This is a genomic window from Calothrix sp. NIES-3974 (assembly GCF_002368395.1).
Taxonomy (GTDB): domain Bacteria; phylum Cyanobacteriota; class Cyanobacteriia; order Cyanobacteriales; family Nostocaceae; genus NIES-3974.
Genome location: NZ_AP018254.1, coordinates 865,073 through 1,326,445, shown reverse-complemented (window position 1 = coordinate 1,326,445; position 461,373 = coordinate 865,073). Strand labels below are relative to the sequence as shown.

Below are 461,373 nucleotides of genomic sequence, written 5' to 3'. Positions count from 1 at the left end.
GAGGAGGAGACAGAATTTTCAGGAAATATTGTTAGTTAAAAGGTAGATTAAAGCGCTAAAGCGCAACTAAGAACAATAAAGCACAATACAGTTCAGTTAGACTTAAAAGCCTGATTATTGGGTAGGTTGGGTTGAAGAATGTAGAGGTAGTAGCCCTCGTGGAATGCGTCCCCACGCGGAGCATAGGGACGAGATAATCACAAAAACTGTGTGAACTTATGGGTAAATTTCCACAAAATCAACAGTCTACTAAAGCCTCAACCCAACAGTTATCTTTAACACCAAGCGTATTGCAATCCAAAATCCATAGACGCACGTAGTGCGGCTTCTCGCAGAGTAATCTAAAATCCCATGAGTATAGTTAAACAAGTAATTGAAAACGCTGATGAAGAAATGCGTTATCCAACTCCTGGAGAAATTCGTATGATTAAAAATTTTTGCGATTCCGGGAAAAGACGCATTGAAATAGCAACAACTTTGGCTAAAAATCAAAGAAGAATTGTAGAAGCAGCGAGTGAAAAATTTTGGAAACGCTGTCCCATTACTCCTAGTAATAGTGGAAATATGCGTAAAACCGCATCCTGTCAACGAGACCAGGGTTGGTATATTCGCCTAGTTGCTTACTGTGTTTTAGCTGGAAATGAACAACCTTTGTTGGAAATTGGTATCGTGGGAATGAAGGAAATGTATCAATCTTTGGGGATTCCTTTGTTTAATTGGGTTGAAGCGATACGCTGTATCAAAGAAGAAGCCTGTAATCTTTTAGGGGAAGAAAAAGCAGTAGAAGTCGCACCCTATTTTGATTATCTTTTGAAAGCTTTAACAACACCTGGTCCACCCTATTTTGTCAATGATGGTCAGGTGGAATGGTATTAGGGAGTAAAGACGACCCAGATTAATCCCGTGATTTTTGTTCATTTGGAATTGCTGACAAATTATACAGGGAAAATCCATGACAATAGCAATTAGACCGACCCAATCCAATTGGAGATGGTTTTATATCCTAGATGACTGGCTAAAACGCGATCGCTTTGTTTTTATCGGTTGGTCAGGTTTATTACTTTTCCCCTGCGCATATTTAGCGATTGGGGGTTGGTTCACCGGAACCACGTTCGTTAGCTCTTGGTATACCCACGGAGTAGTTAGTTCCTACCTGGAAGGTTGTAATTTCCTCACTGCTGCGGTTTCTACCCCCGCAGATAGTATGGGTCACTCCCTGTTATTACTCTGGGGTCCAGAAGCGGAGGGGAATATCACCCGTTGGTTTCAAATCGGTGGTTTATGGAACTTTGTAGCCTTTCATGGTGTTTTTGGTTTAATTGGTTTCATGCTGCGTCAATTTGAAATTGCACGCACTATCGGTATTCGTCCCTATAATGCGATCGCTTTTTCTGCACCGATTGCTGTTTTCGTCTCTGTGTTTTTGATATATCCCCTGGGACAATCTAGTTGGTTTTTTGCTCCCAGTTTTGGAGTTGCCGCAATTTTCCGCTTTTTACTATTTTTCCAGGCTTTTCACAATTACACCCTCAATCCTTTCCACATGATGGGTGTTGCGGGTGTTCTGGGGGGTGCTTTGTTATGTGCAATACATGGAGCCACCGTTGAAAATACCCTATTTAAGGACACCACTGGCTTTAATACTTTCCGGGGATTCAGTACCACCCAAGCGGAAGAAACCTACTCTTTCGTCACAGCTAACCGTTATTGGTCACAGATTTTTGGCATTGCCTTCTCTAACAAACGCTGGTTACATTTTTTCATGCTGTTTGTCCCCGTTACTGGTCTGTGGATGAGTGCCATCGGTATGGTGGGTCTGGCCTTCAATTTACGTGCCTACGACTTCATTAGTCAGGAACTGAGAGCCGCAGAAGACCCGGAATTTGAAACCTTTTATACCAAGAATATTCTGCTGAATGAGGGGGCTAGAGCTTGGATGGCTCCCCAAGACCAACCCCATGAACATTTTCAGTTCCCAGAGGAAGTTTTACCCCGTGGTAATGCTTTGTAGGGGGTTGTCCAGTGTTTGAGTGGTCTGGTACGTAGTTGCACCCATAGCAGTTTATACAAAAGTTTTTTCCCGGCTAGAACCTAACTACAAACCCCCCATCTTGGGGTTGCCAGACTACTAGAAATTTTTTTACACATCAGGCGCAATCAGGAAAATACACTTTTTGACGTAAATCCTCAAATCCAAAATCTAAAATCCAAAATTTTGCAAGATGGAAACACCTTTAGACATATCAATTACAACCACAATCAGTCCTCCCGCAAGTGAAGGACGAGATGAACCCTCTACAGGGTATGCATGGTGGGCTGGAAATGCTCGTTTTGTAAATAAATCCGGTCGATTTTTAGGCGCTCATGTTGCCCATGCAGGATTAGTGGCATTTTGGGCTGGGGCAATGTTGCTGTTTGAAGTAGCCCATTATACCCCAGAAAAACCCATGTATGAACAGGGTTTAATCCTAATGCCCCACATCGCCACCTTGGGGATTGGGGTTGGACATGGGGGAGAAGTGACGGATATTTTCCCATTTTTTGCGATCGCGGTGGCTCATTTGATTGGTTCAGCAGTACTGGGTTTTGGGGGTTTGTACCATTCCCTCAAGGGACCAGAAAAATTGGCGGGCTTTTTCGATTTTGATTGGAGGGATAAAAATAAAGTCACTAGTATCCTCGGTTTTCACTTAATCGCCCTGGGTGTGGCTGCCTATTTATTAGTGGGTAAAGCGATGATTTGGGGTGGTTTGTATGACACCTGGGCACCGGGTGGGGGAGATGTACGCCTGGTGACAAATCCCACTTTAGACCCACGGATTATTTTTGGTTACTTACTCAAACCCTTCACGGGGGGACAGGGTAGTATCGTCAGTGTGAATAACCTGGAGGATTTAGTCGGTGGTCATATTTGGATTGGCGGTATTTTGATTTTGGGGGGAATTTGGCATATTATCACCGAACCGTTTAAATGGACTCACAAGGTCTTCATTTGGTCCGGTGAAGCCTATCTTTCCCAAAGTTTAGGCAATGTTGCTGGACAAGCAATTATTGCCACCATGTTCATCTGGTTCAATAATACCGCCTATCCTAGTGAATTTTACGGTCCAACCGCTCCGGAAGCATCCCAAGCTCAAGCCTTAATTTTTGTCGTTCGTGACCAGAAATTGGGGGCAAATGTTGCATCAGCCCAAGGACCAACCGGACTAGGGAAATACCTCATGCGATCGCCTACTGGGGAAATTATCTTTGGTGGGGAAACCATGCGTTTTTGGGATGTACGCGCTCCCTGGTTAGAACCTCTACGGGGACCCAATGGATTAGATATCAAAAAAATTCAAAACGACATCCAACCCTGGCAAATCCGTCGTGCTGCTGAATACATGACCCACGCACCTTTAGGTTCCCTCAATTCTGTTGGTGGTGTGGCTACAGAAATTAATTCCTTTAATTTTGTTTCCCCCCGTACCTGGTTAGCAGCTGCTCACTTTGTCTTCTTTTTACTATTCTTGGTCGGTCATCTGTGGCACGCAGGTCGAGCTAGGGCTGCTGCGGCTGGATTTGAAAGGGGGCTAGATAGACAGGATGAGCCAGTTTTATCCATGAAACCACTAGATTAGGACAAAAAATCATGGCAAACAGGATTATCAGCCAAATTATTGCCCATGTGGCAGTGAAAATCATGATTGCGATCGCTATCTTTTGTAAGACATTTTTCCCCCATTCTTTACAAAACACCTATCTGTTTCTATTGGCATAATCAGGAGCATAATTAATGGGACTACCTTGGTATCGCGTTCACACAGTAGTTCTCAATGACCCAGGTCGCTTAATCGCCGTCCACCTGATGCATACAGCCCTCACTGCCGGTTGGGCTGGCTCAATGGCACTGTATGAATTGGCACTTTTTGACCCCAGTGACTCCGTATTCAACCCGATGTGGCGACAGGGTATGTTTGTTTTACCCTTCATGACTCGACTGGGAATTACCCAATCCTGGGCTGGTTGGAATATTACTGGAGAAGCAGTAAATGGTTTCACCCTGTGGACTTTTGAAAGTGTAGCAGCTGCCCATATTATTTTGGCAGGTTTATTATTTTTAGCAGCCTGTTGGCATTGGGTATACTGGGATTTAGAATTATTTCAAGACCCTAAAAGTGGCGAGTCATTTCTCGATTTGCCGAAAATTTTTGGCATTCATTTACTATTAGCTGGTTTGCTTTGTTTTGGGTTTGGCGCTTTCCATTTAACGGGTATTTTTGGACCAGGAATGTGGGTTTCCGACCCCTATGGATTAACTGGACATATTCAAGGAGTTGCACCAGAATGGGGACCAGATGGCTTTAATCCCTATAATCCGGGTGGTGTCGTGGCTCACCATATTGCGGCGGGAATTGTAGGTATTATTGGTGGCATCTTTCATATTAGTGTCCGACCCCCAGAAGTTTTGTATCGAACCCTGCGCATGGGTAATATCGAAACGGTTTTAGCCAGTGCCTTAGCTACTTTCTTTTTTGCCGCTTTTGTGGTTTCGGGAACCATGTGGTATGGTACAGCAACAACACCCATTGAACTATTTGGACCAACTCGCTATCAATGGGATAGTAGCTATTTCCAAACAGAAATATCCCGTCGAGTGCAAACTAGTTTAAATCAAGGTGCAACCCTTGCTGAAGCTTGGTCAAATATCCCCGATAAATTGGCCTTTTACGATTATGTCGGTAATAGTCCAGCCAAAGGTGGATTATTCCGGGTTGGACCAATGGTAAAAGGAGATGGAGTAGCCCTATCTTGGCTAGGTCATCCTGTTTTTCAAGATAGGGAAGGTCGGGAATTAATTGTACGCAGAATGCCCAACTTTTTTGAAACATTTCCAGTGGTCTTGACGGATAAAGATAACATTGTTCGTGCAGATATTCCCTTCCGTCGAGCCGATTCTAAGTTGAGTTTTGAACAAACAGGAGTTACAGTTAGTTTCCTGGGTGGAGCACTCAATGGACAAACTTTTAGTGACCCTGTAGAAGTCAAAAAATATGCCCGTCGCGCTCAACTAGGAGAAATATTTGCATTCGACACTCAAACCTTCAAATCTGATGGTATTTTCCGCACCAGTACGCGGGGATGGTTTGCTTTTGCCCATGCTTGTTGGGGTTTATTATGGTTTTTTGGTCATATTTGGCATGGTGCGAGAACCATATTCCGAGATGTGTTTGCGGGAATTGATCCTGAATTAGACGAAGAACAAGTTGAGTTTGGTGTCTTCCAAAAAGTTGGTGATGTTAGCACCCGGAAGAAGCAATTAGTTTAAGTTTGTGGTTGCCATTTTGTGTGTGTTTGGTAGTGCGGGCTTTTTTCTAGCCCGTTTCCTCTTCTCTATTCCCTCAAAAAAAGATCAATCTATGAAATACATATTTGCCCTATTTCTGGCCATTACTATCTGGCTACATATTACTCCCACAGCATTAGCTGAAAACACAACCCTAGTACCTTGTTATAAATCACCCGCATTTGTGGAGCGAGTGAAAAATGCACCTGATAGTTATTACACCACAAAACCATTAAAAGCCTATTCCCAACTACTTTGTGGAGAAGATGGTTTACCAAGAATAGCCCTTGACCGTTTGAGTTTAACAATTGATGTGCTGATTCCTATCGCCATATTTATTTACACTGCTGGTTTGATTGGATGGAGCGGTCGCTCGTATTTGCAAGCAATTAAAAAACAAGGTATGGCAGAAGAAAAAGAAATATTCATTGATATCCCATTGTTTATTTCTTGTGTGTTAATGTCCCTACTTTGGTTTGTACTTGCCTTCAAAGAATTAATGACAGGTGAATTAACAGCCAAGGATGAAGAAATTCCCATTTCCGTGCGTTAAGTCTTTCAAAATACCAAATCAAAATCTCAAATCAAAATCTCAAGGAAAAACATGGAAGTCCGTTATTTTCTGAAATATATTTCGACAGTCCCCGTAGTGGCAACCGTATTGGTAATTGCAATTTCCGTCGTGATGATTGTTTTAAACTACATATTCCCTGGTTTGCAATACGGTACATTTTTCCATCCCTTACCCTCCTAGTACCACACGGTGTCAATACGCCTACCTTTTCCCTCGCACCCATGCTCCGCGTGGGTGCGGAATCTACGAAGGTTCTACCTCGTGAATGAAAGCAGTAACCCTCACTGACTGAGTAACCACCCAGAGCATGGTCACTAGATAAAAGTTGTGACTAAATTAATACTCGGTTTATTTCCGCTAACCTGTAATAGTTTTGCAAATATCTATATTGCATGGTCAGAACCCGACCTAAACATTTGAGCGACAGCGAGAATGGGGGTGGGTTCTTTATTTTTATGGGTTCACATAGGGATTGTGGAAAAAAGAAACATTAAAGTAAATCAAGCAAAAGTGGAAAAGATGCTATTAGTACTATTAACCATTATTCCCGTCCCTATCCGACCTTTCCCCTGACCATCATGAAACAACCAGAAATCAGGATTATTCTAGTCGAACCTGCGGGTGCTTTAAATGTTGGTTCCGTAGCAAGGGTGATGAAAAATTTTGGCTGGGAGCGGTTAATTTTAGTTAATCCCCAGTGCGATCGCACTAGTGATGATGCTCGCAAAATGGCGGTTCATGCTCAGGATATCCTTGAATCGGCTGTGATTGTCTCGACTATTCCTGAAGCCTTACAGGGATGTCAACGGGTTGTGGCAACAACGGGTATCACCCATGATTGGGAAGCACCCCTCGAATCTCCTTCCCAGGTGCTACCTTGGCTGTTGGAAGCAGATGGTCAAGTAGGTGCAATTATCTTTGGACGGGAAGATAGAGGTTTAACGAATACGGAATTAAACTACGCTCAGAGATTTATCCGCATTCCCACTAATCCTGAATACCCGTCATTAAATTTGGCAATGGCTGTCGGTTTGTGTTGCTACGAGTTGAGTCAAATTCCATCCCGTTCATTTGCTGTTAACCAAAGTTTAATGATTCCATCATCCCATTCATCCGAACCAAATCCGAATTTACAATCAGCCCCTTGGGAAGTTGTCGAATCCTACTATCAGCAGTTAGAATCGCTACTGCTAGATATCGGTTATCTTTATCCCCATACGGCAGCTAGTCGAATGGAGAAATTTCGCCAAATGTATAATCGCACCCAGTTGAGAATCACAGAAGTCGCTATGTTACAGGGTATTATCCGTCAAGTCCGGTGGGTCATTAGTAACAAAAATAATCGTCAAAACCAATAAGTATATATATAATGTTTACGCACCCCATCCCCCAAGGGAAAATATCGATTACACTAAACATCGTTAAGTCATCTACTATGGTAATTCCATTAATGTTAGCCATTTAATTTTTCCTATGGACAGAGCTACCTAAAATCAATATAACTATCTATATCTATAGGTTTACTAATCTAGATTTATTTACCCTTAAACTATACTTTGCATGGTCAATTAAGTCAGCTTTTTGTTGAGATGGTTAATGCTTAAAGGTCAACTTTTACCCGTCAACTGTCAACAAACTAAAAAAGAAATACATCACCCGGATTTCTCACAAATTCCTCAAACTTTCAGTGAGTAGGGAGTAGCAGGAAAATCAACCCACTACTCAGGGCTTATCACTCCCTTGTGAGAAATGCAGGATCAGCGTGTAAAGTATAGCTAAATCAACAACAAATTTCTGTATTGGCTTGGTCAACAATTCAGTCAGTGGGAGAGAAAAAGTAGCGGTGTCAGACTCAAGTTACAAATTAACAACATCCTCGCGACGAAAAACCATTGTGCGTCGTGTCCCCATCCGTCTGCAATCTCAGTCAGCACAGCGTCCAGCACCAAAAATAGCGAAAAAAGTCTCCAAGGGATTACCCAAAGGAGTTACTGCGCGATCGCATTCTCAAATTGGTGTAAATCAACCTGCACTTAGGGTCGCTCGTCCCGAAGTTCAAAAACGTCGCCAACCACTACCAACAAAACCCGGACAAGTCAAAACATCTGCTACTGATTCTGTCTATCCCACCCAAGTCCGCAAAGTACCAACAGGGACTGGTGCAGATTATCCCAGTAATGGGAAAAAAACAGTCCGAGTCCGCAAGCAACCATCCTCAAAACGGGTTGCAGCGTCCCGAAAAACCCGCTTAAAACCAATGGCGCGGAATTTTCTCTATGGACTACGATTACTCATTATTGGTGTGGGAATGAGTGCCATTGTTGGGACTACCCTTTCCGTCCTTGACCCAGCGAATCGGGTGGATTCAGCGAATTCTCCCAATCAAGTAGTACAATCACCCCAATCGAATCTGCAAAATTCCCAAATTCTCCTCACCCAGGAAATTCCCACCTTAAAAACCGCGATCCAGAACCTCGCGAGTGCGAATCCGAATCTCACACCGGGGGTATTTGTGCTGGATATTGCTAGCGGTGCTTACGTGGATTTGAATGCAGGAGCCACATTTTCCGCCGCAAGTACGATTAAAATCCCGATTTTGATTGCTTTTTTCCAGGAAGTAGATGCGGGAAATATTCGTCTGGACGAAACCATGACGATGAAGCAGGAATTTATCGCTGGTGGTTCGGGGGATATGCAGTATAAACCTGTGGGGACAAAATATACAGCCCTAGAAGTCGCTAACAAAATGATGACCATTAGCGATAATACCGCCACCAACATGTTGATTGACCGCTTAGGAGGAATCTCTAGTTTAAATCAACGCTTCCAATCTTGGGGATTAGCAACCACCCAAATTCGTAACATCCTACCGGATTTAGAAGGAACCAATAGCACCACACCCAAAGAACTCGGTCAACTGCTAACCATGTTAAATAAAGGGAACTTGGTCAGCATGATTTCCCGCGATCGCATTTTGGAGATTATGCGACAAACGGTACGAGATACCCTCCTACCCGTCGGTGTCGGTCAAGATAGTAAAATCGCCCACAAAACCGGTGATATTCGCTCCATGATTGGTGATGCAGGTTTAGTGGATATATCCAACGGACAACGGTATGCGATCGCAGTGATGGTTCAACGTCCTGACAACGACCCACGAGCAGAACGCCTAATTGGCTCCATCTCCAGAACAGTTTATCAACACATGAGCCAATTATCCCATCCCACCTCACCCCCAACTTCTCCATCTACCGGTAATACAGGCAATACTTCTATTTCTAATTACAACCCCCATCTCACCAATCCCCACCTACCCATCCAAAATCAACCCATTGCACCCTCATTCAACCCCACCACCTACCAATCACCGGTTGTATCCCCCCCAATGACCACACCCGGTTATCAAATGTATCAAACACCTGTCGCTCCCCAATATTATTATCCCTATCAGCGATAAAATCCTTCACATTTTGTATTGAAACCAAAATCATTGTAGAGATGTAGCAATGCTACGTCTCTACACAACGCAATTAAAATCCAAAATCTAAAATCCTATTAATTTTGGTTGGGAAATTAGGTCGGGTACAAAATATGCTGCAAAATAGAAAAATAGGAATATTTCATCATACAGGTTGATAAATAATAGTGGTAATAGTGGCATCTACAAATCCCTCCGTTCAATTTTTTGCTGGAGTCTCGGAAGAGATTGCCGATGTAAGCTTGCGAAGAGAACCGCGTACAGGAAAACGCGTCGTGGTAATGATTTTCAAGCAACTCAAAGCCCTAGAAGGTTTTCAAAGCTTTACGAAACAATCTCTCAATTCAATGGTTTTAGCAGACGAAGAAGGAGAAATTCGCGTCACCCCAACTTCCACAAAGTTTATCTTTGGAGGACCAGAGGGGGATGATTTACAACAGTTGACACTCTCCGCCCTAGAAGTGCGGAGATTCTTGAGCTAATCACTGCCCTTTCAGGTTCCCCCCTACTGAGGTCTTACACGATTATGTCTAGTATATGTCTAGTCCGAGCCTACTAGAATATCACTTAATATCTAGACACCCTTTGAGTGGACTAATCTCCAAGCGTTTACCCATTTCAGGGTACGTTCCCGTGTGCCCCACGGTACGCAGATTACTCCGAAATTGTTTTTCTAAATCATTCAGCCTTGTTGAAGACTTAATGCACTGTTTAACGAGTTATCGTTGCTCGTGGTCTTTTCTATTTCCCAGGCTGTCGTGTGGCACTGTTTCAGCCATATTTGTCGGGCACGTTCTGGCGGATTTTCAACCTGAAACCAACTAAATTTTAGCATTAAAGTCCCCCTAGAAGGGGGAGGCTTTAAACCCTATTTTTCGGTAAAATGTGAATTTGCTATCGAACAGGATGACCATTGGGAAAAATTTATGCGGTTTATGCATCGTTATGCCGCAGCCAATGGGATGGCTTATGATGAATCCTGAAAAGTATGACGCAGTATATTTTTTAATTTTTTAAGCGATCGCATGAGTTATCCCAATCCGAAAAATCCCCATCCCATGTCAGGGTTTCCGCAAATATGCTTTATTCAAAATACCGTCAACAACCCGAATATCATCATCGGTGACTATACCTATTATGATGACCCGATCGACTCAGAAAACTTTGAGCGCAATGTACTTTACCATTTTCCCTTTATTGGCGATAAACTGATTATCGGTAAATTCTGTGCGATCGCTACGGGTGCAAAATTTATTATGAATGGTGCAAATCACCAGTTATCCGGCTTTTCTACCTATCCCTTCAACATCTTTGGTCACGATTGGGAAAAAGTCACACCCACCACCGCAGAATTAGTATACAAAGGGGATACGGTGATTGGTAATGATGTGTGGATTGGTTATGAAGCAGTGATTATGCCGGGGGTTAAAATTGGTGATGGGGCAATTATCGGTGCAAAATCTGTAGTCACAAAGGACGTTGCACCATATACAATTGTCGGTGGTAATCCAGCCAACCTGATTAGAAAACGTTTCCCCGATCACATTGTTGCCGAACTATTAGCGATCGCGTGGTGGGATTGGGACGTGCAAAAAATTACCGACAATCTAGAGAAAATCGTGGGTGCAGATATTGAATCGCTGAAACAAGCTATTTAAATCCCACTTGTTTTAAAAATCACCCTGTAAACGCCACATCCCCATACAGTACATTCATTTCTGCCCCAAAATCAACACTTTCCAACCGAAAAGTTCCCCCACTCCCAGCATAGGATTGTAGTAACCACAAACCCTCCCCACTGCGACGAAAACACTCCACCCGTGGACGTTTAACATTAATAATTAAAACGTAAATTAAAACGTATTCCTGTAGGGTTTCTAAAACTTGATAATCGTGTTTTCGGTCAGCAGTTAATCGTCAAAATATTAATCGATTGAAAGATCTCTTGTGCGACAAAAAACTACACGAAAACCAACCGTGAGACTGGTTGCTCAAAATCGGGTGCGATCGCTCTAATTGCAAATTTCAGTCGCGATATCACACTATCTCTGTTAAACTTAGTGGGGCATGAACTAATCATCATCATCAGAAAATATAATCATGATACTAATTCCCCCCACCAAGTGCTATCGCTAAAAGTGCTTACTATGGAGACTTTTAGTTAAACCTGCTAGTATGCAAGACCCATACTGCGGGTGGTTTCAGCACCGAGGTAAACACGAATGCTTAAGAAGTCGGTTGGACAAGCTGTTTCGCAACGTTTGCAACCAACACAATCTTCGGTGCGGGGAGAAGAAGCAACTTGCGCTGCTTTACATCCATCCCAGGGTACCATTTCTAATACGTCCGTGGGGCAAGCACGAACGCATTGTGTACAGCCGATGCAGGTATCGTAGATTTTTACGGTATGAGACATTTAAAAAAGGCTCCTTTGTTGAGTTTTATTCTCTGCCAAAGAATCATAATCATCGGCTAGTTTACCTTAGTCCCTTGGACTCTGTAATTAAAAGGCTACATATCTTCAAACTATTTAACGGTTGGGTAGAATTGGCGATGGATATTTCGGGATGAAGTCGGTGGTGGGTAGTCTGACAGGTCGCACAAAATCTTCGATTTTAGATGGCTGAAAAGCTTATATCGCAATCTGTTGAGAATTTGCAATATTTGACATGTCGGGTTGTTGGCTGTTAACCGTTGACCGCCATAGGTGTAGATGTGTGTAGCGCTGTCACACATCTAGGATCACAGATGTAGCAATGCTAGGTCTCTACAAAACAAAATTCATCTGTCGTATTCTTTTTCCCAATTGGCATGACTTTTGACTGTTAACTTTTGTGCTGAACTGATTGATACTGCTGTATAGTAAAAATGTATGGGTTGTTTCTCCGTTTTGCTTTTTGATATCTTGAATTTGGGGAAAAAATGGGGAAAAAGGCTAAAGTTCGAGTTAGGGAAACTATTGGAACCCTTAAGCGATAAATAATAGGTTGTTAAAAATCGGAGCGGCGGGATTTGAACCCACGACCTCCACTACCCCAAAGTGGCGCGCTACCAAGCTGCGCTACGCCCCGGAAACTTGAATTTCCAGGTTTTTCAGGCTAACTATGACTGTTAGGCTCTGAAAACCAACTAGCAAATCATAACATATTTCTTGGGGAAAAATACAATACGTGCAGAAATTTTCTCGAAAAAACTGAATTTAGACCTAAAGCCTAGGGGGAATTTCAGGAGGTAGGAGGTGAGGAGTACTCATGCAAAGGCTTTGTCGGGTGGGAGATAGTGGTGAGTGTCATCGCTTTCCTTCTCCTCGAAACACATCACCGTTAGGCATAACTGCATCTTGAAAAATGGCTCCTCTTAGATTTACGGCGTAGAGGGTGGCTAGATACAAGTCTGCATAGCGAAAATTTGCATAACTAAGATTACTGTAACTCAGGTCTGCTTGTACTAAACTCGCTTCGGTGAAATTTGCTCCTAGCAGATAGGCGTTTCTGATCCAAGCACCCCTTAGACAGGCTTTTGAGAGTTTTGCATCATTCAAATTTGCTTCATTTAAATTGGCTTGGGTTAAATCACTGCTCAATAGTTTTGCTTGGGTAAGGTTGGTTGATTGCAATATGGCTTTTCTTAAATTTGTACCGCTTAAATCGGCTTTACTTAAATTTGCCTCGGTGAGATCAATTTCGGATAAATCAAGTCCGGTTAAATTTACTGTTGCTAAATCGACTGCATGAAAGTCTCTTCTGCCTTGATTGTATTCTTGTAAAAATTCATGTACATCCATTCTCAACACTTCCTCATTCTGATTTCGGCGACTACTGTTAATTGCTGACTCGAACATTGGGAAGCTGTTGATAAATGACGATGTAGAAATCAGGTTGGATTACTAAAATTCTTGGTGGATGTAGGCAAAATGCAGCAGGATTCTGACAAATTCAGGTGTACAACGAAAACACTAAGCTCTAAGTGCCCACCCCTAGATATTTAAACATTTTTCAATGCAGTAGGACTCACACGCTGATTAAGATAAAACAAGACTTTGAGATTGCTTTTTGACGACCCTGCGGTCGATCCGCTACGGGAAGAAGTGCAATGACGTAACTGCTCCCGTGATTGTGTAAGTCCTGTACAGATAAAATCTATTGCCAGTTAATTGTTCCCTGTTCCCTTGCCTAAATTTATAGTTGATTTAAACGACTACTTGTATGTTCTATATTTTCCGGTTCGTCAGATTTCAACGATAATTAGCTGCATATATTTCGACAATCGTCAGCACATACTTGTAATTTTGTCTTGACTTGATGCCAAAACTTAATCATTTCTTAACAAATCGAATTTAATTAATATTTAACATTGTTCGGGATCAGAATAGGGATAACGTAGTATTTTGTAATTTTTGTTAATATTTGGTTACAGAAATATTGGATTTCGATACAGTGGATTTGTGAAATCTTACATGTAGGGTTGTTAACGGTTGACAGTTGACGGTTAACAGTCACCAGTCATCAGCACGCTATTTTTCACGACTTAAATCGGATTGCTGTACGTCCTCACCTATCAGGATTGTGTATCCCTTAGAGATGTAAGTTTTTCAGCCGGTATGTTTCTCAATAAAAATTAACTTGAGCAACTTAAAATTTCAACTACCTTACCTGTGATTTCTTCTCCGTACCAGGATGAGTTCATCGACAAAGAGTGTAAATTTTTGCTTGTAATTTGCCAGATGTGTTGAGGGTTGAATAGGGTTAAATCGGGATGATTTTCAACGGCGATTTCCGTGATATTAATACCAATACACTGGGCTGGACGGGAACTAAGGGCTTGCCATAGTTCCAAGGCGGTAAATTCCCCGGTTGCGACTAGATTTTGCCAGAGTAAAGGTAAAGCCAACTCCAAGCCGATAGCACCGGGAGGAGCTTCGGCAAAGGCTACGGTCTTTTCTTCGTAGGTATAGGGGGAATGGTCAACAGCGATCGCATCGATAATTCCTTCCCGTACAGCATCTCGTAAAGCAGCGCGATCGCGGTTATTGCCTAAAGGTGGTTCTAGGCGTAAATTGGGGTTGTAGGTAGATAGGTCATCAGTGGATTTTAATACATGTAACCAGGTGGTACTGGCGGTAATCGGTAATCCTTTGCGTTTCGCATCAGCAATTAATTCCACCCCTCTAGCGGTGGATACTCGCATCAGATGTACGGGGGTTTGAGTATTTTGGATAACCTCTAATAAAGATGCGATCGCGGCGGATTCGGCACTCACGGGAACTAGGGGTAAACCAAATTTGACCGCTTCTACCCCTTCCCGGACGATTCCATTGGAGCAAAGATGTTGATCACAAGCCCAAATCCCAACTGGTTTGTGGAAGGGTTGGATATACTCTAAAAATTGTCGCACCATTCCCAAATTAGATAAAGGCTTTCCATCGGCAAAACCAACAACATGGGTCGCTAAATCAGCCAACTCGGTCATGACTTCTCCACCGGTTTTGGCGGTAATTGCCCCCCAAATGCGTAAACGGGGTAATATAGTATCTGGGTGGAGTAAATGTTCCTGGGCTGCGGTTTGTAAAATTTGCATTAGCACTGCTGGATGGTCGATGGCTGGGTCTGTATCGGGTAGAATACAAACCTGGGTAAAGCCGCCAGCAGCAGCTGCACGCAGCAAGGAAGCAATTGTTTCCCGTGATTCATTGCCCGGTTCTCCCGAATGGCTGTACAGGTCAATTAAACCCGTACCTAGCACCATTCCCGACGCATCAATCACAGTGGTATCAGCATCCGTGGGTAGGTTGATTTCCGTTTTCGGAAAGATGGCTTTAATTTGACCATTATCCAGCCAAACATGACAAATTTGATCAACTTTGGCAACTGGGTCAATTAGGCGTACATGTTGAAGTAATTTACGTCCCATACACTGTAGCAATGGACATTGTGGGTTAGCTTTCAAGAAACACAGGGAGTAGGGAATGGGGAATAGGGTAAAACTTTTCGCTGAAATCTCGCACTTTACCCATAAATGCTTACCTTCACACCCATACTATTGCTTTGTCCCATTAATTTTGATGGGTGAAGAAAGGCACGTAGTAGCGCTCATAGCGCCTCCTAATAAAGCTTTTTCTCTACTAGAGCCACTACTACAAACCAGTAGTGGTCTGTCCCATTAATTTTGATGGGTGAAGAAAGGCACGTAGTAGCGCTAGTCTACGATAGCCCTGCGGATATAGCGCTTTATTTTAAAACTTTTTCGAGGCTAAAGCCACAACTACAAACCCCTATAAAGCACCAGCAGCAGTCCGGTCGAAAATACTTCCAGTTAGGTGGGAAGTAATATTCATCGCTTGTAAAACAGGTAAACCATCCAATCCTGCGGGATAATCAATTACAGTCACAGCCCCATTTCCTTGACGAAAATTCCAGAAATTTTTGCCCGTTAACCCCAACAAATGACAAATTAACGTCTTATTTGTGGCATCATGGGCAACAACTAAACCAGTTTGTTTTTGTTGGGCGATCGCTTGATGGATAATATCTTGCCAAGCAGCAGTTGCTCGTTGGAAAACCTGTTGTAAATTTTCCCCTTCTGGCATTTGTACCTGTTCGGGAACAGTCCGCCACAATTCTAAATCACCGGGGAATTCCTGCTCAATTTCTGCTTCAAACTTGCCTTCCCAGAGTCCGTGACTGATTTCCTTTAAACCGGGATGGTAATCTAACTCCACACCCGGATGGGATTGTAAAATAATTTCAGCAGTTTCCCGGGGACGAGCCATAGGACTGGTGACAGCAAAATCAATTGGTGTATCCTGGAGAAACTTTTGAGCTTTTGCTGCTTGAGCGCGACCATTGTCATTTAAAGGGATGTCAATTTGTCCTTGAAATTGACCTTTGCGATTCCATTCCGTTTCCCCGTGACGTACCAAGAGAATCCGGATACCTCGGTGTTTCGGACGTAAACTGGGTAAAGTTTCTCCCAGATGTTGGGTTTGGTTCATCGATTCTAGTTGTACTGTTTCCCCGAAACCACCCGTAAAATTTAACACCGAAATTCCGCAGTTAGACTGTTGTAAACTATGGTAGCGACTTGGTTCAATTCCTAAAGCAGTACTGATCAAAGCCCGATTAATCCCATTATGGGCAACAATCAAAATCGTTTGACCTCGGTGTTTTGACAGTAACTCTCGCCAAAACCTTTCTGCTTGCTGATATAAAGCTAAAACCGGGAAATGTTCCCGCACACTCCCCGACCCATCCGGAACCATCATCACAAACCGATGGGGAGTCCCCTTCCAAACCCGATAATCTTCACTAAACTTTGTTTTTGCCTCCTCAGACAGCATTCCCTCCCACAGGGTCAGATCAATTTCTCTCAATAAATCCGATTTTTGGATGGGGAATTGATTCTGTTCCGGTTGGCGATCGCAAATAATTGCTGCTGTTTGACTAGCTCGACGTAACGGACTATGGTAAACCGCATCAAAAGATATATTCGCGAGGACATTTTTCACCTGCGCTGCTTGCTGACGACCCTTGGAAGTTAATTCTGACGCATCTGAACGTCCTTGAATTCTCTTCTCAATGTTATAGGTACTTTCACCGTGACGCACTATAATCACACGCGTCATCTTTTTTTCCTCCGCTACCTCAAGCACTAATTTTACTTGAAAGTGTCACTGTTTAGGAGCTATTGATTAAATATCCCTATCCTTGGCAATACTGATCGGTTAAGGAAGAATGAAGGGTAAAAGGTTCACCATTCTGCTTTACGTCCATAAACTGTCCGTTTTCAGCATTACGCTTTACCCGTTGTTGTAGACTAGGGCTACTACGTGCCTTTTTTCTCCCATCCTTGGACAGAAGACCCGACGGGTCGTCTCTACTCCCTGATAATTCAATATTTGATTAAGTGTGTGTAAAATCACTTGCAATTGTGGGAAACATGACCAATCATGGTGAAGTCATTTTTCTCGCAGTAACGATAAGGTTTGGATCAAGTTGATGATGATTGCGAATATATCCAGGAAAAAATTGCCCCAAAATCTAGTTAGTGCGGGAATCAGTCCAACAGCAAGTATTTTCTTTAGTTTAATAGCTCTTCCCCTAGGATTGACAGCACCAGTGTTAGCTCTAGAAGTGCAATTTAATCCTGCATCACCCCGGTTAGGTGATACCATTTCGGTAATTGTTAACACGGAAAATTCCCCATCTGCCAACAATATCCAAGTCACAGTGGGTAAGGAAACCTACCCAGCTTATCAAACTGCACCCGGTCGATTTCGTGCTTTTATCCCCACAACTCCCCTGGAATCTCCGGGAAGACGGGTAGTCCAAGTTACCGATGGACAAACGACTCGCAACAAGGCAATTTTTGTCGGTAATCGCAATTTTCCCGTGCAACGTATTAACCTTCCACCGGGGAAAGCTGGTGTGAGAGCGACGGAATTAGAATTACGACGCGCTCGTGAGTTTCGTGCAGTTCGCTCTCCAGAAAGGTTCTGGAATGGTCCTTTTATTGCTCCGAGTACAGCACGTCGCAGTACACCCTACGGAGTTCGACGTTATTACAATGGCGTGTTTGCTAAAGATTATTATCACCGGGGACTAGATTATGCAGGTGCTTCTGGTTCCCCGGTTGTTTCCCCTGCTCCCGGAAGGATTGTTTTAGTAGGACGGGTTGCCGAAGGGTTTCGGGTTCATGGTAATGTAGTTGGAATTGATCATGGCCAGGGAGTCGCCAGTATCATGATGCACCTGAAGGATATTTCTGTCCGAGAAGGTGATTTTGTCCAAGCTGGTCAACAGGTTGGTACTATTGGTTCCACTGGCGCTTCTACTGGTCCTCATTTACACTGGGGTTTATATGTAAATGGCAAATCCGTTGATCCAGATGTATGGTTAAAAACAGGTGTTGAGTAGCTATTCTTTGGACGCTGACATCTGAATGTCATGCTACTAAACGTGTTGTAGCTGCACTTTTTCGTGTAAAGTGTTTACAATTTACCAAAATAAGGCAAACATAGATCGGATAGATACCATGACCAAAAAACCACGTGGGTAAATGAACAAATAAGAAAATGAGTTTTATGAGTATCGAGAAAATTGTCGAACAGGCTCTCCAGGATGGGTATTTAACACCTGTGATGGAGGCAGAAGTGGGAAGAATTTGTGATAATGCCTCTGAACTCTCGATTGAAGAGTACATGGCGTTAGATAAGCTGATGGGGTCTCTATTAACTGGTGAGGTGGTAGCGGTTCCCCGGAAACAGTTTATTAACGTGATGGAGGAGTTGGTGTTAACGGAAGCGATCGCTCGTGTGGCGGAAATTGAAGCAACTAGCGATCGCAGTTTGGATGTGGGTGATATTGCCGCTTACGCACTCAACCGTCTCCCCCCCCTGTATGCTACCACTGAAGAGGGTGCGCAGTTCCAACGCCAAAAAGCCAGAGCCGATTTACAGGAGTTAATTGCTCAACAGGTTAGCGAAGCGATCACCCGTAACCTGGATCGTCCAAATGATGATCGGACTCCCGTTGTGGCTAAAACTACTGGGAATGAAGTTTTACGTCAGGTTAGCTCCCTCCTGCAATCCTATGCTCCCAATTTTGAACAAAAGGGTAATTAAGCTTTTGCTAAACCCTATGCAACAGTAATTTATCTGTCAAGGTAGTGCAAAAGTACGTCCGTAATTGTTCTGGTTTTTTGGAGACTTAGCGTGTTCCCAATGATGCCTCAATTTTCCGGTAACATGTGCTAGGAATCAGTTGTTTCTTGTAGTTACAGTTAAATTAATTCCAGTTCAGTTTTGATTGATTTACTCGGCAGTTATATTTGTCCTATCTAACTTCTACAGGTGTTCCCAACTGAACTTGGTCATAGAGCATTTTGACATCTTGATTTCGCATTCTTAGACAACCGTGGGAAATGGACGCACCCACTAGCATTTCATCGGGTGTACCATGAAAGCCGATTTCACCGTCTTGGGTGGAGTGAAATCCAATCCATCGCGCTCCTAAAGGACTATCGGGTCTACCAGCAGGGTAAATTTTGCCAGTGATCGGGTGTTTCCAGGTTGGGTCGTGTTCCATATGGATGACTTGATATTTACCCGTGGGGGTTTCCCAGCCTTTTTTGCCGATACCTGTGGGATAGCTCGCAATCACTTGGTCTTGACGGTAGACGTATACACGGCGATCGCTCAAATCAACTACGACTTTTGTTTGTTGGGGTTTATGTGTGGGATTTGCGGTTGGGGTTTGATGTGGAGACTGGTTTTGGATTTGGGGTTGGATTGAAGCTCGATTGGGGGTTGCTTGACTGGGTTGTTCTATACCGATCAGTCTTGACCACCAATTAGTTTGTTGTGACTGTTGAGATTTGGATTTGATATGGGTTTGGGCTGATTTTTTGTGACTGGTTGCTTTTGGGGAAGTTTGTGATACTTTTCGAGAATTTTGGGAGTCAGACGTAAGGGTTCGCTGCATTGCACTTTGGGTATGCCAATGCATTGCCATCGAGACAAATGCTGTCCCGAAGCACAGAAACATTAAGATTGTTTTCGTATAATCGTTTCTTCCCATTAGCGTGAAAATATTTTCCTCAATTACAATAACCGATTCCGGGGCTTCGATACATAGACCCTTGTGACACCTAGGTCTACTGACATATGGTTTTCTCGGTTGTTTCCGCAAAAATCCCCAATTTTATGATTATTTTACATTTGGGTAGAGACGACCCGACGGGTAGGGTAGAGACGACCCGACGGGTCGTCTCTACTACCGTAAAATACCGAAAAAATCCGATAAATTGGTAGTTTTGCCGTCATAAATTACTTTGATAAAGGAAATTAATTAGACACTCGACAAAAAATTTAGTTTTTTTTATCAATTTCCTGATGAATTTGCGAAGTTATCGGGGCAAACTAGAAGCGTAACAATTCCATGTGCGCTGCAAGTAATTGTTCCGGATGTGATTCTCCAGAAATGTTGGAACTTTAGGGGTATTGTTCTCAATCAGTAGATATAAAAATATTAAGTCGAGTGGTGTGGGTAGGATAAATAACTATGTTTGAAAAATTGGTATTAGCAGCTACTATTACTTTCTCTCTCAATTTGTGTTTACATGTTCGCGACACTGGTAAACCAAGTGTAGAGGTTCAACCATCAAATCAAGCGGACACTCCTCCGACAATTTTAGTTCGTTTACCGAGAAATCAACGGGAATTTAGATTTACCCATGAGGATTGAATCCATCAATTAGGGGGTAAATTCACGGGGTGTTGCAACCCCGATTATTTTGAGTCACCTTATTTTCCTACTCCCCACTCCCCTACAGACGTAACATGTCACATCTGTACCCACTCCCTATTTTCTAGCAAGGAAGTGGGGTTTATTTCATGGATGAAATTCAGTTTACCTGGGGTTTGGGTTTTTCAAAGGGTAAATTAATCGGTGTGCGAGGAAAAATTGCCGCTTCCGTATCTGGATCAAAAAAGTGTAGCTTATCTTGATTTAAAGATAACCAAATTTGTTCACCTAAACGCAGTGGACGTTCTGAGGGTATGCGAACTTGAATCGACTCACTCATAAAACCCCGAAACTCAAAGTTCGCGATCGCAATTTTGGTGGCAACATAACTATCGTTACCCAGATTTTCGATCAATTCAACCTGGACAGGTAAGTTTTTAGTTGCAGGTACACCGACAACTAAATGTTCCGGACGAATTCCCAAAATCACCAGACATCCGTCATATTTTTGCAATGCATTGGCCCAATTTTGGGAAAGGGTCATGCGAAAATCTCCATTGGTAATGATTTGTTGGGATGCATGAAATTTGACGGGAATAAAATTCATCGGTGGAGAACCGATAAACTCCGCCACAAATTTATTGGCGGGACGGTTGTATAATTCCAGGGGAGGAGCCACCTGTTGTAACTGTCCCTGATTGAGAATGGCAATGCGATCGCCCATTGTCATCGCTTCCGTTTGGTCGTGGGTGACGTAAATAGTTGTAGTTCCCAATTGACGCTGAAGTTTGACAATTTGCGATCGCGTTTCTGCGCGGAGTTTTGCATCTAGGTTGGATAGGGGTTCATCCATCAAAAAAACCTGGGGATTACGAGCGATCGCCCTTCCTAGTGCTACCCGTTGTCGTTGTCCTCCCGATAGTTGTTTGGGTAAGCGATGCAACAATCCTTCGATTTGTAACAACTGTGCAACATTTCGCACCCGTTCCTGGACAGCTAATTCCTTTGAGGACAGATACCTCAACCCCTTGGGAAGGTTACGAGTAATACCCACCAGTAAATCTTCACCCATTTTAGCAAAGTGATTCACCGAAGGATTAACACTGTTGACATCTTGCATCTCCAAAAAACGCCGACGCAATCCAAAGGCAATATTGTCATAGACTGTTAAATGGGGATACAAGGCATAATTTTGAAATACCATCGCAATATCCCGTTGCTTGGGGGGAAGTTGATTAATTAACTTCTCACCCAGCCAAATATTTCCACCCGTAATCGTTTCTAAACCAGCAATTAACCGTAGTAAAGTACTTTTACCACAACCAGATGGCCCTACCAAAACCATAAATTCGCCATCTTCCACGGTCAAATTAATCCGTCGCAGCACATTTATAGCCTCGGGACGGTTTCCCCCGTTCTGTTTCCCTAATGGGGAACCGGATTTGACTTGTGCTGATTTCCCTTCCCCTTGACGAGGAGGAAAACTTTTGTAAACGTTTTCGATAACTACTTGCGCCACAGGTATTAAACTTAAATATAGTTACAAAAATTACCAATTTAATTGCCGATCAAATTGCTGGTATTATACCTGGATTTTTGACGAGCGAACTACAAGTGATGGCTAACGGATGTATTTTCACCTTTCTGCCATTTCTTCATCGTCAAAGGTTTAAGTATAGTCTTGTCTAATGCTAACTAAGCTACAGATTGTCTACACCAACTATTATCCCGCAGGAATTTATTCTCGGTGCGGACGGCAATATGCACTTTCGCGCAACTGACATGGCAATTCAGCGCCCATAATACAGGTTTCCAGTCAATTAGAAAAGCATATTCCGGCAAATTGAAGGTTTATGGTCGCGTAACACACTACAACAATCCTAGTTTAAGTCGTGAAAAATAGTGTGCCGTTGACTGATGACAGCTGACTGTTAAGCGTCAGTTGTCAACCGTTAACCACCCTACATGTAATATTTCACAAATCCCGCTCTGACTGCTGTATTAAACATTTCGTTTCCTACTTACACAGGATTTGACTCACTTTTTCTCCCGGGGGTAAAAATCAGATCAACATGGTGTGTTTGATAGGTAGCAAAATCTTGAATCAACTGGTTTATATTCTGTTCATAGGCAATCACCTGGCCTTTTTTATCGATTAAATTGATGGTATAGTTAAGATTCGTAAAAAAATAGAGAAATTCTTGCGGTTCGATTTTGCCAAACACTTTTAAATTAGACGGAGCAAACTCAGCAAAAATAATCGGATGATTCTTTTTTAACAAATTGACCATTCCTTTGAGGGCAGATGGTTCATAGCCTTCAATATCAATTTTGACAATATCTACTGGAATATCTGCTAAGAAATCATCTAAACGAACTGCGGGGATTTCCTCATAATAAGGATTCTCTCCATGAACATAATTCCGTAACTCGTGGACAGTATTACCAGTAAATCTAGCTCCATAGTTGGCTTGATTTCCAAGGTTGGAAATCACAATGGTTTTATTCTCATCACTCACTGCTAATCGATAGGGTGCGATCGCGGTTTGAAATTGATTATAATTAATGCTGGTGGTGAATAAACGAAAGTTGTTTTTATCGGGTTCAAAACTATATATTTTGGCTTGAGGACATTGACTGGCGACAAGGAGGCTATAATAGCCTAAATTAGCTCCAATATCGAAAAAATACAGTTCGGGTTTGCAATGTTGCAAATATTTTAATAACACTTGAGTCACATGTTGTTCATATTCACCTTTCACGAGAATTGGCCGACTAATGGCATTGTCATCTAAATTTAACACCATCGAAAAATTGTATTTTTTTAAATCAGCGATCGCATCATTGGAATGGGCTAAAAACCGAAAAATAAATCCCGGAAATTTTTGATAGACTAAATTTTTGAAAAACTCGAATAATTTCATCAAAAATCACACTCACCTATGATAAGGTAAAAAAAATCAAATTAATACCAATTTACCCACATGCAACAGATGAATTTTGTTGGTAAATTTATCAAAATCAGACAGCAAACCTGTCAAATAGTTAAAAATTAAAACGATGGATATGCATCTGCACAGCCACCGTTAATTAATTATGCTCAAAAATCATGCCAATCGTGGAAAAAATTTTGTCTCCTACCCTACCAATCGTAGTTAGCTTTACCCTTGTATGGTTCACCTGTAAACGGTTGGAAACCAGTTGGTGGATAATCGTCATGTTCCGGTGCGAAAATTTCGATCGCAGCTTCAGAAATAAATTGAGTAATTATAGCCACAATACGTGAGAGCATCATCATATTTAGACCCCTTGTGATTGGTCACATTATTCAGTCGATAAATTTAATGTAGTGGCAGAAGATAGGGTAAATGGGATTTTGCAATATTTTTCAAATCTCCGCAATCTTGATTTATCCAAATTGACGTTTTGTTGTTTATAGTGAGAAGAAACTTCGAGAATAATTAACTTTAATTGCGGGATGATAGATAGCAGGACTTACGAACTGGAAAAGAAAATCAAGCCTTTGACTTAGTTAACAGTTAACAACCCTACATGTAAAATTTTATAAATAATTTAAGACTGCTAGGATGTATAATAAAATCTCGTTGGGAGTACAGAAATGACAACTACCAGCCAGAAAATGACCCTGGAAGAGTTCCTCTCCTATGATGACGGTACGGATAACCTATACGAGTTGGAAAATGGGGAACTGATTTGGATGCCTTCTGAGAGCGAAATCAATCGACGAATAGCCATGTTTTTGTTAGCATATTTGCTTCAACAGGGAATTCCTTCCTATCGATTAACGGTGAAGACGGAGATGGTAGTCAGTGGAAAAAGGGTATCCGTCCGTTTACCGGATTTGTTGGTGTTATCGGAGGAATTAGCAGCAGCAATGGAAGGTGCAAGCAGATCGATTATACTAATGGATATGCCCCCACCTTTGCTAGCTGTAGAAGTTGTCAGTCCTAACCAGGAAAAGCGAGACTATCGCTATAAACGCAGTGAGTATGCAGCTAGGGGAATAGCCGAATATTGGATTGTCGATCCGCTTCAACAACAGGTAACGGTATTGGAATTGGTTGAAGGTCTGTATGAGGAAAAGGTTTATCGAGGTAGCGATCGCCTAAATTCACCTTTGTTTCCCCAAGTCGATTTAACAGCAGAGCAAGTATTACAAGCAAAATAAAAGTTGAATCCTTCAGTACCCTTAACCCGCGTTTCTCGCAAAACCCTAAAACTCATAGGGAGTAGGGAGTGGTGAATAGAAGGAAAATCAATTTGTTATTCAAAGCTGACAACTTACTCGTGAGAAATCCTGGTTAAACCCCAGTGATACAGGTTGCGTACAAGTAACTTATTTATATCAACTTTATCGACTTTACTGGTAACTTCTTGAAGGACATCAAACATTAAATCTCTTATCACTTCGGGATTATCTGAGAGTTTCACCGGAAATAATCCCCCATCGTTCCAGACACGACGGATATCATATAAATTCAGCGATTGACATTGATGAACTAATTCATTGCGTTTTTCACGAATCCTATCTAATAATTTATACCATTTATCATTGGTGTCAATTTTACGATAATTACACCAACCTTTAATTAAAGCCGTAAATCCAGGGTTATATTTATTTCCTAGGTCTTTTTTCTCCGGTGGGATGGTCACAAAACCTTTCTCAAGCCATCTATTTTCTGTAAATTGAATAAATAGCAAGCGTTCTATAGTTTGCGCAAACTGTATAAAAGCCGCAGTATAATTCTTTCTGGTTAATGCTAATTCAATTAAAAATGCTGACTCCCAAGTTTTGATTACATCTTTTGCTTTCATATTATTCAGTGCTTCTTGCCAAGATTTGATTGTCTCACCATCCACAATTTTGGCAACTTCTTTAGAATTGATAAAATTACCAATCTCCGGAATAAATTTATCCATCTCCCAATTCGTATAAAGTGTGAGTATACCAGCTAACTTATACAAACAGGAATGACGATTTAAATGTACTTTTAACCAGATTTGTGCTTCACCAAAATCACCCCGCTCCCAAGCAGAGATAACTCGTAATTTTTCCAAAGACCAGAAATATTCTCCCATTGCAATTAATTTAAAATCTTGAGAATAAGAAGCAGTTCTAGCACCATTTGCTAAAGCTGGGAAAAATTCTTCCGGTTCATTTGGAGTCGCATTAAAAATCCGACACTGACGAACCAAAGCAGCAGCACAGATTTCCACACAAGATGCGATCGCGGGGGTACATCCTTTATTTTGAATCCATAAAACAAACTCTCGATTGCTAGAACTGGAAAAATAATCGAGTATTTCTGGTATTATTAATACTTCTAATTCTTGACGAATTGCATCGCTATCATTTGCATGGATAACTGGAGTATGAACATCAACTCTTAATTTAGGATATTGTTGCCTAATTTTTCCTGCCATTAATTTTGCCAACCATAAGGTATCCAAACGACGGTAAAACCAAGAGACATTTTCTGGTTGGTCTGTTCCCCACAAAATAATATGCTTTAATCCTTGTTTAACAGCCTGTTCAATAATTTTACTATCTAAAAGTAATTCAACTTGACTAAAATCTTCACCCAACCATTCTACACAATAATCATAATATCGCTTGCCAATATCGCGCGCACTCCAAGGAAAAGTTTTTTCTTGTCCTTTTTCATCAGTTTCTTGATAATATCCCCGTTCAATTCCTAGTTCTCGATAAAGTTCATCAACGTGACGGGGATAGCTAATATTTCCATCTGCACCAAAGGAACGAATTACACCATCTTGACAGCGCCATCCAATTTGACGTGTTCCCACGGTAATGATTAAGGTATCTACTGGCTCTACTTGATTCATGAATTCATTGGTAATTAAATTGTATCAAGTGAAAATATTCAATTATTGTGGTGTGGGTATCCTGAACCTTTCTCTTGATAATTGAAGTGCTGAATAATCAATTAAATTAATCACTATTTTTTCGTTTTTGATGGCGATATTTTGGGATTATTTGCCATTTATCCAAAGACTAATATTGCTTGATTTGACTTTCTTAATTTATCTAACTCTTGAGCATATTGAAGTCTATCTGGATGGTCACAACCAAAGATAGTGACAACTTGATAGGGTTCTTGTTGATATGGAAAAATTGATTTTATCCAAACGAATGATGGTGTTCCTAATGCTCCACCAACATTTGCATTTCCTGTTCCATTACTCATTCCTTTAAAGCGAGTATCTCCATAGAAAAAATCTAATGCCGTACCTTTCACATTGGCGTTAGTTCCCTCCGTTTGCCAATTCTTAACCTTTTGTGGTGGAATTTGATTTGGTGATTTGACTAACCAAACTTGAGCATTTTTATCTAATACGTCTTGATGTCTTTGTTTTAGCTTACTAGGACTACTGGTATAGTTATTTGTTGATGATTTAATTTGCTGAAAAGCTGTTTTTAAATTTGTAAATAAGTCCTTCCATTGACGTTCATTATAAGCTAGCGGTAAATTACTATTCGTGACCTCCCAATGACAACCCCGCATTCTTTTATTTAATAAATGTAATGGTCGTCTTGAACCTCTTCCAACCCCTCCTAAATGGGAAGCAAGAATTAATAATTGTTCAGCAATCAGGAGATATTTAGTTTCTGTTGCTGTTAAATAAATTCTTCCTCTGTAGCAATAAGGTTCTTGACTTGGAGATGGGTTTATCCTTGTCGCAATGGAAATTTTACCTTGTTTTCCTAATTCTCCAAATAATAGGCTTTCTAAACTCTGACAAGTCGAGATATCGTACAAACTTAATGCAACTGCACGGAACCAATATCTGAGAATTCCCCGGATAGCACTCGGACGAAATTCTACATCTCCCTTATATCCATTAGCTCTTGATGGGGGATTGTAACCATACATTCCCTGAGTCCATAATTCAAATTCATAGCTAGTTGATTCGTAGCTAGATTGAATATTATTTGGTTTATTTAATAATGCTAATCCATAACCGCTACTTACACGGGAGCCGATACCTTCTAAAAGTGCATTTTCTAACCATTCTTTGACAGTTTGTACGACATTTTTATCGAGATTTTTATCACTTTTTCCCTGGGCTGTCAGACGTAAACCAATTAAAAATTCTGGCTGGAATAAACTTAAAAATGCATGGGGTACAGGCTGATATTTAACCACATTCCGTTCCCAAGACCATTGCGGTGTAGCCACATCAATACTTAAACATGGTTTAATGGGGAATGCGTCTAAAAATTCAACTTTTGCAGCTTTAGCATTCTTCCCTTCTAACATTCCTAATAAATCACATATCTGTGCTGACGCACCATGTTTTTTAGCCCAAGTACACGCAGCACCCTTAAGGGTAGAAGCAGGGATATAAGGTATACCAAAAACAGGATGTAATACAGGCAGTAGTAATTCCCTAAAACCCCTTGTACCACCAACACGTAATCGCCAATTAAACGTAACTTTTAGGGTATTTTCCTCTTGGTTATCTACTAGTTTTAGAGTGCGATCGCGCAATTTCTTATATATGTCCTGACAATTTTTTTCCGCAGTAACTGTATCTTTAAGAATTTTCATTCTCTCCACTTCATCGTTCTCATCAGGAAGTTTTGCTTCTGTCCAGTATAATGCTTGTAATGGATTGCCTAATTCACTCATATTAATTGCTTGGGGTGTGATGTTAGCCACAGGTGCAGAAGCAGTTTTAAAATAAATGCGATCGCAAACTAATCTAAATTGATTTTCGAGTTTAGTTTGGATAACTTTTAGTTGTCCCTGAGCGTTTTTGCGTAAGTTATCATCGCTAAAATAAATGGTGAGACATTTATTCTCATATCCACCGTATACAGATGATTCTAGCAAAGTGCCCAGTTTAGATTTATTTTTGAGTTCTGCTTGTACAAACTCACGCCAAATATCACTGGAAGAATTAGATTTGTTTGGTTGAGAATTACGATTCATTCTTGTTCTGCCTCACCTAAAATTGGTACAACCCAAAAAGACCATTCCCGTGCTAATTCAATCGCTAAACGGTTTAATCCTGTGTATACCTGCAAATCCATTCCGATTAAACTACCTGCATCATCACAAGCAAAAGATATATTGCTTAACTCCTGCAAAGTTTTTAAAAACTGTTGATAAACCTGACCTTTATAGCGTGTATCCTCCGAACGTGCCTTCATGTATTTCAATCCATCCCCACAGAGACGGTGTAGTCCCCAGGTCGAAATATATGCTGATATTCCTTGCACAATTGCACTCGCTTTTTCATGGTCGCTAGAACGGACTTTCTTTTTAATTTCTAAAAGTCCATTATAAGCATGACGACTAAAATCTCTTGTATCTAACTTCAACATTTTCTAGTTTCCTATTTCTAATTATCTTTGATATTTGCAGAACTATTTTTTTACTGCAACTGTTTTATTTTCAGTCCAACCTCTCCCTAAACCTTCTAAACCACCAAATTGCAAACGGTCATTTAAAACTTCTAGCAACAATTCTCGAACTGTTTGAGTTGGTGTTTTATCTTTATTTGCTTTGATTCCCCAAGGGAAAAATAAAACTGTTTCAGAAGGAATTGCTTCTTCTGAACGAAATGAACCACCATCGACTACTTTCTCATCTGTTTTTAATGCTATTCTCACTTCTCGTTGTAAACCTATTTCTACTAAAGCCGCACAATCCTGATCAGCTAAAATTACTAGTTTTTCTTGGAGATTTAAAATCCCATTACCATTGGGTATTTCTTTAAAAACATCTAAATAATTAGCCTTGATACTTAATTTACTTAGTTGACTAATTTCATTTTCTTTGAGAACAGCACCTTGTAAAAATACCTGTTTACCCTTCACAGATGCAACTACTTTTTTACTTGAATCTTGTAGCTGCAATTTACATTCTTGAATTAGTTGTGTCAAATCTGGATTTTGTAACCAGCGATTCCAGCGACTTAACCACAAAGGACAGGTTATCCATAGATATTGGTGGCTAAAAGAAGCAATCGGAAATAATAATAAAGTTGCATCTGCAAACCATACTTCTCCTTCTGTTGGTTGATTACCATTTTTAATTCTTTCACCAAAAAAAGTACCTGCTTCTGCTTGAACTGAGGGATTACTTTCTAGCAATGAACGAATTTTACCCCGGATAGAAGAAGAGGGAATATAGGGGTATTCAGTCTGTGCTTCCCGTGCAATTCCTAACAAATTTCCTGCTTGGGTACTAGCACCTGTGTGTAATGGAGTTAACAAGTAAGTGTAGGTTAGATAGTTCATATTGAATGTAGTTGAATGAATTTTAATGAATAGATGGTCTGTTTGAGAATTCCAAGTAATCTGAAAATACGAAGTTAGCTGATATTATGCTTCACCCAATCTCTAGTTAATTTCATCATTTAGAATTCCTGACTCACACTTGATAATTGATCCACAGTAATTCCGAATAACCCAATTTCCTCCAGCTATTTACCTTGGTTTCCGGGTTATCCTGATACAAACTCTGGGGTTGGTTCAAGTAATACATACTCCCTGGAGTTGCAGCAAAAACCTGGGGTGCAGGAATACTCTTAGTTTCATCTTTTTTGTCCCGAAATCTACAGCTAATTGCTAAAGCTTTATCGGTAGCAAAACTGACTAATTCTCCCTGTTTCCATTCCCAAGGTCTTGCTTGACAGGTGGATGTTTCCCGACCGTGATTTTTATCCTTGCGTTCAAATACTCCAGGAGTCACTAGATAGGCGATCGCTCTCTTCGCTCTTGCAGATATAAAGTTACGCTGGGATAAAGCTGCTAATTCCTCCCATTGCTTCCCTAATTCATCGCATCTGTGCAATAACACCCGATGTCCTTCTCCTCCCAAGCGAATTGTGGTTGGTGTGTCAATCTCCACATTCAGTCCCACAGCTAAACTCCATCCTGGAAGCATTCGGATTGCATTCTCCACAAAGTAACCGTCTGCATCTTGAACTTGTCGGGTGTTCTCTTGGATGGTATTGTGGGGTCGGGTTTCCATTGTCCAGGGTTTGTTTTCCCCTGGATGTTGCACTAACCAATTTTCAGGTTTAATTTGACCTGTTTGCAGATATGTCGCAACGGTTGAATAGGGTAAATATTGACGATAATTTGGAGTTTCCTGGGTCGAATCCTCTTCATCGTCACTTTGCGGAATCGAGGAAGGTCTAACTAAAGGACGGGGTTGGGATGGATTGGTTTTGACGTGATGGAAGGGTGAATTTTCATCCCAATCGACGGGAATCAGGGGAGTAGTACCGACAAATCCCAATGGACGGGGGAAATATAGGGTTTGATCAAAGCAGAAAAATGGCCCTTTAATTTGCAGTGGATGTTTATCGTTTTTACCAGTGTTAATTAAAGTATTAATAGCACCTACAATTGTATGACCATTCGGTGGAAATACGCTACTTGCCCAAGCTCTTTCTCCTGGAGAAAAGGGTTTTGCATCCCGCAGTAACAGGACATCTAAGGGAGTGAGATTATACCAATACATGCTCATTTACCCCCAATTTGATTTTGCGATCGCGTAGTGTAAAAGCTGCTAGTTTTAACCAGCTTTGTACTTGAGTGTCTAGTTCCTCTGGTTGTGTTGTATTCCATAAGCTTGAGAGAAACTCCGATAAAATCTGTTGAAATTGCTGTTTGAGAGTTTCATCTTTTAATTGTTCTCTTCTGTTGCAAAATGTCTGTGTCCAAGATGGAATTGCTGCTGAAATTGGTGCAGGGTGTTGTTCCCAAAGATTCGCTGCTTGTTCAAAGATACTCGCTTCAATATTTCGATGAGTACTTGAACTAATTTGAATTAATTCTTGCCATTGGTGAAAGACATTGAATTTAGCAGTTGCTTTTAAAATATTACCATTTCCGTATAAAATTCTCACCTGTACAGCGTCTTTTTTCTGTTTATTTGGTGATGTATGTTCTTTTGCTGCTGTTTCCGCTTCCCACATATTTTCTAATGCAATTGCGAGGGGAACAGAATGATGGGCAATCACAATTCCAAAACTAATTGTGGCATTTCTTCCCATCGTAAATAAAGGACGTTTACTAATCTTCCTAACTCCCCTCTCTGTTAAAGGAGAGGGATTAGAGGTAAGATTATATTGCCAATAATCCCCTTCATTGGTAAATTCATTTTTTGGGTCTTTATCACCTCGAAAACATTGACGAATATCCCATAACCAATTATCCCATTCCCACAAATTCGTGTAAGCCAAAACATCATCACCACCGCTATAAATTAACCTTCCTGCATAGCGTTGTTCGGTTAAATAGGGTACTAACTGATTGGAAAAATCTAATAATGCTCGACTCAAAGCGCTGTGGGTGGATGGTCCCATATGTTTATTTAATTTGAGGTATTCCTGAAAATCCTTGTTATCTGTAGTGTTTTTTAGAACTTTAGTGGGAATACATTCACGATATGGTGGCATTTTCTTACCCTTCAACCATTCACTCATTCCATCCCCATCTCCAGCAGCTAATACATACCAATCCGATGGATTTGCACTGGGATAATAGCGGTCAAGAATCCTTTGAATACCCTGACGATAGTTTATTTTAATTTCACGAATTTGTTGCCTAATTACCTCTTTAACTTCCTCATCATCTTCATTTTTTAATCTGCTTTCCCATTCCTGCAATTCTTCAGTTTCAGCATCTTCCACCAACCAACCAGAATTTAATAACCGAGGATGATACCTTTGGGGTCTTCCATCATTATCCATCCAAGGAATACCCCATTTTTCCCGCATTCCATTAATGACTTCCCTAGTCCAGGGGTATTCTTGATTAATTGCATCACAAACTGTGTGAAAATACCGCCAATGCTCGAACAATTCCTGTTCCTGCATCACTTTGAGATATCCTGCAACACCAGCAGTTAAATCGGGATAGGATGCAGCAATATCATCTTGAATATTATCTTTTTCTAAGTTTAATAGCTTCGGTAATACTTTCTCCAAACTCCGTTTAACAACTTCCGTCGCATTTAATTGTTCCCGACCATCAAATAAACCTGCATCCCGTTCCCAATATTTTTTTGTATCCCCTTCTGTCACCCAATCGTGATTATTTGAGGAATGGGATGTGATGGGGGGATGGACAACTGCACCAATACCTGATATCGTTGAACGGGGTGCAAATACTGTGGGAATTACCCAATTTCTGGCATTTTTTACCGCATTTAGTGCGCTACGGGTTTGATCAAAAATACTCGACCACCAAGAACCTACATTGACGCTGAATTTACGACCATATCTTTCTAATCTTTGTTGATAGGCTTGGCGTAAAAATTTTAATTCAGCAGGCTTATATAAATTAGCTTTAAAAGCTTGATTTTGAGCATTTACCCAAGGCTCAAATTTATCTTTATCAACTTCCAAAATCGCTGCATTTTTCAATTCTTCCCCTTCCTTACCCAAGGGTACACCAGCCCAATAAAATTGCCACTGTGCTTGTAACCAACCGTCCCAGACTTTACTTTCTTTCCGTAAACCCCGCATCCAGCGACGGTTTTTCTGCAATTCATCAAATACTAAATCCCCTAATTCTTGCCATGTTTCTTTGAGGGTTTGCTCTGCCATTTGCATTGCAGCTTCTACCTTATCTTTGGGGAGAATCATGACAATAACATTGGGAAAACCTGCCGTTAGTAAATCATGAAAATTAGGTTTTGTAACTCCTAAATCGGGATATTTTTGAGTTAACCAAAGGTCAATTAAGGGTTGTTGAAATAAACTGGGATAGAGGAAACTATCGGGACCATATTTTAGGGCTAATTCAAAGCATATTTTCGCCGCAATGTAATGTAAAATCCAGGAACCAGCCCAAAAATCTCGCATTTTACGACTAGCTTTAATTAATTCCTGGACAGGAGTAAAGGTAAACGAAACTACATAGGGATGGGAAACTTCCTTTCCAGGTTGCCAACGTTCTAAATCATCACTGGTTGCATCATAACCCGTCAATGCTCCCGCAAGTGCTGCTGTGATACTTGCATGACTCCAAATGGAACTGTCGGGAAGTCGGGTTTCTGCGGGCATTAACATTAAGGTATCATCGTGATTAAATAGCTCAAATACCTTTTCTGGTAAGCATCTCCACAACCACCAAAATACCTGTTCTTCGTCATTACGGATAGCTGGGGGAATTAAATCTACCAGCTGATCTTCTTTTTGTGTTAGGTACTGAAGTCTACTTGAGATGAGTCTGTTGTGTTCGGATACACGAAAATTTAATGTTGCACCCGATAGCAGGTGTTTGATTTCTAAGCCATTGTTGTCATAATTTACACTACTAGCAATACTACCGATCGCACCCCTATCGCTAGCTGATGCAATGTAGTCTGCAAGTTTCATTCGCTTCAGAAGTTTTCCCTGAGAATCTTCCGGGTTCCAATTATTTTCTACCCAGTCTTGCATGACATCAAGTCGCTGCCAAAAACTGTTACCACCACGTCCAGTATTATCATGTAGAGCCTTGAGAATGGGGTCATGGAGAATACCCCATATTTTCGATTGCCAGAAGACTTTTGCCTTGGAAGATGCGTTGACCACAAGTTACATTCCTTACACTGTGATTGCATAGTAGTCTAACAGATACTTATTCCAAGTCGCCACTATTAGAAAATATGAAGTTATTTTTCTTTGATGGCTGAATATCCTACAGATTGGACGTTTGGTTTGTTTATGAGTTATAGTGGGATATTTTCTTTTTTATTGACAGACGGGAATGGTTATGCTGTTCCAACGGTCAACAACCGCGATCGCATTTTTCTAGTGGTTTGTTCCATGGGTTTTGAAGGGTTCGTAGTTGTGGCTCTATCCCGGAAAAATTTTAATATAAAGGCCCTCAAGTACACACATGCCTTTCCTCATCCATCAAAATTAATATGGTGGAGTACCAGCGATCGCATGTTCCCGGTCAGCAGCAAACTCAGTAGTATCGATTGAATGATCAGTATAAACAACGGTATTATCATCAACGCTTGAAGAGTGGATAGGTCATTTTGAAAATAGTAGACAACTGGGAATTAAAATTTTTAATCATGACTGCGATCGCTGTAATTAGGGCTAAAACAAAAATACCCATTAGAAAAGAGGGAGCTTAGACTACTAGATTAGTAAAGCCCCGCAGACTATGGTTTCAGGGTTACATCTACAGTCAGGGTATTGTTTTGGCGATTGGCTTCACCGAGTTTATTATCTGGATCAATTTCTACGACTACTTTATTGGTGCCATTGTTGATGGTAATACCCTTGGTTAACTCGGCAATTTTTGAGCCATCTGTAAATTCCACTGTAGCCGTCTGAGATGAACCTCCACTCGTAATTTTTACTGGTACTTTCAAATTACCGGCGGTGCTATTTCTAAAGATAAAAACTCCTGCCCAATAAACACAACTTGCTTTGCCACAACGTTTGTTGTTAGCCCTATTTAGGGTAATGGGTTGACCGGGAGTGGCGTAAGGAGTGCTGGTGTTTACACTTTTGGTGTAGCCTGTGGCAAAATAAACAGCTCGACGCATGCTCAGGTCAACTGCGCTAGTAGCACTGTCTGAGAGGGCTTGCCAATCACCGCTCAGTTTTATGGTGTAGTTGAGCATTACAGGGTCAGAGTTGGGATAGGCACCAAAACTGAGAAGGACTGCCTGTGGCTTTTTGTCAGGAGTAGTGATTACACACTTATCTCCTTTTTTCTCTACTTCTAGGTAAAGATTGCCTGTGCACAGAGGGTTGTCCTTAACCGCATCTGTGGCATTGCGATATACCTGCCAAAAGAAAACCGCTCCTTTATTATCTTTAGGAGCAATATTCACATCAAAAAAAATATTGCCTGATCCCGCCAAAAAAGTTACATAATACTTTTTCCCTTTGGTGGGCAGAATTTGCCCTGAAATAGTATTGCTTTTTAGGACGGTGGGATTTTGTGGATTGGTGGAGAATGTTTCTGCTTGGGTGGGTAAAACGCCGTACAAAATCACTGTTAAGCCTAGGCTAAGAATGGCTGTGGGTGCTTTTTTGAACATAGAATTTACCTCCTACCAGTTTTATTGAACTGGTTAACCTTTGCGTGGTAGACATAATGACATACTTATTGTCTGCTCTCAGTTTAGTTTTAGTAATTTTTAATTTTTCAATAGCTGATGAAGGCACTCTACCTAGTAGGTACGCCAAGAATAATATAAAACTAATAACTACTGCAATGTAGGATCTTCTCTATAGATGGCATTGGGCATCTTGCCATGTTTGAGAGCTTTACCATAACTGCACAAAGGGCATTCCATGTTTCCAATCAATTATTTCCCCTCATAAGAGGAGACAGCAGGTCGAGAACGGCGCCCAGATCATCGACGTCAACAGTTTCCAATCAATTATTTCCCCTCATAAGAGGAGACATTTTCTTGGGAATAAGATGAAGAATTGCATTTCATGTTTCCAATCAATTATTTCCCCTCATAAGAGGAGACTATCAGATAATAGACAAAGCCAAGGAGTTGTTGGGTTTGTTTCCAATCAATTATTTCCCCTCATAAGAGGAGACGTTAAGGGCTGGTTAAGACAAAAGAAAGTAGCGTATTCCGTGTTTCCAATCAATTATTTCCCCTCATAAGAGGAGACATACCAGCTTCAGGGAACTTTGCTAATTGATGTACCAACCCTTCAATAGTGTTTCCAATCAATTATTTCCCCTCATAAGAGGAGACTTGGGAGAAAAGAATGGAATCCCCCAAGAAATTAGGTTTCCAATCAATTATTTCCCCTCATAAGAGGAGACAGCAATAATAGGCTTACCACCTTCACTTAAAGCTGCACCACGTTTCCAATCAATTATTTCCCCTCATAAGAGGAGACTGAAATTTTAGAAATAGTCAAAGCATGGCTTACAAATGACATAAAGTTTCCAATCAATTATTTCCCCTCATAAGAGGAGACTCGGCAGGCTCTATTGATCCGGAAGTGAAGTGTTGAGTTTCCAATCAATTATTTCCCCTCATAAGAGGAGACGGGGGCACTGGACAAGGTCTAGATGAAAAGCATTAAAGTTTCCAATCAATTATTTCCCCTCATAAGAGGAGACAAAAACAAGAGGAAAGAAGCGAGGAGATATGGAACTAAAGTTTCCAATCAATTATTTCCCCTCATAAGAGGAGACCGCATCCATCTCATTCCCACATTGCGATCGCATTCCGTTTCCAATCAATTATTTCCCCTCATAAGAGGAGACCCCTGGGGTACGGCAGTAGAGATTATGCTGCCGAACTTTTGTGTTTCCAATCAATTATTTCCCCTCATAAGAGGAGACACTTGGGGTTGGTGTGGGTGTTGGGGTTGGTGTGGGACTTGGGTTTCCAATCAATTATTTCCCCTCATAAGAGGAGACTTGAATTAGTGAAAGAGGCTCTCCAGTGCAGGGAGTTTTCTCGTTTCCAATCAATTATTTCCCCTCATAAGAGGAGACTTGTGCCTGACTGGTGGTGATAATATTCCTTACCGCCAGTTTCCAATCAATTATTTCCCCTCATAAGAGGAGACCCGCCGACCGGTTCGACCTGGTGCTGGTCGAGGAGCTGCTCAAGGTTTCCAATCAATTATTTCCCCTCATAAGAGGAGACTATCGACCTTAAAACCTCTTCCTACACGGGATTAGTGTTTCCAATCAATTATTTCCCCTCATAAGAGGAGACCCCTCAACGAATCACCCTCTTGTGCATACATAGCCCAGGTTTCCAATCAATTATTTCCCCTCATAAGAGGAGACGCCTGGTGCAGCGCAAGTGGATGGACGCTGCCTTGGGGTTTCCAATCAATTATTTCCCCTCATAAGAGGAGACATGAGGTTACTTCCAGTCCCGCCAAACTGGAGTCACGTTTCCAATCAATTATTTCCCCTCATAAGAGGAGACGTTGTCCGCCATACACTTAGGCGGGTAAAGCTTATTGTTTCCAATCAATTATTTCCCCTCATAAGAGGAGACTTTGGAGCATACTGTAGTAAACAAAACAATTTACCTGGTTTCCAATCAATTATTTCCCCTCATAAGAGGAGACGCTGTATTGCTGGCTTCCGAGGCTGGCGTGATAGCATAGTTTCCAATCAATTATTTCCCCTCATAAGAGGAGACAGCACAGTGTCTGTGGTGTCGTTCACTGTGTCTCAGGTTTCCAATCAATTATTTCCCCTCATAAGAGGAGACAATAATAACCATCAGCACGCTTAACTATTCTGACACGCTTAATCTGGTTTCCAATCAATTATTTCCCCTCATAAGAGGAGACCCCTCGATTTTAAACCCTGATACAGCAAGATGTCCAGAGGCGGATTGCGAGGGGGTCTAAAAAATTGTCGTCGAAGCAGTAAAAATCCATGACAAAAATCCTTCAAACCCTTACACAGCAAGGCGGCGAGGGGGTCAACAAAAAAATAGGCATTTCGGCGATTTCCTGACCCCCTCGCACAAAGTCAGATAATCACCGAACTAGGAAAGGAAGTTACCGGAGGACTAACACCCCAAACCTCAACCTGTCCTAGGGTATGCTGGGACAAGGGATAAAAGCGTAGACTATCTTCCTCTAACTTTACAACTTTCCGCAGTCGCTGACACAGTTCCTTGAATTTGCTATGGGTTAGCTGACATTCAAAAACTGAATACTGCACCCGTTGTCCATACCCTTCTAGTAAATCTGATATTTTCTTGCGTCGTTTGTCACAAGGAATATCATAGGCAACAATATATAACAGCATTACCTGATTTGATAGGGTTGATATTGATAGCTGGGATTGTACACAAACTGCTTATAGGCTTTAACTTGTCGCGTTAATAAATCCCAACGGGGCTGTTTCTCGCCATTATCATCTTGAATTTGTTCTTCCATCCGTTGGGAAAATGCCTGCAAATATTTTTTTCTTCCTGTGTCATTTAAAAAACAACCACCATCCCGATATTCAAAATCATTTTGAGCATCAATTACCCGGCTATTGACTAACCATAGCAACAGGGAATCTACAATGGGAGCGCGAAACTCTTCAATTAAATCTGAAGCCAAAGCTGCATGTCCATCGTGGGCGATATGAAGGGAAGCATAATAAGGGTCAAGTCCTTGTAATTCAATCAAAGCTAATAGATGATTCCACAAAACTTGATAGCCAAAACTTAAGATAGCATTTACCGGATTACCGGGAGGACGACGGGTTCTGGCGGTAAAAATAAAATCAGAATTTGTCAAACATTCCCCCAATACACTAAAATATTGGGCAGCACCAGCACCTTCAATACCCATAAGTTTTTCTCTGGTTTCGGCAGTACCTGCTTGAGTTGCTAAATAATCAAGACTTTGTAAAACAGCTTCAATATTAGTGGATTCCAATCGCTTTCGTTGTCGTCGTAATAAAATCCGACTATTTTTTAGTTTAGCCTGAACAATGGCACGAGCAGTAATCAAATTATCTGTTAATAAAAGCTGCTGTTGATAACGGGATAATTGACGAAAACCCCTGGCAATTGGTAATATGCGTCCGTAACAATAACCCATTCGCGACAGGTAGGCAATGGGAATATCACGCCATAAACAGGCTCGAATTGCTTGGGTGGAAACTTGGGATTTACCAAATATTAAAACTTGTTCTAATAGGGGTAATTGCACCTCCCCAAGAATATTTTCACCCTGTTTGATAATTAGTGATTCTTGGTTTAAACCAACGTAGCAATTTTGCTGGGAAACGTAGAGAGTTAACATTTTAATATAATTCGTAATTTGTAATAGCCTGCGGCAAGCCGCTTCGCGTACGTAATACCCGCTCGCGGGAAGCTAGCTACGTAATTTGTAATTTGTCAGGATTTACGCAATCACTGTGCTGCTAAATCCTCATCTGAGATAATTGGCGTTGCTGAATAAATATATGAATTGAAAATTTGACGTTGTGTAGAGACGTAGCATTGCTACGTCTCTTTTGTCGGAAATGTTACGAATTGTTCTAATCTCTACGCTTATTTATTTTTCCACGATGTGAATCACCTAACAACTCGGCTTGTTGTCCTGGTTCTAGCCATAATATTACCCGATCGGCAATGGTGGAAATGGTAAATGTGGCAGCCGTTACTAACAAAGTATTAATAATTACAGCAGCTAGTCCCAAGGGAGCGATGAGCAATATTACCAAAGTTATAATTCCAGTTCCAAGGGAAACTAGGGTATTGCGGATAAAAGCGGCACGCGGTGAGATATACATGGTAGCCTGGATTAGTAGGTGGAATTTAGTTTTAATTACTTATTTTTATTATATTTTGGTTATATATTTTACTTTGATTTTCCCAAAAATCCCACCTAACTGACCAGTAAAAGAAAATATTTAACTTACTTTTATCAGTCGTTCAAAAGGTTGGCTTATAATGTGTTTACCCAGCAAAATTTAAGGTACCCCAATATTTTCTTTTGTCTTGACAAATTAAAATTTCTAGTCTAGCGATTTTGAAAACCTCAAAAGATAAAGACGTGATATATCACGTCTCTAAAATTTGGTAACACCACAATATGACTGCATGGAAATAACTTGCGAACGACTTCTACTGCTAATTGCTACCTTCCTCAAATATCCAGGAGTCGGTTGTCCCGATAGCTTTGAGTCAAGAGGGAAAAAACACCATGATGCGATCGCGCAGGTGCAAAAGCGTTTTCGAGAATTAGCACACAGTTTAAATATCGACCTTCCCCCTGGTTATCCCGCTATTCCCACCCTGCGGAAGGATTTAAATATATTACGCAAATATGGCATCCTCAATCAACGAATGTACCGTTGGGGTTATTACCTGGGAACAGGTGTAATGACCATTGAGGAACTGAAAGTTGCGCTCAATGCTTTACTAAGTCAGGCGAAATTTCAAGGTCATCCCCAAGTGCGATTGATATACGAGTCCTTAGAAAAACGTCTGCGGGGTTGGGATGGGGAACTAAAAGGTGAATTATTTTACCCAGTACGTCAACATTTAAACCGAGCTATAGTCTACACAGACCCGGAGGAAATGATTGCCAAAGGTAAAAATAAAGACAATTTATATCATCAAATTAACTTAGTAGAAAAAGCCATTAGTCAAGGACAAGCGATCGCAATTTCCCGTCAATCTTCACCCTACAACCACAAGCATCTGGGGATGATGGAGGTATATCCCCTACAACTAATTTACCACGATATCGCCTGGTATTTGCTGTACGAATACTGTGACAACGGACATTTTGCTATTGGACGGGTAAACCGCTTTGCCAACTACTGTCAACTATTGGATACTATTAGGGGAATAGCCATACAACAGGAAAAGCTGAAACAAGCCTATAGACTGATTGAGAACGGTTGGGGTTTGAAGTTAGGAGATGTGGAAGAACAAAGTTTAGAACTAGCAGGAGAATTGCCATTGACTTCCATTAAGGTGAGATTTTATCCACCCGTAGCCACGTTTATTTTAGAAGGCGATCGCCGTCATCCCAGTCAAAAAATTAGCAATGTAGTTAAAGACAAATCCACGGGGGAAATATTATCGGTTGATTATACAGTCACCCTCCCCCGACGCTCCTTTGACGAATTTTTGCTGTGGTTGCATCGGTATATGGATGCAGCACAAATTATCACACCATCAGAATTAGCACAAAAGCACCTGCAAACAGCACAAAGATTAATCCAGCGATATTCAAATTAAGGGTGTTGCATAAAAAATAATTTGTGAACAATATGGAATTAAGATTATGATATTTAAAACAATGAAAAAAGATGAAGTATTAAAAGTTATCGCCTTACATCGAGAAGAACTCAAAAAAATGGGAGTAAAATCTCTCAATTTATTTGGTTCTGTTGCACGAGACGAAGCGAAAACTGATAGTGATGTGGATTTTTTGGTAGAATTTGATAGCGAAATTGGCTTATTTGAGTTTATCAAAGTACGATTATTTTTAGAAGATATATTAGATTGTTCAGTGAATATAGGAACTATAGATGCTTTGCGAGAACACATGAGGGAAGTAGTTACAAAGGATTTAATTCATGCCCTCTAGAGATTGGCAGTTTCGTATCAAAGATATGATGCAAGCCTGTATAGCAATTCAAAATTGAGTGAACAATCTGAGTTTTACCGATTTTAAAAATAACGAAACAATCGTAAAAGCAGTTCTATATGATTTTTTGATAATTGGAGAAGCGGCTATCAATATTCCAGCCAAAATTCAATCAAATTACCCAGAAATACCCTGGCGAATTATGGGTGATATGAGAAATGTGATGGCTCATGAATATTTTCAAGTTAACCTCAAAATAGTTTGGAATACTGCTAAGAATAATCTGCCAAATTTAATCGTGTTATTAGAATATTTAATAGAAAATGAGGGGATTCGGTAATTTAAAGGCATCTACAGAATTTTACCCTACCTTTTAATTCCTTCCTCCCAAGGGGGAAGGGTAAATTTAAGCAAAGTAGGGGAATTAAGGGTCAAAGTTAATATGAGAAATCCGAAATCCTAGACCTTAGCAATTTTCATCACACTAATATCGATTTGTGGTCGGGAGAGAATTCGGGGTCTGAGGAGGATTTTAAACAGTAATAATTAAAGATAAAGTTTCCGCTGCCTGTTGAAGTCGAGAGGTTTGGGAGATACCTGTCATCATTTATGCAAATTGAGTTAGTTAGACTAATTCAATCATAGTTAGTCGCTTCCGTCTGCGATCGCTCATCTACTCACTCACTTGACCTGGGGTAATTTTGCTTTAACTTACCTGTATTTCTCACAAGTGAGTAATAAGTGGTAACAGGTTAATTTTCCTACTACTCCTGTACAGATGCGATATATCGCGTCTCTCCCCGCTCCCCCCTCCCTCATTCGGAATATGTAGGGAAATCCGAAATACAACTAGACGGCAAACAATGCTGTAATCAAAGAGCGATCGCGTCACGATTGCGCGTATAATCCACGGTAGGTAAGATATCCCTGAAAATCAGGAAAATCAAGACGGTATACCAACACAGGGCAAAAATCAAGTTCACAGGTGTAGTGAGGAATACATAATTTATACTGTTCCCCTTCTATCCCTACCCTGACATACCCGTCAACTGTTAACAGTCAAAACTAAGCCAACTAAGCATCACCAGGTATCTCCACCTGATTATACGTACTATACTGAATTTCGGATTTGGGAATCATGTTAGAACAAGGCAATATTACTATTCATACTGAGAATATTTTCCCGATTATTAAAAAATCCCTCTATTCTGACCATCAAATATTCTTTCGCGAACTCGTTTCTAATGCTGTAGATGCAATTCAAAAACTCAGTATGGTATCCCGTGCAGGGGAATACAAGGGTGAAATTGGTGAACCGGAAATCGAAATCATCATCGATAAAAACAACAAAACCCTCGCCATTAGCGATAATGGTATCGGCATGACCGCCGAGGAAATCAAAAAATATATTAACCAAGTTGCCTTTTCCAGTGCCGAAGAATTTATTAGTAAGTATAAAGGTAGCTCCGACCAACCCATCATCGGTCACTTTGGTTTAGGTTTCTACTCCTCCTTCATGGTCGCCAGCCAAGTAGAAATAGATACCCTTTCCTATCAAGAAGGTTCCCAACCAGTCCACTGGGTTTGCGACGGTTCCCCCGCATTCACCATCAGCGATTCCACCCGTCGTAGCACCCGTGGAACCACCATCACCCTGCACTTAATGGAAGAGGAACTGGAATACCTGGAATCGGAACGGATTAAAAATCTGGTGAAAACCTATTGCGATTTCATGCCAGTACCCATTAAACTTAACGGCGAAGTCCTCAACCGCCAAAAAGCACCCTGGCGAGAATCACCCAATAATCTCACTAAGGAAGATTACCTAGAATTCTATCGTTATTTATACCCCTTCCAAGAAGAACCCCTACTCTGGGTACACCTCAACACCGACTACCCCTTTATTATCAACGGCATTTTATACTTCCCCAAACTCCGTCCCGACGTTGATGTCACCAAAGGACAAATCAAACTCTTCTGTAACCAGGTATTCGTCAGCGATAACGTCGAAGAAATCATGCCGCAATTTTTATTACCCATGCGCGGCGTTGTAGACAGTACCGACATCCCCCTCAACGTCTCCCGTAGTTCCCTACAAGGAGATAGAACCGTCAAAAAAATCGGTGATTACATCGCCAAAAAAGTCGGCGACAGGTTAAAAGAATTATACAGAGATAACCGGGAAGAATACATTAACGCCTGGAAAGACCTGGGAACCTTCGTCAAATTCGGCGTACTTAACGACGACAAATTCAAAAAACAAGTTGAAGACGCAATTATTTTCCGCACCACCTACCAACCCAACCCAGACACTGCCAACGTCCAAATCCCCAACGAAGACGGTGACGCATGGCAAGATGTCAATCCCGGTGCAAAATTACCCTACACCACCCTCAAAGAATATCTCGAACGCAACAAAGAACGTCACGAGAATAAAGTATTTTACTGCACCGACGAAGCAGCCCAAGCCACCTACATCGAACTTCACAAAAGTCAAGGTTTAGAAGTCCTCTACATGGACTCCTTTATCGACACCCACTTTATCAACTTCCTCGAACAGGAATACAAAGACGTTAAATTTACCCGTGTCGATTCCGACCTCGACAACACCCTCCTCGACAAAGAAAAAGCCAGCGAAATCGTTGACCCCACCACCAACAAAACCCGTAGTCAAGTCATCAAAGAAATATTTGAAAAAGCCCTCAACAAACCCCGCGTCAACATTCGCACCGAAGCCATCAAATCCGACAATCCCCAGGGAACACCTCCCGCAATGGTATTATTACCAGAAATATTGCGTCGTCTACGGGATATGAACGCCGTCATGCAACAAAAAATGGCCGAATTCCCTGACGACCATATCCTCGTTGTCAATACAGCCCATCCCCTAATTCAAAACCTCGCCACCCTCAACCAAGGTACAATAATTCAAGGCAGTGGCGAATCTCCCAACGGACAACTAGTCAACATGATTTGTCAACACGTTTACGACTTAGCCCTCATGACCCAAAAAGGCTTTGATGCAGACGGAATGAAATCCTTTGTCGAACGTTCCAACGAAGTGTTGACCAAATTAACCGAACAAGCAGCCAAATAAATACAAGGGAATGGGGAGATATTTACGCCGTGCTGTACTACAGACGCGATATATCGCGTCTCTCCCACAATTTCCTTTACTCACCGAGAGAAAACTGTACAATAGGAGATTGTCACGAAAAATCAAAAATTATCAGAAGTAAAAACTATGTCTCGTCGTTGTCAACTCACAGGTAAAAAAGCAAATAACGGATTTTCCATATCCCACTCCCACCGTCGCACCAAACGCCTACAACATGCTAACCTGCAAGTAAAACGCGTTTGGTGGGCAGAAGGGAACCGCTTTGTTAAACTTAAACTTTCCACCAAAGCCATCAAAACTCTGGAGAAAAAAGGTCTCTCGACAATGGCTAAGGAAGCAGGTCTTGACCTTAATAAATTCTAGTAATATTTTTTACGTTGCATACCAGCGAATATCCGTAAACCCCAACCCGGCTTCTCAACCAGAAGTCGGGTTTTATCAAATTGGAAACAAAAATGGGACAGATGAATTTTGTGTAGAGACGTAGCACTGCTACGTCTCATATCCCGGATATATTACAAACATTATGAGAATCAGTATCATATCCACAAGGCAGACAATCCGTCACCACCACCAAGAGATTTTCCCTTCAAAACCCGGATTCTCGAAGCATCAGTGGAAATTTCCCATATCTTCAAAACTGGATGATAGATTTTTCTTTCTAACTGGGTAATATAGACTTACTTTCCTACTTCCTTCAGTCACAACTTTATCAACTTTCCTTGCATTTTTCATGAACTTGGCAAAGTTAATGTAAAGTTATGCCTTTATTTTCTCTAGTCGGATATAAATTAAATAATTCAAATCAAACCTTTAACAATCCGGTTAACTTTTACAAAACTCAAATTCCAACCATAAAATCACAAGTAAAAAACAATCTGATGGAATAAAATGGCGGTCATCAGCGTCACCAAGAAATTGGTGGCTATGGTTTGATATCAAAATCAATTAGAAACCTGAATTAGTATTGCTGAACAGGGAATAAGCTATGTCTCGAAATCGTCGATTATTCAAAAAAATTCCAAGAACATACCGAAAATTATTTCGGGCGATCGCATCTGCCATCCACAAGCAAAAAATTTGGTTATTGCGCACCTTATGGGTGACAAAATCACCCCGCAAATCCGCAAACTCAGGGTTCGTTTTACCCACCGTGGCAATGGTGTCCCTGGTAGTTGTGCTGTTGACAGTGGCAATTTTATTCCGCTCCTTTGAGCGGTCAAATAATGCCAGTAATGTGCGGGTGAATGAGGCTGCGTTGAGTTCAGCAATGCCAGCGATTGATCGTGCTAGAGCAAAAATAGACAAATTATTTGAAGACCCAAGACTACCACGCTCTACACCTTCAGATTTAGCATTATACAATGCACTTGCAAAGGGTATAAATAAGTATACATTTGGCGATGAGACTCAACTACAAATTAGGTTTGATGTTAACGAAAATAAAAAAATTGATCAACCTGGAAGCGATACAGATTTAGCAAAGACAGAAATTATCGATACAGCTTGGCGGTATCCAGTAGATACTGATAATAATGGCAAATTTGATAGCTACACACTTTATGGAATTTATTTTCGTAGTCCTGGTCGTGATGATAAAACCGGCAAACTAGATCGAGCAAGAAATCCTTTAGAAGCCCGAACACCGCCGATGGATGATGGTTCTTTGGGCGGAATATGTAAATCAGCAAGAGGTACTGCTGCAACGCTAATCGGTGAATCTGGTTGGTACAAATCAGGTACAACTCTTAAGAAAAGCTTTTTCGTTTACGTGACTACTGTACCAATTACAGAGAATCCATCCGATCCAAAATTTGAACAATATAAAGCTGGTAGTAAAGGCTTTTCAGCGATTGAGTATCAACAAGATCAGGAACGCGTTCCAATTCCAAATAATGCCGTTGTATATGAAGACGATCTAGAAGTATCACCTGGTGGTGGTCTACAGATAAACGGACGAATTTTTACAAATAGTAATTTTCAAACGACACAACAGTTCAACAATGACCATGTGAGATTTTATCAAGTTAGTAGTCCACAATCATGTTTTTATGAAGCAGAGAATAGTAAGATCATAGTCGGTGGAAATGTTGGATTTGGTCGAATTACTGGAACCTCAAGAACAGGTAATGTTCCCATCCATTTATATAAACGGGATGGTGTCACCATTGGAACAGCCCATGTTATCAGTAATGCAAATAAATCCGTCAATAATACCGCAGGTGATATAGCCTATAACACACGAGCTTTTGCTGAACGACTTAATAAGTTAGTTGCGGTTCAAATGGGTACAAATAGAAGTGACTATAGCAAAGACCCAATAGATGTTAGAGAAGCAATTCAAACTAGAATTCAAGATAACCCCGGTTTAAATGTAGAAGAAGTACGCCAAGAAGAACTTGAAAACTACTTTAAAAAACGTATAATCAGAGTTCCATTTAGGAGAGTATCTATTAATCAAGATGGATCTGCTGATTTTGCTGGTCTACAAGATGTTGGTACAGATAAATTAAGAGCGCAAGATTCCTGGATATATCCATTCGATGCAAATACGGGTTTAACTATAAATCCTGATAAGTTACCTGCAATTGAACCGAAGAAACTCCAGGATGTCCATAAGGGAGATGAACAATTTGTTGGCGATCGCGTTCTTGTTGGCAATAATTTACCTGCTCTATGGTTTGATAAGTCACTTAAAGACTTTGTTGGCAGAAAAGCCACCCAGCTAGTTAAAGCAGGAATTAAGTGGGATTTCACCAAGGAAAACTTAGATAAGAGTGACGAAGATAGGACTCGTTCCACGCGAATTCAAGACATATTAAGTCTATCTGGAGCGACTGAACGCGATGGTTTCTTTGAGCAAAAAGCCACAGAAACACCTAAAAATAAGCTTGATAATGTTGGTGGAATGCGCGTAGTCACTGGTGCAGGTATTTTTGTTGATGGATCACAATCTGAGGGTGCTTTCTATCCTTGGGATTCGTCAACTGATTTAGATAAAAGTACACCAGGAAACCAAAATGGATCTTTCTTTCAGCCTCGTCCTTCATTGGATACCAACTTTGTTGGCAATGAAGCTAATAAAGTGAAGCCAGATAGCCTAAAGTTTAAAAATCTCGACCCCATAGTTGTATGGCCAGATACAATGCCAATGACTGGTGGAGCAAATGTTGCACGAGATATGAAGGGTGATTTATTGATGCGAGCAACTGCCGTGTATCACTACAAACTAGATGACGGTATCGATCAGCGACCGATTGCTTGTATTAGTAGCTACTATGACCCTACCGATGCTACTACCGCGAATAATGCTCCTGGCTTACCATCAAAAGCTCAATCAGCCAAAGAATTTCCTTATCCAGCAGCACCCGGTGGTAAGTCAAACAATGGTGTTGTCTATCCTCCCTATAGTGGAACTAGAGCCGCAGCGATAAGTAAATACTCCAGACAGCTAGAACGTCAAGCCAGATTAGTATACCCAGACGGACGTTTTGTTAATGAACCATTGAGAATGGCTTTATCTAAGCCAGCTAACAGCAAATTATCAATGTCTGAGAGTTCGGCGATAGACACTGCTGTCTGCGCTATTGAAATTCTGAATGGTCAATTAACACCGAATAGTAGCATAATTCCCCATGGTGCAATTTACGAGCAAGCATTTCTGGATGCGAGACAGGTTAAATCAGTAGAACAAACAACGAATGTAGCAACCCTCGGGAAAAACCCACAGTATAATCGTGCCATCGAAGAACGTCAACCTCTAGAAGTAAGGGTGACTGTTTTGGATATGGATGAGCTAAGGAAAAAAACTATTGGTGATAATTCCGAATATTTGCTCCCTAATAGTGGTATTATCTACGCGACCCGCGACGATGCGCTGCTGGATTTAAGTGATACTCCTGATCGACAAACGGGTGAAAAAACAGATGCAGCTGTGACTGCTCGTAGAAAACTCATCAGTCCTACCGATTATAAGCTTGACCCCACTCGTCGTCCCAATGGGATTATGTTAGTCAATGGTAGTCGTCTCGATCGACAAACTAACTATAGAGATGAAGAAAAAGGTTTAATTTTAGCAACTAATGTACCCGCTTACATTAAGGGTGACTTTAACTTGCATATTAAAGGAGGAGATAAATCCAAACCTGTGGAAGAATTTGGTGAAAAGTTAAGACAAGACGATGGCAGTATCAACTGGGGTAAGTTTTATCAACGTGGACAAGGTAAACCTAATAATGATTTAGATTTCGATTTTGCTTGTCGTCCTAAAGACCCTAGGCTTCCTGATTGTAGAACAGGTGATACTTGGCGACCAGCAACTGTTTTAGCAGATGCTGTCACCGTCCTTTCTGACAACTTTCGTTTCGGTTTCCGTAATGAAGGTGACTATGACCTCAGAAATAATGAAGGGGATATCAAGTCAGCAGAATATAGAAATCAAGGGTTTTTTGACAATAATTACGTTACCAGCAGTGATTGGTATAGAACAACAGGAAATATAGTTGTTCCTAGAGACTTTGATGGAAATCCGAACAACGGTAACGAACAAGGCAGTTCCTACCTGAACAATTTTGTTACTCCAATTCAGCGCAGAGTAAGATTTGGCGAATATCTAATGGAAATTTGCACAAAAATACCTGTGTCATCCTGTACAGCAGAGGATTGGAGTCTGGATGGTGCGGGATTAAAGCCAACTCCAGAAAATGTTGTGGGTAAAAATTACAGGCTTGATACTTTTAGAGCTGGTACAACTGTTGAACTAGCGAAAGTTGATTTACAAAGGTATGCTCGTCGTGTCGCTTTTTTGCGAAATATCGATGGAAACTTAATCCTAGATAATGGGCAGCCTGTTCCACTGGGAATAGATGGTACTAATGGTACTAAAATCATCAACGCCTATACCCGCAATCAGCAAACGACTCTTGGATTTGCGACATTTGGTGTACCTCCTGCAACTGAAAATGCTGCTCTATGGTTTAGAACAACAGACAAGCTTGATGGTTTACCTGGAAACAATACCAAATACGCACCTCAATATCACCTGTACTACATGACAAAAGATGGAAGGCCGTTAACAGGAACAGATCCAAATGAGCATCCATTGCTTGTACCAGTTTTGCAACTCCATGTCCCACAACCAGAACTCCCCGGTAATCTCGATAGACCATTTAGAGAACTTTTGGGTAATAATTCCAGAGACGATGGGAGAGTTAATTGGTTTCAAAATGGCTATACAACTACAACAAATGTGATTATTGCAGGTGGTGACACACCAAGCCGACCAACAGAATTTAATGGTGGTTTGGAAAACTTTGTTCGTTATTTAGAAAGATGGGGAAAGCCAGATAACGGCAGACTTGTTCCTCAAAATCATAGCCTTGCTGGTTCATTGATTCAATACAAGCGTAGTCAATATGCAACTGCTCCTTGGGAAGCAATACTTAACGACAACTCCAGTATTTTTGGTCAAGACTATAGCTCTGGCAGAAGCTCTGGCGGATACCCATTAGATTTAAATAGAGGTAGAACCTCTTTTTATACACCACCATCACGTCAATGGGGTTTTGATGTTGGTATATTATCCCAACTTCCAGACTTATTTGCTCAGACGTTTACCTTACCTCCAACAACTGAACCTAACGAATTTTTCCGAGAAGTGAATCGAGATGATCCATGGGTGAAAACCTTACTTTGTGCAAAAACTGCTGATGGTAAAAATAATGCAATTTCCGCAGATCAAAGACCAACAGAGTATTGCAGAGAAAAGACTGAGTAATTAAACACAAAATAAATTTCCCAGGAACTAATTCTGGGAAATTTAAGATTTCAGTCTTAACTAATAACTTAAGTTGCTAGTTAGTGCTTATGAACGGTATCAAAATAATACAAAATTCAGTTTTTTTTATGTATTATTTAGACACTGATACTTCAGGCTTTGTAATTATAAAGTCGTATTTTTTATAACTGGTAACTTGGGTTAATATCTGTGGAATCAATCAAGTTTTTTTGCTCCTCAGAGGACATTAATATGCATTGTACAGATTCAAAAACTTGGATAAAAAAATTGAAACTTTTTGCCTGTGCAACACAAGCTGATAATAATCCAAGTGGTTTTACAATTATTGAATCGTTAATGGCAATTATCGTCGTGGCGATTTTAATGACTGCGATCGCACCTGTGATTGTTTTATCAACAGCGACTAGAATACAAGCACGGAGAATTGAGGTCGCAACTCAAGCTGCAAAATCATATATTAATGGTGTGAATTCCGGTAATATTCCTCTTCCGGATGTTGTGACAACAACTTTTGATCAGGTTCCTGCTCCAACAAAATTAGAGAATTTGTACTGTTTTGATGTTGATGGTGGTGTTTGTGGTAAAAACCCTGAAGGTCAAGATAGTAATCAAGACTTGCGAATTCAAGCTTTTAGAACTCCTGGAGATAGGAAAAGTGGTTTTCAGATGGGTTTACGAGTTTATCGAAATGACGCTCTCAAATCAGGTAATCCCCTTAAAGCCAGTACAGCAGATAAGCGAGTTACACAAAAAGTTTTTACTGGTGGTTTAGGTGATGTTACAGCGCCATTAATTGAATTAACAACTGATATTTCTGCTGCAAATACTAGCTTTACTGACTTCTGTTCACGCTTGAAGAATTCAGCAAATACCAGCTCCGAATGTAACAGGTAAATTTAATATAGGAATCATACTTGAATATTGAACAAGATTAAGTACAGTTTCTATTCCCTACTTCCTAATCCCTAACCCCGACAGCTAGATTCAACAAATCAAAAAAGATTACCATAGCATTTGATTATGAAAAAAATACTGGGTCTATATATTTATTACAGACTAAAATTAAAAAGCCAGGAAAAGAAATCAAAAAATTCTGGTTTCACTTTACTAGAGCTACTGGTGGCAATGATTATTGCTGTTTTAGTGATTATACCATTGCTCGGCTTTATGTTAGATATTTTAAATACTGACCGTAGAGAACAAGTCAAACTTATTACGCAACAAGAAATACAATTAGCCATAGATTTTATAGGTCGGGATTTACAAGAGTCAGTTTATATATATGATGCTAAAGGCATTCAAGCAATAAGAAATCAATTACCTTATTCCACTAATAACGATAGAGTCCCTGTTCTCGTGTTTTGGAAAAGACAATTTCAAGAAAATATTATCCCATTCAAAACAAGTAAATCATCAAGAAAACAAGATGACGCTTTTGTATACTCTTTAGTTGTCTATTATTTAATTCAAAATAATGCCAATAACAATAGCAATAATATTTGGTCAGATCAGTTTCGGATTGCCAGATTTGAAATTAAAGATGGAATTCGAGATTTAGATCAGCCATTCAAAGCTGATGGAAGACCAAATTATATGAAAGATAAGGATGGAAATGAGCTAGTTCCAGATAAAGGATTTCAACGCTATGATCTGAGTGGATCAGGGACACTTGAGATCAAAATGAATAATTGGAAAAAAGATCCAAATGTAAATTACGATCTCCGCGCTAACAGTCCAAATGTACTAATAGATTATATCGATAAAAGTAAAAATAATTCACTTAATCCTGTTGATTGTACAACCGTTTTCCCTGTTGACCGACTACCAGCAGATAAGCAAGAGGAAAGGAAACAAGCACAACTAGTTCCAGCGAGTAATGGAAATTTTGCTTATCCCGGATTGAATGCAGCATTGGCTAACAGTAGTTTTTATGCTTGTGTAGACATAGATAATACTTCTGCAAAAGTTTTTCTGAGAGGTAATGCATACGCTCGTCTTGACCCACAAAATAATGCTTATAGTGATAATAATAGAGCTTATTTCCCAATGGTAAGTCTTCAAGTTCAAGGCAGAGGTGTTATCGGTATCAAGTAATATACTAAGATAGTGGAAATAAAATGTTATTCATCTCAATTTTTGATAATTTACTTCCTTTTGAGTCAACAGATAATGTCAAAATTAATGACCAGACTTGTTTCTTGAAAACTCACCAAAAATCAAGTTTAGATACATCTGCTGGGTTCACATTACTAGAAGTTCTCGTCACTATTGTAATTATAGGTATATTGTCTGCGATTGCCGCTCCTAGTTGGCTAGCTTTTACTAGTAGACAACGTATTAATAAAGTTAATGATGTTGTACTTTCTATCTTAAAGGAAGCTCAATCAAAAGCAGTTAATACAAAAGTTAGTTACAGTGCTTGGTTTCGAGATAATAATGGCAAAATAGAATATGCAATTATTCAAGCAAGAAAACAAGATTCTTTGAGAACTGAATTAACAGAGAAAGACATTAATATTTGGAAATCTTTAGGTGAAAATGTCGGAGTTAAAGATAATCAATTTTTAATGCGAACTAATATAACCGCAACTAATCAAGCGACTAATGCGATAGCATCTAAAGATTTAAAAACTCCTGTCAAAATAACATTTGATTATACAGGTGCTTTAAGTGATGCAAATCTTGGCAGTGATAATTTGAATGATTCTATTGGTCTTAGATTAGTTTTTGCAGTTCCAAAAACTTCCAATAGAAATGAGCCTAGTGACACAAAAAGATGTGTTATTGTCCAAACTATACTAGGTGGGATGCGTACTGCTCAAGACAAAAATTGTGACAAGTGAAAATACTAGAGAATATATCCGTATAAAAGCTGATGGGGAAAATATTAATAATAATCCAAAATAGACTCATCAGGCGCGAGATAGGCTCCATGATGAACACACAAATAGACTTCACCATCGCCATACCCACCTACAACGGAGCAACTCGCTTACCCGAATTGCTCACCCGTCTCCAAAACCAAATTCACACAGAAAATATCAACTGGGAAATAATTATTGTTGACAACAACAGTAATGATGACACAGCTAAAATAATCCAAAATTATCAAGCTAATTGGTCATATCCCTTCCCATTAAAATACATCTTTGAACCCAAACAAGGTGCTGGGTATGCTCGCAAACGTGCTGTTCAGGAAGCAAGGGGTAAATACATCGGATTTCTAGATGATGATAATTACCCCGAATCTACATGGGTAAAAAATGCCTATGAATTTGGAGAAAAGTATCCCCAAGCGGGAGCATTTGCTAGTCAAATTCATCCCCAATGGGAAGTGGAACCACCGGAAAATTTCCAACGAATAGCGCCTTTTTTAGCGATTACGGAACGGGGTAATCAAGCATTATTATATGTTCCCAAATCTAAGTTACTTCCGCCATCGGCTGGTTTAGTTGTGCGTAGACAAGCTTGGCTGGAAAGTATACCAAAAAATTCGATTTTAAATGGTCGAGTTGCGGGAAATACTCTTACCAGTGAGGATTTAGAAATGCTGGGGTATATGCAAAGGTTGGGGTGGGAAATTTGGTATAATCCGACGATGGAAATTTATCATCAAATTCCGGCTTGGCGATTAACAAGGGAGTATTTAATTCCTTTTTTTCGCGGTATTGGTTTAAGTCGCTATGTGACGCGGATGATAGGTGTGAAAGCGATTTTGCGTCCATTGGTTTACATATTGTATGTAATCAATGATGTTCGCAAGATTTTCATCCATTTGTGGAAGTATGGCTTGGTAATTAATACTGATTTAGTTGCAGCTTGTGAGCTTCAGTTATATGTTAGTAGTTTAATGAGTCCGTTTTATTTGTGGAGTCATGGGTATTTAAAAAATCATCAAGTTGATTGAATTGAACTCAGGACTTACGTAACTAGCATATTATTTTAAGTTCATAGTGATGACTTTAGTTCTCAAATTAAGTGCTATACGTTTTCGCATAGCGTGTCGCTTGCAAGGATTGCATTCATCTGCTTTCGCGGGAAGCAAGCGGGAGCAGGGTAGTGCTTAATAAAAACAAAAAATCAGAATTTTGTGACACTTGTGTAAGTTCTAGAACTAAAAGTAGGGCTATATCAATGAGGTCTTGTTGGGTACTCGAAAAGAAGCAAGCTACCACTGCTTTACACCCAACCGATTGATACATATTAGTTTATATTAGCGCTAAAGCGCAACTACGAATCAATCATTTAAGATTAGGAATTAGGGTTGGCTGATATTAGTAATTTAATTTTAATGATGAATTATTAATTATTGGCTTTGATGGCATGAATTAGGGTGCATTAGTTAACCAAATATTTGGATGCATTTACCAAATTACATTCATGTCAAAATATCATCATAAATCTAGCTCCAGTGGCTTTACCACTTTGGAGGTATTAATCGTGCTGATTTTAGTGGGAATTCTCAGCGCGATCGCACTACCTACTTGGCTGAATTTTCTTGCTGTTCGTCGTCTCAACACGGCTCAAAATCAAGTTTATCTGGCTCTACGTAAAGCCCAAAGTGAAGCAACTCAAAACAAACGCACTTGGCAAGCTAGTTTCCGTAGTGATAGCAATGGAGTAGTATCCTGGGCTGTTCATCCTGCAAATCCGAATCAATTTATCCACCCAGATATCCGTAATCAGGATGGGTTGTGGCAAAAATTACCCAGTGATGTCCGCATTGATGAAACCGTTAATCCCAAGGGTAATCGAGAGACAACAATTCCTAAAGCCACATCTGCTTCAGAATGGCGAATTTTATTTAACTATCAAGGCTGTCCTGTATACGCAGTCAGTAATGAATGTATAAAAACTTCATTACGCACCCTCGGACAAATTACCCTACATATCCCCACATCCAGTCAAATCAAACGTTGTGTTTATGTATCCACGGTTTTAGGAGCTTTAAGACAGGGAAAGGAACACACTCAGCCTAATAATAGCGGAAAATATTGTTATTAGAACGAACTTTGTTGACATAAATTTCGGAAATTCTGGCTAGACGCAGCAGTGCTACGTCTCTACGTTTATAATTCGTTGTGCAATTCGCAAACACTGGAAATCTTAAATCCGATGATCTTACCTTCCCACCTAATTATTTTTACACGCTATCCCGAACCCGGCAGGACAAAAACCCGATTAATTCCCAAATTAGGTGCGGAAGGTGCAGCTAATTTACAACGGCAAATGACAGAACATACCCTTGAGCAAGTGCGTATCCTACAACAGCAAATATCTATCTCTGTGGAGATACGTTTTGCGGGAGGAAGTTTACAATTGATGCGCAACTGGTTAGGAGATGAATGGATTTATCACCCCCAGGATGGAGATGACTTAGGAGAAAAAATGGCGCGATCGCTAAGTGATGTTTTTGCTCAAAATTGTCAAAAAGCTGTGATTATCGGTACTGACTGTCCCGACCTAGATGCAACTATTCTTGGTCATGCATTCCCATCCCTGGATAATTCTGATATCGTGATTGGTCCTGCTGAGGATGGTGGTTACTATCTAATCGGTTGCCGTCGTCTGTACCCGGAATTATTTGTTAACATTGCTTGGGGAACTGCTGATGTGCTTAGACAGACATGTATCCAATGGGAAAAATTGAATTTAACCCCCACCTTACTCCCCCTTCTCAGGGATATCGACCGTCCTGAAGACTTATCCAATTTTGGATTTTAGATTACCCTACGGGAAGCCGCACTACGTGCGTCTATGGATGTGAGATTACTCTTTGAGAAGTCGCGCTACCTGCGTCTATGGATTTTAAATTCACAATTGGGTGGGATGAAGGTAATTTTTCCCGTTGATGCGGTGAACTAATAGGGAGTATTCATGTGGAATGAAAATCACTTATGTATAATATGTTACTGTATTTTTTCTGAGGACACCAGAAAACCCAAGTGCTAGGTTGGGGTAGTTTGTAGGGCTTTTTATCGCTTTTTATTTCCGTATACCGTATTTCACTATCAATTCACAGTTCCTTCGACTGCTGACTTTAGCCTCGTTGTTTGCAAAAAATGGCAAAAGTGGCTATAAACAAGATTCAGTTTGTAAAGAAACTGCAAGGTTATTGGTATATCTTCCAGTAACTTTATGTATGGTAATTATTTTTGAGTGGACTGCAAAGTTAAAAAGTTATGGTTAATCGTTTTGCTGCAATCACTGCTTCCCGAACTCTCAAGGTTGCGGGATTGGTTTGTATTCTTTCTTTTTTCCTGGATTTTGTGATTTTGTTGTTTCCCTTTCAACCAACTGAACGGGGATGGCAAATTTCCCTTGCAACAGCTCTGGTAGATAGGGGAATTGTACCTCTTGTCGGTTTAGGCATGTTATTTGCCGGTTATTGGGCTGATAGTATGGTAGAGGATGACCGAAGCGGATTTGATTTACGAATGCCGGCGATGGTAATATCCTGTGTGCTAGGATTAATGTTTTTGTTGATTTTCCCCCTACATTTAAATAATGTTCGCCAAGCTAGCGCTCAAACGATAGAAGATATCGGTAAGCAAGCTGAACAGGAAGAAAATCAGTTGAATAGTCAACTGAATCAATTTTTGGGGAATGCGGAGTTAAAAGCAGCTCTCGAACAGCGTAAAGCCGCAGCCAAGAAAGAATTAACGGATATAATCAACAATGAAGCAGTATATAAACAACGCTTAGAAGATCCAAACGTACCTGCTCAAACTAAAGAATTATTAAAAAGATTTAAGCAAAATCCTGCCGAAATTGACAAGTTTCTTGATGAGCAAGCAAATCCTCAACTGCAAGCAGCTCAACAAAAACGTCAGATTCGCGAACAACGGGAAAGAAGAGAAAAAGCTGCTCAAGACCAAGCCTTTAAATCGGGACTGAGAATTGGTGTGAGCAGTTTATCATTGGCAATTGGTTACATCATTATTGGTTGGACGGGTTTACGCAGTATGGGTGTCGCTCAAGGTGGTGGTCGCAAAGCCACTGCACGCTAGATTGAATGCAGAGGGTAGGGTGCATTTTGGTAAAGACGCGACATATCGCGTCTTTAAATATTTAGGATGAATGGGAAAAGCCAAGGGATGGAAATTAATCCCTAATTTATTACTTGTTGATAGTAGCGCTAAAGCGCTACTAAGAGCCAAATAGGTTAAAACTACTCCCTGTATAGACGACCCGACGGGTCGTCTATACCCACTCCCTATTCCCTACCCTCGCGAAAAGACTTTTTCCGCAGACCCTACTTAATCCAAAATCCATAGACGCACGTAGTGCAGCTTCTCGCAGAGTAATCTAAAATCCAAAATTAAAATGATTTCTATTTATATTCTGACCTATAACGAAGAAATAGATATTGCCGCTTGTATTGAATCAGCCATGTTATCCGACGATGTGATTGTCGTCGATTCCTGTAGTCGCGATCGCACTGTGGAAATTGCGCGTAGTTATCCGGTACGTGTAGTTGAACATGCTTTTGAAAGTCATGGGAAACAACGTACTTGGATGCTAGAAAATATTACCCCCAAATACGATTGGGTATATATTCTCGAAGCTGATGAGCGCATGACACCGGAATTATTTGCTGAGTGTGTCGAAAAATCCCAAACAGGTGAACATATTGGTTATTATGTTGCCGAACGAGTCATGTTCATGAACCATTGGATTCGTCACAGCACCCAGTATCCCCGTTACCAATTACGTTTGTTTCAACACGGAAAAGTTTGGTTTACGGATTATGGCCACACAGAACGGGAAGTTTGCGACGGTTCCACCGGATTTTTAACCCAAACCTACCCCCACTATACTAGTGGCAAGGGATTTAGTCGGTGGATTGATAAACATAACCGCTATTCCAGTGATGAAGCGGTAGAAACTATTAAACAACTGGAATCAGGGAAAATTAATTGGGTCGATTTATTCTTTGGTAAAACCGAAATTGAACGTCGTCGAGCTTTGAAGGATTTATCTTTACGGATTCCCGCTCGTCCCCTAGTTCGGTTTATATACATGTACTTTTTCCTTGGTGGTTGGTTAGATGGACGTGCTGGATTTACCTGGTGTACCCTACAAGCATTTTACGAGTATTTGATTTTACTCAAAGTTTGGGAAATCAAAAATATGCCCCCTGTTTCAGTCCAAGTTCCTTCAACCCAAGTTGAATCAGTGATGACTAGCAACTAAAGGGAATAGGGAGTCGGGAGTAGGAATGAGCTATTTTCTGGTTTGGTTGTGTTCAAACAACCTGGGGGGTTGACTTGAAAGTGGAGACGCACAAGAGACAAAACAAGATGTTGGCAGTGGGAAAAACCACTTTCATCTCATGGAGAAGCAGCGCTACACCCATCTACGGTTCTGGTGTCAGCATTACATGTAGGCTACCCCCTATTCCCCACTCCCTACTCCCTATTTTTTCGAGAGGACAGAAATCCGCGATCGCAGGACATGAAATATAACTTAATATAGTTTACATGAGTTCTCAGGGTGGCTACCTCCCGACCCAATATGGTGAAAAGCATGTCAGAATGCTAATTTAGAGAGAAATTGATTATCCTGATTCCAGGTTCAGTTTCTCATTGTGTTCACAAAAATCCCACAATTTGCAACATTCATTCACACAATGAGTGTAATGAAAGTAACATGAAAATACATCAGGTAGTCGTGGATTGATTTTGGCAAGTGATGCTGCAACAAGCATTTTTGAGCCAAAATTCAACCTCCATAGAACCTGTTGATATTGAATTGATACGGGGTAAACCTAGTACTCGACCACATCAAAAAAGTCAGGTCAAGGTCAGCAAGGGGAGCGGGGGGAAAATACCCTTAATTCTCCCACTCGCACCACTTTCGTTTCCTTGGTAGGCTACTAGATAAGTCGAATTTCCATGATTTGGAGGTTTGAGAATGAAGGAAATATGCTCATCTTGAGAGAAAAAACAATTTGAAGAATGGGGGAAATTTCCAAAATCCAAAATCAAACATTGAGTTGAGGTGTAAGTGACCATTTGGATTTAAGCTGTGCTGATATTACTGTTTTTAGACTGGCAACTTATGTGAGTTAATCAAATCGGTTGACATGAAAATCAATCTGAGAAATTCCACTAACCAAAATAAGGAGAATCGGGGGTTGGGAATCGAACGTTGGAAGCAGGATTTAAAAAATGATTTAATCGCTGGATTGTTGGTAGTGATTCCCTTAGCGACAACAATCTGGCTTACAATCACCATTGCCAATTGGGTGATTGACTTTTTGACGCGGATTCCCAAACAACTCAATCCCTTTGAAGGGCTGAATCCAGTATTAGTTAACTTACTGAATTTAACAGTTGGATTTGCTGTACCTTTAGTCAGTATTTTGACAATTGGGTTAATGGCCCGTAACATTGCTGGTAGATGGTTATTAGAATTGGGAGAACGTCTACTCCAAGCCATTCCCTTGGCTGGACAAGTATATAAAACCCTCAAACAACTATTAGAAACCCTGCTCAAGGATACCAATGGTAAATTTCGGCGAGTGATTTTAGTCGAATATCCACGTCGGGGAATTTGGGCGATCGCCTTTGTGACTGGTGTAATTAGTGCTGATATTCAGGCACAGATGTCACGACCAATGTTGAGTATATTTGTACCCTCAACTCCCAATCCGACAACAGGTTGGTATGCGGTGGTTCCGGAAGATGAAGTGATTAATCTTTCCATCTCGATTGAAGAAGCTTTCAAAATCGTCATCTCCGGTGGTATCGTTGCCCCAAATACCGTACTTCCACCCATCTCTTTAGCAAAAGAACGTAAAATTGAAATCCCATCCCTGGAATCCAAAAGACAGGTAATGTAACTCGAAGACAGTTAAATTTAAAATAATCAACAGGTAAATCAACCCAAACTAGCACCAATCGAATTATTATAAGTTGTCTGCCTTCGTACATGCTTAGACTTGCTCAACCGTCGTCGGGGTTTAGCGACGACAAAAAAGGCAAGTTGATACTTAAGTTAAGTGCGATTTTGCCGACATCTATAAATTAATTCTGCCCTAACATTATGCAACCGCGTATACCCCGTCAAATAGCCCGCGAATTGGCCCTGCTAAGTCTCAGTCAATTACCAGCCAACCCCAAAAAACTGACCGAGCAACAACTTCCCAAGTTGGTTTTAGCCGCAGTTCGCACCTTGACATCAGAAGTTCAAGAAACCCTGAACAGCGCCTCTGCGGAACTACAACGCAGTCATGACAGGGTGTTAAGTAGCGAAACCCGTGCATCGGATCTAAATACGGCTAGAACGATGCTCAAGGAAGCTATTTCGTTTACGCAAACGGCAATTAATCAATTAGGAGCAGCAGTTGAATTCCCGGAACTGATCCAACTTGCCAACCAAGACCGAGAAGTGGCAAAGTATGCTCTAGAGATTGTCCAAACAGTCAGCGCCAATCAAAACGCCATCGATGCAGCGATTGGTTCTGCCCTAGTAGATTGGCAAGTAACACGTTTAGCGCAAATTGATCGGGATATTTTGCGCATTGCCGTGGCAGAAATGGACTTTCTCAATGTTCCTGACCGCATTGCCATCAATGAAGCGGTAGAATTAGCTAAACGTTATAGCGAGGAAGAGGGACACAGGTTTATTAACGGTGTATTACGACGCGTTACTGAGCAGAAAAAGGCTGTTTAGTTGTAAATTAATTTTTCAGGAATGGGAAACCGCAGGATTTTAGATTTTGGATTTATGTAAAAATAGGTGGTGCGGGTTGTAAAGCCAAATACAGGCAAGATGCCTGTTCCACTTGATCAGTAATTATTTTGCAAAGTTCTAAAAAAGGCAGGTAGGAATTACGGGGGAAACTAGCTACTTGGAGAAAATTAGCCCCTACCGATCTATGGATTTTGGATTGACCCCGTAGATAAGTAGTAGTGCAAAATTAATTTGACATTCCGAAACGCTGAAATCCTAAGTGAATTGCTACTCCTTGAGAAAGCTTCGCCAACCTTCCAAGTCCTGTGGACATACTACCCCGGATTTCTCACAAACTCCTAAAGCTTTCAGTGAGTAGGGAGCGGGGAGTAGGGAGTAGTAGAAAAATTAACCCATGACTCAAGGCTTATCACTCCCTTGTGAGAAATGTAGGCTACGTGTTTACGCAGTATAACGAAGCTAATGCTGTGGACAATATATATTTAATTTTGGGTGTTACTGAATTTGGGTATGAATTATGATTATTTACATTTTGTATTGAAACCACAATCGTCCTAGAGACGTAGGGATGCTACGTCTCTATACAACGTCAAATCTTCAATTCATATGTGTATTCAGCAACGCCTAATTTTCCATCAGTATTGAAATCTGTTTGCTCAATAACATACCTGCAAAAAAATGCAACCAGCACCTTTACTTTGACACCACCAAATACGAAAAACCCTTAGCTATACCTCCGGAATCCTCCATCTGTATCTTTCCCCACTCCCCTGGAGACGACCCACCGTTTATCAATTCTTCCCCACTCCCCTGGAGACGACCCAGCGGGTCTTCTCTACTCCCCACTCCCTACTCCCTTTGTATTCCAAGTTAGTAAACGATATATCTAGGTGTAATGGTTTTTAATTGGTTCCGTCGTCAGCATGACGACCCTACTCTACAAACACAAACCCCTGATAAGCAGGAAACGGATACATCGGTATCTGAGCCAGCGGAAACGTCAGAAAGTAATGAATCTTCAGCTAATTCAGCGCCTGATGTTGCCAGTGATATGTTAGCTTTTGCCAAAGCTGCGTATAAAAACATTCAACAAAAGCAAGCGGTGACAAATCCGGAAACATCTACTGATACAGCCTCAGAGGTTGGGGAGGTGAAGGCAGATGGCGATGATTTGCGGAAAGAAGTCGTGGAAGTTGAACAACCTCCGGAGGTAACTGGCACTACAACTGGGGCAGATATTGCCTCAGAAACAGTTAGGGAAGATGTATCCGTCGATGGGGTGATAGATGGAGAAAAAGTTGATCTTGATAAAGATAGTTCCCTGGATACAGAGAATCTGGGTACACCTGAAAATACAAGCACTACCCTGAATACGGATGTAGCAGAGCCAGCAACAAAACCAACACCCTCATTTTTAGAACGGGCGGCGGCGGAAAGGGAAGCAAAACAGGAACGTTTGATGGCGACAGCTATCTCCGACGAATCGCCTATTGCCAGCCCATCAGAAAATGCGATCGCGACTCCAGGTGCTGCTCAAGATCAAGACAGTGCATCCACCGCAGAATCAGAAGAATTAAGTTTTGATGAGGGATTTATTTGGTCGGCGGAGGTTTTAGCAGCCCAGGGGCGAAAAGCGGAAGATATTTCCCTCGATGAAATTACCTGGTTGAAAAAATTACGTCAGGGACTAGATAAAACCCGTCGTAGCGTTGTTAACCAACTCAAAGCCATTGTTGGTCAAGGACCCCTCAACCAAGCAGCTGTCGGGGAAATTGAAGCTTTACTACTACAGGCTGATGTGGGAATTGACGCAACTGAATATATTATTGAAACCTTACAAAATCGTCTGCGGGAAGAAGCCCTTCCTCCCGATGCCGCGATCGCCTATTTGAAAGAAATTCTCCGAGGGATGTTAGATGCGCCTTTACAAAAATCAGCAAAACCCGTATTTGCCCCCGATAAGGATTGTTTAAATATTTGGTTGATGACCGGAGTGAATGGGGCTGGAAAAACCACAACTATTGGTAAACTTGCCCACCTAGCCCAAAAATCCGGTTATAGATGCTTGATTGGTGCAGCCGATACCTTCCGAGCAGCTGCGGTGGAACAAGTTAAAGTCTGGGGAAGTCGTAGCGGAGTTGAAGTAATTGCCAACCCTGGCAAAAACACTGACCCAGCCGCCGTTGTTTTCGATGCGATCGCAGCTGCCCAATCCCGTCAAACTGAGCTTTTATTAGTTGATACCGCCGGACGACTACAAAACAAAAAGAATTTGATGGAAGAACTCAGTAAAATCCGCCGCATCATCGATAAGAAAGCACCCGATGCCAAAATCGAATCCCTATTGGTTTTAGATGCCACCCTGGGACAAAATGGTCTGCGACAAGCAGAGGTATTTTCCCAAGCAGCCCAATTAAGTGGTGTTGTCCTCACGAAACTCGATAGCACCGCAAAAGGAGGTGTAGCTTTGGCCGTAGTCAAACAATTAGGATTACCGATTCGCTTTATTGGCGCTGGCGAAGGCATCGAAGATTTACGCCCCTTTTCTAGCTATGAATTCGTTGAAGCCCTACTAAATGGCTAGAAACCGATTTGGGGGCAACCAAAAACTTTCAGGGAGTAGGGAGAGACGCAATATATCGCGTCTGTACTAGGGAGTAGGGAAAAACCACTTTCACATCTTCTGATGTCAACATTACATGTCGGCTACTCCCTATTTCCGAGTCAGTCCCCATGTCATTTGGACACCGCCCAACAAGAAAACTACTCATTATTTCCACTCCCTGAGTTGAAAGGGATGAGGAAAAAACACTTTATATTACTTCATATTACTTCTGGTGTCAGAATTACCTATGGGCTACTCCCTAATCCCATCACGGACTACTCACTCTATTTACAAGCCAGACACGGTTACAAATACCCTAATTCTAAGTTTTCGTCTGGATTTGATGTTTTTCTTTTTAAGGCGAATAAAATTTGATTGCATTCAGGGAACACCTAGTGTATGTTTTACCAATATCAATGTTTGTTTTTATCCTGTACCATTAAGCATAAATAAGAAGGAGAGGTAGGAATATCTGGGTGAGGATGCAGGTCGCAATTGCTGTCCCAGAAATCATTTAATTTATCAAGTCAATGAAAAATAGGATTTGTTTCATATCCAAATAAAATTGAGTTACTCCAGCAACATATAGCAATTTTTGCAAATACGTTTTATATTCATTCATACCTATTGCTAGTGGAAAATACTTGGGGGAGGATAAGGTCAAATAATTTTGGAGCTTGCAGAAAGTGGCTTTAAACTTGACTCTAAAGCACAAACTTTCCACAACTTGTTTGGGTTTTGCCCAGTACAATCTTTACAAGCTGGTTCAATTAATTATTAAGAATAGGAACGGAAAAATGAAATACTTGTAAATTTTTCGGGTTACGTCTTTATACCCTTGCAAAAATCACATCTTTTGCTCGAATATGGTCTAGCAATATTTAACCGCATTTAGTTGACTGAAACCAAAATCTGCATATTGAAACTGAACAAATAATTCTGTGCCTCAACCACCTTCCCGACCAACAGACACAAATCATGGTGCAACAACAGCCGATGTCACCCCAGTTGTTGCACTCAAAGAGCTTGTGGCACGTCTGCACCGTGAACAGAACAAAATCCAAGATTTGCTCAGTTCTTTGGGTTTTGCTTTAAGGAGTTTCAACAACCTAAATCAATTTTTGGAACTCATTCCTTTAATGGCAACACGAGTGACAGATGCAGACGGAAGTGCCCTTTTTCTCTACAAATCCAATGGACAGGTACGCCTGGAACAGTTACATTGGCAAGACAGTCGCCAGCGCAAGAATATTCGTAAAGCTTTAGAGACGGCAACCAACCAAATCACCCAAATACCCACCATCACACCCTCGACCACAACTGTGACTACAAGTATTTTGGATGAGTATATGCACCATCACCTCGGTCCAGGAATGCAAATTTTTGGGACTGCCATACTAGTTAAACATAATGAAAGAGGTTGGTTATACGTCCTCAGTCGTGACCCAGAATATACCTGGACAGAAACCCGACAAAAATTAGTTCGCCTAGTGGCAGACCAAACAGCCGTTGCGATTGAAAACGATGAACTGGGGGTAGAACTACGTAAAAAGGAACGTCTCGATCAAGAATTGGAGATTGGGGCGGAAATTCAACGTCGCTTATTGCCTCGCCAATGTCCGACTATTCCGGGTATTCGTATTGCTGCTACCTGTAAACCAGCTAATCGGGTTGGCGGCGATTATTACGATTTTATTCCCACTAACCACAATCAAATTCAGCCTCACGCCAAAGACAACGCTGCTGGTGCAAATGACCCGTGGGGTTTGGTAATTGGTGATGTCATGGGTAAGGGTGTCCCTGCTGGTTTAATTATGACTATGATGCGAGGGATGTTACGGGGAGAGGTGTTACATGGCCATCAGCCACGGCGAATTTTACAAAACTTAAATCGAGTTATGTATGCCGATCTGGAAAATTCCAATCGGTTTATTACCCTTTTTTATTCTGAGTATGACCCGAAAACGAGGATTTTGTCTTTTAGTAATGCAGCTCATAATCCTCCCCTTTGGTGGCACGCAGCAACACAGACAGTGACGAGATTAGACACTTTGGGAATGTTGATTGGTCTAGATGCTAACAGTCAATATGAAGACGCACAGGTACAGTTAGAATCGGGTGATGTGGTGATGTACTATACCGATGGTTTAACGGATGCGGCTTCTGCTGATGGTAGTCATCGGTTTGATGAAGAAAACTTAATTAAGGCTTTTTGCGAATCATGTCCGATCTATGATGACCCCCAGGATATTGTCGAATATTTGTTTGAAAAGGTGCGTCAATTTATTGGTTCGGATAAAAATAACACTGATGATATGACTTTGGTGGTGTTAAAAGTTACTTGATTTTTCTCCTGCTTGTCAGTTTTTGGAAGTGGGGAGAAGGGAGTAGGGAGACGCAATATGTCGCGTCTGTTCATCAAAACAAGATATACCTTTTGTGCCTGTTTTCTGTCTTCAAGAAGTGGTTAATCAGGTATTTATTGACACTTGACGAACATCCTCTAACGATGAAACCCGAACTCAGGTTAAATAGGGAACAGTAGTAAGAACCATTTTCGTGTTTGGCTTTATCCAAACGACATAGGGGAATGATTGGCACTGGGTTTGGAAATAGTAGGCAAGGAAAAGTTAATTACAGGGTTATCTCGTCCCTATGCTCCGCGTGGGGAGGCATTCCACGAGGGCTACTGCCTCTAGATTCTTCAACCCAACCTACCCGATAATCAGGCTTTTAAGTCTAAATGAACTGTATTGCGACATAGGGGACTGATTGGCACTGGGTTTGGAAATAGTAGGTAAAGTAAAGTTAATTACAGGGTTTGACTTCGGTACGGTGGTTAGCGTATATATGGGTACATTGGCGTTGGGAACCAGCCCAGATAATTTGCCACATTGGGGGCGAATTTACCAGTAGGGTTCGCCCAAAACTTGTCATTTCAACTCGATATTTAATCGCTTTTTGTAGTTTATCAACTTTTTGAGTCTGGGTAATCGTAACTAGGGCTAGGTCTGGTTCTGGGTAATCAACTTCGATTTGGCGCTGGCCTTTTCTGGCTTCAATCTCATCAAACACATCTAGGGCTAATGCCTTAGGGTCTGTTCCTTGGCGAACAGCATCAATTTCGTCTATGGGGATGATTTTATACTTTTTCCTTTCTGCTTCAACAGTTAGGTTGGTACGGGGATTGCTAACTGTAAAAAATTGGTTTTGATTAGGGTGTTTAGTAGCTACGGAAGTGGATTGTTCACGTTGCCAAATATAAATTGCGGTTCCCACCGTAGCCAAGGTGGTGAGTATTAAACAGAAAAGTAATTTGAACTTTGCCGACATAATAAAAAACGTTGGAAAGGACGTTTATGAATGGTTATGGGCAATTAAGATTGAATTTTTCGACTAGATGTTCTCAATCCTCTCATCCTGGATTTACTCAGCTTTTTTAGTCACTTACCAGAAATGTGGATTATGTCTGTCAGTATGAAAACGGTGAATATATCATGATTAAAGCCTCAAAGGTTGACAGAACTTGAGTTTGCACTTTGACAAGCTTAGTTTCCGTCCTGGGTCGAATGCTGGTTGCTTGACCATCCTTCGACGGGTTAAATACAAGATATTCACTACAATTAGGTTGACGGACTACTGGGACTTACCACTGATGAAGTAGAAATCGGGTTTTGCGATCGCTTCCCTATACTGGGTAAACGCAAAGCTCAGGGGTAAAGCCATATCGCGATTTTCCGAAGTTGCTGATGCTCCTTTCTGTGTCCTAACACAACATAAATGGAGTCAGCAAAGTCCTGTTGAAAACAATCTCCTAGTGATCAATATTCAGTCTTAAGCCAAGACTTTCAGATACTTTTCCTCACACACACACTGAGTATAGATCCTTATTGTCCCAGTCGTCATGGGCAATACAAACTCATAGACATTTTGGGCGTAAAATAGTTCCTCCCGTTAGCAAAAGCAAGCTACAATTCGATTTGGCATCACTCTGCCGTAGTCCATCAAATTATCGATTCAATAAACCGCCAATTATGAGCATTAACGAAGTATTCATGCCTGCACTGAGTTCCACCATGACGGAGGGGAAAATTGTCCAGTGGCTCAAATCACCAGGGGATAAGGTGGAAAAGGGCGAAACAGTGGTGGTTGTGGAGTCTGATAAGGCCGATATGGATGTGGAATCCTTCTATGAGGGGTATTTGGCTCATATTATAGTGCCTGCGGGTGAGATGGCTCCTGTCGGTGCAGCGATCGCTCTCTTAGCGGAGACGGAAGCGGAAATTGAAAATGCGATCGCTCAAGCTCAAAGTTTGGCAAGTACAACTTCGACCTCAGTACCTGCATCCAGTCAGGAGGTGACACCTGAACCTGTATCCGCATCTGTCTCAACTTCTGTCAATGGTGCAAGTCAGCGTAGTGGTCGGACTGTGGCTTCTCCCCGCGCTCGTAAATTAGCCAAGGAGTTAAAGGTTGATTTAAACAGTTTGATTGGTAGTGGTCCCTATGGCAGAATTGTGGCGGAAGATGTGGAAGCCGCAGTCGGAAAGGTAAGTACACCGACAACTGGAACGACTCCGGTTGTACCTGTCACTCCCAGTGTGCCGAAAGCTACACCTGCTCCCACACCCGTAGCTGTTACTCCCGGAACCACCACCCCATTTACAACCCTACAAAATGCCGTGATTCGGGGAATGAATGCCAGTTTAAATGTCCCCGTGTTCCGAGTGGGTTACACCATCACCACCGATGGTTTGGATAAACTATATAAACAACTCAAATCTAAGGGTGTCACCATGACCGCTTTGATTGCGAAAGCGGTGGCGGTAACTTTACAAAAACACCCCCTATTGAATGCAAGTTATTCTGACCAAGGTATTGTGTATCCGTCTGCCATTAATATTGCTGTCGCAGTGGCAATGGATGATGGTGGGTTAATCACCCCGGTGTTGAAAAATGCCGATCAAATCGATATTTATAGCCTATCGCGGGAATGGAAGTCTTTAGTGGAAAGAGCGAGAGCAAAACAACTGCAACCGGATGAGTATTCCACGGGAACGTTTACTGTGTCGAATTTAGGTATGTTCGGTGTGGATACCTTTGATGCAATTTTACCACCCGGTCAAGGCTCTATTTTAGCGATTGGTGCATCCCGTCCCCAGGTGGTTGCTACTAGCGATGGGATGTTCGGTGTGAAGCAACAAATGCAGGTAAATATTACTTGCGACCACCGTATTATCTATGGCGCTCATGCGGCTGCCTTTTTACAGGATTTGGCAAAATTAATCGAAACGAATGCCCAATCTTTGACAATGTAGGGATGGACGACCCGACGACGTAGAGACGACCCGTCGGGTCGTCTCTACCCAAATCAATATTAATCAACAGTTTCCCATTTACCGAGGGTGTGATGTATGATTGGGCATTAATCACAATCAACATACTCACAAACTTGTAAATATCGGTGCATTATGACTTGGTGGCAACGATTCAAAAAAAACCCATTGGCCAAATTAGGGGCGATGATTCTGCTGATTTTTTATTTAACCGCGATCGCAGCTGATTTTGTTGCCCCCTATGACCCCTATGTTTCCCAGGTCAATGGTTCGTTGTTACCTCCAACACAAATACATTGGTTTAACGAATCGGGACAGTTAACCACCCCCTTTGTTTATCCTACCACCCAAGGTAAAACAGATTTAGAAACGGGCGATCGCCAGATGATTGTGGACAAAACGAAACCCTCGCCGATTCGTTTGTTTACCTCTGGACCCCAGTATAATTTGTTTCGCCTTAGTTTACCTTTACCACCAAAATGGGAGGAGGTGGAAGTATTTTCCGGCATCCCCATGACTCTACATTTATTTGGTGCCGATGGAGAGGGGAAAATTAATCTTCTGGGTACGGATGACCAGGGTCGTGACCAATTTAGCCGTTTACTACATGGGGCACGGATTAGTTTGTTTATCGGTATTGTCGGTGTGGCGATTTCTTTCCCCATTGGTCTGTTTATTGGCGGTATCTCCGGTTATTTTGCTGGTTGGACAGATAGCATTATTATGCGTCTGGTGGAAGTGATTATGACAATTCCCAGTATTTACTTATTAATCGCCTTGGCAGCCGTTTTGCCGGCAAATTTAACCAGCGCCCAGCGTTTCCTCCTGATTATTGTTATTACCTCCCTGATTCGCTGGGCTGGATTGGCTAGGGTAATTCGCGGACAGGTCTTGTCAATTAAGGAACGGGAATACATCCAAGCAGCGCGAGCAATGGGTGGTAATTCTTTTTACATTATTCTCCGCCATGTTTTACCGCAAACGGCAACCTATATTATCATTGCTGCGACCCTCTCCATTCCCGGATTTATTGAAGCAGAAGCGGTTTTAAGTTTGATTGGTTTGGGAATTCAACAACCCGATCCTTCCTGGGGAAATATGTTATCCCTCGCGAGTAATGCATCAATTTTGGTTTTGCAACCTTGGTTAATTTGGCCACCAGCAATTTTAATTATTGCCACAGTACTGGCATTTAATATTCTGGGGGATGGTTTACGTGATGCCCTTGACCCTCGCAGTGTTCAACGGTAAATCACCGGAAATTTCATCACATTTTCACAGCTTTGTCATACATGCTTCATACAAAATCAGTATAATTGACTATAAGCAAACATGCAGTTTGCTCCTCACACCATACCAAGCTCTCTTGTTGTCGGATACAAGGGAGTTTTTTTATTGGTTGTGATGATGACACTATTGTTTTTCTCAAAAAATCATGATCGATGGCAATCAAGTCTGTTTCACGAATGAAGCTGAAACTCAGCATATATTGCATAACTAAGGTCTGCGGAAAAAGTCTTTGCGTGAGGTTAGGGAACAGGGAGTAGGGAATAGTTTTAACCCTGCGGATTCCACTTTTTATCGACTCTCAAAAATTACAGATGCAAGGTGTTTGTCGCTCCTGTACGCCTATTTGGAAAGCACTTTTGGTGACTAAAATAGCCTTAAAAGCTGAGAAAATAAGAGTTTTATTTTCTAGCAAACCCTAACTAGTTGATTGACTATTGATGGCTAACGGTTGATAGTTAACAGTTGTACGCGAGCAAAGTTAAGGATAATTTTAGCGAGTACTCATGTCGCTTAGACACAATCAAATAACAAAGTAGTTCATATATACTTGCCCGACAAACGCGACATATCGCATCTCTCCCCACTCCCTCTGCATCAAGCGAGTAAATAAAAATCAAAGTGACTAAACTTACTTATGAATAGAAATCTCCAAAACATGCTGATGGTAGTTTTTTTTGTGTTTGCGATCGCATTTTTTTCGCCAATTATAGAATTTCCATCAGCCAAAGCGATCGCGTTCACACAACCAATCGATAACCTTGTTCACAGCAATCAAGATCGATTAACTCCCCTAGCACATCAAGAGATACAAGCAGTTCGTCAACGCCGTAACCGCGATATAATTGAGGTCCTTGACCAAAGTCAAAGAGCAGAACTCGACTACTACGTGCGTTCAGGAGAAAAAATAGAATCTGCGGTGACAAAGTTGAGTTTAGACCGGGATCAATGGGATACAATTCAAGCTATTGTTGAACTAAGTCGGTTAAAAACGAAGGCAATACTCGCTCGACATGGGATGCTTTGATTTCGGAGACTGGATACTCTGTAAACAAAAATCCAAAATTTAAAATCCCAAATCCCAAATCGAATAATTTTTCCAGTCAACGGTCAACGGTTAACAGTTAACCGTTAACTGATGGCTAAATTACCAATTTTCAAACATTTAACGGAGTGCGATTATCTACTGGTTGATAATATTCCACTGATTGATTCACAGGATTTTTCACCCCTACATCCATTCCCGTAATCAATCTTGCTCCCCGTCTACGGGTGAAGTAGTTCCACAACCATTGCAGCATCACAACTAGTTTATTCTCAAATCCTATCAGGAAATAGATATGGACGAATAACCAAAATAACCAAGCAACAGCACCCGTTAGTTTCGCAAAGCCTAAATCCACCACTGCTGCATGTTGACCAATCACAGCTAAACTACCATAATCCCGATATTTAAACTGGGGTAAAGGTTTATGATTCAATTTCGCCTTTATTAAGGATGCCACAAATTGCCCTTCCTGCATCGCTACGGGTGCAACACCTGGTAACGGTTTCCCTGTTTGATGGGCATAATGGGCTAAATCTCCAATGACAAACAAATTGGGATAGCCAGGAATACTTAAATCTGCTTCCACAACCACCCGTCCTGCGCGATCGCATTCTGCTGGGGTGCGTTCGCAAATAATTTTTCCTAAAGGAGAAGCTTTCACCCCTGCTGCCCATAATACCGTTTTGGCATGGATGGTTTCCGTTTCTTCCCCAGATTTTATTGTGACGATATCATTGTCAATATTTGTCACCAAGGTATTTGTCCGGACTGTGACACCTAATTTTGTTAATGCTGCTTCCGCTTCCTGGGATAACTGGGGTGCAAAGGGTGGTAATACCCGATCCAAGCCTTCCAATAATAAAACCTGTGTTTCCCCAGTATCAATATTCCGAAAATCCTTCCTCATCGTCTGGTAGGCAATTTCTGCGATCGCACCTGCTAATTCGACTCCGGTTGGTCCCCCACCCACAATCACAAAAGTTAATAAAGCTTGACGCTTTGCTGGATCAGTCTCCTTTTCTGCTGCTTCAAAGGCAGAAAAAATTTGTCTTCGCATGGCGATCGCATCCTCAACCGTCTTTAAACCCGGTGCAGATTTTTCCCACTCATCCTTACCAAAATAGGAATGCTTCGCTCCTGTGGCCAAAATTAAGGTATCGTAGGCAATTACCTCTTCCCCCATAAATACCTTTTGACCATCCGGATCAATATCACTCACCTCTCCTAACAACACCCGTGTATTTTGACTTTCACTCAAAACCGACCGCAAAGGAGAAGATATATCTGCAGGTGAAACCGTTCCCGTCGCTACTTGATACAACAAAGGTTGAAACAAGTGAAAATTACGCTTATCAATCAGGGTGACACTAACATTCTTGACTTTACCTAATGCCTTTGCTGCATACAACCCACCAAACCCACCCCCAACAATCACAACCTGATGGGGTGGCTGACACTCAACTCCATTTACCATAAAAGGGACATCCTTTTGTTGACATATCTGTCACTATTCTTAACAAATATTTATCAAATCGTCGTAAGAGTTTTTGTTGAGTTTGCACATGTAAATTTTTTGTAAAGTTAGTAGCTTTACGTTTATTTAAGTAGGGTCTGGAGAAGGGGTAGGAAATAGTTTTAAAGTTTTAAGCTTTCCCTTCCATTTTTTACAGACCCAAAAAATTACAAATGCAAGGTTTTGAAGTTTGATATACCCATGTATTTGCTGTTTTTTCAGGCAAAATAGCCTCAGCAATTGACGATATAAGTCGAACTAACTATTTTTCAGCAAGCCTTCACCCGGCATTTCTGGGTTGATCTCCTGTATCCTATATCCTGTATCCTGTATTCCCTAATCAACCCATGACCAACCAAGATACTATTTTTGGCAAAATCATTCGTCGAGAAATACCCGCAGATATCGTCTATGAGGACGACCAAACCTTGGCATTTCGTGATGTTAACCCCCAAGCACCCACCCATATCCTGGTCATCCCCAAAAAACCTATCCCTAAACTTGCTGACGCTCAAGCAGATGACACCCAATTATTAGGACATTTGTTACAAACCGTGAGAAAAATTGCCGAACAAGAACAACTTACCAATGGATATCGAGTTGTGATTAATACTGGTAATGATGGCGGTCAAACAGTCTATCATCTCCACATTCATCTTCTTGGTGGACGAGCTTTTGCATGGCCTCCTGGTTGATTCTTAACTCGAAAGGGAGTAGGCAAAAACCACTTTCATAAAAACCCTTTCGGGAGTTTAGAAACAAGCGTAGCTTTTAGCCCTAGGAGGAAAAACGACTTGGTGGACTTTAGTCCACAGTCTTTCTTGTTGACTAAATATTTAAACCGACATGATGGCTACTCCCCACTCCCCTGGAGACGACCCGGTGGGTCGTCTCTACTCCCCACTCCCTACTCCCGATTTACAAGCAAGACAAGGCAAGATTCCACCATGTTAAGTTACCATCAAAGAGTAAGTGGTAATAACAGCAAGTAGTATTTATACCTATGCACTTGTCACTGTTGTTGCTTATGGTTTATCCTCGAAACCAATGGTATCGCGATAGGTGGTGCTATGCCCAACCGTGACTTTCCCGACAATGAAGACCGCAAATTAGAAAAAGCCCTGACGAACAAAATTATCGATGGATATTTCGGAAGTTCGGAAAGTTGGCTGCGGGCGATTTTGCGGATGTGTTACTTTTCCCTAGGATATGTTGATGGCCAATTGGTGTTTGTCGTCGAATGTCCGAATCAGGCTGTGGCTAAACGTTTAAGTCGCAAGACCTATCCATTTCGGGGAGTTGTATACTATTTGACAGATGACTTTAGTGCTGGAGGGCGATCGCTGTTTTGTTATTGGGATGAAAAACAGGCGATTTGGAATTGTTTTGACACCCGGACTAATTCCTGGCAATCCTTGAGCAGTCTCACCTCTACCACCGCAAATACGGAGTAAATGAATCAAGGGTTTTCAAATCCCAAATCCAAAATCCAAAATTGAATTGAGTAGACGAATCAAGCATTGTCAAATCCAAAATCCATAGACGCGTTGGCGAAAGCCATGCCTTTAGGCTAGCGGATCGACCGAAGGGTAATCCAAAATCCAAAATTGAATTGAGTAGACGAGTCAAGCATTGTCAAATCCAAAATCCAAAATCCTATCAGCGTCGTCGGCAAACAATACCCCCCAGGAACGCACCGAAAATGATTCCCGTCCATAAACCCGTCGTACTACCTTGCCACATGGCTGCGGGAGTTGTGGTAATATGGCATAATTGTTGCCATCCCCAACCTTTGGTAGTACATTTTTGGTTATGGAGATGGGTGCTGAGTTGTCCACCTAAATAGGCAGATGACACACCGAAAACTAAAGCGATGGTAGTGCAGATGAAAGTGCCATGGGTCGGAGGTTTTACGTTGCGCATATCACGGGACATGGTTTTTCAGGGGAATGTAGAATACAGGAGACAGAATATTAAATCCATCCTCGCAGACGATAGATAACCATACCGATATATTCTTTCATGGCGTTGGTAAACATGTGAATATATTTAGCATCCGGTAACAAACTTAATATGGCAGCTTTAGGGGTAGCAGTCATTTCTGTTAGTTCGCTGTCGCTGACGAGGAAATCAGTAGGTGCAGGGATGACATCCATTCCTTGACGTTGGAAAATTAGGAGAGAGCGGGGCATATGGGTGGCGGAAGTAATTAATAGCACCTTTTTAAGGTTTTTCCTTTCCAGGATGGGTTTGACAAATTTCGCATTTTCGTAGGTATTGAGGGAATTGGGTTCCAAAATCAAAGCACTGCGGGGAATGCCTATTGAAGTCAAAATAGTAGCCATGTCTTCCGCTTCCGCATTCCCACTACCTGACCATTCCACCCTACCACCACTGAGAACGATTATAGGTGCTTTTTTTTGGCGATACAATTGGGCTGCATAAATGACGCGATCGCCTGCTTCACTCAGGTCAACACTGGGACGGGGAGGGGAGGGTGTACGGGTTGCACCACCGAGGACGACGATTGCGTCTGCGGTTGGTAATTCACCGACGGGGATATGTTGACTTTCAAGCGATCGCACCAAATAATTGGCAACGAAGGCATTACTACTAATGAGTAAAGTCCCCAGAGCTAAAGCCATACAAATGGCAGCGATGCGAGGACGTTTCCAGACTGTAGTCAATCCTACCACCAGCAGCATCGAACTTAAGCCAAGGGGGTAGATAAATAGGGGGAGTAATTTGGAAAGATAGAGGAACATTTATTCCCAGAATTTTAATCGATTAAAACCTTGATAACGAGGACGACGCGATCGCTGAATGGGACGACGGAATCGACGTTGAGCAATGGTGGAGGAGGGGAAGGTCTGATCGGATTCAATTAATTCCTTGGGTAAATCAGTTTGACTGCTTTCTTTGCTTCCCCACCAAGCGATAATTAATCCACCACCTAATCCTCCTAATCCCCCTAGGAGGATGCTCATGGGAGCTTGATAGCCTAAAATAGTAAATCCCACCAGGAAGAATAACCAGTACTTTAAACCAGCTTCTACACCGTCTGAAGATGCAACATTTTCCGGTTGGTTGGGACCAGTTTTATTGGCTTCGGTAATCCAGCCAATAGTAAAACCAGCTAATATCCCCAAAAATAAACTGACCTCTAATTTTTGCCCCATCATCAGCAAAATCAAGGTCAAGAAGATACCAAAAATCAACTGCACCGAAAAATTTGGTGGTACTTTCCACAGGTTATTTCCGTTTTTATTGTCTGAAGCCATAAGTCTAGAGGTTGATTCGGTTAATTAATAACAGTAAGAGGAAAGGTGACTAAATAATCCAAAATCCGTAGACCCATAACCTGGATTTCTTTCTCACAAGTCCCTCACTTTCAGGGAGTAGGGGTGGTGGGAAAATCAACCCGTTAATTCAACGTCTATAGGGATACGGATGAAAAATATGAAAATATTACGATGATGCTGCACATATCCGTAAGCATAATCCAAAATCTCAAATCTAGAATCCCCAATCTAACAATTGTGGTGCGATCGCAGAAGTGGTATCTAAAGTCTTGACATAGTTTTTCTCTTCCTCTGTAAATGGCTCGGCTGCTGCTAACTGGGATGTTAACAGGTCTGCTGTGGCATCGGCAATATCACCAGTACGCGCTTCTAAACGACTTCTGAGGACGCTTTCCGGTGCAACACATTCAATGATTTGCACGGGAATTTGGGCATTTATGGCTGGTTTCAGCACATTTTGCCGTAATTCCACCCGGTCGAATTTGGCATCTAGAATCACTGTCCAACCTTGCTGGGCTAACAAAATTCCTAGTTCTGATAACCGACCATAGGTTTTAGCGGTCATTTCTGGTGTATAAATTTCCTCTCCACCCCGTTCTAATAACCCAATTCCCGCTAAATGCTTACGCACCGCATCGGAACGAATTAAAATCGCCCCTGAATGTTGGGAAATATACTTAGCTGTAGTGCTTTTCCCGGAACCTGATACCCCCGACATCAGGAAAATTTTCCCCTGGTGGGTTTGGGTATATTCCCAAGCTTGACGGTAATAGGCTGCTGCTGTTGCGGCTGCTTGTTGTTTGGCTGCTGGGGAAATTGCGGAGTCATCTAGTAAAAAAGATGTTACCTTAGCCCGCACATAGGCTTGACGACTCAAATACAGTGGCAATACCTGCAACCCTTCCCAATCACCAGTTTGCTCCAAATAGGTATTTAAAAAGATATTGGCCAAATCCGGTCGGTGTCGAGCTTGTAAATCCATCACCGCAAAGGCAACATCGTACATCACATCCACAAACCGAAACGGTTCATTAAATTCTATACAATCAAATAACAAAATTTGCCCTTGCCAACAGCAGATATTTCCCATGTGCAAATCTCCGTGACACTCACGAATGAAGTTATTTGCACAACGTTGGTTAAATAGCTCGACTTTGGTGGCAAAAAAATTATCTGTATAGGCTTTGGTTTGTTCAAATTGGCTCAGGGTTTGGGCTTTACCAATATAAACTTCCGTTTGCTCGTAGTTTTGATCAATCGATTCCCGCACCTTTTCCACTGTCCCGAAACTGCGAATATAATCGTTGGTTTCGGTATGGCGATGGTAATTGGCAACAACCCGACCTAGTTCTTCTATCTCCCCCGCTGTAATCGTACCATTTTCAAACCTTGTACTCAACAAACCATCGGCTGGAAACTGACGCATTTTTAATGCATATTCGACAGCTTCTCCCTCACCACCCAACACATAATCACCGTTGCTGGTGGTAATCGCCACCACTTCTAAATATAGCTCGGCTGCACCCCGTTGATTTAGTCGTAATTCTTCGTAACAATAAAACTTTCTTTTTGCCAAAGTTGAATAATTCAAAAAGCCGAAATCCACCGGTTTTTTGACTTTATAAACAAACTCCCCAGTTAACAGTACATAGGAACAATGGGTTTGTACTAACTGAATCGGTTCCTCCACCGGATGGGGATAGAAGTCAGCTTGTAACATCTTGTGAATGACGGGGGGAAGGGCTGTATCTGTCATCATTGTGGTCAGAATTTGCGCAACAACTTTTTGATTATCGCAGCCATCCGTCTTTTCCGCACTGATAAATGTATGCGGAAAATTCCACTTCCCTACCCCTACCCATCTAACTCCGATGTTTAATCATCATCACCTGTACAATTTGCATCGCCATTTCCCGTTTGATTCCTAAAGCTTGACACAAATCGTTTAAAAATTCATGCTCTTCCGATGTCACCTTGCCATCCATCAGTACTAAATCTACGGCGATCGCAAAGGCTGATTCACGCATCTCTTCGCTTAAAGAGGCTTTTGCAGCATTAAATAGGGCATTTAAACCGTTATTCCGGAGAACTTCTAGCAACTTCTCTAACAAGGCGTTGATTCTTTCCCGCGAATAACCTTGAAAAAGATGGATTTTTGACAATGCGAAACAAACACTTTCTGCCTCTTTATCGCTCAGATAACCATCACAGGCTACTGCAACCAGGGTTATGGCTGCAAATGCTTCCGTCGCAGTTAGTTTATTCTCAACCGTATTATTACCGAGAATATTGTCAAATAAACTCATTTTAGTGCTATCCTATTTTTTGGTAAAAAAGAAAAAATAACGTTGCACTTAAACTGAAAATTTAGACATAAGTGGCGGTGCAACGCTTACTTTCGATATTCTCAGTGTGCCCAATAAAATGTAAAAACTAACACATCGGCTTGCGTATGTTAGTCAACAAACCATGATGTTAGTTGCAACCCCTAAAAATGCAACTGCGACAGATTTATCCAGTAACATCTCCCTTGGGGTTTCGCTATTTAATTTATGCAGAGAAAAACAAGTTAACCTTGTTTAGATAGTTTAGATATTAGGAATGGGGCTTGCAAAATTACAAAATTATTAGTTCACACTCTTGAGTTGTAAATGCGATACACTAATGGTTCTAAACCAAGGAAAAAAATATCTTACCATAGGACTTTTTAATCAACGATACTATTTGTGAAGATTTACGCATTTTGCGGATCGTTGAATTTAATTGTCAAAGCCTTACCTATTTCTCACTGGTGATACATTCCCCTACAACCCATGAATGTATACCGTCACAGGGGCAATATATATGGATTTACACTTGTACGTTGAAAGCAAACTTATGTCATCGAATAGTTGTTTCTATGACCAAATCCCAAATCGGCAGATGAAATTGATGACAATAGGCTGGAATGGACTGACAGATATGGTAATTGTCAATGCATTTTCCCAAATGTATTTTCTCTAGTTCTGCTTTTCCGGAGTAATGCAGAAGACGAATCGGCGAAATACTAATTATCTTGCGATTACAAGCAAGGATATAGACAAAATTCTAACGAGAGTATTTAGAGGGGTAGTGACTATCCGACTTTTCCAGGCTCTCAACAATCGCAATGCCAATTCCGGATACTGCAATTAAAACCACAATTGACGCCAAAAAGGCATTTACGAACATATGTAGGGCTTCATCAAAAAACATGTAACTCATGATTAATACCTAATTTACAGTGTGTTAGCAGTTATCTGTATACTCCACAGCCTGACTGACTGATTCCGCTTGATAAATGCTGACAATACATATCTTAACAAAACTTTAGCTTATCAGGTGGACAAAAAAATAAATTTCTCCTGAAGATGGGATGACTTTTGCCCAAATATCTGGTACTCTACGTAGTCCTGGCTGCATGTATTTGTTTTATTTCGTACTAAAAAGATACTGAGAAGGAGGTTAAATTATTGATGTGTAGGGATTCTTTTTGTTCATTAATTCTTGATATTCTCTGAATATTCGGAGTATTGACGATTTATAGTCCGATAGGTTGCCTAAAATACAATACCCTGAGATCGATTTCAAAACACAATTTTCTGGAAAATCGAGAATCGTCTCCACAACATATTCAAGAGTGCCAAGAATTGGATTAAGATACTGCTGAATATGGCAAATAACCAGATGAAAGCTTAAGATACAACGTTATTACTTTCTTGTAGATATCCCACCGAGAAGATTATGGCTGTTACTCGTAAATCAGGGAATAACTCCCCCAATCCCTACATCAGCAAAAGTGGTTGGCCAGGGTCGAAACCAGTACGTCGTCGTGCGCCATTACATGTAAATCAAATCAATTCGACAGCCAATCCTGGTCAAGCAGTTGTCAAACCGGAATTACCCCTATCAAGTCGTCAACCAGCACCGAGCAAAAAACGTGTCCCGACTAGTTCCCCAAGTCCAAGAGCTAGGGCTAATTCCCCAGAGAAAACAGCAAAAATTCAGCAAAAAATACCATTGATGCCAACTTTGGAAGAAGTACCCTTTTGGCTGAAAAAAATCCAGCAAATACAGCGCTACTCTTCCCTCATGACATTTGGGTTAGTAAGTGCGACTCTTGCTGTTTATGCCTTGAATGTGTATTCCCAACAATCCTGGGGGATGGCATATCAAGAATTGCAACGTTTACAAAAGCATGAACAACAGTTAACAACCAAGAACGAAGTTCTCAAAAACCAAATTATTCGGGAAGCGGAAAAGCCTTCCACTGGAATGGTGACACCGACTCCCGCAACGGCCATATTTATCCCTTCTGCCGTTTCTGGGACATCATCTGGGAATAACTTCAACCAGCCGACTGAAGAACAACCCCATAATTTTCGCAACCAAACTACTCCGATGGGATACTAGAAAAGGATGAAACAGAAATATCGCAGCAGACGTAATTGGCAAGTTCCATCACGGGTCAAAGAACGTTTGGGACAGCAACCAGAATCCCATTTGAGAGGGAAAACAGGTGCTAGTTCTCAGTCCAATAATCCGGTAATCAAATCCAGATTGTTCATGGCGTGGGGTGTATTAATTGTGAGCGGATTGGGTTTAATCTTGAACTTGTATCGCTTACAAATTGTCGATGGTGCGACACTAGCTCAAAGGGCACGTAATCAACAAATGCTGACTTTGCGTCCCTATATGCCCCGTCGTTCTATTATTGATCGTAATGGCAATTTTCTGGCTATCGATCAGCCCGTGTATACTCTCTATGCCCATCCCAACCTGTTTAAAAAATCCTTTGCAGAAGTTGCCACAGCCCTAGCGCCGATTTTAAATCAGGAAGTTAGCGATTTAGAACAAAAATTTCAACGCCAAAAAAGCGGCATAATCCTCCATCAACGGCTTTCGGAAGAGGATCGAAACCGGATTGTGCAATTACGCTTAGACGGGTTAGACCTACGCCAAAAGTATGCCAGGTTCTATCCCCAAGATGAACTGGTGGCAGAAACTTTAGGGTTTGTCAATGCTAATCGTAAGGGACAAGCGGGAATCGAACAAACCCAAGAAAGGTTATTGGAGCGAAAACTGAAAACCCTACGTTTAAACCGTACCCGTCAAGGGGTCTTGATGCCTGATTATGCACCGGAGGGATTTATTGATTTTGATGACTTTAAACTACAATTAACCATCGATAGTCGTCTGCAACGGGTAGCTCGTAATGCCCTCAAGGAACAAATACAGCGTTATCGAGCGAAACGCGGTGCCGTGATTGTGATGGATGCCTATGATGGCGGGTTGTTAGCGATGGTTAATCACCCCACCTTCAATCCCAATGAATTTAGTAAAGCCGATATGTCACTGCTGAAAAACTGGACAGTGACAGATTTATATGAACCCGGTTCCACATTTAAACCTTTAAACGTGGCGATCGCTCTCGAAAATGGTGTAATCCAACCTCACGATACCTTCGTGGATAATGGTTCCTACCAAGTGTACGACCGTTGGATCAAAAATGCTGGCAATAAGCGCTACGGTAGAATAAATATTGCCCAAATCCTGGAACATTCCAGTAATATCGGTATGGTGCAAATAATTCAAAAAATGCGTCCCCATGCGTACTATGGTTGGCTGGAACGGTTAGGACTAGGACAAGCGGTGCAAACAGATTTATTCGGGTCAATATCGAGTAGACTCAAACCTCAAGATGAATTCGCTTCTACCCCCATTGAACCTGCAACAGCATCCTTTGGTCAGGGTTTTTCCCTCACACCACTCCAGTTAGTACAAATGATTGGCGCGCTAGCTAACGGTGGCAAGTTAGTTTCCCCCCACACCGTCAAGGGTTTGGTGGATAGCGAAGGTAAAATTCATGATGCACCATCCTTTGCTGCTCCTCGGCAAATATTTTCACCCATGACCACCCAACGAGTGGTAGAAATGATGGAAACAGTGGTTGCTGGGGGAACTGGGAAAAATGCCAGAATTCCTGGATATCGAATTGCTGGGAAAACCGGTACTGCGGAAAAAGCCAGTCAAAGTGGTGGTTATTCTAGTGCCAGAATTACCAGTTTTGTCAGTATTCTCCCTGCTCAACAACCTCGTTATGTTGTCTTGGCAATTGTCGATGAACCCAAGGGTAAAGATGCCTATGGTGGAACGGTGGCTGCACCTATTTCTAAGAAGGTGATGGAAGCTTTAATTACTATTGAAAAAATTCCCCCCAGCCTTAAGCAGTAGGGAAGCAGGTGGAGAATTTTTGTGAAACCATAGTTTATATCTTGCACCTTTACGTATACATACGTTGAATTTCAAAATAAAAGCGATATAGCTACAGTACTCTTGTTCACTTTTAACGCTAAAATGATACTTTTGGCTTTATATTGAGTATTTTATTTCCATCAATTTTTTTGGTGCAAGATGTGAGATAGGGTTATTTAGGTTGTCGATTTGGATGTGATTTCTATTCCATTTCGGGGAAAGTTTCGATGAAGATGTGAAATACAAGATTTACATCTACTTGACATCTTCCCTGGTTGAAACACAGAGGATTCTCAACCAATGTTGTTTCGGAGTCTTTTAAACCCACTCCGCAACGTTTACGGTATGATTTGAATAATTCTCTAAACAAATTATATCGTTTTGGAAGTGTCAAGGCTTCCCTACCATCTTGGCTAAAATTTCAGTTTTTAAATTCCCGAGTCATACAATACTGTTGCGATCGCATTACCCCTGAACCTGCTTTTTATTTATATAGCTCCGGCGGTAATATACACTATCGTAATTGGGATTTGTCAAGATGTCAATAATCAGTCCTGTAAGTATGATAATTGCGTGAAAAAATTGAGAATAGAGTCATTAATATTGAGAATAGACACAGTATTTTTCTCAATAAGTCGAGCAAAGGGGGGAAAATACAAATTTTGCATTTTTGCGTATTTAAATAACTAATCAATTATATCGGGTAATTTCTTTGAGGGATTGCAGTGACAAAAAGCTGGATTATTTGGAAGTGCTAATTCGTACTTTACCTTTGGATATCAAGGCGGGTTTTAGACGATAATTATACTGAAAATGTTTTTTAAAGGTATAAATTTTCCAGATAAGTAGTTAGTAGGTTTTGCCCTATTATTTATTAGGTATGTTTGCCTTGGCTATCTTGACAAGCATAGTTAAATAGAAAACACAATAATTCCCATCATCAGTAGTCACCACAAATTAGGTCGCAAATTACATCATCACCTATAATCACCTCAAATACTCTTCTTCAATCATGGAAACTAAACTCCCAGGCTTTTTCCAGTAATGGTATTTCAGTATGTATACGTACTTAATGAGGTAATTACTAAGATTGATTTGTTTATTTTTACGTAAAAAACCTGTTATCGATGGATATCGCAAAAGATATATTGATGGTTGATTCGGTTTTCATATCCTTTGAGACACGCTGCATCTGCCTCAAAATTAGTTTTTTTTCACAGTGCATTCACCATTCAAGATAATCAAATATTAAGAGGCTGACTGCCTGACACATCTCCTTAAATCTTTGATTGTACGTCCCAGTCTCGACTGCGTTGATCAGGTAATATCAGGGTTCCAGGCAATAAATTTAGTCTAGATGACCAGACGAAGCTTAGAGAAAAAATCCTTGCTAAACAAGCATTTCAAGAGTTCTGTCAAGCAGCCAGATTCAGAGGATGTGTTAAAAGTTGATTTTAATACTTAACAAGCTCATTTTGGGAAGTAGGGAGAAGATAACTAAACATTTTCGCGATTAGTAATTGGTAATTTCAGTCATAGATTATTCATCATTTATTTCCCATGCAATTTTTATTTAATCGATGGAAACATCACTATTGGTTATTTGTTATATGCCCAGGAATTGCGATGGGAACTATTTATCATGCATTTGCGATCGCAGTTTCCAATACAGCTAATTTTGGCGGTGATAATCTGAATTGAATCAACACAAATACTACTATATTTACTGCGGAAGTACCCAGTTTGCAAATTACGAAAACAGCCAATACCATTAATGTTAAACCCGGTGACACGGTACTATATCGAATTGCAATTCGTAATACAGGTACGGTCAATGCCAATAATTTAAGTTTAACGGATACCTCTCCCCAGGGGTTGGTGACTGAAACCTCCAGTTTACAAGCATCCTTAAATCAAAATGGCACAGTGACAAATATTCCAGTGACAGCAACTTCAAGGGATAATCGCAACCTGAATATAAATTTCGCCGGAAGTTTACCTCCATCAGGTATTATTAACCTGGTCTATGCCGCGACGGTTACTCCTGATGCTTTGCGGGGAAACGGCCGAAATTTGGCAGTAGCAAGTGTTGGTAGTATTCGTAGTAATACTGCAAGTCACCAGTTGCGTTTGCGTCCAGGAATATTTGCAGATTGCGGGACTTTAATTGGTCGGGTGTTTGTGGATAAAAACTTCGATGGAGAACAACAGGATGGGGAACCGGGTGTTCCAAATGCGGTAATTTTTTTGGATGATGGAAATCGGATTTTAACTGATAGTAATGGGATGTTTTCAGTGGCAAATGTGATTGCTGGTAATCGCACAGGAACGTTGGATTTAACTAGTTTACCTGGCTATATTCTTGCTCCTAATCAACGTAAAGTTGAGCGGAATAGTCAGTCAAGATTGGTGAAATTAGCACCCAATGGAATGGTGAGGATGAATTTTGCTGTTACTCCTGCTTTTAGGGAAGAAAAATGAATTGATTTGAGATTTTAGATTTGGGTAATTGATGATTTTCCATAACGATCAAATCTTCATAGTGGGACTTAGACAAAAAATAGCCGAAAAAACGACTCAAATGCATACACAGCAATACTTTGATATCGTTTTGAATAGTTTCTTGCTATATCTGGGTTTCAAGCATTGTTTAGTCTGTAGTGTATTTTCCTTCCCATGTATGGGTTTGAAGCTGATTTCTGCCTCAAAAATGTTTAATATCGTTTACGCTCATGTTTGCTACATATTAGGGGCTGTAGCCGTTGATTATTCTAGTTTCATTTATTGCAAAGTACAACAGAATCGATATAAGTCCCGATAGAGAGGTTGTATTGCAGCATTTAGATAATCGGTTGTGTCTCCACATAGTTTGCTTTTGATATGGAGGGTTAAATTAGGCTAGGTGTGTTGATATAGGATGGGGTGACAATATAGCTAGAAAGGCTTATGTTGTAAAAGTGATAGAAGATTTACTGAAAAAACGATAAAAGTCAATCTAGAACCTTATCCTTGTTGGGTCTTTTTGGTAGGAATTTTTTCACCCCTCCAGGTCTATATAGGATGAATATTTGATTTTTGAATAAAATACAGTACACTTGCTATTCTCTGTTCCCTCACCTGACAAGTCAGTTCGGAAATCAAACCTGATTCCTATATTTGAATCGATAATTTAACAATCAATGTTCTTCTCCCTTTCACGTACCTATTCCTTGAGAAGATAATTACAAATTACTAAAAAATACTTTTTTTAAATCTGACTGAATTATAGTCAAGAATCTCAAACGGTCTAGTTGTCTTTTCTCTTCCTGCTCCCAAAGACGATAATTCAAGTATTAAAATCGACTTTTCAAACATCCTCTTAACAACAATTTGTACCACTCACCCACCTACTTACACTTCTCCTGACTTAGTTAATTCCAAAAAACGATAAGTCAAGTATTCAAAATAACTTTCCCCACAACTTCTGAGATATCTCCATATATTTCATTCTGTATCCTGTCTCCTGCATTCTGTCTCCTATTACTAAGTTCAAAGTACGAATTGTTGGTGTCATTAATAATATATGAAAAGTCATAAATTGGTTGATAAAAAGCTGATTACAATTTGTACAACTTTGCCTGTAGTTTCTACCACAAGTGTACTAGCGGAAACTACAGGTGCTAACAATATCCAAAATCCCCATTCACTGAATTTAGTTGAGGGAGAGTTGAATACTGGGATTAATTCTATTTCTAGAGACAAAGGTGCAGATTTAAAAGTATCATTGACTAATTCCTATCCGGAGGAAGGGGAGTTTCGGGATAAGGTGGAGTTAGGAGGTTTTGATAATAATATAAAAACTTCAGTCAAAAGCATTTCCGCATATTTCCCAGCAAAGTTCCAACAACAGAATTTACAATCCGGTAAATATCCAGAAGGGAAGTCTGAGGATAATCACAAAACTGATCTACAGAGGCATGATTTAAAAGCTGAAAACAAAAATCATCAGCAAGTTAACAACCGAATTCACAATCCAACTTCCAAATCTCCAAATTCCTTAATTTCACCTCCAGAACTAAACTATCCCGAATTACCACAGACTCTCTCTTCCTTTCCAGGAAAGACTGAGAATTACCAAGTCACCCTTGAACACAAACTGCAACAAAAAGCTGAAATTACTTCAGATAGTCAATCCGTACCTTTGATTGTGAACACCAATCAGCATCAAGAATTAGAAAATACACCAGAGAATACTACACAATTTACAGCGACAGTAGATCAGAAAAATAAATCCATAATAAATGCTACCAATGGTGTTATACCTTCCAGTTTTGTCGATACATCTATCACTGTTTCCGACAATATTTCCCAAAAAGTAGTAAATACCAAAAATAATACTCCTTCCCATCCTGTCAACCAATCGACATCTACAATTATTTCTTCAAACCCACTTAATACTAACAATACAGATATTTCCCAATCTATCACTTTATCTCCAGCGAAAACTATTTCTCCCCAAGCAGTAAATACCAACAATGCCAAAAATAATGATATTTCTCCCCATCCCGTTAATTCACCTTTATCTATATCTCCACCTATTGCAGAAAAAATATCACCTTCCCAGCAAAGCTTTTTAAAAACCAATTCTGATTATTTCCCAGATCACACAGCATCACTGTCCACACTCACAAACAATAACCCCATCAAGACAAATACTGCAAAAATCCATCATGATCAACAAGATAAAACAGAAGAACTTCTCATCCTGACCCCCCTTAGTGGAGAAACCACCCAAAAAACAACTAACTTAGCCATTCAATATCCATCCCATCTCCAAGCAACTGTTACCATCAACGGTAAATCCATCGATCCGCAACTACCCAATCATCTCCAAACTGATTCCATCCAAAAATTAAATACCCAAATCTGGTACAACTTACCTTTACAGATAGGAGAAAATACTATTACAGCAACTTTGGACAATGGCAAAACCTCCACTGTAAAAATTACCCGTCAATACCAACAAACCCTAATCCTTTTAACTCCCCTTGATGAACCTCGTATACCTGCGGATGGTCGTTCCACGGTGAAAATCAAAGGTCAAATTACTAATACTAGTCACGAAATCATCCGTGAACATATACCCGTTACCCTGACCACTACTGCTGGTAAATTTATCGGTGTCGATAACGATGCTGATGCACCGGGTTTCCAAGTCATAGCTAGAAATGGGGAATTTACCGTTGAACTCCAAGCTTCCCTGGAACCGCAAAATGTGAACGTTCGTGCAGCTATTGATAATTGGCAACAACAGAATATTTTTGATACTGTACCCCAAGACTATACAAATATTGAATTTATCACTAATCTACGACCATCCCTCGCCACTGGAAGCATTAATCTACGGATTGGTGGGGGTGGAACTAATTATCATGGTCGTTTTCGCGATTTCCTCAATCCTCGCAAAATCGGTAGAACTGATGTAGACTTGGATGCTGCTGTGTTTGCCACTGGTAAAATTGGCGATTGGTTATTCACTGGAGCGTATAATAGCGATCGCAATCTGAATGAGGATTGTCTGGGAGATACTCGTTTATTTGGCAGTGGACAGGTTTGTGAACGGGTTTATCCTGTCTACGGGGATGCTGGAACTGTCACGGCGACAACTCCTTCGATTGATAGTGTTTATGTGAAGTTGGAACGTACTCCGAAGATTCCTGGTGCGGAGTCGGATTACTTTCTCTGGGGTGATTACCATACCCAGGAGTTTGCCCGTCCTTCCCAGTTGTTTAGTGGGATAACACGGCAATTACATGGGTTTAAGGGGAATTATAATTTGGGCAATTTACAGGTAACAGCCCTGTTTGCCAATAATATTGAAGGTTTTGTTCGGGATACAATTGCTGCGAATGGTACAAGTGGTTATTATTTCCTACGCAGTCGCAATTTAGTACCGGGAAGTGAAAATGTGTTTATTGAGTCGGAGGAAATCAATCGTCCGGGAACGGTTGTCAAACGTCAATCCTTGAGTCGTGGTGCGGATTATGAGATTGATTATGAACGGGGAACGATTATGTTCCGTAGTCGGATTTTCGCTACTGAATTAAACCCCTTGGGAAATACTTTGACGAATCGGATTATTATCATCTATCAAAATCGGGGAGGTAATGGTAGTAAACTTTACGGTGGCAGACTTCAGTATAATTTTCGTCAACAAACACCTCACCATAACATACCTCCCAGAAATTATAAAACCGACACACCCTTCCTGGCAACTAGTTATCTCTGGGAAGATAAAAATGCGGCAAATTGGCAATTACTAAGTGTGGATGCCCATATCCCTTGGGGGAAAACTGGACAAATTATCGGCGAATATGCCTATTCTCACCATAATTCCCTGGCTTTAGGAAACATGCAGGGGTCAGCCTACCGTTTAGAAGCGACGGGAAAAATTACCCCCGATTTACAAGCAAAGGCTTTCTATCGGTCTGTGAGTGAAAATTTTGCCAATAATGCCACCTGGAGTTTTGTGCCGGGACAAACCCGTTATGGTGCATCTTTAGCCGGAAAACTTAGCTCTACCACTTCCTTTCATCTTGGTTACGACCATGAAGACAACTTTGGTATTGCTCCTGCTCTACGTACCAACAGTTTTGATTTATTCAACCCCCAACCCCAACCCCTTCCTGGAACCAAAGTAGATAACTCCTTGACAACCCTGCGAGCAGGAATTGAACAAAAAATTGGTGATGGGAATATCGGCGTTGAATACGTCAACCGTCAACGTCAAGACCGAATCGATAACCGCTTTCATGGCAATGCGAGTCAAATCCGTTCCTATGGGAGTATTCCTGTAACCGCATCCCTCACCTTCCGCGCTCAAAATGAACTGAATTTGGGACAATCGGATGCTTTGTATCCCAACCGTACCACCCTGGGTCTAGATTGGAATTTATATCCAGGTGTGACCGTGCGACTTGCTCACCAATTGTTTGCGGGAGGATTACTCAAAGGTAATAGTATTACTAGTTTAGACACCCTATTTAGCCATCAATTCAATCAAGATACCAGCGTCACCGGACGTTACTCCATCTTTTCCGGGATTGATGGGATGAATGACCAAGCAGCCATTGGCTTAAATCATCGGATTCGCCTTGCTCCCGGACTGAAACTGAACCTGGGTTATGAACGCATTCAAAATCACATTTTGGGAAATACAGCCGCAGGTATTCGCTTTGCCCAACCCTACGCAACCGGACAAACAGGTTTCACCCTAGGAAACCTATCTGGAAACAGTTACAGCATCGGTCTTGATTACACCGATAACCCTAACTTCCAAGCCAATGCACGGGTTGAATACCGGGACGGGGAAGGAGGAAATAATCTAGTTATCTCCGCAGCAGCAGCAGGTAAATTATCTACAGCCTTAACAGCAGCTATTCGCTATCAACAAGCAGCAGGAGCAAACCAATTACTGGGTGACTTACCAAATACTGCCAATTTACGCTTCGGATTGGCCTATCGTGACCCTCGCAACGATAAATTTAATGCTCTCCTGGGTTATGAATATCGTCTCAATCCAACAACCACCCCTGAAACGTTGCTGACAGGTAATGGGAATAGTTCCACAGAACATGTATTTGCGGCTGAAGCCATTTACGCACCCCATTGGCAATGGGAATTCTATGGAAAATACGCCTTCCGTAATCATACTAGTTATCTCGCCGATAATTTTACCAACACTTCCACAGCCCATATAGCCCAACTACGTGCTACCTACCAACTTGGTTATCGTACCGATGTAGCCGTAGAAGGGAGATGGTTCGGACAACCCAGTGTTGGATTTAATGAATTTGCGATCGCGCTGGAATCTGGATATTATCTGACACCGGATTTACGGATTGGTGTTGGTTATGCCTTTGGTAGTGCTGACGATCGAGATTTCACTGGTTATCGTTCTGCTGGGGGTCCCTATTTGAATATTACCTACAAAATCAATGAATTATTTGCTGGTTTTGGACGGCAAAAACCTGCTCCGAAGCAACAACAGGAGTCGGAAATTGTGGTTCAGAAAACAGGAGACAGGAGACAGGATACAGGAGGGGATTAGAGGATGTTGTAAAAGTCGATTTGAATGCTTAACAAGCTCGTTTTTTGGGAGTAGAGAGACCCGTCGGGTCGTCTCTACAGGAATCGGTAAAAACGCGACATGTCACGTCTGTACAGTTTATCAGGATAAATATATCGTTTGAGCCTATTTCCTGCCTTCAATAGGTGGTTGATCAAGTATTTATTAGTTGATTTTCTGAAGATAAATAGGAGTGACGCAGGTGTGATCCAAATTCTGATTTTTTGTTCTTTATTTATTTTATTTAATTATTTAATAGTCAGCGCTACTCTACTAGAAATCTACGTTGAGAGTGCTGAATTTGAGAACTAAAGTCCCGACTGCGAACTTAAAATATACCAGCTTATCACCTATTCCCAACCCACTATTTCCTATTTCCGAACACCCATGAAAAAACAACTTATTCAAACCCCAATTCTACTCTTCACCACCCTCACATCCCAAATTTTACCCCTATATCTACACCCCCCTTCTTCCCCAACCCTTGCTCAAACAACAGCAACATCCTGTGCTAATCCTGGACGAGATACCACCCCCCTCAACGGCATTATCAATACTTACTATCCAGGTACAAATAATATCTCTCCTGGTATCCCTAACACCACCATCAACCTGGGAACTCGAAGGGGTGCAAACATTGATATTCAAGCTGGTGATTTACTCGTCATCATGCAAATGCAAGGGACAAATGCGGGTAACTATGAATATGCCGTTGCTGAACAATTTAACGGAACCTCCGTCATAGTCCGGGGAACCGGAACCAACGGAGGACTGAACAACTCCTACATTAATGCTCCAGCAACTCCCACCCAAGGACAACAAAGCTTTCAAGTAATTCGTGTCCCCCAATATCTGGATGCAAACCTAACTGGAATTGTCACAGCTGCACCCTGGGATGGTACTACTGGAGGTGTGGTAGTTGCCGATGTTGCCAGAGAATTAAACTTCACCGGAAGCATCAATGTTAGTGGACAGGGTTTTCGTGGCGGTCGGGGATTGCGCTTAGGAGGACGGGTCGATTGGCGTACAAATCCTCCTACCCCCATTGACCCCCTACCACCCGGTGTGGAAGCTGATTACACTGGTGTACATGCTCCTTCACCGACTATTGCCAATATTAATGCTGGTGTTGGTGCATCAGGATTAAATGGAATTGGTGCTAACGGTTCTAAAGGGGAAGGAATTGGGGGAACACCGCGATACACCTTTAATGGGGATTTGACAGCACCTTTACCAGTCGTTGAACCCCCGGAAGGGTATCCAGGGGGTAGTTTTGGTCGAGGTGCAGTTGGGAACGCAGGTGGAGGAGCAACCGATGGCGACCCCTTCGGTACTAACCTTGCCACTATTGCCATTTCTCGAGGTTACAATGCGGAAAACTCCGGTGGTGGTGGGGGTGGTAACGCTGGTGTTGGAGGACAGGGAGGATTTTCTTGGCGTTCTAAAGAAGACGTGGGAGGACGGGGTGGTAATGGTTTTACTGCTACCAGTAGTCGAGTGATTTTAGGTGGTGGTGGGGGTGCTGGTTCCAATAATGATGGTGCAACCGCTAGTAATGGGATTGCCAGTAGTGGCGCGACGGGAGGTGGTATCGTTTTAATCCGCGCTGGGAATATTATCGGTAATGGTACGGTGAATGCTACGGGTGCAAATGCTCCCAATAGTCGCTTGGAAACCACAACTTTGAATGTAAATGATGGTGGTGGTGGTGGTGGTGCAGGGGGAAGTGTGGTAATTTCGGCTGTGAATAGTACTGGGAGTAATTTAAATATTAACGTTCAAGGTGGTGAAGGGGGAGATGTCCGCACTAGAGTTCCCCACGGACCCGGTGGGGGTGGGGGTGGAGGTGTGGTCTTAACCCGTAATGTGGGACAAACGGTGAATCTGCAAGGGGGAATTTCCGGAACTTTTATTAATACTGGTGATGATGCAAGTGAAACACCGGATATTATTGGGGACCAGGGAACCTACGGTGCGACCAATGGAAGTGATGGGGTGGCGGGAAATATTAGTAGTATTACGGGTATTTTGTCCGGAGCAGAGTGTTTAGACGCACCAGAACCACCACCCCAGCCGTTAATTTACAAATCGGTACGTTTACTCAATGATAATGATAACTCTGGTAATATTACCGTCGGGGATGATCTACAGTATACCCTCACAATTATCAATCCGAGTACAACTTTACCCGTGAATGGTATGGCGATCGCCGATCGAGTTCCCGGTCAGTTGCAGGTGATCCGCAATTCCATCCTCTTTCCCACCGGTTTTACTGCTGCATCCAGTTTACCTAACGGTAATTTCAACGGTACAAATCAATATATCCCCTTCACCAATCCCGGTGATTTACCCATTAATACCACTTTGACTCTTACCTACACAGCCAGAATTTTACCCGATGCAACCGGACAAATCGCAAACCAAGCAGGAATCGATTTAACTCCCACAGACCCCAATCCCATTCCGGAAATTCTCTCCGATGCTAGCGATTCCCTCAACCCCACCCAACCAGGTTCTGGGAATAACCCTGGGAATGTCATTGATCGTAACGGTAATATTAACCAAATTACGGGGAATGGAGTCACACCCGATATCACCATCGTAAATATCCAAACCCTTCCCCCCGAACCACCCCCACCAGGAATTGTCAACCTGTACGGAGTCAAACGTATTACTAACGTCCGTCGCAATGGAGTGCCAATTACAGAAGTTAATTTTAATACCTTTGTGGATGACCCCAATGATGTCAACGATAACAGGGGTGGATGGTCACAATTTTTGCCAATCGGTGTTCCCACTATTGGCAATGAGTATCCCCTCCAAAGTGGGGATGAGGTGGAATATACAATTTATTATCTGGTGGAAGGTAATCAACCAATTAATAATGCTCGCTTTTGCGACCCCATACCCGTTGGAACTACATTTATTCCCAATAGTTTTGCTAGTGGTAGGGGAATTGGGGTAAATATGGCCAATAATATGACTAATCCAACCAATGTCGCTGATGCAGATAACGCCAGTTTCTTGAGTCCCGTTGCACCCTTACCACCGGGAAATGTCTGTCCTAATCAAACTAATCCGACTGGAACTGTAATTGTGAATTTGGGGAATTTGGATCATAATCAGGGTAATAATTTTGGTTTTGTCCGGTTTTGGGTGAGGGTGGATTAGGTGGAAGCGAAGGAGTTTGTTCAATCCTATTTAACGTGATTTTGATGATTTATAAAGCCTGAAAATCTTGTCCAGTATCATTCGTAGGAAATAGAAGTTTTTAAAAACCTCCAAGTATGATGTTGAGAATAAAATCATTAAACCTGGAATCAGTCAGTTATTGACTTTGTTCTCAACTAATTGATGTTGATGAGGTTATTTTAAACCCAATACGCTTGGTGTTAAAGATAACTGTAGGTTGGGTTGAGGCTTTGCATAGACTGGTGATTGATTTTGTGGAAATTTACCCATAAGTTCACACAGTTTTTGTGATGATCTCGTCCCGATGCTCCGCGTGGGGACCCATTCCACGAGGGCTACTGCCTCTACATTCTTCAACCCAACCAATAATCAGGCTTTTAAGTCTAAATGAACTGTATTGACTTTAAACCTTAACCTTCAAAATTATTGATTCACAGAGATTATAGCGGTTACAATCCATCGCATTCACGTCTATTTAGGGTCTGGTGCATTCGTGACCAGTTAGGGTGAAATTAGTTTTGTCAACTCGTAATTATCCTCAAAAGTGAGGTGAACAAGAAGTATTAAATTCACCTTTGCACTGAGTTTTCCGCGCCAGAATCAATTATGCATTGAAAATTTAGCGATCGCATCCTTCAAAATCATGTTATTCACCCAGATTTTGACAATATTTTGAGCATCATTACTTATTGGCAAAAGACCAATAAGCCTGGCTGCCTGACAGAACTCTTGAAATGCTTGTTTAGCAAGGATTTTTTCTCTAAGCTTAGTCTGGTCATCTAGACTAAATTTATTGCCTAGAACCCTGATATTACCTGATCAACGCAGTCGAGACTGGAACGTACAATCAAGGCTTTAAGCACATATGTCAGACAGTCAGCCAATAAGCTTAACTTGTCAGCAATGGGTCTGGTGTAAAAGGTTGTTTGGAAAGTTTTATAGATGAGGCGATACTCCAGAGCAGTCGCTGCGCGATCGCTATTCTATAATCCTTAGCTGCATAAGTTCCAAGGGTGATTACACTATGATATGTTGCTAATATGTAAACTTTTATTTCTAGGTTTTTATAAATTACTATACACCCCCTGATTATATTTAAGAATACCAGAAAAAATCAAGCGTGTCAACCTAGTGCTTATCAGTCCGATTATTCCGTGAAAAAGTTGAGAATAGAGTCATTAATATTGCGAATATAGCGGAAATAATTGAGAATAAGGTTGCAAAGGTAGGAGTAAACAAATTTTTGCGGGAAGTGGTATTAGCGAAACTAATCAGAGAATTGTTCTAAACCGATCTATAAGGAATCATATTTGATTTCTGAGAAACTTAATTAATCCAAAGCTTATCGGACAAAGCTTTATACCGAAAAAGATTCAAGTCGTATTCCTATGGGTGAATTTCAACAAAATCAACAGTCTACGCAAAGCCTCAACCTAACCTACAGTTATCTTTAACACCAAGCGTATTGGGTAAGGTTGTAAATTCTCTTTTATCTTTTTTCCAGTAACTCTGAAATAATCCTTACAACATAAGCCTTTTGAGGTAGATTGTCACCCTGTCAGGGAATTGTTAGTTTAAAACCACTCCCTACTCTCTACTCCCTACTCACGGAAAGTTTGAGGAGTTTGATCCAAATCCGGAATTAAAATTAATCAACAATATAGGCAATTGTTACCCCCGTTCCTCCATCAGCTTGTTCGGCGGGTTCATACTTAGATACCCGTGGATGCTGACGTAAATATTCATGCACCCCTTGCCGTAATTTCCCTGTACCGTGACCGTGAATAATCCAGATGGCTCGATGGGCTTGGGCGATCGCTTGGTCTAGGATATATTCGGCATCAGCAACCCGTTTACCCCGCAAATCAATGGTATTTCGGGATGTACGTATTAGGGGTTCTGTGGCGGCTGGGGGTGATTCGGTTTTGGTTTTATTTTCTTTGACTTTAGTTTCCTTCCCACTTGGTTCCGGTTTTTGACCATCCAGGGATTCAATATCATCCAGTTTCACAGTCATTTTCATAATCCCAAAGCGGACATTGATTTCCCGGTCTGCGTCGGGTGCTGTTAACACTTCGGCTGTTTGTCCGAGTTTGGGTATACGAATTCTCTCCCCGATTTTGGGAATATAACCTGGTTTGGGTTTTGGTGGCGCTTGGGGTATAAATTTTTCCGCTATCTGATTGATGGCGTTGGTGGCATTTTGGGCATCTTGACCGGTGGGTGTACCCTGTTGTAAACGGCGAATCACCTGGGCTATTTCCTTTTTCGCTTGGGCGATCGCTTCTTGGACTGCCGCTTCTTGGGAGGCTTTGAGGGCTTGTTCCCGCTCCTGGAGGGCATCGGCTTTTGCAGATACTTCTTTATATAATTTCTCTGCTTGTTGTAGTAAATTCTGCGCCTCAGCCGCCTTGATTTCCTGACGACGACGTTGGTCTTCTAACCCGGCAATCACCAAATTCACGTCATCAGTTACACCTCCCATTTGCTGTTTTGCTGCTGCAATCACTTCTGGTTTCAATCCGAGTCGAGATGCGATCGCCAGGGCATTCGAACGACCGGGAATCCCCCACAATAGACGGTAGGTGGGGGAAAGGGTCGCTTCATCAAATTCGACGGAGGCATTTTCAAAGCGTAAATCCTCATATTTCAACGCCTTCAATTCCCCAAAGTGGGTTGTGGCCATTGTTAACAAAGCATGGTCAGCCAAATACCGTAATAGGGCGATCGCCAGGGCACTTCCTTCCACCGGGTCGGTTCCAGCCCCCACCTCATCGAGTAAAATGAGGGAGGGGGATGGGGATTTTAAATCCTGGTCTTCTGGGGATTCCCCCGGACTAATGGCGGTCAAAATCCGACTAATCCGGCGAATATGGCCGGAAAAAGTCGATAAACTTTGTTGGAGGGATTGCTCATCGCCGATATCCGCCAACACCTGCTCAAACCAAGGAATTTCCACCGGTTCACGAGCCGGGATAAATAAACCCACCTTGGCCATTAGGGCTGCTAATCCCAAGGTTTTGAGGGTGACTGTCTTCCCCCCCGTATTGGGACCGGTGATGGTGACAACACGAATATGGGGTTCAATCCGTAAATCGACAGGGACAACGGGATGGCCTTGTTCGTATTGTTGCTGCCAGAGGAGGAGGGGGTGGTGCAGTTGACGCAGGGTGATTTGTTCCTGGGTTGGATCAACAAAGCGGGGTGGATTGCCCTTCAACCATTGACTGTAACGGGAACGAGCGCAGGCTAAATCTAAAACGGTGATAATTGCCAGTAATCTTTCTAAATCGGGGATAATATCGGCAATTTGACCAGTTAAAGCCCGACGAATTGCTTCCTCTTCCACCTCTTCCCGTCGTAACAACTGTCGCAATTGATTTCCCATCGGCACCACCGAATTCGGCTCCACATACAGCGTCACCCCACTGGTGGAAGTATCATGGACAATACCGGGAATCACATCTTTGTGGGAAGCCTTCACCGGAAGTACATAGCGATCGCCCCGTTGGGTAATAATCCCCTCCTGGAGGGCATTTGATTTGACCTGGATAATATTTTGGAGCTTTTGGTTGATTTGGCTACGCACACGGCGGATTTCGCTACGTACTTCTGCCAACTTACTACTAGCTCGATCCGCCACATGACCTCGTTCATCAATACAGCGATGGATTTCCTGTTCCACCTCCGGATAGGTGCGTAAATCCGCCACCAAAGCCAGTAAAACATCCAAATCTTCGTGATTTTCAATAGTTCGCCGCAAATTTCGCGCTCCCGCCAATGTGGTAGCGATCGCGAGTAATTCATCTCCAGCCAGTAGTCCTTTTAATTCAGCTCTTTCCAGGGAATCACCAATATCCTGTATCCCCTCGAAGGATAACCCTGTAGGTGTACGTCCTTCTAAATCGTAAACCTGTTGCGTTTGTTTAAGTAACTGTTCGCTTGCCGTTAAAGTTGTGGGTATTTGTATATTCCGCGCGGCAAAAACACCTAACTTTGTCGCTGCAAAGTTTGACAAATGTTGGCACAACCGCGACCATTCTAATAATTCTAGGGTTTCTGATTGAATCAAGGTGATTAGTCAAAAAATAATACTATATTCAGCTATTGTAACAAGATTGGGGGATGAGGGATATTTAGATCAGGATACAGAATACAGGAGAAAGGGGATACAGGGGGAGTTTTCGGGAACTTTCGGGAGGAAATGCATCAAAATTTTAGTGAAATGGTGTAAGTCCTAAGAGGTTGTTTCAAAAGTTATTTTTCAGTGAGTAGGGAGCGGGGAGTAGGGAGTAGTAAGTAAATTAACCCATTACTCAAGGCTTATCACTCCCTTGTGAGAAATGTAGGAATAGGGAGAGACGCGACATGTCGCATCTGTACTCTCGAAGAAATTACGTAGACGCAGCCTTGCCGTAGGCTATTACGTAGACGCATAGCGGCTTACCGCAGGTTATTACAAATTATCTAGTAAATTATCTAGTGACTATGCTCTGGGTGGTTACTCAGTCAGCGGAGGCTACTCCTGGATTTCTCACGAGTAAGTTGTAAGCCTTGAGTAACGGGTTGATTTTCCTTCTACTCCCGTCACGGACTATTCCCTATAAGTTTTAGGGTTTTGTGAGAAATGCGGGTACTGCCTTCATTCACGAGACCGGAGCCTCGTAGGTTCTGCACCCACGGGAAGCATGGGTAGGAGGGGAAACACAGTTCCCAACGAAAATATTTTGGTTCGTCGTCAACTAGTAACACTAACCCAGGGCATACATATTGTATATTACGAGTTTGAACCAAGAAGATTTTCCTACAACCAGGTACAATAAAAAAGTCAAAGGTAAAAAATAAAAATTAATATCAATGTATGAGCTTTTCACACATTTTCAATGATAGATTTATTTTTAATTTATGAAACTCTCCATTTCTTACAGCCTAGGGCAAACTGTTACGCGTCTACACTTGCAAGCTAGTAATCTACCACAAAAGTGTTAATTTAAGTGCGCTAAAGTGCTACTACGTGCCTTTATTTACCCATCAAAATTAATTTGGTGGAGTATTTCAACTTTATTTTATATGGATGGATATTTATGGATATTTGTGGTGTGGGCATCCTGCTGGTGTTCGGTTTTTAAAAACAATATTTATATTCAAAAATATCCCTCCAAATCCCAAATCCCAGAATTCTCACAAACAGCTAAAACTTTCAGTGATTAGGTAACAGTCCGTGACAGGAGTAGTAGGAAAATTAAACCATGACTCAGGCTTATCACCCCTTGGTGAGAAATGCAGGAAATCCCAAATCTAAAATCTAAAATCCCAAAATCCAATGGCTGTCAACCAACATCAACACCATCAAACATTGACTTACAAATGGCAAAATTATCAATGTACCTATGATTATCATCCAGCCAATCCCCAAGCAAATCAAGATATTCCCCTAGTTTTAATTCATCCGATTGGTGTGGGATTATCCCGGTTATTTTGGCGCAGATTTTCTCAACAATGGCAGATACAAAACAAATTCAACTCCATTTATGCACCCGATTTATTAGGGTGCGGTGATAGCGATATGCCCAATATTGCCTATACTCCCAACTTCCATGCTGAACAATTAAACTTTTTTCTCACCACAGTTATCAATCAACCAGTGATATTAGTTGTTCAAGGAGCCTTATTCCCCGTAGCCATTGAACTAGTCACAATGCATCCACAATTAATCAAAGGGATGGTATTATCAGGACCTCCAGCATGGAATATAATTAGCAAACCCCGTCCAAAATGGCGACAAAAACTCACCTGGAGTTTCCTGAGCTCCATCCTGGGAAACCTATTTTATCGATATGCACGGACGGAAAAATTTTTACGCTCCTTTTCCACCCGTCAATTATTTGCATCTAGTCAGGACATAGACGAGGAATGGTTAATGATGCTCCGCTTAGGGTCAGTGGATATGGCTAGTCGATTCGCCGTCTTTTCCTTTTTAGCAGGATTTTGGCGAAAAGATTACAGCACTGCAATTGCCAACCTCAATATCCCCACCTTCGTTGTTTTTGGAGAAACAGCATCCAGCGTCAGCAAAGAGGGAAAAATCGAATCTGCTGACGATAGATTATCCCAATACCTCACCCATCTTCCCACAGCCCAGGGTGTCAAAATTCCCGGACGTAACGTTTTACCCTACGAATCTGCACCCGAATTTGTCAATGCGATCGCACCTTTTATAGATCAACCCACTCTACTCTAATAACCAACCAAACAAAGCCTCCACACTCAAGTTCAATCCATTAGCAAAATCAGGAACAGGTAAGATTTGCTCTTTCTGGTCAAATATCTCTGGTTGCTGTTGGGGAAGGTAAATAATTACAGTTTGCTCATCAGGGTCAATCAACCAACCCATTTGCGTACCGTGATTTAAACAGTGAAGAATATTTTTAATCATTTTGGTTGCACTTTGGTCAGGGGATAAAATTTCAAGAATCCAATCAGGAGCAGCTGTAAATGCATTAGCCACCTCACCATTTGCATCCCTTGGTATTTTTGACCAGGTAAACACAGCAATATCTGGAACTATTGAGCGTCCAGCAAAAGTACAGCGCAACTCCACAAAAGCACGAGCAATCCGTTGGGGTTTAACAATTAAGTTAATTGCAGGTACAAGTTCTCCTTGGAGTAAACTGTGCTTTCCTTGGGGCATTGGTTTGGGGATAATTTTACCATCAATATATTCGCTTGCGGGTTTGGTTTCTGGTAGTTGCAAAAATTCTTCTAAAGTTAAAATTTGAGACTTGGTGACCACCATTCAATCATTCACCTCCAGCGACAACAGGTCTTTTGAGTACATATTCAACCTTGAGATGGGTTATGCTGCACTTTTAATGTCCCCATAGATTCCCATAGCCTGGTTTCTCGAAGAAAAAACTAGATCCATTCTACTAGAGTAAACTACCCAAACTGACCTGAGACAATTCGAGCCTCCAATCGAAGGAAAAATCAGCTTGATAACCCCATGTCTAGATTCAGGACGATAGTCAAAATAATGATAATTAATACTTGTCAAACATCCTAAATCGGGTATTGTGTACGAGTGTGGAAAAAGCTAGCCGTCTGTTTTGTGCAGAAGTAGCCCGTACCCCTGTACTATTTTCCGCTTGCTACACCAATAATGCGAGGGGGTCAGAAAATCGCTGAAATACCATTTTTTTCGTTGACCCCCTCGCCGCCTTGCTGTGTAAGGGTTTGAAGGATTTTTCTCATGGATTTTTACTGCTTCGACGACAAATTTTTAGACCCCCTCGCAATCCGCCTCTGGACACCTTGCTGTATCTGGGTTTAAAATGAAGGGGTCTCCTCTTATGAGGGGAAATAATTGATTGGAAACGGTGTTGGGGCGATGGGCATTCCCATTGCTGCTAGCTGTGAAGGTCTCCTCTTATGAGGGGAAATAATTGATTGGAAACCTAAATCAATAGTCTGTTTAACATTGTTTTCTTTTTGTCTCCTCTTATGAGGGGAAATAATTGATTGGAAACCTGTCTAGGGGTCAACGTAGACTCCTTTTGGGGCAAAGGAGTCTCCTCTTATGAGGGGAAATAATTGATTGGAAACTCCGTTACCCTTTTTTGCCCATTCAATTATCTTTTTCGTCTCCTCTTATGAGGGGAAATAATTGATTGGAAACACTAGTTGCATGGCTCTCCTTTATGGTCTACTTGTTGTATGTGGTCTCCTCTTATGAGGGGAAATAATTGATTGGAAACATCAACCGTCCATCTTTCAGGCGTGTGGTTTGAAAGGTCTCCTCTTATGAGGGGAAATAATTGATTGGAAACAAAAATATTCATCATCATCACGAACCGTTAATTCATCAAACGTCTCCTCTTATGAGGGGAAATAATTGATTGGAAACGCTGAATAATCAGCCCAATCAGCATAACCATCAAATGTCTCCTCTTATGAGGGGAAATAATTGATTGGAAACAGATGATTTTCTCCACACCCTCTATTTCTATTTTGGTTTCCAATCAAGTCTCCTCTTATGAGGGGAAATAATTGATTGGAAACTAAAGAGGGGGTCGTTGTTAGGACGAATGTCTACAGTCTCCTCTTATGAGGGGAAATAATTGATTGGAAACAACAATTTCTTTGTCAATGCACGTCATTATTTAGGAGTCTCCTCTTATGAGGGGAAATAATTGATTGGAAACTATTAAATCAATCACTTTTAGTTGCATTTCTTTCGCTCCTTTTTGTTTTTTGTGACAAATAACCCTCGCCTGGGTGCAGACCAGGCGAGGTTCCTCTCCTATTTCTGCATGGAGAGGATCGATTCCGCGAGGGAATCGACGAGGTGTCTCCTCTTATGAGGGGAAATAATTGATTGGAAACGTCAAGGACGGAATCTCCTTTATGGAGTCCCGTCCAGAAACAGTAGACAATCCGGTCTCCTCTTATGAGGGGAAATAATTGATTGGAAACTTCAATGGAGTTTACACCAACATTACGGTTTCCAGTCTCCTCTTATGAGGGGAAATAATTGATTGGAAACGTTGACGGCATCGCCCCTGGAGATTTTGATGGTCTCCGGGACGGTCTCCTCTTATGAGGGGAAATAATTGATTGGAAACTCGTAGTGACCTTGAAACCCTCTTTTTGGAGAGTTTCGTCTCCTCTTATGAGGGGAAATAATTGATTGGAAACTTTCTTCTTGCGTTAGCAAGCCGAGTCTACTAACGCAAAGTCTCCTCTTATGAGGGGAAATAATTGATTGGAAACGGGTGTGGGCTGCGCTGGTGTGGGCTGCGCTGGCTGTCTCCTCTTATGAGGGGAAATAATTGATTGGAAACAGGATTTAATCTCCTCAGATGAGGGTGAAAATTGATAGGAAACTACACACCTCCCAATACGGTTCGGTTAGAGGATGTTTGTTAAGTATTAATTATCACTATTTTGACTATCGTCCTGACTCTGGACATGGAGTTATCAAGCTGATTTTTCCTTCGAGAGTACAGGCGCGACATGTCGCGTCTCTTCCTGCTCCCAAAAACGATAATTCAAGTATTAAAATCAACTTTTAAAACATTCTCTTAATAATTTTTCGTAGTGGTTTCGGGAGATGCGATATAGCCTTTTTCAGAAGAGCTTGGCTAATGCGTCTCTACAATTATTTGGGGTTTACGAATCAAGACAGTTCAGTTAGGCTTAAAAGCCTGATTATTGGGTAGGTTGGGTTGAAGAATATAGAGGCAGTAGCCCTTGTGGAATGCGTCCCCACGCGGAGCATTGGGACGAGATCATCACAAAAACTGTATACATATAGGGAAGCTCTGCTTCCTGATTTGAGACAGTAGCCCTTGTGGAATGCGTCCCCACGCGGAGCATTGGGACGAGATAGTCACAAAAACGGTGTGAACTTATGGGTGAATTTCAACAAAATCAACAGTCTATGCAAAGCCTCAACCCAACCTACAGTTATCTTTAACTGAACTGTATTGGTTTATGAATTTACTGATCCCAAGCGTATTGACACACCTCCTACTGGTTGGGAGGTAGGATACCGTCTAGTCTCTTCAGATGAGGGTAAAATTGATTGGAAAAATGATTGGAAACGCTATATATTTAAGGCGATACTAATTCCAGATTCCCAGCAATCAAAGCGAATTCTATAAGTAAGTCAAACAGGAAAGAAACGATGCGACTGTCACAAATGTTATTTGTCACCCTCCGAGATGACCCGGCTGATGCGGAGATTCCCAGCCATAAATTGCTCCTACGAGCGGGTTATATTCGTCGCATCGGTGCGGGTATTTATGCGTATTTACCCTTAATGTGGCGGGTGTTGCAGAAGGTTTCCCAAATTGTGCGGGAAGAGATGAATGCTACGGGTGCGCAGGAATGTTTACTCCCCCAACTGCAACCTGCCGATTTGTGGAGGGAGTCGGGTCGTTGGGATACCTATACGAAGGCTGAGGGGATTATGTTTGCCTTGATTGACCGACGTGACCAGCAGGTAGCTTTGGGACCGACCCATGAGGAGGTAATTACTTATATTGCGCGGGATATGATTCGTTCCTACCGTCAGCTACCTTTGCATTTATACCAATTGCAGACTAAGTTTCGGGATGAGATTCGTCCCCGGTTTGGGTTGATGCGGGGACGGGAATTTATTATGAAGGATGGTTATTCTTTCCATGCTGACAGCGAAAGCTTGCAGAAAACCTACGATGATATGTACATCGCCTATAGTAATATGTTACGGCGTTGTGGGTTAAAATTCCGGGCAGTGGAAGCCGATTCGGGAGCTATTGGGGGGTCGGGTTCGACGGAATTTATGGTGTTAGCGGAAGCGGGGGAAGATGAGGTTTTGTATACGGAGGATGGTAAGTATGCCGCGAATGTGGAGAAGGCTGTTTCCTTAGCTGGGGATGGGGAAGTTTCTCCCTTTACTAGCTATGAAAAACGGGAAACTCCGGGAACAGAGACGATTGAGAAGGTGTGTAATTTTTTGCAGTGTTCGCCTACCAATATCGTGAAGAATGTTTTGTATCAAACTGTTTACGATAACGGGATGACGGTTTTGGTGTTGGTGAGTATCCGGGGAGACCAGGAGGTTAACGAGGTTAAGTTGACCAATGAGTTAACTAAATTAGCGGCTAATTATCAAGCAAAAACCATTCTGAGTTTGAGTGTTCCTGATGCTGATTCCCAGGAGAAATGGGCTACTAAACCTTTACCAGTAGGTTATATTGCCCCGGATATCAGTGATGATTATATTAAACCAGCCAAAAATATCGCTAACAAATTTTTGCGTCTGGTGGATCAAACTGCTGTGGGGTTGAAAAACTTTGTCACTGGTGCGGATATTTCCGGTTATCACGTAGTGGGAGCTAACTGGAACGAGCAAATTAAATTACCAGAGACTATCGTAGATATTCGCAAGGCCAGACCCGGCGATCGCGCTGTCCATGACCCTAGTCAAATCCTGCAAAGTGCCCGTGGTATTGAAGCTGGGCATATTTTCCAACTGGGTACGAAGTATTCCCAGGCGATGAATGCGACCTATACAAACGAGCAGGGGGAGGAAAAACCCTTGGTAATGGGTTGTTATGGTGTGGGTGTATCCCGGTTAGCTCAAGCCGCAGTGGAGCAATCCTACGACAAAGATGGGATTATCTGGCCTGTTGCGATCGCGCCTTACCATGCAATTGTCACTGTTCCCAATATTAATGATACCGAGCAGATGGAAGTTGGGGAAAAGTTGTATACAGAACTCAACAAAGCAGGGATTGAAACTTTATTAGATGATAGGAATGAACGGGCTGGAGTTAAGTTTAAAGATGCTGATTTAATCGGTATTCCCTACAGAATTGTCACCGGAAAAGCTTTAAAGGATGGTAAAGTTGAGGTGGTACAAAGGGCGACAAAACAAGCGCAGGAAATTCCTCTTGATGAGGTTGTGAGTACCTTGCAGAACTGGATTCAAGAGGCAGTCAAATAATGGGATTTTGGATTACTCTGCGAGAAGCCGCACTACGTGCGTCTATGGATTTTGGATTTTGGTGTAATATTGTGTCCGGTTAAATACTTGTTATTACTTACTAAGTGAAAAAATCACCTAGTACAAGTTGGTGGAAATATCCAGACCCACAAGTGTTGAATCTTAAGATTTTAGCGTTTGATACCAAGTTGTGTATTGGTGCTGGTGATACCAAATTTACCCTGCAATTGACTTCATTGTCATTAATAGAAGCTCAAATTCGTGCAAAGCCCCTAGATTTGTAAAGTTATATATCGAAATTCAACACTTTTGATCCAGACCATCTATCTGGTGACTATGCTCTGCGTAGTCATCCAGTACGTGAGGGCTACCGCCTTTATTCATGAAGCAGGAGCTTCGTAGATTCCGTACCCACGCGGAGCATGGGTACAAGGGAATGGTGCTAAAGCGCAACTATAAGCTAGCGAGTTAAATCCAAAATCTAAAATCTAAAATCCAAAATGGTATGATTATTTTATTCATGCCATTTTTGCGCGCGATCGCGAATTTCTGCTAATTCTGTTTCTGGCATTTTATCGAGGTTTTTGAGAATAAAGCTCATCCGTCCCTGTTTGGTTAATTTATCACGGTGACGGTCGAGAAAATCCCAATAAAAGTAATTGAATGGACATGCTTGGGAACCCGTGCGAGATTTACGGTCATAACTACAATTGCGACAATAATCACTCATGTTATGGATGTAATTAGCGGATGCAGCGTAGGGTTTTGATGCTAAAATTCCCCCATCAGCAAATAATCCCATCCCAATTACATTAGTTTGCATCACCCAATCGTAGGCATCAATAAAAGCTGCATGAAACCAGTTTTCTACAGCTTGGGGAGAAATACCAGCAATTAAGGCAAAATTACTTAATACCATTAAACGTTGAATATGGTGGGCATAACCTGTATTAATTGTCTGTTTTAACACCTGGTGTAAACAGTTCATTTTGGTTTTACCTGTCCAGAAAAATTCCGGTAAGGGTTGGTGATGTTGAAAATAATTTTGTTGGGGATAATCGGAATCGACGTAATTATATAACCCATACATATATTCACGCCAACCGAGTATTTGCCGGATGAATCCCTCCACACTATTGAGGGGTATTTGCTGCTGATAGTAGGCAGTTTCTGCTGCTTGAATTACTTCTAGAGGGTGAAGTAAACCTATATTTAAATAGGGAGAAATCAGGGAATGCCACATAGTATTTTCCCCTGTAACCATCGCATCTTGATAGGGACCAAATTGTGCTAATTTTCCATCAATAAAATCAGCTAGGACTGCTAATGCTTGATTACGGGTGACTGCCCAATTAAAGTTATTTATCTCACCAAAGGTAGGAATATCTAAGGATTTTACTTGATGAATTACTGCTTGGGTAATCTCATCCGCGGGAAAAACTTTTGGTTGAGGTGTAATTAAATTTCTTGGGGGAGGTTGACGATTTTGCTTATCATAATTCCATTCTCCTCCTACAGGTTGATTATCTACCATCAAAATCTGCAAACGTTTGCGACCTTCCCGATAAAAACTTTCTAAAAGTAAACTTTTTTTGCCATTGGCCCATTTTTGAAAATCTGAAGTTGACCAGAGAAAATGATTATTTGGAATTATCTGGATCGAACATGGTAATTGCGACTGCATCGCCATAATGAATTGACGGAATGGTCGATCTGCTGGTTGCATCACTCGTAATTCGGTGATGTGGTTTGCTTTCAACCATGCAATTAAGGGTTTTTGAAAATCAGCAGCAGCAACTTCATAGGTGACAGGATAACCCTGTTGACGCAATTCCTCCGCAAAGTGTCGCATCGCTGACCAAATCAATACCAACTTTTGTCGATGGTAGGGACGAGTACGAATATGTTCCAGGGATTCAATCAGGATAACTGGGACTTTTTCCGGGTGACAGGAGGTAAGTGCAGCTTGTTTTTGGGAGAGTTGATCTCCAAGTATCCAGATACCGACAGTCATTTGATTTTGGATTTTGGATTTTGGATTGGGTCGAGACGACCCGTCGGGTCGTCTGCAAACGAATTTATTTAATTGCGATCGCTAGGTGATTTCCCAACATTGCGAACATTGACAATTTTTCCGAGTAAATCAAACCAAAATGGCGCTCCCATCCCAATAGCTATACCACTAATAATCCAACCTGGAATCAGGGTAATCAATCGCCAAAAAGGAAACATTCTTTGTTGTTTTCTTGTCCAGTTAATTTGTTGTTGTAAATTAGCATCACTCCAACCAATGGGGAGAGCAATATCATTAAGAGCTTCGTCGGTTTGACTGCGCAAAGTGTTAATATCAACGTAACCTAAATTATTGCGATTTTCCAGGACAATTCGACCTGCATTTTCGGTAATAGTAGCCCTTAAAGCTGAATCTTTGGAAAGCCGACTAATCATATGAAAAGCATCAGCATTACTGCTAGTCGCAATCAAAATACCGATTAATATTGCTATTCCTTTAGCATTGCGTTTATACACCCCTGAAGCTCTTTCCATCGAGTTATTAAAAGACTTTTCGATTTCTAACCTAAAGTCATTTACCTCCTTTTGGGTGCTGCTTACAGTTAACTGGGTTTTTTTTGCGATCGCCATAATATTTCTTGCTAATCCTTCTGGCAATCTTTCGGTTAAAGTTTCTAGATTTTTGTATAGTTCACTATCTTTTTCTGCCAGAGTTTTACTGACTTCTTCATATATATCACTGCCTTTATCGAGGATACCAGCTACTTGTTGTAAAGTCGGTCGTAACCCGCGAACGGAAATTGTTTGTTCAATATCAGCGAAGGATTGCTGTCGAATATTTTGCAGGTTTTGTAGGGCTTTATAAGAAAAATTATCACTCGGTTTTTCCTCCTGGAAAAACTGAATATATTTATCTAAACTGGAGCGCATTGTATTCATGCCAACATCCAGGGTGACTTGATTTCTTTCGTAGTTCCAAATAATTTGTTCAAACTCAGCTTGCAATTTGGCAAAGGCTTGATACGCTAAATTCAAAAAAGACTGTAATGTCTCATCAACAACACTTTGTTCCTCCAGTTGAAACAATTGATTTTGAATTTCTTCTAAGACTTGCGCTTTAAATTGCTCCAACCGAGAAGTACTAATTTTTTGAGCAAATGTCGGCAAATTCAAGGTATCAACAAGACTAGAAGCAAACACATCAGGAGGAATATAGGATGGACCGCTATGCCTACCATTTCCAAATACCGTATCGTTACTCCTAGCTCTATTGGCACGAGGATTAATACTTCGGTATACAGAACCTATACCCCATGTCAAACGACGGGGAATATTCGCAATTACTCCCTTGGCTTGTTGATTTACACTTTTAATTAAGGGATTAGCATAGATATCATTTACCAGTTGAATTACCCGTGCATCACTAATATCGCTCACATCACCAGCCATGAAATTTTCAATTGATTTACGCAAATGTTCCGCTCGCCATTGAAATACAGTGGCCAGTAATTCTTGAATTTCTGATGCTAACAAACTCAAAATTAAATAGATGAAAATTAAACCAATTGCCACATCGAATATAAATGGTAGACTCATGGTATTTGTATCCTTAAATAATGGAAATGGCTATCATTTAAGCCAAAAATAGGGATTAGGGAATAGGGAGTAGGAAGTAGAGACGACCCACCGGGTCGTCTCCAGAGGAGTAGGAGGAAAATCAATCCGTTACTCAAGGCTTATAACTTACTCGTGAGAAATTTAAGATAAGCACTTACCAATTTGCAACATGAATATGACAAATAAAAACAGGACTTACGCAACTAGTATATTATTTGAAGTTCGTAATGAGGACTTTAGTCCTTAAATTAAGTACTCAAATTAAGTACTGAGTAGGTAGGTGCAATTAAACATAAAACCGCAACGTAACCGCTCATTCGTCCTGTACAGACGCGATATATCACGTCTGTACTCCCTTCAGACTTTTACAGCTAGCGCTGCGCTTCGCGAACGGCAGACCCTACGTATTTATAATCCAGTGTTCCGTGTTTTTGATGGAAATATGTCTTATCATGAGTTTTTTGTGATTGGTCAATATGGGTAAAAATACGGTTATTCTAATTCATGGGTACGCAGATCGGGGAGAATCATTTCAAGAATGGAGAGATCAACTAATTCAGCGTGGCTACCAAGTGAAATCCCTTAGTTATACTACCCTAAGCGATGAAGTGACAATCAAGGATATAGCCGATGGATTTGAAAGAGCTTTGAATCTACCGGGAGGGTTAGCAGCAGATGAACAATTTGATGCTATTGTTCATTCTACGGGAATGTTGGTAGTTCGGACTTGGTTAACTGCATACCCCAGTCGTCGTCAACGTCTCAAACGCTTAATCGGTCTAGCACCTGCAAATTTTGGTTCTCCATTAGCCCATAGAGCCAACAGTTGGTTCGGTAAAATTATGCAAGGGAATCGGCAAAAGGGTGAAAACTTTTTAGAAATGGGCGATCGCGTTTTAGATGCGTTGGAGTTAGGTAGTAGTTTTACCTGGGATTTAGCTCACCAGGATTTGTCACCCCACTCCAGCACCTCTTTACGGGGAAATCATCCGGATACACCATATATTTTTATTCTCTGCGGCACTAGTGAATATACGGGTTGGAAAAAACTCATTCGTCGCCCCGGTGGTGGTACGGACGGAACGGTACGCTGGGCTGGGTGTGGACTACAGGTGCGAAAGCTGGTAGTGGATTTAACGAAGGAGCAAACAGATACCCATCGGGTCGAGCTTGAAGATGGGGAAATCCCACGAATTTCACCTTTAATTGCGATCGCGGGATTAACCCACCGAGATATATTAAAACATCCTAATCACCAAGTGATCGATTTAGTAGATCAGGCATTACAGGTATCTGATGATACATCTTTTCGGGAGTGGGTGGCAACCAGCGAGGAAAAAACCCAAGCAGAGTGGGAAAAAATCGCCTATTGGCAACAATTTATCATTAATGCCATCGATCAACGGGGTGATGCAATACCAGAATACGAAATTCAACTGATGACCAAACGGGGTGGAAAGCTTGAAGTTATACCAGAATTTAAGTTAGATATGCATATTTATCGACGCGATCGCAGTTTACGCTGTTTTCATGTCAACCTACAACCAATTCTAGAACAGTGTTTAGATAATTTGTGGCTACAGATTTCCACCACGTCGGGTTCGAGTTTAGTGTATTACCACGGATTGGTTTCTCCCAGTGAGGAAATCATCAGCAGCAAAGGAAATTGGAGTGGTGCAATTGATATTTCCAAGTATTTAGAAGCAGCAAAACCCAAGATTTTTACACCCTTGACCACAACTTTAATTGAATTGCGCTTATATCGCCAACCTTTGGAAAATGGGATTGAAGTCAATCATAAAGTGTGTTGGTTTTTGGATAACTAAAGGATTTTGGATTTTGGTCTGCGGTAAAAGTCTTTTTGTGAGGGTAGGGAACAAAGACTCAGTAGAGATGACCCGTCGGTCATCTCTACTGGGAATCGTTTTAATATCGTTTACGCTAATGCTTGCTACATATTAGGGGCTGTAACCGTTGATTATTCTAGTTTCATTCATTGCAAAGTACAAGAGAGTCGATATAATACCATTTCACTCAAATTGCGATACATTTCTTCCCCTGCTCCCGAAACCTGGATTTCTCACGAGTAAGTTGTAAGTCTTGAGTGACGGACTAATTTCCCCTATACTCCCGTCACGGACTATTCCCTATGAGTTTTAGGGTTTTGTGAGAAATGCGGGGAAAGTTCCCCATCAGGTATCAACTCCTAATCAGAACAGTATAAGCGTTGCATGTAGACTACTCCCTGTTCCCCACTTCCTAGAAATTTCCGGGACTTGCACCAAATCTGGATTCAGGTTTTAAACTGTTCCCCGGTGACGTAATAACAAAGAATTAGTGACAACGCTGACGGAACTAAAAGCCATGAAAGCAGCAGCTCCTGCGGGACTAAGGATAAATCCAGTAGTTGGAAATAATACTCCGGCTGCGAGGGGAATACCGAATGTATTATAGGCCAAAGCCCAAAACAGATTTTGACGAATTTTGTTGAAGGTAGCACGACTGAGTTTAATAGCTGCGATCGCATCACTAAGTTTATTTCGGGTCAAAATAATTTCGGCAGCATCGATGGCGATGTCAGAACCCGAAGCGATGGCGATACCAATGTCGGCTTGAGCTAGAGCTGGAGCATCATTAATACCGTCCCCAATCATGGCGACAATTTGTTGCTGGTTTTGGAAGGTTTGGATCAGGTGGGCTTTTTTGGCGGGTGGAACTTCGGCAATAATATTATCGGAACTAATATTTAATTTGCGGGCGATCGCATTCACGGCTGGTTGTTGATCCCCACTCATGATCACCACCTTTAGCCTTTGTTTTTGCAACTGAGCAACGGTGTCAACTGCTTCGGGACGTAATTGGTCATGGGCTGCAATTAAACCCACCAATTCGGTTTCCACAGCCAGATAAATAACGGTTTTCCCGGTTGCTGCTAAGGACACAGATTGTTGCTGTACATCCTTATTTATACCAACACCGTGCCAAGCCATCCATTCCCGATTCCCCACCAATACCTGTTTCCCCTCCACTACTGCGGCCACACCTAAACCGGGTTCAGTATGAAAATTAACTGCTGGTGGTAATACCCCTCCTTGCTGTAGACAAGCCGTTTTGATTGCCTGGGCGAGGGGATGGGATGTTCCCTGTTCCACCGCCGCACCCAGTTGAATTAAGCTGTAGGGGAGGGGAGGGGGACAAAACTCGATACAATCAGTCACCTCTAGTTTACCAGTAGTTAGGGTTCCCGTTTTATCAAACACCACCGTTTGTAACTGGTGAACTTTTTCCAGGACATCTCCACCCTTAATTAAAATACCCTGGGATGCACCTAATCCCGTACCGACAACAATTGCCGTTGGTGTTGCCAATCCCAAGGCACAGGGACAAGCCATCACCAAAACCGCGATCGCAAATTTTAAACTCAACAATAGGGGTGAATTATGTTCAGGAGTATGCGCCATTTGGCTATGGTGCATCATCAGCATTTTTACGGGTACATCCTGCCAAACATGGGCACCGTATACATACCAAAACCCAAAGGTAATTAGGGCTGCGGCGATGACAAAATAGGTAAAATAACCCGCCACCCGGTCAGCAAAATACTGAATTGGAGCTTTACGGGTTTGGGCATTTTCCACCAAAGCAACTATCTGAGCTAAAGTTGTCTCACCCCCGGTGTGAACCGCAGCAACCGCAATTGTCCCCATTTGATTCACAGTTCCAGCCGTCACGCGATCGCCTATTTTTTTTGCCACCGGAATCGACTCTCCCGTTAACATCGACTCATCAACAGTGGTCTGACCATCGATTATTTCCCCATCCACGGGGATTTTTTCCCCCGGTAGCACCTGTAACCATTCCCCCACTTTCACAGCGTTGGCAGGTATTTCCACCACCGTATTAATTGTTAAAGGGGAAACCTTATCCGGGGTGTGTTGCTTGGGTTTGGCGATTAACCGTGCCGTTTGGGGTTGGAGGGCAATCAATTGCTGTAAGGCTCCAACAGCCTTTCTCCTGGCTCTGGCTTCCAGGGTTTTTCCCAACAAAATAAACCCCAGCATCATCACGGGTTCGTCAAAAAAACATTCCCACCCTAAACTGGGAAATAATAAAGCCACCAAACTAGCCAAATAGGCTGTAATCGCTCCCAACCCCACTAGGGTATTCATATTCGGCATTCCCCGACCCAGACTCCGCCAACCATCGACGAGAATAGTCCGACCGGGAAAGGCAATAGTTAGGGTGGCAACACCGCAGTGAAACCAGATATTTCCAATTATCGGTAAATGGGGAGCAAAAACATCACTCAGATGACCAACCACCGACACCGCTAACAACCCACTTGCCATCATTAGGTGTCGGAATAAAACCTCAGATTCATCCCCACCGGACTGGGAACGTTCTCCAATCTGGGAAAAATTTTCCAAATTACGGGGTTGGGAAGGGAATCCAGTCTTGGTTAAATGTAAAGCCAAAGCATCAGCCGTGGTTTGACCATTTTCCACTTCAACCGTTGCCATCTCCGTCGCTAAATTCACACTCACGCGACTCACACCAGGATACTGGCTTAATTCCCGCTCCACAGACCTCACACAACCCGCACACTTCATCCCCCCCACATCTAAAACGATTTTCGAGGTTGGTGGCGATTGGGAAGGGGATACATCGGGTTTAGACAGAATTTGCATAGCGATCCAATTGGCAACAATCAACAACAACTAAATAAAATTTCAGTTGCTATTTTGAGGGTAGACCAAGAAGGCTCTCTATGACATATTGTCAAACATTTAATTTTTCTTTATGTTCAGGGATTTACGTTGTCCCTGTTGCCAGAAATACATCACTGCAAATATCTGCACGGGGATCAAAATTAATTCCCCTTGCCACAGGGTATTTAACTGTAAGTAGGAGACAAAGGAGAAGTAACTAAATCCTGCGATCGCAAAAAGAATTTGTATTAAAGGTTTATTCATAAAATTCAACCAAAGGTGTTGAGAATGGGTTGATTTTCCTATTTGATGCAGAGGGAGTGGGAAGTAGGGAGTTGTGAGTAGTGTCATGATTCGGATTGGAGGGTATCGGGAAAAACCGCTTTCATGGGTTCTGGTGTCCGCATTACATGTAGGTTACTCCCATCATGAACTAATCACTTTCACTAAAAGCTGTTGGTGCGATATGCCGAAGGCATTACCTGGATTTCTCACGAGTAAGTTGTAAGCCTTGAGTAATGGATTGATTTTCCTTCTATTCCCTACTCCCTATTCCCTATTCCCCATGAGTTTTAGGGTTTTGTGAGAAATGCGGGTTAAGCCCCGCTTATCGCATGTCCTGCTACTCCCTACTCCCCACTCCCTGAAAGTTTGTGAGAAATCCGGGCGATGTCTCAAGGCATATCTCCTGTTTCCTAACTCCTCAAAACCAACCCTGTTTCTGAACAAAATAGGTTTCAACAAAGTCTTCATGCTCCTTATTTAAATAGATAATCCCTTCTATTAAACCCACAAGCTGCATAATTAAAAAGGGAATTCCATAGGCAAAAACTAAACCGATCACAGAAACAACTAACATAATTGAAGCTTCCGCATGATAGCCCAATATAAATTTGTGAATTCCAAATCCACCACAGATAATTCCTGCATATCCAGAGAGAAGTTGTTTTGTAGCGTGGCTAGGAGTGAGATTGGCCATGTTTATATCCTTAATTAATATCTAATATAGATAATGTTTTGACAGGGAGAGATGGAGATATCAACTGAGAATTAGAGGATGAAAAAAACAGAATTGACAAATAATTCAGAAACAAATATTGAGGATAAATAAAACTCAATTTAGCTCCATGAAGGTGATAGATAATTCTGTTTGATTAATCCTGAATTTATCCCAGGTGAATGGTAAGTATTGAGTATTGAGTATTGGGTCACATCTCAATTAATAAAATCAAAAAATACCTAATAGAAAACTAGGTAATTGAGCAACCCCAATCCCACCATCCAGATATGAAGGGAATACCAACAGCGTCAGACAAACTTTGTCTGACACCAAAATCATCCCCAAAACCAAATTAATGGTATTATTCCCGATATATTCGGAGCGAGCGAATACCGTAATCGAACCCCACCTAGCAGTTTGCAAACTCGCAGAATTGCACAAGTGGTTTGCTCTCAAAAATTACTTTGCCCTATTCGTCTTTACGGGTTTACCGGTCTATCTTCCGGAATATTTAACCTGCGATACATGTTAATCCCACGGAGATTTTTAATAGAACCTCTTGTTGATTAACAATCGCTGTTGAACTATCAGTGTCAATACCATTTTAAATACACTCTGCGGTTGACTATTTCCTTTCGATGACTAAGCAGAAATGGTCAGCCTTTAAGTGTAAGCAATAGGTACTTTGTTGGTTAATATTATCTATATGGATGAGTCCATGCCTATTTACATAGGACTCCCTTCTTGTCCCTGATAGTTCCCGTATTTAATTTATTTGTTGATGTTTTTGTCCGCTCTCTAATCTGAAAATACGAAGGCTCATTGACACACTACAACTACTTAATACTTATTTTATCTGAAGTTCCATTAAACTAACTATTACTGCTCCATCCGACACCGAAAGAAAGACCATACCACTGGAAAACCCTTGAAAAAACAGTCTATACCAACGGCTAGGATTCAAGAAGCAATAAAGCAATCAGCTAGAGGCTTTGTATGTTGCTTTGCTTGAGTTTAACAAACAATGCTTGTATATCCCGGATGTCTCACAAGTCACTGAATAAGTCTTGAGTGACGGATGAATTTTCCTTCTACTCCCTACTCCCTGTAGGTTTAAGGAGTTTGTGAGAAATACAGGATATGTGGATTTCCGGATAAAACGGTATCAAGCATGGAATCAACAATGAAATCCTAAAAAAACCCTGAATAAGGTTTTTTAGTTCCCATAGGTCAACTCCATTCCCTTGAAGCCAGTTGTATACAGCATTCGCATTCCCTTCTATCTCTAGTTTAACTACCTTTCCCCCACTTGCACAACTTTTTGTTGCTGGATTTAAATGACTTAACCAATAAGCATATGTGCAAAGAAATGAATCCTTGACAACCTTTGCCTATTCTCTAACCAGAGCATTTTTGATTTAGGACTAAATATACGGGTTTTCGACCAATGATGTCTAGCTGCCCCTTGTTACATATTTAACTAAATTTAGTGGGAGTTGTATGTAGTTTAACTAACTTTTAACCACGGCTTTATCTATTTACTTAAACTACCTTAATCGCTTAAATAAATGATGGCATTATTTTAAATCAAAAAAAAAGGATTTTGTCAAGGGGTGTAATATCCTACCCTCAAAAACAAGTGTTCATCGCGAACTTTATTGACTGTACCCTGGGGGAAAGCTGCATCTATAACCGTTAACAGTCAACAATTCCACGAACTGACCACTTACTCACTCCCTAAAACCAATAGGGTCAACATAGTTCCCGTATTCCAGAGTGCATGGACTAACATCGGTGCTAAGAGATTACGCGATCGCGTATACACTATCCCCAGAATCATTCCCAGGGAAAATAGGGGTAATAATTCAGAAATACTTAAGTGAGCCGCAGCAAATATCAAGCTACTTAATCCAATTGCTCCCCAGACGGACATGTAACGGGTCAAGGAAGGTAGTAAAAACCCGCGAAAGAGTAATTCTTCAAACAGGGGAGCAGCGATCGCTGCGGTACTAAAAAACAGGGATAGGGCTAGGGTATCCTTACCTTCTAGGACTAATTGTAGCAGGGGATTACTACCACCTTTTCCTTGCCAAAGTTGTTGATTCAGCAAAGAGATAATCAGAACAACGGGAATCGCTACACAGTAACCACCCACTCCCCAGAGAATCCAATTGCTGCGGAAGCGGAAGCGAAACCAGTCTGATTCCAAAGGGAAGTAGGAGCGAATTGCATTCCAGAGAATAGCGATCGCCGCGAAAGCGACCAATAAATAACTACTAAAAACACGGATAGCTTGACTGCGAACATCATTACCCAGGTGGAAAAACTGTAAAATTGCCGAAACAAGCAAAGGTGCGACAAATTGTCCAACCAGAAAAAAGCCCACCACCAACACTTCCAAGATTGTATATCCATCCCAAGGAGTTGGCCACGGTGTATCACCATATCGAGCAAGTAAAGCCTCCTTTCCCCAACGCACACGTTGAAATAGCAGAAAAACAATTAACCCTAAACCAACTAAACCCATAATATAGGGAGTAATCCCGACCAAAAACAACTTCGTTACCGCATCCTCCGCAGTCTCTTGGATTTGTTGCTGTAGTTGAGTCAGAGCCTCACTTCGTTCTTGCACCTGGTAAAGTTGAGATAAAGCCGTATTCCGAAACCATCCCTGCAAATTAGCCTGAATTAATTCTGCTGAGTCGGGCAATAATAAAGCCGGCTGACTCCACAAACCCTCCAAAACCCTAGCTGTTTTCACCAAATCAAGTCGAACACCAGTTTCTTCTGCCAATTCCCGCCAAATTTTTTGTGCCGATTCTAGATTACCCTGTCGAGCTTCTAAAATCCCCAAATTTAAATCCACCTCCGCCAAAAAATCCCTCTGCTCCCGCAGACTTTTCTCCAGCTGTCTTACAAACTGTCTCACAGCACCAGCAGATTTTTGATTCTCACCAGCAGATAATGCCGGAATTTCTGTTAATATTTTGTTTATATTCGCCCTACTCGTATCACGAGCCTCCCTATAGGTTTGAATCGCTTCATCCACAGACTTTCCACCAAATAGGGCACTAAAAAGCGAATCATCCCCATCCTCAGAACGCAACCTTTCCCATTCTGAAGCCTTTAAAACAATATTGGTTTGATATAAGTCCAGACGATTTTGCACCTGGGGTTCCTGTAACGAACCCAATAAGCTTGAACCAATCACAAGTCCTGCCACCAGTGTTAAAAAAGCCAATATTGCCTGTTTGAAGTTCATTATCACTCCTTACCCATCACCATTACCATCATAATGACATGTATGCTAATTTTGGATAGGCAGGGATAGGCTGAACAATCGGTGGGTGGTAAAAATTTTCGTTGAGATCAGGGAGTAGAGACGACCCTTCGGGTCTTCTGTACGCCGAATGATCGGTTACGTTGCGGTTTTATGTTTAATTGCACTTACCTACCTTACTTGCATCCAAACGTCATTCAGGCTTTTCGGATATTGAAGTAGTGCTTACTTATTAGCTTTGAAGAGTATTTTAAGGTGAATTTCACGGATTTTAAACCAATACAGTTCAGTTAGACTTAAAAGCCTGATTATTGGGTCGGTTGGGTTGAAGAATGTAGAGGTATTAGCCCTCGTGAAATGCGTCCCCACGCGGAGCATCGGGACGAGATCATCACAAAAACTGTGTGAACTTATGGGTTAATTTCCACAAAATCAACAGTCTATGCAAAGCCTCAACCCAACCTACAGTTATCTTTAACACCGAGCATATTGGAATAAACATGATTTTGAAGGATGCGATCGCTAAATTTTCAATGCATAATTGATTCTGGCGCGGAAAACTCAGTGCAAAGGCGAATTTAATACTTCTTGTTCACCTCACTTTTAAGGATAATTACGAGTTGACAAATCTAATTTCACTTCAACTTGTCACGAATGGGTAATGGGTAAAAAATGGGTAAATATTGAGCGATAGGGCTTATTAGGGATAGGCCTATTGCATTGAAACCCTTATGTTGTAGGGGAATGCAATAAAAGCCGGCAGTCGGATTTGAACCGACGACCTTCCGATTACAAGTCGGATGCACTACCACTGTGCTATGCCGGCATGGTTAACATACTTGGAATGCTCAACCAGTTAATAATCCTATCACAGTTTCTCAAAATGTCCATCACTTCGAGCAAATATTTTTGGATCTACAACAGCGAATTGCGATTTTCTGTTGTCTGTATAAAGGGTTGAAAGCTTTCCGTGGGAGTCCATTGAATTGCTCCATCCCGACCAGTAAAAAATATTTTTGTCTGGGTTTGAGATAATTCCGAGAGGGTTTTTGGATCAATATCGGCATTTGTGGTGATTGCAACTTCCGGTTGCAGTGCAAGCACTAATTCCTTCAGTGCAGTGTTCGGACACCACAATACTTGCGGACGGGGTAAGTTGGTTGTTTTTTGAATTTGCTCTAACTCGTTATTTGTATTTCCTACCAGCAGCCAATTTTTCCCTTGGAGTTGCATTTGCAAAATTGGTAATTGATCGTTCAGTATTCGTATCGTCGCTGAACCAGCTTGTACTTGTCCCCCCATAGAAACTTGTTGATAAGCACCCTGATTTGGTCTTTGCTGGGAGTCACTGCGTGAACGTAATTCCTGTTGAATTGCCGCACTGTTCAAAGCGTTCTCTGGATTATTCACAAAATCATAAAATACCCCTACTGGTAAGCGGGAAACAACTTCTAACCATCCATTACTACCATCACCTAAAAAATCCACAGCAACAGCAGTATTAATCCTATTAATCCCCTGATGTCGCAAAAATGGTAGCAATGTAAACCTTCCCGTTCCCTCATCACCACCATTAATGGCTGTGATCCATCCCTTCTCTTGAATAACAATCGCTGGTTCTCCACCAGCAGCTAATACGGTGACTCGAAATAAATTGCTCGCAGTTTGCCATCCCGGAACAAATATCAAGGCAACTACCAGAAATCCAGTCAGTAACCAACGACGCTGCCACCATCTGAATAACCAAGTTAAAATAATTAGTATGTAAATGGCAACCATTTGCAGTGTGGAAATGCTGCCAACAGCCCAATTATTTCCTGGTAAAGCGGCAAAAAACTCAGCTAAACCAATCAGCCAATGGGTTGGATAATACAAAAAACTCGCAACCGCAGCTCCCAAATCAGGTAAAATCATGCTTGCGATCGCACTCACTATTCCCCCTAAACTGGTGATGGAAACTAAAGGTGTTGCCAACACGTTGAGGGGAATGCTGTAAACTGCAATTGTGTGGAAAACGTGTAATAATAAGGGTAAAGTCCAAATTGTGGCGGCGACCGGAACAGAAATTAATGAAGCGATCGCTTCCGGTAACCAACCCATCCTTCTACTAATAGCACTGGCTGTGACAATCAAGCCAAAAGTAGCTAAAAAACTTAACTGAAATCCTAAATTCCAAATCCAAACTGGATTCACCAGCAATAAGATGACAGCGACAACCATCAATCCACTTAACCGCTTCACCTTACGTCCTAATCCCAACGCCAACAAAGCTGCAAACCCCATTAAAGTTGCTCGCAAAACCGATGGTTGAAAGCCTGTCAAAACTGCAAATAATAATAAGGCTACAGAACCACAAAAGATTTGCACACCCCGTCTAGACCGTTTGGTTAAACCTAATACCACACCCAGAATTAAGGAGGTATGGAAACCAGAAGCTGCTAATGTATGGGCTAAACCAACCTCCACAAATACATCCCGTACATCGTGGGGTAAATCCACCGCTCTACTACCCAAAACCATTGCACTTACTATTGGTCCTTCCGGAACCCCCAACCAACGAACCTGCGATCGCGCAATTTGTTCCCGAACTCGCCACCACCCCCATTTTCTCTCTTTATCAATCAAATTGACTTGACGACCACTTAAACCAGCAAAAGCTCCTTCCTGAGCTAAAAATTTTTGCAAATCAAATCCTCCTGGGTTTGCAGCAGCTTTTGGTTGATACAAAACCCCCGTCACCCTCACTTCCTGTCCCGGAACCAAACCCGTTGATTGCAACAAAGGGACGGTTGTATAAACTTTCCCCGTCACCACCTTACTTGCATCACCTTGATTTTGATCCTGCTTGACCTGATCAATTTGATTTGCTTCTAACCAAAATTGTCCCCGTTGACTACGAGTCATCCGGGGAACACTTAAAACCCGACCGCGAACTGTAAATAATTGCTCTTGATTGCTACTATTCCCAGATTGTACAAAATTACTAATATCATTAGCGCTAGGTTGAGGTGTACGCCATTGTAGATAGAAACTTGCAAGAAAACCCACCAAACCCGCAATTAGCCAAATACGGGGATGGGGAAGTTTTGATACAAGCAGTGGTGAAAATTGCGATTTCGCTAGCTGACCGTTTCGCGTCCGACGAGATTGACGAGCCAATACATAAATCCGTCTGACAATAATTGCTGATACCAGTCCGACTAAGAGTAACCAAAACCCACCTCCTGGTAATGCGATCGCCAGCAAACCGAAGATATAGCCCAGCGCAATTACCACACCACTGTTTTGCATCATTTGACTACAAACTCAAACCTAAATTTAGTCCTAAAGCAGCGTGGACAACTAATAGTCCCATTGCCACCGTACCCACATAAGCATGTATAGTTCGCCACACAGTATCCTTATCACCGAATCTAGTGATGGTAATAATTCCATTGAACCCTAAAAATCCTAATGCGATTGTTCCAGTGAGAAAATGGGGACTCTGCAAAATCGGCTGTTGCTGCGTCACCAACGATAATATGCCTCCTGTATAACCGGAAGCCAAAAACAAAAACATCCAGGGAGCCAATTTGCGGTGATCGGTGCGACTTTTAACTGCAACATCTGGTTCAGCAATTCTTGAGCGCCAACCAGCATAGGCAGTGTAACTACCCATCACAAAAATCACAATCCCCATCATCACCGGGTGTCCCCAATGTACAATCGGTTCCGGTATTCCTAAGCTACGAAACCATGCCGCAATCGGCTCCAACAAACTCACCAAATCCACAACTACCTCAGTATATTTTCACAAAAATTTACTATTCAGCCTCCCAGTATAAACCTCATCGCATCAACGGAAAACCCAATCGCTCCCTCTGTTCTACATACAACTGAGCTACCCGACGAGCCAAGTGACGAATACGACCAATATATCGAGTCCGCTCCGTCACCGAAATGACCCCCCTCGCATCCAGTAAATTGAACATGTGGGAACACTTAATCACATAATCTAAACTAGGCATAACTAAACCGCGATCGCCTAACTGTCGTGCCTCCTCTTCATACAAATTAAATAAAGACAGCAACAATTCCGGATTAGAAGCCTCAAAATTGTAAATACATTGTTCTATCTCCCCTTGTAAATGCACATCACCGTAGGTAATTGTATCCGTCCACAGAATCTTCGTAATGGCATCTACCCCCTGTAGATACATGGCTAACCGTTCCAACCCATAGGTGATTTCAATCGACACTGGACGACAATCAATCCCCCCACATTGCTGGAAGTAAGTAAACTGGGTAATCTCCATCCCATCTAACCACACTTCCCAACCCGTACCCCAAGCTCCCACCGTGGCATCTTCCCAATTATCCTCCACAAATCTGACATCGTGTTCCTCCGGACGTATACCTAAAGCACGCAACGAATCCAAATATATCTCCTGAATATTGTCCGGCGAAGGCTTAACTAAAACTTGATACTGATAATAATGTTGAAACCGATTCGGATTCTCTCCATAGCGCCCATCCGTCGGTCGCCTACAAGGCTCGACATATGCCACAGCCCAAGGCTCCGGTCCCAACGCCCTCAAAAAAGTATGGGGATTCTTCGTTCCCGCACCCTTTTCCATATCGTAGGGTTGAGCAATCAAACAACCCTGGGATTCCCGCCAAAACTCATTTAACGTCGCAATAACAGATTGAAAATTCACCTGATTTATCCTTTGCCCACTAAATAAAACTCATCAAACCACAATTTCAAATCGCATAACCCATTGTTGCCCAAACCCGCCTCCCAGCAAAGCCCTCCAGTCAAAAATCACCCCCTCAAAAAAATTTTCCCAAAAGGGTTGACAAAGCAAGGGGGAATAGATAGGATTTATAAGTGCCTGAAACGCAAAGCCAACGCAAGAGAGGCAAGCTTCAGGAAACATCGAACCTAGAAAAAAGAAATAGTTTGAAAGCGAATTAAACCGAAGCCCAACGTTGAGAGAAAATAAAGACGAGGCTGAGGTCTAAAAAAATCAGCCAAAATCAATATAGCAAAAAGAGCTAAAGAAAGCTTGAAATTTTGTGGAGACAAAACGGAGAGTTTGATCCTGGCTCAGGATGAACGCTGGCGGTATGCTTAACACATGCAAGTCGAACGGTCTCTTCGGAGATAGTGGCGGACGGGTGAGTAACGCGTGAGAATCTGGCTCTAGGTCTGGGACAACAGATGGAAACGTCTGCTAATACCGGATGTGCCGAGAGGTGAAAGGCTAGCTGCCTAGAGATGAGCTCGCGTCAGATTAGCTAGTAGGTGGGGTAAAGGCCTACCTAGGCGACGATCTGTAGCTGGTCTGAGAGGACGATCAGCCACACTGGGACTGAGACACGGCCCAGACTCCTACGGGAGGCAGCAGTGGGGAATTTTCCGCAATGGGCGAAAGCCTGACGGAGCAATACCGCGTGAGGGAGGAAGGCTCTTGGGTTGTAAACCTCTTTTCTCAAGGAATAAGAATGAAGGTACTTGAGGAATAAGCATCGGCTAACTCCGTGCCAGCAGCCGCGGTAATACGGAGGATGCAAGCGTTATCCGGAATGATTGGGCGTAAAGCGTCCGTAGGTGGTTTTGTGTGTCTGCTGTTAAAGCGTGCGGCTTAACCGCATAAGGGCGGTGGAAACTACAAGACTAGAGTACGTTCGGGGCAGGGGGAATTCCCAGTGTAGCGGTGAAATGCGTAGAGATTGGGAAGAACACCGGTGGCGAAAGCGCCCTGCTAGGCCGTAACTGACACTGAGGGACGAAAGCTAGGGGAGCGAATGGGATTAGATACCCCAGTAGTCCTAGCCGTAAACGATGGATACTAGGCGTTGGTAGTATCGACCCTACCAGTGCCGTAGCTAACGCGTTAAGTATCCCGCCTGGGGAGTACGCAGGCAACTGTGAAACTCAAAGGAATTGACGGGGGCCCGCACAAGCGGTGGAGTATGTGGTTTAATTCGATGCAACGCGAAGAACCTTACCAGGGTTTGACATGTCGCGAATCTGGTGGAAACACTGGAGTGCCTTCGGGAGCGCGAACACAGGTGGTGCATGGCTGTCGTCAGCTCGTGTCGTGAGATGTTGGGTTAAGTCCCGCAACGAGCGCAACCCTCGTCCTTAGTTGCCAGCCTTAAGTGGGGAACTCTAGGGAGACTGCCGGTGACAAACCGGAGGAAGGTGGGGATGACGTCAAGTCATCATGCCCCTTACATCCTGGGCTACACACGTACTACAATGCTGCGAACAATGGGCAGCAAGCAGGCGACTGCAAGCAAATCTCAGAAATCGTGGCTCAGTTCAGATTGTAGGCTGCAACTCGCCTACATGAAGGAGGAATCGCTAGTAATCACAGGTCAGCATACTGTGGTGAATTCGTTCCCGGGCCTTGTACACACCGCCCGTCACACCATGGAAGCTGGTCACGCCCGAAGTAGTTATCCTAACCATTCGTGGGGGGAAATTCCGAAGGCAGGGCTGGTGACTGGGGTGAAGTCGTAACAAGGTAGCCGTACCGGAAGGTGTGGCTGGATCACCTCCTTTTAGGGAGACCTACCTACTTGTAGATTGGATGGAAAAGCCAACAAACCAATCACAAGCTGGTCAATCCCAGGTCGAGCGTGGGGAATGAGGGAAAATTCAGCTTTCAAACTATAATTAGGTTCGTAACAGAGAGAATTCAGGCGTAGGGGCTATTAGCTCAGGTGGTTAGAGCGCACCCCTGATAAGGGTGAGGTCCCTGGTTCGAGTCCAGGATGGCCCACCTGATGATAATTGGTAATTCGTGATTCATAATTGGTAATTATCTTCTTGCTAATTGCCAATTGGGAATTAGAAATTACAAATTATTCAGGGGGGTTTAGCTCAGTTGGTAGAGCGCCTGCTTTGCAAGCAGGATGTCAGCGGTTCGAGTCCGCTAACCTCCACATTGATTTAATTGAGTATTTTGAGATTCTCAGTTAAATGGGTAAATAAGAGAGAGAAACTTAGCACTGATACAGTGGTGGGAAACCAAGATAAAGTATCAAATGCTGAGTGAAAGCTCAGTAAAAGAACCTTGAAAATTGGATAGAGAAGAAAGCAGTAGTAGTAGAACACAGAGAATCATTGCACAAACTTTGCGATTGTGAAGGGAGAGCAAAGAGTCGAGTGAGAAGGTCAAGCGAGAAAGGGCTGATGGTGGATACCTAGGCACGCAGCGGCGAAGAAGGACGTGGTTACCAACGAAAAGCTCCGGGGAGTTGGAAGCAAACAGAGAGCCGGAGATATCCGAATGGGGGAACCCAGAATACTACCTGTTGAATATATAGACAGGAAAGAGCGAACCTGGCGAATTGAAACATCTTAGTAGCCAGAGGAAAAGAAAACAAAAGTGATTCCCCAAGTAGTGGTGAGCGAACGGGGAGAAGCCCAAACCAAGTTACATGTAACTTGGGGTAGTGGGACTGCGACAAAATCGAATCTGAAGGTTAGACGAAGCATTTGAAAGATGCACCAGAGAAAGTGAAAGTCTTGTAGTCGAAAACTAAACAGATAGAAGCAGTATCCCGAGTAGCATGGAGCACGTGAAATTCCATGTGAATCAGCCGGGACCACCCGGTAAGGCTAAATACGTCTGCGTGACCGATAGCGAAACAGTACCGCGAGGGAAAGGTGAAAAGAACCCCGGGAGGGGAGTGAAATAGAACATGAAACCATCAGCCTACAAGCAGTTAGAGCACGATTAAACGTGTGATAGCGTGCCTGTTGAAGAATGAGCCGGCGAGTTATAGGTACTGGTAGGTTAAGACGGGAATGTCAGAGCCAAAGCGAAAGCGAGTTTGAAAAGAGCGAAAATCAGTATTTATAGACCCGAACCCTGGCGATCTAACCATGTCCAGGATGAAGCAAGGGTGACACCTTGTGGAGGTCCGAACCGACCAATGTTGAAAAATTGGCGGATGAGGTGTGGTTAGGGGTGAAATGCCAATCGAGCCAGGAGCTAGCTGGTTCTCCCCGAAATGTGTTGAGGCGCAGCGGTTAGGAATATCACTTGGGGGTAAAGCACTGTTTCGGTGCGGGCTGGGAGACCGGTACCAAATCGAGACAAACTCAGAATACCAAGTTAACACCTAGCCAGTGAGACGGTGGGGGATAAGCTTCATCGTCAAGAGGGAAACAGCCCAGACCGCCAGCTAATGGTCCCAAAATCTACGTTAAGTGGCAAAGGAGGTGGGAGTGCATAGACAACCAGGAGGTTTGCCTAGAAGCAGCCACCCTTGAAAGAGTGCGTAATAGCTCACTGGTCAAGCGCTCCTGCGCCGAAAATGAACGGGACTAAACGTAGTACCGAAGCTGCGGACTTAGAAATAAGTGGTAGGGGAGCGTTCTGTAGTAGGGAGAAGCTGTAGCGGCAAGCAGCAGTGGACGAAACAGAAGTGAGAATGTCGGCTTGAGTAGCGCAAATATTGGTGAGAATCCAATACCCCGAAACCCCAAGGGTTCCAGAGGCAGGTTCGTCCACTCTGGGTAAGTCGGGACCTAAGGCGAGGCCGAACGGCGTAGTCGATGGATAACGGGTTAAGAATCCCGTACTTGGATGTAATTGTAGCGAGGGACGGAGAAGGCGAGTGTCAGCCGGATGTTGGTTACCGGCTCAACCATTAAGTTGGAGAGAGACGGAGAAAACGTCTTGAGATGAGATGGGAGTACGAGATTCTACGGAATCGAAGTGGCATAGTCAGGCTTCCAAGAAAAGCTCGAACTACGGAAATTGCATTTGACCCGTACCCGAAACCGACACAGGTGGGGAGGTAGAGGATACCGAGGGGCGCGAGATAACTCTCTCTAAGGAACTCGGCAAAATGGCCCCGTAACTTCGGAAGAAGGGGTGCCCAAGGTAGAACTTGGGTCGCAGTGAAGAGGTCCAGGCGACTGTTTACCAAAAACACAGGTCTCCGCGAAGTGAAATCACGCAGTATGGGGGCTGACGCCTGCCCAGTGCCGGAAGGTTAAGGAAGTTGGTCAGGCTTTCGGGCTGAAGCTGACGACCGAAGCCCCGGTGAACGGCGGCCGTAACTATAACGGTCCTAAGGTAGCGAAATTCCTTGTCGGGTAAGTTCCGACCCGCACGAAAGGCGTAACGATCTGGACGGTGTCTCAGAGAGAGACTCGGCGAAATAGGATTGTCTGTGAAGATACGGACTACCTGCACCTGGACAGAAAGACCCTATGAAGCTTTACTGTAGCCTGGAATTGGGTTCGGGCTTGGCGTGCGCAGGATAGGTGGGAGGCGAAGAGATATTCCTTGTGGGGAGTATGGAGCCAACGGTGAGATACCACTCTCGCGAAGCTAGAATTCTAACCATCTCCCGTGAGCCGGGAGTGGGACGGTTTCAGGTGGGCAGTTTGACTGGGGCGGTCGCCTCCTAAATGGTAACGGAGGCGCGCAAAGGTTCCCTCAGCACGGTTGGAAATCGTGCGGCGAGTGTAAAGGCATGAAGGGAGCTTGACTGCAAGACCCACAAGTCGAGCAGGTACGAAAGTAGGTCTTAGTGATCCGACGGCTCAGAGTGGAATGGCCGTCGCTCAACGGATAAAAGTTACTCTAGGGATAACAGGCTGATCTCCCCCAAGAGTCCACATCGACGGGGAGGTTTGGCACCTCGATGTCGGCTCATCGCAACCTGGGGCGGAAGTACGTCCCAAGGGTTGGGCTGTTCGCCCATTAAAGCGGTACGTGAGCTGGGTTCAGAACGTCGTGAGACAGTTCGGTCCATATCCGGTGCAGGCGTTAGAACATTGAGAGGAGTCTTCCTTAGTACGAGAGGACCGGGAAGAACGAACCTCTGGTGTACCAGTTATCGTGCCAACGGTAAACGCTGGGTAGCCATGTTCGGAGCGGATAACCGCTGAAAGCATCTAAGTGGGAAGCCCACCTCAAGATGAGTGTTCTCATCCCAATTTGGGAGTAAGGTTACACATAGAACATGTGTTGATAGGCTTTCGGTGGAAGTGTGGCAACATATGAAGCCTAGAAGTACTAACAAACCGAGGGCTTGACCTTTTGACTACTACTAATACTAATCTCTATCCATTCTTCAGGGAACTTTGATTCCCCACAAGTTTTCCTGGTGTCGATGGTGCTGTGGAACCACTCTGAACCCATCCCGAACTCAGTTGTGAAACGCTGCTGCGGCGACGATAGCTGGAGGGTTGCCTCCCGTCAAAATAGCTCGATGCCAGGTCTTTTTTTTTTATTTTAATGTCATTGTCATATTTAACTGGAGGTCTGTAAGTTATATCTACAGACCTTCGTTTTTTAGTATTAGTTTTTCCGTAATTTTCTTTTGGGATTCCTTGAAACAAACCCTTGCGCAGCTATAGAGTTGATGCTTGAATACAATATGCTGACCTAGGAATTCATAAATGCAACGATATTTACGCATATTAGGATTATTTTGGAGTGCTGCGATCGCGGCAGAAATGGAGTACCGAGTTAATTTTCTGTTGGCGACTTTGAGTAGTTTGGGGAATTTGATGGGTAGCCTGTTTGCTCTGTTTCTATTTTATCGCCAAGGCTACACTTTTGCTGGTTGGCGGTGGGAAGCGGCTTTACTAGTGTTAGGGGTTTTTACGCTGTTACAAGGCTATTCGGCAACCTTTCTCAGTCCGAATTTAAACCGGATTGTGCGTCATGTTCAGGAAGGTACATTAGATTTTGTGTTGCTCAAGCCGATTCAAAGTCAGTTTTGGCTTTCTACCCATACCCTTTCTCCTTGGGGTATCCCTGACTTGGTGTTTGGGGGGGTATTGATTGCTTATGCTGGGAATAAACTGGGTATTGGTATTGATAATTATTTGGCGAGTATCATTCCGTTAATTTTTGGATCGATTATTCTTTACAGTCTTTGGTATATGCTCGGCGCTACAAGTATTTGGTTTGTTAAAATTTATAACGTTACTGAAGTGTTGCGCGGGTTGCTAGAAGCAGGTCGTTATCCGATGGCTGCCTATCCAGTGGGTTTTAAATTTTTCTTTACTTTTATTATTCCTGTAGCATTTTTAACGACTATTCCGGTGGAAGTCATGTTAGGTCAAAGTCAGTTGAATTGGATACTGGGTTCAGGGATTTTGGCTGTTTCTCTATTTGTAATTTCTACGATGTTTTGGCGATTTGCCTTACGTTTTTATACTAGTGCTTCTAGTTAAATTAATGATTTTTGATTTTTTATTATCCAGCAAAAATCGATTTTAGATTCTAAAATAGTGACATAATTGCTGAATATTTCCAATGTGATGGATTTAATTGTGGAGTTATCTGAAAAAAATTGTGATTGAGCATAATTTCATGACTAAATAAAACTTAATATTTGTACTTAAAAATCCATCTACAGATCAAATCGCAAATTTAGAGTCACTATATTTATGAGTAAAAGCTATCTTGCAATTGCACACCAGGGAAAAAACGACTGGTGGCGTTATTTTTTGTCAGTTTTATTGATTTTATTTGCTTGGTTAATTTTAGGGGGAGTAATTTCGCTAGTTGTTGCCATATTTATTTTTATCTCGAAAGGAGTTCCGTTGGTGGAACTGGAATTGCAACTGATGGATTTATTACAAAATCCTTCTTTGGAATCTTTTATTATTATTAACCTGCAATTTATTACTTTTATATTGGGAATTTTTTTAGCTATTAGACTATTACATCAACGGAAATTTTTAAGTTTAGTCAGTGCTGATAATCAAATTAATTTTTCACGTTTGTTTGCAGGTTTTGCGGTCTGGTTTGTGATGCAGTTATCGCTAATTGCTGTAAATATTATCTTAAATCCGAGTAATTTTACTTTTACCTTTGAACCATCCAAATGGTTTCCCCTTCTATTTGCTGCACTAATTCTCACTCCGATTCAAACATCGGCAGAGGAACTGTTTTTTCGTGGTTATGTGATTCAAGGGTTAAGCTTGATTACCAAAAGACGCTTAATTTTAATTGTTATCAGCAGTATTTTATTTATGTTACCCCATTTTTTAAATCCAGAAATGCAGCGTGGAGCGGTGTGGATGGCCTTATTTTATTTTGGATTTGGTGTTTTTACAGCCCTCATTACCCTCAAGGATAATCGATTGGAACTGGCTTTAGGAGTTCACGCAGCGAATAATCTGAGTTTACTATTCGTCACTAGTGAAGATTCTGTTTTACCAACCAAAGCAATGTGGACTATTAAAGAAACCGGTGCTGTTCAGGGTGATTTATTTGTGTTTATTTTATTTTGTGCGATTTTTTTCTATATTTTCTTTGGGAGAAACTCTGGTAAAAATGAGATGGATACACCTCAGTTGAGAAATAGAGAATAGAAAGCAATCTACGTGTAATGCTGATATCGTTTTACTTGAGAATTTATACATTTAGGGCAGCAGGGAAAGCAAGGGGAGAAAATGTATCAAAATTTTCGTGAAACGGTATTATATCGATTCTCTTTTACTTGGAAATAAATGCAACAAGAATCATCAACGGTTATAGCCCTTGATATGTAGCTACCATGAGCGTAAACGATATTACACCAGAACTGATAAAAGTGGTTTTTTCTACTCCCTACTCCCTCTGCACCAAGCAAGTCACTATTCAAGGGATTGTGTATCCTGTCTTCTCCTCATTTTTGAGAAAAGCTGTTAATCTAAAATCCAAAATCTCAAATCAAAAATTAACATGCGGGTACTGCTATCAGGATATTACGGCAAGGGGAATGGTGGGGATGAAGCCCTATTAGCTACTTTACTACAAATGTTGCCAGGGAATGTGACTCCTGTGGTGCTGTCGGGGAATCCCAGGGAAACGGAGGAGCGGTATGGAGTAGAAGCTCACGAACGGATGAATTTTCAGCGTGTGATTTCGGTGATGCGTGGTTGTCAAGGATTTATTTGGGGGGGTGGTAGTTTGATCCAGGATGCCACTAGTCGAATTAGTCCTTTTTATTACAATGGCTTGATGGCGATCGCCCAGGGGTTAAAATTACGAACGGTAGCTTGGGCACAGGGTATTGGTCCAATTTCGGGGTGGATAACACGTAAATTAGCTCGTCAAAATTTTGCGGGATGTACGGGTGTGAGTGTCCGTGACAAAAAAAGTGCTGCTTTGTTGACGGAGTGGAATATTCCCCATATTCTGGCTCCTGATCCGGTTTGGGCAATGGAATCGGTGAAAGTTCCAGAAATTGCTCACCTCCCCACACCCCGTATTGCTGTCACTTTGCGCAACCATCCTGATTTAACAGCCCAACGTTTAGAGAATATTACCCGCGCTCTAGTGGATTTGCAAGCAGCAACGGGTGCATTCATGATTTTACTACCATTTCAAAAAGCCCAGGATTATGCGATCGCTCAAGCAATTCAACCTGCTTTTTCCCAAGGTAGCGCGATTCTCTGTTTTTCCGAACCGCAACTTCTTAAGGGTGTTTTCCGAGATGTGGATTTAGCCATTGGTATGCGTTTACATAGTTTAATTATGGCAGCAAGTGAGGGATGTCGCGCTTTTGCTTTGAGTTATGACCCCAAAATCAATCGCTTAATGGAAGATTTGCATATGCCAGGATGGGATTTGCCTAGTCTACCTGGTGATGTGAATACTATTAGTCAAACCTGGATTGATGTTTACAGGAATAGCAAGTCTTTACCTACAGATAAAATTCAGACTTTAGTTAATGCTGCACAACAACATCGTCAGTTATTGGCAGATTGTTTAGTGTCGGGAGATTATCTCAGGGGGTGACAAGTGCCATCAACTCGTTGCAGTGCAAACTTTTCAAGCGATGGATGCTGAAAAGATAAAAGGCCAACACGAATATTTTTCTACCCACCAGTACTTAAAACTCCTATTCTCCCGTTGAGCGATCGCTAAAATTAATTTTCATCTTTTCAGCAGTCGTTAAATTGAAAGTTGATGTACGCCAGATAATTTATGAATAATTAATATAACTTCATCTTGCGTCAAAACTGTTGGTAAATATTTAGAACGCTTTGCACGAACGGCATCCACTTGCAAATCTAAATCTTGTTTTAATACCTCTTTGTAGAGAAAAAGAACAGCATGAAGTGCTTGGTTTTGCGTTGATGCAGCCACATTTTCATGGACAGCAAGATGCGTTAAAAATTCTTCAATTTCCTTACTCCCCATATCTTTGGGATGGCGCTTATTATGAAAAAGGATATAGCGTCTAATCCAATAGATATAGGTTTTCTCCGTTTGATACAGCACTTTCGAGGTAAATGAGGTACACTTGTTATTAGTGCATCAAAAATTAAAATGAAACCCTACTCAATCGATTTACGAGAAAAAATAGTAAGTGCTTACGAAAAGGGTGATACATCAATTCGAGGAGTAGCTGTGCAGTTTGGTATAGCAAAAAGCTATGTGCAGAAGCTAATCAGGCAAAAAAAATTGGAAGGGCATCTAGAACCCAAAAAGCAAGGTGGAGCAATGAAGGGTAAGCTAGATGATTACGGTAGCGAATTAGCAGAAATGGTTCAAAGTTACCCGGATTTAACTTTATTGGAATATTGCGAGTATTTTGGAGAAAAATATAACATTTGGGTGTGTGCAAGTGTGATGTGTTGTGCATTGCAAAAACAAGAATTAACTCGAAAAAAAAGACTTTACGTAGCAGCCAAGCGAAAACAGAAAGAGTCCAAAAACTGAGATTAGAATATTGGGAGAAAGTAAAACACATAGACCCAGAAAACCTTGTGTTTATAGACGAAATGGGTGTTTTGCTTGGTTTGACTAGAACTCATGCTCGAAGCGATCGCGGGAGTAGAGCTTATGATTTTAAACCATATTACCGAGGTGCAAAAATAAGTGTAATTGGAGGAATTAGCTTCAAAAAAGTCTTAGCTGTGATGACTTTAAATGGCTCAATGAATGGAGAAGCTTATAAAGTTTTTGTAGAGCATTTTTTACTTCCACAATTATGGGTTGGTGCAGTCGTTGTAATGGATAATCTGCCAGCACATAAAGTCGAAGAGATTAAGCCTTTGATTGAATCTGTAGGAGCAAGTGTTCTTTATCTATCTCCTTATTCCCCTGAATTTAATCCAATTGAACATTGGTGGTCACAATTAAAAGCGTTCTTAAAACAGTTTTCTCCTAAAAGTGCATCTGTAGTTGATGGTTTAATTAAAATTGCACTGACATTAGTTGATCCAAAGCATCTAAAAAATTGGTTTACTAATTGTTGCTACTGTACCTCATAAACCTCGAATCTGCTGTACTTTTTAATTATCTCACTTGAAGCGTCGCCCGCAGTTCCACAAAAATAACTTCTTGTCCACATTGAAGGCATTCTCAATAAATGTGGAAATTCTTGTCTTAATACCCTAGAAGTATATCCTTTTAACCTAAACATAATTTGGTCTGGGGCTAGTGTTGGAGGACTGCTAACAAAAAGATGTACATGGTCTTCCATGATTTCAAGAGCTAGAATCTCGCACCCTAGTTATGAATGTTTTTTCATAAAGCAATTCCTCAAGCCTGATAGCAACATTTCCAACTAACACCTTTTTTCGTCTTTTCGATATCCAGACGAAGTGGTAATTAATCATAGTGACTGATGTTGTCTTGTGCCTGTAATTTCCTGGCATATGTAAAGTTTTTGTCAAACTGCGGTCAATAACTTGTATCTATCAACCATAATATACTATATTATTTTTGTCATCTCAGGGTCGAGCGATGTTAGTCTTAGAAGCGAAATTGAAGGGCAAAGAAAGTCAGTACTGCTTATTAGATGAAGCTATTAGAACGGCTTTGTTTATCCGCAACAAAGCTCTAAGACATTGGATGGATAACAAGGATGTTAGCAAGAATGACCTTCAAAAACTTTGCGCTGTTTTAGCCAAAGAATTTGATTTTGCTGGCAAACTCAACTCTATGGCTCGTCAGGCTTCTGCCGATAGAGCTTGGTGTGCTATTAAGCGTTTCTATGACAACTGTAAAGCTAAAAAGCCAGGTAAAAAGGGTTATCCGCGATTTAAAAAGCGTGGACATTCCGTAGAATATAAAACTTCAGGATGGGCTATTTCTGCCGACAAGAAGTACATCACTTTTACTGATGGTTTTAAAGCAGGGAAATTTCAGCTAGTTGGAACTCGTGATTTCAGCTTTTATTCTACTAAGCAAATTCAGCGAGTTAGAGTAGTTAAACGAGCAGATGGTTATTACTGCCAATTTTGTGTTGATGCGGAACGCAAAGAACAGCATCAGCACAATGGTAAACAAGTAGGAATTGATGTCGGACTTGAGTTTTTCTACACTGATTCTGATGGCAAGACAGTCGAAAATCCCAGATTTTTGCGTAAGTCTGAGAAGTCTTTGAAACGCAAACAACGCAAAGTTTCTAGATGTAAAAAAGGCTCTTCTAATCGCCGCAAAGCTGTGAAAAAGTTGGCGAAAAAGCATCTCAAGGTAAGTAGACAGAGGAAAGATTTTGCTGTGAAGACAGCAAGAACTCTAGTCCAGTCAAACGACTTGGTAGTTTATGAGGACTTGCAGGTGCGAAATATGGTTAAGAACCATCATTTAGCTAAATCTATCAGTGACGCATCATGGTCACTATTCACTGATTGGGTAGACTACTATGGCAAAGTTTTTGGCACTTGGGTGATAGCAGTTGCACCTCACTACACATCGCAAGATTGTTCTGTTTGTGGGACACGAGTTCAGAAATCTTTGTCCACTCGTACCCACAAATGTCATTGTTGTGGGACAGTGATGCACCGTGACCATAACGCGGCGACTATGATTTTGAACAAAGGATTAAAAAGTACTGTGGGGCGCACAGAATCTAAAGCTTGTGGACAGAACGACCTCTGCTTAAGTGGGGAGACTCCTTTAAGTAAGTCGGCTGAATGAAACAAGAATCCCACGGCTTTAAGTCGTGGGAGCGTCAATGCTTTGAGGCAATATCTCTGAACTTGAAAAAAGTGAGCGAACCGGGAGTGGTAAGCTAATGGGCGGTTAAATCACCCCCTGTACTTGCAGCGATCGCAATGAATCAAAAATGGTGTTGCATAATCAAGGAATGATTTTAATTTATGCGCAGAAATTTTTCTTGATTTAACAAAAGTTTCAGCCTATGCAAATTGGATTATCATCCCGCAACGATGCAACGCCTCAAAAATGATTGTTTTGAGCAGTTCTTTGTCATCGAATTGTGCCAATACGGGTTCGGAACAGAAAATTCGTAAACCCCAAAATTAGAGACGCGTTAGCGTTCAGCTCCTCTGAAAGAGGCTATATCGCGTCTCTTTTGGGGAAACCCTAAACAATTTCCCAGTTGGTATCGTCAACAGCGATTAAAAACCTAGCATCGAGAATTCTGTCACCGTCCATGTGCCAAATGGCATTTTCACCGGTGCTGTAATTACGCCAGAGAATATCCATTTTGCCATCACCGTTGTAATCAGCTAATCTCTGAATTTGCCAATTTAAGTCAGGAACCTGGGTGATGAATACTGGATTGTTGATAGCTGCTCCCTGCATAAACCAGATGGCATTTTCCCCGGTGGTAGAATTACGCCACAGCAAATCTGGGGATGCATCGTGATTAAAATCGGCAACTCCGACAATTTTCCAAGCGGGGTCAGGAACTTGATCAATGATTAGATTCGCAGGGGTATTACCTCGAAATTGAATCATGTTTTCGCCTGTGCGATAATCACGCCAAACGATATCAATCACTAAATCACCATTGAAATCACCGACACCTGCAACTTGCATATTCACATCCCGATTGGGGACAAAATATGGATTGACAAGATTAAAACCGTCCATTTCCCAAATGGCATTTTGTCCGGTGCGTTGGTTGCGCCAATAAATGTCTATTTTACCATTGCCAGAAAAATCAGCAGTTGCTACGGGTTGCCAGGCTAAATCTTCTACAGTTAGGATAAATTCACCCCTGACGAATTGTCCACGGTTATCCATCAACCAAATAGCATTTTTACCTTGGTCAACACCCGTACCATAATAACGCCACAATAAATCTAGATTATCGTCACCATTGAAATCAGCAATTTGTTCAATGCGCCAATTGACATCAGTGACAATGGGATTGACAAACTCTCCGGAAACTAGGTTATGACCGTCCATTAACCAAACCGCATTTTTCCCAGTGCGGTAATTTCGCCAAAAGATATCCCCCTTGCGATCGCGGTTAAAGTCGGTGTCGTTGATAATTTCGTCGTTGAGGATGGTGATGGTGGCTGTACTTGCTTGGGAATTCAAGGTTGCAGCAGTGGGGTTGGTTAATTCTACTAAGAAAGTTTCGTTGCGTTCGAAAAAAGTATCTCCGGTGATTTGTACTGTGATGGATTTGGTTAACTCTCCCGGTGCAAATGTGACCATTCCCGATGTTCTAGTGTAGTCACTACCTGCATTGGCAGTTCCATCGATGGTGTTATACCTAACTGTAATTTCCTCGTCGCTGCGGTTGGATAGATTTAATTGGATGTTAACCGGTGTTTCGCCAACATTTCCTTCCCTGGTTTGGATGTCAATCTGGGTAAAACTAATTACGGGTTGGCTATCATCGTTGCGAATCGTGACAACGGCATTGCGATTTTCTCCTAATGCTGCATTTGTGACTCCAATTAATTCTAAACCAAAGGTTTCATCCTGTTCAAAATTAGTATCACCTTTAACTTGAACCGTGATGGTTTTACTGGTTTCCCCTGGTTGGAAGGTGACTGTACCGTCGGTGATGGGAATGTAATCATTATCGGCAACCGTTGCTGTTCCATCGAAAGTTCTATATCGTACTGTAACTTCTTCCGTATTTGCCGCCGATAAATTCAGGGTAAATTCGTAGTTTGTGGTGCCATCATTCCCTTCATCGAGGCTTTCTGTAGTAGCAACTAAATTTACGGTAGTAGCAACTAAATTTACGGTGAGGGGATTTACGGTAATTTGAAAGAATTGTTCGCTGGAGGTATCAACTCCGTTATTTTCCGTACCACCGTTATCACGCACTTTGACCCCAATCGTCGCAGTGGTGGTTCTCTCTACTTTTCCGGAGGGGGTAAAACTGAAATTACCGTCTTTGTCAATGCTGGGTGCAACGGCAAATAATTCTGGTTTATCGTTGCTGGCAATTATATACTCTTGGACTGTTTGGTCTGATTCGTTATCGGGACCAGGGGAGAATTTTGCCCAGTTGGGAATATTTTGCCTACCCATACCCGCATCGACAACGATATTTTCACCTTTCATCAAACTGGGTGCATCATTTACTGGCAGCACATTGATATTAATGGTGTTGCTCTGACTGAGATTATCAATGTCGTCTTCAGTATTAATTTCGATGGTGGTAGCACCATAAAAATCTGTTGTTGGTCGAAATTCCAATGTTGCTAATGCGATATTTATCTCAGCTAAGGTTCCGCGAATCGTTGCGGTGTCGGTATTTTCTCCCTCAATTTGAATATTGGCTGTATTTCCAAAGCCTAAAATTCCATCCCTTGCAGTGAGGGTGACGGTAAAGGGGTTATTGGGACTATCGACATCGGTGACGGAAATCCGGTTGGTTGCGGTAAAGGTCAATTGACCGTCTTCAAGGACAGTTATGGGTGCTGGGGGAATATTATTAACTGGGGGGTCATTAACAGGTTTAACGGTAATCGTAAAAGTTTGTTCTTCTGAGGTATCCATTCCTCCATTTTCTCTCCCTCCATTATCCATCAGCTTCACGGTGACGGTGGCAATTCCATTAGCATTATCGGCGGTTTGGAAGGTAAGTGTCCCCTGGGGGTTAATGGTGGGTTGTCCTGTGGAGGTGAATAATTCTGGGTTATCAGTGCTGATCATAAATTGCAATTTTTGTTGGCGTTCATTATCGGCACCAGGAGAAATATCCGTCACCCAATTGGTCAATACCTGTAAACCTGCATCCTCATTAATTTCGATATCCTCACCCACCGTAAAGAATGGTGCATCGTTCACAGGTTTAATCAGGATGGGAATCAGACTCAAGTCTTCTTCCTCAAACCCTTCATCACCGGTAAAACCATTATCATTGGTGTAAATCAAGATTTCCGTTTCCCCGTTAAAATCTGGATTGGGGGTAAATACTAATCCATCCAGCACAAAATTAATATCCGCGATCGCACCATTTATTCTCAGAGTATCCGTCCCTTCCCCTTCAACTGTAAAAAATTCATTAGTACTAATATTAGTCAGTGCTAAGGAACCATTAGGAGCCACAATTCCCACAAAAATCGGATTATCCCCTGCATCAATATCCGCAATTTCAATCCCATTACCGTTACTACTGCTAAATACCAGGGGTTGATCCTCATTGATCATCTGCACTTCCGTGGGAACCCGATTCACGGGAGGGTCATTGACGGCTGTGACATTAATGGTAAATGTTTGCTCAACGGAAGTATTATTAAATTTCCCATCGTCCTTGAGAATTACAGTGACATTGGCCACACCATTGGCATTATCCCGCGCTCTAAAAGTAAGGGTTCCATCCTCACTGATGGTAGGTTGTCCATCCTCCGTAAATAAAGCATTATTATCGTTGGTGACAATAAATTCTAAACTTTGGTCAAACTCGTCAAAAGCACCAGGGGAAATCTTAGTAGCCCAATTTCTCAACCGGCGTAAACCAGCATCTTCACGGACTGTAATATCGCTACCCTTAGTAAAGAAAGGAGCATCATTTACCGGTCTAACAACAATATCAATATCATTGGTAGCTCGTTGCGCTCCACCGATTCCCGTATTTCCTAAATCTGTGGTGGAGACGCGAATTCGAGTATTCCCATTAAAATCCAAAGTCGGTGTAAACCGTAATCCCTCCAGGACATTATTAATCTCTGCTAAACCACCATTAAGAACTAAATTACCCGTCTGATTTCCAGTTGCACCTGCGAACTCCATCCCCTCTGGTAAAGTTAGTATCCCATTCTGAGTAGTCAAAGTGACTCGAATCGGTTTATCCTCCGCGTCAATATCTTCAATCCGAATGGCATTATTATTCAGGCTGGAAAACTCCAAAAATTCATCCTCATCAATTTCTTGGGAGGGGGGAACTAGATTCACCGGTGGGTCATTTACAGCCCTAACATTAATTGTAAATTCTTGGGAAAGGGAAGTATCAACCCCTCCATTTTCCCGACCTCCGTCATCCTGTAACGTCACAGTCACAGTCGCAACCCCATTCATATTATCCGCCGGAGTGAACGTCAAAGTTCCATCTGCGGCAATTTTGGGCTGACCATCCTCCGTAAATAGGGCATTATTATCATTGGTGACATTAAAAGTTAAAACCTGACCAGCTTCATCACGGGGTCCAGCAGAAATCCGAGTTGCCCATCGGGAAAAACTCTGTTCTCCGTCATCCTCATTTACGGTAATATTACTACCCCTAGAAAAGGAAGGTGCATCGTTAACCGGTCTAACTTCGATATTAATCGTATCCTCATCCCGTTTTGCTCCTCCTGACCCCGTATTACCTTGGTCATTGGTGATAATACTAATACTTGTAGCCCCGTTAAAATTACGGGTAGGAGTGAAAGCCAATCCATCTAAGGCAGTATTAATATTCGTCACCGTACCTGTTAAAGTAATACTTCCAGGACTATTGGTGCGTACAGTGATATTCTCATTTGTGCCTAATCGAAAACTGCCATTGGGAGTGCTTAAGGTTACTTGGATATTATTCGTACCCGCATCAACATCACTGACTTGAATCGCATTATTGCGATCGCTTGAGAAGATTAAGGTTTCGTCTTCATCAATGGATAAACTTTCTCCTTCCGCAACGGGAATAATATTTACAGGTGCATCATTCACCGCATTAATGCGAATGGTAAATGTTTGGGTTGGGGAGGAATTATTTTCTGCTTGGTAGTCTCGTAAGAAAACGGTAACTTGTGCGATACCATTCGCATTCGGTGCTGGGGTATAAATTAAGGTTCCATCCGGTGTAATCCGAGGTTGTCCATCTTCGGTAAATAGGGATGGACGGTCATTTGTGACAATAAATTCAATTTCCTGGTCTGCTTCATCCGGTGCTCCTGGCGAAATTTCAGTAGCCCAATTTGCTATTTCCTGAGTTCCTGCATCTTCATTAATGGTAAGATTTGCACCTCTAGTAAAAAAGGGTGGATCATTCACCGGTTTGACATCAATCTCAATTTCATCGGTTTTAGTCTGGACTCCACCTTTTCCAGTTCGACCCTGGTCATTAGTAGTGATAATTAATTTTGCTTGACCATTAAAATTGCGATTCGGTCGAAATTCCAACCCATCTAAGGCTTGATTAATATTTTCCTGACTACCAGTCAACACCACGTTTGCCGTGCGGTTATTGACTAATCCCACCCCACTGCTGCTCTTTACCACAATAATCCCATTCTGTGCTTGCAATCTCACCTGAATTGTCCCATTCCCGGCATCAATATCGGTGACGGAAATGCGATTTTCCCCAGTGAAAACTAACGCTTGATCCTCATTGGTAGACTGATTAGAGGGAACCGTATTAAAGGGAGCATCATTAACCGCTTCAATCAACAACGACGCAGTATCGCTAAAGGCACTAAAAGCACTACTACCCCCATTGACGGAAGTATCCCCAGTCTGCCCATTTTCACCTGTAGTTAAATCCCAAGCACGAAAAGTTAAGGCATTGGAAATTAAACCGTTGTAATTGGCATTCGGTTGAAAATATAACCGTGAATTAGTACCTCCAGCTAACAGTAATGAATTAGTCGGTGAAATTTCATCATCAACTTTTTGCCAAGTCGCACCATCATCAATACTGAACCACCAATCCCCATTGCTTCGATTCAACTCCGTAATTGCCACCCCTTTCAATGCACCTGGGTCTGGGTCATTCACAAACGGAATCAGAGACGAAACTAAAGTCCCGACACTTCCATTGGGTAAGGGAGCATCTTCATCAATCGGATTTAAACTCACATTTCGGTCAGTCAAAATAGGAGCGCGATTTGTCGTCGATTGTGCTTGCAAGGGTTCAACCACACTGCTGCGAGTCGCAGGAAAAATCGTCTCCGTTAGTGGATCTGGGGTAAATACATAATTACTGGTGGAAATTTGTAACTGTTCACGATTTAGTTGGGAAGGATTTTGATTATTCATTGTGACTGGATGAAAAATTTTTGATTGGATGTTGTGATTTGAAGATATATGCCAATTTATTGGGACATTAATCAGCTAAAACACATATTCATTGCATCATCTATCGGGTTATTGACTATTGACACTCAACACCACTTAGATGTGCAATTTCAACATGGAATAGCTGACAGGTATAGTAGTACATATAAACTATCATTGGGGATTACATCGAATTACCCGGATTGAGTCTGAAGCAATAGGGACATAGAGAGATTTGCTATGGAAATTTTGTAACACTGTGGTTAGTGTTCCCCAAAAAATCAAAAATTCATCTTCAATCTGTAAAAATAATGCCCTTAATCGTGAAATCCAGTATTTATACGTAATTAGTCATCTCAGTTTACAGTTAGTATAAATAGGATGAACAAGTGAAATGGACTGAACACAAGGCATTGCTGAATTTAGGCATGAATTATAATTATCTACATTTTGTATTAAAATCAAAATCATTGTAGTAGAGACGTAGCATCGCTTCGTCTCTACACAACGTCAAATTTTCAATTCATATTTATATTCAGCAACGCCGAACACAAAAACAGTGATATGACCTTTCCCAAGCAACTGAGGTACATCTAAAATTCTCTAGCTTTGATTAAAATACAAGCAGAATTAAAATCGTACCTCACCAGACCGGGAACCGCTATAATAATTTATAACTACAAAATTAGTATATTTACGTATTTACTCGTAAGCAGATTCACTTATACCCAACCAGAAAGAAAAGTAGCTGAGGATGCTGGATTGATGTGAATTAATTTGACAATCTACAGATCGCCCTCTTGCAAGGGTATCCCATGTCCATAAGGCACGACTTCTGAAGGTATTACAATCTGAAGGTATTACAAGGAGTTGGATGCATTGAGGAGGAAATATCAAAAGCAGTGGAAGTTTACTGAAAATTTCAAACAAACTTTGTTGGTCATAAGCACCTTGAGTTTCAATGGAAAAATTTTCTGCTAAACATTTAAGAACTTCATCCAAAGTTTCCGAGTCTGTTAAAACCAATTGTTTTGATGAAATAGTCATTTTTTTAGCTAATGCACGCAAATACTACTTCCATCATTTCATTTTTAGCGACATCCCAAAATATGATAAGAACTGTTTATCAGATTAGTGTAATGAAGCACTTAGTACTACTGAGCTATTCCTTGGCGATCGCTCTTGAGAAAAACTTTGTGGTTTACTGATTGTAGCTCTTGGCAAAATACTGACGTGAGTGGGGCTATCTTGGACAGCCTCAAGATCTCCGGTAATTTTGCTGTCGTCAATTTGCCAAAGCGGATCTTTTCCGGTTCCTCCAAACGTTATAGGTCTGCGGAAGGTTGGCAAACTTTCAATTGATAGCGAAACGGACATTCCTTTCGTATTTCTGATGGCTACAGCTACAAGTTCATCTGATGAAGGATTGCGTTCTGCTTCTGGTTGAAGGTACCCTTGCTCATCCAACCAATTTCTAGGCACTTGTTTGATATCGATGTCAATGCCAGGTCTGATTCCCAATAATCGAGCACTACGTCCAACTTTGGGTTTACCGTTTTCCTCTGCCATGCCTCGATAGTAGAGTGTTGCCATCAGCCAGAATCAGATTAATGCGATCATGAATTGTCTATTGCAAGGTCATTTTGCATCTTGCATCAATGTTGATGAGCTACCATATTACCCTTGAACCAGGACTATATGCATTAGAGGATGTTTGGAAATACGGAGAAGGTCAAAAAGCTTAGGCAAGTCTACGGAGCATGAGTCGAATCATCGCGATATGAATGAATGCTTCTGATGACGCAGGAAGTCGCTCGTAATCGACATTGAGCCGACGACACCAGTGCAGCCAGCCGTAAGTGCGCTCAACCGTCCAGCGTTTAGGCAGCAAGACAAATCCTTTTGCCTGATCTGGACGCAGCACGACCTCGATAATCCAACGGCAAGTATCCATCACCCAGCACAAAAAGTCCTCGCCCGAAAACCCGCCGTCCACCCAAATGCGAGCAAGACGGGGAACCCGCTGGCGTTCCTGATGCACCTGCATAAGTAACTGCTTTGCTCCTTGGCGTTCCGGCACATTGGCGGCAACTACGCGCACTGCAATCAGCAATCCCAACGTATCGACTAGGGTAAAGCGCTTGCGTCCCTTGATGTGCTTGCCTGCGTCATAGCCCACCGACTGATGCACCATCACTGCGGTTGGAACGCTTTGAGAATCAAGGCTGGCAGCGCTAGGAGTGGCCGCGTGGTCTGCGGTAATTCGCACCCACTGCACCAGATGGTCATGAATCCGTTTCCAACTGCCATCGTTGCGCCACTTGCGGAAATAGTAGTAGACCGTGGAATAAGGCGGGTATGAGTCGGGCAACAATCGCCAAGCACAGCCACTACTCAAGACATAGAGAATTGCTTGCACCACTTGCATCAGGTTCACTGTACGAGGTCTACCAATGGGCAACGCAGGATTGAGCAGCGATAAGAATAACTCGTATTGTTCAAGCGTCAGTTCACTGGCGTAGGCTAGAGTCATGGCTTCCTGGAGGGCTGTTGAAATTTTGCTATAACTCAGCCTAAACCCCAGGAAGCTTTCCTTTGACGGCTGTCCTTTGCTACTTTCCAAACATCCTCTTATAACCACTGGTGTAAGTGTAGGTACTTTTAGCTTCTTCCTCCTTTTGCTTGCGCTTACGTTCAGCCTTCTCTTCTTTTAGTCTGCGTTTACGTTCGATATATTTCCATACATCTCGCCCTCTCTCCAGCTCATGCTCTAGCTTGTCGAGGGCATTGTTTAGTGTGTTCTGCTGGTTTTGTAATTCCTGAACATCCTGCTTACCATATCCAAAAGTTGCAAAGAATTCTTCCAATTTCTTGACATGTTCAAATAGGTCTACCAATACCTTCAGCAGATCCCTTAAATCCTCAATTTCGTCTTCCTCAGTTGAAGATTCATAGTACAACTCATCAACGCACTCGCTAAGGGCATCAAATAGAGAAATTTTTTCCTCTAAGGATGAACTCAACAATTGATACCTTGAATGATACCTTGAAGTAGCCCGGTTATTCTCCTCAAGAAGTGAAAGATAGTCCTTTAGCTCCTCAATATATTTAGCGAAGAAGAAGTTATTGCGCTTTAGATAGGAAAACTTTTTCTTCAGGTCTTTCGATGCATAAGCGTATGATTTATTTAGTAGTTCATACATTATGTGAGGAGTCGATACGTCATATGCAGCCAAATATGCAAGAGATGCCGATTCATCATGCACATATCCAAAGTTTCCTAGCTTTCTAACATCTTCAGCGAAAGTGTCAATTAGAAACTTTTTTTCCTTGTTCTTCAGGTCTTCTAATCCGCTCAGCAGTTGTTGTGCTCGAATGGCTCCGTGCCCGTCTTCAAGAACTGCAAGTCCTTCTTTCAGTTGCTCTACATACTCCCAGTCTTCTTTTGTCAGAGCAGATACTGTCAGAGCTGATTCCATTGCCTCTAAAGCATATTCAATAGGATTGGCTTTTTCAGGTTTTGGAACTTGACGTAGCCTTAGCCACGATTGGAGAGAATGAGCTAACTGCTCCTTAGCCCACGACCGTTCGGGTAAATGAGCTAAGCTTAGAGCTAGGTCTAAAGTCAATTGGGGAGTTGAATATGGACGCTTCTCTTCAAGCGCTCTGTAAATTTGGTTATACCCTTCAACAATAAAGTTTACAATCTGTAAGTCAAGCTCATTCTTCACCAAATCTGGTATTAATTTAGGTAACAACGGCGGAACGTCATGATGAATAAAATGATGCACATCTGCTACCCAACCTGTAATCAGACAAAGCCAAGGAGTTATCAACTGAGCAAGGGCTTCGTAATCTCTATCATCAGGGAGAAGGTTGCCATCAGAGTCCATGTGACCATTCGCTCTTGCCGAGCCAAATATAATATCGCTATGAAGTACTCCAGGAATGAGAGTCTTATAAAAAGGTTCTCCTTGATGTCCCGTTTCCCAGAAGCCGATATGAACATCGAGGTATCTTCCAACAACATTCAGTTCAAGCACCAATATCGCTTCGGATTGCAACCCACGATGCAGCGTATTGATGGCACTTCCGCCACGAATACGTTTGGTGTCCCACACCGCATCTAAAAACTTTACTGGTCTGATTCCTGGTTTGGCTAAATCGGATTGAGGATAGTAATTTTCAAGAAAGAGTTTTAAGTCTCGCTCTAAAAATCCCTGGAGATTAGGAAAAGGATAAGGAAACTCGTTTCTGTCGTAGTCTAATTTAGGGGGTGATAATAAAACCTTGAGCGGGACTAGGCCACTGGGGTTTGGAGGACTTATCAACTCAAAGGGTCTTGGAATTAGGGGCCAAGAGTTGGCAAGCATACTCTGAAATTCTGCTGAACGGAAAAAAGTTTCTCGCTCGTAAGCAGCCCTTTCGAGTAGCATTTGATGGTTGAGAACTGCTAATTGCTTTTCTAGCTCATGGCGAGTGCTCAACATTTTTAGATCGTGTTTTCGGTTGTGTTCAGCAAGTTCCCTCTGAACTTCCGAACGCTTTTCTTCGAGTTCCTGGTTAACATTTGCGCCAGTAAAACCGTTGACGAAAATTGCAAAACCTGTCAAAAAAGGTGCAAGCGATCCGATAGCATTCCCAACTCCTTGGCTGGCTCCTGCCAAAATCAAACCTGAAGCTGGATCTACAACCATAACAACAACTCCAGTCAATAAAATTGATTAAGGAAACCAATAGCTCTGTAAAGCTATCTTTGAATGAAAAGGTGATTCATCTATAGCAATCCTAAATGGATTGCTATATTTTGAAATAAAAGTTAAAAGGTTGGGGCATAGTTTCCCCAACCCTAGGCTGAAAAAACACTTGCTCATTGTTTTAATAAGCGATAGCTCTTTTACTGCCCATAGTGCTTGTAATAGTCGCTCTTAGCTTTTTCTGAAGCTGCATGACTTGCTGAGTATTGTGCGTCAGATATGTAACCATGGCGCGCGTTGTACTCAGCTTGGCTTTTGTAATAATCGCTCCAGCTCTTGTGGTAATCTGATTTGGACTCGCCGTATCTAGGCTCACTAACATGGCTATTGACATGATGGTCGTAGCTGTGGGCAGTAGCCACCTGGTTAATTACTTGTTGGTGTAGACTGCCATTCATGCCCTGAGTTGCTGAAATACCATGAGGCACGTGGGGATGTCCCAGGTAATCCTTACAGTCAGTTACTCCGTGCGTCATGCCGTCGTGAATTCCGTGCGTCCAAGGGGAGTGCGTAAAGCTGCTGTCGTGGATTCCGTGACTGTAGCTGTGGTGATCGTGACCAAATGTTGAATAATCCATCAGGGGTTCCTCTTTCAGGCTATAGTCTGATGTTACTCAAGCCTTCTTTAAGGGTATGGTTCGGAAATTACGACAAATCAATGGTGGGTATCCGAAATCTAACAATTTATCTTACCTGAGACAGATATCTCTCAATTTTGATCGAAGCAATCGCCCTACCAACAACTCTAAAGCACTGCCCCTACCGATCAACCAGCGGCATAACGACCAAGATAAGCGGCGGCAGATAACCTTGGACTCTAAACCAACAACTCTCAACCGTCCGCTGCATTTGAATTGTTAGACCGCGCCTCCACTGCTGCCAGTTTTCTCTTAAGGATTTCTTCCATTGCCTTCAAGTCCTCGTCAGTCTGAGGAAATGGATAGACTGGACTATTAGGATCACCCATTCTAATCAAAGCGTCGATAGCCTCATCGTCGTCTCGGTGTGCCAAGATATATGCTCTCAGTTCTTGGCGAGACATTTGGCTAAAATTAGGTTTCGTCATCGTTAAACCTCCATTGTCCACTTGAGAAAACTAGGATTTCTAAGCTTTCGGTTACACCGGCAAGAATGAACACTGTCTTGGTGTTTGGATTATACCGAAACACATAGATAGGTTGATAACCATCTGAGAGCATCTGACACACTCTAACGCAAGCGAAAGCCTGTTCTACGGTAGGCATATACATATATACATAATAGCGAGTACTACCATACCGCAAAAGATGCACACAGTAACTTGAACGGTTCAACCGAAGCGACTGTTACTTCGCTCTCAGCCACAGCTATATTTTGCTCTTCAAGAAGTTTATAATATCAGAATGCCATTGACCTGTGAGCATCTTCCACATACTTTCAAAGTAATTTTCCCTTTGCTCAACCAAAGCATCTTGACAAACAACAAAACTTTTAGTGGCTGTTTTAACAGTAATAGAATGTCCCTGGCTAAAATTGAAGTTAGCCACAACACTTTTAACGCTTTCAAGGGAAACAAAAAATGAGTTTGGATTAGAAAACATTTTCTCAACGTCACTCTTCCTCTCAAAAGCCTCAGGAAGTTTTTCAAACAGAAAATCAACTAATGATGATGGTTCTGTAACCCATCCTGTGACAGTTTTGAAAGCATTTACTTTATCAAAAACCTCCTTGAAAAGAAGACTGTAACCAGGAGAGTTCGTGTTAAGGGTCAGGAAGATAATAAAATCAGGATATACAACAACACTTCCCAGAGGTAGTGTCCTAAAGAAGTTGGGAGGTTTTGCTAATAAAGCTGCTCTGGCGGAGAATTTCTTAATAGATTTATGTCCTGAAGTTGAGATGTACCTCAAAAAACTGACTAAGTCATCTTGACTGCGCATCTCCTTGCTCCTTTGTGTTCTCAAAGTTGTCTAATCGTCCTATAAGGGGGCTAAATCAACAGCGATCGCTCACCTCCCAACCGTCTCCTAACGCAGAGCTTGCGCTAACTTAAGCATCGCAATTAACCGATAATCTTTTGCTACGCCCCAACAAGTAAGCTAGCGGTCTAACGGCAAAAGTAAGCGGCGGCGAGCAAACTAGAACGAAGTGCAAAGACTCTCTACCGTCCGCTCCACTGTGTTGTTAGGCTGCTCTAATTGGAGCGCGTTTGCCCATTGCCACACAAACCATCACACATACTGCAAAGATCAACGTATGAGCGGTAAGTGCCTCTCCAAGTAGGACTGCTGATCCCAGGATGGTTAAAAAAGGTTGCAGCAGTTGAACCTGACCAACGCGGGAAATTCCGCCCACCGCAAGCCCCCGATACCAGGCAAAAAACGCGAGAAACATGCTAACAATACTCACGTAGAAAAATCCCAGCCAAGCACTGATGGAAACGTGAGTTGGGAAAGAAACATGAGAAGCCAACAGAATTACCAGCAAGATCGGAACAGATAGCACTAAAGACCAGCAAATGGTTTGCCACCCACCAAACCGACGCGCCAAGAGCGCACCTTCAGCATAACCCAAACCCGCAGCCGCGATCGCCCCAAATAGCGCGAAATCTGCAACATTTAGCATTCCAGAACCGGAAACAATGGCAAAGCTAACGACAAGACCACTTCCCACAATCGCACAGAGCCAAAATTGTGCCGATGGTCGCTCTTTGGCACGCCATACGCCAGCGAGAGCCGTGGCTAAAGGTAGAAGCCCAGTGATTACGGCTCCATAGGAAGCCTGAGCGCTCCGCATTGCCAGGGCAGAGAGGAGCGGAAAGCCAATCACTACACCAGCAATGACAATTCCAAATCGTGGTAGAAATCTCCAGTGTGGTAGCGGTTGGCGACGAATCAACAGTAGAATCAATGCCAACCCTGCTGCCACTAAAGCGCGACCAATTCCAACGATGATTGGATCGAGATCAGTCACGGCGGCACGGGTTGCAGGCAACGTCAGACTAAATCCGAGAACCCCAAGAAAACCATAAATAAATCCAATCCATTCGGTTTGAGTGTGCGGATGTTGCTTCACTGAATCTGCGATCCCCTCCCTAAAAAGTTCTCTGATGTTCGACTAGCGAATTGAAAAATATCGTCTCCAACTCGAAGCAAGGAGCGGACAAGCCGCAAGTTCTGCACAAGGTTCTTTAGCGTGGTAAAAGGCATGATTTACCCGCGCAATACTCCATTGAGGCAAGGGACGTTCGACGAGTAACAACGGCAGACCACTCTCGACTAGACCTTCGGATAGGACGCGGAAGTACCAACCCGATCGCCCTGTTTTGATGACTCGCTTTGGGAGATCCTTCCTCCGCCATCGTCGCGCCAGCTTCCAGCAAGGTTCTCTCGGCTGTGAAACCTGAATCTGGGCTTCACCTACCGAAAAAATATCTCCAATACAAACATCTGCTTCCGTCTGACCCAAAATCGTAAAGTTTTCGCCAAATGCTCCGTAAGGAAAGTCGGATAGACCAAGTTCTTGTTGCCAAGCTGGATAGTGACTTGCCGCATAAGCAAGAACTGCTTTCTCAGAACCACCGTGCAGAACCAGATCTGCCTGTCCATCTCCGACGAGGTTTGTTTTTCCAAGATGAACTGCTCCAGCAATTGGCTCTTTGAAGAACCCTGTCGTCCAAGGGCGATCCATTGGATCGGTCGCGCCTTCCACTCCAAGTTGCTTGGGCAAACCAACTTGAATCGATAGAATGTGGGGAATATCCATCAGCAAAATGGGCAGGTAAGCTATGCAATCGTGGACAAATCCGCACCAAAGTTAATATGAAACACTTGTCCATCCAAAACGAGAGCGGGAACGGTTTTTACCCCTGTGGACTCTGCTTCTGCGATCCGATTGGGCGTTTCGGTCAAGTCCACATATTCCAGGTCGTATCGGTTTGAATCGAGATGTTGAACAATGGCACGATCGACTTGAATACAAACGCCACAATCCCCGCGACCCATGTAAAAAATGCCTTTACCTTTCATGGTGTGCTTCTCTCCTTGCTATAGTGAGCTATAAAAGAACGATAGGAAAATTGCCCCCAAACCACAAGTAGGCACTTTTTCGTCGGGTAGGTACATTTTGGTTGTAAATGTGAACTCACAGGATCATCGAAGCCAGAAAAATTTTTCGGCTACTTCCAGCAAGCTTATCGAGATGTTTGAAGATTGCATTGGGTGTAAATGGACACTTCACATCTTGAGCCAAATCCGCTGTGGTATAAATCGTCCCCGTGCTTTGGTGAAGACGAAAAAGGGACTGACGACCAAAGTATTAAATGAGCGGCTTGCCAAGATGGTTCAGTTCGGCATTTTGGAAAAGATCAGCTATCCTGAAGTTCCTCCACGGGTTGAGTATCAATTAACTCCTTTCGGGAAAAAGTTTCTCGAAACCCTAGATCGCCTTGAAGACTTGCATCTCGAATTGATGAATGACTTGTAGTTATACGCTCGGTGTGCAACGAGCTTGTTATGCTGCACCGTATCCACACTTTTCTAGTTTTTTGTGTAACCTACTTAGGTTCCCAGTAATCCTTATGGTCTGGATTGTTGTCGTAATCTTCCTTAGCAGTTTTTACCTCTGAAATGTGCTGATATGCCCACTCACCCAAGATTGCCAATGGCTCAACCAACGAAGTCCCTAACGGAGTAAGAGAATATTCGACTCGTGGAGGAACAGTTGGATAAACCTCTCTCCCAATCAGCCCATACCGCTCTAAGTTCCGAAGGTTTTGAATCAACATCTTAGGCGATACACCGACAATTTGTTGCTTGAGTTCGCTATACCGCTTTTTGCCTTGAGTGAGTGCATAAACAATCAGAACCGTCCATTTGTTGGCAACATGTTCAAGGATCTGATGTCCGGCGCAGTTTGTGTCAAACAGATCCATCTTGGCAATCCGCTCAAGCGCTGGCTGGGGCGAGTAGCTCAGTTGAGAGCCATTAGCATCGTGATTTAGAGCCATGTTTACCAAAAAGTAACTATTGCACTTTGCTGTAAATCCTTACGGGCAGCAGTACTGCAATCGTACTCTATGAATGTCAGTTTTTACAGCAGAGCAAAACTATGAAAGCCATGATCATTGAGCAATTTGGCAATCCCGAAACCTTCAAAGAAGCCGATTTGGTGACTCCAGACGTTCTTCCCCATCACGTCCTAATTCACGTGGCTGCAACAAGCGTCAATCCGGTTGACTATAAAATTCGACAAGGGGTTCTAGCGGATATTGCACCTAGTTTCCCAGCCATTTTGCATGGAGATGTGGCAGGAACGATCGTAGCCATTGGAACAGGCGTTGATCGGTTTAAAGTTGGAGACGAAGTATATGCCTGTGCTGGTGGCGTGAAAGGAACAGGTGGTGCATTAGCTGAGTATATGCTGGCTGATTTTCGTTTGGTTGCTCACAAACCAAAGTCACTCACTATGGCAGAAGCAGCGGCACTTCCATTGGTGTCAATTACAGCATGGGAAGGATTGATCGATCGCGCTCAAGTTCAGCCTGGACAAAAGGTTTTGGTATATGGAGCAACCGGAGGCGTAGGACACATTGGCGTGCAATTGGCGAAGTGGGCGGGGGCAACAGTCTATGCCCTGGTTTCCAGCGATCACAAGGCTGCGATCGCTCATCGTTTAGGTGCAGATATTACCATTAACTATTGCCATCAGCCCATCGAGGAGTTTGTGGCAGAACATATGAATGGGCAGGGTTTCGATGTGGTTTTTGATACCGTAGGTAACGACAATCTGCAAAATGCTTTCAAAGCCGCAAAGCTGAATGGAACTGTTGTATCAATCGTTTCTCGATCTCACCAAGACTTGACCTTACTTCATGCAAAAGGTCTAACTCTGCATCTAGTTTTCATGTTGATTCCCATGCTGTTTGATAGCAATCGAGATCGTCATGGGGAAATCCTCTCGAAACTGGCTCGAATAGTAGATGAGGGCAAGATCCGACCCCTGCTGGATTCTAAGACCTTCAGCATGACAGAAATTGCTTCTGCTCACCGACATGCTGAGTCAGGTCAAGCGATGGGGAAAGTTGTGCTCACACAATCATTCAATTCTTGAATATCAACAAATAAGGCTTTGGCTGCATCCCTACCAAGGATTGAGCCGCATAACGGTGAAGTTGTGCGGCGGCAGACAGCCTTGAATACCCGCCGATAACCTCTGTGCCGTCCGCACCAACGCAGTGTTCGACGGCTGACGCTACCTTTAGACAAAACGCTGAGACAAAAATATTTGTTCACAATACTTGCAAGCATGCTGCTTTGACAGTAACATGGGTACCTAGTTTTAGTTTCGTACCCGAAAGCATGGCTACCCAATACCTCTCTGTAAAAGAAACCTCTGAAATCTTAAACTGCTCGGAGCAATATGTGCGTCAGCTACTCAGGTATGGCGAGATCAGCGGGGAGAGGATTAGTAGTCGGTGGATTGTGGCATCAGAGTCTGTTCAGAACTACCGTGTTAAAGGAGAAGATGTTAGCTTAAAAGTCCCTGATCATGGGCGACGCTCGTTCAGCAAACCTGAGCTAAAAGCCTTGAGTTTTTTTTCTGGTTGCATGGGTTTGGACTTGGGACTAGAAAAAGAAGGTATTCAGGTGCTACTTGCTTGTGAAATTGATGCAGCCGCTCGAAAAACAATTGAGATCAATCGACCCGATATGGCATTGATTGGGGATATTCGGGATTACTCAGCTACAGAAATTCGAGAACAAGCAGGACTTAGTTCAACCGATGAGATTGATGTCATCGTTGGCGGACCACCGTGCCAAGCCTTTAGCAGTGCGGGAAAGCGCCAAGGATTTAATGATGAACGAGGTAATGTTTTCTTGACATTTATTGATTTAATTACTGAGCTTAAACCGAGATTTGCAGTCATTGAAAATGTTCGAGGATTATTATCTGCTCCGTTGAAGCATAGACCTCACGAAATGCGAGGAAAAAATTTCCCACCCTTGTCTCAGGATGAGCAAAGAGGTGGTGCCTTGCTGTTTATTACTCAACGGCTCAGAGAGGCTGGGTACAGTATTTCCTTTAATTTGTACAATGCTGCTAATTTTGGATCACCACAGCAGCGGGAAAGGGTTGTCATTGCTTGTAGTCGTGATGGAGAAAAACTTCCTTACCTCACACCTACTCATTCAGAAAAGGGTCTATATGGGCTGCCAACCTGGAAAAGTTTACGAGAAGCCTTAGAAGGTCTTCCCAAAGATGGACATCATTTTGTCAAGTTTCCTGAAAAACGGCTGAAGTATTACAGGCTCCTGAAACCTGGACAATACTGGCGGGACTTACCAGAAGAGTTACATCAAGAGGCGCTAGGAGCTTCTTATCATGCAGGAGGGGGAAAAACAGGTTTTTATCGTAGGCTAGCGTGGGATAAACCTGCCCCTACCTTAGTCACTCATCCAGCAATGCCTGCAACGGATCTAGCCCATCCAGAAGAGGATAGACCCCTTAGTATTGAAGAATATAAGCGTATTCAAGAATTTCCAGACGATTGGATTATTGCAGGTACCTTACTTGAGCAATATCGGCAAGTTGGCAATGCTGTACCCTGCTCTCTAGGAAGAGCGATCGCTAGGATGTTGCTATCCCATCTAAGGGGTGAACAGCCTATTCTATATGCAGATTTCCCGTATTCTCGCTACCATAAAACCGATGATGTCAGTTGGATGAAAGATGTGGGTTGTTTTGAAGAATCCTCTGCAAAACAATTATCCCTTAACTTAGTTTGATGAATCTGACAAACCCTTCCAAGGATTGTTTACCTCAATAGCTAAGGCATCTGGATTGCCGATTAGGACTTGTTGAACAAAGGCAACGAAGTTTTCTTCCGAAAAGCGATCTGTATCGTACTTATCGTTGAAATAAAACCATCGATAGGAACCTGTTCTAGCATCAACTCGATACCACTTTTCAATGGGCTGATTAATTCTGACTCTGGACGATGAACTGTTTTCCGAGTTGCTGCGGTTTTTGATCTGTAAGAGAGAACCATCAACATTGCAAAAATCTACGTGCCGAACAGATTCTCCCCAACAACAATACCAACCATAATCAGCAAGTTGCTCAGCCAGAAACTCCTCCAGTAGTAATCCTTGAATATTTTCAGCAGACATTGATAGCCTATGGGCATATTTGATTTGCTCAAGATGTTCCGTTGTTAGTCCTATCAACCGAGCGTTGATAATTATACTGACAATTGGATCGGCAACTGTGCCTGGGAGTTGTGAGATTCGCCTTGAAATTCGATTTTCATAACTATCGTTATACTTTTTCAACCAAGCTTTGGCTAACGCTTCTGGTGTATTGGCTTTTAGGGTTGGGGAAAGTCCTGGATTTCTGTAGCACGCTGTGAGAATTGTTCGGTGCGCTTCAAGCAATAGCTGATTCTCTTGAGAGAATGCATCTTCAAAAATCTTTAAAAAGTCTTCTTCAGAACTTGAAGTGCTGATAATGCTATCGAAGTTAACAGACATCTAATATTTTTCCTCTGAACATACAAATCATGCAACAGAAATGTCCACAATTGTACGTCACAGTGATTTTCCTGGATTTGCTCCTCAAAGCTTAAACGGTTGTCCTCGAACAGGCAAGGTATCGGCTACTGCCTCAGCCGAGGGTTAAAGCCGTCGAACGTTCTTGTTCAGCGGCTGCCAATAACCTTTGCATCTTCGATAACAGCTTGATTCAGTCCGCTGCAACAGCATTGTTGGGCTGCTGCATGCACTCATTTTGTGGACGTAACTTTAGGAATGATAATGCCTGCACAGTCAGTCGCAATGTGCGCGACGATCGCCGTCAGCAAATCTCCCGTTCCCAGATAAAAGAGAGTCAGTAAGCATCCTGATAAAACGGTTGTAAACGCTGGAATCCACCCCCAAAGCGGTACATGGGCTAGACCAAATGCGATTAGAGACAGAGCACAGCCGATCCAGTAGCTTCCCGTGAGCAATGATAATCGCTCAGCGGCATAGCCTCGATAGAGTCCTTCTTCGACAATTCCCCCAATTACTACTGCCAGGATAAGGTACCAAACTGGAAGTGGCGTTAATTTTGCCAGTCCCTTCTCAAATCCGACAAAACTGAGCTTAGTCATGCTCCACATCAGCAATGGTGAGTAAATGAAGACAAGAAAGCTAGCAAAGATTAAACCCCACAAAATAGACTGCCATCGTAATGAATGTAGCCCGATCGAAGAGAGCGGTTGTTCCTCCCCAAAGACGATAATTCCAAGAATAATTACAAACAGCATCGCTAAAGCAATCTGCTGAAGTATCTTGCTCGCCAAGCTCTCTGGATTTCTGAAAAACTGACTCCCAAACCTGGCTAGCAACGCAGGGCCAGCCAGCGCAAAACACAACCCTATAATTGTTGAAAGCGAACTCATGAGGCTTGGTTTTGAGACTGACTACAATGCAATACCAATAATAAACCTGCGCGATCACTTAAGCCCAGTGGCTTATAGCCTAAAGTATGAGCCGCGCGATCACCAAACAGACAGACCAGAATTGTCGGATAATCTTGAGATGAGAGGTGGGGAGCGATGATTTCACGGGTGTAGGCGATGTCGTTCGCACCAAGATCGATCTGAGTGCAGCCTGCCATTGCCATCGCATATCCTTCTTGCTCCAGCATTTTTTCTAAGGTGTGAGCAAATCCATTTTGTTGAATATAGACTGTACGATACAGCGTAGTTAAAACGGCTTCACGCACCTTTTGGGTAGAGGGCACCTCACTTGTCCATAAAACGCTACTGAGCCAACCCCGCTTGAGGCTTTGTTGTGTTTCAAAACGAAAACTAAATTCACTGGTATAACGATTTGTCCATCCCCCCATTTGATCATCAACCACCACTAATCCCATCTTAAACTGACCCGAAACATCCTCAAATTGATCGATTACTTCTGAAATTGCTCTTGCTGCTACAGCATCTGCCTCTATCGCTAGCAAAGCGTCGAGTATTCCAGCTATGTGATCTTTACCCATTGGATTCATGACCGCCAAGGGTGGCACCTCAAGATCAGAACCATCGGTGTTGATGATTGTTTCAAGGTAGGTGCGAAAGCGCTCTTGACCCCGTGGAATGGTGTAGAGATTACGCTGAAGCTGCAATAGTGGCACAAGTTCAATTTTCATAACGCAGTGATCCCAAGTGGCTTTAGACGCTACTGAATGGGCAACAACAGAAAGAGTTCCTTTTGACTCTTGTAGAACTCAATGCGGGGTCGGTCTGGATCAACACGACCCTGATAAGTTTGACTCAATACCGAGAAGACTTGGGGGATTTCCCAGAGACGTTCCGACCAATTTTCTATCTTTTCCCGCGCATATTTGCCACCTGGAATCATCCAGGTTTCTAATCCTAGCAAATCGGGGTCGTCATCTGCTTCAAGTGCCAAGCAAGCACGATAAGGCCCATTAGGATATTGAAAGGTTCCATAAAATTTTCGGCCTTTGAGACTTGATAAACGAGACTCAAGTTTCTTGAAAGCTTCTCCGGCACCTTCTGGTCCATTGGCTGACTCCACAAATACAACTTTGATTGCTTCCAGCATGGTTTCCATATCTTCATTTTCCTAGAATTTGGAAGTACAGGGGATGGAATCGCAGATCGGGTTGAGACTGAGCTGCCCAACTATTTATTATACGGAAAATTTCCGTATAATCTTTTTCTCAATCCTGGTATATCAAGCATCATAGCCTCCTCTTTTCATGTTACACGGAAAAATTCTTTTTTATGCCCTCATTCAGATATTATACCGAATTTTTCCGTATAAACACCTTTCACAGAAGGATTATATGGAATTTTTCCGTATAAGTCTAGGAGTTATATGGAATTTTTCCGTATAACATCCTTATTTAGAGTATTATACGGAATTTTCTACAAAACATTATATGGAACAACGTCCAAAAAAGCTACTCGAACAGGTGCAAGATATTATCCGGCTTAAGCACTATTCTTACAGCAGATTCGAGGTTTATGAGGTACAGTAGCAACAATTAGTAAACCAATTTTTTAGATGCTTTGGATCAACTAATGTCAGTGCAATTTTAATTAAACCATCAACTACAGATGCACTTTTAGGAGAAAACTGTTTTAAGAACGCTTTTAATTGTGACCACCAATGTTCAATTGGATTAAATTCAGGGGAATAAGGAGATAGATAAAGAACACTTGCTCCTACAGATTCAATCAAAGGCTTAATCTCTTCGACTTTATGTGCTGGCAGATTATCCATTACAACGACTGCACCAACCCATAATTGTGGAAGTAAAAAATGCTCTACAAAAACTTTATAAGCTTCTCCATTCATTGAGCCATTTAAAGTCATCACAGCTAAGACTTTTTTGAAGCTAATTCCTCCAATTACACTTATTTTTGCACCTCGGTAATATGGTTTAAAATCATAAGCTCTACTCCCGCGATCGCTTCGAGCATGAGTTCTAGTCAAACCAAGCAAAACACCCATTTCGTCTATAAACACAAGGTTTTCTGGGTCTATGTGTTTTACTTTCTCCCAATATTCTAATCTCAGTTTTTGGACTCTTTCTGTTTTCGCTTGGCTGCTACGTAAAGTCTTTTTTTTCGAGTTAATTCTTGTTTTTGCAATGCACAACACATCACACTTGCACACACCCAAATGTTATATTTTTCTCCAAAATACTCGCAATATTCCAATAAAGTTAAATCCGGGTAACTTTGAACCATTTCTGCTAATTCGCTACCGTAATCATCTAGCTTACCCTTCATTGCTCCACCTTGCTTTTTGGGTTCTAGATGCCCTTCCAATCTTTTTTGCCTGATTAGCTTCTGCACATAGCTTTTTGCTATACCAAACTGCACAGCTACTCCTCGAATTGATGTATCACCCTTTTCGTAAGCACTTACTATTTTTTCTCGTAAATCGATTGAGTAGGGTTTCATTTTAATTTTTGATGCACTAATAACAAGTGTACCTCATTTACCTCGAAAGTGCTGTATATTGCTAATCAAAAAACTCGCTAACAATGGGACTGCACCTAAAGGTGCTTCCCATTCATGAGGGCAGTTGCATGGACGGGTTTCCCGGCTTGAGCAAACTGCCCGTTCCACCCCGCGCATGACTCAACAGACTAAAAATTTTTTGGATTTTTAGTCTGTTGCTGGTGGGCTTTCTGCTCCAAGAATTGTAAATCTATACATTCATAACGGTTTTAGCGATTTATCTAAATTTGTCTTGACCTAGCATCCCGATCTAAACCTGGATTTCTCACAAGTAAGTTGTAAGTCTTGAGTAACGGATTGATTTTCTGACTACTCCCGTACGACGACCCGTCGGGTCGTCTCTACTCCCTGTGGTTTTTAGGGTTTTGTGAGAAAGCGGGTAGAGTCCTACTTTTATGCAATCGTGAGAAGTCAGGACGAAAGTACATTTGAATTATCGCGTGGAACCCTTCTTCTAACTCGATTTAAAATGGGCGAACCCTTAACAACCTGCTCCAAATCTAGATTTAACCCACCTTGTAACCTTCTCAGAATTTCCTCAGTCGATTTTGAGTGCGAGTATCAAAAATCTGGTAACTTGAGATTGGGAAAAACTATAACGTTAGAGTTTTTTTGATGACTACCGTCAGCAGTACAAAAGCATCATCTTTGTTAGGAATCAGTGATTCCAGAGTTCGGCAATTGTTAGGAGAAGGAAGAATCGCAGGTGCGTATAAAGAGGGGAGATTTTGGCGAATCCCTCTATTTAAAGGGATGCCCAAGATTATTTCCGGGAAAAGGGGTCCCAAAGGACATTGGCGCATGAGAATGCAGAAAGTGCTGACTTGCATCCATGTGAACAAGCATCAAATCGCTCGAAATCGTCGCGAGCAGCAACAACATCCAGTAATTGTGGTCAGAGCAGGTAGTCATCTCAAGTATTGTCACGAAGTGGAAATTAAGGGGAATTGTCGGTTGGTATATCGACCAGAACAGCCTTTAATGTGTAGCGGGGCTGTCTTGTGGATTGAAGTCGAGCCGTCCGTGGAAATTGTCACCAAAACATTTGTACAAAACCCATATCTCTCTTAGGGCTTGCTGAAAATATAGTAAAGACGCGATATATCGCGTCTCTATATATCGTAAGAATTACGGGGAATTTCAGTCGTAAAAAATGCTTTCCAAACAGGTATGAAAGGCTTAAAAACCTGGTATCTGTAATTTTTGCAGCCTACTAAAAGTGGAACTGAAATGGTTAAAACTATTCCCTGTACAGATGGGACATGTCGCGTCTCTCCCTGTTCCCTAACCTCACTACAAGACTAGCCTTCGCGAACAGCAGACCCGATCTTAGTAAATTTGTTGCCGCGATCGCACTGCCCTATCGCCTGATGAAAATCATCATGGGTATATTCCCATTGATTTTGAGTTTGTCCCAGGTACTTGGCAAAAAACCCAAAAAAACCGGGATTCAGATTCAGGTAAATCCCAGTAATCTCTTGACCGTATCAATACTTACGCATTGTGCCCAATGGTATTTTTCGTAACCTCGATTATATATAGATAAGGAAACATCAAGGATTTAGAATTGGATATGGAAAATGCATCTGCATACGAAACCTGTATTGAGCGATTAGAATGGGCAATACAAAAACTCAATTTGCAAGTTAGTTCCCAGCAACTTGCAGAAATTGCGGAGTTAATCGTCCAACCGATGACAGGACCGTGGCGATTTTTCCATACTCCCCAGCATATTTTTGAGGTGGGTGGAAATACAGACCCCATCGAGGTTTTGGCCGCACTTTACCATGATTTGGTTTATGTGCAGGTTGACAGAAGTATTAATTTTAATGTTAGTTTATATATTTCTCCGTTTACAAAGGAAGCTAATGGCCATTTAGTGATCCGTAATCAAGCTGAATTACCCCAGGATGATATCTTTGCAATGGTAATGGCGGTGTTTGGTTTTACGCCAGGACAGCAACTGATTCCCACTGCGGGTCAAAATGAATTTTTGAGTGCCGTGGTAGCGGCAAAAACCCTTGAATCAATACTTTCACCAGTCAAGTTAATTCAAGTGATTGCCTGTATTGAAGCGACGATTCCTTTCCGTTCCGTTGATGCTGGTGAGTTGCTCTATCAGCGTTTACAAGCTGCTAATCAAGATTTTAGTTTGGGGATGGGAGAGGGGGAAATTATAGCCACGGTGCATCGAGGTGTGAGAATTGCCAACCGTGACATCGGTAATTTTGCCCATCCGAGTGCAGCCCATTTTTTGGCTAATACCTGGAATTTGCTCCCTGAGACCAACCACAATTTAGCCGCACGGGATTCCTATACGGTATGTGATTATCGAGGTGCGTTGCAAAAAATGGAGGGTTTTTTGAACTTTTTGCAACCCGAATTGATTTTTCGTTCCTTTCGTGGTGAACCAGATGGGGAAACTTGTCAGCTACTGGTAGCAAGGGCGCGACGTAATTTAGAGATTGCCCGGTTGTATTTAGGTAGTAAACTGGTAAGTATTGCTTTTGTGGAGGCAATTTCCTTTGCCATTGGTTTAGATGTGCCAATTACAATTATGATGGGCGAATTACCAGGAAGAGGGTATAATTTCGTCCAACTTGTATCTTTTTTGCCGGAAATCGAGAATCAGTTCCCACCCCAGAATGAGATTGAACGGGAGGTATTAAATTTACTAGAAAATGGGAGAGCGCAACGTAGCGATCGCGATTTAGATAATTCGCCTTTAGCAACCTTGATTGTGAAGACAATTGGTTTTGATGCAGTGCGGGAACAATGTGATCGCGCGAAGGCTTTTTTCCAAGGTCAATTAACTACGGAGGATTTTGTCGCCCATTTTCCCGCGTCGGTGAAGGAAATAGTTATTAATGCCGTATTGAAACTATTTGAAAGTCGCAGTGAGGCGGTGCGTAAATATTACTGCATTCATCCGGATGTATTGAAGGTTTCCTGTCAACCCTAATTTCAACCTGAGTGCAATTGCGATCGCATTTCCCCTATAGGTTTAAGTTTGAGTTGGAAAAGTCGGGTTTTTCGATCAATATGAAACAAGCTAGTACCACAAAGCAGAAGTAAAAAGGTAGGAGACAAAACCCGGATCTCTCACAAAAACGTACAACTTGTAGGGAGCGGGGAATAGAAAGAAAATTAAGCCTTGACTCAATCCCTGCTATTTATTCGCGAGAAATACAGGAGAAGAGCATTCATGACAAGTTAAGGTGAAATTAGTTTTGTCAAAAGTGAGGTGAAGGAGAAGTATTAAATTCACCCTTGCACGGAGTTGTCCGCGCCAGAATCAATTATGCATTGAAAATTTAGCGATCGCATCCTTCAAAATCATGTTTATTCATCCAGATTTTGACAAGATTTTAAGCATTATTATTTATTGACAAAAGAACAATGAGCTTAAGAGCTGAAGGGGTGACGAAAATATCTACAAAGCTGATTCAATAAGCATCATAGCCCTTTCACCTCTTCGATAAAACTTCCACTTATTGCGATTTAATTTTATTAATTCGGTGACTAAATCGGTACATTTATACTTAAAATCCACCCAGGTTTGACCGTAAATTCCAACATAAAAGCTGCTATGTCTACGTACTTGACGACCATTTTCTTTCGGACGACAAACATATTCTTGAACACCTTTGAGCTTAATACTTTTTCCTTGAAGGCTTGCAGAAGTGTATGCAATAGTAATCAGTATAATTAGAGATATAAGTCTTTTTTGACAAGCACTTGAGTCTTCAAGATTATAGCCACCTGATTTAAAATCTTTAAACATTTCTTCAATGTCAAATCTTTGTTTATAAGCATTAATAGCAATCTCTAAGCTCGGAAAATTAGTAGCAATAAACCAGCCTTCTTTTGGGGTAACTCCTTTCACCTTTTTTTTCCATTTACAAGCCAAATTAACTGGTTGAAATCCGGTTGATTTAGTCAGCTTTACTCCCTGATAAAATACCGAAGTTCCAGACCTGAGACTAATTGCACTTAACTCACTCCAAATATCCTGTTTGATTTCAATATTTGTATTTTTCTTCATCCGCAAGCAAAAGCCTAGATTCTTCTCTGCAAGCCAATTAGCAAGTGATATCGAGCAAAATTCTCTGTCGCCTAAAATGCATACTTGATAATTTTTGAGAATCGCAAGACTGTTTGATATTAATGTTTTTTGCTCCTCCAGATTACTGCTACCTAATTTCGGTAATATATCAAAGCATACTGGAATTGCTCTTTTATCCCAAATAATACTTGTCATTAGTATATTTATTCAGCCCCAATTAGTTCTATCTATCGCCACATAAACTATTTTATTTGGCTGAAAATAAGTTGACATTATCACTGATAATATTGGATGCCAAACTGTTTCTATTTTTAAGTTATTCAGAACTAAAAACCTTTGTAATCTTCTCCTTCTACTTTCAAACTTTATTCCGATTGGCAGAGCATTCGCTAATTTTTCTAAATTTACCTTCTTGATTGATTGTAAAACCGTTATGAGAATGCTCAGGAAAATAAAATCTGCTGTTTTAAATTGATTTCTGAGGATTTTTTGGTATGATTCTTGTAACATTGTTATTTGGATAGGTCTTATTGACTATTTTGACCTATCCTTTTTCTACCATAAATCGTTGTATACTTTACAAAATAATACTTTCCGCTAGTTTCGTCACCCCTTCAGCATAAAATGTTAGTTATTTTAAATGCTATGGTTCGGGAAAATAAACCTTGGTCTGTTGCACAAGATAATTTACAAACAACTTAAAAGCTCTTTCTTCAACTCATTCTAATTAGTAGTTAAATAAAATTAATTACACAATATTCAGTCCGGAAACTCTTGTCCAGGCTAGAACCTTGTGTGTCCATTATTCTGCCTGATTACTTAGCTAATTAATCGTAGTTTTTTTTACGGCTTGATCATTCTTTTTTCATGCCCTTATTTGAGCATGATCTTTTTTGGCAAATCATTCATGTTTATAGCCATTTCATTTATTGCCCTACGAGTGGTTCAGCAACTGGAGAAGATTTGGTGGCACAGCGCAGTGTCAGGTGGGGGTAAGACTATTTATACCACCAACTCAAGGTTTTGCTGCCCCTACCTGACACCACCGAATCTAGCGAAGCGTTCTCCAGTTGCGTCAACTTTTTTTTGCGATCGCACTTGACAACTAAGACAGTCGCTACCCAATAATCAGGCTTTTAAGTCTAAATGAACTGTATTGGTCGATAAATACTTTATCAACCACTTATTGAAGAGAGTAAATAGGCTCAAACGGTATATTTGTTGCCTACTCCCAAAAAACGAACTTGTTAAGTATTAAAATCGACTTTTAAAACATCCTCTAATTTCGCTTACGCTCAATACCAGAGGACTGTCGTCAACTCACATGCAATTCATGAGGACACTTGCACAGGAAGGCTCTGCCGACTTGAGCAAAGTGTCCGTCTTATGCTCCCCTTTACGGGTGAGACGTGAGGCTTCTTGCTGTTCAAGCTAAATATCTAACCGTGCATACACCTCATTCAGATGACTTAAATGCTGCTGGGGGTCAAAACAAGCATCTAGTTCTGCTGGTGACAGCAGTTCTTGCACACGAACGTCATTACGAATCAATTCCCGAAAATTACCATTCTCTTGATTCCAAGCAGCATGGGCATTTTGTTGGACAATTGCATAGGCATCTTCGCGACGTAAACCCTTCTCAATTAAAGCCAACATCACCTTCTGACTAAATACCACCCCACCATAACAATTCATATTCCGTGCCATATTCTCTGGATATACCAGCAAATTCTTGATTAAATCAGTAATTTCCACCAGCATAAAATGGGTGAGAATACAAGCATCCGGTAACATTACCCGTTCCACCGAACTATGGGAAATATCCCGCTCATGCCATAAAGCCACATTTTCTACAGCCGCCACCGCATAACTACGTACCATCCGTGCCATTCCTGTCAACCGCTCCGAACGAATTGGATTGCGTTTGTGGGGCATTGCCGAAGAACCCTTTTGTCCCTTGGAGAAAAACTCTTCCACTTCTAACACATCGGTTTTTTGTAAGTTGCGAATTTCCACCGCAAACCGTTCGATGGATGCAGCCAACAAAGCTAATTGTTGCACATACTCCGCATGAATATCACGGGAAATGACTTGAGTCGAAGCCACGTCCGGTTTTAAACCCAACTTTTGGCAAGCTAAAGCTTCCACACGGGGTTCAATATTGGCATAGGTTCCCACCGCACCAGAAATCTGACCCACTGCAACAGTTTCCCGTAACGCCTGTAAACGCTTTTGTCCCCGCAAGACCTCCGCCAACCAACCAGCTAACTTAAAGCCAAAGGTAATTGGTTCGGCGTGGATACCATGCGATCGCCCAATCATGATTGTATTTTTATGTTCGCGAGCTTTGGCACGAATTACCTCAATTAAATCTCCCACCCGTTGCAAAATTAAATCCAAACTCGCCACCATTTGCAGCGCTAAAGCTGTATCCAAGACATCAGAACTAGTCATCCCTAAATGGATATACCTTCCCGCATCCCCCACATACTCGTTGACATTCGTGAGAAATGCAATCACATCATGACGAACTTCCGCTTCAATCTCCAAAATCCGTTGCGGATCAAAATTCGCCTTCGCCTTAATCTCCGCTACTGCTTCTGGGGGAATATAGCCCAATTCTGCCTGAGCTTCACAGACTGCAATCTCAACTTGCAGCCAGGTTTTAAACTTATAGGCATCAGTCCACAAATTGCCCATTTCCGGCAACGTATAACGCTCAATCACGGTTCGCCATCGATCACAACTGTCATATTTTACAGTTATTAGTTTTACTGTTAAGACAAAGTTAAGTAAATTTGGGATATTTCTCAGATTCATTGATTGGGTTGGATGTAAATATTGATTCTCCCTGTAGTTATCGCTTTGGTGGGAATAATTGTTGTTAGAGCTTAATTTGCTCTCGATTTTGTCTAGACAACTGGATCCACTTCACAGATGGGTTCGTCCCTAGCTCCTGAGTTACCCACATCCGCAATGCGATCGCCAACTTGAGTCACGGCAAAGAGCATTCGTAGAGAAACGATCGCAAATAGGGTAATTGCAGTTACGAGAGCTTGGATGGAAAAACCTAGTACGTTCCGGAGTGGGGTGATCGCCAACTCTGTAATTTAAGACAATCGGTAAAACAACTTGAGCCACAATTAGGGAAATAATCATGATTTCTACTGACTTTGTAGATTGTCTTAGGAAGGAATTCACTCTCGAATTCAGAGCGATCGCTCCCCAAGAAGCAACTAGCCCAGATATGGCTTGGGAAGCTTTCTTTTTATTTGCCCGATTTTTGTATTTTCTCCGATATCAAGCCAGACTGTTCTGTTTTAGTTAGGATGTCAACACAAACAAGAAAGAGCTAATAATTAAGTTTTACAGACAGAACTTTCTTCAAAACATTCGCTAATTTAAACAGCATATGTGAACTTCGCCATAATAGGTCTGGCCACACCTGAAACAAACTTTCGATTTACAAACGTGGGGAATTGCATCGAGACTGTCATAATAGGTCTGGCCACATTTAGGACAGGTTTTTTGCGGTGGACAGATATGAACTTCGCCATAATAGGTCTGGCCACACCTGAAACAAACTTTCGATTTACAAACGTGGGGAATTACATCGAGACTGTCATAATAGGTCTGGCCACATTTAGGACAGGTTTTTTGCGGTGGACAGATATGAACTTCGCCATAATAGGTCTGGCCACACCTGAAACAAACTTTCGATTTACAAACGTGGGGAATTGCATCGAGACTGTCATAATCAGTCTGGCCGCATTTAGGACAGATTTTTTGCTTCGTTTTGCAAAAGTGAATATTGCCAGTATATATTTCTCCACATTTTGTACAGGTATTAAACATACTCAATCTCCTTGGTCTAGGGAAACTTAGTATTCCCTAAACCTTAATATCAACTTTGTTTTAGGGATAATTTTTGAGAAGAACACGATTTGAATACGAATTTATCTTTGTACTATATCCAGCTATTCCTATGATAATTAGAAATCCCTAAGAAACTTGTAATTTGTCATGACACTTGACCCAGACAAATTTGCTTATAGTGTATTTTCCTTCACCTGTATGGGTTTAAGTCTTAATTTCTACCTCAAAAATGTCCAAGCCATGATAGTTGAGTTGCGATCGCGCATATATGACTTGTTACCCTAACAGCAAAAGCTTTATTTTTATTGATTTTCCCATGATATTGATAAGTTATTTAAATATGTGAAAGTTCAAAAATTGTTCATCTTCCCGGTTTTCCCCCTTATTGACAAAAAACTGACCATATTCTCAATATTAATGATTCTATTCTCAATCTTCTGAGGCAGCCATAATACTTTCAGCACTGATTATTGACATCTTGACAAATCCCAAATACAATAGTGTATATTACCGCCGGTGCTATAAAATAAAAATCTATTCTTCCTGCTTCACATTGCATCGGGTGTAGTTGATTGAATCTTCCATAGAAATGCTTGTTTTACAGTAAACGCAAAAATAAATGCTTGTAACTTAAGTAAAAATCCTTCGTAAGTCACAGCATGAATTGATTTTGGATACATACTAGCAATAGAGCTAAATACGGTTTCAATATAGTGACGAGTAGATTGTTTTATATATTGAATCCACGGCTTATCTGGACGCTTAGAATTCTTTTTCTCATTACTTTTAGCTTTATTTCACTCGAATCACCAAGGTCATCTTCGGTAGTATAATCTGTATATGCAGAGTCGGCATATATTTCGCTACCTGGTGGTAAATTTAATGGTAAGCTATTTAATGCTCGGACATCAGACGCACTAACAGGCATGAAGACAAACTCAACTGGTATACCGCTTTTAGTCGTCAATAATTATACTTAAACTCCATAAAAGTAGCGTTTCTTTGATGCTATATAACCGCGAAAATCTTCTGATTTAATTAGTTTGACATGGAAAATACGAATATTATCACAAATTGGAACGGGAAACGAGTCGAGAAGATATTCTGTGCAATCGCTTGTTTCTTTCAATATCATTCCTACTTGATGAAATAAATCTTTCATGAGCATTTCTAGATTGTGTAATTGTCTATTAAATCTGGATTTATGTAACATATTTGGTATCAATTTATGGTCTTTCATGTAATTACAGGCTTTTGCATAATTACCATCGAAGAACATTGCTGAAATTAGTGCTGTTGTGATAAGTAAGTCGGCGGAAAAATTTACAGTTATGTAACGATTAGTTAAGGAGAATTGTTTGAGTAAAATTTAACACGTTAAAATTGATAATATGGTGGATTGCTAGTCACTATTCCCTACTCCCTGACCCCCATAGTTAGATTTCCAAATCAAATAAGATGAAAATTATTGATTCAATAATCATGTTTACTTTAATTAATGAATTTTTTTAAAGATAGAATTCCCCTATTCCTTTAATAATAATTGACAAAGCTTGTGTCGGGAAAAAATGACGTATAATCTAATGATAGGTAGGTAAACCTAAATCAAGAGGATGAATAGGAAATGGTTAGTTTAATCAGATTTTCTATTGAACCAAACTGATGGAATTTACTGCTTGTAAATTTTGCTTACCTCCGAGTGAAAATAAGTGATTTCACTCATAACCAATCCAATAATGGTTAACAGTAAATTCTAGATATTGCTGTTAATAAATATATGCTTGTTAATGATTGTTTGAAAATTACGTCCGCAGCACGAAAATTCAGGTGTTGTGGATAAAATATGCAGCTAACCCAGAATTGATCGAGAACGCGTAGGATGATGATTGAAAAAGTATTAGTGGCAGTTTCCGGTCTAGGTCATGCGGAAGAAATGCTGAAAACCCTGAGCGAATTACCAGCGATGAAAAATTCCCAGGTAACGGTTTTGCATGTTGTTCCAGCCCAAACTAGCGCAGAGGTAATGACAGCAAAATGGGAAGAAGGGGGTAAAATTCTTGCCAATGCAATTCAGTATTTAAATTTAGATCCGAGTCGAGTATCTTCGATTTTGCGTCAGGGTGAACCCAAGGATGTAGTTTGTCAGGTTGCAGATGAGATCGATGCCGATTTGATTATCATGGGTTCACGGGGACTGAAGCGGCTACAGTCAATTTTAGCTAATTCCGTCAGTCAATATGTCTTTCAACTGTCCTCCAGACCAATGTTGCTGGTTAAAGATGATATTTACGTCAAAAAAATTAACCGGGTCATGGTGGCGATCAATGACTCCGATGCAGCTAGACAGTGTTTGCAATTAGGAATCTTTTTGCTGCGTGATCTCAAAGGAGGGGAATTATTATTAGCCAACGTGAATACTGAATGGAAAGGCAAAACGACCACGACTAAAGATGTGAATCCATCTGAGAATCCCGTTTTAGCCTCAGCCTTAGCAGAAGCGAAAAAGTATGGAATCGAAACCAAGTGTATCATTAGTGGAGGAGCACAAGGACAGGAAGGAACCTTAACTAGCAGTGGACGTGCTGGTCAAGAAATATGTCGTTTGGCGGATGAATTTAATGTGGATTTACTGCTGATTGGTTCCCCAGACCGTCGTCCTTCAATTGCGAAAAGTTTTGTGGATTTAGACCGGCTTTTAGGTGCTTCCCTATCTGATTATGTGCGTGTGAATGCAACTTGTCCGGTGTTGTTAGCACGGACTGCTACTGCTTAAGTCTGAGTATCACACCGAACTATACTTTACCATTGCCTCAGAAAGTAAATATTTTTTTAAAGAGAATATAAGCGCTTTGAATTTAGTCTTGTTCAAAGCGTTTTTTTTATGCATACTATTTTCACTACGACATCCGTTAATGCACTGATTTTTGATTGACTATATGGGAAGAGGTTGAGTATTTTTACTGAAGTATTTTTCCCGAATTCCAGACCTACCTCATTGCACCAGTTGGGTGACAGCAAGAACTAATTAATAAAACTTAAGATGAATTTTTTAAATATTTTCGGTCTTGTACCCTATATTCAACTAAGTAGATTGGGTATAATTTCGGTTTTACTGTTTATTTCACTGACAAAAACTAGTTTTGCTAACAATTCTGTAACAAACGCTCAAAATCAAGAAAAAATTTGTCCTCAGCAAAATTCAATTCCTCGACGCAGCTTTGAAACCCAGAGATACTGGGGATATATTTGTTTGGGAGACCGGAAAAATCCCCTGGGTTATTTTGTGCGGACAGTCAAGAACGACAACAACAAAATTATCCTTCCCCTCACCCAGGTCAAAGATGAAACCTATACAGCGACCAACGAGGAATTTAACTATAGCTACGTGATTAATCCCTACGAGCTACTAGTATATAAAAATCAGCGATTAATATTACGCGATCGCACGATTAATTCCTACACCGCAGACGGTCAACTCCTGACAAATGCTTGTCCCCAGGGGGGAACACAGGTGGTAGAAGCGCTCACACCCAATTTTTTAGCCTACGTTTGTCAAAATGGCAAAGAAAACCAGCAATTAAGTTTACATATTATTGCTCGTAAAGGAAATGAACGAATTACAGCACCTTTAGAAAAAACTAGCGAACACAATAATTCCGACCACAAATCACAGAAATTTGTCGCAGTCAGAGGTCAGTTACGTTACATCTTAACCCCAGAAATGTTGAAAATCTGGTTAGATCCAAAAACTACCGTTAAAGAGCGGGTGATTGAATGGAATTAAGAGGATGTTTTCAAAAGTCGATTTTAATACTTAACAAGCTCATTTTTTGGGAGTGGGGAATCGGGAGAGATGCAACATGTTCCGTCTGTACAGTCGATAACGACAAATATACCGTTTGAGCCTATTGACTGTCTTCAATCAGTGATTGATATAGTATTTATTAATACTTGACCAACATCCTCTAAGTCTATGACTGTCAACGGTTAACAGTTAACAAGTTAACATTTAAGATTTGTTTCAATTTTAACAGCTGACTCAAAACCGTTCTCAATCCTGTTTTTTATATTTTGTATTCTTTGATTCTGCTGTAATTTACCAACTTCATCAAGACTTTAAAATTATCCACAAAAAGTTATAAATATTCTGGCGAAAACATCAGCACAATTGATGATGGTACGGTTGACAGAAATATGGGGGGATTTTTGTTCAACCTGGATTCTTGGCTAATTAGTTCGGTAATTCAACCTTGTCTCCATCGAAAATAGTGAGTAGCTGTCATGTACTGCTGACACCAAAAACAGATGGAAGTGGTTTTTCCCACTCTTCACTCCCTATTTTCCAAAGAGGGAGTGGGGAGTATGAATGAGCGATTTAGGGTCAGAAAGCTTGATATCAAGGGAAAAGGGGGAGAACTAATTCCTCAAAAACCTGTCTGATATTATGGACAAGGTTTAAATGAAAAATAAAACACTAATAACAAAACCTAGACATAGAACTCCTATTTACGTCATTCTGCAAGTGTTAAATAAATAAAACGTAATTATCAGTAATTGTTGAATAAACCTGAAAATGCTATCCTCCTGTTGTCGGTGTGGAGTGTGAAAAAATATGGTTTCATTTGCAAATCGAACTCAAGAAGTGGCAGTAAATAATACTCATGGACTAAGAGAAAATACTGTATCGACTAGAGATATAAGTATCTGGGCTAGTAACTTACCGTCAACAGCTCTATTTGGAACTGACGGGATTCGCGGACAGGTTGGGGAATTGCTCACCGCACCCTTAGCCCTACAAATCGGTTTCTGGACAGGAGTTGTCCTTCGCTCCCATGCAGCTAACCCAGGACCTGTGATTTTAGGTCAAGATTCCCGTAATTCCAGTGATATGCTAGCGATGGCTTTGAGTGCGGGTTTGACTGCTGCGGGGGTAGAAGTATGGCATTTGGGCTTGTGTCCCACACCTTGTGTAGCCTATCTTACCAGTGAAACCCATGCCATTGGTGGAGTGATGATTTCTGCAAGCCATAATCCACCCCAAGATAACGGGATTAAAATCTTTGGTGAAAAGGGGACAAAATTAGCACCTGCACTGCAAGGAGAGATTGAAGAAGGATTACGGGGTCTCCATACCCTCTCTCCGGGAATTAACAACTGTGGTAGACATTTTGCACGTCCTGAATTAATCTGCCAATATGCTGAAGCTTTACAAGCACCCCTGGCTGATGTAAATTTCGCTGGGATGAAAATTGTGCTTGATTTGGCTTGGGGAGCTGCGGTGGGTTTAGCTGCATCCGTTTTCAAGACAATGGGTGCGGAGGTGATTTGTTTACATAATCAAGCCGATGGCGATCGCATTAATGTTGGTTGCGGTTCCACCCATCTCGACCTACTCAAGGCTGCTGTGATTGCCGAAAATGCCGATATCGGGTTTGGATTTGACGGGGATGCGGATCGGGTTTTAGCTGTTGATAATACCGGACGTACCGTGGATGGTGATTATATTTTGTATCTGTGGGGACAGCGTTTACAACGCTTAAATCAATTACCCGATAATTTAATTGTCTCCACAGTCATGGCCAACCTGGGATTTGAAAGAGCTTGGAATCGCGTCGGTGGTAAATTAATTCGTACTCCCGTTGGGGATCAATACGTCCAAGCGGAAATGCTCCACAGTGGGGGAATGTTGGGAGGAGAACAATCCGGACACATCTTGTGTCGTCACTATGGTATTACTGGAGATGGTTTGTTGACAGCCCTACATATCGCCACTTTAACCAAAGAATCTGGTCTAACCTTAGCAGAGCTAGTCGAGCAAAGCTTCCAAACCTATCCCCAATTATTACGCAACGTCCGCGTCGAAAACCGTGATCGCCGGATGAAATGGCAAGAATGTGAACCCCTGAGAAATGCGATCGCCACTGCGGAAACTGCAATGGGTAATGCTGGAAGAATTCTGGTTCGCGCTTCTGGAACCGAACCGGTGATCCGCGTCATGGTTGAAGCTGAGGACGCACAACTAGCTCAGTACTGGACGGAAAATTTAGTCAAAACAGTACAGATGCATTTAGCTGAGTAGATTTGTAATTCCCTGACAATCCCAAATCCAAAATCTCAAATCTGAAATCCAAAATTGATTTATGCTAACTTTTATGAAGATTTAAGCATTCAGAGAGAACACTATGGATTTGGGGCTGTCTCCTTCGGTTAAATATTGGCTACAATTCGTCCACCCGGTTATGATGTGGGGATTGTTAGCGTTTATGCTGTACACTGCGTACCAAGGTTTCCAGGTACAGCGCACCCGCAACGCTCAGGGTGAAGAGAAAAAAGAACTAATCAAGGGTAAATATAATATTCGCCACTTTCAAAGTGGTTCGATTGTTTTAGCACTGATGGTCGCTGGTTCCATTGGTGGAATGGCTGTCACTTATATCAATAATGGTAAATTATTTGTCCAACCCCACCTAATTGTTGGATTATCCATGACAGCAATGATTGCCTTTGCTGCGGCTTTATCGCCATTCATGCAAAAAGGTGCTAACTGGGCTAGGGCAACCCATATTACCATAAATTTTATACTTATAGGATTTTTTGTGTGGCAGGGAATTACCGGTGTCCAAATTGTGCAACGGATTCTCAGTAAATCCTAGGAGGTAGGGAGTACAGACGACCCGTCGGGTCGTCTGTACAGGGAGTTGGGGAGTATATCTAAAAATCATCCTGTATTCTGTCGACCGTATCCTCTCTCCTCCCACTAACCTTTCCGTTTCACCTGAGAAACATCGATTCCCAGGGAGGAATGGAAATCGCTTTGAACCTTACGTGTTAAACGACGGGAAACTTGACGGACGATTTGATTGAGTAAGCGATCGCCCGTATTTTGAATTAAGGACTTTGGTAAGCGCTGAATAAACCGGGGAAAATGTAAAAATACCGTTAAATCCAATTTCCATTCGACATAGGTAACATGACCAGATTCCGCTTCCACTAATTGCATGACCGCTCGATAATCCACATCGTAACCAGGAGGTGTGTAATCGGGAACAGGTACGGTGACAATTCGATAAACACCTTCATCCGGTGGGGATAATTCCAAACCGATTTTCGGTTCCACTTCGTATCCAAACGCACCAAATCGACCAATTACCAACGCATAGCCATTCTCGCTCAAGGGATGAACTTTCATCGGTTCTGCACACCTGACAAACCATTCTTGATGACGATTTAAATATTCTGCGACCACCTTCGCTGGAGCATACAAGTCCATGCGATCGCTGTAATGTCCGTAAAATTTGTTGGGTATTTCGGATTGATTTTCCGGTAATAATTCCTGAGCATTCACCAAACCCGATTTCACCGATAGGAGGTTTTCCGTTGTCTCGAATGTTTGTTGTTCTCGGTCTTTAGATAGCATACATGCGTTCCCGTTGAATATAGCCTTTACCTCTTAAATTCAGGTTTCCCATTTTTCCAAGTAAATTTGGGGTCAAATGTGGGTTTTTATGAAAATCTCAAAAATATGTCAGGTCATTCATCGAATCCCTAAAATATAAGATTGAGTCGAAAACACGCTGAATCAGCTGTTGGGCATTTCAGTTGCATATTCACTACTTTTGATGGATGACAATCAACAGTTAACTGTTTTCCGTCAACAGCAGATCAAGTAGTTATGTGATTTATGTAAGTTTTAACTTCATCACACTAATAATCTAGGATAGCGTTTACTATGAAAGCTTTGGTAGCAGGAAGCACAGGTGAAACCGGTCGTCGGATTGTGGAGGAACTGATTAAACGTGATATTCCCGTCCGTACCTTTGTCCGCGATATCACCAAAGCCCAGGAGATTTTACCCCCTAGTGTGGAAATTGTTCCTGGTGATGTTCTCAAACCGGAGACAATTAGCGCGGCTATGGAAGGGTGTACAGTAGTTCTGTGTGCAACTGGTGCGCGTCCCAGTTTTGACCCCACAGGACCCTATCAAGTTGATTTCGTGGGGACAAAAAATCTGGTTGATACAGCCAAAGCCAAAGGCATTGAACACTTTGTTTTGGTTTCCTCCATGTGTGTATCCCAGTTTTTCCATCCCCTCAACCTGTTTTGGTTAATTTTGTTTTGGAAAAAGCAAGCTGAGGAATATTTGCAAAAAAGCGGTTTAACCTACACCATTGTGCGTCCAGGAGGTCTGAAAAATGAAGATAACAGCGATGCAATTATCATGAAAGCTGCGGATTCTCTGTTTGAAGGTAGCATTCCCCGGCAAAAAGTGGCCCAAGTCTGTGTGGAAGCTTTGCATATCCCCGCATCCCGGAACAAAATCGTCGAAGTTATTACCCAACCAGACAGCACCAATCAACCCATCGCGGAATTATTTGCCAACGTTTAATTGGATTTTGGAGCAGTAGAGACGACCCAACGGGTCGTCTCTACAACCCATTGGGTCGTCTCTACAACCCGTTGGGTCGTCTCTACAACCCGTTGGGTCGTCTTGAATCAGGTGGATTTATCAGCCCACGCCAAATTAACAAAATTAAAATAATTTATTTATAATTTCCTCCGAGTTTATTTATTTGCAGGGGTATTGACGTTAAATAAAAACTTCTGGAGAAAAAACCTAAATTCCGGAACTTTGGCAAAATAACAAAAGTGTGATTTGTGATGGGGTATTTTCCGCACAGCCTACTCGGAATTTCCCTGGGAATTAGTGAATAAAATTATATAGAAGTCCCACTTGAATAGTTGCGACGGAAGCTGTGCTGATACCAATTTGGAAATGATTGCGAAGCTAGAGAACCCGCATTTCTCACAAAATCCTAAAACTCATAGGGAGTAGGGTTTTGTGAGAAATTCAGGAGAAGACCCCTAGAAGCGCGCAGCGCGGTTTCTCACTAAAGTCTGGTCGTCTCTACAGGTCAATCCAAAATTTGGTATTACCCATACAAAATCAATAGACCAACAGGTCGTTTATCCCTATTCTTTTACAAAAATAAATGACTCCCAATCAGCTTAAAACAACTGAAATCAACGGTGTTGCGAAATTAATACCACCCCTAATTGCCCTACTTGGATTCGTATACTTTTTCCAATGGTTGATCGATGGTGGATTGCGATCGCGTCGCGACCCATTTTTTCAACGACCCCAACCTCCCCTGGTGATGCAAGGGGGAGACCCCTACATCCGCGCTTTGATGCGGACTATTTCTGCAAGCGAATCTAATACTCCCCGTCCCTATTCGGTTTTGTATGGTGGTCAAAATGTGGATGATTTAAGTCGTCATCCCCAAATTTGTGTACCCATTAAGGTGGGACCAAATACAGGTAACTGTTCAACTGCTGCGGGACGCTACCAAGTGATTAACACTACATGGTATCGAATTGCCGCCAAATACCATCCCAATCCCCAAAGAATGCTGTTTTTCCCAGTATCCTACAGCTTTGAACCAGAATATCAAGATCAAGTTGTTTACAGTTGGCTTAAGGATTCTAGTGCTTGGGGAATGGATATTTCCGCCCAACTTCGACAAGGACAACTCAGACCTGTACTCCGTAAACTTTCCCCCACCTGGACTAGCTTAGGTTACGGAATTGAAACTAATTCCATGAGCGCTCACTTGCCAAGAATATATGAGAAAATGCTGCAAGAGGAATTAAAAGCCGCTAACCCACAATCGCCTAATGTCAGGTAAGTACAAATCATGGTAATCTGAAAAATTGTCTCTGGGATGGATGAATTAGCTTGGGTATGGATTATCGTGCGGCTGGTGTAGATGTGGAAGAGGGACGGGCGTTTGTAAAGCGCATTCGTAGGTTGGTTGAAGGTACTTTCCGTCCAGGAGTAATTGGTGGGATTGGCGGTTTTGGGGGGTGCTTCCAATTACCCCAGGGATACCAAGAACCAGTTTTAGTTTCTGGTACGGATGGAGTGGGAACAAAGTTGAAAATTGCCCATGCAGTCAATCGTCACGATACGGTGGGTGTTGATTTGGTGGCGATGTGTGTGAATGATGTGTTGACCTCCGGTGCGGAACCTTTGTTTTTTCTGGACTATATAGCAACGGGTAAACTGGATCAAGAGCAATTGACCCAGGTGGTGACAGGAATCGCTCATGGTTGTACCCAAGCAGGATGTGCTTTGTTAGGGGGAGAAACGGCAGAAATGCCTGGTTTCTATCAAGCTGGTGAGTATGATTTGGCTGGCTTTTGTGTGGGGATTGTGGAAAAATCGCAAATGCTTGATGGTTCCCAGGTGGAAATTGGTGATGTGGCGATCGCACTACCTAGCACTGGTGTACACAGTAATGGCTTGAGTTTGGTACGCAAAATTATTGCAACTCAAGGATATAGTTGGGATACCACCCCGGAAATATTTGCCGGTAAAACCCTAGCAGAAGTTTTTCTCACTCCTACCCAAATCTACGTAAAACCGGTTTTAGCAGCTCGTCGTGCTGGTTTAACTATCCACGGTATGGCCCATATCACCGGAGGTGGTCTACCGGAAAATCTCCCCCGTGCTTTAGCCCCAGGACAAGCAATTCAACTAGATACTGCGAGCTTACCCCACCCAGACCTATTCACCTGGTTAGCCCATGTCGGTGATGTCAGCGCCACGGATATGTACAACACTTTCAACATGGGAATCGGTTTTGTGTTATTTGTTCCCCAGGCGCAAACATCTTCCACAATTAATTACTTTAATTCACAAAACCTTGCTGCTTTTGCGATCGGTGAGGTAATTCCCGGTAACGGTGAAATTACTGGCATTCCTGATAGTTTCTGATATTTTTAATACGAATCTTCCCAAAATTATCAGCTGTAATTAACTTGATAACGACTACTTGCATTGGTATTTAGGGATTAATACCTAGGTTGATAATAGTTAATTCACTGAAGAGAGATAGCAAGCTTTTTTACTTTTTCTAATCATAGCAATCGAAAATACTCATGACTATTTGCCATTTAATTTGCTAACGTAGTCTTAATAAATCTAAAAAAAGCCGAAGAAAACGTCAAGAAAACTGTCATATCATGTCCAGTTAAACACTTGTCATGACCTTAGACGCGCGTAGCGCGGCTTCTCGTAGAAAAGTGAAAAAATCGCCTAGTCCTCGTGATTGCTTCGCTCCACTAACCTTCGGGATGGAAGCAACGTTGCGCTCGCTTCTAACATATCATAAGTAATTTGGCGGACATGGTATAACACCTCAACTAGCCCTGTGGGAGAAGGTGTTTACCTGTATTTCTGGTGAGTAAGTGGTAAACATTGAGTAACGGGTTGATTTTCCTACTACTCCCGTACTTGATGACAAAAATATCTATAACTTTTGAGAATCTGAGGGGGTTATGGCTGTAAATATAGCTCGGACAGCAACGTCAAAGGAACTTCTTAGTGATGTGTTCGCGAGGTTACATAGCCGAAGTTGTCCAACGGAATTTAATTTTCACATGCACACAGTTTATTCCGATGGACGGTTGCAACCGAGTGTGTTGATGGAGCAAGCTTTAGCCATTGGTTTGAAGGGATTAGCAATTACCGACCACCACACCATCGATGGTTATGAGGTAGCACGTCAATGGCTAGATGATTGGAAATGGAGCCATCCCGGAGAAGATGTACCCTATCTCTGGACTGGAGTAGAAATCAATGCCAATTTATTGGATGTGGAAGTGCATATTCTCGGATACGCATTTGCATATAATGCTCCTAGCCTCAAACCCTATCTTCAACGTCGGATTGTCACTGGAAGTGACTACGAAGCGAAAAACGTGATTGCAGCAATCCATCAAGGAGGAGGACTTGCAGTCCTTGCACACCCTGCAAGGTATCGCAAACCTCTCCACGAATTAATACCCGCAGCAGCGGCTCTAGGTATTGATGGAGTAGAAGCTTTCTATGCCTACAATAATCCGAATCCTTGGAAACCGAGTGTCATCGAAACCGAACAGGTGCAAAAGTTAGCTTTTGAATACGGTTTGTACACAACCTGTGGTACGGATACTCATGGGAATAGTTTGTTGCAGAGGATTTAGTCACAGGGAGTTAGATTAATTTGTAATTCGTAATAGCCTGTGGCAAGGCTGCGCCTACGTAATTTGTAATTTGTAATACCCGTTACGCGGGAAGCAAGCTACGTAATTACAAATTAATAATTTGCCTCCCACCCATGCTCTGCGTGGGTGCGGAATCTACGAGGTTCCGACCTCGTGAATGCAGGCAAGTAGCCCTCGCTAGTTATGACACGAGTCCCTAACTTACCCGTGAGAAACTCAGGAGATATCCTTGGGGGAGAAATCCCCCCAATTTTACCTCAAGCGAGCAATCACTTTCTATTCCCATTCGATGGTTCCAGGTGGCTTAGAAGTGATATCAAACACCACCCGGTTGACACCCTTAACTTCATTCACAATCCGGTTAGAAATAACTTCTAACACGTCGTAGGGAACCTTAGCCCAATCTGCGGTCATCCCATCCTCACTCGTGACAATCCTTAACACAATTGGATAGGCATAGGTTCTTTGGTCTCCCATGACACCCACACTACGAATTGGCAATAACACCGCAAAAGCTTGCCAATATTTGTGGTACAAATCGTTTTTATTGATTTCCTGACGGACAATTAAGTCGGCATCCCGTAAAATATTTAACCGTTCGGCAGTGACTTCACCGATAATCCGAATTGCTAAACCAGGACCAGGGAAGGGATGGCGTTGAACAATTTCTTCCGGTAAACCCAGGTTACGTCCAACTTTGCGCACCTCATCTTTAAATAATTTCCGCAGGGGTTCAACTAATTTAAAGCGCAAATCCTTGGGTAAACCACCGACATTGTGATGGCTTTTGATTTTCACCGCAACCCTTTCCCCCGTTTGCGGATCGACGTTAGTGTCAGCCGATTCAATCACATCGGGATAAAGAGTACCTTGAGCAAGGTAATCAAATGGTCCGAGTCTTTTTGATTCTTCCTCAAATACCTTAATAAACTCATGACCGATTATACGCCGTTTTTCCTCTGGGTCGGTCACACCTGCCAAGGCTGCTAAAAATCTTTCCCTGGCATTTACGTATTCTACCGGAATATGGAATTGTTCCTTAAATAGCTTCACCAAACGTTCCGGTTCGTACTTGCGCATAAAGCCTTGGTCGATGAACACACAAGTTAATTGCTCACCAATAGCTTTGTATAACAAAAATGCCAGGGTGGATGAATCTACCCCTCCCGATAGGGCTAATAATACCCGCTTATTACCAACTTTAGCCCGGATTTCCCGAATCGCTTCCTCAACAAAAGCCTCCGTTGTCCAGGTTGGTTCACACTCACAAATGTGATAGACAAAATTACGAATTAACGCTAAACCACCCAAGGAATGCACCACTTCCGGATGGAACTGAACACCATATTGCTTCATTTCATGGTTGGCGATCGCAGCACAAGGTGTATTCTCAGTATGAGCCAGTAACTCGAACCCGCTCGGCATTTGTGTCACTGAGTCACCATGACTCATCCACATTGTGGTTCCGTCTTCCACGTTAGTCAATAAATCCGTGGGGTCGTCGATAAATAGGGAAGCTTTACCGTATTCACCTCGGTTCGCACGGGATACCTGTCCGCCAAGTTGCTGCACCATTAACTGCATACCATAGCAAACACCCAGTACGGGTATTCCTAATTGCCAAATTTCTGGGTCACATTGGGGTGCATCTTGATCGTAGACAGAATTGGGACCACCGGATAAAATGATTCCCTTGGGATTAAGCTGACGTAATTTTTCGGCACTGGTGCGATAGGATAACACCTCCGAATAGACATGGGTTTCCCGAATTCGCCGAGCAATTAACTCGGAATATTGGGAGCCAAAATCCAGAATGACAATTAACTGACGGTTAAGTTGACCAAGGGATTGCGAAGCTTCTGGTGCTTCTTGAGTTAGTAGAGTCACCGCTGTATTCATGATGGGAGAGTGAGTGAACGAAACGCTGAACCGAACAAATCAGGTCTAAATCAATACTCTTTTCAGACCTATGGATGTATGGCGATAAATAAACACATCCTTAGTGCCATTCTCCGTACCCTTAACATCAGATGCTAATTGGAAATGGTATCGGACTCAATTAATCTGGCTATCGCAGTCAATAAAAAAATTATTTATCAGGGCTTATTTATGATTGTTCATAATAAGTTAACATAATTTTGCTTTGTCGGAGCAGGTAGTTTTAGTTTTTACAATAATTTGATTTAATCATAGATTTTTTATTCGATGGTACTTAATAACTATTGTTTTATAATATACATATAATTTCCCGTTTGTTCCCGGATATCAACTTAATCAAGCCAATCTTTCTTCCTGCTTGTTAATTGTTGAGTCTATAAAAGAAATATGTAATTTAAATGGCAATTTATCTAAACTAATTGCCGAAAACTCAAAATCAAAAAAGATTGAATTCATGACTTTTTGTCTGAAAATCACCAATTCAATCTTTAATTTATATTGTGTTTTTTTTTACAATTATTATCGATTAACTGAGGAAAACTTTTAGAGAATAGCTGTATAGTTTAAATATACTAGATTGTAAATAGAGGGTAGAGAGTAGTGTAGACGGATAGCAGTTAGTCTTGGACAACACTGCGCCTACTCTAATACCATTTTGGTCTTGTGAAAAGAGGAATAGTAGGGTTAAAACTATTCCCTGTACAGACGCGACGTGTCGGGTCTCTCCCTGTTCCCGACCCTTACCAAAAGACTTTTACAGCTAGCACTGTGTTTCGCAAACAGCAGACCCTAAATACCCATTTGTAGTAATCGTCGCTCCATCTCTGTCCAGCTAATAGCTTGTTCAAGATACTTGGGATTGCTGGGGTTATAGGGATTTGCAACCCGGTCGATTTGGGTAATGACAGCATTCTCTGGTAGAACCGGGATATCTGGGTCAAAGGCTGTTGGTCGCATTAGGGAACTGGAAAAGCCTTTAAAGATGGCTATTTGGTCTTCTTCACCGTCGATTTGCGCAGTGATGATTAAAACTTCCTGGGGATGCTTGACGGTGTATTTTTCAAGTCGCTGAATGGGAAGCATATGGTTGTCAGGATACGGGAGACAGTAGAGGGGAGATGAAATTTTTTATGTTTGTATCCGTTGGGGGTTTTACCTGCATTTTCACTAATAACGTCAGAAGTAACGTAAGAAGCAAGTTTGAGGGATTTGCTTCAAATCCGGGTTGAGTAATTCACAATATTTGCTACTGGGGGATGGCTGTGCGTCCCTGTTTACCGAGGCGAAAGATGACAAAGTAGGCTAGGCAAATTACGTAAAAAACAAGTCCGGTCATGCCGAGAAAGCCTAAAAATTCGGGTTTGCTGTTGGCATGGAAGTAATCTTTATACATTAACGGTGCTTCTTGCCAAACTCGACAGAAGGATGTTTTTAGGGTTGTTTCCGAAAATGCACAGGATAGAAATGGAATTGATGCGATCGCGCCTAAAGTGGAGTATATACTTATTGCCCATCGCCAGGAGCGAAACACTAATTTTAATGCACCTGGTGGATAATATTCAATTTCATCGTTAAGGTCGATCCAAAACCATAAACAAATTGGGATCAAAATTCTTGCCATTATCCCAGAGATGAAGGCAACCGGATACTGGGCAATCATTAAGTATACAGTAATACCTAATAAGCTAGCAACTCGCCAGTAAATGATAAGTAGACGTTGAATCGCTTCTGCCTTATTGATAAAAGCCCAAATTAGGATAATTAAAGGCAATACAACAGTGAATAATACTGCTAATCGATAGTCCATCCAGACCAATGGACGAAACCAAATGTTATTTCCCATACTACTTAAATTCAGTGTGACAAAATATAGCACAAGGTAGCATAGGAATAGGGTATATTCCCAGCCAATCCCGCGATTATATTACCGCAAACCATCAACACTGCCTATAAATATTTTTTTGAATTCCCTTTATGTTTCTTGGCTTGATATAGAGGGAGTGGGGAGCAGGCAATAGGTTTAACCCGACAATTCCACTTTTGCTGGGGTGGAAAAATGACAAATGGCAAGTTTTTCAGCCTTACATCCCTACTGGGAAAGCACTTTTTGTGATTAAAATACTACTTATAATACATGGGGCAAACGGGTGTTATACCGTTAAAGAAGCAGGGGATGGAGAGGGGGGTAGGGGAAGTAAAGGGAGAAAATGTATCACGATTTTTGTGAAATGGTATTACATCAATTGAAGAAAAGATGAAAGCAGATTTTTCCCTACTCCCCATTCCCTCTACTCAAAAATGGGAAAAATCAGCAACAGTCTTAGATTATAAATAATCTCGACTTTTGCCCTGTCATCGCCTGTTGGTATAAGTGCGAGTGGGGAGTGTTAACATCCGCGCACTGAAAAAAAGGGCTAAGAATTACTTTGATAGCAGTTATCGACAACAAAGAGCGGCAAGCACTACCATTAAGTAATGGTGATTGGAAAAAGCCCAGAAAATCACAAATTATGAATTATGGTGGCGAATAACGATAATTTTTGGCAATGAGCGATGATAAATCTAAGATGCTTGCTGAAGTTCCAGGGATAGAAGTTTACCTAGATTGAGCGATCGCGCAAACTTTGCTCTTTGGAATTGCGCTGATGGATAATTTGCGCAAATCTGATCTCAAGATTATGGCGTGAAAGCTCAATTGATCTCAGGCAAACAATATTTATTGACTGTCAAATTACCATCAACAACCAAAGTCAGTGTCAATCAAAAAATTAATCTTCGTAGACACGACATTCAGCAGCTTCTGGATTGGTATCACAGTATTGCTCTAGGGAATTTTTAGGCTTTTCTTGACGTTGGTGGGAAGCTTCTGCTTGAAGTTCCTCAACTGCATCCCATGCAGCAGCACATTCGGCAGAATTACCTCCGGTTGCATCACATACAGCCCTTGCTTGTTCTACTTCTTGTTTAATTCTATCTTGGATGTCACTCATGTTCCATACCCCATACAATTGATTGTTATTATTTACCAGTATAGTCCAGTATCGTCGATTCACCTGTAATGATTAAAGTCGGGTTTTATCCATTTTTCTTATAATCCATTTTTCTTATAAAATACATTTAAACACGATTGACACCTATGGCAGACCAAATGTATTGGGCTAATGCCCTATCAACTCGTCCATCCTTAGAAGCAGCTGTAAATGAAGCTGTAGATATTGCTGTGGCGCAAATTGACAGCGAATCGGTGGATTTGGGGTTGGTGTTTATTTCGTCTGCCTTTGCTAGTGAATTTCCCCGTCTGTTACCACTTCTACAGCAACGTTTGCATGTACCTGTTTTGGTTGGTTGTAGTGGTGGTGGGGTAATCGGTCGTACCATTTTTAATCAAACGGAAGAGCTAGAATCAACTCCGGCTTTATCTTTAACTTTAGCCCGTCTTCCAGGTGTGGAAATTACGCCTTTACATATCAATCCCGAAGAATTGCCAGATTTAGATGCTTCTCCAGACGCTTGGATTGATTTAATCGGTGTACCTCCCCAACCAACACCGCAGTTTATCCTATTTTCCGGTACTTTTATTGCTGGGATTAATAATTTATTACAGGGATTAGACTTTGCCTATCCCGGTTCAGTGGTGATTGGTGGACAAGCAGCAGGGGGTGGTTTTGGCTCCCAGGTGGGTTTATTCCTCAATAATCGTATTTATCGAGAGGGATTAATCGGAGTTGCACTCAGTGGCGATATCGCCATCCATCCCATCGTTGCTCAAGGTTGCCGACCGATTGGTAAGCCCTTGCAAGTCACCAAAAGCGATCGCAATATTATTATTGAACTGGAAGACCAGCCCCCCCTGGGAGTGTTACGGGATTTAATTGCAAGCTTGAGTGAAGCAGAACGTCAGCTAGCTCAAAATTGGCTATTTGTCGGCATTGCAATGGATGAATTCAAATCCCAACTACAACCGGGAGACTTTTTGATTCGCAATATTTTAGGAGTAGACCCCCAAGCAGGAGCGATCGCAATCGGCGATCGCATTCGCCCCGGACAACGCCTTCAATTTCATATCCGCGATGCCCAATCCTCCGCCGATGATTTAGAATTATTATTACAGCGTTATAAACTGGAACATCCGTCTCCAAATCACGCGATCGCTTTTATGTTTGCCTGTATGGGACGAGGAGAAAGTCTCTACAATCAACCTAACTTTGACTCCCAAGCTTTCCACCGCTATTTCCCCAATCTCCCCATCACCGGATTTTTCTGCGGCGGCGAAATCGGCCCAGTCGCAGGTAAAACCTTTTTACACGCCTTCACTTCCGTCATCGGTATTTGTCATCGTCGGGAGTCGGGAGTCGGGAATCGGGAGTAGCAGGGGGAATTGGGGCAATACGGTTCGGATCAGAAAATTTATAGACCCCAAATAATTGTAGTAGAGACGCGATTGTAGTAGAGACGCGATATATCGCGTCTCTACTAATTTCCATCATTCGCAGCCGTAATTGCCGCATACAAAGACGAATAATCAGCATGGGCTAATGCCATACGCATGGCAGTATCCAAAACCTCCCTCACACCCTCAATACTACTGACATTTAAACCCTGAGCAGTCGCCGACTCAATAAATAAATCCGTATCCTTGAGTAAATGCTTTGTCGGAAAATTCGGATTTGCATAGTTATGCTCTAGCATTCTTTGTAACTTTTTATCAAAGGTCGGTGCATACAATGCACTTTCCCGCAAAATCTGCATAAAAGTATCAACTTTGACATTTTGCCGTTGGATATAGGCCAAACTCAATCCGAAAGCAGTAGTCAATGCAGCAATTAACTGATTCAAAGCTAGCTTTAAAGCCGCCGCAGTCCCCACTTCTCCAATTAAAATCGGATTTGGTCCAAAATTTTGCAATAACTGTAAATAGCGCTGATACTGCTCCCGTAAAGCACCTACCATCACAATCAGATTACCAGATTTTGCCTCCGGAATACTCCCTAAAACAGGTGCTTCAATATACTCTGCTCCCGCCGCTACTACGGAATCGCGAATTTCTTGACTTTCTAGAGGTGTAATCGTTCCCATTTGAATCACAGTTCGACCAGCTAGCATTCGCCAAGAAGTATCCGACAGCAAAACGCTATATATGGCAGGAGCATTGGTTAACATGAGAATCACGCAGTCAGCTTCACGGATTGCAAAACGCGGATGTTCAGCAATTTCTGCACCTGCGGCTTTTAACGGCGCGAGTTTTTCCGGAGTCCGGTTATAGGCAATAAGTTGCACATTTGCATCCAACAACCTTTGCGCCATCGGTTGTCCCATTAATCCCGTGCCTAAAAATGCCACCTTCATGCTGCAAATTCCCAATCCTTCTTTATTCTATCCTAGTCGCAAGAAACTTAATTGCTGTTAGCGATGGGGAAAATATCTCTGGAGGAAGGAGAGAGAATAGAGGATGTAGGAGGTAATCCAAAATCCAAAATCCCATCATCCTCCAGCGGCAAAAGTGACTAATATCATCACAGACAGTAAAATTCCGGGAACTAGCAAAGTAATTAAAGTTACTAATTCATGGGGTGTCATATGGTTTTCTCGGTGTCATTAACGTTCTATTGTGCTACTATCCTAGATGATTCCACCGCAAAACCTTTGTAATATTAATCCAATCTTTGGAAACTGGGATTGAAAATAGGGAATAGGGAGTGGGGAGTGGGGAGGTAGGGAAGAACTAAATACCGATAATTTTCCTGAATTGAAGCGTATTGCATATAATTCAATACAGTTCAGTTAGACTTAAAAGCCTGATTATTGGGTAGGTTGGGTTGAAGAATCTAGAAGCAGTAGCCCTCGTGGAATGCGTCCCCACGCGGAGCATTGGGACGAGATAATCACAAAAACTGCGTGAACTTATGGGTAAATTTCCACAAAATCAACAGTCTACGCAAAGCCTCTACCAAACCTACAGTTATCTTTAACACTAAGCGTATTGCCCTATGATTACCAAAAAACCTGGCTGTCCCAAGACCGGAAACCAGGCTATCTAGTCAAATTAAGTATTTTTAAGCTTCCTTGTTCAAAAAGTTTTGAAGTTGTACCAGTGCGGCTCTACCGATATTAAAAACAGCCCAACCAGCAGCGACTGCAATCGGTGCGAGAACAATCGCGATGCGAAAATCAATGTCCATGATTCAGAACCCCTCTGTTAAGTTTGAATTTAGTTTAGAGATTACTAAGTTTTATCAACACTTCTCATTTTATTGTTAGCCGAAGTGGTGTTTTTTTCAAAATGAATTTTGTAAAGAATGTTTACAAGTTGACAGAATTCACCAAGTCCTGACTGTTTCCCCGAATCCCATACAGATAACCCGACTTCTCCTGCATTCTCTCTCCCCTATGCAAACCCAATATCCGTACCTTTGCCAGCGTGAACCAGGGCTAATTGGTGATATTTTTGGGCGTGGGCGATTAATTCTTGGGCTTGTTCGGGGGTAGTGGGACGGATAACTTTGGCGGGAATACCCATTACCAGGGACATGGGGGGGACATCTTTAGTAACCACAGCTCCTGCTCCCACGATGCTACCAGTACCAATGCGCACACCGTTGAGAATGATTGCGCCAATACCGATGAGGGAGCCATGTTCGATATGGGCAGAGTGGATGACGGCTCGATGTCCGATGGTAACGTGGTCTTCGAGGATTGTGGGTTGATGGCGATCGCAGTGTAAAATTGCCCCGTCTTGGATATTTGTATTTTCACCAATTTCGATTCTTTCCACATCGCCTCGCACCACCGCTTGATACCAAATACTTGCTCCGGGAGCAATTTGGACTTGACCGAGGACGGTAGCATTTGCAGCCACAAATGCAGCTTGGGAAATGTCTGGTGGCAACCAGTAGAATGATGGAGACACGATAGAATATGAAATATAAATCTAAGGATATTTCTGAGAATATTAATTAATCATTGCTAGTCAATGGACAATCGCACAATTAGAATATCATTTCTTTGTGTGTCTACAGCTAATAATCAAGTTTTGCAGGGTGATTGAAGATAAATGAATTTTGACTGTGAAACTAACCGCTATCATGGAGCTATCGCTCCTGATGTTAGTGGTTATCTGGGTTTCTAGTAGTCCACCATACCAACTTTGACTGGTAAATGCGATTTACTACTCCCTACTCCCTGACCCCACCCATTACCACACCAAAATTTTGATGTGGTTAAGTACTGAATAATTATACTGCCTAATTAACACATTGTTTTTTATACACTTGATGATGAATTCTGCTTTGCAATACCCGATTTTTGGCTCCGAAATTCAGTGCCCCCACTGTCATCAAACGATTCCCGCTCTCACTTTGACGGATACCTATCTGTGTCCCCGTCATGGAGCTTTTGAGGCTAATCCCCAAACCGGAGAACTAATCCATCTTCAGTCGGGAAGGCATTGGCGACGTTGGGATAGTCAGTGGTATCGTCAGCATACCCATCCCGATGGTATTCGCTTTGAAATTCATGAAGCACTGGATAAATTGTATACTCAGGGTTATCGGGCTACACGGGTGATTATTGCTCGGCGTTACAAAGATTTGATGAGTGGATATTTGGAGCGGAGTACACCTTGGCGCAATGGTGGTGGGGATAATGGTGCATCTCGTTTGTATGGTTTGCCCGTGGAGTTCAGTCCAGAAGCGGTTGATGACCCTTGTTGGGAAGTGATTAATTTTGATTTGGAAAAGGAGCCAGGTGTACCAGTGCGATATCCCTATTTTCGCTTATTTGAGTAGTTTTAATTTATGCACCATGTTTCGATTCGCACCGCCAATATTCATCGGGCGATCGCTTTTTATGAATTGCTCGGTTTTCAGGTTTGCGAACGTTTTACCACTGGTTTTACTTTGGCCTGTTGGTTGGAAGGTCTAAATGGCAGAATCGAATTAATTCAGATTCCCTCCCCCAAACCCGCACCGGATGCTTTTGGGGACGAATCCTATGTGGGTTACTATCACTTGTCTTTTGATTTAACTGGGTGTGTCGAAGATTTACCGACTTGGCTATCTGCTCTCCAACTGAAAATGGCAGAAGCTGCTGAGAATCATTCCCACGGGTTACAACCGCTACAGGTTCTGTTACCACCCACACAGCAACAAATCGGCGATCGCGTCTATGAAGTGGCTTTTATTGCCGATAGTGATGGATTACCCCTAGAATTTATCCGTTTATTAACGATTTTCTCCTAAATAGTGGTCTAAAATAGTAGTCGAAAATTGTCGTTAGTTGTAGAATATTCTATCCCCGCTTCTGTAGTGTTGCCGAGGTGACATACTGGTTTCCGGGGATACACTGTTTAATGAAATCAACTGTAACTATTTTTACTGAATGTAATCATAGCTTACAGGTCAAGCTGCGGAATCCCATGTCTGTGTTTGCAACTTTTTCTCGCTACCGTTTTCCGTTTTTACTGTTTTGTCTGTGTTTGATCACGGTACTCTTGTTGAATGAGGATTTTGTGTACCGTCAATTTGTAGTGTTTGCGAATCAAGTTAATAGCCAGCAAGTAACAGTATTGAATAAATTAGATACATCCAATCAAGGACTAACAGCCAAAGTAGAACCGATTGTGGCTACAAGCGTGGGTAAAACAGTTTTAGGGAATGGTCTGACCGTATTAACAAAGGAAGTACGTACTGCTCCGGTGGTATCGGTACAGGTTTGGTATGGAGTGGGTTCCCGTGACGAAGAAGTAGGATTGAATGGGATTGCCCACCAGTTAGAGCATATGATGTTTAAGGGGACGAAAACGCGACCAATTCAATTTGGTCGATTGTTTAGTAGTTTGGGGAGTGATTCCAATGCCTTTACAAGTTTTGACCAAACGGCCTACTATGGGACGGTGGAACGGGATAAATTGGATGCTCTGCTGGTGTTGGAAGCAGATAGGATGCAAAATGCTCTGATTGAGGAAGAAGAGCTAGCTAGCGAGAAGCGGGTTGTGATTTCCGAGTTACAGGGGTATGAAAACAGTCCTGAGTATCGTTTGAGTCGGGCTGTGATGCGGAGGATGTTTCCAGATCATCCCTATGGTTTACCAGTGGGGGGAACAAAGGCCGATGTGGAAAATTTTAGTGTGGAAGCGGTTTCTCGCTATTATCAACGTTTTTACCAGCCGAGTAATGCGGTATTGGTAATTGTAGGAGATTTTGACACCACAACTACCCTGGGGAAAGTGGAGGAAATTTTTGGGCAGATTCCCGGAGATAAAAATGGTGGGGAGAAACAACAAGCACAACACAAGGCAAACGCAGCCACGGGAAATGGGGATAAACCGATTATATTACGGGAACCGGGGGGTACGGCATTAATCCAAGCGGTTTATCCAGCACCAACCATCACCGATGAAGATGCACCAGTCTTAGATGTGGTGGATTACATCCTCTCGGATGGAAGAACATCACGGTTATATCGGGAGCTAGTAGATACGGGATTAGCCAGTGATATCAAAGCTTCCACAGCGAATTTAGTGGAGGGTGGATGGTATGAAGTCTTGGTGAGCGCTGCACCGGATGCCGATTTACCCAAATTGGATCTAAAATTGCGACAGGCGATCGCAAAACTTGCGAAAAAACCCCCCAGTGCAACTGAACTCAACCGAGCTAAAGCCCAATTCAAAACGTCGATCATTCTCAGTAACCGTGATATTACCAGTTTGGCCATGCAGTTAGCCAACGACCAACTAACTACTGGTGATTATCAATTTATTGACCGTTACCTAGCAGCCATCGATCGCATTACACCCGAAGATATACAACGCGTCGTCAGCAAGTATTTACAACCAGAATTACGGACAGTGGGATTTTTTCAACCCACCCAACCGAGTACGAGTGTGAAAAATAGCAATCGTGGTAAGGGGAAAATACCCGTCACCGGAGAGCATTTAATTGTGGGGGGGACAATTGACCCGGAAGTAATTCGTCAATATTTACCCCAAATTAATCCCCAACCAGTCCAGCACATTCAACCCCTCCCCGAACAAATTGTTTTAGATAATGGGATGCGGGTACTATTATTACCAGATTCCACCACCCCCACCGTCACCATGAGTGGCTATATTCGTGCTGGTTCTGAGTATGACCCGGAAGATAAAGCTGGTTTAGCGGACTTGGTAGCTGAAAACCTCATGAGCGGAACCAAAACCCAAAATGCTTACCAATTAGCCCAAACCTTAGAATCACAGGGTGCTAGTCTTGATTTTACCGCCATGCGAGAAGGCGTGCGAATTGAAGGTAGCAGCTTATCCTCAGATTTGTCAGTATTAATACATACCTTAGCCGATGCAGTGATAAATCCCATATTTCCCCAAAAAGAACTAGACCTAGCTCGTCAGCAATCTCTGATATCCCTGAAGCAAGACCTGGACGATCCCCACGAAGTTGCTCGGCGGAAATTTACCCAATCACTGTATCCAAAACAACATCCCCTACACTTGCATCCGACTCCAGAAAGTCTACGACGCATTCACCGTCAAGATGTAATTAAATTTAAAAATGCCCATTACCGTCCCGACACCACCATTTTGGCACTGGTGGGGGACTTTGATATCAATCAGGTGCGATCGCAACTTCAACGGGAATTTGGAGGGTGGAAAGTTACAGGAGAGATACCCCAAGCCAAATATCCATCCGTCAAAGCCCTCAATCATCTCATCCAAGTGAATTCCGTCCTCCCCGGAAAAGCCCAAACAGTCACCTATATGGGGGGAATTGGCATAAAACGTCATAGTTCTCAGTATTACGCAGCCCAGATTCTCAATCAAGTATTGGGAGGAGACACCCTTTCTAGTCGTTTAGGTGCAGAAATACGCGATCGCCAAGGTTTGACCTATGGTATTTACAGTAACTTTATAGCGGGTCGGAATTCGGGGACATTTCTGATTGAGATGCAAACCAGTCCCGAAGACACCAACAGAGCAGTTTCTAGCACCCGCAAACTATTAGAGGATGTAGTGAAAAACGGTATTACCACCAACGAGTTAGAAACAGCCAAACAAACCCTAATTAGTAACTATATCGTAGCCCTTGCCAACCCGGAAGAATTGGCATATCGAATCGTGATGAATGAGGTGTACGATTTAAATCGGGAGGAATTACGGAATTTACCGGAAAAAATTCGCGAAATTACCCTTGCGCAAGTAAATCAAGCCGCACGTAATTTACTACACCCTGATAAAATTGTCGTAGTTTCGGCTGGTCCTGCGGTAGTCGCGGGACAGGGAGTCAAATGATTTTGGATTTTGGATTACTCTCTACGTCTTACGAGGTAATCCAATAAATTTTGTATCCTCAGTTCCAAACTGTCACCTACTAGACGACCCGACGGGTCGTCTCTACAGACCCGACGGGTCGTCTCTACATTTTTCCCCAAAACATTCCGAACCTGTACCCAGAATGAGCCAAAATTTGTATATATCTTGGCAAATACAGGTGACAAAAAAATGGATATCAAAGACGGATTCATCGGTACAGTTGGAAATACACCCCTCATCAAACTCAAAAGCTTTAGTGAAGAAACGGGTTGTAATATCTTGGCAAAAGCCGAATTTCTCAATCCCGGTGGTTCTGTCAAAGACCGAGCAGCGTTGTATATTATTCAAGATGCAGAAGCAAAGGGTATTCTCAAACCCGGTGGAACCGTTGTGGAAGGAACTGCTGGTAATACGGGTATTGGATTAGCCCATATTTGTAATGCCAAAGGATATAAATGTTTAATTATTATTCCCGACACCCAATCCCAGGAAAAAATGGATGCGTTACGGGTGCTGGGTGCAGAAGTACGACCAGTTCCAGCAGTTCCCTACAAAGACCCAAATAATTACGTCAAGCTTTCTGGACGGATTGCGAGTGAGATGGAAAACGCAATTTGGGCTAATCAATTTGATAATCTGGCCAATCGTCAAGCTCACTATGAAACGACAGGTGCAGAAATTTGGCGACAAACCGATGGTAATGTGGATGCTTGGGTGGCTGCAACGGGAACTGGTGGTACTTTTGCTGGTGTGGCTATGTATTTGAAGGAAAAAAATCCCCAAATTCGCTGTGTGGTCGCTGACCCAATGGGTAGCGGTTTATATAGCTATATTAAGACAGGTGAAATCAAGATTGAAGGTAATTCCATTACGGAAGGAATTGGAAATAGTCGGATTACCGCCAATATGGAAGGCGCACCCACAGATGACGCAATTCAAGTCAATGACCAAGAGGCACTGAGGGTAGTGTATCAGCTTTTGTATAAAGATGGGTTATTAATGGGTGGTTCTACGGGTATTAATGTGGGTGCTGCGGTCAAGCTTGCCAAACAAATGGGACCAGGACACACAATTGTGACGATTTTATGCGATAGTGGGACGCGTTACCAGTCACGCATCTTTAACCGTGAATGGCTGAAATCTAAAGGACTAACCCCGGATTGGGAGTAAATTCCTAAAACTTTCCGTGAGTAGGGAGTGGGGAGTAGGGAGTAGGGAAATAGAATCACTACGAAAAATCCTGAACGAGCAGTATTGCATTCCTCCTTGGGAAGAGATACAAATTCATGCACAAACCGTGACCACAAACTTGTTCCAAGACTCTGGCTTTGGAATACAGATCGGGAAGCTCTGCTTCCTGATTCGAGTCAGAGACTCGTGCAATGCGTCCCCACGCGGAGCATCGGGACGAGAGAAAACCGTCATCGTGGGAAAAGCGATCGCAATACCCCTCACCACCAACGAGAAAAGCGATCGCACTTTCACCCAAAGCAGCAAAAACCTTGATTATGAAAAGAGCGTTCGCAATACCCCTCACCACTAATGAATAATCGTAAATTCGTCATTGTGGAAAAGCGATCGCAAAATCGCAATTTCTCCAACGATTAAGCAAGTCATTCCTGATTTATAATCTAAAGGATATAGAAATACAGTAACGATATTTATTTTAAACAAATAACCATGCACCCTATATTAAAGGTCGATATTTCCGAATTAAGTGTATCCGAGCGAATACAGCTAGCTGAGGACTTATGGGATAGTATTTTGCTTGAATGCGATGCTTCGGAATTTCCCTTGAGGGAAAGTCAAAAACAAGAATTAGACAGACGTTTAGGATTACATCGTCAAAATCCACAGCAAGGTTCTACTTGGGAGGAGGTTAAGCAGCGATTGGGTTTTGATAAATGAGTTATCAGCTAATTATTAGCCCAGAAGCGGAATTTGATATCGAAGATGCTTTTAAATGGTACGAAGAAAGTAGTTCTGGGTTAGGTTCTGAATTTGTCCGTGCAGTCGATGCCTGTTTGGCGCTAATCGGACGTAATCCTTTTGCCTATCCCAAAGTGTACCAGGAAGTGCGACGAGTATTGATACGTCGGTTTCCTTATGGGGTGATATATGTGGTGGAGGAAGATGTTATTACTATAATTGCCTGCTTTCACGTCAAGCGTGACCCTAAAGAATGGCAAGATAGAAATAGTTAACACACCAAAAACCGTAATTGTGGAAAAGCGATCGCAATACCCCCCACCACCAATGAGAAAAGCGATCGCACTTTCACCCAAAGCAGCAAAAACCTTGATTGTGAACAAAAGAGCGATCGCAATACCCCTCACCACCAACGAGAAAAGTGATCGCACCATCTTCAATACAAAGAAGTCCAAAGTAAAGACGCGATATATCGCGTCTCTATATTTCATAAGGGATTGAGGAGATTTTAGTCGCTAAAAGTGCTTTCCAAGTAGGTATGTAAGGCTTAAACCTCCTCCATGATCAAAACTGTTAAACTGGTTCCGAGACTCTGGCTGGGAATACAAATTAGGAAACTCCGCTTCCTGATTTAAGGCAGAACCTCGTGGAATTTGTCTCCACGCGGAGCATAGGGACAAGATAAATGGTCTAGATATTTCCACCAACCTGTACTAATCTTGCCGGATTGTGTTTGTTATGCTGGAGTACGGGTTGATTATGTCAAGAGCATTATAAAATCCCATTTGCAACTTAACCAATCTGTGGATAAAATTGTTTATCCCCGTGAGATTTATTGGATTTAAGGGTCTGTAGATGATATTTACACTGCCAATTCGTGTCATACTAATTACATAATTTGGCTGGAATTTTGTGGAACTTGATTTGACTCAATCTAGCTATCAAAAATCAATTCCATATCTCCATCTAATCACAAAATCCTGACAAATTTACCAATCTAGTCACCACTCACTTGTTTAGAGGTTTACGTGTGTCACCACAAGCGCAGTATCCAATTAATATTCAACAGTTAAGGCATAATTTGAAAATCAAGTGGCTGACTTACTACCAGCAAAATTATCATTGGCTGGAAAAGATGCAAATCTGGGGAGATTACAATGGCGATCGCCGACCTTTATCTGGGTTTATTTTGGCAACGGTAGCGGTTCTAGAGCCAGATTTAAGCCAAATCTTACCTTTGATTGCAGATTTAAACAATAATCCCGATCAGGTGATTGCTGCTTTAGGTTTAGATTTTAACCCCGATAAACATTTGCATTTGCTGAACCAGGAAGATTCCCCCCCATTCCCTCACCCCAATATATCTGATTCGGGTAGAGAAAGGAATCATGGGGTAAATGGAAATCATCAACTGAATGAAATACATGCACATTCTACTGCGACTCGGATTATTTCCCCATTAACAGAGCAAATTACGAACCAAAATATTCATCACGAAAATAATGGAAATGGATATCATGGCAATGGCAAAGTTCCTATCTCTCGGACTTCCACAGCAGTTTCAATTTCCCCATCAAATCAGGTTATGTTCAAACAATCTGCTCCCCCCACAGGAAAAATTATCCCCACCCATTCTCAACCAGTCGCGAATGAGGTCAATAGTTCGGCGATTTTGAGTCCGCGAAATTTAGCAAATTGGATTGATGATTTTTGTCAGGGTCGGGATTGGGACCCTGATGAAGCGGTGTTTATTCCCTTTTGAGGATAGTTGAGTAAATAATTTGTAATTCGTAATTCATAATTATAAATTAATATTGATCTTTTTGTAATTTGCAATAAATACAACTAGAATAATCAATGATTACAGCCCCTGATATGTAGCAAGCATTAGCGTAAACGATATGATAATTTGTTTGGGTTTCAGCTTCCTAATTTTAATGATGGAGAAATCAAAAATGTGTAGCTCCATTATTTTTAATCCCTAGATTTCTTTATAGGGTATTAATTAAACTAAATACGAATTCGATGATTGTAAACTCACATCTTGCACTAAGAAAAGCTGATGAAAATAAAATTACGTAGCTTGCTTCCCACTTAGCAGGTATTACATAGACGCGAAGCGTTGCCGCAGGCTATTACAAATTAATACTCAGTTTTTCTCCCCGAATGGATAAATCCAGCAATTCCATCGGGTGCATTAGGGGAATATCCTCACCCTGAGCTTGTAAATATTTGCGAATTTGCAGGGAGCAACCGGGATTTGCGGAAGCTATTAATTGCGCACCTGTATTGACAAGATTTTGGGCTTTTTGAATTCCTAATTCTTCAGCTACCTCTGGTTGCAGCATATTATATACTCCCGCACTACCACAACACAAAGTTGCATCAATCGGTTCCCGAAGTTGGACATTGGGAATTTGTTTCAGGATTTGTCGAGGTTGAACGCTTATTTTTTGACCGTGGAGCAGGTGACAAGCGTCTTGATACACCATCGTTAAGGGTGTGTCGGTTAACGGGGAAAGGGTCGCTGTTAAACCGACTTCTGCTAAAAACTCCTGGACATCCCGCACTTTGCTTGCAAATTCCCGCGCTTTTTGCGCATATTCTGGGTCATCAGCCAAAATATGTCCGTATTCCTTCAGGGTATGTCCACACCCAGCCGCATTAATAATCACATAATCCACATCCGTATCGGCAAAGCTATCAATCATTTGTCGTGCTAAACTTTGGGCTTGGGCTGTTTGTCCCTGGTGTTCGGGTAAAGCCGCACAGCAACCCTGGGATTTGGGTATGACCACCTCGCACCCATTCGCTGTTAAAACCCGTGCTGTGGCTGCGTTGACAGGGGAGAAGAATAGTCTTTGCACACAACCGAGAATCATGCCGACTCGGTAGCGTTTTTGACCTTGAGCCGGAATCAGGTCGGGAAAATCGGCTTTGAAGAGACTTTGCCAGGATAACTGCGGTAGGATGGATTCCATTGCCGCAAGACGGGGGGAAAGGTGTTTGAGTAAACCTGTTGCGCGAACTAGTTTTGGTAAACCAAGTTTTTGGTAGATGTATAGGGGGATTAAAAGTATTCTTAAGCGGTGGGGATAGGGAAAAAGGGAGAATATGAGTTGACGGAAAATTTGATCAAACCAGTTACGAGAATAGTTTCGTTCTACTTGGTGTCGAGTGGCCGAAATCAGCTTATCGTATTGGACTCCTGACGGACAGGTAGAGACACAAGCAAGACAACCTAAGCAAGAATCAAAATGTTGTGCAGTTGCTTGATTAAGGGCTATTTCTCCCTCGTTGATTGCATCCATGAGATAAATTCGTCCCCGGGGTGAGTCCATTTCTTTCCCAAGGACTCGATAGCTGGGACAGGTGGATAAACAAAATCCACAATGAACACAGGTATCAATTAATTTGGGGTCTGGTGGATGATTGGTATCAAATCCAGGTAGATTTTTGATACTAGCGGTAGTTTGCTGGGATTCTTCAAAGGTGTGCATGGATGAATCTGGGAGTGGGAGGAAGTTGTACGATTTTGGATTGGGGAATCTTTTGTGATGTATTGATCACAAATCCCTAAAAGTAGAGACGACCCGTCGGGTCATCTGTATAGGGAAAATCAACCTGTTACTCGACGTTGATCCCTCACAGGTGAGAAATGCAGGTTATTGACCGTGTTAAGATGTATATTAGGGTTTTATCTTGCTATCTGTCGCATTCTTTTTTCAATTGGTATTACATCTGTTTACCTAATTATCCCATTTTTATCTGTTCTGGTGTATTCCATTTCATTATGGTTACTAGTAGGGAATGGGAAACAGAGTTAAGAAACAGGAAACGATAATGTAGACCGACATTCATCATTTCGCTCGTGAATGGGGAGGGAGGGAGGGTGTACCAGCTTTTATTGCTCGGTGACAGAAAATATGATCATTACATTGGAAGTATCCTGGATTTCTCACGAGTGAGTTGTAAGCCTTGAGTAACGGATTGATTTTTCTTCTACTGCCTACTGACTACTCCCTACTCCCTGTGAGTTTTAGGATTTTGTCAGAAATGCGGGGTATAGCCTTCAGCAATCGATGGATTCATTTTGAGTGATGGATTTTGCGATCGCTACTTTGCAAGAAGCCGCTACGTGTCTAGGTAATTAGGTATTTTGTATTTAGTTATGTCCATTTCAGTCGATGCTTAAATCCTGAAATGACTAAAACAGGTTAAACAATTAATTTTTTGTCAAATATTGAAGTTGCTTGCTAATTTGAATTTGAACACAGATTCAAGCGAATGTCAGTAAAGGACTGAGTGGATAAATTATATTGGCTAGAACTGATTCCGGAAAATCTTCATGGCGATCGCTCTGATTTCGATTATCGTCAAATTGTGGGTGAGCAAATATTACATTTAGCTCAGTTTCAGCAACAGGGGTATCCTATACTACCTAGTTTTGTGATTGGTGCTGATGTTTGGCAGGAATTTTTTCAGGGTTTATTCAGTTCCGAGGAAGTATTTACGGATTTACCCCATGTTTTATCTCGGTTGAATTTGAATGATTGGCGAGAATTACAACAATGGGCGAATCTTGTTGGCGATCGCATTTTACATCAAAATATCCCCAATCCTTGGCTGGAATTAATTTTTCAAGGGGTACAACAATGGCAATGTCGTTGTGTCAGCTTACGTCCAGTCTTCATCTTACCGTCCGATATTCAATTACCAGAATACATGACCAGCTTGTTGGCAATGGATAGTTGTGTCTGTGATCTGGATGCGATCGCCAACGCACTTAAACGAGTTTGGTGTCGAGTATGGAGTGCTACCAGTTTAGTTTATTGGCAAAGTCTGGGGATTAATATCGGTCAAATTCAAGTCGCAATTTTAGTCCAGCCTTTGAATGATATAGTAAAAAGCGGTAGCCTAATTGCTAATTCCCAAGTGTGGGAAGTACGAGCAACCTGGGGTTTAGGACTGGCGATCGCTCGTGGTCATGTGATTCCTGATATTGACAAAATTAACCCCCTTCAAGGTCGGGTAATCGAACGCAAGTTAGGACACAAAACTGTTGCTGACTGGGTTGTCACTGATACCAACAAATTGGAAGAATATCAAACACGAGCCATTACACCCCTCAATCCCCAAACTTGTATTGCCACATGTATCCTAACCGATGAACAACAACAACAGTTTGCCCTGTCACCCCAAAATCTAGAACAGCTAACCGTTTTAGCTGAACGAGTCCGTACCGATATGTGGGGGAAAATTTCCCCACCCCAAGACTTTTTTCCCCACTTTCACTTGGAATGGATCGTTCTTGCAACTGCAGAGGGTGAACGTTTACTTCTGACCAATGTCATGATTCCTCCACAGCGAAATCAAAGTGATATATATCACATTTCCGGATTAGGGGCAGCCAGTGGACGCGCAACCGGAACTGCCTACGTAATCAGCAATTTAAATTCCCATGTCCAATCCATACCCTCCGGTAGTATTTTAGTGGCTCCCAGTATTGCTGCTGAATGGCTACCATTGTTAACTAATTCCGTTGGTATTATCACGGAACAGGGTGGTTTAACCAGTCATGCTGCTATTTTAGCGCGGGAGTTACGGATTCCGGCTGTAGTTCGGGTCAAAGGGGCAACTGTACAAATTAATACCGGCGACCACCTGTTGATTGATGGGGATAAAGGTGAGGTGTTTTGCAATATGATGATTGGAGGTGAGGGGGAAGACTTTGATTTGAGCCATGAACATCTCAATTTTGAAGATGATATTACCGATGCACAGGCCAGTAATTTGGATGTCACCCAAAGTATTGATGTGATGAGGAATTCTACTCCATATTACCTTTCCCTGCCACCAATTGCAACCCAATTATTTGTGAATTTGAGTCAAATCCAAAGCTTGGAAGGAATTCAATCCCATCCAATTGATGGAGTCGGTTTATTACGTTCGGAATTAATGGGAATTCCCCTATTGGAAGGACGGAGTTTAGAAGATTGGTTAGGTCAAAGTCGTCGTCAAACAAAATTACGAGAACGCTGGAGTGAATACATCTGTCGATTTGCCAAGGCTTTAGCTCCTAAACCAATATTTTATCGCACCTATGACGGACGGTATTTACATAGACAAACACCCACCCCAACAGAAATAAACCTATCAGATCCCCACCTTGACCACGGGACATTAAATTATATTCGCAATCCAGAGTTATTGGAATTTGAACTGAATGCTTTAGGGGAAGTGTTTAAAGCGGGATATACAAATTTAAACTTGATTTTACCCTTTGTGCGGAATGTGGAAGAATTTGTATACTGTCGCAACCAAGTGATTGCTGCGGGATTGAAGCAGAACCCGGAATTTCAACTGTGGATTATGGCGGAAGTACCTAGTGTATTATTTTTATTACCAGAGTATGTCCGTGCTGGAGTACAAGGAATTGCCATTGGGACAAACGACCTGACGAGATTACTATTTGCCATTGACAGGGATACATCCATACCCGGATTAGATGGACATCATTCAGCCGTTAGAAAAGCTATACAACAATTAATTAATGCAGCGAAAACAGCAGGGATACCTTGTTCGATTTGTGGATATGCAGTAAGTCAATATCCCGAAATGATTGAAGATGTCATCCGATGGGGTATTACAGCCATATCCGTTGAGCCCAGTGCGATCGCTACCACATATCATGCGATCGCGCGGGCTGAACATCGATTAATTTTAGCAGCAGCGCGGGAGAAAATTTAACCCAAGATTAACCGCAAATCCACAACTAGGTTAAGATTGACGCGTTCCACTTCCTTCCCCACAGCAAGAGCAACAAGCATAATTTGTAAAATCTCTATTTTGGGATGAGAACAATTGAAAAAATATAAAAAAATATTTTCTGTTGGTAGATATATTGAGGAATACCGACATTTGTGAGTCTACATATCTAAGATACAAATGTAGAGTTTCCCGATGAAAAGATGCAAGATGAAAGTACTCCCAGAGACTTTTGGAACCCTTTTGAACCAACGAATAGAGACATCCAAAGGACGAAGGTATTAGCAGAAAAAAATCCAGTAATTGCAGGTGTTGTAACATTTTTATTTCTGCCATTGGGAATGATTTATCTGTCTCGTGGAGTCAATAATTTGAAAATTCTTTTCTATTCATTCATTGCATCTTTCCTGGTGGGAGGTTTTATTAGTTCTATTTCGAGTTCGGAAGAAGAAGCATTGAAAACGTCTGAGAAAGTAGGTAATCTTATGGGTTTAGCTGGTGGTATCACTATCATTGCTGAAAACGTCAGATGTGTCACCCTTGCGCGTCAGCGTTTAGATTCTAAATAAAAATTAATTGGGTTTAGATTAACCAAAGAAATAATTTTCCATGTTAGTGCATGTAGAAATAATTTTCCATGTTAGTGCATGTATTTAAACGTTAGTAGGTGTATGGTTAGTCTTCTATTGATTGAAAATCTCAAGCCGCAAAGATTAATTATCTTTCCATTATCAATTGACTATCTCGGTCTAAAAACCGAGATTTTTTGATTTTATTATTAACAATTTTCTCCTTTTGAATATAACAGGACTTACACGACGTAGATACGCATAGCGCGGATTCTCGTGAGAGAAGATTTTTCATTACAAGCGAAACAAAGTGTAGGGAAGCAAGCTACGTAATGACGCAGTAACGTTACTTTTGCGTAAGTCTTATTTTAGGAATACTATTTGATTGTTGTACACTCTACAAGAAGGCACGACCCTGAATCCAAAATCCAAAATTGTTTGTTTTCCAGGGATTATACATACGGCGATTATCAAGATAGATGGTTACAATAAGAACCAGGTGCATCTTGCAGAAAATCAGCCCTTGATGCTGCTACGTGACACCGACCGGGTCGGCTAGACGATGAATTATTGTAAGTAAAAATACGGAAACGGTTTCGATTATGTCGCAAGCTGTCACGCAAAATACCAGTCAAATGATGGCACAAGTCCCCTTTGATGTGGAACTGCGGAATGTTTTTAAGTTTTTTAATAAGGAACCTGCTGTTCACGGGATTGATTTAGAAGTGCGACAGGGGGAATTTTTTAGTATCCTTGGTCCTTCTGGGTGTGGTAAAACTACTACATTGCGTTTAATCGGTGGGTTTGAAACTGCTGATGCAGGGAAGGTGGTGATTTGTGGGGAAACGATGACAAATACACCTCCCTATCGTCGTCCAGTGAATACGGTGTTTCAAAGCTATGCCCTATTTAAGCACTTGAATGTGGGGGAAAATATTGCTTTTGGTTTAAGGTTACAAAAGTTACCAAAAGTGGAAATTGAAAAGCGTGTCAAGGAAGTTCTTGCGAAAGTAAAATTAGAAGGATTGCGATCGCGGTTTCCCCATCAGTTGTCGGGTGGACAGCAGCAAAGGGTGGCTTTAGCGCGTGCATTAGTGAATCAACCGACGGTAATGTTATTAGATGAACCGTTAGGAGCTTTAGATTTGAAGTTGCGTAAGGAGATGCAACTGGAATTAAGCACTTTACAAAAGGAACTGGGGATGACTTTTGTGATGGTGACCCATGACCAGGATGAAGCTTTATCCATGAGCGATCGCATTGCGGTGATGAATCGGGGTAAAATTGAGCAGGTTGGCACTCCCAGCGAAATCTACGAGCGACCCCATACTGCTTTTGTCGCTCAATTTATCGGTGATACCAATTTGCTGACGGGTGATATTGTCGGTGTAGATAGTAATTTGATCCAGGTTTTGACTAAAGGTGGATTAAAGTTAACTGTAACCAGAAATGGGGATACTCCCAGCGAATTAGGTAAAAATATATCTGTTAGTATCCGTCCGGAGAAGGTGCAACTTTCCCTTTATAAACCTAGCATTCCTACCAACTGTTTTGAAGGTAAGGTAATTAATACCATGTATATGGGAACCCATGTGAATTACGTCATTGAACTTGCAAATCAAACCCACATCACGGCAATGCAACCAAATACGGTGGGTATTCTCCCCGATTCTGATACCCCCATTTATGCTTTTTGGTTAGAAGGGGATTGTTTGGCTTTTAGTTAGATGGTGATTGAGAAAATGCAACATATCCGGTGACGTAAATATATAATCAAAAATGCAATATATCTGGAGACGTAATATATAAAAATGCAATATATCTGGAGACGTAATATATTACGTCTCTACAGTTTGGGAACGTCTAAAATCCAAAATCTAAAATCTAAAATTCAAAATCCCATAATGTTTCGTCGTCGATTTATTCAAACAATTAGTGCATGTGCTGGGTTAACCTTGACAGGTTGTGGTTGGCGACTTGCGGATGTCCGTGCAACTACACCCATTAAAGGTTCCCGTGACCAATTGTACCTTTATACTTGGACCCAGTATGCAGACGAGAAAAGTATTTTAAAGAATTTTACCACCCAAACGGGAATTAGATTGTTTGCGGATGTTTACGAATCTAATGATGCCATGTTGGCGAAAGTACAAGCAGGGGGTGGAGGTGCTTACAGTGTTATTTACCCCTCTGATTATGTGGTTGAGCAAATGCTGAATGGGGGGTTGTTGGCAAAAATTGATCGCAGTCGCTTAATTGGATTAGAAAATCTTTTACCCCAATTCCAAAACCCCATCTATGACCCTAATAATAGCCATAGTATTCCCTTTACCTGGGGAACTACAGGTTTAATTTATAATTCGGAGATTCTGTCCCAACCACCACAAGACTGGGAATATCTGTGGCAAAATCGCGATCGCTTAACTAAACGGATCACCCTCCTGGATGATAAACGGGAAGTGATGGGAGCGGTGTTAAAAATGCTGGGCTATTCCTATAATTCCACCCAGGAAAGGGAAATTGAACAAGCTTACAATAAATTACAGGAACTGAAGCCAGCAATTGCAGCTTTTGATACCGATGCTTGGCGTAATCGGATTTTAGCAGGAGATTTGTATCTAGCCATGTGTTATTCCGGGGATGCAATTAAAATTACCAAGGAAAATCCCAAGTTTAAGTATGTAATTCCTAAAAGTGGTACATCACTGTGGACGGATACGATGGTTATTCCCATCACTGCACCCAATCCCGATGGTGCTTACGAATGGATTAATTACACCCTACAACCGGATGTATCTGCAAAATTCGTCACTACCCAAAGTTTAGCTACCCCTAACCGTCTCGCTTTTGAATCCTTACCCACAAGGTATAAAAACAATACCAGTTTGTTTCCCCCTGAAGATGTTTTGGAAAAATGCGATCGCATTGCGGATATTGGTGATGTGGATGCGGTGTATGAGCGGTATTGGACAAAGTTAAAAAGTGGGTAAACTAACTTTGTAATTTGTAATACTCCCTACGCGGGAAGCAAGCCACGTAATAGCCTGCGGCAACGCTTCGCGTACGTAATTGAAAGGGGTACAGATGTTTACAATATATCCAGAATATTAGACGCGATATATCACAATCACATGTGACAAACAAAATTCATCTGTCGCATTCCTTTTTCCAATTGATATTAACTCCTGAAAAATCCAGGTAATCCAAAATCTATAGTAGAGACGACCCGACGGGTCGTCTCTACGGTAATCCAAAATCCAAAATCCAAAATCCAAAATCGATTGTGACTACCCAATTACCCCTTAATTCCTATCCAGAAAACGGCGAAGTGAAACACCCTGTCAATAAAAGACGGGTGAAATTGCTAGAACCTCTTTTATTGCTAGCACCAGCTGGTTTTTGGTTGCTACTCATGTTGGTATTACCAACCCTAATTATTTTTCAATTAAGTTTAGTTCCGGGGATTCGTCCAGGTGAACTAGTTAACCCCGGTGGTGTATCCAGTTTTTGGGAATTTATACTCCGATGGGGTGAGGATGGTTACTTAAGACGGGTATGGTTTGCACTGACGGAAAATTATCGACGCATTCTTGACCCACTTTTTTTACAAGTTATTTGGCGATCGCTGATTTTAGCTGCCAGTACGTCTATAATTTGTTTATTGTTGGGCTTTCCCGTGGCTTATTGGATTACCCAAATCGCTCCTAAACGTTGGCGAACACTGCTATTATTAGGTTTCGTCCTCCCTTTGTGGACTTCCTCCCTGCTGCGTACCTATGCCTGGATTACGATTTTACGCCCCTCCGGCTTGCTAAATTTGGTTCTTAACAACTTCGGATTACCATCGCTCCAAATTCTCGATACTTTACCTGCGGTGGTAATTGGTATGAGTTATAGTTTACTACCCTACATGGTACTAATTTTGTACGCATCCCTGGAAAAACTAGATACCAGACTTTTAGAAGCTGCGGCTGACTTAGGAGCAAATCCGTTCCAAGCTTTTTGGCGAGTTACCATTCCCCAGGTGAGAACAGGGATTTTTGCAGGGGGATTTATGGTATTAATTACAGCCTTGGGAGACTTTGTTAATCCGGAATTACTCGGAGGTGTATCTAGTATGACCGCAGCTCGATTAATTTATACCCAATTTCTGGGTGCAAGTAAGAATTGGGGTTTTGGTTCAGCCTTAAGTATGACTTTGATTTTTGCAGTGAGTATAGCGATCGCGCTGTTAATTAAGTTTGGGGATACCAGTGTAAGGAGTAAATGACTATCCCAGACAGGCTTTTTGATTATTCCAGGACTTAGGCAATCAGTACGCAGTTACGTGATTGCGACATCAGGAAGCAATCCCAAACATCTGATTTCTCGTCACGGGTGCGTAAGTCCTATATTCAAGATTACCGAATGAACTAAATAATCGGTATCCACTTTTGAGAGGTGGGGATTTTTACTAAAAACTCAGCTTGTAATCGATTGAATCCGTCCATTAACCAGATAGCATTTTCACCCCTATTTTCATTTCGCCAAAATATATCGGCTTTTCCATCTCCATTAAAATCACCTAAGTCAAAGTCTCGGTAAGCAACAGAAACAGAATCGATGAATGATGCACCTGCAATATTACCACCATCCATCAGCCAAATAGCATTTTGACCTGTTTTCGTATTGCGCCAAAATACATCAGTTTTGCGATCGCCATTAAAATCAGCCGGAATAACTTCTGTCCATCCATCTGCATCACTTACAGAAGGTAAGAAGCTACTTTGCAGAATTCTTGGTCCATCCATTAACCAAACCGTATTTTGATTCGTGAGTTCACTTCGCCAAAATACGTCTCCCTTTCTGTCCCCATTAAAATCAGGTGTTTTTAAGGGGTTTAATTGGTCTAATACTGTCATGTGAATATTCTCCTAAGAGTATGATTCTACAACCAAATTGTCAGCATTAAGTTTATTAATGGAACATCAGAATCATTTTTGAAAACGATTTCCATCAGCATTTAAAGTTTAGTATGCCCATTTATAATTGCGAACCAATGGAAAGGGAAGGAAAGTCAGTAAATATCATCAAATTTAGAGTTTTTCTGCATTTTCTCTTTTAAAGAAAAATTCAGATTGTCTGGAAATGGAGATTCTGACTGGATTACAGAAGCGTAAAAAGCTCATTCACCATACATAAAAATAGGACGTATTTTGTCAATCAATCAAAAGAAGGAAATAAAAAAATAGGCATTGCTGAATCAGGGGATGATTTGACCAAATTTTCAAGGATTTTTCGATGGTTTCAAATACTTATTCATCCCACACTTATGCAACGCCAAAAAATAAAATACAAAAAATACAATATTGTGGGTAAGTTGCATAATCATAAGGGCGTTATAGCCGCAGGGTTGTCGTAGACTAGCTCAACTTTGATGGGTGAAACAGGTGGATACAAACGTCCCATCTTTCTACGTGCATCCGTGGTTTGAAAGCGCCAATTGATACTTGCTCTCTCTTTGTTGCGTTGTTTTTCCCCAGCCGCAATCTCAAACACCAGAGTCGCGCGATCGCTGATTCGTCTTTCTCAGCACTGACGAGACAAAATAAATAACTCCATGTTGCGCGATCGCTGTGTTGATCTACCCCTCACTTGCCATCAACAATCATCTAGCTTTGGTCTCTCCCTTCTTGATGAGTGATACACCTTGGACGTCAAGCTTCGCTGATCGCAGTTTTTTCCATTTCCAACTCTGTGAAATTTATGATACGTCTCTTTGCCATGATGTCACCCGGAAATCTGATTTATTTAAGTCGCTGACCAAAAACCTGTAATACCAATTCTCTAAATGTTGACTACAGATAAAACTCTCCAGTACATAAGTTCTTCCTGTAATCGAGGCAATAACCTCCTGCCATAGTACCTCTTAGCTCCAAAAATTCTGACTAGAGAAATTATCTCCTATCTGTAGTCCTATTTTCAAGAATTGGTATAACACCCATCAGGTGTCGGTGTAGTGCAGTACTAGTGGTCTACCGCATTAATTTTGATGGGTTAGAAAAAATTTCTAGTAGCGCTTTATACTAAAGCTTTTTTGGGGACTAGAGCCACTACTAAGAACCCCTCAGAACTTATGGGATAGAGTTCATCTTAATAATCTTGCTTTTTTAGTACTCTTGAACTACAATGATAATAATTAAACTTCAGTGCATCCGCAGGGTAATCAAACATCGAAAAATCGAGGCGTTTTATGCTTAAACACTACATTCTCAGTCTTAATCCTACAGCGAAACACGAGTGGGACCGTTGTGTATTGCGGGAACCATTGACAGCAAAGCGTCCAGATATCGCCAGAATAGTTGCAGATGCGGTTGGTTCCCAGCAAGGCAATTATTTAGTTAGTGTCAATATTGAAGTGCAAGTATTAGAACACGTATCACCTCCCCAGATTGAGCAATTATCTTTAAACATTGCTCCTACACCGGAAAAATCGCAATTACGAGAAGCAGCTTAGGAAAGATTTTGGATTTTGTAGAAAGTTGGTGGGAGATTTATTCTTCGTGCGACTTCTCTTAAAGATGAAAAGTGGAATTGTTGGGTTCAAACACAGACGTGACATGTTGCGTCTGTGGCTACTTCCTATTCCCTACCCTCACGAAGAATAAATATTAAAAAGAAAAAACTGTTCGCAAACTACTTTGCCAGATAGTTCCATTACTGCTGTCGTTATCTGGATTAATCACCAGGGAAAAAATCGGAGTCACGCTCATATAATCACTTAATGGTAAATTATAAAATGCTTCCAAATTTGTTTGCGTCGCATTGCCAATATCATTGGTAACGAATGGTTGACCAATGGCAATTCCTGCAAGGGTAGTGGGGATAACAACGTTACGTAAGCCGACACCAACAGACCAACTCAACGGATGGATATTCAAATCACGGTTGAGACGGGTGTTGAAACCCTCGTATTTACCAATTCCCACCCGACCAAAAACCCCAAGATTGCGATTAAATTTATATTCGGCGTTGAGTCCAAAGGCATTTATATCCGTGGAATTAACGAGGGCATTCGTATATTGTAATTTGACTTTTAACTGGTCGGTGGGTTGAAATTCTACTTCTAAACTGCCTTGACGGTTATTACCAAATAAACCTTGATTAGTTTCACCATCAGGATTATCAGCGTTTGCGGCAATATATAATCCCCTTGCAGCCAATGAACTTTGTTTCGGTTGCCAATTAACAGCAACACCTGCACCACCTTGACGGTCAATTTGGTTTTGGATAATCAGGGGGTTATTGAGAAACAAACCGGAACTGAAATTTATCGCTTCATTCCCTGCATAGGAATTTTGATCGATAAAATCGCGGGGGGATATTTTTGCGCCGATAGTCACCGTCAAATCCTGATGGGGATGGAAACTGTAGGCTAACCGACGTAAACGTAAATCTGGTGACAATTGGGCATACTTCAGTCCACTTCCATCGGCAAAAATTCCCTGATTGCCTAATAAATCAATCCTATCCCCTGGTTCCTGTCCAATGGTATTATTTCCCCTATTACCAGCTTCTAATTCCGTAATTAACCCACCTCGACCACGAAAACTGGTGTGCAAACTTAAACGCGATCGCGCGACAATCTGATTTCTGGTATTAATCCCCCCCGTTGCGGTAATAATCGTTTGTCCTTTAAGTTTGGTGGTGGTGGAAAATAGATTGGCTTGGATTTCTGCGGCTCTGACTTCGGTGCGGTCAATCCGTTTTTCTAATTCCTGCAAATTAGCCGCAAATTCTCGTCTTAGCCTTTGGATAATAATAGCATCTTCCCGGACATATTCTTCCAATGCGTCTGCCAGTAAATCTTGGACGGCGCTAAAAGTTCTGGCTAAAGCACTGGCAAATTCGTAGCGGGTGAGGGGTTGATTCCCGCGAAACTTCCGATTGGTGTCCCCGGCAATCACCCGATAACGCTCCACTAAGGATTTTAATGCTTGGTAGGCCCAATCCGTCGGTTTCACATCACTTAAATCCGCTACCGAGGGCAGATTTTCCATCAACTGTTGGGGGGATTCTTCCTCTACATCTTGACTTATTTGAATCTGTAACGGCGAAAACTCTAATTTTTGTCGAGCTAAATCCAATTCGGGAGGTGCGATCGCAAGTGTGTCAAATGGTGAATCAAAGTGTGAACCCACCTCTAACTGTTTGTCCTTCCTAGAATCCTGTGGGGATTGGGGAGAGGATGGGGAATTAACCTCAACTTCCCCACCCAGTGCAGAAACCCCTAACTGAGTCCAAAGACTGGAAATTAAACAACTTCCCACAGTTAGAACTTGTTTAATGTACTGCTGTTGACCTCCCCTATCCTTCACGTTCTACTCCTCACACCAAAATTAAGTCACAAAGTCAACTAAGTAGTTGCCGTCGCTGGAGCTGTTGGTGGTGTGGAATCAGCATGGGTACTCATTTGAATCAATTCAATTTTATACCCGTCCGGGTCTTCGACAAAAGCAATTACCGTCGAACCATGTTTCATTGGTCCCGGTTCCCGCGTCACCACACCACCTAGAGACTTAATTTTCTCACAAGTAGCGTAGATATCATCGACACCCAAAGCAATATGACCGTAGGCATTACCTAAATCATATTTTTCCACACCCCAGTTATATGTAAGCTCTATTACACTATTCTCCGATTCATCGCCGTATCCGACAAAAGCCAAGGTAAATTTACCACCGGGATAATCTTTTTGACGGAGTAATTTCATCCCTAAAACATCACAGTAAAATTTCAGGGATTTTTCCAGATTTCCCACCCGCAACATTGTGTGTAGTAAACGCATTCTCTCAATCTCTGAATTTGCATCGACATTACCAGTATTGTATCGAGATGGAGAAAATCGGGTCGTCTCTGGATAAAAACCCGTCAATACAATTCGTAATTCGTAATTTGTAATACCCGCTATGCGGGAAGCAAGCTACGTAATTCGTAATAGCCTGCGGCAAGCCGCTTCGCGTCTACGTAATAGCCTGCGGCAACGCTTCGCCTACGTAATACCCGCTACGCGGGAAGCAAGCTACGTAATAGCCTGCGGCAACGCTTCGCCTACGTAATTGTGAGTTTGACGGTTCTTATATCGTTTACGCTAATGCTTGCTACATATCAGGAGCTATAAGCGTTGATTATTCTAGTTTCATTTATTGCAAAGTACAAGAGAATCGATATTAAAGGTTGACAGTTGACGGTTAACAGTCATCATTCATCAGTCAACGGCACGCTATTTTTCAAGACTTAACTAGGATTGCTGTATTGCTATAATTAATTAGTATTTTCCAAACATCCTCTCCAAGAAGATAAAATATATGCCCAAAATCAAGTGTGGTGATGTCGTTTTTAGCAACATCGAAGCAGTTATTTTTGATAAAAATGGAACTTTAGAAGATTCCGAAACCCAATTGATTAACTGGGCTAAAGTGAGTGCTAATTATCTTAATCAAAAATTTCCAGGGATTGAACAATCGCTATTAAAAGTTTTTGGAGTCAATGGTAATAGTTTGGATGTTGCTGGATTAATGGCTGTTGCAAGTCGGTATGAAACCGAAATCGCAACGGCTAGCCATATTGTCCAAACTGGTTATAGTTGGTTCGAGTCCTTGCAAATAGCTCGTGAAGCTTTAGATACCGCAGAAACTGTCGTCGGTATTCCTGCACCCATGTTTGCTGGTTGTCGAGAAATCTTAGAAAAGTTGGCCGCAAATAATTATAAATTAGGTATTTTGTCAGCTGCAACCACCCATGAGGTGCAAGTATTTGTCCAGGAACATGAATTAGGTGAGTATATCCAGTTGGCAATGGGGGTGGATGGAGGTATCAGTAAACCCAATCCCCAATTATTGATTAATGCTTGTCAAAAATTGGGGGTGGAAGTTCATCAAACCCTAATGGTAGGCGATTCTATTGGTGATATGCAAATGGCAAAAAATGCTGGTGCTGCGGGGTGTATCGGGATTACCTGGATTGGTAATCCTAGTCATGTTTATGGTGCGGATGTGGTTATTCATCAGCTAGCTGATATTCAGGTGATTTGAGTTTCCAAGTTTCCAATCGTTTCCAATCAATTATTTCCCCTCATAAGAGGAGACTGTGGGTGTTGGTGGGGTTGGGGTTGGTGTGGGTGGTTTCCAATCAATTATTTCCCCTCATAAGAGGAGACGCCAGTATATATCGGAAGTGGACTCTGGTCAATAGATGTTTCCAATCAATTATTTCCCCTCATAAGAGGAGACCTTGATTTAGAAAGAGAAGAGATGGAAGGGTATCTAATGTTTCCAATCAATTATTTCCCCTCATAAGAGGAGACATAAAAAATGAAAAATTTCCAAAGCTGGAAAGTAGATCCAGCCTTATGTTTCCAATCAATTATTTCCCCTCATAAGAGGAGACCGGAGTTGAAGTCTCTGTGCAGAGAAGAAGCCATCAAAATGTTTCCAATCAATTATTTCCCCTCATAAGAGGAGACAAGTGATTTGTTTACTGAGGAGCCGCCCCCAGGTAAGGGAGGGGTTTCCAATCAATTATTTCCCCTCATAAGAGGAGACTCCTCGATTTTAAACCCAGATACAGCAAGGTGTCCAGAGGCGGATTGCGAGGGGGTCTAAAAATTTGTCGTCGAAGCAGTAAAAATCCATGGGAAGAATCCTTCAAACCCTTACACAGCAAGGCGGCGAGGGGGTCAACAACAAAATAGGCATTTCGGCGATTTCCTGACCCCCTCGCACAAAATCAGATAATCACCGAACTAGGAAAGGAAGTTACCGGAGGACTAACACCCCAAACCTCAACCTGTCCTAGGGTATGCTGGGATAAGAGATAAAAAATTAAATCAGAGCTAATATAGCAGTCCTAAATGATACGTGAGAAGAAATCAAAGCTAGAATGGGATTTTGGTATTGGATGGAAAAATACCTTAAATAAATAATAATCTAAATAATCTTCATTTAGTTTTTCAACCAATCTGATTATTTTGGTTAATTTTCCCGTGGTTAGATATTTTTCCTAATTCCAAATTATTGCTTGGTTTTAATGATTTAATTAACTTAATCTATCAGTATCAACCATTTTACACTTCTACTAAGTATGGCTTTCTTATTTATTGAATCCGGAAAGTGACAGAAGAGGGTTACAGTTTTTAGTCCCACCAATCAATTTACGGCGGATTTAGCAAGTAAATCAAGTTGCAGACCCGGTGGATAGTTTCCTTCGGCTTTGATGCGTTGAATATCTTCTTTGCTAATCCGTAATTTCAGTTTTTCTGCTAAATGACTGACAATATCCCCTTTATCGATGATTCCCGCAACCGCACCAGCAGGGGAAAGAACGGTAATCCAAGATACTTCTGCCTCCGCTAATTTGATAATCACATCCGCCAATCTAGCTGACTCCTCCACACTTGGTATTTCTAGCAAGGGTGTGATAATCGCTTCCAATGTTGTAGTTTCCCAAGCACTTCTTTCAATCCGGCGAATTTGCTCTGGTTGTACTAACCCACGATAGCGACCATCTGCTTCGGCAAAATAAATTTCTTGATGGTTATTTGCCAACAGCATCATATCTGTAAAATCACGTAAACTTTGATGTGCATCGATAACACGAAAATTTCGGGTCATCACTTCCCCCGCATTTATCCTGAGTAAGGTCTGTTGCAAAGTTGTTACTCGGAGATAATTAGTTGCATTCCGAATCCCAAACCACCCTAACAAGGCAATCCATAGCCCCGTACCGAAATCACTAGTCAGATAATCGACCAATAAACCCAGAGCGATCGCACCATAACCCAGAATCTGTCCAATCCTGGCAGCTCCCCGTACTGCTGCAAACCGGTCTCCAGTCGCTTGCCACAGGGCTGCTTTGAGTACCTGTCCCCCATCCAAGGGTAATCCAGGTATTAAATTAAACAGGGCCAAAACTAAATTAATCCGAGCTAAATCATGGATTACTACCTGAGAGATGGTTTGTTCCGGGAGAAAATTTTTAACCAGATTCAGGAGAAAAAATATGCCCACACTTACTAAGGGTCCAGCGATCGCCACTTGAAAAGCCTTCGCGGGGGTTTTGGATTCTTCTTCAATTGCCGCAATTCCGCCAAACAAAAACAGGGTAATACTATTAACTTTGATACCTTGAGACTGAGCAGCTAAACTATGTCCTAGTTCATGTAATAGCACTGACCCAAACAGCAGTAGCGCCATTACCACCCCCGCAGACCAACCCAGCACACTACCCCAATTTTGATATGCAAACCCAAAATTCAGCGTCACCACGGCAAAAATAACGAACCACAAAGGGTCGAGATACAGGGGAATACCGAATAAAGAGCCTATTTTCCAACTTGTTTGCATAACTGTCACCTGAATCTACTTGAAAATTAATTTGTTGTATTTTGTCAAACCTTTAATGGGGAGTAGGGAGTGAGGGAGTAAGAGAAAAACACTTTCATGTATTCTAGTGTCACACCATTTCACTCAAGTTTTGATACATTTTCTTCCCCAGCATCTCCTACTTCCGAAAGCTCCCCTGCTTGTCTCAATGTATCAACTCTAAATTAAAACGGTATTACCCAAGGGAACAACTTCTGGGGTAATTTGCGTCAAGGGTGACAACTAGAAGCGTGGAATTGAAATGATAGCGCTAGATACGCATGGGATTGAGGTTTACTGATAATCTGAATGTCGTGTCAATTTGGTGTGTCTATTTTCTGATGTTTTTCCCCTTCCCATTTGGGGGTGCGGTAGTCTAAAAAAGGGTTGGATGTGTTTCAAATGATTCAAACCTATGCCAAGAACTCCCAATGAATACGTAGTACACTTAATGATGGAAAGTGGACATCGTGAAGAAGTACGGTTTCCGACTATACAGGAATTTCAAAAATGGTATAGCGGCGAATTAATGCCAAAAGCTGGTTCTGACGACTTTATTAACGTACCGATCAAGAATATTCAAGGGGAATATATGGTTGTACGTCCGTCAAGAGTTGTGGCAATTCGCGTTGAACCATTTTTTAGTTCAAGTGTGGAACGATTTGTCGAATAGTTTTAATTAAAATAAATTCCCAATAATTTCAAGATGAGAAAAACGCTTGCTTTGCTTGGTTTGAGTTTTGGTTTCGCTGCGGTTGTTCCCCTAGTTTCGGCGATCGCTCAAGGATCTGTTGTCATCAGCACTATCCCCGTACCAGCTCCATTACCAACCAATCCACCCCCTGTCACCCAACCAACCCAACCTGTTGAACCAGTAGCACAGCCTCCCTTGAAATTGCTGCCAATTGACGTTGATTGTCACCCTGCTCATGGATGTTTAGGTTGGGATGAGCAGATTTTTGGGGGTGGAGTCACAAGACGAGGCGATCGCCAAGCTTTGTTAACTGCGATTGACCATAGTTTAAGTTATTTAAATAGACCAAGTGCTAGAGCTGCCTATGCCAATTATCCAGTCGAGGGTATTACCCATGACCGGGTGGTGCGGAGTTTACGGAGATTCCGCCAGTTGGTCGCCAATGCTAAATCGCCCGCAGAATTGCAAAGAGCCGTTAGAAGAGAGTTTAATTTTTATAAATCTGTCGGTAACGACGGTCGAGGTACTGTTAAATTTACTGCCTATTATGAACCAATATACACAGCTAGTCGTCGTCGAACTGCTGAGTATCGGTATCCGATCTACCGTCTTCCCGATGATTTTAGTAACTGGCCAAAACCTCACCCCAGACGGATTGACCTCGAAGGTGCAGACGGATTACTTGGCGATCGCAGTCCTTTAAGGGGGTTGGAACTATTGTGGTTCCGAAATCGGATGGATGCCTATATGATTCACATCCAAGGTTCAGCCCAAATTCGTCTTGTCGATGGTGGAACCACTTCCGTTGGTTTTGCAGGTGCAACGGATTACCCCTGGACGAGTATCGGTCGAGAGTTGGCTAAGGACGGAAAACTCCAATTGAGTGGGTTAACCATGCCGGTGCTACTCAAGTATTTTAAGGATAATCCCCAGGAAATGGATAATTATCTACCTCGCTGGGAACGATTTATCTTTTTTAGGGAAAAACGTGGTGAACCAGCCCGTGGCAGTATAGGTGTACCAGTGACACCCGAACGTTCCATTGCTACAGATAAATCCCTCATGCCACCGGGAGCCTTGGCACTTGTCCATACCCGTTTACCGTTCCCCGATAACAATGGTCGGTTAGTTTTCCGCACCGTCAGTCGATTTGTCCTGGATCAGGATACCGGTAGCGCCATTAGAACCCCTGGACGGGTAGATTACTTTATGGGGACAGGAAAATTAGCCGGCGATCGCGCTGGTATTACTGGTGGTAATGGTACTTTATACTATTTGCTATTAAAGTAAAAAAATACTGGCTCGAAACAATTCGTAATTCCTAGTACCGCATGGCATAAATACGCCTACCATTTCCCTGAATCCCATGCTCCGCGTGGCAGTTCAAGGGTGCGAGGCTCCTCTACTGCCTCTTGGATGAAGGCGGTAGCCCTCATACACTGCTACGCAGAGCATAGTTACCAGATAAATGGTCTAGATATTTCCGCCGACTTGTACTAGTGTTCGTAAGGGGTATTGATTACGTACGCGAAGCGTTGCCGCAGGCTATTACGTAGCCTGCTTCCCGCGTAGCGGGTATTACGTAGACGCGTAGCGGCTTGCCGTAGGCTATTACGAATTAGCAATTATATTTAATCAAACTATTTTTTCAATTTCGAGTTTACAAATATCAAGTTATAGAGATAGTATATGTAGCGTAATTTTGATTTTTTGAGCGAATGGGTAGATGGTAGGAGTGCCCGTCCAGTACGTTGGTGATAAACTTCCGGAAATGTTAGTCTAGACAGCGAAAAAATTGTCAAGACAACCCAGTTATCTAGTCAACACAAGGCAGTCCGCAAGTAATAAAGATAAGTACATCAATGGTTACAGACACTTTGTTTTTGATTTGCCAAACTGTTAACTAGATAACTGTCAACCGATAACTGTTAAAGTACGCTCATATTTCATGATCGCGAATGGCTGAAGATGGAACTTGTAGATTGCTATCGTATGTTGGGTCTGAGGTCGGGTGCAACGTTTGCCGACGTAAAAGCCTCCTATCGTCGTTTGGCACAACAATATCACCCCGATATCAACCCGAATGACCAAAAAGCCAAAGAAAAATTTATCGCCTTAACAGAGGCATATAAATTCCTGTTGCAAGTAATACCAACAACGGTTGGGTCTGCCCATGCTCCGAACCCGACCGTTACCAATGTCCCCAAGTCCCCATCATCTTCTAAGCACCCCTCACCCCCAAAACCCCATCACCAGTCTGTGAAATCGACACATACCCCACAGACAAACCACAGACAAACGGTCAAGACTGCAACAAAAACCCGACCGAAAGCTCCACACCAACCAGTCGCAGAACAGAAATCCCCGACCCAACCACCGAATGCACGGGAAGTGGAAATGCGGCTCAAATGGAATACCTATCATCAATTGCAAGGATTTTTACGCGATCGCCGTTTTCCCCAAGCGATCGCCTTGGCTGAAGCTTTAGCGGAACGTTTACCTGACGATGTGGAAGTACGGCAATGGCAAGCCATATCCTATCAGTTGTGGGGACGAGCCTTAATTAATGAAAAACAATGGCTCAAAGCTCGTATTTACCTGAAAAAAGCCCTGAAAACCGACCCGAATAATAAAACCCTCTGTCAGTTGGTACAGCAGGATTTTCAACGTTTAGAACAGGTATTTTAGCTGAAAATACAGCTACAATTGAACAACGATAGGAATAGGTAAGGTATCGGGTACAAAGGTGAAAGTTGCTCATTCTCGGTTTTGAGGGAGTAAGCAGTAAGTATTGAGTAAGGGGTTGTTCCACGACTTCCGATTCCCGTTACTCCCCAATCCTCACAATCTCCCAATGTAGAATCCCCTCGGCTAAGGGCAGGGGAGTGTCAAAGATGAATCAACACAACTATGGCAATGAAAATTTGCGATCGCTACTGGAACAAGTAGCGAATGGCAGTCTTTCTACCGCAGAGGCTTTAGAACAACTCAGATACTTTCATTACGAACCCGTAGGTGAATTTGCCAAAATCGACCACCACCGTCAATTACGCACGGGTTTCCCTGAGTTTATCTGGGGACAGGATAAAACCCCGACCCAAATTGCCCAAATTATGGCGGTGATGCATCAAAAGAATCCAGTCGTCATCGCTACCCGTATCTCCACCGAGGTTTACACCGCTTTACAACCACAAGTCAGGGCTTTAAAATACTTCGAGATGGCCAAAATCGCTGCGATCGCACCCGATGTCATTACCCCTGTTTACCCTGGTTCCATCGGTATCCTCACAGCCGGAACAGCAGATTTACCCGTAGCCGAAGAAGCCGCAGTTACAGCCGAATTATGTGGCTTTACTGTTCAACGCCTCTGGGATGTGGGAGTAGCTGGAATCCATCGCTTGCTAAGTCACCGTCACGTCATTGACTCAGCATCGGTGTTAATTGTGGTTGCGGGTATGGAAGGTGCATTACCCAGTGTTGTCGCTGGTTTAGCAGATGTACCTGTAATTGCCGTCCCCACCAGCATCGGTTATGGCGCAAGTTTCGGTGGTATAGCCCCCCTCTTAACCATGTTGAATTCCTGTGCCACTGGAATTGGCGTGGTTAATATTGATAATGGTTTTGGTGCTGCTATCTTGGCTGGACAGATTTTAAGAACAGCACAAAAGTTGACTATAAAAGGGAATAGGGAGTAAGGGAGTAGTGGTCTGTCCCCATTCGTGACAAGTTAAGGTGAAATTGGTTTTGTCAACTCGTGATTATCCTGAAAATTGAGATGGAGGAAAAGTATTAAATTTACCTTTGCACTGAGTGTTCAGCGCCAAAATAAATTTATGGATTAAAAATTTGGCGATCGCATCCTTCTAAATCATGTTTATTCACCCAGATTTTGACAATATTTTGAGCATTACAAGCATAGATTTATCTATATGGATTGAATCAGATAAACCAATCCTTTGGACAGATAAGAATTTCTTAGATTCACTATCGTAGATTTTTGGCGGACGAGAATTCCAAATTGTTAGGTCAACAGTTACTCTATAGATAATAAGATTAAATAAATATAAATAGGTGAAAACCGCATTTACTTATAGTTAAGTATCTAGTAGTCCGTCAAAAAAACTTTGCCGGGTGGATTAGATTTACTAGAACCTGCGGTCAGCCCTACCTTACTCACTAATCACTGTTTAGAGGAATATCAATGACTCAGTACCTGCTGGACACCGTGTGGTTGGTGCCATTGTATGCTTTATTGGGTGGAATAATGGCATTACCCTGGTCACCAGGGATAATTCGCCGTACAGGACCACGACCTGCTGGCTATGTCAATTTAGTAATGACCCTGTTGGCATTTTTGCATTCGAGTTTAGCATTGGGAATAATTTGGGATGAACCAGCAAAGAAGGTGGTGATTCCCTGGTTGTCAACTGCGGGTTTAAATTTAGCAATTGAGTTAGAGATTTCGGCCATTAGTGTTGCAGCTTTGGTGATGGTTTCTGGGTTAAATTTTTTAGCCCAAATCTACGCAGTTGGGTATATGGAAATGGACTGGGGGTGGGGAAGATTTTTCTCACTGCTGGGTTTATTTGAAGCTGGTTTATGTGCTTTGGCTTTGTGCGATAACCTGTTTTTTAGCTACGTAGTTCTAGAAATTTTAACCCTAGGAACCTACCTATTAGTTGGTTTGTGGTTTAGTCAACCCTTAGTGGTGACAGGTGCGCGAGATGCATTTTTAACCAAACGGGTAGGAGATTTATTCCTGTTGATGGGGGTTTTGGGTATTTACCCCTTGGCTGGAACGTGGAATTATAGTGATTTAGAAGCTTGGGCTGCAAGTTCACCCTCTGTAAACCCCTTCATAATTAGTTTAGTCTGTTTTGGTCTAATCGCCGGACCGATGGGTAAATGTGCCCAATTTCCCTTACATTTGTGGTTAGATGAGGCGATGGAAGGACCAATACCCAGCACAATTTTACGTAATTCGGTGGTGGTTGCCAGTGGTGCGTGGGTATTAATTAAATTGCAACCAGTGTTTAGTTTATCTCCCATTGCTTCATCGGTGATGGTGGGGATTGGTGCAGTAACAGCAGTAGGCGCATCTTTGATTGCGATCGCCCAAATCGATGTCAAAAGATGTTTATCATATTCTGTGAGTGCCTACTTGGGTTTGGTGTTTATTGCTGTCGGTACGCAGCAGGATGAGGCTGCTTTATTATTAGTATTAAGTAATGCCCTGTCCGCAGGTTTATTGGTCATGGCTGTGGGTGGGATTGTTTGGAACAGCATTACCCAAAATGTCACCCAATTGGGTGGGTTGTGGACACGTCGGCCAATTTCTGGAATTTCCTATTTGGTAGGTGCTGCGGGATTAATTGGTTTACCTCCTTTGGCTGGTTTTTGGGCAATGTTGGAGTTGGGTAGTAATTTGTGGTCTACCCAACCCGCATTAGTTGGGGTTTTAATTGTGGTAAATGGGTTAACTGCCTTTAGTTTGATGCGGGAATTTTGTTTAATTTGGGGTGGAAAGCCCAAACAAATGAGTGAACGTTCCCCAGAGGTATCTTGGCAAATGACTTTACCAATGGTGATTGCTTTAGGCTTTGTTCTCCATGCACCAATAATTCTTAACAATGTACATCTTTTACCAAGTTGGGTTAATTTGAATCAGGATGTGGCTTTGTTGTTGATTTGGTCAAGTATTTTTGGTGGTAGTATTAGCGCGGTCATTTATTTAAGTGACTTTATCCACAAGCCAATTCGTTTACCTTTACAGCCTTTGCAAAATCTACTTGCCTACGATTTTTACACTCCCAAGTTATACAAAATGAGTATTGTTTTGGGTGTGGATTTACTGTCCAGGTTTGCGGATATGTTGGACAGATTTGTTGTCGATGGTATTGTCAATTTAGTTGGTTTAATTTCCATCGGCGGTGGTGAAGGTTTAAAGTATAGCAACACAGGACAAACTCAATTTTATGCCTTGACGGTATTAATGGGAGTAAGTTTACTAGGTGCAATCGTCACTTGGCAATTCTGGGGTGACTCCTTCTTAGATTTAATGTCTGGTTCGGTTTCCATGATATCAATGAAGTAAGTCAAGAACACAGGAAACAGGTGACAGGAGGAATAATTTGTCACAGATTGCAGAATCAAGGTGTCAATTTGATTTCTCTTTTTCCTACTCCTGTCACGGACTATTCCCTAACTACTATTAATCAACTCAATCAATGAAAAGATGTTAAGTACACTAATTTGGCTGCCGATTATTGGAGCAATATTAATCGGGTTTATTCCTACTCGATTGATGTCAGCAACTCAGGTAAGACTAGTAGCTTTATTAGTCTCTGGATTTACATTTCTGTGGAATCTGTTGATTTTAGGTAAATTTGATATCAACAATCCCGGAATGCAACTGACCGAATATTTACCCTGGAATGAAACCTTGGGTTTAGGTTATCAATTAGGGGTAGATGGTTTATCTATTCTACTGCTGATTCTGAATAGCTTACTGACCTGGATTGCCGTATTCAGTAGTCGTAAAGGCATTGAGAGACCAAAACTTTTCTATGCCATGATTTTGCTCGTCAGTGGTGGTGTGGCGGGTGCATTTACTGCTCAAAATTTACTATTATTCTTCCTATTTTATGAATTTGAATTGATTCCCTTTTACCTCTTAATTTCGATTTGGGGGGGAGAAAAGCGTTTCTATGCAGGCACAAAATTTCTGATATATACAGCCGTTTCTGGAGCATTGATTCTGGCTACTTTCCTTGGACTAGTTTGGTTGACAGGAGCAAAAAGTTTTGCAATTGATGCTATTTCCGTCCAAGGTTTATCTACCACATTACAGGTAGTTTTATTAATTGGCATAGTCCTGGGATTTGGCATCAAAATCCCTATCATACCCCTACATACCTGGCTACCTGATGCCTACGTTGAAGCCTCTGCACCTGTGGCTATTTTACTAGGTGGAGTACTAGCAAAACTGGGAACCTATGGTTTACTCAGATTCGGAATGGTGATGTTTCCCCAAGCTTGGAGTCTGATTGCTCCCACCCTAGCAATTTGGGGTGCAGTTAGTGCCATGTATGGTGCGGTGACTGCGATCGCGCAGAAAGATATTAAACGGATGGTTGCCTATAGTTCCATCGGTCATATGGGCTATATTCTCCTTGCAAGTGCAGCCAGTACACCCCTATCGTTGGTGGGTGCTGTCGCACAGATGTTCAGTCATGGGATAATTCTGGCGATTTTGTTCCATTTGGTCGGTGTGGTGGAAACCAAGGTGGGAACCAGGGAACTAGAAAAACTCAATGGTTTAATGAGTCCAATTCGTGGTTTACCCCTAACTAGTGCTTTACTGGTATTGGGGGGAATGGCGAGTGCGGGAATTCCAGGAATGACAGGATTTATTGCTGAATTTATCGTGTTTCAAGGTAGTTTCGCCGTTTTCCCCATTCCCACTTTACTATGTGTCATTGCCACGGCTTTAACGGCTGTTTATTTTGTAATTTTGCTCAACCGTACCTGTTTTGGACGCTTAGATAACAATTCAGCTTACTATCCCCCGACTTTATGGTATGAAAAGGCTCCGGGTCTGATTTTAGCTGCGTTAATCCTGTTCCTGGGGATTCAACCCTCCTGGTTAGTGCGGTGGAGCGAACCGACTACAACTGCGATGGTGGCTACAATTCCGAATTTTGGTGAGAATACAGGATACAGAATCCAAGATACAGGAGATAGAAAACAGGAGATAGGGGAGGGAAGACAGCTGATATCGAGTTCCCTGAATTAGTTACAATCAAAAACTTGGACCGCAGTCCTAAATAATTTGTGACATCTTACATGTAGGGTTTTTAACATTTGTTGACGGTTAACAATCACCAGTCATCAGTCAACGGGACGCTATTTTTCACTTGCTATAGTTGTAAGCGAAGGGAAAGATTTCACTTGAACATGATAATTGGCAACAGGGAATAATTAATCAAAACCTTTTTCTGGTTTAGCTGTGTTCACAGGATAGATAAGGCAGTCCAAGCGGGATTTGTGAAATCTTACATGTAGGATTGTTAACGGTTGAGTGCTGACGGTTAACAATCACCAGTCATCAGTCAACGGCAGGCTATTTTTCACTAATTAAATCAGATTGCTGTATTTACAGCAGATTAATCGCAATTTTCCCAAAATCTCAAATCCAAAATCCAAAATCCCCCAATGGTACAAACACAAGAACAACCCAAAACCAAATTACCTCCTTCCACCCACGAATTTGCAGAAATTATCCATCGCTTGGAAGCGGGTGGTTCCATGCTCCCCGATACCCCGGAAAACCTGATGCAAATCATTGGTATCTATAAAGCCTATGCTGTACCAATGGATTTCTACTGGCGAGATTTGCTGTATATTGCGGAACAGGTTTTCTTAAATCCATTTCCCTTTTTTAAGTATTTTATCTCCGATGAATATCTACAGCGTCATAACCATTATGCTGGAGATGATGCGGATTTACGGATTTGGCGAGGTGTTGCTACAGCCCATCCCGAATTACTCGCGTTCATGGAAAAAGGGGAAACCGGTCGCAAAATGCCGAAACTTTTCCACCATCTGTTCCATGACCGGATCAATATGGAATTTGCGGAAGCTTGTATGCGGGCAATGCTATGGCATCGGCATATGTACGCACCCGTAAATCAATTTGATGCCTATTTAGACTCTGAAGAATACCGTACTAACGCAGACCGGGCCATAAAGGCCTATTTTCAGGGTAATCCCGCCATGATGGCATTGTATAAATTATTTCCAGACATGTTTCTGGAACAGTGTCGTCAAGCTTCCTACTATGCTAATTTAGGGTTATTTTGGGAAGTCATGGCTCCGGTGTTCTTCGAGATGTCAGATATCTACGACGAAGGAGGATTTAAAGGCGTACCCGATGCAATGAACTTTTTAGTGAATGGCATATTTGCGATCGCAGGACGACCGATTTACCATCATGTCTATATCAAGGGGGAATGTTACGAAATTATCCCCAAATCGAAGGGTTTTACCTGGTTGTACGAAGCCGCTCTTCCCTACGTAGAGGCTGTATTTTATCGCACTGCACCCTTCCGGGGAACAAAATCCTATAATGCCCAAGCGGGACAAGTCCCTGATGACCAGAAGGATTTTCATTACGGGATTCTCTACGCCGATGTTTTCCCGGTGGGAACTGCGGGAATTCCCCCCACATTGTTGATGCAGGATATGTTACATTTCTTGCCTCAGTATTTGGTGGACTACTACAAACAACACTGTCGTGGGGAAGACGACATGTTGATTCAATTAGGGATTAGCTTCCAGCGCTCCATGTATAATGTCACCTCAGCAGTGATTCAAGCCCTACGTACAGCCCTGTTATATCCCTTGGATGACCCGAATCCCCGTCATTTACAAGCTAACCGGGAATTTTTTGAAGCCCAAATCAACCGTTTTTGTCGTCCAGAATACGGAATGCGAGATGCGGCAAAATTACGGGATATCCAACGCCAAGATTACCGTTAGAGCTAAGGGATTTTGGATTTTGGATTTTGGATTGACCAAAAATTTGAGGGGTGAGAATAAGGTACGTAGTCGCGCTTTCGCGCCTTGATCTTAAAGCTTCTTCGGAGCTAGAGCTACTACTGCAAGCCCCTCATAAATGATTAAAGGCTTGTATGCACAGCAGCTACAAACAAACATTTCATATCAAATGCGTCAGATGATGTTAACCGAATCTACAACTATCCCTGAACCTGATTGATTTACAAACCCCAAGAAAAGACCAAATTGTCACCTCATGGTTTTTTTCTGACTTTGTAACATGATATTACAAGGTGTGGTTAGATTACTATAGGAGTTATGAATGAATTTTGTTAACTCTAGAAAATTGTGATTAAAAACCATGTCGTCTTCCCCACCACCAGCTATCCTGTTAGTGGATGGCTACAATATCATTGGAGCTTGGTCTTGTTTACAGAAGACTTGTAAGCGAGATGGATTGGAAGCAGCACGTGATGAGTTGATTGAATCAATCACCAGTTATAGTGCTTTTGTGGGTTACGAAACCCATATTGTATTTGATGCTCACTATCAAAATACTTGCAGCCACAGACAGGTAATTACAGAGCTGGTCTCCGTTTATTATACGGACTTTGGGCAGACGGCCGATACCTATATTGAGAAAGTTTGCGCATCGATGCGTACCCAATTGGCCAATTCTCTGGTTTCGCGGGTAATAGTTGCCACATCGGATAGGGCACAGCAATTAGTTGTTCAAGGTTATGGTGCGGAGTGGATGTCTGCACAACAACTTTGCTTTGATGTGCAAGCCACAGTTTGTCATCGACGCAAAACCTATCGCCCACGGAAACAATCACAAGGTCGGTTTTTGGCCAATTCCATCGATGCCAAAGCGCGTCAAAAACTGTCGGAATTACGGATGAGTTTATAAGTACAACTAAATATTTTCCCTGACAGTAGAGATTTCGGCGTTGCTGTGGCTTTCATCGTGGAGTGAAGGTCACAATTGGCGTTGATTGTTCAGAAAATCCTCAAAAGCTTGTTGATTCAGGATTCGCGCGTCATTCTCCAAAAAATCCCAAAAAAATTTTCAAAAGTACTTGTCAATTCCATTTATTGAGATTATTATTACTAGAGTGCTTTCCTCAGTAGCTCAGTGGTAGAGCGGTCGGCTGTTAACCGATTGGTCGCAGGTTCGAATCCTGCCTGGGGAGTTCAAATTAAAATTGAAGCAGGATTTTTTAGGGTGTAAGTGTGATGGGGCGGTTATTTAAGTGATTGAGATTACTCCAACTTCTCACTTCCGTAAACATTGGCTAATTGATCCTGCAATCGTTTTTCTCAATCATGGTTCCTTCGGTGCTTGTCCGAGGATAGTTTTACAAAAACAAGCCTATTTGCGATCGCAACTTGAAAATGAACCTTTGCGATTTTTCATGCGTGATTGGGAACCATTGTTAGACCAATCCCGTGTGTGCTTGGCTAGTTTTGTGGGTGCAGACCCGGAAGATGTGGTGTTTATCCCCAATGCGACGACAGGGATAAATGCGGTTTTACGTTCCCTGGATATTAATACTGGGGATGAGTTATTAACAACCAACCATGAGTATAATGCTAGTCGTAATGCTTTAGATTATGTTGCCCAACGTTATGGTGCAAAAGTTGTAGTGGTGGATGTACCATTCCCGATCCAGGAAAAGCAGCAAGTCATCACCGCAGTGATGGATGGGGTGTCCGACAAAACTCGCTTGGTGTTAATTGATCATGTTACTAGTCAGACAGGATTAATTTTTCCGATACAGGAATTGACTCAGCAATTAGGTAGTCAGGGAATAGAGACCCTAGTTGATGGAGCTCATGCACCAGGGATGATACCCTTAAAATTGCGGGAATTGGGTGCGACCTACTATACAGGTAACTGCCATAAATGGTTATGTGCGCCAAAAGGAGCGGGTTTTCTATACGTTCAGCGCGATCGACAGGCAAAAATTCGTCCCTTATCTATCAGTCATGGTGCCAATTCTTCCCGTACCGATAAAAGCCGCTTTCAACTAGAATTTGATTGGACGGGGACTGATGATCCTACCCCCTATATGTGTGTTCCCGAAGCAATTTCCTTGATGGGTTCCTGGTTTCAGGGGGGATGGGATGAATTAATGCAACACAATCATAATTTAGTAATTACAGCCAGAAAATTGATTAGTGATGCATTTTCACACCAGGTATTAGCACCGGAATCGATGTTGGGTTCAATGGCTGCAATTCCTGTTCCCGATGGTTTGCAGGTTTGGAATTACTTGGATTTACATGATGTCTTGTTAGATAAATTTGGGATTGAAGTCCAAATCGTTCCTTGGCAATTCCCACCAGGCTTATTAGTGCGGGTTTCGGCTCAAATCTATAATAGCATCAACGATTACCACAAATTAATCGCAGCTTTACAAGAAATTAGTAAATAAACAAGCGATCGCATTATTCTTAGTAGTCTGACGCATTAAAGTGGGGTTTGTAGTTGCGACCTATCGCTGCAATAAAGGATTAGAACTGCTACTACAAACTTGAAAATTAATGCGATCGACTACTAGACTACTCGATTCCGGAAAACTAGAGTGCGATCGCAGAGAAATTGTTGATGCGATTAACTCCAACAGGATATATTCCGTCTCGATAATCTGGTATTAGTTTGCAGGAGTAGCTTCTGTGGTGGGAGTTTCCGCAGGAGTAGTAGTTTCCGTGGTGGGAGTTTCCGCAGGAGCTGTTTCCGTGGTGGGAGTTTCCGCAGGAGCTGTTTCCGTGGTGGGAGTTTCCGCAGGAGTAGTAGCTTCCGTGGTGGGTGTTTCATTCGATTCCGAACCGTTTTCAGAACCACCACAAGCAGAAACTGTCACCATTAAACCTAATGCCAACAACAAAGCGATAATATTACTAGTACGCATATTTCGTCACACTCCTCATTTGACCAATCTATTTACATCCAGTTCATTTAGCGCTTTCAAATTTTTGCAGCTATGGGTTTATCTACGAACACACGAAAAAAAGAAGCGATAAAATATTGCTTCTTGCATAGGATTTGTGGCTAATAGATCAACTGCCGATGGTTAAACTAAATCTGTATTTAATTCCTCAATTTTGCATACCAAAATACAATTATATTGGGGCAAAACTGAACTATCAATAAATTTAGTCAACCAGATTACATAGCTCGGTAGAAAGCATCACAATGCATGATGAACTTTAGTGAAGATTGTAAGGGTATAATTCCCAAAATGTTGATAACCAATATACTTAAACGGAAAATTCTCAACCGGGAATCGACATCAAGGAAATCCGGATTTAAACTTTCCCTAATTGAAAATATTCACACCTCAAAATCCTGGCTAATTTAGGGAATAGCATCATATAATGGGACTTAGACAAAAATAGCCACAAAAACCACTCAAATTTATACACAGCAAGACTGTGACATCGTTTTGAGTAGTTTCTTGCTATATCTGGGTTTCAAGTATTTTTGAGCATGTAGTGTATTTTCCTTCCCCTGTATGGGTTTGAAGCTGATTTCTGCCTCAAAAATGTTTAAGTCCCGATAATATACTATTTGAGGAAGTAATAAATACGGTATTTTGGAATTTTTTGAAACTACGTTATCTCAATTTTCCAAACTTGCCCAAAACCACTTTCAGAAAAGTTTTCTGCATTCTGACATTATACTGTATATTGAGAAAAGTTATTGAATATCACATATTTTCCTACCCCTGGTGGCCACTTATTAACTCCCGTACCACTAAAATTGGATCAATAACAATTTGTCTGCATACCGCATGAATCAATCCCCATCTTCCGAACCCAATTCCCCGAATCCATTCCTCAACCTCAACTATGAACCCAGTTTCGAGTCCCTAGGGAATGACTACTACGATGAAGTTACGGCTGCGGAGTTTCCTCTACACATTTTACGTTGGCGTAACGATGCACTTCTACCCCTGTTTGGACTTAACCCCAGGGATGTCAGTGATACAGATTTTATCAATGCCTTTGGTAAATTTGTCGGACGTAAACCCCTACTAGCAATGCGGTATCATGGCTATCAATTTGGAGTCTATAACCCCCAATTAGGTGACGGTCGGGGGTTTTTGTACGGACAGGTGAGGGGTAAGGACGGTGAACTTTACGATTTTGGTACGAAGGGGTCTGGACGTACTCCCTATTCCCGTGGTGGTGATGGGATGTTAACCCTGAAAGGGGGTGTACGGGAGGTTTTAGCCGCAGAAATGTTGCACCGGATGGGGGTACGTACCTCTCGCTGTTTAAGTATGGTGGAAACGGGTTTAGAATTGTGGCGGGGGGATGAACCGTCACCAACTCGTTCTTCGGTGATGGTACGGATGAATAGATCCCATATCCGTTTTGGTACATTTGAGAGGTTACATTTTCTCCAACGTCCGGATTTAATTAAAAAGTTACTTGACCATGTGATTGATGTGTATTATCCCCATTTATTAGATGTTGAAGATAGTGGGGAAAGTAAATATATTCAGTTTTATCGTGAATTAGTCCAACGGGTGGCCCAATTGGTGGGACAATGGATGGCAGCAGGCTTTTGTCATGGGGTTTTAAATACCGATAATATGTCAATTACAGGGGAAAGTTTTGATTATGGTCCCTATGCATTTATTCCTAATTATAATCCCCAGTTTACGGCTGCCTATTTTGATGAGTATGGTCGTTATTGCTATGGAAATCAACCGGCAATTTGTAAGTTGAATCTGGAATTACTACAAAAACCCCTGTCTGCGGTAATTTCTACTAGTGAAATGGAAGCTAGTCTGGCAAAATTTGAAGCAGTTTATTTTCAGGAATATCGACAACAACTATCACAAAAACTCGGATTTACATCTACTATTGATAGCTCAATTCCTCGGGAAGAAATTAATGAATTATGTCAAACCACAATCCGGTTTTTAAAAACCTATCCAGTCAGTTATCATGATTTTTTTGCCGATATTGCCCGTGGGTTTAGCGAAAAATGGCAAAATGATGCTAACTCCATTTTAGCAGATTCGGAAATTGGTCAATCCCTCGGTGCTTCTGAGCTATTTGTACAGTGGTCAGGTTTATACCATCGCTTGTTAACCCGTTTAGACCGCAACACGATTCAACAAATACCAGTTCATCTGAAAAAAATTAATCCCCAGATAGTGATTACCCGACCTGTGATTGAATCCATTTGGGAACCGATTGTGATTGATGACAATTGGCAACCCTTTTATGATTTAATTCAAAAAATCCAATATTAAATATTTCCGGAATATTTCCATCGCAATGTCTGATACTGCCAATTTTCCTAGCCGCATTGAACGCGACTCAATGGGCGATCGCACGATACCCGACCATGTATATTATGGAATTCAAACCCTGCGAGCCATCGAAAATTTCCCCATTAGTGGGATTCGTCCCTTACCGACCTACGTGGATGCTTGCATTTACATCAAAAAAGCAACGGCCATAGTCAACGGGGATCTCGGTTGTATCCCCGCAGATATTAGCCAAGCAATTGTCCAAGCAGCAGATGAAATCTTGGCAGGTCAATTACGGGATCAATTTGTGGTGGATGTGTATCAAGCGGGTGCAGGTACTTCCCACCATATGAATGTGAATGAAGTTTTAGCCAATCGTGCCTTAGAATTATTAGGCGATCGCAAAGGTAATTATCAACGGATTAACCCTAATGACCATGTAAACTACGGTCAATCAACTAACGATGTGATCCCCACCGCCATTCGGATTGGGGGACTGTTAGCATTGACTAACACTTTACAACCAGCGTTAGATTTAATGATAGCGGCATTGGCAGCCAAGGCGGAAGAATTCCAAGATGTCGTCAAATCGGGACGCACCCACCTCCAGGATGCAGTACCCGTCCGTTTAGGAGATACCTTTGCTGCTTGGGAACAAATTATCAGCGACCATCAAAACCGGATTTATACCGCTAGCGGTGACTTAATGGTGTTAGGAATTGGTGGTAGTGCTGCGGGTACGGGTCTGAACACTCACCCCCAATACCGGCAACGTGTGGTAGAAGTTTTATCAGGGTTGATTAATTGTCCTTTGCAACCAGCGCCCCATTTGATGGCGGCAATGCAGAGTATGGCTCCCTTTGTCAGTGTGTCAGGAAGCCTTCGCAATCTGGCCCAAGATATTGCGAAAATTTCCCATGACCTGCGACTTATGGATTCAGGACCAAAAACTGGATTGAAGGAAATTCAACTCCCCCCAGTCCAACCAGGTTCCTCAATTATGCCAGGAAAATACAACCCAGTAATGGCGGAAATGACATCAATGGTTTGTTTTCAGGTCATGGGTTATGATAGTGCGATCGCATTAGCAGCCCAAGCCGGACAATTGGAATTGAATGTGATGATGCCCTTAATTGCCTATAACTTGATCCACAGCATTGAGATACTCGGTCATACAATTGCTGCCTTGACACAAAAGTGTATCCAGGGAATAAGTGTGAACCGCGATCGCTGTTTAGCCTATGCGGAAGGTAGTTTGGCATTAGTGACGGCTTTAAATACCCATATTGGTTATTTAAATGCTGCTGCGGTTGCTAAAGAATCCTTAGAAACAGGCAAATCTCTGCGACAAATCGTTCTGGAGCGGGGATTAATGGATGAACAACAACTTGCTCAGGTTCTCAATTTGGAAAAAATGAGTCGAATTGTCTAGCCGTTATTAATTTTTTCAGCCTTGACACCATCCATCAGTGATTAGGTATATCTAACAGGAATGTGAGGATACCCATAATTACTGTAAACCTTGGGCTGGGAAAACTTCCCCTATCCACAATTAAAACTGTCACTTATCCTGCGATAGATTGTGATTAACATACATAGGATGTATCTAACAGTATAGATGCTAGATGCCAAAAATTATGATTATGACTAATTAAAACTGAATCATTCAACAGAAAATTTTCCGGTACACCCCAATCACATTTATGGGAGCTTCTCACATCCTTTGGACATCACCAGAGTAAATCTGTAAAGGCTGGTGCGATGAAGCAGAAGCCTAAGTCATGAGTCTTAGGAATACCCACGCCATGATAGCTGGGGAAGATGTCAACATGCCATTACTACGGACTATCCCTACTCCCTAGATAAAAACCAAAAATGGGATAAGGTGTAAAAGACCTTGTGTGGGAAAAATTACTTTAATTTATGTCAAACTTGATGCCATCTACTCAACCAAGTCAACCATTAGTTAGCTTAATTCGAGCCACATCCTACGAAAGCGATCGCCTAGGGGAATCCCTAGAGAACCTATTGCAACCCTTGGGGGGGATGTCTGCATTTGTCCAACCAGGGGATCGGGTCTTGCTCAAGCCCAATTTACTCACTGGTGCGCGTCCAGGAAAGGAATGTACAACCCGTCCCGAAGTTGTACGGGAAGTGGCAAAAATGGTGATGGCAGTAGGTGGAAAGCCGTTTTTAGGAGATAGTCCAGCCTTTGGGAGTGCTAAAGGAGTCGCGATCGCCAGTGGATATCAACCTGTGTTAGACGAGTTAAATTTGCCTGTAGTGGAATTTCATGGCAAACGCTATCAAACAGCAGGTGATGAATTTAATCACCTATTGGTTTGTAAGGAAGCAATGGAAGCAGATGTGGTGATTAATCTTCCCAAGGTGAAATCCCACGTGCAGTTAGTGTTGACGATGGGTGTGAAAAACCTCTTTGGTTGCGTTCCAGGGAAAATGAAGGCTTGGTGGCATATGGAAGCGGGTAAAAACCAAGAGCGATTTGCAGACATGTTAGTGGAAACAGCGCGGACTATTAATCCAGATTTAACTATCATCGACGGGATTATCGGTCATGAGGGGAATGGTCCAAGTAATGGTGAACCTCGCAGATTAGGAGTACTAGGTGCATCAACAGACGTTTTTGCCCTAGATCAGGCTATCGTTGATATTTTACAAGTTCCTCCTGAGCAAGTGCCAACAATTATGGCTGCCATGCGATTAGGTTTAGGGACGGGATTAGAGGATATTGCCTTTCCCCAACTCAAACCAGATATGTTGCAAATTGAAGACTGGCAACTACCAGAAAAGTATATGCCAATTGACTTTGGAATGCCAAGGGTAATCAAATCCACATTTAAACATCTTTATATTCGATTTATTAAAGAACCAATGGATGCCTATGGCAAATAATTATGTCTAGGTTGATCAATCAAGAGTAAGTGTTCATGACGCTACAGCAGTTTCTAGACGAACGGATTAGTCTGTAAATACCCTCCGATTGCTTAACCAAACCGACCTCCAGAGTGAGGCGGTTTTTTTATGTTAATTTTGTCTGTTTTGTTTGCTTTTATTAGAGTGCGATCGCGGTCTTTACAGAGTATAGCCAGCTAAGGTGTATTGCAATCATTTTGATTTGATGATTCAATTGTTGGAGTTAAATAGGGTGTCATACCCCCTATTTTCGCTTTGATTCGGGATTTTATTTTCGATTTGATGAAGTTGGAAAATAACATATTTTTTCAACCTCAGATAGTTTTCTGATATCCAGACAAAACATTGCAGACAACCCCAATATTTCATGATTTTCTACCATTAGATATATTGATTTTAGTTCAATTAATTTATATATTGTTTGCTTTGTGATTTTCGTGAGGACATCAATCTGATAAATAAAAATCTTACCTTGGGTATCCGACATTTCTTATAAAAATAATTAATATATAACTATTAGCATCAACAATCTTTTTTTGAAGAGACTCATCAGTAGATTACCATAATTTTTTCTAGGAATTTAACAACTTGCCAGAAAAACTGATACGTGTAATTACTGATAACTTTTAAATAAAAAATTGAAGAGTATCCGCATATTTTTTTTTGCGAGTAACTACCAGACTAAATCACCTCCGCAATTTTGAACCCATTTTCTTTCTGTATAATTGCGGATATTATGGAAATTTGCTGGGAAAAATCCGTATTTATTCGGTATCAAAAAAATCTAATTGGCATCTGAAACAACTTGAAAAATCAGCTTTTTCTCTCAAAACGAGAAAAATAGGTAATAAATATGGCGAAGATGAGAAAGTGAATTATAATATATGTAAGCAACTTGATTGTAATTTTTGTATCGGAGAAAAAACCTTGAAAGTTGCAGCCCATTATCTAAGTAACATTAACTAGGAAATATTATTTACCGATGATGAATCTTTCCTTAGATATAGCTTGGTATAGACAGATGCACACAACATGGTATCTCGATAAAGTATTATCTAAAAAATATTGAAATTATGTTTCTATATACTTTTTGATGTTAAAAATAGCTAAAATAGAAGTGTGCTTCGTAGACAACGAATCACAACAGAAGGTGAAAAAACAGTATCAAATTATTTATGAATTCTAATACCCAGTCTGCCGATATAAACGTACACCGAACCCATCGCTTGGCAGACGTTGTAGGAACGATGATTGCAATGTTGACATTGGTTTTACCCTTGTTTGTAACTGCTTATTATTCGTCGCTCAATATCGAAAATCCGAATCTGCAATCTATGAACTACAAACTAGAAAATCACCAAAAATAGCTTCCTATCCCTCAAATCACGCCATTAACACAGGCAAATATCTGAAATTTGGTCTATTTTCCAGAAATAGCCGTGATCCCCCTAGAGACGCGATATATCGCGTCTCTACAACATTTAAATTTATACCTGGATTCAGCAACGCCCAAAAAAATAACGGTTATTAAGACCGTTAGTTATGTTGTTAGTGAAATGTTAACTAGTTGTTAGTTAGCCAATGTAATACCAACTTGAAAAAGAATAGGGCAGATGGAAAGAGGGGTTCCCGATCTCAAATCTCAAGTGGAACTAGTTGATATACTCAACCCGTGCATCAAAACCGCGATCGCGTAGTTGACGTGTTAATCTTTCAGCGTCACTGCGATTCGAGAATGCACCTGCATTGACAAAATCACCTCTACGGGATTTATCTAGTTGAGCTTGGGGGACAAATTGCCGTACCCGTTCCAGGGTATCATTGGCACGAATAGGAATCGCGACAACGTAGTTATTTTTGGGTACATTGCCTATAGGGTTACTGTTGTCTAATCCTAAAGCTTGCCAAGTTTGATAATCAACAATTCCCGTAGCAGCAAGTCCACTATAGCGTTGGAATTGCACAATCGCATCACGGGTAGATTGGTCATAAAAACCATCCACATTACCCCGGAAAAATCCCCATTGCAATAGTCTTTGCTGGATTAATGCAACCCGTTGACTACGTTCCCCTAGACAGACATTGCCACCATTGGGTGAACATTCGGGTCTTGGTGATACTCCCCCATTCCTGATGGCTTCTTCAATTGCAATGAGGGTATTGCGGTCAGCAACTCCAGTTAAAGGTAAACCGCGATCGCTTTGAAAACGAGCAACAGCATCACGGGTGACATCACCATAAAAACCCGTAGGATTTTGGTTAAAATAGCCCAGAGTACGTAAATTTTCTTGTAATCTAGTCACAAACGGATTGCGATCGCCGGGTCTGAGGGTTTCATAGGGACCACCAAAATCTGGAGGATTAGGTTGGGGTTGGGGTATCGGTACCGGTCTTTCTGCGAGAATCAAACGGTTGATAGTAGCTAAAGTTTGTGGTCCAGCAACCCCATTGGGTGTAATTCCATAGGCTCTTTGAAATCTGATTACCGCTTGTTGGGTCTGAGTACCAAAGTTACCAGTAATGGGTCCAGTATAAAATCCCAATTGGCGAAGATTTTGCTGCAATCGTAACACCGCATCACCTCGACTACCAACCCTCAACCCACCAGGATTACTCGGAGATGCAGGAGGACGAGCAGCTGCTTGACAACGGGATTGTAATGCTCGCGAAGTTTGGGGACCGACTACACCAATGGCTGAAATTCCATTGCGAGATTGAAATTGGCGAACAGCAGTTTCCGTTTGGGAACCAAAATAACCTGTAATCGGGCCATTGTAAATACCTAATTGCCTTAGACATCTTTGAATATTAGTAACGGACGCACCGCGATCGCCAACTTTTGCTGCTAACGTTTGCTCCGCAATCCCCACAATTGCCAATGTGAGTAAAATCGGTAAAAATTTCCTGATTCCAAACCACGACCATTTCCACCAGCTACAGGTATGATGGGGATGGGATTGACTATCCGCAACCCAGCTTTTACTAAAATCGCTGCCAGAAGCCAAATTGATAAAACCAGTATTTTCCATAGTTCTGCCAAAGAGGATTGGTGTAATTAATGTTTTCTAATGGGATTCACTCTACATCGAAGAATCCCACTTTGTGTAGATGTCAAAGTCAAAAACTTGAAAAACCTGATGTAAAAAACTTCCAACGCGTCCTTCTTTTCCTGCTCCCTTCTTCCACCTATAAAAACATAGCAATCCGATTTAAGTAGTGAAAAATAGCGTGCCGTTGACTGATGACAGGTGACTGTTAACTGTCAACCGTTAACAACCCTACATGTAAGATTTCACAAATCCCGCTCGAACTGCGGTAAATAAAAATAAATGGACAAAGCACTAGTACCTTGGGGTTCACCAACAAATACACCTTGATATTTGTATTTTACGCAAAATTACGGCAAATATCTGTAAATTTTCAGCAAATACGATTGATTATCGAGGAAAATAGTGGTATTGGCCCGAAGGGTTTACACCTCTAAAGGGAAAATCAGTGAATTTCATTAGTTAGATTGATAGTTAATTGCTGATTTTCTGCTGTCAACAAATTGTTGCAATATTTTACTTTTCCCACTACTTCCCACCTAGAACATAGGAACCAGTAAAAAATTAGCGTTGCAGATTCGGGGAATAATATTGCATAACTTTGAACCCAATATAAATAATATAAATAGTTTCAGCATCTAGTTAATCCCCCATTATTTGTGCAACACCAAATTCAGCTACAGGTTGATTAGTAAGTAGGTAGGTGCAATTAAACATAAAACCGCAACGTAACCGATCATTCCTCTCAAAGCCTTACTCCCCTACAGACGCGATATATCGCGTCTGTACTCCCCGATCTCAACGACAATTTTCACCACCCACCTATTTACCAGCCTACAGCCGATCCAAAAAGTCAATCTTCACCGCCAAATTAATCAACCCCTGACCAGTACGCTGATTTACAATCTCCGCATTATTCAAAGCCACAATCCGGGGTTGACCACCAATTATGGCAATAATTGCACCTCCGGAAGAACCCCCCGTCGTATCACAATCATGGAACAACACACCCCTTTCCTCCCGGACAATACTGCAACCATTTTGCACACTTGCAGTCCAACCTGGACCAGCCGTAAAAAACTCATAACCCTTACGGTTATTATTGGGAAAATCCCCCGAATAACCCACAAAAATATACTTACCCTGATTCCGAATTAGAGTCGAACTGGGTAAAGCCTTCCAACCTAAATAACCATACTTCAAACCAATCGGTTGATCCAACTTTAACAAAGCCCAATCATTTACCTGATTTTCCAACCCACTACCAGAAAAATCCGTACCATACACAACTTCAGTCACCTCCGCAACATCATCGCGATTTGTCACCTGACCATTAATCACATTCGGTAAAAACTGAATCCTTTGACTAAATTGACCAGTTTCCGGATTAATTACACAATGGGCGTTAGTCAACACCACATCATCACTGATTAACGTTCCCGTACAGTGATAACCCTTACCCTGACGGTCAAAACCCTGTACCCGACCAATAGCAGACCAGGGATACCTCCGACTCAACATGGGAACCCGGTCATCCCAACCGATTATCCCCCGTTTTCCTTCACTCTCATCCGGTTTATTCGACTGGGGTAAGTTAGGAGGTTGAAAAGCATTGCCACCACCTTTGATTGGAAAACCCTTCCCATTTCGGATATTAGTATATTTCGGTGCAGAGGTTTTCTGGGTCGTAGGTTGGGTATTCTGAGCATCAACTCGATACCAAGTGCCCACAGTGATTACACTGAGGAGGGCAGCAGTTAAAACGGCGATAGACTTGACATTCATTTTCCTAATCATCATTAATTCTCCAAATAGGTTTGTGTAAGTTTGTATTTATTCGTAAACCATCATCGAGGTGAGAAGTATCCCCCCCTCGTCCCCATCCATGCTCTGGGTGGGGAGGGTTGGGAGGCGGGAGCCTCCCTGAGTGGGTTCCCACGCGAAGCCTGGGAACCAGTTACAGCCAGCCCCCTCGTCCCCATGTTCTGGGTGGGGAGGGTTGGGAGGAGGCTCCTGCCTGGATTGGGAGGCGGGAGCCTCCCTGAGTGGGCTCCCACGCGGAGTCTGGGAACCAGTTATTACGTTTCTACGGACGATTCACCGCCATTCCCCCTGCAACGTGAAAGCTGCCCAGTAGTGGGGACTACGCCATTGGGAACTTTCTTGCCATAGCTTTTTCTGAGCCGCTCGCAAGGCTTGGGGTGGTGTCAAATTCCCCTCCAACATCTGTTTATAAAACTCCTGCATTAATACCGATGTACCCTCATCATTCACCTGCCACAAGGATAAAGCCACCCGTGCTGCACCTGCATACATTAGTCCCCTTGTCAACCCCACCAATCCTTCACCACTGACGTTTTTACCTAGTCCAGTTTCACAGGCACTCAAGACGATTAATTCTGCGGGGTAATCCTGTTCAAACAGGTCTGCTAACCGTAGATAACCGGGGATTTGTTTGCCGTTTTTGTCCACTAGGGAGAGAACAAGTCCTGATAATTCTGGTTGGTCGGGATTGACGAAACCGTGGGTGGCAAAGTGGATAATTTGGTATTGATTCAGGGCTTTACTGGTAGCCCAGTTGTAGTTAGCATCGAAATCAAAGGCTGGTAAACTGGAGGTTGGTGGGAAGAGTTTTAGAATGGCTTGGGCTTCTGTTCCTGTGTAGGGTAATCGTCTCCAGCCATTACGATTGAGGCTTTGAGCGGAACGTTTGAGAGCGGAACGTTCCAGTTCTAGTTCTGGTGCAAGGGGTGCGGGTTTTCCGGTGACACGTTCATCGTCGTGACTGTATACCGGGTCTGCGAGGATGGCGAGTTTTTTGGGTGCGGGTTTGCGGTTAGTGGTTTTTTGCCGTTGGATGGCGATTGTTGATGCGGAGGGTAAATTCACGATTTCGTGGTTGAGGAATAGGGGTTGGTAGGTCGTCATTTTTGTAGAGACGTGACATGTAACGTCTCTACATGGGTTGTGTAATGCGGCGAAGGGGATTTGTTGTAAAATACCGTCGGCGACGATGACTAATCGTTTACCCGCGATTTTATCCTGCACTGGTGCAAGGATGAGTTGACTGAGTTTTTGAGCAGCATTAATGGCTAAATCGGTGGATGCAGCCGATTGTCCTAAGTTTTGATGCAGATCACTGGCAATTTTGCTAATTTCTGCTTCCTTGGGTAGTTCGTAGCTGGTCATGGAGGTGGGGGTGATTAACCATACAAAGCTGCGGTCTTTCCCTAGGGAGTATTGGAGTAATACGGTGTCCTTGTCGAGTTGTTGTTGGATTTGCGGTAGGGTGAGGGGTTGGGGGTTGGTGATTTGGTCCCGTTCTGGGTTTTGAGCGCGGATTTTGGCTTGGAGGTTTTTTTGTTGATTGATGATATTTTGAATTTCTGTCTCGGTTTTTTTGATGGTTTCCGGGGATGGTTTTTTTTGGTTGATTAATTCGGCGAGGATTTTTTCCTGGGCTTGGCGTTTAAGTTGTAATTCCTGTTCCTGGGCGAGGAGTTGGGGGTCAGTGTTTTTACGGAGTTTGACCTGGGATTGGGCTAGGAGTTCCAGTAAAATACGAGCGCGGGAGCGTTCAGAGGTGTTGAGGGCGAGGACGTTGTAGTTTTTACCTGGGTTTTTCTTGTTCAGTTCCATCAACAGGTCGATGTGGAATTTGTAGTAATTCTGGACGGTGGCGAAATATCGGGTTTTCAGGTCTTGGTTGGTGTAGGTGTCGCGGAGTTGTTCGATAATTTGGATGGCGGTTTCGATGTGTTGGAGGGATGCTTGGAGATTACCTTGTTTGCGTTCCAGGTTTGCTAGGTTCCAGTAGATTATGGCTTCCCCATCCCTGTCTCCTACTTCACGGTGTAAAGGTAAGGCTTGGTTGAAGTAAGAGAGCGCTTTTTGCTTTTCCCCTAACTGAAAATAGACAAGACCGATATTATTGAGGGCATTACCTTCCTTAGCCTTGTCGGAAACTACACGTAGTACTGGTAATGCTTGATTGTAGTAGGAAAGTGCTTTCTGCTCTTCCCCTAAATCCAAGTAGACAGCACCAATATTAACCAGGGTATTAGCTTCTCCTCCTTTGTGAGAAATTGCACGAAAGATGGGTAAAACTTGGTTGTAGTAGGAAAGTGCTTTTTGCTTCTCTCCTAAATTCGAGTAGACTAAACCAATATTATTGAGAGTGGTAGCTTGCAAATCTTGATTAACAATTTGACGAGATATGGATAAAGCTTGGTGATAAAATTCTAGTGCCTTTTGATTTTCTCCTAAGTCTGAATAAACTAAACCTAAACCGTTGAGAACTGAAACCTCCCCGCTTTTATGAGCAATTTGACGGAATATCCCTAGAGCTTGACTATATAAAGAAAGGGCTTTCTCGTTCTCTCCCCAACCCGAGTAGACAAAACCAATATTATTTAAGGTGGTAGCTTCCAAATATCTATCACTAACTTGACGCGATATCGATAAAGCTTGTTGATAGAACTCAATTGCTTTCTGCTTTTCACCTAAATCAGAGTAAACTGCACCCAGATTATTCAAGCTATTAGCTTCCCCCACCCTGTCCCCAATAATACGTCTGAGGGATAAAGCTTGATTGTGGTAGTCAAGTGCTTTTTGTTTTTCTCCTAAATCGGAGTAAACAGAACCAATATTACCTAAACTTGTAGCTTGTCCCTCCCTATCCCCGACAAGCTGACCTAAAGATAAAGCTTGCTGAAAATAGTCAAGCGCTCTTTGTTTTTCTCCCAAATCGAAATAAACTTTACCAATATTACTCAAAGTAGAAGCTTCCCCACTTTTATCCTTGACTTCACGACGCAGGGGTAAAGCTTGGTTAAGGTATTGCAGTGCTGTTTGTTGATTTCCTAAATAGGAATAAACTGCACCAATACTATTGAGAGTATTCGCTTCCATCCCTTTGTCTGCAACTGCACGGAATAGAAGTAGAGCGCGATTGTAATATGTGAGGGCTTTTTGGGGTTCTCCCAAGTCATTGTAGGCTTGACCAATATTATGCAGGGTAATGGCTTCACTTCTTTGATCTTGACGAAGAGTTAAAGCCTGATTAAACAAAGAAAGTGCTTTTTGTATTTCTCCTAAATTTAAGTAAACTGTACCCATATTGTTGAGTACTGTCGCTTCTCCACCTTTATCATCTATTTCACGATACAAGTTTAAAGCTTGCTGATAGTGTTTCAGGCTGAATGATTTTTCTCCCAAGTTGGAGTAGACTCGACCAATACCCAGCAAAATTGTTGCTTGTGCTTTTTTATCACCCAATTTCTGCCACAAAACTAGGGCTGATTCCCATTTCTGTCTGGCTGCAATGAGGGATTCTGCTGTTCCTTGTTGGTATAATTGCAATCCTTCTTGGGTTAATTTATCTGCTTCTACACGGGTTACATCTGACTGGTTAGTTGCGGGTTGTTGTGCGATTGTTAACGGGGTAATGTTTGCCCTGGCACTCACATATTGGTTGGAGAAAAATAGGCTAAGGGAGGCGATAATACTGTAATGTATAATATGTGGGAATAAATGGGTGAGTTTTTCCTTATTCGGTTGATTGTGTATCATTTTTAATTTTGAATCCATGATTATCTCCACATAAATTCAACTGTATAAATGCAGTTTGAGGATGAAATTGGGATTGAATTAATCAGGGAATATATTCAGTTAATCTATTAATCCATATTGTTAATTTAAGGGGAAAGGAAGGAGTTAGTAAACCCGGTTTTTGTTTTCGTAGCCATGATTGAAATTGGGTTGGTTGTGAGGGTTCAATTAAGAATATTTCCAGGGTTTAGGTACTTATGCAGGTTGGTGAACTTCACCTCAACCCCTCTCTTCGCTAGTGGTCTATCGCATAAGTTGTGGGGGGTTTTTAGTAGTGGCTCTAGACCAGAAAAAGTGTTAATATGAAGTGCCGTACCGGCAGGGTCGTCGTAGACTAGCGAAACTACATACCTTGTCTTACCCTTAACAAAGGCGCTAAAGCGTAACTACGTGCCTTTCTTCACCCATCACAATTGCAGAAATATCTTGGATTTTCCCCTTTTTTTTACGATGCAGAGCAGGTTCCCACGTGGAGTATGGGAACTAGTTAGGACTTACATACTTGTGATGAGAAATCAGGTGTTTGGGATTGCTACGTAAGCAAGTCGATCCACTGCGCGTCTACCTCACAACACTACGGTCGATTCGCTACACGTCTGTTGTAATGACGGTGTTTACGTTGTCCTTGCATAAGTTCTGTTAGTAAGTGATAATCTCTCGTTGAGGTGAGAGGTCAAGTTTTTGATGAGTATTTTTTTTGTATTGGATAATCCTGCAAAAAGCCCGACATCTGAGGACTTAAGAAGCGTTAATAATACATGTGGTTTTGAGTAACCAGAAGGTTTGATTTTGCCATGCTGTACATTGCTTGATGTGGGAAGTGATGGCTGGTTTTTGTTGGTGTTGGAGGTAATTAATCGCTTGATTAAAGGCTGGTTGAAAGCTGTTTAACCAGGTTCTTTTTGTTAGGTATTCTGGTTGAAAGCTGTTTTTTTCGATTAACCAATAATCTATTTGGTATTTTTTTATTAAGTCTTGGGCTGGTTGGAGGGTTGGGTGATATTGGGCGTTGATTAAATCGCTGGTGCGTTGACGAATTTGTTGATAGTAACCCAGATGAAAGGGTAGAGCGTGTTCTCTGCTTGTCAGGATGGGTCGGTGACTAAAGGTGGGTAAGTTATCGGCTTCGTCACTTAAGCTGGCTGTTAATGTTTTGGTCGGTTGTTGTTGGAGAAATTCATATAATTGGGGATGACGACCAATTTTATATTCGGCTTTGGGATAGGTTTTTAAAAAGTTAGGATAGAAAAGTAGGGTAAGGGAAAAGGTGAGAAGTAGGAGAAATAGGGGAATTTTATGCCAGTAAAGTTTGGGTAGATTTTGATATTTAAATAGGGCGAATTTTCCGAAAACAGTCAGGACAATTGCGGCGGTAATTGCCATGATGACACGGAATAGGTGGATAGTGTGGCGGGTGGGGAAAAATAATTTGAGGAAAAATAAATGGGCTGCGAAATATAGGGCGATCGCAATCCCTATCATAGTAACTAATATTTGGGTATCTGCATTTTTTAAATATCGTATTTCTGGGAATAAGAAGGATTTTCGTTGACAAAATGGTAATAGTAGGGAAATCCAAATTAGGGGTGGCATTACCCCTGGTAAAATACCGCTATGTTGTCCCATTAACCAAAATCGAAATATATTGGCATCAAAGAATGGATGTCTTCCCCCTAACCAATGTTCGGTCATTTGCAGGGCTTGATGCCAAGATACAATTGGCCCATATTGGGAAGCGGATATTATATAGGGTGACATGACTATGGCGGTTAATCCTAAAATGAGGATAAGTGGGAAAAGATGCTTGCGCCAATGAATGATTAAAATGCCGGTGTAGAGAAATATTAATAGGGGATAAAATAAGGCTTGTAAAATCATGATGATGGTGATGGCAAGCCGGGAATTTTGTAGTAAATAATATAAAAAAGCGGGTAGTAGGGGATAAACAAATGACCTGGGGGTGGCAGAGGCGACATCTGTACTAAACCAGATACTTTGGTTGAGAATTAAGGTGGAAATAAAGGCGGTAATTGGCAGTGGAAAAATCCGTAAGCTCAACCAAAATGTGTAAATCGTAGTCAATATTCCTAAACAAATCGGCAAAATTTTACTCAATAGTAAAGGTGTGATTCCGATAGCTGCCATAATTTGATAAAGTGTGGCATATCCTAAGGGGGTAATTGATTGGAAATAATCGGCAATTAAATCATTTGTAAATAAATCTGGTTCTATAAACCTTTGCATCCAAAATACATATTCACGGGCATCATCTTGGACAACATAGGTACTACTAAAAGCTTGCAGTAACCCGCAACCACCATAATAAACAGCAAACAGGATACTACACAGGAACCAAAATTTCGGCGATCGCGCAAGTACAACCAGTCCCGGAAAACGAAACAGAGGCAATAATGACATGCAGATTTATTGAGCGGGGATGGATTCAAACAGAGATGACCAATCAATATTAGCTGGTCTAGCACCCTTATTCACCAATTCAAAAACTTGATTTTTTACCCTTTCATTTCCCAAACATTCCACACAAGCCGTAGCTAAATCAATCCGACTTGTATCACCAGCTAATTTATCCCCCGTACCAACAACCACACCTAATTTACCGTCAGTAGTCGCTCGTAATAAAGTATTTAAATCATAGGATGTAAATGGCCCATCAATTAATCTACCCGGACGAATAATTGTATAAGCCAAACCCGAATTCATAATTGCCTGTTCACCAACTAATTTCGCATCCAACACACCAAAACTATTGAGAATACTAAAGGGAAATTCCCCCTTTCGCAGAACCCCCACAGAAGAAATAAACACAAACCGTTCTAAATCCCTAGGTGCAACTGCAACCAGATTTTTCACACCTTCCCCATCCGCTTTCATCGGGCTATTTTTTGCCTTCTCAATCAACCTATCCCGGTCAAAAATTGCACCCAGCCAATCCCAAGGTGATAAAGAAGACTCAAACTCCCAACGCTTTGAAGGAAAAGCCGTTGTCCCTGCACAACAAATAATCGATCTGACACCCTCAATTACCGAAACCAGAGAATTGCAATCGCGTATATCCCCAACAACACATTCCGCTTTCCCCGCAAACATTTGTTCAGCCTTATCCAGATTACGTGTCAACACTCGTACCGGAATATTCCTCTCCAGCAACTTAGCTGTCACCAATTGTCCCACTCCACCAGTCGCACCCACCATTAACACCAATCCGCTTTGCATTTCCATATTCCTATACCCGTGATTTTTGATATTTAAATCTTAGCCATTTCCAGGAAATTAGCGATCGCAGTTAAGTAATATCACCTCAAATCCACAGGGAATAGGGAGAGACGCGATATATCGCATCTGTACGGGAGTAGTGTAGATGTGTAGCCTTTTGTCTTCTGAAAGAGAAGCTGTGCAAAACACCTATACGATACCTGGATTTCTCACGAGTAAGTTGTAAGCCTGGTAACGGATTGATTTTCCTTCTACTCCCGTCACGGACTATTCCCCATGAGTTTTAGGGTTTTGTGAGAAATGCGGGAATAACCCTGCGCGTATCCGCAGGTTGTGGGAAAAGTCACTTTCATCTCAAAGAGAAGTTACACTACACACGTCTACGGTTTTTGGTTTAATACCGTTTTACTAATTTGTTTGATACATTTTCTTTCCCTGCTCTCCTAAATGCATCAATTCCAAAATAAAACGGTATAAGCAGTACATCTAGGCTAGTCCCTCTATTAATTTTAGGAATTTACTCTCAATGGGGGTAACAAATCAAGGAGGCTACCCACTCTTCAGTCAAGAACTAACTGTATTTGTTACACTAAACCCAATTGGAGTATAGATATTTATAATGCGCTGTAAATGCGATCGCACGAGGATAGGTAATGCTGACAAATTCACTGATTATTTCCCAACAATTGCCGACGCTGCAATATTCTGCCACCACGGAGCGGTTTGATGAAACCTGGGAAGCTCCCTTATCGACCCTTCTCGGTTTAGGACGCGCTGCGGGTGCGGATTTGGTGGAATTTTTTCTTGAGAGAACTAATTACATTAGTTGTCTGGCAGAGGATGACGCAATTACCAGTATTACACCTCGGATGAGTACGGGTGCAGGGGTACGGGTATTTTTGGGTCAGGCTGACTGCTATGTCTGTACTAATGATATTTCCTTTGCTGGCTTAAAAAACGCCCTGGAAAAAGCCCTGGGAATCATGGGTTTACAACTTCCCGCACCGAGCGCATTTATCCCGGAAATCAATTTAGAATTACTACGTGACTATGCCACTAAACGAGGAAAAGATGCGTGGCTTCCCCTGTGCAGCACCATTAGCGAAATGGGTGAGGTTCTCCTTGAAGGTAATACCCAACTGCAAAAACAAGCAAGCCATGTCCAATCCCGACGCGCAACCTATTTCCGAGATTGGCAAGAAGTGATGGTTGCAGCCAGTGATGGGACTTTTGCTAGAGATATCCGTCTCACCCAATCCGTCGGTTTTAATTTACTATGTGCTGATGGTGCAAATCGTGCTTCCATTGGTGAACGGGCTGGTAATACTAGCGACCCCAATTTCCTTAAAACCTGGGATTATACGGATGCCGCCGCCCATATTGCCGAAACTGCGGGCAAAATGTTATATGCCGATTATGTCGAATCCGGCACATATCCCATCATTATGGCCAACCATTTCGGTGGTGTAATTTTCCATGAAGCCTGCGGACACTTACTCGAAACCACCCAAATCGAACGTCAAACCACCCCCTTTATTGACAAAAAAGGCCAAAAAATCGCCCACGAAAGTTTAACTGCTTGGGATGAGGGACGTACCGATAACGCCTTCGGAACCATTGACATGGATGATGAAGGAATGCCTGCCCAACGGACATTACTGATTGAAAAAGGTATCCTGAAAAACTTCCTCGCAGACCGGGCTGGTTCGATGCGCACCGGTCATCCCCGCACCGGTAGCGGTCGTCGCCAAAACTTCACATTCGCGGCAGCAAGTAGAATGCGCAACACCTACATTGCCCCTGGTGAGTACAGTGTGGACGATTTATTCGCCTCCGTAGATAAGGGAATTTATTGTAAAAAAATGGGCGGTGGTAGTGTGGGTGCGACCGGACAATTTAACTTTGGTGTGGATGAAGCCTATTTAATCGAAAACGGCAAAATCACTAAACCCCTTAAAGGTGCGATTTTAATTGGTGAAGCCAAGGAAATCATGAATAAAATATCCATGTGTTCCCAAGATTTAGCCCTAGCTCCGGGATTTTGCGGTTCTGTCAGTGGCAGTATTTATACCACAGTCGGTCAACCCCATATTAAAGTTGATTCCATCACCGTGGGGGGACGGTAACTCGACTCACCGAAACATGACAGGTGGAGAATCAAAGACGTAATATATGCCGTCTTCAAAGAAACTTCTGTTGGGGTAAGCTTTTCGAGCAATCAACAACTGTTCGATTGCGTTATCCACAGACCTCACTTTTTAGTTTCTTTCATGACTGTTAGGGGAAGTCTCCCATGACCCACTTTACAGGATTCATCTGTCACATTTTTTTTCAAGTTGGTCAGCTATTACGCATTTAAGTTATATATTCACTACTTTTGATGAATGACAGTACCCGACAGCCGTCAACAGCAGATCAAGTAGTTATGTGATTTATGCGAGTTTTAGCTGATCAAATCCAAAATCCTAAATCCTAAATCCAAAATCCTAAATCCAAAATCCTAAATCGATCGATGGCCAATATTCAAGAAATCGCAGCAGCAGCACAGGAAAGTGCTAGTAAATTGGGTATCAAAAAGTTTGATATCTATGGTTCTATTGTGGATTCTACCAGTGTCCAAGTTGACCGAGGCGAACCCAAACAAGTTAAATCCTCCAATCTTTCCGGGGTGACGGTACGGGTTTGGAATGAGAAAAATACCCTGGGTGTCACCAGTACCACCGACGTGGATTTGAAAGGGTTGGAAATGGCGATGAAAACCGCCTACGATGCCAGTTTTTTCGGTGTCAAAGAAAATGTACCCGATTTTAGTCCCGAAGCCACCCAACCCATTAGCGCAACCGTCCCAGATAAACTTCCCCAAGCACCCGTTCCCCAATTAATTGAGAATCTAGTCAGTGCAGAAAAACAACTCCTTGCAGCTCACCCCGCGATCGCAGGTGTGCCCTATAATAATCTTTCCCAGAGGGATATTGACCGCTTCTATCTCAATAGTGAGGGAGCAATGCGAACCGAATCCTGCTCCCTAGCCTCGGTGTATTTGTATACAAAAACCGAAGAAGAAGGCAAAAAACCCCGCAGTGCTGGAGCTTTTCGCATTAGTCACGGTTTGCAGAAGTTAGATATTCATGGTTGTATCCAAGAAGCTACGGAAAAAACCATTAGTCATCTTAACTACGAAAAAATTAAATCTGGGAAATACCGGGTTGTTTTCTCTGCGGACGCATTTTTAAGTTTATTGTCAGCATTTTCTAACTTTTTCAACGCTCAAAATATCCTTGACCAACAAAGTTTGTCAAAAGCCGATGACATTGGCAAACAAATTGCCTCACCATTATTATCTGTGAGCGATGATGCACTGCATCCAGCCAACGTAGGTGTGGAAACCTTCGATGGGGAAGGAACACCAACACGAAGAGTCTCGATTATCGAAAATGGGGTTTTAACGGGATTTATTCATAGTGCAGGAACAGCCAAAAGGATGAATGCCCAACCCACAGGACATGCTAGTATCGGAGCAAAGGTCAGCGTTAGTCCCAACTTTTTCCATGTTTATCCCGGTCAACCAGCAGCAGAGGAATTAAGCTTGGAAACAGCAGAAAATGTCGTATTTATTGATGATTTACAAGCTCTTCATGCAGGTGTCAAAGCTCTCCAAGGGTCATTTTCTCTACCCTTCGATGGTTGGATTGTCAACAAAGGTGTAAAAACTAGCATTGAATCAGCCACCGTTGCGGGGGATTTCTTTGAATTAATGAAATCCATTATTTATGTGGAGAAGGAACCTGAATTAACACCCGGTGGAGTTTGTCCCCGGATTTGGGTTGAGGGATTATCCATCACTGGAGATGAGTAAGTAGGTAGTCTGCATTTCTCACAACTTCCTAACACTTACAGGGAGTAGGGATAGTCCGTAGAAGGAAAATTAATCCGTCACTCAAGACTTAATAACTGACTCGTGATAAATCTGGGGTAGGTGCAATTAAACATAAAAACCGCAACGCAACTGCTCATCCACCTCAAAGCCTTACTCCCGTACAGACGCGATATATCGCGTCTCTCCCTACTCCCTGTACAGACGACCCGACGGGTAGTCTCTACTCCCTGATCTCAACGACAATTTTTATTACCCACCTACTTAATTATTAATCCATTTGTTGCTTCGTTGTCGCTTGTGATGGCTAATGGGTCGGTTTATGGGAGGATAAAAACACAAACATCTGTTCTCCGTCAAAGTCTGGGAACACAGAACGGGAGGCTTATTTTTGCCTCCCTATTTATTAATTTGCAGCCTTGTACATCCGATATTACCGAAAAAGAAAAAGCGAACCTTCAAATCAAATGTGAAGATTCGCTGCGATTAGCTGAGGGAAACTTGTTAGTGGGTGTAAAAGCAGACACACCACTGATAACCCGAATTATTTCATCACTATTGCTGTTGTGAGAACGCAACTGTGATTACTCACAAGTTTTAGGAGTCGGGTTAGTAATTCTTTTTTATATAGAAAAGCTGTGACTAACTCATCTATAAAAACGTTTTCATCGTCACATGTTATTACCTGTAGCTGCAAGTGTTTCCACTTATAATTCATCAAAAAATTAAATTTAGCAGATTTCAGGTAAGTCTCATTTGACGAACATTTATACGTATATTTCCACCCAGTTAGCAATATAAATCAACCATTGATAGTGGTTTTTACTGAGTTTTAGAATCAAATCAGACTATAATTAACCAGTAGTTAATGAAATTTTCCAGTTTGACCGTAGGAATTCGTAATCAAAAATAAATGAAATAATTGTGAAGACAGGTTATTAGAAATAAAAAACACCCATACCCAGATTTGGAGCAAATCCCTAAAACTTAAAGCGAGTATAGAGTAGTCCACATGTACTGCTTATGCCGTTTCATTTTGGAATTGATGCATTTAGGAGAGTAGGGATGCAGGGGGAGTGGGGGAAGAAAATTTATCAAACAAATTAGTGAAATAGTATTACATCAAAAACCGTAGACGTACGTAGCGTAGCTTCTATTTGATATGAAATTGGTTTTCCCCACTCACTCCCCCAACTCCTCACTCCCTAATTTACAAGCGAGAAATAAAGTGTTGTACAAAAATAAAGTGTTGTACAACAAGCTTCGGAGTAATTGGGATTAAAAAAAATCAATATAAGTCCTATACAAGTAATGGAAGAGAATGTTTAGAAAGTGTCAATAAATATTTTATCAACCAATTATTGAAGATAGTAATTTATCGTTATAAACAGATGCGACATGTCGCGTCTCTCCCGATTTCCTTTTCTCTACCCCCAAAAAACGAGCTTGTTAAGTATTAAAATCGACTTTTACAACATCCTCTAAAATCTAAAATCTAAAATCCCCTGCAATTGTGGTGACAGAGATTTCGATAACATTGCATGTACACCTTTTTGTGGTGTATTCACTACCTGGCTAATCCGAAAATTCACAGCTAAACTACACAAAACATAGGCTTCTTCTGCTGATAAATTCACATACTTTTGCAAAAACCCAATCATATTTTCTAAAGCATTTTGTAAAGCATCGTCTAAACTTTCCCCAAACCCCATTGTCATAATATCTGTAGGAGATTCAGCGATAGGTGTGGTAAGTTGTAAATCGGGACGTAAAGTCAACTGAATCAGTCCATTCATGGAGGTTTCAATCGCAGTCACGTCAACTTCTCCATCACCTTGAGCAGCATGTCCGTCTCCAATCGAGAATAAACCACCGGGGACATAAATTGGTAAATAAACCCGTGTTCCAGGTAATAATTCCCGATTATCCATGTTACCGCCATAATTACCTGGTGGAATAGAAGAACGATTAGTTTCAGGGGTCGCGACTCCAAGAATACCAAAAAAAGGTCGTAGAGGAATTTTCACCCCAGATTGGGGAGGAAACTCGGCAATATTATTGGGTAAATCTAAATCAATAAATCGTAAAGCTGGTTGGGAAAATTTTTCTGGTAATACACCCCAACCACTGCGAATCAAATTAAAACCAACGGGAAGACGGGGAGTGATTTCTTGTAGATATATTTCTAAAACATCCCCAGGTTTCGCATCACGGATATAAATTGGTCCTGTTAATAAATGGGGTCCAGTGGAAATTTTCCTTGATTTCGGCAGATTTTGACAAATATCAATTAATTCTGGTGTCAGAAATGCCGATGGTGCTTGTTCCCAAACATAAAATCCGGTGTAGGTTTCCACATCGATAGTATCTCCAGAGTCTATCGTTAGTGCTGGTGTGAGTAGATGGGAAAAACCACCTAAATGGACTGTTTCTTTCGTTGCTTTGAGAATATGGTGCGCCATCGGTAAATATCCCTAAAATTAGTGATTTTACCAGTCGAGACGTAGCAACGCTACATCTCTACAAAATGCTACGTCCCGTCACTTTTTGACCGTGTGTCGTTCATAACATACTGATTTTTTGATGGGTTACGGTTGAAAAAATTTGATCAATAACCCAAAATACCTATTCAAGCGTAACAGAATGGCAATCAAGTGGGAGGAGCATCCACACAGCTTTTTACCTCCCCGACTTCACAGACACCCTCTAAAACCTGGTCAAAATATACAATAACGAGAACAAAACAATCCAGATAATATCAACAAAGTGCCAATAAATTTCTGCCATTGTCACACCGGTATGTTGATCAGCCGAATAATGATCCACACGACGCGATCGCCACAATACACCCAAAATTAATAACAAGCCGATAAATACGTGTAAACCATGAAATCCGGTCATTAAGTAAAAACAGTTGGCAAAGATATTCTTGGTCAGTCCGTAACCTAGGTGCATATATTCATATACCTGTCCGACGAGGAATATTGCACCCATAATCGCTGTGACAACATACCAGAAGCGCATGGCACAAATATTATTACGCTTAATCGCCACATCACCCCAGTGAATCACAAAACTGCTGCTGACCAGAATAATTGTGTTGATTGTCGGTAAAAATAATTCCACATCTGTACCGAAGGGCGGCCAGTGTCTAGTAATACCACGATAAAACAAATAGGCAGCAAAAAAGCCACCAAACATTAACGACTCGGAAACCAAAAAGGTTAATAACCCCCAAACTCGTAGGTCGGGATGTTGTTCGTGGTGTTGGGAATGGGAAGTTGCTACAGCCATGAGCGGATTTTGGATTTTAGATTTTGGATTAATTTACAGAAGTCGAGTTGTTTATCAAGTGATACGGTTCAGTTAAGGATAAATGGAGGTTGGGTTGAGGTTTTGCGTAGACGCAAACTAACCCAACAAATCTGCGAAAATGTTGGATTATCCTTCGGGAAGACGCGAAGGATCTACATTCTTCAACCCAAACTACGCAAGAATCAGGTTTTTCAGCCTAACTGAACTGTATTGGTTTATCAAGATTATCTGTGAATACAAAGATTTATCCTAAAAACCCGACTTCTAAACCGAGGGATTGCTGAATACTACTCTGCAACTACATCGTAGATTTCCTGGTTAGACATCCCGTAATCATAGGGACCGTGGGATACGGTTGGTAAAACTTGCCAATTTTCAATCAATGGAGGTGAACTTGTTGTCCATTCCAAGGTGAGAGCTTCCCAGGGATTATCACCAGCAGTTGTTCCTTTATGCCAACTGATCCAGATATTCCACACAAAGGGAATCACTGAAATTGCCAATAACCACGCACCATAGGTACAAAGCTGATTTAGGTAGGTAAACTGGGGGTCATACATGGCAACACGACGTGGCATTCCTTGCAGTCCTAATTCATGCATGGGTAGAAATGTCAAGTGTGTACCCACAAAAGTCAAGAGAAAATGAATTTGTCCCAGAGTTTCATTCATCATCCGTCCAGAGACCTTGGGGAACCAATGGTAAATTCCTGCGTAAATACCAAACACTGAACCACCATACAAAACATAGTGAAAATGGGCAACAACATAATAGGTATCATGAACATGTAAATCAAAAGGTGCAGTCCCCAGGGTCACACCGCTAATTCCACCGAGAACAAACATCGACAGTAAACCAATTGCAAACAGCATTGCACTGGTGAAGCGAATTTTACCTCCCCACAAGGTTGCTAACCAACTGAACATTTTGACACCAGTGGGAACAGCAACAATTAAAGTCGAAATCGTGAAAAACATCCGCATCCAACCGGGTGTACCACTGGTGAACATGTGGTGAACCCAAACGAATAAACCGACCAAACAAATTGCTAAACTGGAATAGGCGATCGCTTTATAACCAAAAATCGGTTTCCGAGCGTGAACGGGAATAACTTCGGACATAATCCCAAATATTGGCAAAATCATTAAATATACTGCCGGATGGGAATAAAACCAAAATAGGTGTTGATAAATCACCACGTTTCCCCCACCTTCCGGTTTGAAAAATGATGTCCCAAAATTCAGGTCAAATAATAGCAACACCAAACCCGCAGCAAGCACAGGAGTAGATACCAAAGCTAGTACCGAAGTAGTTAATAATGCCCAACAAAACAACGGTAACTGATCCCAGCGCATACTGGGAACCTTCATTTTCAGGATAGTGACAACAAAATTAACCGAACCCAAAATGGAAGAAGTTCCCACCAACACAATTGCCAAAATCCACATCGACTGAGCTGTCGGTGCAGTAATTAAGGATAAAGGAGGATACGCAGTCCATCCAGATTGGGAACCACCAAACAGAAAACTCAACATTAACAACAAACCAGCAGGAGGATTTAACCAAAATGCGATCGCATTGAGTTTGGGAAATGCCATATCCCGTGCGCCAATCATTAAGGGTATCAAGTAATTCCCAAATCCGCCGATGGCACTAGGTACAATCCATAAGAAAATCATGATAGTGCCATGATTGGTCATAAAGGCATTATAGATATTCGGATTGAGTAAATCAGCATCCGGTGTCGATAATTCAGTGCGCATTGCCACTGCCATTAATCCACCAATTAAATAAAAGGCAAAGGCTGTAACTAGGTACTGAATACCAATGACTTTATGGTCGGTATTAAAGGTAAAATAATCTTTGAATTTCCAAGCAGGAGGAGAAGTCAGAGGTGTTTCCCCATGGGAAGCCACATGTCTATCAAAAGGTTTTGGTATGTCTACAGTCATGGGATTTTAGATTTTGGATTACTCTTCGGTTGATCCGCACTACGTGCGTCTATGGATTTTGGATTAACGCCAGTTCAAGTAACCTAAAATTAGAGAAGTGAGATTTCGGGTTGATCACATTTGTCTTGTTGCACAGATATTTATCATCAAAACTCGGCTTCTGTGTTGAGTTGATAGATTTACTCACGTTACCTGTATTTCAGACAAGGGAGTAATAAAGCTTGAGTAATGGATTTATTTTCCTACTACTCCCGACTCACTGAAAGTTTCAGGAGTTTGCTCCAAATCCGGGTTTAGATTAATCTTCGTAGATGACTTACTTGTGAGCTATCAAATATCAACTGAAGATGAATTATTTTCTGCAACTTGATTAGTTGTCAGCCAATCTTGGAATTCTTCCGGAGTATGCACAATTACTTGAGTGCGCATAGAACCATGATATCCACCACATAATTCTGCACAGACAACTGGATATGTGCCAGTTTTCGTTGCGACAAATCTTAATTCGGTAGGTTGTCCGGGAATAACATCCTGTTTAATCCGAAATTGGGGAATCCAAAAGGAATGAATTACATCTGTTGCAACTAGATTCAACTTCACATCTGCACCGATGGGTACATGCAAATCTCCGGAAGTGATTTCCGCATCTGGATAATTAAAAATCCACGCAAATTGCATTCCTGTAACATTCACTTCCAAATCTACAGGTTTATGGGAATGGTTTGAATTACCACCTAAACCGATTTTGTCCAGTTTTTGATTTCTATCAGGTGTTAGGGTCGCTGCGATCGCATGATTGGAGTGGTAAGCAAGGTGATTACTTTGACCTGCACTGAAACCACCCATTTGCTGAAAAATATCCACACTGTAAATACCTAAAGCAATCACGATTAAAGCTGGTATCGCAGTCCAAAATACCTCTAAGGCAAAATTACCCTCAATTGGTAAACCATCACCATTATCTCCTCGACGACGACGGAATTTGAATAGGGAAATTACAATAGCACCTTGGACAATTAGCAGTAAAGCTGTGCCAATTGTCAGCATAATACTATAAAAGTTGTCCACTAGCGGAGCTTGTTCTGAGGCTTGTACGGGAAAAAGCACTTCGGTTTGTTGACCAGTCCAAAGACTTACCGCACCAATCAAAACTCCAGCGATTAAGGTGATTAGGGAAATAGGAACTTGTTGCATACAAAGTCCGTTGAATTTGTGCTATCTCACAGCAAATCAATATTATTAACTATGGTTATAAATGAAATCAAAATTTCATTTATTTTTTGCTTAAAATGCATCATTGGACACAGTAAAAACTTGTTCTCACCACATTGCAATAATATTGACTCATGATTGCATTCTTATTATTTTCTACACATTATTTTTAGTGATGGAGAGATTTTTCAATATATTTTAATATCTGGTAATGATGGAGATAAGAGAGAATACTCTGTTTCATTTTGGTAATAGTGATATTTTGCCCAGAGTGACGACAATAGGAAAAATTTAACATTTTTGATTTGTCAAAGCGTATATCGTAACCCATTCTGTTTCAGTCTTTTGTGCATTGTAACTTTCCATTACAGCATCCTACTTATTTTTTCATCAATCAGACAGGATGATTCATATTTGATGTCTGTTCTTGTAGTCTAAACTTGTGCTTAAAAACTCCGGATACTGAAAAAGTTTTTTCCTAATCCCTACCCGCACAGATGATTTTAAAAATCAAAGTGGATTCCGATAGTATTATTCATGATTAAAAGAAAATTAAATTTTCAACCAGACTTGGTAGGTAACAAGTGTAAAAGTTTGAACAGTTGAAAAATTGACGAGTCACTGGCAAAAATTCTCCTGAAACTTTTCCGGATTTAACAATGTCAATTTTGTAACTTGCACTATAATACTAGCAGTTCTATGTAAGTCGTCGCAAATAAACCTAATGTGTAACGGATTGTAGATAATACTCAAAACCTTGAGATTGCTTCCTTTCACTGCGTTCCACTCGCTTCGGGCATACATGGATTTTTTAACGCCGACTTACTTAAAACACCTAGATTGGAAGAGAAGGGAAATAGGGCATCAAGAAAAAATCCGTTGTCACTTGCCACTCTCTATCTCCAAATGACTATACTTATTTTTAACTGACAAAATTCTCAGAAAAATGCTATTAAATAGTCGTTATCGCGTAATTCAAACCCTTGGTGGTGGGGGATTTGGGGATACTTTTCTCGCGGAGGATACCCAAATGCCTTCCCGGAGACGCTGTGTCGTAAAATTACTTAAACCGATTACTAATAATCCGCAAATTTACCAGCTTGTTCAAGAGCGATTTGGACGTGAAGCAGCTATCCTAGAGGAATTAGGTGGCAAAAATGAGCAAATACCCAATTTATATGCTTATTTTGAATCGGATGGGCAATTTTATCTAGTTCAAGAATGGATTGAAGGGGTGACGCTGTCAAAATTAGTGCGTGACCAGGGTATTTTAAATGAGGATCAAGTGCGAGAAATATTAGTTCAAATATTACCAGTACTTGAGTATGTTCATCAACAACATATTATCCATCGTGATATTAAACCTGATAATATTATTTTGCGCAAACAAGATGGTAAACCAGTTTTAATTGACTTTGGTGCGGTGCGAGAATCAATGGGAACAGTTGTCAATTCCCAAGGAAATCCAACCAGTTCAATTGTGATTGGAACTCCTGGATATATGCCTAGTGAACAGGCTGCGGGGAGACCAATTTATTCCAGTGATTTATATAGTTTAGGAATGACAGCAATTTATTTGTTGACGGGAAAAATCCCCCAGGAGTTAGCAACAGATCCACAGACGGGAGAAATAATTTGGCAAGAGTTTGCTCCCCATTTGCATCCAGAATTTGTGGCAATTTTAAATAAAAGTATAGCCTATCATCCCCGTGATCGATTTTCCTCTGCCCAAGCAATGCAAGCAGCTTTAATTAGTAGTGTACCGACAGTTGCACCGACTCAGTATGTTGTTGATGCCAATCAAACTGTCGCTAGTGAAAATTCCCAAAATCAAGTTTTAAAAACCATCACAGCAAGTCCGGCAAATAATATATCCCCCCGTATACAGCCTCAAGATTCTAGCATTAAAAAAGGTTTAATGGTAGGTGGATTAGTTGTGGTTTCAGTGGCAATAGGTTTTGCGATCGCCAGTTCAAATTCTCCACCAAAATCAACCGAGGTGACAACAAATTTATCTCCATCTGCCGTCAATTCTAACCAATCCAAGTCTCAGGTTAACCCCCAACCTTCCCAGCTATTAGAAAATCAGCAAATATCACCAGAAAGTAAATCCAATAATCAAGTTAGTAATCAAAATAATAATCAACCAACTAACAATTCAACTAATTTGAATAACCCATCAATCATTTCCACTCCAGTTACTAAAACTTCCCCAGAAATAAACAATCAAACTCCAGATACTTCTACTTCCCCAGAACTAAATAATCAACCCCCAGCTACAAATACTGGTATTGATACTAATACTAATACTAATACTAATACGGATACTGATTATTCATGGTTATCTGAGCGACGGGTTAATCAAAGTGATTTAATCGGTAAAGACGCATTTACATTAGATATTATGCGTAACTCAATTTATGCACGTCGTGGTTTTCGCTTTAAAACACCGGGAATCCAAGCCTATTTTAATCAGCAACCCTGGTATCGACCAATTTATCCACCAGCAAGTCAAATGCAATCGGAAAATATATTATCAAAATTAGAAATTGAAAATGCAGTATTTATTCGCAATTATCAAAAAACTAATAATCTCTTTTATTTTTAGATTTAAACCACCTTTCCCGGATTTGCAGCAAATCCCTAAGACTTGCAGGAAATAGTGAGAAATACAGATTTGATATTGATAATAGTGAATGGTGAGTAAAGCTAATTTCAGCATTATCCACCATCCGATAATTGTTATCGATTAAATGTTAAAAATATAATCAATCACTGCTCCTTTTCAATCCAAAGAAACACCAGGGCAAAAATGGGGAAGGGCAAAATATAAAAAACCAGGGGAATCATAATCCAAGGTAGCCAGGATGCACTATATTCACCGGTTAATTGTGTCATATCTGCCATAAGTATTTTCTCCATTGGAAATATTTACAGTTTGGTTTATTGTTGCTGAATCAATACAGCAGATTGCTGTTTTTCAAAAGGTTCGTTATTTAGATTAAGGGTTTGTCCCAAACCACCTTTTCTCCTGTCTCCTGACAACCGTATTCTTTTTAATTATGCTGTCAATTAAATCTGACAAAAACTGATTTTAACCAACATTTACAGCACCTCTTAAAATTGCATCTAAAGCATCAAAGTTTTCCAATAATAAATAGGCAAAAATAGCACCACCCATTGCACCAATAAATATTCCTCCATTAAGTTGACTCCACTCCTCACGAGTTCTCAATGGTCTAAGTTGGTCTTGGGAATAATAATTATAAGCACCCCTGGGATTGCCTTGAAAGGTAGTGATAGCAAAAATGGAAATACCTAAACAAGCAGATACTGCTATATATATTGCTGTGATTAAACCACTTAAATTTGCTCCGTGGGCTGTTTCTCGTAGTGGACCAACGACTACTTCTGGTCCGACCAAAAAATAACCATGAGCCATACCAATTTCTAATCCTCGCATGAAGGGTGTTAACCCTGGACGGTAAGCGGGTAAATTGCGAATAAAAGCCCTAGCTAAATTAGAGTCATTGATTGGTGTAGATAAATTTCCCAGGGAGGGGTCCCCTTGAAAGGGTTTAATTTGGTCATTTTCAACTTCATATTCAATTTTGGCGGGACTTAACATTTTTTGATTTGTGGCTGCGATCGCATCGGACATATTACTATAATTCTCCCAAAGTTATATTGACGTAAATTGATTTGAAAAGAAAGTCTCTTGCCGAAAACAAAGGCAAGAGAGGAGGTCGAAATCTTGGCTAGGAAGAATACAGTCAACAGAAGATAGAAGTAAATTAAAGATAATTTGCAGAGCCTTTTTCACTTCCTTTCATCCTGTCGATACTGACATTCTTCCCCAAACTTTGTTAACCAAACTTTCCGGCGGTAGAGGCAATTAAAAAGGCTCCATAGGTGGCGATATAACCAACGGTAAAGTGGGTCAAACCAACTAAACGAGCTTGAACAATTGATAGAGCTACAGGTTTATCTCGCCAATAACCAAAGGAAAGGGGTGTTTTTTCATGGGCCCATGCTAAAGTTTCTATTAGTTCTTGCCAATAACCCCGCCAAGTAATCAGGAACATAAAACTCACAGCCCAGGCTAAATGTCCAAATAGAAACATCCATGCCCAAACAGCTAAATTACTTGTACCATAAGGGTTATAACCATTAATTAACTGAGCAGAATTAGCCCACAAATAATCTCGGAACCAACCCATTAAATAGGTGGAATTTTCATTGAACATGGCCACATTTCCTTGCCAAATACAAAGATGTTTCCAATGCCAATAAAAGGTAATCCAACCTAATGTATTCAGCATCCAAAACATTGCTAAATAGGAACAATCCCAAGCAGATATATCACAGGTTCCACCCCGTCCTGGACCATCACAGGGGAAAGCATAGCCAAAGTCTTTTTTATCTGGCATTAATTTGGAACCACGAGCGTCTAACGCACCCTTAACCAGGATTAAAGTCGTCACATGTAACCCCAGCGCGATCGCATGGTGAACAAAAAAGTCACCCGGTCCAATGGTCAAAAATAGGGAATTTGTACCGTTGTTGATGGCATCTAACCATCCCGGTAGCCACACATTGGCGTGGTTTGGCCATGCGGTGGAAGCGATACTGTCGGGATTGGAAAGCAGGGTATTGAACCCGTATAACATTTTTCCGTGGGTGGCTTGAATGAATTGGGCAAATACCGGTTCAATCAATATCTGCTTGTCTGCTGCACCAAAGGCCACTTCCACATCATTGTGAACGTACAGTCCCAGGGTATGGAAACCTAAAAATAGGGATACCCAACTCAAATGGGAAATAATTGCTTCCTTATGTTTGAGAACCCGGTCTAGTACGTTACCTTTGTTCTGCTCTGGGTCATAATCCTTAATCCAGAAAATTGCCGCATGGGAAAAGGCTCCCACCATCAAAAATCCGGCAATGTACTGATGGTGGGTGTACAATGTGGCCATTGTGGTGAAGTCTTGGGAAAGGAAAGCGTAGGGTGGCATGGAATACATGTGTTGTGCCGTTAGGGAACTAGCCACACCTAAACAAGCCAAAGCCAAAGACAACTGAAAATGGAGTGAATTGTTGATGGTTTCGTACAGTCCTTGGTGGGGTAAATTAAATGGTCCTTCTACCCGTCTCCCAAAGAAGGTTTTCGAGTCCATCATCTCTTTGATATTGTGACCGAGATTCCAATTTGTACGGTACATATGACCCGCAATAATGAATATCACCCCAATGGCTAAGTGGTGATGGGCCATATCCGTCAACCAGAGGGAATTGGTCTGGGGATGGAATCCACCCAGAAAGGTGAGAATTGCTGTTCCTGCACCTTGAGAACTGTTAAATACATGATTTGCCGTATCGGGATTTTGCGCATAGGCAGCCCAATTTCCGGTAAAGAAAGCCCATAAACCGGCTGGATGGGGTGGAGTCGCCAGAAAATTATTCCAACCCACATGGATGCCACGAGATTCGGGGATGGCTACGTGTATTAAATGACCAGCCCAAGCGAGGGAACTGACTCCAAATAATCCCGCCAAATGGTGATTTAATCTGGATTCTGCATTCTTGAACCAGGACAAACTCGGACGGAACTTAGGTTGTAAATGTAACCAACCGGCAAACAGAGCGATCGCCGCCAAAATCACCAAAAAAAGTGCGCCGGTATACAGTTCATTATTGGTACGCAGACCAATGGTATACCACCAGTGATAGACCCCAGAATAGCAGATATCTACAGGGTTTTTCGCACCTGCTTGGGTATAGGCAGCAATTGCTCCCGGTCCAAATTGAGCATCCCAGATAGCATGGGCAATGGGACGGGTGTGGAGAGGGTCTTGAATCCATTGTTCATAATTGCCCTGCCAAGCAACATGGAACAGAATTCCCGAAGCCCACAAAAAAATAATCGCTAAATGACCAAAATGGGACGCAAAAATCCGTTGATAGAGATTTTCCTCCGTCATCCCATCATGGCTTTCAAAATCATGAGCCGTTGCGATCGCATACCAAACTCTGCGTGTTGTTGGGTCGCTCGCTAAATCTTGGCTAAATTTGGGAAATTTTGTCGCCATAGTTAAGCCATAGTTAAACAAAATCAATATTCAAAATGATTGGGTTCCGTTTCCGTAGAGACGACCCGTCGGGTCGTCTCTGGATTATTCAGGTCGTCATCCCAGAGCAGTCATCCGTGCTAAGAAGAAAGCCCAAGTTGTGACGATTCCCCCCAGTAAATAATGGGCAACACCTACAGCCCGACCATGAATAATACTTAAAGCACGGGGCTGAATTGCCGGCGCAACTTTGAGTTTATTATGGGCCCAAACAATAGATTCAATTAACTCTTGCCAATAGCCACGACCACTGAACAGGAACATCAGACTAAAGCCAAAGATGAAGTGTCCACCTAAAAACATCAGTCCGTAACCCGACAGAGCAGAGTTGTAGGATGTAATTACCTGGGAAGATTGGGCCCATAAGAAATCCCTTAACCACCCATTATTGGTAATTGATGCGGTGGCAAAGTTACCACCCGTGATGTGATTCACCACTCCATCTGCTCCCACCGTTCCCCAAACATCAGACTGCATTTTCCAGAAGAAATGGAAAATCACCATACTCAGGGAGTTGTACATCCAAAATAATCCCAGGAACACATGGTCCCAAGCGGATACTTGACATGTGCCACCCCTTCCTGGTCCGTCGCAGGGGAAACGAAATCCTAAATTGGCTTTATCAGGTATTAAGCGGGAACTACGGGCAAATAAAACCCCCTTCAGCAGCACTAAAACGGTGACATGAATGGTAAAAGCATGAATGTGGTGAATCAAAAAGTCCGCAGTCCCCAGAGTAATCGGCATCATGGCCACCTTTCCTCCCACTGCTAAAACTCCGCCACCGAATGCATAACTTACTGGTTCTGTCAACCCTGGGGCAGTGTGACCAACTCCCGCCAATTGCAGATTGTGCAGACCACCAAACACATTTCCTAAAGGTTGGGCAGCTTGTCCTGCTAAACCAACTGCGGAGGTGTGGATATGTTGCACCCACTGGGCAAATACCGGTTGCAGCTGAATTCCCGTGTCGGAAAACATGTCTTGGGGACGACCAAAAGCTCGCATAGTGTCATTGTGACAGTACATGGCAAAGCTGTGGAAGCCCAAAAATTGACACACCCAAGCTAGGTGAGAAATAATGGCATCCCGGTGACGCAAAACCCGGTCGAGGACATTATTCAGGTTCTCGGCTGGGTCGTAATCGCGGACAAAATAAATCGCTGCATGGGCTGCACCGCCGACAATCAGAAAACCCCCAATCCAGACGTGATGGGTAAACAAGGATAAAACGGTTGCGTAATCCGTTGCCAAGTAGGGGTAGGGTGGCATGGCATACATATGGTGGGCAATAATAATACTTAAAGAACCCAACATCGCCAAATTAATTGCTAATTGAGCGTGCCAAGAGGTGGTCAGCACCTCGTATAATCCCCGATGTCCATGACCTGTAAACGGACCTTTGTGAGCTTCTAGAATTTCCTTGATGTTATGACCGATACCCCAATTCGTTCGGTACATATGCCCAGCAAAGATGAATAGGACTGCGATCGCAAGATGATGATGGGCTACATCTGTCAACCAGAGACCGCCTGTCACCGGGTTTAAACCCCCCTTAAATGTCAGGAAATCACTAAAATGACCCCACTGAAATGTGAAGAAAGGTATCACGCCCTTGACAAAACCCCAATCTACATGGGGGTATAACTTACTCATCAAACTGGAATTGAGAATGAATTCATGGGGTAAGGGAATATCTTTGAGAGCAACCCCTGCATCCAGCATCCGATTGGTGGGAAGGGAAACATGAATCAAATGTCCAGTCCAACCCAAAGCACCCAAACCCAACAGACCAGCCAAATGGTGATTTAACATTGACTCCACATTCTGGAACCATTCCAGTTTCGGAGCGCGTTTGTGATAGTGGAACCAGCCAGCAAATAGCATCAAACCAGCCATGACCAGACCACCCAAGGCAGTGCAGTAGAGTTGAAAGGTATTAGTAATACCCGCAGCACGCCACATCTGGAATAATCCAGAGGTAATCTGAATCCCGTGGAAACCACCACCCATATCTGCATTCAAGATTTCCTGACCAAAAATTGGCCAAACAACTTGAGCACTAGGTTTAATTTGGGTAGGGTTAGCCATCCAAGCTTCAAAATTAGAAAACTTAGCACCATGAAAATACATGCCACTCAACCACAGAAATACTACTGCTAAGTGGCCGAAATGGGCAGCAAATATCTTCCGGGATACGTCTTCTAAATCACTTGTATGGGTGTCAAAATCATGGGCATTGGCATGGAGATTCCAAATCCAGGTAGTAGTTTTGGCTCCCCTTTGTAAGGTGCGGTCAAAGTGACCCGGTTGTGACCATTTTTCCAAAGAAGTTGGTACCGGGTCTTGATCAACCACAACCCTAACTTTTGGGGATTTTTCTGGAGTCAGAGTCATCTAACTCTCCCTTTGATTTTTGGTGAATGTAATCAAATTTTCAACTTCCATCCGCAATTTAGCTGAGAAAATACCAATTTTTATCCGATGGCGATTATTGACAGTTAACGTTTAACAGTCAACAAAATTAAAACAGGATAATTTCAGATTTGGCATTCCCGTGATGAAAATGTTTGAGTGTTGTATTAGATATTGGCTCCAACTTCTTAATGCATACCTCCCAGTTCAATGCGTTCAGTAAATTGTACCCAAACACCCTTAATATTTCGTGTTCATTGCGAATAGAAGTGTAACAAAAAAAACAGCAACGGAATCACTAATTGCAATTGATGTTGGATTCTTGTTAACTAATCTGAAAAAAGAGGATTAGGCGAGTGACACAGATGTAGAACTTAGGTTTGGCGCAGTGGAAAAAAATTAGTGATTCCCTAGGGTTAATTCCGTAATTAACCCCCATTTTGCTGTCTTTGATCTAAGTTCCAAGCATCTCTTTTTGCAGAATAGGGAATAAAAATGAAGAACTGATGAAGATGGGCAAGTTGTAATATTATGTTACAGTTGACAAATTGTTTAAAATTAAAAGTGCGGTAGGAAATCTAGTGTTTTGTCCCATTAATTTTGATAAGTAAAAAAGGCACGTAGTAACGCTAGTCTACGACAACCCTGCGGGTATAGGGCTTTTATACTAAACCCGCATTTCTCACAAAACCCTAAAACTCATGGGGAATAGGGAGTAGGGATAGTCCGTAGAAGGAAAATAAATCCGTCACTCAAGGCTTACAACTTATATCGATTCTCTTGTACTTTGCAATAAATGAAACTAGAATAATCAACGGTTACAGACCCTAATAAGGAGCAAGCATTAGCCTAAACGATATTACTCGTGAGAAATCCAGGTAAAGTTTCTTCGAGGCTATAGCCACCACTACGTACCTTATTTTCCTATGTATCGCCCAGTAATTGCGCCTCCAAAAACATTAGTTAAAATGTTCTATTTCTACTCCAGTGTGATAAAATCAAAAACAAAGTCCTATAGAAAAACCAGTGGACTTTATGTCACCAGAAACTAGTCAATTACCTGTAAACACGGTCAACGAAGCCGAAGAGTGGCAACCCCCAATGCCACCAACAGATTTAATTTTTGACGACGGAGAACCCTTGGAAAGCAATCGTCACCGCGTCGCCATGAATTTACTCATCTGTTCCCTAAAATACCACTGGAGGGAGCAGAATGATTTCTTTGTTGGCGGCAATATGTTTATATATTACAGCAGCAAACAAGCCCGCAATCGGGATTTTAAAGGACCAGATTTTTTCGTCGTATTGGATGTGGAAAAAAATCCCCAGCGCTTGGGTTGGGTGGTGTGGGAAGAAAATGGTCGCTATCCAGATGTAATTATTGAATTACTATCAGATTCCACAGAAGCGCAAGATTTAGGTGAGAAAAAACGGCTTTACGAAAGGGTTTTTAAAACCAGGGATTATTTTGTATTTCACCCCTTCAAAGTGAATTCCCTACAAGGATGGACATTGGATAGTCACAACGGCTATCAACCAATTATTCCCAACGAACAAGGGTGGTTATGGTGTCAAAGTTTGGGGTTATGGGTGGGAATTTGGCATGGTGTGGTGGAAGATGATGAGAATGATTGGTTAAGGTTTTACGATGCAGATGGTAACTTGGTTTTGCTAGAACAGGAAGCCGAAAAACAACGAGCAGAAGCCGAAAAACAACGAGCAGACAGATTAGCCGCGAGACTGCGGGAATTAGGGGAAGACCCAGATGCGATCTGAGGACAGTAAAAAAGTGTTTTTGCGATCGCACCTAATTCCTTTATTGGGAGTACAGACGACCCGTCGGGTCGTCTGTACAGGTAGAAGGGAAGCGGGATTAAATCATTTACTCACAGGGATTGTAGCGTTTATAATCCGTCGGATTCACGTTAAATTATGCATTGAAAATTTTGCGATCACATCCTTCAAAATCATGTTTACTCATCCAGATTTTGAATATCAGCAAGGAGGCGTTGGATTTTAGTTTTTAATTGGGCGATCGCATTTTCATTGCCGTAGTTATCGGCGTGTAACACAATCACACTACCGTTGCTGCGTCGGGCTAAATCGGCGACCTTTGTTAATACATCTGTTGCCATTGGGGAAGTGTCAACGGCTGCCAAAAACACCGGATAACCGGAAAAACCCATCAAAAGTGGGGATAGCCCAAGCCCCTAAAGGAGCGGTCACTAAAATTGATAGAGCTGCGATCACCTCCGTTGCTGCGGGTAAAAACCCCAACCGTAAAGCCACGGTCCCCTGTTGAGCCAGTTTTTCCCGGTCAAGTCCTAATCCAGCCTTCATCAAAATTACCATGACCGCGATCGCAAATCATTTGCTGCTCCTAACATTCACTAGCCTCAGCTTCAGCCTTTTCCCCCAGACCCTACTTAGCGGTGAATAAAAGTGGCTAATTGGGTTGTGGCAAAAGCGATAAATTCCTGCGTCACAGGTAAACGGTCAATTACCATCCCTAAACACAATAACATCATGTAGGAAATTGAGTACAAAAATAATCCTCGTGCTAAGGATTTTTCTTCGGGATTTTGTAGTAATTTCCAAGCTTTGTAAATAAAAATCCCTCCTAACCACAGGGCAATTCCTGTATACACATATCCACAAGCATGGAAGGGATAGGTAAGTAATAATGTCATTCCCACAGTTACTAAAGTATACCACCAAATTTGCCAAACTGTAGGTTCTGCTCCTGCAACTACGGGTAACATGGGTACACCGACTTTTGCGTAATCATCCTTAATCATTAAGGCTAAAGCCCAAAAGTGAGGCGGTGTCCACACAAAGACAATCGTAAATAAAATCCAAGCAGTCCAGCTTAATTCACCTGTCACCGCAGCCCAACCCACCAAGGCTGGAATTGCACCTGCTGCACCACCAATGACGATATTTTGGGTGCTGTGGCGCTTGAGCATATGGGTATAAATCAAAACATAAAAAATAATACCTGACATCGCCAGCATTGCGGCTAAGATATTGGCGAAAACGGCGAGAACTGAAAAGGAAGTGAAAGCAAGAGCAACTGCAAAAATTAAAGCGTCACGGGGATGAACCCGACCGGAAGGAATGGGACGGTGACGGGTTCTTTCCATATCATAATCGATATCCCGGTCATAAATACAGTTAATAGTTTGAGCGCTAGCAGCAGCTAAAGTTCCACCAATCATTGTCACCAAAAGTAGCAGAGGGTCTACCTGTCCTTGTGCTGCAATCCACATGCTACCAGCAGTAGTAATTAGCAAGAGGGGAATAATTCTGGGTTTAGTGAGTTGATAGTAGCTTTGGAGAACCTGAAAAAATGTGTCATGGTGACGAGAGACATTAGTCTCAATCATATTAGTCATTGTTCCTTGAAGTAGTTTACAGCACGTTTATTTCGTTGGGTATGTAGATGGGGCGGTTGACAACTACAATCCCAATATAATCATCTTTATTTGCTCAATCATTGAGATTTCAGACATTATTCATGATTGCAACTGACTTGGGATGCCACAATTATTTAGTCTCATTTTGCAGTCCATAATATACTCAAGAAATAGATTAAATTATAGCCATGATTTAGCATTTTCTTGGTATTGATTTAAATGACTGTTTGAGTCAGGTGTGTGATGAACAATAATGGAGAGTAGACAAGACAATTGGGGTATTGTTTGAGCTTGCTACATATAGAATTATTGATTATCAACTTTGATTCGGTCGAATTGAGCTAGGTTAAAAGTAGCCCATTTAAATGTTAAGAACAGTTATTAATGCACTCACTTTGAGAGATTGTTTGGGAAGTTACTTGACAAGGATGTTTTAAAAGTCGCTCTTCATGCTTAACAAGCTCATTTTTTGAGAGTAACCGTCATGTACTGCCATGTACTGCTGATACCGTTTTACTTTGGAGTCTCTACATCTAGAGAAGCTTTCGGGAGCAAGGTCAGAAAATGTATCAAAATTTGAGTAAAATGGGATGACACCAAAAATATATGATGAAAGTAGTTTTCCCGATTTCCCACTCCCTACTCACTTCACTTTCAATAATCCCCATGTCATTTTGACCTGTGATTTTTTTGATAACTTCCTTTGCGGATATCTAAATTATGATACTTTGAGAAGTACTGACTGATACTAACCTAACACTAAATATTGAGGGATGACGATATTTTGATTGACAAAAATTGTATTTTAGTTTTTTTTAATGTATTGAGATTTTTAATGTCAAAATGCGGTATTTCCCCCTGGACACATATGAAAGGAATATTCTTCAGTTCCAAATGTCAAAAAATAATTGGGGTCATAAATATTCCCCAACATGCATTCCCCTATAATCCTCGACTTAGCTAATATACGGCATTTATTTCTAGGAAAGGATAAGCAATAAGTAGGTGGGTGGTAAAAATTGTCGTTGAGATTAGGGAGTACAGACGACCCGTCGGGTGGTCTGTACAGGGAGAGACGCGATATATCGCGTCTGTACGGGAGTAAGGCTTTGAGCCAAATGATCGGTTACGTTGCGGTTTTATGTTTAATTGCACCTACCTACTTAAGCCATTGAGCAACAGTTTAATTTTCCTACTACGAACCTTTCCTAACCCATCAAAATTAATGACATTGAGTACTACTCCCTATTCCCTGAACCGTTGAGAGATTGATGAATGATCCAGCTATATGTTGTTCATTTGTGTAGCAGCAATTAATGAATTACCGCTATTTCTATTGTTCTTTCCCTAAGTCCTGTATAGTTCAAAGAGTGTAAGTTTGAATTAATTTATCTGCTTATCAATGCCACTCATACTTGGAGATTGAGATGGGTGGGATTTTGTTGCGGGTTGCTGAGGGAATCACGTAATCCTAGCACAGTAAATGTAACTAAAGTACCCAATAAGGCAGCACCAACAGCTTGGTGGGTGACAGTTAGGGGTTCCACTTGTAGGTGGAGACGAAATGTGGCAAAGCCGATTAAAATTTGGGTAATCAATAGACAGCCAGCAACATTTGCGAGTTTACGCATTGCTGGATGTAGGGCTGGAGTTTGCCATGCAGACAAAACGACGGCAATTGTGGCAATTGTGGGTGGTATTAGACCAAATATATGGGCATACATGACATTACACAACTGATACCCAGCAAAACACTGATGTAAAGCCCAGCGTGAACCGACAACTGCACCGAGTAAACTTTGGATATAAACTAAAATTGTTGCGGTGAGGGCAAACCAAGGTAATTTCCCCACAGTACCCATTCCTTGATAGGGCAAAAGTAAAGTGCCAATCACGAGGAGAGTGGTAAAAAACAATAATGCCGTACCTAGGTGAGCAGTGACAATATCAAAACGGAGTAGTTCGGTGACAGTTAAACCACCTAAAATTCCTTGGAAAACAATCAAAAATAGGGCAAACAGGGAAGCCCAAGGTAACCAACCGGGGAGAACTCGACGATGCCACCAGGATAATATTACCAGCGCGATCGCACTGATTCCAATCAATGCTGCATCCAGTCGGTGAAACCACTCCAGAAAGACTTGTAAGTTCATTTGTTGGGTGGGAATTAGTTCACCATAACATAAAGGCCAATCTGGACAGGCTAACCCCGCATTCATCACACGGGTAGCGCTACCAATTGCCATGAGGATAAATGTGGCAATACTGATTTTCCACACCAAGCGGCGAATCATCACCCTTGGTTGGCTAGTATTGGGAAGATTTACTTGTTTGAGAACAAATTCGCTCATCTAACGATACCTTTTGCTCACGTTGGTTGAGCTGTGTACTATTGGAATTGGAAATTATTTGTTAAACAACTTTATTTACACAATTATTTACATAAAGTACATAAAGTTATTTATCTTGACTTAACTCCACCCTAGCTTATTGAATTTCTGAGGGGAGAATGGTACAAGCTTATACTTCAATCTAAATTTAACTAAAACTTCCGCTATTTCAGCAAAACTCTTAGGTATTTTTTAATTTATTTCTGCGCTATTAAGTTAGGTCAGGGAGTCGGGAACCGGAAGTAGTGAGTAGGAGAACCTATACTTCAAACGGCTTAATCCTGTATTTTGCCACCAACGAAATCTCTCCCAGTCAACCAGGAGCGGTTTGGAGAGGAGTTCCCTATATAGTTCAACTTTGAACCGTTTGTAGTATATTTTCGTAAATTTTAATGTCCTATTCCCTACTCCCCGTTCCCTTCTCCGCAGGGAATTTTCCAGAAAAATTTAACAATTATTTCTGGTTTTGTTCGTCGATAACAGCGAGGCTAGATTACCGTAGTAATGAGGGTAAGCTCCCTGATGAAATCAAAGTAACGCCAAATACTCTCAAGGGAAATATCGTGAAAATACCAAGCTCAATCTGGACACTGATAATCGGGATTGTGCTGACCTTGGTTAGCCTCTGGTATGGGCAAAATCATGGTTTATTGCCAATCCCAGCTTCTGATGAAGCCAATCTTGTAGACGGTCTGTTTAACACAATGATGACCGTTTCCGTCGGCATATTTTTAATTGTGGAAGGAGTTTTGCTGTACTGTGCATTTCGCTATCGTCGTCGTCCTGGAGATAACTCCGATGGTCCGTCAATTCACGGTAATATCCCCTTAGAAATTCTCTGGACAGCGATTCCGGCCATTATTGTCGTTGGTATTTCGGTCTATAGTTTTGACGTATACAATACAATGGGTGGGTTTGATCCCCATGCAGCCCATGCAGCACCGATTGTACAGGATATGACAATGGCTCCTGCACCCTCCCATAATATGCCTAGTATACCCGGAACTGCGATCGCGGCCACTTTGAGTGATCGTGATGCGCTTGCGAGTAACGAGGATAGTAGTGTGATCCCGGCTGAAGAACCAGCTGATGTCAACATCAAAGTGACTGGTTTGCAATACGCATTTTTATTTAATTACCCGGATTTGGGAATTTTTACCGGGGAGTTGCACGTACCGATTGGAAAGACCGTAGCATTGGAAATGAGCGCTAATGATGTGATTCATGCTTTTTGGGTTCCCGAATTTCGGATAAAACAAGATATTATCCCCGGTCGAGAAACCTCATTGCGCTTTACACCAAAAACTCCTGGTGATTATGCTGTAATTTGTGCCGAATTATGTGGTCCCTACCACGGAGCCATGCGTACTCACATTGTTGTCGAACCTCCAGAGGCTTTTAATAATTGGGTCAAAGAGCAACAAATAGCCCAATCCACCCAAAAAGCCCAAGTTATCGCCATGAATCCCGATAATTCCAGTCTCCACCAGACTCCCCGTCAATATTTGGCCCATCATGCTGAACATTTAGGAATTACCTCGGAAACCCTACATCAGCTGCATCCATAGTTAATGATGGCAGGGAGTAGGGAGTAGGGAGATGGGGAAGTAGGGGGAGCAGAAGTATATATAAATATAAATAGATACTTCTGGGTATGAATCATCCCGTATCCTGTCTCCTGGTTCCACAAAATCGACAATCCCCAAGTATTGGTAAAAGCCCCCATAAATCACATAACTACTTGATCTGACGTTGACAGTTAACAGTTAACAGTCATCCATCAAAAGTAGTGAATATGCAACTTAAATGCGCAACAGCCTATGACATCAACATCATTGCCTCCCCAGGAACAAAGTCAAAACCTTGCGGAAACAACTACACACCATCAGCGTAAATGGTGGGAATATTTTACCTTTAATACCGACCACAAAGTTATCGGTATCCAATATCTAGTCACCACCTTTATTTTTTACTGTATCGGTGGGGTGATGGCTGATTTGGTACGGACAGAATTACGGACTCCAGAAGTAGATTTTGTCACCCCAGAAGTCTACAACAGCCTGTTTACCCTCCATGCTACCGTAATGATTTTCCTCTGGATTGTGCCAGCAGGTGCGGGGTTTGCCAATTATTTGATTCCCTTAATGGTGGGAGCTAAGGATATGGCTTTCCCCCGTTTGAATGCTTTGGCTTTCTGGGTAGTTCCCCCAGCCGGAATTTTGCTCATTGCCAGTTTAGTAGTGGGAGATGCACCGGATGCAGGTTGGACTTCCTACCCACCCCTGAGTTTGATGACGGGAAAACTAGGGGAAGCCATCTGGATTATCAGCGTTTTATTGCTGGGAACCTCATCGATTCTGGGAGCAATTAACTTTCTCACCACTATCCTGAAAATGCGGGTTCCCAGTATGGGATTGCTACAAATGCCCCTATTCTGTTGGGCAATTCTGTCCACTTCGGCTCTAGTATTAATTTCTACTCCCGTCTTAGCGGGCGCACTTATCCTACTTTCCTTTGACTTAATTGCGGGAACGTCATTTTTTAACCCGACTGGCGGTGGCGACCCGGTGATTTACCAGCATATGTTCTGGTTCTATTCCCACCCAGCAGTATATATTATGATACTGCCATTTTTCGGTGTAATTTCGGAAGTGATACCCGTCCATTCTCGCAAACCGATTTTTGGTTATCAAGCGATCGCCTATTCTAGTTTAGCCATTAGTTTTCTGGGGTTAATCGTTTGGGCCCACCACATGTTTACCAGTGGTATTCCCGGTTGGTTACGCATGTTTTTCATGATTACCACCATGATTATTGCTGTACCCACGGGGATCAAAATCTTCAGTTGGTTAGCAACAATGTGGGGTGGCAAAATCCAACTCAATAGCGCCATGTTGTTTGCAATGGGTTTTGTCGGTACTTTTGTGATTGGGGGAATTAGCGGTGTAATGTTGGCATCGGTTCCCTTTGATATTCACGTTCATGATACCTATTTTGTGGTTGCCCATCTCCACTATGTATTATTTGGTGGGGCTGTATTAGGTATTTTTGCGGGATACTATCATTGGTTTCCCAAAATTACCGGCAAAATGATTAATGAATTTTGGGGGAAACTGCATTTTGTCCTCACCTTTGTCGGCTTAAATATGACATTTCTCCCCATGCATAAATTGGGTTTACTGGGGATGAATCGACGTATTGCTCAGTACGACCCCCAATTTACTGATTTAAATGTGATTTGTACGATTGGTTCCTATATTTTGGCAGTGTCTACTTTTCCGTTTATCTTCAATGTAATTTGGAGTTGGATATTTGGGAAAAAGGCTGGTGATAATCCTTGGAATGCCTTGACATTGGAATGGACAACTTCCTCTCCTCCGAGTATTGAAAACTTTGATGCACCTCCTGTAATTACTCATGGTCCCTACGATTATGGGATTGAGTTGGAGTCTGTTGAGAATGCAATTGTGGAAGCCAATGTAGAGGTAAATCCTGTTTAGAAATAGGGTGTTGGCAGATAATGCCAAATCAAAAAATGTAGAGACGCGATATATCGCGTCTCCCGGTCAATTAATCCCCAGTCCAATAAATTGAATGAAAAAATATGCAAATTCCCATTACAAACCAGACCACAATTACCACCGAAATACATACAACAGACCATCACGAAGAACATCCCGATTTACGGATGTTTGGAATGGTATTATTTTTGCTTGCTGAAGGCATGATTTTTTTGGGAATGTTTGGTGCTTATTTAACTTTTCGCGCTAGCCTTCCTGTTTTCCCTCCAGAAGGAACACCGGAACTGGAATTATTATTGCCAGGAATCAATACTATCAACTTAATTGCTAGTAGTTTTGTGATTCATAATGCAGACTCGGCTATCAAGAAAAATAATCTCCGGGGGATGCAAATTTGGTTTGCAATTACCGCCATCATGGGTATTATCTTTTTGATTGGTCAGGTTTATGAATATACCCATTTAGAGTTTGGCTTAACCACCAATTTATTTGCTAGTGCTTTTTATGTATTGACTGGTTTCCACGGTCTACACGTCACCATTGGTGTATTAGCAATTATCATGGTGTTAATTCGTTCTTTAAAACCCGGTCATTACAATGCGGAAAAACATTTTGGCATTGAAGCAGCAGAATTGTATTGGCACTTTGTAGATGTGATTTGGATTATTTTGTTTGGGTTGATTTATCTACTCAAGTGATGAGTGGGAATGAGGAAATATGGTTTTGTTAACAGTTGACCGTTGACTGGTAACTGTTAGCAAATTTATTTATCTTTATTTAACGTGAGTTCGATGATTTATAAAGCCTGAAACTCCTGTCCAGTAAAATTCGTAGAAAATAGAAGTTTTTAAAAACCTCCGAGTATAATGTTGAGAATAAAATCATTCAACCTGGAATCAGTCAGTTATTAACTTTGTTCTCAACTAATGGATGAGGTTACTTTAAACCTTAACTTTCAAAATCATTGATTCACAGGGATTGTAGCGTTTATAATTCGTCGAATTCACGTTTATTTAGAGTCTGCTGTTCGCGAAGTGCAGCGCTAGCTGTAAAAGTATTTTAGTAAGGCTAGGGAACAGTCTGTGACGGGAGTAGGGAATAGTTTTAAGCCTTCCGACTCCACTTTTCACAAGCTGCAAAAATTACAAATGCCAGGTTTGAAGCCTTATATACCTATAGTAATCCTAAATGATTCGTAGACGCAGGAGCGCCTGAAATCAATTCCTGGAAATGGGTAGCATGTACAACTGACTTAGGATTGCTATATTTGTTTGCACTTTTGGTGACGAAAATACCCTCTAACACTAATTCCGAAAAAGAGGGCAACAAATGCATCTTGTAGTTATATATTAGAAGCTTTGTCTGTTGCCTTATTTTAGATAATTGGTATAATTCTTGCAATATAAGTGCTTTACTATTTTTCCGCAAGCCCTATTTAGGGCTTTCAACTTGGGAGCATTCCAAATATGTAAAAACATATTTTGTCCGTAGCGAGTGCAACTTTATCAATCGCAAAATCTATCACTCAAAATGAGTCCATAGATTGCTGAAGTTCATATTTCCGATACGTTGAAGTTACTGTTTCTTATAGTTTGATTTTTTGGTCAATTAACCATTGTTGATGGGAGTTATTAGAATGAGATACAAGTGTAAATCGAGATGGATCATCTAAACGACGACCATCTTTGAGAATATATCTGAGTTGAACATCTACAATCGCTTCATCATCCTTTTTCTCGATTAGTTTTAAAGAATCAAGGTCAACTATTACAGAATCAACTTTTTCCCACCATGCTTCATAATTTTGATAATTATTGTCGGGTTTGAGGCGTTGAAATCTAGGTGTGAGAAAAGCCCAAGCTTTGGCATACTCTCTTTTATTAATAAGTTGGTAGTATTGATTAATTGTCTCTTCTGGTTTATTATTGGCTTTTTGAGTATTATTTTTATTGGTATTACATTCTCCAATTGTGCAGTCAATAGCTCTGTCAATAACTCTGTCAACTACCCTTACTCCAAGGAATGGTAGTAATTGACATGAAGATAATGTCAAGGAGGAAATACAAATGCTTATAAATAAGAATAGGTTTTTTAAAAAGTTAATCATGGCATATATTCTTAGTAATTATTTTCGTATTTATACTAATTTTTTTTGAGATGAAGTGGGGTTTTCCGGATAATTTGTTATTTCCAGGGACAATCTCTGGAAAAACCCGATTTCTACTCAGTTGTCCCAAGCAAGATTTTCTAGCTGTGATCAAACCTCCAGATAAATCAAAGAAATTAGATGTCACCTCCAAAAAAAAGTATCTTCTAAAACCGACAATTCGACTGACAAATCATCTTTTCTTGTTTATTACCAGTTCCGTAAAATGTGATGCTATGGAGGGTTCCTGAGAGGAAACTATGTTTAGTTAAGTCCAGATGAACTCGTGTGAGTTGGATATTTTCACCTTTGATATTCGCAAAAGCTAATATTTGACAGTTTTGACTTCCCTGTCGGGAAGATTGGATGGTAATGGGTTTGGACAATCCCCGTCGTCGAAAACCGTTGATTTCCATAACTACTTGGTTTCCTGAAATGGATTGACGTGCAATTCCGAAAGCGGGGATTTCTACCCTCAGTAAACCTTCTAGACGACCGTTTTCCAGTTTCCAATAGGGATATACGGGTCTTGTGGTTCTAAAGGAACAGTCTGGATTGACTTGTACTCCGTAATGTACTTGGTTCCCGTTATCGCTTTTGCTGACAAAGAAGATGCTGTTGAGGTTATTTTGATTATTTCCATAGGAGGATGTAGTAGGAATAAGTGACAATACGATTACACTGGTCACAGTTATCAGTTTACTGGCTTTAGGTAATATTTTGAACATATATTGATACCTAGAGTATACATGTTTTGAGCTACTAGTAACTAAATTATTAGTGGGATGAAGAGGTTGTATTTCTACCTGCGATCGCTAAACCAATACCTAAAGCTCCAGATACTCCTGCGACGACAAGACTACCAGTTGTAAAATCCTGCATTCCCTGCAATTTTTGTTTATTAAATTCTTCTAAACCAGTCCATCCACTGAGGGTCTTTTCTATTTGACCGCGCTTGGCTAATTCTTGTTCGTATTCTCTGGTTTGGAATATACTCATTCCGGCAAAAATTAATGATGTTAGGGAAACTGCGAAGAATACTCCTCCAGCAACAGTTAACATTTGTTTCATTGTTTTACTCCTAGTTATTTTGGTTATCGGGTAATTATTTTTTGATATAGAGATATAGCATTGCTACATCTCTACATTTTTTCTGTTTTAATTATCTAAGTTAGAATCAGGATGAAAAGATGACAGTTTACAGTTTTCCAAAATCATCTTGTTTCGATGTTAAAGGTTTCTAAAAACCTTTTTCTTCTATGACTGCATCCTTATCTTTAATTTTCCTGTAAATATGAGTTACAAATCCAACTAACAACTGTAATGATGACAGCTACCGTAATTATTATGAATTGGTTTCACTGGAGCAGGAGCAGGATTATGGGAAGGATTAGAATTACCGGGTAAACGGTAATATTCTCTCGTTTGCCTTGATGAAGTGCTTCCACTATCACTTCTTAAGAATAAATCCAGTAAAAATATAGTTGCTGCTAATTGCCTTTGTCTGAGAAGTTGTTGTTGTCTAATATATTCTTGTTTTTGTGCTGGGGATAAATTTTCAAAATATCGTCTTCTTCTTTCTGCTTCTTCTAGTTGTCTTTGGGTTGCACGTCTACGAGCTTCTGCTAGTTCTTGCTTTCTTTGTTGTCGTTCTTCTTCCCGTGCTTGACGTTCTAATAATCTTTGTTCCCTTTCCCGTTGTTGCAGTTCAAATCTTCTTCTTTGTTCCTCTCTTCTTTGTTCTTGTAATTTTCTTTGTTCTTCTCTCCTTCGTGCTGCATCCCGTTGTCGTTCAATCCTTTCTATAGTTCTAGTTCCCTGTTCAATATCTTTGAAGAGATTACCAAATAATCCAGAAACTACGACTGGTTGGTTTAATGATGGTGATTGATATTTTGGTGCTGCGATCGCGGGAGTAATATTAGCAAGAATAATCAGAAAAATCGAGAATTGGGAACAGGTTTTACTAATGAATGGGGTGTGTTGGCGATGGTGATTATTTGATATCATGGTCTTCTAAGTCTTGGTAGATTTGATGTTAGGAAGTTTACAGATGTCATCACTATTACTGTTAGTGTTTCTACTTGCTGTTTCCTTCCCTTGCTGATTTATATACGTAGTAGATTTACTCTGTGCTGCAAAAGACTTAAAAGAATTTTCAAATCATTTTCTCACAAGTTGCTGGTTTTCCCCTATCAAGCTGGGATTTGACTGTTCGCAGACGGTAATCCAAAATCCATAGACCACTAGGACAAGGCTACCCATACCCCTAGGAGGAGTAATCTCAATTTCAAAGCGCTATTAGTATTTATACTTATTGATGGGTGAAGCACCTCATGGCTATAATACCTGTAGGGTTGTGGGTATAGTATGTAAAATCCATCAGTGCTAGCAGCCTTTATCAAAAATAGTATTGTTATTTACACGGAATTCCCTACAGACCTCCGTGATATTTCAGTATTTGTACGCATTTATATTTAGGTATTTACTGTCGATAATATCATCCATGTCATGGGGATAGGCGACAGTATAAAAGTTGCACAACCAATGATATTTGCATTCAGTGGGATACATGTGATGGAAAGATTTGATTGAAGATTGGTAGATGCAATCTTTAACAAATCTCCAATCACATTACGTTCAAATGTTGCAGTGAAAGTTTTTGCAAATATTTCAAAGCAATTTCAGCAAACAAAATACCTGACAACTTCTTTGTTTGAGTTTGACATAGGGAATTGAAGAATTACGTCTGTAGCCAAATTTCCTACGGGGTATTTACATTCAATCAAATCCCGAATTTCTCACAAATCCCTACAACTTTTAGAGAGCGGGAAGTCGTGAGGAATGGAGGAAATATCAAAATTTGCCAAGGATTAAAAATATGAACAGCAATGGATTTACTACTCCTATGGGTAATGGGAGTGCAAATAATGGTGGAAATTTACCATTACCTACACCTGTAGAAAATAGTAGTGCATCGATGCCGTTGTTGGGAATGAATTCTCCCCGTGGGATGCGAGCTATTATGCCGAATGGAGATATGAACATCAGTACTGAAAATGGACAACTTGTCAGAGTATTGGTGGAATTACAAGTATCTCGTGAACAAGGACTCATGGGAGTTTCCCAAGCTGTAAACTTAAGTGGATTTGAGTTGGATTCCCAGTATCAACCTGTACCAATTAATCCCACCTCCGATGTCGCTCCCACCCTATTAGCCACAGGTACAGAAAGTTACATTGTCCGTGGTGCAATTCGGGAAGAACAAATCCCAGAGTTGGAAGCCCAAGCTAATGTGATTAAAGTATATAAGGATACCCCCATCGCCCCCTTTAACCCTTCCAGTTTATTAGAAAGAGTAGAACCACAGCAAACCAACGATAAAGCTAAATGTCCAACAGGGGATTGTGACTGTGCGCCGACTGTAGCCAAAGGCACACTAGCGGATGTGGCCAAATATTTCGGTGTTGATCAAATTTGGTCGGCGGGATATCGGGGACAGGGTATTGTTGTTGGTATAGTTGACGGAGGTATTACCGCCGAAGGTCGAAATGTTGCTCCCTACGAAACAATTCGCCGGATTCCCAATGTGATTGGTGGCCATTTACCGGATTGGGGGACTAAAGCCGCAGCTTGGGGGGAACACGGAAATATGTGTGCTACCGACGTATTGGGAATGGCTCCAGAGGCAAAATTATACGATTTACGCTTGGCTGGTGGGGATGCAATTTCCAATGCTTTAGCAGCTTTCCAGTGGGCAATTGATCAACATAAAATTGATGGTACACCCCATGTATTAACCAATAGCTGGGGTATCTACCGTGAGAGTTGGGATAAATTTTATGCTAGTAATCCCAGCCATCCCTTTACCCGCAAAGTCGTTGAAGCCATTGAAGAAGGGATTTTGGTATTATTTGCCGCAGGGAACTGTGGTGGTACTTGTCCCAGCGATCGCTGTGGGTCGGATGCAGGACCTGGTAGGAGTATTTGGGGTGCAAATGGACATCCTCTGGTGATGACGGTGGGTGCGGCTAATTTACAGGAGCAGTTTGTTGGTTACAGTAGCCAAGGACCAGCTGCACTCGACCCCAATAAACCCGATTTTTGCGCCATTACCCATTTTCGTGGCTATTTTGGTAGTGATAATGGTACATCAGCTGCTTGTCCCATTGCAGCTGGGGTAGTAGCCCTATTAAAACAAGCTAAACCCAATCTCAACCAAACAGAAGCCAAAGATTTACTGAAACAAACCGCCAAAAACCTTGCCAAACCAGGGTTTGACCAAAATACAGGTGCGGGAATTATTCAGCCAAAAGTCGCCTTTGATACCTTGGTCCCCGAGCTTCCCCGTTGGAGCGAGTGGCAAAAAGTCGGTGGGAATGCCTTTTCTGCACCGACGGTAGTAAGTACCAGAGGGAAAAATCTCAGCCTGTTTGTAGTGGGTGGTGATAGTGGGGTTTATCAGAGCAACTGGGATGGAACAGCTTGGAGTCCGGAATGGACCAATCTAGATGGATTTAGTTTATCCGCACCCGCCGCGATCGCCACACAAAAAGACACTAAAACAGAAATTGAATTATTTATTCTCGGTCAAAAGCGTCAAGTACAACGTCGGATTGGGGATGGAAATACTTGGGGTGAGTGGGAAAACCTAAGTGGTTTTGCCAAGCAAGGTGTGGGTGTCTGCGCTCAAGGTAATCAACGCCATATTTTTACCATCGGTGCTGATAACGCTCTGTATCAAATGACATTAGATGGGGAAACCAGTCGCGGGTGGACAAACCTGGGAGGTTTTTGTCTCTCCAGTCCCGCAGTCGTTAGCTGGGGGGAAACCCGCATCGACCTAGTGGTAAGGGGGGGAGACCATGCAATTTACCATAAATTCTGGGATGGAAGCCAGTGGAGCGATTGGATTAGCCTAGGAGGTATCTGGTTATACGCTCCAGCCGTCGCAACTTGGGGTGAAAACCATCTGGAGGTGTTTGCGGTGGGAACCAGTAATCAGCTCTTCCGTAAATCTTATAACGGAAATACCTGGAGTGACTGGGAAAGCTTGGGAGGAATTTGTATTTCTGCTCCAACAGCGATCGCACCCCAGGAAAAACAACTGGAAGTGTTCGTCGTTGGTGGTGACAACGCCATCTATCGGCGATCGCTTCTATAATTCGCTAGCCTAGGGATAGATTGCCATCGATTTTCCTGAACCTACAAAGGCTGAAAATAAAGACGCTTTTCAGATGCGATGCTCCTGACCTGGAGTATCGTGTCTTTTTATTTGGGGGAGTAGGGAATGGGGAGTAGGGAGTAGGAATAGAAGTAGCCTAAATTCAATATGAGTTCGATGAGTTATAAAGCCTGAAACTCTTGTCCAGTATTATTCGTAGAAAATACCTCCTAGGATTTGAGAATAAAATCATTAGTTATTGAGTTGGTTCTCAACTAATGGATGAGGTTACTTTAAACCTTAACTTTCAAAATCATTGATTCACAGGGATTGTAGCGTTTATAATCCGTCGAATTCACTTTAAATGTATTGCTAACACCAGAAGGCATGAAAGTGTTTTCTTCCCTCCCAATACCCTGTGGTCGATCTGCTACGCGTTTACATGATTCCCTATTTTCTCGCAAGACTGTCTGACAACCAAAAATACTTTCCCCCCCTGCTCCTATATCCTGTATCCTGTATCCTGTATCCTGATATTCTCCCCAAACCACCTATGACTATTAATATCACCATTAATACCAATCAAATTAACGCCCTAGACCTGTCACCCTTAAAAAGCGTAATCGAACGTCTAGTCATTGAAAATGCGATCGCATCATCTGAACAAAAGTTACGATTTGACATCAATTTCCATCGCGATGACAACGACCCCCGTGAACTTTCAGAAATCCCGGAGGTCAGATTATGGTTTATTCGGGCCGATTCCCAGTATCCTTGGTTGCCTTTTTTACTCGACTGGCAAGCTGGCGAATTTGCCCGCTACACCGCAATGTTAGTTCCCCATCAATTTAGCTCTAAAGATGGCATCCAATACAACCCAGAAGCCCTGGAAATTTACTTAATGCATAAAGTATTTATTTTGGCAGACTGGTTAAAAGCCCAAGGTTTACCAGCAACTTCTCGCTTGAAATCAATGGCTCAACTAATTGGCTATGAGCTTGATGAGGCATTTTTTGAAGTTGTTCTTTAATGAGCAGACAGAATACAGGATAAAGAATATGGTCATCAGGAGTCAGGATGATTCATATACAGAAATATTCATATATAAATCTTCTGCTCCCGAAAGTGCAAACCTACTTAACATGGGTAATCATATTCAGAGCGCTCTGAAATGCATAATCCACGGCTTTCGATTTAGTTGGTAGAGCATCCTGCCAAATTAAATAATCATTAAATTCCATAATTTGTCTGGCAATGGGGGTTGAATCTATCTGCTGAAGTACGTTATATTGTGCAGCGTCAAAATCCCAAAAAGAATCATCATTTTCTAGCACGTCTACTGCTAATTCAATAAATCTAGAAATTATGTCTTTAGCATATTTTTTGCCAGCACCAGATGCAAAGACAATTGATTTGCGCAGTGCTGTAAACTCTATTAATAATTGTTCCGCAATTCTCCGACCTTCATAAGTATCCCAATGATAAGGTAATTCTACCTCCAAATAATCCCCTTGGGAATAAGCATAAGCCAAAAATTCTTCAATACAAGTTGTTGGTTGGAGGATTTTTTCCCCTGCCAATAAATTCAATAAGGGAGTCACCCTAGTATCAATTAAATTATCTCGTTCAATTTTTTCCTGTCCTTCCGGACATTCATAGGCTAGATAAGTCCAAATTCCTGGTTTATCTACCTCTGAATCCTGAGCTAAATAAAATGTAACTGTCCCATCCTCCGGACATTCATAATAGGCACTACGGACATCGACAAAATCACATCCCCGCACGTTGATGATTTGTTGAATTTTCCGAAACACACCTGTAATGTAATATGGTTGTGTTTCTACTTGAACATATCTTTTTCTTACACTAGTAAAACTGTGTAACTGTATAGCCATTGCTTTCTCCCCTTAAAATATCACGTCTATATATAGATGCATCCGTTGAAGAAAATAGGGAAGTCAATCAGTATTTGATTTTGTCGAATCTAAACAAGCCACCTACAATTCCCATATCCACAGTCAATTTGTTTACAAATATCCTGATTTCACAACAAAGTGATTTTGTTGTTCAGATTTAACGAATTATTGTAATTTGTAAATTCGCTAACAGGGGTGGATTCTCACTGTTCTACGACTTATGCTCCCTTTGTTGGGAAAACTTTGCTTTGAATTATCATCCAAGCGCAAAATTTCCTGTAAATGTGTGCAAATCATCAATTTATGCCAACCAATTTCATCTTCATTCATAGCAGCGTTGATTGCGGAAAGATTAATCTACCTCAAGAGATATAGATTGTATGATGACCCGAAAATGACCTGATTGTTAGTTGATATTTGTATCTGTGTTTTCCTTTAATCCCACTCCCACTAAAAAGGGAAATTAGTTGCTGCTCAATTGCACGGGTTTATTCTTCCCCAAAATTATGCAGAACTAACACAAAATGGAAAAATTTTTTTAAATAACACAAAATCCTTACAGAGCAAGGCTTTGATACACCCGATACATTGATAAATAGATAACACATGCTGTTGAATACCAAAATCTAAAACCAGATTCCGTATCCCCATACATGTAGCAATCAACCTAATTAACTGATGACCTGAGATGCTTTATTCTTTGTGCAAAGCAAAGAAACTAGTATTGTATCAAGCTTTTACCTTCAGAGTTTTTGTATTCCTCAAAACACAAAACTCTCCCACGGATGTAGCTTGTGAGGCGACCCTTAGATGACTTCGTTGAACTTAAACAGTTCAAGTGTTGACCGTTTATATTCCCCCGAAGGATTTGTATTGTAATTATTTTCCCTCAAAGTTGTACAGAGGGGTTAGACCACTCACCATGAAAATTATTAATGAAATGGATAATTTATACATAGTTTTTGTTGGGAACTTATACTGCTAATCCTTTGCAGACAAGGCTTTTCAGGCTTTAAGTGTTGAGTATGTCACATTTTTAAAACCTTTTATTGCTAAAAATAATACTTAGTCCAATTGATTGAGTTTCATTAATTTTATCCAGATAAAATCATGTATTTTTCAAAAATACAGATAGCTTATACATATGCTTAAATGAATTTAAATTAGCAATAAGTATTGCAGCATACTTATAATTAATATTTAATTAATACTTCATTGTAAGTCAACAGTCATAGCCTGCATTTAAAGTAAATTCTTCAAACCTAGAGGGAGTGGGGAGTCGGGAGTAGAAAAAATAAGTCCGTCACTTAAGATTTATAACTTACTCATGAGAAATCCAGGATAGGTGAAGTTTCCCAGAGAACACAGTCAACAGCTAAAACCGATATTTTTCACTGCTGAAATCAGATTGTGATACAACACCCGATGTTGCCTAATCGAGATATCAGCAAATATATTAGGAATAGTTAATAACACGCAAATAAATGTTTTCCAAAATACAAAATACCGTCAGTTATGTCTGCACGATAATAGCTGTTAGCCTGGGTTTATCTTTGGGAATGAATATCGTTAATATAGCTTCGCATCATGGTAATATTACCCAAGCCCAAACCCCTCAAAGGCCAGTTCGTCCTACCCTTATACCGACAAGGGACATTAATCAACTTCGCCGTTTGTTCCCCCAACGCACTTTAATCCCCAGTCAAACCTTTCAGGTTAATTTGTTGGAATGTGGAACTTGTTTATTTGTCCCCACCCTGGCTTCAGACAACAGATTAATCATCCACCTAGTCAAAAACAATCAAGTCGTCTTGACTTTCCCCCAATCATCAGAGTTAGTTCCCACTAATTGGCGATTACATCAATTAAAAGCGGTTTCGTTTCTACAATTAGGTTTTGCTGGTCCAAACGAGGATGGAATTATTCTCATTGCAGAATATATTACTGGTATTGGTCGGGAAGGTGCAAAACCCTTTCCCATAACGATGGTGTTTCAACGACGGGAGACAGGTAGAGGTTTTAGACTAATCGAAAAGGAAAGCCGTATCCTGAGTGATAGAAGAGTATCAACTATTGCCCAAGCAGAAAGAATTTTGCGCAATGAATTTAATTACCTACCATAGGACTAGTGGTCTGTCCTATAAGTTATAAGGCAATACAGTTCAGTTAGACTTAAAAGCCTGATTATTGGGTAGGTTAGGTTGAAGAATCTAGAGGCAGAGCCTCTTAGAATGCGTCCCCACGGGGAGCATCGGGACGAGATCATCACAAAAACTGTGTGAACTTATGGGTAAATTTCTACAAAATCAACAGTCTAAGCAAAGCTTTAACTAAACCGTATTGAGGTATGAGGGGTTTGTAGTAGTGGGTTTAGCCTCGAAAAAGCTTTACCAGAAAGGCTCTAAATCGCTACTACGTGCCTTTTTTTACTCATCAAAATGAATGGGACAGACCACGTGATAGGAATCTCGGTTGTAAGTCGGGAGTAGAATTGTACGCAACCCAAGACTAAAAGCCTGTGGGCTTCAGCCCAGTTCAAAATGATTCTAAAATCCAAAATCTAAAATCTCTAAAGTTTCCTAATTCCCCTTTCCAAACCCTGGCACACCCCGGTCAAAAAATCCAAATCCAGGGTATCAATAGTGTCACTGGGTCGATGATAGTGGGGATTGCGCATAAAAGCAGTATCTGTCACCATGATGGCTGGATAGCCGAAATCCCAAAACGGTGCATGGTCACTTTGTCGAGTAGCGTGGATTAGTTTACCTGTACCAGGGACGGGTAGCCATTCGCATTTCACCCCGACTTGACGGATATGGCGGCTAATTGTGATTAAATCTCTCCAAGTACGCCAATTACCAATTAAGGCGATAAAATCTCCTGTAGAGGGATAAAATTTTTCTAGGGGTGGGGGATAGGCTTGGGTGTGGGGACGGGAATCACAATAACCTAACATTTCCAAGGACATCATTAACCTTAATTTCTGTCCGGATTGTTGGAGGTGACGGGCATAATCTGTACTACCGAGGAGTCCGTATTCTTCCATGTCAAAGGCAACCAAACGTAGGGGATGGCGACAAGGGTTTTTGCGGAATATGCGTGCCAATTCCAGTAAAACAGCCACACCAGTGGCATTATCATCTGCTGCGGGTGAACCGGGAACACCGTCGTAGTGTGCGCCAATTAAAATTGGTGGTAAATTGGTCTTTTTAAGGGTCGATTGAGGCGGTAAATTGAGAATGAGGTTTTGGCAGACTTTTGTACCGACCTTAAAGGTGTGGATTTCCACACTTCCCGATTGTGAAAGTTGGGCACGAATGTATTGTTGGACAAAGAAATGTCCTGCGGATGCCATGTAGGGGTCACGCAATCTGGCTATCTGATTTAAGTGGGTGTGTAAAGATGTTTTGAGATTCACAAAATTAGCACGTACTAGACAATGCTCTATACCGTGTATTTATCAACTGCAAGATAGAATAAATCAAGTATTGATTGCAAGCGATTGCCAAGATATAAATTCACTATTTTAATGACGTATTAGGAGAGATAGCAACGCATGGGTAAGGTAGTCGGCATAGACTTGGGTACAACTAACTCGGTGGTTGCCGTCATGGAGGGTGGTAAACCTGTGGTCATTGCGAATGCCGAGGGTATGCGTACTACCCCCTCTGTCGTTGGCTTTAGTAAGGATGGGGAACGGGTAGTTGGCCAAATGGCCAGACGGCAAACTGTGTTAAACCCACAAAACACCTTTTTTGGGGTGAAACGGTTTATTGGTCGTAAGTACGGGGAATTGTCCCCTGAGTCGAAACGGGTTCCCTACACGATTCGTAAGGACGAGTATGGCAATATTAAGGTGGCTTGTCCCCGGTTGAGTCGGGATTTTGCTCCGGAAGAAATTTCGGCGATGGTCTTGAAGAAGTTGGCGGATGATGCTAGCCGTTATCTGGGGGAAAAGGTGACGGGAGCAGTGATTACCGTACCTGCCTATTTTAATGATTCCCAGCGCCAAGCGACTAGAGATGCGGGACGAATTGCGGGTTTGGATGTTTTGAGGATTTTGAATGAACCGACCGCAGCTGCACTAGCCTATGGTTTGGACCGGGGTGAAAGTGAATTGATTTTAGTGTTTGACCTGGGTGGGGGAACCTTCGATGTCTCGATTTTGGAAATTGGGGATGGGGTGTTTGAGGTCAAAGCTACCAGTGGGGATACTCAACTGGGGGGTAATGATTTTGACAAGAAAATTGTCGATTGGTTGGCGGAGCAATTTTTAGAAGCAGAAGGGATTGACCTCAGGCGCGATCGCCAAGCTTTACAACGTCTGATGGAAGCAGCAGAAAAGGCGAAAATCGAGCTTTCGGCGGTCAGTGTCACCGATATCAACTTACCATTTATCACCGCCACCGAAGATGGACCAAAACATTTAGAAACTAGATTAACGCGATCGCAATTTGAAGGATTGTGTCAAGATTTACTGAGTCGTATCCGTAATCCTGTCAAGCGGGCGTTACGGGATTCGGGCTTAACTCCCCGTGATATCGAAGAAGTCGTTTTGGTGGGGGGAGCCACTCGCATGCCAATGGTGAAGGAAATTGTTACAGCCATCATCGGTATTGAACCGAGTGAAAATGTTAACCCGGATGAGGTTGTGGCAGTCGGTGCGGCTGTACAAGCGGGTATATTAGCAGGGGAATTCAAGGATGTATTATTGTTGGATGTTACACCCCTTTCCATTGGTTTGGAAACCATCGGTGGTGTGGCGAAAAAATTAATTCCCCGTAACACCACAATTCCCGTCCGTCGCTCCGATATATTTTCCACCTCGGAAAATAATCAAAACACCGTGGAAATCAACGTCATCCAAGGTGAACGGGAAATGGCTGCCGATAATAAATCTTTGGGACGATTTAAATTGTATGGTATTCCTCCGGCTCCCCGTGGTGTTCCCCAAATTCAAGTATCATTTGATATTGATGCCAATGGGATATTACAGGTGACAGCCCTAGACCGGACGACTGGAAGGGAGCAAAGTATTACCATTCAAGGTGCATCAACATTGAGCGAAATGGAAATTCAAGCAGCCATTCGTGATGCCGAAAAATACGCCGAACTCGACCGTCAGCGCAAAGAAAAAGTAGAAAAGCGGACCCGTGCAGAAGCTTTGATTTTACAAGCAGAAAGACAACTGCGGGAAATCGCTCTGGATTTTGGTATGTCCTTTGCTCGTCCCCGTCGTCAACGCATTGATAATATCTGTCGGGATATGCGGGAAGCTCTGAATGCCAACGATGACCGAGGTATTGATCAAACCTATGCTGATTTACAAGATGCTCTCTACGACCTGAATCGGGAAGTGCGTCAGTATTATGTAGACGACGAAGATGATGATTTGTTTAGCACCATCAAGGATATATTTACCGGTGGTAGCGATAAGGATGATAAGGACTTTGGTCGGGATTATGACCGGGGTTATGGTCGCGATACGGGATACCGGAATCCGAATCGGGATTATGACCAAGGTTATGGACGCGATCGCGGACGTGATGATACGGGATATCGGGATACAAACCGGGATTATGACCAAGGTTATGGACGCGATCGCGGACGTAGTGATACTAGTTATGGACGCGATCGCGGACGTGATGATACGGGATATCGGGATACAAACCGGGATTATGACCAAGGTTATGGACGCGATCGCGGACGTGATGATACCGCTTCCCGTCGAGATTCCCGACGCGATTACGACCGGGGAAGTAGACCTATCGACGATAGACCATCGAGAAGAGCGGAGCGTCCCAGTTACCAAGATAATTGGGATGACGATGATGATTGGCTGTAGATACTTACCAAGCAAGGAATGGACGGTTACAGGAAAAAATATCTGACCAAACCATCCTTCCCCACCCACTTCATACAACTTTTACCATTGGATGGAGAGCAAAACAAAGTCGGGATGTAAGTTTCTTGACCAAAAAGTATGGACATCTCGACTTTACATTCACCCAACCCATCTGCTAACCCTTAAAGGTAGGAAAAATTATACGGAATTAGGATGTAATTACTGGTAGATACTAACTAAGTATTATCTGAATTGTATTAATTATCCCAGTTACAAAATTATTGTCACAGATTTGTTACAGATAATAGTCATATAACTCTGCCGCAGCAGAATTACTGACGTTGCCATGCAATATGACTACCTTTAATCTTAAATCTCAAATCCCAAATCTCAAATCTCAAATCCACCCACTTGGCTATGCAGCAAAACTTGCGGAACTATCGCGATTACTACGGAATTTTAGGAGTATCAAAAGACGCGTCGAACGAAGAAATCAAAAAAGTTTATCGACGTTTAGCAAGGCAGTATCACCCAGACTTGAATCCTGGTAATAAAGCTGCTGAGGAAAAATTTAAAGATATTAACGAAGCTTACGACGTTCTCTCGGATGAAAGCAAAAGAGCTAAATACGACGAGTACAGTCGTTATTGGAACGCAAATAACAAAAATACCCGTAAACCTTGGGGTGGAAATGGGTCAAATCGCAGTCAAGGAAACACTACGGTAGATCCTAGCGAATATAATGATTTTGATAGCTTCCTCAACCAAGTTATCGGTGTCGGAGCAAGACGCAATCCTACCCCCACAAATACCGATCCATTCCGTACTCCCCGTAGCAAAGTTGCCTATACCCCCAATACTCCCCGCAACAACAAACGGGATATTGAAGCCAGGTTAACAATTCCCTTAGAAAAAGCCTATAAAGGGGGATTAGAAAGAATTCGTCTAGAAGATGGACGTTCCCTAGAAGTAAATATGCCACCAGCAATGGTTTCTGGACAAACAATTCGTCTACGTGACCAGGGAATTAATGGTGGTGATTTATACTTAAAAATTACCGTTGAACCCCATCCGCGATTTAAATTAGAAGGAGCAAACATTTTTTGTCAAGTAGCAGTCACCCCCGCAGAAGCAGTATTAGGGGGACAAATCGAAGCACCCACCTTGGATGGATTAGTCAAAATGACCATTCCCCCTGGAGTGCGGACAGGACAACGATTTCGCTTGGCGAATAAAGGATATCCCACAGAAGGAGGTAAAAGGGGAGATCAACTAGTGGAAATTCAAATTGTCACCCCAAAAACCATTACACCCGAAGAACGGGAATTGTACGAGAAACTACGCAGCATCGAAAGTTTTAAACCCCGTGCTGATTTAATATAAGGTGATACACCCAGCCTAAAGCCTCCAACTTCTCGCCATGATATAATCCCTTGCATCGGGTTCGTAATTTGTAATTAGGGTCTGCTTTTAGCGTGTAAGCACACTAGCAAAAGTCTTTGAGCAGGGTTTAGGGTATATGAATAGGAATCCGACTTGAATCTTGCTAGGTATGTCGATAAATAAAGCATTGTCCGATAAGCATCGGGGTAATTAGAGCTTTCAGAAATCAAATTATGATTCCCTCTGATTCCTATATATACTTCGCATCCTGAAATATTTCCCTTTTATTTTGTTGACAGGTGACAGTCAACAATTAACGTTTAACTACTACAAACTACGTAGCTTGCTTCCCGCGTAGCAGGTATTACAAATTACGTACGCGAAGCGTTGCCGCAGGCTATTACGAACTACGAATTACGAATTACAAATTACGAATTACAAATTACGAACTACGAATTACATCCAGCTTTCTAACTCTTTCCTGGATTCAGATTGAACAAAAAAGGAACACCGCTTGTAGACTCATTCCCAATTACCAAAACATTAGGCATTTGCGCACCACCACTTTTCCAAGCTTCGATCGCTTCCTTTTGTAACACTAATTCTCCCCCCTGTGCTTTCAGGGTTTCTGCTAATAACCGTTGTGCTTCAGCTTTACCTTTAGCTCGGTTGATATCTGCCTGTGCTTCCTGTTCAGCTTCCCTCGCTACATATACAGCTCTTTGAGCTTTCTGTTCCGCTATTTGTTTTTCTTCCACAGCCTTGGCAAATTCCGGTGAAAATGTTAAGTCAACAACACTAGTATCAAGAATAACTATCCCGTATTTATCCAAGCGTTGACCCAATGCACTGTCAAAATCTTCTTTGAGTTCGCTTCTTTTGGTAATTGCTTCTTCCACAGTCCTTTTAGCCGCAGCGATTTTAAAAGATTCTTGAGTTTGAGGTGCAATAATTTTAGCAACCACATTCTCTAAGGTTCCCTGTTTTCTGCGTACATCAACCACCTGATTCGCATCGAGACGGAAATTAATCGCAAATCGAGCGGAAATATTTTGCAAATCTTTAGTCGAACTTTCTGCCGGAACCTCAAATTTTTGTACAGTTAAATCATATAAATCCACCACCGAAATAAAAGGTGGTTTGAGATGAATTCCTTCTAGTAAAACATTATCTTTGGCTTTACCTAAAACACTCAAAACCCCAGCTTGACCGGGATTAATAATAATAAAGGAATTTAGAATTAAAATTGTCACCAATCCAATCAAAATTCCCAATATTGTTGTTGGTAAGCTCGATAATTGCGGATTTCTCATCTTGACGTTTACCTATTGCTGTAAAGATATGGCTACGCCATCATGGTAATCTCACTTACCTACCAGCACAAGGTTGTGGTCAATTGAATTTGTCGTCAGAATACATTTTCTAGGCGTTGCTGAATTAGGATATGAATTATATTTAGATACATTTTGTATTAAAACCAAAACTGTAGTAGTAGACGTAGCATTGCTACGTCTACTACTACAACGATGATTAACGGCAAAACCTAACCTAATTAATTATCTCTGATTAGAACGTTCTAAATCTTGTAAATTCAATTGTAACTGCATTCCCTCATTCCAGTCAGAATTTGATTGCGCTGGCTGTAACATAAAGGGTGTATCCGGTGACGACAGGGAGTCACTATCTGTAATTGTGATTACCTTGGAATTAGTAGAACTAGTATTTTCACCTGCAGAATTTGAATCCATCGTCACCCCAAAAAATTGGGAAAAATCATCCTCTGCGGTGCGACTATTAATGCCGTCGAACAAAGCATTACTTGATGCGGGAGGGTTTACTGGAAGCAGGTTTTGACGATTTATGGACTGAGCAAAACTGACAACAGGTGTTACGCTCACTACAGTTGTTGCTCCAATCACCGCAAATATCGTGACCTTCATAATTTGCTACCAAATGAGAATTGGATTTGCCACCTATTATACAAAGTGAAGTTGGAATGAAGCCATTTTTTCGTCAGGGAATAATTACCTAAAACTATCCCTAAACCGATTCAGGCTGGTATTATCGTCGAGTGTCGCCGGAATATGGGAAAGTCATAATTGTTTACAATCAATCTAGACTTGGTTTCCCGATACCAAAATGAATACATAAATTTGGAAATCCTGATTTAAACTAAATACCGGTTCAAAAATATTTGCAACACTTCCAGAATATGAGACGCAATATATTGCGTCTCTACAAACAAAATTCATCTGTCCCAGTCTTATTTAAAATTGGTATCAAAATGTCAAAACTCAACCAAATCTTAGAAATTACCCGTACAGTTGCTTGGGGTGCTGCGGATATTTTGCGATCGCATTATCGCGGTAATCAGGAAAAGCTGGATATCCAGTATAAATCTGGGAATGATCCGGTGACAGTTGCTGATATCGCCGTTAGTAATTACATTATTCAGGGTTTGCAAGCCCAGTTAGGCAATGATGATTTTGGCTATATTAGTGAAGAAACCTACAATGGTCAACCCTCACCTCAAGAATATGTTTGGGTCATTGATCCTCTGGATGGGACACGGAATTTTATTCAAAAAACTGGTGAATACGCCATTCATATTGCCCTAGTCCATCAACATCGTCCCGTTTTGGCTGTAGTTGCAACTCCAGAAGCCGAAAAAATCTACCATGCAACCCTTGGTGGTGGAACCTATGTGGAATATCGTCATGGGAAAAAAGAAAAACTACAGGTGAATCCAACTCGCAACTTGGAGGATTTAATTCTCCTAGTTAGTCGTTCCCATCGTAGCGAACCCCTCGATTACATACTTCAACACCTACCCTGTCAAAATCAACAAAATGTCGGTAGTGTCGGCTGTAAAATTGCCATCATCGTTGAAGGTAAGGCTGATGCCTATATTTCCCTTTCCAGTAAATCCGCACCCAAGGATTGGGATATTGCCGCACCAGAACTAATTTTAGCGGAAGCTGGTGGTAAATATACTAGCTATGACGGCTCTACTTTGGTGTATAACACCGATGATATTAATAAATGGGGTGGGTTTGTAGCCAGTAACGGCAAGTATCATTCAGAACTTTGCCATCAAGCAGCAAATTTACTTGCCCAATGGCATGGGCAAGAGTAGTATAAATCACATATTATCTACATTTGCAGATGCTTAATTACCGACTGCACATCCTTATCACCCCGTCCAGAACAGTTGATGACGATACGGGGACTACCAGTTAACTGGGGACACAAAGTTTCTAAATAGGCGATCGCATGGGAAGTTTCCAAAGCTGGGATAATCCCCTCTAAGCGTGATAGTAACTGTAAGGCTTTCAAAGCCTGCTCATCGGTGACACTGTAATATTCAGCCCTTCCCGTCTCCATTAGGTAGCTATGTTCTGGACCTACCCCCGGATAGTCCAAACCTGCACTAATGGAATGGGCTTCTATTACCTGTCCATCCTCATCCTGTAACAAATAACTCATCGCCCCATGCAACACCCCCACTCGCCCTTTAGTTAAAGTTGCCGCATGTTTATCCGTATTTACACCATGTCCAGCCGCTTCCACCCCAATTAATCGCACCGATGGTTCCGGGATAAACTCATGAAAAATCCCCATTGCATTGGAACCACCACCCACACAAGCCATGACAATATCCGGTAAACCTCCCCACTTTTCCATTGCTTGAGCGCGGGTTTCCTCACCAATCACCGCATGGAAATCCCGCACAATCATTGGGTAGGGATGGGGTCCAGCCACGGAACCAAGGATATAATGGGTTGTCTCCACATTTGTCACCCAATCCCGAATTGCTTCCGATGTCGCATCCTTGAGGGTTCCCGTCCCCGCTTCCACCGGATGTACTTCAGCCCCCATCAACCGCATCCGAAACACGTTTAAGGCTTGACGTTCCATATCTTGAACGCCCATAAAAATGACACACTGTAAGCCAAAGCGAGCGCAAACGGTAGCGGTCGCAACACCGTGTTGACCGGCTCCAGTTTCGGCGATAATCCTTTGTTTACCCATGCGTTTTGCCAGTAACACCTGACCCAGGGCATTATTTATTTTGTGAGCGCCAGTATGATTTAAATCTTCCCTTTTTAAGTAAATTTGCGGTCCAGTGCCATCAGGACGACCATAATGAGCAGTTAAACGTTCCGCAAAGTATAAAGGAGTAGCTCGACCCACATAATCCCGTAAAAGTTGTTGTAATTCCGTTTGAAAATCCTGGTCATAGCGATATTTTTGGTATGCTGCTTCCAACTCGGTTAATGCTGGCATTAAAGTTTCCGGTACATATTTACCACCAAACTTACCGAATCGTCCTTGAGCATCGGGAAGTTGGGATGTGGTCAATTTAGGAGAAATTGGAGTTGCAGTCATGACGAAACCTGGAATTTATTGAACGGAATAATTTTAATTATAGGCATTTTATAGTACACAAGCTCCCAGGCTTGATATACAAGTTTGAAGGTAAGAGTCAAAGGGAGGTAGAACAAATGTTGGGAATTATACTCAAAGAAGCACGGGTTTATCGGGAAATTAAGGAAGAAGGACGGAAAGCAGAAGCGTGTCAGCTAATTACGCGTCTACTAACCCGACGGGTAGGAGAACTACCACAACCAGTGCGATCGCAAGTTGAATCCCTTTCCCTGGAGGAATTAGAAAATCTTGGTGAAGCATTGCTTGATTTTACTAGCATGGCTGATTTAGATGCATGGTTAGCAGCACTTAACCCTTAAAATGGTGAAGCTGCTATTTTCCAACCTGAATGCGTCGAGATTCGATATTTTACAAATTATTTCAGCAATCTCCCAGTTTATTATTCGCCCTGTTAACAAATCCACCTGCGAATGCAGACGAGTACATATTTGATTCGGTAGCAGTTAAAGAAGCAAAATTTGAAATCGATGGTGTATTTCTACCACCGCAAACCGAAAATCCAGGTGTGGTGTATTTCTGTGAGGTGCAATTTCAGAAGGACGAAAGACTATACGAAAGGGTATTTGCCGAATCCTATCTCTACTTTTATCGCAACCGTGACAGATTCAGCAATTTGCAAATCGTCATCATTTACCCATCCCGTAGCTTAGAACAAACAGATATTAGTCCTTACCAAAGTCAACTCAACAGTCCCCAGGTACATCGGATATATCTGGATGAACTCGGAGATATTCGTTCGTTACCCGTATGGGTAGGATTAATGGTGTTGACTACAATTGATGAAGAACAAGCAACAGAAGAAGCAAGGAATTTATTAACAAGGAGTCAACAGGAAGTACCTCCAGCAGAAAATCGTGCCATCATAGAGCTAATTACCACAATCATGGTGTACAAGTTTGAAGGTAAGAGTCAAAGGGAGGTAGAACAAATGTTGGGAATTACACTCAAAGAAACACAGGTTTATCGGGAAATTAAGGAAGAAGGACGGAAAGAAGGAAGGGAAGAGGGAAAGGAAGAAGGAAGAAAAGAGGGAAGAAAAGAGGGACGAAAAGTAGAAGCGTGTCAACTTATAATGCGTCAATTAACCCGACGAGTAGGAGAACTACCACAACCAGTGCGATCGCAAGTTGAATCCCTTTCCCTGGAAAAATTAGAAAATCTCGGTGAAGCATTGCTTGATTTTACTAGCATGGCTGATTTAGACGCATGGTTAGCAGCACTTAACCCTTAAAATAGTGAAGCTGCTATTTTCCAACCTGAATGCGTCGAGATTCGATATTTTACAAATTATTTCAGCAATCTCCCAGTTTATTATTCGCCCTGTTAACAAATCCACCTGCGAATGCAGACGAGTACATATTTGATTCGGTAGCAGTTAAAGAAGCAAAATTTGAAATCGATGGTGTATTTCTACCACCGCAAACCGAAAATCCAGGTGTGGTGTATTTCTGTGAGGTGCAATTTCAGAAGGACGAAAGACTATACGAAAGGGTATTTGCCGAATCCTATCTCTACTTTTATCGCAACCGTGACAGATTCAGCAATTTGCAAATCGTCATCATTTACCCATCCCGTAGCTTAGAACAAACAGATATTAGTCCTTACCAGAGTCAACTCAACAGTCCCCAGGTACATCGGATATATCTGGATGAACTCGGAGATATTCGTTCGTTACCCGTATGGGTAGGATTGATGGTATTGACAACCCTAGAAGAAAATCGTGCGACCGCAGAAGCAAGGAATTTATTAACAAGGAGTCAACAGGAAGTACCTCCAGCAGAAAATCGTGCCATCATAGAACTAATTACCACAATCATGGTGTACAAGTTTGAAGGTAAGAGTCAAAGGGAGGTAGAACAAATGTTGGGAATTACACTCAAAGAAACACAGGTTTATCGGGAAATTAAGGAAGAAGGACGGAAAGAAGGAATAAAAGAAGGAGAACAACGAGGAGAGCAACGAGGAGAACAGCGAGGACGGAAAGCGGAAGCGTGTCAGCTAATTACGCGTCTACTAACCCGACGGGTAGGAGAACTACCACAACCAGTGCGATCACAAGTTGAATCCCTTTCCCTAGAACAATTAGAAAACCTCGGTGAAGCATTGCTTGACTTTACCAGCATGGCTGATTTAGATGCATGGTTAGCAGCACTTAACCCTTAAAATTTAGATTTTAGCCCCACTATACCAACGCATGAGAACCTTCGCAAGGCGATGATGGTCGTGACGAACACATTGCTGTTCATCCTCCGACATCACATTAGCCATCACAATGCGTCGATTCAATTTGACCACCTCTTCTCGGTCAAGATAAACGGGATGGGATTTTTGTTGAGCATAGCGGATTAAAGCACGAGCAGAGGGTGATTTTTTGTGGACTAGAACTGCATTAAATAGGGGACGACCACAGGCTTTATCAATGGCGCGAATATGGTCAGACACAGTATAACCTTGGGTTTCACCCGGTTGGGTCATAATGTTACAGACATAAATACAGGGTGCAGGTGATTGGGCGATCGCATCGGCAATATCTTTCACTAGCAGATTGGGAATTACACTGGTATAAAGACTACCTGGTCCCATAATAATATAATCTGCATCTTTAATTGCCCGTACTGCTGCTGGTAAACCAGGTGGATTTGCTGGAGTACAACCAATATTGACTATTCTTCCCCCTGCTTTGGGAATATTCGATTCTCCTTGAATAAATCGACCATCGTCCAATTCAGCCCAAAGGGTGACATCTGCTAATGTAGCCGGTAATACCTGACCCCTAATTGCTAAAACCCGCGAACTTGCTGCTACCGCCCGTTCTAAATCACCCGTAATTTCACTTAAGGCAGTCAAAAATAAATTACCAAAACTGTGACCAGTTAATCCATCTCCTGCACTAAAACGATATTGGAATAACTCCGTCAGTAATTTTTCCTCATCCGCTAAGGCTGCTAAACAGTTGCGAATATCACCGGGTGGCAATACCCCTATTTCTCGCCGTAATCTACCGGATGAACCCCCATCATCGGCAACGGTGACAATGGCTGTAATATTAGCTGTGTAGTGTTTTAAACCCCGTAACAGGGTAGATAGACCCGTTCCACCGCCAATTACGACAATTTTTGGTCCTCGATATAAACGACGATGGGCCATTAACACATCAACTAATTCCTTTTCTCCTTGGGGACGAATCGCTTCCGTAATTGAGTTCACAGTCCGTGACTGTCCCCAGAGTAGAAGTAGTAAACCACACAACATTACCACTGGCCCACTGATGTAGTAGGGTATAGTCTCAGTGAGAGTACCTAAAAAATTACGCAGAAGTTGGATAGTTCGATAAATTGGTGTTAACTGAATTGAAATTGCAAACCCTAAAATCACAAATAGGACTCCAGTCACACTGATCAATAACCAGCGTTTAACGTATAGACCAGGAGATAGCCATTTAAACCATTGATTGACACGATGGGGGGTGCGACGCTGGGATTGGGACTGCAATGCGTTTAAAGCTTGTTTGAGGAAACCAATTGACATATTAACATTCAAAGAGCCGAACTCTGAAAATAATGTTTTACAAGGAATTTACACGCTTTTATCGGAATACTGGGTACAGAACTATGAGATTTTATAATTGCCATTTGACTTATAACAGTTCGTTAACGGTCTCAGCAAATATTTGTATCTGGAATCGAAAGGGAGTGGGGAGCTACAACCACAAGCGACAACTCGAACAACCTCAAAATACCAGGTGGTGTTAGTCAATGGTGAGTAGTTTATATATTTACCTAGCTTTTGTTCTCTGGGTGGACTACGACTTAAAGTTGTAAAAATTAGCAATACTCTTGAATTGATGGAAAAACGAATTTTAGGAATAGACCCAGGATTCGCTATTTTAGGCTTCGGGGCCATAAACGGTCAGGTTTCACAACAATCTTTACAATCCCCACCCGTAAATATGCTGGATTTCGGTGTGATTACCACTCCTAAAGATATGGATATGGGACAACGTTTGCGTGTATTGTATGATGATTTACATGAACTGATAAAAGAATTTCAGCCTGATTTGGTCGCCATTGAAAAATTGTTTTTTTATCGGATGGGTAACACCATTTTGGTGGCTCAAGCCAGAGGGGTAATTATGTTAGTTTTGGCACAGCATAATGTCACCTACGTGGAGTATACACCAGCCCAAATCAAACAAGCACTCACGGGCTACGGTAATGCGGAAAAATTGGAAGTCCAGGAAGCTGTTGCCAGGGAATTGGCATTGTCGGAAATACCTACCCCTGATGACGCGGCTGATGCACTGGCAGTGGCTTTGACGGCTTGGTATCAAATTTAATAATGTAGATTTTAGAGATGATTATCTACTGTCACAGACATCTGTCCACTCTTCGAGAAGCATCACCCCAGTTCTCACCCTGACTATGGCAGAAAAGAAAAAATACTCCGTCTGTAATTGCTTTTAAATATACGTGGTTGCAGTTGTTTCACCAGGATGAATATGGGAAAAATTAGAGACGTGATATGTCACGTCTCTAGGGGAAAATGAATCTAACTAACCGCGTCGATTGCGAATTTGGGTAATTCGGTCTAGAAGTTGAACTTCTTTTTTGCTATCTTGCAGGTTACGGGCGATAATTGCGGCTCGTTCATAAAAATTGCGAGCTGTTTGGTATTTCCCTAAACGTTCGTAGGTACGAGCGTAGGATTCAAAGGAAAGCAGTTGTTCGGGTAAATTCTGCATTTGCTTGGCTAGGTTTAGGCGTTGTGCTAGTAATTCAAAAGCCCGTTCGTACCGTTCCACTGAAACATGAGCAGCAACTAATCCATCAATGGAACGTAATTCATTAATGCGATCGCGACTGGCATTTGCTAATCTTAAAGCTCTTCCATAGGCTGCAATCGTATTTTGATAATCTCCGGTGGCAAAATAGGCATCACCTAGATTATTGTAGGTGTTAGCTTCCCCTAGGGGGTCACGCACCTGACGACGGTAGGTTAAAGCTGTTTCATAGAACTTGATGGCTTTGTTGTATTCACCGAGACGAGCTGCTGCTAATCCTAAATTACTCCAGGATAAACCCTGTCCCTCAGCACTTTTAATCCGATTGGCAATTTGTAAAGCCTCCGCAAATGCATCCCGTGCAGCCAAATCCGCATCACCCTGCTGCAAGAGGAATGTACCAATATTATTTAAAGCAAACACCTGCTGCTGCAAATCTCCCGTATCCCTGGCAATTCCCAAGCGTCTACGGATGGCATTTTCTGCTTCCTTATGTCTTCCTAAAGCCACATAGGCTCTACCCATCAACTCATAGGTCAAACCCTGCGATCGCAGGTCGCCCTGATGGTGATATACTTCTAGGGCGGGTAATAGGGCATCTAGGGCCTTACTCGGTGTATTCGCCCGTAAATATTCCTCGGCGATACGAACCCTTTGATCTGCCCAATCCCTGGTTTCCCGACCCATCCAAGGTGAAGTAAAAGGGGTATTGCGAATCGAATTCGGTTGGTGTAACTGTCGTGTTAAGTCGGTTGCGGATACCCCTGGAGGAGTTGCTAAACCCCCCAGCAATATCAATAATCCCCAGGCAGATAAAATCCGGGAATTACCAGTCAAATTGCCCACAGCAAGCACAAAACTAAGCAAATTCTTTTGCCCTGGTACTAATTTTTGGTGTTTCATAAAAAATATCCCGTCGGGGACGGTTTTAAAAAAAATATTTTACAAACTTGATGGTATACCTACGTATTTCCACCAACAGAAGCAGGCAGCAAATTTTCACCCAAATAGATAGCACGTATATCCGTTGGTAATTGCTCCTCAAGCATACGATAGCCTTCCTTCAGCAAATTGGCTACCTGGTTTGGGTCAATTTTTTCACCTTCTGCCTGTAGGTATGCAGCAATTCGCGTTTCGCTCCAATGGAAAGTTTGGGACATCAGTACCATCAATCGCAAAATCGGTGGTAACTGATCCAAAGCTTGTTCTACATAACACCAAAAAGGTGGAGATGTGGCTTGCAGAGAATAATGAATCGCTTCGGTGGGAGGCACTTCCAATTGATTGATACAATAGGCGGTCATATTAATCAGCCAATTTTGCAAAGTCAGACTTTCCTGTCCAGCAGGAATTGCCGCTAAATTCACACTCGCTAACTCGTTATAAATATGCCTCCAAGTTAAGGCAAACAGATAATCAGCCTGTACAGGCGATCGCGCTGAATGTCGAATTAATGTGTAGACAATCGGACTGTAACGGCAAAAAATCGCCGTAAAATACTTACCAGCGTTGGGATGTTTTTGAAACAATTCCAACAACTCCTGGTCGCTATGGTGAAATAGGGACTTGACAAGGGGATGGTTAGCTTCAGCAAAATGAGGAATTTGCACGACGTTCAATCTTTAAATATCCAGATATTGATTACAAACAAATGAAAATTAAACTTTGTCTAGCCTGATTGCTCAGGGAATCGGTGATAGTTAGAATCAAAACAGTACAGGAAACAGCCAATTCAGATTGGACTGTACCCGGATTTCTCACAGGTAAGCTATAAGTTTTGCAGTCAAGGATTAATTTTCCTTCTACAGACTATCCCTACTCCCTTTAGGTTTGAGAAACTTGTGAGAAATACAGGTGTAGATTATAAGTAATTGGTACACTAAAACAATCGACTTAAATACTAAACTAAAAAACTTGAGTCCGAAATCGTCTCAATTATGATTTTTTGTATACAAACCTCAATTGATACTTCCATGTTTATAGCAGCTAGTACCTGGCAATTCCTCCATACCACCTTTCCTTTAGCTTCTTTTTTACCATCTTTGCCCCTAGATAGTTTATTCTCCACCCAGGGCATCATGGTCATGCTACTTGCTGCCTATGCAGGAGCAATGTGGATGTTTTTAACCAGTGCGCCCAAAGTATACACGGTAATGGTGTCCGATTTAGAGATTGCCCGCCAATTATACGAAGGATTGCTAGATTTACCCGCCGCCGAAGTACCTTTGCACTACTACTACAACTACGAACAAACCATCGGTGCTGCGGGAATTGACCCCCTATACCTGTCCACTAGCCCCACATTCGCCGGAAACCGGATGAATAATGCCAACGATGGACTTTGGTATCAACTGAAGAAAAACACCCAGTTACACGTCATTTCCGGTGCAAGTTTAGGAAGCAAAAATCAACAGCGTCATGTATGTTTTGACCACGACTGTTTAGAATTGATTTTAATGCGGGTAGAATTACGGGGTCTCAAATTTAAAATTCGTAGTCGTAAGCCCCTAAACTTCTTGGTTAAAGATTACGACGAGCGGATTATTGAAATGGCAGAAGTTGCTAATTAGTATAGGTATTTTCGGGGGAATAGTCCCATCATTTCGCCGACTTTTCCCCAATGATCCTTGACCGCACAGCAGATTTTTGATGTCGCCAAGTAAAAATCACTTCTTAATTTTCCCCGACTGATTTTGATGGGGGTATAACTGCTGTCTACCATTGCGGATCACGCGTAACATCTCCGTCAAATCCTCCTCGATGTTTTCCAAAACACTGTCAGCGTACTCATCCGCACCCTTTTCAATTTCCTCCGCTTGAGCGATCGCATTTTGTCGCATTTGTTCCAACTCTTGCTGACACTGACGACGTAAATTCTCTATTTCCTCTAGGGTATCCTGCATCATTGTCTCGCATTCCTGCTGTACCCGCAGATGCATCTGTTCCGCTTCCCGTTGAGCTTGACGGATGATATCACTATCATTGAGAATTTGGCTGCGTTTGGCTTGTGCAGCATCGATAATTTGCTGTCCGTACTCCTCCGCTTCCAGCAAAATCTCCTGCTTTTGTTGGATAATACTTAAAGCTTCATTAAAAGCATCCGGTAAGGACAAGCGAATGTAATCAAGTATTTCCAACAACTTCTCTTCATCCACAATCGTTCGTCGCGTCAGTGGAATCCGAAAACCGTTGAGAATCATTTCCTCCAAGCGATTTAACTCGGCTTGGATATTGCCACCCCCCAGTTGCATCGTCTCGTTACTGGGTAATTCATCGGCAAAATTAGACTGGTGGGGATTAATTCCGTTCACTTCTGGTTGGATACTGGGTACTTGTTGGCGTAACATTGCTGTAATTCTTGAGCGACATGGGAAGGAACGAGGTGTTCAATAGAACCACCAAACCTTGCAATCTCTTTTACCACACTACTACTTAAAAAACTATACTCGTTTGATGTAGCCAAAAAAACTGTCTCAATTTGGGTAGAAAGAGTTTTGTTTGTATGCGCCATTTGCAGTTCCACCTCAAAATCGGAAACTGCACGTAACCCCCTGAGTAATACCTGTGCTTGACGCATCTGAGCGTAGTTTACCGTTAAACCATCAAAACTATCCACCTCGACACTAGGTAAATGTACAACCGCATGACGGATTTGTTCAAGTCGTTGTTGCACACTAAATAAGGGATTTTTATTGGGATTACGCAAAACAGCTACAATCACTCGGTCAAACAGTTGTACCCCTCGTTCGATAATATCAAGATGTCCAAAAGTAATGGGATCAAAACTTCCTGGATAGATTGCAATCACAATTTGTTTAATTCCTTAGTATATGCTTTACTCTACAGAAAATAGGGAGTAGCCTACATGTAGGCATTTAGTAGGTGGGTGGTAAAAATTGTCGTTGAGATCAGGGAGTACAGACGACCCGTCGGGTCGTCTGTACGCCGAATGATTGGTTCTGTTGCGGTTTTATGTTTAATTGCACCTACCTAACTTGAAATTGTGAAAATTTTGATCGATGGGGAAAGGTACGTAGATGCGCTCATAGGGCTTCTTGTTAAAGCTTTTTCAGGACTAGAACCACAAATACGAACCCCTTAGTATACAATAGACCATTCGGCTCATAGATAAAGGACGTTTTTACATAACCCTTCGATTGACCCTCACCGTAGCGACATTAAGCATCTAAATGGTATTACTGTTTCCCATTCCCCTTTAATGACCATTTCCCTCCTAGAGAATTTCCCGACGTAGATAGGGCTGTAAAACTTCCGGGACGCGAATCGTACCATCACTTTGCTGATAGTTTTCCAATATGGCCGCCATTGTTCGCCCAATCGCTAAACCGGAACCATTCAGGGTATGTACATACTGAGTACCTTTTTTACCTGTTTCTCGAAAGCGAATATCGCCCCGACGGGCTTGAAAATCGAGAAAATTAGAACAACTAGAAATCTCCCGATACTTACCCGCAGAAGGCAACCACACCTCTAAATCATAGGTTTTTGCGGAACTAAATCCTAAATCACCCGTGCATAACTCAATTACCCGGTAGGGTAATTTTAAGGCCTGTAAAACTGCTTCGGCATTCCCAACCAGTTTCTCTAATTCCTCAAAGGATGTGTCGGGATGGACAAATTTGACTAGTTCTACCTTATTAAACTGGTGCAGACGAATCAAACCGCGCATATCCCGTCCGTAACTACCTGCTTCTCGACGAAAACAGGGTGTATAGGCACAATGGTAAATCGGTAAATCCTCTGCGGCTAAAATTTCACCCCTGTATAGATTGGTGACTGGAACTTCCGCCGTCGGGATTAACCACAGGTCGTCTGCACTACATTTAAAACTTTCCTCGGCAAATTTGGGTAACTGTCCAGTAGCTGTTAAGGATTCCGTATTCACTAAAATTGGTGGCAAAACTTCCACATAACCCGCGTCAGTTTGCATGTCCAGCATAAACTGAATTAATGCCCTTTCTAAAGCCGCACCAGCACCCATCAAAGCCACAAATCGGCTTTGGGCTACCTTAACTGCCCTTTCAAAGTTCAGTATTCCTAATTTTTCGCCCACATCCCAGTGCGGAATAATACCTTTATCCTGGGGAATATACTCATCTCCCCATTTACGAATTTCCACATTTTCTTCTTCACTTTTACCAATGGGTGTGGAATCACTAGGTAAATTGGGAAGAGCTAGCAATAATCCTTGAATTTGTTCTTTTAATTCTTTTTCTTGGGGTTCTAATTCACTAATCTGGGCTTTAATGGTTTTTCCTTCTTCTCGTAAAGCTTCAACTTCAGAACCCTTGGGGTCAGCACCAGCTTTGATTTTTTGAGGAATTAAACTGGCAATTTCATTTCCCCGTGCTTGTAATTGAGTTCTAGTGGCTTCTAACTCCCGTTGTTTTTGATTGAAGTCTAAAATTGGGCGAATATCATATTTATCACCGCGACTGGCTAATTTCTGTGCCACTAATTCTGGATTTTCTCGTATTTGCTTGATGTCTAACACAAACTTTTCTCTATCGAATAATATATATTTACCAAAGATTTTGCCAAAAAATCAGCAAAAAAATTTGTCTGGAAATTGCAGTCCGTTGTTTTTGATTTACTAAGTAAAATTCAGTAAATAAATGTAACGGATATTAGATATTTAAACCAAGTATGAAGCCACCCTGAGATGGAAATGGTTGGAGTAATGACAATCCAGATACAGTCAAAAATACTTACCTTTATCTGGTAACACGGTTAAGTAGCCAAATAGAACCAACCAACCCAGCAAAGTGGGCAGAAATTGTATTCGTATTGGCTTGGACGACGAAAATATCTAAGGGTTGGACTATCCGACTGGGGTCAACCTGGGTAATTGTTCCCGGAATAATTTGGGAAACCGTTAGGGATTTTGTCAAGAGGATGCCGACAATTGCTTGGGCTCCAATTAGGGTTAATAATATCCCTACCAGATGCACAATTAACCCAAATCTGACAGTTTGAATTGTTTCGATTTTCCGGGGGCGATTATTGGGATTGGGTGAGTCTAATTGCCTACCAATGCGCACGTAGCGAAAGGAAATAAAAATACCTATTCCTAAAGCTACTAGCCCACTAATTGCAAAAAATATCCCCAACCCTGCTCCAGGATTATTGGGAGATTGAGCAGCACGGGAAGCTGCACTAAAGCTTGCAAAAGTCAAAATCCCGGCAGATACTAACCCCAGAACTACTTGCGACCAAAAGGTAATCCAACCAGTTAAACGAAATAATCTGGCGATCGCACGCAATTGAGATGATGAAGACTGAGGCTCAACTTGATCTGACATACGCCATCATGAATGAAATCCAGGTGCAGGATTAAATTTATATCATTCCGACCAGATATACCAGGGTTTTCTAGCAAAAGGAGAAGAGGGACAAAAATAATCCATGCCTTTTACTTATAAGTTAATACATTTAGATGAGCAGGTAAGGTTGAGGTAACTGGGGGAGCATAGTCCGGAAATAGTATCAAAATTTTCCGGCAACACGTTAAATATTGATTTATTTTTTCCCATTTTGCCCCTATACCCACTAAAAAGCCACCGCAGCTACATTCATCACCTTCGGTAATCACTGTCCATAAAAGTATTTATTAAGTTTTCCCACAAAAACCACATTTTACCTTTAAAATATCTTGGGCAGCATTTTATGCTGAATTAGTCCTTAGTTACTTGCATTACTTTACACCTATAGCAACACCCGTGCTGCTATCAATTTACTCCTCACCACACACTTTGCAAATCTAACTATCGACTGTTAACCCTTTAGATGTAAAATACGCGTTTGTAATCATACAGTAGTCTGTATGCTTGTTGGTATAATGTTTGCTATTTGGTTTTTTAAGCCTAAGTAGCTTTATATACTTAAATGGCACGGGGTAGCACTATATACTGTCTACTGGGTTTGTAGGTCTATAACAGCAGGCATTTTTTTTAGCCATTCATCAACTATGAAACTAGAGGATATATACCATTTCTTCGACAATCCTCCGCCAACCTATTTGTGTCAAGAACTAGCCGTTTGTTACATCTTATCTGTGTTGCGGCAGGGGGAATCATACGGTACAGAATTGATACAACGCTTGGAGGCGGAATACCCAGGCTATCGACTTTCGGACACCGTGCTTTACAGCGCAATTAAGTTTCTGGAAGACGAGGAGGCGATTACTGGGTACTGGAGGAAGTTGGAGGGTCGGGGGAGACCAAGGCGGATGTACCAAGTGTCTCCGGATTGGCAAGAACAAGCTGATGATTTGAAACGTTTATGGCAAGAGTATATTAATAAGAGACAACTTAATTGATAATTAAAAGTAATTAACTATTAGGTTGCCTGGAAATACATAGGAATTGCTATGGACTCTGCTATTTTGCCATCCACGTTGCTGTTGACGTTGCTGATGTTTGTGGGACAATTCTTTTTTATTCGTGCTTCCATAAAAGACCGCACGGAAACAGCCCGATTAATCTCGGATGAGGATGAAGCAACTCTCTTGCCAAAGTTGAAGGAATATTTTCGCACCCGTTCCTACCAAGTTACATCAGTGGATACTGAACACAATCAAGTGTTTTTCGAGGGACTTGTCCGACCCAGTGCATTTATGGCAGCGTTTTTAACGCTGCTTGGTGCAGTGGGCAGTCTATGCTTGGCTTTAGTTTTATCAATGGTTTTGGCCATTCCTTGGTTTTATTTACTGGGATTGGTATTTCTTTCACCATTGATCGGGATATTTTATTGGAAAAAAGCAAAAAGACTTGAAAAGGTGTCGCTCAAGGTGGAGTCCCCTGATGGCGAATCAAGCTCTTCAAGTCAAATAGCTGTAACTGCTCACCGTGACGAATTGATCGAGATGCGACGGGCTTTACGACTCAGACTTTGTGATTGACTTTAGTTATTCAGAAACCAAAGATATTGCCGTACTGATGACTATTCCATAAAATCTGAAAGTCCTATCGGTCAGCAAGTATCTGGAAATGAACCATTAACTATTAAGCAACTACAAAGGAGTATCTTGGGGGAATGCTATTTCAGTCCGCATTCATATTGCTTTGGATTCCTTTGTATTGTCTTTAGAGTTTCTGGCTTCATCCTAAACCACCGCTCCTCACATTTTTCTTTGTCATGTTTACCATGCAAGAAATTATCGTTCGGAAATAGCGCTTTGTCTGATTTGGTAGTGTTCCTGGCAAGGGAAGCTGCAAAGTTTAAAAAAAGATAAGTTTTTTCGTATAAATAGCTTTTTTGCCAGTTAATAAAATCAAAAGCTAACATCAATTACCAAAGTCGAATAACATCGTCGCCAATTATCGACCCGCCAATGCGAGTTGTTCCTGCGCTGGGGAACCTTCAAGTGTTCTCAGGCTAGGAAATAGGAAATGATTCTCTTCGACATACTGCGCTCCGAATAATCCTTTCTCAGCCCAAAAATAACGGTCTGTTGTATGTTCGTTGCGCTTTACAAGCAGTAGCGCAGGTGGCAAGATTCCTTCAGCTTGAATGAATTTTCTTGCTGCTGTCACTGGTTTTTCTTCACCACTTTCTATGCTGTACTGAGGTACATGCTCCAAAATCCGTCTCCCTTCCTGGCGACGACGGCTTTTCCGCTTGCGTCTCCTAGCCAAGCTATTTTCCTCCTAATTTTAAAGCAATAGATTGTAGTTATAGCTACAAAATCCGTCGTAATTATAAAAGTTCTAGCTTAAAAAATCAACTGTTTTTAAAGTATTGATACAACTCTTTGAAGAAATTTGATTAAAAATAGTAAATGTATAGGACTCCTAATTTTATATGGGAAAAAACTCGAGTATACCTCTGTGAGGAGTTCCTCGACTTGAGATTGAAGAGGGAGTAGCCATTATAAAGCGTGTACGCCAGAAGGCATGAAAGTGGTTTTTTCCTTCCCTGTTCTGCTCTTGTCTCTACCCATCCATTTTTACTCGTTAGACTACTGGGAGGGGAGATTTAGGGGTAAGCTCACTGTTGGCACTGACAAAGGCTAGAATTTAGTTAATATTTGTGCAGGGACTTTTATAGTTAGCATTTTTAGACCCTGATTAGAAGTCTCTAAAATGAATGAAAAATAACATAATAGCTGTTCCCCCTTCCGATTGACATCTCTGCGTGTCTCCCGTGCAAAGGAGATACATACCTGCTAACTTCTGACCTTCCCTTGGCAAAGGATGAATTGTCGAGTATTAGTTTTTTGCAATCTCAATCAAAAGCAACACGGAAAATGTTAGTGTCTGCCAGTTCAGAATTTATTGCCCTTGCGCGATCGCAAATGGCGCTACTAGCTCAAAGCTTGGGAGCGACGTTGAGTATTGTGTATTTAACCCAGGATTTTGTTGATAACCATACGGGTGAGGCGAAGTTGTTACCGGTTGTAGTGTATCCGGATACGGAAGCGATCGCATCTAGCCGCGACGCAGATGGGGTGGAACTGGCGGATTTGGGGCTAACAAGGAATTTACTCGGTACACCTGTTACAGACGCTTTCCAGGGCTTTACGAGGGGCTATTTGCCTGGGGATGAAATTGACTTGACTGCTTCTGGCAATTCTAGCGATGAGTATGTGGTGCGCGGCGATCGCATGGCTTTGCCTTTGATACATGAGGATGTGATTGTGGGGGTGTTGGTGACAATTCGCGAAGACCGGGTATGGCATCGACAGGAGCGAGTGAAAATTGAAAAGATTGCTCAAACTTTGGCGATCGCTTGTATTTTAGATCGACAACGGGCTTGGTTTCAGCGTCAATTGCATGAACAGCAATTGTTTCAAGAAAAACAAATTGATTTATTGGATAATTTATTGCACCAATTTCGTAATCCCTTAACTGCCTTACGAACCTTTGGCAAGCTGTTATTAAAACGCTTAAAAGTGGGGGATACAAATCGGGAAACGGCGGCTTCGATTGTCAGAGAAAGCGATAGATTACAGGAGTTATTACAAAAGTTTGATGAAGCAATTGATTTAAATATTGAAGATTTAAAACCAATTTTTGCACCAGCAAATCAACTTGTTGTCGAAACTCCCAGTAATTATCCTAAACCAACCTTACTTTTACCTGGTGCCGGGGAACAACAAGTCGATTGTAGCTTTTTAGAAATTCTTTTGCCTTTGCTCGATTCAGTCAAAGCGATCGCTCTCGAACGTCATTTACAAGTTGTCACCGAAATCCCCGTTTCCCTACCCCCCATCAGCGCTAACCCTAAAGCTTTGCGGGAAGTTTTAAGTAATATTCTCGACAATGCTTTAAAATATACACCCGCCGGTGGCAAAATCCTCATCCAAGCTGGTTTAGAAACGGAAACAATGCAGGGTGTAGCAATTAGTGACACTGGTCCTGGTATTTCCCCGGAAGATTTATCCCATTTAGGGGAAAGGGGTTATCGAGGTATCCAAGCTCAGACGGATATACCCGGTACAGGTTTAGGATATGCGATCGCCAAACAATTAATCGAACAAATGCAGGGCGAAATCCAAGTTTTCAGCCCTGCACTGGATTCTGTTATCAAGTCTGACACTAACCCCGGAACGACTTTTATTGTTTGGCTACCCGTTGCAGGGGGAGTCGGGAAGTAGGGAGTAGAGACGACCCGTCGGGTCATCTGTACAGGGAGAGACGTGATATATCGCGTCTGTACGGGAGTAAGGCTTTGAACCGAATGAGCGGTTATGTTGCGGTTTTATGTTTGATTGCACCTACCTACTTACCTATCTCCTCCACCCTATTTCTACCACCCCATTTCTAACGGAGGGAGATTTGCAGATTTTCACCGATGGTCATTTGTAAATCAGTGTTAGGATTGATGGCGATTAAATCAACACTTTGTCTGCCGAAGAATAAACCAATTAAACCACCAATTGCGGCTCCACCGAGTACCTCTTCAGTTGCGATCGCCCTATCCCCCGTCACTGCTGATACTGCTGCTGCTGCTCCTGCACCTAAAACAGCATTTCTCGCAATAGATGCGGTGCGAGAACCCCGTCTAACGGTTTCAGTTCTGGTAATCACTTCGGATTTGGCATTGACTCTGTACTCAGTACCGTTAGGGAAAACGATTCTTTCTGCCACAAATTGGGAACCACCCTGTTCTTTCACAGGACGGAGTTGACCAATCACCCGACTACCGGAAGGAATAACAACAGCACCTTGTTCAGTGACGATATTTTGAGCGACTGTTAGGGTTAAAGGTGCAGTTTCGTCTTTGGTGACGAGAATTTTTTCTGCTTGAGCGTATCTGACGGGAATTCTTGTTCCTTCCGGAATAATAACTGCAACGGAGCCGTTTCCACCACCGTTATTGTTATTCCAAGCGACGATGTAGGGTGAATTGATCGCACTAGCTTGGTTGTTTCTCACTAGAGCTTGATAGATAAATGCAGCTACTTGAGCGCGGGTTGCGACTGCACGAGGATTGAGATTTCTCAGATTCGGATGGTTCACAACCATGTTATTCACAGTTGCAGCAGCAATAGGATTGCGTGCAAATCCCGAAATGTTAAATGAATCGTTGTAGTAGCTGAGGACGTTTTCGGGATTATTTGGTGTATTGAATTGGAGACCGTTAGCCAGAGAAACTAAAACTTGTTCACGGGGAATTTCTTGGTTGGGTTGGAAAATATTACCAGGATATCCCGATAGGAAACCTGTGCTGTAAGCTCTTTGAATAGCGCTGTTAGCCCAGAAATTGGCGGGTACGTCATTAAATCTAATTGGCTGACGAATTTGTGATTTTTGGAAAGCAGCCGTTACCATCGATGCAAATTGAGCGCGGGTTACGGGTGCATCTGGACGGAAAGAACCATCGGGGAATCCAGCGATTACACCCCGTTGTGCTAATTGTTGAATGAATGGAGCTGCCCAATAGTTAGAGCTAACATCGAAAAAAGATGAGGAAGTTTGGGCAACACTGGGGGCGGAAATAGCAAGTGGGGCAAGGGTTCCGGCTGTCATTACTGATGCCATTAAGCCGGCGATTTTGGGTTGAAATTTCATTTTTTTAGCCATTTGTTTTCGTTCTCCTTGGATTTGTTTATTTTTTTAGTTTAGGTTTTCTTCTGTTATTCTTAGTGACTATTTATGCTGTTATATGTTCCATGTATGTTTGATATTTTGATTGAGAAAGCTTGCATTTTATAGATATGTGCATTGGAGAAATACTTAACTCCTTAGACTGTAACCTGGTGAAAAAGTTTCCAGTTACATGTGATGTAATTTGATGTGAAATTAAGGTGGAATATTTGGGATGTATTTATTAGTCAATTAATGGAGATAATCACAGGTAAAATTATCTGTAAATACCTGTAAGTTTAACCAAAACTTTAGATTCCATCCCTGCAAATATATCGTGGTAAAATATTTGAGATAATTATCCTTAATCCCTGAATTACGGTAAATTATCTAATTTATTTGAAGATTCAACAGAAAATTTATGAAATTCTGATTAGATGATTAATACTATATTTTTGGAAATGAAATTCACCATACAATAATGATATTTATCGGTCAAAAATAAATACATATAGATAGCATTTCCTCTAGTTGATAAATAATTGCTTTTCTACTAGACAAAACCTGGATTTCTCACGAGTAAGTTGTAAGCCTTGAATAACGGATTGATTTTCTGACTACTCCCTACCCGGATTTCTCACGAGTAGGTTATAAGTCTTGGGTGAAGGATTGATTTTCCTTCTAAGGACTATCGCTACTCCCTACTCCCTGTAAGTTTTAGGAATTTGTGAGAAATGCAGGACTAGGAGGTTTTTAAAAACTTATATATTCCTACGAATGATACTGGAACTCACGTTAATATCGAGGTGCTATACCCGCAGGGTCGTCGTAGACTAGCGCTACTACGTGCCTTTTCTCACCCATCAAAAAAATTGGCGTTGCTAAATACAAATATGAATTGAAAATGTTACGGGGTTGTGATGGTAAATATATTAAGATTAACAATATTAAAAAAATACAGCAGAATAAAGGAATACAGGATAGGGGATGAAAAATAAAAAAGTCAAAACCAATTCCTTTAGCTTTTAACTTGTTTGGTAAAAGCGGTTTTGAGTCAGCGTTTAAAACTTAAATAACGCACTTTTTGAAATCTCAAAACTGCTGTAATTATTATTTCAGGTTATCCAGTCAACGAAGGAATTAATTCTCCTGTATCCTGTATTCTGTCTCCTCTATCCTACAATTAACGATACTGAGGTACTGTGAGGGGAGAATTCAAAACCAACGTTAAATCTTGTTTGGTATCGACTGCAAGTAAATCAGCTTCTCTTCCACCTTTGATGACGCGGTAAATACTGCCAACACCACCACCAACTAGCAACTCACCCCATTCAATTTTGCGGTTCCCAGTTAGAAGCGCAATGACCGCAGCAGCAGCAGCTCCATATCCTGCATCTCGGAGAATTTCCCCGGTGTTTGCACCCCTTCTGATTTTTTCGGTGCGGGTGATAACATTAGAGTTAGCGTTAATGTTTTCCCGTTCTCCAGTGGGGAAGATAATTTCTCTCGCGACAAATTGGGTTCCTTGGACGGAGTTGCGGGTTACAGGTACGAATTCACCACGGATTTGGCTATTCATCGGTACTAAAACAGGTCCACCGGGACGTTCCACTAAGTTGTTGGCAACTTTAAGGGTGACTTGCATTGTTTCCCCTGGGACTAAAAAAATCTTGTCTTTTTCGTATTTGGTGGGAATTCTTGCACCCCTACTGATGGTTGTACTACGTCCAAAACCAGGTAATTGACCGATGCGATAGTTACCGTTGTTGGTTTGGGCGTTAACTGGTGATAGAGTAATTACAGGTGCGATCGCACTTACACTCATGGTTATTGCAGCTAGGGTGGCAGTGCTGATTTTCCAAGGATGAAGGCGTTTCATGGGATTGATTCCTTTGTAAGTTAGTTTCCAGGTTTGAGCAGATCAATTTTATTTTTAATGACGCAATTTCACGGATAATGTTTCATTTATCCGTCTTTGTTTGTTCCAGTTTGAGAAGATTTTATTTTACAAGTTGATTTTCTATATATTTCTTAATGTTTAGGCAAAATTACCATCGAAATTTTGAAGTTTTTTATAAAAATACTACTCACCCTGAGTTGAAATCACTGCTATTCCTAGTTTTGAACAACCAAGGGTGATTATGATTGCTCGATATATTGCTTTATTTCTTAATGCTTACTCGCTCAGATTTAGGGTTTATACAGCAATGATTTGTACACATGGTATACAATTAGAATTTTGACAACTACTACCACTAACCCTGAACTTTTGGCAAAAAACACAGGGAATAGAGATTAAGGGGTAATCAATCCGTTACTCAAAATCTAGATTCAGCTGATTTTGGCAAAATTGCGATCGCGATGGATATAGGTAAAGTTGACGACGACGGTATATCACCTTTGTTCCTGAATGTTTGCTTGAAATTAGGGAGTGGGAATTAGGCAATAGGAAGTAGGGAGCAGGAAAAACCACTTTTGTCGGTTCTGGTGTTAGTGTTACATGGAGGCTAATCCTTGATTCCCCGTTAGTCTTAGGAATTGGCTCCCAATCCAGGGTATAATTTTTTGTATTGCCTTTGAGGGGATTGTTAAAAGTAACCCATTTTTTATCCTGGAAAATAAAATAAATTCAGCCATTATCAGGAAATTTATTGTCGGCAAATATTAATTTTTGTAAAAACCAGGGTGTGCAGGCTAGAAACATGATTTTTGCCTAGCTAAACTTAACATCAATGGCAAGTAAAATTTACGGCAAAAAGCCTCGATGATTCCGATTCAGCTAACTCTCAAAAACTTTCTAAGTTATCGCGATGCAACTTTAGATTTTCGGGGGTTGCACACAGCATGTATTAGCGGTTCTAATGGAGCGGGAAAATCTTCGCTGTTGGAAGCAATTACTTGGGCTATTTGGGGGGAAAGTAGAGCTGCGACGGAAGACGATATTATTCATACCGGGTTGAAGGATGTGCGGGTTGATTTTACTTTTCAGGCAAATCAACAGGTATATCGGGTAATTCGCAGTCGTCAAAAAGGCAATAGTAGTGTTCTTGAGTTTCAAGTTCAAACTCCTAATGGGTTTAAAGCGCTTACCGCTAAAGGTTTAAGGGCAACTCAAGAATTGGTTTTAGAGCATGTTAAACTAGATTATGAAACTTTTATCAATTCAGCTTATTTGCGGCAAGGACGAGCGGACGAGTTCATGTTAAAACGTCCAGCCGAGCGGAAGGAAATATTAGCGGAATTATTAAAGTTAAATCAATACGATAAACTGGAGGAAAAAGCCAAGGATTTATCGCGACAGTTTAAAGCGAAGGGAGAAGAACTTGAACGCAGTTTAGAAAATATGCGATCGCAATTGCAACAGAGGGATGCAATTGATCAGCGTCGAGGGGAAATTGAAGCCCAATTAAATCAACTCCAACAGCTACAACAATTTGATACTGTCCAATTACAAAGTTTACAGGTAATCCAACACCAACGCCAAAATTGGGAAGACCAATTAACCTTTGTCCGTCAACAATATGAACATCTAACTCAAGATTGCGATCGCCTCGATACACAAAAGCAAAATATCCATTCCCAACTAAGTCAAATTGAAACTTTACTTCAGCAAGCAAACCAAATCCAAGCGGGATTCACCCAGTATCAACAACTACAATCCCAAGAAGAATCACTTGCAAACAAGTTTCAAGAATTTTCCCGCGCACAACAACAACGTCAACAGAAACAACAACAATTAGCAGCCCACCTGCAACAACTAGAGCGACAACTGCAACAAGCCCAAGCCCAACTGGAAGCCTTGAACCAACAGGAAGAGGAAGTCCAACAAATCCTCAGTAAATCTGCGGAAATAGAAGCAGCTTTAAAAACATTAAATGCGGCGCGATCGCGATTAAGTGAACTGGATGATTTACAAATGCGCGTATCTCCAGCCCTACAACAACGCCTACACCTCAAAAGTCAGATTGAGCGCAGTAAAGCTGGTATTGTCGCTCGCATAGAACAAATTACAGCTACCGAAAACCAGTTACTCAGAGCATCCGAACGACAACCACAAATTCAACAAGCGGTTCTCGCAGTGGCCACCCAAATTGAAGAGTTAGAAAAAACCCGTGTTTATTTACAACGAGTCCAAGAAAAGGGTCAAGAACGCAGACATTTTATGGAACGCCTACAAGCTCAACAACGGGAATATGAGCGTCTTTTAGGGGAATTAGAACAAAAATTATCGATGCTGCGCACACCGAACGCCACCTGTCCCCTCTGCGAACAACCCCTAGATGAACACCATTGGCATCGAGTAGCCAAAAAAACCGAAAGCGAATACCAAGAAACGGAAGGACGGTTATGGGTATTTCGGGAGCAAATGGCAGTATCTGACCGGGAAATCCAAGTATTACGCCAAGAATATCGGGAAGTATCCCAGAAACTTGCTCCCTACGATTCTCTCCGGGAACAACGGGGACAACTCACTGCTCAGTTAGAATTAACTAGCGATGCTCAAGTGCAGTTAGAAAATTTAGCTCAGGAACGAGAAAAACTGACTAATTTGCTGGAAACTAATAATTATAACCCCGAATCCCACGCCGAATTAGCCGAATTAGAAGCATATCTGGACAGTTTAAACTATAATGAACAAGACCATGCCCTTGCCCGTAGCGAAGTGGAAAGGTGGCGCTGGGCAGAAGCAAGGCAGATGCAGATCAAAGATGCCTGTAAGCGTCAAGCCGTGTTAGCAGCCCGTAGACCAGAATTAGTTAACCAAATTCGGGATTTAGAAGCAAAAATCCAGCAGGAAGCGACAAATTCGGCAATTGCCCAAGAAATAGTCAGAATTGAAACATATATTACGGAACTCAATTACGACGCTAACACCCATAATCAAGTCCGTCAAGCCCTGCGACGGGAGCAAGCCTGGCAATTAAGGTATCAACAATTACAATCAGCCCAGCAACAATATCCATACCTGCGCAATCAGCTAGCAGAAATCGGTGAAGCATTACAAATCCGCAGTCAGGAACGACAGCAACTAGGGGAACAAATTCAGGGAATTATTGCCCAACTGGAACAAACCGCCAATCCGACGGTGCAAATTCAAAACTTAGAAGCCAAACTTGCGGAACGTCGTCGTCACCTAGATGAATTGTTAGGACAAATGGGAAAATTGGAGCAGATGGGACAACAACTGGACCGTTTGCAGCAGGAATATGCCCAAAGTAGACAAGAATTACAAGATGCCCGGCGGCAATTTCGAGTATACCAGGAATTAGCCCAGGCATTTGGCAAAAACGGTATCCAAGCTTTAATGATTGAAAATGTTTTACCCCAACTGGAAGCCGAGACTAACCACTTATTAGCGAGGTTAAGCGCGAACCAACTCCATATCCAATTTGTCACCCAAAAATATGGACGTAACGGCAAACCCAAAAAAAATGCCAAACTAATTGATACCTTGGATATTTTAATTGCCGATGCCAGGGGAACCCGCTCCTACGAAACCTATTCCGGCGGAGAAGCCTTTAGAATCAACTTTGCCATTCGCCTCGCCCTAGCAAAACTTCTGGCCCAACGGGCTGGTGCATCCCTACAATTACTGATAGTAGATGAAGGATTTGGCACTCAGGATAAGGAGGGATGCGATCGCCTAATTGCGGCAATCAATGCGATCGCTGCTGATTTCGCCTGTATTCTCACCGTCACCCATATGCCCCATCTCAAGGAGGCATTTCAAGCTAGAATTGAAGTCAGCAAGAATCAACAAGGCTCCCATGTAAAAATTTCCGTTTGAGAAGTATTACTTAGATTTGCAGCTGTTTGGCTGCCACCATATATTGAAAAATATACTCAATTACTTCGACATAATTACGGGCTGTAGTGGGGGAATCAGCCCAGACTGTAATCCCGTGGTCGCGGATAAGTAAAGCAGGTAATTTCACCTGTTGATGGGTAAATCTCTCAATAATCTCAGCAGCAATTTGGGGTACATGGAAATAGTTCGCAAATAATGGTAGATAGCAAGTGGGATTTTCTTCCCAAATACCTAACCCCTTCAACATTTCCAAGTTGGGTAAAAGGATTTTTTCCCCCTCCACAAAGCGGGATACCAAATTCGCTTCCACTGAATGGACATGATAACAAGCTGTTGCTGTGGGAAATAGCTGATATATGGCTTGATGAATCGAAGTTTCCGCCGATGGTTTATTTTCAGGCAACGGTCTATACACATTACCATCCGGATAAATACGGACAAAACTATCTAAGGTTAATTCACCCTTGGGCTGACCACTAGCCGTAATCCAGAAACTGCCATCATCCAATCGAGCCGATAAATTCCCTCCCGTACCTAACATCCAACCTTGTTGATAAAAATAGCTAGCTGCACTAATCAATTGGGGACGGGGGTCATGACTATGGCTGGAATGGTGTGCAATACCTAATTGGGATTCACTCATTGTCATAGTTGCCACATCCTGGTTAAAGTATCACGGATATCAAAAAAGTCATTCCAAGGAAGATAATTTTTTTGGCGCTGATCCAGGTATTGGGCTAACCTATCCCTGGCAAACACAATTGGAGAAGCGATCGCCATATTTAAATCCGTAACCGAATCACCAATAGCGATCAGCTGTAGGCTTGACGCTTCCCGTATCGCGTTTTCCCCATTGTAGGATGCCATCACCTTCACCTTATCAACAAGTTCGCTCTCTCCCTCCCAAGCCGATATTACTTGTAAATTTTCCCCCGCGGTATTAATATCGAGGGCATGAATTGCATGGATCCGGTCAACCAAATCCCCCAATACCGCTTCCACCATCCCCTTGATACCCCCAGACACAACTATTAGGGGAACCTCAGATAGGTGAAGAAAATCCACAAACTCCCTGAATCCAGGACGGATTTTTTTAGTACGGGTAAATTCAATTATCTCACCGTAACGCCGGGAAGGAATCGATTCCAGGATTTGCCTGACCCCTACCCGTAAAGGAATCTGTAAGGCGTACATGGAGGGAATAATTTCCGCCGCAAGTTCGGGAGCAAACTTCTTGAGAACGGCAACAAAAGTTTCTTCGGCGGTAATCGTCCCGTCAAAGTCGCAAAAAACAGCTTTCTCCACCTTAACTTACCCGACTGCGATCGCTGCTCGATGAATGCGGATGGCTGTACCCGTATATTCCGGTGTCCACCCCTCAGTATTTGTAAAATATCTCACCGCTTTTACCCGTTGTGCTGAAGTTAAATAGAACCAGTGTTCAGTTCCTGCGGGAACATTGATGTATTCTTGCGGTTGTACGGTTAATTCCACCTGGGAACCATCAGGACGAACAAATCCAAAAATTCCTTCCCCAGCGATAATATAACGAACTTCATCGTCTGCATGGGTATGAACTTGCTCAAATTTACTCAACATCCCTGCTAAATTGGGAATTTCTGGATGGATCACAATTAAATCCCGCATTTGATAACCTGCGGTGTGTTGCAATTCCACAAAGTAGTGGTCTAATGCTTGCAAAACAGTTTCCTTTTCTCCATCGCTTAAACTGTCTTGGGCTAATAAATCTTGGATGAGGGGATTTTCTGTAACAGGCCATTTATTCAACTTTATCCCCAAGGAAGCCAACTCCTGACCAATCTCTGACAAATCAGTCAAAGTCCGTCCATCTTCAGTTCGCAAAATTGCCATCGTTTAACCCTCATACTCAAACACCCCGGTCGATATTGTACATCCACCAACGTCTATTCTAACCAAATTTTGAGATAAATCTAGGACTTATGAAACTTTGGATTTTGGATTTCTCTTCGGTTGATCCGCACTACGTGCATCTATAGATTTTGAATTGTAATACTATTTCACAAAAATGTTGATACATTTTCTTACCATGCATCTCCTACTATCCTAAAAAATTTATCAATTCCAAAGTCAAACTGTATAACCATAAGTTATACAGAGAATAGCAGGTAAATGCGATGGATTATGAATATTTTAAAGGCTTGTGAACAAGGTTTTTTACGACTATACCCTATATCCTGTATTATTTGATTCTGCTATATAAGGGTTTTACCTTGCCATCTGTTGGATTCTTTTTTATTTATATGTGTGTTTGTTTTATCTAAGTGCTGTAAATTATCTAATTTTGAATTTTTGACTGAAAAAACTATACATGGATTTTGACTCAGTAAATTATAAGACTTGAGCAATGTCTGGTTTTTTTGACTAATCCCTGTTCCCCACTCCCTGAAAGTTTTGGAGTTTTGTGAGAAATCCGGGACTAATCCCTAATTGTTAAATTTTCTTTGCATACGTCACCAATATTTTCGAGGTATTATGCAAAAAAATCTGATTTTGACCTTCAAAAACTGGCAATATTAGCCCACCATCAAATTAATCCATCAGGAATCTATCTACCTTGTACGATCCAGTTTGTAAATTTCTTGCCGAATCCTTTGCCACCGACTTCGCTACTTGGCTACTCGGTACACCCATTACCCTGACAACTCTTAGTCCCTCTGAACTATCCCTAGAACCAATTCGAGCTGATACCCTCATTTTATTACAATCGGAGGATATAGTTTTACACGTGGAATTTCAAACCGAACCAAAAGTCGATATCCCCTTTCGCATGACTGATTATCGCTTACGGAAATACCGCAGGTTCCCGCAAAAAATGGTACACCAATACGTAATTTACCTTAAGCCCAGCGATTCACCTTTAGTTCAGGAAACCTGCTTTATCCTTGAACGCACTCGACATGAATTCAATGTCATTAGACTTTGGGAACAGCCTACAGATGTGTTTCTAGATACTCCTGGTTTGTTACCCTTTGCAATCCTAACTCAAACAACAGACAAAACTGATACTTTACAGCAGGTTGCAGAAAAAATTAACCAAATTAACGATACCCGTATTCAAAGTAATATTTCTGCATCTACATCTATTTTAGCTGGGCTAGTATTAAATAAGGAACTAATTCAACGAGTTCTCCGGAGCGACATTATGCGTGATTCTGTTATTTACCAAGCAATTGAAGAAGAAGCAAGACAAAAAGGACTTAAGGAAGGTCTTGAACAAGGCCTTGAACAAGGTCTTGAACAAGGCCTTGAACAAGGTCTTGAACAAGGTCGTAGGGAAATAGCGATCAATATGCTTGTCGATGGTCTTCCCATCGAAACCATATCTCGTTTAACGGGTTTAACGATTGAGCAAGTTCAGGTTCTAGAATCAAATATGAGGGAAAACTCTTCAACATAAAAATTTGATGCAAATCCAAGGATATTTACTTTGTTGGCTGAGATATTTCCCTTTTGGTTTGTTGAGATTTGACTGATGACAGTCAAGGATTAGTATTGCTACGTTTATCCAAGTGTTAACTATGCTAAACCAAAAGATAATTTATTGACCGTATAAAGTAAAGTATGTGAATATTCTTGGATTTTTACTGGCAAATTATCTAGAAATAAATTGCGATCGCTATCTCATAATAACCCCTCCCCAGAGACGCGGAGCGTCTTCTTGCAAATCACCCTCCCCGAAAAATCTGCAGAAAGCAAGCTACGGGGAGGGTGGAGTTTTATTTCACTTGCTGGGGAAACCCTAGAGATGGGTATCGTTATTAATACCCTCCTAAAGCCCTAGCGACCGTCTGTTCTAACTCATCACATCTTTTAACCAAAGCTAAAGAAACTAACCGAAAATAATTAACATTGATCAGACTTAGTTCCGCATTATGCATAATTGAAAAAGTATGTTTTTCTCCGATTTCCTCAATACACCAAAATCCTACTTTAAACTGAGAATTTTGAGTTAAAAGGGCAGTCGAAAGCCATCCAGGAATATCTCCGGTTTCGTCATACTTTATGCCACTAGGTACGGAAAACTCTAATGTATTTTCATGTTTGATAATGAAAAGTGTCTGAGTATTTCCTGAATCTGCATCAAAATTTAAAATAGCTCTTTTATTATTAATATCATAAATAGACCATCCCAAGGAATTACAATAACTTTTGATTGTAGATACAAAATTAGAACCCGAAATTAAATCTAAATTTATAGCCATATAGTTTATTAACCAAAATTATATCGACTTCATTTTATACATAATTTAAATATAGGAATGTGACACTAATCACAGGTATTAAGTGATGTTTATTTCCTTGCTTTTTAAATTTTATCCATAAATTAATTAAATTTTATTAATTATCTGACTTGAAATTGTGGACACACAAGCGGTTAGTCTACACTTTCAAGCCAGGTGAAAATCCATTTTCTGAAATATTGCACTTTACCTATAATTACTCAGCCTTACACCCATATTAGTCAAAAATACATCTACTTTTCCCAAGGCTGTTTAGAGTCAATTTAAATTTAATTATACTTTGAAACCATGAATTAAGTCCGTAGGATTACTATATTGTCCAAGATGGGAACTTTCATTGCTTCTATCCCAAGCAGTAGATTTAGGCTAAAAACTAAATAACGATAAAACGATTATAAAATATAAAGATAATTTAATATTTGTGTGAGTAAATAATTTCTGATAAAGTGAATTTTTGTAACGATAAATCTCAGTTTTTATATCGTTTTGTGTCAAACGGACGACAAATAGGGCATTATGGGGGGATTTTCTGATAAAAACTTCATAGTGACCGAAATTCAAATAGATAAATGCATAGGCTTTGCCAAGGCTAGCCATTAATGCAAAATTACCTTTTAGAAGAGAACACGCATTTGAAGGAGCGAAGGAAAGCATGTTCACTCACGTCAAGTCCACCATTCGTCATATTGCACCCGACGACCTGCGGGGACGGCATTTACTCAAGGTGGTCTATGTCGTGTTAGAGTCGCAGTATCAGAGTGCTTTATCGCAAGCGGTTCGGGAGATTAATGCGAATAACCCGAATGTGGCGATTGAGATTAGCGGCTATTTAATAGAAGAGTTGCGTGATGGGGAAAATTACGCAGAATTTAAGCGGGATTTGGAAACCGCCAATATTTTTATTGCTTCGTTAATATTTATTGAAGATTTAGCCCAAAAGGTTGTAGAGGCGGTGCAGCCAATTCGCGATAACCTGGATGTAGCGGTGGTATTTCCCTCTATGCCCGAGGTGATGCGATTAAATAAGATGGGGACTTTCTCCCTCGCACAACTGGGACAATCCAAGAGTGCGATCGCCCAGTTTATGAAAAAGCGCAAGGAAAAGTCCGGTGCGAGTTTTCAGGATGGGATGTTGAAATTGCTGCGGACTTTGCCTAGTGTTCTGAAATACTTACCAATGGATAAGGCTCAGGATGCGCGGAATTTCATGCTCAGTTTCCAGTATTGGTTGGGTGGTTCTCCGGGGAACTTGCAGAACTTCCTGTTAATGCTGGCGGATAAGTATGTATTTAAGCAAGATAATAAAAGTTATTCAGATACCCCTAGTTTTGCTTCCCCTTTACAATACCAGGAACCTGTCACCTACCCAGACATGGGTATATGGCATCCTTTAGCACCAACCATGTACGAGGATGTACGGGAGTATCTCAATTGGTATAGCAGTCGTAAGGATATTTCCCAGGATTTAAAGGATCCATTAGCTCCCTGTGTGGGGTTGGTATTACAAAGAACCCATTTGGTGACGGGAGATGATGCCCATTACGTAGCGATTGTCTCCGAGTTGGAAGCTTTGGGAGCGCGGGTCATTCCCGTTTTTGCCGGTGGTTTGGACTTTTCTAAGCCAGTGGATGCCTATTTTTATGAACCGACAACCAAACAAGCCCATGTGGATGCGGTAGTATCTTTAACAGGGTTTGCCTTGGTAGGAGGGCCAGCTCGTCAAGACCACCCGAAGGCAATCGACTCCTTGAAGCGGTTAAATCGTCCCTACATGGTGGCGTTGCCGTTGGTATTCCAAACTACCGAGGAATGGTTAGATAGTGATTTGGGTTTGCATCCGATTCAGGTAGCTTTACAAATTGCCATCCCCGAGTTGGATGGAGCCATCGAACCGATTATCATGTCGGGAAGAGACGGAGCCACAGGAAAGGCGATCGCATTACAGGATCGAGTAGAAGCGATCGCGCAACGGGCGATGAAATGGGCAAATTTGCGCCGCAAACCTAAGTTAGATAAGAAGGTGGCGATTACCGTCTTTAGTTTCCCCCCAGATAAGGGTAATGTGGGAACTGCGGCCTATTTGGATGTATTTGGGTCGATTTATGAGGTGATGAAGGCGCTGCGGGATAATGGGTACGATGTCCAGGATTTACCAGCAGATGCGAAATCCTTAATGGAAGCAGTGATTCATGATGCCCAAGCCCAGTATAGCAGTCCGGAGTTAAATATCGCCTATCGGATGTCGGTTCCAGAGTATGAGGAGTTAACACCCTATTCCCGACGTTTAGAGGAAAATTGGGGACCACCCCCCGGACACCTCAATAGTGACGGACAGAATTTACTCATCTACGGAAAACACTTTGGGAACGTGTTTATTGGGGTGCAACCCACCTTTGGTTACGAAGGGGACCCGATGCGATTATTGTTCTCCCGTTCTGCAAGTCCCCACCACGGTTTTGCCGCTTACTACACCTATCTAGAGAAGGTTTGGGGTGCGGATGCGGTTTTACATTTTGGAACCCACGGTTCCTTGGAATTTATGCCAGGAAAACAGATGGGAATGTCGGGGGATTGTTATCCAGATAATTTAATTGGTAGTATTCCTAATCTGTACTACTATGCTGCTAACAACCCCAGCGAAGCCACCATCGCTAAACGTCGTGGGTATGCAGAGACCATTTCCTACCTGACACCACCAGCAGAAAATGCTGGATTGTATAAGGGGTTAAAGGAACTGAGCGAATTAATCGCATCCTACCAAACCCTAAAAGATGGTGGTCGGGGAATTCCCATCGTCAACACCATCATGGATAAAGCACGGATGGTCAACCTCGATAAAGACATCGAGTTACCAGAAACCGATGCGAAGGACATGACCCAGGAAGAACGGGATAATATCGTTGGTATTGTCTACCGCAAATTAATGGAAATCGAATCCCGCTTACTCCCTTGTGGATTACACGTCATTGGTAAACCACCAACAGCCGAAGAAGCGATCGCAACTTTAGTAAATATTGCGAGCCTAGATAGAACGGAAGATGAATTATTGGGTTTACCGAGAATCATCGCCAATAGTATCTACCGTGATATTGAAGAAATCTACCGCAACAGCGATAAGGGGATTTTACAGGACGTAGACCTGTTGCAACAAATAACCCAAGCAACCCGCGCAGCTGTCACCGCATTCGTCAAAGCTCAAACCGATGCAGAAGGTCGCGTTTCCCTGATTTCTAAGTTGAACTTCTTCAACATGGGTAAAAAAGAACCCTGGGTGGAAGCACTCCACCAAGCAGGTTTTACCAACGTGGACACCGACCCATTGAAGAAACTATTTGAATACCTGGAATTCTGTCTCGAACAGGTTTGTGCAGATAAAGAACTCGCAGGACTACTACGGGGTTTAGAAGGGGAATACATCCTCCCCGGACCTGGTGGAGACCCCATCCGTAACCCAGATGTCTTACCCACAGGGAAAAATATCCACGCACTCGACCCCCAAGCCATTCCCACCCAAGCCGCAGTTCAATCGGCAAAAATCGTCGTTGATCGACTTTTAGCCCGGAATATGGCAGAAAATGGTGGTAGATATCCCGAAACCATTGCCTGTGTGCTATGGGGAACAGATAATATTAAAACCTACGGGGAATCACTGGCACAGATTATGTGGATGGTGGGTGTGCGACCAGTTCCCGATGCCCTGGGTCGAGTCAATAAGTTAGAATTAATACCCTTGTCAGAATTAGGTCGTCCTCGGATCGACGTGGTAATTAACTGTTCTGGGGTGTTCCGCGATTTGTTTATCAACCAGATGAACCTGCTAGATCAAGCTGTGAAAATGGCCGCAGAAGCAGACGAACCACTGGAAATGAACTATATTCGCAAACACGCATTACAGCAAGCCGAGGAAATGGGGATAAACCTGCGTCAAGCAGCTACCCGTGTTTTCTCGAATGCATCCGGTTCCTACTCCAGCAACATTAACCTTGCGGTGGAAAACAGCACCTGGGAAAGCGAAGCCGAGCTACAGGAAATGTACCTCACCCGCAAATCCTTCGCCTTTAGTGCCGATAATCCGGGAATGATGGAGCAAACACGGGATATCTTTGAGAAAACCCTGAAAACCGCCGAAGTCACCTTCCAAAACCTGGATTCATCGGAAATTTCCCTCACCGATGTATCCCACTACTACGACTCCGACCCCACCAAGTTAATTGGCAGTTTACGGGGAGACGGGAAAATGCCTGCATCCTACATGGCTGATACTACCACAGCCAACGCCCAGGTGCGCAGTTTATCAGAAACGGTGCGTTTAGATGCACGGACAAAACTGTTAAACCCCAAATGGTATGAAGGGATGTTGAGTCATGGTTATGAAGGGGTGAGGGAGTTATCCAAACGATTAGTGAATACTGTTGGTTGGAGTGCAACATCCGGTGCTGTCGATAATTGGATTTATGAAGATGCCAATAGTACCTTCATGGCAGATAAGGAAATGCAGGAACGGTTGTTGAATTTAAATCCCCATTCCTTTAGAAAAATGGTGACAACCCTACTGGAAGCGAATGGTAGAGGGTATTGGGAAACCAGTGAGGAGAATCTCGACAGATTGAGAGAATTGTATCAACAAGTCGAAGACCGAATTGAAGGGATTGAGTAGTTCTTATTGAAACAGAAACTACGCAAATAAGATTGTTCATTGCGACTGAAATGCAGTTTTGGGAAGCGATCGCAGGATTCTAGAGATTACCTCGTCCTTCGCACCCTGGGGAAAGCAAGCTAGGTAATGATGCTGTTACCTTATTTGTGTCAGTCCGATTGAAATAATCAATCTTTAATTCAATTGTTAATCGTTCAGAAGACGCGGTATCACGCGTCTTTTTTTTTAACGTGAGTTCGATGAGTTATAAAGCCTGAAACTCTTGTCCAGTATCATTCGTAGGAAATAGAAGTTTTTAAAAACCTCCTAATATTGAAAATCATTAAACCTGTAATCAGTCATTTATTGAGTTTGTTCTCAACTAATGGATGAGGTTACTTTAAACCTTAACTTTCAAAATCATTGATTCACAGGGATTGTAGCGTTTATAATCCGTCGAATTCACGTTTTTCCCCCACACAAACAGAAATATTTTTATAATATTGTTTATTTTGTTGATTTTTATAAAGGCGCGATATATCGCGTCTCTACGGAATAGTAATTTTGGTTCTAATTCCTATTCTATTTCTTCAATAGGGGGACAAAATCAAAACCAGTACGGGAACGGGAGGGACTTTTTGTTTGCACTTCAACTAGCTGAATATTCGCACTGCGATCGCCACTGTTAAGGAAACGAATGGTTTGATCTGCTCCCGGTGCGGAAAAGTCTATAGAATAGTATTTTAATACTATTCTGTGCTATAGCTATCACTAAGTCAATAAGTCAATGATCCAAGCTATTAACTCACCCTTCAGGTACGCTGGTGGCAAATTTTATGCTAGAAAATTAATTTTAGAGTATATTCCTCCCCATTCCCATTATGTTGAACCATTTGCAGGTGGAGCTTCAATCTTCTTTGCTAAGGATAAAGCTAAAAATAATTGGTTAAATGATATTGATGAGGAATTAATCAATGTTTATCTATTTATTCGTGACTATCCTGAACGGTTAGTTGATGCATTAAAAGATGAAGTTGCAACAAAAGAAAGACACTTTTTTTATAAAAATATTTTTCAACCTCAAAACTCTTTAGAAAAGGCAACAAGATGGTATTACCTGAATAGGACATCGTATTCAGGTATCATGAATATGAAAAATTGTTATTGGGGATATGGCGATAAATACAGCATGAGACCAGAAAACTGGGGTAAAAATATTATTCGTACATCTGGGAAGCTGCAAGGTGTGAGATTAACTCAGCTAGACTTTGAAGAAGTAATACATCAAGTGGAAGATGATAGCTTTTTATTTATAGACCCTCCATACTTTAACGCCGATCAAGATAAATTTTATAGCTACCCTTTTTCAAGAGAATGCCATTATAGACTTTGTAATTTACTAAAGCGTTCTCAAAATAAATACAAATTTTTATTGACTTATGACAATAGTCCAGAAATACAAGATTTATATTCTTGGGCTACCGTAATTCATGAGAAAGAATGGAACTACACCATTAACAGAACTGATGATCAAAAATTGACAAAAGCAATGAAGGATGGAATTAAAGAACAAAAACCAAGTAAAGGAACTCGTTATAAAGGCAGAGAAATATTTATTACTAACTACGCTCCTACACAAGAAATTTATCCACTTCCACAGAAGTTAGCAAAAACGAGCTATTAAACAAAATCCCCCACCACAGGGTAGGGGATTTCTGATTACCTAACAACTATTAGCTTAATCATCTATCAACCAAACTTACCAGCAGTAGAGGCAATCAGGAAGGCTGCATACGTCAGCACGTAACCAACCGTAAAGTGTGCTAAACCGACTAAACGAGCTTGAACAATGGACAGAGCAACGGGTTTATCTTTCCAACGAACTAGGTTCGCCAATGGAGTCCGTTCATGTGCCCAAACCAAGGTTTCAATCAACTCTTGCCAGTAACCACGCCACGAAATCAAGAACATGAAACCAGTTGCCCAAACTAGGTGTCCGAAGAGGAACATCCAAGCCCAAACTGACAGGTTATTCATGCCATAGGGGTTATAACCGTTAATTAACTGTGCAGAGTTTGCCCAGAGGTAATCACGGAACCAACCCATTAAGTAGGTGGAATTTTCGTTAAATTGAGCAACGTTTCCTTGCCAAATTGCCAGATGTTTCCAGTGCCAGTAGAAGGTTACCCAACCAATGGTGTTCAACATCCAGAACATAGCTAGGTAGAACGCGTCCCAAGCGGAGATATCGCAAGTACCGCCACGACCAGGACCGTCGCAAGGGAAAGCATAACCAAAGTCTTTTTTGTCTGGCATTAATTTGGAACCACGAGCATCCAACGCACCTTTGACTAATACAAGGGTGGTGGTGTGGATTGCTAAAGCAAAGGCGTGGTGTACCAAGAAGTCGCCAGGTCCAATGGTTAGGAACAGGGAGTTAGTACCACTGTTGATGGCATCCAACCAACCTTGTAACCAAACGTTACCGTAGTTAGGGAAGGCGGTGTAGGCAACACTTTCGGGGTTGGAAAGGAGAGTGTTCAACCCGTAGAGTACTTTACCGTGGGATGCTTGGATGAATTGAGCAAATACTGGCTCAATCAGGATTTGTTTTTCGGGTGTACCGAAGGCAACAACTACGTCGTTGTGAACGTACAAGCTGAGGGTGTGGAAGCCTAAGAAAAGGGATACCCAGCTCAGGTGGGAAATAATCGCTTCTTTGTGCTTCAGCACACGGTCAAGTACGTTGCCTTTGTTTTGTTCGGGGTCGTAGTCACGTACCCAGAAGATGGCTGCGTGGGCAAAGGCTCCAACCATCAAGAAACCAGCGATGTACTGGTGGTGGGTGTACAATGCTGCCTGGGTTGTGTAATCCCTCGCGATAAATGCGTAGGGAGGCAGAGAGTACATGTGTTGAGCTACTAATGAGCAGATGGTTCCTAAAGCAGCTAGTGCTAAGGAAAGTTGGAAGTGTAAGGAATTGTTGATGGTATCGTACAAACCTTGGTGGGGTAGGTTGAAAGGTCCTTCTACTTTGCTACCAAAGAATGTTTTCGCATTCATCATTTCTTTGATGCTGTGACCAATACCAAAGTTGGTACGGTACATGTGACCAGCAACAATGAATAAAACTGCGATCGCTAGGTGGTGGTGAGCCATGTCGGTTAACCACAGCGATTCAGTTTGGGGGTGGAATCCACCTAGGAAGGTCAAAATTGCACTACCAGCACCTTGGGATGTACCAAAGATGTGACCGGCAGTATCGGGATCTTGGGCGTAAACACCCCAGTTACCTGTAAAGAAAGGGGTCAATCCAGCCGGGTGGGGTGCAACCGACAGGAAGTTATCCCAACCTACGTGAACACCGCGAGATTCAGGGATGGCTACGTGTACTAAGTGACCAGTCCATGCTAAGGAGCTAACACCAAACAAACCAGCTAGGTGGTGGTTGAGGCGAGGCTCGGCACTCTTAAACCAAGAGAGGCTGGGACGGAACTTGGGTTGTAAATGTAACCAACCTGCGAATAGTAAGACTGCGGATAACAGCAGGAGGAATACTGAACCTGTATACAGGTCGTTGTTGGTACGCATCCCAATGGTGTACCACCAGTGGTAGACACCAGAGTAGGCAATATTTACAGGATTGCTAGCACCAGCTTGGGTAAATGCTTCAATCGCTGGTTTACCAAAGTGGGGGTCCCAAATTGCATGGGCAATGGGACGGATGTGAAGAGGATCTTTAATCCACTGTTCAAAGTTGCCTTGCCAAGCGACGTGGAACAGGAGGCTGGATGCCCATAGGAAAATGATTGCCAGGTGTCCGAAATGGGTTGCAAAAATCTTTTGGTAAAGATTTTCTTCGGTCATCCCATCATGGCTTTCAAAGTCATTTCCCATAGCCATCGCGTACCAGATCCGACGCGTCGTCGGGTCCTGTGCGAGGTCTTGGCTAAATTTTGGAAATTTTGTTGCCATAGGTTTGATAAATCCTCTGACCTTGAGCCTTTGTTTTCAGCTTTTGATGAAAGTGAAGGTGGGAGTTAAGAGTTACAAGCTTTGGATCGATAAGCCAACTATTCAATTAACTCACTTACCCATACCTGCAACTCCTAACCCTTAACATCAATTAATTAAATCTTTAATTGATGGCGAATTAGCCGACCGAGAGTATGTGGGCGTGGAAGAATGCCCAGGTTGTCGCAATACCTCCGAGGAGATAGTGGGCAACACCAACTGCACGACCTTGAACAATACTCAATGCACGTGGTTGGATCGCAGGAGCAACCTTCAGCTTGTTGTGTGCCCAGACAATCGACTCAATCAATTCTTGCCAGTAGCCACGACCACTGAACAGGAACATTAAGCTGAATGCCCAGATGAAGTGCGCACCTAGGAACATGATACCGTAGGCGGAGAGGGCACTACCGTAGGAATTGATGACTTGTGAGGCTTGCGCCCATAAAAAGTCACGCAACCAACCATTGATGGTAATCGCACTTTGGGCAAAGTTACCACCAGTAATGTGGGAAACGTTACCCGCCGCATCGACTGTACCCCACACATCTGATTGCATCTTCCAGCTAAAGTGGAAAATTACAATTGAGAGGGAGTTATACATCCAGAATAATCCGAGGAACACGTGATCCCAACCGGATACTTGACATGTACCGCCACGACCTGGACCGTCGCAAGGGAAGCGGAAACCGAGGTTCGCTTTGTCTGGAATCAGACGCGAGCTACGGGCAAATAACATGCCTTTGAGCAGAATTAAAACGGTAACGTGAATGGTGAATGCGTGAATATGGTGAACTAGGAAATCAGCAGTTCCCAAGGCAATCGGCATCATCGCTACCTTACCACCAACGGCAACTACACCACCACCAAATGCATGGCTGACAACTTGGGCTGCGTTCGGTGCAGTACCACCAGGGGCGAGGGTGTGTAGGCTTTGTACCCACTGAGCAAAGACTGGCTGCAATTGAATTGCAGTGTCGGAGAACATATCTTGAGGACGACCCAATGCCCGCATTGTGTCGTTATGAATGTATAGTCCGAAGCTGTGGAAGCCGAGGAAAATACATACCCAGTTGAGGTGGGAAATGATGGCATCACGGTGGCGGATTACGCGATCCAAAACGTTGTTTTGGTTCACTACTGGGTCATAATCGCGCACCATAAAGATTGCTGCGTGTGCTGCACCACCAACGATACAGAATCCGCCAATCCACATGTGATGGGTGAAGATACACAGTTGGGTTGCGTAGTCTGTTGCTAAGTACGGATAGGGAGGCATCGCGTACATGTGGTGAGCCACGATGATGGTCAACGAACCTAGGAATGCTAAGTTAGTTGCCAATTGGGCGTGCCACGAGGTGGTCAAGTTTTCGTACAGACCTTTGTGACCTTCGCCGGTAAAGGGTCCTTTGTGGTTTTCGAGGATTTCTTTAATGCTGTGACCAATACCCCAGTTGGTGCGGTACATGTGACCAGCTACGATGAAGACAACTGCGATCGCTAGGTGGTGATGCGCAATGTCGGTCATCCATAGACCACCGGTAACAGGGTTGAGTCCGCCTTTAAAGGTCAAAAAGTCCGCGTATTGACCCCAATTCAAGGTAAAGAATGGTGTTAAACCACTGGCAAAGCCAGGGAATAAATCAATTAATACGCTCTTGTTGAGGATGAATTCGTGGGGTAGGGGAATATCCTTCACCGCTACGCCTGCATCCATCATTTTGTTAATGGGTGCAGAAACGTGAATCAAGTGTCCTGCCCAACCCAAGGAACCGCAACCTAGCAATACTGCTAAGTGGTGATTGAGCATCGATTCAACGTTTTGGAACCATTCCAACTTGGGTGCCCGTTTGTGGTAGTGGAACCAACCAGCAAACAACATCAAAGCTGCCATGACTAAACCGCCAATGGCTGTGACGTATAGCTGGAAGGAGCTAGTAATACCCCAACCACGCCAAATTTGGAATAGGCCAGAGGTGATTTGGATACCGTGGAAGCCACCACCAACATCACCATTGAGAATATCTTGCCCAACAATCGGCCAAACGACCTGAGCGCTGGGTTTGATATTTAGGGGGTCACTTAACCAGGCTTCGTAGTTCGAGAACTTCGCGCCGTGGAATATCATCCCACTCAACCACAGAAACACAACCGACAGGTGTCCGAAGTGTGCTGCAAAGATTTTGCGGGAAATGTCTTCTAAATCGCTTGTATGTGTATCAAAATCGTGGGCGAGTGCGTGAAGGTTCCAAATCCAGGTTGTGGTTTTTGGACCTCTAGCAAGGGTGCGATCGAAATGACCTGGCTGTCCCCACTTCTCAAAGGAAGTTGGCACTGGGTCATTATCGACTATCACTCTTGCCTTCTTTTCCTCTCGCTCCGGAGGACTAATCGTCATTCGACCTCCTCTCTTAAAAGGGATTGAGGATTAATAATTACCACACTTGGTCTTCGTGGTTATGATCCACTTTAACTCGCTTTGCCAATCTTGTTTGCACTGGCAAGTGAATTTTTGACTTTCATGTGGAGAGTGGTTTCTGTTGAATTATAAAGTCTTCTCTCCTACATAGTTGGAGACATTTTAACAATAATTTAAATTCGCCAAAATATTTGCTAAATCTAGGTTCCAATCCTATGTATCCGGCTAATTGTCAATACTTTTTTGATTTATTTTACAAAGGTAAACAATTAGGAAATTTTATTCTCAAGAAAAACGGCTAATGTCTTGCTGTGTAAGCGTTTCAGCTTGGATTTTCTTTTCTGATTTCCCATTGACAAAGGTGAAAATCCGCACTTTTACTAAGTTCTGTATGTCTAAATTAAGTAAATTTTTGTGTATAAACGTAATATTTAGGATTTAAATCTATTATGTTAAGTAATTTAAAAACCACTTGCCCAAAATTATAAACATAAATTAATTCTATTCGCTTAGTTACATTTATTAATAGTTTATTTGCTGTATGGCGATGGAGTTATCTCTAGGGGAACGATAGGATATTTGTACCCGTAAAAGTGGAAAAGATGGCGATCGCAATCTGAGGTAATAATCTTAAATCAGCACATGGGATATTCAGACTGAATTAGTATGCTGTTTAGGGGAGTTTGCGTCACAATAATTCAGGGTTGTATAAACCCGTTCCGATTTTTGAGTTGTTGTGGGGGTTATGAGCCATGAAGACCTGGACAGCGAGATGGGAAAGGAGTAGCCATAGCAAGATCAGTCGTAGACCTGACCCTATAGGTATGGCGTTACCATTTTCATCAGGTTCGTTAAATTATATTCTGCGTTTATTTTTAGTATTAGTTTTAATTATTGGTTTAACTAGTTGTGGTGGGGAGAAAGCGGTCAGTCAACCACCATCTTTAGGAGTACCGAAGCAGACCCAGTTACCTGCAAAGCTGTCAGGGAAATTAGCGGAGGTAGCTCCACCGGAGGTGATTCAGGAATTAAACCGTAGTTTAGATAAATACCGTCCCCAGGTAAAAATTGTCAGTCCAATGAATGATGAGGTGTTGCAGACGGACAGTTTAACTGTGGGATTACAGGTTCAGGATTTACCGATTTTTCAAGACCGAAAATATGGTTTAGGACCCCATTTACATGTAATTCTCGACCAAGAATCCTATGCCAAAGTATACGATTTGCAGCAGCCATTAACAATATCGAATCTGACACCAGGAACTCACACATTACGTGTGATTGCGGAAAAACCCTGGTATGAAACCTTTAAAAATGATGGAGCCTACGCTCAGGTTAGTTTCCATATTTTTACACAGACGGATGAAAATAATCCAGTATCTAATTTACCATTGTTAACCTATAATCTACCGGATGGAGATTATGGTGCAGAACCAATTCTATTGGATTTTTACTTAACCAATGCTCCCCTACAAGTAGGTACAAATAGCAACCAAAAGGGAAGTATTAACGACTGGCGAATTCGCTGTACAATCAATGGGGATAAATTCGTTCTCGACCGTTGGCAATCAGTTTATCTCAAAGGTTTTCAGAAAGGGAAAAATTGGGTACAACTAGAATTTTTGGATGACCAGGGAGAACCGATTAAAAACGTTTTTAATACAACGACTAGAACGATTAACTATCAACCCCAGGGACAGGATGTTCTGTCTAAAATTATTCGCGGGGAATTAACGGTTGAGCAAGTTAGGGGAATTGTCGATCCTAGTTATAACCCACCGGAACCTGTTGTGACACCAAAAGTGGAATCGACACCGGAACCTGTGGTTACTCCCACACCTGTTGTGACACCCAAAGCGGAATCGACACCGGAACCTGTGGTTACTCCCACACTTGTTGTGACACCCAAAGCGGAATCGACACCGGAACCCGTCGTAACTCCCACACCGGTTGTCACACCCAAAGCGGAATCGACACCGGAACCCGTCGTAACTCCCACACCTGTTGTGACACCAAAAGTGGAATCGACACCGGAACCTGTTGTAACTCCCACACCTGTTGTGACACCGACAACAGCACCAGAATCAAAAGTAGGCAACTTTTTAAACCGTTTCAAACCCAAGTCTCCCAGTTCTGAACCAAAGTCAGAGGAGGAAATAACTAAACCAACCCAGGAACAAACAGATACAGATGTCAACTTGGAAGTAAAACCACAACCGACTCCAGAGATTACCAGTACACCTACACCTTTACCGACGGAGACACCTAAACCAGATAAAAAACCCTTTTTAGATTATTTCAAACCCAAGTCTCCCAGTTCTGAACCAAAATCAGAGGAGGAAGTAACTAAACCAACCCAGGAACAAACGGATACAGATGTCAAATTGGAAGTAAAACCACAACCGACTCCAGATATTACCAGTACACCTACACCTTTACCGACGGAGACACCTAAACCAGATAAAAAACCCTTTTTAGATTATTTCAAACCCAAGTCTCCCAGTTCTGAACCAAAATCAGAGGAGGAAGTAACTAAACCAACCCAGGAACAAACGGATACAGATGTCAAATTGGAAGTAAAACCACAACCGACTCCAGATATTACCAGTACACCTATACCTTTACCGACGGAGACAGCAAAACCGAATAAACCTGATTACCGTAAATATTTGGATCGATTCAAATCATCTACACCAAAATCTTCTTTTGAAGAAATCCAGGAAGATGGGGATATTCAGGAAGGTTTAACTGGGGAACAAGAGATTAAACCCTAATTTTGCATTAGAGACGTAGCACTGCTACGTCTCTACACACACAACACGTAATATATTTTCAATTTCGATGCCAACGTGTTCCTTCTTTAGAATCAATCAGGGTGATACCAACGGCTTGTAGTTCGTTGCGAATGCGGTCAGATTCGGCGAAATTCTTGGCTGTACGGGCTTTTTGACGCAGTTCGATCAATGCTTCAATTTCCGCATCACTCAAGCCATTATTATCGCTGCTATTATCGCCGTTGTCTTTGTCTGTTAAAACTTCTAAACCGAGGACTTGGGACAACGTAACTAAAGTAAACCACTGCTGTTGTAATTCGGCTGTATCGACTTTAGTTTTACCCTCATGGACGAGGATATTGGCTTCCCGTTGTAAATCCTTTGCGAGTTTAAACAGGATAGCTAGACCGGTGGAGAAGTTAAAATCATCATCCCCCGACTCATTGAACTTCAGAATTAATTCCTGATCCAGTTGATTACCAGCAACGGAAAAACCGAGTTTTTCCCCGTATAACTGTGCAAAACTTAAACCTTCCTTGAGGGTTTTCCAACTGTTAACTGCTCCCGCGATCGCATCTTCGGTAAAATCAAGGGGTTTACGGTAGTGAGCTTGGAGGACAAATAATCTCACTGCCATTGGATCAACTTGGTGGGGATACTGAGACCATTTGCCGTCTAATAAATCCCGAATTGTAATAAAATTGCCTAGGGATTTGGACATTTTCTGACCATCCACCATGACCATCCCGTTGTGCATCCAGTATCGTGCTAGGGGTTTGTTAAAAGCACCTTCCGATTGGGCAATTTCGTTTTCATGGTGGGGAAATATTAAATCACCTCCCCCCCCGTGAATATCAATTGTCTCACCTAAGCGGGAACGAATCATGGCTGAACATTCAATATGCCATCCTGGACGACCCGAACCCCAAGGGGAATCCCAAGCTGGTTCTCCGGGTTTTGCTCCCTTCCACAGAGCGAAATCAAGGGGATACTCCTTTTTGCGTCCTTCTGGGTCTTCTAAATCCCGTCCGCTTGCTCCCGCTTGCATTTGTTCTAAATTGCGTCCTGATAGCTTGCCATAGCTGGGAAATTTCTGTACACGATAGTATACATCACCCTCGGCTGCATAGGCTAAATCTTGGTCAATCAGATTTTGAATTAGTTGGTGAATTGCTGGGATATGGTCGGTAACACGGGGATATTCATCTGCATCTTTGACGTTTAAACGGCGAATATCCTCAAAATAGGCATCAATGAAGCGATTTGACACCTCTTCCATCGTCATCCCCTGCTCCCGCGCTCGGTTGAGGATTTTATCATCAATATCGGTAAAATTTTGCAAATAATTAACCCGATATCCTCGCCATTGTAAATAACGACGAATCGTATCCCAAACAATGTAGGAGCGAGCATGACCCAAATGACAATAATCATACACTGTCACACCGCAGCAATACATTTTTACTTGTTTAGGTTCGATGGTGACAAGGGGTTCTTGTCGGCGAGTTAACGTATTGTAAACGGTGAGAGCCATAGGATTTTGGATTTTGGATTTTGGATTATTACTTTAGCTTATATGTTGCACCTCTAGGTATATGCTGCGATCGCTCAACACTCAATTGTCCAAATTTATTGGTGGAACAAAATTGTGACTAGGGGGAAAAAGGATAGTAAAATTAGCACGAAAAAGTGCCAGTTTAGTCTTGGTAAGTATTCTAATTTTACACCAGAAGTGAGCAGGGCATCGATTCTTTGTTCTAGGCGATCGCTTTGGTGGGAGGAATCGAGGGCGGCACAAAATACATCATTACTGATGGTGGAACCACTGACAACCATTAACAGGGATTCGGCTAATAATAAAGGGTCTACCCGTGTGGCGGCAAAGGCATCGGCGCGTAGTTCCCGTAAAATCAATAACTCTTCCCATAATGCTTCAGTGTGCGGTAGCCAAGCGGTACAGGTACGTATCCATCCTAGCCAGAAAAACCAAAAGGTATCACGGTAATAAAGATGACCTTGTTCGTGGGCGATGACGGTCTCTAATTGGTCTGAACTCAAGGTTTGAATGATACCTTTGCTGAGGATTAATCTCGGTTGCCAAAAACCAACTTGTCCAGCGAACAGGGCTTGACTATCAAGAATACCGAGGCGATAGCCGTCGATTTGACTGGTTGGGCAGCTATTAGCCCAGCGACTCATTTGTAAACCTTGATAAGCTAACTTACCAAGTATGGCCGTAAAAACACCCAAGGTAAATACAGCAATCAAATAACTGAAATAACCCGTTTGCCAATTACCCATCCGTCCTTGCCAACCCATACAAACCAGAGCGATCGCTGTGGCAAAAATGAGTAGGGCAGGAAACAGGAGGTAAAATAAACTTGAGCAATACCTTTGCTGCCAATTACCTCGACTGGGTTGCCAACCCAGACGCAAACACCAAGCAATCACAACAGTGCCAACAATCATTAGCATATGCATGGTTATTTCTCCTCCCGGGCTTGACGAGCAGCTTGAATCCGTTGCGCGATCGCTTGAATTTTTTCGCTACTAGCTTCATCTAGACTATCAGCAAATGCGGCCACTACATCCGGATTACCAACGGCTAAAAACTGTTGTAAATGCTCATGAGCGCGAATCATCTCGGTTTGAGCTTTAGAAAGTTTGGCTTGCCAATAAAAAGCCCGTCCTTTTTTATCACAACTGAGCCAACCTTTTTCCGTGAGCCTTCGTAATACTGTTGTGACAGAAGTATAGGCTAATTCCCGGTTAGGGTCAGACAAAATCCGGTCATGGACATCTTTGACGGTGACAGAACCTAGTTGCCAAACAATTTCCAAAATTTCTGCTTCCAAAGGACCAAGGGACATTTGTTTCGGGCGATAATCAGGTAAGGGAGCCATATAATTTCAGCGCGCGGGTAATTAAAATTATAGTGATAAGTTGTTGGGTATTGAAGTTGCGTACTCACTACTTTTGATGGATGAATGTTAGCCGTCAACAGCAGATCAACTAGTTATATGATTTATGTGAGTTTTAGCTTAACAATTGGAATTTATGATAGTGAGGATTAATGGAATTTGGGCATCATGTCTAACAAATCGAGGTAATGGTAATTACTAATTGGGGACATTTTGGCTTCAGGATAGGATTTGAGCGATACAAGTTCTGCTTTGAGGGTAGCATTCATTTTCCCCTTCACCATGAATATCTGCCACAAATGTTACAGTCAAAAATTTCAACTGACTCAACTCGGATGACAGATAATAGCCACTAATAGTTAGAATTAGTTTCGATAGTATAAATTTAAATCAGGTATATCCAGGACGTGAAGCTATTTGTTTATCACACTCCGGAACAGACTCCTTCCGAACAGGAACCAAACTGCGCGATCGCTGTGGATGTCCTGCGTGCAACCAGCACAATGGCAACAGTGTTAGCAGCTGGTGGAGAAGCAGTACAGGTATTTAGCGATTTAGAAAAACTGATTCAAGTTAGCGAAGCTTGGTCAACAGAACATCGACTTCGGGCTGGAGAACGCGGTGGAGCGAAGGTCCCCGGATTTGATTTAGGGAATTCCCCTCTTGATTGTACTCCAGAACTAGTCAGTGGCAAACGTTTATTTATTAGTACAACCAATGGCACTAGGACATTACAGCGAATTGAAAACGCCCAAGTAGTTTTAACGGCAGCATTGATTAATCGAGCTGCCGTTGTTCGTTACTTAATCAACCATCAACCAGATACGGTCTGGATAGTTGGTTCCGGTTGGGAAGGTAATTTTTCCCTTGAAGATACGGTTTGTGCGGGTGCGATCGCCCATGCAGTCAGCCAACAAATGCAAACACCAATCGAAAAAATCGCTGGAAATGATGAAGTGATTAGTGCGATCGCGCTATATCTGCAATGGCAAGATAATCTCTTGGGATTATTACACCATGCTAGTCATGGACAGCGACTACTGCGACTCGATGGTTACGAAGACCTCAAATACTGCTCCCAAACCGATATTCTCGATGTATTACCCATCCAATCGGAACCTGGTGTTTTAAAAGCAGCTAGTCGTTTATAATTTTGTGAAGTTGACAGTTGACGGTTAACCGTTGACTGTTAGCTTTTGGGAAATCCAGGGAGTAGGTAATAGGAAATAGGGGAAAATTCAAACCCTAAATCCAAAATCTAATAGGACTTACGCAAAAGTAATGCTGTAGGTGTTGTCATAGAAAACGCCGCACTATGCGCGTCTACACACAAATCCTGCGATTGCTTCCCTAAACAGCGTTTCGCTTGCAATGACATATTCTCGTTTGTGTAATTCCTGTCTAAAATCCAAAATCTAAGAGGATGTTGGTCAAGTATCAATAAATACTTTATCAACCACTTTTCCAAGACGGTCAATAGGCTCAAACAGTATTATTTTCGTTATAGAATAAACTACTCCCGATTCCCTACTCCCAAAAAACGAGCTGATTAAGTATTAAAATCAACTTTTCAAATATTCTCCAAAATCCAATGGCTTACCTAGAAACAACTGCCCAATTTTATACCGAAGTTGCCGAAACACCACAGGTTGGTTTATGTTGCGTCCAAAGTAGTCCCCTGCAATTACCTGGACTGAAAATACCCACCCCAATGCAGGAAATGAACTACGGTTGCGGTACAACGGTTCATCCCACGGAACTAGCAAATGACCCAACGATACTGTATGTTGGCGTTGGTGGTGGTTTAGAAGCACTGCAATTTGCTTACTTTTCCCGTCGTCCGGGGTCAGTGATTGCCATTGAACCGGTTGCGGCGATGCGGTCAGCAGCAATGCGTAATTTACAACTTGCGGCTGCGGAAAATCCCTGGTTTGAGCCGAATTTTGTGGAAATTCGCCCTGGGGATGCTTTTAATTTACCTGTTGCCGATGCTTCTGTGGATGTGGTAGCTCAAAATTGTCTGTTTAATATTTTTAAACCAGCAGATTTGCAACGAGCGTTACAGGAAGCTTTTCGAGTTTTAAAGCCAAACGGACGTTTACTCATGAGTGATCCCATTGCCACCCGTCCGATTCCTGTACATCTACAAGACGATGAGCGATTACGGGCTATGTGTTTGTCAGGAGCAATGACCTATGATGATTATATCGCCCATCTGGTTCAGGCTGGTTTTGGTCAGGTGGAAATTAGAGCGCGTCGTCCTTACCGCATTCTCAATCGCCAGAATTATAATTTAGCAGACCATTTATTATTAGAAAGTCTTGATTCTGTAGCTTTTAAAGTGCCAATTCCAGAGGATGGTGCTTGTGTTTTTACTGGTAAAACAGCTATTTATACCGGGGTCGGAGCATTTTTTGATGACCAAGCTGGCCATATTCTTCAACCAGGTGTACCAATGGCGGTATGTGATAAAACGGCAGCTAAATTAGCTGCGCTAAATTCAGAAGAGATACTAATTACAGATTCAACTTGGCATTACAACGGTGGTGGTTGCTGTTAGGTTCGGTCATAAATATTGAAGGATAAAAATGCTACGACACACAGATATTGCTTCACCATTGGATTCAGTGATTACACCGTTTGCAAAGAAGTTAAATAAACCCCTGACGAAAAAACAAATTACGGTTTTACAAATAAATTTAGGTAAAATTTGTAATCTTGCTTGTCGCCACTGTCATGTGGAAGCTAGTCCAAAACGGACCGAAGAAATGACTCCAGAAATTTGCCAACAAATTATTGAATTAATCAGTAAATTTCCCCAAATTCAGGTGGTGGATTTGACTGGTGGTGCGCCAGAAATGCTCTACGGTTTTCAACCAATTGTTGAAGCAGCACGAAATTACGGGAAACAAGTAATTGTCCGCTCTAACTTGACAATTTATTTTGTCGATGGTTTTACCCATATTCCCACCTATTGCGCTCAAAATCAGGTGAGAATTGTGGCTTCTTTACCCTGTTATTTATCTGATAATGTGGATAAAATGCGGGGACATGGGGTCTATGATGCTTCGATTCGCGCTCTACAATGGCTGAATCATCTAGGCTATGGTCAAGACCCCAATTTAATCCTGGATTTAGTATATAATCCCCAATTACCAATTACAGAAAAATTTACCCTTACCCCGAATCAGACTAATCTGCAACAGGATTATCAAAAGTTCTTGCAAGAACATTTTGATATTACTTTTAATAACCTACTTACCATTACTAACCTACCCATTGGACGGACTAAATTATATTTAGAATATCAGCAACTACATAAACCCTATTTACACTTTTTAGAATCCCATTTTAACCCTAGTACCGTTGAACATTTAATGTGTAGAGACGAACTTTCGATTGATTATCTTGGTAATGTTTATGATTGTGACTTTAACCAGATGGAAAACCTCCCATCTCAAACCCATGAGGGGGAAACTTTAACTGTTGCTAAGTTATTAGCTGCTGGGACACTGGATTTAATTGAGGAAGTTAGAACCGCCAATTATTGTTATGGTTGTACAGCTGGATGTGGTTCTAGTTGTGGGGGTACTTTAATTTGATAAATTTTACGTTTTGTAGAGACGTAGCATCACTACGTCTCTACAAACCCTATTCAAATCAGATTAATTCCCTTCTAACCACCAATTTGAGACATAGTACGGTGATAGATACCGTGATTTGTACCCGATTCCCGTTGCTTATAATTTATCTCTGGTTTTATAGTTAATAACTCTTGAACTTGTAATTGTAATTCCTCCGACTTTACCCCGCTTCTGAGAGCAGTTTTTAAATCAATTTGTCCGGATTCATTTAATAAACAAGGACGCAACCAACCATCCGCAGATAAACGCATCCGATTACAGCGATCGCAAAAACATTCCGACATTTGACTAATAAATCCTAAAGTTCCCTTGGCTCCAGGTATTTTAAATACATCCGCAGGACCGTTACCCCGTACTTCTGCGGAAATTAAACCCCAGCGATCGCGGATTTGTTGACGGATGAATTCCGAATCAATCCAACCCTTACCATGAAACAATTCCCCATTCCCAATTGGCATAAATTCAATAAACCGCACATGCCAATTTTTATCAATCGTCAATGCAGCTAAATCCAATACCTCGTGGTCATTTACCCCCGGAATTACCACCACATTTAACTTCAGGGGATCAAAACCCACATGGTAAGCAGCTAGAATCCCCGACCAAACTTCACCCCACCGGGATTTCTTCGTTTGTCCTGTAAAACCTGCGATCGCATTAAAGGTGTCCCCATCTAAGGAATCTAAACTAATATTAATCCGCTTTAAACCAGCATGATATAAATCCTGAGCTAAGGGTGCTAACAAAAACCCATTCGTAGTCATGGATATATCTTCAGTTTGGGGATAACTCACAATTTCCCGAATTAAATCCACCACCCCCGGACGTAAAAGCGGTTCTCCCCCCGTTAAGCGAAATCGAGTAAAACCAACAGGAATAAACACCTCTCGAATCAATTTTAATAATTCCGCATCCGTCAGCAGTTCCTGTTGCAGTAGATATTCTAAATCCGCACCCTCCGGCATACAGTATACACAACGGAAATTACAACGGTCGATTAAACTCACCCGCAGATAATCAACTTTATTCATAAATTTAATTTATATACCCAGAGATATATTCCAGCTTATATTTAAGCTAGCGCGATTTAGGTAAATTTGCGATCGCCCCAAAATATATCTCGCAAAATCCAGTATAAAAACAGCATATTGGCGTTTTTTTGGCAACCAGATTAAAATGAGAGCTTAGGTAAAAGTAACTATCCCCAAAGTCTAGAAATAAAATAAATCAAAAGGATATAAAAAATGATTTTCCCCTGGATGTACGCAACTTTATTTATTTATCTTTTGCTGTTCTATCCCTTTTTATTTTTACATGATCATCTTCTCCTGCGCTATCTTCTCGTTGCTGTTAATACGGGTATATTTGCTTGTGTATCATACTTTATCCACAGCAACCAACTCAGTGCCTGGCTAGGATTAAGAATCATTTGTGGCTCATTTATGAGTGGCTGTGGAAATATCACTATATTCTATATATTCTTTGTTTTATTGTATTACTATATCCAAGCTGTAATTCAAACTATTCAAGGCTTGAGTAAAGGTAGAGAATTCACCCAAAATTGGTGGATACGAACCGTTACTCAACGAGCAGAAAGTGGTGGTTTTAACATTTGGAGAAGATGAATCAAGAATAAAAAACTTGGGTTTTTATGACAATTAGACAATCATCAGAGATAACCCCGGATTTCTCACAAACTCCTCAAACTTTCAGTGAATAGGGAGCGGGGAGTAGCAGGAGAATCAACCCACTACTCAAGGCTTATCACTCCCTTGTGAGAAATGCAGGTAACGATAACCTCTTCTAAAAATCTAATTTCTCACCCCAAGAAGCAAATCCAAAATCTAAAATCCAAAATTCCTTCACTCTTTCGTTGCAATCATATTCAAACTAATCAAAGTATCCAAAACCCGCATCGAGCTACAATCATTAAACAAGCCAAATTCCTGTACCTGAGTATACTCACAAAAACCAACTTCCTCCAAATATAAAGCCAATATTTCCGGATCAAAACCAACCTTATGCACATCATACTCGTTGGTTTGTCCACCAAACATCATTCTCATAATATGATGACGTTCCAAAGGCATTAAATGAGGATGAATAAACAACCAACATAAAACCTGTAAATTCGGCACACTAATATATAACTTCCCACCTGGTTTCAGTACCCGATGCCATTCCGTTAAAGTTGCAACTAACTCATTATTCAAACCATAATAAAAATGCTCTAAAACATGGCTTGCATAAATCGCCTCAATCGAATTATCTGCAAACTGACTTAAATCATTCGCATTCCCAACAAAATCAACCTCTGGACGAGCTTCAATATCAAAAATCTTCCATTCTAAATGGGGTTCCCGTCCACCAATATGTAATTTAATTGATTCCATAAATTCCTCCGATAAATTTTAGCTTATCATCTGATAATTTCTCTATTTCCCCATCAAGATAACTTCATTTTTTTTACTCGCCACTTGATTTTTAATTTGGAGATAAGTCGGGTTTTTATCATCCTTTACAGACAACTCGACGGTTGTCTGTACTCCTAAAAAACGGGCTGATTAAGTATTAAAATCAACTTTTCAAACAAGCTCTAAGACTGTCGATAAATATCCCACATTTGTCTGTAAGCATTTTCCATTTCCCTAGTAAACAACTTCCCATTCCAAAGCGGTGCAGTTTGCTTCGATCTTTGCAATTTCCAAGCAACTTCTTTCCTTAAATTTTCATCCTTACCCAAATGAATACCCCACTCTACATAGTCCTCATCCGTCCAAGCGATTCCCTCACTAATACCCGCATTCATCATCATTGTGTAACTGTTTCTCGCTACAAATTGCTCTCCCACTCTGGTGACAAGGGGAATACCCATCCACAGGGTTTCTAATGTCGTTGTTGCACCGTTATAGGGATAGGTATCTAACACAATATCAGCAATACCTAAATTAGCACGATGAACTGATTCAGCTGCAACATTTGGTAAAAATCGGAGTCGATCAATGCTAACTCCTTCAGCTTCTGCAATTCGATAAAAAAACTGTTTAATGACTTCCTCATCAGCAGCACCTTTAATTAAAAAATAACTATTAGGAACTTCCTTGAGGATTTGCATTTGTAATTTAGTTGTCTCTGGATGACGCTTATATCCCCGTTGCGCACTCAAATAAATCACTGCATCCCTGGGAATATCTAAATCCTCCCGACGCAAAGTGGGAACACCCACCTCAAAACCATCCACTGCAATATAAGTTTGAGGTAATCGCCAAATTTTCTCTGTATAATAATTTTGGGCTGAATCTGGTAACACGTAATTATCAGCAATATAATAATCAATTGCAGGAATTCCAGATGCATCCCAACCCAACCACGTCACCTGTATCGGTGCAGGTTTCATCGCCATAACTGCACAGGTAATATCTAAAGTAATACTATCTAAGTCTACTAATATATCCACCTCATCTGCACTGATTGCGTCGGCTATTTCTAGCGCACCCATCCCCAATTTCACAGCTTTGGTTGAATGTTCTACATACCATTCCTGAAGAGGGTCTTGACCATGCATATAATTAGCAATATAGGTATTAATCTCGAATTGTTCCCGGTCATGATGTTGAAATAGCCATCTTGCTAACCAACCAACAGAATGCTGTTTAAAACAGTAGGATAAATAGCCTATTTTCAGTTTTTTATTTTCAGTAATTATGGTTTTTCTGATTGACTGCTGTTGTGCATACCTAGCTACATGTGTTTGAGAAACAGCTTGAATATTCTTTTGAAAAAATGCTGCCACTGAATTATAAATTCCCCGAAATTTTTCCGGTTTATCTTCTATATGGGGAATTGAAAAAGCTGTCGTCATCAGACGTAAGGTCATCACTTCATCTAAGTAGACTTGTTCTGTAACCAACTGCTTCAGTAGTGATTCTAAAGCTGCATGTGCAATCCCTACCTCTTCCCGATATCCACCGGATTTAAGAAATCCACTTAAAAGCAGATTTGCAGCTGCTATTTGTTCTCCCAAATTAGGTGATAATAGATAGCATTTTTGGGCAATTTCAATCGCTTTTTGATACTCACCCGCACTTTGATAAAAAGCTGCTAAGTGTCTTAAAGCTTCCCGATTTTCCGGTTCTAGCTGTAAATACACCTCCAACAGCTTTGCTGCTGTAATTGGGTCTTTATAAGTGTAAGCAATTTCCATTACCCTGGGAAGGATTACACAAAAGTAACTACCAGCATCTTTGATGAGATGGGAACAGGTTTTTGCAAACTCGATGGTGATGGGATGCAATGGTTCATTTTTCAGTAGTTTATCTAAGACTTTTAATAATAAATCTTCTTCCATATCACTTGTAGAGGAACCATCTACACTACGAAGGTGATTAATTACTTCTAGGTTGACTAACTCATCCCCTATGCTGTGATTTAGCTTATCGGTAATATAACAAAGATGTAACAGATTATTAATGTGATCTGGTTGAATCTCCCGTAGATGTTGTCTCATCACCCATGTCAGGGTGGAGTTTTCTTGCTGACTAAATTGTTCAGCTTGCTGGTCGAGAATATGAACTAGTTCTTGTTGATAGGAATTAGCTGCTTCCCCATCCAATTCAGAAATCGGTAACATCCAAGTAATCTGTGCTTCCGATTCTTGACCGTTTAAAAGTAAAGCAAGTCCTAACCAACAGTAGTAACTCGGTTCTTCTGGTTGTTCGGAAATCGTCTGTTCATATAATTTGATAATTTCCGCATACATTCCTTGGCTCAGGTAATAATTTGTTTTCTCTTTTAATTCAGTTGAGTTAATATTTTTCATGAATAAAATTCACAATATGTATGCTAGTGAAAAGATAGTTTAGAAGTATAAATTATTCTCAATATTAACATAAAAATAAAAAAGTGAGTAAATAAGAATACTCACTTTTTTAGTCTATGAAGTTGTCAATCAAAGATTATAATTAACTAGCTAAACAAACTAACTGAGTGTTTTGTAGGCTTTTGGACAAGCAGGAGGTTTTTGCGAGTTAAAATCTGCTTCTTCTGTCCCCGCAGCAGCACCTGTTACACCTTTAGCTTGTAATGCTTCACATAAAGAAGCAAGAGTTGTTGCTTCACTAGTTGCTTGGATAGTACCGAGTGATACTCCACCGATGTAAGCCCTAATAGCGTTCTTTTGTGGTTGAGCTTGGTTTGTAACACTGGTAGCTGTTCCACTACCACCTTTGATTGTGTACTTGTAGTTAACGGTATCTGTGGCAACACCTAGTCCAAGCAGACCAAATTCTGAAGCTGCACTACCAACAAAACTACCATTTTCTGCGTAGTAAGCTTGTTGAGCGCGGTTCATGGAACCAACGTAGGTTCTAGCTTCTGATTGTTTTGCTTTGTTAGCTTGGTTCAAGAAGGAAGGTAAGGCAATTGCAGAAAGAATACCGATAATGATGATTACAACTAATAGCTCAATCAGGGTAAAACCTTCATCATTTTTCTTTTTGTTGAGGATGTGTTGGAGAAATTTTGCTTTTAATTCGGTTTTCATATCAGTGGTTTCCTTGTGGTGAATTATTAACTGTTGTTTTTGTTGTTTTCTAGATATAACTTACCCACTTCTATTTTTTTCATATCACTCTCGACAAAAAATATTTTGTTTTTCTGTGTATACAATTCAAACCGTTGATATTTCGTTGATTAGAAGCTGGAATGATTCATTGGGTACTGAATCAATTACCCTGCTTATAAATAGAGAACTGGGAATAGGATTGGACAAACACTGAATCCAGTACCCCATGAATGCTTGTACACAACCAAGACAGAAAAAAACTCTTTCCCACTCCCGTCACACTAACTTTGATGGGTGAGAAAAAGTATGCAGTTGCGCAAAGAGCGCTTTTCCAATAAGGTTTTTCGGGGCTAAAATCCTACTAATCCTACTACGAGATGCGTCCGCGTATTTTAGGGTTGCTCTACCATGACATAACCTAGACCTTCCAGACGTAGCAGCATTAGCTTCACTAAATCAAATGCTTCCTTTTGGTCTGTTGGGGTGAGGGTGACTGGATTGATGGGTCGGACTTGTTTCCAGCGTTCGATTAGGGATGTTATGGGTTGGGGTTGTTCTAGCAAGGGAACTAAACAAAGAGCCATTGTGCTGTCGATGCTGACCATTTCATGGGTGAGGGAAAGGAATTTACTGATGATGAGGGGACGCATTTGGGTGACGCATTCGGTTAGTTCGGTGCGAAATTCAGGGTTTTTGAGGATGGGATGGATGTGGATGGTTGCTTTTTCCCAGTTTGCATCAGTCCATTCGGAGATTGGTAGTAATTTTTCTGGTTGGGGATGACCGCACCAAATATCTAGTAAGCGGTGGATGGGGTGCAATAGTTCAAATAGATGCAGTCGTTCTTCAGTCGAAAGTTCGGGTAAACTGAGGGCTAGGAATGGGGGTAAATCGTCAGGTTCTTTAAATAAATCCATGACATCCCAGCGTAACCAGTTGACCATGCTGATGAATTCTAGGTCTGCTTGCTGGAGTAGGGAGAAGAATTGGGGGATGGTGGAACCTTTGTCACCAACTAGGAGATGGTTGGCTAGGATTGATTCGTTGTCTTCTTCGTTGATGGGATTCCAGGTTTGTTTTTTGAGGATGACATCGTTTTTGAGTGCTTTCATGATGTCACGGACAATTCCTATTTCGGTTTCTTCAGGGTTACTGTCCATCAAACCCATAAATTGGAAGAGATTTTGAGCACGATAATACCACTCTCGTTGGAGGGAGCTATGGAGATTGACGCGAATAATTCCCTCTGGTTTGAGGACTGATTGCATTCCCCGTAATCCTGCAACTGGGTCGGGGAGTAAATACAATACATCATCACAATTGATGTAGTCAAATTCCATTCCTAATTTGGGTAACTCTTCCAGTAAACCCACGTGGAATTCGACATTATTGATACCGTGGTATTGTAGGCGCTTTTGGGCAAATACGATGGATTCTGGAGATATATCGACACCGATGATTTTTGCTCCGGGGTTGGCTAATGCAAGAGCTAGGGATTTATAACCTGTTCCACAACCTGCATCTAGGATAACTTTTCCTTGGGTGTTGGTAACTTTTTGGGTTCTTAAATAGTATGGTGTGACTAAATTATGGACATAGAGATAGTTAGTGTTATCTTTGGGGTTTTCTTCTACGGGAATTCGCGGATAGGGGGCGCTGTCGAATTGTCGGCGAATTTTTTCTAATAAATCTGCATCGGGATTTGTGGCTGATTGTTGAGAAGGGATTTGGGCGGTCATAGTAATATTTCTCCTAGGAGTAATTTCCCTGATATTTACTGAATATTTATACAGTTTTGGATACACTTACTTTTTCACTACAAGTTTGGGATGACTTGGTGACAAGCTGTATGATGTCCAGAGGTTCTAGAAGTTTGACTGGATCAGAATTCTAGTCATCCATATGTCCAAATATTGTGAGAACTTGGTATGGGTATCCTTTACAGGATTTATTATTCCCAGATGCTGGTGGGTTCTATCACTTGACCGCTTTTTTTATACCGATTCCCAAAATGGTGTTGCGGAATTTGGGGATGAATGATGTATTGTTTACGTTTGGGATGAAAATCAAAATTGTTGTAGTGGAGACGTAGCAGTGCTATGTCTCTACATTTTTGTCCTGCACCACCAATAATTCATCAAAATTAAATTGGCTAGGGGAAATTTATCCTAGTTGTGGAGACGTAGCGATGCTACGTCTCTACGAATAGCAAATATCTAGTTAACTTTTAACAGTTCTACGTCAAAAATGAGGGTGGAATTGGGGGGAATCGGACCGATACCTCTAGCACCGTATCCGAGTTCGGGGGGGATAACTAATTGACGACGACCACCGACTTTCATGGTGCTGAGTCCTTCGTCCCAACCTTTGATTACTTGACCTGCACCGATTGTAAAGCTGAAAGGCTGATTGCGATCGCGGGAACTATCAAATTTACTGCCGTCTGTGAGGGTTCCTGTATAGTGAACGGTGACGGTTTGTCCTTTTTCGGGGGTTACACCTGTTCCTTCTTGGAGTTCTTTGTATTTTAATCCGGATGGGGTGGTAATCAGGTTTTCGTTTGATTCTAGATTTGACATGGTTGCGCTCGCAATTAAATTGGAATTTTGGGTGGGATTTGTAGTAACCTGTTGGCTAAGGGGAGCTGCGATCGCGGTATTTTGTTTTTCCCCCGTAATTTGGGCTACAACTAAAACCACTACACACACTAGCATTACGCCAACGCTGAGTAAAATCGCTTTCAAGGGACTATTCCTCCGTCGCTGTTGAAAATCTGATTTTGGTCACAAGTACCTAGTGTAGTTGAGAATCACCCATAAAAACAGACGCAACCTGTCGCGTCTACATCTAAATCGGTTTTTGCTGATTAATTTGCTAAGTAGGTGGGGGGTGAAAATTGTCTTTGAAATCAGGGAGACGACCCGTCGGGTCGTCTGTACAGGGAAGTGGAGACGAACCGTCGGGTCGTCTGTACAGGGAGAGACGCGATATATTGCGTCTTTACGGGAGTAAGGCTTTGAACCGAATAATCGGTTACGTTGCGGTTTTATGTTTAATTGCACCTACCTACTCATATGTTCTATTGTTTTGGAAATCGCTCCCCTTTCATCGCCATAATTTATTTTCTAAATCCCTAACTTGACGCTCAAGTCGGTCTATTCGTCCGCGCAACTCGTCCACTTCCGATTGACGAGCTATCCCCATATCCTGCATCATATTCCGCAACTGTCGCTGCATATTCGCTTCCATTCCCCCCTGTTCATTTTTGAACTGTTGCAGCATGTCATCCATCATGGCTTTAGCTTCTTCTGGGTTGAGTTTGCCGTCCTTTACTAGTTTGTCTCCTGCTTCTTTGAGTTTTTCTGCCATAATCGATGTTGTACCGATTCCTAGCATTAGCAGTTGTTGCATCCAGTTATTACTATCCATACGGTTTCCTATTCCAATTTTTTTATTAGTCTCAGCCTACGGTAAGTCGTTATGGGTCTACATGTCGTCTGGACACGGCCAAACATTAAAATAGCTCATTTCTACTCACTACTCCCTGGTCCCTACTCACTCTATTTTCAAGTTACGCTAAATTGACGATAAACTTGAAAGTGTGACATTTGACATTTATATTTTGACAAACTCACACGGGGAATGTAAGCGCGTGGTAATTGAGTTACTTAAGTTTAAACTAGCACCTGAACATCGAGAAAGGTTTATCCTAGTGGATGCGGATATCTGGACATCTTCCCTCGCAAAATACCCCGGTTTTATTGATAAGCAAGTGTGGATTAACCCCCATGACCAGGGGGAGGTGATAATGATAATTAGCTGGTTGCAACGGGATCTATGGAAAAGTATCCCTTTGGCTGATTTGCAGCAGATTAATCGTGAGTTTGATGCTAAGTTCGGTTTTGAGTACGTGATGGTTGAATCCAGTGAGTATGAAGTTGTCTAGGTCATCGGATAAATCTGCTTGCTCTGAATTGAAAGTTAGTAGGGAGTGGGGAGTTGGAAACAGCGCCTTTTATTATTTTTTTGGTGTCAGCAGTACATGTAGGCTATTCCTGTATTTTGATTCAGGGAGTGATAAGCCTTGAGTAAGGGGTTGATTTTCCTTCTATTCCCTACTCACTGAAAGTTTTAGGAGTTTGCTCCAAATCCACGTATTGCATTCAGGAATAATTGGTTATGGATGAGTTTCAACAGCGTCGTTTATTATCTGCATTGTGTCATGGAGCAATTTTTTTTAGCGCTTTAATTGCTTCCGTCGGCATTCCCATCGCCGTATTATTCCTGAATGATGACCTAATTGTTCGGGAAAATGCGAAGGAATCTTTAAATTTTCACATTAATGTGTTTATTGCGGCGATTGTGTTTGGACTATTGATCGTTGTCGGAATTGGAATTCCCCTATTGGTTGGCTTATGGCTGTTTAGTTTGATTATGCCCATTGTGGCGATTGTCAAAATTTTAACCAATGAACAGGATGTTTATCGCTATCCCTTCATTATTCGTTTGCTGTGAATAAATCTGCTTTCAATTTCACTCAAAATTTTCACTGAATAATTTATATTCTGATATTCCTTTCCCAGCATCCATCATCTACAATCTAAAATCTAAAATTCAAAATTATGAGAAAATGACGGAAACCATCACCCCTTTGAGCAGTTGCACTCGCCAATCGACGACACCGATGATTCATTATCAAGTGGCAATGTCTCAACCGCAAACCCATTTACTGGAAGTTCGGTTGGATTTGCGGGATTTCCCTGGGTCGGTGTTGGATTTAAAGTTTCCGGTCTGGACTCCCGGTTCCTACTTGGTGCGGGAATATGCTAGGCATTTACAGGATTTTACGGTGGTTGCCGGTGATATTCCCCTAAATTGGCGCAAAATTGCTAAAAATCATTGGCAAGTTGATATCCAGGGTCAATCCCATATCACTGTCACCTATCGCATTTTTGCTAATGAACTTTCGGTGAGAACTAATCACCTCGACCAAACCCACGGCTATTTTAACGGTGCTGCGACGTTTTTTCGGATTGTGGGTTTAGAAGGGGAAAGTATTGATTTGACCGTGATTCCAGCAACTCCGGAATGGCGAGTTACTACTGCTTTACCTTTGGTCCCTGGTAGTACTAATACTTATCGAGCCGTTGATTTTGATACTTTGGTTGATAGTCCGGTGGAAATTGGTACTCATCCGGTTTATCAGTTTGAAGTGTTGGGTAAACCCCATGAATTGGCGATTTGGGGACAGGGTAATTACGATGTCCAGCGCCTGATTACGGATATTCAAAGCATTGTTACTACGGAAGCAGAGATGTTTGGGGGATTACCCTACGAACGTTATGTGTTTTTATTACATTTGTTTGCCCAAGCCTACGGAGGATTAGAGCATAAGGATTGCTGTAGCTTAATTTATCAAAGGTTTGGATTCCGCGATCGCGAGAAGTATGAAAAGTTCATGCAGCTGGTTGCCCATGAGTTTTTCCACCTGTGGAATGTGAAACGCATCCGTCCCCAGGCTTTGGAGGTGTTTGATTATGATAATGAAAACTACACGCCGTCTCTGTGGTTTTGCGAGGGAACTACAAGCTTCTATGATTTGCTGATTCCCTTACGGGCAGGAATTTATGATGTACGGACGTTTTTGAATAATTGGAGTAAGGAAATAACCAGGTATTTAAAAACACCAGGTAGAAATGTTCAACCTTTAGCTGAATCCAGTTTTGATGCTTGGGTAAAATTGTATCGCTCGGATAGTAATAGCATCAATTCCCAGATGTCCTATTATTTGAAAGGGGAGATGGTATCGTTATTGTTGGATTTGTTAATCCGCGATCGCCATCATAATACCCGTTCCCTGGATGATGTGATGGTACACATGTGGGAGCAGTTTGGTAAAGATGAAATTGGTTATACTCCGGAACAACTGCAACAGGTGATTGAAAATGTTGCGGAAGTGGATTTATCGGCGTTTTTTAACCAGTATATTCAAGGTTTGGAGGAGCTACCCTTTAATACCTATTTGGAACCCTTTGGACTCCGTTTATTCGCTGATATTAGTAATGAACCCTACACGGGAATTCGCAGTAGTAATGAGAATGGACGGGAAATCGTTAAAGCTGTAGAAGCGGGTTCTCCAGCAAATCAGGTGGGAGTTGACCCGAATGATGAAATTTTGGCGATTGATGGGATTAAACTCAAAGCTGGGGGATTAAATGAACGTCTCAAGGATTATCAGGTTGGAGATGAAATTACCATCACTTTATTCCATCAAGATGAATTACGTAACTATCAATTAAAATTAGGTAATCCTACAGTTCATAAGTATTATATTGCCGCCATTGAAAATCCGACTCCTAGTCAACAAGAAAAGTTTTATCATTGGTTAGATGTACCAATTCACGTTTTAAAAAATTAGTCGAACTTACCCAAAATCAGATATTCTCGTTATGGGGTGGACCCATAGTAGCGAGTCTAGAAAAAAGAGTCCCCAGGAAAGCGATCGCAATCATATATTTTCCAGTGAGTTCAACGGATTTTAAACGCTATAATCATGATGAATCAATGATTGTGGAAGTTATACCAATTTGAAAAAGAATGGGACAGGTGAATTTCGTAGAGACGCGATATATCGCGTCTCATATTGATATATCGCGTCCCATATTGATATATCGCGTCCCATATTGATATATCGCGTCCCATATTTAAGTAATTACGGACGATGACACCCCTAGGTGGATAATGTTGGATCTCAAATTCAAAATCTAAAATCTAAAATCCAAAATAGTATTATTCTCATGATTTTTATTGACACCCTCGGATTAATTGCTGGTACACTAACAACAGTTGCATTTCTCCCGCAGATGTGGAAAACATGGCAAACTCGTTCTGCGAAGGATGTATCCTTTGTCATGTTAATTACTTTTATGAGTGGTTTATTTTTGTGGTTAATCTATGGCATTTATTTAAAAGCAATGCCAATTATCCTCGCTAATGGGGTAACTTTGTTGTTTAATTGTATTATTCTCTGCTTAAAAATCAAGTATAAATAGGGTTTGGGGAACAACGATAAAAAATTTAAATTCTAGTCAAAATAATTGATAATTCATCATTTGTGAGTTGCGGATATTTTTAGCTCTAGTGTACTTGTTATGACAAATTAATTAATTAAATTAACGTAAATATCCATGTCTGCTGCTATATTTTCCCAGGAAAAGCTATTATTTACACCCCAAACCCCAAAAAATGATGCTATACCGTTAATTTTCGCCTTTCCCAACGAATATACGGTGGGAATTACCAGTTTAGGATATCAAATTGTTTGGTCAACTTTAGCGATGCGTGAGGATGTGGATATCAGTCGCTTATTTACCGATATTCATGAAACCTTACCACGGTCGGTGGAAATTGTGGGATTTTCGGTTTCTTGGGAATTAGATTATGTGAATATCCTTAATCTCCTTGAATCCCTTTCCATTCCCATATTCAGTCAAGATCGCACCGAATGTCATCCCCTAGTTTTTGGTGGTGGACCCGTTTTAACTGCGAATCCAGAACCGTTTGCAGACTTTTTTGATGTGATTTTATTAGGAGACGGGGAAAACCTTTTAGATAGCTTTATCGACACCTATCAACAAGTGAGAAACGCTGACCGGAAAACTAAATTAATTACCCTTGCTCAAACTCCCGGTATTTATATACCCAGCCTATACACAGTAGAATATCACAGTAATGATGGTGCGATCGCAGCGATTCAACCGGTCTCATCAGAAGTTCCCCCCGTCGTGCAAAAACAAACCTATCGTGGTAATATCCTATCCGCTTCCACGGTTGTCACCCCGAAAGCTGCTTGGGAAAGCATTTTTATGGTGGAGGTGGTACGTAGTTGTCCAGAAATGTGTCGATTTTGTCTGGCTAGTTATCTTACTTTACCTTTTCGGACAGCAAGTTTAGAAGCTTCCCTCATCCCTGCGATTGAACGTGGTCTACAGGTGACAAATCGTTTAGGTTTATTAGGTGCTTCGGTGACTCAACACCCGGAATTTCCCGATTTATTAGCTTATATTAATCAATCGAAATACGATGATGTCCGCTTAAGTATTGCTTCCGTCCGGACAAATACAGTAACACCGGAATTAGCTAAAACCTTAGCTCAACGAGATACTAAATCCTTGACGATTGCGGTGGAAAGTGGTTCGGAAAAGGTGCGCAGAATTATTAATAAAAAATTAGCACAAGCTGATATTATTCAAGCCGCAATTAATGCCAAAATTGGTGGGTTATCGGCTTTAAAATTGTATGGGATGGTGGGAATACCAGGAGAAGAAAATACCGATTTAGATGCAACAGTGGAAATGATGTTAGCAATGAAAAAAGCTGCACCGGGTTTAAAATTAACTTTAGGATGTAGCACTTTTGTCCCGAAATCCCATACACCCTTCCAATGGTTTGGAGTTAATCAACAAGCAGAAAAGCGTTTGCAATATTTACAGAAAAATTTAAAGCCTAAAGGAATTGATTTTCGTCCGGAAAGTTACAATTGGTCGGTCATTCAAGCTTTATTATCACGGGGAGATAGACGCTTATCTCGATTATTGATATTAACTCGTAATTTTGGTGATTCTTTAGGTAGTTACAAACGTGCTTTTAAGGAATTAAAAGGGGAAATTCCTGATTTAGATTTTTATGTCTATACAGATTGGTCCTATGAGCAAATTTTACCCTGGCAACATTTACAAGGACCATTACCCCAATCCACTTTGTTAAAACATTTAAAAGAAGCGATGGAAGTTAAGGATAGTTATTAGGGAAATACGGGATGCAGAATCTAGCATTTGTTCACAAGTAATGGTTTAATTTTCCTACTCCCCTGGAGACGACCTACCGGGTCATCTCTACGGACTATCCCTACTCCCTATTATTTCTCTAAAAATCGATTAATTCTTTCCCAAACTTTCACTTCTAAATCACTTGACTCCGTATCAAACCATTCAATTTCTGGGACAGAGCGAAACCAAGTCCGTTGACGTTTGGCAAATTGACGGGTATGTAAAATAATTTGTGATTTTGCAGTTGCTAAATCAATTTCTCCAGCTAAATAGGATTTGATCTCCCCATACCCTAATGTATTTAATAAGGGTAAATCTGGACCATATTTTTGTAATAAATATTCAACTTCTGCCACCAATCCATCTTTTAACATGGTGTCAGTACGCTGACTAATTCTTTGATCCAAACTTTTGACATCACAATCCAAACCAATCTGCAAAATCGGATAGCTAGGAGGATTTTCCCCCTGTTGCTGGGAAATGGGTACACCTGTGAGATAAAATACTTCTAGAGCGCGAATTGTCCGCACTACATCGTGGGGATGGATTTTCACCGCAGCAGTAGGATCGATTTGTTGCAGCATTCCATATAACTGGGTTTGGGGTAAAGATTGAAGTTGCGATCGCAATTCTAAATTGGCTGCAATCCGAGGAATTTTCATCCCCCGTGTAATTGATTTGATATATAAACCCGTTCCCCCCACCAATAACCAGGGAAAAGTCGAATGGGTATCTGTGATCAGTTTTTGCACTGCGTCTTGATAATCTGCAACGGTCATTGTTTCCGTCGGTGAACAGACATCAATCAAATAATGGGGTACTAAAGCTTGTTCCCTTAAACTAGGTTTAGCTGTACCAATATCAAATTCTCGATACACCTGACGGGAATCCGCACTAATAATTTGGCTGGATAACCCCATTGCTAATTTTAATGCTAAACCAGATTTACCCGTTGCCGTTGCACCACAAATGACAATTAGTTTGTTTGTTTGATCCACTGGTGAGGTAATTTGTAATTCGTAATACCCGCTACGCGGGAAGCAAGCTACGTAATAGCCTGCGGCAACCCTTCGCGTACGTAATTTGTAATTGTGAATTGGGTTATACCAATTTAATGTAAAGTTGCACATAATTTTAACCCACTCCTTAACCTACGGAGAGGGAGAAATCCAGTTCCCTCCCCGATTACCCTACGGGAACTTGCTATAGGGAGGGTTCTTTCTATGCGTCTTCATATTAAATTGGTATTAAATTTTGTCTACCAAGTAAACAAATAATATAATACCATTTCAAATTTTGATGATATTCTCTGACTTTGCATCCCCTACTCTCCTGGAGACGACCCACCGGGTCGTCTCTACGGACTATCCCTATTCCCTAATTTATCTCTTTTTGGCATTTGTACTACCAAATCAGACAAAACCATGTTAATGTCTCTTGGGAGTATATATCTACTGCTGGAGGTACGAGACGATGCTGGTAAAGGAGTGAGCTAACCGCTCTCAAGTATACTTAACCACAAACAGCCAAAAACTTTACATTTTGTCTCCAGTATCCTGTCTCCTGTCTTCTTTTCCAAAATACCAATCTTCAGACAAATGATAGGACAAAATCAGGTAGATACAACCCCCAAGCAAAAATAACTTCAAATTGCCCTACAGCCGTCTTGAAAGCTTTTGTGTTAGAATTTTGAAGTGTTTTTGACTTTTTCGCTTTTTGAGCGACTTCAACCCCACGCATCAGGAGAACTTTCATGACAAGTAGTTACAGTGCCGAACAGATTCAAGTTCTGGAAGGTCTGGAACATGTCCGCAAACGACCGGGGATGTACATTGGTACTACGGGAATTCGTGGATTGCATCACCTGGTTTATGAGGTGGTGGATAATTCCATTGATGAGGCTTTAGCGGGTTATTGTACCCATGTTGAAGTAGAACTCAATCCCGATGGTTCCTGTCAGGTGCAGGATGATGGACGAGGTATTCCGGTCGATACCCACACTAAGACCGGTAAATCAGCATTGGAAACGGTTTTGACCGTATTAGGTGCTGGGGGAAAGTTTGGTGGTGGTGGTTACAAGGTTTCCGGTGGACTACACGGGGTTGGGGTGTCGGTTGTGAATGCGCTGTCTGAGTGGTTGGAAGTCACTGTCTGTCGGGATAAAAAGATACATACGCAGCGCTACGAGCGTGGTATCCCCCAATCGGAGTTACAGGTGAAACCTTTGAAGGAGAATCGGACGGGAACAACAGTACGGTTTAAGCCGGATGAGCAAATTTTTACAAATGGGATTGAGTTTGATTATACGACTTTAGCGAGTCGGTTGCGGGAATTGGCCTATTTGAATGGTGGAGTGAGAATCACTTTTACTGATAACCGTTTGGAGTTATTGAAAAGTGAAACCCCCAAGGTGGAGGTGTATGAATACAAGGGGGGAATCCGGGAGTACGTTGCCTACATGAATGCAGATAAACAAGCCTTACATGAGGAAATTATTTATGTGCAGGGGGAGCGCAACAATGTGCAGGTGGAAGTAGCGCTCCAATGGTGTGTGGATGCTTATTCTGATAATGTGTTGGGTTTTGCCAATAATATTCGTACCGTTGATGGGGGAACCCATCTAGAGGGTTTAAAGACGGTTTTGACGCGGACGATGAATGCGATCGCTCGTAAACGGAATAAGTTAAAAGAGAATGATTCTAATTTGAGTGGGGAGCATGTTCGGGAAGGTTTGACGGCGGTGATTTCCGTGAAGGTTCCCGAACCGGAGTTTGAAGGACAAACCAAAACGAAGTTAGGGAATACGGAAGTTCGGGGTATTGTTGATTCCTTGGTGGGGGAAGTTCTGACTGAGTATTTGGAATTTCACCCGAATGTGGCTGATGCTATTTTAGATAAGGCGATTCAAGCTTTTAAAGCGGCTGAAGCTGCACGTCATGCGCGGGAATTAGTACGGAGAAAATCCGTGTTGGAGTCATCTCCCCTACCTGGTAAATTGGCGGATTGTTCTTCCCGTGACCCCTCGGAATCGGAGCTTTTCCTGGTGGAAGGGGATTCGGCTGGTGGTTCGGCCAAGCAAGGACGCGATCGCCGTTTCCAAGCAATATTACCTTTGCGGGGTAAAATTTTGAATATCGAAAAAACCGATGATGCCAAAATCTATAAAAACAATGAGGTGCAAGCTCTGATTGCGGGTATCGGTTTAGGTGTGAAGGGGGAAGAGTTTGATATTTCTCAACTACGTTACCATCGGATTGTGATTATGACCGATGCTGATGTGGACGGAGCGCATATTCGCACCCTGCTATTAACTTTCTTCTATCGCTACCAACGGGCTTTAATTGAACAGGGACATGTGTATATTGCTTGTCCACCCCTATATAAGGTGGAGCGGGGACGTAATCATCAATATTTCTACAGCGATCGCGAATTGCAACAATATATCGCCACCCTACCCGATAACGCCAATTATACAATTCAGCGCTTCAAAGGTTTAGGGGAAATGATGCCACAACAGTTGTGGGATACCACCATGAACCCGGAAACCCGCACCCTGAAACAGGTGGAAATTGAAGACGCAGCCGAAGCAGATCGCATATTTACGATTTTAATGGGCGATCGCGTCCAACCACGCCGAGAATTTATCGAAACCCACGGTTCTAAACTAAATCTCAGCGACCTGGATATTTAATTGCATTTTCCACAGATTTGGATTAAGCGGTGAGGTGAAGCATCTGACCGCTTTTTTGTCAGCTAATTTACCAGCAAACTCCTCTTGATCAGGACTACCCATAACCGCAATTTTTCCACATACTATCAAATAAACTTATTGATTCGGAGGCAAACTAGTTAGCAGTTAGCAAAATCATAAAAATCATCCTCTTACCAACCATAATTATCTCCAGGTTCAAATTATAACTCCAGCAAGTTAATAAGTTATCCTTCTTGGCAAGTGAAAAACTCCAATTAAATCCCCAAAAGTCTATCTATGTAAGTATTTTCATAAAAATAATTAAAATCCATTATCAACTGTCACTTCCTCTCCCATCCCATTTCCTCACTGAGAATACCAACTATTTGGTTGCAAAAATCTATTCCCCAGCCATCAATGAGCTATTATCCTTTAGGCATTTTGATTAGCCTCGCTAATATATGCAACTGTAGCTGTCAAACAGGTTTTTTTTGTTTAAAATACAATGTAGATAATCAAGTCAGATTGTCAACTTTCGCCAGGTCTATTTTTTCCCATCTTGAGCAACATCTTAACCACCATTCACCACTAAACCATGACTCGATATCAAAATATTGAGTTTTGCGGAAATAGGTAAAACGGTCAAAATATTTCCTACTGACGACAGCCTATTCCCAACCCGAAACTGACGTTTTCCATCAGTTCCAGGTTTAAATAAGTCTCCTCTTACGAGAGGAAATAATTGATTGGAAAGATTGGAAACTGGAATATATGTAAATTGGTGCGAATTGATCGGTATACTACAAATGAGATGACTATAACCTAAATCTCAATTGTCATATTTGTTGCTCACCACCATCACCCAGTCAAAAATGAAACACACTTGTGATTTCCCATCGACATCCAGATTATTAACAAACCTTGAGGTTTATCAAAATTCGATGACATAACATTGTCGGAGAATGACCAAAACCTCATTAGTCAAATCAAAAATACAGCAATATGAGCCAACCACCTTGAAGCAGACAAACTTTTTCGACGCGAGAAATATACCTTTGGTTAGACAAAACAAAGAGACTAACCCGTGGGTTTATAGGTTCTTTGAACATGCTCCGACAACGACAAATCCAGGTTCAGCAGGGTAATTCATCAATAACCCTAGGGTAGCTTCTATATTCGTAATCCGAAGTTGTTTGACTTTCCCTCATCGCCGAGATGACCCTTCAACACACACAACAGCACACCGAACTCCGCATTTGAGAAAGTAACAAAATGTAGATGAACCAAAAATATTTTCAATCAACCTGGATGATGTAAATGCAGCATTTGCAAAATTTGCAGAACCTATGAGTCAAAACTCCCTAGTCGCATTTACGGAAACTTTAGAGTAAAAACAAATTCTCTGGAGAAATCAAAAAGTTTTGCAAAAAAACTTGGCAATCACTACCGTTTTCGATTTCTTTTTGGTACAACAGGCTTTACCCGGATTTAAATAAATAAAATTATGGATACCACATAAAAAAGGTGCATTTTCTGTGAAACAGGCTACAATCGGAACAGTCTTTACAGAAAAATTGCCACAAAAAAGATATTTACGGGTATGAAAAGGTAAATTTTACCAGCAAGGGAAAATTAAAGATTGATGACAATCATCAAACGGATTAGCCCTGATCCAACTCGACTGAATTAATTTAATCAGGTCGATTTGGTTGATACCAGTGAAAGCGTCAGTTCGCCAGTAGGTAAACAACAAAGCCTAATTTGGTGTAATCACACGTAATTTTTCGTTATTCTCACTGCCTTTTCGGAAATGGGTATCCATAATCACACGAATTTGGCAGTAAAAAAGCTAGAAAGGTAGAGATAATCTCTATCTTTCCGGAATAACACTGAAAACGGCGAATAAAATTAAACAAAAATTATATTTGCCAAAAACCCAATCTAAGGGTAAAAATAGAACTCTTTCCGTTAATTTACGGTAATCACTGAGTAATTGATTCTGCAAGGAGCATGAGGAACGCGGCATGAACCAGGCTAACAACGTACTCGATAATATTTATCAGCCTGACTTGGAAATGATCAACGAACCGGATATAGAGTTAGAAGCTCTGATAATTCCGGACGATGAGGACTTGTTACTTGATGATGGTGATTTAGATGATGAACTATTAGACGTCCAGTCTGATGAAGACGAAAGTAAGTCTGGTAAAGCAACTAAGTCGCGTCGTCGTGCGCAAACGAAGAAGAAGCACTATACCGAAGACTCAATTCGTTTGTATTTGCAAGAAATTGGGCGAATTCGCTTACTGCGTGCAGACGAGGAAATCGAACTAGCGCGGAAAATTGCCGATTTGCTAGAATTGGAGCGGATTCGGGAACGGTTATCCCATAAACTGGAACGAGACCCCAGGGATAGCGAATGGGCAGAAGAAGTTCAGCAACCATTACCCCAATTCCGCCATCGTTTGCATGTTGGCAGAAGAGCCAAAGACAAGATGGTACAATCGAACCTACGATTGGTAGTTTCCATTGCCAAAAAGTATATGAATCGTGGTTTATCCTTCCAAGATTTAATTCAGGAAGGTAGTTTAGGTTTGATTCGTGCTGCGGAAAAATTTGACCACGAAAAAGGCTACAAATTTTCTACCTACGCAACTTGGTGGATTCGTCAAGCAATTACTCGTGCGATCGCTGATCAATCGCGGACTATTCGTCTTCCAGTTCACTTGTACGAAACAATTTCCCGGATCAAGAAAACCACAAAGTTATTATCCCAGGAAATGGGACGCAAGCCCACCGAGGAAGAAATTGCCACTCGGATGGAAATGACGATTGAAAAGTTGAGATTTATCGCTAAATCTGCTCAGTTACCAATTTCTCTGGAAACACCAATCGGTAAAGAGGAAGATTCCCGTTTGGGGGACTTTATTGAATCGGATGGGGAAACCCCCGAAGATCAGGTTTCTAAGAATTTGCTGCGGGAAGATTTAGAGAAGGTTCTCGACAGTCTCAGTCCCCGTGAACGGGATGTACTGCGTTTACGCTACGGTCTAGATGACGGAAGGATGAAAACCTTGGAAGAAATCGGTCAGATTTTCAACGTCACCCGTGAACGTATTCGCCAAATTGAAGCGAAAGCACTCCGTAAATTACGCCATCCTAATCGTAACAGTGTTTTAAAGGAATATATCCGTTAATTTGGGAATTCCCCACACCCCATAATGTGGGGAATTTCCAAATCAAATCCCAAAATTTAAACCTGGAAAATTACATTTTCCAGGTATTTACGTTTATATACTGAAGATATTCTGCCTATTCAATTTAAGTTTAGTAAGTTAAAAGGATTTAAGTTTCAGTCTTTCTCAGCACCAACTTAAATCCGAGCTATTTCGACTCAAATTACAGAATACCCCAGAAGTGTAAAAATCCTTTGCCAGAAAATAGTTCGATTAGCGCAGCTGCTAAAAAGCCAATCATCGCTAAACGACCATTCCAGATTTCCGCTTGGGGAGTGAAACCCCAACGCCAAGAGTTGCGATCTTCAGAAGTTGTAGCTACTGTTGTTTTTGCTGTATCTTGCATGACAGGTACTCCTAAGTTTTGCTAAGGTTTGTTGCCTTATGTAAATTAATATAACAAACTTTTTCGTAAATGTTACAGTCTGCCCGAAAAATAATTAATTTTTGTTGAGATTTTTAGTGATAAGTTTTCGCTTCCGGTTGTGCAAATACGGTGAGCAACGGACAGAAAGCAAAAAACAGTTGGGAAACTTTGGTGGTGAGGGATTTTATAGTATCCATTTTCTACTAGGTAGGGGGTAAAGCACACTAACCTAGGGATAGAAACCTTGTATTGTGGTAAACATGACCAAAATAATCGTTTTGGTAGAGACAACCCGACGGGTCATCTCTACTGTGTAAATTCACATTCATCTGTGCCATTGTGTTGAAAAATGGTTATATGGTTATGATGCAAGGGGTTGATTGGCAAAATCAAATTTTGTTTGACAATAACGTGCGCCTTCTTGTAGTAGATAATTCATGAAAGTGCTAGCGGTGACGGAAAGAGACTTGCGCTTGGGGAAAACAGCATACCATTGACGTTGAATTGGTAATCCTTCCACATCGAGGATAGACAATTGGGAGGAAGACTCGCTAAAGGTCAAACTATGTAGGGAGAGAATCGAAATTCCTAAACCCTCCATGACAGCTTGTTTAACCGCTTCGTTGCTACCTAATTCAATCCGGGTAGAAATAGATAAATTTTGGGATTGGAAAAACTCTTCCGTCGCTTCCCGTGTTCCCGAACCCTGTTCCCGCATGATAAAGGATTCATTAGTCAATGCAGTCAGGGGTATGCGACATTTACCGACGAGGGGATGGTTTGCAGGTGCGATCGCCACTAGGGGATTACACAAAAAGGGTTTAATTTCAATATCATCCCGTTTTGGTAAACGACTGAGAATATAAAAATCATCCTGATTCTCGTTTAAGCGGGATAGTAAATCGTCGTAGTGTTTCACTTCTAGGGAGATACTAACATCTGGATAGCGCTGACAAAAAGGGGTAAGTAATTTGGAGATGAAATAATTTGCAGTACTAGTGGTCGCTAAACGTAATCGACCCTGCTTAATACCCCGAAAGTCAGAAATCGTTGACTCTAAACGCTCCAACTGGGCAAAAATCTGTTGACAAGTCTGTAAAACCTCTTCACCAGCTTCAGTCAGGTATAACCTCTTGCGTACTTGTTCAAACAATGGCATTCCCACGACGTTTGCTAGGTGTTTTAGCTGGATTGATACCGTCGGTTGGGTGACAGATAACTCCTCAGCTGCACGGGTTATATTCCCATGTCGTGCAGCAGCTTCAAACATTTGCAACTGATTTAGGGTGATGGCATTCCAATGAATATTCCGAACTGTCTTGCGCTGCGAAGAGTTTTTCATATCAACGGGTCTAAGTAACGAAATTTAAACAACCACTTAGTCAATATTTATGTTGTTTAAGTTAACTATAGATTAGTTTAACAACATATATGTTGTTAAAGTCATACCCTTGGATGATTTTTTTGAGATCACCCTGTTGGAATAACCTGGATATTGGTTTAGGATGTCACCCAGAGATGGGTCGAAAATCTCGAAATAACAGGGTTTTGCCAATGTGAGAACTATTTTGGGATCACAAGCTTTATAATGGGAGTTTGATGATAATTTTCGGTTTGCCCAGACTTGAGTAATATATGTCGGCAGAACAACCCCAACAATTACCCGACACAAGTGCAATTTCCTTTCCTGACCCAGGGAATCAGGGAGAATGGTTTACCTATTTGGTACGGGTGTTTCCCCACCACACCGATTACTATGGTGTGGTTTGGCATGGAACCTATTTAACTTGGATGGAGGAAGCGCGGGTAGAGTATCTGCGTTCAGTTGGTGTTCCCTATGAAGATTTAGTGGCTTTAGGCTGTGATTTACTCGTGGTGGAATTATCGGTACGTTACCATCGTGCTTTGCGTTTAGGTGCTGAAGCAATTTTGAAAACCCGCATTTTCCAAACAAATGGGGTGAGATTATGTTCAGATTATCTTTTGGAATCGAATGATGGTAAAGAATTATACTTGTCGGCAACTACAGTCCTAGTGCCCATAGATAGCGATCGCGGTAAAATCATGCGTAAGTTACCACCAACTGTTAAGGATGCGTTGGCGAAAATTACCAAGTTTACCGCGTAATCAACAGCTGTTTTATCTAGCAGTTTTGGTGGAACTACCTGTAATAAAATCAACAATATATCCAGGTAAATTTACTATGAATTGGAGGATTTGTTCTGGGGTGATGCCGTAGCTGATATAAATTAGAAATACAATTGTCGCAATCATCAGGGCGTTAACGGCTGTAGTTTTGACTACATTGACTACAAACCAAAATACGAACCAAGCAATTATTAGGGGGATAATAACCATATCTGGATCAATAGGTAAAAGCTGTATTGAGAATACAAAATGCAGAATACAGAGTATAGGATACAGTATACGGAAGAAATTATTCTTGTTAATTAAAACTTAATCAGGTCAGAGACGGGAAGTTATGGTAATTAGCTTTGAGAATCAACCGCCTATAAGTTAAGTCAGCACAAATAAATAAACCTGATTATGTAACGGATTTTAAACAATATTCCAAGCCTTGAGATTACTTCCTTTCACTGTGTTCCACTCCCTTCGGACATACTTTAATTTTTTTTACACGGATCTACTTGGATAATTAGTATTAATTCTTACCCTTTTCCTCTCAGACCGAACATTATTGGAAGTTATGGTTATTTGTTTCGGTTGTGGAGATAGAAGAAATTCTCAAAGCAACTAAATTAGGGCAAAATTCGCGAATTTTGCCCTATATTGTTTTAAACCACAGGTAAAGTTGTTTTTTGATGGTTTTTTGTTAACGTGGCACCAATTTGAAACCAGAATAGGTAAAGATAAATTTTCAGCAGACGCGATGTATCCCGTCTCTGGTTCATCGTAAAGAAACCACCTGGGGGGTTTTGCGGAGATTTTCCATTACGGAGATGACCTCAGTTCTTGCCCACCGGTCGGCAGTGATAATATCATCAAGGGTAGGATAGGAACAATTGTGACTGTGATGGCGATCGCACACTGTTTCGATGCAACGGGGAATGTCCAAAAAGCCGATTTTCTCCTCTAAAAACAAAGCTACAGCTTGTTCATTTGCCGCATTGAGAACAGCAGTCATTGAACCACCAGCCCTTCCTGCGGCATAGGCTAAATTCATACAGGGATATTTATCATGGTCGGGTTCACGGAAGGTTAAATTACCCGCTTTAACCAAATCTAAACGTTCCCAATCGGTATAAATTCTTTCCGGATATGAAATCGCATACAGCAACGGTAAACGCATATCTGGCCACCCCAACTGAGCCAGAACCGAAGTATCCTGCACTTCAATTAAGGAATGAATTATACTTTGGGGATGGATAACAATCTGGATATTTTCGTAATCCATACCGAATAAATAATGGGCTTCGATGACCTCCAAACCCTTATTCATCAAGGTAGCCGAATCAACGGTAATTTTCCGTCCCATCGACCAGTTCGGGTGTTTCAAGGCATCTGCAACCTTCACATCCGCCAATCTTTCCACAGGCCAATCACGGAAAGCACCACCGGAAGCAGTAAGAATAATTTTGCGTAAACCACCATCAGGGACACCCTGTAAACATTGGAAAATAGCGGAATGTTCGGAGTCCGCAGGTAGTAATTTAATCCCGTGTTTTTCCACCAAAGGTAAAACAACCGGACCACCAGCAATCAAGGTTTCCTTATTGGCCAACGCAATATTTTTACCCGCTTCAATTGCAGCAATCGTTGGTAAGAGACCAGCACAACCGACAATCCCCGTGACCACAGTTTCCGCATCCCCGTAGCGTGCAACCTCAATCACACCAGCCTCACCAGCTAGTAAAATAGGTTGGGGGTCTAGGTCTGCGATCGCGGCTTTTAATTCCGGTAATTTCTCCTCTGCACAAATAGCAGCAATTTGGGGTCGAAACTGACGAATTTGTGCAGCTAACATCGACACATTACTACCAGCAGCAATTCCCACCAACCGAAAACGGTCAGGATACTGCGCGACAATATCTAGAGTTTGTGTACCAATTGACCCAGTAGAACCAAGAAGAGTTATCGCTTTCACAATTTGTTAATGATTGACAGACACCTCCAATATAAATTGGTTCGGGTGCAGCGTTAAGCTATTAGTCGAAAATTTTTGCACCTGTTGAATAATCAAGAAATTCCTTGCAGCACCACCAGATGATGATTCGTAATATATATAGCAAACCTGACAAGATTGTTAGAAATTACTTAGGGGGTGTTATACCATTTCATGATAATTAGGTGGGTAGAAAAATTTATAGCTATTTCCGCAGCGAATGAAGCGAAGCGGAATGTAGGCATAGCTTTCCCCCAGGGTAAGAATCGCCAAGTTTTCAAAATTTTTACTTTTCTTTACATAGTTTAGTTTATTTATGCCTACCTACTTAGTACCATCTGTCATTACGTAGACACGTAGCGGCTTCTCTTGGAGTCCAAAGGGAAGCAATCTTATCATCCTCAAACTACCACGACATAAGGCAACTTTGTGTCACAAAAATTTTCAGGAATTTGCTCCAAATCCGGGATTAGGGAAAACTCTTGGTTGAGGCTGTGAAAATATGTAAATCATCCACCAAAAGATTACGAACTCGTATCGTTATCTATCTAAATTTATGGGAACAAGGTATACTTAATGACGCTGACGCAACAGTGTTAAAAGTATATGGACGAGCTAAATCTGCATCTGCAATCCTTGATTCAAAAGATTTGCAGTCACCCACCAGCTAGCCGCAAACATCGCCAAGCCGTGAACTCCCTCCTGCGAGAAATCCTGAAATCGAAGCGTATTTGGCGACCAGTAGCAGGGGATGTGTATGAGGAGGCCCTTTATGAGGAAGCTTTAAATAAGACCATGTTTAATATTACGAAAACACTGTGTGAGAAATATGACGCGAGTCGCGGAACTTTTTTAACCTGGTTTAACACCTGTTTGCGTCACCAATACCTGGATGAAATTCGTTCTGTAAAAAGAGAACGTTCCCGGAGACAATCTGGATGGGAAAGGGATGGGTCAGAATTCGATCCCCTGGAGCAGGTAGCTGCACCGATTGATGGAAATTTGTTGCTTTCGACTTGGGATTGTTTTGTAGAGTGGATTACCACCGACCCTGATGGTGTTCTCCAATGTTGTCATATTAGTAGTAATCAAAAAGCGAACTGTCAATTATTAGCCCATTTACGGTTGGTGGAGGGGAAGGAATGGCAGGAAATTGCGGTGGAGGTGGGTTCACCACGGGGTGCAATTACATCCCATTGGTGTCGCAAATGTGAGTTGCTGATGCGAGAGTGGTTGGAGAGTAATCAGAGGTTGTTTGGGGAGGATGGTTAGTGATGGATTGATTTGAGATGGTAGAAATAGGAACTTGTTCGATATTTTGGGGGATAAATTGCAACTACAAACTTTTTTCGCGATGACTATACTTTGCAAACTGATATATTTACCTTTTGCCTTGTTGACAGTTGATAGTTGACCTTTAAGCATTAACTATTTCAACAAAAGGTATTACTGGGTTTGGGCATGAATTATAATTATCTACATTTTGTGTTAAAACCCAAATTCTCGTAGAGACCTACCATTGCTACGTCTCTACACGCAATCCTACGTCTATCACTTAGTACAGTCAGCAGAAATAAACACCATTACGTAACAGAATGTAAATTAGCCTGAAACTCTTATCCCAACGACTTTTTCCTCATTAAAATTTTTAACACCAACCGAGTTAATTACAATCTCCTTTGTATTCTCTGTCCCATATACCAGTACTCAAACCATGAATAATCAACTTAATCGTCTACGGGAATTGGCTATTCCTCTACCAATACCACCGTCCTATCGTCAACAAGCAAAAATGTATGCACTTCAGTATTTGAATCCAAATGTACAAAAGCGGATTTACGTACAGACTTTAGGATTATTAGCTGTTGATGGGTATTTGCGTTTGTTAGGTTTTTCCACGGATTTGAGCAAACCCCAGAGATGGAATGCGGGATGTCGTTTGTGGAGTGAAGCAAATGAGTTGGAATTACCAGGTTTGGGTTTTTTACAGTGTGTAGTAATTGGGGAGGGAGAAGAAAAAGTGATTTTGACTCCGAAATCTACTAGGGTGGGGTTAGATTTTCGGGTTGGTTTGGGGTATGTATTTGTGGAAATTGCCGATTCGGAGAAAACAGCTACCTTGATAGGTTTTTTACCTGGGTCGGAGTTGATGGATGGGGAGGGGGAGATGGAAATTGCAGTTGCAACTCTCAAGTCTGTGGATGATTTGATTGATTTTTTAAGTGAACGGGAAGGGTTAGAAGTAGATGAATTAACGCAGGAATTTGCAGTTCGTAAAATTACTTATTTACAGGATTGGTTAAATCACATTTATGAGGGAGAATGGGAACCCTGTGTACGGGATTTACAAGCTATTACCTGTCAAAGAAAGTTCCAGTTAGCTGAACGGGTTTTAATTGTGCAATTGACGGTTTCGGAAAATCAGGATGGTTCGATGTTCGTCAGGGTAATTGTTCAGGGGGAAAATGATTATTTACCCATTGGTTTACAGGTGAGTGTACCGGATGAATCGGCGATTTATACAGAAAGGGTGGAGGAGGTTGCTGATATGATTGCGATTCCTTTGGAGTTAAATCAGGGTGAGGAGTTTTGGTTGGAGTTGTCCATTCAAGGAGAGTCGGTAAGGGAGTATTTTGTGGCTTGAAATCTAGGATTTTGGATTTAATAATACTAATTTAAAAATGTTTGCACGACCATTCAGAGACGTAATATATCCAGAGACGTAATATATTACGTCTCTACAAAAGGATGATTTGGTGTTGAATATATACACAAGCTATCAACGTATTTATCAATCAATAATTGACAGTAATTGATAGTAATTGGGCAAGCTATAAATATACTTTTTCCAAATTCCCTGTCTCCTTTATACTGTATTCTTAATTCCCATGTCGTTCAAAATCTCTTTAAAAATTGGTGGACGAGTCCAACTCAAGGATGGGGAAGTTTTACCTGTGACTTTAGCTATTTTTGATGGGGATGGACAATTTGCAGAATTGGTTTCCTATCTTTCTCCCCTACCCTTAGAATTAGCGACAAAATTCCAACAGTGGCAGTACTATATTGGTCTCCAAGGTAATCGTAAAGTTGCCAAAAAGAAAGATAATTTAATTACTGGTACTGTCAATTTAAGTGAATTAGCCTCTTCTCTCAAATTAGAATTGAATAAATGGTTGGGTTCGGAGGGTTGGATTGATGAAAATGGGAAATCTGACCCGCGTGTTGGCTTACTTCTGGATAAATTACGGACAAAAATTAGTCCGGATGAGGATGTACAAATTATTGTGCAAACGGAAGATCGACAATTGCGGGGATTACCTTGGCAGGAATGGGATACCTTGGCAGGGTATACTAGCAGAGGTGTGGAAGTTGCCATTAGTGCGACTAATTTTCAGCGACTTACCCAAAAGCCTACACCCCAATTTCGCGCGACTGCACGCATTCTAGTGGTATTTGGGGACGAAAAGCTGGATTTTGCTGAGGAAGAGGAATTTATCACCAATTTGAGACGCTATGGTGGAGAACCCCATATCCTCAGACAACCAAGCTTTGAAGAATTACAGCAAAAACTGCAAGACCCCCAAGGATGGCATATTTTCTTTTTTGCTGGTCATAGTGAAAGCGATCGCAATGGAAGAATCGGTTGGATACAAATTAATCCCCTGGAGGGTGCTGAGGGAATTATCGAAATCGGTCAACTGAAGGATTTGTTAACGGAGGTTATTAATAAAAAGTTGCAATTGGCGATTTTTAATTCCTGCGATGGTTTAGGGTTAGCAAATCAGTTGACGGAATTATCTTTACCCTATTGTATCGTCATGCGAGAGATGGTTGAATCGACCGTTGCTAGGGAATTATTGCGTCATTTCCTCACTGCTTTTGTCAAAGATAATTCCCTGTTTGCAGCGATGAATATTGCACGTCAACAACTACAAACGAAATTTGCACCTGGGAAAAGTTGGCTTCCGGTAATTGTTGCGAATCCCCTTGCTCCAGAACTCACTTGGAATCGCTTATTTTCGGAACGGAGATTATCTTGGCAATGGGAAACTGTACTAGGAATAATCGCGATCGCAATTTTAATTAGTCTTCCTTTAAGTATTTTCACTGAATTTAATAGCTGGAACACATTAATACTTTACACCCAACTCTATCCCCATCTCATCGTCTACCCTTCCCTGTGTCTTTGGGTAGCTCTGTATTCCAGCTACAGAGCGCATTGTATGATTCGTGTCAAAACCCGTCCCTTTGTGATTTTGACGACTTTGACCCTGCTTTTCACCGTCGGAGTGCTATTTTTTGAATTAACAGGCGATCGCATGATGTTGTTGGAGTTTAAAAGCAGTGCGACAACAACAATTTCCGCTCCGCAACTACCCCAACTATACAGAAAATGGCAAATAACAGCTGCCGAGCTCAGAAATATTCCCCCAGATATTTTTGATACCAGTCAAGCTTTCGATTCCCAGGGAAATTTAACCTTGAAAAAAACAGAATTGGAATCAGCCTTGGAACAGACTCATCTTATCAGGGAAATAAAGGAATTACAAGGGTTATGGAGAATTGCCACAGCCTTTGATGTTTGGCGAAACAACAGCCAAGCTTTTTCTGTTAGTCGCTGGTTTTATGCTTTGACCTTTGTTGCGATTGTTGGTTGTGGTGTGCAAATTTTCGCCCTAGTTGCGACAATTTTGTTTGTTCCCGATGCCATTTTTAACAAAAATAAATATTTGACCTATTTGGTCATGTGTGAATTAGGTATCCTGCTGTGGATTCCCTTCCAAGGATACGGTATCGACCGCACTAAAAGTTTCCTATTTTCCTACGATTTTCGTGGTTATTTAGCGGGTATAAATATTCTTGTTTACGGATTAATTGCACTGTTATTGTCTACCACCCTCAGCAGTATCCATAGAAGCGCAACAAAACGATACCGACCGATTTTACGGCTTTTACTATTAGTTAGTATAACTGCCACCCTACTGATGGGTTTATTTGGAGTTGGTCAGATTAATCGCTTATTTGGCATGGGTAGTACGGATCCTCTCACACCTTGGTTTGCAACGACTATTTTCCTGGTTCCCCTATTTGTCCTACTAGTGCGTCTGATTGACCTACGTGTAAATCACGAATAAATATGGAAATTCAAGACATAAATAAACTGCGACAAAAAATCACATTCATCGTGATTTGTGGCTATATTTTACCCGTTTTACTTATTTACCGGCAATTAGTACCCTTTGCTTGGCGATTTTACCTCTTAATTTTTGCCGCAGTCACCATCATGGCGATCGCACGACTGGATCGATTTTCTGGGAAAGAACTGGGATTTAGCAAGCAAAACCTGCAAAACTCCCTGAGAGCGATCGCCTTACCAACTTTGGCTTCCGCCATGATGATGGTAGTTTACTATACCCAAAATGGTTCACGTATCGATAATTCTGCCTATAGTTGGAGTTTTTATATTTTTTTTGTTTTCCTATCTTCCCCTTTACAAGAATTTTTATATCGCGGCTTTTTATTCGGGATATTTACCAGAGCCAAATTAGCAGTTTGGTTACAAATACTCCTATCCAGCTTTCTGTACGGTCTTGTCCACCTTATCTACAAAGACATTCCCACCCTAATCCTGACATCCCTAACCGGTTTATTCTGGGGTTTTCACTACGCTCGATATCGTAACCTCTACAGCGTTATTATCAGTCACTCATTACTAGGTGCGATCGCGATTCTGGTGGGATTAGTCTGAAAATGCAGCACTTCCCCTCCCCCTTACGTATATTTACTAGCCGAGTAAATAGACGATAGATCAACGCGGATAGATGCTACTAAAACAAAAAATACTTATCATTGCAGCTTGCTGTATCGGATTGATTGGTTGTACTACCCCAACCCCCACCAACCCATCAACACAGGTGACAGAAGAAACGAGAACACAACAGCAACAACAGCAACAAAAAGAAGAACTAAGACTAATTAGAGAAAGAGAACGGGAAAATCAACGACAAATAGTTATCTCCAACATCAAGCAACTCGAACAACAAGCAAATTTGTTGTCACAAAGAATGGTCGGACGACAACAAAACATTTCCAACCTGGAACTACAAAGGAACCAGTTAGCAGCAGATATCAGAAACTATAAGAGTAGAGTCGAAGCTTTCATGCTTAGACATAAAAATGCGATCGCTTGTATGGGAGCGGTAGGTGTCAGTCTGGACGAAAATAATCAATATTCCCAAGATGTGAAGGATTTTGCCAGTGTAGTCGGAGTGATTTGCGGAGTTGCAGTTATAGGTAACGAGGAATTTAGAAATGAAGTCTTGTCTGTAGTCGATCAACTAACTCAAGCTGACAACCATACAAAAAATCTGCAAAACAACCTACGAACTGTCCAATCCCAACTTGATGCAGAGAACCAGCTAATTGTCCAGGAAAAATCCCAAGCAAATCAATTAGCAGCAGATATCCAAAAACTGCAATCCCAGTTAGGAAACCCCAGTAGATTAGATAGTCAAGCAGAGATATAGAACCATAGAACCATAGTGAAAGCGATCGCTGTCTTACTAAGGTTGCTTTAGTTTCGTCGCAGTCACGTTGGATTTTTTGAGATGGGGAACCTAAGCAGTTAAACGGTTGAGGTAGCGTTCGATTAATAAAATGGCGACAATATCATCAATGGGACGGGGTGGTTGACGCATACCCTGGGGAATGAGTTTATTTAGACCCTTGGGGGGATACATTTGCCAATAGCGATCGCGGGCTTCGAGGGTACTATTGCGCTCATCAACGGTGATAATGTTTAAGGTGGGGGGTAAAGCTGCGTTGAGTTGACTTTTCCACTGTTTCGCGGTGGTTTGGTCTCCCATTACGACTAGAGAAACCGGATATTTTTGAGTTAGGTGCAAAATTTCGGCGATCGCTTCTGTTGACAATACCACCTGGTGATACAATAATCGTCGATCAACCCCCATAATTGCCACACCGCACTTATCCCGTCCTGGATCAAATCCTAGTATGGTGGGTTGGGTCAGTGCAAAGTTATTAGTATTCATATTCATTTAAATAAAAAATTATATAAATATCCTACCCGACCCAGAGGCAATCGGTGTGGAGGGAGAAGGCGTTGCTGAATACAAATATGAATTGAAAATTTGACGTTGTGTAGAGACGTAGCGATGCTACGTCTCTACGACGATCGTGATTTCAAGACAAAATGTAAATAATCATAAACACTGGATCATTCATATACATAACCTGCATTTCTGGTGAGTAAGTGATAGGTATTGAGTAATAATTTCACGAAATTTTTGACACATTTTTTCCCAGCATCCCCTGCTCCCAATTCCCACCTCCCTTTCAGGTACTAAAAACAATTTCCCCATTGTGGATAGCAACGAGTCGAAGACGTAATGGACCTGCGGTGTAGGTATCGGTAGCGGCGATCGCTTTGATTTCTAGTGGTTGTCGGGATTGACGTAGTTCGGATAAAAAGCGCAAAAATGTACCTTCTACTTCGATATTTTCTAAAATTCCGGCGCTACGAGCGCGAAATTGGGAAGCGGAAATGAGTAAATCAAGGCGTTGTCTGAGTTGGTAGGATGTCATTGTTTGCGGATCTGCGGTGGTTGTGGCTAGGGTTTCTCCGGTTTTAAATAATAATTGGTTGACGGATGCATCGGCAAAAAAGCTGATTTGTTTTTCCCCTCGCACGTAGTTTCCGGCTGAAAATATCCTGACGACGTATTCACGACCGTCTTTAATTTTTTGACTTAATTGTTGAATTTGTCCGGGAGCTATTTCTAAAATATTATTCTGACTGGGGGATGCACCGGGTTCACTTAATTGTAAATTGGCGTTACGGTTGGCTTCTTCGAGTAATTTTTTCACCGCTAAGGTTGCACCTTCGGGTCTTTGAACGGTGATGACTCCGCTTGCGAGGATTTGTCCTCGGACAATGGCTAGTTTTCCTAGACGTAAATCGCGAAAGGACTGATAGTATTTTTCTAGGCGAGCAACTTCTGATTCCAGGGTTCCCTGTTCCCTTTCTAGTTCCTTTAACCGAGCTTCCCGTTTGGCAATAATTTGTTCACGTTCGGAGATTTCCCGATTACGAGCTTGAATCAACTGGTCTAAATTGGCAATGCGGCGATCGCGTTCGGAGATATCGCGATCGCGTCTGGCTATCATGGTTTTGGCTTCGTTGATAGCTGCTCTGGCTTCATTATAAAGTTTTAAGCTTTCCGCTCTTTCAGTGGCGATTTCTGTTTGTAAGCGTTTGCGTTCCTCGTAAACTTTTTGTAATTCGGATATGGCTCTTTGGTATTGAGTTCCGACTTCCCCTAACTGCTCACGGGTACGTTCAAATTCTTTTTGAGTCCGAGCTTGAATATCCAAGGTTCGATTTAATTGCGCTTGGGTTTCCTTTTGCCGAATATTGGCTGCTTGTAAAGATTTATCAATTTTTTGCAGTTCTTCCTGGGCTTTTTGCTTTTCACTGCGAGCCTTGTCTAATTGGGCTTCAACTTGCTGTTTTTCGTTGCGTACAGCTTCTAATTGCTGGCTTTGGGTTTCCAGGTCGCGTCGTTTGCGACGCAGTTCACGGCGAATTTCGTCCATTTGTAGGACACCTTTACGCAATCCCTCATCAGCTAAAAATAAAATCCCTAAAGTCGAAGCCGAAATACCAAAACCAGTAATAATAGTCACTAATACAGCCGTATTTTTGGGGCGCAGGTTAAACAGTGAGAGGCGTTTTTTGCCAACCCGTGTACCGATGCGATCGCCAACGGTGGCTATAACTCCTCCTAATATTAAAACAGCCGCAATGAGGATATACCCGGTCATGCTAAGTTACCGCAAATCCAGAAACAGACCTGAACGCCATCAGACATTTTGCATGGGTAATAAAGAGGTTGGCAATACCAGAATATACTCAATTCGAGATTTACCTCCAGTTTGATTTACACGGGTTGAGTGAATTAGAAGCAGACATGGAATCAATTCATACCCAACCCCATACTCCTAGAGTAGCAATTGGGTTTGAGGTGCGAGGATAAATCTAACTAGAATCGCTGGAAATGTTAGGTAAATCAAGGGTAAATATATTTTCCGGTGTGAAAATTGCAGCACTGACGCTGACAATTTTACAACCCAACCTCCATATTCCCAAATCCAGATTTTAGGTAAATTGACGACTCAAAGTAACTGGTTTGTGGACAGTTATTTTTTTCTTGTGGATTGAAATCATCTTTTTCTCGCGTAAATCACCCAATAAACGGGTGACAGTGACACGGGTGGAGCCAATTGCTTCCGCGATCACTTGATGGGATAATTTCAAGTCAATGGTAATGCCATCAGCACAGGGTACTCCAAAATCACGACAAAGAATTAATAAGAAACTCACCAATCGCGAACCCATATCTCGGTGTGCGAGGGTTTCAATCATCATCTCTGTCTGCAATATTCGCGAAGATAAACCTCGCAACATTAGCATCGATAATTCTGGATTTTCCTTTAATGCTTGCTCAACTTGTTCTATTGGCGCTGACAGTAATTCCACAGGGGTAAATGCAACCGCATGGTAAAATCTGTCCGACTTATTTCCAGTTAATAAAGATAGAACTCCAAATACACTATTTTCCCGCAACAATGCCACGGTAATTTCTTCTCCTGCTTCGTACACCCGTGAGAGCTTGACTGCTCCTTTGAGAAGAAAGTAAACCCGTTCAGCTGGATCGCCGGGGAAAAAGATGGTTTTATTTCGTTCAAACGTTTCCACAACCGGTGGAAACGCTCCGGTTGCCATCTGACGAAAAACGTTTGCTAGGGCTTTATCTTGTGTCACAATCATCTCCCTTCCCCTACCCTATGCCGGAAACTAAGAAAATAAAAACAGATTACCTAAGAATACACCTGAAATAACAAGAATACATTGTTGAACATTTTGTTCTTTACTATACTCAACCCCTTTTACCCCTGTTTCTTTGTCCATTATGATACATAATTTTTCCCTATCATCGCTACTATTTTCTGATATTTAGTTTCCGCAACTCTAGCCCAAAAGTTTTATTAAGAAAAATTGGATATGTCTTGTAAATATCTTAATAAATAACTTTGTTTTTTTTTGATATTAACAAATTTGTGGGACATAATTGCCAGTTTCATCACATCTATCGGAATCCCATTTGATGTCAAGACGACCCGACGGGTCGTCTCTACGGCATATCCATCAAATAAACACCCATTTTGACTCAGATTCTAGTATGCTCAACCTTGGAGAATGCGTATAAAATCACATGTTGGATTTAACAGGAAAAAATGCACTTGTAACGGGTATTGCCAATAACCGCTCGATTGCCTGGGGAATCGCCCAGCAACTTCATGCCTCTGGAGCTAATTTGGGTATTACCTACTTGCCGGATGAAAAGGGTAAGATGGAGAAGAAAGTGGCTGAATTGGTGGAACCCCTCAACCCCACTCTGTTTTTACCTTGTAATGTCCAAAATGACGAACAGGTGGCCTCGACTTTTGCGGCGATTCAGGAAAAATGGGGTAAGCTTGATATTCTTATCCATTGTTTAGCCTTTGCCAATAAGGATGATTTGAGTGGGGATTTTAGCAATACTTCCCGTAGTGGTTTCACCACGGCGATGGAGATTAGTACCTATTCCCTGATTCAGCTTGCAGGTGCTGCCAAACCCTTGATGACTGAGGGTGGTAGTATTGTCACTTTGACCTATTTAGGGGGTGTACGAGCTATTCCTAACTACAATGTCATGGGTGTAGCGAAAGCGGGTTTGGAATGTAGTGTCCGTTATTTAGCCGCAGAAATGGGTCCAGCCAATATACGTGTCAATGCCATTTCCGCAGGTCCCATCCGCACCCTCGCTTCCAGTGCTGTGGGTGGTATTTTAGATATGATTCACCACGTAGAACAAGTTGCTCCCCTGCGTCGTACTGTCACCCAAATTGAAGTGGGAAATACTGCTGCTTTCCTATGCAGCGACTTGTCAAGCGGAATTACCGGACAGGTGATCTATGTTGATGCGGGATATGAAATTATGGGAATGTAGGGATTTTGGATTTTTGATTTTGGATTTTGCGGAAAGTTGGTGGTAGATTTATTCTTCCACCCAACTTTCCAAGACGGATTTTGGATTATACTTACCACGCTGATCTACTTTTTTTGTTGACAGTTGACTTTTAGGATTAACCACCTAAACTAAAAGCTCAGTTTATGAACGTGGAAAGTATAATCTAATAATCTATATTTCCCCACAGGTACAGACGACCCGACAGGTGATAAGCTGAAGACGCATTTACTTATAGTGACATCTTTGGGAAACTGAAAGCCTAACTAAGTGTGTTTGAGCCTATCCTCAGCTGATCGATTTTTCTGTATTTAGCACAGCAGGGTCGTCTCTTCTCCCCGAAACAAACTATGCAAACACTATCTTCAGCAATTACAGAAACAACTAATTTTGCTCCTCGGACTGCGACGGTAAGTAGGACTACCGGGGAGACGGATGTCCAGGTGAGTGTGAATTTAGATGGGACTGGTAAATGTGTTGCTCAAACTGGTATCCCGTTTCTTGACCATATGTTGCAACAAATTTCTTCCCACGGTTTGATTGATTTGGAGATTCGCGCAACGGGTGATTTACATATCGATGATCACCATACCAATGAGGATGTAGGTATCACCCTTGGTCAAGCTTTACATCAAGCATTAGGCGATCGCAAGGGGATTTATCGCTTTGGCCATTTCCTTGCACCCCTAGATGAGGCTTTAATTCAAGTTGCGTTAGATTTTTCCGGTCGTCCCCATCTCAGCTACGGTTTGGAAATCCCTAGCCAACGGGTTGGAACCTATGACACCCAATTGGTGCGAGAGTTTTTTGTCGCGGTGGTTAACCATAGTCAAATGACTTTACATATCCGTCAATTGGATGGTATTAATTCCCACCATATCATTGAGGCTACCTTTAAAGCCTTTGCCAGAGCAATGCGAATGGCTACAGAAATTGACCCCCGTCGCGCTCAAACTATTCCTAGTTCTAAAGGGGTTTTGTAATTACAATGGTATTAAGCACTTTAACCGCCGTCAACCTTTAACTTCAATACCTCACAATTTCCCATCTACCCCATCCACCTATGCTGACTCAGGAAAAACCGCAACAACGGAATTGGCAACCAATCATCAAAGAATTGCAAGCTGCACTGGGTACAAAAAATGTCGTCCAGCGACGGGAAGAACTAATCACCTACGAATGTGATGGTCTAACTAGTTATCGCCAACGTCCCGCCTTAGCAGTTTTACCACGAACAACTGCACAAGTTGCGATCGCTGTACAAATCTGTCAGAAGTACAATGTGCCGTTTATCGCTAGGGGGTCGGGTACGGGTCTTTCTGGTGGAGCCTTACCCGTGGATGATTGCGTGTTAATTGTCACGTCGATGATGCGACAAATCCTGAGTGTGGATTACGAGAATCAGCAGGTAGTCGTTCAACCAGGTGTAATTAATAGTTGGGTGACACAAACTGTCAGTGGTGCTGGTTTTTACTATGCCCCCGACCCCTCCAGCCAAATTATTTGTTCCATTGGTGGCAATGTGGCGGAAAATTCCGGGGGTGTTCATTGTCTGAAGTACGGGGTGACGACTAACCATGTACTAGGTTTAAAAGTTGTCACACCCCAGGGAGAAATTGTTGATCTTGGTGGACAGGTTGCGGAAATGCCAGGATACGACCTGACTGGTTTATTTGTTGGTTCGGAGGGAACGTTAGGAATTGCCACAGAAGTGACTCTGCGCATCCTGAAAACGGCAGAATCGATTTGTGTCCTCTTGGCAGATTTTACCAGTGTGGAAGCCGCAGGTAAGACGGTTTCCGATATCATTAGTGCGGGGATTATTCCTGGGGGAATGGAAATTATGGATAATCTCAGTATTAATGCTGTGGAAGATGTTGTCAAAACTAACTGCTATCCCCGTGATGCCACGGCAATTTTAATTATTGAAATTGATGGTTTAGAGGTGGAAGTCCAAGCTAGTAAAGCCCGTGTCAAAGAGATTTGCATGAACAACGGGGCGAGAAATGTGACAACGGCATCAGACCTGGATATGCGATTGAAACTGTGGAAGGGACGTAAGGCTGCCTTTGCCGCAGCTGGCCATGTAAGTCCGGATTATTACGTACAGGACGGAGTAATTCCCCGCACCCAACTTCCCTACGTACTCAAGGAAATTGAAGCCCTCAGCCAACGTTCCGGATACCGAATTGCTAACGTTTTCCACGCTGGAGATGGGAATTTGCATCCTTTGATTTTGTATGATAATTCGATTCCCGGTGAGTTAGAGAAGGTGGAAGAAGTTGGTGGGGAAATCCTCAAACTCTGTGTTCGGGTGGGTGGAAGTATCTCCGGTGAACATGGCATCGGAGCCGAAAAACGCTGTTATATGTCAGAAATGTTTTCTGAGACCGATTTAGAAACCATGCTCTGGGTGCGACAGGTATTTAATCCCCAAGGGTTAGCCAATCCGACCAAAATCTTTCCCACACCCCGTACCTGTGGAGAAGCAGCACGGTCAATGGGTCGCAAGGAGGAGAAATTTACACAAATATCCGGTGTGGAGCGATTTTGACTCCTAGAAGTTGGGTTTTCAGGATTGATGATGATTACTTTGCACGCTGATATATTTCCCTTTGGGTTTGTTGAATGTTGACTGGTGACAGTTGACCCGTAATCTACCAAGAAGCTGGCTACGATAAGTTAGAAAGCCTAAAACTCTCGTCCAGCAATATCTGTAGGAGATAAAAGTTTTTAAAAACCTCCCAGTATCTTGAGAATATAATCAGTCAACATGGAATCAGCCAGATAATAGCCGATGGGGTAAATGTGACGAATGCTAATTTGGATTGCGAATTGTCAATATTTGATGGCAATCCAAATTATTCGCTGTATTGTAGGTAATAAGCCTATTCCTCACTCACTGTACAGCCCCAACCACACTAATCCCATTTTGAGATTGGCGTTCTTCGGGTGGAAATCCTGTTGATGATTGGGCTGATGCCAAGATTGCATCTAGCAACCCTGGAAACAACAAATTCAGGTCATCACGACGCAAAATATTAATATGCTGGGTTCCTTCTTTGCGAGTCAAGACTACCCCTGACTCCCGCAAAATCTTAAAATGGTTGGACATAGTTGATTTGGCGATCGCAAAATCAAAACCCGCGCAGCACTGTTCACCCCGAGTCGCTAGTTGACGGACTATTTCCAACCGCACTGGGTCCCCTAGTGCATATAATACCCCCGCAAGGGAGATGTCTTTTCGATCTGGATGGTAAAGAAATCGCATAGTTGCATTCTGAAAACAACGAAATATATTTTGATTATTCGGTTTTATCGAACTAATGATTGGTAAGAGGACGACACAGATGTCATCAGTAGCAGATGTGACAGAAGCCACATTCAAAAATGAAGTGTTGGAGAGCGAAATCCCTGTATTGGTTGATTTTTGGGCTCCGTGGTGCGGTCCTTGTCGAATGGTCGCACCGGTGGTAGATGAAGTGGCAGATGAATACTCAGGACAAATTAAAGTTGTCAAACTCAACACAGACCAGAATCCAACAGTTGCTAGCCACTATGGTATTCGCAGCATTCCGACACTGATGGTATTTAAAGGCGGTAGACAGGTAGACACGGTAGTTGGTGCAGTACCAAAAACAACCATTAGTAAGACATTATCACAGTATCTTTAACTGGGGAAGAGGTAGTTAGAAATAATTCCCGAAACTTTGATCTGTCATCTACCCCATCAAAGGGCATTTTGCCGTTAAATCTAGGCAAAATATACTGGTTCACAGGTTGAAGGTGCAAAAAATAGAGGTAGTTGGGCGAAGTCTTTTTGGTGATTCAAATTACCTTGTGTGAGCAAGTTTAATTCAACCAAGAAGACTTTTCTCGGTAATTATATTAACGCCAGTACCTGATGCAGGGTTTACGGAAAAAGTCTGAAGCGTGAGGGTCGGGAGTAGCTTTAACCCAATAATTCCGCTTTTCACTGATTCTAAAAAATTACGGATGCAAGGTTTTTTGAGTTTCCATATACCTAATTGCATTGTAGTACAGTTGGTACGGTTACGACCGAATTCTGTATTCTTTGATTCTGTTGTATTCACGAAAATGTTTTCACCGCTTCTGGATGACAAGAGGTAAAATCAATAACTGCCAAATATTCAATTTGCTAAACTTTCCTATTACTTCTGGTTCATTTGGGGGAAGTTTCCAGGGATGATAGAAAGTATTAAAGAATTTATCCCAAATACAGAAAACACTGCCAAAGTTAGAGTTAGATTGTTGAAGATTCTTTGCGTGGTGGGTTCTATGGATATTTGGGGTGATAAATACATAGCCAAGAATCTGTTCAACGGGAGTTGGTAGCGACCAATTACTATGTTGGAACATTAAACTAATTGCCAGAATTAATTCGTAGGCTAACAGTTGGTTGATTTCAATTCCTAACAACCAGATTAAAAGTAATTTAGGGATATTAGAAGCAATAGCTTCCACTGGATGAAATCGATACGCTGTAGATGTATTAACCTGGTGTTCTGTGTGGTGAATATAATGAAACCCCCAGACCCAACGCCAAGAATGCATCATCCGATGCCAGAAATACAAATATAAATCAAGTATGATCAATACCAATAATAATTGTAAATTGGAATTGGGTATCAGGGCTAACAATTCCGGCCCAGAAGTTTGTTGCAGCACCCAATTAAGAGCTACAGAAATGGTGACATGGTTAATACTGGTATTCAGGAAACCCAAAAGTAAATTCGTATGGGTGCGTTGATATAAACTACTCACATAAATAACATAGGGAAACTGATGCTCCAGGGTAGCAAAAGTAAAAACACTAATAGTAATGATGAACGAGTTCCAATCCATGTATTTGTCACCAAATCAAAGCGGATGAAAAACTGTCAGCGAAAAATCCCTATTTTTTCAGATAATTGGAGAATAAACACCCTCTGAACGCGAGTTAGATGAACCTCACCCCAACCCCTCTCCGTTTTGCCGAGAAGAGCAGAAAAATTTGTGATTTTAAACCAAAAATCAATGTTTTCCCAGTTTCCCAGCCAAATATGTCCCAGCAAGCTTCCCCCTAGGGATACTCCCATCAATTTACTATTTCTAGAGTACCCATTCATCCGGGATAATCCCAATCCCCAGAAACTTGACAGATAGGGCAATATATATATATACCTCACTGTCAATCATCAATGAGCTACTGCTTAAATCCCCAGTGTCATCGACCGCACAATACCCATGATGGGAAGTTTTGTCAGACATGTGGTAGTAAATTACTACTGAAGGAACGTTATCGTGCCATCAAACCAATTGGACAGGGTGGTTTTGGCAAAACCTTTTTGGCGGTTGATGAAGACAAACCCTCTAAACCCTATTGTGTAATCAAACAGTTTTATCCGCAAATCCGCGGAACCACAGCGCTACAAAAAGCAACCGAATTATTTAATCAAGAAGCGGTACGGCTAGAACATTTGGGGGAACATCCACAGATACCGGATTTGTTTGCCTATTTTGTCCAGGATGGTAGACAGTATCTGATTCAGGAATTTATTGATGGACAAAATTTAGCTCAGGAACTGGGACAATTTGGCTGCTACGGGGAAGCACAGATTCGTCACCTATTGCTAGATTTATTACCGGTTTTACAATTTTGTCATGACCGAAATGTAATTCACCGCGACATCAAACCGGATAATATTATTCGCCGTAGACAGATACCAGGAAGATCAACCCAAATTAGTCCATCGGCTAGTGGTAATTTAGTATTGGTAGATTTTGGTGCATCCAAATCAGCAGATGGAATTTTAGCGAATCAACCAGGAACAAGTATTGGAAGTCCGGAGTATGTAGCACCGGAACAGATTCACGGGAAAGCCGGTTTTTACAGCGATATATATAGTTTAGGTGTAACCTGTATTCATTTACTGACAGGTAAATCACCCTTTGATTTACATGACATCCACAACGACACTTGGATTTGGCAGAAATATCTCCAGCAGCCGATTAGTGATGATTTAGCGGCAATTTTGCATCAAATGTTGGCCAGAACTCCCATCCATCGCTATCAATCAGCAGCAGCAGTGATGGCGGATTTACAGGAATACCAGGGTGTAAAACCGCAAACGTTTCTCCAAAAACCGGTGACACCAGCAGCAACCAATCCTAGTTATAGCAGCATTAGTCAACGTCAGACAGATATTGAAGAGGAATTGGCAGAAATTAAGACAACATTTTTAGGGCAAAAACCCATTCAGTCAGGAATAAATACTGGTAATCAGAATAGTAATGGGGGATTGGGTCCCTCAAGTAACTCCCCAGGTGTATCGCACCAAAGTCAAATTGATGATGAGTTAGAAGAGTTACGTAATACCTATCTGGGTAATAATGATTAGAAAGCTAAATCCATGACTTGTTAGTAATGGTTAGAATAAGGAATAGGGTTAAATAAATAATTTTGGATTTTGGATTAAGAAAGGGGGTACGCACAGCGTTTTCTCAGTACAGACGCGATATATCCCGTCTCTACCTACTCCCTGATCTCAACGACAATTTTCACTACCCACCTACTTGTAAATGATGATGCTGATGCGATTGGCGCTTTGCATCTCAATGGTTCTTTCCCTAATCACTACTCCCTGTAAAGACGACCCGACGGGTCGTCTTTACTCCCCACTCCCTAATTTCAAAATTCCTCAGTTTGTCTGCCGATTGGTTTTATCTCAAGCCAGTAAAAATCCTTTCTCACCAGGCTGCAATGGCTACATACTTTCAAATTCCCATAATTGGCAAAAAAATTAAACACCCGTGGCGATGGGTAATGGGGTTAGCAATCACCGGATTGGTTGTGACCGGTACGGGTATCGCCATTACTCAAAATATTCGCACAGCACGCAACACGGATACCAGTAAATTAACGGTGACGGTGGATGAGAAAAATGTCACATTACGCATTACCGCCAGTGGTCGGGTTGTTCCTGTCCAAAGTGTGAATATCAGCCCGAAAAATCCTGGTACTGTTGTCGAATTAAAAGTGGAACAGGGCGATCACGTTACTAGGGGACAAATTCTCGCTCGCATGGATAATGCGGATGTGCAGGCTCGAATATCCCAAGCTAGAGCCAATATCGCCCAAGCCCAAGCCCAATTAGACCAAGCGATCGCTGGTAGTCGTCCCCAGGAAATTAACCAAGCTAAAGCCCGTTTAGCCCAAGCCCAAGCCCAACTGATGGAAGCGCGTACAGGTAATCGTCCCCAGGAAATTGCCCAAGTCCAAGCCCAGGTAGAGGCTGCCCAAGCTAAGGTTAATTTTACCAGTGAGCAGGTCAAACGTTATCAGTTTTTGGTCAACCAGGGGGCGGAAAAACGACAATTACTTGACCAACTTCTCAGTGAAGATCGGGCTGCAAGGGCAAGTTTAGAGGAAGCCCAGAAACGTTTATCCCTAGTTCAAAGTGGTAGTCGCAGCGAAGAAATTACCCGTCGTCAAGCTGCCGTTGCTGAAGCCCAAGCATCCCTGAATTTATTAGAAAGCGGCACTCGTCGCGAGGAAATAGCTGCCCGTCGAGCTGCCTTAGCAGCCGCTCAAGCCCAACTCCAAGCTGAACTGGTCAATCTGGAAAACACTATTATCCGCGCTCCTTTTACTGGGGTAATTACTCAAAAATACGCCAATGAGGGAGCTTTTGTTACTCCGACCACCTCCGCATCCGCCAGTGCTTCCGCTACTTCCAGTTCGATTGTGGCTCTAGCCAAAGGTCTAGAAATTCTCGCTAATGTGCCGGAAGCGGATATCGGACGGATTAAAACTGGTCAGGTGGTGGAAATTACCAGCGATGCCTATCCAGATCAGGTATTTAAGGGGAAAGTTCGCCTCATTGCTCCGGAAGCTGTCAAGGAAGAAGGGGTGACGTTATTCCAAGTTAGAGTAGCAATTGATACGGGAGAAGATAAGTTGCTATCCGGCTTAAATGTAGATTTAACTTTTTTAGGGGAAAATATTGCCAATGCCTTACTAGTGCCAACGGTAGCTATTGTCACCGAACGGGGAGAAACGGGTGTATTAATACCCGACTCTAATCAAAAACCCCAATTTCGACAAATTACTATCGGGGCACAAATCAAAGACCAAACCCAAATCCTGAGCGGACTCCAACCTGGCGATCGCGTTTTCCTGAATCCCCCTCCCGAATATCGATTGCAGAAGTTGAAAGAGAAACGAGAATAGTCTACAACCTGGCTATCTGATAAAGTTATAGAAATGTTTATCTAGCAATGAATCAAGCCTTAACGGAACACGACCTCTATTTCGATGAGAGACTGGAATGTTTTAACGCTGATTTTGACTTTTGATTCAGATTTTCAGCATTATTGCTGATGCTGATTGACAAATAGGCAAGCATCTAAAATATGCTACAAATAGGTTCTAAGAGGTTGTTTGGAAAGTATTAATTATCACTATTTTAACTATCGTCATGACCCTGGACATGGGGTTATAAAGCTGATTTTCCTTCGAGAGTACAGACACGACATGTCGCGTCTCTTCCCATTCCCCAAAAAGATAATTCAAGTATAAAAAATGACTTTTGAAACAGCCTCTAAGCTCGACTTTATCCATTAGGCAGCATAGCAAAGCAGCTCTAAGCAAGTCTCGACGATCTTGCTAGGGACTTTAACAGAGGTGGGGTCTGAATCCGATATCAGAAAAAGTCGAAATGCCCACAGGCGAGAACGTACAAGCGCAAGCGCATCCGAAAAGGTAGGGCAGGATTTACAGTACCAAGCTGACTGTTGTAGCGGTAAATGCCACGCGCTGCAATCCGTTGACCCCATCGCCGTTCAATCGTTTCGTCTAGTCCCATCACTAGCGTTCCGGTTGGTGCAAACACTGTCACCAATTGCCGCAGCAATATCTCACCCAAGCGCCGACTCGACCATTTCGCTCGATTCAACACCCTGTGATCGGTTTGAAAGTCCTGGCGTTTCGCCCAGCCCAGCACTCGTTAAATCCCGCTGACGGTGCGTTTGCCAGGGGTTAGTATGGCTTCCTACAACTAATGCGATCGCAGATTCCCAAACTGGCTTGGAAAATGCAGCCGCAAACGGTAGCATGAAAACAAGAAATTCTTCCCGTAGCAAGTTCATCAGAAACATTCCAAACTATCTTATTTCTGATCTTGCTACCGTTTCCTCTTCAATAAAATGGATAAAGTCGAGATAAGGGATATCCTGAAAACCTGATGGGAGGAATTAATCATCAGATATCCATGCGATCGCAATTTCAATTATTAACCGTCGTGAATGCGGAACCCGGGACTTGAACCCGGAAGCCTTGTGGGCACATGAACCTGAATCATGCGCGTCTACCAATTCCGCCAGTTCCGCAAAAATATGTTTTTGACATGACAATCCCTTATTGTGATGGAAACAGATGGATTTGTCAACCAAATCCAATAGGATTAGGTGGGTGGTGAAAATTGTCGTTGAGATTAGGGAGTAGAGACGACCCGAAGGGTCGTCTCTACTCCCTATTCGGTTACGTTGCGGTTTTATGTTTAATTGCACCTATCTACAATAATTGTGGTTTTAGGACAAAATATAAATAACTATAATTCATACCCAAATTCAGCAACACCCCTCTTGATATAGATAAACGCAAATTGAAAATTTAAGGAGAAGGTGCATTCCTTTGCATTCTTCCCAGTCCACCTTCTGTTGTACAGTCTGCCATTTCCGTCAGAAATTCCGGATAGTAAGTGGTATTGCGTATTAACCAGCTGGGAGTATACATTCTTGCATTGCTTTGATATCGACCGGAAACTTTAGAAATCAGATTATTACTGATGGTCAAAATATTTTCTACCCGACCGGAAACTCGAACATTATTACCACCTGTATTCGTAAATCTAAAGTTCGATAGTTTCACCACGGAAACCCCTGGGTTCAAAGAACAAGCTGAACCGGATCTGATATTGGCAGCAATTAAGAGATTATCACTGGTAATAAAATAACGAATATTGTTCCTCACTTGAGGCGATAATCCGGTATTTTGGGCTTTAACGCTGGCGATTGGTGATAGGATAAATACGACAGCTATTAATGAACTGATATGAAAATTCTTCATGTATATTTGTTCTTAGTAATAAAAAACTATCTCAAAAAGAAGCCGCACTCAGTCAGTCTACACGGTCTTCTCTTCACAATATAGGCAATATTTTTTACCACTTCAACGTTCTAAATACGGGTAATTTTCATCCCAATACATTATCAAAAAATTATATTTGATGATTATGTCCAAGATTTTTTCATTGCTTCACTTCACTTAACATTTGCTTTAATTGTTCTTGCCAATGGGGGGGATAATTACCTAGTAAATCCTGTAATTTCCGACAATCTAAGACTGAAAATCCTGGGCGATGGGCTGGTGTGGGGTACTCCGCAGTCGTAATTGGTACAACCCTTTGAATCTGCAAATCGTAACCGAGTTGTTTTGCTTCGCGAAATATAGCAACAGCGAAATCATACCAACTGGCAACACCGCTATTTGTGTAGTGATAAATACCTGATATCTCCGATTGCAAATGGGGAATAATCTCAGCGATCGCATTGGCAATATCATGTGCCCATGTTGGCGAACCTATCTGGTCAGCAACGACCCGTATTTCTTCCCGTTCCTTGCCTAACCGCAACATGGTTTTGACAAAGTTGCTTTTCCCATAATTTCCGTATACCCAAGCCGTCCGTAAAATTACATACTGACGACAAACGGATTGAATTGCCTGTTCCCCAGCCAATTTTGTTTTACCATAGACACTCAAGGGGTTAGTCCCATCACTAGGTAGGTAGGGTCGGTGATTCGTGCCATCAAAAACATAATCTGTGGAAATGTGAATTAAAAAAGCACCCATACCTTCAGCAATTTCCCCGATAATTCCCGGTGCAACCCCATTCACCTGATGGGCTAATTCTACCTCCGTTTCCGCTCGATCAACAGCCGTATAAGCAGCCGCATTGATGATAACACCAGGATTATATTTTGTGATCGCATTTTTGATGGTGTCTGGTTCGGTTAAATCAATTTCTGGACGTGCAACCGCAATCACATCTCCCATCTGACCGAATCTTCTGTACAATTCTTGACCAACTTGTCCGTTTGCACCGATTAATAAAATTGGTTTTTTCATTATTCCAGAATACAAAATACAGAATCTAGGATACAGGAGATGGAAGACAGTTGGATTTTAGATTAAGTAGGGCTTGCTGAAAAATAGTTAAACTTTACAGATTGTAAGCTGTTGAGGCTATTTTGGCTGAAAAAAGTGCAAATACATGGGTATATAAAACTTCAAAATCTGGCATTTGTAATTTTTTTGGGTCTTTTGAAAAGTGGAAGGGAAAAGCTTAAAACTATTCCCTGTACGGACGCGACATGTCGCGTCTCTCCCCATTCCCTACCCCTACTAAAAGACTTATTCAGCGACCCTAGGTAGGTGCAATTAAACATACAACCGCAACGTTACCGAACTCCCACTCCCGTAAAGACGCGATATATCGCGTCTGTACTCCCTACTCACAACACTTCGGAGCGGGTATGATGGCAGAGGGGGATAGGGAAAATTGGGCAAGATAATCTTGTAAAAAGGCAAACTGGGCTAAATTCAGGCTGTAATAGATCCAACGTCCCTCTTGACGTGCATGAACCAGTTCAGCTTCCTTGAGATTTTTTAAATGGAATGATAGCTTCGATTGGCTGACACCCAGGATATCACAAAGGTCACATACACACATTTCTCTTTTTTGCAACAATTCCACCACACTCACCCGTAGTGGATCGGAAAGTGCTTGAAAACCGACGATGACTTTTTCAAGTTTTTGAGTATGGGTAATTGACATTTTTGATGATTTTCTTCGATGTGCGCTGTTTTTATTGTGAACAAGAAACTCCCTTATCTGTCGGGGAAAAGGTATATTTATTTACATTTTTTCATTATACACCAGAAAAATTAAAGTAAAATTTACCCTAACTTCTATTACCCTTTAATTTTTCCATCCATAATCACGGATATATCTTTGTTTGAGGTGATTACCCTCAATCTTCTGGTGCAAAGGTCAAAACGTTTAAACAGATTCAGATTTTATTTTCCCCGGAACTGAACCCTAGCTGAAGGTGGTTGGCGAACTGCTGCAACTTATCTGCATATTTGGACTGCGACAGTTGCTGATCAACAATCAAGTGAAATTCAATTTCAACTATTCATGTTAAATTAATTAACTACCGACAGACAAAATTGCGAAAATGTGTTACAAACAATGCACAGGGTTTTGCATCTGAGAAATTTTCTCCCATACTGAATGAATTTATGTATGAAGTGGGTATGTTGATTTCAGAATCAGTTTCACCTATCCCAACTGCAAAACTACTATGATTGAAATCCTGTCTGCACTTTCAGCTTCGGCAGCAACGGGAATCAGAATTGCTTTACCTTTACTATGTATTGGCATTCTCCACGGACATGACCTCTGGTCGCAGGTTCCCGTACTATCCCGTATTTATCCCCCGTTTTTATTATTTTTATTAATAGCTTGGTCAGTATTTGAAATTTTTGCTTCCAAAAAATTAACTGGACAAAGAATCCTACAAATTATTCAATTACTTTTGAGTCCTGTTGTGGGTGCGATCGCGGGAATTACCTGTGCCCAAGCGACAGAAATACCTCTGTGGATAGTTGCTATCACTGGTGGCACTATTGCTTTAGTTTTGCAACTAGTTCAAGTTGGTTGGTTTTTCCGTTTGCGTGGTTTACCTGTTTGGGTGGCTTTTATCCAAGATGGTCTATGTGTAGCTTTAGTTTTTTTGGCTTTTGATGCTCCTTGTCAGGGTGGATTAATCGCTTTATCACTGCTATGGATGGCAGTCCGTAGCAGTCGCTATTGGTATAATTGGTATCAAACAGGCAAACTTCCTGGGAACCAGTATCTACGAATACAACTATAGAAGTTAATGTTTACCACTTGCCTCGCGATAAATACCTAATCCGGATTTCTCATAAACCTGGAAAACAGGGAATAGGGAGTAGTGAAAAGAAGGCAAAACCTGAATTTTGCCCCTGGTAATTGTCGGGTCGTCTCTACACCCCAACGGGTCGTCTGTACTCCCTAATCTCAACGATAATTTTCACCACCCACCTACTTACCGATGATAGTTTACTTACTGCAAAATGCCAATCATATGTAACAAACCATGTCCGGTAATTAATTCCACCAACAGACCAATAAAGCCAATCATGGCAATACGTCCATTCCAAACTTCCGCACTGGTGGTAATTCCCCATTCCCAACGTTCGGGGGGGTAAATCTTCACCTTTTTCTTCATTTGGGTCACTTGGGCTAAATCCAAGTTCGGTGCTTGCAAAGCATCGATGACTAAATCTGCTAAAGCACGAATAAATATTGGGTGGGTATTTAAAGCTGGAACACGACGGAAATGCTCAATCCCGTTTTCTTCGGCAATTTCCCGGTACTCAATATCAATTTCCTGTAGGGTCTCAATATGCTCGGATACAAAGCTAATGGGGACTACAACTATCTCTCGAATATTTTTGGCTCCCAATTCCGCGATCGCATCCTCCGTATAGGGTTGTAGCCACTCTACCGGACCGACTCGACTTTGATAGGCTAAGGTGTATTCATTCGGACGCTTGAGGGTGCGCATAATCAATTCCGTGCATTCCTCAATTTCCTGTTGATAGGGGTCGCCAGCCTCTTCTACGTAACTTTTCGGGACTCCGTGGGCGCTAAAAAATACATGTACTCGGTCAGGTTCAGGAAATTGATCTAGTTCTTGAGCAATGAGTTCTGCCATTGCTTGCAAGTAACCTGGTTGTTTGTACCAGGAAGGAATAACGGTATAATCTATCTGTTGAAGCTGGGTATTTCCTTGCCAAATTTTCTCTAAAAGCCGAAAACTCGAACCACTGGTACTAATGGAAAACTGGGGATACAAAGGTAGAATTACCAACTTTTGAATCCCATCTTGGACAATTCGTGCTAGGGCTTCCTCTGTAAACGGATGCCAATAGCGCATCCCGATATATATATTGGCATTTTCCCCCAAGTCCTTCAACTGCGATCGCAATGCTTCTCCCTGAGCTTCGGTAATTTGCCTTAATGGCGAACCACCACCTATTTGCCGATAATTTTCCTGGGAACGTTTGGTGCGTCGCGCTGCTATCAACCAGGCTAAAGGTCTTTGTAACCAACGAAACGGCAGGCGGATAATCTCTGGGTCAGAGAATAAATTATATAAGAAAGGTTGCACGTCCTCTAATGTATCTGGACCGCCGAGATTGAGCAATAAAACGCCTACACGACCCATAAAAATTTCCTTCCCCCAATCTTTTTCAGGTTTTTTACTTATGTTAACAATATATCCTTATTAAATATATAGATTAGCAGCAAGGATATACCCTGTGGCTACAATTTTTCGCGAACTTAGCTACCGTTACCAATGGTTGTACGACACAATCGCTAAAATCAGCGCTTTGGCTGTCGGTGGTGAGGCCAAATTTCGCCGTTTAGCGATACAAAACTTAACAATTAGTTCAGACAGCAAGGTTCTGGATTTGTGTTGTGGAAGTGGACAAGCAACGTCAGTTTTGGTCGAGTATTCCCACCATGTCACCGGATTAGATGCATCTCCCCTCTCCTTACAACGCGCTCAAAAAAACGTTCCCCAAGCCAAGTACATTCAAGGATTTGCCGAAGCAATTCCCCTACCCGATGGAGAGTTTGATCTAGTTCACACTAGTGCTGCACTCCACGAAATGGAACCGCAGCAATTGCAAGAAATTCTCAATGAAGTATACCGCATTCTCAAGCCAGGAGGTATATTTACTTTGGTTGATTTTCACAGTCCCATGAGTTTGTGGATGAAACCGGGGATAGCCGTATTTTTTTGGTTATTTGAAACCCATACCGCGTGGCAATTTTTGGCAACAGATTTATCGGCGTTACTAACCCAGAGGGGATTTGAAATACGTCAAAAAACTTTATATGCAGGAGGGAGTTTACAGGTAATTCAGGCTCGCAAAGGTGAAATAATTGAGAACCGGTAGATAACTTAATCAGTGTTTTCGATCAGCAGTCAACCGTCAACAGGTTGAATATACAAATTAAAATGGGAATGGGTCAAAATCTTGTACCCCATTTCCAATCTTGAATGATTTGCGTTCACCAACAGTTTATGCTAAACTAGGGAAAGTGCGGACGTATAGCTCAGATGGTTAGAGTACGTCGTTGACATCGACGGGGTCACTGGTTCGAGTCCAGTTACGTCCATTAAAAATGAAGTTTAGTGTATACTACCACACGCTGGTTTAATTAGGGTGGAGGTAACTCGTATTCGCTCAAATTGAACACATACAATCCAGAGTTTCCTCGGTGGAGGAGTCGTCGCGATCGCAAAATCCCTACCGACAATCCCACCAAAGCAATTGCAACTGAGTGCAACATAGTGCCAAATTAATAACTCTGACAGAATAGCTATTTTAGTAACATAACACCGCAAGCCATGAGAGAAGTTGTAGTTTGATGTATTTTATACTCCAATACAGTTCAGTTAGACTTAAAAGCCTGATTATGGGGTAGGTTAGGTTGAAGAATGTGGAGGCAGAGCCTAGGCTGTGTACTTTGTGCCTTTTTTGGGTGGCAAATTCATGCACAAACCGTGACAACAAACTTGTTCCCATACTCCGGCTGTTGATACATATAGAGAAGCTCTGCTTCCTGATTTGAGGCAGTAACCCTCGTGGAATGCGTCCCCACGCGTAGCATCGGGACGAGAACATCACAAAAACGTTGTGAACTTATGGGTAAATTTCCACAAAATCAACAGTCTACGCAAAGCCTCAACCCAACCTACAGTTATCTTTAACACCAAGCGTATTGTTTTATATTGCGGAAACCTTTCTAATATCGAATGCAAAGGGTGGTAGTGTCATCTCAACTCCCTCTGCAACACTGACATTTACCAGAAATTTTTCATCGTCGAGGGTATACAGCTAACAGGAGGAGTACGGGGTGTGGATGCAAAAAAACTGGCTGCGTTAGCGATCGCCTTTGAAGTTGTCGAGTAATTGCACGACATCAACCGTAATTCGATCCAGCGATCGCGATAATCAAAACCAAGGATACTATAATGTTAGGTGCGATCGCTCCTGACTTTACCCATCAACCCACAGCGCTAGCAAGTCTGTTTCAATCAATAAAACCTGTCCCAAGACCTATGAGTTAAAAGAACCACAGAGGTCATAGTAGATTAACCTGATTCATACAGGTTTCATATTCGTCTGTGACAGATTGTTAAACGAGGAAAGAATTGCTCGATAGGATGTAAAATCTCTGATAGGGAATGATATTATGCCTCTGTGCTGTCAAAAATTTCTACGACATGAATAGTACACCAAATGTTCAGCTGGGTGAACTGATTTCTGCAAACAGTCAAGTAACGGTAGCACAGCGACAGGAAGCAGGTAAAGCACTCCGTCAAGTTGTTCCTCGCTCTGCCCATCGAGGTTGGTTCCCCAGAAATCGCCCTGATCCAATTGATTTGCTGGAAATATCAAACCAGGGACGTATACCAGAGTTAATCCCGATTCGCCACGGTCGGATGTTACAGTCAGCCTTTGCGTTTCTGCGGGGAAGTGCGATTGTCATGGCTTCCGACTTAGCACAAACCGAGACAACGGGTATTCCAGTACAAGCCTGTGGGGATTGTCATTTACTGAATTTTGGTGGTTTTGCCACGCCGGAACGAAATCTGATTTTTGACTTGAATGACTTTGATGAAACCTTGGTTGCTCCTTGGGAATGGGATGTCAAACGTTTGGTTATTAGTGTTATCGTTGCTGGGAGGGACATCGGACTTGGGGATCAACAGTGTTATGATGCGGGTTTAGCAGCAGTGAGAGCTTACCGCTTGTCGATGGCGGAGTATGGACAGATGGATACCTTGGCGGTATGGTATGCGCGATTGGATGCTCACACCCTAGTAGAACATGCACCGGATGAGGAAACGCGGCAATACTGGGAGCAGATGGCAAATAAAGCCTTTACTCGTACAATGCGACAGACTTTTTTGCAACTAACAGAGGAAGTACACGGACAACGACGGTTTATTGATCAACCACCGCAGATATATCATTTACCCAATCACGAAGAATATTTTCAGGAGATAGAGTTAATCTTTGAACAATATCGGGATACATTGCAGAGCGATCGCCAATTTTTATTAGACCGCTATCGTTTATTAGATGTGGCCATCAAGGTGGTAGGAGTGGGTAGTGTGGGTACTCACTGCGGAGTGGCATTGCTTGTAAGTAATGATGATTACCCTTTACTGTTGCAGTATAAAGAAGCTCGTCCCTCAGTTCTAGAACCCTATGCAGGTGAATCTCCCTACTCCCACAACGGACAGCGCATCGTCAATGGTCAACGTTTAATGCAAGCTGCTAGCGATATTTTTTTGGGTTGGACAAGTAACAGTCGCGGACAGGATTTTTATTTCCGCCAATTAAAGGACATGAAAACCTCCATTAAACTCAAGGGAATGTCTGCTAGGGGTTTGGAGGATTACGCAGAAATTTGTGGTTGTACCCTAGCTCGCGCTCATGCTCGTTCTGGTGATGCTGTGATGATTAGTAGTTACCTGGGAAAGAGTGATACTTTTGACTCTGCGGTGACGGATTTTGCCGTCACCTATGCTCATCAGGTGGAACAGGATTATCAAGCATTGGTAGCAGCAGTGAAATCTGGTCAAATTGAGGCAAATCATCCATAGGTTGTGATTTCATTGCGGTTTTTAAAAACTTACGTTCTACCATCAAGGTTTGTTCAAAACCGCTTGTAGGGCTTTATTCTGTACCCTGTCTCCCGTATGCTTGAATTATACCATATGTCTCAAGTTGCTAGCGTCTCAAACCGATTACCCCTTCCAGATCAGCACCTTGGAAATTGGCTCCAGTCACATCAGCGTTGGTTAAATTTGCATCTTCCAAATCCGCATTGGTAAAGTTGGCTCCTCGGAGGTTGGCATTAGTTAAATTTGCATTTTCCAGGTCTGCACCGGTTAAATCAGCGTTACTTAGATTTACACCTTGAAGGTCTGCACGTTCTAGCTTTGCACCTCGGAGATTACAACCTGGACACTCACGAGTTGACAGTAATCGGTTCACAGCATCTTTAGTGTTTATGTTTTCAGAATTTACTTGCGTTACAGGAGAAGGTGCTGCTTGTTCTGCTGGGGGAAGAGGAGTAGTTGCTTGGGGTTGTTCTGGATTCCCACATCCCACAAGTAAACTGGAGAATACCAGCGCGATCGCACTTGTAGTTGTGGGTGCTTGTAATTTAAAAATCATGATTAATTAATCGGTGCTATTTATCTTCTACCCCATGCATCCTAGCCAAATGTAATCTTGTCAGTCTTCTTTCGGAGGAATAAAAAGCATAAAAGCAATATATGACCTTTGATATAAGCATTTATTCTCCCAGTTATATTTTTCCTCATCCATACCCTTGATTTCAGGTTATACCGTTTTACTTTGGAGTTGATACCAGACGGGGAGCAGGGGAAGAAAATGTATCAAAATTTGAGTGAAATGGTATTATATCGTTTACGCTAATGCTTGCTATATATCAGGGGCTTTAACCGTTGATTACTCTAGTTTCATTTATTTCAAAGTACAAGATAATCGATATTACTCGTGAGAAATCCAGATTGAGGGTTGTTGCAGCAGCTGTTTCCAGAGTTGAAGAAAAAGTCTCGCATCTTTGTGTTGTTGCCATTCAACCCAAGTAATTACCCATTCAGGTTTACACTTGAGTAACAACCAATAGCAAATGCGATCGCTCCAATGGTTTAAATCCTGGGGTAGTTTCGCATCTAAACATAATAACCTAATGGCGTAGGTAGCGGCAGATTTTTCGGCATTTCTCGCCAAGATGAGCCATAATTTCTGTTTATCCGGCAAAACTTCCCGTTGAGCTAAAGCTTGATACAGTCGGAATGCCATCCGTTGATGACGATAACTACGTTGTAATCCTAAATATAGGAGCGATAAACCGGAGGCTTTACGCTTTGTGAACGGCGTTATGACTTTGCTCATAAAATTTGCCCTCTTATTTATGAATAGGACCTACGCACTTAATACGATTAAAAAAGACTTTGATATTCCTTCTTTGATGTAGCAATTACGTAACTGCGTAGTGATTGCGTAAGTCCCGATGAAGTCCGGTTAATTGCATACTATATAATTCAAAGCATTTATAATTCAAAGCATTTATCCAAAATACATCTCCAGCCATCACGGATATAATTAGGTGTATAACCGGATGTGATAACCTACCGCAGGTAAGACATCTGCTCCACGGGTTGCTATTTGTGGAACAACAAATGTAGATTCCTTTGAAATTCTGCTTTCAACTTGGTCATTAATTTTGCTGTGACTTCATCTGGTAAACTTGCCATTAATCGAGAGCGATCGCTTGCGTCCATCATCTCCAATACTCGAATCAGTTCAACAGCATCTATTGCTTGTAGTAAGGTAATTTGCTCCGTGAGTGGCAGATAGTTAATCACTGCGATCGCTAATCCTTCTCCAAATAATTGAAATGCCAAGATTCGCTGTTCTAAATCTATTTCTGTTAAGGATTGAGCTAACTTAGAAATACTCACATGGTGAGCAATTTGTTCGGTAATATCCAACATAAATGTAGTCCCAGTATTTTGAGATAAAGTCAATTAGGGATAGTATTCGACCACATTAATTTTGATGGGTGAGAAAAGGTTCGTAGTTACGCTATTCTGTGATAACCATGTGGGTATAGCACCTTGATATTAAAGCTTTTTTGGAACTAGAGCTACTACTACGAACCGCAGATTTTTGGGTTGTCAAACTACTAGGAATGACTACCATCAATTTTATATATCGAACTCATTAATATTGACTTTTTTCATAGATGAGCTTCGCTCTTCATCTTCGATCAAAGTTGTGTAGGGTTGTAGCTGTTCCCAAAGTTCTGTTAATTGTCGTAGAGCATCAGTTGGTGAAATTTTGCCGTTAGTTTGAAGTGAACATAACAAGGAAGCACGACAGCAAAAAATTTGCAAATGAGTGTTAAATTCTTGATGGGATGGAATCGGTTCTCCACGATAGGTATAAACCGGACAAATAAAATCTTGTAAGTTCATTGGTTTTCTCCTGGTCTTTTTACAGAGAGTTTTCTTGATGGGAGAACACAGGAATTATGCAAGACCGAAATAATGGTTAATAATCCCGGATTTCTCACAAATCCCTAAAATATTGCAGGGAGTAGGGAGTGAGTACAGACGTAATATGCTACGTCTGTAGGGGAGTAGAAAGAAAATGAAACTGTCACTCAAGACTTACCGCGATAGGAATGAAAAATGCAGGTGATGATATTCATCAAGGGAATCTGTATAGAGTCAGGATTTTAACTTTCAATCCCTAACAGCAATCCGACTAGGGAAAAGTAAATCCACAAACCCGTAAAGTCTTTAATTGTGGTGATGAAAGGATCAGCTCCAGGACCATGATCAAATCCTAATTTCAACATGATCCAGGGTAAACTTCCACCCAAAAAAGCCCCTAAAGTCACTACACAAAACAAAGAAAGTCCCACAGCCAACCCTAGCAGAGGTACTCCATTAGGTAAACCTTGCCAAAAGTAGGCGATCGCTCCAGCAGTTATTCCCAGAATTAACCCAATCATTGCACCAATGCGAACTTCCCGTAGCAAATAGGGAATAACTTGATTAGTTTGAATATGATTCCAAGCGAGTCCGCGTGCAAAAATAGTGGTGGATTGAGTACCAACATTCCCACCCATATCCATAACCAAAGGAATAAAAATAGCTGCTGCTACCACAGCTTCTAAAATTTCCTCAAACCTTTCAATTAGTCCACCAACCAGCATTCCACCTATCAGGGTAATAATTAAGAATAAAATGCGCAGGCGAACTGAGTACCAAATACTACCCCGAACTAGGCGATCGCTCCACACCCTGTCACGGGATAATAAGTTACCCACACCACCTTGGGATAAAGCAGTTTCAGTAGCTTCTTCTTGAATTAGGTCAATCACATCATCAAAGGTGATATCCCCTAACAGTCGTCCTTCACTATCCACTACAGGTAAAGCTGGTAAGTCGGTATCTTTAAGCATTTGTACTGCTTTCATTTCTGGATCTGTAGCGCGGATCGCAACATTAGATCCATCAAGCAGCATTTCAACTGGTGTATCAGGGTTGGCTTTGATCAAGCGCACTGTGCGGATAAATCCTCGATAAAACCGCTCCGAGTCAATCAGGAATACCATCTCTAGTTCATCATCCCGTAGTTGGGATTCCCGCACCGAAGCCAAAGCTGCACCAACGGTGATATGGTTATGCACAGCAAGATAACGCAGACTCATTAGTCTACCAGCACTGCGTTCTGGATAACCCAGAAGTAAATTCACCGCATCACGGGTTTGGGGACTTAAGTTGGCAATTAGTCGTTTGGCGATTTTAGCGGGTAATTCTTCAAACAGCTTGACTCGATCATCCGGATCAAGAGCTTCGATAATGGTAATTACCTCTGGATTTTCCATCTCCCGAATCAAATCCGCTTGCTGATTGGGAGCCAACTCTTCAAAAACAGCGATCGCTTTACTTTTGTCCAACAACCGAAAAGCTAGTACCCGTTTCTTGGGTTCGATTTCACTGAGCGATCGCACTAATTCTCTGACTTCTAATTGATTAACAGTTTGCTTGGCAACTTGTAAACCTGAAGGCTGTAAAGACAAGTTTTTAAAAACATTTTGAGCCATCATCAATCTCCATTTCTAATTCGTAATTCGTAATTAATGGTGCAAGTTCCTCAATTTATTGATGGAGAGAAAAAACACTATTCCTTTTTTTCCAGCTTCCGAATTAAGTCGTGGAGTCACAACTGCGGAAACGAAGTCTCTCCTCTCCCGTATAAGCCTTGAGTAACGGGTTGATTTTCCCACTACTCCCCTGCAGACGACCCGGTGGGTCGTCTCTACTCCCATCACGGACTACTCCCTGAAAGTTTTAGAGATTTGCTCCAAATGTGGGTTATACGTTTACACCCCACGTTTTCCTTGTCCCATGAAAACAACAACAACTAAATAAATCAAACCGTAGTAAGCGCCAAAAAATAGACCAACAGCAGCTATTGCTTGAAAAAGTGTCATCACCAATTCCTCCTTTGTTTCAATTACAATGGCTCCAATAGGACTTGAATTTTAAGTGGATTGAACAGGGTAATCCAAAATCCAAAATCTAAAATCCAAAATCCTTACAGCCATTTACCAAAGATGCGGATGTACCACATTTTGACCGCTTGAGTTAACAAACAATAGGCTCCTAAAATTGCCCATAACCAACCAAAATAGTGCAGGGGTAAGGGAACCATACCTAAAGCAGTTCCTAGGGGTGTAAAGGGAATTGCCATACCTGTGACCATAATCACTGCTGTTAAAAGTAATACGGGTAGGGAGGCGGTACTTTGGAGAAAAGGCCAACGGGATGTGCGAATCATATGCACAATTAGGGTTTGGGAGAGCAACCCCACCACAAACCAACCGGAGTTAAAGAGTTTCATTTCTTCTGGTGTATCTGCACCAAAAACAAACCACATGACGATAAAGGTCGCGTAGTCAAAAATCGAACTCACAGGACCAATAAATAACATGAATCGTCCAATGTTGGGAACATTCCACTTTTGCGGTTTTCTCAGGAAGTCTCTGTCAACGTTGTCAAAGGGGATGGTAATTTGGGAGATATCGTAAAGTAAATTTTGTGTCAAAAGTTGGATGGGTTGCATGGGTAAAAAGGGTAGAACCGCACTTGACCCCATGACACTGAAGACGTTACCAAAGTTAGAACTAGCGGTCATATTCAGATATTTGAGGATATTACCAAAGGTGCGACGACCTTCAATTACACCCCGCTCCAATACCATCAGATTCTTTTCCAACAAGATAATATCGGCGGATTCCTTGGCAATATCCACAGCAGTATCCACAGAAATTCCCACATCCGCATCTCGCAAAGCAGCAGCGTCGTTAATCCCATCACCCATATAACCAACGGTATGACCTTTGGTTCTGAGGACACGGATAATCCGCGCTTTTTGAATGGGGGACATTTTGGCAAATACGGTAGTCGTGTCTACCACATCTGCCAATTGTTCATCGCTCATTTTCTCAACCTGACTACCCAAGAGGATACCGTCAATCTCTAAACCCACTTCTTGACAGATTTTCCGAGTTACGATGTCATTGTCGCCAGTAATAATTTTGACATTTACCCCGTGTTCTTGCAGTGCCATAATTGCCTCGGAAGCACTATCCTTTGGTGGGTCAAGAAAGGCTAGATAACCCACTAGTATTAAATCACACTCATCTTTGACACCGTAGTTAGGGATACTATCTTGGGGAATGGGTATTTCCTTATAAGCAACGGCAATTACCCGGAAACCCTCTGCGTTTAATTGCTGGGTAACTCGCATCCCATCGCTGCGGACAAATTCATTCATCCGCGTAATTACACCCCCATATTTAGCGTGGGAGCAGATGTTAAAGATTTCTTCAACAGCACCTTTGCAAATTAAAATGTGCTTGTTACCCGATGGATTATCAAGCTCTTCAACGACGACAGACATCCGCCGACGGGCAAAATCAAAGGGTATTTCATCAAATTTGATGTATCTCTCTGCCGGTCGCAATTTGGTTTTCAATTCTACATGTTCCAAAACGGCTGTATCGAGAAGATTTTTTAACCCGGTTTGGTAGTAGCTGTTGAGATAGCCATATTCCAGAGTTTCTAAACCCTCATTACCGTGCAAATCCAAATGCCGTTCCAGGATAATTTTATCGAGGGTGAGTGTACCCGTTTTATCGGTACACAATACATCCATTGCTCCAAAGTTTTGGATGGCATTGAGGCTTTTGACGACTACTTTTTGTTTTGCCATGATCACAGAACCTTTAGCGAGGTTAGCTGTGACAATCATCGGTAGCATTTCTGGGGTCAAACCAACAGCAATGGAAATACCAAATAGGAAAGCATCAAACCAGTTACCTTTGGTGATACCGTTGATCAGGAATACAATCGGAACCATGACTGCCATAAACCCAATTAGTAGCCAACTAACCCGATTGACCCCTTGCTCAAAGCTAGTGAGAACCCGCTTTCCGACGATATTTTTAGCCAAGGAACCAAAGTAGGTGCGATCGCCTGTAGCCACAACAATGGCAACGGCTGTACCGCTAATCACATTTGTACCCATGAAGCAGATCGTAGGACAGTCGAGAAAGCTTACTTGGTCTTGAGCTAAATCAGTCTCCTTTCCTACCCCACTCTTGACGGCATCATATTTTTCTACGGGTAAAGCTTCCCCAGTCAATGCTGCTTGACTAACAAATAGGTCTTTGGCTGAAATCAGACGTACATCAGCAGGAATCATATCCCCTGCTGCAAGGTGAATGATGTCTCCGGGAACTAGTTGATCAATCGGTATTTCCCGCTTTTGTCCAGAACTCTCTAAGCTCCGACGACGGGTGACGGTAGCTGTGGTACTAATTAGTGCTTTGAGTTTTTCTGCTGCTTGGGTAGAGCGGTACTCTTGTACGAAGCGCAACACACCACTAATTACAACCATCAAGGTGAGGACAATGGTTGCTTTCATGTCTTCTGTCAGATAGGAAACGATGGCCAACCCCACCAAAATATAAACAAAGGGATTATTAAAAGATTGCAACAGTTGTCCATACCAGGTGGGAGGTTTTTCGTGGGTGACTTCGTTTTTGCCGAACTTTTTCAGACGATATAAAGCATCATTTTCCACCAAGCCTTCTTTGCTGCTGCTAAGGGTTCTGAGTGTTTGTTCAGCTGTTGTCCCAGCTTCTTCTACTACCCGCATCGACAAGCGGATATCTTCACTTTGAGAACGGCGATTTACTACTACTCTGGTCATCATTCACCTCCCGATTGTTAGTTAATTGTTGTTAGTTGATTATTGACGGTAATAGCTGGTTCATATTTATTTTTCTGCTGTATTTTTACCTGCTTAATCGATTCTTTTACCAACTCTGCAACTAAATATTCCAGTACCATTGGTAAGGCTGATTCCAGGAGAATTTCCCAGATTTTTTCCGTGCCACACAGAAGTAATTTGTACATCTTAACCATCTCCTGTTTTCAATATCAATGCACAAGAAGTTGGCGCAGATTATAGGGCTAAATCTGCAATTGGGATGAATTTAATTTAGTAGAACCTAGGGAAAAATAATGGGTTTGTAGTAGTGGCTTTAGCCACGAAAAAGCTTGAATATAAAACGCTATACTCGCAGGGTTGTCGTAGACTAGCGCAATTGCAGGCTTTTTCTCACCCATCATGAAGCGCTAAAAGCGCAACTAAGCACCTTTCCTCAACCATCAAAGTTGACTTTAAAGATTTAGAGCAAAGTAACTCTGTTATAGATAGCAAGGAAGATTGCTGGGAAAAAATAACCCTAAGATTGATGTTCTGACTCGATTCTCGAATAAAGCAGCAAGCGCGAACCGGAAGTGCTAGATAATACGGATGAAGTTAGATATACACGCTGTATGTAAGTCCATACCTCATACATCATGGCTTGAACATCCATGTATCCTGACAATATTTTTTTTACTTTCATGATGTAGTGCTGCTTTATTGCACCCTTAAGATACCTAAATAACTTTTGCAGCGAATGGAATCAATCAAAGTAACACAGCTGACTAAACTTGCTCTCCAAGAGAGCCAAAACCCTATGTCCAGATTGTTCCGCAACTATGAATCTGAATATAAACTTTACTACAGTTCATCCCTTTCCTTTGCAATTGCCTCGCCCAGTGGCAATCAGAGATGAGCCGGAGATTCAAAGTGAATCTACAAGGGCGAATTCATCAAATTGATTACCAACTGCATATTGGCAGGTTCAGGTTCGGGTTCAGACTCTTCGTCTATCGCCACAGTACCCACGGGAGTTAACCTATGGCTACTACTACCAGATGCCTCCATTTATTTTTTCTCCAATTCAAATTTGCTAAATATTTTGTTCAACAATAAACTATATTTGTTTATCATTCAACATAACACCACAGTATAAGCTGAAACAAATATAGTGTCAATCACTTTTGTCTTGAACTTATGATCTGCATAAATTACAGCAGAATTCAAGGGTACAGTATACAGGAAGGAGTGAAAGAGGTTTCTTACAAGTCAAATTTAAGTGATGTACCCATCACATTTACCTACAATCTGCTTTAATACCAATTTCCCATGAATGTGTATAAAATTAATGCTTGTATAGCAAAGCTTTGAGCTAACAGATGATGATGTGGTAGGAGGCTTGTGTTTGTGAGCTTATACCCATTTATCGTGATGACAATCACAAATCGAGTCAGTTTGTGCTTGATTTTGAGGTTGAATATACCAGGGAAATTCAACTGCGATCGCATCAGAGGATGTTTTAAAAGTCGATTTTAATACTTGAATTATCGTTTTTGGAAATGGGAAGAGACACGACATGTCGGTCTGTACTCTCGAAGTAAAAATCAGCTTTATAACCCCATGTCCATAGTCAGGACGATAGTCAAAATAGTGATAATTAATATTTTCCCAACAACCTCTCAGAGAGTTTACGCTAATGGTGGCTACATATCAGGGCTATAACCTTTGATTATTCTAGTTTCATTTATTTCAAAGTCAAAGAGAATCAATATCACTGAGTGAAAGTATTGATTTTGACTGTATTTACAAAAAAGGGTGATTAATCACCCTTTCAAACAACCAATTAATTAATCAATTAATTAATCCCCATTACCTACCAAGGCCATCTCCAATCGAGAATTTCGGGTTTATCAATACCATGCTCATAGGCATAATTACGACACTCTATTTGCTGGTTTCTAAATGCTTCCTTGGCATGAGCACCAGTAACCTGTAAACTGGGGACGCGATCAATCACATCCATTGCTAAACTAAAACGGTCAATTTGATTATTAATTGCCAATTCCAAGGGGGTGTTGATATTTCCTTGTTCTTTATAACCACGCACATGTAAATTGTGGTGATTGGTGCGACGGTAAGTGAGACGGTGAATCAACCAGGGATAACCGTGGAAGTTGAAAATAATCGGTTTATTGGTGGTAAATAAACTGTCAAAATCCCGGTCACTTAATCCGTGGGGATGTTCGCTACTGGGTTGAAGTTTAAATAAATCGACGACGTTAATGAAACGGATTTTTAAATCGGGGAAATGTTCCCGTAACAAGACTGTAGCTGCTAAAGCTTCTTGGGTGGGAATATCTCCTGCACAAGCCATGACAACATCGGGTTCACACCCCTGGTCATTACTAGCCCAATCCCATAAACCAATGCCTTTGGTGCAGTGTTGAATGGCTGCATCCATATCTAGATATTGTAGGTGTAATTGTTTGTCGGAAACAATCACATTGACATAGTTTTTACTGCGTAAACAGTGGTCGGCAACGGAAAGTAAACTGTTAACATCGGGTGGTAAATATATCCGTGTCACTTCTGGACTTTTATTTAAAACGATATCCAGAAAACCGGGGTCTTGGTGGGTAAATCCGTTGTGGTCTTGTCGCCAAACGGTGGAAGTAATTAATAGATTTAAGGACGAAATATCGGCTCGCCAAGGAATATGATTACAGATTTGTAACCATTTACAATGTTGATTCACCATTGAATCAATGACGTGAACAAATGATTCATAAGTGGAGAAAAATCCGTGTCTACCTGTGAGTAAATATCCCTCTAACCACCCTTCGAGGGTATGTTCACTCAACATTTCCATGACCCGTCCTTCGGGGGAAAGTTCACCTCCGTCGCTGTCTTCGGGTAAATATTCGGCTAACCAGAATTTTTTACTGACTTCATAAATTGCATCCAGTTTATTGGATGTATTTTCATCGGGACCAAAAACGCGGAAAATCTCCATATTTTCCCGCATGACATCCCGTAAAAAGACCCCTAATGGTTTAGTATTTCCGTACTGAATTTGCCCCGGTTTGTCAACTTTGACTCCATATTTACGAAAGTCGGGCATTTTCAAATCCCGGCGTAATAATCCACCGTTAGCATGGGGATTGGCACTCATGCGCAGATTCCCTGTGGGTGATAGGGAGCGCAATTCTGGAATTAACCGCCCATTTTCGTCAAATAATTCCTCTGGTTTGTAGCTGCGCATCCAAGCTTCTAATTGCTGGAGATGGGCGGGATTTTCGCTCATATTGGCAATGGGTACTTGATGCGATCGCCAAAATCCTTCAATTTTTTTATTATCGACGCTTTCTGGTCCTGTCCAGCCTTTGGGGGTACGCAAAACAATCATTGGCCATCGGGGACGTTTGGCTACTCCTGTTGTCCGAGCTTCGTACTGAATGGCGTGGATTTCTTTGACACAATGTTCTAGGGTTGCTGCCATTGCTTGGTGCATGGTTTCCGGGTCGGAACCTTCTACAAAGTATGGTTGATAACCATAACCCCGAAATAGGTCTGCGAGTTCATCGTGGCTAATGCGAGCGAGGATGGTAGGGTTATTGATTTTGTAACCATTTAGGTGCAATATCGGTAATACTGCCCCGTCCCGAATTGGGTTGATAAATTTGTTGGAGTGCCATGATGTGGCCAAGGGTCCTGTTTCGGACTCTCCATCCCCCGGCATTGCTACCACAATTAAATCGGGGTTGTCAAAGGCTGCACCGTAGGCATGGGATAAACAGTAACCCAATTCCCCCCCTTCGTGAATGGAACCCGGTGTTTCCGGTGTGCAATGGCTACCAATTCCCCCTGGGAAGGAAAATGCTTTAAAAAACCTGGCCATCCCTTCCACATCTTCACTTTTGTCGGGATAAATCTCGGAGTAGGTTCCCTCCAAATAACAGGGTCCGAGTACCCCCGGTGCGCCATGTCCTGCACCTGCGAGAAATATCATGTTTTGATGATATTTGTTGATAATCCGATTCAGATGAGTCCAAACAAAACTCATCCCCGGACTTGATCCCCAGTGCCCTAGTAGACGTTTTTTGATGTGTTCAATTTGTAAAGGTTGGCGCAACAGAGGATTATCCCGCAAATATATCATACCAACAGCGAGATAGTTACAAGCACGCCACCAAGCATGGAGTTTTTGGACTTCTTCGGCACTTAAGGGTTGGTCGGTAATGGTTGCTCGTGCCTTTCCGTAGGGTGTAATGGATGAAACCGATGATGGTGATATGTTGGGTTTATTTGGTGATGCCACCATAATTTTTGCTCCCGTTTCAATTTTAAATTTTGGATTTTAGATTTTGGATTACTCTAGGTAGGGTATAAATTAGCCAAAACCTTTGCTTCTCCCTCCCTCCCCTTCCCCTTCTACCTCAGTATGCAAAAAAATCTAATTCCCGACGGTATGAATTTTTAAAAAGTTAGTACCTCCTGACTGACCCATCGGAATACCTCCCATGACAACAATGCGATCGCCTGCTTTGGCTAAGTTGCGTTCGATTAAACATTCTTCCACCTGTTTGAGGGCTTGTTCAAAGGTGTCTACAACCCGATCTATTAATAAAGGCTGGAGTCCCCAGATTAAATTTAATTGGTGGTAAACATGCATACTCGGTGTGACGGCGACGATTGGTGTTTTTAAGCGTTCAGCAGCAGCAAGTCGGGAGGCAAAACCTGTACTGGTAAAGGCAACTATACAACGTAAATCCAGGGTTTCTTCGATGGCGTTTAATGCTTCGGTAATCGCGTGGGTCTCCGTTTTAATGGCTGGTGGATATTTGGGAAATTCAATGTCTTTTTCCACAGTGCTGGCAATCCGTGCCATCATTTGTACTGCTTGTACGGGATATTTACCGACGGATGTTTCTCCTGACAACATCACCGCATCACTACCATCGACAATGGCATTGGCTACGTCGGAGGCTTCCGCACGGGTGGGACGGGGATTGTGAATCATGCTTTCTAGCATTTGGGTGGCGGTAATCACGGGGATTCCCCTCTGGTTGCAGCGACGGATGATGTGTTTTTGCACCATTGGTACTTTTTCGGGACTCAGTTCCACCCCCAGGTCTCCCCGTGCAACCATCACCCCATCACAGACATCCAGGATCGATTCTAGGTGGGCGATCGCTTGGGGTTTTTCCAATTTGGCAATCACGGGTAGGTCGGTTCCCCTGGCTTTGAGCAGTTCTTTGAGGGTACAAATATCTGCGGCTGTCCGCACAAAACTTAAGCTGACCCAATCTACGTTCAGAGTAATTCCAAATTCTAAGTCTTGTTTGTCTTTTTTGGTCAGGGAAGGTAAACGTAAATTTAAACTGGGAACGTTAACACCTTTGCGATTTTTTAATAAACCACCACGCACAACTTCACAGGTTAAGCTGTTGTCATGAATTTCTTTGACTGATAGTTCCAAAAGACCATCATCTAATAATAATTGCGTCCCAATTTCTGCTTCTTCTGCAAGGTGAGGGTAATCGATGGGAATCGTATCCAATTGCTGATTAAATTCTGTCATGGGAACCACATTTACCACCGTTCCTTCCACTAAATCGATGGCTCCATTAGGAAGGTTGCCAACTCTAATTTTTGGCCCTTGTAGGTCTTGTAATATGGTAATGGGGTTGTCTATTTCTTGAGAGATAGCCCGAATTAAGGAAACCACACGAGCATGTTCGTCATAGCTACCATGAGAAAAGTTTAATCGAGCCACACTCATCCCAGCTTCGATTAATTTGCGCAGTATTTCTGGAGAGGCGCTTGCTGGACCAATGGTGGATACTATTTTTGTTTTATGGCTTAAAGAACGCATAAATTATAAAAATTATCAGGATATACGGCAGAGTTTTTCTATTCTCAAGATGCATCTTTTGCTCACTTAAAACATGTATTTTTAATTTCATTTTCTACGGATACAAACAGTATTCAATAATAATATCTAATTTTTGGGAGAAATTTATCTCAATTTGATTTTACAGAACACTGCCATTATATCCTTTCATACCAATTTTGAAACTCAAGTTTATTAAATTCATCTTAAAAAATCGAGGTTAATTAAAGGTTAAAATTACCTGATGGCATCAAATTTATTTGCTAATTTTTACGAATAATTAGCGATATATTCGTCAATCTGGCTATTTATCCTGCATTTTAAAGCTGATATAGTATTTTGTCAGGTGCTGCTAATTTCAACTAATTTAGATATATGCAATGCTGATACAGCATATTTATCTATTTTGTTGATAAAATAAACTTATACTGTAAACGCTGATATATTTCCCCTTTGGTTTGTGGACGGTTGACAGATGACACGTCTGTTCAAATATTAACCATCCAAGGGAAAAACTCAGTTTCTCAAGGTTCAAAGTATATACCTGCATTTTGAACAAGGGAGCGAAAAGCCTTGACCCGGATTTCTCACAAGTAACTTATAAGTCTTGAGTGACGGATGAATTTTTCTTCTACTCCCTACTCCCTGAAAGTTTTAGGAGTTTGTGAGTAAATCCGGGTATAGTAAACTCAATTTCTAGGTTACTGATTCGTTACTAAAAAACAGGGAGTTGAAAAAATTGGTAAGAGTAAGGGTTCGGCAACATGTTAATCCTCTGGCGCAAAAATATCAATCAGTTCCCCAACCTTTAGAGTGGGACAAAATTTTCGCACAACCCCATCAACCCCTTCACCTCGACATTGGTTGTGCAAGGGGGAGATTTGTCTTGCAAATGGCAGCAATTGAACCGACGTGGAATTTTTTAGGGTTAGAAATTCGTGAACCCTTGGTAATTGATGCAAATCGAGTGCGTGACGAGCAAGGTTTAACGAATTTACACTATGTCTTTTGTAATGCCAATAATTCCTTGAAAAATCTCCTCAAAAACCTACCCCAAGATACTTTACAAAGGGTGACAATCCAGTTTCCCGACCCTTGGTTTAAAACCCGTCATGGAAAGCGTCGCATTGTCCAACCCCAACTTATCCAGGAGATTGCAGAATATTTGATACCGGGAGGTATGGTATTTCTCCAATCAGATATCGAATTTGTCCAACAGGAAATGTGCGATCGCTTTACAGAAAATCCTGCTTTCCTTCGGGAAAATCAGCAGTGGTTAGCACAGAACCCCTTTCCTGTCCCCACGGAACGGGAGATAGCGACCCTAAATAAGGGTGAACCTGTTTACCGGACGATTTTCCGCCGTGTGACGTCATAATACTGGGTAAACTTGGGTTTTGAATTGCGATTTTCCTCCCATTTTGTACAATAATTCACAACTGACTTTGCCAAAACTTTATAAATTTGTGATTAAGCTAATTTTGGCGCATTTATACCATTTTGGATTTTAGATTTGAGATTTTAGATTGGAAACCTCTTGTTCCTGCACTTCTCACAATGGAGTGACAAGTCTTGAGTAATAGACCTCTTTGGAAATTAAATATTCACCCTTACTGTATAAGGCTTTGATTTTCTCTTTTGGAGATGTCTAATGGGTTGATTTTCCTAATAATCCCTACACCCTGTACAGACGACCCGACGGGTCGTCTGTACTCCCTATTCCCCGTAGGTTTTAGGAATTTGTGGGAAATGCAGGTGTTGTATCAGGGTTTCATCTTTCTATCTGTCCCATTCTGTTTACAAATTGGTATTAGGAGTTATTTTGCGGGTTGTAAATCGTTGATTTTTGATGAGCAAAATACTCCCAGCGCTAAGGGTTTGCCGTTAACAATTACAAGTTCCAAGGAATATTTCTACTCGGTAAGTTTTATGGCAAAAAAAGTTGTAATTATCGGTGCTGGACCGTCGGGACTTTTGCTAGCGCATTATTTACTCAAGCGTGGTGATAAATATCGAGTAGAAATCTATGAACGTCTCAGCGACCCTCGGACTTTACCATTTGCGCGGGTTCGTACTCATCCTGTAACCCTCAATGAAAGGGGATTACGAGCATTACGTCATATTGATGGTTTAGTCGAAAGGGTGCGGGAAATTGGTGAAGATGTCAATGGAATTGTTTTACATTATCAAAAAGGTAAATACAATCAAGCTCCACGAAAAAGTTTACTAGTAACATTAGACCGCACCCAATTGGTAATGGTTTTGTTAGAATCCCTCACCAATTTGTATGGAGAATCCCGTTTAAATATCTTTTTTAATTGTCAATGTCAACAAATTGATTTTGAAAATAAAGCTTTACGATTTCGTCCCCATAGTGAAAAACCTCTAACCCTAATTCCCCATGAATTTACCGTATATTACGATTTTTTAGTTGGAGCAGATGGATCACGTTCAACAGTGCGATCGCATTTACTCGGTATTGATTTATTTGAATGTGACCAAAAGTACATTGCAGCTGATTATAAACCCCTGAATCTGACCGTTCCCGACGAATGCATCACCACCATCATCGCAAAAGATAAAATCCACTATTGGTTACACCGTCAGAATACCCTACTTGCTCTCCAACACCAACGGGATCAAACCATGAGTGGAGTGATTTTATTCCCCCGTCAGTACAGTCAAGTTGCAACCTTCACAACTGTTGCGGAAGTATTAAAATTCTTCCACAAAAACTTCCCAGAAATTGGTAAATTCATGACCGAAGGAGATGCAGAAACCTTTTTAAACCGTCCTCCCTCCAGAATTCTCACCATTCGCTGCAACCGCTATCACCACGAAGACCATGTATTATTAATAGGTGATGCAGCCCATGCAGTCTCATCATCCATTAGCCAAGGTTGCAATGCAGCTCTAGACGATGTATTTGTACTCAATAACCTTCTCAATCGCTACGCAGATAATCTCAAAGTCACATTACTCCAGTATTCAGCAACCCGTACCCAAGAAGCCCATGCTTTAGTTAATTTAGCAGATTATGCTTTTATGCGCGATCGCAATTTACTATTTGAGTTTATGGGTCGGGAATTCGTGATCAAAACCCTTCACCGTCTCTTTCCCTGGGTATTCCCACCATCTTTAGTCGATTTGCTATTTGATACCACCGTCCCCTACTCGGAAATCTGGAGAAAATACAAAAATTGGTTACATCAAGTGAAAAACTAATTCGATTTACAGCAGATTCGAGGTTTATGAGGTACAGTAGCAACAATTAGTAAACCAATTTTTTAGATGCTTTGGATCAACTAATGTCAGTGCAATTTTAATTAAACCATCAACTACAGATGCACTTTTAGGAGAAAACTGTTTTAAGAACGCTTTTAATTGTGACCACCAATGTTCAATTGGATTAAATTCAGGGGAATAAGGAGATAGATAAAGAACACTTGCTCCTACAGATTCAATCAAAGGCTTAATCTCTTCGACTTTATGTGCTGGCAGATTATCCATTACAACGACTGCACCAACCCATAATTGTGGAAGTAAAAAATGCTCTACAAAAACTTTATAAGCTTCTCCATTCATTGAGCCATTTAAAGTCATCACAGCTAAGACTTTTTTGAAGCTAATTCCTCCAATTACACTTATTTTTGCACCTCGGTAATATGGTTTAAAATCATAAGCTCTACTCCCGCGATCGCTTCGAGCATGAGTTCTAGTCAAACCAAGCAAAACACCCATTTCGTCTATAAACACAAGGTTTTCTGGGTCTATGTGTTTTACTTTCTCCCAATATTCTAATCTCAGTTTTTGGACTCTTTCTGTTTTCGCTTGGCTGCTACGTAAAGTCTTTTTTTTCGAGTTAATTCTTGTTTTTGCAATGCACAACACATCACACTTGCACACACCCAAATGTTATATTTTTCTCCAAAATACTCGCAATATTCCAATAAAGTTAAATCCGGGTAACTTTGAACCATTTCTGCTAATTCGCTACCGTAATCATCTAGCTTACCCTTCATTGCTCCACCTTGCTTTTTGGGTTCTAGATGCCCTTCCAATCTTTTTTGCCTGATTAGCTTCTGCACATAGCTTTTTGCTATACCAAACTGCACAGCTACTCCTCGAATTGATGTATCACCCTTTTCGTAAGCACTTACTATTTTTTCTCGTAAATCGATTGAGTAGGGTTTCATTTTAATTTTTGATGCACTAATAACAAGTGTACCTCATTTACCTCGAAAGTGCTGTATGTATTTTGCTGACCTTGTTGTTGGTGGAATTAAATTCAACCTTTACCAAAAAGATGGGTATAAAGCCTACCCCTTCTAGGGGGACTTAGATAAGCCACTGCACTATCATAAGGTTAACTTCTTTTTCCATTATATGATATAAATTCTCAACAGATGTGATAAAGTATCCAAGGTGAGTATTTTTGAGATCAATGTTGAGTATAAACTTTTAGTTGGTACGTAATTGTTTTTAATTGGCTTCTGTCCTCGGAACTATATCTTAAAAAAGATAATGGTGCTAGACTTTATTTGATATTTTTTAGCATTAAAATTTAAATAGGAAATGTTAATCTGCCGATAACCTGTTGTTTGTAGAATAATAGGGTTTTGGTTTTCAGTGATACATTTCCCTATTTTCCTGGAATTAAACCTAGGTCAATGGGAAGGTCGATGATAAGACATACTCAGTCGGAATGATGCAAGCTGTATTTTCCGGTTGAACAAAGATGTATGTGTAAATTGTTCCAAAATCTCAAATTCCTAGTACTCCACCACATTAATTTTGATGGGTGAGGAAAGGTGAGTAGTTGCGCTAGTCTACGACAACCCTGCGGTATAGTGTCTTTAACATTAAAGCTTGTTTGCCGCTAGAGTCACTACAACAAACCCCTCAGAACTTATGTGGTTGAATACTAATGGTATGTAGGTTGTTATATAGGTGTTTTGATGGTGTTTGTAGTGCAAATGATTTGTATTGGGAAGTTGTTAGGAAGTGTAAAAGGTGACTCCTTATGGAGCAAGGATTACGGGTTTTAGTTCATCTGGTGCTGGAGTTCGCACCAGCGATCGCTAATTTGTTACAAAAACGGGGTGAAAGTGGTAGTTTACTGTTGGGGGATGGGGAAACTACGAGTGCGGAGGTGAGTAATTTTCTGAATGTGGTTCGTGATTCCCTAGGTGCTGATGATGGGGGTGAGTACGAACGCAAGAAGCAATTACAGATGCAATTGGCTGTCTATCAACGGCAAACCCAGTTGGAATTAGCTGCGCAAACGCGGGAAATGACGTTAAAATTGCCGGAGGTAAATCGGATTTTTGATAGTTGGCCGTTACGGCTATATCCATCTCAGTTACTAACTGGTTCAGAATACCGAGAACGAACTCCGTTGAAGATTTTTATAGCTCCTCCCCAAATTAATTTTGATAGTTTTGCGGATAAAAATCCAGATATTTGTGATGTGGAGTTGATGTTGGCGGAGGGATTGAGGGATTTTTTAAATCGACATTATTCTTTGCATCATCCCCTACGTCCGACGGAATTTTTAGCTGGTGCTTGGTGTAGTAAACGTTTTCACAGTGAATCAAGTATTAAAGCTTTGTTTGGGATGTTGAAGTCGGAACCGACGTTGATTTTGGAGTCGGAAGTAGATGGGGATTATTTAAATTTTCGCATTGGTTATTGGGGTTTAGGGCAAGAGAATTATTACTATAAAACGATTTCTCGCATTGCCTATAGGGAGATTATTTATGATTCAGCCAAAGAACGTGCTTTAGAATGGAAAAAAATCCGTGACCATCTATTGGCTTTGGGGGAACCACTGACGGAGATTAATCAAATGGGTGGGGATAATGTTGGTAATTTAGCCACTTTAGAAAAGTGCGAAAAGTGGTACTCCCAAGGAATTGATGTGAGTAAATTATCCTTAAAATACCAAGTTAATCGTCAAGATTATGAAAAATTAGCCCAGGTTTTAATTAACTGTCATTGTTTAGTCGCTAGTTGGGTGGCGGATTTGTATCATTTAATTCATCACGATGTTCCTCCCCTACTACCGGAATTATTACCCCAATTTGTTGCCGATGGATTAGACCACCAAGCGGTAGGAGCGATCGCTGATGGTTATCAGCAGGTTTACCAAGCTCTCGGACGTGATCGCCATTGTTGGGTTCCGGAATTAGCATTACAATTAGCCCAGAGTTTATCACCTCTTCAGGATGGCTATTGGTCACAAGAACAGTTAAATTACTCCTTGCGAGCTTGGTTGGAATTACATCAGGTGCAACCAGAAACTATTCTGGAACCCTTACCAGCAATGCAGGGGTTAGTGAAAATTGAAGATGAAGATTATTTACAAAAACTGCGAGCCTATTTCCTCAGTGTTGGCGATCGCGTTAATCTGGAATATGTGGATGCTATGCTGGAAGATATTGCTGTCTTAAAACAAAAACAGCAAGCAACCCAGGCTAATGTCAAGTTAATTTTAACCGGACACCGAGATGCGATTACCTCCGTAGTGGTGAGTAGTGACGGATTGACGGCAATTACAGGTAGCGCAGATAAAACGGTAAAAGTTTGGAACCTGGAAACGGGTCAATTAATTCGCACATTGACAGGACATTCGGGAGAAATATCCTCAGTAGCAGTCAGTCCCGATGGTAACTTTTTAGCTGTAGGAATTAGCGATACTCCCCGGAGTAATATTAAAGTTTGGCATCTACCCAGTGGAAAACTAATTCATACCCTAATCGGTCATAATAAACCCGTAAATGTGGTGGCAATTAGTCCCGACGGTCGAATTTTAGCTAGCGGTAGCAATAAAATTAAAATCTGGAACCTGCAACGGGGAGACCGAGTATGCACCCTTTGGCATTCTACAGCCGTCCGTGCCACTGCGATCGCCTCCGATGGGACAATTTTAGTCAGTGGTACTAGTGACCATAAAATCAAAATTTGGAATCCCCAGACCGGTGAACCTTTACACACGATTATGGGTCATAAAGGAGCTGTAACATCCCTGGTTTTATGTCCAATGGCTCAAACCCAATCCCAGCGTTGTGGTCAGATATTGATTAGTGGGAGCGCCGATCGAACGATTAAAATTTGGGAAATTAGTACAGGTAAGGTTTTGTCTGTTTTAACGGGTCATGGGGATGAGGTGACATCCTTAGCAATTAGTCCGGATGGAAAAACCTTGGTCAGTGGGAGTAAGGATAGGACGATTAAGGTTTGGAATTGGCAATTCGGGGAATTAGTCCAGACCTTGGTTGGTCACGATGATATTGTGACTTCTGTTGCGATTAATGCTGATGGAGATAGGGTAATTAGTGGTAGTGTGGATCAAAAACTAATGGTTTGGCAATTACCTTAAATTAACGTGAATTCGACGGATTATAAAAGCTACAATCCCTGTGAATCAATAATTTTGAAAGTTAAGGTGTAAAGTAACCTCATCCATTAGTTGAGAACAAACTCAATAACTGACTGATTCCAGGTTTAATGATTTTATTCTCAATATTCGGAGGTTTTTAAAAACTTCTATTTCCTACGAATGATACTGGACAAGAGTTTCAGGCTTTATAACTCATCGAACTCACGTTAAATTAATTAATTTATCTATACCGATTACAGAAATGTTTGCAACACCTTTAGAACATGAGACGTAGCATTGCTACGTCTCTACATTAATTTAATCTACTGATTTACTTCCTCAACCGGTCTACCTTTAGGTGTAGGTAAAATTGGCCGACCACCATCGTAGGGCATGGGTATATACTGTACACTAGGTCTTCCCCCTTGGGGTTGGGGATATAAATCCATTAATTCATAAATACAATTTGGTAATCCCACTGTAATCGGTAAACCGATTTCCGTTGCTTCCTCCACCGTAATCGGATAATCATGGGTTACTTTCCCAGTGGTTAAAGTATCAATAATTCCCTCAATATCTTCAGGTTTAACTTTTTGCTTGGGGATACAATCCTGCAACAAAGTTCTGACAAATCGCTGTACCTGCTGAATTGCCTTACGGGATAAATCAGCCATAATTAACGTCTGGTCATCCACATCCCCAATTGGTTTATCTTCCACCACCTTGAGGATACTAGCTGCGGGATAATTCCCTAATTGGGGATCTACAGGACCCAAAACCGCATTTGCATCCATGACAATCTCGTCAGCAGCCAATGCCAACATTGTCCCCCCACTCATGGCATAATGGGGAACAAACACAGTGACTTTAGAAGGGTGACGGATTAAAGCGCGAGCAATTTGTTCCGTAGCTAGAACCAAACCCCCAGGAGTATGCAAAATTAAATCAATGGGGACATCCGGGGGTGTGAGACGAATTGCTCGCAAAATCTGTTCCGAATCTTCAATGGTAATATAGCGAGAAACTGGTATTCCTAATAAACTAATAGACTCCTGACGGTGGATCAACAAGATTACCCGACTTTTGCGTTGTTGCTGAAAAACTTGCAGCGATCGCATTCTTCTGTATTCTATCTGTCTTTTTTGCCAAATTGGTTGCAATGAAGACAATAGCAAGAAAATAAAAAATAAATCCCCGAAACCCATAGCTAGTTACACAGAACGTTATTAATGACTGTGCTCCATTTTCCCAGGTTTTGCAATCCGACTGGTCTACCTAAAGACAGGGAGTATGTATTTTGAATGAAGTATTGAACTATTTTCCTGTCGGTTGGTGTCTCAAAAATAGGGAGTGGGGAGTTGGGAGTAGAGACGACCCGGTGGGTCGTCTCCAGGGAAATTGGGAGTAGGAATGAGAACTATTTTCCTGTTGGGTGGTGTTTAAACGATATGGGGGTTATTTGTTAAGTTTTGGACAAAAAATGGGAATCCTAACTTGTAGGGGATGATAACGGGGTGGGAAGTATCTAACCAAAAACTTGTGTTAAGTAGCAGTGCAAAATTAATTTGACATCCCGAAACGCTGAAATCTTTGGATTGGCGAAGCTTGTCCGAAAGACTTATGCTTCGCTACTCTTTGAGAAGGCTTTGCCAACATTCCAAGTCCTGGGACATACTACATGCTTACCCCCCATTTCTCACAAAACCCTAAAACCCACAGGGAATAGGGAGCAGGGAGTAGTCAGAAAATCAATCCGTTACTCAAGGCTTACAACTTACTTGTGAGAAATCCAGGTTACATAGTATAGCAAAGCTAACGCTGCGGACAATATATATTTAATTTTGTATCAGCACTTAGCAACATTTTACTCCCACCTGAGTTGCATCCTTTGATTCCATCACAAATCCTGAATTTCTCCCTTAATTTTTGAGGAAGTGTGGAGTAAGGGATTAATTCCCACTACTCCCGTAGGTGACATTTTATTATGTCTCTTCCCTCATCCCCCCAATTCCTGGAGATTTGTGAGAAATACCAGAAATGAATCTAAACTATAAGTGCAGGTCTGCCTTCATGTTTGCAAATTTTCCAACTCGTCGATTATTCCGCTTGTGCTTACAAGCCATATTTGTCACATCATCCTGGGGATTACTGTTAGTGTCACCAGCATTTTGTCAACGCACTTTTGCTCAGGTATTACCCCAATCCATACCGAGTCAAGATTTGGAAGCAGCTGGACTATATCAACAGGGTGTAATTCGTTATTATCGTCATGATTTAGTCAATGCGGAAATGTTTCTGCGTCAAGCCTTACAACGAGACCCAAATATGGCAGCAGCCTATATATTTTTGGGTAATATTATGTTACGGCAAAACCGGATGGATTTAGCAATTCAAAATTACTCAGAATCCATCAGAATTAATCCTAACTTTGCCGAAGGTTATTTTAACCTAGGATTAGGTTTACATCAACAAGGACAAAATCAAGCAGCATTAACAGCCTATCGTCAAGCCTTATTAATTAATCCGACAATGGCAGAAGCCCATTATAATATGGGTTTATTGCTGCAAGCCGACGGTCAACTCAGTGAAGCGATCGCAGCCTATTCCCAAGCTATTGCCTTTGATAGTGGAAACGTTGATGCCCATTTAAACTTAGCGATCGCACTTCAGAAAAATGGTCAAATCAGTGAAGCAATTCAAGCCTATCGTCAGGTCATTAGTCTTGCTCCTGACCGTGCTAGTGCCTACAATAACTTGGGTAATTTATTAATGACCCAGGGACAGACCGTTGCTGCAATTGATGTCTACCGTGAAGGTTTACGTCGTATACCCAATAGTGCAGAGTTATATCACAGTATAGGATTGGCATGGTATAACCAAGGCAAATCCCAAAATGGCCTTGCGGCATTAAAGCGGGCAAGTAAATTCTACCGCACCCAGGATAATTTTGCAGCTGCTGAACAAATTGAACAATTCATGCAACAAGTTTCTCGAACCGGAAATGGAACTGTTGGTGAAAACCCTAATCCTGGTGAACCAGCAGCAAACGAAGCAACTAGGGAAAACTCCAACAATGAAAATCCCCAAACCCGTACCGAACTTCCCCGTTTAATTGAGTTTGGTCAACCAGATAGTAATTCTCGGTTGTAGACTTGCTTGAAAACAGGGAGTAGGGAATAGTGTGAACCCAACAATTCCACTTTTCACAAACCAAGCAAGCGTTTGAAGTCTTGATATACTCATGCATTTGCACTTTTTTCGGCCAAAATAGCCTCAAAAGCCTACAATCCCTAAGCTTGCTTCCCCCGTAGCGGGTATTACGAATTCATAATTCACTCACCGACTGAAAACACCCCCTTAGATTTTGCGATCGAGTTGGGTTGCTTGTTCCAAAGCAGTTTTTTCCCTAGCACGTTGAGCATAGGGAATTAATTGACTTGCTTGCCATCCAGTCAGAATCTGCATATTATCTAAGCTAACCCCTCGCATTAACATATCTACACACCAAGTTTGTTGAGCTTGTTCAATTAACAAAGGTTTTCCACTCGGTGCGGTTAAATTGTGAGTTAATTCCTCCCATAAACTGAGGATTTCTGACTCCGTTAATGGTTGTTGTGGTTCGACAAAACTAGTAAACAAACTTGTGTTGGTATCCTTACGACCCCTTAACCATTGGGTGAGAGGGTTTTTTTGGTACGTTCCGTAGCGTTTTCCCAGAATCCACTGATTAATGGGAACTTGTCTACTCAAACCTTGAGTAATTTGGATGATTTGCTGCTCCTTATCACTGATATAGTGCGATCGCTCTAGGGTTATCACTTCTGCGGGGGTGATTCCGGCTGCAAATAAAAGATAAACTAGGGCATATTCCTGTAATCCTTTTTTTTTGGCTGCTTGCAAAATCTCATGGACAATTTTGGCTGGTAAATCGCTGATTTTCGTATTTATAGATGTTTTCTGGGGTAGCGACGACCCACCGGATACCGCACCCCGCAAAAACAAAGTAACTAAACTATCCAAAAAATCCGCTCGATTTTGCCAAAGTTGATGAAACTCGGTGGTCAAATCAAAAATTGCATATCCCAGCAATAAACTGTTTAATAAACTTGCCAATTTTTCCGGAGGAAAGTGTACTTCCCAACCTTCCTGTTGAATGATTCCCTGAAAATATTCGGCTACATCTTGATTCGCTCGACTAAAACCTAAACCTAAAGCTTGACGGTTTTCTGGTGGATATTTACTCGCTTCTCCCACCACTGAACGTATCGCTTCCGGCATTTGTGATAATAAATCTAGGCATGTTTGGGCATAATCCTGTAATGATTGGGGTAAACTCTGGGATTTATGCACCTCCTGCACCAAAATCTCACTCAAACGACTGAATACTCCCGCTTCTTCAATCGCTGCCAATAATAAACCATGTTTGTTCCCAAAGTGACGAAATAGGGTGACTTCATTCACATCGGCTAATTCTGCAATTTGTTTCGTTGTCGTCTCTGTTACTCCTTGTTTGGCAAATAATTCTAATGCTGCATTGATTAAGCGCTGTTGGGTGGGATTCCGTTGTGTGGACATAATTCAAGAATACAGGATACAGAATACAATAGGTGATTGAATACACTCGTTTGTAAATGGGGAGTCGGGAATAGAAAATAGAGACGCGACATGTTGCATCTGTAGGGAGAGTGGGAATAAGCTATTTCCTTGTTTGGTTGTTTCCAAACGACATGGGGGATTAACTAGGTAATAAGACTCTTTTGTGGAAAATGGAAAATTAGGATACAGCAGACAAAATACAGGATGCAATTTAATACACAGTTAAGGGTTATAAGTAAAACATTCTCGCACACTACAGTCACCAACTTCATCCGGTATTGATTTCAATTCAATGGGTTTTAATACCATTTCACAAAGCTCTCCTCAATGTACGATTAATTACTAAGTAAAATGGTATAATTTTTGGCAGGTTACGGTTTTTTCTAAGGTACGTTGTTTAAATTTTAACGGATTACTCTAAACCGCTTTCACTGACATTACCTGTATTTTATTTATACCCATTCCCTCCCCATCAGGGAAAAATAAAAATAATGTAAGTGTTACTTGCACTTTTTGGGGAATGCTGTTATGGTAGTTATGTAAGTAATACTTGCACAAATCCCAGGAAATTGCAGATGAAAAAAGTCAAAAGCGATCAAAAATCATGTTCTGGGAAACAGGGTAAGTAATTCAAAAAAAATTAGGACTTTTATGGTTGCAAATCCGAGCAAAACACCCGTAAAGGGTGGTAATTTGTCGTGGACAAATGTCATATTTTTTAGTGTGGTGCATATTTTAGCATTATTAGCGCCGTGGTTTTTTTCTTGGTCAGCTTTAGGTACAGCAATATTTTTGCATTGGTTGCTAGGTAGTATAGGGATTTGTTTAGGGTATCACCGTTTACTGACCCATCGTAGTTTTCAAGTACCCAAACCAGTTGAGTATGCGATCGCGACTATTGGAGCATTAGCATTACAGGGTGGACCAATTTTTTGGGTCGCAGGACACCGAAGACACCATCTCCACACAGAAGATATAGACAAAGACCCCTATTCAGCCAAACGGGGATTTTGGTGGAGTCACATGTTGTGGTTATTTTATGACGATTCAGAATCCTTTGATTATCAGTCCTACAAACGCTTTGCACCGGATTTAGACCGGGATGGGTATTACCGTTGGTTAAATCAACATTTCCTCTGGTTGCAACTTCCCCTGGGTATCGGTTTATATTTGTTGGGTGGTTGGTCGTTTGTAATTTATGGAATGTTTGTCCGTGCGGTGTGTTTATGGCATAGCACTTGGTTAATTAATTCTGCCACCCATATGTACGGATATCGTCGCTTTGATTGTGAAGATAATTCCCGTAACCTGTGGTGGGCTGCGTTACTAACTTACGGTGAAGGTTGGCACAATAACCACCATGCCTATCCCAATGTTGCCAAAGCAGGTTGGCAATGGTGGGAATTGGACATGACTTGGTGGGCAATAAGGGGGCTAGAAAAGTTGGGTTTAGCTAAGAAGATTATACTACCACCTACAGTTTAATTGTATTCCAGTCATACCATTGTTGCAATACGCGAACCTATATTTTCCTGGATTTCTGACAAGGGAGTAATAAGCCTTGAGTTAATGGGTTGATTTTCCTACTCCCTCGTAAACAGGAAGTGGAGAGTAGTAGCAGGGGGTAAGCAAAAATCACTTTCATGTGTTCTGGTGTACACAGTTGATGATGACTACTCCCATCACAGACTACTCACCGAATTAGAGATGGGTGAGAAATCCGGGTCTAATTTGTTTCAGGTTCAATTTGCCAGATTCGAGAAAGAAATGACATTAATTGATCAAGAACAATACCTACTCCTCCTAAATAAATAATCGCTAAAATAATTTCGCTGATGTTAGAGTTATTGTAGGCATTAATAATAAAAAAGCCCAGACCATCATCAGATAACAGCATTTCCGCAGCAACTACTGCTAACCAAGATAAACCCAGAGCAATTCTTAATCCGGTCAAAATATGGGGAAGTGTGGCTGGTAAAATTATTTTGGTAATTTTTTTCCACCAAGGAAGTTTTAGAATTCTCCCCACATTCAGATAATCTTGGGGAATTAATTGTACACCCATTGCCGTATTAATAATAATTGGCCAAATTGCCGTAATTAAAATTACAAAAATGGCAGAGGGATTGGGTTTGAGAAAAACTGCTTGCGCAAGGGGTAGCCAAGCTAAGGGTGCGACGGGACGCAGTAATTGTATGATGGGATTAATGGCTTGAAAAAGAAAGGGAATTAGACTTATTAAAAAGCCAATGGGAACACCAATAAATATGGCAAGTATATAACCAAGAGTAACCCGTTTTAAGCTAGCAAGTATGAGCCAAAATAAGCCTTTGTTAGTATCACTTTTATAAAAGAAAGGGTTGAGAATTAATTCATGGGTTTCCTTAACTACTTGGAATGGTGAGGGTAGGGAAGTTTCTGGACGAAGGCTAAGTAATTGCCAAATCACAATTACGACTATAATTCCCACCAGAGATGGGGGGATTTTTTTGCAGGGGTTGTAAATAGACATTTTTAGAAAGAAAAAAGTAGCTACTTGATAACAGTCGAATTTAAGTATTTTTCGGGAGCATCAGGATTGAATTCTAAACCGTTGAAAAATTTTTCAATACCCCGCGATGTGCTAGTGGGAATTATTTGTTCTTGTCCAATCATGGTTGCGGTTTCTCGCCAAATATCTTCTCGGTTGACTTGATTAATTAATTTTTGGGTAGGAAAATCTTTGTGACGATATCCCCAGCGCATATCTTCAATTAAAAACCATAAGTCGTGACTTTTATAGGGGTAGGAAACACTTTCAAAAAGTTGATTTTTGCTACTTTTATTTTCTGGAAATTGAGATTGATTTGATTTAGGATAACTCCAAAATTTAATCGCATGGGGACTATTTTCGACAACTCGACCATTACCATAATCAAACTTTCCCATCATGCGATCGCGCATTAAATCAGGTTTTAATCCTATCCACTGACGTTGGCTCAAAATCTCGATTAATTCGGGTTTATTTTCGGGTTTGTCACACCAGATTTGTGCTTCCATGAGTCCTGCAAGTAGAGCTTTAGCTGCACGAGGATATTTATCTACCCATTCTGCACGAACTACTAAAGCTTTTTCCGGATGATTTGACCATAGTTCCCCACTTGTCACCGCAGAATAACCGATTTTTTGATTAATTAATCTTTGATGCCACGGATCAACCACACAAAACCCCTCCATTGTTCCTCCCCGCATATTTGCAACCATTTGAGGTGGGGGAATTACAATTAATGATGCATCTCGATCTGGATTAATCCCTGCATATTCTAACCACCAACGCATAAAAAAATCCCCTGTCACCCGTCGAAAAGGAATGGCAAATCGGATAGAATTTCCGCCTTTAGCTTTGGTCTGTAAGGCTGCTTTGATTGAGGAACCATCCAATCCTAAATTTAATCCTAAATACTCCTTAGCAACGGAAATTCCCTGACCATTAACGTTCATCCGAGCCAAAATATACAGGGGTATTTTGCGTCCATAGCTAATTTCCCCAGTAGCAATTAAATAGGCCATAGGAAATAATAAATGACCACCATCTAAACCATCATCCGCCGCACCTAGCATTAATTTATCACGCATTACTGCCCAAGAAGGTTGTTTTTGTACCTTGATATCAGTCATCCCATACTTAGAAAAAAAACCCTTGGCTTGGGCAATAATTAATGGAGATGCACTCATAACGGGAACAAATCCCAGGGTTGCGGAAGTAGTTTCGGGAGTATTACCATTACCCGCATATACGCCATGTTGTAATTCTGCCCTTGTCACCGGAGAAAAATTACTACACCCTTGAACTTGGTGAATCAGTACCGTAGCACCTGTTGTGGTTAAAAACTTACGCCGAGAAAGCTGTGCCATACATCATTTCGTAGCAGAATATAAAACCCAAAATATGGAGTTATTAAAACATATTTTAGGTGGTGAAAATAGGGAATGGGGAGTGGGGAATCGGGAGTAGGAAACAAAAAAGATTACTTTTTGTTTTGCTTGTTTTACTATATAAGGACTTACACAAGGACAACGGAAACCCTGTCATTGCACTTCTTCCCGTAGCGGATCGAACGTCGGGTCATCAGGTAGATGCGCAGTGGCTTCTTGCAAGGTAGCAGTCTCAAACACCTGATTTCTCGTAAGTGCGTAAGTCATAATACCGCAGTCCTAAACAATTTGTGAAATCTTACATATAGGCTTGTTAACGGTTGACGGTTGACACTCACCAGTCATCAGTCAACGGCACGCCATTTTTCACTACTTAAATCAGATTGCTATATATTATACTTTGCCTAATTCATGATGATTTTTGTTCAGGATTTATCAAGTTTAATTCTCATTTGAATGAGAATATTTAGCGACTAAAATTGCGAATATAATTTAACTCATCTATTTGTAATTGTGGCAGTATCACAGGGAAAGATTGTTCTGCCACCCGATTATTCGGTTGAACTGCAAACATCGCTCGTAATACCATTGCTGGATCGACGTATCCACTACGATAACGGATTGTCCAATGGAGGTGAGGACCAGTTGTCCTTCCCGTCATTCCTACCCGACCAATACGGACACCCGCAGGAATTTGTTGTCCTTCCCGAATCAAAATTCCACCGAGACTGTCGAATAAATAGGGTTGACCATCCCTCATCACCACACCACCTTCTAAATGACAATAGGAATGTTGCCAATCTCCCGACTGGATGATTATATGGGTACCACAAGCTCCGCGATCGCTAACTTTAATTACTGTCCCTGTCCACCAGTTGCGAATATAACTACCCCTAGGTGCAGCAATATCTAAACCATTATGAAATTCCCAATTATTATCACCTGTGGGGGAGCGACGATAACCAAAGGGAGATGTGTAGGCTCGAAAGTTCTCCACTGGAAATGATGCTCGACTCCAATCGTTGCTGGAGGAGGTTGTGCTAATTTGTCTAGCCCTCACCAATTGGGGGGAGGATAATAATACAATTGATATTGCCACAACCATAACCCAGAGAATGAAAAACTTTCTGCCAATTCGTAAACGTTGACGATACCATTGCCACATTATTTTCGCCTCTGTGTATTTTCGGTGTGAAATCAAGTTTGTGTCTTGTCGCTAAATTCTCAATTAGCAATTTTGACCAACTTTATTATTCCCTCTCCACGGTGCGAACTTTACACCCCTGTAGCAAAATAAATCGATGGCATTATCTAAACCAGTTCCCTATGCTCCAATTAGCTCCCTTTTATCCCTATGTCTACCGAATTCTCCAACCCACCTTTCGCCAATGTTTATGGAATGGCCATCCCCATTCCCCCCAAATCGCTTTGACTTTTGATGATGGTCCCCATCCGGAATACACACCGCAACTTTTAAAGGTTCTGGATAAATACCAAATTCCAGCCAGTTTTTTTTGGTTGGGTGTCTGTGTGGAACGCATTCCCGAAATCGCTCGTAGTGTCTTTACCAATCACCATTGGTTGGGAATACATGGATATTATCACCACAATTTTCCCTTTCTGTCACCAGAACATTTACAAAATTCCCTTGTTCGCACCCAAAGAATTATCGCTAATGCCTGTAATTTAGCACCGGAAAATATTGTGGATGTGCGTCCACCTAATGGATTATTTACACCCAAAACCTTGAAACTATTACGTCAATGGAACTTCCGTCCTGTGATGTGGAGTGTGGTTCCGGAAGATTGGGTGCGTCCGGGAATTGAGGTGGTTAATCGTCGAGTTTTAACCCAAGTGAGGAATGGATCAATTATCGTCTTGCATGATGGTTACTATGGTGGTCAAGATGTTGCAGCAACGGTAGATTGTTTAATTCCTAAATTGCAAGAACGGGGATATGAGTTTGTGACTATTCCCCAATTGTGGCAATCACAGTCCTGTAGTGGAAGACAGAGTTGAAAGTCTTGATGGCAAAACTTTTCCTGAGTAAGGGTAATTGTCCGGTGGGTTAGGGAATGTTTAACCCACCATTGTGCTGCGATCGCTAAATTAGCTAATTTAGCTAATTTACCTGTTGGGTATCAGCTAAATCTATATACCAAATTCCCTTTTCAGCTGTGCAACCCAAGCCTTGATTCGCTCATCGGTTAAATCAGATTGATTGTCTTCATCTAAGGCTAAACCAACAAATTTACCATCTCTCAAAGCCTTGGATTCATTGAAATCGTATCCATCTGTTGAAGTGTACCCAACTGTCTTTCCACCCTGGGCAGAAATTTTTTCCTCAATAATTCCCATTGCATCTTGGAAATTATCTCCATAACCAATTTGATCTCCTGTACCAAAATAGGCTACTGTTTTACCACTGAAATCGATATCATCTAACTCTTGGTAAAGACCTTCCCAGTCACTTTGTAATTCCCCGATATTCCATGTAGGACAGCCAACAATAATATATTCATATTCACTGAATTCACTGCCGTCTGCCTGGGATACATCCACTAAATCAACGATATCGCCACCAAATTCATCACGAATAATTTGGGCTGCTGATTCTGTTTTTCCCGTAGTTGTACCGTAGAATAAACCTATTTTTTTTGACATATTCCTAATTTGAATGAACTCCAATTACTTAACCAAAATGGAAAAATGTTCACCTAATCTGCAAATTGATTGCCATAGAAGAATAGATCAGCTCTCCCTGCTCCCTAATAGTTTCTGGGGTTGACGAAAAATCCAGTTAGTTAGAGTAATCCAAAATCTAAAATCTAAAATCTCTACTGATAAATTCCCGGTGCTTGCACCATATCACCAGTTTGAAAATCAAATCCATTGGCATTTAAACGAGCGCGAATTGCGTGCCAAATATGACCACACAAAAATAAACTGGCTAAAACCAGGTGGGAAGTTGCTAACCAACCTCGTACTGTCACCACACCTGTTGTGGTTTCAATCACACCCACAGGACCATAAAACACCTCTGGATAGACTGTATTGTTGACAGTGACAAAGTAGGCTGCAAAAAATCCCATATAAGCCAATGCTCCTAAACTGTAGGATAAATAGGCTTCCCCTGACCAGACAAAGATTTTTTGTGTCCAGGGTAAGGGACTACTAATCAAATGCCAAGTACCACCCAGAATACACATCAATCCCACCCAAATATGACCACCAACAACATCTTCTAAATTGTTGACCGCAGCCATTCCCGCTAGTCCATGTACCGGGAACAAATAACTAAATATGACAAAGGGATTCAAGGTCGGATTACTAATGATCCGCACCTGACCACCATTGAACCAAGGGTCAAATAAACCACCCCAAAACATCGCCTTTGCCACTAATAACCAAGCTCCAATCCCCAGTAAAATCAGGTGAATACCCAGAATACTGGTCATCTTGCGTTGGTCTTTCCAGTCGTAGCCAAAAAAACCAGCAAAGCTTTGATTGCGGGATAATACGGATTCACCTAATAAGGCATGGTAAATGCCACCAGCACCTAGCACTGCTGAACTGATTAAATGAAATACCCCAATCACAAAATAGGGATAGGTATCAACAATTACTCCTCCCTTACCCACTCCCAAACCCAAAGTTGCTAGGTGGGGAATCAAGATTAAACCCTGTTCATAGATAGGTTTAGCGGCATCATAACGGGTAATTTCAAATAAAGTCATCGCTCCAGCCCAGAGGACAATCAATCCCGCATGGGCGACATGGGCACCTAGTAGTTTCCCGGAAAGTTCGGCAAATCGAGCATTGCCATTCCACCATCCCGCATCTGGAATTGAAGAGGTGATTCCATCCAAATTATTGACCGTGTTTACCGTATCCATTGTTGCAGTAGTCATATTTAGGCAACCTCTCCCCGCGTTGAACGAATCAATTTACCTTGCTCAAAACTAAATCCAGCAGCTCTGAGTGCGTGCCAAAGATGACCCTGGAGGAAGAAAAATCCTAACCAAAACTGGGTATTGGCTAACCAAACACGGGATGAAAGTAGATCCCCGTTGCCAAAATAGGGAAAGCGGTCGAAGCCGATATTTAACGCTGGACCATAAAACTCCACCGGATAGACCAGAGTATTCACACTCACAAAGTAGGTGGCGATAAAACTCATCAATGCCACTGCTCCTAAACTGTAGGATAAATAGGCTTCCCCCGACCAAACAAATAGGCGTTTTGCCCAGGGGAACGGTTCAGTGACAATGTGCCAAAGTCCACCCCCAATGCAGAGTATCCCCACCCAGATGTGACCACCGACGACATCCTCTAGGTTATTGACACTCGCGAGCCAATTCTTACCAACTGCACCAAATACATACCCAAAAATTGCGATCGCATTTAAATTGGGATGGTCAATGACTCTGACTTCACCGATAATCGGGTCATACAAACCACCGTACAGCATAGCTTTGGCGACAAATAAACCAGCACCCACACCCAGCAACACTAGGTGAATGCCCAAAATGGTCGTCATTTTTCTGGTATCATTCCAGCGATAACCAAAAAAACTAAATTGGTCTTCGAGGGTACTTGGTCCACGCAGAGCATGGAAAATCCCTCCCAACCCCAAAAACGCAGAACTAATCAGATGCAAAACCCCAATCACAAAGTAGGGATGGGTATCTACCACCTGTCCCCCACTACCTACTCCCCAACCCAAGCTGGCTAAATGGGGTAGCAAAATTAAACCCTGTTCATACATGGGTCGGGTGGAATCAAAACGGGCTATTTCAAACAAGGTTGTCACCCCTGTCCAAAATACAATCAATCCTGCATGGGCGACATGGGCACCCAATAATTTCCCTGATAAGTCGGCTAAACGAGCATTTCCAGCCCACCAGGGTATTTGATTGGATGTACTAATTGCCATGTCTGTCATGGCTTTACCTCCTATAGGTTACTTTTCACTACTTAATGATTAACTCTCTCAATTAAGCCTTGAAAGGTATCCTAGCAAACTTGTTGATATTATTTATCATTTACTTCGTTAAGTTATATTAAAAAAATGAGAGTAAATTCCGGGATGATTTACCCTCCGCATCTAGCTTCCATACGCAAAAGTCATTAAAAATTTTCAATTTCTCGCCCTATTCCCCTACAGACGCGACATGTCGCGTCTCTCTCACCTCTGAAACCAAAAGATTATGTTCCGGTGTCACCCTATCCAGGGGAATTAAGATAAAATTGCAATTAGTTTCCAGCCGCTCATACATCTATGGAAACAGCAATAAACTGGAATTAGCTGAATTCATTTTTGGTTTATATGTAAGCCAGACAATGGATTTAGCTTTTTTTTACAGGCGCGATACTGGGCAAGAGTTGGGAGGCGATCGCGCAATTTATCTCGGCTTTTGACGAAAAATTAATTTTTGTAAATCAAAATTAATTTAAAAATATTCTCAACAATCAAAATTCATGTTAAAGATAAATTAGTGGGGTAAATCCTCGACCAAGCCTTTTAGCTTTTGAGAAAAATTACTGCTATTTTGCCAAAATTTTGATTGTCAAATCCATAAATGATAAGGGAGTAAGCATCAATAATGCAGACATACGATAATCCCCAGGTCAAATATGATTGGTGGGCAGGAAATGCGCGTTTTGCCAATCTTTCCGGCTTATTCATCGGCGCTCACGTCGCTCAAGCAGCCTTGACGATGTTATGGGCTGGTGCGTTTACATGGTTTGAAATTTCTCGCTACAACCCAGAGATACCAATGGGAGAGCAGGGATTGATATTGTTACCACACCTGGCCACTTTAGGCTTTGGTGTAGGGGAAGGGGGAGTAGTTTTAGATACCTATCCCTACTTTGTCATTGGCGCTCTACACCTGATTTCTTCGGCGGTATTAGGTGCAGGGGCATTATTTCATACCTTCAAAGCACCATCAAATTTACGTGATGCCAGTGGACGCGCTCGTAAATTTCATTTTGATTGGGATGACCCGAAAAAACTGGGATTTATCCTCGGACACCATTTGTTGTTTTTAGGGGTTGCGGCTTTACTATTGGTTGGTAAAGCAATGTTTTGGGGTGGAATTTATGACGCAACCATTCACAACGTGAGAACGGTTGTGAATCCGACCTTAAATCCCTTGGTAATTTTTGGTTATCAAACCCATTTTGCTAGCGTCAACAACTTGGAAGACTTGATTGGTGGTCATATTTACGTTGGTTTGATGTTAATTGGTGGTGGGGTTTGGCACATAATTAAAGAACCATTTCCTTGGGCAAAAAAACTCCTGATTTTCTCTGGTGAAGCGATTCTTTCCTACTCTTTAGGTGGTATTGCGTTAGCAGGATTTGTCGCTGCCTATTTTTGTGCGGTAAATACCCTTGCTTATCCAGTTGAATTCTACGGAAATGTGTTAGAGGTGAAGTTAGGCGTTAGTCCCTATTTTGCCGATTCCGTGAAGTTGGCAGATGGAGGTTATACCGCTAGAGCTTGGTTAGCAAATGCTCATTTCTTCCTCGCTTTCTTCTTCCTCCAAGGACATTTGTGGCACGCATTGCGAGCAATCGGAGTTGATTTTAGAGAAGTTGAAAAGTCTTTGAATGCAGTGAATACAGTGAATAGTTAATCAATTGTAGAGACGACCCGTAGGGTCGTCTCTACGGAAATCCAAAATCAAAAGGGGGTAATATCAAATCGTGACAATTTCTATTGACAAAAGTTTTGCTGCTGATACTAACTTTTCCTGGCTAGTGGGAAATGCTCGCTTAACAGATTTATCTGGACAATTATTAGGCGCTCATGTTGCTCATGCTGGTTTAATTATGTTTTGGGCTGGAGCAATTACTGTTTCCGAAGTAACTAGATATATTCCTGGTGTTCCTTTGTATGAACAGAAAATGATTTTGTTACCCCATTTAGCAACATTAGGATGGGGTGTGGGAAATGGAGGAGAAATTGTTAATACCTATCCCTATTTTGTGATTGGTATGTTGCATTTGGTTGCGTCTGCGGTTTTAGGTGCGGGAGGACTATTTCATGTTTTCCGTTCTGCGCCGATTTTACATAATGCTGGTGGTAATACGGCTAAATTTCACTATGAGTGGAATGACCCTAAACAATTGGGCTTAATCTTGGGACATCACTTGATAATCTTAGGTTGTGGAGCTTTTTTATTAGTTTTAAAGGCGATGTTTTTTGGAGGGATTTATGATGCTAACCTGGGGGAAGTACGTTTGATTAGTAATCCGACATTGAACCCGGCGACTATTTTTGGCTATATTGTTGGTTCTCACAATGGTCAGCAAACGTTTTTAGGAATGGCGAGTGTGGATAATTTAGAAGATGTCATTGGTGGGCATATTTGGGTGGGTTTGATTTTAATTTTTGGTGGTATTTGGCATATTTTAGTGCCTGCTTTTGGCTGGGTGAGAAAGATTTTGCCGATTGAACGGGGGGAAGAGATTTTATCCTACAGTTTGTTGGGTTTGGGTTTAATGGCTTTTATTTCTACTGTGTTTGTGGGATATAATAATATTGCTTTTCCTCTGGAGTTTTACGGTACAGAACGGTTAGGAATGGCGAATATTCAGTTTTTCCTAGGAATAATAGCTTGCTGCGGTTTTATCTGGCATTTTTGGCGAGGAAGAATTGTTAAAGCTGGGTAAATAATGCAGCTGATTAGATTTAGCATATGGTGATTAGCACTAATTGCTCGAACACAGTGAATTATGCTCGTAGGGATTGATAATTGATTTGCCACTACGAGTATTTTTTTAGATATTTTTGAGGATTAATGATGATGACGGTTATTTTTGCGGTTTGTGCTTGGTCTTTAATCGTGTTGACTATTTTTAGTATTTGGCAAACCTTGCAAGCTGGGATTAAGCATGTTCGGAAGTTACATCAAATTCCCTGTGCTAATTGTGAATATTTTACAAATGATTATCGTCTCAAGTGTACGGTGAATCCGATTCAAGCTTGTACTGAAGAAGCAATTTATTGTCGAGATTTTACAGCGAAAACAGCTGCTTGTAATGCAAAACAAACGGGTAGTAGAAAGAGAAATCAAATAAAAAATTGTTGCAGGATATAAAGAATGGCTGCTGCAAAGGGAGTATATTCACCTTGTTCATTCATGTTTTGATAGCTATGGATAAATAATTTAATTTCCTGTTCTTCTAGTCCTTCACAGATGGAAATTGCGGTGTCAATGGCAAAACGACGCATTTTGCGGAGTTTATCGATATTCAGTGCAAGATGCTTAATGGTGGTTTCCGCAGCGTTTGTATAATTGGGGTCATGACTGGGGAGAATATCACCAGCACCAGAAAAACGAAAATAGCTAGCACAGTTAGGATCTAGGGGAGATATCATCAGTTCTTCATCAAACCAGTTAGTTTTTTTGTGTCCGCAGTGAACTGGTCTGGTGGGTCTGTCTTCGTCTTCACCTTGACAGGATGCGATCAGATTGGTGTAGGTAAAGGTGAGGTGGGGATATTTACTTTTGGGACGAAAATGTTCAATGTGACAGGTACGACGGGTTATTTTGATTCCGCAGTAAGCGCAGGTGTAACCTTGTTCTTTGAGTAGGTTTTCATAAACATCGTCTTTGACTCTACGGTCGAAGGATTTCCAGTTGGGGGTTCTATTTCCCCGTTTAGCGTTCCATTTGGTTAAGCTGGTTGGTTCTGGTTTTTTGTGAATGTATCTCATTGGGATTTTGGATTTTGGATTTTGGATTCCCGATGGGTAGGTAGACGCGATATATCGCGTCTCTACCTCAGAATTTGTTGGCGACGGATTAATATGTCTGCGCGGACGAATTCGGGTTCGTCTTCGCCGATTTGTTCGGCTAATTGATGACGGATTTGTTTAGCTGTTTCTATGTTTCCGTTGTCGATGCAGATAAATAATTCTTGAAGTTTGTCTTTGATTTGCTGGGGTCGTTCGGGGACTTCCATGAGGTCTTCGAGGATGCTGTTGGTATCTCGTCCAAAGGAACTGGTGGGGGTGGTTGCGATAATCCCTGTGTCGCTGGGTTCAAGGATGTATACTGATTCTGGTTTGATATGACTGACGACTTGGGGGGAATGGGTGGTTGCAATTAACTGACAATTGGGAAAAGTGCGAGCGATCGCGGGGATGATTTCCCGTTGCCATTTTGGATGGAGGTGGAGTTCAATTTCGTCAATCAGCACAATACCTGTACCGGTGAGGGGATTTTCTAAACTGGGATTTGCGATCGCCAGTCTTCTTGCGAGGTCTCCCACCATTGCTAGTAAACATTTTTCTCCGTCGGATAGTTGGTTGATAATTAGTTCCCGACCGTTTTTGTTGACTGTCATCCGTAAGGGGGAACGGCGAATGCGGAGTTGGGAAAAATCGCTCAAAACCGAGGTAATTGCTTGACGAACTGCTTCCAGTTGGGGATGACGATAATCTGGGCGATCGCGACAGGTTTCGTTTTCCATGTCTTCTAAGGCTCGAAACCATTGGAAAAAGTTATTAAAGTTGATTTGTACTTTGTCTAGTGCTTGGTCATAGGCTGCCACTGGTGCAAAGTGGGGTTTGGTTCGCATTTTCAGGGGAATATCAATTACCGCCCGATTTACGGCATAATAAACTAGTATGGGTAGGTTAAATTGGGGATTGCTGTGCAATTCTGCTTGGGTTTGAGCTACCAGTTGACGCAATTCCAGTAGGTTACTACTAGTTTGTTTGGAACGACGGGTTCTTTGTTTGGTTAGTGACCATTTCACGTCCCCGTTTGCGGTTGTGACTGTAATTTCGTTGCTGGTTTGGGGACTTTGGTCGTAAATATCATCTTCACGGAATAATCTTCCCGATGCATTGGGTGTGTGAATGGGACTAGCAAAGCGGGATAATAATATGGCAATGCATTCTAAAATACTGGATTTGCCAACTCCGTTGACTCCTAAAATTACGGTCGGTTGGTCAGGGATAAATTCTAAGTCTAATTCTTTGATTCCCCGGAAGGATTGGATTGTTAAATGTTTGAGTTTCATCGGTTTTGGTCGAGAATACGGTCGATAGTAGAGACGACTCGTCGGGTCGTCTTTAAGCAGGAGAATGAAATTATTGAGATATATTTTTGATTGATTAGTGCCAATTATTTTTAGGCAGCAAGGTTTTTAAAAAGTTATCTATCATGCATTTGTATAAATGAAATACTCTAAATAATTATGCATATTTATTTTCGAGACAAAAGTAGGTCAGCACACTTTTCTATGTGTAAACAGCAAATTCATAAATTAACTAAAATAAAAATTATTGTAAATCCTAACATTTTATGTTTGTAGAGACGCGATATATCGTGTCTCTACAAACAAATATCGCGTCTCTACAATGATTTTGGTTAGAATACAAAATGCCAATAATCTAAACGGAACAACTTTGCGTCCATTCCTGATGTTTCGTGCTTAATATCTCAACAGCTTCATCAAACGTTTGCACACAAATGGGAATTTGTATATCATGGGGATTAGCCATTGGATAGGTGCTATTAACCATATATTTTTCTGCCCAAATGATTAATTCATCCCACATTTCTCCCACCATGATAAATGGGGTTTGATCAAGTTGACGCACCTGTAATAATTGCCAAATCATTAACGCTTCTAAGGTTGTACCAATTCCCCCTGGAACAACTACAAATGCATTGGATAACAACACAAAATGATGTAAACGGGTAAAAAAAGTTTGATGTTGATAAACATGCTCTACAAAAGGATTGGTTTCCTGTTCAAAATCTAAATCGACTCGAATCCCAATGGATTTTGTGCGGTTATGGGGGTCGGCAATCACACTTCCTTCGTTGGCTGCTTGCATTAATCCGGGTCCACCACCAGTAATGATATCGCACCCTAAATTAGCTAATTGACTAGCGAGGTATTTCACACCGTTGTAGAGGGGTGTATGGGGTTGTAACCTCGCAGAACCAAAAATAGTTACCCGATAGCGATCGCATTTTGGGGGTTGGACTCGTGTCAGGTTATTAACAACTTGCCATAATCCGAGTATTGTTTCTTCGATGATGGCAAAGGTGGCTTCGGTGTCATGTATACTTACTGGTCGGTTGCTTTGATTGTTGTCGTTGATCCCCATTGTGGATTTCTAGTCTCGCTTGCAGAAGAATACAGGATACAGGATACAGGAGACACGATACAGAATACAGGATGCATTGACAATAATCTGAGAAAATAACAGTCGTAGAGACGCGATATATCGCGTCTCTACTGTTAATTTTTCCCTAAATCGATACACCTATATATCCACCACTAGCGGAAGCGATCGCGGAAATCAGAGCGGTGAAGAATAACCACCAGGATGCGACTGCTGCTGCTTTACGGGTTTCTTCGACTTGTTTTTGAGCTTGATATTTGATTTGTTCCAGTCGAATTTGGGCTTCTTGCTGGATGCGTTCGGCTCTTTGTAAAATTTGATTACGAGTACGTTCGATTTGATGTACAATTAGTTCTGCGTCGGCTTGGGAAATATCGTCACGGGAACTGAGGACTGCAATTACCGTGTCTCGGTCAATTTGGGAAAAGCGATCGCGTAGGGCTTCAAATCCAGCTTCGGGGTCGTGGAAGAGGGTGTAAATGTCCTGTTTAATTCCTTCGTAGTTGAGTTCGGGACGTTCTAAACTGTTGAGGTAGTCGCGAATTTTATCCAGGATTTTTTGAATTGAGTTTTGGATACGTAATTGTATCATTTGCAACTTTTCCATCGCTTGGTCACGGACGGCGAGAATTTGGTCGATGGTTTGGTTGATTTCGGCTTCCGAGAGGTCTTCCCGTTGGGAAAGCAAGGCGACAAGGGTGGAACGGTCAAATTGGGATAACCGGACTTTTAAACTTTCCATCCCTAAACGGGGGTCTTGGAGCAATAGTTGCAGGTCGCGTTTAATACCTTCAGGATTGAGTTCGGCTTTGTCGGTGGAACGCAGATATTCAGCGATCGCAGCTTGGAAATTCTGGAATTTTTGTTGGGTGCGGTAGGCGAATCGCTGGGGTGCTTTAGCAATTTCCTGGATGGTTTGTTGCACTTCGTCGATAATTTGATTCACCTGTTGGGGGGTTAAATCGTCCCTTTGGGCTAATAATTGCACTAGGGTGTCCCGATCCATTGCTGCTAAACGCTGTTTAATTGCTCTGAATCCAAGTTTGGGGTTACTTAGGAGTAAATTTAAGTCGCGTTTAATACCTGCTGGATTTAACTCCGATTTGCCTGTGTTGCGCAAATATTCAGCGATCGCATCCATTGTTTGGTCGTATTGAGTTTGGGCTGCATGGACGATTTTCTGAGGAGCGGAGGCGATTGGATGCCATGTGTCTTCGACTGTATCGATGATTTCGTTAACTTGGGTTTCACTCAAATCATTCCGGGTTGTCAGTAATTTTACGAGGGTATCCCGGTCAAATTGTCCTGCGCGTGCTTTTAATAAATTGGCTCCGGTTTCCGGATCTTTTAGGAGGATTTTTAATTCCCGTTCAATGGCAATCGGATTTAATTCCTGTTTACCAGTGTCCCGGAGGTAGGATTGGACTTTGTACCATTGTTGTTCAGCTTTGGCTTTTGCGCGACCAAAGATTTCCGTTGCTTCCTGTAGCACCATATCCCGTGCTGTTTCTAACTCGTTCACAATGGTGGTAATCTCAATTTGCTCCATGTCTCCCCGTACCTCCAAAAACCTTTCCAGGGTAGGACGGTCAAGTTGAGCAAGACGATGAACCAGTTGTTCGCAACTAGCTTCTTGGTCTAGGAGAATCGGTTTAAAATTCAGATTGATTTTCTCCGGTGTGAATTCCGACTTGGGTGTATTGTGGAGATAAATTTCCACCTCATTTAAAAGGGCGATCGCTGCTTCTCGTTCCTGTGCTGCTTCAGCTATGGCTAACACTTCGAGGCGAATACTTTCTAAAATATTAGCAATACTTTGGATTTGAGTTTGGGTGAGGAGACCTTTTTGTTTGAGTAATTTGACAAAATCAGCACGATTAATTTGTCGTAATTGTGACGCAACGATTCCCGGTTCTGCGTAGGGGTCATAGATTAAATCACGAAACTCGATTTGCAGATTTTGGGGTTGAAGTTGCCAATTATAGGCATTGAGTAAATAATTTTCAATATCGCGACGAACCACATTCGGAATCGCTGGTTTGACACCCATTTGACTTGCAACCTGATTCGTTTTTTCTCCCACTAACAGAGAAACAGTTTGCAACCTATCCGCGATTTTTTCCACATCCAAATCAGACAGGTCAGTCCGTCCCATGACAATCCCCATCAACGCATTGAAACCGATGGTTGCAGCTTGTGCTAAGGGACTAGTTCCTTCCTGTTTTTGTCGATTTTGTTGCTTCAGTTCCTGTACTAAACTATCCAATTTTCCACCGAAATCATCCCCCAACAATTGGTCACGGGTTGCGGTTTGGAGGAAACTGCTGATATCATCCAAACTACTGGATTTTGCAGGTAATTGCTGAATTTTTTTCTGCCATACCGACTCTAACTTCGCGGCAATTCTGTGTACATCACGCTTTGATAAATCAGTGCGATCGCTAACTAAATCCACAAAGGTTTGACGATTAATATCCTGCAAATATTCACTATTAACGATATCCTGAAAATTCTCATCCTCCAGCAACTGCTCAAAATCAGCCGCGATCGCTTTTAAGTCTAACTTTGCCGGACGAATCGAATCAATATATTCCTCCACATTTGAGCGCAAAGTATCAGGGTCAATTGCTGCACCCAATTCCCGTCGTACCGCAGCTGTTGCAGCTTCCACCGTTGCAACCACCTGTTTACTTGCAGCCTTTCCCGCAAAAGCCGCAGTTGCAGTTCCCAAAATCGCTTGAAAACCCGAAGTAGCCGTATTTACCACCGAACCAATCAAGGAACCCACCGCAGTCGAACTCACCCATACCAACAGGGAGAAATAGGTAGCCCAAATTACTAAACCCACAATAGCTCCGGAAATTGGTGCAGCAAATAAACTCAATTTCACCGCTAATTTGCTGGCAAAAAATAACGCCAAGGTGACACTAATTAGAGTTCCCAATCCCAGGACAAAACTAATTTTTTTCACCGTCACACCGAAACTATCCCCATCACCATCATTCAGGGATGTAGTGGAGGAACCGGACGCACCTAAAAGAGAAATTCCGCTAGCAATTCCTAAATTAGTGAGTAATAATTGAAAAGCAAAAGCTAAGACAACACCCGCAATTAATGCAGTAAAAAATTGGGGACCACTAAACACCAAAGCCGCACTTTCAGCCGCTTCTGGAGGAGTTTGCACCGTCACCTGAGCTAAAAGGTTATGTGAATACATCTTAGTTTGTAAGAATATTATGTCGAGAAGCATTGACTTTTCCTAATGACTTATACAGACGAAATCTTCAATATCGATGACTGCAACTATCGGTCATTCAACTTTGAATTTCCCTTCAAAATACTAGGGTTTTTATTCTTTCAACTGTAGGCTTCATCGTACCAATACTTCTCTTTATAGAGGTTCTATCCCCAGAATCAATCTGCCGACATATCCAAGACCTATTTAATACCCCATTAACGAAAAAAATATTTCCTTTGATATAACCACAAATCTATCTTTTGGTAAAATAGTATATAAAAATCCAGAGGTCTGTCCCATAAGTTCTGAGGGGTTAATATAAAAGGCGCTATACCCGCAGGGTTGTCCTAGACTAGAGTTACTACGTGCCTTTCTTTACTTATCAAAATTAATGGGACAAAGCACTAGAAGGTTTTTAAAAACTCCTATTTTTCATGCAATCTTGCTGGACAAGAGTTTCAGGCATTATAACTCATCTGAACAGGCTTCTCCGTAGGAGTCATCGCGATAATTTAATTAAAGTAATCCTGACTCAACAAAGGGAAAAAATGACCGACAGGACCTTGACCACTACCGATATTCAAGGCATATTTCAGGGCGTTCGTTACATACAGTTTAGCATTGACTACGGCTGTAAATAAATCCTGTTGTCGAGCCAAATTAGCCGCGATCGCAGCTGATAGGGTGCATCCTGTACCGTGGGTATTTTTTGTCGGGATATTCTCGGTTGTTAAGACTTCTAATTTATTGCCATCAAAAAACACATCTATTCCCCGTGCTTCTCCGCTCATTCCCCCACCTTTAACTAATACAGCTTGGGGCTGTAAATCTGTGAAAATCTTTTCTGCCGCAGCTTTCATCCCATCTAAACAATTAATTTCCCATCCTGTAAAAATTTGCGCCTCATAACGGTTAGGAGTCGTAATTAATGCCCTCGGAACTAACTCATGCTTCAGCAATTTGACAGATTGATCATCAATTAACTGCGCTCCCGTCCGCGACACCATCACCGGGTCTACAACCAAATTGGGAATATTTACAGCCTCCACTTGGGAAACCACACTACCAATAATTTCCCCATTTAACAACATCCCTGTTTTTGCTGCTTGCACACCAATATCATCCACCACCGCTCGAATTTGTGCAGCTACCCCTTCCCCAGAAATGGCATCCACCCGTGTCACACCTAACGTATTTTGCGCTGTCACACAAGTTACCGCGCTCGTACCATGCACACAATGAAAGGCAAAAGTTCGTAAATCAGCCTGAATCCCCGCACCACCACCACTATCAGAACCCGCAATCGTCAAAGCTACAGGAATATTTGGTTGATTCATATTGGCACCCTTTAGATTTTAGATTTTGGATTTTAGATTTTGGATTTAGAATTCAAAATGAAGAAAGGCTCGTAGTAGTCCTTTAGCGCTTTAATCGCTGATCGCTTGTTTGTGGGGAATGCCGGTTTTACCTCCTCAAACTAAGCTAACCAAAAATCCTGGGCAAAGCGAATGCAATACAGGAATAATAATAAACCAAAAAAGCAGATGATTCCCCAACCCCATTTGGGATATTTAGCACAGAGAAAACCAATGGCGATAAATATAGGTGCGATCGCATAAATATATCTGTCTACGGAGGCAGTTAAACCCGTATTCAGCGCAATTCCGTAGGATAAAAAACCATAGGTGGCGGCGGTTAGGGTGATTTTTGGAGCAAAATAAATTAATAAACCTAAACCGCCAAAGATAAACACGAGTTGGAATAGGGGATTGCCAACCATCAACCACAGGATTAACCATAATCCCCAAAAACCGTAACGGACTTTGGTTTGACCGAGTTGATGACGAAAATATACCAGTAACCCCGCCGCACTAACAACGCCTGCAAGTTGTAGCAAATAGTCAGGGTCTTTGATGTATCCAGCAGTTACATTTTTGCCTCCTAGCAAAACCTGGAGTAACATCAATAACCAACCACGAGCCGCAAAACCCGTGGAACTACGCCATCCCCTTTGGGCATGGAGAAAGGCTAAACCATCGCCAAACTGGAACCAACAGAATAAACTAAATAGACAAATACCAATTGCGATCGCACAACTTGCAGCGTAGGCTGGAATCGGTCGTTTCTGTCGCCATGCAGTCAATAAAAACGCTGGAATCAAAGCCACACCAGTAATCCGCGTTGCTGTCCCTAATCCTCCCCAAATACTCACCCAAATATATTGTTTGCGTTCAAAGGCGCGTAATGCCGCAATACTAAATAGTAAAAATAACCCTTCCGTGTACATCACTGACCCGTACAGTGAATAAGGACACCAAGCCAAGGCTGTCGTTGACCATCGAGCAACCTCTCGACCGTGAAATTCTTCTATCCACCAATAGAAGAAAATTAGCGAGAACAAAAAAGCCAGATTATTAATTAACAAACCAGCCTCCACCACCGGAATACCAGTACGGGAAAGTAGCCAAATCAACAACGGATACAGAGGGAAAAAAGCGATCGCATATTGGTTATTGTCTAAATTATTACCGAAATTACTGCCATAATTGTAGCCCTCGACCGCGATTTTGTAATACCAACCACTATCCCAAGCAAATAAGGTATCCCACCAACCTTTTTCCATCACCGTTGGGGTGACAAGCGGCATAATTACCAACATCACCCCAAACACAACCAACCTGCTAGATATCCACATCAAACAGGGGAAACGTATCTTTTCTGGGAGTGATGTTATACTCACTACTCGTTCCATGAGAATATTGATGTGAGAAAAGTTCGTAGTAGCGCTTTATTGTAAAGCCTTTTCGGGACTAGAACCACTACTAAAAACCCCTCATAACTTATGGGATAGATCACTAGTAAACCACTCCCTAACCTCCCAAGCGTCCTTGCAAAAACTTACCCCACTCATTCGCTAGGGGAACTTCGGTAAAGGGAATTTGAACCGGTTCAGAGGAATTTTTGAATCGGAATTCTAAAGCGATATTTCCTGCTTTTGGTGGTAGGGTATCAAACTCGATTGGTGTATTATTAACTAGTAAGCGAACTTGCTGGACATCATCCAAGCAAAAAGTTTGAAGGGAGACCGGGGCATTCACTGCGGGTTTACCCCAGGTAATTAGGTTGTCTTTTTGACCTAAAACTGCGTAGATATCATATTTAGCACGGTCAAAATTTTCCGCCCAAGCCTTATATGCCTCGATTTTTTGATATTCCCTTGCACCTTGCCATGCTAGCCAAAAGAAGATAATTAACAAGGGTAGCCAAAATAGACCGCGTTCCATAGTTTCTGTCAAGTATAGTATTTATAGAAGGGCAGGGGAGCAGAGAGGGAAAGTGAACGATTATAATTGTATATTTCAGCATTCAGACTTTACACGGTCAACAAGTAAGCTTTTCATCTAAACGGTTAACAGTCAACAAAATTAAAGGGGAATATCTTAGGGTGCAAAGTTTAATTTTTATAAACTATTTTCCATATTTTTCCTGCTTCCTGTCTCCTGTATCCTGACGACCGTATTCTTAATTTACAAAATCAGCTCAGTCGAGTTTGTATAAGTTATCGTAGTGAACTATAGGCTTTCATTGTAGATGGATTAATATGCGAAGGCTAATAATATCTGGTTTATTTGTAATTGCATTGTGTTTAACTTTAGTCAACTTTGTCAGTGGACGTGGACTGGCTGTCAAAGGTGAGTATGACACAATTTTGTTGAATTTTCGTGAGGATATTCCCAGGGAAGCGATTGAAAACAATTTGAGTGCGATCGCTAGTTTATTTCAGGTGACACCCAAGTTGGATAATGAGTTTTCCGCGCGGGACAATGTTTATATTATTCAGGGTGATAAAACCCGTCTCCAGGAACTCAGACAGTCTGAGTTTGCCAAAAATACCGAGTATATCGAACCCAATTACATCTACAAACTTCCAAAATTGGGTAATCCGCGCTTTGGTCAAGTGACACGGGTTGGGAATATCCTTCCTGTAAATGCCGACGAAAGTGGGATTAATGACAGTAATACAGAACAGCCAAAGTCTGCTACCGCACCGAATGACCCCATGTATGACCGACAATGGCATATGCAAGCGGTGGATGTGGAAGGTGCTTGGCAACACACCAAGGGTAAAGGTGTCACCGTTGCCGTTATTGATACGGGTATCACTAAAGTTCGCGATTTAGTGGAAACCAATTTTGTTAAAGGTTACGATTTCGTTAACGAGAAGGAAGATGCTAGCGACGATAACGGTCATGGAACCCACGTTGCGGGAACCATCGCTCAAGCCACCAATAACAGCTATGGTGTGGTGGGTGTAGCCTACGAAGCCAGTTTAATGCCCCTCAAGGTTCTCGATGGTTACGGTAGTGGTACGGTGGCTGATATTGCTGAAGCAATCCGCTTTGCCGCAGATAACGGAGCCGATGTCATTAACATGAGCCTAGGGGGTGGGGGCGAAAGTCAGTTAATGAAAGATGCTATCAACTACGCCCATAGTAAAGGTGTAGTTATCGTTGCGGCTGCGGGTAACGAAAATGACAATGGTGTCGCCTATCCCGCCCGATATCCCCACGTAATAGGGGTTTCCGCCACTGGTCGGGACGGAACTAAAGCCGATTATTCCAACTTTGGCGCTGGTGTAGATATTTCTGCCCCCGGTGGAAGCAGTGACGGACCCATCCTCCAGGAAACCGTTGACATGGACAACAAGGGAGAGGGAACCTTCCTGGGTTTACAAGGAACCAGTATGGCATCCCCCCACGTCGCGGGAACCGCAGCCCTAATTAAAGCCAGTGGAGTCAAAGACCCCGACGCGGTAGAAAAAATTCTCCTGCAATCCGCCCAACCCGTCAACGATGATATCCTCAACTATTATGGAGCCGGACGACTCAACGCCGCAGTTGCTGCCCAAACCGCAGCAGAAGGACAAAACTTCTTCCAATGGCTATGGAACAACATCAAGGATATTTTACAAGACTTTTTCCGTTGGTTATGGGATAACGGCTACCTCAACCCCGGATTCTGGATCGATGGTGGTGCGATCGCTCTAATTCCCAAATTAATCATGGTCATCGGTTCCTACCTGATTGCCTGGTTTTTACGCACCTACTTCCCCTTTACTTGGACATGGAGTCTCGCGACAGGTCTCGTTGTCGGTAGCTCCGGATTCTTCCCCTTGAGAATGATCCACGTTTTTGATGTCCCCCACTGGCCATTCCGACTTGCAGGTAGTTCCATCGCCGAACTTGGTAACATCCTCCCCGGAACCGACCCCTTTAACCCCATTTTTGCCAGCGTCCTCATTCCCCTGGGATTAGCAGCTCTACTACTAGGACACCCATCCTGGAAATGGTTCGCCATCGGTTCCACCATCGGGATGACCGCATGTTTAGGAGTCAGCGCCATCTTCGACCCCGCAGTTTGGGGATTAGGTAGCGGCATACTTGCTCGTTTATTTTTAGCCGTGAATGCGATCGCCTGCTACAAACTCGCCCATCTAATTATCTCCAATGAACCGAAAACTGTTTCGTAATTCGTAATAGCCTGCGGCAACGCTTCGCGTACGTAATTATCTCGTCCCTATGCTCCGCGTGGGGACGCATTCCACGAGGGCTACTGCCTCTAAATTCTTCAACTCAACCTACCCAATAATCAGGCTTTTAAGTCTAACTGAACTATATTGATTTATACGGGAGTTTCAGTTGATGATTTATACCAATTTAGAAAAAAATGCGACAGCATAGATATTGGAAACTATATCCAAAATCCATAGACGCATGTAGTGCGGAGCGACCGAAGAGTAATCCAAAATCCAAAATCCCAAACCATGAGTATTAAAATCCAAGGAAAAATCGAACGCCGTGACATCGGTATGGGTGCATGGGCAATAATTAGCGAAGACGGCACAACCTACGAAATTCTACGCGGTGCCGATAAACAATTATTACAAGCTGGACAAACCGTCAATGTCACCGGAACCATCCGCAAGGACGTAATGACAACAGCCATGATTGGCCCTGTCCTCGAAGTCGAATCCTTTGAAATCGTTGAATAAAGGAACAGAGAACGGTTTTTATCTGGTATCACAGATGAATTTTGTAGAGACGCGATATATCGCGTCTCATTTTAGATATCAGTAACCAAACAGAATTATTTACTGAAAGCATTAATTTTTCTGCCCCTCTCCGACATCACCGAAGAGTTGGGGTGAGGTTCATCAGAGTGTTCCCACAAATAGAAGCGATCGCATTTTCCTTGGAGAGACGTAGGAATGCTACATCTCTACATGTTCAACCGGTAGAGCAATCGTGATATATGTGGTTTAATGACGTACTTTCACCAGTATCGACCGAAATGATTAACAAATCATATTTATTCTGCCATCCATGTATTCTATTGGGCTTACTTTTGTGGTCGGGAACACCAACCAATGCCCAAATTATTCCAGATAATACCTTGGGTGCAGAAGCTTCACGGGTGACACCCAATGCGCTTATTAATGGTGGAAGTGCGGATCGGATTGAGGGTGGTGTAATTCGGGATGTGAATTTGTTTCACAGTTTTCGCGAGTTTAATGTTGGTGACGGTCAACGGGTTTATTTTACGAATCCATCGGGAATTCAAAATATCCTGAGCAGGGTGACAGGTGGGAATCCCTCGAATATTTTTGGCACCTTGGGTGTGGATGGTGGTGCAAATTTATTTTTAATTAATCCTAACGGGATTTTATTTGGACAAAATGCCAGTTTAGATGTGCGGGGTTCCTTTGTGGGGACAACAGCAAATAGTGTCCAGTTTGGAAATCAAGGATTGTTTAGCGCTACAAATCCCGAAGCACCACCCTTGCTAACCATAAATCCCAGTGCTTTATTATTTAACCAGATTAATCAAAATGCAGCCATTGTTAATCAATCCCAAGCACCTGCGGGGGTCAGTCCCAATGGTAATAATACAACCGGGTTGCGCGTACCCGATGGTAAAAGTTTGTTGTTGGTGGGTGGAAATATTAACTTAGCAGGTGGTAGTATTAGAGCCTATGACGGTAGGGTTGAGTTAACGGGTTTGGCTGCACCGGGAAGTGTGGGGTTGAACCGGACAGGGGATATTTTCAGTTTGGATGTTCCGGTTGATATCCCGTTAACAGATGTGTCTTTGGGTAATGGAAGTATAATTAGCGTTTTTGGTAATAGGGGTGGAGATGTTGCTATTAATGCTGGTAATATCCGATTTCAAGGTGCAGCCATCTTTGCAGGAATTGGTACTGGTCGGGGAACTGGGAATACCCAAGCTGGGAATGTGAGTTTAAATGCAACTGGTGCTATTTCCCTGGAGCAAGATAGCTATATTGATAATTCGGTGTACGGTAATGGGAAGGCTGGGAATGTATCTTTACAAGCCGGTGGTAGTGTCAATATTGTCAACAGTTTTATTTTCACCAATATAGAAGCTGGTGGTGTGGGTAGTGGTGGCAATATTAAGATTAGTGCAGATTCCCTGTCCCTATTGGATGGTTCCCAACTTTTAGCGATTTTAAGGAGAGCAGACCCGGATACCGGATTGCCAGCAGCCCGTGGAAATGGTGGTAATGTGAATATTAATGTCCGTAATACGGTGAATTTTGCTAGAGGTAAAGATGTCTTTAATGGTATTGCCACCCGACTAGAATCAGGGACGGAAGGAAATGGTGGAAATGTTTTGATTCAAGCTGGAGGTACTGTCTCCTTTGATAATGCCCTCATAACTAGTAGTGTGGAAGAAGGGGCTGTGGGGAATGGTGGAAATATGACGATTAATGCAGGTACTATTACCCTGAAAAATGCTTCCGAACTTAATAGTCGCACCCTTGGGAAAGGCAATGCTGGTAATATTACTTTGAATGCCTTGGGTGAGGTGAGTCTAGATGGTTTGAGGGAAAATCCCAATGATATCCTTACCCGCGTGATCACGGCTGTAATTCCTGGTGGGGAAGGAAAAGCTGGGGATATAGAAGTGAATGCGGGTTCTCTTTCCTTGAGTAATGGAGCTTTTTTGAGCAGTGGCACCATCGGGAAGGGAGATGGGGGAAATATTACTCTCAATATCCAAAATGCCACCGTCCTCAGTAATCAAAGCGGCTTTCAAAGTAATATATTTCGTGATGGTTCTGGTAAGGGTGGGGATATTCTGTTAAATACTGGAAGCCTAACTATAACTGGAGGTTCTAACTTAACAAGTAGTGTGTCAGGACAGGGTAATGCTGGCAATATTACGGTGAATGTCCGTGACAGGATGGAAATGGATGATATTAATAGTAACAGTAATAGTTTGACAGGTATTTTAACCAGTTTATTAACCGATAGTGTTGGTCAAGGTGGTAATGTTGAGATTACCACCGGTTCCCTATTGATGAAAAATGGAGCGCAAATCTCTGCAAATAGTTTCGGTAAGGGGAATGCGGGGAATATCAGCGTCAATGCTCGTGATGTGGTTAGGTTGGAGACCGGTGAGGATAGCAGGTTTTCCAGTCGAATTGATAACTCAATTGGGTCTGACACTGAGGGTAATAGTGGAAAAATTCAGGTGACAGCGCGGGAATTATCCTTCACTGGGGGTAGTGGAATTGCTGCTGCCAATTTCGGTCAGGGTAATGGGGGTAATGTTGAGATTAGGGTGAGCGATCGCGTCAGTTTTGATGGTGTTGGTAGTCGTTTTCGAGCTAGTAGTGGGGTAAGCACCTTCACAACTCAAGGGAAAGGTGGTGATATTTCCATCGAGACTGGAACTTTATCTTTGACTAATGGTGCGAATCTATCTAGTTTTGCCCCAACTCAGGCGGGAAATATTAATATTAATACTCGTGATGCTGTGATTATTGATGGTGTTGGCAGTAATACTATTCCTAGTTCCCTCAGCAGCTCCCTAGAGTCAGGGGGTAATAGTCCCGGAAAAGGTGGTGATATTCAAATTACCACGGGTTCCCTGAGTGTCACTAATGGTGGTCAAATTAATGCCGGTACTCTTGGCAATGGCAATGGTGGTAATATCACAATTAATGCTCGCGATTCCGTGGTTTTTGCTGGTGGAGATAATTCCGTTACTGGAGCCTACACTACGGTGGAAGCAACAGGTGTGGGGGATGCTGGCAATATCAATCTGAAAACGGGTTCTTTATCTTTAAACAATGGCGGACAAATTAGCGCTACAACTATTGGAAAAGGGAAAGCTGGAGATATTGAGATCAACGCTCGCGATACCATTAATATTAGCGGTGTCAATCGCAGCAATGGTCGTATTAGTGGTGTTTTTAGTTCAGTGGGAACGGATAGTTTTGGTCCCGGTGGGAATATCCTAGTTCAATCGCAAAATTTGTTCATATCTGATTCTGGATTGATTAACGCTAGCACCTCTGGTAGAGGGGATGCGGGAAATATCTCCATCAAGGTCAATGACGGTGTGTCCCTAGAAAATTCCAGCTATATCCGTGCAACTGTGGAATCGGGTGCGGTGGGAACTGCTGGGAATATTGACATTCAATCCCGAACCCTATCGGTTGGGGGTGGTTCCCAAATCCAATCGGCTTTGTTCCGTCCCTCCGGAAATTTACCTGGTGCCCAGGGAAGGGGAGGTAATATTAAAGTAAATGCCACAGATACCGTCACCCTCTCTGGCTATAATGACAACGGATTTTCCAGTGGTTTACTAACCATTGCTGACCGGGGAACATCGGGAGATGCGGGGGATATTACGGTGACAACTGGTAATTTTACCGTTAGAGATGGAGCCATTGTCAATGCTGGAACTTCCGGAACTGGTAACGGTGGCAATATTACTATCAATGGCAATAACTTTGCTGCGATTAATGGTGGACAGGTTTCCACTAGTACAGCAAAGACAGGAAACGCAGGTACGATTAAACTAAATATCCGCAACAAAATTAATATCGCCGGAAGTGACCCCAATTTTAGCGATCGCGTTACCAAAGTCAGCCAAAGATTAGCACAGGAAGGACAAACCGATTTAATTACTGATGTCATCCTCAATTCAGATGGTGTAAGTGGAATTTTTGCCAGCACTGCCGTTGGTTCGACTGGTAAAAGTGGTAGCATTATCATCGACCCCACCCAGATTACCATCAGTGATGGAGCTAGAGTATCTGTCAATAGTGAAGGCAGTGGTGATGCTGGTAGTATTTCCATCATTGGCGATACCCTCACCCTCAGTAATAACGGCGTAATTTCCGCTCAAACCAATAGCAGTCAAGGTGGTGACATTACCCTACAGCTAGCCAAATATCTTTTCCTCCGTGGCAATAGTAACATCTCCACCACCGCAGGATTACAACAGGGAGGAGGTGACGGTGGTAATATTAAAATCAAAACACCCGCAATCGTCGCCATCCCCAATCAAAATAACGATATCACCGCCAACGCCTTCACCGGTAAAGGTGGTAATATCAACATTGAAACCCAAGCCCTATTTGGCATTGAACCGCGCTTAGTGGCATCGGACACCAGTAACGACATTACCGCCAGTTCTGAATTAGGGATTCAAGGGGAAGTAAGGGTGACAAAACCCGATGTAGACCCCACCCAGGGATTAGTGGAATTAGCTGAAGGATTGGCAGACCAAAGTGACAAGATTGGCGGATTTTGTCCACGTGATGCGCGGGAAGCAGAAAAAATGGGTGAGTTTACGGTGACTGGACGGGGAGGTATAGCACAAGGTGTTTTCGACCCTCTGATTGGAAGTCACCAACCGGATTTAGCAACTTTCGTCGGTGAAGAGGGGATAAATGAAAATCTCAGCCGTAAACCGGAAGGTTCGACAAATTCCACCGTTGCCATTCCCAATTCAATCGTGGAAGCTCAAGGTTGGGTAAAAACACCTGATGGAAAAGTAATATTGGTTGCTAACTTACCGCAGGCAGATCCAACTAATAATTCGGGAATTTCTGGCTGTGTGATGAGTAAAAAGTGAAGTTGATACATGTAGGAAGCAGGGGATACAGGGGAAGAAAATGCATCAACATTTGAGTGAAATGTGTATAAACTGTACTATTAAAATCGACTGTTGAAAACATCCTCTTATATCGATTCTCTTGTACTTTGCAATAAATGAAACTAGAATAATCAACGGTTATAGCCCCTGATATGTAGCAAGCGTTAGCGTAAGCGATATTAGAGGTTGTTTCAAGTATTAATTATCACTATTTTGACTATCATCCTGACTCTGGACATGGGGTGATAAAGCTGATTTTTCCTTCAAGAGTACAGACGCGACATGTCGCGTCTCTTCCCATTCCCAAAAACGATAATTCAAGTATTAAAATCGACTTTTAAAACATCCCCTTAGTGGTAGGTAAATTATGATAACGGGAAAAAATATCATCAACCAATTACAAATAATTATATATTTATTGAGTTTATTTCTGATTAGTTGTAATCAATCCCAACCTGCTGATAATTTTACCTATACAGTTTCCAGTGTGGATGCTCCTCCAGCAAAAAGCCTCCCCCGTGTAGTTGCGACTACGAGTATTTTATGTAGTCTGACTCAGCAAATTGCTGGTGAGACAATTAATTTAGATTGCCTAATTCCAGCAGATAAAAATCCTCGCAGCTATCAAATTACCCCCACCGACCAACAAGCCATCAATCAAGCTCAATTAGTTCTGGTTCATGGTTATAATCTTGAACCCAGTTTAATAGCATTTATGCGTACTCAAAAACAATTATCCCCTGTAGTTGCGGTTGGGGAACAAGCTCAACCCAAACCCAGATTATTAAAATCTGGCAATAAAAGCGTTGCTGACCCGTTTATTTGGCATGATGTGCGTAATGGGATCAAAATGGCTGACATTATCCGTAACCAGCTGCAAAATCTCGCTCCCGAAAATGCTAATATCTATCGCCAAAATCACCAAAAATTAGTTACAGAACTGAACCAACTGCATAATTGGATTCAATCTCGGATTGCCAGTATACCTGCATACAACCGCATATTTATTTCCACCCATCCGGAACTAGGCTATTATGCCAACACCTATGGATTGGCATCTCGCAGCTACCTGCAACCAATTAGCAATAAATCCCAAATTTCTACCGAGCAGATTAATACCCTCGCTCAAGCCATTAGAAAAACCCGTGTACCAGCGATTTTTGTGGAAGCGGGAATCAATCCTCCAGTTTTTCAGGCGATCGCCCAACAATCACAAGTACGAATTTTTACCCGTCCCCTATTTACCTATGGATTGGGTAAGCACGGTAGTCAGGTTGACACATATCAACGGGTGATGACCCATAATACCCGCGCGATTGTGGAGGGTTTAGGTGGGACGTATCTAATGTTTAATGTAGAGACGTAGCAGTGCTACGTCTCCATCCAGAATTGCGTCTGGGTAAACAAAATTCATCTGTCCCGTTATTGTTTCAAATTGATATAAATACAAAATTTCTTAGATTACGGGTTTTCGTGTAAATAATATTTGTATATTTTGTTTGCGAACCCGATAAATCACGCAAAAATATCCCTGTTCGTGAAAAATCATGTTACTTTGTGCTGGCCGGTGGGAAAACTACAGTAGTTAGAACCCAACTAACTAGACCCGGCTAATTTCAGTTTCTCAATCATTGTTTACTATGATGCTACCTTCCGTAATTGCATTTCATTTAGTACCTGGTTATGAGTTAACCGAACAGATATACACTGGTGACAAAACCACGGTATTTCGAGCGATTCGGGTGAAGGATAATTTTCCTGTTGTGATTAAGTTGATGCGGGGGGAGTTTCCTAGTTATGATGAACTGACCCAATTTCGACACCAATACTATATTGCCGAAAATTTAGATATTCCCTGTATTATTAAACCCTATCAGTTATTAAACCTGCGTCACGGTTATGGTTTGGTGATGGAGGATATGGGGGGATTTTCTCTCCACCATTTGATTCGAGCTTGGCGATATCATGACAAAATTGATTTAGCAGAGCGTAGCTTCCGCAATTGGCGTTCTGATGGACTCAACTTAAAGCCTGTTGCACCCGAAGATGAGCAGGAAAGTGATTTTATTACCGATTTTCTCCATGTCGCCCTCAGGTTAGTAGATATTATCGATCAACTTCATGCCCATCGAATTATTCATAAGGATATCAAACCGGGAAATTTTATTTTCAATCCGGAAACCCTAGAAGTTAAAGTGACTGATTTTAGCTTGGCGGTTGAAGTTCCCAAAGGTGAGCGATTTATCGATACACCCGCTAATCCCCAGGGAACCCTGGAATTCATTTCTCCCGAACAGACGGGACGGATGAATATGTTAATGGATTACCGCACAGATTTTTATTCCCTTGGTGTCACCCTATTTGAATTATTAACCTGTACCGTCCCCTTCATGGTTCACGACATTAGTGAACTGGTGTATATTCATTCATCATTGGGTATTCCTAATCCCAGCGATTATAACCCGAAAATACCCCGCACCATTGGTAATATTGTGCGGAAATTAATCGCCAAACAACCAAGCGATCGCTATCAAAGTGTGGAGGGAATTCGGGTTGATTTAAAATATTGTCTGGAGGAATGGTTAGAGGATAAATCCATTAGTTTATTCCGGTTGGGTGATCAGGACATTTCTGGGGAGTTAGAAATACCCGATCGACTCTACGGAAGGGAATCAGATATTGACGCGATTGTCAAGGCTTTTGAGCATTGTCGTCAGGAAGGAACCAGCGAAATAGTCATGATTTCTGGGGGTGAAGGTGTGGGAAAAACCGCCCTCGTTCTCCATGCTAGCCGAAAATTAGCCGATGAATATTTATTTTTTCTCCAAGGACAATTTTGCGAAGGTGATGAGCATATCCCCCTATCGGGATTTATCCGGGTATTTCGGGACTTAATTTCCCAAGTATGTAGCCTCACTAATTACGGATTTATCCATTGGCGAGAAAAAATCCTCGATGCCATTGGAGAAGATTTAGATGCGATCGCTCCCCACATCCCAGAGTTAGAGGTATTTTTAGATACATCTGAAACAGAACCAAGCAGCAACACCATTGTCCCCCAACCCGTCGAGACACCGGAAAATCTCTTAGGGATTGTATTTCGCCGTGTGATTCAAGCGATCGCCACACCAGAAGCTCCCCTAATTATCTTCCTAGACAACATGGAGTGGGCTGACCCGGCATCAATTGAATTAATGCAAACTCTTATCGTTGAAAATACGTACACGAAACCATTGCCGACCCTGGAATCTACCTATAATTCCAACTACCAACCTCCCCAACCAAATTTAACATCCGTATTATTCATTGCTTCCTATCAGTATAATCCAGCACGGGTCGATCATCCCGTGGAATTAGCCTTTGAAGCTATTGAGCGATTAGACGTATTTAGCACCTTCATCGAACTAGAAAACCTGTCCCAAGGAGACATCAGTCGAATCATTCGCGATACCCTCAACGACGAAGAAGTAGAATTTGTCTCCCTCACCCAAATGGTCTATACCTATAGCAAAGGAAACCCCCGCAAATTCCATAACTTCTTCCACCAGTTGCGACGGGATGAACTGTTAATGTACAGTTGGCAGGAACGGAAATGGAAATACGACCTTGCTGAGATCCGTAAAATAGCCCTCACCGACGAAGTTGTCAACCGGATTATCTCCGACATGAAAAAATACGATTGGGTAATCCATCGTATCCTCAAGCTAGCAGCTTGTATTGGTCAAGTATTCGACCTGCGTACCCTTAAGGTGATTCGGGGGAACGACATGGAATGGACAACTATCGAACTGCAAACCCCCATCCTCGAAGGAATTATTTTCCCCGTCGAACAATCCAACTTTCTCACCTCTTTTCAACCCGATACCCTCGAAGATTACATCCCTGAATATCATTACATCGAAGAAATTGCCATGAGGATAGATCCGGAATTAGAGAATTTCCGGGGATATATCGTTCCTCAACTCAAAACCCAACCAGTAGTATTTTGGTTCGTTGACGACAGAGTTCGTCAAGCAGCATACGACCTCATCCCCGACGACGAAAAACCCTCAGTCCACCTGAGAAACGGTTATTATCTTCTCCAATACCTCAACACCGAAGAACGGGAAGAACTCCTCCTGGAAGTCGCAAGACAATTTAATTTTGCCACCCACCTCATCACCCTCCAAGAAGAACGTGACGGTCTAGCGCAACTTAACTTCTACGCAGGAAATCAATACCTCGAACAAGAAAACTACGAAAAAGCCTACGAATACCTCAGCACCGGAATTAAAATCCTATCCCCCAACTGCTGGAAAGACCACTACGAACTCAGCTACGGACTATACAATAAAGGTGCAATAGTTGCCTATAAAACTGGACACCTCGACGAAGCAATTGAATATAGCCAAGCCATCATCGAAAACGTCAAAACTCTAGAAGAAAAAATCGATGTTTTTGACATTAGAATTCAATCCCTAGGAGGGAAAGGAAAAGCCAGGGAAGCAGTTAAATGTGCTTTAGATATTCTCAAATTATTCGACATTGAATTTCCGGAAAATCCTAGTCCAGAGGAAGTACAGAAAGAACTGCGATCCATTAGCTTAAAGTTGGCAACAAAAACAGAAGATGAGATACTTAACCTACCAGAAATGGTAGATAAACAGCAATTAACTATAGTCCGTATTTTGGCTAGCACCATAGTTTTTGCCTATCAAACATCACCAAATTTATGTATTTTCATAGCAGTCAAACAGGTTGAAATATCTTTAAAACATGGAAATTCCGATTTATCTGCTTTCGCCTATATAACCTATGGATTATTTGCTTGTGGAATCACTGGAGATGTTGATTACGGATATCGAATGGGTAAACTAGCATTAACCTTAATTGAAGATAGGAGGTATCAAACTTGTAGCGCAAAAGTAATTGAAACATTCAATCAAGTAATTCGACACTGGAAAGAACATATAAAAACAACCCTATCTCCCCTCTTAGAAGTATATTCGTCCCTGATAGAAATTGGCGATTTAGAATTCGCTTCCTATGCTCTTTATGCCCATACCTATCATTCATATTTTCTTGGAGTTTCTCTCCATAAACTCTCCACTCAAATAATTCAACATAACCAAAAACTATTAAATATTCAGCAAATCAGAGCTTATAATTATAATTCTATTTTTTTACAAACTCTCGATAACTTACTAGTGGAAAAGACAGAACCATTCATTTTAAATGGTGATTTTTATAACGAAAACACTAGCTTACCACTTCATCATAGTGATAATGATGGGATTGCACTTTTCTATTTGTATTTTTGTAAAATGCAGCTCTCTTATGTATTTGGAGAGTACATTCAGGCATATAAAAATTTAACAATCGCAGAAGAATACCTGTTTGCTGCCCTCGGAACGATTGCTATTCCTCAGTTTTATTTTTATAGTTCACTAACTTATTTAAAAATCCATGATGAAAAACATCATGAAAACTTTATCAATCAAGTCGATAATCATCTCCAAAAAATGAAATACTGGGCAGAAAATGCCCCCATAAATTATCAACACAAAGCGGATTTAATTGCAGCCGAACTCAAACGGGTGACAGGTGATAAAGTTGCGGCAATGGAATTATACGACCGTGCGATCGCTGGTGCGAAAGAAAACGAATATCTCCACGAAGAAGCATTAGCCAATGAACTAGCAGGTAAATTTTATCTTGAATGGGGACGAGAAATTATTGCCAGCACCTACATTAATCAAGCTTATCAACTTTATATCCGTTGGGGTGCAAAAGCAAAAGCTCAACACCTAGCTGACACTTACCCTGAATTTTTATCAAATAACTTAATTTATCTAGATATGATGTTAAATCGTGTCGATAATTTCCACGACTTAAATGCTCAAGAACAATCAGATTTAGCTTATAAATATCTAGAAGAATCTATTGCCGAGACAAAAACAATCGGTCAGCAAGCTCCTACTGCATCCACAACATCAATGTCATCCCGTACCAATTACTTACATTCCATTGATTTAAACAATATCTTAGCAGCATCTCAAACCATTACCGAACAGGTTGATCTTAATGTCATGTCAAGCATGTTGATGGAAATCATCACCAAAAATGCATGTGCAACCAAAACCTGTTTAATCCTTCCCCATCAAAATATTCAAGACCTAGTAATTAGTGCCATTTGTCAAGTTGTGAATTCCCAACTAGAAACCAGATTTTGTTCCATTCCCATTGAAGAAGCAACAACTGAAATCCCCTTATCAATTGTCAACTTTGTCCGCCGCAAAAAAGAAATCGTATTTTATCATAATGCTTTAGGGGAACGTAAGTTAGAGAAAGAAACCTATATTCAAGATAATAAAATTGCAAGCTTGCTATGCATTCCCATTTTTAAACAGCGACAGCTAATCGGTGTCTTCTACCTCGAAAATACCTACTTACCCGGTGCATTCAGCGATAATCGTCTAGAAATTATTAAGCACCTCACCACCCAAGCCGTAATTTCCCTGGAAAATATTAGGCTATACAAAGATTTACAAGCCTCTAAAGAACATTTAGAAATTAAAGTCCAAGAAAGAACCCAAGAATTAGACCAAAAAAATCAACTTCTAGAATCTACACTTTTAAGAACGCTTTTAATTGTGACCACCAATGTTCAATTGGATTAAATTCAGGGGAATAAGGAGATAGATAAAGAACACTTGCTCCTACAGATTCAATCAAAGGCTTAATCTCTTCGACTTTATGTGCTGGCAGATTATCCATTACAACGACTGCACCAACCCATAATTGTGGAAGTAAAAAATGCTCTACAAAAACTTTATAAGCTTCTCCATTCATTGAGCCATTTAAAGTCATCACAGCTAAGACTTTTTTGAAGCTAATTCCTCCAATTACACTTATTTTTGCACCTCGGTAATATGGTTTAAAATCATAAGCTCTACTCCCGCGATCGCTTCGAGCATGAGTTCTAGTCAAACCAAGCAAAACACCCATTTCGTCTATAAACACAAGGTTTTCTGGGTCTATGTGTTTTACTTTCTCCCAATATTCTAATCTCAGTTTTTGGACTCTTTCTGTTTTCGCTTGGCTGCTACGTAAAGTCTTTTTTTTCGAGTTAATTCTTGTTTTTGCAATGCACAACACATCACACTTGCACACACCCAAATGTTATATTTTTCTCCAAAATACTCGCAATATTCCAATAAAGTTAAATCCGGGTAACTTTGAACCATTTCTGCTAATTCGCCACCGTAATCATCTAGCTTACCCTTCATTGCTCCACCTTGCTTTTTGGGTTCTAGATGCCCTTCCAATCTTTTTTGCCTGATTAGCTTCTGCACATAGCTTTTTGCTATACCAAACTGCACAGCTACTCCTCGAATTGATGTATCACCCTTTTCGTAAGCACTTACTATTTTTTCTCGTAAATCGATTGAGTAGGGTTTCATTTTAATTTTTGATGCACTAATAACAAGTGTACCTCATTTACCTCGAAAGTGCTGTAGATAGGAAATATATCCAAATTCGGATTATTGATAATGGCTGTGGAATACCTGAAGAAATACGCCAAAATATTTTTAATCCCTTTTTTACAACTAAACCAGTGGGAAGTGGAACTGGTTTAGGTCTTTCCATTAGCTATCAAATTATTGTTGACAAGCACAAGGGTAAATTAGATTGTATCTCCACTGTTGGAGAGGGTACAGAGTTTGTCATTGAGATACCTGTATAAATAAACTTCAGCCACAACTATAAACATAGAAAACTATCGCAGTCCTAAACAATTTGTGAAATCTTATATGTAAGGTTTTTAACGGTTGACAGTTGACGGTTAGTTAGTAGTCACAAGTCATCAGTCAAGGGTATGCTATTTTTCACTACTTAAATTGGGTTGCTATATTCAATTGTGTCAGTATCATTTCATTTTCAAACCAATTACCCACAGAAGTCCGAAAATGATATTTATCTACACCAGGTAACATACTACAGTCCTTAACATATAGGTTCTTCTGTTTTAGTTCTTCAACTAAGTCCTTTGCAAGAATACCAAGTTTTTTAGTTCCAACAAAGAGAAAATTAGTATAAGATTGGCAAACATCAAAGTTCATCTTTAAAAGTTCATTTTTTAAAAACTCTTTTTGATTTAATAAAGAGTTTATTTGCATTTGATAATAATCAATATCACTTAATGCCGCAATTGCTGCCGCTTGAGCAATTGAATTAACTCCAAATAATTGCATTTTGACTCTCAAGCTAGACGCAAGTTCATCATTCATGACTGCATAACCTATGCGAAGTCCAGCAAGCGCAAAACCTTTGGAAAAACTACGTATGACAATCAAATTAGAATACGTTTTTACAAGGTCTATTATTGTCTCCTGGCAAAACTCATAGTAGCATTCATCGATGACAACAAAACAATTAGAATTTTCAATTAACTTGATTAATTCCTGTCGTTTTATTATCTTCCCTGTTGGATTATTAGGATTAGCAATAAAGATTAATTTCACAGAGCTAGATATATTTTCAAGAATTGAATTTATATTAAAATTATATTCGCGATCGCTATAAATAAACACATGATTTTTGTTTAGATTTTTAGACGCATACCAGTACCAAGGAAAACTTGGCACAGGGATTAAAACTTGGTCATCAGAATTAACTAATACTCGTATTATTAACTCGATAATATCATCTGAGCCATTTCCAACAATAATTTGAGATGGTGATGTTTTTGTATATTCTGCTAACTTATGTCTCAAATTTTCGCTTTGAGTTTGCGGATATCTATTAACTTTAGATAGAATATTTGATATGGCTTGTAATACTTTTGGTGATGGGGGGAAAAAGCTTTCACTTTGATTGAGAAAAATGCTGTCATCATGCACAATAATCTTCCCATTTATCTATCTTAAGATAATCAAAAACTTCTTGATTGCAAAACGATATGTATAAAAAACTCGATTACAACCTTTGAGAAAAGAATGTAATTATTAATTCTATTCGGCACGTAAATCAAAAATAGTACAAAATGGAACTTCTACATAATACTGATTTACACACCTCCACTTAGATTCTGGAAATAAATTCATCCACTCTTCCAAGGATGGGATATGTTGTCCCATCACAGCATGAATTGTTTCAAATCCAAGGGTAAATATGGGTATTTGTGAAGATGGAATCAGCCCAGAACTATAGGTATCACATAGAAGGAATCGATTTGCATTTGGAAAAATATCACGAAAATTACGAAGAATACTCACACAATTTTCTTTTGGCCACATGTCGTGTCCACTAAAAAAGCTAAATATTGTATCAACATCAAAAAATTCTTTTTTCGGCTGCAAATTCCTCATATCATCTCTGAAAATAGTAATTCTATCCTGACAGTTGGCTTCCGAAACTAAGGATTTTGCTAATTCAACAGCTTTAGAACTGATATCAATGCCAATACCTTTTAATTGAGGACACTTTTTAGCCAATTCAATCAATCTTTCCCCACTCCCACAACCCAGATCGACAACACAATTAAATGAAACTTCAAATAATGCCGTTTCAAAATAAGTGTCAACCATTAGCTTTCCCTGTTGACGAGATGCTAAAGCTATATACCTTCCGTCTTGAGGGATATAGTTGTTAATTCTATTAGATTTGACTGTAATAGATGCTAATTTCTGCATCAATTCTCCATATCCACGAGTCAGCCACAGAAAAAAGCCTTGATTATTATATATATCTTCAAACACTGAACCCTGATAGAAACAGTTATCAACTTCTGCTGGACGACAAATTTCAAAAGAACATAATACATTAATAATTGCTTTCAATGAAGATACATCTAAATTATTGTTATTAGCAAAGTCATTTATATCTACGCAATTATATTTTTGGAGTTCTCCCAGAACCCCTAGTTCATTTGCTGCGGAAATCGCATAAGCAGCAATAGCAGAGTTGAATATATCCTTACTTAAGTGCTTTCTAGGTGCTGTATACATACTTACAAATCATGTCATAACTAAAAATGGGATTGTCTTATTTATTTAAGAACACTATTAAATTTTTATTTCAACAAAGCACTGTAAGTTTTATAGGCAATACATTATTAACTTCATCTAGTTGTATGCTCACAATTTAACAGGCTATAGTTGAAACTTATGAGAGAATTTTTGTCAAGTCTCAATAAATACTTTATCAACCACTTCTTGAAGACAGGGAATAGGCTCAAATAGTATATTTGTCGTTATAAACTAATCCTGAATCCTGTACAGACGCGACATATCACGTCTCTCCCTACTCCCGAAAAAGAGCTTATTAAGTATTAAAATTGACTTTTAAAACATCCTCTGAATCTGTGACAGACTTTTTCACTTAATACTTAATAAATCGGGATTATATTCTTGTTAAAAATCAATTTGGATGAATTGTTTTGAGCATAAATCAACATTTGATCTGCCGCATCACTGAAGAGAGAAAAAACAATTTCTATTGTATTTAAAGCTTTTTGCTTCATTTCTGAGGAAAGTTGAATATTTTTCAGTGAATTTCTAATTTTATTTTGTCTAATTGTATGACTATCTTCTACCTCAAAATGTGTTGTGCCAATATAATGATATTTTTCCTTTGTTTGCTTCTCTATCTCCTTCATTATAGGCACTGTAGCAGAAATAAAAACATGAAATGTGGCTTCAATAGCCTCAATAGCAGCCAGCTTTATAATTGGGTCTGCGTGGTGAACTTCTACTGCAACTAAATGAGGTACTAATCTGATTTTAGTATTCTCTTCCCCCCAAAGAAATTTTAGAGTTTCGCTGAATAGACTTTGCTTATCAAAACCTAACTTTTTCAGATCATCAATAAACCAAATCCAATGATCTTCATCTTCATATGTGTGCTGATTGATTATCTTTTGTATTAGATCATTACTAGGCTCCTTTCTGAAATCATACTTCCATACGTCAGAAAAACCCATTGCAATATGAGTAATACAAGGAAACCATGCAATTCTATCTTCAATAGTTAAATTACTATCTTGAAGATAAGAAAAAATATTATGATGAGCAAATTTGTGCTTCAAATCTTCTATTGCTTCAAAAATCTCTTCCATAGTTATTTAGAGAATTTAGTTTATTGGTAATACAGTCTTGAAGAATGTATACTTTTGACAATCATTTACTTTTTATGCGTATTGAAAACATTCCTGATCTAATTGAAGATTTTCTTTGTGATTTTTGAAAATACTAACGAAATACTTTTCCAGAGGCTGTCTATGAACATTCTCAATCCATTCATTAGCTATATCTTCAATTACATGATGTTCGGAAATTAATTTATCTTGACAATAACAACGAACAATAGGATGTAACCCAGGACTTAGACGCGCATTTTCAACATCATCTTTATGAACGCGTTCAACAGCAAAGGGGTCGGGACTGGCAAAAATGATATCTAATCCAAATTCCAGGGTAATGGTGTAGTAATGTTGGTTTTTACCTAAATGGCTATCATGAATATAATCAATGGGTATCTCTTTATAGTAATTAGCTGTTTCTCCATCTTCGGAAACAACTATTAAATCACAGAGAAATCCGGTTTGTTGCCATAGCGCGGAACTTTGATTCACCCGGTTTAGTATAGCTTTTGTTAGGTTTTCTGGAGTTGCAGCAATGGTTTGAGAGGGTATGGATTGATTGTGATATTTATATTCTAAAATTTGATGGAAAGCGCGGATGTTGTAGCGAAATCCGTGAATAAATCCAGATTGCTTTTTCTTAAAGTCGCGCATATGGGTGAGAACACCAACAAAATAAAGGTCTTTAATGTTGATGGATTCCCATTCACTTGTTTGAGCAGGGAAACGATTATTGATTGTTAATTCTGGTCTGCAGGATTCGTCAAAAATAGATGCATCAAAACTAAATCCTGTACAGGTAATTACACGGTCGTAGATTAGTTCTTCGACTTCTCCGTTTGCATGGCCATATTTGAATGTCACGACATATTTACCGTCGTATTTTTCGATTTGATTAATTTCAGCATCAATAATCACATTTTGGGACTTGAGTTGATAGGTGTCTAATATTGTGTTATTTATTGCCCGTAAATGTCCAACATATTTTGTTTTCCAAGCCATTGAAATGGGATGGGGACTAGCAATATGGATTTGGGATGCTGTCGCAACTAAGTTATCAGCAGTTTCAAATCCAGAATTACCTTTTCCGATAATCAAGACTTTTTGATTAGCAAAGTCTTCGGGGTTGACAGATACATCTATGTAGTTTTCTGTCTGTTCAATTCCCGGTATGGGAGGTAGGTAAGGTTTGGTAAATCCGGTGGCTATAATTAGCCGTGATGCTGTATAAATTTGGTTGTTTTGGTCAAGGATAATAAAATCTTGGTTACGACTGATTTTAACTACTCGACTGTTATATTTAACTTTGATGTGGAAGCGATTTACAAAGTCGTTGATGTAGGTGACTAATGCGTCAGTATGGGGGAAATAATCACGACTATAATGTTTGAAGAGAAGTTCGTGATTG

General features: G+C 41.7%; 350 protein-coding genes, 7 tRNA genes, 3 rRNA genes, 7 pseudogenes and 4 CRISPR repeat arrays (2 of these 371 only partly in view). Of the genes and pseudogenes, 183 read left to right on the top strand and 184 right to left on the bottom strand.

Annotated elements, in window-relative coordinates:
• From CDC37_RS05150 to CDC37_RS05095, 13 genes and pseudogenes are all read left to right on the top strand, one after another.
• On the top strand, nucleotides 1-39 hold the 3' end of the coding sequence (locus CDC37_RS05150; protein WP_096620787.1) for a phycobilisome rod-core linker polypeptide. 2,265 nt of this gene lie to the left of the window's left edge; 39 of the gene's 2,304 nt are visible here — the last part of the coding sequence; its start codon lies beyond the left edge, outside the window; it ends in the stop codon at nucleotides 37-39.
• 312 nt (nucleotides 40-351) lie between these two features.
• Nucleotides 352-876: an allophycocyanin subunit alpha-B gene (apcD, locus tag CDC37_RS05145; RefSeq protein ID WP_096620786.1), complete on the top strand. Its 525-nt coding sequence runs from the start codon at nucleotides 352-354 to the stop codon at nucleotides 874-876.
• Nucleotides 877-952: 76 nt separating this feature from the next.
• On the top strand, nucleotides 953-2,011 hold the full coding sequence (gene psbD, locus CDC37_RS05140; RefSeq protein ID WP_096620785.1) for a photosystem II D2 protein (photosystem q(a) protein): 1,059 nt from the start codon (nucleotides 953-955) through the stop codon (nucleotides 2,009-2,011).
• A gap of 211 nt (nucleotides 2,012-2,222) precedes the next feature.
• The gene (psbC, locus tag CDC37_RS05135) at nucleotides 2,223-3,620 is read left to right on the top strand and encodes a photosystem II reaction center protein CP43 (RefSeq protein ID WP_096620784.1); all 1,398 of its coding nucleotides are present in this window, start codon (nucleotides 2,223-2,225) and stop codon (nucleotides 3,618-3,620) included.
• Between the two features lie 11 nt (nucleotides 3,621-3,631).
• On the top strand, nucleotides 3,632-3,760 hold the full coding sequence (locus CDC37_RS25430; RefSeq protein WP_255408897.1) for a hypothetical protein: 129 nt from the start codon (nucleotides 3,632-3,634) through the stop codon (nucleotides 3,758-3,760).
• A 15-nt stretch (nucleotides 3,761-3,775) separates the two neighbouring features.
• On the top strand, nucleotides 3,776-5,308 hold the full coding sequence (gene psbB, locus CDC37_RS05130) for a photosystem II chlorophyll-binding protein CP47 (protein ID WP_096620783.1): 1,533 nt from the start codon (nucleotides 3,776-3,778) through the stop codon (nucleotides 5,306-5,308).
• A 91-nt stretch (nucleotides 5,309-5,399) separates the two neighbouring features.
• Entirely contained in the window at nucleotides 5,400-5,879 is a 480-nt protein-coding gene (locus CDC37_RS05125; protein WP_096620782.1) for a Photosystem I reaction center subunit III, read from the top strand.
• A gap of 51 nt (nucleotides 5,880-5,930) precedes the next feature.
• Nucleotides 5,931-6,080, top strand: a complete 150-nt coding sequence (locus CDC37_RS05120) for a photosystem I reaction center subunit IX (protein ID WP_096620781.1) — start codon at nucleotides 5,931-5,933, stop codon at nucleotides 6,078-6,080.
• Between the two features lie 398 nt (nucleotides 6,081-6,478).
• Nucleotides 6,479-7,258: an RNA methyltransferase gene (locus CDC37_RS05115; RefSeq protein ID WP_096620780.1), complete on the top strand. Its 780-nt coding sequence runs from the start codon at nucleotides 6,479-6,481 to the stop codon at nucleotides 7,256-7,258.
• Between the two features lie 485 nt (nucleotides 7,259-7,743).
• Nucleotides 7,744-9,357 (top strand): serine hydrolase, encoded by a 1,614-nt coding sequence (locus tag CDC37_RS05110; protein ID WP_231943225.1) that lies wholly within the window; start codon nucleotides 7,744-7,746, stop codon nucleotides 9,355-9,357.
• Between the two features lie 197 nt (nucleotides 9,358-9,554).
• Nucleotides 9,555-9,860 (top strand): photosystem II reaction center protein Psb28, encoded by a 306-nt coding sequence (psb28, locus tag CDC37_RS05105; RefSeq protein ID WP_096620779.1) that lies wholly within the window; start codon nucleotides 9,555-9,557, stop codon nucleotides 9,858-9,860.
• Between the two features lie 396 nt (nucleotides 9,861-10,256).
• Nucleotides 10,257-10,361, top strand: a pseudogene (gene psb28, locus CDC37_RS05100) (photosystem II reaction center protein Psb28); the annotation flags it as partial.
• A gap of 42 nt (nucleotides 10,362-10,403) precedes the next feature.
• Entirely contained in the window at nucleotides 10,404-11,036 is a 633-nt protein-coding gene (locus tag CDC37_RS05095; protein WP_096620778.1) for a Vat family streptogramin A O-acetyltransferase, read from the top strand.
• A gap of 19 nt (nucleotides 11,037-11,055) precedes the next feature.
• Here CDC37_RS05095 and CDC37_RS25640 read toward each other — a convergent pair whose 3' ends face one another.
• The 6 genes from CDC37_RS25640 to CDC37_RS05070 all read right to left on the bottom strand — a co-directional run bounded on the left by CDC37_RS25640 (nucleotide 11,056) and on the right by CDC37_RS05070 (nucleotide 16,999).
• Nucleotides 11,056-11,196 carry a hypothetical protein gene (locus CDC37_RS25640; RefSeq protein WP_157780656.1) on the bottom strand — a complete coding sequence of 47 codons (141 nt, stop codon included), beginning with the start codon at nucleotides 11,194-11,196 and terminating at the stop codon, nucleotides 11,056-11,058.
• Between the two features lie 352 nt (nucleotides 11,197-11,548).
• Nucleotides 11,549-11,794 (bottom strand): photosystem I iron-sulfur center protein PsaC, encoded by a 246-nt coding sequence (psaC, locus tag CDC37_RS05090; RefSeq protein WP_010997613.1) that lies wholly within the window; start codon nucleotides 11,792-11,794, stop codon nucleotides 11,549-11,551.
• Nucleotides 11,795-12,375: 581 nt separating this feature from the next.
• Nucleotides 12,376-12,449, bottom strand: a tRNA-Pro gene (locus CDC37_RS05085).
• 218 nt (nucleotides 12,450-12,667) lie between these two features.
• Nucleotides 12,668-13,162 carry a pentapeptide repeat-containing protein gene (locus CDC37_RS05080; RefSeq protein ID WP_172892754.1) on the bottom strand — a complete coding sequence of 165 codons (495 nt, stop codon included), beginning with the start codon at nucleotides 13,160-13,162 and terminating at the stop codon, nucleotides 12,668-12,670.
• An 833-nt stretch (nucleotides 13,163-13,995) separates the two neighbouring features.
• The gene (locus CDC37_RS05075; protein WP_096620776.1) at nucleotides 13,996-15,288 is read right to left on the bottom strand and encodes a dihydroorotase; all 1,293 of its coding nucleotides are present in this window, start codon (nucleotides 15,286-15,288) and stop codon (nucleotides 13,996-13,998) included.
• Between the two features lie 361 nt (nucleotides 15,289-15,649).
• The gene (locus CDC37_RS05070; RefSeq protein ID WP_096620775.1) at nucleotides 15,650-16,999 is read right to left on the bottom strand and encodes a histidine phosphatase family protein; all 1,350 of its coding nucleotides are present in this window, start codon (nucleotides 16,997-16,999) and stop codon (nucleotides 15,650-15,652) included.
• A 376-nt stretch (nucleotides 17,000-17,375) separates the two neighbouring features.
• Between CDC37_RS05070 and CDC37_RS05065 the strand changes: the two genes are divergently transcribed.
• On the top strand, nucleotides 17,376-18,290 hold the full coding sequence (locus CDC37_RS05065; RefSeq protein ID WP_442861080.1) for a M23 family metallopeptidase: 915 nt from the start codon (nucleotides 17,376-17,378) through the stop codon (nucleotides 18,288-18,290).
• Nucleotides 18,291-18,457: 167 nt separating this feature from the next.
• Entirely contained in the window at nucleotides 18,458-18,997 is a 540-nt protein-coding gene (locus CDC37_RS05060) for a late competence development ComFB family protein (RefSeq protein WP_096625926.1), read from the top strand.
• 211 nt (nucleotides 18,998-19,208) lie between these two features.
• On the opposite strand, the gene CDC37_RS05055 is transcribed toward CDC37_RS05060, so the two are convergent.
• Entirely contained in the window at nucleotides 19,209-19,886 is a 678-nt protein-coding gene (locus CDC37_RS05055) for a L,D-transpeptidase family protein (protein WP_231943223.1), read from the bottom strand.
• Between the two features lie 549 nt (nucleotides 19,887-20,435).
• On the opposite strand from CDC37_RS05055, the gene CDC37_RS05050 reads away from it, so the two are divergent.
• Nucleotides 20,436-20,618 (top strand): hypothetical protein, encoded by a 183-nt coding sequence (locus CDC37_RS05050; RefSeq protein WP_096620772.1) that lies wholly within the window; start codon nucleotides 20,436-20,438, stop codon nucleotides 20,616-20,618.
• A 160-nt stretch (nucleotides 20,619-20,778) separates the two neighbouring features.
• Here the strand turns inward: CDC37_RS05050 and CDC37_RS05045 are convergent, their stop codons facing one another.
• From CDC37_RS05045 to CDC37_RS24005, 3 genes are all read right to left on the bottom strand, one after another.
• Nucleotides 20,779-22,137: an ABC transporter ATP-binding protein gene (locus CDC37_RS05045; protein WP_096620771.1), complete on the bottom strand. Its 1,359-nt coding sequence runs from the start codon at nucleotides 22,135-22,137 to the stop codon at nucleotides 20,779-20,781.
• Nucleotides 22,138-22,639: 502 nt separating this feature from the next.
• The gene (locus CDC37_RS05040) at nucleotides 22,640-23,542 is read right to left on the bottom strand and encodes an FkbM family methyltransferase (protein ID WP_096620770.1); all 903 of its coding nucleotides are present in this window, start codon (nucleotides 23,540-23,542) and stop codon (nucleotides 22,640-22,642) included.
• A gap of 218 nt (nucleotides 23,543-23,760) precedes the next feature.
• Entirely contained in the window at nucleotides 23,761-23,916 is a 156-nt protein-coding gene (locus tag CDC37_RS24005; protein WP_157780654.1) for a hypothetical protein, read from the bottom strand.
• Between the two features lie 321 nt (nucleotides 23,917-24,237).
• Between CDC37_RS24005 and CDC37_RS05035 the strand changes: the two genes are divergently transcribed.
• Nucleotides 24,238-24,807 (top strand): Uma2 family endonuclease, encoded by a 570-nt coding sequence (locus tag CDC37_RS05035; protein ID WP_096620769.1) that lies wholly within the window; start codon nucleotides 24,238-24,240, stop codon nucleotides 24,805-24,807.
• A gap of 113 nt (nucleotides 24,808-24,920) precedes the next feature.
• On the opposite strand, the gene CDC37_RS05030 is transcribed toward CDC37_RS05035, so the two are convergent.
• The 6 genes from CDC37_RS05030 to cas10 all read right to left on the bottom strand — a co-directional run bounded on the left by CDC37_RS05030 (nucleotide 24,921) and on the right by cas10 (nucleotide 34,205).
• Complete coding sequence (locus CDC37_RS05030; protein ID WP_096620768.1) at nucleotides 24,921-26,486, bottom strand: hypothetical protein; 1,566 nt, start codon at nucleotides 26,484-26,486, stop codon at nucleotides 24,921-24,923.
• A 158-nt stretch (nucleotides 26,487-26,644) separates the two neighbouring features.
• Nucleotides 26,645-28,597, bottom strand: coding sequence for an RAMP superfamily CRISPR-associated protein (locus CDC37_RS05025; RefSeq protein WP_096620767.1), 1,953 nt, complete (start codon nucleotides 28,595-28,597; stop codon nucleotides 26,645-26,647).
• The gene (locus CDC37_RS05020) at nucleotides 28,594-28,992 is read right to left on the bottom strand and encodes a hypothetical protein (RefSeq protein ID WP_172892753.1); all 399 of its coding nucleotides are present in this window, start codon (nucleotides 28,990-28,992) and stop codon (nucleotides 28,594-28,596) included. The genes CDC37_RS05025 and CDC37_RS05020 overlap by 4 nt, the downstream gene beginning before the upstream one ends.
• A gap of 42 nt (nucleotides 28,993-29,034) precedes the next feature.
• Nucleotides 29,035-29,910 (bottom strand): type III-B CRISPR module RAMP protein Cmr4, encoded by an 876-nt coding sequence (gene cmr4 / locus CDC37_RS05015; RefSeq protein ID WP_096620766.1) that lies wholly within the window; start codon nucleotides 29,908-29,910, stop codon nucleotides 29,035-29,037.
• 133 nt (nucleotides 29,911-30,043) lie between these two features.
• Nucleotides 30,044-31,141 (bottom strand): type III-B CRISPR module-associated Cmr3 family protein, encoded by a 1,098-nt coding sequence (locus CDC37_RS05010; RefSeq protein WP_096620765.1) that lies wholly within the window; start codon nucleotides 31,139-31,141, stop codon nucleotides 30,044-30,046.
• Nucleotides 31,128-34,205: a type III-B CRISPR-associated protein Cas10/Cmr2 gene (gene cas10, locus CDC37_RS05005; protein ID WP_096620764.1), complete on the bottom strand. Its 3,078-nt coding sequence runs from the start codon at nucleotides 34,203-34,205 to the stop codon at nucleotides 31,128-31,130. The genes CDC37_RS05010 and cas10 overlap by 14 nt, the downstream gene beginning before the upstream one ends.
• A 93-nt stretch (nucleotides 34,206-34,298) precedes the next feature.
• Between cas10 and CDC37_RS05000 the strand changes: the two genes are divergently transcribed.
• Complete coding sequence (locus CDC37_RS05000) at nucleotides 34,299-34,601, top strand: hypothetical protein (protein ID WP_096620763.1); 303 nt, start codon at nucleotides 34,299-34,301, stop codon at nucleotides 34,599-34,601.
• Between the two features lie 185 nt (nucleotides 34,602-34,786).
• Here the strand turns inward: CDC37_RS05000 and CDC37_RS04995 are convergent, their stop codons facing one another.
• From CDC37_RS04995 to csx18, 4 genes are all read right to left on the bottom strand, one after another.
• Nucleotides 34,787-35,677: a hypothetical protein gene (locus CDC37_RS04995; protein WP_096620762.1), complete on the bottom strand. Its 891-nt coding sequence runs from the start codon at nucleotides 35,675-35,677 to the stop codon at nucleotides 34,787-34,789.
• 258 nt (nucleotides 35,678-35,935) lie between these two features.
• Nucleotides 35,936-37,928: direct repeats of the CRISPR family, unit length 36 nt; unit sequence GTTTCCAATCAATTATTTCCCCTCATAAGAGGAGAC.
• A gap of 184 nt (nucleotides 37,929-38,112) precedes the next feature.
• The gene (gene cas2 / locus CDC37_RS04990) at nucleotides 38,113-38,394 is read right to left on the bottom strand and encodes a CRISPR-associated endonuclease Cas2 (RefSeq protein WP_096620761.1); all 282 of its coding nucleotides are present in this window, start codon (nucleotides 38,392-38,394) and stop codon (nucleotides 38,113-38,115) included.
• Nucleotides 38,394-39,386 (bottom strand): CRISPR-associated endonuclease Cas1, encoded by a 993-nt coding sequence (gene cas1, locus CDC37_RS04985; RefSeq protein ID WP_096620760.1) that lies wholly within the window; start codon nucleotides 39,384-39,386, stop codon nucleotides 38,394-38,396. The genes cas2 and cas1 overlap by 1 nt, the downstream gene beginning before the upstream one ends.
• 238 nt (nucleotides 39,387-39,624) lie before the next feature.
• On the bottom strand, nucleotides 39,625-39,879 hold the full coding sequence (gene csx18 / locus CDC37_RS04980; protein WP_096620759.1) for a CRISPR-associated protein Csx18: 255 nt from the start codon (nucleotides 39,877-39,879) through the stop codon (nucleotides 39,625-39,627).
• A 310-nt stretch (nucleotides 39,880-40,189) separates the two neighbouring features.
• Here csx18 and CDC37_RS04975 point away from each other — a divergent pair, with 310 nt between their 5' ends.
• The 18 genes from CDC37_RS04975 to CDC37_RS04885 all read left to right on the top strand — a co-directional run bounded on the left by CDC37_RS04975 (nucleotide 40,190) and on the right by CDC37_RS04885 (nucleotide 66,256).
• A complete protein-coding gene (locus tag CDC37_RS04975; protein ID WP_096620758.1) occupies nucleotides 40,190-41,338 on the top strand; it encodes a helix-turn-helix transcriptional regulator in 1,149 nt (382 codons plus the stop codon).
• A gap of 61 nt (nucleotides 41,339-41,399) precedes the next feature.
• Nucleotides 41,400-41,690: a nucleotidyltransferase family protein gene (locus CDC37_RS04970; RefSeq protein WP_096620757.1), complete on the top strand. Its 291-nt coding sequence runs from the start codon at nucleotides 41,400-41,402 to the stop codon at nucleotides 41,688-41,690.
• A gap of 58 nt (nucleotides 41,691-41,748) precedes the next feature.
• Nucleotides 41,749-42,030, top strand: a complete 282-nt coding sequence (locus CDC37_RS04965) for a HepT-like ribonuclease domain-containing protein (protein ID WP_197707044.1) — start codon at nucleotides 41,749-41,751, stop codon at nucleotides 42,028-42,030.
• Between the two features lie 798 nt (nucleotides 42,031-42,828).
• Nucleotides 42,829-44,787 carry a molecular chaperone HtpG gene (gene htpG / locus CDC37_RS04960; protein WP_096620756.1) on the top strand — a complete coding sequence of 653 codons (1,959 nt, stop codon included), beginning with the start codon at nucleotides 42,829-42,831 and terminating at the stop codon, nucleotides 44,785-44,787.
• Nucleotides 44,788-44,934: 147 nt separating this feature from the next.
• Nucleotides 44,935-45,171, top strand: a complete 237-nt coding sequence (rpmB, locus tag CDC37_RS04955; RefSeq protein ID WP_096620755.1) for a 50S ribosomal protein L28 — start codon at nucleotides 44,935-44,937, stop codon at nucleotides 45,169-45,171.
• 625 nt (nucleotides 45,172-45,796) lie between these two features.
• Nucleotides 45,797-50,584, top strand: a complete 4,788-nt coding sequence (gene hpsA / locus CDC37_RS04950) for a hormogonium polysaccharide biosynthesis protein HpsA (protein ID WP_096620754.1) — start codon at nucleotides 45,797-45,799, stop codon at nucleotides 50,582-50,584.
• A gap of 288 nt (nucleotides 50,585-50,872) precedes the next feature.
• Nucleotides 50,873-51,499: a prepilin-type N-terminal cleavage/methylation domain-containing protein gene (locus CDC37_RS04945; protein ID WP_231943222.1), complete on the top strand. Its 627-nt coding sequence runs from the start codon at nucleotides 50,873-50,875 to the stop codon at nucleotides 51,497-51,499.
• Nucleotides 51,500-51,625: 126 nt separating this feature from the next.
• Nucleotides 51,626-52,699 (top strand): hormogonium polysaccharide secretion pseudopilin HpsC, encoded by a 1,074-nt coding sequence (gene hpsC, locus CDC37_RS04940; protein WP_096620752.1) that lies wholly within the window; start codon nucleotides 51,626-51,628, stop codon nucleotides 52,697-52,699.
• A gap of 23 nt (nucleotides 52,700-52,722) precedes the next feature.
• Complete coding sequence (locus CDC37_RS04935; RefSeq protein ID WP_096620751.1) at nucleotides 52,723-53,448, top strand: pilus assembly FimT family protein; 726 nt, start codon at nucleotides 52,723-52,725, stop codon at nucleotides 53,446-53,448.
• Between the two features lie 92 nt (nucleotides 53,449-53,540).
• Nucleotides 53,541-54,512, top strand: a complete 972-nt coding sequence (gene hpsE, locus CDC37_RS04930) for a hormogonium polysaccharide biosynthesis glycosyltransferase HpsE (RefSeq protein WP_096620750.1) — start codon at nucleotides 53,541-53,543, stop codon at nucleotides 54,510-54,512.
• Nucleotides 54,513-54,985: 473 nt separating this feature from the next.
• Nucleotides 54,986-55,609 carry a pilus assembly FimT family protein gene (locus CDC37_RS04925; protein WP_096620749.1) on the top strand — a complete coding sequence of 208 codons (624 nt, stop codon included), beginning with the start codon at nucleotides 54,986-54,988 and terminating at the stop codon, nucleotides 55,607-55,609.
• A 111-nt stretch (nucleotides 55,610-55,720) separates the two neighbouring features.
• Nucleotides 55,721-56,329, top strand: a complete 609-nt coding sequence (locus CDC37_RS04920; RefSeq protein ID WP_096620748.1) for a TIGR04282 family arsenosugar biosynthesis glycosyltransferase — start codon at nucleotides 55,721-55,723, stop codon at nucleotides 56,327-56,329.
• Between the two features lie 458 nt (nucleotides 56,330-56,787).
• Entirely contained in the window at nucleotides 56,788-57,615 is an 828-nt protein-coding gene (hpsJ-B, locus tag CDC37_RS04915; RefSeq protein WP_096620747.1) for a hormogonium polysaccharide biosynthesis protein HpsJ, read from the top strand.
• A 316-nt stretch (nucleotides 57,616-57,931) separates the two neighbouring features.
• Nucleotides 57,932-58,801, top strand: coding sequence for a glycosyltransferase family 2 protein (locus CDC37_RS04910; RefSeq protein WP_096620746.1), 870 nt, complete (start codon nucleotides 57,932-57,934; stop codon nucleotides 58,799-58,801).
• 892 nt (nucleotides 58,802-59,693) lie between these two features.
• Nucleotides 59,694-60,452, top strand: a complete 759-nt coding sequence (locus CDC37_RS04900; protein WP_096620744.1) for a DUF502 domain-containing protein — start codon at nucleotides 59,694-59,696, stop codon at nucleotides 60,450-60,452.
• 203 nt (nucleotides 60,453-60,655) lie between these two features.
• A complete protein-coding gene (gene nusB, locus CDC37_RS04895; protein WP_096620743.1) occupies nucleotides 60,656-61,285 on the top strand; it encodes a transcription antitermination factor NusB in 630 nt (209 codons plus the stop codon).
• A gap of 916 nt (nucleotides 61,286-62,201) precedes the next feature.
• The gene (gene ftsY / locus CDC37_RS04890) at nucleotides 62,202-63,890 is read left to right on the top strand and encodes a signal recognition particle-docking protein FtsY (protein ID WP_096620742.1); all 1,689 of its coding nucleotides are present in this window, start codon (nucleotides 62,202-62,204) and stop codon (nucleotides 63,888-63,890) included.
• A gap of 962 nt (nucleotides 63,891-64,852) precedes the next feature.
• Nucleotides 64,853-66,256: a PP2C family protein-serine/threonine phosphatase gene (locus CDC37_RS04885; protein WP_096620741.1), complete on the top strand. Its 1,404-nt coding sequence runs from the start codon at nucleotides 64,853-64,855 to the stop codon at nucleotides 66,254-66,256.
• 463 nt (nucleotides 66,257-66,719) lie between these two features.
• Here CDC37_RS04885 and CDC37_RS04880 read toward each other — a convergent pair whose 3' ends face one another.
• Nucleotides 66,720-67,244 (bottom strand): hypothetical protein, encoded by a 525-nt coding sequence (locus CDC37_RS04880; protein WP_157780653.1) that lies wholly within the window; start codon nucleotides 67,242-67,244, stop codon nucleotides 66,720-66,722.
• A gap of 701 nt (nucleotides 67,245-67,945) precedes the next feature.
• On the opposite strand from CDC37_RS04880, the gene CDC37_RS04875 reads away from it, so the two are divergent.
• The 3 genes from CDC37_RS04875 (at nucleotide 67,946) to CDC37_RS04865 (ending at nucleotide 71,561) form a co-directional block, all read left to right on the top strand.
• Complete coding sequence (locus CDC37_RS04875; RefSeq protein WP_096620739.1) at nucleotides 67,946-69,229, top strand: dihydrolipoamide acetyltransferase family protein; 1,284 nt, start codon at nucleotides 67,946-67,948, stop codon at nucleotides 69,227-69,229.
• A 153-nt stretch (nucleotides 69,230-69,382) separates the two neighbouring features.
• Nucleotides 69,383-70,498 (top strand): ABC transporter permease, encoded by a 1,116-nt coding sequence (locus CDC37_RS04870; RefSeq protein ID WP_096620738.1) that lies wholly within the window; start codon nucleotides 69,383-69,385, stop codon nucleotides 70,496-70,498.
• Nucleotides 70,499-71,171: 673 nt separating this feature from the next.
• The gene (locus CDC37_RS04865; RefSeq protein WP_157780652.1) at nucleotides 71,172-71,561 is read left to right on the top strand and encodes a hypothetical protein; all 390 of its coding nucleotides are present in this window, start codon (nucleotides 71,172-71,174) and stop codon (nucleotides 71,559-71,561) included.
• A gap of 130 nt (nucleotides 71,562-71,691) precedes the next feature.
• Here the strand turns inward: CDC37_RS04865 and CDC37_RS04860 are convergent, their stop codons facing one another.
• Nucleotides 71,692-73,056 (bottom strand): NAD(P)/FAD-dependent oxidoreductase, encoded by a 1,365-nt coding sequence (locus CDC37_RS04860; RefSeq protein WP_096620736.1) that lies wholly within the window; start codon nucleotides 73,054-73,056, stop codon nucleotides 71,692-71,694.
• Between the two features lie 386 nt (nucleotides 73,057-73,442).
• Between CDC37_RS04860 and CDC37_RS04855 the strand changes: the two genes are divergently transcribed.
• Entirely contained in the window at nucleotides 73,443-73,790 is a 348-nt protein-coding gene (locus CDC37_RS04855) for a histidine triad nucleotide-binding protein (protein ID WP_096620735.1), read from the top strand.
• A gap of 375 nt (nucleotides 73,791-74,165) precedes the next feature.
• On the top strand, nucleotides 74,166-74,549 hold the full coding sequence (locus CDC37_RS04850) for a hypothetical protein (RefSeq protein ID WP_096620734.1): 384 nt from the start codon (nucleotides 74,166-74,168) through the stop codon (nucleotides 74,547-74,549).
• A 205-nt stretch (nucleotides 74,550-74,754) separates the two neighbouring features.
• On the opposite strand, the gene CDC37_RS04845 is transcribed toward CDC37_RS04850, so the two are convergent.
• From CDC37_RS04845 to CDC37_RS04825, 5 genes are all read right to left on the bottom strand, one after another.
• The gene (locus tag CDC37_RS04845; RefSeq protein ID WP_231943221.1) at nucleotides 74,755-75,030 is read right to left on the bottom strand and encodes a hypothetical protein; all 276 of its coding nucleotides are present in this window, start codon (nucleotides 75,028-75,030) and stop codon (nucleotides 74,755-74,757) included.
• A gap of 38 nt (nucleotides 75,031-75,068) precedes the next feature.
• Nucleotides 75,069-75,860 (bottom strand): YdcF family protein, encoded by a 792-nt coding sequence (locus tag CDC37_RS04840; protein WP_096620733.1) that lies wholly within the window; start codon nucleotides 75,858-75,860, stop codon nucleotides 75,069-75,071.
• The gene (locus CDC37_RS04835; RefSeq protein ID WP_096620732.1) at nucleotides 75,861-76,376 is read right to left on the bottom strand and encodes a hypothetical protein; all 516 of its coding nucleotides are present in this window, start codon (nucleotides 76,374-76,376) and stop codon (nucleotides 75,861-75,863) included. It abuts the gene before it with no gap.
• 235 nt (nucleotides 76,377-76,611) lie between these two features.
• Entirely contained in the window at nucleotides 76,612-78,153 is a 1,542-nt protein-coding gene (locus CDC37_RS04830) for a bifunctional aminoglycoside phosphotransferase/ATP-binding protein (RefSeq protein WP_096620731.1), read from the bottom strand.
• A gap of 106 nt (nucleotides 78,154-78,259) precedes the next feature.
• Nucleotides 78,260-78,703 (bottom strand): tellurite resistance TerB family protein, encoded by a 444-nt coding sequence (locus tag CDC37_RS04825; RefSeq protein ID WP_096620730.1) that lies wholly within the window; start codon nucleotides 78,701-78,703, stop codon nucleotides 78,260-78,262.
• A gap of 1,456 nt (nucleotides 78,704-80,159) precedes the next feature.
• On the opposite strand from CDC37_RS04825, the gene CDC37_RS04820 reads away from it, so the two are divergent.
• From CDC37_RS04820 to CDC37_RS04800, 6 genes are all read left to right on the top strand, one after another.
• The gene (locus CDC37_RS04820) at nucleotides 80,160-80,828 is read left to right on the top strand and encodes a hypothetical protein (RefSeq protein ID WP_096620729.1); all 669 of its coding nucleotides are present in this window, start codon (nucleotides 80,160-80,162) and stop codon (nucleotides 80,826-80,828) included.
• A gap of 6 nt (nucleotides 80,829-80,834) precedes the next feature.
• Nucleotides 80,835-82,649: a peptidoglycan D,D-transpeptidase FtsI family protein gene (locus CDC37_RS04815; protein WP_096620728.1), complete on the top strand. Its 1,815-nt coding sequence runs from the start codon at nucleotides 80,835-80,837 to the stop codon at nucleotides 82,647-82,649.
• A gap of 1,581 nt (nucleotides 82,650-84,230) precedes the next feature.
• Nucleotides 84,231-84,371, top strand: coding sequence for a hypothetical protein (locus CDC37_RS25120; RefSeq protein WP_231943220.1), 141 nt, complete (start codon nucleotides 84,231-84,233; stop codon nucleotides 84,369-84,371).
• Nucleotides 84,372-84,413: 42 nt separating this feature from the next.
• On the top strand, nucleotides 84,414-85,151 hold the full coding sequence (locus CDC37_RS04810) for a DUF11 domain-containing protein (RefSeq protein WP_231943219.1): 738 nt from the start codon (nucleotides 84,414-84,416) through the stop codon (nucleotides 85,149-85,151).
• Nucleotides 85,152-86,232: 1,081 nt separating this feature from the next.
• Nucleotides 86,233-90,759 (top strand): hypothetical protein, encoded by a 4,527-nt coding sequence (locus tag CDC37_RS04805; RefSeq protein ID WP_096620727.1) that lies wholly within the window; start codon nucleotides 86,233-86,235, stop codon nucleotides 90,757-90,759.
• A 405-nt stretch (nucleotides 90,760-91,164) separates the two neighbouring features.
• Nucleotides 91,165-93,948, top strand: a complete 2,784-nt coding sequence (locus CDC37_RS04800; RefSeq protein ID WP_096620726.1) for a DUF11 domain-containing protein — start codon at nucleotides 91,165-91,167, stop codon at nucleotides 93,946-93,948.
• Between the two features lie 1,669 nt (nucleotides 93,949-95,617).
• On the opposite strand, the gene CDC37_RS04795 is transcribed toward CDC37_RS04800, so the two are convergent.
• Nucleotides 95,618-98,041 (bottom strand): endonuclease MutS2, encoded by a 2,424-nt coding sequence (locus CDC37_RS04795; protein ID WP_096620725.1) that lies wholly within the window; start codon nucleotides 98,039-98,041, stop codon nucleotides 95,618-95,620.
• Between the two features lie 1,251 nt (nucleotides 98,042-99,292).
• Here CDC37_RS04795 and CDC37_RS04790 point away from each other — a divergent pair.
• Nucleotides 99,293-100,210, top strand: a complete 918-nt coding sequence (locus tag CDC37_RS04790) for an alpha/beta fold hydrolase (protein WP_096620724.1) — start codon at nucleotides 99,293-99,295, stop codon at nucleotides 100,208-100,210.
• Here the strand turns inward: CDC37_RS04790 and CDC37_RS04785 are convergent.
• Nucleotides 100,202-100,765, bottom strand: a complete 564-nt coding sequence (locus CDC37_RS04785) for a Uma2 family endonuclease (protein WP_096620723.1) — start codon at nucleotides 100,763-100,765, stop codon at nucleotides 100,202-100,204. The genes CDC37_RS04790 and CDC37_RS04785 overlap by 9 nt on opposite strands.
• A 251-nt stretch (nucleotides 100,766-101,016) precedes the next feature.
• Here CDC37_RS04785 and CDC37_RS23995 point away from each other — a divergent pair, with 251 nt between their 5' ends.
• The 3 genes from CDC37_RS23995 to CDC37_RS23990 all read left to right on the top strand — a co-directional run bounded on the left by CDC37_RS23995 (nucleotide 101,017) and on the right by CDC37_RS23990 (nucleotide 105,744).
• A complete protein-coding gene (locus CDC37_RS23995) occupies nucleotides 101,017-101,154 on the top strand; it encodes a hypothetical protein (RefSeq protein ID WP_157780650.1) in 138 nt (45 codons plus the stop codon).
• 154 nt (nucleotides 101,155-101,308) lie between these two features.
• Nucleotides 101,309-102,170: a CRISPR direct-repeat array (repeat unit 36 nt; unit sequence GTCTCCTCTTATGAGGGGAAATAATTGATTGGAAAC).
• A gap of 144 nt (nucleotides 102,171-102,314) precedes the next feature.
• Nucleotides 102,315-102,809: a CRISPR direct-repeat array (repeat unit 36 nt; unit sequence GTCTCCTCTTATGAGGGGAAATAATTGATTGGAAAC).
• An 845-nt stretch (nucleotides 102,810-103,654) separates the two neighbouring features.
• Nucleotides 103,655-105,460, top strand: a complete 1,806-nt coding sequence (gene proS / locus CDC37_RS04780) for a proline--tRNA ligase (RefSeq protein WP_096620722.1) — start codon at nucleotides 103,655-103,657, stop codon at nucleotides 105,458-105,460.
• A 104-nt stretch (nucleotides 105,461-105,564) separates the two neighbouring features.
• A complete protein-coding gene (locus CDC37_RS23990; RefSeq protein WP_157780649.1) occupies nucleotides 105,565-105,744 on the top strand; it encodes a hypothetical protein in 180 nt (59 codons plus the stop codon).
• 230 nt (nucleotides 105,745-105,974) lie between these two features.
• Here the strand turns inward: CDC37_RS23990 and CDC37_RS04775 are convergent, their stop codons facing one another.
• Together CDC37_RS04775 and CDC37_RS04770 are read right to left on the bottom strand one after the other, a co-directional pair.
• A complete protein-coding gene (locus CDC37_RS04775) occupies nucleotides 105,975-107,474 on the bottom strand; it encodes a cryptochrome/photolyase family protein (protein ID WP_096620721.1) in 1,500 nt (499 codons plus the stop codon).
• A 68-nt stretch (nucleotides 107,475-107,542) separates the two neighbouring features.
• Nucleotides 107,543-109,069 carry a hypothetical protein gene (locus CDC37_RS04770; protein WP_096620720.1) on the bottom strand — a complete coding sequence of 509 codons (1,527 nt, stop codon included), beginning with the start codon at nucleotides 109,067-109,069 and terminating at the stop codon, nucleotides 107,543-107,545.
• 497 nt (nucleotides 109,070-109,566) lie between these two features.
• Here CDC37_RS04770 and CDC37_RS04765 point away from each other — a divergent pair, with 497 nt between their 5' ends.
• Nucleotides 109,567-110,916, top strand: coding sequence for an esterase/lipase family protein (locus CDC37_RS04765; protein ID WP_096620719.1), 1,350 nt, complete (start codon nucleotides 109,567-109,569; stop codon nucleotides 110,914-110,916).
• A gap of 474 nt (nucleotides 110,917-111,390) precedes the next feature.
• Here the strand turns inward: CDC37_RS04765 and CDC37_RS04760 are convergent, their stop codons facing one another.
• From CDC37_RS04760 to CDC37_RS04750, 3 genes are all read right to left on the bottom strand, one after another.
• Nucleotides 111,391-113,778 carry a heavy metal translocating P-type ATPase gene (locus CDC37_RS04760; RefSeq protein WP_096625920.1) on the bottom strand — a complete coding sequence of 796 codons (2,388 nt, stop codon included), beginning with the start codon at nucleotides 113,776-113,778 and terminating at the stop codon, nucleotides 111,391-111,393.
• 99 nt (nucleotides 113,779-113,877) lie between these two features.
• Complete coding sequence (locus CDC37_RS04755) at nucleotides 113,878-114,063, bottom strand: hypothetical protein (RefSeq protein WP_096620718.1); 186 nt, start codon at nucleotides 114,061-114,063, stop codon at nucleotides 113,878-113,880.
• 439 nt (nucleotides 114,064-114,502) lie between these two features.
• Nucleotides 114,503-114,778, bottom strand: a complete 276-nt coding sequence (locus CDC37_RS04750) for a TM2 domain-containing protein (RefSeq protein WP_096620717.1) — start codon at nucleotides 114,776-114,778, stop codon at nucleotides 114,503-114,505.
• Between the two features lie 340 nt (nucleotides 114,779-115,118).
• Here CDC37_RS04750 and CDC37_RS23985 point away from each other — a divergent pair, with 340 nt between their 5' ends.
• Nucleotides 115,119-115,331 (top strand): hypothetical protein, encoded by a 213-nt coding sequence (locus CDC37_RS23985; protein WP_157780648.1) that lies wholly within the window; start codon nucleotides 115,119-115,121, stop codon nucleotides 115,329-115,331.
• Between the two features lie 1,194 nt (nucleotides 115,332-116,525).
• On the opposite strand, the gene CDC37_RS04740 is transcribed toward CDC37_RS23985, so the two are convergent.
• The 5 genes from CDC37_RS04740 to glyQ form a co-directional block, all read right to left on the bottom strand.
• A complete protein-coding gene (locus CDC37_RS04740; RefSeq protein ID WP_096620715.1) occupies nucleotides 116,526-118,061 on the bottom strand; it encodes a CPBP family intramembrane glutamic endopeptidase in 1,536 nt (511 codons plus the stop codon).
• A 772-nt stretch (nucleotides 118,062-118,833) separates the two neighbouring features.
• Nucleotides 118,834-118,905: transfer RNA gene (locus CDC37_RS04735), tRNA-Thr, on the bottom strand.
• 89 nt (nucleotides 118,906-118,994) lie between these two features.
• Nucleotides 118,995-121,373, bottom strand: coding sequence for a ComEC/Rec2 family competence protein (locus CDC37_RS04730; protein ID WP_096620714.1), 2,379 nt, complete (start codon nucleotides 121,371-121,373; stop codon nucleotides 118,995-118,997).
• Between the two features lie 4 nt (nucleotides 121,374-121,377).
• The gene (locus CDC37_RS04725) at nucleotides 121,378-121,851 is read right to left on the bottom strand and encodes a DUF4079 domain-containing protein (protein ID WP_096620713.1); all 474 of its coding nucleotides are present in this window, start codon (nucleotides 121,849-121,851) and stop codon (nucleotides 121,378-121,380) included.
• Between the two features lie 55 nt (nucleotides 121,852-121,906).
• Nucleotides 121,907-122,776: a glycine--tRNA ligase subunit alpha gene (glyQ, locus tag CDC37_RS04720; protein ID WP_096620712.1), complete on the bottom strand. Its 870-nt coding sequence runs from the start codon at nucleotides 122,774-122,776 to the stop codon at nucleotides 121,907-121,909.
• 369 nt (nucleotides 122,777-123,145) lie between these two features.
• On the opposite strand from glyQ, the gene CDC37_RS04710 reads away from it, so the two are divergent.
• The 8 genes from CDC37_RS04710 (at nucleotide 123,146) to csaB (ending at nucleotide 131,836) form a co-directional block, all read left to right on the top strand.
• Nucleotides 123,146-124,632: ribosomal RNA gene (locus CDC37_RS04710) — 16S ribosomal RNA — on the top strand.
• A gap of 146 nt (nucleotides 124,633-124,778) precedes the next feature.
• A tRNA-Ile gene (locus CDC37_RS04705) sits at nucleotides 124,779-124,852 on the top strand.
• A 90-nt stretch (nucleotides 124,853-124,942) separates the two neighbouring features.
• A tRNA-Ala gene (locus CDC37_RS04700) sits at nucleotides 124,943-125,015 on the top strand.
• 230 nt (nucleotides 125,016-125,245) lie between these two features.
• Nucleotides 125,246-128,134: ribosomal RNA gene (locus CDC37_RS04695) — 23S ribosomal RNA — on the top strand.
• A 63-nt stretch (nucleotides 128,135-128,197) separates the two neighbouring features.
• A 5S ribosomal RNA gene (gene rrf, locus CDC37_RS04690) occupies nucleotides 128,198-128,315 on the top strand.
• Together the 16S, 23S and 5S rRNA genes with 2 tRNA genes alongside form the textbook arrangement of a ribosomal RNA operon.
• Nucleotides 128,316-128,496: 181 nt before the next feature.
• Entirely contained in the window at nucleotides 128,497-129,279 is a 783-nt protein-coding gene (locus CDC37_RS04685; RefSeq protein WP_096620710.1) for an ABC transporter permease, read from the top strand.
• Between the two features lie 216 nt (nucleotides 129,280-129,495).
• Nucleotides 129,496-130,425: a CPBP family intramembrane glutamic endopeptidase gene (locus CDC37_RS04680; protein ID WP_096620709.1), complete on the top strand. Its 930-nt coding sequence runs from the start codon at nucleotides 129,496-129,498 to the stop codon at nucleotides 130,423-130,425.
• Nucleotides 130,426-130,777: 352 nt separating this feature from the next.
• A complete protein-coding gene (gene csaB / locus CDC37_RS04675; RefSeq protein ID WP_096620708.1) occupies nucleotides 130,778-131,836 on the top strand; it encodes a polysaccharide pyruvyl transferase CsaB in 1,059 nt (352 codons plus the stop codon).
• A gap of 156 nt (nucleotides 131,837-131,992) precedes the next feature.
• On the opposite strand, the gene CDC37_RS04670 is transcribed toward csaB, so the two are convergent.
• Entirely contained in the window at nucleotides 131,993-132,322 is a 330-nt protein-coding gene (locus tag CDC37_RS04670; protein WP_096620707.1) for a phage integrase N-terminal SAM-like domain-containing protein, read from the bottom strand.
• Nucleotides 132,323-132,370: 48 nt separating this feature from the next.
• Here CDC37_RS04670 and CDC37_RS24865 point away from each other — a divergent pair, with 48 nt between their 5' ends.
• Together CDC37_RS24865 and CDC37_RS23980 are read left to right on the top strand one after the other, a co-directional pair.
• Entirely contained in the window at nucleotides 132,371-132,763 is a 393-nt protein-coding gene (locus CDC37_RS24865; protein ID WP_096619812.1) for a helix-turn-helix domain-containing protein, read from the top strand.
• Entirely contained in the window at nucleotides 132,661-133,317 is a 657-nt protein-coding gene (locus CDC37_RS23980) for an IS630 family transposase (RefSeq protein WP_330220810.1), read from the top strand. The genes CDC37_RS24865 and CDC37_RS23980 overlap by 103 nt, the downstream gene beginning before the upstream one ends.
• Here the strand turns inward: CDC37_RS23980 and tnpA are convergent.
• Nucleotides 133,302-133,704: pseudogene (tnpA, locus tag CDC37_RS04655) on the bottom strand (IS200/IS605 family transposase). The gene CDC37_RS23980 and the pseudogene tnpA sit on opposite strands and share 16 nt — an antisense overlap.
• 88 nt (nucleotides 133,705-133,792) lie before the next feature.
• On the opposite strand from tnpA, the gene CDC37_RS04650 reads away from it, so the two are divergent.
• Nucleotides 133,793-134,971, top strand: a complete 1,179-nt coding sequence (locus CDC37_RS04650) for an RNA-guided endonuclease InsQ/TnpB family protein (RefSeq protein ID WP_096620706.1) — start codon at nucleotides 133,793-133,795, stop codon at nucleotides 134,969-134,971.
• Nucleotides 134,972-135,379: 408 nt separating this feature from the next.
• On the opposite strand, the gene CDC37_RS04645 is transcribed toward CDC37_RS04650, so the two are convergent.
• The 12 genes and pseudogenes from CDC37_RS04645 to CDC37_RS04590 all read right to left on the bottom strand — a co-directional run bounded on the left by CDC37_RS04645 (nucleotide 135,380) and on the right by CDC37_RS04590 (nucleotide 149,984).
• The gene (locus CDC37_RS04645; RefSeq protein ID WP_096620705.1) at nucleotides 135,380-141,226 is read right to left on the bottom strand and encodes a Calx-beta domain-containing protein; all 5,847 of its coding nucleotides are present in this window, start codon (nucleotides 141,224-141,226) and stop codon (nucleotides 135,380-135,382) included.
• A gap of 936 nt (nucleotides 141,227-142,162) precedes the next feature.
• Nucleotides 142,163-142,291 (bottom strand): annotated as a pseudogene (locus tag CDC37_RS25710) (ISH3 family transposase); the annotation flags it as partial.
• A gap of 84 nt (nucleotides 142,292-142,375) precedes the next feature.
• Nucleotides 142,376-142,837: a hypothetical protein gene (locus tag CDC37_RS04635; protein WP_096620703.1), complete on the bottom strand. Its 462-nt coding sequence runs from the start codon at nucleotides 142,835-142,837 to the stop codon at nucleotides 142,376-142,378.
• A gap of 148 nt (nucleotides 142,838-142,985) precedes the next feature.
• Nucleotides 142,986-143,777, bottom strand: a complete 792-nt coding sequence (locus CDC37_RS04630) for an IS5 family transposase (RefSeq protein WP_096625918.1) — start codon at nucleotides 143,775-143,777, stop codon at nucleotides 142,986-142,988.
• Nucleotides 143,778-143,856: 79 nt separating this feature from the next.
• Nucleotides 143,857-145,941, bottom strand: coding sequence for a hypothetical protein (locus CDC37_RS04625; RefSeq protein ID WP_096620702.1), 2,085 nt, complete (start codon nucleotides 145,939-145,941; stop codon nucleotides 143,857-143,859).
• A gap of 200 nt (nucleotides 145,942-146,141) precedes the next feature.
• Nucleotides 146,142-146,579, bottom strand: coding sequence for a hypothetical protein (locus CDC37_RS23970; protein WP_157780647.1), 438 nt, complete (start codon nucleotides 146,577-146,579; stop codon nucleotides 146,142-146,144).
• 254 nt (nucleotides 146,580-146,833) lie between these two features.
• Nucleotides 146,834-147,043 carry a DUF6887 family protein gene (locus CDC37_RS25705; protein ID WP_442861079.1) on the bottom strand — a complete coding sequence of 70 codons (210 nt, stop codon included), beginning with the start codon at nucleotides 147,041-147,043 and terminating at the stop codon, nucleotides 146,834-146,836.
• A 10-nt stretch (nucleotides 147,044-147,053) separates the two neighbouring features.
• Entirely contained in the window at nucleotides 147,054-147,245 is a 192-nt protein-coding gene (locus CDC37_RS25700) for a DUF6888 family protein (protein ID WP_096625916.1), read from the bottom strand.
• A gap of 102 nt (nucleotides 147,246-147,347) precedes the next feature.
• Nucleotides 147,348-147,920 (bottom strand): hypothetical protein, encoded by a 573-nt coding sequence (locus CDC37_RS04605; protein WP_096620699.1) that lies wholly within the window; start codon nucleotides 147,918-147,920, stop codon nucleotides 147,348-147,350.
• 244 nt (nucleotides 147,921-148,164) lie between these two features.
• On the bottom strand, nucleotides 148,165-149,055 hold the full coding sequence (locus CDC37_RS04600; RefSeq protein WP_096620698.1) for a DMT family transporter: 891 nt from the start codon (nucleotides 149,053-149,055) through the stop codon (nucleotides 148,165-148,167).
• Nucleotides 149,056-149,097: 42 nt separating this feature from the next.
• Nucleotides 149,098-149,745: an MOSC domain-containing protein gene (locus tag CDC37_RS04595; protein ID WP_096620697.1), complete on the bottom strand. Its 648-nt coding sequence runs from the start codon at nucleotides 149,743-149,745 to the stop codon at nucleotides 149,098-149,100.
• A 20-nt stretch (nucleotides 149,746-149,765) separates the two neighbouring features.
• On the bottom strand, nucleotides 149,766-149,984 hold the full coding sequence (locus tag CDC37_RS04590) for a thioredoxin family protein (protein WP_197707042.1): 219 nt from the start codon (nucleotides 149,982-149,984) through the stop codon (nucleotides 149,766-149,768).
• Between the two features lie 196 nt (nucleotides 149,985-150,180).
• Here CDC37_RS04590 and CDC37_RS04585 point away from each other — a divergent pair, with 196 nt between their 5' ends.
• The gene (locus CDC37_RS04585; RefSeq protein ID WP_096620695.1) at nucleotides 150,181-150,465 is read left to right on the top strand and encodes a winged helix-turn-helix transcriptional regulator; all 285 of its coding nucleotides are present in this window, start codon (nucleotides 150,181-150,183) and stop codon (nucleotides 150,463-150,465) included.
• Nucleotides 150,466-150,535: 70 nt separating this feature from the next.
• Here the strand turns inward: CDC37_RS04585 and CDC37_RS04580 are convergent, their stop codons facing one another.
• Nucleotides 150,536-150,988: a winged helix-turn-helix transcriptional regulator gene (locus CDC37_RS04580; protein ID WP_096620694.1), complete on the bottom strand. Its 453-nt coding sequence runs from the start codon at nucleotides 150,986-150,988 to the stop codon at nucleotides 150,536-150,538.
• Nucleotides 150,989-151,089: 101 nt separating this feature from the next.
• Here CDC37_RS04580 and CDC37_RS04575 point away from each other — a divergent pair, with 101 nt between their 5' ends.
• Both CDC37_RS04575 and CDC37_RS04570 read left to right on the top strand, forming a co-directional pair.
• Nucleotides 151,090-152,091 (top strand): zinc-dependent alcohol dehydrogenase family protein, encoded by a 1,002-nt coding sequence (locus tag CDC37_RS04575; RefSeq protein WP_096620693.1) that lies wholly within the window; start codon nucleotides 151,090-151,092, stop codon nucleotides 152,089-152,091.
• Between the two features lie 248 nt (nucleotides 152,092-152,339).
• On the top strand, nucleotides 152,340-153,767 hold the full coding sequence (locus CDC37_RS04570; RefSeq protein WP_096620692.1) for a DNA cytosine methyltransferase: 1,428 nt from the start codon (nucleotides 152,340-152,342) through the stop codon (nucleotides 153,765-153,767).
• Here the strand turns inward: CDC37_RS04570 and CDC37_RS04565 are convergent.
• From CDC37_RS04565 to CDC37_RS24855, 6 genes are all read right to left on the bottom strand, one after another.
• Nucleotides 153,759-154,511 carry a SinI family restriction endonuclease gene (locus CDC37_RS04565; protein ID WP_096620691.1) on the bottom strand — a complete coding sequence of 251 codons (753 nt, stop codon included), beginning with the start codon at nucleotides 154,509-154,511 and terminating at the stop codon, nucleotides 153,759-153,761. The genes CDC37_RS04570 and CDC37_RS04565 overlap by 9 nt on opposite strands.
• Before the next feature lie 251 nt (nucleotides 154,512-154,762).
• A complete protein-coding gene (locus CDC37_RS04560; RefSeq protein WP_096620690.1) occupies nucleotides 154,763-155,422 on the bottom strand; it encodes a CPBP family intramembrane glutamic endopeptidase in 660 nt (219 codons plus the stop codon).
• The gene (locus CDC37_RS04555) at nucleotides 155,419-156,171 is read right to left on the bottom strand and encodes a hypothetical protein (RefSeq protein WP_096620689.1); all 753 of its coding nucleotides are present in this window, start codon (nucleotides 156,169-156,171) and stop codon (nucleotides 155,419-155,421) included. Before CDC37_RS04555 ends, CDC37_RS04560 begins: the two co-directional genes overlap by 4 nt.
• Nucleotides 156,172-156,200: 29 nt before the next feature.
• Nucleotides 156,201-156,599: a hypothetical protein gene (locus tag CDC37_RS04550; protein WP_096620688.1), complete on the bottom strand. Its 399-nt coding sequence runs from the start codon at nucleotides 156,597-156,599 to the stop codon at nucleotides 156,201-156,203.
• A 414-nt stretch (nucleotides 156,600-157,013) separates the two neighbouring features.
• Nucleotides 157,014-157,655, bottom strand: a complete 642-nt coding sequence (locus CDC37_RS23965) for an IS630 family transposase (RefSeq protein WP_197707004.1) — start codon at nucleotides 157,653-157,655, stop codon at nucleotides 157,014-157,016.
• Complete coding sequence (locus tag CDC37_RS24855; protein WP_096619923.1) at nucleotides 157,568-157,960, bottom strand: helix-turn-helix domain-containing protein; 393 nt, start codon at nucleotides 157,958-157,960, stop codon at nucleotides 157,568-157,570. The genes CDC37_RS23965 and CDC37_RS24855 overlap by 88 nt, the downstream gene beginning before the upstream one ends.
• A 675-nt stretch (nucleotides 157,961-158,635) precedes the next feature.
• On the opposite strand from CDC37_RS24855, the gene CDC37_RS04535 reads away from it, so the two are divergent.
• On the top strand, nucleotides 158,636-159,091 hold the full coding sequence (locus CDC37_RS04535) for a DNA-binding protein (protein WP_096620687.1): 456 nt from the start codon (nucleotides 158,636-158,638) through the stop codon (nucleotides 159,089-159,091).
• A 502-nt stretch (nucleotides 159,092-159,593) separates the two neighbouring features.
• A complete protein-coding gene (locus tag CDC37_RS04530; RefSeq protein ID WP_096620686.1) occupies nucleotides 159,594-160,982 on the top strand; it encodes a hypothetical protein in 1,389 nt (462 codons plus the stop codon).
• A gap of 471 nt (nucleotides 160,983-161,453) precedes the next feature.
• Here the strand turns inward: CDC37_RS04530 and CDC37_RS04525 are convergent.
• From CDC37_RS04525 to CDC37_RS04515, 3 genes and pseudogenes are all read right to left on the bottom strand, one after another.
• Nucleotides 161,454-162,596: pseudogene (locus CDC37_RS04525) on the bottom strand (IS4 family transposase).
• A gap of 921 nt (nucleotides 162,597-163,517) precedes the next feature.
• The gene (purB, locus tag CDC37_RS04520; protein WP_096620685.1) at nucleotides 163,518-164,813 is read right to left on the bottom strand and encodes an adenylosuccinate lyase; all 1,296 of its coding nucleotides are present in this window, start codon (nucleotides 164,811-164,813) and stop codon (nucleotides 163,518-163,520) included.
• A 185-nt stretch (nucleotides 164,814-164,998) separates the two neighbouring features.
• The gene (locus CDC37_RS04515; RefSeq protein WP_096620684.1) at nucleotides 164,999-165,187 is read right to left on the bottom strand and encodes a hypothetical protein; all 189 of its coding nucleotides are present in this window, start codon (nucleotides 165,185-165,187) and stop codon (nucleotides 164,999-165,001) included.
• Between the two features lie 56 nt (nucleotides 165,188-165,243).
• Between CDC37_RS04515 and CDC37_RS23960 the strand changes: the two genes are divergently transcribed.
• The gene (locus CDC37_RS23960) at nucleotides 165,244-165,414 is read left to right on the top strand and encodes a hypothetical protein (protein WP_157780646.1); all 171 of its coding nucleotides are present in this window, start codon (nucleotides 165,244-165,246) and stop codon (nucleotides 165,412-165,414) included.
• Between the two features lie 695 nt (nucleotides 165,415-166,109).
• Nucleotides 166,110-166,247, top strand: a complete 138-nt coding sequence (locus tag CDC37_RS23955; protein ID WP_157780645.1) for a hypothetical protein — start codon at nucleotides 166,110-166,112, stop codon at nucleotides 166,245-166,247.
• A 263-nt stretch (nucleotides 166,248-166,510) separates the two neighbouring features.
• Here CDC37_RS23955 and CDC37_RS25695 read toward each other — a convergent pair.
• Nucleotides 166,511-167,268 (bottom strand): annotated as a pseudogene (locus tag CDC37_RS25695) (IS982 family transposase); the annotation flags it as partial.
• A gap of 576 nt (nucleotides 167,269-167,844) precedes the next feature.
• On the opposite strand from CDC37_RS25695, the gene CDC37_RS04500 reads away from it, so the two are divergent.
• The 4 genes from CDC37_RS04500 to CDC37_RS04485 all read left to right on the top strand — a co-directional run bounded on the left by CDC37_RS04500 (nucleotide 167,845) and on the right by CDC37_RS04485 (nucleotide 172,615).
• The gene (locus CDC37_RS04500) at nucleotides 167,845-168,735 is read left to right on the top strand and encodes a universal stress protein (protein ID WP_096625914.1); all 891 of its coding nucleotides are present in this window, start codon (nucleotides 167,845-167,847) and stop codon (nucleotides 168,733-168,735) included.
• A 267-nt stretch (nucleotides 168,736-169,002) separates the two neighbouring features.
• Nucleotides 169,003-169,746, top strand: coding sequence for a hypothetical protein (locus CDC37_RS04495; RefSeq protein WP_096620682.1), 744 nt, complete (start codon nucleotides 169,003-169,005; stop codon nucleotides 169,744-169,746).
• A gap of 828 nt (nucleotides 169,747-170,574) precedes the next feature.
• Entirely contained in the window at nucleotides 170,575-172,041 is a 1,467-nt protein-coding gene (gene glmM, locus CDC37_RS04490; protein ID WP_096620681.1) for a phosphoglucosamine mutase, read from the top strand.
• Between the two features lie 103 nt (nucleotides 172,042-172,144).
• Nucleotides 172,145-172,615 (top strand): DUF4079 domain-containing protein, encoded by a 471-nt coding sequence (locus CDC37_RS04485; RefSeq protein ID WP_096620680.1) that lies wholly within the window; start codon nucleotides 172,145-172,147, stop codon nucleotides 172,613-172,615.
• A gap of 104 nt (nucleotides 172,616-172,719) precedes the next feature.
• Here the strand turns inward: CDC37_RS04485 and CDC37_RS04480 are convergent, their stop codons facing one another.
• A complete protein-coding gene (locus CDC37_RS04480) occupies nucleotides 172,720-173,379 on the bottom strand; it encodes a DUF1997 domain-containing protein (RefSeq protein WP_096620679.1) in 660 nt (219 codons plus the stop codon).
• A gap of 312 nt (nucleotides 173,380-173,691) precedes the next feature.
• Here CDC37_RS04480 and CDC37_RS04475 point away from each other — a divergent pair, with 312 nt between their 5' ends.
• The 5 genes from CDC37_RS04475 (at nucleotide 173,692) to CDC37_RS04460 (ending at nucleotide 177,989) form a co-directional block, all read left to right on the top strand.
• Nucleotides 173,692-174,348 carry an SDR family oxidoreductase gene (locus CDC37_RS04475; RefSeq protein ID WP_096620678.1) on the top strand — a complete coding sequence of 219 codons (657 nt, stop codon included), beginning with the start codon at nucleotides 173,692-173,694 and terminating at the stop codon, nucleotides 174,346-174,348.
• Nucleotides 174,349-174,501: a hypothetical protein gene (locus CDC37_RS23950; RefSeq protein WP_157780644.1), complete on the top strand. Its 153-nt coding sequence runs from the start codon at nucleotides 174,349-174,351 to the stop codon at nucleotides 174,499-174,501. It abuts the gene before it with no gap.
• Between the two features lie 451 nt (nucleotides 174,502-174,952).
• Nucleotides 174,953-175,648, top strand: coding sequence for a glycoside hydrolase family 24 protein (locus CDC37_RS04470; protein ID WP_096620677.1), 696 nt, complete (start codon nucleotides 174,953-174,955; stop codon nucleotides 175,646-175,648).
• A gap of 56 nt (nucleotides 175,649-175,704) precedes the next feature.
• Nucleotides 175,705-176,739, top strand: a complete 1,035-nt coding sequence (purM, locus tag CDC37_RS04465) for a phosphoribosylformylglycinamidine cyclo-ligase (protein WP_096620676.1) — start codon at nucleotides 175,705-175,707, stop codon at nucleotides 176,737-176,739.
• Between the two features lie 563 nt (nucleotides 176,740-177,302).
• Nucleotides 177,303-177,989: a PHP domain-containing protein gene (locus CDC37_RS04460; protein WP_096620675.1), complete on the top strand. Its 687-nt coding sequence runs from the start codon at nucleotides 177,303-177,305 to the stop codon at nucleotides 177,987-177,989.
• A 297-nt stretch (nucleotides 177,990-178,286) separates the two neighbouring features.
• On the opposite strand, the gene guaA is transcribed toward CDC37_RS04460, so the two are convergent.
• The 4 genes from guaA to CDC37_RS04435 form a co-directional block, all read right to left on the bottom strand.
• Nucleotides 178,287-179,909 (bottom strand): glutamine-hydrolyzing GMP synthase, encoded by a 1,623-nt coding sequence (gene guaA / locus CDC37_RS04455; RefSeq protein WP_096620674.1) that lies wholly within the window; start codon nucleotides 179,907-179,909, stop codon nucleotides 178,287-178,289.
• Nucleotides 179,910-180,737: 828 nt separating this feature from the next.
• Nucleotides 180,738-181,031: a DUF7734 family protein gene (locus CDC37_RS04450; protein WP_096620673.1), complete on the bottom strand. Its 294-nt coding sequence runs from the start codon at nucleotides 181,029-181,031 to the stop codon at nucleotides 180,738-180,740.
• A 163-nt stretch (nucleotides 181,032-181,194) separates the two neighbouring features.
• On the bottom strand, nucleotides 181,195-181,791 hold the full coding sequence (locus CDC37_RS04445) for a DUF3177 family protein (RefSeq protein WP_096620672.1): 597 nt from the start codon (nucleotides 181,789-181,791) through the stop codon (nucleotides 181,195-181,197).
• Between the two features lie 925 nt (nucleotides 181,792-182,716).
• The gene (locus CDC37_RS04435; protein WP_096620670.1) at nucleotides 182,717-182,938 is read right to left on the bottom strand and encodes a Calvin cycle protein CP12; all 222 of its coding nucleotides are present in this window, start codon (nucleotides 182,936-182,938) and stop codon (nucleotides 182,717-182,719) included.
• A gap of 146 nt (nucleotides 182,939-183,084) precedes the next feature.
• Here CDC37_RS04435 and CDC37_RS04430 point away from each other — a divergent pair, with 146 nt between their 5' ends.
• Nucleotides 183,085-184,317, top strand: a complete 1,233-nt coding sequence (locus CDC37_RS04430) for an FIST signal transduction protein (RefSeq protein ID WP_096620669.1) — start codon at nucleotides 183,085-183,087, stop codon at nucleotides 184,315-184,317.
• Nucleotides 184,318-184,421: 104 nt separating this feature from the next.
• Here the strand turns inward: CDC37_RS04430 and CDC37_RS04425 are convergent, their stop codons facing one another.
• From CDC37_RS04425 to CDC37_RS04415, 3 genes are all read right to left on the bottom strand, one after another.
• A complete protein-coding gene (locus CDC37_RS04425) occupies nucleotides 184,422-185,294 on the bottom strand; it encodes an NAD(P)-dependent oxidoreductase (RefSeq protein ID WP_096620668.1) in 873 nt (290 codons plus the stop codon).
• Between the two features lie 707 nt (nucleotides 185,295-186,001).
• The gene (locus CDC37_RS04420) at nucleotides 186,002-186,127 is read right to left on the bottom strand and encodes a photosystem II protein Y (RefSeq protein ID WP_096620667.1); all 126 of its coding nucleotides are present in this window, start codon (nucleotides 186,125-186,127) and stop codon (nucleotides 186,002-186,004) included.
• A gap of 206 nt (nucleotides 186,128-186,333) precedes the next feature.
• Nucleotides 186,334-186,855 (bottom strand): gamma carbonic anhydrase family protein, encoded by a 522-nt coding sequence (locus CDC37_RS04415; protein ID WP_096620666.1) that lies wholly within the window; start codon nucleotides 186,853-186,855, stop codon nucleotides 186,334-186,336.
• Nucleotides 186,856-187,222: 367 nt separating this feature from the next.
• Between CDC37_RS04415 and CDC37_RS04410 the strand changes: the two genes are divergently transcribed.
• The 9 genes from CDC37_RS04410 (at nucleotide 187,223) to CDC37_RS04375 (ending at nucleotide 194,938) form a co-directional block, all read left to right on the top strand.
• Nucleotides 187,223-187,732, top strand: a complete 510-nt coding sequence (locus tag CDC37_RS04410) for a TIGR02652 family protein (protein WP_442861078.1) — start codon at nucleotides 187,223-187,225, stop codon at nucleotides 187,730-187,732.
• 9 nt (nucleotides 187,733-187,741) lie between these two features.
• The gene (locus CDC37_RS04405; RefSeq protein ID WP_096620664.1) at nucleotides 187,742-188,185 is read left to right on the top strand and encodes a VOC family protein; all 444 of its coding nucleotides are present in this window, start codon (nucleotides 187,742-187,744) and stop codon (nucleotides 188,183-188,185) included.
• A 176-nt stretch (nucleotides 188,186-188,361) separates the two neighbouring features.
• Entirely contained in the window at nucleotides 188,362-191,226 is a 2,865-nt protein-coding gene (locus tag CDC37_RS04400; RefSeq protein ID WP_096620663.1) for a M16 family metallopeptidase, read from the top strand.
• 210 nt (nucleotides 191,227-191,436) lie between these two features.
• Nucleotides 191,437-192,417 (top strand): cysteine synthase A, encoded by a 981-nt coding sequence (locus tag CDC37_RS04395; protein WP_096625912.1) that lies wholly within the window; start codon nucleotides 191,437-191,439, stop codon nucleotides 192,415-192,417.
• Nucleotides 192,418-192,629: 212 nt separating this feature from the next.
• Nucleotides 192,630-192,797, top strand: coding sequence for a hypothetical protein (locus tag CDC37_RS23945; RefSeq protein ID WP_157780643.1), 168 nt, complete (start codon nucleotides 192,630-192,632; stop codon nucleotides 192,795-192,797).
• 130 nt (nucleotides 192,798-192,927) lie between these two features.
• On the top strand, nucleotides 192,928-193,155 hold the full coding sequence (locus tag CDC37_RS04385; protein ID WP_096620661.1) for an addiction module protein: 228 nt from the start codon (nucleotides 192,928-192,930) through the stop codon (nucleotides 193,153-193,155).
• Entirely contained in the window at nucleotides 193,152-193,451 is a 300-nt protein-coding gene (locus CDC37_RS04380; protein WP_096620660.1) for a type II toxin-antitoxin system RelE/ParE family toxin, read from the top strand. Before CDC37_RS04385 ends, CDC37_RS04380 begins: the two co-directional genes overlap by 4 nt.
• On the top strand, nucleotides 193,417-193,677 hold the full coding sequence (locus CDC37_RS23940) for a hypothetical protein (protein WP_157780642.1): 261 nt from the start codon (nucleotides 193,417-193,419) through the stop codon (nucleotides 193,675-193,677). The genes CDC37_RS04380 and CDC37_RS23940 overlap by 35 nt, the downstream gene beginning before the upstream one ends.
• A 553-nt stretch (nucleotides 193,678-194,230) precedes the next feature.
• Entirely contained in the window at nucleotides 194,231-194,938 is a 708-nt protein-coding gene (locus CDC37_RS04375; protein WP_172892827.1) for a DUF5331 domain-containing protein, read from the top strand.
• A 373-nt stretch (nucleotides 194,939-195,311) separates the two neighbouring features.
• Here the strand turns inward: CDC37_RS04375 and CDC37_RS04370 are convergent, their stop codons facing one another.
• Nucleotides 195,312-196,676 (bottom strand): (Fe-S)-binding protein, encoded by a 1,365-nt coding sequence (locus CDC37_RS04370; protein ID WP_096620658.1) that lies wholly within the window; start codon nucleotides 196,674-196,676, stop codon nucleotides 195,312-195,314.
• Nucleotides 196,677-197,481: 805 nt separating this feature from the next.
• On the opposite strand from CDC37_RS04370, the gene CDC37_RS04365 reads away from it, so the two are divergent.
• From CDC37_RS04365 to CDC37_RS04345, 5 genes are all read left to right on the top strand, one after another.
• Nucleotides 197,482-199,926: a putative PEP-binding protein gene (locus CDC37_RS04365; RefSeq protein ID WP_096620657.1), complete on the top strand. Its 2,445-nt coding sequence runs from the start codon at nucleotides 197,482-197,484 to the stop codon at nucleotides 199,924-199,926.
• A 221-nt stretch (nucleotides 199,927-200,147) separates the two neighbouring features.
• Complete coding sequence (locus CDC37_RS04360; protein ID WP_096620656.1) at nucleotides 200,148-200,513, top strand: hypothetical protein; 366 nt, start codon at nucleotides 200,148-200,150, stop codon at nucleotides 200,511-200,513.
• A 602-nt stretch (nucleotides 200,514-201,115) separates the two neighbouring features.
• A complete protein-coding gene (locus CDC37_RS04355) occupies nucleotides 201,116-202,240 on the top strand; it encodes an ABC transporter ATP-binding protein (RefSeq protein ID WP_096620655.1) in 1,125 nt (374 codons plus the stop codon).
• A gap of 174 nt (nucleotides 202,241-202,414) precedes the next feature.
• Nucleotides 202,415-203,503: a polyamine ABC transporter substrate-binding protein gene (locus CDC37_RS04350; RefSeq protein ID WP_096625910.1), complete on the top strand. Its 1,089-nt coding sequence runs from the start codon at nucleotides 202,415-202,417 to the stop codon at nucleotides 203,501-203,503.
• 293 nt (nucleotides 203,504-203,796) lie between these two features.
• Nucleotides 203,797-204,783, top strand: coding sequence for an ABC transporter permease (locus CDC37_RS04345; RefSeq protein WP_442861064.1), 987 nt, complete (start codon nucleotides 203,797-203,799; stop codon nucleotides 204,781-204,783).
• A 142-nt stretch (nucleotides 204,784-204,925) separates the two neighbouring features.
• On the opposite strand, the gene CDC37_RS04340 is transcribed toward CDC37_RS04345, so the two are convergent.
• Together CDC37_RS04340 and CDC37_RS23935 are read right to left on the bottom strand one after the other, a co-directional pair.
• Complete coding sequence (locus CDC37_RS04340; protein ID WP_096620654.1) at nucleotides 204,926-205,414, bottom strand: FG-GAP repeat domain-containing protein; 489 nt, start codon at nucleotides 205,412-205,414, stop codon at nucleotides 204,926-204,928.
• A gap of 466 nt (nucleotides 205,415-205,880) precedes the next feature.
• A complete protein-coding gene (locus CDC37_RS23935) occupies nucleotides 205,881-206,051 on the bottom strand; it encodes a hypothetical protein (protein WP_157780640.1) in 171 nt (56 codons plus the stop codon).
• Between the two features lie 694 nt (nucleotides 206,052-206,745).
• Between CDC37_RS23935 and CDC37_RS04335 the strand changes: the two genes are divergently transcribed.
• Complete coding sequence (locus CDC37_RS04335; protein ID WP_096620653.1) at nucleotides 206,746-207,009, top strand: hypothetical protein; 264 nt, start codon at nucleotides 206,746-206,748, stop codon at nucleotides 207,007-207,009.
• A gap of 154 nt (nucleotides 207,010-207,163) precedes the next feature.
• On the opposite strand, the gene CDC37_RS04330 is transcribed toward CDC37_RS04335, so the two are convergent.
• A complete protein-coding gene (locus CDC37_RS04330; RefSeq protein WP_096620652.1) occupies nucleotides 207,164-208,870 on the bottom strand; it encodes an iron uptake porin in 1,707 nt (568 codons plus the stop codon).
• Between the two features lie 38 nt (nucleotides 208,871-208,908).
• Nucleotides 208,909-209,340: a lactoylglutathione lyase gene (gene gloA, locus CDC37_RS04325; RefSeq protein WP_096620651.1), complete on the bottom strand. Its 432-nt coding sequence runs from the start codon at nucleotides 209,338-209,340 to the stop codon at nucleotides 208,909-208,911.
• Nucleotides 209,341-209,461: 121 nt separating this feature from the next.
• Here gloA and CDC37_RS23930 point away from each other — a divergent pair, with 121 nt between their 5' ends.
• The 3 genes and pseudogenes from CDC37_RS23930 to CDC37_RS25115 form a co-directional block, all read left to right on the top strand.
• Nucleotides 209,462-209,611: a hypothetical protein gene (locus CDC37_RS23930; protein ID WP_157780639.1), complete on the top strand. Its 150-nt coding sequence runs from the start codon at nucleotides 209,462-209,464 to the stop codon at nucleotides 209,609-209,611.
• A 249-nt stretch (nucleotides 209,612-209,860) separates the two neighbouring features.
• On the top strand, nucleotides 209,861-210,586 hold the full coding sequence (locus CDC37_RS04320) for an HAD family hydrolase (protein ID WP_096620650.1): 726 nt from the start codon (nucleotides 209,861-209,863) through the stop codon (nucleotides 210,584-210,586).
• 18 nt (nucleotides 210,587-210,604) lie between these two features.
• A CRISPR array of direct repeats spans nucleotides 210,605-211,096; the repeat unit is 36 nt; unit sequence GTTTCCAATCAATTATTTCCCCTCATAAGAGGAGAC.
• 378 nt (nucleotides 211,097-211,474) lie between these two features.
• Nucleotides 211,475-211,654 (top strand): annotated as a pseudogene (locus tag CDC37_RS25115) (IS701 family transposase); the annotation flags it as partial.
• A gap of 45 nt (nucleotides 211,655-211,699) precedes the next feature.
• Here CDC37_RS25115 and CDC37_RS04310 read toward each other — a convergent pair.
• The gene (locus CDC37_RS04310; protein WP_096620649.1) at nucleotides 211,700-212,896 is read right to left on the bottom strand and encodes a site-2 protease family protein; all 1,197 of its coding nucleotides are present in this window, start codon (nucleotides 212,894-212,896) and stop codon (nucleotides 211,700-211,702) included.
• A 433-nt stretch (nucleotides 212,897-213,329) separates the two neighbouring features.
• Between CDC37_RS04310 and CDC37_RS04305 the strand changes: the two genes are divergently transcribed.
• The 10 genes from CDC37_RS04305 to CDC37_RS04260 all read left to right on the top strand — a co-directional run bounded on the left by CDC37_RS04305 (nucleotide 213,330) and on the right by CDC37_RS04260 (nucleotide 225,604).
• A complete protein-coding gene (locus CDC37_RS04305; RefSeq protein WP_096620648.1) occupies nucleotides 213,330-213,587 on the top strand; it encodes a hypothetical protein in 258 nt (85 codons plus the stop codon).
• A gap of 33 nt (nucleotides 213,588-213,620) precedes the next feature.
• Nucleotides 213,621-214,898, top strand: a complete 1,278-nt coding sequence (gene mltA, locus CDC37_RS04300; protein ID WP_096620647.1) for a murein transglycosylase A — start codon at nucleotides 213,621-213,623, stop codon at nucleotides 214,896-214,898.
• 678 nt (nucleotides 214,899-215,576) lie between these two features.
• The gene (locus CDC37_RS04295; RefSeq protein WP_096620646.1) at nucleotides 215,577-216,296 is read left to right on the top strand and encodes a J domain-containing protein; all 720 of its coding nucleotides are present in this window, start codon (nucleotides 215,577-215,579) and stop codon (nucleotides 216,294-216,296) included.
• Nucleotides 216,297-216,502: 206 nt separating this feature from the next.
• On the top strand, nucleotides 216,503-217,303 hold the full coding sequence (gene larB, locus CDC37_RS04290; RefSeq protein ID WP_096620645.1) for a nickel pincer cofactor biosynthesis protein LarB: 801 nt from the start codon (nucleotides 216,503-216,505) through the stop codon (nucleotides 217,301-217,303).
• Between the two features lie 506 nt (nucleotides 217,304-217,809).
• Nucleotides 217,810-219,702 (top strand): NAD(P)H-quinone oxidoreductase subunit F, encoded by a 1,893-nt coding sequence (locus CDC37_RS04285; protein WP_096620644.1) that lies wholly within the window; start codon nucleotides 217,810-217,812, stop codon nucleotides 219,700-219,702.
• Nucleotides 219,703-219,843: 141 nt separating this feature from the next.
• Nucleotides 219,844-221,403, top strand: a complete 1,560-nt coding sequence (locus CDC37_RS04280) for an NADH-quinone oxidoreductase subunit M (protein WP_096620643.1) — start codon at nucleotides 219,844-219,846, stop codon at nucleotides 221,401-221,403.
• 419 nt (nucleotides 221,404-221,822) lie between these two features.
• Nucleotides 221,823-223,148 (top strand): CO2 hydration protein, encoded by a 1,326-nt coding sequence (locus CDC37_RS04275; protein WP_096620642.1) that lies wholly within the window; start codon nucleotides 221,823-221,825, stop codon nucleotides 223,146-223,148.
• A gap of 379 nt (nucleotides 223,149-223,527) precedes the next feature.
• Entirely contained in the window at nucleotides 223,528-224,076 is a 549-nt protein-coding gene (locus CDC37_RS04270; RefSeq protein WP_096620641.1) for an NYN domain-containing protein, read from the top strand.
• Nucleotides 224,077-224,287: 211 nt separating this feature from the next.
• A tRNA-Asn gene (locus CDC37_RS04265) sits at nucleotides 224,288-224,359 on the top strand.
• Nucleotides 224,360-224,419: 60 nt separating this feature from the next.
• Entirely contained in the window at nucleotides 224,420-225,604 is a 1,185-nt protein-coding gene (locus CDC37_RS04260) for an aminotransferase class V-fold PLP-dependent enzyme (RefSeq protein ID WP_442861063.1), read from the top strand.
• A gap of 60 nt (nucleotides 225,605-225,664) precedes the next feature.
• Here the strand turns inward: CDC37_RS04260 and CDC37_RS25425 are convergent, their stop codons facing one another.
• On the bottom strand, nucleotides 225,665-225,793 hold the full coding sequence (locus tag CDC37_RS25425; protein ID WP_255408896.1) for a hypothetical protein: 129 nt from the start codon (nucleotides 225,791-225,793) through the stop codon (nucleotides 225,665-225,667).
• 30 nt (nucleotides 225,794-225,823) lie between these two features.
• Nucleotides 225,824-226,081: a hypothetical protein gene (locus CDC37_RS04255; RefSeq protein ID WP_096620640.1), complete on the bottom strand. Its 258-nt coding sequence runs from the start codon at nucleotides 226,079-226,081 to the stop codon at nucleotides 225,824-225,826.
• A gap of 882 nt (nucleotides 226,082-226,963) precedes the next feature.
• Between CDC37_RS04255 and CDC37_RS04250 the strand changes: the two genes are divergently transcribed.
• The 3 genes from CDC37_RS04250 (at nucleotide 226,964) to CDC37_RS04240 (ending at nucleotide 231,352) form a co-directional block, all read left to right on the top strand.
• Nucleotides 226,964-228,439, top strand: coding sequence for a protein adenylyltransferase SelO (locus tag CDC37_RS04250; protein ID WP_096620639.1), 1,476 nt, complete (start codon nucleotides 226,964-226,966; stop codon nucleotides 228,437-228,439).
• 25 nt (nucleotides 228,440-228,464) lie between these two features.
• Nucleotides 228,465-229,871, top strand: a complete 1,407-nt coding sequence (locus CDC37_RS04245) for an aspartate ammonia-lyase (RefSeq protein ID WP_096620638.1) — start codon at nucleotides 228,465-228,467, stop codon at nucleotides 229,869-229,871.
• Nucleotides 229,872-230,362: 491 nt separating this feature from the next.
• Complete coding sequence (locus CDC37_RS04240; RefSeq protein ID WP_096620637.1) at nucleotides 230,363-231,352, top strand: DUF362 domain-containing protein; 990 nt, start codon at nucleotides 230,363-230,365, stop codon at nucleotides 231,350-231,352.
• 1,673 nt (nucleotides 231,353-233,025) lie between these two features.
• Here CDC37_RS04240 and CDC37_RS04225 read toward each other — a convergent pair.
• The 5 genes from CDC37_RS04225 to CDC37_RS04205 form a co-directional block, all read right to left on the bottom strand.
• A complete protein-coding gene (locus CDC37_RS04225; protein WP_096620634.1) occupies nucleotides 233,026-234,402 on the bottom strand; it encodes a peptidoglycan-binding protein in 1,377 nt (458 codons plus the stop codon).
• 852 nt (nucleotides 234,403-235,254) lie between these two features.
• Complete coding sequence (locus CDC37_RS04220; RefSeq protein WP_231943217.1) at nucleotides 235,255-236,205, bottom strand: trypsin-like serine peptidase; 951 nt, start codon at nucleotides 236,203-236,205, stop codon at nucleotides 235,255-235,257.
• A 312-nt stretch (nucleotides 236,206-236,517) separates the two neighbouring features.
• Nucleotides 236,518-240,009 carry a CHAT domain-containing tetratricopeptide repeat protein gene (locus CDC37_RS04215; RefSeq protein ID WP_231943216.1) on the bottom strand — a complete coding sequence of 1,164 codons (3,492 nt, stop codon included), beginning with the start codon at nucleotides 240,007-240,009 and terminating at the stop codon, nucleotides 236,518-236,520.
• A 759-nt stretch (nucleotides 240,010-240,768) separates the two neighbouring features.
• The gene (locus CDC37_RS04210; protein ID WP_096620632.1) at nucleotides 240,769-242,448 is read right to left on the bottom strand and encodes a hypothetical protein; all 1,680 of its coding nucleotides are present in this window, start codon (nucleotides 242,446-242,448) and stop codon (nucleotides 240,769-240,771) included.
• A 6-nt stretch (nucleotides 242,449-242,454) separates the two neighbouring features.
• On the bottom strand, nucleotides 242,455-243,264 hold the full coding sequence (locus CDC37_RS04205) for an SDR family oxidoreductase (RefSeq protein WP_096625902.1): 810 nt from the start codon (nucleotides 243,262-243,264) through the stop codon (nucleotides 242,455-242,457).
• Nucleotides 243,265-243,917: 653 nt separating this feature from the next.
• On the opposite strand from CDC37_RS04205, the gene CDC37_RS04200 reads away from it, so the two are divergent.
• Together CDC37_RS04200 and CDC37_RS04195 are read left to right on the top strand one after the other, a co-directional pair.
• Nucleotides 243,918-245,390 (top strand): TldD/PmbA family protein, encoded by a 1,473-nt coding sequence (locus CDC37_RS04200; RefSeq protein WP_096620631.1) that lies wholly within the window; start codon nucleotides 243,918-243,920, stop codon nucleotides 245,388-245,390.
• Nucleotides 245,391-245,776: 386 nt separating this feature from the next.
• Nucleotides 245,777-247,120: a TldD/PmbA family protein gene (locus tag CDC37_RS04195; protein WP_096620630.1), complete on the top strand. Its 1,344-nt coding sequence runs from the start codon at nucleotides 245,777-245,779 to the stop codon at nucleotides 247,118-247,120.
• 1,499 nt (nucleotides 247,121-248,619) lie between these two features.
• Here the strand turns inward: CDC37_RS04195 and CDC37_RS04190 are convergent.
• From CDC37_RS04190 to CDC37_RS04175, 4 genes are all read right to left on the bottom strand, one after another.
• Entirely contained in the window at nucleotides 248,620-249,600 is a 981-nt protein-coding gene (locus tag CDC37_RS04190; RefSeq protein WP_096620629.1) for an acetamidase/formamidase family protein, read from the bottom strand.
• Between the two features lie 244 nt (nucleotides 249,601-249,844).
• Complete coding sequence (locus tag CDC37_RS04185; protein ID WP_096620628.1) at nucleotides 249,845-250,432, bottom strand: cytochrome c oxidase subunit 3; 588 nt, start codon at nucleotides 250,430-250,432, stop codon at nucleotides 249,845-249,847.
• A gap of 308 nt (nucleotides 250,433-250,740) precedes the next feature.
• Complete coding sequence (ctaD, locus tag CDC37_RS04180; protein WP_096620627.1) at nucleotides 250,741-252,405, bottom strand: cytochrome c oxidase subunit I; 1,665 nt, start codon at nucleotides 252,403-252,405, stop codon at nucleotides 250,741-250,743.
• A 330-nt stretch (nucleotides 252,406-252,735) separates the two neighbouring features.
• Entirely contained in the window at nucleotides 252,736-253,599 is an 864-nt protein-coding gene (locus CDC37_RS04175) for a cytochrome c oxidase subunit II (protein WP_096620626.1), read from the bottom strand.
• 964 nt (nucleotides 253,600-254,563) lie between these two features.
• On the opposite strand from CDC37_RS04175, the gene CDC37_RS04170 reads away from it, so the two are divergent.
• On the top strand, nucleotides 254,564-256,225 hold the full coding sequence (locus CDC37_RS04170) for a protein kinase domain-containing protein (protein ID WP_096620625.1): 1,662 nt from the start codon (nucleotides 254,564-254,566) through the stop codon (nucleotides 256,223-256,225).
• A gap of 164 nt (nucleotides 256,226-256,389) precedes the next feature.
• On the opposite strand, the gene CDC37_RS04165 is transcribed toward CDC37_RS04170, so the two are convergent.
• The 4 genes from CDC37_RS04165 to psaA (CDC37_RS04150) form a co-directional block, all read right to left on the bottom strand.
• Complete coding sequence (locus tag CDC37_RS04165) at nucleotides 256,390-256,524, bottom strand: photosystem I reaction center subunit VIII (protein ID WP_096620624.1); 135 nt, start codon at nucleotides 256,522-256,524, stop codon at nucleotides 256,390-256,392.
• A 187-nt stretch (nucleotides 256,525-256,711) separates the two neighbouring features.
• Nucleotides 256,712-257,245 carry a photosystem I reaction center subunit XI gene (locus CDC37_RS04160; RefSeq protein ID WP_096625900.1) on the bottom strand — a complete coding sequence of 178 codons (534 nt, stop codon included), beginning with the start codon at nucleotides 257,243-257,245 and terminating at the stop codon, nucleotides 256,712-256,714.
• A gap of 238 nt (nucleotides 257,246-257,483) precedes the next feature.
• Complete coding sequence (psaB, locus tag CDC37_RS04155) at nucleotides 257,484-259,706, bottom strand: photosystem I core protein PsaB (RefSeq protein WP_096620623.1); 2,223 nt, start codon at nucleotides 259,704-259,706, stop codon at nucleotides 257,484-257,486.
• A gap of 96 nt (nucleotides 259,707-259,802) precedes the next feature.
• Complete coding sequence (gene psaA, locus CDC37_RS04150) at nucleotides 259,803-262,142, bottom strand: photosystem I core protein PsaA (RefSeq protein ID WP_096620622.1); 2,340 nt, start codon at nucleotides 262,140-262,142, stop codon at nucleotides 259,803-259,805.
• Nucleotides 262,143-263,195: 1,053 nt separating this feature from the next.
• Here psaA (CDC37_RS04150) and CDC37_RS04145 point away from each other — a divergent pair.
• Nucleotides 263,196-263,936 (top strand): Uma2 family endonuclease, encoded by a 741-nt coding sequence (locus CDC37_RS04145; RefSeq protein ID WP_096620621.1) that lies wholly within the window; start codon nucleotides 263,196-263,198, stop codon nucleotides 263,934-263,936.
• Between the two features lie 197 nt (nucleotides 263,937-264,133).
• Here CDC37_RS04145 and CDC37_RS04140 read toward each other — a convergent pair whose 3' ends face one another.
• The 4 genes from CDC37_RS04140 to CDC37_RS04130 all read right to left on the bottom strand — a co-directional run bounded on the left by CDC37_RS04140 (nucleotide 264,134) and on the right by CDC37_RS04130 (nucleotide 267,927).
• A complete protein-coding gene (locus CDC37_RS04140) occupies nucleotides 264,134-264,346 on the bottom strand; it encodes a universal stress protein (protein ID WP_330220830.1) in 213 nt (70 codons plus the stop codon).
• Nucleotides 264,306-264,512, bottom strand: coding sequence for a hypothetical protein (locus tag CDC37_RS25635; protein ID WP_330220829.1), 207 nt, complete (start codon nucleotides 264,510-264,512; stop codon nucleotides 264,306-264,308). The genes CDC37_RS04140 and CDC37_RS25635 overlap by 41 nt, the downstream gene beginning before the upstream one ends.
• A 74-nt stretch (nucleotides 264,513-264,586) precedes the next feature.
• Complete coding sequence (locus CDC37_RS04135) at nucleotides 264,587-265,546, bottom strand: heme o synthase (RefSeq protein WP_096620620.1); 960 nt, start codon at nucleotides 265,544-265,546, stop codon at nucleotides 264,587-264,589.
• A gap of 1,439 nt (nucleotides 265,547-266,985) precedes the next feature.
• Nucleotides 266,986-267,927, bottom strand: a complete 942-nt coding sequence (locus CDC37_RS04130) for a COX15/CtaA family protein (protein ID WP_096620619.1) — start codon at nucleotides 267,925-267,927, stop codon at nucleotides 266,986-266,988.
• A 602-nt stretch (nucleotides 267,928-268,529) separates the two neighbouring features.
• Here CDC37_RS04130 and CDC37_RS04125 point away from each other — a divergent pair.
• From CDC37_RS04125 to CDC37_RS04115, 3 genes are all read left to right on the top strand, one after another.
• Nucleotides 268,530-269,534 carry a cytochrome c oxidase subunit II gene (locus CDC37_RS04125; protein WP_096625898.1) on the top strand — a complete coding sequence of 335 codons (1,005 nt, stop codon included), beginning with the start codon at nucleotides 268,530-268,532 and terminating at the stop codon, nucleotides 269,532-269,534.
• A gap of 252 nt (nucleotides 269,535-269,786) precedes the next feature.
• On the top strand, nucleotides 269,787-271,466 hold the full coding sequence (ctaD, locus tag CDC37_RS04120; RefSeq protein WP_096620618.1) for a cytochrome c oxidase subunit I: 1,680 nt from the start codon (nucleotides 269,787-269,789) through the stop codon (nucleotides 271,464-271,466).
• A gap of 104 nt (nucleotides 271,467-271,570) precedes the next feature.
• Nucleotides 271,571-272,185, top strand: a complete 615-nt coding sequence (locus tag CDC37_RS04115) for a cytochrome c oxidase subunit 3 (protein ID WP_096620617.1) — start codon at nucleotides 271,571-271,573, stop codon at nucleotides 272,183-272,185.
• 887 nt (nucleotides 272,186-273,072) lie between these two features.
• Here CDC37_RS04115 and CDC37_RS04110 read toward each other — a convergent pair.
• The 4 genes from CDC37_RS04110 to CDC37_RS04095 form a co-directional block, all read right to left on the bottom strand.
• On the bottom strand, nucleotides 273,073-273,594 hold the full coding sequence (locus CDC37_RS04110; protein WP_096620616.1) for a hypothetical protein: 522 nt from the start codon (nucleotides 273,592-273,594) through the stop codon (nucleotides 273,073-273,075).
• Between the two features lie 206 nt (nucleotides 273,595-273,800).
• Nucleotides 273,801-274,361: a DUF4833 domain-containing protein gene (locus tag CDC37_RS04105; protein ID WP_096620615.1), complete on the bottom strand. Its 561-nt coding sequence runs from the start codon at nucleotides 274,359-274,361 to the stop codon at nucleotides 273,801-273,803.
• A 49-nt stretch (nucleotides 274,362-274,410) separates the two neighbouring features.
• Nucleotides 274,411-274,704: a hypothetical protein gene (locus CDC37_RS04100; RefSeq protein WP_096620614.1), complete on the bottom strand. Its 294-nt coding sequence runs from the start codon at nucleotides 274,702-274,704 to the stop codon at nucleotides 274,411-274,413.
• A gap of 240 nt (nucleotides 274,705-274,944) precedes the next feature.
• Nucleotides 274,945-275,643, bottom strand: a complete 699-nt coding sequence (locus CDC37_RS04095) for a hypothetical protein (RefSeq protein WP_096620613.1) — start codon at nucleotides 275,641-275,643, stop codon at nucleotides 274,945-274,947.
• 871 nt (nucleotides 275,644-276,514) lie between these two features.
• On the opposite strand from CDC37_RS04095, the gene CDC37_RS04090 reads away from it, so the two are divergent.
• Nucleotides 276,515-278,797, top strand: a complete 2,283-nt coding sequence (locus CDC37_RS04090) for a S8 family serine peptidase (protein WP_096620612.1) — start codon at nucleotides 276,515-276,517, stop codon at nucleotides 278,795-278,797.
• Nucleotides 278,798-279,350: 553 nt separating this feature from the next.
• Entirely contained in the window at nucleotides 279,351-279,827 is a 477-nt protein-coding gene (locus CDC37_RS04080) for a CRR6 family NdhI maturation factor (protein WP_096620610.1), read from the top strand.
• Between the two features lie 103 nt (nucleotides 279,828-279,930).
• On the opposite strand, the gene CDC37_RS04075 is transcribed toward CDC37_RS04080, so the two are convergent.
• Nucleotides 279,931-280,692 carry a hypothetical protein gene (locus tag CDC37_RS04075; protein ID WP_096620609.1) on the bottom strand — a complete coding sequence of 254 codons (762 nt, stop codon included), beginning with the start codon at nucleotides 280,690-280,692 and terminating at the stop codon, nucleotides 279,931-279,933.
• A gap of 1,505 nt (nucleotides 280,693-282,197) precedes the next feature.
• Here CDC37_RS04075 and CDC37_RS04070 point away from each other — a divergent pair.
• The gene (locus CDC37_RS04070) at nucleotides 282,198-282,836 is read left to right on the top strand and encodes a hypothetical protein (RefSeq protein WP_096620608.1); all 639 of its coding nucleotides are present in this window, start codon (nucleotides 282,198-282,200) and stop codon (nucleotides 282,834-282,836) included.
• A gap of 446 nt (nucleotides 282,837-283,282) precedes the next feature.
• Here CDC37_RS04070 and CDC37_RS04065 read toward each other — a convergent pair whose 3' ends face one another.
• Entirely contained in the window at nucleotides 283,283-284,131 is an 849-nt protein-coding gene (locus CDC37_RS04065) for a M28 family peptidase (protein WP_096620607.1), read from the bottom strand.
• Nucleotides 284,132-284,269: 138 nt separating this feature from the next.
• On the opposite strand from CDC37_RS04065, the gene dnaK reads away from it, so the two are divergent.
• The 3 genes from dnaK (at nucleotide 284,270) to CDC37_RS04055 (ending at nucleotide 287,941) form a co-directional block, all read left to right on the top strand.
• The gene (gene dnaK / locus CDC37_RS04060) at nucleotides 284,270-286,558 is read left to right on the top strand and encodes a molecular chaperone DnaK (RefSeq protein ID WP_096620606.1); all 2,289 of its coding nucleotides are present in this window, start codon (nucleotides 284,270-284,272) and stop codon (nucleotides 286,556-286,558) included.
• Complete coding sequence (locus CDC37_RS23925) at nucleotides 286,549-286,737, top strand: hypothetical protein (protein WP_157780637.1); 189 nt, start codon at nucleotides 286,549-286,551, stop codon at nucleotides 286,735-286,737. Before dnaK ends, CDC37_RS23925 begins: the two co-directional genes overlap by 10 nt.
• Before the next feature lie 238 nt (nucleotides 286,738-286,975).
• Nucleotides 286,976-287,941 (top strand): DnaJ C-terminal domain-containing protein, encoded by a 966-nt coding sequence (locus CDC37_RS04055; protein ID WP_096620605.1) that lies wholly within the window; start codon nucleotides 286,976-286,978, stop codon nucleotides 287,939-287,941.
• A 470-nt stretch (nucleotides 287,942-288,411) separates the two neighbouring features.
• On the opposite strand, the gene CDC37_RS04050 is transcribed toward CDC37_RS04055, so the two are convergent.
• On the bottom strand, nucleotides 288,412-289,254 hold the full coding sequence (locus CDC37_RS04050) for a prohibitin family protein (RefSeq protein WP_096620604.1): 843 nt from the start codon (nucleotides 289,252-289,254) through the stop codon (nucleotides 288,412-288,414).
• 243 nt (nucleotides 289,255-289,497) lie between these two features.
• Nucleotides 289,498-289,881 (bottom strand): hypothetical protein, encoded by a 384-nt coding sequence (locus CDC37_RS04045; protein WP_096620603.1) that lies wholly within the window; start codon nucleotides 289,879-289,881, stop codon nucleotides 289,498-289,500.
• A gap of 344 nt (nucleotides 289,882-290,225) precedes the next feature.
• Between CDC37_RS04045 and CDC37_RS04040 the strand changes: the two genes are divergently transcribed.
• Entirely contained in the window at nucleotides 290,226-291,077 is an 852-nt protein-coding gene (locus tag CDC37_RS04040) for a 3'(2'),5'-bisphosphate nucleotidase CysQ family protein (RefSeq protein ID WP_096625896.1), read from the top strand.
• 17 nt (nucleotides 291,078-291,094) lie between these two features.
• Here CDC37_RS04040 and trpB read toward each other — a convergent pair whose 3' ends face one another.
• Entirely contained in the window at nucleotides 291,095-292,330 is a 1,236-nt protein-coding gene (gene trpB / locus CDC37_RS04035) for a tryptophan synthase subunit beta (RefSeq protein WP_096620602.1), read from the bottom strand.
• Nucleotides 292,331-292,446: 116 nt separating this feature from the next.
• On the opposite strand from trpB, the gene CDC37_RS04030 reads away from it, so the two are divergent.
• The 3 genes from CDC37_RS04030 to CDC37_RS04020 are packed head-to-tail and all read left to right on the top strand — an operon-like array spanning nucleotide 292,447 to nucleotide 294,553.
• Entirely contained in the window at nucleotides 292,447-292,689 is a 243-nt protein-coding gene (locus CDC37_RS04030; protein ID WP_442861062.1) for a DUF4351 domain-containing protein, read from the top strand.
• A gap of 29 nt (nucleotides 292,690-292,718) precedes the next feature.
• Nucleotides 292,719-293,621 carry an Rpn family recombination-promoting nuclease/putative transposase gene (locus CDC37_RS04025; protein WP_096620600.1) on the top strand — a complete coding sequence of 301 codons (903 nt, stop codon included), beginning with the start codon at nucleotides 292,719-292,721 and terminating at the stop codon, nucleotides 293,619-293,621.
• Between the two features lie 29 nt (nucleotides 293,622-293,650).
• Nucleotides 293,651-294,553 carry an Rpn family recombination-promoting nuclease/putative transposase gene (locus CDC37_RS04020; protein WP_096620599.1) on the top strand — a complete coding sequence of 301 codons (903 nt, stop codon included), beginning with the start codon at nucleotides 293,651-293,653 and terminating at the stop codon, nucleotides 294,551-294,553.
• Nucleotides 294,554-294,556: 3 nt separating this feature from the next.
• Here CDC37_RS04020 and CDC37_RS04015 read toward each other — a convergent pair whose 3' ends face one another.
• The gene (locus CDC37_RS04015) at nucleotides 294,557-295,918 is read right to left on the bottom strand and encodes a gluconeogenesis factor YvcK family protein (RefSeq protein ID WP_096620598.1); all 1,362 of its coding nucleotides are present in this window, start codon (nucleotides 295,916-295,918) and stop codon (nucleotides 294,557-294,559) included.
• Between the two features lie 316 nt (nucleotides 295,919-296,234).
• On the opposite strand from CDC37_RS04015, the gene ruvC reads away from it, so the two are divergent.
• Nucleotides 296,235-296,726 (top strand): crossover junction endodeoxyribonuclease RuvC, encoded by a 492-nt coding sequence (ruvC, locus tag CDC37_RS04010; RefSeq protein WP_096620597.1) that lies wholly within the window; start codon nucleotides 296,235-296,237, stop codon nucleotides 296,724-296,726.
• Between the two features lie 216 nt (nucleotides 296,727-296,942).
• Here the strand turns inward: ruvC and CDC37_RS04005 are convergent, their stop codons facing one another.
• Nucleotides 296,943-298,073: a tetratricopeptide repeat protein gene (locus CDC37_RS04005; protein ID WP_096620596.1), complete on the bottom strand. Its 1,131-nt coding sequence runs from the start codon at nucleotides 298,071-298,073 to the stop codon at nucleotides 296,943-296,945.
• Between the two features lie 59 nt (nucleotides 298,074-298,132).
• Nucleotides 298,133-298,780: an RNA polymerase sigma factor gene (locus CDC37_RS04000; protein WP_096620595.1), complete on the bottom strand. Its 648-nt coding sequence runs from the start codon at nucleotides 298,778-298,780 to the stop codon at nucleotides 298,133-298,135.
• 363 nt (nucleotides 298,781-299,143) lie between these two features.
• On the opposite strand from CDC37_RS04000, the gene CDC37_RS03995 reads away from it, so the two are divergent.
• Entirely contained in the window at nucleotides 299,144-299,740 is a 597-nt protein-coding gene (locus CDC37_RS03995) for a glyoxalase-like domain protein (protein WP_096625894.1), read from the top strand.
• A 96-nt stretch (nucleotides 299,741-299,836) separates the two neighbouring features.
• Here CDC37_RS03995 and CDC37_RS03990 read toward each other — a convergent pair whose 3' ends face one another.
• From CDC37_RS03990 to CDC37_RS03975, 4 genes are all read right to left on the bottom strand, one after another.
• A complete protein-coding gene (locus tag CDC37_RS03990; protein ID WP_096620594.1) occupies nucleotides 299,837-300,517 on the bottom strand; it encodes a hypothetical protein in 681 nt (226 codons plus the stop codon).
• The gene (gene coaD / locus CDC37_RS03985; protein ID WP_096620593.1) at nucleotides 300,478-300,978 is read right to left on the bottom strand and encodes a pantetheine-phosphate adenylyltransferase; all 501 of its coding nucleotides are present in this window, start codon (nucleotides 300,976-300,978) and stop codon (nucleotides 300,478-300,480) included. The genes CDC37_RS03990 and coaD overlap by 40 nt, the downstream gene beginning before the upstream one ends.
• A gap of 426 nt (nucleotides 300,979-301,404) precedes the next feature.
• The gene (gene serS / locus CDC37_RS03980) at nucleotides 301,405-302,685 is read right to left on the bottom strand and encodes a serine--tRNA ligase (protein ID WP_096620592.1); all 1,281 of its coding nucleotides are present in this window, start codon (nucleotides 302,683-302,685) and stop codon (nucleotides 301,405-301,407) included.
• A gap of 220 nt (nucleotides 302,686-302,905) precedes the next feature.
• Complete coding sequence (locus tag CDC37_RS03975; RefSeq protein ID WP_096620591.1) at nucleotides 302,906-303,493, bottom strand: DUF3611 family protein; 588 nt, start codon at nucleotides 303,491-303,493, stop codon at nucleotides 302,906-302,908.
• 665 nt (nucleotides 303,494-304,158) lie between these two features.
• On the opposite strand from CDC37_RS03975, the gene CDC37_RS03970 reads away from it, so the two are divergent.
• Nucleotides 304,159-304,509, top strand: coding sequence for a PadR family transcriptional regulator (locus CDC37_RS03970; RefSeq protein ID WP_096620590.1), 351 nt, complete (start codon nucleotides 304,159-304,161; stop codon nucleotides 304,507-304,509).
• A gap of 51 nt (nucleotides 304,510-304,560) precedes the next feature.
• Nucleotides 304,561-305,091, top strand: a complete 531-nt coding sequence (locus CDC37_RS03965) for a cofactor assembly of complex C subunit B (protein ID WP_096620589.1) — start codon at nucleotides 304,561-304,563, stop codon at nucleotides 305,089-305,091.
• Between the two features lie 418 nt (nucleotides 305,092-305,509).
• Here the strand turns inward: CDC37_RS03965 and CDC37_RS03955 are convergent, their stop codons facing one another.
• Nucleotides 305,510-305,827: a DUF3155 domain-containing protein gene (locus tag CDC37_RS03955; RefSeq protein ID WP_096620587.1), complete on the bottom strand. Its 318-nt coding sequence runs from the start codon at nucleotides 305,825-305,827 to the stop codon at nucleotides 305,510-305,512.
• Nucleotides 305,828-306,438: 611 nt separating this feature from the next.
• On the opposite strand from CDC37_RS03955, the gene CDC37_RS03950 reads away from it, so the two are divergent.
• Nucleotides 306,439-307,788, top strand: a complete 1,350-nt coding sequence (locus CDC37_RS03950; protein WP_096620586.1) for a GAF domain-containing sensor histidine kinase — start codon at nucleotides 306,439-306,441, stop codon at nucleotides 307,786-307,788.
• Between the two features lie 166 nt (nucleotides 307,789-307,954).
• Here CDC37_RS03950 and CDC37_RS03945 read toward each other — a convergent pair whose 3' ends face one another.
• Nucleotides 307,955-309,217 carry an S-layer homology domain-containing protein gene (locus tag CDC37_RS03945; RefSeq protein ID WP_096620585.1) on the bottom strand — a complete coding sequence of 421 codons (1,263 nt, stop codon included), beginning with the start codon at nucleotides 309,215-309,217 and terminating at the stop codon, nucleotides 307,955-307,957.
• Between the two features lie 1,186 nt (nucleotides 309,218-310,403).
• Nucleotides 310,404-311,099, bottom strand: a complete 696-nt coding sequence (locus CDC37_RS03940) for a conjugal transfer protein TrbI (RefSeq protein ID WP_096620584.1) — start codon at nucleotides 311,097-311,099, stop codon at nucleotides 310,404-310,406.
• Between the two features lie 885 nt (nucleotides 311,100-311,984).
• On the opposite strand from CDC37_RS03940, the gene sbcC reads away from it, so the two are divergent.
• Nucleotides 311,985-315,008 carry an exonuclease subunit SbcC gene (gene sbcC / locus CDC37_RS03935; RefSeq protein WP_096620583.1) on the top strand — a complete coding sequence of 1,008 codons (3,024 nt, stop codon included), beginning with the start codon at nucleotides 311,985-311,987 and terminating at the stop codon, nucleotides 315,006-315,008.
• Between the two features lie 10 nt (nucleotides 315,009-315,018).
• Here the strand turns inward: sbcC and mtnB are convergent, their stop codons facing one another.
• Genes mtnB through CDC37_RS03920 form a run of 3 tightly spaced genes read right to left on the bottom strand, consistent with a single transcriptional unit; the run spans nucleotide 315,019 to nucleotide 316,901 of the window.
• Complete coding sequence (mtnB, locus tag CDC37_RS03930; protein ID WP_096625892.1) at nucleotides 315,019-315,672, bottom strand: methylthioribulose 1-phosphate dehydratase; 654 nt, start codon at nucleotides 315,670-315,672, stop codon at nucleotides 315,019-315,021.
• Between the two features lie 2 nt (nucleotides 315,673-315,674).
• Nucleotides 315,675-316,334 (bottom strand): HAD-IB family phosphatase, encoded by a 660-nt coding sequence (locus tag CDC37_RS03925; protein WP_096620582.1) that lies wholly within the window; start codon nucleotides 316,332-316,334, stop codon nucleotides 315,675-315,677.
• Between the two features lie 6 nt (nucleotides 316,335-316,340).
• A complete protein-coding gene (locus CDC37_RS03920; protein WP_096620581.1) occupies nucleotides 316,341-316,901 on the bottom strand; it encodes a 1,2-dihydroxy-3-keto-5-methylthiopentene dioxygenase in 561 nt (186 codons plus the stop codon).
• Between the two features lie 724 nt (nucleotides 316,902-317,625).
• On the opposite strand from CDC37_RS03920, the gene CDC37_RS03915 reads away from it, so the two are divergent.
• Nucleotides 317,626-318,468, top strand: a complete 843-nt coding sequence (locus tag CDC37_RS03915) for an Rpn family recombination-promoting nuclease/putative transposase (protein WP_096620580.1) — start codon at nucleotides 317,626-317,628, stop codon at nucleotides 318,466-318,468.
• 361 nt (nucleotides 318,469-318,829) lie between these two features.
• On the opposite strand, the gene CDC37_RS03910 is transcribed toward CDC37_RS03915, so the two are convergent.
• Nucleotides 318,830-319,273: a hypothetical protein gene (locus tag CDC37_RS03910; protein WP_096620579.1), complete on the bottom strand. Its 444-nt coding sequence runs from the start codon at nucleotides 319,271-319,273 to the stop codon at nucleotides 318,830-318,832.
• A 691-nt stretch (nucleotides 319,274-319,964) separates the two neighbouring features.
• On the opposite strand from CDC37_RS03910, the gene CDC37_RS03900 reads away from it, so the two are divergent.
• A complete protein-coding gene (locus CDC37_RS03900) occupies nucleotides 319,965-323,969 on the top strand; it encodes a magnesium chelatase subunit H (RefSeq protein ID WP_096620577.1) in 4,005 nt (1,334 codons plus the stop codon).
• Nucleotides 323,970-324,735: 766 nt separating this feature from the next.
• On the top strand, nucleotides 324,736-325,632 hold the full coding sequence (locus tag CDC37_RS03895) for a DNA adenine methylase (RefSeq protein ID WP_096620576.1): 897 nt from the start codon (nucleotides 324,736-324,738) through the stop codon (nucleotides 325,630-325,632).
• Between the two features lie 65 nt (nucleotides 325,633-325,697).
• Here the strand turns inward: CDC37_RS03895 and psaB (CDC37_RS03890) are convergent, their stop codons facing one another.
• Nucleotides 325,698-327,923, bottom strand: a complete 2,226-nt coding sequence (gene psaB / locus CDC37_RS03890) for a photosystem I core protein PsaB (RefSeq protein WP_096620575.1) — start codon at nucleotides 327,921-327,923, stop codon at nucleotides 325,698-325,700.
• 178 nt (nucleotides 327,924-328,101) lie between these two features.
• Nucleotides 328,102-330,360 carry a photosystem I core protein PsaA gene (gene psaA, locus CDC37_RS03885; protein ID WP_096620574.1) on the bottom strand — a complete coding sequence of 753 codons (2,259 nt, stop codon included), beginning with the start codon at nucleotides 330,358-330,360 and terminating at the stop codon, nucleotides 328,102-328,104.
• Nucleotides 330,361-331,133: 773 nt separating this feature from the next.
• Here psaA (CDC37_RS03885) and CDC37_RS23920 point away from each other — a divergent pair.
• Nucleotides 331,134-333,155: a hypothetical protein gene (locus tag CDC37_RS23920; protein ID WP_157780636.1), complete on the top strand. Its 2,022-nt coding sequence runs from the start codon at nucleotides 331,134-331,136 to the stop codon at nucleotides 333,153-333,155.
• A gap of 58 nt (nucleotides 333,156-333,213) precedes the next feature.
• On the opposite strand, the gene cysS is transcribed toward CDC37_RS23920, so the two are convergent.
• The 4 genes from cysS to CDC37_RS25420 form a co-directional block, all read right to left on the bottom strand.
• Entirely contained in the window at nucleotides 333,214-334,689 is a 1,476-nt protein-coding gene (cysS, locus tag CDC37_RS03870) for a cysteine--tRNA ligase (RefSeq protein WP_096620572.1), read from the bottom strand.
• A 95-nt stretch (nucleotides 334,690-334,784) separates the two neighbouring features.
• Complete coding sequence (locus CDC37_RS03865) at nucleotides 334,785-335,636, bottom strand: M56 family metallopeptidase (RefSeq protein WP_096620571.1); 852 nt, start codon at nucleotides 335,634-335,636, stop codon at nucleotides 334,785-334,787.
• Nucleotides 335,637-335,638: 2 nt separating this feature from the next.
• Nucleotides 335,639-336,058 carry a BlaI/MecI/CopY family transcriptional regulator gene (locus CDC37_RS03860; protein ID WP_096620570.1) on the bottom strand — a complete coding sequence of 140 codons (420 nt, stop codon included), beginning with the start codon at nucleotides 336,056-336,058 and terminating at the stop codon, nucleotides 335,639-335,641.
• A gap of 167 nt (nucleotides 336,059-336,225) precedes the next feature.
• Entirely contained in the window at nucleotides 336,226-336,360 is a 135-nt protein-coding gene (locus CDC37_RS25420) for a hypothetical protein (protein ID WP_255408895.1), read from the bottom strand.
• Between the two features lie 123 nt (nucleotides 336,361-336,483).
• On the opposite strand from CDC37_RS25420, the gene CDC37_RS03855 reads away from it, so the two are divergent.
• The 3 genes from CDC37_RS03855 (at nucleotide 336,484) to arsS (ending at nucleotide 339,678) form a co-directional block, all read left to right on the top strand.
• Nucleotides 336,484-337,227 (top strand): 2-phosphosulfolactate phosphatase family protein, encoded by a 744-nt coding sequence (locus CDC37_RS03855; RefSeq protein WP_096620569.1) that lies wholly within the window; start codon nucleotides 336,484-336,486, stop codon nucleotides 337,225-337,227.
• Nucleotides 337,228-337,667: 440 nt separating this feature from the next.
• Entirely contained in the window at nucleotides 337,668-338,636 is a 969-nt protein-coding gene (arsM, locus tag CDC37_RS03850; RefSeq protein WP_096620568.1) for an arsenosugar biosynthesis arsenite methyltransferase ArsM, read from the top strand.
• 28 nt (nucleotides 338,637-338,664) lie between these two features.
• On the top strand, nucleotides 338,665-339,678 hold the full coding sequence (gene arsS, locus CDC37_RS03845; RefSeq protein WP_096620567.1) for an arsenosugar biosynthesis radical SAM (seleno)protein ArsS: 1,014 nt from the start codon (nucleotides 338,665-338,667) through the stop codon (nucleotides 339,676-339,678).
• Nucleotides 339,679-339,752: 74 nt separating this feature from the next.
• Here the strand turns inward: arsS and moaA are convergent, their stop codons facing one another.
• On the bottom strand, nucleotides 339,753-340,751 hold the full coding sequence (gene moaA, locus CDC37_RS03840) for a GTP 3',8-cyclase MoaA (RefSeq protein WP_096620566.1): 999 nt from the start codon (nucleotides 340,749-340,751) through the stop codon (nucleotides 339,753-339,755).
• A 213-nt stretch (nucleotides 340,752-340,964) separates the two neighbouring features.
• Here moaA and CDC37_RS03835 point away from each other — a divergent pair, with 213 nt between their 5' ends.
• Nucleotides 340,965-341,345: a hypothetical protein gene (locus tag CDC37_RS03835; protein WP_096620565.1), complete on the top strand. Its 381-nt coding sequence runs from the start codon at nucleotides 340,965-340,967 to the stop codon at nucleotides 341,343-341,345.
• Between the two features lie 237 nt (nucleotides 341,346-341,582).
• On the opposite strand, the gene CDC37_RS03830 is transcribed toward CDC37_RS03835, so the two are convergent.
• From CDC37_RS03830 to CDC37_RS03815, 4 genes are all read right to left on the bottom strand, one after another.
• Nucleotides 341,583-342,113, bottom strand: coding sequence for a class I SAM-dependent methyltransferase (locus CDC37_RS03830; protein WP_096620564.1), 531 nt, complete (start codon nucleotides 342,111-342,113; stop codon nucleotides 341,583-341,585).
• 203 nt (nucleotides 342,114-342,316) lie between these two features.
• Nucleotides 342,317-344,539, bottom strand: coding sequence for an O-linked N-acetylglucosamine transferase, SPINDLY family protein (locus CDC37_RS03825; protein ID WP_096620563.1), 2,223 nt, complete (start codon nucleotides 344,537-344,539; stop codon nucleotides 342,317-342,319).
• 159 nt (nucleotides 344,540-344,698) lie between these two features.
• Entirely contained in the window at nucleotides 344,699-345,262 is a 564-nt protein-coding gene (locus tag CDC37_RS03820) for a type IV pilin-like G/H family protein (RefSeq protein WP_096620562.1), read from the bottom strand.
• Between the two features lie 413 nt (nucleotides 345,263-345,675).
• Complete coding sequence (locus CDC37_RS03815; protein WP_096620561.1) at nucleotides 345,676-347,022, bottom strand: class I SAM-dependent methyltransferase; 1,347 nt, start codon at nucleotides 347,020-347,022, stop codon at nucleotides 345,676-345,678.
• Between the two features lie 176 nt (nucleotides 347,023-347,198).
• On the opposite strand from CDC37_RS03815, the gene CDC37_RS23915 reads away from it, so the two are divergent.
• Nucleotides 347,199-347,375, top strand: coding sequence for a hypothetical protein (locus CDC37_RS23915; RefSeq protein ID WP_157780635.1), 177 nt, complete (start codon nucleotides 347,199-347,201; stop codon nucleotides 347,373-347,375).
• Nucleotides 347,376-347,499: 124 nt separating this feature from the next.
• Here the strand turns inward: CDC37_RS23915 and CDC37_RS03810 are convergent, their stop codons facing one another.
• Together CDC37_RS03810 and CDC37_RS03805 are read right to left on the bottom strand one after the other, a co-directional pair.
• The gene (locus CDC37_RS03810; protein ID WP_096620560.1) at nucleotides 347,500-348,027 is read right to left on the bottom strand and encodes an FKBP-type peptidyl-prolyl cis-trans isomerase; all 528 of its coding nucleotides are present in this window, start codon (nucleotides 348,025-348,027) and stop codon (nucleotides 347,500-347,502) included.
• A 361-nt stretch (nucleotides 348,028-348,388) separates the two neighbouring features.
• Nucleotides 348,389-348,712: a phasin family protein gene (locus CDC37_RS03805; RefSeq protein ID WP_096620559.1), complete on the bottom strand. Its 324-nt coding sequence runs from the start codon at nucleotides 348,710-348,712 to the stop codon at nucleotides 348,389-348,391.
• Nucleotides 348,713-348,935: 223 nt separating this feature from the next.
• Here CDC37_RS03805 and CDC37_RS03800 point away from each other — a divergent pair, with 223 nt between their 5' ends.
• The 5 genes from CDC37_RS03800 to CDC37_RS03780 all read left to right on the top strand — a co-directional run bounded on the left by CDC37_RS03800 (nucleotide 348,936) and on the right by CDC37_RS03780 (nucleotide 354,090).
• Nucleotides 348,936-349,229 carry a TIGR03792 family protein gene (locus tag CDC37_RS03800; protein WP_096620558.1) on the top strand — a complete coding sequence of 98 codons (294 nt, stop codon included), beginning with the start codon at nucleotides 348,936-348,938 and terminating at the stop codon, nucleotides 349,227-349,229.
• 233 nt (nucleotides 349,230-349,462) lie between these two features.
• Nucleotides 349,463-349,798: a DUF4870 domain-containing protein gene (locus CDC37_RS03795; protein ID WP_096620557.1), complete on the top strand. Its 336-nt coding sequence runs from the start codon at nucleotides 349,463-349,465 to the stop codon at nucleotides 349,796-349,798.
• Nucleotides 349,799-349,913: 115 nt separating this feature from the next.
• A complete protein-coding gene (locus CDC37_RS03790; protein WP_096620556.1) occupies nucleotides 349,914-351,701 on the top strand; it encodes a M61 family metallopeptidase in 1,788 nt (595 codons plus the stop codon).
• 379 nt (nucleotides 351,702-352,080) lie between these two features.
• On the top strand, nucleotides 352,081-352,335 hold the full coding sequence (locus CDC37_RS03785) for a SemiSWEET transporter (RefSeq protein ID WP_096625890.1): 255 nt from the start codon (nucleotides 352,081-352,083) through the stop codon (nucleotides 352,333-352,335).
• Between the two features lie 135 nt (nucleotides 352,336-352,470).
• Nucleotides 352,471-354,090 (top strand): B12-binding domain-containing radical SAM protein, encoded by a 1,620-nt coding sequence (locus CDC37_RS03780; protein ID WP_096620555.1) that lies wholly within the window; start codon nucleotides 352,471-352,473, stop codon nucleotides 354,088-354,090.
• 110 nt (nucleotides 354,091-354,200) lie between these two features.
• On the opposite strand, the gene miaA is transcribed toward CDC37_RS03780, so the two are convergent.
• Nucleotides 354,201-355,241 carry a tRNA (adenosine(37)-N6)-dimethylallyltransferase MiaA gene (gene miaA, locus CDC37_RS03775; protein WP_096620554.1) on the bottom strand — a complete coding sequence of 347 codons (1,041 nt, stop codon included), beginning with the start codon at nucleotides 355,239-355,241 and terminating at the stop codon, nucleotides 354,201-354,203.
• Between the two features lie 623 nt (nucleotides 355,242-355,864).
• Between miaA and gyrB the strand changes: the two genes are divergently transcribed.
• Nucleotides 355,865-357,802: a DNA topoisomerase (ATP-hydrolyzing) subunit B gene (gene gyrB / locus CDC37_RS03770; RefSeq protein WP_096620553.1), complete on the top strand. Its 1,938-nt coding sequence runs from the start codon at nucleotides 355,865-355,867 to the stop codon at nucleotides 357,800-357,802.
• A 2,024-nt stretch (nucleotides 357,803-359,826) separates the two neighbouring features.
• Nucleotides 359,827-360,999 carry an RNA polymerase sigma factor RpoD gene (gene rpoD, locus CDC37_RS03760; protein ID WP_096620552.1) on the top strand — a complete coding sequence of 391 codons (1,173 nt, stop codon included), beginning with the start codon at nucleotides 359,827-359,829 and terminating at the stop codon, nucleotides 360,997-360,999.
• Between the two features lie 202 nt (nucleotides 361,000-361,201).
• On the opposite strand, the gene CDC37_RS03755 is transcribed toward rpoD, so the two are convergent.
• Nucleotides 361,202-361,384: a chlorophyll a/b-binding protein gene (locus CDC37_RS03755; RefSeq protein WP_096620551.1), complete on the bottom strand. Its 183-nt coding sequence runs from the start codon at nucleotides 361,382-361,384 to the stop codon at nucleotides 361,202-361,204.
• A gap of 382 nt (nucleotides 361,385-361,766) precedes the next feature.
• Nucleotides 361,767-362,747 carry a LysR family transcriptional regulator gene (locus tag CDC37_RS03750; RefSeq protein WP_096620550.1) on the bottom strand — a complete coding sequence of 327 codons (981 nt, stop codon included), beginning with the start codon at nucleotides 362,745-362,747 and terminating at the stop codon, nucleotides 361,767-361,769.
• Between the two features lie 293 nt (nucleotides 362,748-363,040).
• Here CDC37_RS03750 and CDC37_RS03745 point away from each other — a divergent pair, with 293 nt between their 5' ends.
• The gene (locus tag CDC37_RS03745; RefSeq protein WP_096620549.1) at nucleotides 363,041-363,532 is read left to right on the top strand and encodes an acyl-CoA thioesterase; all 492 of its coding nucleotides are present in this window, start codon (nucleotides 363,041-363,043) and stop codon (nucleotides 363,530-363,532) included.
• Nucleotides 363,533-363,544: 12 nt separating this feature from the next.
• Here CDC37_RS03745 and CDC37_RS03740 read toward each other — a convergent pair whose 3' ends face one another.
• Complete coding sequence (locus CDC37_RS03740) at nucleotides 363,545-363,763, bottom strand: hypothetical protein (protein ID WP_096620548.1); 219 nt, start codon at nucleotides 363,761-363,763, stop codon at nucleotides 363,545-363,547.
• A gap of 550 nt (nucleotides 363,764-364,313) precedes the next feature.
• Nucleotides 364,314-365,510 carry a 1-deoxy-D-xylulose-5-phosphate reductoisomerase gene (gene dxr / locus CDC37_RS03735; protein ID WP_096620547.1) on the bottom strand — a complete coding sequence of 399 codons (1,197 nt, stop codon included), beginning with the start codon at nucleotides 365,508-365,510 and terminating at the stop codon, nucleotides 364,314-364,316.
• Between the two features lie 624 nt (nucleotides 365,511-366,134).
• Here dxr and CDC37_RS03730 point away from each other — a divergent pair.
• From CDC37_RS03730 to CDC37_RS03710, 5 genes are all read left to right on the top strand, one after another.
• The gene (locus tag CDC37_RS03730) at nucleotides 366,135-366,800 is read left to right on the top strand and encodes a hypothetical protein (RefSeq protein ID WP_096620546.1); all 666 of its coding nucleotides are present in this window, start codon (nucleotides 366,135-366,137) and stop codon (nucleotides 366,798-366,800) included.
• A gap of 442 nt (nucleotides 366,801-367,242) precedes the next feature.
• Nucleotides 367,243-368,172 (top strand): DUF1822 family protein, encoded by a 930-nt coding sequence (locus tag CDC37_RS03725; RefSeq protein ID WP_096620545.1) that lies wholly within the window; start codon nucleotides 367,243-367,245, stop codon nucleotides 368,170-368,172.
• 244 nt (nucleotides 368,173-368,416) lie between these two features.
• On the top strand, nucleotides 368,417-370,663 hold the full coding sequence (locus tag CDC37_RS03720) for a CHAT domain-containing protein (RefSeq protein ID WP_096620544.1): 2,247 nt from the start codon (nucleotides 368,417-368,419) through the stop codon (nucleotides 370,661-370,663).
• Nucleotides 370,664-370,665: 2 nt separating this feature from the next.
• Nucleotides 370,666-371,277 carry a CPBP family intramembrane glutamic endopeptidase gene (locus tag CDC37_RS03715; RefSeq protein ID WP_096620543.1) on the top strand — a complete coding sequence of 204 codons (612 nt, stop codon included), beginning with the start codon at nucleotides 370,666-370,668 and terminating at the stop codon, nucleotides 371,275-371,277.
• 73 nt (nucleotides 371,278-371,350) lie between these two features.
• Nucleotides 371,351-372,055 carry a hypothetical protein gene (locus tag CDC37_RS03710; RefSeq protein ID WP_096620542.1) on the top strand — a complete coding sequence of 235 codons (705 nt, stop codon included), beginning with the start codon at nucleotides 371,351-371,353 and terminating at the stop codon, nucleotides 372,053-372,055.
• A gap of 90 nt (nucleotides 372,056-372,145) precedes the next feature.
• On the opposite strand, the gene CDC37_RS03705 is transcribed toward CDC37_RS03710, so the two are convergent.
• Nucleotides 372,146-372,580 (bottom strand): pre-16S rRNA-processing nuclease YqgF, encoded by a 435-nt coding sequence (locus CDC37_RS03705; protein WP_096625888.1) that lies wholly within the window; start codon nucleotides 372,578-372,580, stop codon nucleotides 372,146-372,148.
• 304 nt (nucleotides 372,581-372,884) lie between these two features.
• Complete coding sequence (locus CDC37_RS03700; protein ID WP_096620541.1) at nucleotides 372,885-374,372, bottom strand: DUF3084 domain-containing protein; 1,488 nt, start codon at nucleotides 374,370-374,372, stop codon at nucleotides 372,885-372,887.
• A 68-nt stretch (nucleotides 374,373-374,440) separates the two neighbouring features.
• Between CDC37_RS03700 and CDC37_RS23910 the strand changes: the two genes are divergently transcribed.
• Nucleotides 374,441-374,584, top strand: coding sequence for a hypothetical protein (locus CDC37_RS23910; RefSeq protein ID WP_157780634.1), 144 nt, complete (start codon nucleotides 374,441-374,443; stop codon nucleotides 374,582-374,584).
• A gap of 122 nt (nucleotides 374,585-374,706) precedes the next feature.
• Here CDC37_RS23910 and ntcA read toward each other — a convergent pair whose 3' ends face one another.
• Nucleotides 374,707-375,378, bottom strand: a complete 672-nt coding sequence (ntcA, locus tag CDC37_RS03695; RefSeq protein ID WP_096620540.1) for a global nitrogen regulator NtcA — start codon at nucleotides 375,376-375,378, stop codon at nucleotides 374,707-374,709.
• A gap of 445 nt (nucleotides 375,379-375,823) precedes the next feature.
• Here ntcA and fabI point away from each other — a divergent pair, with 445 nt between their 5' ends.
• The 3 genes from fabI to glcD all read left to right on the top strand — a co-directional run bounded on the left by fabI (nucleotide 375,824) and on the right by glcD (nucleotide 379,172).
• The gene (gene fabI, locus CDC37_RS03690; RefSeq protein ID WP_096620539.1) at nucleotides 375,824-376,600 is read left to right on the top strand and encodes an enoyl-ACP reductase FabI; all 777 of its coding nucleotides are present in this window, start codon (nucleotides 375,824-375,826) and stop codon (nucleotides 376,598-376,600) included.
• A 368-nt stretch (nucleotides 376,601-376,968) separates the two neighbouring features.
• Complete coding sequence (gene hisB, locus CDC37_RS03685) at nucleotides 376,969-377,601, top strand: imidazoleglycerol-phosphate dehydratase HisB (protein WP_096620538.1); 633 nt, start codon at nucleotides 376,969-376,971, stop codon at nucleotides 377,599-377,601.
• A gap of 80 nt (nucleotides 377,602-377,681) precedes the next feature.
• Nucleotides 377,682-379,172, top strand: a complete 1,491-nt coding sequence (gene glcD / locus CDC37_RS03680; RefSeq protein WP_096620537.1) for a glycolate oxidase subunit GlcD — start codon at nucleotides 377,682-377,684, stop codon at nucleotides 379,170-379,172.
• 345 nt (nucleotides 379,173-379,517) lie between these two features.
• Here glcD and CDC37_RS03675 read toward each other — a convergent pair whose 3' ends face one another.
• Nucleotides 379,518-379,889, bottom strand: coding sequence for an ArsR/SmtB family transcription factor (locus CDC37_RS03675; protein WP_231943215.1), 372 nt, complete (start codon nucleotides 379,887-379,889; stop codon nucleotides 379,518-379,520).
• A gap of 79 nt (nucleotides 379,890-379,968) precedes the next feature.
• On the opposite strand from CDC37_RS03675, the gene trxA reads away from it, so the two are divergent.
• Entirely contained in the window at nucleotides 379,969-380,292 is a 324-nt protein-coding gene (gene trxA, locus CDC37_RS03670; protein ID WP_096625886.1) for a thioredoxin, read from the top strand.
• 430 nt (nucleotides 380,293-380,722) lie between these two features.
• Here the strand turns inward: trxA and CDC37_RS03665 are convergent, their stop codons facing one another.
• Entirely contained in the window at nucleotides 380,723-381,484 is a 762-nt protein-coding gene (locus CDC37_RS03665) for a sterol desaturase family protein (RefSeq protein WP_096620536.1), read from the bottom strand.
• A 335-nt stretch (nucleotides 381,485-381,819) separates the two neighbouring features.
• Here CDC37_RS03665 and CDC37_RS03655 point away from each other — a divergent pair, with 335 nt between their 5' ends.
• Together CDC37_RS03655 and CDC37_RS03650 are read left to right on the top strand one after the other, a co-directional pair.
• Nucleotides 381,820-383,019: a serine/threonine-protein kinase gene (locus CDC37_RS03655; RefSeq protein WP_096620534.1), complete on the top strand. Its 1,200-nt coding sequence runs from the start codon at nucleotides 381,820-381,822 to the stop codon at nucleotides 383,017-383,019.
• Between the two features lie 362 nt (nucleotides 383,020-383,381).
• Nucleotides 383,382-384,851 carry an efflux RND transporter periplasmic adaptor subunit gene (locus CDC37_RS03650; protein WP_096620533.1) on the top strand — a complete coding sequence of 490 codons (1,470 nt, stop codon included), beginning with the start codon at nucleotides 383,382-383,384 and terminating at the stop codon, nucleotides 384,849-384,851.
• A 472-nt stretch (nucleotides 384,852-385,323) separates the two neighbouring features.
• Here the strand turns inward: CDC37_RS03650 and CDC37_RS03645 are convergent, their stop codons facing one another.
• The 5 genes from CDC37_RS03645 to CDC37_RS03625 all read right to left on the bottom strand — a co-directional run bounded on the left by CDC37_RS03645 (nucleotide 385,324) and on the right by CDC37_RS03625 (nucleotide 388,516).
• Complete coding sequence (locus CDC37_RS03645) at nucleotides 385,324-385,623, bottom strand: transposase (RefSeq protein ID WP_197707041.1); 300 nt, start codon at nucleotides 385,621-385,623, stop codon at nucleotides 385,324-385,326.
• Nucleotides 385,624-385,925: 302 nt separating this feature from the next.
• Nucleotides 385,926-386,008, bottom strand: a tRNA-Leu gene (locus CDC37_RS03640).
• A gap of 283 nt (nucleotides 386,009-386,291) precedes the next feature.
• Nucleotides 386,292-386,747 carry a hypothetical protein gene (locus CDC37_RS03635; protein WP_172892752.1) on the bottom strand — a complete coding sequence of 152 codons (456 nt, stop codon included), beginning with the start codon at nucleotides 386,745-386,747 and terminating at the stop codon, nucleotides 386,292-386,294.
• Nucleotides 386,748-386,928: 181 nt separating this feature from the next.
• Nucleotides 386,929-387,807, bottom strand: a complete 879-nt coding sequence (gene rfbD, locus CDC37_RS03630; protein ID WP_096620532.1) for a dTDP-4-dehydrorhamnose reductase — start codon at nucleotides 387,805-387,807, stop codon at nucleotides 386,929-386,931.
• 382 nt (nucleotides 387,808-388,189) lie between these two features.
• Nucleotides 388,190-388,516 carry an ArsR/SmtB family transcription factor gene (locus CDC37_RS03625; protein ID WP_096620531.1) on the bottom strand — a complete coding sequence of 109 codons (327 nt, stop codon included), beginning with the start codon at nucleotides 388,514-388,516 and terminating at the stop codon, nucleotides 388,190-388,192.
• A 529-nt stretch (nucleotides 388,517-389,045) separates the two neighbouring features.
• Between CDC37_RS03625 and CDC37_RS03620 the strand changes: the two genes are divergently transcribed.
• Nucleotides 389,046-389,618, top strand: a complete 573-nt coding sequence (locus CDC37_RS03620) for a DUF4126 domain-containing protein (RefSeq protein WP_096620530.1) — start codon at nucleotides 389,046-389,048, stop codon at nucleotides 389,616-389,618.
• Between the two features lie 213 nt (nucleotides 389,619-389,831).
• Here the strand turns inward: CDC37_RS03620 and hemH are convergent, their stop codons facing one another.
• Entirely contained in the window at nucleotides 389,832-390,998 is a 1,167-nt protein-coding gene (gene hemH, locus CDC37_RS03615) for a ferrochelatase (protein WP_096620529.1), read from the bottom strand.
• Between the two features lie 94 nt (nucleotides 390,999-391,092).
• Between hemH and CDC37_RS03610 the strand changes: the two genes are divergently transcribed.
• Nucleotides 391,093-391,737 carry a class I SAM-dependent methyltransferase gene (locus CDC37_RS03610; RefSeq protein WP_096620528.1) on the top strand — a complete coding sequence of 215 codons (645 nt, stop codon included), beginning with the start codon at nucleotides 391,093-391,095 and terminating at the stop codon, nucleotides 391,735-391,737.
• 149 nt (nucleotides 391,738-391,886) lie between these two features.
• A tRNA-Val gene (locus CDC37_RS03605) sits at nucleotides 391,887-391,960 on the top strand.
• 42 nt (nucleotides 391,961-392,002) lie between these two features.
• On the opposite strand, the gene CDC37_RS25415 is transcribed toward CDC37_RS03605, so the two are convergent.
• A complete protein-coding gene (locus tag CDC37_RS25415; protein ID WP_255408891.1) occupies nucleotides 392,003-392,134 on the bottom strand; it encodes a hypothetical protein in 132 nt (43 codons plus the stop codon).
• Nucleotides 392,135-393,071: 937 nt separating this feature from the next.
• Between CDC37_RS25415 and CDC37_RS03600 the strand changes: the two genes are divergently transcribed.
• On the top strand, nucleotides 393,072-394,460 hold the full coding sequence (locus CDC37_RS03600) for a DUF2252 domain-containing protein (protein ID WP_096620527.1): 1,389 nt from the start codon (nucleotides 393,072-393,074) through the stop codon (nucleotides 394,458-394,460).
• Between the two features lie 127 nt (nucleotides 394,461-394,587).
• On the opposite strand, the gene CDC37_RS24680 is transcribed toward CDC37_RS03600, so the two are convergent.
• The 11 genes from CDC37_RS24680 to pyk form a co-directional block, all read right to left on the bottom strand.
• A complete protein-coding gene (locus CDC37_RS24680) occupies nucleotides 394,588-395,037 on the bottom strand; it encodes a pentapeptide repeat-containing protein (protein ID WP_172892751.1) in 450 nt (149 codons plus the stop codon).
• Between the two features lie 339 nt (nucleotides 395,038-395,376).
• Nucleotides 395,377-395,784, bottom strand: coding sequence for a hypothetical protein (locus tag CDC37_RS03590; protein WP_096620526.1), 408 nt, complete (start codon nucleotides 395,782-395,784; stop codon nucleotides 395,377-395,379).
• 269 nt (nucleotides 395,785-396,053) lie between these two features.
• Entirely contained in the window at nucleotides 396,054-396,386 is a 333-nt protein-coding gene (locus CDC37_RS03585; protein WP_096620525.1) for a magnesium transporter MgtE N-terminal domain-containing protein, read from the bottom strand.
• A gap of 213 nt (nucleotides 396,387-396,599) precedes the next feature.
• A complete protein-coding gene (locus CDC37_RS03580; RefSeq protein WP_197707040.1) occupies nucleotides 396,600-396,869 on the bottom strand; it encodes a DUF7219 family protein in 270 nt (89 codons plus the stop codon).
• Nucleotides 396,870-397,132: 263 nt separating this feature from the next.
• Entirely contained in the window at nucleotides 397,133-398,512 is a 1,380-nt protein-coding gene (mgtE, locus tag CDC37_RS03575) for a magnesium transporter (protein WP_197707039.1), read from the bottom strand.
• Between the two features lie 491 nt (nucleotides 398,513-399,003).
• On the bottom strand, nucleotides 399,004-401,688 hold the full coding sequence (gene mgtA, locus CDC37_RS03570) for a magnesium-translocating P-type ATPase (protein ID WP_231943214.1): 2,685 nt from the start codon (nucleotides 401,686-401,688) through the stop codon (nucleotides 399,004-399,006).
• 14 nt (nucleotides 401,689-401,702) lie between these two features.
• Entirely contained in the window at nucleotides 401,703-401,891 is a 189-nt protein-coding gene (locus CDC37_RS03565; protein WP_096620522.1) for a hypothetical protein, read from the bottom strand.
• Nucleotides 401,892-402,621: 730 nt separating this feature from the next.
• Nucleotides 402,622-402,753, bottom strand: coding sequence for a hypothetical protein (locus CDC37_RS25410; protein ID WP_255408890.1), 132 nt, complete (start codon nucleotides 402,751-402,753; stop codon nucleotides 402,622-402,624).
• Between the two features lie 345 nt (nucleotides 402,754-403,098).
• A complete protein-coding gene (locus tag CDC37_RS23905; protein ID WP_157780633.1) occupies nucleotides 403,099-403,263 on the bottom strand; it encodes a hypothetical protein in 165 nt (54 codons plus the stop codon).
• A gap of 295 nt (nucleotides 403,264-403,558) precedes the next feature.
• Entirely contained in the window at nucleotides 403,559-406,006 is a 2,448-nt protein-coding gene (locus tag CDC37_RS03560; protein WP_096620521.1) for a phosphoketolase family protein, read from the bottom strand.
• Nucleotides 406,007-406,138: 132 nt separating this feature from the next.
• Complete coding sequence (gene pyk / locus CDC37_RS03555; protein ID WP_096620520.1) at nucleotides 406,139-407,560, bottom strand: pyruvate kinase; 1,422 nt, start codon at nucleotides 407,558-407,560, stop codon at nucleotides 406,139-406,141.
• 757 nt (nucleotides 407,561-408,317) lie between these two features.
• Between pyk and trmB the strand changes: the two genes are divergently transcribed.
• Together trmB and CDC37_RS03545 are read left to right on the top strand one after the other, a co-directional pair.
• On the top strand, nucleotides 408,318-408,956 hold the full coding sequence (gene trmB / locus CDC37_RS03550; protein WP_096620519.1) for a tRNA (guanosine(46)-N7)-methyltransferase TrmB: 639 nt from the start codon (nucleotides 408,318-408,320) through the stop codon (nucleotides 408,954-408,956).
• Between the two features lie 551 nt (nucleotides 408,957-409,507).
• Nucleotides 409,508-410,803, top strand: a complete 1,296-nt coding sequence (locus tag CDC37_RS03545; protein WP_096625880.1) for an FAD-dependent oxidoreductase — start codon at nucleotides 409,508-409,510, stop codon at nucleotides 410,801-410,803.
• Nucleotides 410,804-410,827: 24 nt separating this feature from the next.
• On the opposite strand, the gene CDC37_RS23900 is transcribed toward CDC37_RS03545, so the two are convergent.
• Nucleotides 410,828-411,469 carry an IS630 family transposase gene (locus tag CDC37_RS23900; protein ID WP_197707004.1) on the bottom strand — a complete coding sequence of 214 codons (642 nt, stop codon included), beginning with the start codon at nucleotides 411,467-411,469 and terminating at the stop codon, nucleotides 410,828-410,830.
• Nucleotides 411,382-411,774, bottom strand: coding sequence for a helix-turn-helix domain-containing protein (locus CDC37_RS24850; RefSeq protein ID WP_096619923.1), 393 nt, complete (start codon nucleotides 411,772-411,774; stop codon nucleotides 411,382-411,384). The genes CDC37_RS23900 and CDC37_RS24850 overlap by 88 nt, the downstream gene beginning before the upstream one ends.
• A gap of 827 nt (nucleotides 411,775-412,601) precedes the next feature.
• Here CDC37_RS24850 and CDC37_RS03530 point away from each other — a divergent pair.
• Entirely contained in the window at nucleotides 412,602-414,959 is a 2,358-nt protein-coding gene (locus CDC37_RS03530) for a WD40 repeat domain-containing protein (protein WP_096620518.1), read from the top strand.
• 323 nt (nucleotides 414,960-415,282) lie between these two features.
• Here CDC37_RS03530 and CDC37_RS03525 read toward each other — a convergent pair whose 3' ends face one another.
• Nucleotides 415,283-416,164, bottom strand: coding sequence for an SDH family Clp fold serine proteinase (locus CDC37_RS03525; protein ID WP_096620517.1), 882 nt, complete (start codon nucleotides 416,162-416,164; stop codon nucleotides 415,283-415,285).
• Nucleotides 416,165-417,029: 865 nt separating this feature from the next.
• Between CDC37_RS03525 and CDC37_RS03520 the strand changes: the two genes are divergently transcribed.
• Nucleotides 417,030-418,109, top strand: coding sequence for a tetratricopeptide repeat protein (locus CDC37_RS03520; RefSeq protein WP_157780632.1), 1,080 nt, complete (start codon nucleotides 417,030-417,032; stop codon nucleotides 418,107-418,109).
• 207 nt (nucleotides 418,110-418,316) lie between these two features.
• Here CDC37_RS03520 and CDC37_RS03515 read toward each other — a convergent pair whose 3' ends face one another.
• Nucleotides 418,317-419,534 (bottom strand): TetR/AcrR family transcriptional regulator, encoded by a 1,218-nt coding sequence (locus CDC37_RS03515; RefSeq protein WP_096620515.1) that lies wholly within the window; start codon nucleotides 419,532-419,534, stop codon nucleotides 418,317-418,319.
• A 672-nt stretch (nucleotides 419,535-420,206) separates the two neighbouring features.
• On the opposite strand from CDC37_RS03515, the gene CDC37_RS03510 reads away from it, so the two are divergent.
• Entirely contained in the window at nucleotides 420,207-421,040 is an 834-nt protein-coding gene (locus CDC37_RS03510) for an acyl-CoA desaturase (protein WP_096620514.1), read from the top strand.
• Nucleotides 421,041-421,281: 241 nt separating this feature from the next.
• Here the strand turns inward: CDC37_RS03510 and ntrB are convergent, their stop codons facing one another.
• From ntrB to CDC37_RS03490, 3 genes are all read right to left on the bottom strand, one after another.
• The gene (gene ntrB, locus CDC37_RS03505; protein ID WP_096620513.1) at nucleotides 421,282-422,067 is read right to left on the bottom strand and encodes a nitrate ABC transporter permease; all 786 of its coding nucleotides are present in this window, start codon (nucleotides 422,065-422,067) and stop codon (nucleotides 421,282-421,284) included.
• A gap of 20 nt (nucleotides 422,068-422,087) precedes the next feature.
• A complete protein-coding gene (locus CDC37_RS03500) occupies nucleotides 422,088-423,449 on the bottom strand; it encodes a CmpA/NrtA family ABC transporter substrate-binding protein (RefSeq protein WP_096620512.1) in 1,362 nt (453 codons plus the stop codon).
• A 487-nt stretch (nucleotides 423,450-423,936) separates the two neighbouring features.
• The gene (locus CDC37_RS03490) at nucleotides 423,937-424,635 is read right to left on the bottom strand and encodes a M23 family metallopeptidase (RefSeq protein WP_096620510.1); all 699 of its coding nucleotides are present in this window, start codon (nucleotides 424,633-424,635) and stop codon (nucleotides 423,937-423,939) included.
• 161 nt (nucleotides 424,636-424,796) lie between these two features.
• Here CDC37_RS03490 and CDC37_RS03485 point away from each other — a divergent pair, with 161 nt between their 5' ends.
• Nucleotides 424,797-425,489: a polysaccharide deacetylase family protein gene (locus CDC37_RS03485; protein WP_096620509.1), complete on the top strand. Its 693-nt coding sequence runs from the start codon at nucleotides 424,797-424,799 to the stop codon at nucleotides 425,487-425,489.
• Nucleotides 425,490-425,621: 132 nt separating this feature from the next.
• On the opposite strand, the gene fldA is transcribed toward CDC37_RS03485, so the two are convergent.
• The 3 genes from fldA to CDC37_RS03470 all read right to left on the bottom strand — a co-directional run bounded on the left by fldA (nucleotide 425,622) and on the right by CDC37_RS03470 (nucleotide 428,415).
• Entirely contained in the window at nucleotides 425,622-426,134 is a 513-nt protein-coding gene (gene fldA / locus CDC37_RS03480) for a flavodoxin FldA (protein ID WP_096620508.1), read from the bottom strand.
• 173 nt (nucleotides 426,135-426,307) lie between these two features.
• Complete coding sequence (locus CDC37_RS03475) at nucleotides 426,308-427,381, bottom strand: chlorophyll a/b binding light-harvesting protein (RefSeq protein WP_231943213.1); 1,074 nt, start codon at nucleotides 427,379-427,381, stop codon at nucleotides 426,308-426,310.
• Between the two features lie 2 nt (nucleotides 427,382-427,383).
• Nucleotides 427,384-428,415, bottom strand: a complete 1,032-nt coding sequence (locus CDC37_RS03470) for a chlorophyll a/b binding light-harvesting protein (protein WP_442861061.1) — start codon at nucleotides 428,413-428,415, stop codon at nucleotides 427,384-427,386.
• A gap of 661 nt (nucleotides 428,416-429,076) precedes the next feature.
• On the opposite strand from CDC37_RS03470, the gene CDC37_RS03465 reads away from it, so the two are divergent.
• The 3 genes from CDC37_RS03465 to CDC37_RS03455 all read left to right on the top strand — a co-directional run bounded on the left by CDC37_RS03465 (nucleotide 429,077) and on the right by CDC37_RS03455 (nucleotide 431,581).
• The gene (locus tag CDC37_RS03465; RefSeq protein WP_096620506.1) at nucleotides 429,077-430,114 is read left to right on the top strand and encodes a chlorophyll a/b binding light-harvesting protein; all 1,038 of its coding nucleotides are present in this window, start codon (nucleotides 429,077-429,079) and stop codon (nucleotides 430,112-430,114) included.
• 70 nt (nucleotides 430,115-430,184) lie between these two features.
• Nucleotides 430,185-431,153, top strand: a complete 969-nt coding sequence (locus CDC37_RS03460) for a chlorophyll a/b binding light-harvesting protein (RefSeq protein WP_096620505.1) — start codon at nucleotides 430,185-430,187, stop codon at nucleotides 431,151-431,153.
• 128 nt (nucleotides 431,154-431,281) lie between these two features.
• Nucleotides 431,282-431,581: a hypothetical protein gene (locus tag CDC37_RS03455; protein WP_442861060.1), complete on the top strand. Its 300-nt coding sequence runs from the start codon at nucleotides 431,282-431,284 to the stop codon at nucleotides 431,579-431,581.
• Here CDC37_RS03455 and CDC37_RS03450 read toward each other — a convergent pair.
• The 7 genes from CDC37_RS03450 to CDC37_RS03420 form a co-directional block, all read right to left on the bottom strand.
• Nucleotides 431,554-432,201 carry a retron system putative HNH endonuclease gene (locus CDC37_RS03450; protein ID WP_096620503.1) on the bottom strand — a complete coding sequence of 216 codons (648 nt, stop codon included), beginning with the start codon at nucleotides 432,199-432,201 and terminating at the stop codon, nucleotides 431,554-431,556. The two genes, CDC37_RS03455 and CDC37_RS03450, sit on opposite strands and share 28 nt — an antisense overlap.
• Before the next feature lie 62 nt (nucleotides 432,202-432,263).
• Nucleotides 432,264-433,514, bottom strand: a complete 1,251-nt coding sequence (locus tag CDC37_RS03445; RefSeq protein ID WP_096620502.1) for an AAA family ATPase — start codon at nucleotides 433,512-433,514, stop codon at nucleotides 432,264-432,266.
• A gap of 373 nt (nucleotides 433,515-433,887) precedes the next feature.
• On the bottom strand, nucleotides 433,888-434,613 hold the full coding sequence (locus CDC37_RS03440) for an LOG family protein (protein ID WP_096620501.1): 726 nt from the start codon (nucleotides 434,611-434,613) through the stop codon (nucleotides 433,888-433,890).
• 145 nt (nucleotides 434,614-434,758) lie between these two features.
• Nucleotides 434,759-437,848: an MFS transporter gene (locus tag CDC37_RS03435; protein ID WP_231943212.1), complete on the bottom strand. Its 3,090-nt coding sequence runs from the start codon at nucleotides 437,846-437,848 to the stop codon at nucleotides 434,759-434,761.
• Between the two features lie 533 nt (nucleotides 437,849-438,381).
• Nucleotides 438,382-439,206 (bottom strand): bifunctional hydroxymethylpyrimidine kinase/phosphomethylpyrimidine kinase, encoded by an 825-nt coding sequence (gene thiD, locus CDC37_RS03430; RefSeq protein WP_096620499.1) that lies wholly within the window; start codon nucleotides 439,204-439,206, stop codon nucleotides 438,382-438,384.
• 140 nt (nucleotides 439,207-439,346) lie between these two features.
• A complete protein-coding gene (locus tag CDC37_RS03425) occupies nucleotides 439,347-440,609 on the bottom strand; it encodes a mannosyltransferase family protein (RefSeq protein ID WP_231943211.1) in 1,263 nt (420 codons plus the stop codon).
• Nucleotides 440,610-440,739: 130 nt separating this feature from the next.
• Entirely contained in the window at nucleotides 440,740-441,153 is a 414-nt protein-coding gene (locus tag CDC37_RS03420) for a hypothetical protein (RefSeq protein WP_096620498.1), read from the bottom strand.
• Nucleotides 441,154-441,470: 317 nt separating this feature from the next.
• Here CDC37_RS03420 and CDC37_RS03415 point away from each other — a divergent pair, with 317 nt between their 5' ends.
• From CDC37_RS03415 to CDC37_RS03395, 5 genes are all read left to right on the top strand, one after another.
• Nucleotides 441,471-443,399 (top strand): S8 family peptidase, encoded by a 1,929-nt coding sequence (locus tag CDC37_RS03415; protein ID WP_096620497.1) that lies wholly within the window; start codon nucleotides 441,471-441,473, stop codon nucleotides 443,397-443,399.
• A 294-nt stretch (nucleotides 443,400-443,693) separates the two neighbouring features.
• A complete protein-coding gene (locus CDC37_RS03410) occupies nucleotides 443,694-443,921 on the top strand; it encodes a hypothetical protein (RefSeq protein ID WP_096620496.1) in 228 nt (75 codons plus the stop codon).
• Nucleotides 443,922-444,220: 299 nt separating this feature from the next.
• The gene (locus CDC37_RS03405; protein ID WP_157780631.1) at nucleotides 444,221-448,822 is read left to right on the top strand and encodes a two-partner secretion domain-containing protein; all 4,602 of its coding nucleotides are present in this window, start codon (nucleotides 444,221-444,223) and stop codon (nucleotides 448,820-448,822) included.
• 388 nt (nucleotides 448,823-449,210) lie between these two features.
• Nucleotides 449,211-450,209, top strand: coding sequence for a metal ABC transporter solute-binding protein, Zn/Mn family (locus CDC37_RS03400; protein WP_096620494.1), 999 nt, complete (start codon nucleotides 449,211-449,213; stop codon nucleotides 450,207-450,209).
• 274 nt (nucleotides 450,210-450,483) lie between these two features.
• Entirely contained in the window at nucleotides 450,484-455,502 is a 5,019-nt protein-coding gene (locus tag CDC37_RS03395) for a protein kinase domain-containing protein (protein ID WP_096620493.1), read from the top strand.
• Here CDC37_RS03395 and CDC37_RS03390 read toward each other — a convergent pair.
• Nucleotides 455,450-455,980: an IS630 family transposase gene (locus CDC37_RS03390; RefSeq protein ID WP_157780630.1), complete on the bottom strand. Its 531-nt coding sequence runs from the start codon at nucleotides 455,978-455,980 to the stop codon at nucleotides 455,450-455,452. The two genes, CDC37_RS03395 and CDC37_RS03390, sit on opposite strands and share 53 nt — an antisense overlap.
• Nucleotides 455,893-456,285 (bottom strand): helix-turn-helix domain-containing protein, encoded by a 393-nt coding sequence (locus CDC37_RS03385; RefSeq protein WP_096620491.1) that lies wholly within the window; start codon nucleotides 456,283-456,285, stop codon nucleotides 455,893-455,895. Before CDC37_RS03385 ends, CDC37_RS03390 begins: the two co-directional genes overlap by 88 nt.
• A 71-nt stretch (nucleotides 456,286-456,356) precedes the next feature.
• Here CDC37_RS03385 and CDC37_RS03380 point away from each other — a divergent pair.
• A pseudogene (locus tag CDC37_RS03380) lies at nucleotides 456,357-456,569 on the top strand (sensor histidine kinase); the annotation flags it as partial.
• A gap of 145 nt (nucleotides 456,570-456,714) precedes the next feature.
• Here the strand turns inward: CDC37_RS03380 and hisC are convergent.
• The 4 genes from hisC to CDC37_RS03360 all read right to left on the bottom strand — a co-directional run.
• On the bottom strand, nucleotides 456,715-457,725 hold the full coding sequence (gene hisC / locus CDC37_RS03375; protein WP_231943210.1) for a histidinol-phosphate transaminase: 1,011 nt from the start codon (nucleotides 457,723-457,725) through the stop codon (nucleotides 456,715-456,717).
• A gap of 111 nt (nucleotides 457,726-457,836) precedes the next feature.
• Nucleotides 457,837-458,832, bottom strand: a complete 996-nt coding sequence (locus CDC37_RS03370) for a class I SAM-dependent methyltransferase (protein WP_096620488.1) — start codon at nucleotides 458,830-458,832, stop codon at nucleotides 457,837-457,839.
• A 380-nt stretch (nucleotides 458,833-459,212) separates the two neighbouring features.
• The gene (locus CDC37_RS03365; protein ID WP_096620487.1) at nucleotides 459,213-459,941 is read right to left on the bottom strand and encodes a hypothetical protein; all 729 of its coding nucleotides are present in this window, start codon (nucleotides 459,939-459,941) and stop codon (nucleotides 459,213-459,215) included.
• A gap of 72 nt (nucleotides 459,942-460,013) precedes the next feature.
• Nucleotides 460,014-461,373, bottom strand: the 3' portion of a protein-coding gene (locus CDC37_RS03360) for an NAD(P)-binding domain-containing protein (RefSeq protein WP_096620486.1). 242 nt of this gene lie beyond the right edge of the window; the window shows 1,360 of its 1,602 coding nt (coding positions 243-1,602); the start codon falls outside the window, past its right edge; the stop codon is at nucleotides 460,014-460,016.

What these genes read in the sequence shown, in the direction of transcription:
- apcD (WP_096620786.1), top strand. Translation starts at nt 352, where the DNA reads ATGAGTATAGTTAAACAAGTAATTGAAAACGCTGATGAAGAAATGCGT.
- psbD (WP_096620785.1), top strand. Translation starts at nt 953, where the DNA reads ATGACAATAGCAATTAGACCGACCCAATCCAATTGGAGATGGTTTTAT.
- psbC (WP_096620784.1), top strand. Translation starts at nt 2,223, where the DNA reads ATGGAAACACCTTTAGACATATCAATTACAACCACAATCAGTCCTCCC.
- CDC37_RS25430 (WP_255408897.1), top strand. Translation starts at nt 3,632, where the DNA reads ATGGCAAACAGGATTATCAGCCAAATTATTGCCCATGTGGCAGTGAAA.
- psbB (WP_096620783.1), top strand. Translation starts at nt 3,776, where the DNA reads ATGGGACTACCTTGGTATCGCGTTCACACAGTAGTTCTCAATGACCCA.
- CDC37_RS05125 (WP_096620782.1), top strand. Translation starts at nt 5,400, where the DNA reads ATGAAATACATATTTGCCCTATTTCTGGCCATTACTATCTGGCTACAT.
- CDC37_RS05120 (WP_096620781.1), top strand. Translation starts at nt 5,931, where the DNA reads ATGGAAGTCCGTTATTTTCTGAAATATATTTCGACAGTCCCCGTAGTG.
- CDC37_RS05115 (WP_096620780.1), top strand. Translation starts at nt 6,479, where the DNA reads ATGAAACAACCAGAAATCAGGATTATTCTAGTCGAACCTGCGGGTGCT.
- CDC37_RS05095 (WP_096620778.1), top strand. Translation starts at nt 10,404, where the DNA reads ATGAGTTATCCCAATCCGAAAAATCCCCATCCCATGTCAGGGTTTCCG.
- psaC (WP_010997613.1), bottom strand. Translation starts at nt 11,794, where the DNA reads ATGTCTCATACCGTAAAAATCTACGATACCTGCATCGGCTGTACACAA.
- CDC37_RS05080 (WP_172892754.1), bottom strand. Translation starts at nt 13,162, where the DNA reads ATGGATGTACATGAATTTTTACAAGAATACAATCAAGGCAGAAGAGAC.
- CDC37_RS05075 (WP_096620776.1), bottom strand. Translation starts at nt 15,288, where the DNA reads ATGGGACGTAAATTACTTCAACATGTACGCCTAATTGACCCAGTTGCC.
- CDC37_RS05070 (WP_096620775.1), bottom strand. Translation starts at nt 16,999, where the DNA reads ATGACGCGTGTGATTATAGTGCGTCACGGTGAAAGTACCTATAACATT.
- CDC37_RS05065 (WP_442861080.1), top strand. Translation starts at nt 17,376, where the DNA reads ATGATTGCGAATATATCCAGGAAAAAATTGCCCCAAAATCTAGTTAGT.
- CDC37_RS05060 (WP_096625926.1), top strand. Translation starts at nt 18,458, where the DNA reads ATGAGTATCGAGAAAATTGTCGAACAGGCTCTCCAGGATGGGTATTTA.
- CDC37_RS05055 (WP_231943223.1), bottom strand. Translation starts at nt 19,886, where the DNA reads ATGGCAATGCATTGGCATACCCAAAGTGCAATGCAGCGAACCCTTACG.
- CDC37_RS05050 (WP_096620772.1), top strand. Translation starts at nt 20,436, where the DNA reads ATGTTTGAAAAATTGGTATTAGCAGCTACTATTACTTTCTCTCTCAAT.
- CDC37_RS05040 (WP_096620770.1), bottom strand. Translation starts at nt 23,542, where the DNA reads ATGAAATTATTCGAGTTTTTCAAAAATTTAGTCTATCAAAAATTTCCG.
- CDC37_RS24005 (WP_157780654.1), bottom strand. Translation starts at nt 23,916, where the DNA reads ATGATGATGCTCTCACGTATTGTGGCTATAATTACTCAATTTATTTCT.
- CDC37_RS05035 (WP_096620769.1), top strand. Translation starts at nt 24,238, where the DNA reads ATGACAACTACCAGCCAGAAAATGACCCTGGAAGAGTTCCTCTCCTAT.
- CDC37_RS05030 (WP_096620768.1), bottom strand. Translation starts at nt 26,486, where the DNA reads ATGAATCAAGTAGAGCCAGTAGATACCTTAATCATTACCGTGGGAACA.
- CDC37_RS05025 (WP_096620767.1), bottom strand. Translation starts at nt 28,597, where the DNA reads ATGAATCGTAATTCTCAACCAAACAAATCTAATTCTTCCAGTGATATT.
- CDC37_RS05020 (WP_172892753.1), bottom strand. Translation starts at nt 28,992, where the DNA reads ATGTTGAAGTTAGATACAAGAGATTTTAGTCGTCATGCTTATAATGGA.
- cmr4 (WP_096620766.1), bottom strand. Translation starts at nt 29,910, where the DNA reads ATGAACTATCTAACCTACACTTACTTGTTAACTCCATTACACACAGGT.
- CDC37_RS05010 (WP_096620765.1), bottom strand. Translation starts at nt 31,141, where the DNA reads ATGTATTGGTATAATCTCACTCCCTTAGATGTCCTGTTACTGCGGGAT.
- CDC37_RS05000 (WP_096620763.1), top strand. Translation starts at nt 34,299, where the DNA reads ATGGCTGAATATCCTACAGATTGGACGTTTGGTTTGTTTATGAGTTAT.
- CDC37_RS04995 (WP_096620762.1), bottom strand. Translation starts at nt 35,677, where the DNA reads ATGTTCAAAAAAGCACCCACAGCCATTCTTAGCCTAGGCTTAACAGTG.
- cas2 (WP_096620761.1), bottom strand. Translation starts at nt 38,394, where the DNA reads ATGCTGTTATATATTGTTGCCTATGATATTCCTTGTGACAAACGACGC.
- cas1 (WP_096620760.1), bottom strand. Translation starts at nt 39,386, where the DNA reads ATGTTAACTCTCTACGTTTCCCAGCAAAATTGCTACGTTGGTTTAAAC.
- csx18 (WP_096620759.1), bottom strand. Translation starts at nt 39,879, where the DNA reads ATGTATATCTCACCGCGTGCCGCTTTTATCCGCAATACCCTAGTTTCC.
- CDC37_RS04975 (WP_096620758.1), top strand. Translation starts at nt 40,190, where the DNA reads ATGGAAATAACTTGCGAACGACTTCTACTGCTAATTGCTACCTTCCTC.
- CDC37_RS04970 (WP_096620757.1), top strand. Translation starts at nt 41,400, where the DNA reads ATGAAAAAAGATGAAGTATTAAAAGTTATCGCCTTACATCGAGAAGAA.
- htpG (WP_096620756.1), top strand. Translation starts at nt 42,829, where the DNA reads ATGTTAGAACAAGGCAATATTACTATTCATACTGAGAATATTTTCCCG.
- rpmB (WP_096620755.1), top strand. Translation starts at nt 44,935, where the DNA reads ATGTCTCGTCGTTGTCAACTCACAGGTAAAAAAGCAAATAACGGATTT.
- hpsA (WP_096620754.1), top strand. Translation starts at nt 45,797, where the DNA reads ATGTCTCGAAATCGTCGATTATTCAAAAAAATTCCAAGAACATACCGA.
- hpsC (WP_096620752.1), top strand. Translation starts at nt 51,626, where the DNA reads ATGAAAAAAATACTGGGTCTATATATTTATTACAGACTAAAATTAAAA.
- CDC37_RS04935 (WP_096620751.1), top strand. Translation starts at nt 52,723, where the DNA reads ATGTTATTCATCTCAATTTTTGATAATTTACTTCCTTTTGAGTCAACA.
- hpsE (WP_096620750.1), top strand. Translation starts at nt 53,541, where the DNA reads ATGAACACACAAATAGACTTCACCATCGCCATACCCACCTACAACGGA.
- CDC37_RS04925 (WP_096620749.1), top strand. Translation starts at nt 54,986, where the DNA reads ATGTCAAAATATCATCATAAATCTAGCTCCAGTGGCTTTACCACTTTG.
- CDC37_RS04920 (WP_096620748.1), top strand. Translation starts at nt 55,721, where the DNA reads ATGATCTTACCTTCCCACCTAATTATTTTTACACGCTATCCCGAACCC.
- hpsJ-B (WP_096620747.1), top strand. Translation starts at nt 56,788, where the DNA reads ATGGTTAATCGTTTTGCTGCAATCACTGCTTCCCGAACTCTCAAGGTT.
- CDC37_RS04910 (WP_096620746.1), top strand. Translation starts at nt 57,932, where the DNA reads ATGATTTCTATTTATATTCTGACCTATAACGAAGAAATAGATATTGCC.
- CDC37_RS04900 (WP_096620744.1), top strand. Translation starts at nt 59,694, where the DNA reads ATGAAAATCAATCTGAGAAATTCCACTAACCAAAATAAGGAGAATCGG.
- nusB (WP_096620743.1), top strand. Translation starts at nt 60,656, where the DNA reads ATGCAACCGCGTATACCCCGTCAAATAGCCCGCGAATTGGCCCTGCTA.
- ftsY (WP_096620742.1), top strand. Translation starts at nt 62,202, where the DNA reads ATGGTTTTTAATTGGTTCCGTCGTCAGCATGACGACCCTACTCTACAA.
- CDC37_RS04880 (WP_157780653.1), bottom strand. Translation starts at nt 67,244, where the DNA reads ATGTCGGCAAAGTTCAAATTACTTTTCTGTTTAATACTCACCACCTTG.
- CDC37_RS04875 (WP_096620739.1), top strand. Translation starts at nt 67,946, where the DNA reads ATGAGCATTAACGAAGTATTCATGCCTGCACTGAGTTCCACCATGACG.
- CDC37_RS04870 (WP_096620738.1), top strand. Translation starts at nt 69,383, where the DNA reads ATGACTTGGTGGCAACGATTCAAAAAAAACCCATTGGCCAAATTAGGG.
- CDC37_RS04865 (WP_157780652.1), top strand. Translation starts at nt 71,172, where the DNA reads ATGAATAGAAATCTCCAAAACATGCTGATGGTAGTTTTTTTTGTGTTT.
- CDC37_RS04860 (WP_096620736.1), bottom strand. Translation starts at nt 73,056, where the DNA reads ATGGTAAATGGAGTTGAGTGTCAGCCACCCCATCAGGTTGTGATTGTT.
- CDC37_RS04855 (WP_096620735.1), top strand. Translation starts at nt 73,443, where the DNA reads ATGACCAACCAAGATACTATTTTTGGCAAAATCATTCGTCGAGAAATA.
- CDC37_RS04850 (WP_096620734.1), top strand. Translation starts at nt 74,166, where the DNA reads ATGCCCAACCGTGACTTTCCCGACAATGAAGACCGCAAATTAGAAAAA.
- CDC37_RS04845 (WP_231943221.1), bottom strand. Translation starts at nt 75,030, where the DNA reads ATGTCCCGTGATATGCGCAACGTAAAACCTCCGACCCATGGCACTTTC.
- CDC37_RS04840 (WP_096620733.1), bottom strand. Translation starts at nt 75,860, where the DNA reads ATGTTCCTCTATCTTTCCAAATTACTCCCCCTATTTATCTACCCCCTT.
- CDC37_RS04835 (WP_096620732.1), bottom strand. Translation starts at nt 76,376, where the DNA reads ATGGCTTCAGACAATAAAAACGGAAATAACCTGTGGAAAGTACCACCA.
- CDC37_RS04830 (WP_096620731.1), bottom strand. Translation starts at nt 78,153, where the DNA reads ATGACAGATACAGCCCTTCCCCCCGTCATTCACAAGATGTTACAAGCT.
- CDC37_RS04825 (WP_096620730.1), bottom strand. Translation starts at nt 78,703, where the DNA reads ATGAGTTTATTTGACAATATTCTCGGTAATAATACGGTTGAGAATAAA.
- CDC37_RS04820 (WP_096620729.1), top strand. Translation starts at nt 80,160, where the DNA reads ATGGCTGTTACTCGTAAATCAGGGAATAACTCCCCCAATCCCTACATC.
- CDC37_RS04815 (WP_096620728.1), top strand. Translation starts at nt 80,835, where the DNA reads ATGAAACAGAAATATCGCAGCAGACGTAATTGGCAAGTTCCATCACGG.
- CDC37_RS25120 (WP_231943220.1), top strand. Translation starts at nt 84,231, where the DNA reads ATGCAATTTTTATTTAATCGATGGAAACATCACTATTGGTTATTTGTT.
- CDC37_RS04805 (WP_096620727.1), top strand. Translation starts at nt 86,233, where the DNA reads ATGAAAAGTCATAAATTGGTTGATAAAAAGCTGATTACAATTTGTACA.
- CDC37_RS04800 (WP_096620726.1), top strand. Translation starts at nt 91,165, where the DNA reads ATGAAAAAACAACTTATTCAAACCCCAATTCTACTCTTCACCACCCTC.
- CDC37_RS04790 (WP_096620724.1), top strand. Translation starts at nt 99,293, where the DNA reads ATGGCTGTCAACCAACATCAACACCATCAAACATTGACTTACAAATGG.
- CDC37_RS04785 (WP_096620723.1), bottom strand. Translation starts at nt 100,765, where the DNA reads ATGGTGGTCACCAAGTCTCAAATTTTAACTTTAGAAGAATTTTTGCAA.
- proS (WP_096620722.1), top strand. Translation starts at nt 103,655, where the DNA reads ATGCGACTGTCACAAATGTTATTTGTCACCCTCCGAGATGACCCGGCT.
- CDC37_RS04775 (WP_096620721.1), bottom strand. Translation starts at nt 107,474, where the DNA reads ATGACTGTCGGTATCTGGATACTTGGAGATCAACTCTCCCAAAAACAA.
- CDC37_RS04770 (WP_096620720.1), bottom strand. Translation starts at nt 109,069, where the DNA reads ATGAGTCTACCATTTATATTCGATGTGGCAATTGGTTTAATTTTCATC.
- CDC37_RS04765 (WP_096620719.1), top strand. Translation starts at nt 109,567, where the DNA reads ATGGGTAAAAATACGGTTATTCTAATTCATGGGTACGCAGATCGGGGA.
- CDC37_RS04760 (WP_096625920.1), bottom strand. Translation starts at nt 113,778, where the DNA reads ATGCAAATTCTGTCTAAACCCGATGTATCCCCTTCCCAATCGCCACCA.
- CDC37_RS04755 (WP_096620718.1), bottom strand. Translation starts at nt 114,063, where the DNA reads ATGAATAAACCTTTAATACAAATTCTTTTTGCGATCGCAGGATTTAGT.
- CDC37_RS04750 (WP_096620717.1), bottom strand. Translation starts at nt 114,778, where the DNA reads ATGGCCAATCTCACTCCTAGCCACGCTACAAAACAACTTCTCTCTGGA.
- CDC37_RS04740 (WP_096620715.1), bottom strand. Translation starts at nt 118,061, where the DNA reads ATGAACTTCAAACAGGCAATATTGGCTTTTTTAACACTGGTGGCAGGA.
- CDC37_RS04730 (WP_096620714.1), bottom strand. Translation starts at nt 121,373, where the DNA reads ATGATGCAAAACAGTGGTGTGGTAATTGCGCTGGGCTATATCTTCGGT.
- CDC37_RS04685 (WP_096620710.1), top strand. Translation starts at nt 128,497, where the DNA reads ATGCAACGATATTTACGCATATTAGGATTATTTTGGAGTGCTGCGATC.
- CDC37_RS04680 (WP_096620709.1), top strand. Translation starts at nt 129,496, where the DNA reads ATGAGTAAAAGCTATCTTGCAATTGCACACCAGGGAAAAAACGACTGG.
- csaB (WP_096620708.1), top strand. Translation starts at nt 130,778, where the DNA reads ATGCGGGTACTGCTATCAGGATATTACGGCAAGGGGAATGGTGGGGAT.
- CDC37_RS24865 (WP_096619812.1), top strand. Translation starts at nt 132,371, where the DNA reads ATGAAACCCTACTCAATCGATTTACGAGAAAAAATAGTAAGTGCTTAC.
- CDC37_RS04650 (WP_096620706.1), top strand. Translation starts at nt 133,793, where the DNA reads ATGTTAGTCTTAGAAGCGAAATTGAAGGGCAAAGAAAGTCAGTACTGC.
- CDC37_RS04645 (WP_096620705.1), bottom strand. Translation starts at nt 141,226, where the DNA reads ATGAATAATCAAAATCCTTCCCAACTAAATCGTGAACAGTTACAAATT.
- CDC37_RS04635 (WP_096620703.1), bottom strand. Translation starts at nt 142,837, where the DNA reads ATGGCAACACTCTACTATCGAGGCATGGCAGAGGAAAACGGTAAACCC.
- CDC37_RS04630 (WP_096625918.1), bottom strand. Translation starts at nt 143,777, where the DNA reads ATGACTCTAGCCTACGCCAGTGAACTGACGCTTGAACAATACGAGTTA.
- CDC37_RS04625 (WP_096620702.1), bottom strand. Translation starts at nt 145,941, where the DNA reads ATGGTTGTAGATCCAGCTTCAGGTTTGATTTTGGCAGGAGCCAGCCAA.
- CDC37_RS23970 (WP_157780647.1), bottom strand. Translation starts at nt 146,579, where the DNA reads ATGGATTATTCAACATTTGGTCACGATCACCACAGCTACAGTCACGGA.
- CDC37_RS25705 (WP_442861079.1), bottom strand. Translation starts at nt 147,043, where the DNA reads ATGTCTCGCCAAGAACTGAGAGCATATATCTTGGCACACCGAGACGAC.
- CDC37_RS25700 (WP_096625916.1), bottom strand. Translation starts at nt 147,245, where the DNA reads ATGCCTACCGTAGAACAGGCTTTCGCTTGCGTTAGAGTGTGTCAGATG.
- CDC37_RS04605 (WP_096620699.1), bottom strand. Translation starts at nt 147,920, where the DNA reads ATGCGCAGTCAAGATGACTTAGTCAGTTTTTTGAGGTACATCTCAACT.
- CDC37_RS04595 (WP_096620697.1), bottom strand. Translation starts at nt 149,745, where the DNA reads ATGGATATTCCCCACATTCTATCGATTCAAGTTGGTTTGCCCAAGCAA.
- CDC37_RS04590 (WP_197707042.1), bottom strand. Translation starts at nt 149,984, where the DNA reads ATGGGTCGCGGGGATTGTGGCGTTTGTATTCAAGTCGATCGTGCCATT.
- CDC37_RS04585 (WP_096620695.1), top strand. Translation starts at nt 150,181, where the DNA reads ATGTTTGAAGATTGCATTGGGTGTAAATGGACACTTCACATCTTGAGC.
- CDC37_RS04580 (WP_096620694.1), bottom strand. Translation starts at nt 150,988, where the DNA reads ATGGCTCTAAATCACGATGCTAATGGCTCTCAACTGAGCTACTCGCCC.
- CDC37_RS04575 (WP_096620693.1), top strand. Translation starts at nt 151,090, where the DNA reads ATGAAAGCCATGATCATTGAGCAATTTGGCAATCCCGAAACCTTCAAA.
- CDC37_RS04570 (WP_096620692.1), top strand. Translation starts at nt 152,340, where the DNA reads ATGGCTACCCAATACCTCTCTGTAAAAGAAACCTCTGAAATCTTAAAC.
- CDC37_RS04565 (WP_096620691.1), bottom strand. Translation starts at nt 154,511, where the DNA reads ATGTCTGTTAACTTCGATAGCATTATCAGCACTTCAAGTTCTGAAGAA.
- CDC37_RS04560 (WP_096620690.1), bottom strand. Translation starts at nt 155,422, where the DNA reads ATGAGTTCGCTTTCAACAATTATAGGGTTGTGTTTTGCGCTGGCTGGC.
- CDC37_RS04555 (WP_096620689.1), bottom strand. Translation starts at nt 156,171, where the DNA reads ATGAAAATTGAACTTGTGCCACTATTGCAGCTTCAGCGTAATCTCTAC.
- CDC37_RS04550 (WP_096620688.1), bottom strand. Translation starts at nt 156,599, where the DNA reads ATGGAAACCATGCTGGAAGCAATCAAAGTTGTATTTGTGGAGTCAGCC.
- CDC37_RS24855 (WP_096619923.1), bottom strand. Translation starts at nt 157,960, where the DNA reads ATGAAACCCTACTCAATCGATTTACGAGAAAAAATAGTAAGTGCTTAC.
- CDC37_RS04535 (WP_096620687.1), top strand. Translation starts at nt 158,636, where the DNA reads ATGACTACCGTCAGCAGTACAAAAGCATCATCTTTGTTAGGAATCAGT.
- CDC37_RS04530 (WP_096620686.1), top strand. Translation starts at nt 159,594, where the DNA reads ATGGAAAATGCATCTGCATACGAAACCTGTATTGAGCGATTAGAATGG.
- CDC37_RS23960 (WP_157780646.1), top strand. Translation starts at nt 165,244, where the DNA reads ATGATTTCTACTGACTTTGTAGATTGTCTTAGGAAGGAATTCACTCTC.
- CDC37_RS23955 (WP_157780645.1), top strand. Translation starts at nt 166,110, where the DNA reads ATGACACTTGACCCAGACAAATTTGCTTATAGTGTATTTTCCTTCACC.
- CDC37_RS04500 (WP_096625914.1), top strand. Translation starts at nt 167,845, where the DNA reads ATGATTGAAAAAGTATTAGTGGCAGTTTCCGGTCTAGGTCATGCGGAA.
- CDC37_RS04495 (WP_096620682.1), top strand. Translation starts at nt 169,003, where the DNA reads ATGAATTTTTTAAATATTTTCGGTCTTGTACCCTATATTCAACTAAGT.
- glmM (WP_096620681.1), top strand. Translation starts at nt 170,575, where the DNA reads ATGGTTTCATTTGCAAATCGAACTCAAGAAGTGGCAGTAAATAATACT.
- CDC37_RS04485 (WP_096620680.1), top strand. Translation starts at nt 172,145, where the DNA reads ATGGATTTGGGGCTGTCTCCTTCGGTTAAATATTGGCTACAATTCGTC.
- CDC37_RS04480 (WP_096620679.1), bottom strand. Translation starts at nt 173,379, where the DNA reads ATGCTATCTAAAGACCGAGAACAACAAACATTCGAGACAACGGAAAAC.
- CDC37_RS04475 (WP_096620678.1), top strand. Translation starts at nt 173,692, where the DNA reads ATGAAAGCTTTGGTAGCAGGAAGCACAGGTGAAACCGGTCGTCGGATT.
- CDC37_RS04470 (WP_096620677.1), top strand. Translation starts at nt 174,953, where the DNA reads ATGACTCCCAATCAGCTTAAAACAACTGAAATCAACGGTGTTGCGAAA.
- purM (WP_096620676.1), top strand. Translation starts at nt 175,705, where the DNA reads ATGGATTATCGTGCGGCTGGTGTAGATGTGGAAGAGGGACGGGCGTTT.
- CDC37_RS04460 (WP_096620675.1), top strand. Translation starts at nt 177,303, where the DNA reads ATGGCTGTAAATATAGCTCGGACAGCAACGTCAAAGGAACTTCTTAGT.
- guaA (WP_096620674.1), bottom strand. Translation starts at nt 179,909, where the DNA reads ATGAATACAGCGGTGACTCTACTAACTCAAGAAGCACCAGAAGCTTCG.
- CDC37_RS04450 (WP_096620673.1), bottom strand. Translation starts at nt 181,031, where the DNA reads ATGCTTCCCATTCAGCGACTTGAAAAATACACCGTCAAGCATCCCCAG.
- CDC37_RS04445 (WP_096620672.1), bottom strand. Translation starts at nt 181,791, where the DNA reads ATGGGAAATAACATTTGGTTTCGTCCATTGGTCTGGATGGACTATCGA.
- CDC37_RS04435 (WP_096620670.1), bottom strand. Translation starts at nt 182,938, where the DNA reads ATGAGTGACATCCAAGATAGAATTAAACAAGAAGTAGAACAAGCAAGG.
- CDC37_RS04430 (WP_096620669.1), top strand. Translation starts at nt 183,085, where the DNA reads ATGGCAGACCAAATGTATTGGGCTAATGCCCTATCAACTCGTCCATCC.
- CDC37_RS04425 (WP_096620668.1), bottom strand. Translation starts at nt 185,294, where the DNA reads ATGAAGGTGGCATTTTTAGGCACGGGATTAATGGGACAACCGATGGCG.
- CDC37_RS04420 (WP_096620667.1), bottom strand. Translation starts at nt 186,127, where the DNA reads ATGGACATTGATTTTCGCATCGCGATTGTTCTCGCACCGATTGCAGTC.
- CDC37_RS04410 (WP_442861078.1), top strand. Translation starts at nt 187,223, where the DNA reads ATGAATTCTGCTTTGCAATACCCGATTTTTGGCTCCGAAATTCAGTGC.
- CDC37_RS04405 (WP_096620664.1), top strand. Translation starts at nt 187,742, where the DNA reads ATGCACCATGTTTCGATTCGCACCGCCAATATTCATCGGGCGATCGCT.
- CDC37_RS04400 (WP_096620663.1), top strand. Translation starts at nt 188,362, where the DNA reads ATGTCTGTGTTTGCAACTTTTTCTCGCTACCGTTTTCCGTTTTTACTG.
- CDC37_RS04395 (WP_096625912.1), top strand. Translation starts at nt 191,437, where the DNA reads ATGGATATCAAAGACGGATTCATCGGTACAGTTGGAAATACACCCCTC.
- CDC37_RS23945 (WP_157780643.1), top strand. Translation starts at nt 192,630, where the DNA reads ATGCGTCCCCACGCGGAGCATCGGGACGAGAGAAAACCGTCATCGTGG.
- CDC37_RS04385 (WP_096620661.1), top strand. Translation starts at nt 192,928, where the DNA reads ATGCACCCTATATTAAAGGTCGATATTTCCGAATTAAGTGTATCCGAG.
- CDC37_RS04380 (WP_096620660.1), top strand. Translation starts at nt 193,152, where the DNA reads ATGAGTTATCAGCTAATTATTAGCCCAGAAGCGGAATTTGATATCGAA.
- CDC37_RS04370 (WP_096620658.1), bottom strand. Translation starts at nt 196,676, where the DNA reads ATGCACACCTTTGAAGAATCCCAGCAAACTACCGCTAGTATCAAAAAT.
- CDC37_RS04360 (WP_096620656.1), top strand. Translation starts at nt 200,148, where the DNA reads ATGCAAGATGAAAGTACTCCCAGAGACTTTTGGAACCCTTTTGAACCA.
- CDC37_RS04355 (WP_096620655.1), top strand. Translation starts at nt 201,116, where the DNA reads ATGTCGCAAGCTGTCACGCAAAATACCAGTCAAATGATGGCACAAGTC.
- CDC37_RS04340 (WP_096620654.1), bottom strand. Translation starts at nt 205,414, where the DNA reads ATGACAGTATTAGACCAATTAAACCCCTTAAAAACACCTGATTTTAAT.
- CDC37_RS04335 (WP_096620653.1), top strand. Translation starts at nt 206,746, where the DNA reads ATGCTTAAACACTACATTCTCAGTCTTAATCCTACAGCGAAACACGAG.
- gloA (WP_096620651.1), bottom strand. Translation starts at nt 209,340, where the DNA reads ATGCGTTTACTACACACAATGTTGCGGGTGGGAAATCTGGAAAAATCC.
- CDC37_RS23930 (WP_157780639.1), top strand. Translation starts at nt 209,462, where the DNA reads ATGCGGGAAGCAAGCTACGTAATTCGTAATAGCCTGCGGCAAGCCGCT.
- CDC37_RS04320 (WP_096620650.1), top strand. Translation starts at nt 209,861, where the DNA reads ATGCCCAAAATCAAGTGTGGTGATGTCGTTTTTAGCAACATCGAAGCA.
- CDC37_RS04310 (WP_096620649.1), bottom strand. Translation starts at nt 212,896, where the DNA reads ATGCAAACAAGTTGGAAAATAGGCTCTTTATTCGGTATTCCCCTGTAT.
- CDC37_RS04305 (WP_096620648.1), top strand. Translation starts at nt 213,330, where the DNA reads ATGCCAAGAACTCCCAATGAATACGTAGTACACTTAATGATGGAAAGT.
- mltA (WP_096620647.1), top strand. Translation starts at nt 213,621, where the DNA reads ATGAGAAAAACGCTTGCTTTGCTTGGTTTGAGTTTTGGTTTCGCTGCG.
- CDC37_RS04295 (WP_096620646.1), top strand. Translation starts at nt 215,577, where the DNA reads ATGGAACTTGTAGATTGCTATCGTATGTTGGGTCTGAGGTCGGGTGCA.
- larB (WP_096620645.1), top strand. Translation starts at nt 216,503, where the DNA reads ATGAATCAACACAACTATGGCAATGAAAATTTGCGATCGCTACTGGAA.
- CDC37_RS04285 (WP_096620644.1), top strand. Translation starts at nt 217,810, where the DNA reads ATGACTCAGTACCTGCTGGACACCGTGTGGTTGGTGCCATTGTATGCT.
- CDC37_RS04280 (WP_096620643.1), top strand. Translation starts at nt 219,844, where the DNA reads ATGTTAAGTACACTAATTTGGCTGCCGATTATTGGAGCAATATTAATC.
- CDC37_RS04275 (WP_096620642.1), top strand. Translation starts at nt 221,823, where the DNA reads ATGGTACAAACACAAGAACAACCCAAAACCAAATTACCTCCTTCCACC.
- CDC37_RS04270 (WP_096620641.1), top strand. Translation starts at nt 223,528, where the DNA reads ATGTCGTCTTCCCCACCACCAGCTATCCTGTTAGTGGATGGCTACAAT.
- CDC37_RS04255 (WP_096620640.1), bottom strand. Translation starts at nt 226,081, where the DNA reads ATGCGTACTAGTAATATTATCGCTTTGTTGTTGGCATTAGGTTTAATG.
- CDC37_RS04250 (WP_096620639.1), top strand. Translation starts at nt 226,964, where the DNA reads ATGAATCAATCCCCATCTTCCGAACCCAATTCCCCGAATCCATTCCTC.
- CDC37_RS04245 (WP_096620638.1), top strand. Translation starts at nt 228,465, where the DNA reads ATGTCTGATACTGCCAATTTTCCTAGCCGCATTGAACGCGACTCAATG.
- CDC37_RS04240 (WP_096620637.1), top strand. Translation starts at nt 230,363, where the DNA reads ATGTCAAACTTGATGCCATCTACTCAACCAAGTCAACCATTAGTTAGC.
- CDC37_RS04225 (WP_096620634.1), bottom strand. Translation starts at nt 234,402, where the DNA reads ATGGAAAATACTGGTTTTATCAATTTGGCTTCTGGCAGCGATTTTAGT.
- CDC37_RS04220 (WP_231943217.1), bottom strand. Translation starts at nt 236,205, where the DNA reads ATGAATGTCAAGTCTATCGCCGTTTTAACTGCTGCCCTCCTCAGTGTA.
- CDC37_RS04215 (WP_231943216.1), bottom strand. Translation starts at nt 240,009, where the DNA reads ATGGATTCAAAATTAAAAATGATACACAATCAACCGAATAAGGAAAAA.
- CDC37_RS04210 (WP_096620632.1), bottom strand. Translation starts at nt 242,448, where the DNA reads ATGTCATTATTGCCTCTGTTTCGTTTTCCGGGACTGGTTGTACTTGCG.
- CDC37_RS04205 (WP_096625902.1), bottom strand. Translation starts at nt 243,264, where the DNA reads ATGCAAAGCGGATTGGTGTTAATGGTGGGTGCGACTGGTGGAGTGGGA.
- CDC37_RS04200 (WP_096620631.1), top strand. Translation starts at nt 243,918, where the DNA reads ATGCTGACAAATTCACTGATTATTTCCCAACAATTGCCGACGCTGCAA.
- CDC37_RS04195 (WP_096620630.1), top strand. Translation starts at nt 245,777, where the DNA reads ATGGCCAATATTCAAGAAATCGCAGCAGCAGCACAGGAAAGTGCTAGT.
- CDC37_RS04190 (WP_096620629.1), bottom strand. Translation starts at nt 249,600, where the DNA reads ATGGCGCACCATATTCTCAAAGCAACGAAAGAAACAGTCCATTTAGGT.
- CDC37_RS04185 (WP_096620628.1), bottom strand. Translation starts at nt 250,432, where the DNA reads ATGGCTGTAGCAACTTCCCATTCCCAACACCACGAACAACATCCCGAC.
- ctaD (WP_096620627.1), bottom strand. Translation starts at nt 252,405, where the DNA reads ATGACTGTAGACATACCAAAACCTTTTGATAGACATGTGGCTTCCCAT.
- CDC37_RS04175 (WP_096620626.1), bottom strand. Translation starts at nt 253,599, where the DNA reads ATGCAACAAGTTCCTATTTCCCTAATCACCTTAATCGCTGGAGTTTTG.
- CDC37_RS04170 (WP_096620625.1), top strand. Translation starts at nt 254,564, where the DNA reads ATGCTATTAAATAGTCGTTATCGCGTAATTCAAACCCTTGGTGGTGGG.
- CDC37_RS04165 (WP_096620624.1), bottom strand. Translation starts at nt 256,524, where the DNA reads ATGGCAGATATGACACAATTAACCGGTGAATATAGTGCATCCTGGCTA.
- CDC37_RS04160 (WP_096625900.1), bottom strand. Translation starts at nt 257,245, where the DNA reads ATGTTAAGTCCCGCCAAAATTGAATATGAAGTTGAAAATGACCAAATT.
- psaB (WP_096620623.1), bottom strand. Translation starts at nt 259,706, where the DNA reads ATGGCGACAAAATTTCCCAAATTTAGCCAAGATTTAGCGAGCGACCCA.
- psaA (WP_096620622.1), bottom strand. Translation starts at nt 262,142, where the DNA reads ATGACTCTGACTCCAGAAAAATCCCCAAAAGTTAGGGTTGTGGTTGAT.
- CDC37_RS04145 (WP_096620621.1), top strand. Translation starts at nt 263,196, where the DNA reads ATGTCACCAGAAACTAGTCAATTACCTGTAAACACGGTCAACGAAGCC.
- CDC37_RS04140 (WP_330220830.1), bottom strand. Translation starts at nt 264,346, where the DNA reads ATGGGTTTTTCCGGTTATCCGGTGTTTTTGGCAGCCGTTGACACTTCC.
- CDC37_RS25635 (WP_330220829.1), bottom strand. Translation starts at nt 264,512, where the DNA reads ATGGTAATTTTGATGAAGGCTGGATTAGGACTTGACCGGGAAAAACTG.
- CDC37_RS04135 (WP_096620620.1), bottom strand. Translation starts at nt 265,546, where the DNA reads ATGATTGAGACTAATGTCTCTCGTCACCATGACACATTTTTTCAGGTT.
- CDC37_RS04130 (WP_096620619.1), bottom strand. Translation starts at nt 267,927, where the DNA reads ATGAGCGAATTTGTTCTCAAACAAGTAAATCTTCCCAATACTAGCCAA.
- ctaD (WP_096620618.1), top strand. Translation starts at nt 269,787, where the DNA reads ATGACATCAACATCATTGCCTCCCCAGGAACAAAGTCAAAACCTTGCG.
- CDC37_RS04115 (WP_096620617.1), top strand. Translation starts at nt 271,571, where the DNA reads ATGCAAATTCCCATTACAAACCAGACCACAATTACCACCGAAATACAT.
- CDC37_RS04110 (WP_096620616.1), bottom strand. Translation starts at nt 273,594, where the DNA reads ATGATTAACTTTTTAAAAAACCTATTCTTATTTATAAGCATTTGTATT.
- CDC37_RS04105 (WP_096620615.1), bottom strand. Translation starts at nt 274,361, where the DNA reads ATGTTCAAAATATTACCTAAAGCCAGTAAACTGATAACTGTGACCAGT.
- CDC37_RS04100 (WP_096620614.1), bottom strand. Translation starts at nt 274,704, where the DNA reads ATGAAACAAATGTTAACTGTTGCTGGAGGAGTATTCTTCGCAGTTTCC.
- CDC37_RS04095 (WP_096620613.1), bottom strand. Translation starts at nt 275,643, where the DNA reads ATGATATCAAATAATCACCATCGCCAACACACCCCATTCATTAGTAAA.
- CDC37_RS04090 (WP_096620612.1), top strand. Translation starts at nt 276,515, where the DNA reads ATGAACAGCAATGGATTTACTACTCCTATGGGTAATGGGAGTGCAAAT.
- CDC37_RS04080 (WP_096620610.1), top strand. Translation starts at nt 279,351, where the DNA reads ATGACTATTAATATCACCATTAATACCAATCAAATTAACGCCCTAGAC.
- CDC37_RS04075 (WP_096620609.1), bottom strand. Translation starts at nt 280,692, where the DNA reads ATGGCTATACAGTTACACAGTTTTACTAGTGTAAGAAAAAGATATGTT.
- CDC37_RS04070 (WP_096620608.1), top strand. Translation starts at nt 282,198, where the DNA reads ATGTTTTCCAAAATACAAAATACCGTCAGTTATGTCTGCACGATAATA.
- dnaK (WP_096620606.1), top strand. Translation starts at nt 284,270, where the DNA reads ATGGGTAAGGTAGTCGGCATAGACTTGGGTACAACTAACTCGGTGGTT.
- CDC37_RS04055 (WP_096620605.1), top strand. Translation starts at nt 286,976, where the DNA reads ATGCAGCAAAACTTGCGGAACTATCGCGATTACTACGGAATTTTAGGA.
- CDC37_RS04050 (WP_096620604.1), bottom strand. Translation starts at nt 289,254, where the DNA reads ATGAGAAATCCGCAATTATCGAGCTTACCAACAACAATATTGGGAATT.
- CDC37_RS04045 (WP_096620603.1), bottom strand. Translation starts at nt 289,881, where the DNA reads ATGAAGGTCACGATATTTGCGGTGATTGGAGCAACAACTGTAGTGAGC.
- CDC37_RS04040 (WP_096625896.1), top strand. Translation starts at nt 290,226, where the DNA reads ATGTCAAAACTCAACCAAATCTTAGAAATTACCCGTACAGTTGCTTGG.
- trpB (WP_096620602.1), bottom strand. Translation starts at nt 292,330, where the DNA reads ATGACTGCAACTCCAATTTCTCCTAAATTGACCACATCCCAACTTCCC.
- CDC37_RS04030 (WP_442861062.1), top strand. Translation starts at nt 292,447, where the DNA reads ATGTTGGGAATTATACTCAAAGAAGCACGGGTTTATCGGGAAATTAAG.
- CDC37_RS04025 (WP_096620600.1), top strand. Translation starts at nt 292,719, where the DNA reads ATGCGTCGAGATTCGATATTTTACAAATTATTTCAGCAATCTCCCAGT.
- CDC37_RS04020 (WP_096620599.1), top strand. Translation starts at nt 293,651, where the DNA reads ATGCGTCGAGATTCGATATTTTACAAATTATTTCAGCAATCTCCCAGT.
- CDC37_RS04015 (WP_096620598.1), bottom strand. Translation starts at nt 295,918, where the DNA reads ATGTCAATTGGTTTCCTCAAACAAGCTTTAAACGCATTGCAGTCCCAA.
- ruvC (WP_096620597.1), top strand. Translation starts at nt 296,235, where the DNA reads ATGGAAAAACGAATTTTAGGAATAGACCCAGGATTCGCTATTTTAGGC.
- CDC37_RS04005 (WP_096620596.1), bottom strand. Translation starts at nt 298,073, where the DNA reads ATGAAACACCAAAAATTAGTACCAGGGCAAAAGAATTTGCTTAGTTTT.
- CDC37_RS03995 (WP_096625894.1), top strand. Translation starts at nt 299,144, where the DNA reads ATGTTTATAGCAGCTAGTACCTGGCAATTCCTCCATACCACCTTTCCT.
- CDC37_RS03990 (WP_096620594.1), bottom strand. Translation starts at nt 300,517, where the DNA reads ATGTTACGCCAACAAGTACCCAGTATCCAACCAGAAGTGAACGGAATT.
- CDC37_RS03975 (WP_096620591.1), bottom strand. Translation starts at nt 303,493, where the DNA reads ATGTCAGATCAAGTTGAGCCTCAGTCTTCATCATCTCAATTGCGTGCG.
- CDC37_RS03970 (WP_096620590.1), top strand. Translation starts at nt 304,159, where the DNA reads ATGAAACTAGAGGATATATACCATTTCTTCGACAATCCTCCGCCAACC.
- CDC37_RS03965 (WP_096620589.1), top strand. Translation starts at nt 304,561, where the DNA reads ATGGACTCTGCTATTTTGCCATCCACGTTGCTGTTGACGTTGCTGATG.
- CDC37_RS03950 (WP_096620586.1), top strand. Translation starts at nt 306,439, where the DNA reads ATGTTAGTGTCTGCCAGTTCAGAATTTATTGCCCTTGCGCGATCGCAA.
- CDC37_RS03945 (WP_096620585.1), bottom strand. Translation starts at nt 309,217, where the DNA reads ATGGCTAAAAAAATGAAATTTCAACCCAAAATCGCCGGCTTAATGGCA.
- CDC37_RS03940 (WP_096620584.1), bottom strand. Translation starts at nt 311,099, where the DNA reads ATGAAACGCCTTCATCCTTGGAAAATCAGCACTGCCACCCTAGCTGCA.
- sbcC (WP_096620583.1), top strand. Translation starts at nt 311,985, where the DNA reads ATGATTCCGATTCAGCTAACTCTCAAAAACTTTCTAAGTTATCGCGAT.
- mtnB (WP_096625892.1), bottom strand. Translation starts at nt 315,672, where the DNA reads ATGAGTGAATCCCAATTAGGTATTGCACACCATTCCAGCCATAGTCAT.
- CDC37_RS03920 (WP_096620581.1), bottom strand. Translation starts at nt 316,901, where the DNA reads ATGGCAATTTTGCGAACTGAAGATGGACGGACTTTGACTGATTTGTCA.
- CDC37_RS03910 (WP_096620579.1), bottom strand. Translation starts at nt 319,273, where the DNA reads ATGGCTATAAATTTAGATTTAATTTCGGGTTCTAATTTTGTATCTACA.
- CDC37_RS03900 (WP_096620577.1), top strand. Translation starts at nt 319,965, where the DNA reads ATGTTCACTCACGTCAAGTCCACCATTCGTCATATTGCACCCGACGAC.
- CDC37_RS03895 (WP_096620576.1), top strand. Translation starts at nt 324,736, where the DNA reads ATGATCCAAGCTATTAACTCACCCTTCAGGTACGCTGGTGGCAAATTT.
- psaB (WP_096620575.1), bottom strand. Translation starts at nt 327,923, where the DNA reads ATGGCAACAAAATTTCCAAAATTTAGCCAAGACCTCGCACAGGACCCG.
- psaA (WP_096620574.1), bottom strand. Translation starts at nt 330,360, where the DNA reads ATGACGATTAGTCCTCCGGAGCGAGAGGAAAAGAAGGCAAGAGTGATA.
- CDC37_RS23920 (WP_157780636.1), top strand. Translation starts at nt 331,134, where the DNA reads ATGAAGACCTGGACAGCGAGATGGGAAAGGAGTAGCCATAGCAAGATC.
- cysS (WP_096620572.1), bottom strand. Translation starts at nt 334,689, where the DNA reads ATGGCTCTCACCGTTTACAATACGTTAACTCGCCGACAAGAACCCCTT.
- CDC37_RS03865 (WP_096620571.1), bottom strand. Translation starts at nt 335,636, where the DNA reads ATGCATATGCTAATGATTGTTGGCACTGTTGTGATTGCTTGGTGTTTG.
- CDC37_RS03860 (WP_096620570.1), bottom strand. Translation starts at nt 336,058, where the DNA reads ATGGCTCCCTTACCTGATTATCGCCCGAAACAAATGTCCCTTGGTCCT.
- CDC37_RS25420 (WP_255408895.1), bottom strand. Translation starts at nt 336,360, where the DNA reads ATGGTGAAGGGGAAAATGAATGCTACCCTCAAAGCAGAACTTGTATCG.
- arsM (WP_096620568.1), top strand. Translation starts at nt 337,668, where the DNA reads ATGGCTTACCTAGAAACAACTGCCCAATTTTATACCGAAGTTGCCGAA.
- arsS (WP_096620567.1), top strand. Translation starts at nt 338,665, where the DNA reads ATGCTACGACACACAGATATTGCTTCACCATTGGATTCAGTGATTACA.
- moaA (WP_096620566.1), bottom strand. Translation starts at nt 340,751, where the DNA reads ATGAATAAAGTTGATTATCTGCGGGTGAGTTTAATCGACCGTTGTAAT.
- CDC37_RS03835 (WP_096620565.1), top strand. Translation starts at nt 340,965, where the DNA reads ATGATTTTCCCCTGGATGTACGCAACTTTATTTATTTATCTTTTGCTG.
- CDC37_RS03830 (WP_096620564.1), bottom strand. Translation starts at nt 342,113, where the DNA reads ATGGAATCAATTAAATTACATATTGGTGGACGGGAACCCCATTTAGAA.
- CDC37_RS03825 (WP_096620563.1), bottom strand. Translation starts at nt 344,539, where the DNA reads ATGAAAAATATTAACTCAACTGAATTAAAAGAGAAAACAAATTATTAC.
- CDC37_RS03820 (WP_096620562.1), bottom strand. Translation starts at nt 345,262, where the DNA reads ATGAAAACCGAATTAAAAGCAAAATTTCTCCAACACATCCTCAACAAA.
- CDC37_RS03815 (WP_096620561.1), bottom strand. Translation starts at nt 347,022, where the DNA reads ATGACCGCCCAAATCCCTTCTCAACAATCAGCCACAAATCCCGATGCA.
- CDC37_RS03805 (WP_096620559.1), bottom strand. Translation starts at nt 348,712, where the DNA reads ATGGATAGTAATAACTGGATGCAACAACTGCTAATGCTAGGAATCGGT.
- CDC37_RS03795 (WP_096620557.1), top strand. Translation starts at nt 349,463, where the DNA reads ATGGATGAGTTTCAACAGCGTCGTTTATTATCTGCATTGTGTCATGGA.
- CDC37_RS03790 (WP_096620556.1), top strand. Translation starts at nt 349,914, where the DNA reads ATGACGGAAACCATCACCCCTTTGAGCAGTTGCACTCGCCAATCGACG.
- CDC37_RS03785 (WP_096625890.1), top strand. Translation starts at nt 352,081, where the DNA reads ATGATTTTTATTGACACCCTCGGATTAATTGCTGGTACACTAACAACA.
- CDC37_RS03780 (WP_096620555.1), top strand. Translation starts at nt 352,471, where the DNA reads ATGTCTGCTGCTATATTTTCCCAGGAAAAGCTATTATTTACACCCCAA.
- miaA (WP_096620554.1), bottom strand. Translation starts at nt 355,241, where the DNA reads ATGTGCAACTTTACATTAAATTGGTATAACCCAATTCACAATTACAAA.
- gyrB (WP_096620553.1), top strand. Translation starts at nt 355,865, where the DNA reads ATGACAAGTAGTTACAGTGCCGAACAGATTCAAGTTCTGGAAGGTCTG.
- rpoD (WP_096620552.1), top strand. Translation starts at nt 359,827, where the DNA reads ATGAACCAGGCTAACAACGTACTCGATAATATTTATCAGCCTGACTTG.
- CDC37_RS03755 (WP_096620551.1), bottom strand. Translation starts at nt 361,384, where the DNA reads ATGCAAGATACAGCAAAAACAACAGTAGCTACAACTTCTGAAGATCGC.
- CDC37_RS03750 (WP_096620550.1), bottom strand. Translation starts at nt 362,747, where the DNA reads ATGAAAAACTCTTCGCAGCGCAAGACAGTTCGGAATATTCATTGGAAT.
- CDC37_RS03745 (WP_096620549.1), top strand. Translation starts at nt 363,041, where the DNA reads ATGTCGGCAGAACAACCCCAACAATTACCCGACACAAGTGCAATTTCC.
- CDC37_RS03740 (WP_096620548.1), bottom strand. Translation starts at nt 363,763, where the DNA reads ATGGTTATTATCCCCCTAATAATTGCTTGGTTCGTATTTTGGTTTGTA.
- CDC37_RS03730 (WP_096620546.1), top strand. Translation starts at nt 366,135, where the DNA reads ATGGACGAGCTAAATCTGCATCTGCAATCCTTGATTCAAAAGATTTGC.
- CDC37_RS03725 (WP_096620545.1), top strand. Translation starts at nt 367,243, where the DNA reads ATGAATAATCAACTTAATCGTCTACGGGAATTGGCTATTCCTCTACCA.
- CDC37_RS03720 (WP_096620544.1), top strand. Translation starts at nt 368,417, where the DNA reads ATGTCGTTCAAAATCTCTTTAAAAATTGGTGGACGAGTCCAACTCAAG.
- CDC37_RS03715 (WP_096620543.1), top strand. Translation starts at nt 370,666, where the DNA reads ATGGAAATTCAAGACATAAATAAACTGCGACAAAAAATCACATTCATC.
- CDC37_RS03710 (WP_096620542.1), top strand. Translation starts at nt 371,351, where the DNA reads ATGCTACTAAAACAAAAAATACTTATCATTGCAGCTTGCTGTATCGGA.
- CDC37_RS03705 (WP_096625888.1), bottom strand. Translation starts at nt 372,580, where the DNA reads ATGAATACTAATAACTTTGCACTGACCCAACCCACCATACTAGGATTT.
- CDC37_RS03700 (WP_096620541.1), bottom strand. Translation starts at nt 374,372, where the DNA reads ATGACCGGGTATATCCTCATTGCGGCTGTTTTAATATTAGGAGGAGTT.
- ntcA (WP_096620540.1), bottom strand. Translation starts at nt 375,378, where the DNA reads ATGATTGTGACACAAGATAAAGCCCTAGCAAACGTTTTTCGTCAGATG.
- fabI (WP_096620539.1), top strand. Translation starts at nt 375,824, where the DNA reads ATGTTGGATTTAACAGGAAAAAATGCACTTGTAACGGGTATTGCCAAT.
- hisB (WP_096620538.1), top strand. Translation starts at nt 376,969, where the DNA reads ATGCAAACACTATCTTCAGCAATTACAGAAACAACTAATTTTGCTCCT.
- glcD (WP_096620537.1), top strand. Translation starts at nt 377,682, where the DNA reads ATGCTGACTCAGGAAAAACCGCAACAACGGAATTGGCAACCAATCATC.
- CDC37_RS03675 (WP_231943215.1), bottom strand. Translation starts at nt 379,889, where the DNA reads ATGCGATTTCTTTACCATCCAGATCGAAAAGACATCTCCCTTGCGGGG.
- trxA (WP_096625886.1), top strand. Translation starts at nt 379,969, where the DNA reads ATGTCATCAGTAGCAGATGTGACAGAAGCCACATTCAAAAATGAAGTG.
- CDC37_RS03665 (WP_096620536.1), bottom strand. Translation starts at nt 381,484, where the DNA reads ATGGATTGGAACTCGTTCATCATTACTATTAGTGTTTTTACTTTTGCT.
- CDC37_RS03655 (WP_096620534.1), top strand. Translation starts at nt 381,820, where the DNA reads ATGAGCTACTGCTTAAATCCCCAGTGTCATCGACCGCACAATACCCAT.
- CDC37_RS03650 (WP_096620533.1), top strand. Translation starts at nt 383,382, where the DNA reads ATGGCTACATACTTTCAAATTCCCATAATTGGCAAAAAAATTAAACAC.
- CDC37_RS03635 (WP_172892752.1), bottom strand. Translation starts at nt 386,747, where the DNA reads ATGAAGAATTTTCATATCAGTTCATTAATAGCTGTCGTATTTATCCTA.
- rfbD (WP_096620532.1), bottom strand. Translation starts at nt 387,807, where the DNA reads ATGAAAAAACCAATTTTATTAATCGGTGCAAACGGACAAGTTGGTCAA.
- CDC37_RS03625 (WP_096620531.1), bottom strand. Translation starts at nt 388,516, where the DNA reads ATGTCAATTACCCATACTCAAAAACTTGAAAAAGTCATCGTCGGTTTT.
- CDC37_RS03620 (WP_096620530.1), top strand. Translation starts at nt 389,046, where the DNA reads ATGATTGAAATCCTGTCTGCACTTTCAGCTTCGGCAGCAACGGGAATC.
- hemH (WP_096620529.1), bottom strand. Translation starts at nt 390,998, where the DNA reads ATGGGTCGTGTAGGCGTTTTATTGCTCAATCTCGGCGGTCCAGATACA.
- CDC37_RS25415 (WP_255408891.1), bottom strand. Translation starts at nt 392,134, where the DNA reads ATGTTGCACTCAGTTGCAATTGCTTTGGTGGGATTGTCGGTAGGGATT.
- CDC37_RS03600 (WP_096620527.1), top strand. Translation starts at nt 393,072, where the DNA reads ATGAATAGTACACCAAATGTTCAGCTGGGTGAACTGATTTCTGCAAAC.
- CDC37_RS24680 (WP_172892751.1), bottom strand. Translation starts at nt 395,037, where the DNA reads ATGATTTTTAAATTACAAGCACCCACAACTACAAGTGCGATCGCGCTG.
- CDC37_RS03590 (WP_096620526.1), bottom strand. Translation starts at nt 395,784, where the DNA reads ATGAGCAAAGTCATAACGCCGTTCACAAAGCGTAAAGCCTCCGGTTTA.
- CDC37_RS03585 (WP_096620525.1), bottom strand. Translation starts at nt 396,386, where the DNA reads ATGTTGGATATTACCGAACAAATTGCTCACCATGTGAGTATTTCTAAG.
- CDC37_RS03580 (WP_197707040.1), bottom strand. Translation starts at nt 396,869, where the DNA reads ATGAACTTACAAGATTTTATTTGTCCGGTTTATACCTATCGTGGAGAA.
- mgtE (WP_197707039.1), bottom strand. Translation starts at nt 398,512, where the DNA reads ATGATGGCTCAAAATGTTTTTAAAAACTTGTCTTTACAGCCTTCAGGT.
- mgtA (WP_231943214.1), bottom strand. Translation starts at nt 401,688, where the DNA reads ATGATGACCAGAGTAGTAGTAAATCGCCGTTCTCAAAGTGAAGATATC.
- CDC37_RS03565 (WP_096620522.1), bottom strand. Translation starts at nt 401,891, where the DNA reads ATGTACAAATTACTTCTGTGTGGCACGGAAAAAATCTGGGAAATTCTC.
- CDC37_RS25410 (WP_255408890.1), bottom strand. Translation starts at nt 402,753, where the DNA reads ATGGAGGCATCTGGTAGTAGTAGCCATAGGTTAACTCCCGTGGGTACT.
- CDC37_RS23905 (WP_157780633.1), bottom strand. Translation starts at nt 403,263, where the DNA reads ATGTCGTGTCTCTTCCCATTTCCAAAAACGATAATTCAAGTATTAAAA.
- CDC37_RS03560 (WP_096620521.1), bottom strand. Translation starts at nt 406,006, where the DNA reads ATGGTGGCATCACCAAATAAACCCAACATATCACCATCATCGGTTTCA.
- pyk (WP_096620520.1), bottom strand. Translation starts at nt 407,560, where the DNA reads ATGCGTTCTTTAAGCCATAAAACAAAAATAGTATCCACCATTGGTCCA.
- CDC37_RS03545 (WP_096625880.1), top strand. Translation starts at nt 409,508, where the DNA reads ATGGCAAAAAAAGTTGTAATTATCGGTGCTGGACCGTCGGGACTTTTG.
- CDC37_RS24850 (WP_096619923.1), bottom strand. Translation starts at nt 411,774, where the DNA reads ATGAAACCCTACTCAATCGATTTACGAGAAAAAATAGTAAGTGCTTAC.
- CDC37_RS03530 (WP_096620518.1), top strand. Translation starts at nt 412,602, where the DNA reads ATGGAGCAAGGATTACGGGTTTTAGTTCATCTGGTGCTGGAGTTCGCA.
- CDC37_RS03525 (WP_096620517.1), bottom strand. Translation starts at nt 416,164, where the DNA reads ATGGGTTTCGGGGATTTATTTTTTATTTTCTTGCTATTGTCTTCATTG.
- CDC37_RS03520 (WP_157780632.1), top strand. Translation starts at nt 417,030, where the DNA reads ATGTTTGCAAATTTTCCAACTCGTCGATTATTCCGCTTGTGCTTACAA.
- CDC37_RS03515 (WP_096620515.1), bottom strand. Translation starts at nt 419,534, where the DNA reads ATGTCCACACAACGGAATCCCACCCAACAGCGCTTAATCAATGCAGCA.
- CDC37_RS03510 (WP_096620514.1), top strand. Translation starts at nt 420,207, where the DNA reads ATGGTTGCAAATCCGAGCAAAACACCCGTAAAGGGTGGTAATTTGTCG.
- ntrB (WP_096620513.1), bottom strand. Translation starts at nt 422,067, where the DNA reads ATGTCTATTTACAACCCCTGCAAAAAAATCCCCCCATCTCTGGTGGGA.
- CDC37_RS03500 (WP_096620512.1), bottom strand. Translation starts at nt 423,449, where the DNA reads ATGGCACAGCTTTCTCGGCGTAAGTTTTTAACCACAACAGGTGCTACG.
- CDC37_RS03490 (WP_096620510.1), bottom strand. Translation starts at nt 424,635, where the DNA reads ATGTGGCAATGGTATCGTCAACGTTTACGAATTGGCAGAAAGTTTTTC.
- CDC37_RS03485 (WP_096620509.1), top strand. Translation starts at nt 424,797, where the DNA reads ATGCTCCAATTAGCTCCCTTTTATCCCTATGTCTACCGAATTCTCCAA.
- fldA (WP_096620508.1), bottom strand. Translation starts at nt 426,134, where the DNA reads ATGTCAAAAAAAATAGGTTTATTCTACGGTACAACTACGGGAAAAACA.
- CDC37_RS03475 (WP_231943213.1), bottom strand. Translation starts at nt 427,381, where the DNA reads ATGACTACTGCAACAATGGATACGGTAAACACGGTCAATAATTTGGAT.
- CDC37_RS03470 (WP_442861061.1), bottom strand. Translation starts at nt 428,415, where the DNA reads ATGACAGACATGGCAATTAGTACATCCAATCAAATACCCTGGTGGGCT.
- CDC37_RS03465 (WP_096620506.1), top strand. Translation starts at nt 429,077, where the DNA reads ATGCAGACATACGATAATCCCCAGGTCAAATATGATTGGTGGGCAGGA.
- CDC37_RS03455 (WP_442861060.1), top strand. Translation starts at nt 431,282, where the DNA reads ATGATGATGACGGTTATTTTTGCGGTTTGTGCTTGGTCTTTAATCGTG.
- CDC37_RS03450 (WP_096620503.1), bottom strand. Translation starts at nt 432,201, where the DNA reads ATGAGATACATTCACAAAAAACCAGAACCAACCAGCTTAACCAAATGG.
- CDC37_RS03445 (WP_096620502.1), bottom strand. Translation starts at nt 433,514, where the DNA reads ATGAAACTCAAACATTTAACAATCCAATCCTTCCGGGGAATCAAAGAA.
- CDC37_RS03440 (WP_096620501.1), bottom strand. Translation starts at nt 434,613, where the DNA reads ATGGGGATCAACGACAACAATCAAAGCAACCGACCAGTAAGTATACAT.
- CDC37_RS03435 (WP_231943212.1), bottom strand. Translation starts at nt 437,848, where the DNA reads ATGTATTCACATAACCTTTTAGCTCAGGTGACGGTGCAAACTCCTCCA.
- thiD (WP_096620499.1), bottom strand. Translation starts at nt 439,206, where the DNA reads ATGAATCAACCAAATATTCCTGTAGCTTTGACGATTGCGGGTTCTGAT.
- CDC37_RS03420 (WP_096620498.1), bottom strand. Translation starts at nt 441,153, where the DNA reads ATGGAACGCGGTCTATTTTGGCTACCCTTGTTAATTATCTTCTTTTGG.
- CDC37_RS03415 (WP_096620497.1), top strand. Translation starts at nt 441,471, where the DNA reads ATGCGAAGGCTAATAATATCTGGTTTATTTGTAATTGCATTGTGTTTA.
- CDC37_RS03410 (WP_096620496.1), top strand. Translation starts at nt 443,694, where the DNA reads ATGAGTATTAAAATCCAAGGAAAAATCGAACGCCGTGACATCGGTATG.
- CDC37_RS03405 (WP_157780631.1), top strand. Translation starts at nt 444,221, where the DNA reads ATGATTAACAAATCATATTTATTCTGCCATCCATGTATTCTATTGGGC.
- CDC37_RS03400 (WP_096620494.1), top strand. Translation starts at nt 449,211, where the DNA reads ATGATAACGGGAAAAAATATCATCAACCAATTACAAATAATTATATAT.
- CDC37_RS03395 (WP_096620493.1), top strand. Translation starts at nt 450,484, where the DNA reads ATGATGCTACCTTCCGTAATTGCATTTCATTTAGTACCTGGTTATGAG.
- CDC37_RS03385 (WP_096620491.1), bottom strand. Translation starts at nt 456,285, where the DNA reads ATGAAACCCTACTCAATCGATTTACGAGAAAAAATAGTAAGTGCTTAC.
- CDC37_RS03370 (WP_096620488.1), bottom strand. Translation starts at nt 458,832, where the DNA reads ATGTATACAGCACCTAGAAAGCACTTAAGTAAGGATATATTCAACTCT.
- CDC37_RS03365 (WP_096620487.1), bottom strand. Translation starts at nt 459,941, where the DNA reads ATGGAAGAGATTTTTGAAGCAATAGAAGATTTGAAGCACAAATTTGCT.